Origin of the sequence: Hymenobacter sp. BRD67 (assembly GCF_013256425.1) — a bacterium.
Classification (GTDB): domain Bacteria; phylum Bacteroidota; class Bacteroidia; order Cytophagales; family Hymenobacteraceae; genus Hymenobacter.
Genome location: NZ_CP053904.1, coordinates 1,482,088 through 1,934,694, shown reverse-complemented (window position 1 = coordinate 1,934,694; position 452,607 = coordinate 1,482,088). Strand labels below are relative to the sequence as shown.

Annotated in this window: 417 protein-coding genes, 3 tRNA genes and 34 pseudogenes (2 of these 454 cut by a window edge); 223 read left to right on the top strand and 231 right to left on the bottom strand. The window is 60.4% G+C overall.

Annotation, left to right across the window (positions count from 1 at the left end):
• Window positions 1-183, bottom strand: partial view of a hypothetical protein gene (locus tag GKZ67_RS08910; protein ID WP_173241987.1) — the 5' portion only. It extends 225 nt beyond the left edge of the window; the window shows 183 of its 408 coding nt (coding positions 1-183); it begins with the start codon at window positions 181-183; its stop codon lies beyond the left edge, outside the window.
• Window positions 184-383: 200 nt separating this feature from the next.
• Here GKZ67_RS08910 and GKZ67_RS08905 point away from each other — a divergent pair, with 200 nt between their 5' ends.
• The 3 genes from GKZ67_RS08905 to GKZ67_RS08895 all read left to right on the top strand — a co-directional run bounded on the left by GKZ67_RS08905 (window position 384) and on the right by GKZ67_RS08895 (window position 2,286).
• Complete coding sequence (locus tag GKZ67_RS08905) at window positions 384-1,199, top strand: M48 family metallopeptidase (protein WP_173241986.1); 816 nt, start codon at window positions 384-386, stop codon at window positions 1,197-1,199.
• Window positions 1,200-1,234: 35 nt separating this feature from the next.
• Window positions 1,235-1,786, top strand: a complete 552-nt coding sequence (gene xrtX / locus GKZ67_RS08900; protein WP_173241985.1) for an exosortase X — start codon at window positions 1,235-1,237, stop codon at window positions 1,784-1,786.
• A 92-nt stretch (window positions 1,787-1,878) separates the two neighbouring features.
• A complete protein-coding gene (locus GKZ67_RS08895; protein WP_173241984.1) occupies window positions 1,879-2,286 on the top strand; it encodes an XrtX-associated membrane protein in 408 nt (135 codons plus the stop codon).
• Between the two features lie 113 nt (window positions 2,287-2,399).
• Here GKZ67_RS08895 and GKZ67_RS08890 read toward each other — a convergent pair whose 3' ends face one another.
• On the bottom strand, window positions 2,400-5,282 hold the full coding sequence (locus GKZ67_RS08890) for a DUF4394 domain-containing protein (protein ID WP_173241983.1): 2,883 nt from the start codon (window positions 5,280-5,282) through the stop codon (window positions 2,400-2,402).
• A gap of 186 nt (window positions 5,283-5,468) precedes the next feature.
• Complete coding sequence (locus GKZ67_RS08885) at window positions 5,469-6,101, bottom strand: LON peptidase substrate-binding domain-containing protein (protein ID WP_173241982.1); 633 nt, start codon at window positions 6,099-6,101, stop codon at window positions 5,469-5,471.
• Window positions 6,102-6,271: 170 nt separating this feature from the next.
• Here GKZ67_RS08885 and GKZ67_RS08880 point away from each other — a divergent pair, with 170 nt between their 5' ends.
• The 10 genes from GKZ67_RS08880 (at window position 6,272) to GKZ67_RS08835 (ending at window position 17,084) form a co-directional block, all read left to right on the top strand.
• Window positions 6,272-6,652, top strand: a complete 381-nt coding sequence (locus tag GKZ67_RS08880; protein ID WP_173241981.1) for a hypothetical protein — start codon at window positions 6,272-6,274, stop codon at window positions 6,650-6,652.
• Window positions 6,653-6,877: 225 nt separating this feature from the next.
• Window positions 6,878-10,759: a CusA/CzcA family heavy metal efflux RND transporter gene (locus GKZ67_RS08875; protein ID WP_173241980.1), complete on the top strand. Its 3,882-nt coding sequence runs from the start codon at window positions 6,878-6,880 to the stop codon at window positions 10,757-10,759.
• Window positions 10,645-11,331 carry a TolC family protein gene (locus tag GKZ67_RS24530; RefSeq protein ID WP_173246623.1) on the top strand — a complete coding sequence of 229 codons (687 nt, stop codon included), beginning with the start codon at window positions 10,645-10,647 and terminating at the stop codon, window positions 11,329-11,331. The genes GKZ67_RS08875 and GKZ67_RS24530 overlap by 115 nt, the downstream gene beginning before the upstream one ends.
• 45 nt (window positions 11,332-11,376) lie before the next feature.
• Window positions 11,377-12,579: an efflux RND transporter periplasmic adaptor subunit gene (locus GKZ67_RS08865; protein WP_173241979.1), complete on the top strand. Its 1,203-nt coding sequence runs from the start codon at window positions 11,377-11,379 to the stop codon at window positions 12,577-12,579.
• Window positions 12,580-12,644: 65 nt separating this feature from the next.
• Window positions 12,645-13,157 carry a VIT1/CCC1 transporter family protein gene (locus GKZ67_RS08860; protein ID WP_173241978.1) on the top strand — a complete coding sequence of 171 codons (513 nt, stop codon included), beginning with the start codon at window positions 12,645-12,647 and terminating at the stop codon, window positions 13,155-13,157.
• Window positions 13,158-13,232: 75 nt separating this feature from the next.
• Window positions 13,233-13,697 (top strand): thioredoxin family protein, encoded by a 465-nt coding sequence (locus tag GKZ67_RS08855; RefSeq protein ID WP_173241977.1) that lies wholly within the window; start codon window positions 13,233-13,235, stop codon window positions 13,695-13,697.
• 5 nt (window positions 13,698-13,702) lie between these two features.
• Window positions 13,703-14,797 carry an FAD:protein FMN transferase gene (locus GKZ67_RS08850; RefSeq protein WP_173241976.1) on the top strand — a complete coding sequence of 365 codons (1,095 nt, stop codon included), beginning with the start codon at window positions 13,703-13,705 and terminating at the stop codon, window positions 14,795-14,797.
• Window positions 14,794-15,027 carry a DUF4266 domain-containing protein gene (locus tag GKZ67_RS08845; protein ID WP_173241975.1) on the top strand — a complete coding sequence of 78 codons (234 nt, stop codon included), beginning with the start codon at window positions 14,794-14,796 and terminating at the stop codon, window positions 15,025-15,027. Before GKZ67_RS08850 ends, GKZ67_RS08845 begins: the two co-directional genes overlap by 4 nt.
• Before the next feature lie 52 nt (window positions 15,028-15,079).
• A complete protein-coding gene (locus GKZ67_RS08840; protein ID WP_173241974.1) occupies window positions 15,080-16,357 on the top strand; it encodes a DUF3570 domain-containing protein in 1,278 nt (425 codons plus the stop codon).
• 13 nt (window positions 16,358-16,370) lie between these two features.
• Window positions 16,371-17,084, top strand: a complete 714-nt coding sequence (locus GKZ67_RS08835) for a VIT1/CCC1 transporter family protein (RefSeq protein ID WP_173241973.1) — start codon at window positions 16,371-16,373, stop codon at window positions 17,082-17,084.
• 97 nt (window positions 17,085-17,181) lie between these two features.
• Here GKZ67_RS08835 and GKZ67_RS08830 read toward each other — a convergent pair whose 3' ends face one another.
• From GKZ67_RS08830 to GKZ67_RS08820, 3 genes are all read right to left on the bottom strand, one after another.
• Window positions 17,182-17,628, bottom strand: coding sequence for a PA2169 family four-helix-bundle protein (locus GKZ67_RS08830; protein ID WP_173241972.1), 447 nt, complete (start codon window positions 17,626-17,628; stop codon window positions 17,182-17,184).
• Between the two features lie 123 nt (window positions 17,629-17,751).
• Window positions 17,752-19,029, bottom strand: coding sequence for an NAD(P)/FAD-dependent oxidoreductase (locus GKZ67_RS08825; protein ID WP_173241971.1), 1,278 nt, complete (start codon window positions 19,027-19,029; stop codon window positions 17,752-17,754).
• A gap of 42 nt (window positions 19,030-19,071) precedes the next feature.
• A complete protein-coding gene (locus GKZ67_RS08820; RefSeq protein WP_173241970.1) occupies window positions 19,072-19,932 on the bottom strand; it encodes an NAD(P)-binding domain-containing protein in 861 nt (286 codons plus the stop codon).
• 159 nt (window positions 19,933-20,091) lie between these two features.
• On the opposite strand from GKZ67_RS08820, the gene GKZ67_RS08815 reads away from it, so the two are divergent.
• Window positions 20,092-20,964, top strand: a complete 873-nt coding sequence (locus tag GKZ67_RS08815; protein ID WP_173241969.1) for an SDR family oxidoreductase — start codon at window positions 20,092-20,094, stop codon at window positions 20,962-20,964.
• A 190-nt stretch (window positions 20,965-21,154) separates the two neighbouring features.
• Here the strand turns inward: GKZ67_RS08815 and GKZ67_RS08810 are convergent, their stop codons facing one another.
• The 9 genes and pseudogenes from GKZ67_RS08810 to GKZ67_RS08775 all read right to left on the bottom strand — a co-directional run bounded on the left by GKZ67_RS08810 (window position 21,155) and on the right by GKZ67_RS08775 (window position 28,354).
• Window positions 21,155-22,000, bottom strand: coding sequence for a DUF1571 domain-containing protein (locus tag GKZ67_RS08810; protein ID WP_173241968.1), 846 nt, complete (start codon window positions 21,998-22,000; stop codon window positions 21,155-21,157).
• A gap of 48 nt (window positions 22,001-22,048) precedes the next feature.
• Window positions 22,049-22,348, bottom strand: coding sequence for a hypothetical protein (locus GKZ67_RS08805; RefSeq protein ID WP_173241967.1), 300 nt, complete (start codon window positions 22,346-22,348; stop codon window positions 22,049-22,051).
• A gap of 221 nt (window positions 22,349-22,569) precedes the next feature.
• Window positions 22,570-22,677, bottom strand: a pseudogene (locus GKZ67_RS23335) (YkvA family protein); the annotation flags it as partial.
• A 333-nt stretch (window positions 22,678-23,010) separates the two neighbouring features.
• The gene (locus tag GKZ67_RS08795) at window positions 23,011-24,201 is read right to left on the bottom strand and encodes a hypothetical protein (RefSeq protein WP_173241965.1); all 1,191 of its coding nucleotides are present in this window, start codon (window positions 24,199-24,201) and stop codon (window positions 23,011-23,013) included.
• A gap of 77 nt (window positions 24,202-24,278) precedes the next feature.
• Window positions 24,279-25,103, bottom strand: coding sequence for a type 1 glutamine amidotransferase (locus GKZ67_RS08790; protein ID WP_173241964.1), 825 nt, complete (start codon window positions 25,101-25,103; stop codon window positions 24,279-24,281).
• A gap of 73 nt (window positions 25,104-25,176) precedes the next feature.
• Entirely contained in the window at window positions 25,177-26,280 is a 1,104-nt protein-coding gene (locus tag GKZ67_RS08785; RefSeq protein ID WP_173241963.1) for a carboxylate-amine ligase, read from the bottom strand.
• Window positions 26,281-26,406: 126 nt separating this feature from the next.
• Window positions 26,407-27,585: a RimK family alpha-L-glutamate ligase gene (locus GKZ67_RS08780; RefSeq protein WP_254245166.1), complete on the bottom strand. Its 1,179-nt coding sequence runs from the start codon at window positions 27,583-27,585 to the stop codon at window positions 26,407-26,409.
• Window positions 27,586-27,632: 47 nt separating this feature from the next.
• The gene (locus GKZ67_RS24525; protein ID WP_317172281.1) at window positions 27,633-27,824 is read right to left on the bottom strand and encodes a hypothetical protein; all 192 of its coding nucleotides are present in this window, start codon (window positions 27,822-27,824) and stop codon (window positions 27,633-27,635) included.
• Complete coding sequence (locus tag GKZ67_RS08775; RefSeq protein WP_317172280.1) at window positions 27,821-28,354, bottom strand: alpha/beta hydrolase-fold protein; 534 nt, start codon at window positions 28,352-28,354, stop codon at window positions 27,821-27,823. The genes GKZ67_RS24525 and GKZ67_RS08775 overlap by 4 nt, the downstream gene beginning before the upstream one ends.
• Window positions 28,355-28,467: 113 nt before the next feature.
• Here GKZ67_RS08775 and GKZ67_RS23330 point away from each other — a divergent pair, with 113 nt between their 5' ends.
• Complete coding sequence (locus GKZ67_RS23330) at window positions 28,468-29,991, top strand: alpha/beta hydrolase-fold protein (protein WP_254245165.1); 1,524 nt, start codon at window positions 28,468-28,470, stop codon at window positions 29,989-29,991.
• Window positions 29,992-30,466: 475 nt separating this feature from the next.
• On the opposite strand, the gene GKZ67_RS08760 is transcribed toward GKZ67_RS23330, so the two are convergent.
• Together GKZ67_RS08760 and GKZ67_RS08755 are read right to left on the bottom strand one after the other, a co-directional pair.
• A complete protein-coding gene (locus tag GKZ67_RS08760; protein ID WP_254245164.1) occupies window positions 30,467-30,973 on the bottom strand; it encodes a helix-turn-helix domain-containing protein in 507 nt (168 codons plus the stop codon).
• A 118-nt stretch (window positions 30,974-31,091) separates the two neighbouring features.
• Complete coding sequence (locus GKZ67_RS08755) at window positions 31,092-31,517, bottom strand: DUF3127 domain-containing protein (RefSeq protein WP_173241962.1); 426 nt, start codon at window positions 31,515-31,517, stop codon at window positions 31,092-31,094.
• 420 nt (window positions 31,518-31,937) lie between these two features.
• Here GKZ67_RS08755 and GKZ67_RS08750 point away from each other — a divergent pair, with 420 nt between their 5' ends.
• Window positions 31,938-32,723 (top strand): isoaspartyl peptidase/L-asparaginase, encoded by a 786-nt coding sequence (locus GKZ67_RS08750; protein ID WP_317172278.1) that lies wholly within the window; start codon window positions 31,938-31,940, stop codon window positions 32,721-32,723.
• Window positions 32,724-32,918: 195 nt separating this feature from the next.
• Here GKZ67_RS08750 and GKZ67_RS08745 read toward each other — a convergent pair whose 3' ends face one another.
• The 4 genes from GKZ67_RS08745 to GKZ67_RS08730 form a co-directional block, all read right to left on the bottom strand.
• Window positions 32,919-34,334 (bottom strand): T9SS type A sorting domain-containing protein, encoded by a 1,416-nt coding sequence (locus GKZ67_RS08745; protein WP_173241961.1) that lies wholly within the window; start codon window positions 34,332-34,334, stop codon window positions 32,919-32,921.
• Window positions 34,335-34,354: 20 nt separating this feature from the next.
• Entirely contained in the window at window positions 34,355-35,314 is a 960-nt protein-coding gene (locus GKZ67_RS08740) for a hypothetical protein (protein ID WP_173241960.1), read from the bottom strand.
• Between the two features lie 215 nt (window positions 35,315-35,529).
• Window positions 35,530-36,414: a cyanophycinase gene (locus tag GKZ67_RS08735; protein WP_173241959.1), complete on the bottom strand. Its 885-nt coding sequence runs from the start codon at window positions 36,412-36,414 to the stop codon at window positions 35,530-35,532.
• Between the two features lie 112 nt (window positions 36,415-36,526).
• Window positions 36,527-38,353, bottom strand: a complete 1,827-nt coding sequence (locus GKZ67_RS08730; RefSeq protein WP_410505049.1) for a M1 family metallopeptidase — start codon at window positions 38,351-38,353, stop codon at window positions 36,527-36,529.
• 421 nt (window positions 38,354-38,774) lie between these two features.
• Here GKZ67_RS08730 and GKZ67_RS08725 point away from each other — a divergent pair, with 421 nt between their 5' ends.
• The 3 genes and pseudogenes from GKZ67_RS08725 to GKZ67_RS23325 all read left to right on the top strand — a co-directional run bounded on the left by GKZ67_RS08725 (window position 38,775) and on the right by GKZ67_RS23325 (window position 41,619).
• Window positions 38,775-40,520 (top strand): murein L,D-transpeptidase, encoded by a 1,746-nt coding sequence (locus GKZ67_RS08725; RefSeq protein ID WP_173241957.1) that lies wholly within the window; start codon window positions 38,775-38,777, stop codon window positions 40,518-40,520.
• A 340-nt stretch (window positions 40,521-40,860) separates the two neighbouring features.
• Window positions 40,861-40,980 (top strand): annotated as a pseudogene (locus GKZ67_RS25075) (helix-turn-helix domain-containing protein); the annotation flags it as partial.
• A 417-nt stretch (window positions 40,981-41,397) separates the two neighbouring features.
• Window positions 41,398-41,619 carry a hypothetical protein gene (locus GKZ67_RS23325; RefSeq protein WP_254245163.1) on the top strand — a complete coding sequence of 74 codons (222 nt, stop codon included), beginning with the start codon at window positions 41,398-41,400 and terminating at the stop codon, window positions 41,617-41,619.
• 1,392 nt (window positions 41,620-43,011) lie between these two features.
• Here GKZ67_RS23325 and GKZ67_RS08715 read toward each other — a convergent pair.
• The gene (locus tag GKZ67_RS08715; protein WP_173241955.1) at window positions 43,012-43,485 is read right to left on the bottom strand and encodes a hypothetical protein; all 474 of its coding nucleotides are present in this window, start codon (window positions 43,483-43,485) and stop codon (window positions 43,012-43,014) included.
• Window positions 43,486-43,674: 189 nt separating this feature from the next.
• Window positions 43,675-45,129, bottom strand: coding sequence for a DEAD/DEAH box helicase (locus GKZ67_RS08710; protein WP_173241954.1), 1,455 nt, complete (start codon window positions 45,127-45,129; stop codon window positions 43,675-43,677).
• A 213-nt stretch (window positions 45,130-45,342) separates the two neighbouring features.
• Here GKZ67_RS08710 and GKZ67_RS08705 point away from each other — a divergent pair, with 213 nt between their 5' ends.
• Both GKZ67_RS08705 and GKZ67_RS08700 read left to right on the top strand, forming a co-directional pair.
• On the top strand, window positions 45,343-45,651 hold the full coding sequence (locus tag GKZ67_RS08705; protein ID WP_173241953.1) for a hypothetical protein: 309 nt from the start codon (window positions 45,343-45,345) through the stop codon (window positions 45,649-45,651).
• Window positions 45,591-45,860, top strand: coding sequence for an NUDIX hydrolase (locus tag GKZ67_RS08700; protein ID WP_173246617.1), 270 nt, complete (start codon window positions 45,591-45,593; stop codon window positions 45,858-45,860). Before GKZ67_RS08705 ends, GKZ67_RS08700 begins: the two co-directional genes overlap by 61 nt.
• A 62-nt stretch (window positions 45,861-45,922) precedes the next feature.
• On the opposite strand, the gene GKZ67_RS08695 is transcribed toward GKZ67_RS08700, so the two are convergent.
• A complete protein-coding gene (locus GKZ67_RS08695; protein ID WP_173241952.1) occupies window positions 45,923-46,498 on the bottom strand; it encodes a hypothetical protein in 576 nt (191 codons plus the stop codon).
• Between the two features lie 415 nt (window positions 46,499-46,913).
• Here GKZ67_RS08695 and GKZ67_RS08690 point away from each other — a divergent pair, with 415 nt between their 5' ends.
• From GKZ67_RS08690 to GKZ67_RS08680, 3 genes are all read left to right on the top strand, one after another.
• A complete protein-coding gene (locus GKZ67_RS08690) occupies window positions 46,914-47,813 on the top strand; it encodes a UDP-2,3-diacylglucosamine diphosphatase (RefSeq protein ID WP_173241951.1) in 900 nt (299 codons plus the stop codon).
• Window positions 47,814-47,871: 58 nt separating this feature from the next.
• On the top strand, window positions 47,872-48,909 hold the full coding sequence (locus tag GKZ67_RS08685) for a glycosyltransferase family protein (RefSeq protein WP_173241950.1): 1,038 nt from the start codon (window positions 47,872-47,874) through the stop codon (window positions 48,907-48,909).
• Window positions 48,910-49,059: 150 nt separating this feature from the next.
• The gene (locus GKZ67_RS08680; protein ID WP_173246614.1) at window positions 49,060-50,487 is read left to right on the top strand and encodes a GH1 family beta-glucosidase; all 1,428 of its coding nucleotides are present in this window, start codon (window positions 49,060-49,062) and stop codon (window positions 50,485-50,487) included.
• A 42-nt stretch (window positions 50,488-50,529) separates the two neighbouring features.
• Here the strand turns inward: GKZ67_RS08680 and GKZ67_RS08675 are convergent, their stop codons facing one another.
• Window positions 50,530-51,165, bottom strand: a complete 636-nt coding sequence (locus GKZ67_RS08675; protein WP_173241949.1) for a hypothetical protein — start codon at window positions 51,163-51,165, stop codon at window positions 50,530-50,532.
• Window positions 51,166-51,443: 278 nt separating this feature from the next.
• Here GKZ67_RS08675 and GKZ67_RS08670 point away from each other — a divergent pair, with 278 nt between their 5' ends.
• Both GKZ67_RS08670 and GKZ67_RS08665 read left to right on the top strand, forming a co-directional pair.
• On the top strand, window positions 51,444-52,430 hold the full coding sequence (locus GKZ67_RS08670) for an acyl-ACP desaturase (RefSeq protein ID WP_173246611.1): 987 nt from the start codon (window positions 51,444-51,446) through the stop codon (window positions 52,428-52,430).
• A 130-nt stretch (window positions 52,431-52,560) separates the two neighbouring features.
• A pseudogene (locus GKZ67_RS08665) lies at window positions 52,561-53,516 on the top strand (NADP-dependent oxidoreductase).
• Between the two features lie 88 nt (window positions 53,517-53,604).
• Here the strand turns inward: GKZ67_RS08665 and GKZ67_RS08660 are convergent.
• Window positions 53,605-53,884: pseudogene (locus GKZ67_RS08660) on the bottom strand (DUF427 domain-containing protein).
• Window positions 53,885-53,947: 63 nt separating this feature from the next.
• Here GKZ67_RS08660 and GKZ67_RS08655 point away from each other — a divergent pair.
• Window positions 53,948-55,057, top strand: coding sequence for a vWA domain-containing protein (locus tag GKZ67_RS08655; RefSeq protein WP_173241948.1), 1,110 nt, complete (start codon window positions 53,948-53,950; stop codon window positions 55,055-55,057).
• A 75-nt stretch (window positions 55,058-55,132) separates the two neighbouring features.
• Here the strand turns inward: GKZ67_RS08655 and GKZ67_RS23320 are convergent, their stop codons facing one another.
• Window positions 55,133-55,573, bottom strand: a complete 441-nt coding sequence (locus GKZ67_RS23320; protein ID WP_254245162.1) for a hypothetical protein — start codon at window positions 55,571-55,573, stop codon at window positions 55,133-55,135.
• 145 nt (window positions 55,574-55,718) lie between these two features.
• Window positions 55,719-55,922 (bottom strand): annotated as a pseudogene (locus GKZ67_RS25070) (cytochrome c); the annotation flags it as partial.
• Window positions 55,923-56,462: 540 nt separating this feature from the next.
• Here GKZ67_RS25070 and GKZ67_RS08640 point away from each other — a divergent pair.
• Window positions 56,463-57,980, top strand: coding sequence for a sigma 54-interacting transcriptional regulator (locus GKZ67_RS08640; RefSeq protein ID WP_173241945.1), 1,518 nt, complete (start codon window positions 56,463-56,465; stop codon window positions 57,978-57,980).
• Between the two features lie 288 nt (window positions 57,981-58,268).
• Window positions 58,269-58,811 carry a fasciclin domain-containing protein gene (locus GKZ67_RS08635; protein WP_173241944.1) on the top strand — a complete coding sequence of 181 codons (543 nt, stop codon included), beginning with the start codon at window positions 58,269-58,271 and terminating at the stop codon, window positions 58,809-58,811.
• Window positions 58,812-58,907: 96 nt separating this feature from the next.
• On the opposite strand, the gene GKZ67_RS08630 is transcribed toward GKZ67_RS08635, so the two are convergent.
• Window positions 58,908-59,372: a peptidylprolyl isomerase gene (locus GKZ67_RS08630; RefSeq protein ID WP_173241943.1), complete on the bottom strand. Its 465-nt coding sequence runs from the start codon at window positions 59,370-59,372 to the stop codon at window positions 58,908-58,910.
• Between the two features lie 164 nt (window positions 59,373-59,536).
• Between GKZ67_RS08630 and GKZ67_RS08625 the strand changes: the two genes are divergently transcribed.
• The gene (locus GKZ67_RS08625; RefSeq protein ID WP_173241942.1) at window positions 59,537-60,172 is read left to right on the top strand and encodes a fasciclin domain-containing protein; all 636 of its coding nucleotides are present in this window, start codon (window positions 59,537-59,539) and stop codon (window positions 60,170-60,172) included.
• A gap of 89 nt (window positions 60,173-60,261) precedes the next feature.
• Here GKZ67_RS08625 and GKZ67_RS08620 read toward each other — a convergent pair whose 3' ends face one another.
• The 6 genes from GKZ67_RS08620 to GKZ67_RS08600 form a co-directional block, all read right to left on the bottom strand.
• Window positions 60,262-61,143 (bottom strand): NAD(P)-dependent oxidoreductase, encoded by an 882-nt coding sequence (locus tag GKZ67_RS08620; RefSeq protein WP_173241941.1) that lies wholly within the window; start codon window positions 61,141-61,143, stop codon window positions 60,262-60,264.
• A gap of 125 nt (window positions 61,144-61,268) precedes the next feature.
• Window positions 61,269-62,195, bottom strand: coding sequence for a ribosome small subunit-dependent GTPase A (rsgA, locus tag GKZ67_RS08615; RefSeq protein ID WP_173241940.1), 927 nt, complete (start codon window positions 62,193-62,195; stop codon window positions 61,269-61,271).
• A gap of 186 nt (window positions 62,196-62,381) precedes the next feature.
• Window positions 62,382-62,843, bottom strand: a complete 462-nt coding sequence (locus GKZ67_RS22550) for a hypothetical protein (RefSeq protein WP_217278719.1) — start codon at window positions 62,841-62,843, stop codon at window positions 62,382-62,384.
• 14 nt (window positions 62,844-62,857) lie between these two features.
• Entirely contained in the window at window positions 62,858-63,538 is a 681-nt protein-coding gene (locus GKZ67_RS22545; protein ID WP_217278718.1) for a 3-deoxy-D-manno-octulosonic acid transferase, read from the bottom strand.
• A 106-nt stretch (window positions 63,539-63,644) separates the two neighbouring features.
• Window positions 63,645-64,235 (bottom strand): peroxiredoxin, encoded by a 591-nt coding sequence (locus GKZ67_RS08605; RefSeq protein ID WP_151088709.1) that lies wholly within the window; start codon window positions 64,233-64,235, stop codon window positions 63,645-63,647.
• 110 nt (window positions 64,236-64,345) lie between these two features.
• Window positions 64,346-65,656, bottom strand: coding sequence for an aspartate kinase (locus tag GKZ67_RS08600; protein WP_254245161.1), 1,311 nt, complete (start codon window positions 65,654-65,656; stop codon window positions 64,346-64,348).
• A gap of 92 nt (window positions 65,657-65,748) precedes the next feature.
• On the opposite strand from GKZ67_RS08600, the gene fbp reads away from it, so the two are divergent.
• Entirely contained in the window at window positions 65,749-66,768 is a 1,020-nt protein-coding gene (fbp, locus tag GKZ67_RS08595; RefSeq protein WP_173241939.1) for a class 1 fructose-bisphosphatase, read from the top strand.
• Between the two features lie 206 nt (window positions 66,769-66,974).
• On the opposite strand, the gene GKZ67_RS08590 is transcribed toward fbp, so the two are convergent.
• From GKZ67_RS08590 to yihA, 3 genes are all read right to left on the bottom strand, one after another.
• Entirely contained in the window at window positions 66,975-67,409 is a 435-nt protein-coding gene (locus GKZ67_RS08590) for a DUF5606 domain-containing protein (RefSeq protein WP_173241938.1), read from the bottom strand.
• Between the two features lie 102 nt (window positions 67,410-67,511).
• Window positions 67,512-67,967 carry an energy transducer TonB gene (locus GKZ67_RS08585; protein WP_173241937.1) on the bottom strand — a complete coding sequence of 152 codons (456 nt, stop codon included), beginning with the start codon at window positions 67,965-67,967 and terminating at the stop codon, window positions 67,512-67,514.
• 62 nt (window positions 67,968-68,029) lie between these two features.
• Entirely contained in the window at window positions 68,030-68,647 is a 618-nt protein-coding gene (gene yihA / locus GKZ67_RS08580) for a ribosome biogenesis GTP-binding protein YihA/YsxC (RefSeq protein WP_173241936.1), read from the bottom strand.
• 426 nt (window positions 68,648-69,073) lie between these two features.
• Here yihA and GKZ67_RS08575 point away from each other — a divergent pair, with 426 nt between their 5' ends.
• The 4 genes from GKZ67_RS08575 (at window position 69,074) to GKZ67_RS08560 (ending at window position 73,787) form a co-directional block, all read left to right on the top strand.
• The gene (locus tag GKZ67_RS08575) at window positions 69,074-71,320 is read left to right on the top strand and encodes an OmpA family protein (RefSeq protein WP_173241935.1); all 2,247 of its coding nucleotides are present in this window, start codon (window positions 69,074-69,076) and stop codon (window positions 71,318-71,320) included.
• Between the two features lie 158 nt (window positions 71,321-71,478).
• Window positions 71,479-72,207, top strand: coding sequence for a bifunctional demethylmenaquinone methyltransferase/2-methoxy-6-polyprenyl-1,4-benzoquinol methylase UbiE (gene ubiE / locus GKZ67_RS08570; protein WP_151088703.1), 729 nt, complete (start codon window positions 71,479-71,481; stop codon window positions 72,205-72,207).
• The gene (locus tag GKZ67_RS08565; RefSeq protein WP_173241934.1) at window positions 72,156-72,983 is read left to right on the top strand and encodes a porin family protein; all 828 of its coding nucleotides are present in this window, start codon (window positions 72,156-72,158) and stop codon (window positions 72,981-72,983) included. The genes ubiE and GKZ67_RS08565 overlap by 52 nt, the downstream gene beginning before the upstream one ends.
• 60 nt (window positions 72,984-73,043) lie before the next feature.
• Window positions 73,044-73,787: an SDR family NAD(P)-dependent oxidoreductase gene (locus GKZ67_RS08560; RefSeq protein ID WP_173241933.1), complete on the top strand. Its 744-nt coding sequence runs from the start codon at window positions 73,044-73,046 to the stop codon at window positions 73,785-73,787.
• A gap of 55 nt (window positions 73,788-73,842) precedes the next feature.
• Here GKZ67_RS08560 and GKZ67_RS08555 read toward each other — a convergent pair whose 3' ends face one another.
• From GKZ67_RS08555 to GKZ67_RS08545, 3 genes are all read right to left on the bottom strand, one after another.
• Entirely contained in the window at window positions 73,843-74,508 is a 666-nt protein-coding gene (locus GKZ67_RS08555; protein WP_173241932.1) for an alpha/beta hydrolase, read from the bottom strand.
• 38 nt (window positions 74,509-74,546) lie between these two features.
• Window positions 74,547-75,215: a YggS family pyridoxal phosphate-dependent enzyme gene (locus GKZ67_RS08550; RefSeq protein ID WP_173241931.1), complete on the bottom strand. Its 669-nt coding sequence runs from the start codon at window positions 75,213-75,215 to the stop codon at window positions 74,547-74,549.
• 114 nt (window positions 75,216-75,329) lie between these two features.
• Complete coding sequence (locus GKZ67_RS08545) at window positions 75,330-76,343, bottom strand: VWA domain-containing protein (RefSeq protein WP_173241930.1); 1,014 nt, start codon at window positions 76,341-76,343, stop codon at window positions 75,330-75,332.
• A gap of 105 nt (window positions 76,344-76,448) precedes the next feature.
• Between GKZ67_RS08545 and GKZ67_RS08540 the strand changes: the two genes are divergently transcribed.
• Window positions 76,449-77,102 carry an HAD family hydrolase gene (locus tag GKZ67_RS08540; protein WP_173241929.1) on the top strand — a complete coding sequence of 218 codons (654 nt, stop codon included), beginning with the start codon at window positions 76,449-76,451 and terminating at the stop codon, window positions 77,100-77,102.
• Window position 77,103: 1 nt separating this feature from the next.
• Here the strand turns inward: GKZ67_RS08540 and GKZ67_RS08535 are convergent, their stop codons facing one another.
• Together GKZ67_RS08535 and topA are read right to left on the bottom strand one after the other, a co-directional pair.
• Window positions 77,104-77,943, bottom strand: coding sequence for a DUF4846 domain-containing protein (locus tag GKZ67_RS08535; protein WP_173241928.1), 840 nt, complete (start codon window positions 77,941-77,943; stop codon window positions 77,104-77,106).
• Window positions 77,944-78,042: 99 nt separating this feature from the next.
• Window positions 78,043-80,520, bottom strand: coding sequence for a type I DNA topoisomerase (topA, locus tag GKZ67_RS08530; protein WP_173246605.1), 2,478 nt, complete (start codon window positions 80,518-80,520; stop codon window positions 78,043-78,045).
• A 222-nt stretch (window positions 80,521-80,742) separates the two neighbouring features.
• Between topA and GKZ67_RS08525 the strand changes: the two genes are divergently transcribed.
• The 7 genes from GKZ67_RS08525 (at window position 80,743) to GKZ67_RS08495 (ending at window position 89,822) form a co-directional block, all read left to right on the top strand.
• A complete protein-coding gene (locus tag GKZ67_RS08525; RefSeq protein ID WP_254245160.1) occupies window positions 80,743-84,555 on the top strand; it encodes a HAMP domain-containing protein in 3,813 nt (1,270 codons plus the stop codon).
• Window positions 84,556-84,629: 74 nt separating this feature from the next.
• Window positions 84,630-85,235, top strand: a complete 606-nt coding sequence (locus GKZ67_RS08520) for a chemotaxis protein CheW (RefSeq protein WP_173241927.1) — start codon at window positions 84,630-84,632, stop codon at window positions 85,233-85,235.
• Between the two features lie 75 nt (window positions 85,236-85,310).
• The gene (locus GKZ67_RS08515; RefSeq protein WP_151088694.1) at window positions 85,311-85,691 is read left to right on the top strand and encodes a response regulator; all 381 of its coding nucleotides are present in this window, start codon (window positions 85,311-85,313) and stop codon (window positions 85,689-85,691) included.
• A 177-nt stretch (window positions 85,692-85,868) separates the two neighbouring features.
• Window positions 85,869-87,563, top strand: coding sequence for a chemotaxis protein CheA (locus tag GKZ67_RS08510; protein WP_254245159.1), 1,695 nt, complete (start codon window positions 85,869-85,871; stop codon window positions 87,561-87,563).
• Between the two features lie 44 nt (window positions 87,564-87,607).
• Window positions 87,608-88,234: a chemotaxis protein CheC gene (locus tag GKZ67_RS08505; RefSeq protein WP_173241926.1), complete on the top strand. Its 627-nt coding sequence runs from the start codon at window positions 87,608-87,610 to the stop codon at window positions 88,232-88,234.
• 114 nt (window positions 88,235-88,348) lie between these two features.
• Entirely contained in the window at window positions 88,349-89,443 is a 1,095-nt protein-coding gene (locus GKZ67_RS08500) for an agmatinase family protein (protein WP_254245158.1), read from the top strand.
• Window positions 89,444-89,483: 40 nt separating this feature from the next.
• Entirely contained in the window at window positions 89,484-89,822 is a 339-nt protein-coding gene (locus GKZ67_RS08495) for a phage holin family protein (protein WP_173241925.1), read from the top strand.
• A gap of 134 nt (window positions 89,823-89,956) precedes the next feature.
• Here GKZ67_RS08495 and murA read toward each other — a convergent pair whose 3' ends face one another.
• The 3 genes from murA to GKZ67_RS08480 form a co-directional block, all read right to left on the bottom strand.
• Complete coding sequence (murA, locus tag GKZ67_RS08490) at window positions 89,957-91,264, bottom strand: UDP-N-acetylglucosamine 1-carboxyvinyltransferase (protein WP_173241924.1); 1,308 nt, start codon at window positions 91,262-91,264, stop codon at window positions 89,957-89,959.
• A gap of 81 nt (window positions 91,265-91,345) precedes the next feature.
• Window positions 91,346-92,107 carry a DUF4290 domain-containing protein gene (locus GKZ67_RS08485; protein ID WP_173241923.1) on the bottom strand — a complete coding sequence of 254 codons (762 nt, stop codon included), beginning with the start codon at window positions 92,105-92,107 and terminating at the stop codon, window positions 91,346-91,348.
• Window positions 92,108-92,191: 84 nt separating this feature from the next.
• A complete protein-coding gene (locus GKZ67_RS08480) occupies window positions 92,192-94,438 on the bottom strand; it encodes an ATP-dependent helicase (protein WP_173241922.1) in 2,247 nt (748 codons plus the stop codon).
• A 149-nt stretch (window positions 94,439-94,587) separates the two neighbouring features.
• On the opposite strand from GKZ67_RS08480, the gene GKZ67_RS08475 reads away from it, so the two are divergent.
• A complete protein-coding gene (locus tag GKZ67_RS08475) occupies window positions 94,588-95,157 on the top strand; it encodes a DUF3109 family protein (protein ID WP_173241921.1) in 570 nt (189 codons plus the stop codon).
• A gap of 82 nt (window positions 95,158-95,239) precedes the next feature.
• On the opposite strand, the pseudogene aspA reads toward GKZ67_RS08475, so the two are convergent.
• From aspA to GKZ67_RS08460, 3 genes and pseudogenes are all read right to left on the bottom strand, one after another.
• Window positions 95,240-96,663: pseudogene (gene aspA / locus GKZ67_RS25065) on the bottom strand (aspartate ammonia-lyase).
• A gap of 187 nt (window positions 96,664-96,850) precedes the next feature.
• Window positions 96,851-98,350, bottom strand: coding sequence for an alpha-amylase (locus tag GKZ67_RS08465; RefSeq protein WP_173241920.1), 1,500 nt, complete (start codon window positions 98,348-98,350; stop codon window positions 96,851-96,853).
• 63 nt (window positions 98,351-98,413) lie between these two features.
• Window positions 98,414-100,201, bottom strand: coding sequence for an alpha-amylase domain-containing protein (locus GKZ67_RS08460; RefSeq protein WP_173241919.1), 1,788 nt, complete (start codon window positions 100,199-100,201; stop codon window positions 98,414-98,416).
• Between the two features lie 391 nt (window positions 100,202-100,592).
• Here GKZ67_RS08460 and GKZ67_RS08455 point away from each other — a divergent pair, with 391 nt between their 5' ends.
• Window positions 100,593-101,315 (top strand): pirin family protein, encoded by a 723-nt coding sequence (locus GKZ67_RS08455; RefSeq protein WP_173241918.1) that lies wholly within the window; start codon window positions 100,593-100,595, stop codon window positions 101,313-101,315.
• A 2-nt stretch (window positions 101,316-101,317) separates the two neighbouring features.
• Window positions 101,318-102,016 (top strand): GAF domain-containing protein, encoded by a 699-nt coding sequence (locus GKZ67_RS08450; RefSeq protein ID WP_173241917.1) that lies wholly within the window; start codon window positions 101,318-101,320, stop codon window positions 102,014-102,016.
• 66 nt (window positions 102,017-102,082) lie between these two features.
• Here GKZ67_RS08450 and GKZ67_RS08445 read toward each other — a convergent pair whose 3' ends face one another.
• Both GKZ67_RS08445 and GKZ67_RS08440 read right to left on the bottom strand, forming a co-directional pair.
• Window positions 102,083-102,895 carry an alpha/beta hydrolase gene (locus GKZ67_RS08445; RefSeq protein WP_254245155.1) on the bottom strand — a complete coding sequence of 271 codons (813 nt, stop codon included), beginning with the start codon at window positions 102,893-102,895 and terminating at the stop codon, window positions 102,083-102,085.
• 56 nt (window positions 102,896-102,951) lie between these two features.
• Window positions 102,952-104,820 carry a M2 family metallopeptidase gene (locus tag GKZ67_RS08440; protein ID WP_173241915.1) on the bottom strand — a complete coding sequence of 623 codons (1,869 nt, stop codon included), beginning with the start codon at window positions 104,818-104,820 and terminating at the stop codon, window positions 102,952-102,954.
• Window positions 104,821-104,905: 85 nt separating this feature from the next.
• On the opposite strand from GKZ67_RS08440, the gene GKZ67_RS23305 reads away from it, so the two are divergent.
• The 5 genes from GKZ67_RS23305 to GKZ67_RS08420 all read left to right on the top strand — a co-directional run bounded on the left by GKZ67_RS23305 (window position 104,906) and on the right by GKZ67_RS08420 (window position 107,449).
• Entirely contained in the window at window positions 104,906-105,265 is a 360-nt protein-coding gene (locus GKZ67_RS23305; RefSeq protein WP_254245154.1) for a hypothetical protein, read from the top strand.
• Complete coding sequence (locus GKZ67_RS08435) at window positions 105,169-105,855, top strand: alpha/beta hydrolase (RefSeq protein ID WP_254245153.1); 687 nt, start codon at window positions 105,169-105,171, stop codon at window positions 105,853-105,855. The genes GKZ67_RS23305 and GKZ67_RS08435 overlap by 97 nt, the downstream gene beginning before the upstream one ends.
• 225 nt (window positions 105,856-106,080) lie before the next feature.
• Window positions 106,081-106,533: a peroxiredoxin gene (locus GKZ67_RS08430; protein WP_173241914.1), complete on the top strand. Its 453-nt coding sequence runs from the start codon at window positions 106,081-106,083 to the stop codon at window positions 106,531-106,533.
• A gap of 37 nt (window positions 106,534-106,570) precedes the next feature.
• On the top strand, window positions 106,571-106,879 hold the full coding sequence (locus GKZ67_RS08425) for a SemiSWEET family sugar transporter (protein ID WP_173241913.1): 309 nt from the start codon (window positions 106,571-106,573) through the stop codon (window positions 106,877-106,879).
• A gap of 219 nt (window positions 106,880-107,098) precedes the next feature.
• The gene (locus GKZ67_RS08420) at window positions 107,099-107,449 is read left to right on the top strand and encodes a hypothetical protein (RefSeq protein ID WP_173241912.1); all 351 of its coding nucleotides are present in this window, start codon (window positions 107,099-107,101) and stop codon (window positions 107,447-107,449) included.
• 238 nt (window positions 107,450-107,687) lie between these two features.
• Here the strand turns inward: GKZ67_RS08420 and GKZ67_RS08415 are convergent.
• The 5 genes and pseudogenes from GKZ67_RS08415 to GKZ67_RS08400 form a co-directional block, all read right to left on the bottom strand.
• A pseudogene (locus tag GKZ67_RS08415) lies at window positions 107,688-108,707 on the bottom strand (efflux transporter outer membrane subunit); the annotation flags it as partial.
• 10 nt (window positions 108,708-108,717) lie between these two features.
• Window positions 108,718-111,891, bottom strand: coding sequence for an efflux RND transporter permease subunit (locus tag GKZ67_RS08410; RefSeq protein ID WP_317172277.1), 3,174 nt, complete (start codon window positions 111,889-111,891; stop codon window positions 108,718-108,720).
• The gene (locus GKZ67_RS24520; RefSeq protein WP_317172276.1) at window positions 111,888-112,604 is read right to left on the bottom strand and encodes an efflux RND transporter permease subunit; all 717 of its coding nucleotides are present in this window, start codon (window positions 112,602-112,604) and stop codon (window positions 111,888-111,890) included. Before GKZ67_RS24520 ends, GKZ67_RS08410 begins: the two co-directional genes overlap by 4 nt.
• An 82-nt stretch (window positions 112,605-112,686) precedes the next feature.
• Window positions 112,687-113,877 carry an efflux RND transporter periplasmic adaptor subunit gene (locus GKZ67_RS08405; RefSeq protein ID WP_173241911.1) on the bottom strand — a complete coding sequence of 397 codons (1,191 nt, stop codon included), beginning with the start codon at window positions 113,875-113,877 and terminating at the stop codon, window positions 112,687-112,689.
• Window positions 113,878-114,034: 157 nt separating this feature from the next.
• Entirely contained in the window at window positions 114,035-114,268 is a 234-nt protein-coding gene (locus tag GKZ67_RS08400) for a hypothetical protein (RefSeq protein ID WP_173241910.1), read from the bottom strand.
• Window positions 114,269-114,545: 277 nt separating this feature from the next.
• On the opposite strand from GKZ67_RS08400, the gene GKZ67_RS08395 reads away from it, so the two are divergent.
• On the top strand, window positions 114,546-114,902 hold the full coding sequence (locus tag GKZ67_RS08395) for a hypothetical protein (RefSeq protein WP_173241909.1): 357 nt from the start codon (window positions 114,546-114,548) through the stop codon (window positions 114,900-114,902).
• 147 nt (window positions 114,903-115,049) lie between these two features.
• Complete coding sequence (locus GKZ67_RS08390) at window positions 115,050-115,697, top strand: carboxypeptidase-like regulatory domain-containing protein (protein WP_173241908.1); 648 nt, start codon at window positions 115,050-115,052, stop codon at window positions 115,695-115,697.
• Between the two features lie 97 nt (window positions 115,698-115,794).
• On the opposite strand, the gene GKZ67_RS08385 is transcribed toward GKZ67_RS08390, so the two are convergent.
• Window positions 115,795-117,276: an APC family permease gene (locus GKZ67_RS08385; RefSeq protein ID WP_173241907.1), complete on the bottom strand. Its 1,482-nt coding sequence runs from the start codon at window positions 117,274-117,276 to the stop codon at window positions 115,795-115,797.
• 1,253 nt (window positions 117,277-118,529) lie between these two features.
• Between GKZ67_RS08385 and GKZ67_RS08380 the strand changes: the two genes are divergently transcribed.
• The 6 genes from GKZ67_RS08380 to GKZ67_RS08355 all read left to right on the top strand — a co-directional run bounded on the left by GKZ67_RS08380 (window position 118,530) and on the right by GKZ67_RS08355 (window position 122,764).
• The gene (locus GKZ67_RS08380; protein ID WP_173241906.1) at window positions 118,530-120,050 is read left to right on the top strand and encodes a hypothetical protein; all 1,521 of its coding nucleotides are present in this window, start codon (window positions 118,530-118,532) and stop codon (window positions 120,048-120,050) included.
• Window positions 119,951-120,337: a hypothetical protein gene (locus tag GKZ67_RS08375; protein ID WP_173241905.1), complete on the top strand. Its 387-nt coding sequence runs from the start codon at window positions 119,951-119,953 to the stop codon at window positions 120,335-120,337. Before GKZ67_RS08380 ends, GKZ67_RS08375 begins: the two co-directional genes overlap by 100 nt.
• 117 nt (window positions 120,338-120,454) lie before the next feature.
• Window positions 120,455-120,688, top strand: coding sequence for an adenylyltransferase/cytidyltransferase family protein (locus GKZ67_RS08370; RefSeq protein WP_173241904.1), 234 nt, complete (start codon window positions 120,455-120,457; stop codon window positions 120,686-120,688).
• A gap of 23 nt (window positions 120,689-120,711) precedes the next feature.
• Window positions 120,712-121,530 (top strand): AAA family ATPase, encoded by an 819-nt coding sequence (locus GKZ67_RS08365; protein ID WP_173241903.1) that lies wholly within the window; start codon window positions 120,712-120,714, stop codon window positions 121,528-121,530.
• Window positions 121,531-121,558: 28 nt separating this feature from the next.
• Window positions 121,559-122,029 carry a hypothetical protein gene (locus GKZ67_RS08360; RefSeq protein ID WP_173241902.1) on the top strand — a complete coding sequence of 157 codons (471 nt, stop codon included), beginning with the start codon at window positions 121,559-121,561 and terminating at the stop codon, window positions 122,027-122,029.
• 216 nt (window positions 122,030-122,245) lie between these two features.
• Window positions 122,246-122,764, top strand: a complete 519-nt coding sequence (locus GKZ67_RS08355; protein ID WP_173241901.1) for a hypothetical protein — start codon at window positions 122,246-122,248, stop codon at window positions 122,762-122,764.
• Between the two features lie 352 nt (window positions 122,765-123,116).
• On the opposite strand, the gene GKZ67_RS08350 is transcribed toward GKZ67_RS08355, so the two are convergent.
• Together GKZ67_RS08350 and GKZ67_RS08345 are read right to left on the bottom strand one after the other, a co-directional pair.
• A complete protein-coding gene (locus tag GKZ67_RS08350) occupies window positions 123,117-124,499 on the bottom strand; it encodes a sensor histidine kinase (protein WP_173241900.1) in 1,383 nt (460 codons plus the stop codon).
• Window positions 124,500-124,600: 101 nt separating this feature from the next.
• Window positions 124,601-125,296 carry a response regulator transcription factor gene (locus GKZ67_RS08345; RefSeq protein ID WP_151088665.1) on the bottom strand — a complete coding sequence of 232 codons (696 nt, stop codon included), beginning with the start codon at window positions 125,294-125,296 and terminating at the stop codon, window positions 124,601-124,603.
• A gap of 479 nt (window positions 125,297-125,775) precedes the next feature.
• Between GKZ67_RS08345 and GKZ67_RS08340 the strand changes: the two genes are divergently transcribed.
• The 4 genes from GKZ67_RS08340 to GKZ67_RS23300 all read left to right on the top strand — a co-directional run bounded on the left by GKZ67_RS08340 (window position 125,776) and on the right by GKZ67_RS23300 (window position 129,411).
• Window positions 125,776-127,200, top strand: coding sequence for a carbohydrate-binding protein (locus tag GKZ67_RS08340; RefSeq protein WP_173241899.1), 1,425 nt, complete (start codon window positions 125,776-125,778; stop codon window positions 127,198-127,200).
• 119 nt (window positions 127,201-127,319) lie between these two features.
• Complete coding sequence (locus GKZ67_RS08335; protein ID WP_173241898.1) at window positions 127,320-127,877, top strand: histidine phosphatase family protein; 558 nt, start codon at window positions 127,320-127,322, stop codon at window positions 127,875-127,877.
• Window positions 127,878-128,011: 134 nt separating this feature from the next.
• Complete coding sequence (locus GKZ67_RS08330; protein ID WP_254245151.1) at window positions 128,012-129,238, top strand: M20/M25/M40 family metallo-hydrolase; 1,227 nt, start codon at window positions 128,012-128,014, stop codon at window positions 129,236-129,238.
• Complete coding sequence (locus GKZ67_RS23300) at window positions 129,154-129,411, top strand: hypothetical protein (protein ID WP_254245150.1); 258 nt, start codon at window positions 129,154-129,156, stop codon at window positions 129,409-129,411. Before GKZ67_RS08330 ends, GKZ67_RS23300 begins: the two co-directional genes overlap by 85 nt.
• 90 nt (window positions 129,412-129,501) lie before the next feature.
• On the opposite strand, the gene GKZ67_RS08325 is transcribed toward GKZ67_RS23300, so the two are convergent.
• Window positions 129,502-130,314: an OmpA family protein gene (locus GKZ67_RS08325; protein WP_173241897.1), complete on the bottom strand. Its 813-nt coding sequence runs from the start codon at window positions 130,312-130,314 to the stop codon at window positions 129,502-129,504.
• An 839-nt stretch (window positions 130,315-131,153) separates the two neighbouring features.
• On the opposite strand from GKZ67_RS08325, the pseudogene GKZ67_RS25060 reads away from it, so the two are divergent.
• From GKZ67_RS25060 to GKZ67_RS08300, 4 genes and pseudogenes are all read left to right on the top strand, one after another.
• Window positions 131,154-132,337: pseudogene (locus GKZ67_RS25060) on the top strand (S8 family serine peptidase).
• 89 nt (window positions 132,338-132,426) lie between these two features.
• A complete protein-coding gene (locus GKZ67_RS08310) occupies window positions 132,427-133,122 on the top strand; it encodes a hypothetical protein (protein ID WP_173241894.1) in 696 nt (231 codons plus the stop codon).
• Window positions 133,123-133,213: 91 nt separating this feature from the next.
• Window positions 133,214-133,489, top strand: a complete 276-nt coding sequence (locus GKZ67_RS08305) for a hypothetical protein (protein WP_173241893.1) — start codon at window positions 133,214-133,216, stop codon at window positions 133,487-133,489.
• Complete coding sequence (locus GKZ67_RS08300) at window positions 133,483-133,815, top strand: hypothetical protein (protein WP_173241892.1); 333 nt, start codon at window positions 133,483-133,485, stop codon at window positions 133,813-133,815. Before GKZ67_RS08305 ends, GKZ67_RS08300 begins: the two co-directional genes overlap by 7 nt.
• A 75-nt stretch (window positions 133,816-133,890) precedes the next feature.
• Here the strand turns inward: GKZ67_RS08300 and GKZ67_RS08295 are convergent, their stop codons facing one another.
• On the bottom strand, window positions 133,891-135,237 hold the full coding sequence (locus tag GKZ67_RS08295; RefSeq protein WP_173241891.1) for a M23 family metallopeptidase: 1,347 nt from the start codon (window positions 135,235-135,237) through the stop codon (window positions 133,891-133,893).
• Between the two features lie 135 nt (window positions 135,238-135,372).
• Here GKZ67_RS08295 and GKZ67_RS08290 point away from each other — a divergent pair, with 135 nt between their 5' ends.
• Window positions 135,373-136,236, top strand: a complete 864-nt coding sequence (locus GKZ67_RS08290) for a hydroxymethylglutaryl-CoA lyase (RefSeq protein WP_173241890.1) — start codon at window positions 135,373-135,375, stop codon at window positions 136,234-136,236.
• A 511-nt stretch (window positions 136,237-136,747) separates the two neighbouring features.
• Window positions 136,748-137,491, top strand: a complete 744-nt coding sequence (locus tag GKZ67_RS08285) for a (Fe-S)-binding protein (protein WP_173241889.1) — start codon at window positions 136,748-136,750, stop codon at window positions 137,489-137,491.
• Between the two features lie 94 nt (window positions 137,492-137,585).
• Here the strand turns inward: GKZ67_RS08285 and GKZ67_RS08280 are convergent, their stop codons facing one another.
• Together GKZ67_RS08280 and dapA are read right to left on the bottom strand one after the other, a co-directional pair.
• The gene (locus GKZ67_RS08280) at window positions 137,586-138,131 is read right to left on the bottom strand and encodes a 2OG-Fe(II) oxygenase (protein WP_173241888.1); all 546 of its coding nucleotides are present in this window, start codon (window positions 138,129-138,131) and stop codon (window positions 137,586-137,588) included.
• 13 nt (window positions 138,132-138,144) lie between these two features.
• A complete protein-coding gene (gene dapA, locus GKZ67_RS08275; RefSeq protein WP_173241887.1) occupies window positions 138,145-139,008 on the bottom strand; it encodes a 4-hydroxy-tetrahydrodipicolinate synthase in 864 nt (287 codons plus the stop codon).
• 98 nt (window positions 139,009-139,106) lie between these two features.
• On the opposite strand from dapA, the gene GKZ67_RS08270 reads away from it, so the two are divergent.
• Window positions 139,107-140,030, top strand: a complete 924-nt coding sequence (locus GKZ67_RS08270; RefSeq protein WP_254245149.1) for a polysaccharide deacetylase family protein — start codon at window positions 139,107-139,109, stop codon at window positions 140,028-140,030.
• Window positions 140,031-140,183: 153 nt separating this feature from the next.
• On the opposite strand, the gene GKZ67_RS08265 is transcribed toward GKZ67_RS08270, so the two are convergent.
• The gene (locus GKZ67_RS08265) at window positions 140,184-141,362 is read right to left on the bottom strand and encodes a LacI family DNA-binding transcriptional regulator (protein WP_173241886.1); all 1,179 of its coding nucleotides are present in this window, start codon (window positions 141,360-141,362) and stop codon (window positions 140,184-140,186) included.
• A 321-nt stretch (window positions 141,363-141,683) separates the two neighbouring features.
• On the opposite strand from GKZ67_RS08265, the gene uxuA reads away from it, so the two are divergent.
• The 13 genes and pseudogenes from uxuA (at window position 141,684) to GKZ67_RS23275 (ending at window position 159,895) form a co-directional block, all read left to right on the top strand.
• Window positions 141,684-142,907: a mannonate dehydratase gene (gene uxuA / locus GKZ67_RS08260; protein ID WP_173246590.1), complete on the top strand. Its 1,224-nt coding sequence runs from the start codon at window positions 141,684-141,686 to the stop codon at window positions 142,905-142,907.
• Between the two features lie 40 nt (window positions 142,908-142,947).
• Window positions 142,948-145,068 carry an alpha-glucuronidase family glycosyl hydrolase gene (locus GKZ67_RS08255; protein ID WP_173241885.1) on the top strand — a complete coding sequence of 707 codons (2,121 nt, stop codon included), beginning with the start codon at window positions 142,948-142,950 and terminating at the stop codon, window positions 145,066-145,068.
• Between the two features lie 32 nt (window positions 145,069-145,100).
• Complete coding sequence (locus GKZ67_RS08250) at window positions 145,101-145,937, top strand: SDR family NAD(P)-dependent oxidoreductase (RefSeq protein WP_173241884.1); 837 nt, start codon at window positions 145,101-145,103, stop codon at window positions 145,935-145,937.
• Between the two features lie 114 nt (window positions 145,938-146,051).
• Window positions 146,052-147,452, top strand: a pseudogene (locus tag GKZ67_RS08245) (SusC/RagA family TonB-linked outer membrane protein); the annotation flags it as partial.
• Window positions 147,453-147,562: 110 nt separating this feature from the next.
• Window positions 147,563-149,236 carry a SusC/RagA family TonB-linked outer membrane protein gene (locus GKZ67_RS23295; RefSeq protein ID WP_254245148.1) on the top strand — a complete coding sequence of 558 codons (1,674 nt, stop codon included), beginning with the start codon at window positions 147,563-147,565 and terminating at the stop codon, window positions 149,234-149,236.
• Window positions 149,237-149,333: 97 nt separating this feature from the next.
• A complete protein-coding gene (locus tag GKZ67_RS08240; protein ID WP_173241882.1) occupies window positions 149,334-151,094 on the top strand; it encodes a RagB/SusD family nutrient uptake outer membrane protein in 1,761 nt (586 codons plus the stop codon).
• Between the two features lie 171 nt (window positions 151,095-151,265).
• The gene (locus GKZ67_RS08235) at window positions 151,266-152,801 is read left to right on the top strand and encodes a DUF5597 domain-containing protein (RefSeq protein WP_254245147.1); all 1,536 of its coding nucleotides are present in this window, start codon (window positions 151,266-151,268) and stop codon (window positions 152,799-152,801) included.
• A 19-nt stretch (window positions 152,802-152,820) separates the two neighbouring features.
• Window positions 152,821-154,782 carry a sialate O-acetylesterase gene (locus GKZ67_RS08230; RefSeq protein WP_173241881.1) on the top strand — a complete coding sequence of 654 codons (1,962 nt, stop codon included), beginning with the start codon at window positions 152,821-152,823 and terminating at the stop codon, window positions 154,780-154,782.
• A gap of 82 nt (window positions 154,783-154,864) precedes the next feature.
• A complete protein-coding gene (locus GKZ67_RS08225; protein WP_173241880.1) occupies window positions 154,865-156,370 on the top strand; it encodes a xylulokinase in 1,506 nt (501 codons plus the stop codon).
• 68 nt (window positions 156,371-156,438) lie between these two features.
• Window positions 156,439-157,755, top strand: a complete 1,317-nt coding sequence (gene xylA / locus GKZ67_RS08220; protein WP_173241879.1) for a xylose isomerase — start codon at window positions 156,439-156,441, stop codon at window positions 157,753-157,755.
• Window positions 157,756-157,833: 78 nt separating this feature from the next.
• Window positions 157,834-158,795: pseudogene (locus tag GKZ67_RS23290) on the top strand (transketolase); the annotation flags it as partial.
• 27 nt (window positions 158,796-158,822) lie between these two features.
• Complete coding sequence (locus tag GKZ67_RS23280) at window positions 158,823-159,593, top strand: hypothetical protein (RefSeq protein ID WP_254245146.1); 771 nt, start codon at window positions 158,823-158,825, stop codon at window positions 159,591-159,593.
• Window positions 159,560-159,895: a transketolase-like TK C-terminal-containing protein gene (locus GKZ67_RS23275; protein ID WP_254245145.1), complete on the top strand. Its 336-nt coding sequence runs from the start codon at window positions 159,560-159,562 to the stop codon at window positions 159,893-159,895. Before GKZ67_RS23280 ends, GKZ67_RS23275 begins: the two co-directional genes overlap by 34 nt.
• A gap of 21 nt (window positions 159,896-159,916) precedes the next feature.
• On the opposite strand, the gene GKZ67_RS22540 is transcribed toward GKZ67_RS23275, so the two are convergent.
• Window positions 159,917-160,327, bottom strand: coding sequence for a hypothetical protein (locus tag GKZ67_RS22540; RefSeq protein ID WP_217278716.1), 411 nt, complete (start codon window positions 160,325-160,327; stop codon window positions 159,917-159,919).
• 47 nt (window positions 160,328-160,374) lie between these two features.
• Here GKZ67_RS22540 and GKZ67_RS22535 point away from each other — a divergent pair, with 47 nt between their 5' ends.
• From GKZ67_RS22535 to GKZ67_RS08190, 9 genes and pseudogenes are all read left to right on the top strand, one after another.
• Window positions 160,375-160,638: a hypothetical protein gene (locus GKZ67_RS22535; protein ID WP_217278715.1), complete on the top strand. Its 264-nt coding sequence runs from the start codon at window positions 160,375-160,377 to the stop codon at window positions 160,636-160,638.
• A complete protein-coding gene (locus tag GKZ67_RS22530; RefSeq protein WP_217278714.1) occupies window positions 160,635-160,904 on the top strand; it encodes a hypothetical protein in 270 nt (89 codons plus the stop codon). The genes GKZ67_RS22535 and GKZ67_RS22530 overlap by 4 nt, the downstream gene beginning before the upstream one ends.
• Window positions 160,905-160,906: 2 nt before the next feature.
• Entirely contained in the window at window positions 160,907-161,140 is a 234-nt protein-coding gene (locus GKZ67_RS22525) for an alpha-L-arabinofuranosidase C-terminal domain-containing protein (protein ID WP_217278713.1), read from the top strand.
• Window positions 161,137-161,577 (top strand): alpha-L-arabinofuranosidase C-terminal domain-containing protein, encoded by a 441-nt coding sequence (locus tag GKZ67_RS22520; RefSeq protein ID WP_217278712.1) that lies wholly within the window; start codon window positions 161,137-161,139, stop codon window positions 161,575-161,577. The genes GKZ67_RS22525 and GKZ67_RS22520 overlap by 4 nt, the downstream gene beginning before the upstream one ends.
• Window positions 161,578-161,655: 78 nt before the next feature.
• A complete protein-coding gene (locus GKZ67_RS08205) occupies window positions 161,656-162,747 on the top strand; it encodes an endo-1,4-beta-xylanase (protein ID WP_254245144.1) in 1,092 nt (363 codons plus the stop codon).
• Window positions 162,748-162,774: 27 nt separating this feature from the next.
• Window positions 162,775-164,285, top strand: a pseudogene (locus tag GKZ67_RS23270) (glycosyl hydrolase 115 family protein); the annotation flags it as partial.
• 384 nt (window positions 164,286-164,669) lie between these two features.
• Window positions 164,670-165,356 (top strand): hypothetical protein, encoded by a 687-nt coding sequence (locus GKZ67_RS25055; protein WP_410505064.1) that lies wholly within the window; start codon window positions 164,670-164,672, stop codon window positions 165,354-165,356.
• Between the two features lie 227 nt (window positions 165,357-165,583).
• Entirely contained in the window at window positions 165,584-165,958 is a 375-nt protein-coding gene (locus tag GKZ67_RS08195; RefSeq protein ID WP_173241878.1) for a beta-propeller fold lactonase family protein, read from the top strand.
• A gap of 2 nt (window positions 165,959-165,960) precedes the next feature.
• Window positions 165,961-166,788 carry a lactonase family protein gene (locus GKZ67_RS08190; protein ID WP_254245226.1) on the top strand — a complete coding sequence of 276 codons (828 nt, stop codon included), beginning with the start codon at window positions 165,961-165,963 and terminating at the stop codon, window positions 166,786-166,788.
• Window positions 166,789-166,934: 146 nt separating this feature from the next.
• Here the strand turns inward: GKZ67_RS08190 and ligA are convergent, their stop codons facing one another.
• Window positions 166,935-169,343 carry an NAD-dependent DNA ligase LigA gene (ligA, locus tag GKZ67_RS08185; protein ID WP_317172274.1) on the bottom strand — a complete coding sequence of 803 codons (2,409 nt, stop codon included), beginning with the start codon at window positions 169,341-169,343 and terminating at the stop codon, window positions 166,935-166,937.
• 160 nt (window positions 169,344-169,503) lie between these two features.
• Between ligA and GKZ67_RS08180 the strand changes: the two genes are divergently transcribed.
• From GKZ67_RS08180 to GKZ67_RS08170, 3 genes are all read left to right on the top strand, one after another.
• Window positions 169,504-169,752 carry a hypothetical protein gene (locus GKZ67_RS08180; protein ID WP_151088638.1) on the top strand — a complete coding sequence of 83 codons (249 nt, stop codon included), beginning with the start codon at window positions 169,504-169,506 and terminating at the stop codon, window positions 169,750-169,752.
• Window positions 169,745-170,095 (top strand): hypothetical protein, encoded by a 351-nt coding sequence (locus GKZ67_RS08175; protein ID WP_173241877.1) that lies wholly within the window; start codon window positions 169,745-169,747, stop codon window positions 170,093-170,095. The genes GKZ67_RS08180 and GKZ67_RS08175 overlap by 8 nt, the downstream gene beginning before the upstream one ends.
• Window positions 170,096-170,172: 77 nt before the next feature.
• Complete coding sequence (locus GKZ67_RS08170; RefSeq protein WP_254245142.1) at window positions 170,173-170,829, top strand: heme-copper oxidase subunit III; 657 nt, start codon at window positions 170,173-170,175, stop codon at window positions 170,827-170,829.
• A gap of 266 nt (window positions 170,830-171,095) precedes the next feature.
• On the opposite strand, the gene GKZ67_RS08165 is transcribed toward GKZ67_RS08170, so the two are convergent.
• Entirely contained in the window at window positions 171,096-171,377 is a 282-nt protein-coding gene (locus GKZ67_RS08165) for a gliding motility-associated C-terminal domain-containing protein (RefSeq protein WP_173241876.1), read from the bottom strand.
• Window positions 171,371-172,033 carry a hypothetical protein gene (locus tag GKZ67_RS08160; protein ID WP_173241875.1) on the bottom strand — a complete coding sequence of 221 codons (663 nt, stop codon included), beginning with the start codon at window positions 172,031-172,033 and terminating at the stop codon, window positions 171,371-171,373. Before GKZ67_RS08160 ends, GKZ67_RS08165 begins: the two co-directional genes overlap by 7 nt.
• On the opposite strand from GKZ67_RS08160, the gene GKZ67_RS08155 reads away from it, so the two are divergent.
• The gene (locus tag GKZ67_RS08155) at window positions 172,034-172,297 is read left to right on the top strand and encodes a hypothetical protein (RefSeq protein ID WP_173241874.1); all 264 of its coding nucleotides are present in this window, start codon (window positions 172,034-172,036) and stop codon (window positions 172,295-172,297) included.
• A gap of 22 nt (window positions 172,298-172,319) precedes the next feature.
• On the opposite strand, the gene GKZ67_RS08150 is transcribed toward GKZ67_RS08155, so the two are convergent.
• Window positions 172,320-173,426, bottom strand: a complete 1,107-nt coding sequence (locus GKZ67_RS08150; protein ID WP_173241873.1) for a hypothetical protein — start codon at window positions 173,424-173,426, stop codon at window positions 172,320-172,322.
• A gap of 165 nt (window positions 173,427-173,591) precedes the next feature.
• On the opposite strand from GKZ67_RS08150, the gene GKZ67_RS08145 reads away from it, so the two are divergent.
• The gene (locus GKZ67_RS08145; protein WP_173241872.1) at window positions 173,592-174,614 is read left to right on the top strand and encodes a hypothetical protein; all 1,023 of its coding nucleotides are present in this window, start codon (window positions 173,592-173,594) and stop codon (window positions 174,612-174,614) included.
• The gene (locus GKZ67_RS08140) at window positions 174,596-175,624 is read left to right on the top strand and encodes a M1 family aminopeptidase (RefSeq protein ID WP_173241871.1); all 1,029 of its coding nucleotides are present in this window, start codon (window positions 174,596-174,598) and stop codon (window positions 175,622-175,624) included. Before GKZ67_RS08145 ends, GKZ67_RS08140 begins: the two co-directional genes overlap by 19 nt.
• Window positions 175,625-175,630: 6 nt before the next feature.
• Here the strand turns inward: GKZ67_RS08140 and GKZ67_RS08135 are convergent, their stop codons facing one another.
• The 3 genes from GKZ67_RS08135 to GKZ67_RS08125 form a co-directional block, all read right to left on the bottom strand.
• Window positions 175,631-176,266 carry a hypothetical protein gene (locus GKZ67_RS08135; protein WP_173241870.1) on the bottom strand — a complete coding sequence of 212 codons (636 nt, stop codon included), beginning with the start codon at window positions 176,264-176,266 and terminating at the stop codon, window positions 175,631-175,633.
• Between the two features lie 155 nt (window positions 176,267-176,421).
• On the bottom strand, window positions 176,422-176,865 hold the full coding sequence (locus GKZ67_RS08130) for a DUF2147 domain-containing protein (protein ID WP_173241869.1): 444 nt from the start codon (window positions 176,863-176,865) through the stop codon (window positions 176,422-176,424).
• An 868-nt stretch (window positions 176,866-177,733) separates the two neighbouring features.
• A complete protein-coding gene (locus GKZ67_RS08125) occupies window positions 177,734-178,600 on the bottom strand; it encodes a C40 family peptidase (RefSeq protein WP_173241868.1) in 867 nt (288 codons plus the stop codon).
• Window positions 178,601-178,755: 155 nt separating this feature from the next.
• On the opposite strand from GKZ67_RS08125, the pseudogene GKZ67_RS08120 reads away from it, so the two are divergent.
• The 3 genes and pseudogenes from GKZ67_RS08120 to GKZ67_RS08110 all read left to right on the top strand — a co-directional run.
• Window positions 178,756-179,348, top strand: a pseudogene (locus GKZ67_RS08120) (hypothetical protein); the annotation flags it as partial.
• Entirely contained in the window at window positions 179,340-180,623 is a 1,284-nt protein-coding gene (locus GKZ67_RS08115) for a M61 family metallopeptidase (protein ID WP_410505063.1), read from the top strand. The pseudogene GKZ67_RS08120 and the gene GKZ67_RS08115, both read left to right, overlap by 9 nt.
• Window positions 180,624-181,113: 490 nt before the next feature.
• On the top strand, window positions 181,114-182,190 hold the full coding sequence (locus GKZ67_RS08110; protein WP_173241865.1) for an acetamidase/formamidase family protein: 1,077 nt from the start codon (window positions 181,114-181,116) through the stop codon (window positions 182,188-182,190).
• Between the two features lie 122 nt (window positions 182,191-182,312).
• On the opposite strand, the gene GKZ67_RS08105 is transcribed toward GKZ67_RS08110, so the two are convergent.
• From GKZ67_RS08105 to GKZ67_RS08075, 7 genes are all read right to left on the bottom strand, one after another.
• Window positions 182,313-184,265, bottom strand: a complete 1,953-nt coding sequence (locus tag GKZ67_RS08105; RefSeq protein ID WP_173241864.1) for a KUP/HAK/KT family potassium transporter — start codon at window positions 184,263-184,265, stop codon at window positions 182,313-182,315.
• Between the two features lie 82 nt (window positions 184,266-184,347).
• Window positions 184,348-184,986 carry a hypothetical protein gene (locus GKZ67_RS08100; protein WP_173241863.1) on the bottom strand — a complete coding sequence of 213 codons (639 nt, stop codon included), beginning with the start codon at window positions 184,984-184,986 and terminating at the stop codon, window positions 184,348-184,350.
• A 99-nt stretch (window positions 184,987-185,085) separates the two neighbouring features.
• Window positions 185,086-185,856: an FKBP-type peptidyl-prolyl cis-trans isomerase gene (locus tag GKZ67_RS08095; RefSeq protein ID WP_254245141.1), complete on the bottom strand. Its 771-nt coding sequence runs from the start codon at window positions 185,854-185,856 to the stop codon at window positions 185,086-185,088.
• Between the two features lie 21 nt (window positions 185,857-185,877).
• Window positions 185,878-186,015, bottom strand: coding sequence for a hypothetical protein (locus tag GKZ67_RS08090; RefSeq protein ID WP_173241862.1), 138 nt, complete (start codon window positions 186,013-186,015; stop codon window positions 185,878-185,880).
• Window positions 186,016-186,251: 236 nt separating this feature from the next.
• Window positions 186,252-186,668, bottom strand: a complete 417-nt coding sequence (locus GKZ67_RS08085; RefSeq protein WP_173241861.1) for a YybH family protein — start codon at window positions 186,666-186,668, stop codon at window positions 186,252-186,254.
• Window positions 186,669-186,694: 26 nt separating this feature from the next.
• Window positions 186,695-187,456, bottom strand: coding sequence for a monofunctional biosynthetic peptidoglycan transglycosylase (mtgA, locus tag GKZ67_RS08080; protein ID WP_254245140.1), 762 nt, complete (start codon window positions 187,454-187,456; stop codon window positions 186,695-186,697).
• A 109-nt stretch (window positions 187,457-187,565) separates the two neighbouring features.
• Complete coding sequence (locus tag GKZ67_RS08075; RefSeq protein ID WP_173241860.1) at window positions 187,566-188,699, bottom strand: App1 family protein; 1,134 nt, start codon at window positions 188,697-188,699, stop codon at window positions 187,566-187,568.
• 87 nt (window positions 188,700-188,786) lie between these two features.
• Here GKZ67_RS08075 and GKZ67_RS08070 point away from each other — a divergent pair, with 87 nt between their 5' ends.
• Window positions 188,787-189,914, top strand: a complete 1,128-nt coding sequence (locus GKZ67_RS08070) for a DNA topoisomerase IB (protein ID WP_173241859.1) — start codon at window positions 188,787-188,789, stop codon at window positions 189,912-189,914.
• An 80-nt stretch (window positions 189,915-189,994) separates the two neighbouring features.
• Here GKZ67_RS08070 and GKZ67_RS08065 read toward each other — a convergent pair whose 3' ends face one another.
• Window positions 189,995-191,356, bottom strand: coding sequence for a hypothetical protein (locus GKZ67_RS08065; protein ID WP_173241858.1), 1,362 nt, complete (start codon window positions 191,354-191,356; stop codon window positions 189,995-189,997).
• 416 nt (window positions 191,357-191,772) lie between these two features.
• Between GKZ67_RS08065 and GKZ67_RS08060 the strand changes: the two genes are divergently transcribed.
• Entirely contained in the window at window positions 191,773-192,654 is an 882-nt protein-coding gene (locus GKZ67_RS08060; RefSeq protein WP_173241857.1) for a hypothetical protein, read from the top strand.
• Complete coding sequence (locus GKZ67_RS08055) at window positions 192,552-193,421, top strand: hypothetical protein (protein ID WP_173241856.1); 870 nt, start codon at window positions 192,552-192,554, stop codon at window positions 193,419-193,421. Before GKZ67_RS08060 ends, GKZ67_RS08055 begins: the two co-directional genes overlap by 103 nt.
• Window positions 193,422-193,635: 214 nt before the next feature.
• On the opposite strand, the gene GKZ67_RS08050 is transcribed toward GKZ67_RS08055, so the two are convergent.
• On the bottom strand, window positions 193,636-194,301 hold the full coding sequence (locus GKZ67_RS08050) for a hypothetical protein (protein ID WP_254245139.1): 666 nt from the start codon (window positions 194,299-194,301) through the stop codon (window positions 193,636-193,638).
• 131 nt (window positions 194,302-194,432) lie between these two features.
• Window positions 194,433-194,945, bottom strand: coding sequence for a pyridoxamine 5'-phosphate oxidase family protein (locus tag GKZ67_RS08045; RefSeq protein WP_173241855.1), 513 nt, complete (start codon window positions 194,943-194,945; stop codon window positions 194,433-194,435).
• Window positions 194,946-195,077: 132 nt separating this feature from the next.
• On the opposite strand from GKZ67_RS08045, the gene GKZ67_RS08040 reads away from it, so the two are divergent.
• The gene (locus GKZ67_RS08040; RefSeq protein WP_173241854.1) at window positions 195,078-195,671 is read left to right on the top strand and encodes an ACP phosphodiesterase; all 594 of its coding nucleotides are present in this window, start codon (window positions 195,078-195,080) and stop codon (window positions 195,669-195,671) included.
• A gap of 2 nt (window positions 195,672-195,673) precedes the next feature.
• Here GKZ67_RS08040 and GKZ67_RS08035 read toward each other — a convergent pair whose 3' ends face one another.
• The 3 genes from GKZ67_RS08035 to GKZ67_RS08025 all read right to left on the bottom strand — a co-directional run bounded on the left by GKZ67_RS08035 (window position 195,674) and on the right by GKZ67_RS08025 (window position 198,928).
• Window positions 195,674-195,955: a SemiSWEET family sugar transporter gene (locus tag GKZ67_RS08035; protein ID WP_173241853.1), complete on the bottom strand. Its 282-nt coding sequence runs from the start codon at window positions 195,953-195,955 to the stop codon at window positions 195,674-195,676.
• A gap of 100 nt (window positions 195,956-196,055) precedes the next feature.
• Window positions 196,056-196,571 (bottom strand): peptidylprolyl isomerase, encoded by a 516-nt coding sequence (locus tag GKZ67_RS08030; RefSeq protein WP_151088616.1) that lies wholly within the window; start codon window positions 196,569-196,571, stop codon window positions 196,056-196,058.
• Between the two features lie 167 nt (window positions 196,572-196,738).
• On the bottom strand, window positions 196,739-198,928 hold the full coding sequence (locus GKZ67_RS08025) for a catalase (protein WP_173241852.1): 2,190 nt from the start codon (window positions 198,926-198,928) through the stop codon (window positions 196,739-196,741).
• Between the two features lie 196 nt (window positions 198,929-199,124).
• On the opposite strand from GKZ67_RS08025, the gene GKZ67_RS08020 reads away from it, so the two are divergent.
• Complete coding sequence (locus GKZ67_RS08020) at window positions 199,125-200,258, top strand: SMP-30/gluconolactonase/LRE family protein (protein WP_173241851.1); 1,134 nt, start codon at window positions 199,125-199,127, stop codon at window positions 200,256-200,258.
• Window positions 200,259-200,335: 77 nt separating this feature from the next.
• Here the strand turns inward: GKZ67_RS08020 and GKZ67_RS08015 are convergent, their stop codons facing one another.
• From GKZ67_RS08015 to GKZ67_RS07985, 8 genes are all read right to left on the bottom strand, one after another.
• Window positions 200,336-202,330 carry an AAA domain-containing protein gene (locus GKZ67_RS08015; RefSeq protein WP_317172273.1) on the bottom strand — a complete coding sequence of 665 codons (1,995 nt, stop codon included), beginning with the start codon at window positions 202,328-202,330 and terminating at the stop codon, window positions 200,336-200,338.
• Between the two features lie 127 nt (window positions 202,331-202,457).
• On the bottom strand, window positions 202,458-202,757 hold the full coding sequence (locus GKZ67_RS08010; RefSeq protein ID WP_173241850.1) for a hypothetical protein: 300 nt from the start codon (window positions 202,755-202,757) through the stop codon (window positions 202,458-202,460).
• 38 nt (window positions 202,758-202,795) lie between these two features.
• Complete coding sequence (locus GKZ67_RS08005; protein WP_173241849.1) at window positions 202,796-203,155, bottom strand: type II toxin-antitoxin system HigA family antitoxin; 360 nt, start codon at window positions 203,153-203,155, stop codon at window positions 202,796-202,798.
• A complete protein-coding gene (locus tag GKZ67_RS08000; protein WP_173241848.1) occupies window positions 203,152-203,445 on the bottom strand; it encodes a type II toxin-antitoxin system HigB family toxin in 294 nt (97 codons plus the stop codon). The genes GKZ67_RS08005 and GKZ67_RS08000 overlap by 4 nt, the downstream gene beginning before the upstream one ends.
• 60 nt (window positions 203,446-203,505) lie before the next feature.
• A complete protein-coding gene (locus GKZ67_RS07995) occupies window positions 203,506-204,927 on the bottom strand; it encodes a glycoside hydrolase family 125 protein (protein ID WP_173241847.1) in 1,422 nt (473 codons plus the stop codon).
• A gap of 107 nt (window positions 204,928-205,034) precedes the next feature.
• Window positions 205,035-205,592 (bottom strand): carbohydrate-binding protein, encoded by a 558-nt coding sequence (locus GKZ67_RS22515; protein ID WP_254245225.1) that lies wholly within the window; start codon window positions 205,590-205,592, stop codon window positions 205,035-205,037.
• Window positions 205,475-207,259, bottom strand: a complete 1,785-nt coding sequence (locus tag GKZ67_RS23260) for a beta-1,3-glucanase family protein (protein ID WP_173241846.1) — start codon at window positions 207,257-207,259, stop codon at window positions 205,475-205,477. The genes GKZ67_RS22515 and GKZ67_RS23260 overlap by 118 nt, the downstream gene beginning before the upstream one ends.
• A 506-nt stretch (window positions 207,260-207,765) precedes the next feature.
• A complete protein-coding gene (locus tag GKZ67_RS07985) occupies window positions 207,766-208,125 on the bottom strand; it encodes an Imm51 family immunity protein (protein WP_173241845.1) in 360 nt (119 codons plus the stop codon).
• A 211-nt stretch (window positions 208,126-208,336) separates the two neighbouring features.
• Here GKZ67_RS07985 and GKZ67_RS07980 point away from each other — a divergent pair, with 211 nt between their 5' ends.
• A complete protein-coding gene (locus GKZ67_RS07980) occupies window positions 208,337-208,705 on the top strand; it encodes a hypothetical protein (RefSeq protein WP_173241844.1) in 369 nt (122 codons plus the stop codon).
• A gap of 38 nt (window positions 208,706-208,743) precedes the next feature.
• Here GKZ67_RS07980 and GKZ67_RS07975 read toward each other — a convergent pair whose 3' ends face one another.
• Together GKZ67_RS07975 and GKZ67_RS07970 are read right to left on the bottom strand one after the other, a co-directional pair.
• On the bottom strand, window positions 208,744-208,986 hold the full coding sequence (locus GKZ67_RS07975; protein ID WP_173241843.1) for a hypothetical protein: 243 nt from the start codon (window positions 208,984-208,986) through the stop codon (window positions 208,744-208,746).
• Window positions 208,987-209,021: 35 nt separating this feature from the next.
• A complete protein-coding gene (locus GKZ67_RS07970) occupies window positions 209,022-209,447 on the bottom strand; it encodes a BamA/TamA family outer membrane protein (RefSeq protein ID WP_173241842.1) in 426 nt (141 codons plus the stop codon).
• A gap of 2,431 nt (window positions 209,448-211,878) precedes the next feature.
• Between GKZ67_RS07970 and GKZ67_RS07965 the strand changes: the two genes are divergently transcribed.
• Window positions 211,879-212,634, top strand: coding sequence for a TrmH family RNA methyltransferase (locus GKZ67_RS07965; RefSeq protein ID WP_173241841.1), 756 nt, complete (start codon window positions 211,879-211,881; stop codon window positions 212,632-212,634).
• A gap of 70 nt (window positions 212,635-212,704) precedes the next feature.
• Here the strand turns inward: GKZ67_RS07965 and GKZ67_RS07960 are convergent, their stop codons facing one another.
• The 11 genes from GKZ67_RS07960 to GKZ67_RS24515 all read right to left on the bottom strand — a co-directional run bounded on the left by GKZ67_RS07960 (window position 212,705) and on the right by GKZ67_RS24515 (window position 223,828).
• Complete coding sequence (locus GKZ67_RS07960) at window positions 212,705-213,829, bottom strand: porin family protein (protein WP_173241840.1); 1,125 nt, start codon at window positions 213,827-213,829, stop codon at window positions 212,705-212,707.
• A 79-nt stretch (window positions 213,830-213,908) separates the two neighbouring features.
• Window positions 213,909-214,823, bottom strand: a complete 915-nt coding sequence (locus GKZ67_RS07955) for a hypothetical protein (protein ID WP_173241839.1) — start codon at window positions 214,821-214,823, stop codon at window positions 213,909-213,911.
• Between the two features lie 129 nt (window positions 214,824-214,952).
• Complete coding sequence (locus GKZ67_RS07950) at window positions 214,953-215,408, bottom strand: RNA polymerase sigma factor (protein ID WP_173241838.1); 456 nt, start codon at window positions 215,406-215,408, stop codon at window positions 214,953-214,955.
• Between the two features lie 185 nt (window positions 215,409-215,593).
• Window positions 215,594-216,253: a hypothetical protein gene (locus GKZ67_RS07945; RefSeq protein WP_173241837.1), complete on the bottom strand. Its 660-nt coding sequence runs from the start codon at window positions 216,251-216,253 to the stop codon at window positions 215,594-215,596.
• Between the two features lie 357 nt (window positions 216,254-216,610).
• Window positions 216,611-217,099 carry a peptide deformylase gene (locus GKZ67_RS07940; RefSeq protein WP_173241836.1) on the bottom strand — a complete coding sequence of 163 codons (489 nt, stop codon included), beginning with the start codon at window positions 217,097-217,099 and terminating at the stop codon, window positions 216,611-216,613.
• A gap of 18 nt (window positions 217,100-217,117) precedes the next feature.
• On the bottom strand, window positions 217,118-219,184 hold the full coding sequence (locus GKZ67_RS07935; protein ID WP_173241835.1) for an alpha/beta hydrolase family protein: 2,067 nt from the start codon (window positions 219,182-219,184) through the stop codon (window positions 217,118-217,120).
• A gap of 43 nt (window positions 219,185-219,227) precedes the next feature.
• A complete protein-coding gene (locus tag GKZ67_RS07930; protein ID WP_173241834.1) occupies window positions 219,228-220,679 on the bottom strand; it encodes an amidohydrolase in 1,452 nt (483 codons plus the stop codon).
• 583 nt (window positions 220,680-221,262) lie between these two features.
• On the bottom strand, window positions 221,263-221,778 hold the full coding sequence (locus GKZ67_RS07925; RefSeq protein WP_173241833.1) for a hypothetical protein: 516 nt from the start codon (window positions 221,776-221,778) through the stop codon (window positions 221,263-221,265).
• A 59-nt stretch (window positions 221,779-221,837) separates the two neighbouring features.
• Window positions 221,838-222,200 carry a CoA-binding protein gene (locus GKZ67_RS07920; RefSeq protein WP_173241832.1) on the bottom strand — a complete coding sequence of 121 codons (363 nt, stop codon included), beginning with the start codon at window positions 222,198-222,200 and terminating at the stop codon, window positions 221,838-221,840.
• Window positions 222,201-222,251: 51 nt separating this feature from the next.
• A complete protein-coding gene (locus tag GKZ67_RS07915; RefSeq protein WP_317172299.1) occupies window positions 222,252-223,523 on the bottom strand; it encodes an NAD(P)/FAD-dependent oxidoreductase in 1,272 nt (423 codons plus the stop codon).
• Window positions 223,436-223,828, bottom strand: coding sequence for a hypothetical protein (locus tag GKZ67_RS24515; protein WP_317172272.1), 393 nt, complete (start codon window positions 223,826-223,828; stop codon window positions 223,436-223,438). Before GKZ67_RS24515 ends, GKZ67_RS07915 begins: the two co-directional genes overlap by 88 nt.
• Window positions 223,829-224,001: 173 nt before the next feature.
• On the opposite strand from GKZ67_RS24515, the gene GKZ67_RS07910 reads away from it, so the two are divergent.
• The 14 genes from GKZ67_RS07910 (at window position 224,002) to GKZ67_RS07855 (ending at window position 236,857) form a co-directional block, all read left to right on the top strand.
• Window positions 224,002-224,391 carry a hypothetical protein gene (locus GKZ67_RS07910; protein WP_173241831.1) on the top strand — a complete coding sequence of 130 codons (390 nt, stop codon included), beginning with the start codon at window positions 224,002-224,004 and terminating at the stop codon, window positions 224,389-224,391.
• 228 nt (window positions 224,392-224,619) lie between these two features.
• Window positions 224,620-224,754 (top strand): hypothetical protein, encoded by a 135-nt coding sequence (locus tag GKZ67_RS24115; protein ID WP_262889642.1) that lies wholly within the window; start codon window positions 224,620-224,622, stop codon window positions 224,752-224,754.
• Window positions 224,755-224,892: 138 nt separating this feature from the next.
• The gene (locus GKZ67_RS07905; RefSeq protein ID WP_254245138.1) at window positions 224,893-225,807 is read left to right on the top strand and encodes an NADP-dependent oxidoreductase; all 915 of its coding nucleotides are present in this window, start codon (window positions 224,893-224,895) and stop codon (window positions 225,805-225,807) included.
• Window positions 225,804-226,712 (top strand): helix-turn-helix domain-containing protein, encoded by a 909-nt coding sequence (locus GKZ67_RS07900; RefSeq protein WP_173241830.1) that lies wholly within the window; start codon window positions 225,804-225,806, stop codon window positions 226,710-226,712. The genes GKZ67_RS07905 and GKZ67_RS07900 overlap by 4 nt, the downstream gene beginning before the upstream one ends.
• Before the next feature lie 57 nt (window positions 226,713-226,769).
• Window positions 226,770-227,249, top strand: coding sequence for a nuclear transport factor 2 family protein (locus tag GKZ67_RS22510; RefSeq protein WP_217278710.1), 480 nt, complete (start codon window positions 226,770-226,772; stop codon window positions 227,247-227,249).
• Window positions 227,250-227,517: 268 nt separating this feature from the next.
• Window positions 227,518-228,795 (top strand): MFS transporter, encoded by a 1,278-nt coding sequence (locus tag GKZ67_RS07890; protein ID WP_254245137.1) that lies wholly within the window; start codon window positions 227,518-227,520, stop codon window positions 228,793-228,795.
• A 35-nt stretch (window positions 228,796-228,830) separates the two neighbouring features.
• Window positions 228,831-229,310: a GNAT family N-acetyltransferase gene (locus GKZ67_RS07885; RefSeq protein ID WP_173241828.1), complete on the top strand. Its 480-nt coding sequence runs from the start codon at window positions 228,831-228,833 to the stop codon at window positions 229,308-229,310.
• A gap of 114 nt (window positions 229,311-229,424) precedes the next feature.
• Complete coding sequence (locus GKZ67_RS23255; RefSeq protein WP_254245136.1) at window positions 229,425-229,601, top strand: hypothetical protein; 177 nt, start codon at window positions 229,425-229,427, stop codon at window positions 229,599-229,601.
• Window positions 229,598-229,966, top strand: coding sequence for a DUF2911 domain-containing protein (locus GKZ67_RS07880; protein WP_410505062.1), 369 nt, complete (start codon window positions 229,598-229,600; stop codon window positions 229,964-229,966). Before GKZ67_RS23255 ends, GKZ67_RS07880 begins: the two co-directional genes overlap by 4 nt.
• Window positions 229,967-230,141: 175 nt before the next feature.
• On the top strand, window positions 230,142-230,831 hold the full coding sequence (gpmA, locus tag GKZ67_RS07875) for a 2,3-diphosphoglycerate-dependent phosphoglycerate mutase (RefSeq protein ID WP_173241827.1): 690 nt from the start codon (window positions 230,142-230,144) through the stop codon (window positions 230,829-230,831).
• Window positions 230,832-230,959: 128 nt separating this feature from the next.
• Window positions 230,960-232,891, top strand: a complete 1,932-nt coding sequence (locus GKZ67_RS07870) for a PD-(D/E)XK nuclease family protein (RefSeq protein WP_173241826.1) — start codon at window positions 230,960-230,962, stop codon at window positions 232,889-232,891.
• 38 nt (window positions 232,892-232,929) lie between these two features.
• A complete protein-coding gene (locus GKZ67_RS07865) occupies window positions 232,930-234,576 on the top strand; it encodes a DEAD/DEAH box helicase (RefSeq protein WP_254245224.1) in 1,647 nt (548 codons plus the stop codon).
• A 295-nt stretch (window positions 234,577-234,871) separates the two neighbouring features.
• Window positions 234,872-235,597 carry an NADPH-dependent F420 reductase gene (locus GKZ67_RS07860; RefSeq protein WP_173241824.1) on the top strand — a complete coding sequence of 242 codons (726 nt, stop codon included), beginning with the start codon at window positions 234,872-234,874 and terminating at the stop codon, window positions 235,595-235,597.
• Window positions 235,598-235,852: 255 nt separating this feature from the next.
• Window positions 235,853-236,857 (top strand): SDR family oxidoreductase, encoded by a 1,005-nt coding sequence (locus GKZ67_RS07855; RefSeq protein ID WP_173241823.1) that lies wholly within the window; start codon window positions 235,853-235,855, stop codon window positions 236,855-236,857.
• A gap of 96 nt (window positions 236,858-236,953) precedes the next feature.
• Here the strand turns inward: GKZ67_RS07855 and GKZ67_RS07850 are convergent, their stop codons facing one another.
• Window positions 236,954-238,447 (bottom strand): flavin-containing monooxygenase, encoded by a 1,494-nt coding sequence (locus GKZ67_RS07850; RefSeq protein WP_173241822.1) that lies wholly within the window; start codon window positions 238,445-238,447, stop codon window positions 236,954-236,956.
• Between the two features lie 127 nt (window positions 238,448-238,574).
• Here GKZ67_RS07850 and GKZ67_RS07845 point away from each other — a divergent pair, with 127 nt between their 5' ends.
• Entirely contained in the window at window positions 238,575-239,246 is a 672-nt protein-coding gene (locus tag GKZ67_RS07845) for an alpha/beta fold hydrolase (RefSeq protein WP_173241821.1), read from the top strand.
• Between the two features lie 15 nt (window positions 239,247-239,261).
• Entirely contained in the window at window positions 239,262-240,116 is an 855-nt protein-coding gene (locus GKZ67_RS07840) for an SDR family NAD(P)-dependent oxidoreductase (protein ID WP_254245134.1), read from the top strand.
• A gap of 12 nt (window positions 240,117-240,128) precedes the next feature.
• On the opposite strand, the gene GKZ67_RS07835 is transcribed toward GKZ67_RS07840, so the two are convergent.
• The gene (locus tag GKZ67_RS07835; protein ID WP_173241820.1) at window positions 240,129-240,560 is read right to left on the bottom strand and encodes a hypothetical protein; all 432 of its coding nucleotides are present in this window, start codon (window positions 240,558-240,560) and stop codon (window positions 240,129-240,131) included.
• A gap of 75 nt (window positions 240,561-240,635) precedes the next feature.
• Complete coding sequence (locus GKZ67_RS07830; protein WP_173241819.1) at window positions 240,636-241,199, bottom strand: Crp/Fnr family transcriptional regulator; 564 nt, start codon at window positions 241,197-241,199, stop codon at window positions 240,636-240,638.
• A gap of 413 nt (window positions 241,200-241,612) precedes the next feature.
• Here GKZ67_RS07830 and hisG point away from each other — a divergent pair, with 413 nt between their 5' ends.
• The 10 genes and pseudogenes from hisG to hisIE all read left to right on the top strand — a co-directional run bounded on the left by hisG (window position 241,613) and on the right by hisIE (window position 250,388).
• Window positions 241,613-242,464, top strand: coding sequence for an ATP phosphoribosyltransferase (hisG, locus tag GKZ67_RS07825; RefSeq protein ID WP_173241818.1), 852 nt, complete (start codon window positions 241,613-241,615; stop codon window positions 242,462-242,464).
• 15 nt (window positions 242,465-242,479) lie between these two features.
• Window positions 242,480-243,789 (top strand): annotated as a pseudogene (hisD, locus tag GKZ67_RS25050) (histidinol dehydrogenase).
• 114 nt (window positions 243,790-243,903) lie between these two features.
• Window positions 243,904-244,992, top strand: a complete 1,089-nt coding sequence (gene hisC / locus GKZ67_RS07815) for a histidinol-phosphate transaminase (RefSeq protein ID WP_173241817.1) — start codon at window positions 243,904-243,906, stop codon at window positions 244,990-244,992.
• Between the two features lie 14 nt (window positions 244,993-245,006).
• The gene (gene hisB, locus GKZ67_RS07810; RefSeq protein WP_173241816.1) at window positions 245,007-246,113 is read left to right on the top strand and encodes a bifunctional histidinol-phosphatase/imidazoleglycerol-phosphate dehydratase HisB; all 1,107 of its coding nucleotides are present in this window, start codon (window positions 245,007-245,009) and stop codon (window positions 246,111-246,113) included.
• 220 nt (window positions 246,114-246,333) lie between these two features.
• Window positions 246,334-246,858 (top strand): glutamine amidotransferase-related protein, encoded by a 525-nt coding sequence (locus GKZ67_RS07805; protein ID WP_317172269.1) that lies wholly within the window; start codon window positions 246,334-246,336, stop codon window positions 246,856-246,858.
• Between the two features lie 57 nt (window positions 246,859-246,915).
• A complete protein-coding gene (locus GKZ67_RS07800; RefSeq protein ID WP_173241815.1) occupies window positions 246,916-247,638 on the top strand; it encodes a HisA/HisF-related TIM barrel protein in 723 nt (240 codons plus the stop codon).
• A 38-nt stretch (window positions 247,639-247,676) separates the two neighbouring features.
• Window positions 247,677-248,432 carry an HAD family hydrolase gene (locus GKZ67_RS07795; RefSeq protein WP_173241814.1) on the top strand — a complete coding sequence of 252 codons (756 nt, stop codon included), beginning with the start codon at window positions 247,677-247,679 and terminating at the stop codon, window positions 248,430-248,432.
• A gap of 33 nt (window positions 248,433-248,465) precedes the next feature.
• Window positions 248,466-249,249, top strand: a pseudogene (hisF, locus tag GKZ67_RS07790) (imidazole glycerol phosphate synthase subunit HisF).
• A gap of 29 nt (window positions 249,250-249,278) precedes the next feature.
• Window positions 249,279-249,683: a VOC family protein gene (locus GKZ67_RS07785; protein ID WP_173241813.1), complete on the top strand. Its 405-nt coding sequence runs from the start codon at window positions 249,279-249,281 to the stop codon at window positions 249,681-249,683.
• A 30-nt stretch (window positions 249,684-249,713) separates the two neighbouring features.
• A complete protein-coding gene (hisIE, locus tag GKZ67_RS07780; RefSeq protein ID WP_173241812.1) occupies window positions 249,714-250,388 on the top strand; it encodes a bifunctional phosphoribosyl-AMP cyclohydrolase/phosphoribosyl-ATP diphosphatase HisIE in 675 nt (224 codons plus the stop codon).
• Between the two features lie 222 nt (window positions 250,389-250,610).
• On the opposite strand, the gene GKZ67_RS07775 is transcribed toward hisIE, so the two are convergent.
• From GKZ67_RS07775 to GKZ67_RS23245, 7 genes and pseudogenes are all read right to left on the bottom strand, one after another.
• Window positions 250,611-251,528, bottom strand: coding sequence for a hypothetical protein (locus GKZ67_RS07775; protein WP_173241811.1), 918 nt, complete (start codon window positions 251,526-251,528; stop codon window positions 250,611-250,613).
• Window positions 251,529-251,828: 300 nt separating this feature from the next.
• Window positions 251,829-252,209, bottom strand: a complete 381-nt coding sequence (locus GKZ67_RS07770; protein WP_173241810.1) for a VOC family protein — start codon at window positions 252,207-252,209, stop codon at window positions 251,829-251,831.
• A gap of 424 nt (window positions 252,210-252,633) precedes the next feature.
• On the bottom strand, window positions 252,634-253,830 hold the full coding sequence (locus GKZ67_RS07765; protein WP_173241809.1) for a tetratricopeptide repeat protein: 1,197 nt from the start codon (window positions 253,828-253,830) through the stop codon (window positions 252,634-252,636).
• A 167-nt stretch (window positions 253,831-253,997) separates the two neighbouring features.
• Window positions 253,998-256,611, bottom strand: a pseudogene (gyrA, locus tag GKZ67_RS07760) (DNA gyrase subunit A).
• 230 nt (window positions 256,612-256,841) lie between these two features.
• Window positions 256,842-257,108 (bottom strand): hypothetical protein, encoded by a 267-nt coding sequence (locus tag GKZ67_RS07755; protein WP_173241808.1) that lies wholly within the window; start codon window positions 257,106-257,108, stop codon window positions 256,842-256,844.
• A 50-nt stretch (window positions 257,109-257,158) separates the two neighbouring features.
• Window positions 257,159-257,494 carry an HD domain-containing protein gene (locus GKZ67_RS23250; protein WP_254245133.1) on the bottom strand — a complete coding sequence of 112 codons (336 nt, stop codon included), beginning with the start codon at window positions 257,492-257,494 and terminating at the stop codon, window positions 257,159-257,161.
• Window positions 257,491-257,829, bottom strand: coding sequence for an HD domain-containing protein (locus tag GKZ67_RS23245; RefSeq protein ID WP_254245132.1), 339 nt, complete (start codon window positions 257,827-257,829; stop codon window positions 257,491-257,493). The genes GKZ67_RS23250 and GKZ67_RS23245 overlap by 4 nt, the downstream gene beginning before the upstream one ends.
• Window positions 257,830-258,061: 232 nt before the next feature.
• Here GKZ67_RS23245 and GKZ67_RS07745 point away from each other — a divergent pair, with 232 nt between their 5' ends.
• Together GKZ67_RS07745 and GKZ67_RS07740 are read left to right on the top strand one after the other, a co-directional pair.
• The gene (locus GKZ67_RS07745; RefSeq protein WP_173241807.1) at window positions 258,062-259,057 is read left to right on the top strand and encodes an NAD(P)H-dependent glycerol-3-phosphate dehydrogenase; all 996 of its coding nucleotides are present in this window, start codon (window positions 258,062-258,064) and stop codon (window positions 259,055-259,057) included.
• 391 nt (window positions 259,058-259,448) lie between these two features.
• Window positions 259,449-259,877, top strand: coding sequence for an EamA family transporter (locus tag GKZ67_RS07740; protein ID WP_173241806.1), 429 nt, complete (start codon window positions 259,449-259,451; stop codon window positions 259,875-259,877).
• Window positions 259,878-259,895: 18 nt separating this feature from the next.
• Here GKZ67_RS07740 and GKZ67_RS07735 read toward each other — a convergent pair whose 3' ends face one another.
• The 14 genes and pseudogenes from GKZ67_RS07735 to GKZ67_RS07685 form a co-directional block, all read right to left on the bottom strand.
• Window positions 259,896-260,873 (bottom strand): hypothetical protein, encoded by a 978-nt coding sequence (locus GKZ67_RS07735; RefSeq protein ID WP_173241805.1) that lies wholly within the window; start codon window positions 260,871-260,873, stop codon window positions 259,896-259,898.
• Window positions 260,819-261,283 (bottom strand): hypothetical protein, encoded by a 465-nt coding sequence (locus GKZ67_RS07730; protein ID WP_173241804.1) that lies wholly within the window; start codon window positions 261,281-261,283, stop codon window positions 260,819-260,821. Before GKZ67_RS07730 ends, GKZ67_RS07735 begins: the two co-directional genes overlap by 55 nt.
• Window positions 261,181-261,639 (bottom strand): hypothetical protein, encoded by a 459-nt coding sequence (locus tag GKZ67_RS07725; protein WP_173241803.1) that lies wholly within the window; start codon window positions 261,637-261,639, stop codon window positions 261,181-261,183. Before GKZ67_RS07725 ends, GKZ67_RS07730 begins: the two co-directional genes overlap by 103 nt.
• 60 nt (window positions 261,640-261,699) lie before the next feature.
• A complete protein-coding gene (locus tag GKZ67_RS24500) occupies window positions 261,700-261,927 on the bottom strand; it encodes a Maf family protein (RefSeq protein WP_317172268.1) in 228 nt (75 codons plus the stop codon).
• Window positions 261,909-262,298: a Maf family protein gene (locus tag GKZ67_RS07720; RefSeq protein ID WP_317172267.1), complete on the bottom strand. Its 390-nt coding sequence runs from the start codon at window positions 262,296-262,298 to the stop codon at window positions 261,909-261,911. The genes GKZ67_RS24500 and GKZ67_RS07720 overlap by 19 nt, the downstream gene beginning before the upstream one ends.
• 5 nt (window positions 262,299-262,303) lie before the next feature.
• On the bottom strand, window positions 262,304-262,807 hold the full coding sequence (locus GKZ67_RS07715) for a hypothetical protein (RefSeq protein WP_173241802.1): 504 nt from the start codon (window positions 262,805-262,807) through the stop codon (window positions 262,304-262,306).
• Window positions 262,725-264,038: a hypothetical protein gene (locus tag GKZ67_RS07710; protein WP_173241801.1), complete on the bottom strand. Its 1,314-nt coding sequence runs from the start codon at window positions 264,036-264,038 to the stop codon at window positions 262,725-262,727. Before GKZ67_RS07710 ends, GKZ67_RS07715 begins: the two co-directional genes overlap by 83 nt.
• A 74-nt stretch (window positions 264,039-264,112) precedes the next feature.
• Window positions 264,113-264,274 (bottom strand): hypothetical protein, encoded by a 162-nt coding sequence (locus tag GKZ67_RS24495; protein WP_317172266.1) that lies wholly within the window; start codon window positions 264,272-264,274, stop codon window positions 264,113-264,115.
• Entirely contained in the window at window positions 264,274-265,494 is a 1,221-nt protein-coding gene (locus tag GKZ67_RS07705; protein WP_317172265.1) for a DUF1015 domain-containing protein, read from the bottom strand. The genes GKZ67_RS24495 and GKZ67_RS07705 overlap by 1 nt, the downstream gene beginning before the upstream one ends.
• A 15-nt stretch (window positions 265,495-265,509) precedes the next feature.
• Window positions 265,510-266,178 (bottom strand): hypothetical protein, encoded by a 669-nt coding sequence (locus GKZ67_RS07700; protein ID WP_217278709.1) that lies wholly within the window; start codon window positions 266,176-266,178, stop codon window positions 265,510-265,512.
• A 3-nt stretch (window positions 266,179-266,181) separates the two neighbouring features.
• A complete protein-coding gene (locus GKZ67_RS24490) occupies window positions 266,182-266,283 on the bottom strand; it encodes a pyridoxine 5'-phosphate oxidase C-terminal domain-containing protein (protein ID WP_317172298.1) in 102 nt (33 codons plus the stop codon).
• Between the two features lie 92 nt (window positions 266,284-266,375).
• Window positions 266,376-266,840, bottom strand: a pseudogene (locus GKZ67_RS07695) (pyridoxal 5'-phosphate synthase); the annotation flags it as partial.
• 50 nt (window positions 266,841-266,890) lie between these two features.
• Window positions 266,891-268,129 (bottom strand): hypothetical protein, encoded by a 1,239-nt coding sequence (locus tag GKZ67_RS07690; protein WP_173241800.1) that lies wholly within the window; start codon window positions 268,127-268,129, stop codon window positions 266,891-266,893.
• Window positions 268,051-268,833, bottom strand: coding sequence for a hypothetical protein (locus tag GKZ67_RS07685; RefSeq protein ID WP_173241799.1), 783 nt, complete (start codon window positions 268,831-268,833; stop codon window positions 268,051-268,053). Before GKZ67_RS07685 ends, GKZ67_RS07690 begins: the two co-directional genes overlap by 79 nt.
• 173 nt (window positions 268,834-269,006) lie before the next feature.
• Between GKZ67_RS07685 and GKZ67_RS07680 the strand changes: the two genes are divergently transcribed.
• The 5 genes from GKZ67_RS07680 (at window position 269,007) to GKZ67_RS24110 (ending at window position 273,301) form a co-directional block, all read left to right on the top strand.
• Entirely contained in the window at window positions 269,007-269,564 is a 558-nt protein-coding gene (locus GKZ67_RS07680; protein WP_173241798.1) for a YqgE/AlgH family protein, read from the top strand.
• Window positions 269,565-270,107: 543 nt separating this feature from the next.
• Complete coding sequence (locus GKZ67_RS07675; protein WP_173241797.1) at window positions 270,108-271,973, top strand: DUF349 domain-containing protein; 1,866 nt, start codon at window positions 270,108-270,110, stop codon at window positions 271,971-271,973.
• 108 nt (window positions 271,974-272,081) lie between these two features.
• Window positions 272,082-272,154: transfer RNA gene (locus tag GKZ67_RS07670), tRNA-Thr, on the top strand.
• A gap of 510 nt (window positions 272,155-272,664) precedes the next feature.
• Window positions 272,665-273,072, top strand: coding sequence for a hypothetical protein (locus tag GKZ67_RS07665; RefSeq protein WP_173241796.1), 408 nt, complete (start codon window positions 272,665-272,667; stop codon window positions 273,070-273,072).
• A gap of 103 nt (window positions 273,073-273,175) precedes the next feature.
• Window positions 273,176-273,301 (top strand): hypothetical protein, encoded by a 126-nt coding sequence (locus GKZ67_RS24110; RefSeq protein ID WP_262889641.1) that lies wholly within the window; start codon window positions 273,176-273,178, stop codon window positions 273,299-273,301.
• Here GKZ67_RS24110 and GKZ67_RS07660 read toward each other — a convergent pair.
• A complete protein-coding gene (locus tag GKZ67_RS07660) occupies window positions 273,298-274,596 on the bottom strand; it encodes a metal-dependent hydrolase family protein (RefSeq protein ID WP_173241795.1) in 1,299 nt (432 codons plus the stop codon). The genes GKZ67_RS24110 and GKZ67_RS07660 overlap by 4 nt on opposite strands.
• Before the next feature lie 101 nt (window positions 274,597-274,697).
• Complete coding sequence (locus GKZ67_RS07655) at window positions 274,698-275,225, bottom strand: GAF domain-containing protein (RefSeq protein ID WP_173241794.1); 528 nt, start codon at window positions 275,223-275,225, stop codon at window positions 274,698-274,700.
• 272 nt (window positions 275,226-275,497) lie between these two features.
• On the opposite strand from GKZ67_RS07655, the gene GKZ67_RS07650 reads away from it, so the two are divergent.
• The 17 genes and pseudogenes from GKZ67_RS07650 (at window position 275,498) to GKZ67_RS07585 (ending at window position 289,660) form a co-directional block, all read left to right on the top strand.
• Complete coding sequence (locus tag GKZ67_RS07650) at window positions 275,498-275,905, top strand: deoxyribodipyrimidine photo-lyase (protein ID WP_173241793.1); 408 nt, start codon at window positions 275,498-275,500, stop codon at window positions 275,903-275,905.
• Window positions 275,906-276,032: 127 nt separating this feature from the next.
• On the top strand, window positions 276,033-276,809 hold the full coding sequence (locus tag GKZ67_RS07645; RefSeq protein WP_254245131.1) for an FAD-binding domain-containing protein: 777 nt from the start codon (window positions 276,033-276,035) through the stop codon (window positions 276,807-276,809).
• Between the two features lie 84 nt (window positions 276,810-276,893).
• Window positions 276,894-277,898: a dihydrolipoyl dehydrogenase family protein gene (locus tag GKZ67_RS07640; protein WP_173241792.1), complete on the top strand. Its 1,005-nt coding sequence runs from the start codon at window positions 276,894-276,896 to the stop codon at window positions 277,896-277,898.
• A gap of 89 nt (window positions 277,899-277,987) precedes the next feature.
• A pseudogene (locus tag GKZ67_RS07635) lies at window positions 277,988-278,338 on the top strand (NAD(P)/FAD-dependent oxidoreductase); the annotation flags it as partial.
• Window positions 278,339-278,486: 148 nt separating this feature from the next.
• Window positions 278,487-279,029, top strand: coding sequence for a DUF2064 domain-containing protein (locus GKZ67_RS07630; protein WP_173241791.1), 543 nt, complete (start codon window positions 278,487-278,489; stop codon window positions 279,027-279,029).
• 258 nt (window positions 279,030-279,287) lie between these two features.
• Window positions 279,288-280,772 (top strand): TonB-dependent receptor, encoded by a 1,485-nt coding sequence (locus GKZ67_RS23240; protein ID WP_254245130.1) that lies wholly within the window; start codon window positions 279,288-279,290, stop codon window positions 280,770-280,772.
• A complete protein-coding gene (locus GKZ67_RS23235; protein ID WP_254245129.1) occupies window positions 280,763-282,322 on the top strand; it encodes a TonB-dependent receptor domain-containing protein in 1,560 nt (519 codons plus the stop codon). Before GKZ67_RS23240 ends, GKZ67_RS23235 begins: the two co-directional genes overlap by 10 nt.
• Before the next feature lie 130 nt (window positions 282,323-282,452).
• The gene (locus GKZ67_RS07620; protein WP_173241790.1) at window positions 282,453-283,685 is read left to right on the top strand and encodes an ABC transporter substrate-binding protein; all 1,233 of its coding nucleotides are present in this window, start codon (window positions 282,453-282,455) and stop codon (window positions 283,683-283,685) included.
• Between the two features lie 31 nt (window positions 283,686-283,716).
• On the top strand, window positions 283,717-284,544 hold the full coding sequence (locus tag GKZ67_RS07615) for an ABC transporter permease subunit (RefSeq protein ID WP_254245128.1): 828 nt from the start codon (window positions 283,717-283,719) through the stop codon (window positions 284,542-284,544).
• 71 nt (window positions 284,545-284,615) lie between these two features.
• Window positions 284,616-285,212 carry a hypothetical protein gene (locus tag GKZ67_RS07610; RefSeq protein ID WP_254245127.1) on the top strand — a complete coding sequence of 199 codons (597 nt, stop codon included), beginning with the start codon at window positions 284,616-284,618 and terminating at the stop codon, window positions 285,210-285,212.
• Window positions 285,173-285,376, top strand: coding sequence for a hypothetical protein (locus GKZ67_RS23230; RefSeq protein ID WP_254245126.1), 204 nt, complete (start codon window positions 285,173-285,175; stop codon window positions 285,374-285,376). Before GKZ67_RS07610 ends, GKZ67_RS23230 begins: the two co-directional genes overlap by 40 nt.
• Before the next feature lie 28 nt (window positions 285,377-285,404).
• Entirely contained in the window at window positions 285,405-286,025 is a 621-nt protein-coding gene (locus GKZ67_RS07605) for a hypothetical protein (RefSeq protein WP_173241788.1), read from the top strand.
• Window positions 286,018-286,671 (top strand): hypothetical protein, encoded by a 654-nt coding sequence (locus GKZ67_RS07600; protein ID WP_173241787.1) that lies wholly within the window; start codon window positions 286,018-286,020, stop codon window positions 286,669-286,671. The genes GKZ67_RS07605 and GKZ67_RS07600 overlap by 8 nt, the downstream gene beginning before the upstream one ends.
• Window positions 286,593-287,092 (top strand): annotated as a pseudogene (locus GKZ67_RS07595) (ATP-binding cassette domain-containing protein); the annotation flags it as partial. The gene GKZ67_RS07600 and the pseudogene GKZ67_RS07595, both read left to right, overlap by 79 nt.
• A gap of 90 nt (window positions 287,093-287,182) precedes the next feature.
• Window positions 287,183-287,422, top strand: coding sequence for a hypothetical protein (locus GKZ67_RS23225; RefSeq protein ID WP_254245124.1), 240 nt, complete (start codon window positions 287,183-287,185; stop codon window positions 287,420-287,422).
• A 141-nt stretch (window positions 287,423-287,563) separates the two neighbouring features.
• Window positions 287,564-288,475, top strand: a complete 912-nt coding sequence (locus tag GKZ67_RS07590) for a radical SAM protein (RefSeq protein WP_173241786.1) — start codon at window positions 287,564-287,566, stop codon at window positions 288,473-288,475.
• A 237-nt stretch (window positions 288,476-288,712) separates the two neighbouring features.
• Window positions 288,713-289,660, top strand: coding sequence for an alpha/beta fold hydrolase (locus GKZ67_RS07585; RefSeq protein WP_217278708.1), 948 nt, complete (start codon window positions 288,713-288,715; stop codon window positions 289,658-289,660).
• A gap of 76 nt (window positions 289,661-289,736) precedes the next feature.
• Here GKZ67_RS07585 and GKZ67_RS07580 read toward each other — a convergent pair whose 3' ends face one another.
• The 3 genes from GKZ67_RS07580 to GKZ67_RS07570 form a co-directional block, all read right to left on the bottom strand.
• Window positions 289,737-290,018, bottom strand: coding sequence for a DDE-type integrase/transposase/recombinase (locus GKZ67_RS07580; protein ID WP_173241785.1), 282 nt, complete (start codon window positions 290,016-290,018; stop codon window positions 289,737-289,739).
• A gap of 27 nt (window positions 290,019-290,045) precedes the next feature.
• Complete coding sequence (locus GKZ67_RS07575) at window positions 290,046-290,219, bottom strand: hypothetical protein (RefSeq protein ID WP_254245123.1); 174 nt, start codon at window positions 290,217-290,219, stop codon at window positions 290,046-290,048.
• Window positions 290,220-290,442: 223 nt separating this feature from the next.
• Window positions 290,443-290,715, bottom strand: coding sequence for a transposase (locus GKZ67_RS07570; RefSeq protein ID WP_173241784.1), 273 nt, complete (start codon window positions 290,713-290,715; stop codon window positions 290,443-290,445).
• A 315-nt stretch (window positions 290,716-291,030) separates the two neighbouring features.
• Here GKZ67_RS07570 and GKZ67_RS07565 point away from each other — a divergent pair, with 315 nt between their 5' ends.
• Together GKZ67_RS07565 and GKZ67_RS07560 are read left to right on the top strand one after the other, a co-directional pair.
• Window positions 291,031-291,624 (top strand): hypothetical protein, encoded by a 594-nt coding sequence (locus GKZ67_RS07565; RefSeq protein WP_173241783.1) that lies wholly within the window; start codon window positions 291,031-291,033, stop codon window positions 291,622-291,624.
• Entirely contained in the window at window positions 291,612-292,304 is a 693-nt protein-coding gene (locus GKZ67_RS07560) for a T9SS type A sorting domain-containing protein (RefSeq protein ID WP_217278707.1), read from the top strand. The genes GKZ67_RS07565 and GKZ67_RS07560 overlap by 13 nt, the downstream gene beginning before the upstream one ends.
• Before the next feature lie 369 nt (window positions 292,305-292,673).
• Here the strand turns inward: GKZ67_RS07560 and GKZ67_RS07555 are convergent, their stop codons facing one another.
• The 3 genes and pseudogenes from GKZ67_RS07555 to alaS all read right to left on the bottom strand — a co-directional run bounded on the left by GKZ67_RS07555 (window position 292,674) and on the right by alaS (window position 296,581).
• Window positions 292,674-292,844: a hypothetical protein gene (locus GKZ67_RS07555; protein ID WP_173241782.1), complete on the bottom strand. Its 171-nt coding sequence runs from the start codon at window positions 292,842-292,844 to the stop codon at window positions 292,674-292,676.
• On the bottom strand, window positions 292,826-293,497 hold the full coding sequence (locus GKZ67_RS07550) for an alpha/beta hydrolase (RefSeq protein ID WP_173241781.1): 672 nt from the start codon (window positions 293,495-293,497) through the stop codon (window positions 292,826-292,828). Before GKZ67_RS07550 ends, GKZ67_RS07555 begins: the two co-directional genes overlap by 19 nt.
• A 344-nt stretch (window positions 293,498-293,841) precedes the next feature.
• Window positions 293,842-296,581 (bottom strand): annotated as a pseudogene (gene alaS / locus GKZ67_RS07545) (alanine--tRNA ligase).
• A gap of 148 nt (window positions 296,582-296,729) precedes the next feature.
• Here alaS and GKZ67_RS07540 point away from each other — a divergent pair.
• Window positions 296,730-297,788: an arabinogalactan endo-beta-1,4-galactanase gene (locus GKZ67_RS07540; protein ID WP_173241780.1), complete on the top strand. Its 1,059-nt coding sequence runs from the start codon at window positions 296,730-296,732 to the stop codon at window positions 297,786-297,788.
• Window positions 297,789-297,828: 40 nt separating this feature from the next.
• Window positions 297,829-298,185: a MerR family transcriptional regulator gene (locus GKZ67_RS07535; RefSeq protein ID WP_173241779.1), complete on the top strand. Its 357-nt coding sequence runs from the start codon at window positions 297,829-297,831 to the stop codon at window positions 298,183-298,185.
• A gap of 255 nt (window positions 298,186-298,440) precedes the next feature.
• Here the strand turns inward: GKZ67_RS07535 and GKZ67_RS07530 are convergent, their stop codons facing one another.
• Window positions 298,441-299,187, bottom strand: coding sequence for a hypothetical protein (locus GKZ67_RS07530; RefSeq protein WP_173241778.1), 747 nt, complete (start codon window positions 299,185-299,187; stop codon window positions 298,441-298,443).
• Between the two features lie 455 nt (window positions 299,188-299,642).
• Here GKZ67_RS07530 and dprA point away from each other — a divergent pair, with 455 nt between their 5' ends.
• The 3 genes from dprA to GKZ67_RS07515 all read left to right on the top strand — a co-directional run bounded on the left by dprA (window position 299,643) and on the right by GKZ67_RS07515 (window position 303,120).
• Entirely contained in the window at window positions 299,643-300,767 is a 1,125-nt protein-coding gene (dprA, locus tag GKZ67_RS07525; RefSeq protein WP_173241777.1) for a DNA-processing protein DprA, read from the top strand.
• A 46-nt stretch (window positions 300,768-300,813) separates the two neighbouring features.
• Window positions 300,814-302,058, top strand: a complete 1,245-nt coding sequence (locus tag GKZ67_RS07520) for a putative sensor domain DACNV-containing protein (RefSeq protein ID WP_173241776.1) — start codon at window positions 300,814-300,816, stop codon at window positions 302,056-302,058.
• 315 nt (window positions 302,059-302,373) lie between these two features.
• Window positions 302,374-303,120: an aminotransferase class IV gene (locus GKZ67_RS07515; protein WP_173246553.1), complete on the top strand. Its 747-nt coding sequence runs from the start codon at window positions 302,374-302,376 to the stop codon at window positions 303,118-303,120.
• A 208-nt stretch (window positions 303,121-303,328) separates the two neighbouring features.
• Here GKZ67_RS07515 and GKZ67_RS07510 read toward each other — a convergent pair whose 3' ends face one another.
• Window positions 303,329-303,535, bottom strand: a complete 207-nt coding sequence (locus GKZ67_RS07510; RefSeq protein ID WP_173241775.1) for a hypothetical protein — start codon at window positions 303,533-303,535, stop codon at window positions 303,329-303,331.
• Between the two features lie 150 nt (window positions 303,536-303,685).
• Window positions 303,686-304,480 (bottom strand): thymidylate synthase, encoded by a 795-nt coding sequence (locus GKZ67_RS07505; protein ID WP_173241774.1) that lies wholly within the window; start codon window positions 304,478-304,480, stop codon window positions 303,686-303,688.
• A 326-nt stretch (window positions 304,481-304,806) separates the two neighbouring features.
• On the opposite strand from GKZ67_RS07505, the gene GKZ67_RS07500 reads away from it, so the two are divergent.
• Window positions 304,807-305,856, top strand: a complete 1,050-nt coding sequence (locus tag GKZ67_RS07500; protein WP_173241773.1) for an aldo/keto reductase — start codon at window positions 304,807-304,809, stop codon at window positions 305,854-305,856.
• Window positions 305,857-305,875: 19 nt separating this feature from the next.
• Here the strand turns inward: GKZ67_RS07500 and GKZ67_RS24485 are convergent, their stop codons facing one another.
• The 4 genes from GKZ67_RS24485 to GKZ67_RS07485 form a co-directional block, all read right to left on the bottom strand.
• On the bottom strand, window positions 305,876-306,160 hold the full coding sequence (locus GKZ67_RS24485; RefSeq protein WP_317172264.1) for a GNAT family N-acetyltransferase: 285 nt from the start codon (window positions 306,158-306,160) through the stop codon (window positions 305,876-305,878).
• Window positions 306,112-306,330 carry a hypothetical protein gene (locus tag GKZ67_RS24480; protein ID WP_317172263.1) on the bottom strand — a complete coding sequence of 73 codons (219 nt, stop codon included), beginning with the start codon at window positions 306,328-306,330 and terminating at the stop codon, window positions 306,112-306,114. The genes GKZ67_RS24485 and GKZ67_RS24480 overlap by 49 nt, the downstream gene beginning before the upstream one ends.
• 115 nt (window positions 306,331-306,445) lie before the next feature.
• Window positions 306,446-306,865 carry an ankyrin repeat domain-containing protein gene (locus GKZ67_RS07490; RefSeq protein ID WP_173241772.1) on the bottom strand — a complete coding sequence of 140 codons (420 nt, stop codon included), beginning with the start codon at window positions 306,863-306,865 and terminating at the stop codon, window positions 306,446-306,448.
• A 501-nt stretch (window positions 306,866-307,366) separates the two neighbouring features.
• Window positions 307,367-307,615, bottom strand: a complete 249-nt coding sequence (locus GKZ67_RS07485; protein WP_173241771.1) for a hypothetical protein — start codon at window positions 307,613-307,615, stop codon at window positions 307,367-307,369.
• Between the two features lie 144 nt (window positions 307,616-307,759).
• Here GKZ67_RS07485 and GKZ67_RS23220 point away from each other — a divergent pair, with 144 nt between their 5' ends.
• The 4 genes from GKZ67_RS23220 to GKZ67_RS25040 all read left to right on the top strand — a co-directional run bounded on the left by GKZ67_RS23220 (window position 307,760) and on the right by GKZ67_RS25040 (window position 311,114).
• On the top strand, window positions 307,760-308,176 hold the full coding sequence (locus GKZ67_RS23220; protein WP_254245122.1) for a hypothetical protein: 417 nt from the start codon (window positions 307,760-307,762) through the stop codon (window positions 308,174-308,176).
• A 20-nt stretch (window positions 308,177-308,196) separates the two neighbouring features.
• Window positions 308,197-310,074: an efflux RND transporter permease subunit gene (locus GKZ67_RS07480; RefSeq protein ID WP_254245121.1), complete on the top strand. Its 1,878-nt coding sequence runs from the start codon at window positions 308,197-308,199 to the stop codon at window positions 310,072-310,074.
• Window positions 310,075-310,335: 261 nt separating this feature from the next.
• On the top strand, window positions 310,336-310,656 hold the full coding sequence (locus GKZ67_RS25045) for an oxygenase MpaB family protein (protein WP_410505047.1): 321 nt from the start codon (window positions 310,336-310,338) through the stop codon (window positions 310,654-310,656).
• On the top strand, window positions 310,650-311,114 hold the full coding sequence (locus tag GKZ67_RS25040) for an oxygenase MpaB family protein (protein WP_410505046.1): 465 nt from the start codon (window positions 310,650-310,652) through the stop codon (window positions 311,112-311,114). Before GKZ67_RS25045 ends, GKZ67_RS25040 begins: the two co-directional genes overlap by 7 nt.
• A 133-nt stretch (window positions 311,115-311,247) precedes the next feature.
• Here the strand turns inward: GKZ67_RS25040 and GKZ67_RS07470 are convergent, their stop codons facing one another.
• The 9 genes and pseudogenes from GKZ67_RS07470 to mnmA all read right to left on the bottom strand — a co-directional run bounded on the left by GKZ67_RS07470 (window position 311,248) and on the right by mnmA (window position 321,603).
• A complete protein-coding gene (locus GKZ67_RS07470) occupies window positions 311,248-313,752 on the bottom strand; it encodes an excinuclease ABC subunit UvrA (RefSeq protein ID WP_173241770.1) in 2,505 nt (834 codons plus the stop codon).
• Window positions 313,753-313,914: 162 nt separating this feature from the next.
• On the bottom strand, window positions 313,915-316,419 hold the full coding sequence (locus GKZ67_RS07465; RefSeq protein ID WP_254245120.1) for a carboxypeptidase regulatory-like domain-containing protein: 2,505 nt from the start codon (window positions 316,417-316,419) through the stop codon (window positions 313,915-313,917).
• Between the two features lie 108 nt (window positions 316,420-316,527).
• A pseudogene (gene rpe / locus GKZ67_RS07460) lies at window positions 316,528-317,342 on the bottom strand (ribulose-phosphate 3-epimerase).
• Window positions 317,343-317,393: 51 nt separating this feature from the next.
• Window positions 317,394-317,717, bottom strand: a complete 324-nt coding sequence (locus tag GKZ67_RS07455) for a hypothetical protein (RefSeq protein ID WP_173241769.1) — start codon at window positions 317,715-317,717, stop codon at window positions 317,394-317,396.
• A 93-nt stretch (window positions 317,718-317,810) separates the two neighbouring features.
• Window positions 317,811-318,527, bottom strand: a complete 717-nt coding sequence (locus GKZ67_RS07450; RefSeq protein ID WP_173241768.1) for a S8 family serine peptidase — start codon at window positions 318,525-318,527, stop codon at window positions 317,811-317,813.
• On the bottom strand, window positions 318,527-319,498 hold the full coding sequence (locus GKZ67_RS07445; protein ID WP_173241767.1) for a S8 family serine peptidase: 972 nt from the start codon (window positions 319,496-319,498) through the stop codon (window positions 318,527-318,529). The genes GKZ67_RS07450 and GKZ67_RS07445 overlap by 1 nt, the downstream gene beginning before the upstream one ends.
• A 72-nt stretch (window positions 319,499-319,570) precedes the next feature.
• The gene (locus GKZ67_RS07440; protein WP_173241766.1) at window positions 319,571-319,756 is read right to left on the bottom strand and encodes a hypothetical protein; all 186 of its coding nucleotides are present in this window, start codon (window positions 319,754-319,756) and stop codon (window positions 319,571-319,573) included.
• Complete coding sequence (locus GKZ67_RS07435) at window positions 319,753-320,340, bottom strand: hypothetical protein (RefSeq protein WP_173241765.1); 588 nt, start codon at window positions 320,338-320,340, stop codon at window positions 319,753-319,755. Before GKZ67_RS07435 ends, GKZ67_RS07440 begins: the two co-directional genes overlap by 4 nt.
• 102 nt (window positions 320,341-320,442) lie before the next feature.
• Window positions 320,443-321,603 carry a tRNA 2-thiouridine(34) synthase MnmA gene (mnmA, locus tag GKZ67_RS07430; RefSeq protein ID WP_173241764.1) on the bottom strand — a complete coding sequence of 387 codons (1,161 nt, stop codon included), beginning with the start codon at window positions 321,601-321,603 and terminating at the stop codon, window positions 320,443-320,445.
• A gap of 154 nt (window positions 321,604-321,757) precedes the next feature.
• Between mnmA and GKZ67_RS07425 the strand changes: the two genes are divergently transcribed.
• Entirely contained in the window at window positions 321,758-322,384 is a 627-nt protein-coding gene (locus GKZ67_RS07425) for a hypothetical protein (protein WP_173241763.1), read from the top strand.
• A 75-nt stretch (window positions 322,385-322,459) separates the two neighbouring features.
• Here GKZ67_RS07425 and trmB read toward each other — a convergent pair whose 3' ends face one another.
• From trmB to GKZ67_RS07375, 10 genes are all read right to left on the bottom strand, one after another.
• Entirely contained in the window at window positions 322,460-323,122 is a 663-nt protein-coding gene (gene trmB, locus GKZ67_RS07420) for a tRNA (guanosine(46)-N7)-methyltransferase TrmB (RefSeq protein ID WP_173241762.1), read from the bottom strand.
• Between the two features lie 93 nt (window positions 323,123-323,215).
• Complete coding sequence (locus tag GKZ67_RS07415) at window positions 323,216-324,517, bottom strand: bifunctional folylpolyglutamate synthase/dihydrofolate synthase (RefSeq protein ID WP_173241761.1); 1,302 nt, start codon at window positions 324,515-324,517, stop codon at window positions 323,216-323,218.
• A 55-nt stretch (window positions 324,518-324,572) separates the two neighbouring features.
• The gene (locus tag GKZ67_RS07410; protein WP_173241760.1) at window positions 324,573-325,475 is read right to left on the bottom strand and encodes a hypothetical protein; all 903 of its coding nucleotides are present in this window, start codon (window positions 325,473-325,475) and stop codon (window positions 324,573-324,575) included.
• Window positions 325,476-325,567: 92 nt separating this feature from the next.
• A complete protein-coding gene (locus tag GKZ67_RS07405) occupies window positions 325,568-325,990 on the bottom strand; it encodes an ExbD/TolR family protein (RefSeq protein WP_173241759.1) in 423 nt (140 codons plus the stop codon).
• A gap of 109 nt (window positions 325,991-326,099) precedes the next feature.
• Entirely contained in the window at window positions 326,100-326,807 is a 708-nt protein-coding gene (locus tag GKZ67_RS07400) for a MotA/TolQ/ExbB proton channel family protein (RefSeq protein WP_151088490.1), read from the bottom strand.
• A 93-nt stretch (window positions 326,808-326,900) separates the two neighbouring features.
• A complete protein-coding gene (locus GKZ67_RS07395) occupies window positions 326,901-328,307 on the bottom strand; it encodes a hypothetical protein (RefSeq protein ID WP_173241758.1) in 1,407 nt (468 codons plus the stop codon).
• Between the two features lie 260 nt (window positions 328,308-328,567).
• Window positions 328,568-329,308, bottom strand: coding sequence for a hypothetical protein (locus GKZ67_RS07390; RefSeq protein WP_173241757.1), 741 nt, complete (start codon window positions 329,306-329,308; stop codon window positions 328,568-328,570).
• Between the two features lie 130 nt (window positions 329,309-329,438).
• Entirely contained in the window at window positions 329,439-330,200 is a 762-nt protein-coding gene (locus GKZ67_RS07385) for a hypothetical protein (RefSeq protein WP_173241756.1), read from the bottom strand.
• Between the two features lie 71 nt (window positions 330,201-330,271).
• Entirely contained in the window at window positions 330,272-331,072 is an 801-nt protein-coding gene (locus tag GKZ67_RS07380) for a tetratricopeptide repeat protein (RefSeq protein ID WP_173241755.1), read from the bottom strand.
• 40 nt (window positions 331,073-331,112) lie between these two features.
• Window positions 331,113-333,572: a tetratricopeptide repeat protein gene (locus GKZ67_RS07375; protein ID WP_173241754.1), complete on the bottom strand. Its 2,460-nt coding sequence runs from the start codon at window positions 333,570-333,572 to the stop codon at window positions 331,113-331,115.
• 251 nt (window positions 333,573-333,823) lie between these two features.
• Here GKZ67_RS07375 and GKZ67_RS07370 point away from each other — a divergent pair, with 251 nt between their 5' ends.
• The 10 genes and pseudogenes from GKZ67_RS07370 (at window position 333,824) to GKZ67_RS23210 (ending at window position 342,544) form a co-directional block, all read left to right on the top strand.
• On the top strand, window positions 333,824-334,819 hold the full coding sequence (locus tag GKZ67_RS07370) for an ABC transporter ATP-binding protein (RefSeq protein WP_173241753.1): 996 nt from the start codon (window positions 333,824-333,826) through the stop codon (window positions 334,817-334,819).
• A 62-nt stretch (window positions 334,820-334,881) separates the two neighbouring features.
• Window positions 334,882-335,424 carry an ABC transporter permease gene (locus tag GKZ67_RS24475; protein WP_317172262.1) on the top strand — a complete coding sequence of 181 codons (543 nt, stop codon included), beginning with the start codon at window positions 334,882-334,884 and terminating at the stop codon, window positions 335,422-335,424.
• Window positions 335,425-335,638: 214 nt separating this feature from the next.
• Window positions 335,639-336,451 (top strand): glycine betaine ABC transporter substrate-binding protein, encoded by an 813-nt coding sequence (locus GKZ67_RS24470; protein ID WP_317172297.1) that lies wholly within the window; start codon window positions 335,639-335,641, stop codon window positions 336,449-336,451.
• A 143-nt stretch (window positions 336,452-336,594) separates the two neighbouring features.
• Entirely contained in the window at window positions 336,595-337,548 is a 954-nt protein-coding gene (locus GKZ67_RS07360; protein ID WP_173241752.1) for an RCC1 domain-containing protein, read from the top strand.
• Complete coding sequence (locus GKZ67_RS07355) at window positions 337,539-338,612, top strand: RCC1 domain-containing protein (RefSeq protein ID WP_173241751.1); 1,074 nt, start codon at window positions 337,539-337,541, stop codon at window positions 338,610-338,612. The genes GKZ67_RS07360 and GKZ67_RS07355 overlap by 10 nt, the downstream gene beginning before the upstream one ends.
• 26 nt (window positions 338,613-338,638) lie before the next feature.
• On the top strand, window positions 338,639-338,992 hold the full coding sequence (locus GKZ67_RS07350) for a T9SS type A sorting domain-containing protein (protein WP_173241750.1): 354 nt from the start codon (window positions 338,639-338,641) through the stop codon (window positions 338,990-338,992).
• A gap of 156 nt (window positions 338,993-339,148) precedes the next feature.
• Window positions 339,149-339,616, top strand: coding sequence for an SAM-dependent methyltransferase (locus GKZ67_RS07345; protein WP_173241749.1), 468 nt, complete (start codon window positions 339,149-339,151; stop codon window positions 339,614-339,616).
• Complete coding sequence (locus tag GKZ67_RS07340) at window positions 339,529-339,963, top strand: hypothetical protein (protein WP_410505061.1); 435 nt, start codon at window positions 339,529-339,531, stop codon at window positions 339,961-339,963. The genes GKZ67_RS07345 and GKZ67_RS07340 overlap by 88 nt, the downstream gene beginning before the upstream one ends.
• Before the next feature lie 395 nt (window positions 339,964-340,358).
• Window positions 340,359-341,537: pseudogene (locus tag GKZ67_RS23215) on the top strand (GH92 family glycosyl hydrolase); the annotation flags it as partial.
• Window positions 341,513-342,544 carry a glycoside hydrolase family 92 protein gene (locus tag GKZ67_RS23210; protein ID WP_317172261.1) on the top strand — a complete coding sequence of 344 codons (1,032 nt, stop codon included), beginning with the start codon at window positions 341,513-341,515 and terminating at the stop codon, window positions 342,542-342,544. The pseudogene GKZ67_RS23215 and the gene GKZ67_RS23210, both read left to right, overlap by 25 nt.
• Before the next feature lie 266 nt (window positions 342,545-342,810).
• Here the strand turns inward: GKZ67_RS23210 and yiaA are convergent, their stop codons facing one another.
• Entirely contained in the window at window positions 342,811-343,248 is a 438-nt protein-coding gene (gene yiaA / locus GKZ67_RS07330) for an inner membrane protein YiaA (protein ID WP_173241747.1), read from the bottom strand.
• A 388-nt stretch (window positions 343,249-343,636) separates the two neighbouring features.
• Between yiaA and GKZ67_RS07325 the strand changes: the two genes are divergently transcribed.
• Both GKZ67_RS07325 and GKZ67_RS07320 read left to right on the top strand, forming a co-directional pair.
• Complete coding sequence (locus GKZ67_RS07325) at window positions 343,637-344,179, top strand: hypothetical protein (protein ID WP_173241746.1); 543 nt, start codon at window positions 343,637-343,639, stop codon at window positions 344,177-344,179.
• Entirely contained in the window at window positions 344,176-345,357 is a 1,182-nt protein-coding gene (locus GKZ67_RS07320) for a M28 family metallopeptidase (RefSeq protein ID WP_173241745.1), read from the top strand. Before GKZ67_RS07325 ends, GKZ67_RS07320 begins: the two co-directional genes overlap by 4 nt.
• 80 nt (window positions 345,358-345,437) lie before the next feature.
• Here GKZ67_RS07320 and GKZ67_RS07315 read toward each other — a convergent pair whose 3' ends face one another.
• From GKZ67_RS07315 to holA, 3 genes are all read right to left on the bottom strand, one after another.
• Window positions 345,438-345,638, bottom strand: a complete 201-nt coding sequence (locus GKZ67_RS07315) for a hypothetical protein (RefSeq protein ID WP_173241744.1) — start codon at window positions 345,636-345,638, stop codon at window positions 345,438-345,440.
• Between the two features lie 83 nt (window positions 345,639-345,721).
• Complete coding sequence (locus GKZ67_RS07310; protein WP_173241743.1) at window positions 345,722-346,360, bottom strand: ferritin-like domain-containing protein; 639 nt, start codon at window positions 346,358-346,360, stop codon at window positions 345,722-345,724.
• Between the two features lie 81 nt (window positions 346,361-346,441).
• Window positions 346,442-347,500 carry a DNA polymerase III subunit delta gene (gene holA / locus GKZ67_RS07305; protein WP_173241742.1) on the bottom strand — a complete coding sequence of 353 codons (1,059 nt, stop codon included), beginning with the start codon at window positions 347,498-347,500 and terminating at the stop codon, window positions 346,442-346,444.
• A gap of 139 nt (window positions 347,501-347,639) precedes the next feature.
• Between holA and tyrS the strand changes: the two are divergent.
• Window positions 347,640-348,949, top strand: a pseudogene (gene tyrS / locus GKZ67_RS07300) (tyrosine--tRNA ligase).
• Between the two features lie 236 nt (window positions 348,950-349,185).
• Here tyrS and GKZ67_RS24465 read toward each other — a convergent pair.
• Both GKZ67_RS24465 and GKZ67_RS07290 read right to left on the bottom strand, forming a co-directional pair.
• Window positions 349,186-349,362, bottom strand: a pseudogene (locus GKZ67_RS24465) (histone H1); the annotation flags it as partial.
• Between the two features lie 258 nt (window positions 349,363-349,620).
• Window positions 349,621-350,858, bottom strand: a pseudogene (locus tag GKZ67_RS07290) (aminotransferase class I/II-fold pyridoxal phosphate-dependent enzyme).
• A 267-nt stretch (window positions 350,859-351,125) separates the two neighbouring features.
• Between GKZ67_RS07290 and accC the strand changes: the two are divergent.
• The gene (gene accC, locus GKZ67_RS07285; RefSeq protein ID WP_173241741.1) at window positions 351,126-352,637 is read left to right on the top strand and encodes an acetyl-CoA carboxylase biotin carboxylase subunit; all 1,512 of its coding nucleotides are present in this window, start codon (window positions 351,126-351,128) and stop codon (window positions 352,635-352,637) included.
• 36 nt (window positions 352,638-352,673) lie between these two features.
• On the top strand, window positions 352,674-353,240 hold the full coding sequence (locus GKZ67_RS07280) for a hypothetical protein (protein ID WP_173241740.1): 567 nt from the start codon (window positions 352,674-352,676) through the stop codon (window positions 353,238-353,240).
• A gap of 241 nt (window positions 353,241-353,481) precedes the next feature.
• Here the strand turns inward: GKZ67_RS07280 and GKZ67_RS07275 are convergent, their stop codons facing one another.
• Window positions 353,482-354,570: a LacI family DNA-binding transcriptional regulator gene (locus tag GKZ67_RS07275; protein ID WP_173241739.1), complete on the bottom strand. Its 1,089-nt coding sequence runs from the start codon at window positions 354,568-354,570 to the stop codon at window positions 353,482-353,484.
• Window positions 354,571-354,763: 193 nt separating this feature from the next.
• On the opposite strand from GKZ67_RS07275, the gene tal reads away from it, so the two are divergent.
• Window positions 354,764-355,906, top strand: coding sequence for a transaldolase (gene tal, locus GKZ67_RS07270; RefSeq protein WP_173241738.1), 1,143 nt, complete (start codon window positions 354,764-354,766; stop codon window positions 355,904-355,906).
• A gap of 243 nt (window positions 355,907-356,149) precedes the next feature.
• Window positions 356,150-357,325, top strand: coding sequence for an MFS transporter (locus GKZ67_RS07265; RefSeq protein WP_173241737.1), 1,176 nt, complete (start codon window positions 356,150-356,152; stop codon window positions 357,323-357,325).
• A gap of 231 nt (window positions 357,326-357,556) precedes the next feature.
• On the opposite strand, the gene araA is transcribed toward GKZ67_RS07265, so the two are convergent.
• From araA to GKZ67_RS07225, 9 genes and pseudogenes are all read right to left on the bottom strand, one after another.
• Window positions 357,557-359,044, bottom strand: coding sequence for an L-arabinose isomerase (araA, locus tag GKZ67_RS07260; protein ID WP_173241736.1), 1,488 nt, complete (start codon window positions 359,042-359,044; stop codon window positions 357,557-357,559).
• Window positions 359,045-359,142: 98 nt separating this feature from the next.
• Window positions 359,143-359,840, bottom strand: a pseudogene (locus GKZ67_RS07255) (L-ribulose-5-phosphate 4-epimerase).
• A 19-nt stretch (window positions 359,841-359,859) separates the two neighbouring features.
• Window positions 359,860-361,550: pseudogene (locus GKZ67_RS07250) on the bottom strand (ribulokinase).
• A 116-nt stretch (window positions 361,551-361,666) separates the two neighbouring features.
• On the bottom strand, window positions 361,667-361,810 hold the full coding sequence (locus GKZ67_RS23205) for a hypothetical protein (RefSeq protein ID WP_254245118.1): 144 nt from the start codon (window positions 361,808-361,810) through the stop codon (window positions 361,667-361,669).
• The gene (locus tag GKZ67_RS07245; protein ID WP_254245117.1) at window positions 361,810-362,868 is read right to left on the bottom strand and encodes an aldose epimerase family protein; all 1,059 of its coding nucleotides are present in this window, start codon (window positions 362,866-362,868) and stop codon (window positions 361,810-361,812) included. The genes GKZ67_RS23205 and GKZ67_RS07245 overlap by 1 nt, the downstream gene beginning before the upstream one ends.
• Window positions 362,869-363,258: 390 nt before the next feature.
• Window positions 363,259-364,008 carry a fatty acid desaturase gene (locus tag GKZ67_RS07240; RefSeq protein ID WP_173241735.1) on the bottom strand — a complete coding sequence of 250 codons (750 nt, stop codon included), beginning with the start codon at window positions 364,006-364,008 and terminating at the stop codon, window positions 363,259-363,261.
• Window positions 363,987-364,238: a hypothetical protein gene (locus tag GKZ67_RS07235; RefSeq protein WP_173241734.1), complete on the bottom strand. Its 252-nt coding sequence runs from the start codon at window positions 364,236-364,238 to the stop codon at window positions 363,987-363,989. The genes GKZ67_RS07240 and GKZ67_RS07235 overlap by 22 nt, the downstream gene beginning before the upstream one ends.
• 83 nt (window positions 364,239-364,321) lie before the next feature.
• A complete protein-coding gene (locus GKZ67_RS07230) occupies window positions 364,322-364,783 on the bottom strand; it encodes an RES family NAD+ phosphorylase (protein ID WP_173241733.1) in 462 nt (153 codons plus the stop codon).
• 12 nt (window positions 364,784-364,795) lie between these two features.
• Entirely contained in the window at window positions 364,796-365,236 is a 441-nt protein-coding gene (locus tag GKZ67_RS07225) for an antitoxin Xre/MbcA/ParS toxin-binding domain-containing protein (RefSeq protein ID WP_173241732.1), read from the bottom strand.
• Between the two features lie 174 nt (window positions 365,237-365,410).
• On the opposite strand from GKZ67_RS07225, the gene GKZ67_RS07220 reads away from it, so the two are divergent.
• From GKZ67_RS07220 to GKZ67_RS07205, 5 genes and pseudogenes are all read left to right on the top strand, one after another.
• Window positions 365,411-366,421, top strand: coding sequence for an amidohydrolase family protein (locus GKZ67_RS07220; RefSeq protein WP_173241731.1), 1,011 nt, complete (start codon window positions 365,411-365,413; stop codon window positions 366,419-366,421).
• Window positions 366,422-366,665: 244 nt separating this feature from the next.
• Window positions 366,666-367,556 (top strand): annotated as a pseudogene (locus tag GKZ67_RS07215) (sigma-54-dependent transcriptional regulator); the annotation flags it as partial.
• Between the two features lie 338 nt (window positions 367,557-367,894).
• Window positions 367,895-368,029: a helix-turn-helix domain-containing protein gene (locus tag GKZ67_RS24460; protein WP_317172260.1), complete on the top strand. Its 135-nt coding sequence runs from the start codon at window positions 367,895-367,897 to the stop codon at window positions 368,027-368,029.
• Between the two features lie 214 nt (window positions 368,030-368,243).
• Window positions 368,244-369,998 carry an ATP-binding protein gene (locus tag GKZ67_RS07210; RefSeq protein WP_173241730.1) on the top strand — a complete coding sequence of 585 codons (1,755 nt, stop codon included), beginning with the start codon at window positions 368,244-368,246 and terminating at the stop codon, window positions 369,996-369,998.
• A gap of 53 nt (window positions 369,999-370,051) precedes the next feature.
• Entirely contained in the window at window positions 370,052-372,085 is a 2,034-nt protein-coding gene (locus GKZ67_RS07205) for a KUP/HAK/KT family potassium transporter (protein ID WP_173241729.1), read from the top strand.
• Between the two features lie 80 nt (window positions 372,086-372,165).
• Here the strand turns inward: GKZ67_RS07205 and bshB1 are convergent, their stop codons facing one another.
• Window positions 372,166-372,891 carry a bacillithiol biosynthesis deacetylase BshB1 gene (gene bshB1 / locus GKZ67_RS07200; RefSeq protein ID WP_173241728.1) on the bottom strand — a complete coding sequence of 242 codons (726 nt, stop codon included), beginning with the start codon at window positions 372,889-372,891 and terminating at the stop codon, window positions 372,166-372,168.
• A gap of 195 nt (window positions 372,892-373,086) precedes the next feature.
• On the opposite strand from bshB1, the gene GKZ67_RS07195 reads away from it, so the two are divergent.
• On the top strand, window positions 373,087-373,395 hold the full coding sequence (locus GKZ67_RS07195) for a hypothetical protein (protein ID WP_173241727.1): 309 nt from the start codon (window positions 373,087-373,089) through the stop codon (window positions 373,393-373,395).
• A gap of 87 nt (window positions 373,396-373,482) precedes the next feature.
• Here GKZ67_RS07195 and GKZ67_RS24455 read toward each other — a convergent pair whose 3' ends face one another.
• From GKZ67_RS24455 to GKZ67_RS07160, 7 genes are all read right to left on the bottom strand, one after another.
• A complete protein-coding gene (locus GKZ67_RS24455; RefSeq protein ID WP_317172259.1) occupies window positions 373,483-374,574 on the bottom strand; it encodes a peptidoglycan DD-metalloendopeptidase family protein in 1,092 nt (363 codons plus the stop codon).
• Between the two features lie 124 nt (window positions 374,575-374,698).
• Window positions 374,699-375,628 carry a thioredoxin-disulfide reductase gene (gene trxB, locus GKZ67_RS07185; protein ID WP_173241726.1) on the bottom strand — a complete coding sequence of 310 codons (930 nt, stop codon included), beginning with the start codon at window positions 375,626-375,628 and terminating at the stop codon, window positions 374,699-374,701.
• A 128-nt stretch (window positions 375,629-375,756) separates the two neighbouring features.
• Window positions 375,757-376,620 carry an RNA polymerase sigma factor RpoD/SigA gene (locus GKZ67_RS07180; RefSeq protein WP_144842942.1) on the bottom strand — a complete coding sequence of 288 codons (864 nt, stop codon included), beginning with the start codon at window positions 376,618-376,620 and terminating at the stop codon, window positions 375,757-375,759.
• Between the two features lie 228 nt (window positions 376,621-376,848).
• Window positions 376,849-378,987: a polyribonucleotide nucleotidyltransferase gene (gene pnp, locus GKZ67_RS07175; RefSeq protein ID WP_173241725.1), complete on the bottom strand. Its 2,139-nt coding sequence runs from the start codon at window positions 378,985-378,987 to the stop codon at window positions 376,849-376,851.
• Window positions 378,988-379,178: 191 nt separating this feature from the next.
• Window positions 379,179-379,454, bottom strand: coding sequence for a 30S ribosomal protein S15 (gene rpsO / locus GKZ67_RS07170; RefSeq protein WP_151088449.1), 276 nt, complete (start codon window positions 379,452-379,454; stop codon window positions 379,179-379,181).
• Between the two features lie 106 nt (window positions 379,455-379,560).
• Window positions 379,561-381,006: an LptF/LptG family permease gene (locus tag GKZ67_RS07165; RefSeq protein WP_173241724.1), complete on the bottom strand. Its 1,446-nt coding sequence runs from the start codon at window positions 381,004-381,006 to the stop codon at window positions 379,561-379,563.
• An 88-nt stretch (window positions 381,007-381,094) separates the two neighbouring features.
• Window positions 381,095-381,508: an START-like domain-containing protein gene (locus GKZ67_RS07160; RefSeq protein WP_254245116.1), complete on the bottom strand. Its 414-nt coding sequence runs from the start codon at window positions 381,506-381,508 to the stop codon at window positions 381,095-381,097.
• A 131-nt stretch (window positions 381,509-381,639) separates the two neighbouring features.
• Here GKZ67_RS07160 and GKZ67_RS07155 point away from each other — a divergent pair.
• Window positions 381,640-381,713, top strand: a tRNA-Met gene (locus GKZ67_RS07155).
• 236 nt (window positions 381,714-381,949) lie between these two features.
• Here the strand turns inward: GKZ67_RS07155 and rplT are convergent.
• The 8 genes and pseudogenes from rplT to GKZ67_RS07115 all read right to left on the bottom strand — a co-directional run bounded on the left by rplT (window position 381,950) and on the right by GKZ67_RS07115 (window position 391,809).
• Window positions 381,950-382,294: a 50S ribosomal protein L20 gene (gene rplT, locus GKZ67_RS07150; RefSeq protein ID WP_068333791.1), complete on the bottom strand. Its 345-nt coding sequence runs from the start codon at window positions 382,292-382,294 to the stop codon at window positions 381,950-381,952.
• Window positions 382,295-382,371: 77 nt separating this feature from the next.
• The gene (rpmI, locus tag GKZ67_RS07145; RefSeq protein ID WP_144842930.1) at window positions 382,372-382,566 is read right to left on the bottom strand and encodes a 50S ribosomal protein L35; all 195 of its coding nucleotides are present in this window, start codon (window positions 382,564-382,566) and stop codon (window positions 382,372-382,374) included.
• Between the two features lie 186 nt (window positions 382,567-382,752).
• A pseudogene (infC, locus tag GKZ67_RS07140) lies at window positions 382,753-383,310 on the bottom strand (translation initiation factor IF-3); the annotation flags it as partial.
• A gap of 216 nt (window positions 383,311-383,526) precedes the next feature.
• A pseudogene (gene thrS / locus GKZ67_RS07135) lies at window positions 383,527-385,463 on the bottom strand (threonine--tRNA ligase).
• A gap of 137 nt (window positions 385,464-385,600) precedes the next feature.
• Window positions 385,601-386,236: a response regulator transcription factor gene (locus tag GKZ67_RS07130; RefSeq protein WP_173241723.1), complete on the bottom strand. Its 636-nt coding sequence runs from the start codon at window positions 386,234-386,236 to the stop codon at window positions 385,601-385,603.
• A gap of 49 nt (window positions 386,237-386,285) precedes the next feature.
• Window positions 386,286-388,229, bottom strand: coding sequence for a tetratricopeptide repeat protein (locus GKZ67_RS07125; protein WP_173241722.1), 1,944 nt, complete (start codon window positions 388,227-388,229; stop codon window positions 386,286-386,288).
• Between the two features lie 698 nt (window positions 388,230-388,927).
• A complete protein-coding gene (locus GKZ67_RS07120) occupies window positions 388,928-390,433 on the bottom strand; it encodes a T9SS type A sorting domain-containing protein (RefSeq protein WP_173241721.1) in 1,506 nt (501 codons plus the stop codon).
• A 275-nt stretch (window positions 390,434-390,708) separates the two neighbouring features.
• Window positions 390,709-391,809: a tetratricopeptide repeat protein gene (locus tag GKZ67_RS07115; RefSeq protein WP_173241720.1), complete on the bottom strand. Its 1,101-nt coding sequence runs from the start codon at window positions 391,807-391,809 to the stop codon at window positions 390,709-390,711.
• A 160-nt stretch (window positions 391,810-391,969) separates the two neighbouring features.
• Here GKZ67_RS07115 and GKZ67_RS07110 point away from each other — a divergent pair, with 160 nt between their 5' ends.
• The 4 genes and pseudogenes from GKZ67_RS07110 (at window position 391,970) to GKZ67_RS07100 (ending at window position 395,103) form a co-directional block, all read left to right on the top strand.
• A complete protein-coding gene (locus GKZ67_RS07110; RefSeq protein WP_173241719.1) occupies window positions 391,970-392,698 on the top strand; it encodes a response regulator transcription factor in 729 nt (242 codons plus the stop codon).
• 173 nt (window positions 392,699-392,871) lie between these two features.
• Window positions 392,872-393,381: pseudogene (locus GKZ67_RS24450) on the top strand (hypothetical protein); the annotation flags it as partial.
• 86 nt (window positions 393,382-393,467) lie between these two features.
• On the top strand, window positions 393,468-394,142 hold the full coding sequence (locus tag GKZ67_RS07105; RefSeq protein ID WP_173241718.1) for a sensor histidine kinase: 675 nt from the start codon (window positions 393,468-393,470) through the stop codon (window positions 394,140-394,142).
• Window positions 394,143-394,347: 205 nt separating this feature from the next.
• Window positions 394,348-395,103, top strand: coding sequence for a carbonic anhydrase (locus GKZ67_RS07100; protein WP_410505045.1), 756 nt, complete (start codon window positions 394,348-394,350; stop codon window positions 395,101-395,103).
• A gap of 123 nt (window positions 395,104-395,226) precedes the next feature.
• Here GKZ67_RS07100 and GKZ67_RS07095 read toward each other — a convergent pair whose 3' ends face one another.
• Entirely contained in the window at window positions 395,227-396,201 is a 975-nt protein-coding gene (locus GKZ67_RS07095) for a hypothetical protein (RefSeq protein WP_173241717.1), read from the bottom strand.
• Window positions 396,202-396,502: 301 nt separating this feature from the next.
• Window positions 396,503-399,220 carry a DNA gyrase/topoisomerase IV subunit A gene (locus GKZ67_RS07090; protein WP_173246536.1) on the bottom strand — a complete coding sequence of 906 codons (2,718 nt, stop codon included), beginning with the start codon at window positions 399,218-399,220 and terminating at the stop codon, window positions 396,503-396,505.
• Window positions 399,221-400,196: 976 nt separating this feature from the next.
• On the opposite strand from GKZ67_RS07090, the gene GKZ67_RS07085 reads away from it, so the two are divergent.
• Together GKZ67_RS07085 and GKZ67_RS07080 are read left to right on the top strand one after the other, a co-directional pair.
• Window positions 400,197-400,547: a hypothetical protein gene (locus GKZ67_RS07085; protein WP_173241716.1), complete on the top strand. Its 351-nt coding sequence runs from the start codon at window positions 400,197-400,199 to the stop codon at window positions 400,545-400,547.
• Window positions 400,548-400,684: 137 nt separating this feature from the next.
• Entirely contained in the window at window positions 400,685-401,212 is a 528-nt protein-coding gene (locus GKZ67_RS07080; RefSeq protein ID WP_173241715.1) for a group I truncated hemoglobin, read from the top strand.
• A gap of 81 nt (window positions 401,213-401,293) precedes the next feature.
• On the opposite strand, the gene GKZ67_RS07075 is transcribed toward GKZ67_RS07080, so the two are convergent.
• Window positions 401,294-402,829 (bottom strand): hypothetical protein, encoded by a 1,536-nt coding sequence (locus GKZ67_RS07075; RefSeq protein WP_217278706.1) that lies wholly within the window; start codon window positions 402,827-402,829, stop codon window positions 401,294-401,296.
• Window positions 402,830-403,230: 401 nt separating this feature from the next.
• Window positions 403,231-405,138 (bottom strand): DNA topoisomerase IV subunit B, encoded by a 1,908-nt coding sequence (locus tag GKZ67_RS07070; RefSeq protein WP_173241714.1) that lies wholly within the window; start codon window positions 405,136-405,138, stop codon window positions 403,231-403,233.
• A 213-nt stretch (window positions 405,139-405,351) separates the two neighbouring features.
• On the opposite strand from GKZ67_RS07070, the gene GKZ67_RS07065 reads away from it, so the two are divergent.
• The 3 genes from GKZ67_RS07065 to GKZ67_RS07055 all read left to right on the top strand — a co-directional run bounded on the left by GKZ67_RS07065 (window position 405,352) and on the right by GKZ67_RS07055 (window position 408,819).
• Window positions 405,352-406,602, top strand: coding sequence for an AI-2E family transporter (locus GKZ67_RS07065; RefSeq protein WP_173241713.1), 1,251 nt, complete (start codon window positions 405,352-405,354; stop codon window positions 406,600-406,602).
• Between the two features lie 123 nt (window positions 406,603-406,725).
• The gene (locus GKZ67_RS07060) at window positions 406,726-407,187 is read left to right on the top strand and encodes a ferritin-like domain-containing protein (RefSeq protein WP_173241712.1); all 462 of its coding nucleotides are present in this window, start codon (window positions 406,726-406,728) and stop codon (window positions 407,185-407,187) included.
• A gap of 153 nt (window positions 407,188-407,340) precedes the next feature.
• Window positions 407,341-408,819 (top strand): exonuclease domain-containing protein, encoded by a 1,479-nt coding sequence (locus GKZ67_RS07055; protein WP_173241711.1) that lies wholly within the window; start codon window positions 407,341-407,343, stop codon window positions 408,817-408,819.
• Window positions 408,820-408,833: 14 nt separating this feature from the next.
• Here GKZ67_RS07055 and GKZ67_RS07050 read toward each other — a convergent pair whose 3' ends face one another.
• The 4 genes from GKZ67_RS07050 to sdaAB all read right to left on the bottom strand — a co-directional run bounded on the left by GKZ67_RS07050 (window position 408,834) and on the right by sdaAB (window position 413,700).
• Window positions 408,834-409,676: a phosphatase PAP2 family protein gene (locus GKZ67_RS07050; RefSeq protein ID WP_173241710.1), complete on the bottom strand. Its 843-nt coding sequence runs from the start codon at window positions 409,674-409,676 to the stop codon at window positions 408,834-408,836.
• A 101-nt stretch (window positions 409,677-409,777) separates the two neighbouring features.
• Window positions 409,778-411,184: an efflux RND transporter periplasmic adaptor subunit gene (locus tag GKZ67_RS07045; RefSeq protein WP_173241709.1), complete on the bottom strand. Its 1,407-nt coding sequence runs from the start codon at window positions 411,182-411,184 to the stop codon at window positions 409,778-409,780.
• A gap of 105 nt (window positions 411,185-411,289) precedes the next feature.
• Window positions 411,290-412,831, bottom strand: a complete 1,542-nt coding sequence (locus tag GKZ67_RS07040) for a TolC family protein (protein WP_173241708.1) — start codon at window positions 412,829-412,831, stop codon at window positions 411,290-411,292.
• Between the two features lie 191 nt (window positions 412,832-413,022).
• Window positions 413,023-413,700 (bottom strand): L-serine ammonia-lyase, iron-sulfur-dependent subunit beta, encoded by a 678-nt coding sequence (gene sdaAB / locus GKZ67_RS07035; RefSeq protein WP_173241707.1) that lies wholly within the window; start codon window positions 413,698-413,700, stop codon window positions 413,023-413,025.
• A 175-nt stretch (window positions 413,701-413,875) separates the two neighbouring features.
• Between sdaAB and GKZ67_RS07030 the strand changes: the two genes are divergently transcribed.
• Complete coding sequence (locus tag GKZ67_RS07030) at window positions 413,876-414,844, top strand: tryptophan 2,3-dioxygenase family protein (RefSeq protein ID WP_317172258.1); 969 nt, start codon at window positions 413,876-413,878, stop codon at window positions 414,842-414,844.
• Window positions 414,845-414,948: 104 nt separating this feature from the next.
• On the opposite strand, the gene GKZ67_RS07025 is transcribed toward GKZ67_RS07030, so the two are convergent.
• From GKZ67_RS07025 to GKZ67_RS07010, 4 genes are read right to left on the bottom strand one after another with little or no spacing between them, the layout of a single operon-like run.
• Complete coding sequence (locus GKZ67_RS07025; protein ID WP_173241706.1) at window positions 414,949-415,317, bottom strand: hypothetical protein; 369 nt, start codon at window positions 415,315-415,317, stop codon at window positions 414,949-414,951.
• 42 nt (window positions 415,318-415,359) lie between these two features.
• The gene (locus GKZ67_RS25035) at window positions 415,360-415,731 is read right to left on the bottom strand and encodes a PAS domain-containing protein (protein WP_410505060.1); all 372 of its coding nucleotides are present in this window, start codon (window positions 415,729-415,731) and stop codon (window positions 415,360-415,362) included.
• Window positions 415,725-416,231, bottom strand: a complete 507-nt coding sequence (locus GKZ67_RS07015) for a PAS domain-containing protein (RefSeq protein WP_173241705.1) — start codon at window positions 416,229-416,231, stop codon at window positions 415,725-415,727. Before GKZ67_RS07015 ends, GKZ67_RS25035 begins: the two co-directional genes overlap by 7 nt.
• Before the next feature lie 56 nt (window positions 416,232-416,287).
• Window positions 416,288-416,686, bottom strand: a complete 399-nt coding sequence (locus tag GKZ67_RS07010) for a hypothetical protein (protein WP_173241704.1) — start codon at window positions 416,684-416,686, stop codon at window positions 416,288-416,290.
• 184 nt (window positions 416,687-416,870) lie between these two features.
• On the opposite strand from GKZ67_RS07010, the gene GKZ67_RS07005 reads away from it, so the two are divergent.
• Window positions 416,871-417,419 carry a hypothetical protein gene (locus GKZ67_RS07005; protein WP_173241703.1) on the top strand — a complete coding sequence of 183 codons (549 nt, stop codon included), beginning with the start codon at window positions 416,871-416,873 and terminating at the stop codon, window positions 417,417-417,419.
• A gap of 74 nt (window positions 417,420-417,493) precedes the next feature.
• On the opposite strand, the gene GKZ67_RS23195 is transcribed toward GKZ67_RS07005, so the two are convergent.
• From GKZ67_RS23195 to GKZ67_RS23175, 5 genes are all read right to left on the bottom strand, one after another.
• A complete protein-coding gene (locus GKZ67_RS23195) occupies window positions 417,494-417,763 on the bottom strand; it encodes a transketolase C-terminal domain-containing protein (RefSeq protein ID WP_254245115.1) in 270 nt (89 codons plus the stop codon).
• A 14-nt stretch (window positions 417,764-417,777) separates the two neighbouring features.
• Window positions 417,778-418,284: a hypothetical protein gene (locus GKZ67_RS23190; protein WP_254245114.1), complete on the bottom strand. Its 507-nt coding sequence runs from the start codon at window positions 418,282-418,284 to the stop codon at window positions 417,778-417,780.
• Between the two features lie 142 nt (window positions 418,285-418,426).
• Complete coding sequence (locus GKZ67_RS23185) at window positions 418,427-418,999, bottom strand: thiamine pyrophosphate-dependent enzyme (RefSeq protein WP_254245113.1); 573 nt, start codon at window positions 418,997-418,999, stop codon at window positions 418,427-418,429.
• Window positions 418,996-419,298, bottom strand: a complete 303-nt coding sequence (locus GKZ67_RS23180; protein ID WP_254245112.1) for a hypothetical protein — start codon at window positions 419,296-419,298, stop codon at window positions 418,996-418,998. The genes GKZ67_RS23185 and GKZ67_RS23180 overlap by 4 nt, the downstream gene beginning before the upstream one ends.
• A complete protein-coding gene (locus GKZ67_RS23175; protein WP_254245111.1) occupies window positions 419,262-419,543 on the bottom strand; it encodes a hypothetical protein in 282 nt (93 codons plus the stop codon). The genes GKZ67_RS23180 and GKZ67_RS23175 overlap by 37 nt, the downstream gene beginning before the upstream one ends.
• Before the next feature lie 158 nt (window positions 419,544-419,701).
• Between GKZ67_RS23175 and hemF the strand changes: the two are divergent.
• Window positions 419,702-420,612 (top strand): annotated as a pseudogene (hemF, locus tag GKZ67_RS06995) (oxygen-dependent coproporphyrinogen oxidase).
• Window positions 420,605-421,204 (top strand): phosphatase PAP2 family protein, encoded by a 600-nt coding sequence (locus GKZ67_RS06990; protein ID WP_173241702.1) that lies wholly within the window; start codon window positions 420,605-420,607, stop codon window positions 421,202-421,204. Before hemF ends, GKZ67_RS06990 begins: the two are co-directional and overlap by 8 nt.
• A gap of 94 nt (window positions 421,205-421,298) precedes the next feature.
• On the opposite strand, the gene GKZ67_RS06985 is transcribed toward GKZ67_RS06990, so the two are convergent.
• The 3 genes from GKZ67_RS06985 to GKZ67_RS06975 all read right to left on the bottom strand — a co-directional run bounded on the left by GKZ67_RS06985 (window position 421,299) and on the right by GKZ67_RS06975 (window position 423,704).
• Window positions 421,299-421,502, bottom strand: coding sequence for a hypothetical protein (locus GKZ67_RS06985; protein WP_173241701.1), 204 nt, complete (start codon window positions 421,500-421,502; stop codon window positions 421,299-421,301).
• 63 nt (window positions 421,503-421,565) lie between these two features.
• The gene (locus GKZ67_RS06980; protein ID WP_173241700.1) at window positions 421,566-422,189 is read right to left on the bottom strand and encodes a riboflavin synthase; all 624 of its coding nucleotides are present in this window, start codon (window positions 422,187-422,189) and stop codon (window positions 421,566-421,568) included.
• Between the two features lie 96 nt (window positions 422,190-422,285).
• Complete coding sequence (locus tag GKZ67_RS06975; RefSeq protein WP_173241699.1) at window positions 422,286-423,704, bottom strand: sugar transferase; 1,419 nt, start codon at window positions 423,702-423,704, stop codon at window positions 422,286-422,288.
• A gap of 182 nt (window positions 423,705-423,886) precedes the next feature.
• Between GKZ67_RS06975 and GKZ67_RS06970 the strand changes: the two genes are divergently transcribed.
• The 4 genes from GKZ67_RS06970 to GKZ67_RS06955 all read left to right on the top strand — a co-directional run bounded on the left by GKZ67_RS06970 (window position 423,887) and on the right by GKZ67_RS06955 (window position 426,011).
• Window positions 423,887-424,564: a protein-L-isoaspartate O-methyltransferase family protein gene (locus GKZ67_RS06970; RefSeq protein WP_254245110.1), complete on the top strand. Its 678-nt coding sequence runs from the start codon at window positions 423,887-423,889 to the stop codon at window positions 424,562-424,564.
• 128 nt (window positions 424,565-424,692) lie between these two features.
• Complete coding sequence (locus GKZ67_RS06965; RefSeq protein WP_151089610.1) at window positions 424,693-425,172, top strand: acyl-CoA thioesterase; 480 nt, start codon at window positions 424,693-424,695, stop codon at window positions 425,170-425,172.
• 12 nt (window positions 425,173-425,184) lie between these two features.
• Window positions 425,185-425,904 (top strand): hypothetical protein, encoded by a 720-nt coding sequence (locus tag GKZ67_RS06960; protein ID WP_173241698.1) that lies wholly within the window; start codon window positions 425,185-425,187, stop codon window positions 425,902-425,904.
• A gap of 12 nt (window positions 425,905-425,916) precedes the next feature.
• Window positions 425,917-426,011: transfer RNA gene (locus GKZ67_RS06955), tRNA-Leu, on the top strand.
• Window positions 426,012-426,094: 83 nt separating this feature from the next.
• On the opposite strand, the gene GKZ67_RS06950 is transcribed toward GKZ67_RS06955, so the two are convergent.
• The 6 genes and pseudogenes from GKZ67_RS06950 to GKZ67_RS06920 form a co-directional block, all read right to left on the bottom strand.
• Window positions 426,095-427,213 (bottom strand): TlpA disulfide reductase family protein, encoded by a 1,119-nt coding sequence (locus GKZ67_RS06950; RefSeq protein WP_254245109.1) that lies wholly within the window; start codon window positions 427,211-427,213, stop codon window positions 426,095-426,097.
• Window positions 427,214-427,321: 108 nt separating this feature from the next.
• Window positions 427,322-428,784: pseudogene (gene gatB / locus GKZ67_RS06940) on the bottom strand (Asp-tRNA(Asn)/Glu-tRNA(Gln) amidotransferase subunit GatB).
• Between the two features lie 175 nt (window positions 428,785-428,959).
• Window positions 428,960-430,615 carry an OmpA family protein gene (locus tag GKZ67_RS24445; RefSeq protein ID WP_173241697.1) on the bottom strand — a complete coding sequence of 552 codons (1,656 nt, stop codon included), beginning with the start codon at window positions 430,613-430,615 and terminating at the stop codon, window positions 428,960-428,962.
• Between the two features lie 285 nt (window positions 430,616-430,900).
• The gene (locus tag GKZ67_RS06930) at window positions 430,901-431,257 is read right to left on the bottom strand and encodes a hypothetical protein (RefSeq protein WP_173241696.1); all 357 of its coding nucleotides are present in this window, start codon (window positions 431,255-431,257) and stop codon (window positions 430,901-430,903) included.
• Window positions 431,257-431,730, bottom strand: a complete 474-nt coding sequence (locus GKZ67_RS06925) for a toxin-antitoxin system YwqK family antitoxin (protein ID WP_173241695.1) — start codon at window positions 431,728-431,730, stop codon at window positions 431,257-431,259. The genes GKZ67_RS06930 and GKZ67_RS06925 overlap by 1 nt, the downstream gene beginning before the upstream one ends.
• A 36-nt stretch (window positions 431,731-431,766) precedes the next feature.
• Window positions 431,767-432,693, bottom strand: a complete 927-nt coding sequence (locus GKZ67_RS06920) for an SPFH domain-containing protein (RefSeq protein WP_173241694.1) — start codon at window positions 432,691-432,693, stop codon at window positions 431,767-431,769.
• Window positions 432,694-432,767: 74 nt separating this feature from the next.
• Between GKZ67_RS06920 and GKZ67_RS06915 the strand changes: the two are divergent.
• From GKZ67_RS06915 to GKZ67_RS06900, 4 genes and pseudogenes are all read left to right on the top strand, one after another.
• Window positions 432,768-434,206: pseudogene (locus tag GKZ67_RS06915) on the top strand (chloride channel protein).
• Window positions 434,207-434,391: 185 nt separating this feature from the next.
• Window positions 434,392-435,525, top strand: coding sequence for a hypothetical protein (locus GKZ67_RS06910; RefSeq protein ID WP_173241693.1), 1,134 nt, complete (start codon window positions 434,392-434,394; stop codon window positions 435,523-435,525).
• 257 nt (window positions 435,526-435,782) lie between these two features.
• Complete coding sequence (locus GKZ67_RS06905; protein WP_173241692.1) at window positions 435,783-436,235, top strand: MarR family winged helix-turn-helix transcriptional regulator; 453 nt, start codon at window positions 435,783-435,785, stop codon at window positions 436,233-436,235.
• A gap of 37 nt (window positions 436,236-436,272) precedes the next feature.
• The gene (locus GKZ67_RS06900) at window positions 436,273-436,707 is read left to right on the top strand and encodes an organic hydroperoxide resistance protein (protein WP_217278705.1); all 435 of its coding nucleotides are present in this window, start codon (window positions 436,273-436,275) and stop codon (window positions 436,705-436,707) included.
• 92 nt (window positions 436,708-436,799) lie between these two features.
• Here GKZ67_RS06900 and GKZ67_RS06895 read toward each other — a convergent pair whose 3' ends face one another.
• Both GKZ67_RS06895 and GKZ67_RS24440 read right to left on the bottom strand, forming a co-directional pair.
• Window positions 436,800-437,216 (bottom strand): YtxH domain-containing protein, encoded by a 417-nt coding sequence (locus GKZ67_RS06895; RefSeq protein WP_173241691.1) that lies wholly within the window; start codon window positions 437,214-437,216, stop codon window positions 436,800-436,802.
• Window positions 437,217-437,356: 140 nt separating this feature from the next.
• Window positions 437,357-437,911: a CsbD family protein gene (locus GKZ67_RS24440; RefSeq protein ID WP_173241690.1), complete on the bottom strand. Its 555-nt coding sequence runs from the start codon at window positions 437,909-437,911 to the stop codon at window positions 437,357-437,359.
• A gap of 282 nt (window positions 437,912-438,193) precedes the next feature.
• Here GKZ67_RS24440 and GKZ67_RS06885 point away from each other — a divergent pair, with 282 nt between their 5' ends.
• On the top strand, window positions 438,194-438,565 hold the full coding sequence (locus GKZ67_RS06885) for a cupin domain-containing protein (RefSeq protein ID WP_173246524.1): 372 nt from the start codon (window positions 438,194-438,196) through the stop codon (window positions 438,563-438,565).
• A 201-nt stretch (window positions 438,566-438,766) separates the two neighbouring features.
• Window positions 438,767-439,309, top strand: coding sequence for an RNA polymerase sigma factor (locus GKZ67_RS06880; RefSeq protein WP_173241689.1), 543 nt, complete (start codon window positions 438,767-438,769; stop codon window positions 439,307-439,309).
• Between the two features lie 82 nt (window positions 439,310-439,391).
• Here the strand turns inward: GKZ67_RS06880 and GKZ67_RS06875 are convergent, their stop codons facing one another.
• The 6 genes from GKZ67_RS06875 to GKZ67_RS06850 all read right to left on the bottom strand — a co-directional run bounded on the left by GKZ67_RS06875 (window position 439,392) and on the right by GKZ67_RS06850 (window position 445,629).
• Window positions 439,392-439,832 (bottom strand): response regulator, encoded by a 441-nt coding sequence (locus tag GKZ67_RS06875; protein WP_173241688.1) that lies wholly within the window; start codon window positions 439,830-439,832, stop codon window positions 439,392-439,394.
• 32 nt (window positions 439,833-439,864) lie between these two features.
• Window positions 439,865-440,686, bottom strand: coding sequence for a sensor histidine kinase (locus GKZ67_RS06870; RefSeq protein WP_173241687.1), 822 nt, complete (start codon window positions 440,684-440,686; stop codon window positions 439,865-439,867).
• Window positions 440,581-442,776 (bottom strand): PAS domain-containing protein, encoded by a 2,196-nt coding sequence (locus GKZ67_RS06865; protein ID WP_173241686.1) that lies wholly within the window; start codon window positions 442,774-442,776, stop codon window positions 440,581-440,583. The genes GKZ67_RS06870 and GKZ67_RS06865 overlap by 106 nt, the downstream gene beginning before the upstream one ends.
• A gap of 781 nt (window positions 442,777-443,557) precedes the next feature.
• A complete protein-coding gene (locus GKZ67_RS06860) occupies window positions 443,558-444,067 on the bottom strand; it encodes a hypothetical protein (protein WP_173241685.1) in 510 nt (169 codons plus the stop codon).
• 360 nt (window positions 444,068-444,427) lie between these two features.
• Window positions 444,428-444,931: a carboxypeptidase-like regulatory domain-containing protein gene (locus GKZ67_RS06855; RefSeq protein ID WP_173241684.1), complete on the bottom strand. Its 504-nt coding sequence runs from the start codon at window positions 444,929-444,931 to the stop codon at window positions 444,428-444,430.
• A gap of 518 nt (window positions 444,932-445,449) precedes the next feature.
• A complete protein-coding gene (locus tag GKZ67_RS06850) occupies window positions 445,450-445,629 on the bottom strand; it encodes a hypothetical protein (RefSeq protein ID WP_173241683.1) in 180 nt (59 codons plus the stop codon).
• Window positions 445,630-446,090: 461 nt separating this feature from the next.
• Here GKZ67_RS06850 and GKZ67_RS06845 point away from each other — a divergent pair, with 461 nt between their 5' ends.
• On the top strand, window positions 446,091-446,810 hold the full coding sequence (locus tag GKZ67_RS06845) for a porin family protein (RefSeq protein WP_173241682.1): 720 nt from the start codon (window positions 446,091-446,093) through the stop codon (window positions 446,808-446,810).
• Between the two features lie 144 nt (window positions 446,811-446,954).
• On the top strand, window positions 446,955-447,167 hold the full coding sequence (locus GKZ67_RS06840; protein ID WP_173241681.1) for a hypothetical protein: 213 nt from the start codon (window positions 446,955-446,957) through the stop codon (window positions 447,165-447,167).
• Between the two features lie 335 nt (window positions 447,168-447,502).
• Here the strand turns inward: GKZ67_RS06840 and GKZ67_RS06835 are convergent.
• Window positions 447,503-449,688, bottom strand: a pseudogene (locus GKZ67_RS06835) (glutamine synthetase III).
• A gap of 254 nt (window positions 449,689-449,942) precedes the next feature.
• Here GKZ67_RS06835 and GKZ67_RS06830 point away from each other — a divergent pair.
• From GKZ67_RS06830 to mtaB, 3 genes are all read left to right on the top strand, one after another.
• Window positions 449,943-451,118 carry an LTA synthase family protein gene (locus GKZ67_RS06830; RefSeq protein WP_173241680.1) on the top strand — a complete coding sequence of 392 codons (1,176 nt, stop codon included), beginning with the start codon at window positions 449,943-449,945 and terminating at the stop codon, window positions 451,116-451,118.
• Between the two features lie 37 nt (window positions 451,119-451,155).
• On the top strand, window positions 451,156-451,812 hold the full coding sequence (locus GKZ67_RS06825; protein WP_173241679.1) for an LTA synthase family protein: 657 nt from the start codon (window positions 451,156-451,158) through the stop codon (window positions 451,810-451,812).
• Window positions 451,813-451,877: 65 nt separating this feature from the next.
• On the top strand, window positions 451,878-452,607 hold the 5' portion of the coding sequence (gene mtaB, locus GKZ67_RS06820; RefSeq protein ID WP_173241678.1) for a tRNA (N(6)-L-threonylcarbamoyladenosine(37)-C(2))-methylthiotransferase MtaB. 611 nt of this gene lie beyond the right edge of the window; only the first 730 of its 1,341 coding nucleotides appear in the window; the start codon lies at window positions 451,878-451,880; its stop codon lies off the right edge, out of view.

Here is a 452,607-nt window from a genome sequence, read left to right as displayed (position 1 = left end):
CGCCAGCAGCGGCGGGAGCAGCGCGGCGCGGTGCCCGCCGCAGGCATAGCGGTCGGCCCGCCAGGCCGGCGCGGCAAAGCCCGGAATATCGGGCAGCGCACGGCCGCACCCAGCCAGCAGCACCCCGCTCAGCAGGAGCAGAAACGGGCGAACAACCGGGCGTTGAGGAAGTAAAAAAGCCATATAGCAGTGCCCGCTTGCGCGATGTAGTCCGGCTCGGGCAAGGCGAAGCTAGGGCTGAAACCTGATTTGACCCCCAGGGCCAATGCCTACGCGAGGTGCTGGGGATAACCTAGCGCGCGGTGGTCCGTTTACACAGCCTGTAGCTGGGCTATAGCACGGCTACGCTATGCTTTCACACTCACTCTCATTCTTTGCAGTTTATGCGCCTGAACTTTCGCGTTATTATTGGCCTCATAATCGCAGTGGTAACGCTGCTGGGCTACTTCTTTAATACTTCGACCAACCCTGTAACCGGCGAGAAGCAGCACGTGAATATGTCGGCCGACCAGGAAATTGCCCTCGGTGTGCAGGCCGCTCCGCAGATGGAGCAGCAGTACGGCGGCGAAAGCACTGATGCCCGGGCAACGGCCGCCGTGCAGCAGGTGGGCCAGCGCATTGTGCAGGCTAATGCCCTCGACCAGAAGACCAAGTATCAATATCGGTTTCACCTGCTGGCTGATGACCAGACAATCAACGCGTTTGCCCTGCCGGGTGGCCAGGTGTTTATTACACAGGGCCTGCTGAAAAACCTGACCTCGGAAGCGCAGCTGGCCGGCGTGCTGGCCCATGAGATAGGCCACGTAGTGGCCCGGCACTCGGCCGAGCAGGTAGCCCAAAGCCAGCTGACGCAGGGCCTGACCGGCGCGGCGGCCATCGCGGCCTACGACCCCAACAGCCCCGGCAGCAGTGTGGCCCGGGCCGCCGCCGCCGCCATGATTGCCAAGCTCGTAACCCTGCGCTTTAGCCGCAACGACGAGTTGCAGGCCGATAATTTTGCCGTGAAGTTTACCCCCCAGGCCGGTTATGACCCTCACGCTATGATTAACGTGATGCAAATGCTGGAAAAGCAAGCCGGCAGCAGCAATCCGCCCGAATTTCTAAGCACGCATCCTAACCCAGGCAACCGCATTGAGGAGCTTCAGAAAGACATTCAGCAGGATTACCCGCAGGGAATACCGAGTGGGCTAAAACAATAGTAGTTTGTCGTGGCCGGGCCGATATATTTGTGCCCATGCTTCCTGAATTTATCTCTGCGCCGACGAGCTGGCAACGACTAGCCCCCCGCTGGCAGTTTTTACTACTGGCTGCTGGTCTTTACCTGGTGTGGCTCATTGGCTATGAAGGTTTTATTGGCCCCGATGGCCGGCTCGACAGCTGGCTTTCGGTAAATATTGCTGCGGCTAGTGCCGGATTGCTGCGCCTGTTGGGCTTTGCAGCTACGGCGGCGGCTGGCTCTACTACGCTGGCGATGGATGGTCAGCCCGCTGTGCTGGTTGGTTATCAGTGCGACGGGCTGGTGCTGTACGCCCTGTTTGCGGGCTTTATAGTGGCTTTTCCCGGACCGTTACGGCCCAAGCTGTGGTTTATCCCGCTCGGAATTATTTTCCTGTACTTGTTGAATATAGTGCGGGTAGGAGCCCTGGCGCTAAACCATCACTACGCCCACCGCTCGGTTGATTTCAATCACCACTATACATTCTCCTTTATCGTGTACGCCTGCATCTGCCTTCTCTGGATGCAATGGGTACGCTGGTATGGCTCGCCGGCCGCCTCTGAGGCATGAGCAGCCGGGTGATATTAGGCCCGGCTCCGCCCCTCACACCCGGGCGGCTGGTGCTGGCCGGGCTTTTGGCCGGGCTTCTATTTTGGGGAGGTATGGAATCGGAGGCCGTTTTTGCGGCCCTGACACGCGCCTGGCAGGCGCTGTTTGAGGCATTGGGCCTGAGTGGCGCCATTAGCCGCTGGCAGCGCGGTACCAGTCAGCTGGTTACCACCCGTAGCATTCCGGCCATGGTAAGCTATAGTATTCTCTACGTAGGGGGGTGTATTCTGCTTTTGCATGTGCTGCTGCGTAACCCACAGCGAACACGCTGGGTAATTCAGATTTACCTGGCGTTGCTGGTACTTTACGTGTTGCTGGTGCTGGGAGGCCGGCTTGGGGGCAATATTACCTGGGCTTTTAAGCTGAGCCGGCGCATTATCGACTTTCTGGTTTCGCCCCTGCCCGTCATGCTGCTGCTGCCTTTGCTGTGGCCTGGCACTCGTAGCATTGCCCGGCGCTGAGCGGCGGTATGCGTGGGGTAATGTGATTGAGCAGCGAGTGAATACCCACTAAATGCAAACAGCCCCGCCAGAGATAGCTGGCGGGGCTGTTGTGCTAGATGCAGGCTGCTGGACTATTCCACAACCAATCGTTTGGTAATCTGACCGCTGGTAGTAGTTGCGCGAACAGTATAGACGCCCGCGGCAACGCCCGCCAGGGGCAGCTCAAAGGTGTCGGGACTGCCAGCTACCACGGTACGGGTGAACACTGTCTGGCCGAGCGCATTTACTAGCTGCACCGAGCAGCTACCCGCCCCGCGCAGCGCCTGTGGCAGCAGCAGCGTGGCCGTGCCATGCGCAGGGTTAGGATACAGCAAGGCCAGGGCTGCCAGTGCGGCCGGCGCCGTAGCCAGCGGAGCAGTCGGGCTAAATAGGATAGCAAACCGGCCGACGGATGGCGCAGCGGTTAGGCTTAGGGTGAGGCTGGGCGTGAGGCTCAGGTCGGTGTACGTATTCAGGATGGCATCGCGCAGGTAAGCGTGGTAGCCGGTGGGCAGGTTGGCAAGGGTAGCCGCTCGCAGCGAGTAGGTGCCGGCCGCGGCCACGCCTACTTGCAGCGGAATGGTAACACTGCCCGCCAGCGCCGGCTGGCCATTGATAGCCAGCACGTCAGTGCCTGCTTCCGTGGCCAGCAGCAAGCCATTAAGGAAAGGCAGCGCCGTTGCATCGTAGGCGTTGTCGAACCCTGCGGTGGCGCCATTCTGGAAATAGATATCCGTTTGCGAGGCCGTTTGGCCATTGCTCAGCTCCAGCAGCAGCTGCGGGCGCGCGTCGGCGGCTGTGCGCTGAAACGGAGCCGTAACGCCCGTCGTGATGCGCTGGGTATTCTTAAAGTTGATGTTGCCCGTAGCCCCGACCGCACTGGTTTGCACAAAGAAACCCTGAGCGACCGGAATAACATTGGTGCCGCCATTGGTGCTCTGTCCGTTTATGTAGCTGGCATAAATGCCCCCGTACTGGCTATTGCTTTTAAATACATATACAGCATTTCGAATATTAACCAGGCCGCCGGTAGCTACTACCTGGTCCCAGTCGAGCGAGCTGGGGTAGGGGTTGCCCAGCAGCTGCCAGCCCGCGTTGGCCTTGGCGCTACGGCCCTGGCCGGCCGTGCTGATGTCGCCGTTGGTAAGGGTTCCATTAAAATCAACCAGCTCATTCCCGCCCAGGTTTACGGTGTAGCCGGTGCCGGGCACCCAGGGAGCGGTACCGTCGGCCGGCGAGTAGTAGCCCTTGTCAAAATCGGGGGTGGCAGCGCTGGCCGGCGAGCTTTCGTACTGCGCCTGGCTGTAGCCATATACGGTAGGGTAGGGCCGCACAGTGCCCGGCGTCGAGCTGGTATTGTAGCTGGCATTAAAAACCGGCGTAAAGGTGCTGGTCGCCAGGTCGCCTACCGTGGTATTGCTTACCGGGGCCGAATAGTGACGGTAGCCCAGGCCGGGGTTGGTGGGCGTGATGTAGCGCTGTACGGTGGCCGTGCCGGTAGCCACGCCGCCGCTGTTAACCACGTAGGCTGTGCCGCTGGCGTTGGAGAGGAGGGTAAATGGCTGGTTGGGACCAATAGCCAGGTTGCCGATAAGCGAAAGGCCACTTTGCACACTTACCGGGCCGGTAGTGAACGTGCGCCCGCCGCTGCGCCCATTCAGGGTGCCGCCCAGCACCAGGTTCTGAAAGGCCGAAAGGCTCGGACCGGCAATCTCGTGGCGCAGGGTGTCAACCAGGGCTAAGGTGCCGCTGCCGCTACCCAGCACGGTACCATTGTTATTAATAAAATTGCTGCTGACGTTGAGCGTGCCGCCGTCGGCTGTAGTGAGAGAGGCGCCGCCATCCAGCGTTACCGAAAGCGCAAACTCATTGTCGCTCACTGCGGGCTGCCGGGGCGTGTTGCCCGGAATCAGCACGTCATCGGCCGACGTTGGTACCCGGCTTGGGGTCCAGTTGGCTGGTACGTTCCAGGCGGTGCTTACGCTGCCGTTCCAGGTTAGCGGCATCACGGTAGCCACGGCAATATTGAAAATTACGTACGGCACCTTGCCCGAAATATTAGAAATCAGCGTGGCCCGGCCGGTTGCTAGGTTCAGCGAGTACAGGTTGGAGGCATACGTAACAATGGTGCCGGGGCCCGGCCGCCCTTCCAGCAAAAAGGCCTGGTTGCTGCGAGTCGGGCGGTCATAAAATACATCAATATCTATATTCGCCGTAGGCGAAGCCAGGGGGTAAGGTCCGGGCTGCGACGAGCCGGTAATGTAAAATGAAGCCGGGGCTACCGTAGTCAGCTGGCCATCGTTAGGCGAAGGCAGCCCTTGAATAGAGAGAATACCGTTCGTATTGGTATCGTCGAAGTCGTAGAGCGTGGGGGCCGATAGCCCGATGCTGGAGTTAGTATAGGCCACTGCGCCGATGTAAGGCGCGGGCGGCAGCGTTACCCCGGCCGGATTGGCTACGTATTTCAGCGGCGTATCCGTCCCGACTAAGGTGCCGGTGTTGGGGTCGAGGCGGTAGTTGTTGCCGTTGGGCGCTACTACCCGAATGCGGTCGGTACGGGCGTTGAAAGCAAAGCCTACTACCGGCACAATGCCTGAAGTATTGCTGGAATTATTGCCGGCCAGCTCCAGGCGAAAGGCTCCGCCTACGCTGGTTGCCAGGCCCGTAGCTGGGTTTAAGGTATAAAGCTGGACGTTGTTGCCATTGGTGGCAGCGTCGTAGCCCAGCCCATAAAGCTGCCCCGTATAGGGCCGCACCTCAATGGCGGCCAGCACCTGCCCTGGGGTAAGGCCCGTGATTGCAACCACCGGCGCACTGGCGCTGCTCGGGTTGGCCGGGTCAATACTAACCAGGTTTTGATTGCCAGCCAGGTTTTGGCCGCCATAAACCGCTCCTGGGGTGTACACACCAAGTCCATAGATAATGGTGGGCTGGGCGTGGAGGCCAGACGTGCCGGCTGCGAGTAGCAGTACCACAAGCGCACCTAGCCAACGGCGAGTTCGCAACATGACAGAGGAAATTTTTTCCATAATGTGTTAAAATATAGCTAATTAAATGCTGTTCTGCTGCCGTGCTGTGTCGGCTGGGCTAAGGTACGAATTTGCGCATCAGCAGGATGAAAAACCTGGCATTATTTTCATAATAATTTGCTAGCGCTCAGCTTAAAACTGGGGCGGCTGCAGATTTTTGAAATGCCCGTTGAGGCGCACGCGCTCTTTAAGGCGCTCGGCCTCGAGCACGGCCGGCAGCAGGCGCTCGAGGTGCTCGCGTACCAGCTCCTGGCGCTCAAGCTCGGCAGTGGTGCCCAGCAGCTGGTATTCCTGCTCGGTGCTGAGGCCAATGTGGTGAGCCACGTCGAAGATGCGAAAGGCGGGGTCCAGCTCCAGCAGCAGCTTGCGCAAACCCAGCGCCTCATAAAGCTGGCGGACCTGCCGGGTAATGGTAGCGCGCAAAGCCGGGTCCGATTCCTCATCCTGCGCCACATCCTCTACCTGGCCGGCGGCATAGAGCTTGCCGGGCGCCTGGCGGTAAAACTTTTGCACCCGAAACACGCTCACTGCCTGCGTACGGATGTCCATCTCACCCCCGGCATGCGTTTTTTCCACGCTTAGCAGGCGCATCCGGGTGCCCAGCTCCTGCACGGCATTATCCAGAAAAGGGATGATGCCGAAGGGTACGCCCTCGGTAAGACAGTCGCGCACCAGCTGCCGGTAGCGGGGCTCAAAAATGTGCAGATTCAGCTTCTCACCCGGGAAAGCCACCAGGTTGAGCGGGAAAAGAGGAAGTAATCGCATAGTAAGCCAAGAATACGGCGGCTGGTAAAATGTTTCAGGCGGTCATCAGTTCAGCTTGTTTAGAAAAGCTCTGAATTTTACAAATCACGGGCCGGCGGCAAACTTTCGGCCGCCGGCGGCGTTTTGGGCCTAATATGAAAGCGGTGGTAGCCTTTTTTCTTGCTTGCCTGATGCTGGTGGGTAGCTTCATTCCGCAGAACGACCTGTCGGAGTTGAGCAAGCTGCCGCAGCTGCTGGAGCACTACCGCTTTCACCATTCGGCGGCAGGCGGCGGCTTGTCGCTGGCCCAGTTTCTGGCCGAGCACTATGGCTCGGGCACCAAGCAGCATTTTGGCTGCACCTTTTCGGCCCAGCACCAGCAAGACCACCAGGGGCTGCCCTTGCACGGGCAGCACGGCGACAGTAATCATCTATCATTTTTGGTATATTCGGCTGGGCCTTTGCTGCTGAGACAGCCGCTGGCGCTGGGTGGACCGGCTTATCGGCCGGCCGCTAATACCCTTTACCAAGACGGGCCGGATGCGGCCCTGCTGCAACCCCCGCGAGCGTAGTCCGGCTGCGCCCCTGGGGGCAGTGTGCGCGGATAGCAGCACCTCGCTGGCGAGCTAAGGTGCCGGCGGCAATGGCGCACGGGCGGTCGTGTGCCGGGGCAGGGCGCCCCACGCGGTTGTATTGGTAATTCTGGTTTTGGGAGCGCGCGGGATGTGCTATTGGCACGCGCCGCGCTGAGGAGAAGCGCTATGCTTCGCCGCCCAGGGCCGCATCCCTTCGTTTTCATGCTTTCCAAAATTATTGCGGCCAGCGTCCGCAACAAGCTTATTGTGGGCTTGCTGATGCTGGGTCTCATAGCCTGGGGCGGCTTTTCGGCCGCCAACCTGCCGCTCGACGCTATTCCTGACGTCACCAACAACCAGGTGCAGGTCATCACCCAAAGCCCCGCGCTGGCGGCGCAGGAGGTAGAGCAGATGCTTACCATTCCGCTCGAACTGCAGCTGCGAACCATTCCGGGCGTAACGGAAATTCGCTCCATCTCGCGCTTCGGCCTGTCGGTGATAACCGTAGTGTTTCCCGACAACGTGGACACCTACCGCACCCGGCAGCTGGTGGCCGAAAAGCTTACCAATGCGCAGGCCGACCTGGTGGCCGGCTCGGGCACACCCGGCATGGCGCCCATTACTACTGGCCTGGGCGAGATATACCAGTACAGTATTCGGGTGCTGCCGGGCTACGAAAAGAAGTTCTCGCTGGCCCAGTTGCGCGACGTGCAGGACTGGATAGTGAAGCGCCAGCTGGCCGGCGTAACGGGCGTGGTGGACGTAAGCAGCTTCGGGGGCTTTGTGCGCCAGTACGAGGTGGCGGTCGACCCCAACCGGCTGGCAGCTAATAATGTAACGATGGCCGAGCTGTACCAGTCGTTGCAGGATAACAATGCCAATACCGGCGGCTCGTACCTCGAGCGCGGCCCCAATGCTTACTTCATTCGGGGCGAGGGCCGGGTGGCTTCGCTCCAGGACCTGGGCGCTACCGTAATCAAGCAGGCCACTGCGGGCGCACCGCTGCTGGTGCGCGACGTAGCCACCGTGCGCATGGGCCACGCCGTGCGCTACGGGGCCATGACCCGCAACGGCCAGGGCGAAACCGTGGGCGGCATTGTGCTGATGCTCAAGGGGGCCAGCTCCGAGAATACGATTAAAAGCGTAAAGGCGCGGGTGGCGGCCATTCAGAAAACGCTGCCCAAGGGCCTCGTTATCACGCCTTTTCTCGACCGTACCAAGCTCGTTGACAAGGCTATTGCCACCGTCGAGCACAACCTGATTGAGGGCGGCGTGATTGTGCTGGCTGTGCTGCTGCTGCTACTCGGCAACTGGCGCGCCGCCGTGGTGGTGGCCACCATGATTCCACTGTGCATGCTCTTCGCGCTGGGCATGATGGGCCTGTTTGGGGTATCGGCTAACCTGATGAGCCTCGGGGCGTTAGACTTCGGGCTTATTGTAGATGGAGCCGTGATTATCGTGGAGGCCGTTATCTACCACCTCGTGCATCAGCGCGACCAGGCCGCCCACGAAACGATGGACGACATGACCGAAACCGCGGCTACGCGCCTTATGTCGTCGGCCCTGTTCGGGCAGTTTATTATTCTTATCGTGTATTTCCCCATTCTGTCGCTCACCGGCATTGAGGGCAAGATGTTCCGGCCAATGGCGCTTACGGTGAGCTTCGCCATCGTAGGGGCAATGATACTCTGCCTCACCTACGTGCCGGCCGTTACGGCCTGGGCGCTGCGCAAGGATATTAAAGAGGAAGGCACGATTTCCTTCCGTATTATGAAGTTTTTGCACCGGGGCTACGACCCGGTTATCCGGGCGGCGCTGCGGGCGCGCTGGGTGGTGATGGGCACGGCCGTGGGGCTGCTGGTGCTGGCGGGCTTCGTTTTTTCGCGCATGGGCGGCGAGTTTATTCCGCAGCTCGATGAGGGCGACATTGCCCTGAACGTGACCCTGGCCCCCGGCTCGTCGCTAAGCCAGACGGTAGCCACCAACACCCGCGTGCAGCAGATTTTACTTAAGAAATTTCCTGAAATCGAGCAGATTGTGGGGAAAAGCGGCACCTCTGAGATTCCGACCGACCCCATGTCGCTGGAAGACAGCGATGAGATGGTGATTCTCAAAGACCGCAGCCTGTGGACGTCGGCCACCTCGCGCGAGGAGCTGGCCAATAAGATGCAGGCGGCCCTGGCTGGTATTCCGGGCGTGACGCTTGAGTTTCAGCAGCCCATCCAGATGCGCTTCAACGAGCTGATTTCGGGGGTGAAGTCAGATGTAAGCATCAAGATTTACGGCGACGACCTGGCCGTGCTCTTTGAGAAAGCCAGTGAAGCCGCCGACCTCATTCGGCCCCTGGCCGGCGTGGGCGATTTGAAGGTGGAGCAGATTGCGGCCCTGCCGCAGATGCGCGTGCGCTACGACCGCCAGAAACTGGCCCAGTACGGCCTGAAGGTGAGCGACCTGAATACCCTGCTGCGCTCATCCTTTGCCGGCGACGTGGCGGGGCAGGTGTACGAAGGCGAGCGCCGTTACGACCTGGTGGTGCGGCTCGACAGCGTGCACCGCGCCGGCCTCAGCAACCTGCAAGACCTGTACGTGGATACGCCGGGCGGCCAGAAAATTCCGCTCGACGAGGTAGCCACCGTCAGCTACCACAACGCGCCCATCCAGATTTCGCGCGACGACGCCCGCCGCCGCATCAACATCGGTATCAACGTGCGGGGCCGCGACGTGCAGAGCCTGGTTGAAGAGATTCAGGGTAAGCTCGCTACCGGCCTCAAGCTGCCGCCCGGCTACACCCTGAGCTACGGCGGGCAGTTCGAAAACCTAATTCAGGCCAAAAAGCGCTTGTCGGTAGCCGTGCCGGTGTCGCTCACGCTCATTTTTATGCTGCTCTACCTCTCGTTCCGGTCGGTGAAGCAGGCCCTACTCATTTTTACGGGCGTGCCGCTGGCCACCATCGGCGGCATTGTGGCGCTGTGGCTGCGCGGCATGCCGTTTAGTATTTCGGCGGGCGTGGGCTTCATCGCCCTGTTCGGCGTAGCGGTGCTCAATGGCATTGTGCTGCTGGCCAGCCTCAATGAGCTGGCCGCGGCAGGCGTGAGCAAAGTGCGGGCCCGCGTGCTGCGCGCCACCGAGGAGCGCTTCCGGCCGGTAATTCTGACGGCCAGCGTCGCCTCACTTGGCTTTCTGCCGATGGCGCTCAGCACCTCGGCCGGGGCCGAGGTGCAGAAGCCCCTGGCCACGGTGGTTATCGGCGGGCTGATTTCGGCTACCCTGCTGACGCTGGTCGTATTGCCGGTGCTCTACACGTTTTTTACCAAAGACGGCGAGCCCAACCCCGAGGAAGTAGCCGAAGCCGAGGAAAAAGCCAAGCACGCTGCCGAAGTAGGGGAGGTGCCCGCCGACCCAGCCAAAGACGCCGGCGCTAAGGCCAGCCCGGCCCCGGTAGTGGCCGCTATTCTGTTGTTGGGCGGGCTGCTGGCTTGCGCGGGCAAGGCCCACGCTCAGAACACGTTGGGCACTACCGCCGGCCAGCCGCTCAGCCTGAGCCAGGCGCTGCAAACTGCTACCGGCCAGAACCTGTCGCTGCAAACTTCCAGCCTGCAGGTCGAGCAGCAGCGGGCACTCACCCGGACCGGTTATGAGCTGCCGCGCACGATAGTTGATTACCAGTACGGCCAGATTTCGGGTCCGTACAACGACCACAGCATCAACATTATTCAGCAAACGGCCCTGCCCAGCGTGTACGCGGCGCAGCGCCGGCTGCTGCAAACGCAGGCGCTTACGGCCGAGCAGCGTGCCCGGCAGCAGCGCCGCGATGTGGCCCAGGTAATTCGCAGCAACTACTACCAGCTGCTGGTAGCTTACCGCCGGGCCGCCGTGCTGCGCCGCCAGGACAGCCTGTACCGCCGGGCTGCCCACGCGGCCCGCATTCGCTACCAGGTGGGCGAAACCAACCGCCTTGAGCAAGTATCGGCCGAGGCCCGCAGCCAGGAATTGCGCAACCGGCTGGCCACGCTGCGGGTCGATATTCAGGTATTGGAGCGGCAGCTGGGCCAGTTACTGGGGGCACGCAGCCCGCCCGCTTCGACACGACGGCCAGCCCCGTAGCGCTCCTCAACCCCGCCGACACGCTGGCTCTTTCGCCCGAGAGCAACCCGCAGCTAGGGCTGCTGCGCCAGCAGGTAGCCGTAAGTCAGCAGCAGATTAAAGTAGAGAGTCTGCGGCGCCTGCCCGACGTGCGGGTGGGCTATTTCAACCAGACCATCAACCTGGAAAAGGGCTTCAACGTGGGGCAGGTGGGCCTGGCAGTGCCGCTGCTCGGGGGCGTGCAGAAAGCGCGGGTAACTGCCGCCCGCCTGGGCCAGCAGGTAGCCGACCAGCAGCTTACCTATGCTCAAAGCCAGCTTACTGCTCAGCTTGCCACGTTGCGCCAGCAGCTCAGGCGGGCGCGGGCCTCGCTCACGTACTATGAGCAGGCTGCGCTGCCGCAGGCCCGCCTCATTCTCGACACCGCCGAAAAAAGCTTTCGCGCCGGCGATATAGAGTATGTTGAATATGTAGTGAACACCCAGCCCGCCTGGCAAATTCAGGAAGGCTACCTCGACCAGGTGCGCCAGTACGACGACCTGGTAGTGAGCCTACTGGCCGTGGTGGGCACCGAGCCGGTAGCTACCAAGTAGTATTCATTTTTGCTAACGCCCAAGCGCTTAGTCGCTTTTATCGAAATGTATTTTAACCCCAAGCTTTACGCTTATATAGGCACGCTGGCACTGCTGGCTGCCTGCCACTCGAAGCCTGATGCGGCGGCTGGCAAGGATGCCCCCGCCGGCAAAGATGCCAAGCCGGCCGCCGCTGCCGCTCCCACCAACCCCGACCAGGTAGCTGTGAGTCCGGCCCAGGCCCAGGCCGCGGGCATTGAGCTGGGCAGCTTCGAGCGCCAGAACATGACCACTGAAGTGCAGGCCAACGGCTCGGTGGAGGTACCGCCCCAGAACCGGGTATCTATCACGGCTATTATGGGTGGCTACGTGCAAACCGTGCCCGTGCTGCCCGGCCAGCACGTAGCCGCCGGTGCGGTGGTGGCCACGCTGCGCTCGCCCGAGTACCTGACCATGCAGCAGACGTATTTGCAGAGCAAAGCCAAGGTGCGGTTTCTGGCCGAAGACCTGGAGCGCCAGCGTATTCTCGATGTGGAGGATGTAGGAGCCAAGCGCAAGCTGCAGCAGGCCCGCGCCGACTACGCCACCGAGCAGGCTACGCTGCGCACAACGGCCGCGCAGCTGCGCCTGCTGGGTATCTCCACTGCCCGCCTCGACGCGGGTACTATCGTAAGCAGCGTGCCGCTCACTACGCCCATCGCCGGCTACGTAAAAGCGGTGAATATCAACCCCGGCCAATATGTAAACCCGCAGGATGTGCTGGTAGAAGTGCTGAGCCGCGACGACCTGCACCTGGAGCTTAAGGTGTTTGAAAATGACGTAGCCTTCGTAAAGCCGGGCCAGAAAATCCTGTTTAATGTGCAGAACACCGGCCGTCCTGAAGAGCTGACTGCCCGCGTCTTCCTAGTGGGCAAAGCCTTCGACGACAATGCTCGCACGGTGCGCGTACACGCTCACCTGGAGCCCGAGCGCTCCGATTTGCTGCCCGGCCAGTTTGTGGCGGCCCGCATTCAGACGGCCGGGGCGCGGGTGCGCACCCTGCCCGAGGCGGCCCTCATTCAGGCCGGCGACCTGAGCTACATCTTTCAGCGGGTGGGAACTGACTCGGGCCGCACCGTTTTTCGGCGCGTGAAGGTGAAGGCCGGCCAGCCCCAGCACGGCGACGTGGCCGTGACCGTGCTCGACCCCCTGCCCGATACCACGCAGCTGGTGCGGCGTGGGGCTTATTTTCTGGATGCTGAGCTGCGCAAAGGGGCCGGGGGCGACTAAAATCATGATATAACCCCTCCGAATTTGCCGACCTACGGCTGGTTAGTAACTCCTAAACCAAGTATATGGAATCTCCCTTAGTTAGCAGCCCGGCGGCTGAAGAAGCTACCTTCGTCTTACAAAAAGTGCAGCCGGCCCTGCTGGGGCTCATGGATGGCTCGGTTTCGACGCTGGCTCCCCTCTTTGCGGCGGCCGGCCTGACCCATTCGGCGCACGCCGCGTTTTTCGTGGGGCTGGCCGCGTCGGTGGGCGCCGGTATCAGTATGGGCCTGGCCGAGGCGCTCTCCGACGACGGGGCCGTAACGGGGCGCGGAAACCCCTGGATGCGCGGCCTCATTACGGGCGGCGCCACCACCCTTGGTGGTATGCTGCACACGCTGCCCTTCCTGATTGCTGACCTGGCCCTGGCCCTGCGCGTGGCCTATATCGTAGTAGGGGTAGAGCTGCTGCTGATTGCCTACATCCGCTTTCGGTTTATGAAAACCCCGCTGGCTTCAACTATTTTTCAAGTAATCGTAGGGGGCGGTATCGTTTTTGGTATCGGACTATGGCTGGGTCGCATTGGAGCCGGAGGATAAGTCTTTTCCCTTACTCCGCACTACCCTGATGGGGCATACGTTACCTAAGTAAGTACCTTTTAAGTTCTCTTTTTAATGCGCTCATTTTTGTTAATCAGTAGCGTGGCTGTTTGGGCCACGGCTGCTCCGGCCCTGGCCCAAACAGCTCCTGCTCCAACCTGGAACGCCTCTTTGCCTACCGCGCTGGAGCAGGCTAAAGCCAGCCAGAAACCGGTATTAGTCGTTTTTTCGGGTTCCGACTGGTGCAAGCCCTGCATGATGCTCAAGCAGGAAGTATTTGACCAGCCCGAGTTTGCACAGTTTGCCAAAGACAAGTTTGTGCTAGCTCGGTTTGATTTTCCGCGCAACAAGAAAAACCGGTTGCCCGACGCGCAAACCAAGCTCAACGAGGATGCTGCTGCCCGGCTCAATAAGGAAGGCTCTTTTCCCGCCGTGGTGCTGCTATCGCCCGAAGGCAAAATACTGGCGCGCACGGGCTACCGGCCCGGCGGAGTTGCCGCCTACGATACCTATCTGGAGCAGCTGCTCGCTAAAAAATAAGCAGTATGCCCATTTTTGGCTTGCCCGCCTGGTGGCGTGAAAGGGGAGGAATACTAGGCGTGAGCCTGCTGCTGGCCCTTAGCGCAGGCTCCGCCACGGCCCAACCCGTGGCCCCACACCGCGCCCGCACCTACACCCGCGAAGCTCATCTCATGGGCTCGCACTTCACATTCACGGCCGTCTCGGCCGATGATTCGCTGGCCTGGCGGGCCGTGCGGGCAGGGCTGCGCGAAACCCAGCGCATCGACCGCCTGTGCTCGTACTGGGATTCTACTTCCCAGGTAGTTAAAATCAACCGCATGGCCGGTATCCGGCCGGTGGTGGTTGATGTGGAGGTGTACGACCTTATCCAGCGTACCCTCAAAATCTCAGCCCTGAGCGGCGGGGCCTTCGACATCACCTTTGCCAGCGGCGATAAGATATATCAGTTTGACCGCCAGGAGCACGCCAGCCTGCCCGATTCGGCCGTGGTGCGGCGCTCAGTCAAGCGCATCGGCTGGCAAAAGGTGAAGCTCGACCCGGCTACCCACTCAATTTTTCTGCCCGAAAAAGGCATGCGCATCAACCTGGCCGGCATTCTGCAAGGCTACGGGGTGCGCCGGGCCCAGGAGCTTATGAAAAAAATGGGCATTACGGGTGGCCTTATCAATGGCTCGGGCGATGTGTATTGCTGGGGCCATCAGCCCGACGGCTCGGCCTGGCGCATTGCCATTGGCGACCCGGCCCGGCCGCATACCGTCTCTTCCTGGTTAACGGTCAGTGATTTAGCAGTGGTAACGGCCGGTAACTACGAGCAGTTCTTCACCGTCAAGGGCCGGTATTATGGCCACATTATAAACCCACACACGGGCTACCCGGCTACCGGGCTACGCTCCGTTACGATTATTTGCCCCGATGTGGAGCTGGCCGATGCCCTCGACGATGCCGTGTTCGTACTCGGCTCCGTAGAAGGCCTGGCCCTGATAAACCGCCTCAAAGGCATCAACTGCACCCTTATTACCGATGAGGGTCAAACCCTGGTTTCCAAGGGTATGCAACTCAATCCCTACCATAGCGCAGCGCCCGCCGCTGCTAACGTGCCTCACCCCCCAAAGCCATGAGATATTCTGTTATTTTTCGCCCGGCGCTGCTGGGTTTGCTGCTGGCAAGCAGTGCCGCGCTGCCCAGCTGCGTATCGGTAGCCGCCTACCAGAAAGCCTACCTCAACGACGAGGATATGAAGCTCGCAACGAAGAAAGTTGAAACCCCGGAAGTAAACTTTGAAAGCTACCGCGAAGGCGCCGGCGGAGCCAATGGAGGCAAAGTAGGGGGCGGCTGCGGCTGCAACTAAGGGAGGTAATATATTTCGTAATATATTAAATTTTAAATATAATAAGTAATTTGTGAGAAAGCTAATCCTCCTCGCGCTCATTTCCACCGCTCCGCTTGCCGCCTTCGCGCAGGGCACGCCCACGCCCAACCGCCTCGATGGCTCGGGTGTCTCACCGGCCAACGCGTCTCAGCTGCCCACGCCCGCCCGCTACGGCGAAACGGAGGTCGATATTCTGGGTAGCTACTACCAGCAAAACGGCGACCACAGCGCCGTGGAAGGCGGTATTGGCAGCCAGCACCTTACCGATACGGCGCCGACCATCCTGCTCAACGTGCCGCTCGACTCCACCACGCGTCTGTCGGCCAATGTGGGAATCGACTACTACGCCTCGGCGTCGTCCGATAAGATTGACCAGGTTATGTCGTCGCCCTCGGCTTCCGACGTGCGCTACCACGCCGATTTTGGCCTCTCGCACCTGCTGACCGATAAGCTGACCACGCTGGGGGCCGGTGCGGGCGTATCGAAAGAATTTGATTACCTGTCGTTTAATCTGGTTGGCTCCTGGGCGCGCACTTCGCTCGACGGCAACCGCCAGCTAAGCGTAAGCGGCCAGGCCTTCTTCGACCAGATAAAGCTCGTAACCCCCGCCGAGCTGCGGGTGGGCGGCACGCGCAACCACAACTATGGCTCCGACACCCGCCAGAGCTTCACCCTGTCGCTCGTTTACGCGCAGGTACTCAGCAAGCGCCTACAGGCTTCCGTCAGCGTGGAGCCGGTGGTGCAGCGCGGGCTGCTGAGCACCCCATTTCAGCGGGTTTATTTCCGCGACCGGCCCGATGCTAATGGCCAGCTCGGCACGCTCGGTACGGCTCTGGCCGAGGTGCTGCCGCGCCTGCGCTACAAGTATCCGGCCAGCCTGCGCCTTACTTACTACGCCACCGACCTAATGCAGCTGCGCGGCTTTTACCGCTTCTACAACGACAATTTTGGCATTCGTGCCCATACCTTCGAGCTGGAAGTGCCGGTGAAGGTGAGCCCCTTTTTCACGCTCTATCCCTTCTATCGCTACCACACGCAGACGGCGGCCGACTACTTTGCGCCCTATCTGGCGCACGTTTCTACAGAAGAGTATTTCACCTCCGACTACGACCTGTCGGCCTTTTCGGCTAATAAAGTCGGCCTGGGCTTCCGCTACGCGCCGCTTTATGGGCTGGGCCGCTTCAAAGCGCCCTTCGGGGGGCGCATCACCAAGTTTAAGTCATTGGATTTGCGCTATGGCTATTACCGACAAAGTACCGGCCTCACGGCCAACGTAGTAAGCGCCGACCTGTCCTTTACCATGCCCTAAGCAGCTGCCGCTTATGAATCCCATCACTGCGCCTACGGCCGAAAAGCACCTGACCAGCTCGGCTATTTTGCAGGATATAGTTATCGGCCTCTCCGATGGCCTCACCGTGCCCTTTGCCCTGGCAGCGGGCCTGAGTGGGGCCGTGCAGTCGTCGGGCCTCGTCATTACGGCGGGGCTGGCCGAAATAGTGGCCGGTTCCATTGCGATGGGGCTGGGTGGCTACCTGGCCGGCCGCACCGAAGTCGACCACTACGCGGCCGAGCTGGCCCGTGAGCACGAGGAGGTTCGCACCGTGCCCGACGTCGAGCGCCGGGAGGTGCAGGAGCTGTTCGTCGAGATGGGTCTTTCCGAAGCAACTGCCACCCAGGCTACCAATGAGCTTGTGAAAGACCCTGAGCAATGGGTCAAGTTCATGATGAAGTACGAGCTGGGCCTTGAGCAGCCCGACCCCAAGCAGGCTTTCAAGAGCGCCATTACCATCGCCGGGGCCTACGCCGTGGGCGGCCTCATTCCGCTCAGCGCGTACTTTCTGACTGCTACTCCGCACGCAGGCTTGCTGTGGTCGGGGCTGATTACGCTGGTTTGCCTGCTCGTATTTGGTTTTTTCAAGAGCCGCCTGACCGGTCAGGCGCCCATTGCAGGAGCAATAAAGATGGCGGCTACCGGGGCTGCCGCTGCCGCCGCGGCCTTTTATGTAGCCCGGCTGGTGCAGGGGCAAAGCATATAGCAGTAGTCAACAAAAGAGGGCTACCCAATTATGGGTAGCCCTCTTTTGTTGATTAGCAAGTATCACCTGCTCAGCAGGTAAAGGTGGTTCTATGCTTCTACTTAGTAGCGTCGCGCAGCGCTTTAATCTCATCGTGCGCCTGCTTTACGCCAGCGGCCTGCTTGGTCAGTACCGTGTGCAGGGCACCGGGCAGGTCCTGGGCCTTCAGGGCAGTTTCGTAGGCTTTTTTAGCGTAGTCTTCGCCGCGCTCACACTCGGCAAGAACGGCATGGTTGTCTTTGCTGGTAAGCGCCGATTTCAAATCAATCCAGGCGCGGTGTACGGTGCCGGTAACCGAGGCGCTTTCGTCGGGCTTAAGGTCCAGCTTAAACATCTGGTCTTCAATCTCCGTGACATAGCTGGCGCGCTGGGCGGCATATTTTTTAAACGTGTCTTTCAGCTTGGTGTCCTCCACATCGGTCATCGCATCCGAATAGCCTTTCTGGCCATCCTTAAGGGTTTCTACGAGTTCGTTGAGCAGGGCTTGAGTGGCTTTGGCTTCCATGAGTGGAAAAGAAATTTAGTTGGAAAAGGTGAGTGAGTTTACTACTCAACTGCCCACAAGGTTACAATCGGCCCAAAGATGCCCAAATTCTATTCTTCGGCTTCAGCGCCGTTTGCTCACCCCTTAGTAGCCTGGCCTGGCCATCGCCTGCCCGGCCAGGAAACCGGTCGTCCAGGCTGCCTGAAAATTAAATCCGCCGGTAATGCCATCTATGTCAAGTACCTCGCCGGCAAAATAGAGTCCGGGCACGCGGCGGCTTTCCAGGGTGGTCAGGCTTACTTCGTTGAGCGGGATGCCCCCGCAGGTCACAAACTCGTCTTTGTGCGTGGTTTTGCCCTGCACCTGTAGCGGCGTGCGCAGCAGCAGCTCCAGCAGGCGGTTTTGGGCCTTGGCGGGCACCTCGTTCCAGCGGGTTTCGGGCCCGATGCCGGCTTCGGTAGCTAGTGTGCGCCATAGCCGGGCGGGCAGGCCAAACTGTGGATGGGCTGCCACCTGCTTTTTGCCGTTTTCGAGCCGAAATTCCTGGGCCCAGGGCCGCAGGGTTTCGTCGGTGTGCGTGGGCACCCAGCTTACCAGCGCCGTGCCGTGGTAGCCCAGCTCGTGCAGGCGGCGGGCACCCCAGGCTGAGAGCTTGAGCACAGCCGGCCCGCTCACGCCCCAGTGCGTCACCAGCAGCGGGCCTTCGTATTGCAGCTTTTCGCCCGCCAGCACCACCCGCGCATGAGGCACGCTGACGCCCGGCAGCTCGCGCAGGGGCGAGGTTGGCACGTTGAAGGTAAAGAGTGAGGGCACTGGCTCGGCAATGGTATGGCCCAGCTCACGCAGCCAGTCGTAGGCCGCCGATTTTGGGTTGCCACCCGTGGCTACCAGTAGCCGGCTTACGTGCAGCTCCTGGCCCAGGGGCGGGCTTACTTCGCTGAATGTCAGCGTAAAGCCTCCCTCTGGCAACGGTCTGATTTGCTCAACGGCGGTGCGCATGAGTACCCGTACTCCGGCCCGCCGGGCGGTATCTTCCAGCGCGCGGGCGATGGTTTCGCTGCTATCGGTGGTTGGAAACAGGCGGCCATCGGCCTCGGTTTTGAGCGCCACGCCGCGCTGCGCAAACCAGGCAATCGTGTCGGACACCCCAAACCGGCGGAATGCTTCTTTTAGCTGCCGGCCGCCGCGCGGGTAGTGTTGCACCAGCTGCGCGGCCGACTCGCAGGCGTGGGTTACGTTGCAGCGCCCGCCGCCCGAGATGCGCACCTTGCTCAGCAGCTTCGGGCTTTTTTCCAGCAGCAGAACCGTTAGCTGTGGATTGGCCTCGGCGCAGGCAATAGCGCCGAAAAAGCCGGCGGCCCCTCCACCCAGCACCGCCACTACTTCAGGTTGGGGTGGGGCAGAAGCAAAAGACGAAGGCATAGACAAAGATAACCTGCCGGCCAATGCTCCGCTGCTCGCCGGCTAGCAATAGGGTAGGGCAGCCAGCACATCGTCGTGTTGGAACGCATAGGGAACCAGCGCGCGCAGCCGGCTGGAATCAATGGTTTTACCCCCGCTGCCAGTTTCCTGAAAAGTTGGCGGCTCCAGGCCCAGGTAGGCCGCGGCGGCGGGATAAAAGTCGCGCCGCCGCGGGTGCTGCAGAGCGCAAACATTAAGCGTGTGCCCCCAAATCTGCTGGCCAATAATGGTGCTTAACACGCCTACCGCGTCGGTGAGATGCAACAGATTGGTGGGCGCGTCGCCCTGCGGAAGGTCGCGGCGGCCGGCCAGAAAGCGGCCCGGTGCCCGGTCGGGCCCAAAAAGGCCGCCCAGGCGCACTACCGAGCTTTGCCACTGGCCATAGCGCGGCACAAAATGTCCTTCCGTGCGCAGCACATCCGACGCCGCATCGCGGGTGCTGATAGCGTCTGTTTCGCGCATTATCCGGGGCTCGTCAGGGTAAACGCCCGTGGTTGAGACAAATAAAACGGCCTTGAGCCGGGCGGCGGCTACTGCCCGGTGCACGGGGCGCAACAGCGTGGGGTACCCGCCGGCCACCGCCGCGCGGGGCGGCACATTCAAGACCAGCGTATCGGCTTGCGACAGCCAGTGCGTGAGGCTGGCCTCGTCGGCTAGCGTAAAGCTACTGCCCAGCTGAAGCAGTTGAGGCTCGATGCCGGCGGCAGCCAGTAGCGGCACTTGCTCGGCAGTAGTGGTTGACCCCAACACCCGGTGGCCCTGGGCTAACAGCTTCTTTGCCAAAGGCATCCCCAGCCAGCCACAGCCCAATACGGCTACCGTAGAAGACTCGGCTACCGGATTTACAAGCGTGGTAATAGACATAAAATATTATTCTTGATTACTAGGCGTCTATGTAAAAAGAGTGCAAGTTGCACATGAATCGATAAACCCCGTATCAACTATTTCAACTTGGTGAGAATTACCGCTTACCTTCGGGCGTTTCTCAACCTTAGCTCCGTACTGCTTAATTCCCTTTGCCTGATGACGAATTCTTTTGCACAACCGATGCTGCGCGATAATGCGCTGGCTGGTAAAACCATTATTGTAACGGGTGGCGGAACGGGCTTGGGCAGGGCCATGACGACGTATTTTCTGCAATTAGGTGCCAATGTGACCATCACCAGCCGTAAACTCGCTGTATTAGAGCAAACAGCGGTCGAACTGCGCCAGCAGACGGGTGGGCGGGTATTAGCCCTGGCCTGCGATGTGCGCAAATACGAGGAAGTGGAAGCGATGCTGACGCGCACGTACGAAGATTTTGGGCGCGTTGATGTCTTGCTCAATAATGCTGCCGGAAATTTTATCAGTCCCACGGAGCGCCTCAGCCATAAAGCCTTCGACGTGATAGTGGATATTGTGCTGCGGGGCTCCTACAACTGCACCCTGGCCGTGGGCAAGCGCTGGATAGCCGAAAAGCAGCCCGGCACTATCCTCAATATCGTGACTACCTATGCCTCCGTGGGCTCGGCTTACGTAGTGCCTTCGGCCGCCGCAAAGGCCGGGGTGCTGGCACTTACCCGCTCGCTGGCCGTGGAGTGGGCCAAATACGGTATCCGCTCCAATGCGATTGCACCCGGCCCGTTTCCCACAGAAGGCGCCTGGAGTCGCCTGTTTCCCGAACCGCTGGCCAGCAAGCTCGACCCCGCTGCCAGCGTGCCGCTCAAGCGCGTGGGCCAGTATCAGGAACTGGCCAACCTGGCAGCCTACCTCGTGTCTGATTTCTCGGCCTACGTGAACGGCGAAGTCGTAACCATCGACGGGGGAGAGTGGCTCAACGGGGCCGGCGAGTTTAACAAGCTCGAAATGCTTACCCCCGGTATGTGGGATACCATCGAGAAGACCATGCGCCGCTAAACCACTGCTTGGCGCAGATTTTAAATGGATTTCACGGATTTTGCGGTCGATTTGTCACTAAGAAAAAAGCCACCTGTCCGGTGGCTTTTTTGGGCTTGCTTACAATAGTGTTCGACCGAGACTAATCAGGAAGTAAGCGAATCGTCCACAAAATCCGTGAAATTCATTTAAAATCCGCGCCAAGCAGTGGTCAGAGCTTATAGCCTTTGTAGCCTTTGCTAAATTCTGCCGAAGAAATTGGCTGGTTGGCTACTATAGCAGAAAAAATATATTTTTCATACAAGCCGCGGTCATCATACACCGTTACGGAAGTCGGCAGATAATTTTTGGCATCTACCGTCACAAGTACGCGCCGGCCATAAGCGCTGGGTATTTGCAGTACCTGGCCCTCGATGAGCTTGCTATCGGCACTGAGCTTATTGCGTTCGATAATGCGGTACTCGCCGCAGCTGAAATGCGTTGCTATCGATTCAATACTCTCGTTTTTGCCAACCCGATAAGAAATATAGTGAAAATCAGGATAGTCAGAGCGCAGTATATAACTACTCTCCCCTTGAGCAGTAGTATCGCCCATATAGCGAAATGACTCGCTGAATGTATTGTCGCCCCGGCCATTGGGGCCACCCAGCAGGTTGGCAATTAAGGAAAAGCCGGCCTGCAAAACTGTGTGGTGCTGGCCTTTGCGCATTAAAGTGCCAGTAGGGTTGAGGCTCAGCGTGATGTAGGGGAAAGCGGCCGGATACACCCAGGCCTCGTTGTCGTTCTGCCCGGTTACGTACAATACTTCCACCCCTTTCTGGTTTTTCAGGTATACGCGATAGGGGTTGAAAGCAAGTTTCATCTGGGTATAGTCGTGCGTTGTGCTCGTGCCGACGCGCTCGCGCAGCTCAGTAGCGACGCGCAGGGTTTTGAGCCCCAGAATAGCCGAAATCAGCCGCGTAGTGAGCTGCTGCGTAGTAATAGGAGTTGCCTCCAACGCCCAGCCAGCTGAGCTGCAAATAAATAGGCCGACAAAAAACAAGGAGCGGATAATCACTGCGTAACTAGGTGAGGTGCAACTACTATTGAATCTGCCGGAATGTAGTTAATTCAGGCTGATAGCGGGAAACTGTGCCGCGGCGCTGTCAAAAATAAACAATTCGTCGATTTCAAGTATCTCTAAAAAAGCGTAGAGGGGAAAGCTCTCTATAATGCGTCGGACTGCTATCTCATCTTCTCCGTTGAGCACGACCCAGCCGCGTCCACGGTCAGCAGTAATTGCGTAAGCCTGAATAACTTGCTCAGCAATCAAGCGAGTAATAACCGTGCGGTGCTGCGGAATAAGCGCAAAAAACGTTTCGTCGAATACAGCCGGCAGGCGCAGGGAAACGGAAAAGGTCGGCATAAGTAAAATAATGCGGATTATTCCGGCCTCGCAGCCCGCAGCAAAAGCGGGAGTTCTGGATTGGGAAAGCTACAGTAAAATAGTTAGGAATGTCCCAGCTCAGCCGTAGCGGGCAGGCTACGGTCGCCCTGGGCCGGGGCCGACGCCTGGAGGTGCGCATTCCGACCTTCCCAATCACGAAATCGGAGCAGCTCCGCCTGAAATTTTCCGGCAAACCAGCTTATCAGGCTCAAGTCGTCCAGAAAGCCCAGCACCGGAATAAAATCAGGAATTAAATCAATCGGACTCAGCACGTACAGTAATACCGCGAGCCCGGCCACAATCGTACTGGTCTTGATTTCCCGATATTCGCCGGTAACGTAGCTGCGAACCAGCCTGATAAGCGTTGCTCCGGCAGCAAAAAGCTGCTTGAATTTATTATCCTTACTACTCTCATCCGCTAGTTTGTCAGCAGTTTCATTAAGAATAGTAATAACTTTAAACGGCCGGCCAAGCAGCCGGCCAGCCCTACGGATAAATAAATTGAAAATTGCATTCTTGGAAATCCGGAGGCCCTGCTCAGTAAGAGTCGACATAATGGTTGGCTTTAAATAAAAGCAATAGCAACCTGATACGCAGCCTTACTGCCTAGGTTGGCGCGTCATCTTAAAACAGCAACTGCTTTATTTTTCAAACAAGGGGGTGGTGCCGCCTACCCAATCCATATTTTTATTGAAATCTACCCCAATCATCTCGCCGCGGCTCAGGCGGGCCAGGCCTGCTACCAGTTGGGGCTCAGGGGCAGTGGGCGGCCAGGTGTAGAGCAGTCGAATTTCGCATTTTACCAGGCCATCGGGAGACTGCACTACGGGCTCGTACTTCACCTTGCGCTGCAATAAATAATTATGCTTGTCAGGAAGCGCATCGAGGTCGCCAGCTGTAATGTGCAGTCGCACGCCCGCGCCCGCAAACGAGAAAAGCGGCTTCAAAACGTAGTTTTCCAAATCGGCCGGATAGGTATTCAACTCGTGTAAATAATAGCTGGGCGGAGCAAACTCGCTGAAAATAAGAGGTAGCGTATACTTACTGATGCGGAAAAACCAGTTGGGGTGGCCTACCCAGGTTACATCCACCTCATCAGTTAAATTAAATTCCGGGTTCAGGTCGGGATACCTTGCCAGCTCGTCAAAAATAATACGATTATAAATGCGCTTAATTACTATTTCCCGGCCATCCTTTTCATAAAATAACTGCCGGCCCCGCTTGCGTATGTCGGGTAGCGAAACGGCTTCAATTCCCCAGTATTCCTTCGACAGCGCAAAGTCGATGCGGGTCTTCTGGCGCTCCGGGAAAAGCTCCAGCAAAATTACATTCTCCGGATTTTCCCCCGCCAAAATCAGGTTTTTAAGCGCTGCCTTATAAGCATCCGAATCAGGGACATCGATAAATGGTGAAACTGACTCGGCAATAGGATAGTGTCTGGCAAATAGCTCGGGCAGGTAAGCCTGAAATGCATAGAGTGAGGGAAAGCCCTGCATCTCAATAAGCTGCGGTTCGAGCTCGCCGGCATTATTGCGGCACACTGCAAAATCGAAGGTCAAAAACTCGGCGTGCTCATCTTCCTTCGGCACACGCTGCCCGTCAGGGATGGCCCCCTCTGTGAGCTGCTTGAAAGTGGGCTGCTGAATTACGCGGATAATATCCTGGCCCGCCCGAATTAATTTGTCGCGTAACCCGGCGGGTACGAAAACTGGCGTTTCGGCTACGCTGAAGTCGAGCTGGCCAGGAAACTGTTGATTTATATCGGCCAGCATTTCCTGGTAGCGCTGCGGGGAAAAAGCAGCATTAAATAACTGACGCGGAGCAGGAATCATAACAGCAACGGAAAAGAAGAAAGTAGTGCGCGTGTAAGCCAGCTCGCGCCAATTCTAAATGTGGGGTAATTTCCCACTCAGGCAAGCGCGGGCTCGCTACTGGTTGCCAAAGCCTGCCGCAAAAAAGAGGGCACTATCGTCGCCTCGGTCAGCGCAATGGCCTCGGGAGTGGCCAGCAGGCGCACCATCTCGTGGTATTTTTCTTCGCCATATGCTGTGATTACCTGCTGCTTACGCTCGTCGGTGCGCATATAGCGCAACATGCCTTCGCCATCGGCTTCCGGATGAAACTGGGTGCCGAGTATCTCGGGTGAAAATCGCAGCGCCATAATGGCTCGCGCCAACGGAACGTGGGGCCGCTCTTTTTCCAGGCACAGTACTTCTACGCCCAACTCGTGCAGGCGCTCGGGCCGCAAATCGGTAAGCTGATAATCGCGGGAGTCAACGGCGTAAAAAGGCTCCGGCAGCTGGGCAAAAATGGGGTCGGCGTGGCCGGCCGGCGTCAGGTGCACGGGCAACACGCCGAAAGAGGTAGACTTACGCTTGCTGATTTCTCCCAGCCCCAGGTGCCGGCTCACCAGCTGAAAGGAATGACAGATTAATAATACGTGCTTCTTGCGCTCGGCCGTAGCATTATAGGCAAATAAGGCATCAATAAAATCGAAGTAGCGCGGCTCCCACGGCTCATCCGATGGCAGCGGACTGCCGGGGCCGCCCGTGGAAATATAAATATCATACTCGAAGTCAGGTAGTTCGGCAGTTACCCGAACGTTGAAGGTATCGATCTCAAAACGGACATGATTTGCTGCTTCAGCTTGTTGTAATAGCTGGCGAATACAACGCATTCCCTCATTAGGGAAATTATTATACATGTCTAACAGGGCAATTCTTATGGTAGGCATAAACTAGGGGTAACTCGCTGAATTATCACCGAATATTTATCGGTATAAAGTATAAATAAAAATAACAGGCTGCTTACAGCCCGTGAATCGTTTCGCTTAAAATGAAATCCACTACTTTGGTCAGGTCGCCGGTCTGATGAAATACGGCGAGTTGGCGGTCGGCACCGGTGCCCATTTCGAGCATTTTAAGAATATACTCTACCTCGTGGCGGCTACCCAGCTCGTCGAGCACATCATCCACAAAATCGAGTAATTCTAAGATAAGCTGGCGAGCTGGCTTTTCTTCCTCAGTACCAAAGTCAATTAACTGGCCATCAATACCATATCGGGCGGCTCGCCATTTGTTCTCCTTAATAAGCGAACTGCGGTAGAGTCGGAAGTTCAGGTTCTGGCACTTAAGCTTGTAAATCTTGGCTACCAGCGCCTGCATCACGGCTGCTACCGCAATAGTTTCATCAGGGCGCATCATCATATCGCAAATGCGATATTCAATGGTGTCGAAGAAAGGGTGAAGACGTAAATCCCACCATATTTTCTTGCCATTATCAATGCAGCCGGTTTTGATAAGCAGCGCAATAAACTCGTCGTATTCGGACGCACTACTGAAATAATCGGGAATGCCAGTGCGCGGAAACCGCTCGAATACTTTTGTTCTGAATGACTTATAACCCGTTTCGCGGCCTTCCCAAAAAGGGGAGTTGGTGCTGAGCGCAAACAGGTGGGGTAAAAAATACCGCAGCGCATTCATCATATACACGCCCAAATCACGGTTTTCGATGCCAACGTGAACGTGCATTCCAAAAACCAGGTTTGAGCGGGCGGCTTCCTGCAATTCTTCCACTATTTTGTCGTAGCGGGCATCGGGCGTAATGGGCTGGTCTTGCCAGCGCGAAAAGGGATGCGTGCCCGCCGCCGCAATTTTCAGCCCCACGCGGTCGGCCAGCTCCACTACCTGGCGGCGTAGGTGCAGTACTTCGGTGCGGGCCTCCTCAATATTTTTACAGATAACCGTTCCTACTTCCACTACCGACTCGTGCATTTCGGCCTTCACCTGCTCGTGGAGCGTAATTTTGCCGTCCTCCACAATCTTCGACATATGCGAGCGCAGGTCGCGCGTCGTGGGGTCGATGGTTTGAAACTCTTCCTCAATGCCGAGGGTGAAAACTGGGCGGGACATAGCTAAAGTTATAGGTAATGGATGTAGGTGAAATGCCGGCTCCCTGTTAAGCGTAAGTACCAGAAAAAGGGCTGCCTCCTGATGGCGAGGGCAGCCCTTTTAAAAAGCACGCGCAATAACCAGCGGTTACGACTTTTTAGTTGTTGTTTTTTTGGGCTTAGCGCCTGAGCTGGCGGCTTTAGAGGCAGCAGCTGGTTTGGGCACTTCACCGGCGGGGGCTACAACGCCGGAGGCCGCCGCTTTAGTAGAAGTGGTCGCTTTTTTAGCGGCCTTGGGTGGATTCGTGCCTAAGTCATTGGTTTCGTGCACCGCAGTTCCAACCTCTACTGGACCTTTAGTAGCCGGGAAAGTAGATTGCTGCCGGGCCGATTTCTGCACAAACGTCCCCCAGGTCAGGTTATCCTGGCCCGGCCGTTGGGCCTGGGCGCGCGCAATGGCCAGGTTGGCCGCGTGCTCTACTACCCACTCAAAATTTTCGGCGCCAACCGAGTTGACGTCGGCATCGGGAGCGGGGTTGCCAAAGTCAATGGCAATCGGAATACCGTCGCGCACGGCAAACTCTACAGTATTAAAGTCATAGCCCAGACCCTGGCACAAGCGCAATACGTAGTCCTTAATAGTAGCAAGCAGCTTTTCGCCGGCCTCGCCCTGGGTTTTCATTTCCGTCTGATAGCGCTGGTGAGGCGCATTGCGCGGCTCATAAGGCATAATGAGTACGTCTTTACCACCCAGGCAGTAGCAGCGGAAGTAGTCATCGAAGTCAATAGCCTCCTGGTACAGCATTACGAGCTGGCCGGTTTCGTCGTAGGCGCGCCACGCTTCCTCGGGGTTATCAACCTTGTACACGCTCTTCCAGCCACCACCGGCGTGGGGCTTCATAAAAGCCGGGAAGCCGATTTTTTCGAAGGCCTTGTGCCAGTCGAACATCGCCAAATTACGAAACGAGTTTTCGCTCGTATCGTCGGGGCGGGCTTTGCTGGGTAGCAGCAGGGTTTTGGGCACCGGCACGCCCAGCTGCACGGCCAGGGCATTATTGAAGAACTTCTCGTCGGCGCTCCACCAGAAGGGGTTGTTAATCACCGCGGTACCCGTGAGGGCAGCATTCTTGAGGAAGGCACGGTAAAAAGGCACATCCTGCGAAATGCGGTCGATAATAACCGCGTAGTCGGTGGCGACGGCCTGTTCGACTTCCTCAATCCGGACAAACTCGGCCGTGATGCCATCGACGGCTTTCTGGTTGACGCGGTCTACAAAAGCCTGGGGAAAGGTATTTTCCTGGCCGAATAAGATGCCGATTTTTTTCATGGTGAAAGAGGCGCGTAAGTGCGAAGGTGTAGGTAAGTGCGCTACTTCTACGGAAGAAGCAGTTTAAAAGATAGACGATACATAGTCCGGAAACATATCGCGCCACACGGGCCAGTCGTGGGTGCCGTGGGGCGCACGTCGAGGCGGTGCGCAATGCCTTTACGCGCCAGAATATCCGACATCCGGTAATTGGCCTCCTTGCAGAAGTCGTGCTCGGCAGTGCCCAGGATAATATTCATTTTGTAAAAGTTATCATTCTGTGCATCAGGAATATAGTCGGGCGGATTGTGAAAATAGGCCTGCTCGTCGTAGTGCCCGTCCAGAAACATTCGAATGTCGAAGGAAGCCCCATCGAGAAAAGATGTGCTACTTGGTCGGGATGGCGAAAGGCAAAGTTGAGGGCCTGATAACCGCCTAAGGAGCAGCCGGCTACGCCTACCTTATCTACCTGGCACTCCTGCTGGAAGCGGGGCACCAGCTCGTCACTTATCATGCGGTCGTAGAGGCCGTGATTGTGCACGCGGGTGCCGGGGTGCAAGTGCTTGGCATACCAGCTCCACTTATCGCCACTGTCGATACAGATAAGCTTGAGCAGCCGGTTTTCCACAAACCAGCGCACCGAGTCGGTGAGGTGAAAGTCGCGGGCCTCGAAGTAGCGGCCGTTGGAAGTCGGGAAAATAATAACCGGATAGCCGTAGTCGCCCACGACCAGCATTTCCATGTCAACACCCAAATCCTGAGAATAAAAGCGGCGGTATTCTTCGTGCAAGAGACAGGGCCCGGCGGGGATGACACGCGCCGGAACCGACCGCAAACTAAGCAGAAAAACTGAACGGCCAAGTTTTCGTTGGAATGCCGGCAGGTATGTTTATTTGCAAGCCAATGGCCTTTTCCCGCTTTCAATCGCCCCGCGGCACCACGGTAGCCGTGCGCCACGACGAGTCGTTATTTTCGGTGGCGCTGGGGCGCATAGTGCGCCTCGACGTGGTGCTGCCGCCGGGTTTTTCGGGCCGGACAGCTGCGCCGTACCCGGTGCTGTATCTGAATGATGGTCAGGACCTGGCGCGCCTGCAGTTGCCGGCTACGCTCAATCGGCTGTTTCGCGCGGGTGAGGTAAGGCCGTTTGTGGTGGTTGCTATTCACGCGGCCGACCGCCTGCAGGAGTATGGCGTGGCGGCGCGCCCCGATTATCTGGGCCGGGGCAGTCGTGCCGGGCGCTACACCACGTTTATGCTCAAGGAGCTGCTGCCCTACGTGCAGGGCCGCTACCACGCCAGCGCCGACCCAGCCCAGGCCGCCGTGGCGGGTATGTCGCTGGGCGGCCTGATGGCCTTCGACCTGGCCTGGCATCATCCCGAGGCATTTCTGCGCGCGGGCGTATTCAGCGGCTCGTTCTGGTGGCGGGGAAAGGGGCTGCACGATGGCTATACCGACGCCGACCGCCTGATGCACAGCTTGGTAGCGGCCCGGCCGGCCCGGCCCGGTCAGCAATTCTGGCTGCAAACCGGCACCGACGACGAAACCAGCGACCGCAATAGCAATGGCATTATTGATGCCATCGACGATACCCTGGATATGCTCGCGGCCCTGGCGGCCCAGGGCTTGCCCCCGGCCGCGGCGCGCTACGTGGAAGTGCCGGGCGGCCATCACCACCCCGGCACCTGGGGCGCTATTATGCCCGATTTTCTGCGCTGGGCGTTCGGCACCAGGGCGTTGGCAGCGCCGCAGGTGGCGGCTGCCGAAAAGCTGCCGCTGCGTACCCAGCTCGGTGGGTTGGCGCTCACCCGCCGCCCGCAGGGTGCAGCCAGCCTGAAGTTTCGGTATTTGCGGCGGGCGGCTACCTTTGCCGCCATGTCTGCTGCTCCTGCTATCACCCAAGTGCGCCCGGCGCCCGGCACCTACCTGCCCTACACCCAGGCGTATATCGACCTTATTCCGGCCGGGGCCGACCCCCTGGCCCAGCTGCGCGAGCAGGCTGCCGAGCTGCAACGCGACCTGGCCGGCCTTACCGAAACCCAGGCGCTGATGCGCTATGCCCCCGGCAAATGGACGCCCAAGGAAGTACTGCTGCATATTCTGGATGCCGAGCGCATTTTTACGTACCGCGCTTTGCGCTTTGCCCGCGCCGACGCGCAGGAGCTGCCGGATTTCGACGAAAATGAGTTTGCAGCTCATAGCGAAGCCAATGACCGGCTAATGAGCGACTTGCTGGCTGAATACCAGGCCGTGCGCGCGGCTACGCTGGCCTTTTTTGGCGGCCTCAATGGCGGGCAGCTCGACCGGGCCGGGCGCGCAAATGGCGGCCCGGTTACCGTACGGTCGCTGCTCTATATAGTAACTGGCCACGAGCAGCACCACCTGCGCATTCTGCGCGAGCGCTACTGGCCGGCTTTGCCACCTGCCTAAAGGCCGGTTGGCCGCGCTCAGCTGCACAACATCAGACGGGCGCCCCGCGTTAATTTGCCGCTCCAGCTACGTTTTATTACCTTCACCTCAACCAGTTTTCACGCATGGCCAAAGCCCAGGACGCCCGTAAAGAGAAAAAGAAAGAGCCTACCAAGTCGCTCAAGGAAAAGAAAGCCGAAAAGGAGGAAAAGAAAGTTGCCCGTGCCCGCAAGCAGGATTAGCAGTCCGTAAGTCTGGCTGTCAGTTCGCTTTACAAGACAAAAACGCTCCTGCCTTCTGGTAGGAGCGTTTTTTGTCTTGTAAAGCTTGTTTATAAAGGTGTTGCAAATTTATGGATACTAAACCAACCCGGCCTACAGTGTATAGTAAGGCTCCTTTTCCTTGTCGTGGTAGCGCAGGTAGCCGTGCAGCACCAGCTTGATGAGGGTGCGGTAGGCGCGGCGGCGGCTCACGTTGATAAGCCTGGTATACTGCGCTACCGTAATGCGCGGCTGGGAGGTTTTGAGGTAGTCGAGTACGCGCAGCTCATCCTTGTTAAGCGGAATTTTTTCGAGTCGGGCTGCGGGCTGCTGGCGCTCCAAGACCTTCTCGGTAAGGGAGCTGGTCTGCACGCTTTCATCGCGCACGCGCACGTAGCCCCGCCACTCGCCGGGGCTATCTGGGCGCGGTGCGGCTTGTTGTGGCTTTCGGCTACCTTGATTACCAAGACGATATGCTCGCCCTCCGTTTCAATTTCCCGGAATTCCAGCGTCAGGGGTGGGTCGATGTAGTGGGCGGCCGCCTCGCGCAGCACAAACATTTCTTCCTCGGCATCGCGCACGCCCACCACGCGGCCATCATCGTCGACGCCTACCAGTACCTGGCCGCCGTGCGTGTTGGCCAGCGAGGCCAGCGTGCGCGCGATGCGGGTAGGGTGGGTGGTTTTCTTCTTGAATTCGAGCCGTTCGCCCTCGCCCTGGCTGATAAGTGCGCGTAAGTTCATGCCGCTTTAACGTGGGCCCGAATGCAAATGTGCCGCCCCCAGGGAAGGAGGCGGCACAAACTAGCTGTGTTCTGAAGCTTACAGCGCAAAGCAAGGCGCAAGGCGCAGCCTGGGCGTTTTAGAAAGGCAGGTCGTTGTCGTCGTCGCCGGCGATGGGCTGAGCCGTAGGCTGCGCGCGCAGGTTCGGGTTCTGGTTTTGGGCCGGGCGCGCAGCAGGCTGCTGCTGGCTGTAAGATGCGCCCCCGCCGCCAGCCGGCGCGCCACCCGTGGCTGGCTCGATGCGCCAGGCTTCAAGGTTGGTGAAATACAGCATCTGGCCATTCTTGTTAAAGCCCCGGCCGCGCAGGTTAAAGGTCACTTTTACTTCGTCGCCCATTTTAAATGGGTCGATAAGAGCAGTTTTGTCCTGCACCAGCTGAAACTTAATCTGCTCAGGATATTGGCCATCCTGTACTTCGAGGACGAACTCGCGCTTGCGGAATTTTTCGCTTACCTGCTGTTCGTCAAAGATTTCGTGCAGGCGGCCGGTTACGTCGTATGCCATCGGAAAGGGGAATGTTGAAATGAAGAAAACTAGAGGCCAAACCTACGAAAAAAAACTGAAGGAAGCCGGGCTTTAGCTACGAAAACCCGGCATTTGAGAAGCAGTTTTCAGGCACTTACCACGCGTTTGGCTAAAAAAAATAGCTGATAGTACTGGTTATAAACCACTGATGGGTACTAAATTACTGCTCGCGGGCTCTTATTCAAACCCACTTTAAGGACGGAAAGTGCCGTTCTTGCGAAAGAAACCTGGTTAATTAGTAAATTAGAATATGTTCGCTCTTGCTTTGCACGGCGGTGCCGGCACCATTGCCCGTACCGCGCTCACCCCCGCACTCGAAGCCGATTACCGCGCTGCCCTGCGGGCCGCCCTTGCCACCGGCACGGCTCTGCTGGCTGGGGGGCGCCCGCGCTCGATGCCGTGGAAGCTACCGTGCGAAGTCTTGAAGACTGCCCACTCTTTAATGCCGGGCGCGGGGCCGTTTTCACCCACGATGGCCATCATGAAATGGATGCTGCGATTATGGACGGGGCCACGCGCCGCGCCGGAGCCGTAGCCGGCGTGCGCACGGTCCAGAATCCTATCCAGGCCGCCCGGCTCGTGATGGAGGCCACGGAGCACGTATTATTGGCTTACCCTGGGGCCGATGAGCTGGCCCGCGAGCACGGCCTGCCCTTGCAGCCGCCCGCCTATTTTTTTACCCAGCAGCGTTTCGACCAGCTTCAGGAGGCTATTGCGGCCGGCCGGGTGCAGCTCGACCATGCTGCCGCAACTGCCCCGGTGCCCGACCCCAACTGGAAAAAAGGCACCGTGGGAGCCGTAGCCCGCGATGTGCGCGGCCACCTGGCCGCCGCCACCAGTACCGGCGGCATGACCAATAAGCGTTACTCGCGCATCGGCGACGCGCCGCTTATCGGGGCGGGCACCTGGGCCGACGAGCAGTGCGCCGTCAGCTGTACCGGGCACGGCGAATTTTTTATTCGGGCCGTGGTTGGCCACGATATCGCCTGCCTGATGGCATACAAAGGGCTCTCGCTGGCCGAAGCCTGCCGCGTGGTGGTGCACGACAAGCTGGCTCCCGTGGGCGGCGAGGGTGGCCTTATTGCCGTAGATGCCGCCGGGCAGCTGGTACTGCCCTTCAACTCGGAGGGCATGTACCGGGCCAGCCGAAACGCGGCGGGCGAGGAAGTTGTTGAAATATATTAAAAAACATATATTTAGAAAATATTTGACGGCATACTTTCTGGTATTTCCTCAGATTCCAAAATTGGCAGGCATGGCTGCCCGGACTCTGCCTGTACTAGTGGCTACTCCTTACTGTTCTTACTGGGCAGAAGCGTAAATAGTAAGGTCCGGCTAGTAGCGCTAGCCGGACCTTACCAGGCAGAAAAAAGGAGGCGGCTAGTATTTGGTGACGCGCAGTACCTGCTGGCCCTGGGCGGTGGTGAGGCGCACAAGGTATAGGCCGGTGGGCAGGCTGCTCAGGTCGAGCGAGGTGTGCTGGGTTGGGGTGGAAAACTGCTGCGTAAGCACCGGAACGCCCAGTATAGTGAGCACTTCTGCCTGCGAGACCTGGGCGGCCCACACATCAAGTGGCCCGGCGGTAGGGTTAGGAGCTAGGGTACCAGGGCTGGCCGTGGTAGTACCCGCTACCGCTACGCTCGGCGAGTAGGTTTCGGTGCCGTCGCGGTCGGTCTGGCGCAAGCGGTAGTAGGCCGTGGCAGGCACGGGCTGGCCGTCGAACAAGCTATAGCTGTGCGCTTGGGCCGAGGTGCCGGCCGCTGCTACGCTGCCCAGCGTACTAAACGACTCGCCATCGAGGCTGCGCTCTACGCTGAAGCTGCGGCTGTTAGCTTCGCTGGCGGTAGTCCAGGCGCAGCGAACGGCGCTGCCCGTGCGCTGCGCAGTGAAGGACGTAAGCACTACGGGCAGCACCCCGTTGGCCCGCGACGAAACCGCGAAGGGTGAGAAAGAGGTAATACCGGAGCGCGTAACCACATAGGGCCCGGTAGTGGAGCCTACGCCCCATTCGCTGGCATTGGTATTGGTGTCCCAGGCCCCGCCGGTATAATGGTTGATGTGAGCAGTAGCCGGAACAAAGTCAGCCGTGGTTTCACCCGCGTTCCACTGGAGCGTCATCGTCACGTTTGAGGCATTGGCCGGCACTTCTTTGCTGATAAGCCAGGTTTTCAGCGCATTCTGGTACAGTACGGCACTGCCGGTCGGGCTATAGCTGGCATTATAGGCTGTCGAAACGCCGTCAAGCACCCTGGCCTCAAACACGTCGTCGCTTACTGATGTCGTTTGCTGCAGCGAGACGGGCGTATAGGAAGTGTAGCTGCTGCCCACCGGGAAGCCAACAACCGGCCCCATCGCCGACGTGCCGGCGCGAGGTACCTGCAAGCGCAGGCGGCCGGTGCCATTGGTAACCACGTAGCCCGTGGCCGAGCTGGTAGTGATACTCCCCGAGCTGAGGATGGTGAGGTCGTAGTTGCCCAGTACCAGGTTGGAGCCCGGCGCGATGCTCAGGTTACCGGCCAGCAACGTGGGGCCGGTCAGGGTGCGGGCATTCAGGCTGCGGTCGGCGTTGCTGCCGCTGATGGTCAGGTTGCCATACTGCGTGGCCTGCACCGGAATCTTAGTGCCGGTGGTAGTGTATTCAACCGTACTGGTGGTGGCTAGCGAGCCAAAGGTGAAAGCCGGCGATTTAGCTTGGTTGTGCGTAAAGTAAGAGCCGGCAGCTACGTCGATGGTCCCGCTGATATTCTTGTTGTACGCTATTTTCAGCGTGGCCGGGCTGGTAGCAGTACCCACCACAAGCTTAGAGTTCGCCCCACTCACGGTCCAGGTAGTGACATTACTGGCGACGGTGCCCGATAAAATCCGGTCCTGGTTATTTGCCGAAGCCGAGGGGCGGGGCTCATAACGTAGAACACTTGGTTATCGGCCGTAAAGCTGGCCGGCGGGCTGGCAGCGGTTACTTGCCCGGTAGTCCAGGGCGACTGGTCCCAGTTGGCCAGCAGGCCCAAATCGCCGGTAGTATTGGAATAAAACACGCCGGTTTCCGGCGTTACCACCACATCGTCGATGCTCAGGCCGTTGCCGTTGGTTGTGGAGTTGAGGGCATAGCCCCAGCGCAGCATAATTTCCTGGCCGGGTGCCAGGTTGAGGCCCATCAGGGTGGTAGCCGCTACCCGGCGGTTGGTGGCCGAGTTGCCATCGCGGCTGGCAATAACAGTGGCCGTCGATGGCGCATTAACCCCCAGGGCCGGTACGGGGGTCCAGGTGCCGGCCAGCAGGCTGGTAATCGCGCTGCCGGTCTGATAAGAAACATCTATCCGGGCTGCATCCTGCTTGCCCGAGTTGTACCACTGCTCCATCGCGTACATCACTTCCAGGTTTTTGATGGTGACCGAAGAGCCATTTTTGAGACGGATACCGACGTAGCCCGTGCCATCGTAGCTGTACGAAGTGCCGGCAATGCCCCCGAAGGCGCGGTCGGTAGTAGCCCCGCTGCTATAGCCGAAGTGATAATAATTGGAAACAGAGTTGGAGCCGTCGTTGGCTTCAATCGTCGTGGGCGTATAATCGAGGATGCCGGTCGGAAAAGTAGCCTCCGTATATACCTCGGCCGGTGATACCAACTGGTTGCCGCTCATGGCTACACTACCACTCAACGTATTAAAATTCTGCACATAAGGCTGAAGGGCCGTATCAGTAAACGTATACTGAGCCCAGGTTGGAACGGCACTTAGCCAGCTCAACAGCATTGCTCCTATAAAGTAGACTTTTTTCATGGATTAGGATAGAAAAAGAACTTGTGGAATAAAGGAAAAGGTTGAAAAATTCTATACATAGTAAAGATAACAGGCATGTCAGGGCATTGCCCACTTGAAAAAGGATAAATAGTAGATTTTCTGACAATAATTATAAAATTGGACTATTCTCCCTAATGCAAAAAAACAGCCTCCCGTTTGGGAGGCTGTGCCTGCTGAAAAGCCGAAGTAATATATTAGCTTACTGGCCGTCCGGCTTCCTTGCTGGCGTAAAACTTGCGCTCAGTCATGCAGTATACATTGCCCTTGGCCAGCACATGCATCCTGATATTTTCGATGGAAAGCGTGGTGCCTTTTTTGGCGGCGGCGGCGTTGTTGTGCGCAATATCGTAGCCATCTAATATTATCACCAGGTTCGAGCCGATGGTTTCAACCAGGCGGCCATCGGTAATAAGCACTCCCGTGTCTTCGCCCAGCCCAATACCGATGAGCTTGGGGTGCAGGGCCACCGCCTCGATGAGGCGGCCAAAACGCCCGCGCTTCACAAAGTGCGAGTCGATAATGGCCGCCGGCAGCAAGCTCAGGCCGGTGCCCATTTTCACGGCTCCCTTCAATAAAGCATCGGGAACGGAGCCGCCGCGTATCATGTGCTGCGACATGGCCATGGCCCCGGCACTGGTGCCGGCAATGACGAAGTTGGGCTCGGCGTAGTAGCGGCGGGTGAGCGTGTCCAGAAAATCGGTTTCGCCGAACATCTCGCGCAGGCGCGACTGGTTGCCGCCCGAAAACAGTACCACATCGGCGGCGAGCAGGCGGGCCAGGTAGTCGGGCTGCCGCGCATCGTCGGGGGTGCGAATATCCATAATGCCGATATTATGGCAGCTGAGCATCGCAAAGGAGGCCGTATAGATAGGTCCCACCTCCTGCGGAATCATGGAAGCCGTAGTTACCACTTCGATACGCGGGTCAAGCTTGCCCGATTCGGACACGACCCGCTTTAGAATCCCCAGCTCGAAAAAATTAAGGTAGTACTGGCGCTTGCTGCGAACGGTGGGGTAGGTGCCCTTGTCCTCGTTGCCACCGATGGCAATAAGCTTGCCTTGCGGGATAAGATTTTTCAACGCTAACTGCTAATCTGATTTAAGAAGACAAAAGTACGAACCAGGCAAGGGCATGCTGAAGCAACAGGCGGGGCGGCTGCAAACATAGTGTTTTATCTATAAAGTGCTGCTTTCAACATTCGGCCTGGCGCAGCAGCGCATCGAGCGTGGTAGTGGCAACCGCGTGGTAGTTGGGGCGGGCTTGCTGATAAATTTTCCGGGCCCGTGCCCGGCCGCCCGGCGCGGCCAGCAGGGCGCGGTAGAGGGGCACCAGAAATTTGCGGCGGCCCACCTGCCGCAGAAATTTTTCGAGGGCCGCATCAGCCGGTTGGTAGCCGGCCCGCAACGCCAGTGGAAACCAGGCGGCCAGCAGCTCGGCATTGCCGGAAGCAGTAAACTGGAAAGTTGCGTCGAGCCGGGCCAGGCCGTCGGCCGTAAGGGTAGGAGGCAGGCCGCGCAGAAAGTGCTCCCATTCCTGGCTGCTCCACTCCGTTGTGATGGGACGCAGCGCAGCGGGCGAAGTGCCAGCGGCTAGGCGGGCCAAGGCGTCGTCTACGGCCACGAAGCGGGCCGACTGCGCCTGGGGTGCTTCGGGTGGCAGGCCGGGGCCATCGAGCCAGGCGGGCAGGTTGAGGCGATGGGCTTCGGCGGGGGTAAGCAGGGTCCGAGTCAGGTAGTCGGCGAAGCGGTCGGTATCCATGCGCTGAAAAGCAAATCGGGCGAAGTACTCCGTAATAAAGGCATCGAGGCGCGGGCGACCGACCAGCTGCTCCACGGTCAGTAGCAGCAAGCAGCCCTTTTCGTAGGCGATGTCATTGAGGCCCTCATCGGGGTCGCGGCCGGCCAGGTGCAGCCGCAGGTGAGTGGCCGGGCTGTCGCGACCCAGCTCCTGCATGGTGTGGCGCAGGTCGGCCTCACCCAGCACTTGCAGCATCTGGGCATAAGGCTTGCCATAAAGCTGCTCCATAATGCGGCGCTCAAAATAAACGGTGAAGCCTTCGTTTAGCCAGAAATCGTTCCAGGTTGCATTTGTAACCAAGTTGCCGCTCCACGAATGTGCCAGCTCGTGGGCCACCAGGCTGGTCAGGCTGCGGTCGCCCGCAAGAATAGTAGGTGTTACAAATGTTAAGCACGGATTTTCCATGCCACCAAATGGAAAACTTGCCGGTAGTACCAACAAATCGTAGCGTCCCCAGCGATAAGCTCCATACAATTGTTCGTCAGCTTCTACCATTCGGTTCAGCTCGCTGAATTCGGCCCTGGCCAGGGGTAGGGTGGCCGGCTCGGCATAAATGCCGGTGCGGCCGCTCAGCGGAGCAAAGTCGAGCCGGCCCACCGCCAGCGCGAGCAGGTAGGCAGGCACCGGCTGGCGCTGGCGAAAGCGATAGCGGCCGTCCGGCGCGGTGGCCTGTGGGTTTTCGGCACTCATCAGCGCAAGAAGCTGGCCACGCTCCGGGCCTATGATTTCTACCGCAGCTTCGTAGGTGAAGCGGCAGCCGGGCGAGTCGGGACAAGGCAGCCAGGTACGGGCCAGAATAGCCTGCGATTGGGTAAACAGAAACGGGTGCTGTCCGGCCGTCTGGGCCGGGGCCAGCCACTGCAGCGCCGCCGCGCCGGGGCTGGTGCGGTAGCTGATGCGCAGCGCTGTCGCGCCGGCTGGCAACGCCACCCGAAAGGCCTGGCCCAGCACTGCGTCGGGGGCGCTGAGAGAGTAGGCGAGGGGTTCCCCGCCGGCCACGTCGCCCACCTGCACCTGCTCAATGAGCAGCTCGCGGGTGTCGAGCACCAGGTCCTGAGTCGCTGTCAGCGGCTCAGCCAGCTGCCAGGTAGCTGAGCCGCTGAGTGTCTGCCGGGCAAAGTCAATGGTCAGCTCGAGGTGCAGGTGCGGCAGGGGTGGGCCCTGGGCGTAGCTGTGCGGGTCGGCCGGGAGGAGCGGAGTAGAAGGAGACAAGCTGGGCATGAAAAATAAGATGAAGAGGACTTACGCAAGAGAAGGCTGTTCTTGCGAGCGCAGCGCGGCAATCGTCCTGAACGAATCGTGCGGGTGCGATTGCTTCGCGCTGCTTGCAAGGACAAACGATTTTGTGTAGGTCCTAATGAAAATTAAATGAGCCGGCCGGGGTAGCTGTGGTTGGTGGTGTCGTACCCACAACCGGCAGGTTATGAAAGAAGCAGCCACCAATAAAGTACGCGGCTGCGGCCAGGTGGGTCGACTATTTCTGTTAACTTAGGCGCGTTATTTGCGTTGGCGGGGTACGCCCCGGCACAACCCGCCGGGGAGCGGCTCAGTAAAATGGGCACCTTCCGCGTCAACCAGGCGCGGCATCGCCGGGGAGCGGGTCTTACCCGGCTTCCGGTGCGCCGCCCGCTTTCCCTCTGTAATGCTGCTTAAGCTCCGACTTCATTTCTTCACCGCGGCCTTCTTTCTGGGCTTGCTTAGTCTGCCCGTGCTGCTGGCTTCGTGCGGCGGCAACGGCACCTCGGCCGACCAGGCCAGTTCCAAAACCGGCACCCCGACTACGGGTAGCGTTACGGGCCCCGAGCCCCGCGTCGACAGCGTCTTCGTTATCCGGGCCATGCAGGCCGATGCCCGCTTCAAGGCGCAGGAGCATTGGGCGCGCAAATTTTACCGCGAGCGGCAGTTCCGGCTGGGCTGGTTTCGGCAGCATCAGCTCGTGCCGCAGGCCACTACCTTTCTTTCCGTAGTAGGTAAAGCTAAGGATGATGGTCTTGACCCTAAACGGTATGATACCAAGAAGATAACCGATTTGCTGGCCCAGCTCAAGAGCGTGGGCTCGGATACTGCGCGCCGTAACCAGCTGGAGCGCAAGCTCGACGTTACCCTGTCGGGCAGCTACTTCGCCTGGGCTTCTGATTACTACCGCGGCGTAGCCAACCCCCGCGATACCAGGAACGATGCCTGGAAGGTTAAGCGTAATAAGATTAAGCTTGACCACGCGCTGATGACCATTCTGCGCGAGCGCGAAAGCACCTATCCCTACTACGACTTTGCTCCGCTGCACCCCGAGTACAACAACCTTAAAAAAGCCCTGGCCCTGCTGCGGGCCCGCCAGGCCGCCGGTGGCTGGCCCACGCTGCCCGGCACCACGCACCTCAAGCCCGGCGATGTCCTGCCCGTAGTGGGTCTGCTCCGCCAGCGCCTGCTGGGCACCGAGAATAGCGGTCCGGCCCCGGCCGCTACTGCCCGGCCGGTAAACAACGTTTCTTCACCTGCTGCCACTACGTATGACCCGGCACTGGTTGAGGCGGTACGGAGTTTTCAGCAGGACCTGGGCCTGCCACCCACCGGCCTGGTTAGTGGGGAAACATTGCGCGAGTTGAATGTTCCCATTCACGAGCGCATCAATCAGGTTATTCTGAATATGGAGCGCTGGCGTTGGCTGCCCAAAAAGTTTGAGCCCGACTATCTCATTGTGAATATCCCCGAATACCGGCTACGGGTGTATGAGAAGGGCAAGGAAGCGCTGACTATGCGCGTCATCGTCGGCAAAACGCTGACGGCAACCCCGGTTTTTTCCGATAAAATGGAATATGTCGTTCTTTCTCCTTATTGGAACGTGCCTTACAGCATTATCGATAAGGAACTGCGCCCGAAGCTGGTGGCTGACCCCAGCTATCTCAGTCGACTCGATATGGAGGTAGTGCAGGGCAGTGGTCGCAAAGCGACTATTATAGACCCCACTACCATCGACTGGGCCAACGTGACGCAGGACAATTTCAAGTACACTGTGCGCCGCCGCCCCGGCCCCAAAAATGACTTGGGAGAGGTCAAGTTTATCTTTCCCAACTCAAATGATATCTACCTGCACGACACGCCCCACGATGAGCTGTTTTCGCAAACCAAGCGTAATTTCAGCCACGGCTGCGTGCGGGTAGAGGAGCCCATTAAGCTGGCTACATACTTACTGCGCAAAGACCCCAACTGGAGCCAGCAGACCATTCAGGATACGATTGCCCAGCGGCGCGAAAAATATATTACCCTGAAGCAAAAGCTGCCGGTGTACCTGGTTTACCTCACGGCCTGGGCTGACGCCAACGGGCACCCGCACTTCCGCGACGATATCTACGGCCACGATAAAGCGCTGGCAAAAGAGTATTTCGATTAGTCTCTGCGATTCTGTCTGGGCTGGCAGGAGAGGGTTAGCCCTTCCTAAGCGAAGTTTAAGTTTTATCTGGAAGGCCCGGCCACTAAAATGGTCGGGCCTTTTTAGTAGTCTTCAGCGCCAATTGACTAAGGTATGAAAATGGAAGCGCGGTACTAAGATTGTGAACATTTGTATAGTTTAAGCACCTTTCAGCACTCAATCAGGCAGTATGTTTTTATCTAACAACTGTAAACTATTGCTAATACACTTGTTTTAAGTCCGGGTTATTACATTTGTTTGATAGCCTGATAGTCGGGTGGTAACGAATTGTTTCGCACATTTGTACCGTAAAAGATTTCATATGGTAACCCGTATCCGGACTCTGTTGGAGCACAAACAGCTCTCGCCCACGCAATTTGCCGACCTGATTGGCGTAGGGCGGCCGGTTATGAGCCATATTTTAAGCGAGCGCAATAAGCCTAGTCTGGAGGTAGTACAGCGTATTATCAGTGCAATGCCCGAAATATCGATACCCTGGCTGCTGAGTGGGAGCGGCGCTATGCTGGTTGAGGACACTGCTGCTATCCCAAAAACCCCAGCAGCGTCAGCTAGTGCAGCACCCGCATTTCCTGAAGCCAACCTGCCAGCCAGGGTAGCCCCTTCAAACCTGGGGCAAACGGCGGTTGTGGCGGAGCCGGTGCCCGTTCGTGTACCTCCAGGACCGGGACCTATTGCGGAGGCAGTATCCCCTTTAGTTGCTGTACCGCCTGCGGCTCCTCTGCCGGCAGTTGCCCAGCCAACACCTGAGAAACCGGTAGCCGCCGCTTTTAAGCCCTTTCGGCCGGCTCGCTTTACCCCAGCTGCCCCGGCCTCCACAGTAGTGGCTTCAACTGCCACCATGGCCACCAATAAGGACTCATTAGCTGCTAATACCCCCGCGCTGGAAGGTGGTACACCCATACCTGTTGTGCCCGCCGAGCACCCACCGGGCCCCGCGCCTGTTTCTGCCCCGGTCGCAGCGCTTCCGCTGCCCTCCCTGGCTGAGTCGGGGAAGGTGATACGGCGCATCGTTATCTTTTATCAAGACGGCTCCTTCGCCGATTATTGCCCCGAGCAGTAACTCCTGCCTAGCGCGGATTCTGGGTCAGTATACACATTTTGCCCGCCTGGCTCCCCCTCTCCTTTTCGGAGAGGGGCCGGGGGTGAGGCGAACGCAAGAACAGAACCCGTACACTAACCCAGAATTCGCTCTAAGTAAGCTATAGGCTACTAAAAGAGGGAGCCCTGAATTTGACAAAACAGCCAGGCTCAGGGCTCCCTCTTTTAGTAGGCAACTGTCTCTTTGGTAGTCCGCTCAAACTAGCTGCCTGCCGGTGGCCCTGGCCTGAACAACGGGTAGTAGAAGCTCGTATATCATACACGCAAGCAAGGGCATAAGCAAGTTGAATTTCTGCTAATAGTTGTAGTGCGTAGTACAAATAGCAGCTAAGTTGCTACCTTGCCTGAAAAGAGGGATAAGCTAATAGCGTTTGCTTAGCACTTTGTCAATAAAGTGCAATTAATAAGCCAGCTTACCAAGCTCGTCCGCAAGCGTTTTGCAGGTCCTTAACTACCTGATGAGCGTAAGCAGTATCAGGGCATATTTGCTGGGTATAATTATACTTTTTTGCGGGTTATGGATAAAGCTCTAAGTGTAATGCATTTTGTTTTATAGGATGCTATTTATCAGTAGTTTATATCGAATAGGCTAAAGATATTATGTCGGTTAAATGCTTTTGGTTTGAAGCATGTCAAACATTTTTTTAATTCAAACTTTGTTATTTGCATTCTGATTTGTCAGGCAGTACGGTCATGCTAATCACTTTGCCCGTCTGCTTGCCTGATAAAAGCTAAAATTGCTTCGCTAAGCTGGTGGGCAGCTTACCTGAATGAAAAGGCCTATTTGTTGGGTCTGCGAGCTATATCTTTCACTACTAAGGGCTGGTAATTCCTGCCCAATGCAGTTGGCCGTTAAGCTGGCCGGTTGCCAACGCTTTTGGCAGAAGAAAAGGATGAATAAGCCCCTTTTATCAAATGTAAACGTAGATTCTTTGCTCGCTTAACAAGCATTTGCCTTGGCCTGAGATGGGCCGAAGCCCATTATTATTGCTATAGTTGGTGGTGCCTTCGGCAGTCAGTTAGAGAAAATAGGCCGCGTTTGGCTTTCAGCTTTAGACCTTCGTTCCGTACCTTCGCGGCATGAAAAGCTTGCGCACCTACTCCCTGCTGCTGGCCGCCAGCGCGGCCCTGTTTCTGACCGCTGCCTGCTCCACGGCCCCGACGCGGAGAAAGACCCCAGCGCCGACGCCGCTTATAAGCGGGCTCACCGTACCGAAGGCTACCGCGAGGCGCAGCGCAGCAACGTCAGCTACTAAGCACTTCTTAGGCTCCGGCTTTACAGCCGGGCTATACAGGCAAAAGCCCCGGCTACGCACGCTGCGTAGCCGGGGCTTTTGCATAAGCGGATGCGAGCCTAAGCTCCAGCCAGCGCGGGCTGCGCAAAGGCCGGCAGAGGCAACGAGGCTACGAGTTGCTGCTCCAGCAGGTCGGCCCAGGTGCGCAGGTAGAGTACTACGTCCTCGCGCTGGTTGTGGCGCAGGGTATCGCGCCGCTCAAATGGAATAGCCCGGCGCACGGCCGGGTCGCCGAGCTTTTCGAGGTGCGTAAGGTCCTGGCGCGAAAATCCCAGGGCCAGCATCTCATCAACAGTCTGGTCGAAGGGCAGGCCGCTGGTGGGGCAGTAGTCCACGAGTTGGCGCTCCCAGTCGCCGTAGCGCTGCAGGGCCTGAGTATGGATTTCAGCTTTGGTAAGGCGGGTAATAGTCTGGGCCAGGTGGCCGCAGTTGCAGCTGCCCATGTGGCCCCATTGATAAGGGGCTTCGGTGGCCAGGCGGCGGGCGGTATCGCGCAGGGCCTGAATGAGCGGAAGGGAAACGCGGGAAGTCATGCCGGTGAGCTAGGAAAACAGCGTTGAGATAATGACCAGAAACTGACGAAAGAAGTCGGCTCGCCCCGGTTTTGTTTCCTTTTCTCACAAAAAATCCGGTAGTTACCCTCCTAAAGGAAGGCAACTACCGGAAATATTAACTGTTTGCTATATGATGAGCGGTAAACAGCTGGCAAAGCCAGTAAGTGGCTACTGCGGGCGACGACCGCCCTCGCCGCTGCGGCCCGCCTGGAAAGGCCGGCTGGAGCGCTGCCCGCCCCCGGCGGCCGACGACGAGCGTCCGCCGCCGGCGCGCTCGCTGCTACCCGCCTGCGGACGGCCGCTGCTGCGGTGTTCACCGCGCCCGTTGCCCGAGCCAGCACCAGCGGCGCGTGGAGCTCCGCCCCGGCCCTGGCCGCTGCCGCCGCGCCCATCACGGGGCGGCCGGCCGGCCGGGCCTTTCGGCCGGATAATACGCTCATTGCCGGTCAGCGAAACCGGGGCTACGCTGTTGGTAGTGTAGGGATGCTCTTTATCCACATCAAGCTGCTTGCGAATCAGCTTCTGAATGTCCTGTAAATAAGCACGTTCCTCTTCTTCAACAAATGTAAACGCCGTGCCGAACGCCCCCGCCCGGCCAGTGCGGCCGATGCGGTGCACGTAGGTTTCGGGCTCGTTGGGCACTTCGTAGTTGATAACGTGGGTTAGCTCATCCACGTCGATACCGCGGGCGGCAATGTCGGTAGCTACCAGCACGCGGGTGGTACCCGCCTTGAAGTTGCTGAGGGCACGCTGGCGATGGTTCTGGCTTTTATTGCCGTGGATGGCCTCAGCGGTAATCTGGGCCTTTTCCAGCGTTTCGGTTACCTTGTTGGCGCCGTGCTTGGTGCGGGTAAACACGAGCACGCGCTTAATGGCGGGGTCTTTCAGGACGTGACGAAGCAAAGCCGGCTTGTCGTTTTTGTCAACCAGAAACACCGACTGGGTTACCGTGTCGGCTGTGCTCGATACGGGCGTTACGGCTACCTGCACGGGGTTGGGCCGCAGGATGGTGGCCGAAAGCTCCTTGATAACGTTCGGCATGGTAGCCGAGAAGAACAGGCTTTGGCGGCCGGTCGGCAGCTTAGGCAGAATGCGCTTGATGTCGTTAATGAAGCCCATATCGAGCATCCGGTCGGCCTCATCGAGCACAAATACTTCTACGTGCTGCAAGTTGACGTAGCCCTGGTTCATCAGGTCGAGCAGGCGGCCGGGCGTAGCTACGAGTATCTCGATGCCGCGCTGTAAGGCCTGCACCTGCGGGTTTTGGCCCACGCCGCCAAAAATGACCGTCGAGCGCAGCTGCGGCAAGTGGCGGCCATACGCCTTAAAGCTCTCGCCAATCTGGATGGCCAGCTCACGGGTGGGTGTCAGCACGAGGCAGCGAATGCGGCCTTTGGGGCCCTGGGCTGCTTTCTGGGTTTGGGAAGTCTGGTGCAGAATCTGCAGAATCGGCACCGAGAAGGCCGCCGTTTTGCCCGTGCCGGTCTGGGCCACGCCGAGCAGGTCGTGCCCTTCGAGCACCTGCGGAATGGCTTGCTGCTGAATGGGCGTAGGGGTGGTGTAGCCTTCCTCGCTCAGGGCGCGCAGGATAGGCTCAATCAGGTTGAGGTCGTTAAAGGTCATGGGGGTGTGGGAGCCACCCGCCCGGTGGGGTGGTGGCCGGGGCGGAGGCCATCGGCTGCCCTCGCAAATACAGGAAAATTAAGAAGGGATAAGCCCGCGCCTCACGCACAAATCACGACGCGGCGGGCCAGCGGCCGTATACTTACGGCGGGCAGCCGGCTCCGATTGCCGGGCTGCCTTCGGCGGCAAAGGTACCGCTTAAATTCCTAACCCATGCAGATAGTTCACCGCCAACGCGCCTACGACGGCCATTTTAAGCTCAATAAGCTCACCCTCAAAACACCGCAAGGGGAAGAATTGCCCCGCGAGCAGTTTGCCCCCGGCCATGCCGTGGCGGCCCTGGTCTTCGATACCCTGGCGGGCAACTACCTGTTGACCAGACAATTTAGAATAGGGCCGGAGCACGAATTGCTGGAAATTGCGGCCGGTATGATTGACAAGGGCGAAACCCCGAAGCGGCCATTCGCCGCGAAATCCACGAAGAGCTGGGCTACGAAATCGACCAGCTTACCGAAATCGTAACGATGTGGCCCTCGCCGGGCAGCAGCGCCGAAACCATCGGGGTCTATTATGCCGAGGTGAGCCGGCAAACCGGCCCCGGCGGCGGGCTGGCCGAAGAGCACGAGCAAATCGAAATAGTGCACCTCACGCGGGAGGAACTAGCCAGGGAGAAAATCCGGGATGCTAAAACGCTGGTAGCCATGCAGTGGGCGCAGTTGCATAAGGCATAATACCCCGGTTGTCATGGCCGCGCTCCACTGCGTTGCGCTCGCCATGACAACCGGGGTAGCCCTTACTGCGGCGTGAGCTGGTACTCAAACTGCTGGCGCAGGTGGGTATCCGTAATCACGAGCATGAGCGGGCCAGCAGTGGGGTCGAGCTTAATAAACGGGATAAGCTGCTGGCTCTGATACAGGTCGCGGCCGAAGAAGCGGCCAAAGCCAGGCTTGGGGGTGGCCGCAAAGACCTCCTTGCCATCTTTCGTGCGCGCCGAAAGCGTGAGCAGCGACGGGTCGGCAAACTTGGCACCCTGGCGGCGGATGTTGAGCACCAGGGCCCCGCCGGCGGGCAGCAGCTTCAGCCGGCGCTGATAGGTAGAGTCGGCCCAGTCATGAATCTTACGCAGCTCGTTAATTTCGGCCAGCATTTCCTCCGGCGAGCGGTAGCAGACGTGGGTATAAGTGCCGGTTACGTCGGCATCTTCATCGGTATTCTTGGTTATATTCGCTACTACCGGGCACTCCGGATTCTTTTGGGCAAACAGGTAGCGCTTACGGGCCGGGCCATTGGGCGTCTGGGCCTGAGCGGCCGTAGCGCCGGCTACCAGCAGCAGTAGCAGGCTAGTCCGTAGCGTGGTAGAATATTGCATTTTACAAAGAAAATAAATAAGGCTTCGTTGGATGGAAATAAATCCGCTACAAAGAACGGCAGGCCGCGCCAAATGCTTCGTTTTATTCGACAAACTGCCCTGGCGCTCCGTTGCTTTATGAAAATGTAATGCGGGCGTAACGCCTGCTTTATCTAGCGGCGCGAGCTTTGGGGCATGCTAAATCCCGCTCAATCAACCCGCTTTTTATTGGACTGGCGGCCCACGCGCGGCTACCTCCCGTGGCTGCTGGCCCTGGCGTGGTGGCAGGTGCTGGGGCGCCCCTTGCGCCGCAGCCTGCGCTCGGCGCTGGGCAGTGCCGCGCCGCATTGGCCGGCAGACGGGCCCCCACTAAACCCCGCCGGCCCCGGACCAGCCCGTGCCCAAGCCAGCCCCGGCTACCTTATTCCTCGGCCGCATGAGCACGCCAACCGGGCCACTGCCAGAGGCCGGCCGCCGCAAAAAGCGCCGCCTCGCCGTGGCGGTAGTCAGCGACGTGCACCTGGGCACCTACGGCTGCCATGCCGCCGAGCTGCTGCGCTATCTGAAGAGTATTCGGCCGCAGGTGCTGGTCCTTAATGGCGATATTGTTGATATCTGGCAGTTTTCGAAAAACTACTGGCCGGCTTCGCACATGCGAGTGGTGCGCTATCTGGCCGGGCTGGCCGCCAAAGGTACCCGCATCTGCTACCTCACCGGCAACCACGACGAGCTGCTGCGCAAGTTTGCAGGCCTCAAGCTTGGGCATTTTCAGCTCGATAATAAGCTGGTGCTCGACCTGCCTCACGGTCGTACCTGGCTTTTTCACGGCGATGTGTTTGACGTAAGCATGCGGCACGCGCGCTGGCTGGCCAAGCTAGGTGGCAAGGGCTACGACCTGCTTATCTTGCTTAACAGACTGGTAAACTTTGGGTTGCATAAGCTGGGTCAGCCCAGGGTAGCTTTGTCGAAAGCCGTGAAAGACCGGGTGAAAAGTGCCGTGAGCCTGGTTAGCGACTTCGAGCAGACGGCCGCCGGCATTGCCGCCGACAATGGCTACCGCTACGTGGCCTGCGGTCACATTCACCAGCCCGAAATCCGTACCCTGACCACGCCGCAGGGAGCGGTTACGTATCTGAATTCGGGCGATTGGGTGGAAAATCTCACTGCCCTCGAATACACCGCCGATACGGGCTGGACCCTCTACCGCTACGCCGAAGACCCGCGCATGCAACCCCCCGCCGATACCGCCGAGCCGCCCGAAGCTACCGACCTCGCCGCCGACGCCGCGCCCGCCGCGTTGCTAGCCGGCTTGCTGGCCGAGTTTAAGTTGAAATAAGCCCCGCTGCGTACAGCAGCTAGAAGTGGGGCTAATTCGCTGTATAATATAGAATAAAATGCATATTCTTTATGCCATTCAGGGCACTGGCAATGGCCACTTGATGCGGGCCCTCGACGTAGTGCCCCTGCTCCGGCAGCAAGTGGAGGCGCTGGGCGGACGGCTCGACGTGCTGGTGAGCGGTCCGCCCGCCGATTTGCCGCTGCCCTTTACGGTGCAGTACCGGGTAGATGGTATGGGTTTTTTATTTGGCAAGAAGGGCGGTATCAACTTTGTGAAGACCTTTCGGCAATTCAACTCGGCCGGTTTCATGCACGATATCCGGAAGTTGCCGGTAGAGCGCTACGATTTGGTAATCAACGACTTTGAGCCGGTGTCGGCCTGGGCCTGCCGGCTGCGCCACCACCCGTGCGTAGCCCTGAGCCACCAGAGCGCCGTGCTGCACCCCACCGCGCCCCGCCCCACGCAGGAAGACCCCGCCGGCCGCGCCGTGCTGCGCTACTACGCACCGAGCACGGCGCAGTATGGCTTTCACTTTCAGGAATATGCGCCGGGTATCAGCACACCCGTTATTCGGCGGCAGGTGCGCGAGCTGACGCCCACCGACGAGGGCCACTATACGGTGTACCTGCCGGCTTTCGACGAACAAACTCTGGTTGAGCGCCTGCGCTACCTCAGCCGCTCGGTGCAGTGGGAGGTGTTTTCGAAGCACAGCCAGCAGCCCGCCGACTACGGCAACGTGCGGGTGTGGCCCGTAAGCGGCGGCGACTTTCTGCAAAGCCTGGCCCGGGCCCACGGCGTGCTCTGCGGCGCGGGCTTCGAAACGCCCGCTGAGGCGCTGTTTTTAGGTAAAAAGCTGCTGGTAGTGCCCATGAAGCAGCAGTATGAGCAGCAGTGCAATGCCGCCGCGCTCGATAAAATGGGCGTGCCCGTGGTGCGCGGCCTCAAAGACAAGCACCTCGACCGCATCGACGACTGGCTGCACCGGGGGCAGCCGGTTCGCGTGCAGTATCCCGACCAGACCGGCGCCGTGCTGGCCCGCCTACTGGCCGAGCAGCTGGGCGTGGGGCCGCCCGCCCTGGCCCGGGCGTTGTAGCCCCTGCCCAGAAATAGCCCGCCGGGGCAAAGCCGCCAATTAGCACGCTTACTGTCTAGTGACCACCACTCGCTGCGCACTATTAACCGCCTTCCCGTAGCTCCGCTTGATGCCCAACGACCTTCTTCTTGCCAGCAGGCCCCCGCTGGAATTGCCAGATGCCTTTTTCCCGGCCACCACTCCCGGCAGCTATTCGCGCACCGACTTCGGACCCGATTTTCACTGGGGGCGGCCTGCGCGGCCTACCAGGTAGAGGGCGCCTGGCAGCAGCAGGGCAAAGGCCCGAGCATCTGGGATGAGTTTACGCGCCGGCCGGGTGCTATTCAGCGCGGTGAGCATGCCCGCGTCAGCACCGACTTCTTTACGCGCTACGAGCACGATTTAAACCTGGCGCAGGGCTTGGGCTTAACCGATTTTCGCTTCTCGGCGGCGTGGTCGCGGGTGCTGCCGGAGGGCACCGGGGCAGTCAGCAGGCGCGGACTCGATTTTTACGACCGCCTCGTGGATGCCTGCCTGGAACGCGACCTGCGCCCCTGGCTGACGGTGTATCACTGGGATTTGCCGTTGGCTTTGCAGCAGCGCGGCGGCTGGGCCAACCGTGCCGTAGTGGGCTGGCTGGCCGATTACGCCCAGGTGCTGGCCCGCCGCCTCGGCGACCGTGTACAGCACTGGATGGTGCTCAACGAGCCGATGGTATTTGTGGGGGCGGGGCATCTGCTGGGCATTCACGCGCCGGGCCGACGCAGTCTGCCCGCCTTTCTGGCGGCGGCCCACCACGCTACGCTGGCCCAGGCTGAGGGCGGCCGGGCGCTGCGGGCGGCGCTGCCCGCTACCGCCCGCATCGGCACTACGTTTTCGTGTTCTTATCTTACGCCGGCCCGGCCGGGCCACGGCCCCAGCGAGGCGGCCACGCGCCGCGCCGATGCGCTGCTCAATCGCTTTTTTGTGGAGCCTACGCTCGGCCTGGGCTACCCAACGGCCGAGCTGCCTGCCCTGGGGTGGCTGCTGCGCCGCTACCAGCGCCCCGGCGACGAGCAGCGGATGCAGTTCGACTTCGATTTCTGGGGTATTCAGAACTATACCCGCGAGGTGGTGCGCCGCGCGCCCTGGCTGCCGCTGCTGGGCGCGGCCCTCGTGCCGGCTGCCCAGCGTGGCGTGCCCACCACCGAAATGGGCTGGGAGGTGTACCCAGAGTCGGTTTACCAGATGCTCAGGCAGTACGCCGCCTACTCCGGCGCACCCGAGCTGTTCGTTACGGAGTCGGGAGCGGCCTTTGCCGACCAGCCCCGGGCGGGCCGCGTGCCCGATACCGCTCGTCGGGCCTACCTGCAAGCGGCCATCGGCCAGGTGCTGCGGGCCCGCCGAGACAATATTCAGGTAAACGGCTATTTCCCCTGGAGCTTTACTGACAACTTCGAATGGGCCGAGGGCTACCGGCCGCGCTTTGGGCTGGTACACGTCGATTATGAAACCCAGGAGCGCATTATTAAAGACTCGGGCCACTGGTACGGTGAGTTTTTGGGTGGCGCACCGGTAGAGGTCGGGGCCGGCCGGGCTGGCTTCAGCCAGCAGCAGTAGGCGAAATGACTGTCTGCGACAGGTTATTTTCGGAGCCTTGGGCTAGCGCGTGAGCAGCGTATCGCGGCAGCTCATAAACCGCTCGATGACGCGCTCGGGCTGCTGCTCGTCAAACTCTGCAAAGCCCAGCACGAAAGCCGGGGCAGGCTGCACAAACCGCAGAGCCTCCGTCACGGCTTCGAGGTAAGGCTGAAGGCGCCCAGCGTCGCCTGCTGCGGCCGCAAACCCGGCATCCCAGCGCAACGGAGCCGGGCCCTTGCGCACCAGAAACGGCAGCACAAACGGAATATAGTGGCTGAAAACCGGGTTTTCCTCGCTGGTCAGGCGCGTGTCGGGCCACACGTGAAACGCGCTGAATGAGGCCGGTGGGGCTACCAGAAACCGCGCCTGCTCATCGGTCATGGCCTCAAACAGCGCGGCCCGGTTGGGCTGACTATAGAGCTGCGCATACGCCGCGTACCACACCGTTACGCCGCCGGGGCCGACGAGCTGATAGGGATGAAACGAGCTGCCGATACTTACGCCACCGTGGGCACCAATTACCAGGTCATACAACTGCCCGAACTTTTCGACGTCAGCCGATTGCCGGTAAGGGTTATTGCTGAGGCCGTAGAGGTAGAAGCTGGCAAACTCAGTGAGCGGGGGCACGGCGGCCGGGGCAGTTGCAGGAGCGGGCACGGAAAGGAAAACCGGTTTCGATAGAAGACACTATCCGGCAAATCTCGGCAAGCCCCGCCGAATAAAGGCAAGCAGGGTTTTAGCCGCTTAGTTGTGTGCTGGGAACCAGGTTATTATGAATGCCTGAAAACAAGTAAGGTGGCGCCGACCCAAGCAGTTTCGAACTGCTAATGCGGACTAAAACGCACCAATGCCAAAATCATGTACCCGTAAAACTCAACTAAAACCCGACCTTCGCGCGTTCATTCACCAGCCGCTCACTGGTGGCATTCCCTCGTATGGTACTCAGTAACGACCTTCTTATTTCGCGCGGCGAAGTACTTCAGCAACTTGAAGGCTATCTGAAAGAGAATATTTATACCTTTCTTAAGAAGGTAGAGGATAGCTGGCAACCCGCTGATTACTTGCCCGATTCGCGCCGCGACACTTTCTTCGACGAAGTAAAGGAACTGCGTGAGCGGGCTTCTACCCTCAGCTACGACCTGCTGGCCGTGCTCATCGGCGACACCATCACCGAAGAGGCGCTGCCCAACTACGAGGCTTGGTTTCACGAGCTCGACGACCTCAACCGCGACCGCGACAACGGCTGGGCGCAGTGGATTCGGGGCTGGACGGCCGAGGAAAACCGCCACGGCGACCTGCTCAACCGCTATCTCTACCTCTGCGGCCGCGTAAACATGCGCGAGTTTGAAGTCAGCACGCAGTACCTTATCAACGACGGCTTCGACCTGGGCACGGCCAACGACCCGTACCGGGCCTTTGTGTACACGAGCTACCAGGAGATGGCTACTAACATCTCGCACCGCCGCGTGGGCCAGCTGGCCCGCACTGCCGGCGACGACCAGCTCTCGAAAATCTGCGGCATGATTGCCGGCGACGAAAACCGCCACGCCCGCGCCTACAAGACCTTCGTGGAAAAGATTTTCGAGCTGGACCCCAGTGAAATGATGCTGGCCTTTGAAGACATGATGCGCAAGAAAATAGTGATGCCGGCGCACTACATGCGCGAGCTGGGCGTGGATATGGGCAAAACCTTCGGGCACTTCACCGATGCCGCCCAGCGCCTCGGGGTGTACACCAGCAGCGACTACACCGATATCCTGGATACGCTCATCACGGACTGGAAAATTGCGGACCATACCGGCCTGACGCCCGCCGCCGAGAAGGCCCGCGACTACGTAATGGCCCTGCCCAACCGCCTGCGCCGCGTCAGCGACCGCATGCCGGTGCCCAAGCTCGAATACAAGTTTAAGTGGATAAGCTAGCGGCCCGGCCGCGCTGAAACCGAAAAAAGCTCCGGCTGCCCTGCGCAGCCGGAGCTTTTTCATGCGCCCTAACTATTGGGCGGGGCCCTGGTTATGAGCGGGTACTTACAACTTGTATTCTCCTTTTCCAATGGCAAAGCAAACGCAAGCCGCTTACTACACCGAGTTTGGCGGCATCGATAAAATTCAGGTTGGTCCGCTCAATTTGCCCGAAGTGGGCGAGGGCGACGTGCTGCTGCGCGTAAAAGCCGCCGGTATTAACCCCGTCGATTACATCGTACGGGAAGGGTATTTTCAGCAGGTAGTGCCCAATGCTTTCCCGGCCGTGCCAGGCTGGGACGTGGCCGGGGTAGTTGAAAAGCGCGGCCACGGAGCTTCCCGCTTCGCTGACGGTGCCGAGGTGTATGGCTACGTGCGCCGCCCCGTAGTACAGCACGGTACTTTTGCCGAATACATAGTAATTCCTGAATGCTATCTGGCGCCGCGCCCGGCTACCCTTAGCTGGGAAGAAGCCGGCGGCCTGCCACTGGCGGGGCTCACGGCCTATCAGTCGGTTTTCACGGCCGGTAAGCTGAAAAGCGGCGAAACCGTGCTGATTCTGGGGGCGTCGGGCGGAGTTGGCAGCGTAGCTATTCAGCTGGCCAAAAGCGTAGGGGCCACTGTGATAGCCGTGGCCAGCGCCCAAAATGCCGACTATATGAGTAAGCTCGGAGCTGATTTTGCCATTGACTACGCGGCCGGCCCGGTAGCCGAATCGGTAAAGAAAATAGCCCCGGAAGGCGTTGACCTACTGTTTGATGCCATCAGCGGCGATACGCTTGCGCAGAGCCTGGCGGCCCTGAAGCCGGCCGGCCGGCTTATCTCGGTGCTCAACGATGGCAAAGGGCTGAGCTTGCCCCCGGCGTCTATTTCACGCACGTAATGGCCCAGCCCAGCGTGCCCGACCTCAACCACCTGCGCGAGCTGGCCGATGCCGGTAAGCTGCACCTGCCCATCGCGGCTACCTTCCCGCTGGCTGAGGTGAAAAAGGCCTTCGAGCAGATTGAATCGAAACATACCACCGGCAAAGTGGTGATAATTCCTTAAAAAGCAAACGCTAACGAAGCTGTTTAGGGAGTAGTAAAAAGCGTGATGCCTCGACAGGCAGCTGCTTGTCGAGGCATCACGCTTTTTACTACTCCTCAATCTTCACGCCCTTCCAGAACGCTACCCGGCCCTGAATGTTGGCGGCGGCGGGGCTGGGCTGGGGTAATACCAGGCAGCATCCTTGTTGAGCGCGTCGTTTACGCGCAGCGAGTAGTAGCTGGCGCGGCCTTTCCAGGGCAGGTCGTTTGGGCAATGCTGTCCTCAAAAAACTCTTTTTTGAGCGAGCTTGCGGGGAAATAGTGGTTATTCTCAACCACAACAGTGTCGTCGCTCTCGGCCACGACGGTATTATTCCAGATGGCTTTCATGGGATAATGAACATTGCCCCGCGGGTCGTTGTTTTTGCCACCACTACCGTTACGTAGATTATTATGGCTATTGGGGTTCGCTTTCGTGATTTTGTGCCCGATGAAAACTCGGGCGATAAGGGATTTGAGAAGTTGTTTAAGCTCTTTATGCAGCTCATCACCATCACCAGCGGCGACGTGGGCGAGGCGTTGCAGTGGCTCAATGAGCTCGACAAGCAGTACGGCCTCACCGATAACGACTACGGCATGGGCAACTTCATCGACGACCTCAAGAAAAAGGGCTACATCGATGAGAATGAGCAGGAGCGGGGCGAGTTGAAAATCACGCCCAAAACCGAGCAGAAAATCCGCAAATCGGCGCTGGAGGAGATTTTTGGCAAGCTCAAGAAGAGCAGCACCGGCAACCACCGTACACCCCACACCGGGCAGGGCGACGAGCAAAGTACCGACCTGCGCGAGTTCCGCTTCGGCGATTCGCTGGAGCAGATTCAGATGTCGGAATCCATCCGCAATGCTCAGCTCAACCACGGCATGGACGGCGACAACTTTATGCTGACCGAGGGCGACCTCGAAGTGCGCGAAAATGAGCATAAGTCGCAGACCAGCACCGTGCTGATGATTGACATCTCGCATTCGATGATACTCTACGGCGAGGACCGCATCACACCCGCCAAAAAGGTGGCGATGGCCCTGGCCGAGCTGGTAAAGCAGAAATACCCCAAGGACACGCTCGACGTGATTGTATTCGGCAACGACGCCTGGCAAATTGAGGTCAAGGACCTGCCTTATTTGCAGGTCGGCCCCTACCACACCAACACCGTGGCCGGCCTGGAGCTGGCGATGGACTTGCTGCGCAAGCGTAAAACGCCCAACAAGCAGATTTTCATGATTACCGACGGCAAGCCAACCTGCCTCAAGGAAGGCAATGGCTACTACAAAAACTCGTTCGGCCTCGACCGCAAGGTGGTAAATAAAACGCTGAACCTGGCTGCCGCCGCCCGCCGCATCAAGATTCCAATTACCACCTTCATGATTACCTCTGACCCGTACTTGCAGAAGTTCGTGGAGGAGTTTACGGAGGTGAACCAGGGCAAGGCGTATTACTCGGGCCTGAAAGGGCTGGGCCACCTGGTGTTTGAAGACTATAAAAAGAACCGGCGCAAGTCGCTGTAGTTACTTCTGGACAAGCCAACCGGCTGCGGGCAAAACTGCTAAGCCCCTCCGATGCCCAGCTCCGGAAACAGGCGCTCAGCGCTGCGCTAGGGCGCCATCCTCAGGTGTGGCGTTTTTGATTTTCGGTACCGTTTGCAGATACGCCCAAATGGCGTGGTCTTCCTCGTCGGTCATGGCGGTGAACTTGGGCATCGGCTCGTATAGCGGGCCGTGGGGCGACATACCACATCGAATAGCTCGACTGAACTGGGCCTCCGACCAGTCGCCCAGGCCGGTTTGGGGGTCCATAGTCAGGTTGCGGCTCACGCGCAGCTCCAGCTTGTCGCCCAGCATCGGGTTACCCCCGCCGAGGTAGTTCTGCGACTGCCCAGGGTGGGTTTGGTTGAGGGTGCTGAAGCTGCGGGAGTGGCAGTAGTAGCACTGGTAGCGGGCCACCACCAGGTAATGACCCAGGGCTACGGGATTGCTGGCCGACGGCGCTTCGGCAAGGTGCGCAAGCAGGGGCGTAGGCTTCATTACCGTGTTCGTGAGTGCCTTGGCCCAGAAAAGACACCTGTTGCGGGCCGTGGGCCGAAGGCATGGCACGCACTAAGGCATCGCCAGAGCGCAGAAATGCCACAAGGCTTGCTGCATCTTCCTCGCTGAGGTAGGCGAAATGCGGCATGACCAAGCGCATCCGGCCGTCGGCGCCAATACCGGTGCGAAGCAGGCCTACCAGCTGGGCGTCCGTCCATTTGCCAACCCCATAAACAGGGTCTTGGGTAATGTTTGCCGAGTGCAGCCGGCCCAAATCAGAGCCTACCTCGGGCAGGGCGCGGCCGCTGAGCGTGTTGGTCGCGGGGTCGCGGTGGCAGTGCACGCACATCATGGCGGCCAGCTGCTCACCGTGGGCAAGCCGGTCTGGGGTACTGGGCAGCACCTTGCCTACCGCTGGCGCCGGATACGTAGGCACTCCGCGGGCGTCAACATAGGCAGCAAAGCCGGCTACTGCCAGCACCAGCAGCCCGGCAAACAAACTCAGCCAGCGTCCTATTTTTTTCATAGTAATGAGGAAGCTAAGCGCAGCTTTCCGGTCCGGGAACAGCTTGGCTGGGGCGGGCTGCCGGCTACTGGCCGGCAGCCCGCTCGTCGCAAGAACGAGTGGCGCCAACGAAGAGCGGCCGACAGCCGGCAACTCACGCGGTACGCGGATTAAGCAACTGTGCTAATGCCTGTTTATAAAAGTGTAAATCGAGCCGGCAAGTACTACATGCCGGGCTTAAAATTCAATAGCACTTTCGTACTACAGCCCACCATGTCCTCCCGGCAATCAGCTTCTCAGAAAAGCCACCGACGCCTTTGGCTGAACCTCAACTACGGTTTCGGAGTTAACAAGCTGGAAGCTCCCTTCCGCCAATTCTTCTTTATGCAGCACGAAACTATCCGCACCCTGGGCCAGCTCCGCGCCAGTGGCTATCAGCCCCGCACCGTGAAACAAGAGCTGCGGGACAACCTCATCTCTAAACTTAAAAACAAGGAAGACGTGTTTCCCGGCATCTTCGGCTACGAAGAAACCGTGATTCCGGAGTTGCAGCGCGCTATTCTGGCCGGGCACCACATCAACCTGCTGGGTTTGCGCGGCCAGGCCAAAACCCGCATCGCGCGCCTGCTCATCAACCTGCTCGATGAGTATATTCCCGTTGTGGAAGGCTCGGAGCTGAACGACGACCCGTTGCAGCCGCTGTCGGTATTTGCCAAAAACCTCATTGCCGAAAAAGGCGACGAAACGCCGGTAAGCTGGATGGCCCGCGCCGACCGCTACACCGAGAAGCTGGCCACGCCCGACGTGACGGTGGCCGACCTCATCGGCGACGCCGACCCCATCAAGGCCGCCACGCTCAAGCTGCCGTATAGCGACGAGCGCGTAATTCACTTCGGCCTGATTCCGCGCGCGCACCGGGGTATTTTCGTAATTAACGAATTACCCGACCTGCAGGCTCGTATTCAGGTTTCGCTATTTAACATCCTGCAGGAAGGCGACATCCAGATTCGTGGCTTCAAGGTGCGCCTGCCGCTTGATATCCAGTTCGTGTTCACGGCCAACCCCGAGGACTATACCAACCGGGGCAGCATCGTAACGCCGCTCAAGGACCGTATCGATGCCCAGATTATCACGCACTATCCCAAGTCGATTGAAATCGGCAAGCGCATCACCAAGCAGGAAGCGCGCATCAAGGAGGAGCAGCGCGGCATGGTGACCACCAACGAAATTACCCACGACCTCGTGGAGCAGGTGGCCATCGAGGCGCGCGGCTCCGAGTTTGTCGATGCCAAGTCGGGCGTATCGGCCCGCCTCACCATCTCGGCCTACGAGCAGGTGATTGCCGGGGCCGAGCGCCGGGCGCTCATCAACGGCGAGAAAACGACCTACGTGCGCGTGGCCGACTTTATCTCGGCCGTGCCCGCCATCACGGGTAAGGTCGAGCTGGTGTACGAGGGCGAGCAGGAGGGCGCGGGCATCGTGGCCGAGAAGCTGATGGGCAAGGCCATCCGCACGCTCTTCCTGAACTATTTCCCCGACCCCGACAAGGCCAAGAAGCTCAAAAATCGCCCCTCGCCCTACAAAACGGTGCAGGAGTGGTTTGGCAACGGCAACACGCTCGATATCCTCAGCGATGCCAGCACCGCCGACTACCGCGCCGCCCTCGACAAAGTGCCCGGTCTGCGCGCCATCGTGACCGAGCTGCACCCCAAGGACGACGCCGAAACCACGTACTTCCTCATGGAATTCCTGCTGCACGGGCTGGCCGAGCATTCGCTCATCTCACGCAACAAGCTCACGGCCGGCGCGCAGTTCAAGGACTTACTTTCCTCTATGTTCACCATGCCCAGCTTTGGCGATGATGACGACGAGGAAGAGGAAAAGCCGCGCCGCCGCCGGTAGCAAGGTAGCGTGGACTCTGCGAGTCCGCGCCTGAGCAGTAAAAAGCCCCGCATACCAGCTGGTACGCGGGGCTTTCTTTGTTTATCATTTTACCTGCTAGTGCTGTGTCAGCCAAGTTTCTTACCTAATCGTTCTGGTGGGCGCCTCACGAGACCCCTTTGGGGCCGGCCTCCTCTCCGAAAAGGAGAGGGGGAGCCAGTCGATTCTTTAGGTAATTAATTTCCCTGACACAGCACTAGCGCCTTTCTTCAACCGACAGTACATTTGGACTCTATGCGCACTTATTTTATGCTGGCTTTTCTGCTTTTGGTGCTTACAGCTTTTATGCCACTAGCCCCTACTTCGAGGGGGCCGCTCCGTGTTGTGAGTGTGTCGCAGACACTGGCGAAGATGACAGACAACTCAGCTTATTTTGAAGCGCTGGTTGCCACTAAACTTGAGTCTATGCTTGATGGACCTGGTGGAAAACCTTATCCAAACATTTCTGTGTTTGCGCCCACTAATGAGGCTGTTAAACGACTGAAAACCGGGGGGATGGCCTATTTGTTTGCCAAAGGCCAAGAGCGAAAGTTAAGTTCTGTACTGTCATTTTCTATGGTTTCGGGTGCCACCCAGCAGCTTGCCCTGAGCGACGGACAAGTACTGCATACTACCCATGGGGGCATGAATCTGCACGTTGTGCAGCGAGGCGGCCGTACATGGCTAACAGGCGGTACTGCCGAACCCCTGGAGCTGAAAGTGAAGCCGATTGTGTGCGATAATGGCTCTATTTATGTTATTGATGAAGTCTTGCTGCCGTTAGCTCGGTTTGCTGAAGCACCTGTTAAGTAAACTTTGACTACCAGGCAGTCGCATTGCTTTGCTAAGCACAAAAATTCCCGCCATACTATATAATGTGGCGGGAATTTTTGTAGTTAGAAGTAGGCCTTATGCTGCGTCGTCCTTCACCACGATTTTATCAATTGTATCATTGGGCTTAATCTGGTCAATAACATCCAGGCCCTCCACTACTTTGCCAAACACGGTGTGCACGCGGTCGAGGTGGGCGGTATTGTCGCGCGAGTGGGCGATAAAGAATTGCGAGCCGCCGGTGTTTTTGCCGGCGTGGGCCATGCTGAGGGCACCGCGCTCGTGGTACTGGTGGCCGCCGCTGGTTTCGCAGTCGATTTTATAGCCGGGGCCGCCGGTGCCGGGCGCGCCTTTGGCGCCGGGCTTGGTATTGGGGTCGCCGCCCTGAATCACAAAATTCGGGATAACGCGGTGAAACTTGGTGCCGTCGTAGAAGCCTTTCTTGGCCAGGTCGGTAAAGTTTTTCACGGTGTTGGGCGCGTCCTGCTCGTAGAACTCGACTTTCATAACGCCCTTAGGCGTGTGTATTTCAGCGGTTTTCATCGAAAATAAGCGGGGTAAAGAGTGGGAAATAGCCCGGCTTTTCCAGCCTGGGCCCTGCGAAGGTAAAACAACCAGCCCTGGACAGGGTTTGGCAGAACTGAAGCGTCCAGCTGCTACGTAAGCTGCAACTCGGAAAACACCTACCCTTTATCCTCCCATTTCACATGCAAAAGCTACTCTTTCCCCTCGCTACCGCCGTCACGCTGAGTCTTGGTCTCGCCGGCTGCGGCAGCGACAAAACGACCGAAACGACGACCACCGAAACCCGCACCGCTAACCCGGCCGACTCAATAGCCGCCGTAGCCGGCGATTCGGCCCGCATGGCTAAGCCCGGCGGCGTAATGGTCGATGGGGTAGCCATGACGGCCGATAAAGACATCGTAGCCAATGCCATGGCTGCCAAAAGCGTGAGCACGCTCGTGAGCCTGGTGAAGCAGGCAGGCCTGGTCGAAACGCTGAAGGGAAGTGGCCCCTTTACCGTGTTTGCGCCCACCAACTCGGCGTTCGATAAGCTGCCTAAAGCTGCCGTGGCTGCCCTTACCGACCCCGCCAACGCCGCCAAGCTCAAAGGCGTACTAACCTATCACGTTATCCCTGGTCGCCTCGTGGCCGCCGATATAAAAGACGGCCAGGAAATAACGACTGTTAACGGCGAGAAGCTGCACTTCACCGTGAAAGACGGCAAAGTGATGGTGGGCAATGGCAAGGATGCCCCCGCCACCGTTCAGATTGCCGACGTTATCTCCAAGAATGGCGTCACCCACGTCATTGATACCGTGGTGCTGCCGCTGGCGAAGTAGAAATTAACAGTTAATGCATAACTGGTTAATGACTAATGTTACTCCGATACGTGGAGTATATTAATCATTAACCAGTTATGCATTAATCATTAATGAAGTCCCGCGTCTTCCGATACTCTTTTGGCGAAGCTGGCCCAGTCCACGTCGGGCTCGCCCAGGGCCACGGTGGCGGTGAGGCGGTCGCGGATAATGTTGGCGAAGGGCATGGGCATGTCGTGCTGGTAAGCCTCCTGCACCACCAGGTTCATGTCTTTGCGGATGATGGCGGGTGGCGCGCCCACCGGCTGGTAGTGCTGCTCGGCAATGAGCTTGCCGTAGCTTTTGTAAATCGGGTTGTTGAAGAGCGTGCTGGTCAGCATCTCGTAGAAGCCCACACGGTCGAGGCCGCACTTTTCGGCCAGCGTCAGGGCTTCGGCCATACCTTCAATCACGGTGCCGAGCAGGAAGTTGCCGCAGAGCTTGGCCACGCTGGCCGCGCCGGGGTCGTCGCCAAAATCGTGGGTGCCCTGGCCGATGGCCGCCTGCGCCGGCTTGAGCCGCTCGCGCGCCTCGGCCGGGCCCGACGAGCCCACCCAGAGCTTGCCGGCCGCCGCCACGTCGGGCTTGCCAAACACCGGCGAGGCTACCAGGAAGGAGCCGTGTGCGGCGTGCGCTTCGGCCAGGCGGCGGTTGGTAGCGGGGGCCACGGTGCTGCACGAAGCGTGAATGGCACCCTTGGGCAAAGTGCTCAGGATGCCGTCGGGGCCGGTAGTGAGGGCTTCGAGCGCCTTATCGTCGGTCACCATCGTAAACACGATGTCGGCCTCGCGTGCGGCCTCGGCGGGCGTGGCCGCGACGGTAGCGCCCTGCCGGCGCAGGGGCTCGGCCTTGTCGGCACTGCGGTTATAAACGGTAAGGGGGAAGCCGCCTTTAAGCAGGTTGGCCGCCATGGCGGCGCCCATACTGCCCAGGCCCAAAAAAGCAATTTTCATTATTTTTAATAGAGGAGATGTGGAAAATGTGAGAATGTGGGAGATGTGGAAAATGTGAGAAGGTGGAAACTGCTTCTTTCTATTCCTCACATTTTCCACATTCTCATATCTCCTACATTAAAAACCTAATGTCGGTTATCTTCATCTGTGAGCATACTCACGTAGCTCTCGTAGCGCGGCACGGCCAGCTTGCCCTGGTCTACGGCCTCCAGCACGGCACAACCGGGCTCGTGTACGTGCTGGCAGTTGTGGTAGCGGCACTGGCCCAGCAGGGCGCGCATCTCGGGGAAGTAGCCGGCCAGCTCGGCGGCGGGCACGTCCACGAGGCCCAGCTCCTTGATGCCGGGCGTGTCGATAATATATGTTTTTGACGATACTTCGAGCATCTCAGCGAAGGTCGTCGTGTGCTTACCCTTATCCGAAAAAGCGCTGATTTCGGCCGTTTTTAAATCGAGGTCGGGTACCAGCACATTTATCAGCGTGCTTTTGCCCACGCCCGAGTGGCCCGAGAGCAGCGAGGTTTTGCCGGGCAGCAGCGCCGCCACGGCGGCCACGTTGGCCCCGGTTTCGGCCGAGCACAGCACGCTGGGATAACCCAGGCTGGCGTACATGCCGGCAATCTGGCGCTGATAGTCGAGCGTATCGTCGTCGTATAAGTCTGACTTATTAAAAATAAGCCGGGCCGGAATATGGTACGCCTCAGCCGTCACCAGAAACCGGTCGATAAACCCAAACGAGGTAGCCGGCGATACCAGCGTAACCACCAGCAGCGCCTGGTCGAGGTTGGCCGCCACTATATGGGCGTGCTCGCTCTTGTGCACCGAGCGGCGGATGATGTAGTTGCGGCGCGGCGTAATCGTATGAATCACGCCCGCGCCCTCCGATTGCTCGGGCAGGTCAAACGCTACCACATCGCCTACGGCCAGCGGGTTGCTCACTTTCAGCCCCTTGTTTTTAAACTTGCCCCGGAGCCGGCAGCGGTGCAGCTGCCCGCTGGTAGTGTCGCGCACCACGTACCACGAGCCGGTAGATTTGACAACGATGCCAGTCATTTTTTGAGTTAAAAGTTATGAGTTAAAAGTCAGGAGTTGAATAGGCTGTTCTGAGAAGTTGAAGACTGCCTTGCCAGCGGCCGCCCCACAACTTCTAACTTTTAATCCTTCACTTTTAACTCCCTAAGAATGCGGCTCGTGGCCCCGCGTGCTGGTGCACGTAGTCGAGGCAAAGGTCCTGCACCTTCAGCCGCGCTTCCTCATTGTAATAGAGCCGGTCAAACGCCGCCTCCAGCTGCCGGGCCGATTGCACCGGAAACGCGCAGCCAAGCTGCACCAGCTCCACGGCTTCCTGAAACCGGGCGTAGCGCGGCCCGAAATACACGGGCAGCCCAAAGGCCGCCGCTTCCAGCGTGTTGTGCAGCCCCGCCCAAAGGCCCCACCGATGTAGGCAAACTGCCCAAACCGGTAAAGCTGGCTGAGCATGCCTACATTGTCGATAAGCAGCAGGCGCGCCTCGGCTACCGTGCCGGGCACGGCCCGCGAGTAGCGCAGCGTAAGGCCCGGCATGGCGGCTTCTATCTCCTGCAAATGCGCCTCCGATACTTCGTGCGGGGCCACAATAAAGCGCATGGTGCGGGCGTGCTTGCGCAGCAGCGGCGCCAGCGCGGGCAGGTCTTCGGGCCAGATGCTGCCGGCCACCAGCACCGGCGCGCCGTCGGCTACGAAGGCTTCGGCCAGGGGCAGGGCGCGCGCGGGGCCAGTGCCGTGGCCGCCACGGTATCGAAGCGCGTATCGCCGGCCACGCTTACCCGTGTGAGGCCAATGCCGCGCAGCAAATTGGCGGACGCCTCATTCTGCGTGAAAATGTGCGTCAGCTGGCCGAGAATCTGCCGAAAGAAGCCTCCCCAGGGCCTGAAAAATAGCTGCTGAGGCCGGAAGATAGCCGCCACAACTACTGCCGGAATACCCTGCGCGCGCAATTCTCGCAGAAAGAAATACCAGAATTCGTACTTGACAAATACGGCCAGCCGCGGCTGCACCGCCGCCACGAAGCGCCGGGCATTGTCGGCTGTATCGAGCGGCAGGTAAAAGACGTAGTCGGCTCCCGGCCAGCTTTTGCGCACCTCGTAGCCCGAGGGCGAGAAAAACGTGAGCACGATTTTGTGGCCGGGGTATTGCTGCCGCAGGCCTTCAATAAGCGGGCGGCCCTGCTCAAACTCGCCCAAGGAGGCGCAATGAACCCAGAGGCGCGGGGCGGCAACGCCGGCCAGCGCCTGCTCAACGCGCGCCAGCAGCCCGGCGCGGCCCGCTACCCAGGCCGCCGCCTTGGGCACAAACGGGGCTACCAGGCGCAGCAGCAGCGCATAAAGCGAAAGACCTAACGAATAGAGAAAGCGCAAAAAAGACCGCACCCGGAAAGTAAAAGGCCGGATGCGGTCCCAAAATTAACTCTTTCGAGGGTTATGGGTCTGGCTTGGTATCGGCCAGCTAGCTACCTCCTGACTTTCAGCCGATAATTCCCTCTTCCGCTTCCCAGTTGGCCGGGCAGGTTTCGCCGTGCTCCTCAAAGTGACGCAGGGCATCTACCACGCGCAGGGCATCGGAGATACGGCGACCCAGAAAACGGTCATTGACGAGCTGGTGGCGCACAATACCGTCGCGGTCAATCAAAAACAGGCCCCGGTAGGCCTGGGCGGTGCCGATGAAGACCATTTCGCCCGATTCGTTGTAATCGTAGTGACCAGCCAGTACATCGTAATTTGCCGATATGGTCTTGGTCGCGTCGGCCACGAGCGGATATGTTACCCCCACGATGCCACCCTCATCGAGCGGCGTGCGCAGCCACGCCTGGTGCACCTGGTGCGAATCGGTGCTGCACCCGATAACAGCGACGCCGCGCCGCTCAAATTCAGGCAGCATCTGCTGAAAAGCCAGCAGCTCGGTAGGGCAGAGGCCCGAAAAGTCGGCAGGGTAAAAAAACAGCAGCACGTAGCGCTTGCCGAGGTAGCGGTCGAGCGAAAAATCAGCTTCTACCTGCTGGCCGATAACGGCATACGCCTTAAAAGCAGGCGCGCGCTTGCCAACGAGAACGGACATTACTTAGTGGTTAATGGTTAATGAGTAGTGATTAATGACGCTGGATTAGACAGTTATGGCGACCGGCCTGCATTAACCAACGACCTCTAAACGGTAATCGGTAGGCATGGTTATTCGCGCACCAAAAACTGAAACGTGCTGCGCGTGCGCTGCTCCAGCAGCAACACGCGCTCCGCCGTGAGCTGCTCAATGCTGGGCTGGTCGTAATGCTTAATCGTAAAGAGCGTCAAATCAGTATTGTACTGCACCCGAAACTGCCCGCGCAACAACGCTAATAGCCGCTGCACGCGCAGTTCGCTGTAGTCGGTGCACACCGAAAAGCTGATGGCTGAGTTTTGCATGAGGTTGATTTTGAGACGGGCCTGCGCCAGCGCCCCAAAAATAACTTCCAGGTTTTCCTCCGAGATAAACGCGAAATCCTTGCTCTCGAACGACAGCAGGCACTGCCCCGCCTTGCGGATAAACGCGGGCACCAGCGGCGGGTGCTGGCAGTTGTGAATGAGCGTGCCGGGTGCTTCAGGGTTCAGAAACGACTTCACGCGCAGCGGAATGCGGCGCTCGGCCAGCGGCTTCAACGTTTTGGGGTGAATGACGCTGGCCCCGTAAAACGCCATCTCGATGGTTTCCTGGTAGCTGATTTCGGGGTACAGCACCGTGTCAGGAAATATTTTAGGGTCGGCGTTGAGCAAACCCGGCACGTCTTTCCAGATGGTGACGCTTTCGGCATTCAGGCAATACGCGAAGATGGCGGCCGAGTAGTCGGAGCCCTCGCGGCCGAGGGTAGTGGTGCGGCCATCTGGCGTGCCGCCGATGAAGCCTTCGGTAACAATAACCCGATTTTTACCTGCTAATAATTTATCGGTGAATGCTTTAGATTCGAGCCCAGTAGTAGTCCAGTCAACGCCACCTTCGCGCCAAGTGGTATCAGTCTGAATCATAGCGCTTGCGGGTGCCCAGAATACCTGCCGCTCAAGTTTATAAGAAGCTAAAGCATTTCCAACCATATGGGCAGAAATTGTTTCGCCGTAGCTCACTATTTGGTCATACCATTCGTCGTAGTTGCCATTGGCAGAAATTTGTGCGAGTTTGTTGTCAAGCTCGTCAAACAGAAGGATTGGGGAATTCTTGATTCCGTACGATTTATTATAAAAGCTTAATTGCTGACGTAGCTCATCATGTGCCTTTTGATGATAGGCTCGTGACGCCGCCAACTGCGCCGAGTAATCCCGCCCGTGATACGCCAAATCATATATCTCCTCCAGCGCATTCGTCGTCTTGCCCATCGCCGATACCACAATCAGGAGCGGTCCGCCAGGCCCAAAGTCGCGCACGATGCGGCAGAGGTTGAGAATCGCTGCCGCGTCCTTCACCGAGGCGCCGCCAAATTTATAGACCTGCAAGCCCGTTAGTTCTTTTCCCATAAGCCCCAAAACTAGCCCATGTGCCGCTTTTGGGCGCTCGGCCCGGCAATGGTAGCTTTGTACTAGCTCTTTCGACTCCCTAGCCACCCTTCATGGACCACAACAGACTAGCCCTGCCCGTCGGCACGACCCTCGACCGCTTCATCATGCGCAAGCAGGAAGATTTTCCCTATGCCACCGGCGAGCTTTCGCAGCTGCTGCGCGACATTGCGCTGGCCGCCAAAATCGTGAACCGCGAAATCAACCGCTCGGGCCTCATCGACATTGCCGGGGCCTACGGCAACCGCAACGTGCAGGGCGAAGACCAGCAAAAGCTCGACGTGATTGCCAATATCCGCTTCATTCGGGCCCTGCGCAACGGCGGCGAGGTCTGCACCATCATCTCGGAGGAGGATGAGGATATCATCCAGACCGGCAACACCCAGGGCAAATACGTAGTGGCCATCGACCCGCTCGACGGCTCGTCGAACATCGACGTCAACGTCAGCATCGGCACCATTTTCAGCATCTACCGCCGCATTTCGCCCACCGGCCGCGAGGGCAACAGCGCCGACTGCCTCCAGCCCGGCACCCACCAAGTGGCCGCCGGCTACGTCATATATGGCTCCAGCACTATGTTGGTGTACACTACCGGCAATGGCGTCAACGGCTTCACCTACGAGCCCAGCCTGGGCGAGTTTTTCCTCTCGCACCCCGATATCCAGACGCCCAAAACCGGTAAGGTCTATTCCATCAACGAGGGCTCGTCGGAGTCGTTTTCACCCGGCGTGGCGGCCTTCGTCAAGCATTGCAAAGACTCGAGCTTTTCGGCCCGCTACATCGGCTCGCTCGTGGCCGACTTTCACCGCAACCTACTGAAGGGCGGTATCTACATCTACCCCGCCACGGCCAAGGACAAAAAAGGGAAGCTACGCCTTATGTACGAGTGTAACCCGCTGGCTTTCATCGTAGAGCAGGCCGGTGGCAAAAGCTCCAACGGCGAGCAGCGTACCCTCGAAATCGAGCCCAAAACCTGCCACGAGCGCTGCCCGGTATTTATTGGTAGCCGCGAGCTAGTAGAGCAGGCCGAAGCCTTCCTGGCTCAGGAAATGCAGGAAGTGGCTAAAGAATAATGTTTTTCATATATAAAAAAGCCGTTCCTGCTGGCAGGAACGGCTTTTTTATTTTTCAGGTCAGGAAGAAGTAACCGGAAGGGGCTTGAGCAGCTACTCGGTCTTTTTGGCGCTTTTCTTGGCGGCCGGGGCCTTGTCCTGCGTCACTTCGGGGTTGCCGGTCGGGGTTGCAGCGGGGTCGGCCTCGCCAATTACGCCGCCGGTGCTCAGGGCTCATCCGTAGCCGGGGTAGCCTCGGCCTGAGTGGGCTGGTAGGGCAGGTGCTGGCTCACAATAGTGTACCAGTTTGCCAGCTTCTTAATATCGGACAGATACACGCGCTGGCGGTCATACTCGGGCATCACTTCGGCCAGGAAGCCGGTTAGCTCTGCCTCGCTCGACTTGCCCGACACCGGCAGGCTGGCCCCGTACTTCTGATAGATGCGCTCAAATACATCAGTCAGCGGCAGCGTATCGTCCGAATCCTGGGCATAGATACCTATTTCGCTCAGCAGCGACACCTTGTTGCTGGCCGGGGCCAGCGAGCGCGTTGCCTTGGCATCCAGGGTTTCGACCAACACTCCGTGGCGCGCCGGGCGCACGAGGCGGTACAAGCCGCTCTGGCCACTGATGGCGGCCAGTTCTTTCAAATCGTAGGGCATTCGTTTTTAATGATTAATTTTTTAATGATTAACGGTTAATTATTAAGCTGGGCCTGGAAAACAAAAATTAACCATTGACCATTAAATAATTAACCATTAAAACTAGTTTTCCAGCGCGTTTGAGCCAGTAACTCCGAGCTTAAAATCGATGGGCAGGCTGGTCAGGATGGGGTATTCGGGCTTTTTGAATTTGAGCAGGCGCACCACGCGGGCTGCCTCGTCGCCGGTACCACCGCCCACCTGCTTCACAATGCGCAGGCCCTGAATATTGCCATCGGGGTTGAGCGTAAAGCTGATGATGCAGCGACCCTGCATGCGGTTGCGCTTGGCCAGCAGCGGATACTTCAGCTCCTTGGCAATGAAGGCATACATGGCATCCTGGCCACCTTCATAATACTTGGCTACCGGAATTTCGGTGCCTACGTGGTTGAGCCCGGTGCCCTGCTCGGTCTGCGGCACCGTTTGGGAGGGCGGCACCGTATTGGGCTTGGTCGTTTGGGCGCGGGCCGGGGCCAGCAGGGCGCACAAAGCCAGCGGCGTGAGCAATAGTTTTTTCATAGGTGCTGAAAAGTCGATGAGGAAAAGACCCTGCGCATAGGCAATTGGTAGGCCAAAAGTACTTAAGCGCCCGCAGCATCGGCTGCTACCTGCCGGTTTATTTCCGTGATAAAATTTAGTACTTCCTCGCGGCCCAGCCCGGTTTCGGCCGACGTCACAAAGTAGCGCGGCAGCTCGTCCCAGGTTTCGCCCATCTTCGCCAGATAATTGCTGATTAAAGCTTTTGTCTGACTGGTGGACTGCTTGTCGGTTTTCGTAAAAACCATCACGAAGGGCACGCCTGCCTCCCCTAGCTTCTCCATAAACTCCAGGTCAACGGCCTGCGGCGCGTGGCGCGAATCGAGGAGCACGCACACGCAGGTGAGATTCTCACGCTTGGTGAGGTAGGCATTTATCATCTTTCCCCAGTCGGAACGCGCGCTCTTGCTCACGCGCGCATAGCCGTAGCCCGGCAGGTCGACTAGGTACCACTCATCATTAATATTGAAGTGATTAATAACCTGCGTTTTGCCCGGCGTGCTCGAGGTTTTGGCCAGCGCCTGGCGCCCCGTCAGCATGTTTATCAGCGACGACTTGCCGACGTTGGAGCGCCCGATAAAGGCGTATTCGGGGCGGTCGGGGGCCGGGCAGGCTGCTACCTGCGTATTACTAACTAAAAAAGTTGCTTCACGAATTACCATTTGCGGGTTACCTATCGGACAATGCGGGTACAAAGATGCGTCGGACTACGGGTGCCGGCCGAGTGCCCAGCTCCGGCATCTGCCGTGCCGCACTCGGTAAATAGTTGTCTTTCAAAACCTGCCACTATATTTGCGCCGCTCCCAATCCGCTCTTTTGCGGCTTCGCAAACGTCTTATTACCGCCGCTGGCCTATTTTAGTGCCCTTGGCTAGCCCGCGTACCCGCGCTTTGCCGGTATATTTGTTGCTTCCAAGGGCCGCTGGCCTCCTTATTTTTAGACAGCCGCTGGCTAATCGGGCCAACCCTGTCGCCTAATTTTAGTATAAGTCGCCAAAACGAGTGTGCTAGTGGCCTGCTTCCGCCGACATTATACTAAAGCCACTTCTTCGCTCTTCCTTTTAAATTTTCCAAACACCCCTTTTTTCAATGGACAACGTATCCAAAAGGCTGCTGCAAGCTTCCTACGCGCTAGCCCTGACTGCGGCCGTGGCTACTTCGGCCCAGGCACAGAGCACCCGCAAGGACCTGCAAACCGGCAACAAGCTGTTCAACCAGGAGAACTACCGCGCTTCCATCCCTTACTACGAGCGGGTAATCGCCAAAGACCCTAACAACGCGCAGGCGCTGTTCCGGGCGGGGGTAGCGTATTTGTCCTTTGACAAAGAGAAAGCCAGCGACTACATCTATAAAGCGCAGAAGCTGAAGCCCAAAGTGTCGAAAGACGTGGAGTACTGGCTGGGTCGCGTCGACCACCTCAACTACAACTTCGATGAGGCTATCACGCATTATCAGGCCTACAACGCTACGCTGAAAAAGAAAAACGACACGCGCCGTGAGGAAGTGGCGCAGCTGATTCAGCACAGCAAAAACGCTAAAATTCTGTTCAACGCGCCCAAGGATATCTTCGTGAAAAACTTGGGCCCGACTGTGAACACGCAGTACTCGGAGCACAGCCCGGTTATCTCGTCGGATGATAAGACGCTGATTTTTACGACGCGTGCTAACCCTACCGACATTCCCGGCCTCGATAGCAAAGCCCGCAATAAAACGGCCGCCGATGGCGAGTACTTCGAGGGTATCGTCGAAACTCACCGCATCGACGCCGACAACTGGGAGAAGCCCCGCTCGCTGTCGGCGGCGCTCAACAGCAAAGGCCACGACGCGTCGGACCAGCTATTCGACAACGATACCAAGCTGCTGATGTACCGTAGCGACGAGGATGGCGACGTGTTCGTTGCTTCGAAGCAGGCCGGTGGCGACTGGGGCAACCCGGTAAAGCTGAACAGCAACATCAACTCGAAGCAGTACGAGGGTGATGCCTACATTACGCCCGATGGCTTGACGCTGTACTTCTCTACCTCGCGGTACTCGGAAGACGGCAACCTGGACCTGTACTACAGCACCCGCCCCGCCGGCGGCGACTGGGGTCCGGCTAAGTCGCTGGGTAGCACTATCAACACCAAGTATGACGAGGACAGCCCGTACATGAGCCGCGATGGCAAGACGCTGTATTTCAGCTCGCGTGGTCACAATACGATGGGCGACTACGACATCTTCAAGTCGCAGTACGACAGCATCGGCCACAAGTGGGGCCGGCCCGAGAACATGGGCTATCCCATCAACACGCCGGACGCTGACTCTTACTACCGCCTGGCTCCCGATGGCACGTACGCCTACCTCAGCTCGTACCGCATTGGTGGCTACGGCGAGAAGGACATCTACACTATCAGCTACATCAAGAACATCAACATCAAAGGCTCGGTGTTCTCGAAGCGCGACAGCACCCAGGCCATCCCCGGCGTGGAGCTGGTGTTCAACGGGACGCAGGCCGACAAAACGGCCATCAGCTTCCGCGATGTGACCAAGCCCGATGGTACGTATCAGGTGAAAGTTCTTTCGGCCCGTACCTACCAGGTAGCCGTGAACAAGGACGGCAAGAATATCGAGACGCAGGAATTTGCGGTGCCGATTTCGACCAACGACTCGACGTCGATTACCAAGAATTTCTACGTTGACTATATCGACACGACTGCCCTGGCTGCTTCGCGCTTCGGTAAAATCTACTTCGACACCGATAAGTACAAGCTGCGTCCGGAGTCGATAAAGACGCTGAACGCTACGGCGGCCATCCTGAAAGCCAATACCGGCCTCAACATCTCGATTGAGGGTAACTGCGACTCGCGCAATACGGATGAGTACAACATGGTACTCGGCCAGAACCGCGCCGATGCTGCCAAGAACTACCTCGTGAAGCAGGGCGTAGCTTCGGCCCGCCTTACTACGGTAAGCTACGGCGAGCGCAAGCCCGCTGCTCCGAACGACTCGCCTGAGAACATGCAGCTTAACCGCCGCGACGAGTTTAAGGTGGTGCTGAAAGAGGGCGAGAAAATGCCCGTGATTCAGCCCGCAGCTTCAACTACCACTACTTCTTCTTCTACCACAAGCTCGTCGACTGTAGCGGCTCCTGGAGCCCCGCTGCCCGGCAAGAGCAAAGTGCGCCTGGCCGACGGAACCAAGGTGAAAACCAAGGTGGATGAGTCAAGCGACAAGGTAAAAGTGAAAACCAAAGGCGCCGCCGGCGAGAAGTCGAAGACGATTTCGAAAGACGGCGAGCTGGAGTCGAAGGCAAAAGACGCTTCGGGCGAGAAAGCCAAAGTAAAAACTTCCAACTAGTCGTTTTTTACTTACTCTTTGCCAGAAAATAAAACGGCCGGACAAACAGTCCGGCCGTTTTTTTGTCCTGACTGCAAAGCGACTATCATCCGCTACGCAACGACGGCCTTGCCGCCGCACAATTTTTGCGGAGCGTTGCCGTTATTTGCACTCTCCCTATGGCCGTAGTACCCTATAAAGAAGACGCCGCCGATAAGAAATCGCAGGTGGCCCGCATGTTTGACAACATTGCCGGCAAGTATGATTTCCTAAACCACTTTCTGAGTGCGGGCACCGACATTTACTGGCGTCGGAAAGCCGTAAATGAGCTTAAAGCGCTACGGCCGGCGCGCATTCTGGATATTGCGACCGGCACGGCCGACTTTGCCATTGAAACGCTCCGGGCCGCCGCACCCAACGCCCAAGTCACGGGCGTTGACATATCGGCCGGTATGCTGGAAGTGGGCCGCCAGAAGCTGGTGGAGAAGAAGCTTAGCCACCGCATTAAGCTGGAGCTGGCCGATTCGGAAAACCTGCCGTTTGAAGACAATCAGTTTGACGCCGTAACGGCCTCCTTCGGCGTGCGCAACTTTGCTCACCTCGAGCGCGGCCTGGCTGAGATGTACCGGGTGCTGCGCCCCGGCGGGCAGCTTGTTATCCTGGAGTTCAGCAAGCCGACGGCTTTTCCGCTCAAGCAAGCGTATAATTTCTATTTCAGTCGGGTACTGCCGGTTTTTGGCAAAGTAATTTCCAAAGACCAGAGCGCCTATACCTACCTGCCCGAGTCGGTGCAGGCATTTCCCGACGGCGCCGAGTTCGTGGCTATTCTGGGTCGCGTCGGCTTTACTACTCCTGCATGGCAACCACTTACGTTTGGCATAAGCTCCATTTATACGGCTCGCAAATAGCGCGAACAGGCCCCTGGCGTGGCCTGCTGCCGCTACTGGGCCTGCTGCTGCTGGCTGGCCCGGCGCTGGCCCAGCGCAAGCGCAGCGATGCCATCGACCGGAGCCGCAAAGGGCACATCAAGGGGATTACCGTTGAGAACCTGTCAAACTATAACGACCGGTTTTTTCGGCCCGGCATTTATATCGCGCCTAATTTCTCGCGGTTTTTTCTGGAGCAGTCGGCCGCCTATTTCCAGGCGGCCCAGCAGGGGCGGGGCATCTCGGCCAATTCTATTATCAGCCCTGGTTTTGCGGTAGGCTTTATCGGGGATATTCGTCTGGGTAATCCGGGCACCCCGTTTCACCTGCGCTTTACGCCGGGCCTTAATTTTCTGACGCGCCGGGTCGAGTTTTTGAGCGCCGGGGCGGGGCAGCCCGATACCATTCGCACCCAGGAAGTAAGCACCACCCAGCTGGAGCTGCCGATACTGCTCAAATATCAGTCGAACCGCCGCCGCAACACGCGCTTTTACATGATTGGCGGCCTCAAGCCCAGCTTTGCCGTAACGCAGCGCCAAAATACGCCGGCCATCAACCAGATTACCGTGGCCCGCGACGACCTGATGCTGGAATACGGCGTCGGCCTCGATTTATTTTACCCCTACTTCAAGTTTGGGCCCGAGCTGCGCTTCTCGCACGGCCTGCGCAATGTGCTGACCCCGCGCGACAACGCGTACAGCAACAGCTTGCAAAGCCTGCGCACGAATACGGTGACCCTTTATTTAAATATTGAATAAATAATGTAGCTAGTGGTTGGTAGCATCAGTACCAACCTAACAGCTCTTGGTAATTTTTTTATGAAAACTGCTTTTATTACGGGAGCTTCTTCGGGTATTGGCCGGGCTACGGCGGTGGCCCTGGCAAAATCGGGTTTTCAGCTGGTGGTAGCCGGCCGGCGGCGCGAGCGCCTGGAAACCCTGGTGCAGGAGCTGGCCCCCACGCCGGTGCATATCCTGACCTTTGATGTGCGCGACCGCGCGGCCGTGGAAGCGGCCGTAGCCGAGTTGCCCGCGCCTTTTCAGCACGTTGATGTGCTGATTAACAATGCCGGCAATGCGCACGGCATGGCCCCTGTTCAGGAGGGCGATGTAGCCGACTGGGAGGCGATGCTCGATGGCAACGTCAAGGGGCTGCTTTACGTGAGCCGGGCGGTGCTGCCGCGCATGGGAGAAGGCGGCTTTATTGTAAACCTGGGCTCGATAGCCGGCTACGAGGCGTATGCCAACGGCAACGTGTATTGTGCCTCCAAGGCGGCCGTAGCCATGCTCACGCGCACGATGCGCATCGACCTGCTGCCGCGCGGCATTCGGGTGGCTGAAGTAGCTCCCGGCATGGTCGAAACTGAGTTTTCGGCGGTGCGCTTTAAAGGGGATGAAGAGCGGGCCACCAGCGTATACAAAGGCGTGCAGCCGCTGCAAGCCCAGGATATCGCTGAGCTGATTCAATTTATCGTGACGCGCCCGCCGCACGTGCAGATTGCCGAGGCCGTTATTTTTCCGGCGGCCCAGGCGGCGGCGGCTACGGTGCGACGGCAGCCTTAGCGCACGCGCGGTTGGTGGGGCGGCAGGCTGCGCGCTTGTAACCGCTCTGGCAGGGCTACGAGGGTCCGGTAGCGTGCAGTTGTTGCAGTAGCGCGCCGTGTAAGGTATGCCCACCCGCAAAGCGGTAAGTCTCAAGGTCGGTGCCCAGCTGGCGAAGGGTGGCTGCCTGTTGACTAAATATATTATTTTCAATATATTCATCCTGGTCCCCGCAAACCAGTGCTACGGGCAAGGCAGTAAGCAGCCGCCCGGCTGCTATAGGGTCGATATCAGCCGAAAAATCGCCGGCCCACAGTACCAGCCTATGCGGACGCCAGCTGGCGGCCTCACGGCTTAGCCAGCGGCTGGCCGTGGCGGTGCCCTGCGAGAAGCCCAGCACTGTAACCTGCACCTGAGCCGGGCACTGGGCCAGCAGGTGGTGGCGCAGGGCAGTGAGGTAGGAAGCCTGGTCCTCAAGTTCAGCCAGCCGGTCGGCGCGGGTCATCCAGGATGCGCCCACGCGGCCCGCCGTGCCCGCGAGGTAAAAGCGGGAGAGGCCTTCGGGCGCTACTACAACGGTACCCACCGGGTCGGCGGCGTGCAGCGGGGCAAAGTGGCGAATAAAGTATTCGGCCAGCTGGCCGTAGCCGTGTAGCACCAGCCATAGCTGCCGGGTAGTGGGCGAGAGGCTGCCCAATTGCTGGTAGCGCGCCGTGCGGACAACAGAAAAATGATGTTCCAAAGGACTTTGTCGAGCAAAAAAGAGCTGTCAGGCCAGCGTTAGCCACGGCTGCCAAAGATGGCGCTGCCCACCCGAATAAGCGTGCTGCCCTCGGCCAGCGCCCATTCGTAGTCGGCGCTCATGCCCATCGAAAGCTCGCGAAAATCTTCGGCATCGGCAAAGTAGGTGGCTTTCAGGTGCTCAAAATACTGACGCAGCTGCCGGAATTCGGCCCGCACCAGCGCCTCGTCGGGCGAGTGGGTAGCGATGCCCATCACGCCGGTCAGCCGCACGTGGCGCAGCGCCTGGTAGTCGGCCGACTGTAATAGCTCTTCGGCCTCGGGCAGACTGAGGCCGGTTTTGGTTTCTTCCCGGGCAATGTGAAACTGCAGCAGGCCGCGAATAACCCGTCCGTGCCGTGCCGCCTGCTTATCCAGCTCCAGCAGCAGGCGCAGGCTGTCGATACTTTCGACGGTGTGTATAAAAGGCGCCAGGTATTTTACCTTATTTGTCTGAAGCTGGCCAATCTGGTGCCACTCCACATCGGCCGGCAGCTCGGGCTGCTTCGCGGCCATTTCCTGCACCCGGTTTTCGCCGAAGCGGCGGGCCCCGGCTGCGTAGGCCTCCCGCAGCCGCTCTACGGGGTGGGTTTTGGTCACCACGACCAGCCGCGCCGCGGTGTCGGTCAGCTTCTGCTCGAAGGCAGCAATATTTTCAGCGATTGACATGGGGGTTCCTGTTTGTGTTTCGCTACTTGTTGTTATTTTTTTTTGAATATTCCTAATATTCATATCTGTAACTATTAGTAAAGCAATAAACTATGAACGAGGAGAAACAAAAAGCTAATCTTCCAGCACATTGTTCATAAACGTGCTTTTCAGGGCTAGCCAGAGCAGCCAGAGGGCGAGGCCCAGGCCCAGGTAAGGCCGGTAAAAATCCTGCACGCTGCGGTAGCGCTGAGTGAGAATATCAGATTTTTCTAATTTATTAATTTCCCCAAATACCTGCTCCAGCGCGGCATTATCGGTGGCGCGGAAGAAGCGGCCGTCGGCGGCCTGGGCGAGCTGCCGCATGGTGGTTTCGTCGAGGCGGGTTTGCACGTAGCGCGGCTTGCCGGTGAGGGAATCGCGGCCGTAGGGCACATAGCCGTCCTCACCCAAGCCAATGGTATAGAGCCGGATGCCGTAGGCGTGCGCGAGCTTGGCCGCCAGTAGTGGGTCGAGGCTGCCGGCATTGCTTTCGCCATCGGAAAGCAGCACGCACACCCGCGACCTGGCTGCCGATTCGCGCAGGCGGTTGATAGCTACCCCGAGCGCCGTGCCAATGGCCGTACCGTCGTCGGCAATCAGGCCGGGGCGCAGGCTGCGCAGGTTTTCCAGTAGCAGGTCATAATCGGTAGTAAGCGGCACCAGGGAGTAGGCCTGCCCGGCGAAGGCCACGAGGCCAAGCCGGTCGCCGGCCCGCCGGCGTACAAAGCTGCTGGCTAATGTCTTGGCTGCTTCGAGGCGGGTGGGTTTCAGGTCCTCAATCTCCATACTGCCCGACACGTCGAGGGCCAGCACAATGTCGATGCCGCGGCCGGTTTGGGTAAGGTGCTCACTGGGGCGCTGGGGGCGGGCAACGGCAATGACCAGAAGCGCCAGGCTAAGGCTAAGCACGATATCCGGCAGGAAGCGCAGGGCCGCCCGCCAGTCGGGCCGGATGCCGCCCGGTCCGAAGGCCACTACTACCTGCCGGCGCCGGCGTGCCAGCAGCCAGCGCAGCAGCGGCAGCAGCGGCACCAGTGCCAGCAGCAGCAGCAGGCGCGGGTGCTGCCACTCGTAGCCAGCCAGGGTTGCGTAAGAAAAAGAATTCATGCTGAAAGTGGCCCGAAGCCGCAAATTACGCTGCCAGGCCTATGCTGGCTGCGGCCCGCAGTGCCGGTACCTTTGCCGGTACTTTATGCCCTAGCGGCCGGCCTCATGATTCGTACCGTAATTTTTGACATGGATGGTGTTATTATCGACACCGAGCCCATCCACAACCACGCGTTTAATACCCAGTTTGCTGAGTTGGGTATTAGCATTACTGCTGCCGAATATGCCACCTTTCTGGGCCGCTCGACCCGCAACGTATTTGAGCGCCTAAAAGCGCAGTTTAATTTGCCTCAGCCGGTAGAAACGCTGTTGCAGCGCAAGCGGGAGCTGTTTAATAAGGCATTCGACGAAGACGCGGCCCTCGACCTGCTGCCCGGCGTACGAACGCTGCTGGAGGACCTGCGGGCAAACGGCGTGCAGATGGTAGTGGCTTCCTCGGCCTCCAAGGCCACGATTGAGCGGGTGTTCCGGCGCTTCGGCCTGGCTCCTTATTTTACGCACGTTGTTAGCGGCGAAGATTTTACGCAGTCGAAGCCCAACCCGGCCATTTTTGTGCACGCGGCGGCCGTGTCCGAAACCCCGGTAACCGAGTGCATTGTTATTGAAGACTCGGCCAACGGCGTGGCAGCGGCCAAAGCAGCCGGCATCTACTGTATCGGCTACGCCAGCCCGCACTCGGCCTTGCAAAATCTAAGTCAGGCCGACCGGGTGGTTCAGGACTTTTCGGAGCTGTCAGCTCCGGAGATTCAGGCTATTTAAGTCAGTCCTCAAATCGGCCCAGCTCTGTGCTGGCAAACGTCCATTCCGGCGTTTCAAACTCGGCTTGGGTCGGGCTGGGCACGGCAAACCAGGCGCCGAGCCTTGGCTGGGCTACGTTGCGCAGCAGGTGGATAGATTGAGCTGGCATATAGCTCTGGGCCAGTAGCAGATAGCGCCGGCCGGTTTGTGGGTTTTCGGCCACGTCGACTACCAGCACGGCGTGGCCGGGGCGGCCGCCGTGCACCAGCACATCGCCGGGCTGCACTTCGGCCAACGGCACGGACCGCACCTCCCGGCTCAGCGAGCGGGTGCCCGCGTAGCCGAACACCGGCAGCAGGTAGCGTTCCAGGGCCGCGTGCGTAATCGCCTCGGCCGGCTTGGTAGCTGCCTTTACCTCTTCGCCGTGTACCTGAAACGTGTGCCCGGCCAGGTAGTCCGAAAACCAGGTGTCGTAGCCGGTAGTCAGGTGAAAGTGAATCCGGTTTGGGTACTGGCTAAATAAATACTCGGCCCGCAGCCGGATAACGGCGTCGGCGCACTGCTGCAAGTCCCTGGTACCGGTGTCAATATCAACTACGGCCGCCACTACGGCCTGATTATCCTTTAAGCGCTCATCGTAAAGGCGGGCGGGCGTGCCCACGGGTCGAAGTGGTAGTCCGCGCAGCCACTCGCCCCACGAGCCAGGCCGTACCGCGAGGCGCTGGCAGCCCGCCGGAGCTACAAAGCGCAGCTGTAGGCACTCTGCCGGCTGCGGCTGCCTTGCCAGCCAGGGGTAAGTGGGCGTAGCCGGCGCAGGTAAAAGCGCCAGCAGGCTAAAGGCCGCAATTTCCGGATAAGTCATAGCCCATTAACGCTGACTCCCTGTAAAGCAGTATAGCCTGTAAATACCTTGCCGGTTAAGGCGAGGTATTTACAGGCTATAATATGTAGAAATATTTTGCTATTTCAATACTGTTTTCTTGGCGGCGGCTGCCTTCTTGGCCGCTGCGGGCTTTTTAGCGGGCGCTTTTTTCTTGGCAGCGGGGGCCTTGGCGGTCTTTTTGGCCGGGGCGTCAGCTTCTTTCTCGACTGACGGGGCAGCCGCTTTTTTGCCGAAGCGCCCACCTTTGGCGGGTTTGTCGGGGGTAGCGGCGGCCAGCTCCAGGCAGCGCTCCAGTGTAAGCTCGGTAGGCTCTTCGCCCTTCGGAATCTTTACGTTCTTCTTGCCGGCTACTATATAGGGCCCAAAACGACCATTAAGTACCTGAATATCGAGGTTTTCAGCAAATTCCTTAATTAGTCGCTCTGCGTCGGCCTTACGCTTGGCTTCGATGAGCGTTACGGCTTCTTCGCCCGTTATGGTATGCGGGTCCTGCTCTTTGGTAAGCGAATAAAACTTGCTGTCGTGGCGGATGTAAGGCCCAAAGCGGCCGAGTGCGGCCGTCATGGGCTTGTCCTCAAACTCACCCACCACACGCGGCAGCTTAAACAAATCCAGTGCCTCTTCGAGGGTAATAGTTTCAATGAACTGACCCTTGCGCAGGTTGGCGTAGGCGGGCTTGGTTTCGCCCTCGGTGTCGCCCAGCGCCACGTAGGGGCCGTATTTGCCCAGGCGGGCCGTTATCTTCTCGCCCGTTTCGGGGTGCAGGCCGATTTCGCGGGTGCTGCTCAGCGTGCTGCGCTCAATGTCCTGCCCCCGCTCCACGCTCTTGTGAAAAGGCTCGTAGAAACCGGCCAGCATGTGGCCCCATTCCTCCCGCCCGTTGGCAATCTGGTCAAACTCGTCCTCGACCTTGGCCGTGAACTGAAAGTCTACGATAGCGGGAAAATGCTCGACCAGAAAATCGTTGACTACCAGGGCCGTATCTGTCGGGAAAAGCTTGGCTTTGTCCGCGCCGTAGGTTTCGCTGCGCTGCTCGGTCTTCACCTCATTGCCCACCAGCGCCAGGGCGTAAATCTTGCGCTCCTTGCCCTCGCGCGAGTCTTTTTCGACGTAGCCGCGCTTTTGTACGATGCTGATGGTGGGGGCGTAGGTGCTGGGGCGGCCGATGCCCATTTCCTCCAGCTTTTTCACCAGCGAGGCCTCGGTGTAGCGGGCCGGCGGCGTGCTGAAGCGCTCGGTGGCCGTCAGGGTTTGCAGCGGCAGGTGCTGGCCTACGCTCAGCGGCGGCAGGCCGCGCGAGAAGCTGCTTTCGCCATCGGCGGGCTGCTCGTCATCGTCCTTGCTTTCGGCATAGGCTTTCAGGAAGCCCTCAAAGGTAATCACCTCGCCCGTTGCCGAAAACGTGGTGCCAGGCTGGGTGCTGATACCGATAGCGGCCGTAGTGCGCTCAATCTGCGCGTCGGCCATCTGCGAGCCCATTGCCCGCTTGCGGATGAGGTCGTAGAGGCGCTGCTCCGAGGCATCGGCCCCGGCTTTCACCTGCTTGAAGTCGGTAGGGCGAATAGCTTCGTGGGCCTCCTGGGCCGAAGCCGACTTGGTTTTGAACTGGCGCTCCAGGGCATACTCGGCCCCATAGGCAGCCTCAATGGCCTCGCGTGCCCCTTTGCGAGCCTCCTCGCTCAGGTTCACCGAATCGGTTCGCATGTAGCTGATGCGGCCAGCCTCGTATAGCTTCTGGGCCACCGTCATGGTCTGAGCCACTGAGAAACCCAGCTTGCGCGAGGCCTCCTGCTGCAAGGTGGAGGTGGTAAAGGGCGGCGCCGGGCTGCGCTTGCCGGGCTTTTTATCGAGGCTATTAATACTGTAGGTAGCCCCGATGCAGCGCGTCAGAAAGGCTTCGGCCTCTTCGCGGGTCTTGTAGCGGGTGGGCAGCTCGGCTTCCAGGGTGGTGCCCTGGCCCGCATCGAAGCGGGCCACCACGCGGTAGGCGCTGGCCGATTTGTGCTGGTTAATCTCCCGCTCGCGGTCTACTACCAGGCGCACGGCCACGCTCTGCACGCGGCCGGCCGAGAGGCCGGCTTTCACCTTGCGCCACAGCACCGGGCTCAGCTCAAAACCCACCAGGCGGTCGAGCACCCGGCGGGCCTGCTGGGCGTTGACCAGGTCGAGGTTTATCTCGCGCGGATTATCAATAGCCTTGAGGATAGCAGCCTTGGTAATCTCGCGAAACACAATGCGCTTCGTCTTGTCGGCCTTGAGGTTAAGCGTTTCAGATAAGTGCCAGGAAATAGCTTCGCCCTCCCGGTCATCGTCACTGGCCAGCCACACCATCTCGGCTTCCTTAGCCAGCTTTTTGAGCTGCGAAATAAGCTCACGTTTGTCGGCATCCACCACGTAAGTGGGCTTGAAGCCGTTGGCCACATCGACGGCGTTATTATCCTTGGGCAGGTCGCGGACGTGCCCGTAGCTGGAGCGCACCACGAAATCCGGGCCGAGGTAGCCTTCAATGGTTTTGGCCTTGGCGGGCGACTCGACGATAACTAGATTCTTGACCATGCAGGCGGTGGTAGGAGCGGGGTAAGGTTTTGCCGGGATGCTGAGAACGCGCACCCCGCCCGAAAAGTTGAAAACGGGCACAAAGATGCACGGTAGGCGCTGACTGCGGCCGGCAAGCTACCTTACTGCCGCGATAGTATTGTCGGATTGCTTCGCGGCCCTACTTTTGTTGAGTCTCCCCGCGAGCCACTGGTTCGCCCCACCCTCACTGCTTCCCTCCACATGGCTTCCGCCAAGAAAGCTCCCGCTTCCGAACCAGACTACGACCTCAACGACGAAAACCCGGATGACGGGCCCGTGATGCCGGTAGTGCGCACCGACCAGACCCGCAAGCGCGGGGCCGGCCGCAACTCCGAGCTCACCGATACTGACTACGTCAACGAGCAGCTCAACCGAGTGCTCTTTGCCCTCGACGCCTTTAAAAAAGGCGACGTGTCGGTGCGCCTGACCAAGCAGAACGACGATATCTTCTCCGAAATCGCCGAAGCCTACAACTCGATGGTGGAGATGATTGGTGGGGTAGGCGGGGAGGTGTCGCGCATTTCAAAGGTGGCCGGGGTAGAGGGTAACCTCAAAGCCCGTGCCTCGGCCGAGGGAGCCGCTGGCTTCTGGCGCGACATGATAAACAATATCAACGGCCTGGTCGACTCCATCGCCGTGCCGGTGTTGGAGGTAGGTAAGGTGCTGAAAAACATCAGCCGGGGCAATCTGGATGAGAGCTTCCAGATTCCGGTATCGGGCGACTTCAAGGTGATGGCCGAAACCATCAACCGCACCATCGACAACCTGAACGTATTTGCCGGCGAGGTAAGCCGCGTGGCGCAGGAAGTAGGTACGGAAGGCCGCCTCGGTGGCCAAGCGGTAGTACCGAACGTGGGTGGCGTGTGGAAGGAGCTGACGGATAACGTGAACACGATGGCTTCGAACCTGACGAGTCAGGTGCGCGACATTGCCAATGTGGCCACGGCCGTAGCCCGCGGCGACCTGAGCCAGAAAGTAACGGTTGAGCTGAAAGGCGAGCTGCTCCAGCTCAAGCAGAACCTAAACCAGATGGTGGACTCGCTCAACCTGTTTGCCGGCGAGGTAACGCGGGTGGCCCTCGACGTGGGTACCGAAGGGAAGCTGGGCGGCCAGGCCAGCGTGCCGGGCGTATCGGGCACCTGGAAAGACTTGACGGACAACGTGAACAACATGGCTGCTAACCTGACGAGTCAGGTGCGCGACATTGCCAACGTGGCCACGGCCGTAGCCCGCGGCGACCTGAGCCAGAAAATGACGGTAAACGTTAAAGGCGAAATATTAGAATTAAAGAATATTCTGAACCAGATGGTTGACTCGCTCAACATCTTTGGTGACGAGGTAACCAGGGTGGCCCGCGAGGTAGGCACCGAGGGCAAGCTGGGCGGCCAGGCCGTGGTGCCCCGCGTAGGTGGCACCTGGAAAGAGCTGACGGATAACGTAAATACGATGGCCGCCAACCTGACCAGCCAGGTGCGCGACATTGCCAACGTGGCCACGGCCGTAGCCCGCGGCGACCTGAGCCAGAAAATGACGGTGGATGTGCAGGGCGAGATTCTCGACCTGAAGAACATCCTGAACCAGATGGTGGACTCGCTCAACATCTTCGCTGGCGAAGTAACCCGCGTAGCGCGGGAAGTGGGTACCGAAGGCATTCTGGGCGGCCAGGCCAACGTGCCCCGCGTGTCGGGCACCTGGAAGGAGCTGACGGATAACGTAAATACGATGGCTTCGAACCTGACGAGTCAGGTGCGCGACATTGCCAACGTGGCCACGGCCGTAGCCCGCGGCGACCTAAGCCAGAAAATCACGGTAAACGTGCGCGGCGAGCTGCTTCAGCTTAAGGAAAACCTCAACCAGATGGTGGACTCGCTGAACGTATTCGGCGACGAGGTAACCAGGGTGGCCCGCGAAGTAGGCACCGACGGCAAGCTCGGCGGCCAGGCCGTGGTGCCCGGCGTAAAAGGCACCTGGAAAGACCTGACGGACAACGTAAATACGATGGCGGCCTCGCTCACCAGCCAGGTGCGCGACATTGCCAACGTAACGACGGCCGTAGCCCGCGGCGACTTGTCGCAGAAAGTATCGGTAGATGTGCGCGGCGAGCTGCTCGACCTCAAGGACAACATCAACCAGATGGTGGACTCGCTCAATATCTTCGCCGGTGAGGTAACCCGCGTGGCCGTGGAAGTGGGCACCGAAGGCCAGCTGGGCGGTCAGGCCAACGTGCCGAACGTAAGCGGCGTGTGGAAAGACCTGACGGACAACGTAAACACGATGGCTGCCAACCTCACCACGCAGGTACGCGGCATTGTAAAAATTGTAACGGCGGTTTCGCAGGGCGACCTGACCCAGAAGCTGATGCTGGAAGCGGCCGGCGAAGTAGCCGACCTGGCCCAGACTATCAACCGAATGGTGGATGACCTGAACCGTCTCGCCTCGGAAGTAAGCCGCGTGGCTCGCGTAGCCGGGGCCGAGGGTAAGCTCACCGAGCGCGCCACGGTGGGCGGCGTGTCGGGCTCGTGGAAAGAGCTGGTGGATACGCTGAACGCCCTGATTGAGAGCATCGCCCTGCCGGTACTCGAAGTAAGCCGCGTGGTACGGGCCATCTCAGAAGGCGACCTGACGCAGATGGTGGAGATTCAGCCTACAGGCGATATCGCGGCCATGTCGAACGCCCTGAACCTGGCCGTGGAAAACCTCAACGCCCTGCTCGGCGAAATCAACGATTCGGCGCAGGTAGTGGGTACCTCTTCAGAGGAAATGGTAGATAAGGGTCAGGAAATGAGCCGGGTAACTGTGGATGTGGCCCTGGCCATGCAGCAGATGGCCGAAGGCGCGCAGAACCAGGCCTTGAAAACCGACCAGGCCTTTAAGCTGATTGAGGAAATCATGACGGCCACCAAGGAAACGGCCAACAAGGCCGACGTGGTGAACAAGTCGGCTATCATGGGTGAGCAAACCTCGCAGCAGGGCCTGAAAACGGTAGCGGAAGTGGTAAAAAACATGGAAGAGATTTCCAGCGCCGCTACCCAGACCTCCCGCACCATCGAAGTTCTGTCGACCCGCTCGCAGGAAATCAGCAAGTCGCTGGGCGTAATTACTGACATCGCTTCGCAAACCAACCTGCTGGCCCTGAACGCCGCCATCGAAGCGGCCCGCGCCGGCGAGGCCGGCCGCGGCTTTGCCGTAGTAGCCGAGGAGATTCGCAAGCTGGCCGAAGGCTCGCGTAAGTCGGCCAACGAGATTGCTACGCTGGTAGAAGACGTGAAGAAGGATACGACCAGCGCCGCCAGCGCCATCAGCGCCATGGAAAGCCGGGTACTGAAGGGTAAGAATGCTACCTTCGAGGCCAGCGCGGCCTTTAAGAATATTGCCACCAGCAGCGGCGAAACGCTACGCACCTCCCGCGACATTCTCACTGCCACGGCCGTGCAGCAGACCTCAATTGGCGACGTGGTGAAGTACGTGGAGGAAGTAGTAGCCATTGCCGAGCAAACGGCCACCGGCACGCAGCAGGTAGCCGGCACGGCCCGCCAGCTGTCGTCGTCGATGCAGGAGCTGACCAGCTCGTCGCAGCGCCTCTCCGATATCGCGGATGACCTCCAGGATGGCCTCGAAACCTTCCAGCTCTTCGACTACCTGCCGGAGCCGGAGCCCGAGCCGGAGCCCCAGCGTCGTGTACTGCGCCGCACGGCACCCGTAAAGGCAGCAGCATTGGCCGCTACTTCGCCGGCAGTGCGCCGCGCCGCGCCGCGCCGTGCTGGCGAAGCTGCCCGCGCTACCGAAAGCCCGGCGGCTTCGTCAGCGCATACAGCCAACGGCAGCAACAATGGTAATACTACGGGCCGGACGCGCCGCGTAACCGCCATCGCCGAAGCACAGACTAATGGCGCCAGCAAAAATGCGTCGCGGCGGCCTAAACCCATCCCCAAGCCTGAGGCCACTGCTAAGCCGGAAGCCAAGCCGGAAGCCTCCGCAGCTGAACGGCCCCGTAATCGACCCAAATCCAAGTAGCATCCCGCCCCTGGCCAGCGCCTCCTCCCTAGGGGGCTCAGCTTTTAATTTCTCTCTGCTTTAATTTTTTGTGCATGGCTGATTCTGCTGCTGCCCGCCCGGCAACTACGTCGGGCCGGGCCGCTCCGGCTGCTCCCGAGGCCGTTGTCCAGCTTATCGTTTTTCGCCTCGGTGATGAGGATTATGGCATCCGCATCGAGCAGGTGAAGGAAGTAACCATTACCCCGGATGTAGTGCGGATGCCCAAAACTCCACCTTTCATAAAGGGTATTGCCAACTTACGGGGCGACATTATTGCCATTGTAGACCTGGAAGAGCGGTTTCAGCTCCGCCCCGCTGGCCGGCCGGTGCCCGAGTTTTCCTATACACTGGCTGTCGAAGCGCCCGATTATACCCTGGGCCTGATGGTGCGGGAAGTGCCGCGCCCGGTAACGGTGCCGGTGAGCCTGATTGAGCCTGCCCCGGAGTTTGTGCAGGATACTGCCCAGCGGGAAAAATACCTGGAGGGCATTGCAAAGCTTCCCGACGGTAATGGCGTCATTATTGTCCTTGATATGCCTAAGCTATTATCACCCAGCGAGATAATGCGCTTGCCCGGCCGGCCGGGCGAAACGACTACTCGGCCAGCCAAAGCCAGTCGTGCGACGCACGATGCACCCTCTAAGCCCCAACAGACGTAGAGGAGCCAGCCGGAACCCTGTCCGTTTCGGCTTTCCTTCTATTCTCCTCTTCACTCTCTAGATTTTCAGGTATACATGAATAAGCGGATTCTCATCGTCGATGACTCGTTCTACATGCGGACGATGCTCAAGAATATGCTCACCGATGCCGGCTACGACGTAGTGGGTGAAGCAGCCAACGGCCAGCAGGCCCTGGAAATGGCAGTGGCTACTACCCCCGACCTGATTACCCTTGATGTTATTCTGCCCGATAATACCGGCCTCGACGTGCTCAAGGGTATTCGCCAGCAGCAGCCCGATGCCAAAGTGGTGATGTGCTCGGCCGTAGGCCAGGAAACTATTGTGAACGAAGCCATTGAAAATGGCGCACTGGCCTATATCGTCAAGCCATTCTCCGAAGAGCGCGTGCTTGAGATAGTAGGCTCCGCCTTACAGGGCGACAGCTCGCTGGCATAGGTTATTCGTTGGTTTTATCTAACGCTTGTTCGTTTTACAGCTCTTGCTTTCTCTCACTTTTTTTGCGCATAGTACCGGCCTGCGGATGCCGGTTGGCTTCGGCACTCCGAAGGCAGCTGCCTGTGGGTGGCTCTTGCGCGAGCGGGCAGGCCATAGCTATTTGTTGGGGAGTCGGTTATGAAATCACGAGAACAAGAGTACCGTGAGCTGTTCATGGCCGAGGCGTTGGAGTATTACGACGCCATGTCGCGCCATTTGAGTGAGCTGGAGCGCAACCCGCAGGATATAGCTGCCCTCAACGAGCTCTTTCGGCTCATGCATAACCTCAAGGCAAATGCCCGGGCTATGGGTTTTGTCGATATGGGCGAGGTTGCCCATAAGATGGAAACCCTCTTTGGCCAGATTCGAAGCCAGGAGCGGGCCTTTACCGGGGCTTTGGTAACGCTGACCTTCCGGGCCGTAGATGTGCTCGGTACTATGATTCGGGCGGTAGGCTCGGGCCAGGATTCGGGCGAGGCGAAAGGCCTGCTCGACAACCTCGACCTGCTTATAAAGGGCGAAGAGCCGGTCGAAACCCAGGCGGCGCCTACCGAGGAAGAAGTAGATTCGGACGCGGCCCGTAAGCTGGAACTATCGGACTTAGTCTATATTCCGGTTAAGAAGCTTGACAACCTCCTGAACCTGGTAGGAGAGCTGGTAATTGACCGCGACCGCATCCTGACGCTGGCCGAGGAGTTGGGCCACTCGGCGCTGCAAGCCACCGCCCGGCACCTGTTTCGTATCTCCGACGACTTGCAGTACTCTGTGATGGATGTGCGGCTGGTAGGCGCGGGGGTGCTGCTCAACAAGTTTCCGCGGGTAGTGCGCGACGTGGCCGCTACCGAAAACAAGCAGGTAGAATTGACGCTGGCCGGCCAGGACGTGCAGATTGACCGCAACGTGTTGCAGCTCATCACCGATGCGCTGCTGCATATTGTGCGCAATGCCGTAAGCCACGGCCTGGAGGAGCCGGCCGCGCGGCAGGCCGCTGGCAAGCCAGCGGCTGGTCAGTTGAGTATCTCGGCCCTGACCGAGCGCGACGACGTGCTGCTGCAGGTGCAGGACGATGGCCGGGGCATCGATACCGAAGCCGTGCGCCGCAAAGCAGTGCGCAAAGGCCTGCTGTCGGCTGAGGCGGCGGCGCAGCTCGATGAGCAGGGGGTCTGGGCGCTGCTCTTTGAGCCCGGCTTTTCGATGGCCGAGCAGATAACGGATATTTCGGGTCGGGGCGTAGGCCTCGATGTGGTTAAGCTGGCCATCGACTCGCTGGGTGGGCAACTGCGGGTAAATTCTGAATTAGGCAGGGGCACCACGTTTACGCTGGTGCTGCCAACCTCTATTGCGGTTAAAGGCGCGCTGCTGATAGAGCTGGAAGAGCGGGCCTATGCCGTGCCGCTCCTGCATACCGATACGGTACTGGCCCTGGCTAATGACCAGATTTTTGCCGTCGGCGGGTTGCTGATGACCCGCGTGCAGGACGAAAATGTGCCCATCGTGCCTCTACGGCAGCTCTTGTATGCCGAAGGTGATGAGCAGCTGCCCCGCGCTACGCGCGCCGACCTGCCAACAGACGGCGGCTTGCACCAGGTGCTGATAGTCAGCTACAACAACCGTCGGCTGGGACTGCTTATCGACCGCTTTCTGCGTCAGCAGAATATTGTGGTGAAGTCGTTGAGCAAGCCACTCGATACCATTGACCTCTTCGGGGCGTTACGTTACTGGGCAACGGGCAGCTGTGCCTGGTGCTGGACGTGCCGGCCCTTACTCGTCTGTTCCTGGCCAAACGTCCTTGATATTGGCTACTTTCTGCCGTTTTTCGTATTACCCTGCTGACTCCCGCTGCTGTCGCCACGCACTTAGCTGTTATGAATTTATCAATGAATGAGTTAGAGAGCGATATTATCCGCGAAATCCTCAACATCGGTCTGGCCCGGGCGGCCGACAGCTTTGCCGTGATTGCACAGGAGCGCGTGATGCTGGAGGTTCCGAACCTGGACTTGCTGCCCAGCAGCGAGATTATTGACCGGGTGCGCGATTACCAGGCCCGCTACGTAGCCATTCAGAGCGACATCCGGGGCGATTTTAACGGCTCGACGTTTATGTTCTTTTCCGGGCAGCACGTGCAGCGCCTTTCGCGGGTGTGCCTCCGCATGCAGATGTCCGACTCGCTGCAGCTCAACGAGCTGCAGGAGTCGCTGCTGCTCGAGATAAGCAATATTATCACCGGCGCCCTGGTAACTCAGCTGGCGAACATTCTAAAAGCCAATATTTACGGCGCGCCACCGATGGCGCCCACCGGTGACCTGGCCGAAGCGCTCCAAAACCTGCTGCCCGACCCGTCGGCCCTGCAGCCGCTTATCTTCTCCGTAATCACGCAGTTTTCCGATAAGGAAAATTCGGTTGAGCTGCCGCTGATGCTGTTTTTTGACCGGGCTACGTTTGAGAAAATCCTCGAAATTATCCGGACGTACGATTTTTTGGGAAAAGCACAGTCGGCAACGTAACAATATATTAAATAGCATTTATTGGTCCAATAGCCATTTCATTGCTTGCTTTGGCTGTAACGTCATATTTCTTAACCCCACCAAGCGCCAGTCGCTTGGTGTTCTTTTTTAGCTGTGTCCCAAATTTCGCTCGCGCAAAAGATTGCCAATTTTGACCCAAATGCCCTCGGCGATGCCGCTGGTGGTTTATTTGGCCTTCCTTTCACCCCCGAAGAAGCCCAGGTTGTTGTAGTGCCCGTGCCCTGGGAAGTAACGGTGAGCTACCGTGCCGGCACGGCGCAAGGCCCGGCGGCCATTCGCGAAGCCTCATTACAAGTTGACCTCTACGACCCCGAATTGCCGGAAGCCTGGAAGCTTGGGCTGGCGATGGAGGAGGAAGACGAAGCTATTGCCCAAGCCAGCCGGGAGCTGCGCCCCGTGGCCGCCGATTACATTGGCTGGCTTGAAGCCGGCCAGCCGGCCCGTGGGGCCGCGAAGCATGGCCAGGTGCCTGCCCAGATTACCGCCGAAGGCCAGAAGCTACTTCAGTGGCTGAAGGCTAAGACCGGTGCCCTGCTGGATGCCGGCAAGGCGGTAGCCGTGCTCGGCGGCGACCACAGCACGCCGCTGGGTTACCTGCACGCGCTGGCCGAGCGCCACAGTGAGTTTGGTATCTTACAGATAGACGCGCACTGCGACCTGCGCCCCGCCTACGAGGGCTTTCAGTATTCGCACGCCAGCATTATGTACAATGCCCTGGAGCTGCCGCAGGTGAAGAAGCTGGTGCAGGTGGGCATCCGCGACATGTGCCAGCAGGAGGCCGACCTGATTGAGCATTCGGTGGGCCGCGTGGCACTGTTTGGGCAGCGGTTTATGAGCGAAGAGAAATTCGCTAAGAAGTCCTGGAAGAAGGTGTGCGGTAAGATTATCGCGCAGCTGCCGCAGAAGGTATATATCAGTTTTGATATAGATGGCCTCGACCCCAAGCTGTGCCCGGGCACCGGCACGCCGGTGCCCGGCGGGCTGGAGTACGAGGAGGCCACATACCTGCTACGCCAGATAGTGCGCTCAGGCCGCACTATTATTGGCCTCGACCTCAATGAGGTAGCTCCCGGCGATACCGAGTGGAATGGCATCGTGGGTGCCCGCCTGCTGTATCAGCTCTGCAACTGGATGGCCGTATCGCAGGGCCGCCTGGCAGCGAAGGGCGTGGAGTCGTCGGCCGACTAGCTTTTTCTTCATTTCCCACTCTTTTGCACTGCTTTGCGCTATGGGCAAGCTTCTTATCAAGTTTATGCTTTCGGCCCTGCTTACGTATGGCCTGGCCAAGGTATTGCCAAACGTGCGGCTCGACGGCGTAAGCAGCGCCGCGCTGCTGGTTATCGTCATGGGGCTGCTCAACGCCACCGTGAAGCCGGTGCTCAAGATTATCGGCTTTCCTATTACGGTCCTGACTTTAGGGCTGTTCCTGCTGATAATCAACGTGCTAATAGTTAAGTTGGCGGACTTTCTAATGACCAGCTTTGCCGTAACCGGCTTCGTGAGCACTTTGATTTTTAGTCTGGCGCTGTCGCTGGTCACAACCGTGGTAGACATGGTGGTGGACTAAGCTACAGCCGCTTGCCGGCCGCTGCGCGCGGGAGGAACCCCTGGGGCAGACCAGTAGCCCGCGCAATAAGGGGTTCACCAAAAAGCCCGGTCACTTCGAGAAGCGACCGGGCTTTTTGGCATTGGGCTGGTTTGCTATACCCGCCGGATATCGGCGCCCAGCGCGTTCAGGCGCTCGTCAATGTTCTGGTAGCCTCGGTCAATCTGCTCCACGTTGAGAATTTTACTGGTGCCTTCGGCACTCAGCGCGGCAATGAGCAGGGCCACACCGGCCCGAATGTCGGGCGAGGTCATGGTAATGCCATTCAGCATCTTATGACGGTCGAGGCCGATGACGGTGGCACGGTGCGGGTCGCAAAGGATAATCTGGGCGCCCATATCAATGAGCTTATCCACAAAAAACAACCGCGACTCGAACATTTTCTGATGAATGAGGACCGTGCCCCGCGCCTGGGTGGCCACAACCAGAATAATACTCAGCAAATCGGGGGTAAAGCCCGGCCAGGTATGGTCCGAAACGGTCAGGATGGAGCCGTCGAGGTAGGTGCCAATCTGATAATGCTCCTGGGCCGGAATGTAGATATCGTCGCCGCGAAACTCCAGCTCAATACCCAGCTTGCGGAAGGTGTCGGGGATGATACCCAGCTCCGGAATCTGGCAGTCCTTAATCGTGATTTCGGAGCCCGTCATGGCCGCCAGGCCGATAAACGAGCCAATCTCAATCATGTCGGGCAGCATCCGGTGGTCGGTACCACCGAGGCTTTCTACCCCTTCAATGGTAAGCAGATTGGAGCCAATTCCCTGAATCTTAGCGCCCATGCGCACCAGCATGCGGCAGAGCTGCTGCAAATACGGCTCGCAGGCCGCGTTGTAGATGGAGGTGGTGCCCTCGGCCAGTACGGCCGCCATCAGGATGTTGGCGGTGCCGGTTACGCTGGCTTCGTCGAGCAGCATCGAGGCGCCTTGCAGCTTGCCCTTGGGCACATGCAGGCGATAGAAGTCGGTGCCTTCGAGGGTAAGCTGAGCTCCAAGCTTCTCAAGGCCGATAAAGTGCGTATCGAGCGGGCGGCGGCCAATCTTGTCGCCGCCCGGCTTAGGCAGCTGGGCGCGGCCATAGCGGGCCAGCAGCGGGCCAAGTATCATCACCGAGCCGCGCAGCTCGCGGGCTTGGGCCACAAACTCAGGCGTATCGAGGTAGTCGAGGCGCACATCCTCAGCCTGAAATATGTACGTGTCCGGCGTCAGCTGGCCTACTTTCACACCCAGGTCGCGCAGCAGCTCTATGAGCTTATTCACGTCCCGAATATTGGGCACGTTGCTGATGGTGATAGGCTCTGAGCTGAGCAGCACCGCGCACAGAATCTGGAGCGCCTCATTCTTAGCCCCTTGGGGTATAATTTCCCCGTGCAGCTTCCGTCCGCCGCGTACTTCAAAAGCAGCCATTCTCTTTTAATTAACAGTTAACAATGAGCAGTGAGAAATTGGCCTGGCACCTGAGCGGCCCCGGCCAATGAAGCTGCAAAGCTACTGCGGCGGCTGTTGGGGTTCGGAGCGAAATTTCTTGCCCCGCTTTTTATCGCGCTTCTTGCCATTGCCGAAGCCATTGCTGCCTTCGGGCCGGTCGGGACGGCGCTCGCGGTTATCGCGGTCGCGGCTGCCTTCAAAGCGCGGCTGGCCATTGGTACGGGCCGGTGCGCTGGGCGTTGCAGCAGCCGGCAGGGCCGCCAGCTCAAACAGGCCCTGGTCGGCTACTACCTGGGCATCGAGCTTCAGCTCGCCGCCCGATAGCTCGCTCAGGTGCCGGATAATGGTCACGTCCTTGGCGTTTTCCTTGTTGTGCTGGCGGTACAGAAACTTCATGGTGCGCCCAATCTGAGCGGCGGCCAGCTCGCGCTCGGCGGCATCGGGCAGCGTCAGGGCCTTGGCAATCAGCGCTTCCACGCCGCGGCCGTAGGCCTTGAGCTTCGGGGCCTGGCGTGGGTACTCCACGCGCCGGGGCTTTTCGGTGTGCAGCTTGGGCGGGGTCAGCGGCACGGGCGCATCGAGGGCCACGTCGGTGCCGGCCAGCGCGTGCAGGTGGTTCCAGAGGCGGTTTTGAATGTCGGGCTGGTCGCGCAGGCTGGGCCGCAGGCGGAGCATCAGCTGCACAATGCCGGCGGCACGGCGCGTGCGCTCCGCTACGTCTTCAATCTGGGCCAGACCCTGAATGAGCTGGTAGGTACTTTGCCCGTATTCGCGCACCAGCAGTTGCAGGTGGAAGGGCAGGGTAGTGGGAATTTCTTGCATTGATTTATACTAATTAAGCGCGGAGTTTCGCAGAGTTGGCAGAGTTTCACAAAGTTTTAACGGCAGACTTTGCGAAACTCCGCGCTACAGCACCCGCAGCTTGGCAAAGCTCAGCAACAGGGTTTTTTCGCCTACTTCTTCAAACAGAATAATCGCCTTCACGGTGCCGTTCTGCTTTTCGAGCGTGGCTACCTTGCCGAAGCCAAATTTAGCGTGCTCCACGCGCTGCCCGGCCTGCAAGTTACTCGTATCGGAGGGTTGAAAGTCGGCCGGCGCTACGTACTTGGTGGGCACCGTCTTGCGCACCGGGGCGGCTACCAGGTTCGAGCGGCGCTCAAATACGTGCTGAAACGGCGACTCACCTACGGCTGGCGCGGCGGCAAATTTTACATTAAGGTATTGTGGGTCAATCTCATCCAGGAAGCGCGACTTCTCGCACGAGCGCAGGTTACCCCACTGGTAGCGCGAGGTGGCATAGCTGAGCGTCAGCTTCTTTTCGGCCCGCGTGATGGCGACGTAAAATAGCCGGCGCTCTTCCTCCAGGTCGGCCCGCGAGGTAATCATCATCTGGCTCGGAAAAAGATTTTCCTCCATGCCCACGATGTATACGTTGCGAAACTCCAGACCCTTAGCCGAGTGAATGGTCATCATCGTCACGGCCTCGCCTTCCTGGGCGGCATCCTTCAGGTCGGAGTCGGTGACGAGGGCAATGTCCTGCAAAAAGGCGCCCAGCGACTTATCCTCGCGCTCGTGGTCGTCGACGTATTCCTTGATGCCGTTGAGTAGCTCCTGAATGTTCTCGTAGCGCGACAAGCCCTCGATGCTCTTGTCGGCGTACAATTCTTCAATCATGCCCGAGTTTTTGGCAATGAATTTGGCTGCCTCAAAGGCATCTTCCTTGGCCGCTACGGTGGTGTAGCTCTTGATTTTTTCGGCGAAGCCTACCACCGGGTTCGATACCCGCGCCGGCAAAAACTGGTCGGCATTGCTCACCACTTCCCAAATGGTATGGTTGGCTTCTTCGGCCGCGTTAATTAATTTACTGATGGTGGTGTCGCCGATGCCGCGCTTGGGATAATTAATGACCCGGCGCAGCGCCTGCTCGTCGTTGGGGTTAACCGTAAGCCGTAAATAAGCTACTAAGTCCTTGATTTCCTTACGCTGGTAAAAGCTCAGGCCGCCCACAATTTTGTAGCGAATATTCAGCTTTCGCAATGCTTCCTCCATTGCCCGGCTTTGGGCGTTGGTACGGTAGAGGATGGCAAAATTATCGTAGGATAGATGCTGATTCATCTTGTCCTCGTAAATCGACTGGGCAATTAATTTGCCTTCCTCGTTGTCGGAAGCGGCTTTAATTACCTCAATTAAATTACCGTCCTCATTGTCCGAAAAAACGTCTTTGCGCAGCTGCGCCTGGTTGTTTTTAATAACCGAATTAGCGGCCCAGACAATATTTTTCGTGGAGCGATAATTCTGCTCCAGCTTAAATACGTTCAGCTCGGGATAATCTTTTTCGAAGTTGAGAATATTGGTAATATCCGCACCGCGAAACGCGTAGATACTCTGGGCATCGTCGCCTACCACGCAGATATTACGCTCTTTAGCCGCCAGCTTGCGGGTAATTAAATACTGCGAGTAGTTCGTATCCTGGTACTCGTCTACCATCACAAACCGGAATTTATTCTGGTATTTATTCAGAATATCGGCGTGGTCGCGGAAGAGCACGTTGGTCTGGAACAGCAGGTCGTCGAAATCCATCGCGCCGGCCTTGAAGCAGCGCTGCTGGTACTGCTGGTAGAGCACCCCGATTTTGGGCCGCAGCGCCGCCTCATCGTCCTGTTTGATAACCGGGTCGTTGAGATACTGCTGCACCGACACGAGCTTGTTTTTGGCGGCCGAGATGCGGCCCAGCACGGTGCTGGCTTTATAGAGCTTATCGTCGAGCTCCAACTCCTTCACAATCTGCCCGATGAGCGTCTTGCTGTCTTGGGTGTCGTAGATGGTAAACGAGCGCGGGTAGCCGATACGGTCGGCCTCGGAGCGCAGAATCTTGGCAAAAACCGAGTGGAAAGTGCCCATCCAGAGGTTGCGCGCGTTGGGGCCCACTACCTTCTCAATGCGAGCACGCATCTCCTTGGCGGCCTTGTTGGTAAAGGTGAGGGCCAGGATGTTGAACGGGTCAACGCCCTGCTCCAGCAAGTGGGCGATGCGGTAGGTAAGCACCCGCGTTTTGCCCGAGCCGGCACCGGCGATAATCATGCAGGGGCCTTCCGTCTGAAGCACGGCGGCCGCCTGCGAGGGATTCAAAAGAGCGTGATAATCTAAAGCCATACGAAAAGTCCGCCGGAGAGCGGCTAGCTGACAAAGATAAGTTGGCAGGGTGGGAGGGCGGTATCTTTGTGCTACCATTTTTAGGCAGCGCGGCCACCCGGCCGCGCTTTACTAACGGCTTTCTATCGTCGATAAATTCGCTTTGCGTTATGATTGTTATCCAAAATACCGTTATTTCCGACGACGTAGCGGAGAATTTCTTCGTCTGCAACCTCGATGCCTGCAAGGGTGCCTGCTGCGTGGAGGGCGACCTGGGCGCGCCGCTGGAGCTGGCCGAGCTGGAGATTTTCAAGAGCGAATACCCGAAGATTGAGCCTTTTTTGACCGAGGCCGGCAAGCAGGCCATTGCGGCTCAGGGGCTTTATATTGAAGACTGGGAGGGCGATTATAGCACCACCACTATCAATGACCGCGAGTGTGCCTACGCGCTCTATGATGAGCGCGGCATTCTGAAATGCGGCATCGAGCAGGCCTATCTGGCGGGCGCCACGACGTTTAAGAAGCCGATTAGCTGCCACTTATACCCGATTCGGGTGACGAAGTACGAGGGTTTTGAGGCGCTGAACTATGACCGCTGGGACATTTGCTCGCCGGCCTGCTCGTTTGGGGCCAAGCTGGGGGTGCCGGTATATAAGTTCTTGCAGGAGCCGCTGGAGCGCAAGTATGGCGCGGCCTGGTACGCCGAGCTGGCGCGGGAGATTGAAAACCCGACGGCGTAACAGTAGCGTGAACTCTGCGAGTCCGTGCGTGGCGTCGTTGGGCAACGTTTCCACGCGCGGACTCGCAGAGTTCACGCTACTGTTACTTCATAAACACCGGGCGGATAAGGTTCTCAAACGTGAAAATCTCGTCCCACTTTTCCTGGGTCAGCAATGCCCGCTCGGTTACGGCGATATCGTGGACCGACTTGCCAGTGGCCAGGGCTTCTTTGGCGATGCTGGCGCTGGTTTCGTAGCCGAGCACGGGGTTGAGCTGCGTTACGATGCCGATGCTGTTGTACACCATGCTGGCGGCGTGGGCGGCATTGGCGGTGATGCCCAGCACGCATTTTTCGCGCAGCGTGCGGCAGGCGTTGGTCATGTAGGAGATGCTGGTAAACAGCGCGAACGAGATAACCGGCTCCATTACATTGAGCTGCAGCTGGCCGGCCTCGGCGGCCATGGTCACGGTGAGGTCGGCGCCGATAACGTAGAAGGCCGTCTGGTTCACTACCTCGGGTACTACGGGGTTTACCTTGCCGGGCATGATGCTGGAGCCGGGCTGCAAGGGCGGCAGGTTGATTTCAAACAAGCCGGCGCGCGGGCCCGAAGCCAGCAGACGCAGGTCGTTGCATATCTTACTCAGCTTCACCGCCGTGCGCTTGAGCACGCCCGAGAGCTGCACGTAGGCCCGGTATCGTAGGTAGCTTCGATGAGGTCGCCGGCCAGGCTTAGGTCGAGGCCGGTAATAGTACGTAGGTGCTGGGTTACGAGGCCCGCGTAGCCGGGCGGCGTATTTACGGCCGTGCCGATGGCCGTGGCGCCCATATTGATTTCGGAGATGAGCCGGCGTGAGTCGTCGATGCGCAGCAGCTCCTCGCGCAGGTTGGTGGCGAAGGCGTTAAACTCGTCGCCCATGCTCATAGGCACGGCATCCTGGAGCTGGGTGCGGCCCATTTTGAGCACGTTGTGAAACTCCTGGCCTTTCGCAAAAAAAGCATCGGCCAGCTCAGCCAGCGTGTCACGGTAGCCGGCGAGCTTGTTGTTGAGCGCAATGCGGAAAGCTGTAGGATAGGCGTCGTTGGTGCTTTGCGAGCAGTTGACGTGGTTGTTGGGGTGGCAGTACTGGTAGTCACCCTTCTGGTGGCCCATCATTTCGAGGGCCACGTTGGCGATTACCTCATTGGCATTCATATTGACCGAGGTGCCGGCCCCGCCCTGAATCATGTCGGTCAGAAACTGATTGTCGAACTCGCCGCCGGCCACGCGGTCGCAGGCTCGCGCGATGAAGTCGGCAATGTTGGGGTCGAGCACGCCCAGCTCCTTATTGGCCAGCGCCGCCCCTTTCTTGACAAATGCCAGCGCCTGCACAAACAGTGGCTCGGTGCGTATCGGAATGCCAGTGATATAGAAGTTTTCTAATGCTCTTAGCGTCTGGATGCCGTAGTAGACGTTATCAGGAATAGCCATTTCGCCCAGAAAATCGTGTTCGAGGCGGGTTGCTTGCGTGGGGGAAGTAACAATCATGGATGGGAGCAGGGGAAGTGAGCAGGTGGGAAACCGCGACAAAGTAAGTTGAACTATAACGTAAACTGCCCCTGCCGGCCGAAAAGGCGGACGCAGGGGGCAGTTTGGAAAAGAAAGCGAGACTTACGCTCAGGCAGCTGAACCAAGCTGCTTAGCCCGCTTCAACGGATTATTGGGCAAGCTGGTACTAGTTGGGTACCCATACCGACCAGCTGCGGCTGTTGACCGGGAAGTTGCCGTAGCCGTTGCTATCGGTGGTAATGGTGCCGCCGTAGTTGCCGGTTTTGTCGGTGAGCGTGGCGCTTTTGAAGGGCGAAGTAATGCCCCGGCTCTGGGTGCTGCCGCCGTCGTTGAGCACCAGCATCAGGCCCTTGTGGGTAGCGTCGCCGGCGCGGGAATAGGCGTAGTAGTCAGCATCATCCGTGCTGGTGTACTCATAGGCCGAGCCGTAGGCATTAGCCTTGCGAATACCGATGAGGGTCTTGATTTGCGCGCCGAGGCCGTAGTTGTAGTAGTCTTTGTAGAAGACGCAGGGATAGCCCTTCTCGCGGGTCAGGATGTAGGCGTAGGCCAGCATCTTCAGGTTGACTACCGGCGAGTACAAGCCACCGCCCGACTGGTCGGTGTCGTGGTTATCGACGAACGACACGGAGAGTGGGCCGTTGGCTTCGGTGAAGCCGGCAAACTCGAGCCCGCGCATGTCCCAGCTGCCGTTACCGTTGCTCATGGCCTGAAAGGTGTAGTGCAGCGGCACGTCGAACAGGCTCGTGCGCCCGCCCGTGGACGAGGCATAGTTGTTCATGTCGGTGAGGTTGCTGAACCAGGCTTCGCTTACGGCGAAGCGGCCGCTGCTGCCCTTCACGTTATCAAGCCAGCTGTTCACAAACGAAGTGAGCATGTGCTTGGTCGCGTCGAGGCGGTAGCCATCAAGGCCCAGGGTGGTCGTCATCCAGTTGCCCCACTTGATGGTTTCGTTGACCTGGTTGGCATCGGCGTAGCGGATTTCCGAACCCAGCAGGTTGTCATACGCCTGGCCGTTGGCATAGGGCTGAAAATCCCAGGGGTTCCACTGGTACCAGCCATTGTTAGGCGCCTGCTGAGTGCCGTTGAAGTTGTAGTAGTGCCACTGGTAAGTGCTGTACTTGTTGGCCCGGCCGGGGTAAGTAAAGCTGGTGTACACGTTGTAGTTGGTGCCGTTGTATGAAAACTGTTCCTGCGCATCGGCCGAGGTCAGGTGGTTCATTACCATATCCTCATACACCTGAATACCCTTGCCATGCAGCGAGGAGATGCAGCTTTGCAGCTGGGCCAGGGTGCCGTAGTGGGTAGCCACGGTACCTTTCTGGTTGAACTCGCCCAGGTCGTAGCGGTCGTATACGCCGTAGCCCACGTCGTTCACGCCGCTGCCTTTGTAGGCGGGCGGCAGCCACAGGGCCGTGATGCCGGCTGCGCTCAGCTCGGTGGCCTGGCTGCCCAGCACCTGCCACCAGGTTTGGCCGCTGGAGCTGGTCTGGGGCGTGTTCCAGTAAAAGCCCTGCATCATCACGCCGTTGGCGGCCGTGGCGTTGCTGCTGCTCAGGGCAGCGGGAGCGGGGGCGGTCGGAGTCGTCGACTCCTTGGCGCAGGCAGCCAGCAAAAGCGTGGTTGCCAGCGATGCGCGGGTAGCGCCTCGTAAAAAATGGGACATGAAAAGAAAATTGGGTGGGAAAAAGAAAAAACGGGCCGGCAGCATGCCGGCCCGGTCAAAGAATTAATGCCAGGTGTCGGTTACCGTTTGGGTAGTGCCGGCCGGCGTGAGCGAGTTGTTGGGGTCATTTTCCCAGAGGATATTGCCCGAGCCGTCTTTGCGGAAGTACTTGTACTGCACGCCGATGCCAACGGTCAGGGGCAGGGTTACCGTCCAGTTGGGGAAAGCCGCGCCGCTGAGCTGGATAGCGTTGGCCGTGTTCCACGAGCCGAGCTGGCCGGTGCTGCCCACGATGTACAGGTTCTGGCCCGATACCGTGTTGCTGTAGTTGATGTTGAACGTCACGGCCGTAGTCGGCTGGGGTACCCACACCGCGTAGGAGCGCGAGTTAACGGCAAACGTGCCGGTACCATTCGCATCCGTAGTTACCGTGCCGGCCGTGTTGCCGGTGAGGTCGGTGAGCGTCGCGTTTTTGAAGGGCGTGGTAAGGGTCTTGGTGGCGTTGCTGCTACCGTCGTTGAGCAGCGTGAGCAGGCCGGTATGGCTGGCATCGCCGGCGCGCGAGTAAGCGTACACATCGGCGTCATCGGCGCTGGTATACTCGTAGCCCGAGCCGTAGGCGTGGGCCTGGCGGATGAGGTTCAGGGTTTTAATCTGGGCACCGAGGCCGTAGTTGTAGTAGTCTTTGTAGAAGACGCAGGGGTAGCCCTTCTCGCGGGTCAGGATGTAGGCGTAGGCCAGCATCTTCAGGTTGACGATGGGCGAGTACAAGCCGCCCTGGTTATCGGTGTCGTGGTTATCGACGAACGACACGGAGAGCGGGCCGTTTGATTCGGTGAAGCCGGCAAACTCCAGCCCGCGCATATCCCACGAGCCATTGCCATCGCTCATGGCCTTGAAGGTGTAGTGCAGCGGCACGTCGAACAAGCTCGTGCGCCCGCCCGTAGCCGAGGCGTAGCTGTTCAGCTCGCTTACGCTGTTAAACCACACCTCACTCACGGCAAAGCGCGAGCCCTTCACTTGGTCAAACCAGGTATTCAGAAAAGAAGTGAGCATGTGCTTGCCCGCGTCGATGCGGTAGCCGTCCAGGCCCAGGGTGGTGGTCATCCAGTTGCCCCACTTCACCGTCTCATTGACCTGGTTGGCATCGGCGTAGCGCACTTCGCAGCCCATGAGGTTGTCGTAGGCGTCGCCATTGTTGTAAGACTGAAAGTCCCAGGGGTTCCACTGGTACCAGCCATTGTTAGGCGCCTGCTGGGCCCCGTTGAAGTTGTAGTAGTGCCACTGGTAAGTGCTGTACTTATTGGCCCGGGCCGGATAGGTAAAGCTGGTGTACACGTTGTAGTTGGTGCCGTTATAAGTGAAGCTCTCCTGGGCATCGGCGCCCATGAAGTGGTTCATGACCATGTCTTCGTAGACCTGGATGCCCTTGCCGTGCAGCGCAGAAACGCAGCTTTGCAGCTGGGCCAAGGTGCCGTAGCGCGTAGCTACGGAGCCTTTCTGGTTGAACTCGCCCAGGTCGTAGCGGTCGTATACCCCGTAGCCATCGTCGTAGCCGCCGGCTGCGCCCTTATAAGCGGGTGGTATCCACATGGCGGTGATGCCAGCCGCGCTCAGCTCAGCCGCCTGGCCGCCGAGTACCTGCCACCAGGTCTGGCCGCTGGTGCTCTGGGGTACGTCCCAGTAAAAGCCCTGCATCATGGTGCCCGGCACGGCCGAGGCGTTGGAGGAAGTAGCGCGGACCGGCGTGGCCGGGGCGCTGGGGGCCGCTGCATCTTTGGCGCAGCCCGCGAGTAATAGCAGAGCCAGCGCGCCAGTCAGGCGCGTGGCCCCGGGTAGGGGTGTTAGCATGTTGGTTAGGGTGGGAAAGGTAGGCCGCAATGTTAGCGGAAATTTTGCGCTTTAGCACTACAAAATTTGGATTTTTTGTCGCATCAATTAAAAATTCCTTTAAATGAGCGCTACGTGAAGTGGTAGCCTAATCAGCTGGATTTTAAGCCTTTTTACCGCTAAAAATGAATTATAAGGCATATTTTCTCCGTCGGCATTCCCACAAACGTTTGCGGCTGATTCAGCGGCTTAGTAAAGCTTATTTTTGGATAAAAAAGGGATAGGTTCTTAGCCTGCCACTACTGCCCGGCTGCGGTACGGGCAACCCCGGTAGCTCCTTCACAGTTTTAAGCCCATTACTTTCGCGCCGCACCTTTCTACGCTTTCTCAAACGCCTTTTCCCATCTGGCCCATGCTCGCCTACATTTCCGCCGCCGACCGCTACCACGCTGCTCCCGCTGCCTGGCTCAGCTCGTATTTTCTATTCTCGTTTGCCGACTACTTCGACCGGAATAACATGCATTTTGGGCCATTGCGCGTGTTTAACGACGATACCGTGGCCCCGCAAAACGGCTTTCCGCAACACCCGCACTCCGAGATGGAAATCGTGACCCTGGTGCTGGAGGGCGAAGTCAGCCACGAGGATACCATGGGCAACCGCACGGCCATTCCGGCCGGCGAGGTGCAGCGCATGACGGCTGGTACGGGCGTGGCCCACAGCGAGATGAACCGCCAGGATAAGCCCCTGCACCTGTATCAGCTCTGGTTTATTCCCAGCCAGAAGGGGCTCGCGCCCAGCTACGAGCAGAAAGACCTGGGCTTTCTGAAAAGCAAAAAAAATGAGCTGGTGCCGCTCGTGACGGGCCAGCGCGTGCTCGAAGACGTGGTGTATATGAACTCAAACAGCACCATCTACTGGAGCAACCTCGACTGCGGCAAAAAGCTGACGTTTAAGACCTTTCCTATCAGATTAACTTTTATCTATGTAAAGCAGGGCAGTATATTCGTGAATGGCACCGAGCTGGGGCCAAACGACCAGGCGCGCATCGACGCCGAGGACGTGCTCGAAATCGAAGCCAAGAAAGACGCCCAGTTTATTCTGATTGACCTGCCCGGTAGCGAGGCAAACTATTGAAAATGAACCCGATTTTCCCCGATTCGCTGGTGCCGGAGCACGACCCGGCGCGTTTGCGTACGCTGCATCAATACCAGATTGTTAATACTACGCCCGAGGCGATTTTTGACGACTACGTGGCACTGGCCGCACAGCTTTTTGGCGTGCCCGTCGCGCTTATCTCGCTGGTTGACGCCGACTACGTGTGGTTTAAAGCCATTGTGGGAGCAACCGCGCCCGGCCTGGTGCGCAACGAGAGTATGTGCTCGGCGGCTATTTTGGCCAATACGCCGGTGGTAGTGTCAGACTACAAGCCCGAGAGCTGCCAGCTCATTCGGCCCGATGTGGCGCAGGCCCTTGGGCTCAATTTCTACGCCGGGGCGGCCCTGGTGGCAGCAGACGACTCGCGCCTGGGAATGCTGGCCGTTATTGGCAAAGAGGAGCGGGGCTTCTCGGCTGCCGAAGCCGACCTGCTGCTCCAGATGGCGGGCCTGGTGAGCCAGACTATCGAGCTGCGCTACCGCTACATTACCACCGGGCGGCCCGTCGAGTGGGAAGCTGCCCAACGGGAGCTGGCGAAGGCGCTGGATGAAAACTCAACTCTGACCCGCTACCTGAATACCAGTAACCAAGGCATTGACCTAGAAGATGAGGAAATAGCCCAAGCGATTCATAAGCGGCTGGAAAGCGTGGCGCAGGTGCTGGATAGCCGGCTGGGTTAATATATAATTTCGCCTCAACAGAAAAGGTCAGCTTTATTGGCTGACCTTTTCTGTTGAGGCTCTCTGTTACTTCCCAGCGGGTGCTGGCCGGGGCTTTAAAACCTTTCGAAAACCCCGTAGCGCAGCCGGATGATAAATAGTGGCGTGCGTTTCGGCCGGCAGCGGCTCGTAGTAGCAGGTTAGGGGGCGATTAGCCAGCGCTATAAGGCTGGCGAGCCGGGCAGTAGCCGCCGTATCGCCCTGGCTGCTAGTGGACAGGTACAGTGTTTTAGCGGGGCCGCGGTAGGCCGGTATGCTACGGGCCGCTTGCTTGGTAAGCTGCCCATCGTTCCACCACAGGCTGGGGTCGAACGCCAGGTAAGTATCGAATAAGTCGGGCTCCAGTAGCAGCGTTTCAACCACAAACAGCCCGGCCAGCGACTCGCCCACGATGGCCGTTTCGGGCGTGGTGCGGTAGCGCTGGCGCACGGCTGGCATCAATTCGCGGCGAATAAACTGGCGAAACACGGCCGAGCCACCCACAACGGGGGCTATTTTCTGGTCTTGCGCATTGGTAGTCGGTCCGGTGAGGTCGCGCCGCCGGGCCGTGTTTTCGATGCCGACCAATATAAATGGGCGCATAGTGCCGTTGCCGACCGATACTTGCACCAGGCCCGCTACGTGCAGAAAATCTTCGGCCAGGCCGCCGTCGGGCATGTATAAAACCGGCAGCCGCACGTTGGCCGAATCGCGGTACACGGGCGGCAGGTACACGTTAAGGCGTCGGGTTTCGCCCAGCACTTTTGAATTGAGCGTGAACGTTTCGCCGATGCACAGCGGGGCGGCGGCCGGCAACGCCTGGGCACCGGCGCAGTGAGCTGTCAGGACATATAGCAGCAAGTGGAAACAGACTTTCCAGCTGCGGGGTTGGGCTTTACGCAGAAGTTTTGCGGGCATCACATCGTGTATTTACGGCCCTTGTTCTGCTCCTGCAAATACGCCATCAGTGGCTGGAAGTAGGCCACCATTGCGCGGGCCGAGAGGTCTTCGCCGGTTTTCTCCTTAAGCACCGTGCGCCAGTCGCGGCTGCTGCCGGGCCGCATAATATCCTGCAGAAACTGGCCGACTTCCTGGCTGCCGTAGTAGTTGGTGGCGTGCGGGTCCTGGTGCAGTATTTTGCGTGCAATGTGGTCATGCAGCTGAAATAAAATGATGTAGCTCAGGGCGTAGTCGTAGTACTGGGCCGGGTCGTCGTTGATGTGGGTTTTGGTGGCGGGGTCGAGGTAGTTTTCGCCGCGCGGAGTGGGCGGTACCATGCCCTGGTACTGCTTGCAGAGCGCCCACCATTTGGCGTTGAGCTGGTCGGCGGGCAGGTTTTCGGCATAAAAAGCATTCTCCCATTCGCTCATCACGCCCGAGGCAAACGGGATAAACGGCACGTATTGCAGCGCCTCTTTCAGCAATTGCTGGGTCTGGTCGGTCTGGGTTTTAGCATCAATCAGTCCCAGGCCCACCAAAAATGGCTTTTGCTGGGCGGCCAGGCCCATCATGCTGCCCAGCGCCTCGTGGTAGGCACGGTTGGCGCCCTGGCGCAGCAGCGGCGGCACATCGGGGTTGGTGTAGGTGAGGTAGTAATAGATGTGGCCCAGCTCGTGGTGGGTCGTTTCGTACCATTCGGTATTGGGCTCCACGCTCATCAGGCTGCGCACGTCGTGCTGGAGGTCGATGTGCCAGGCCGAGGCGTGGTTGTTCTTTTTGTAAGGTGTGCCGGCGGGCAGCGGGTAGAGGCTGCTTTTCTCGTAAAAGCTGGCCGGCAGCGCCGGGAATCCCAGACTCTGGTAGAAGCGCTCGGCCTGCTTTACGGGCCATTCAGAGCCTTTTTTAGCGATGGCCGCGTCGAGGTTAATGCCTTTTACCGTTACCAGGCTGCCCCAATCCTGGCCCCAGCGGTTGGGCAGCCAGTCGGCGGGCAGGTAGTCGGGCACCTGTTTGGCGTGGTATTTTTTGGCCAGCTCGTAGCGGGCGTAGGTGTGCAGCTCGCGGTAGAGCGGGCGCAGCTCGGTGTTGAGCTGGCGCACGAGCTGCATCATTTCCTCGCGCGTGAGGCCGTAGTCGCTGGCCTGATACGCGAAAAAATCGGCGTAGCCGAGTGCCTGCACGGTCTGGTTGCGCAGGTCGCGCAGGTTGAGCAGACCTTCCTTGAGCGTGGGGCCGATAGCCTTGCTCGCCTCCCAGATTTGCTGGCGCTTCGGTAAGCTGGTTTCGGTGCGCAGCAGCGCGTCAATATCATTGGTCGTCACGCTCTTGCCCGCGTATTTATAATCGTAGCCGTAGAGCTTTTCGGTCTGCGCCGCTTCGGCCTTAATGCGGCGCTTTACTAGGTCGGCCACGGTCTGGGGCGAGTTGGCGGCGTTGTAGAGCGCCGTTTCGAGCTGCTTGACCTGCAGCGGGGTAAGCTGGTCTTTGTGGGTTAGTAAATAGCGTAATTCCTTAATATTGTCGGTGCTGCCGGCGAAGGCAGCCATGCGCTCGTTGGCGCGGCTGGTGCGGCCGGCGTTGGTGGTGTCGCCGGGCACGATGTGGGTGTTGCTGGTCCACTCGGCCTCGCTTGACTGCGTGTAGAGCCGCACGTACTCGGCCGTGTACCGGGTCAAAAACTGGTCGGCCTGGGCGCGGTAGTCGGGCAGAGCCGGGGTGGCGGGGGCAACCGGCGCGGCGACCGTCGCGACCGTCGGCAGCTTAGCCGTCGGCGCGCAGGCAGTAAGCAGCGCCGCCAGCACCGGCCAGGGCCGGGCAAAACGAAATTCGGAATAGCGCGTTTTCATGCCCGAAAGGTAGGAGGCAAGCGCCTGCTGCGCCTCCCTGCCCCGGCACTATTGCCGCGTACCTTCCCAACTTAATTGCTCGTTTATGAAAAATACTTCTCTGCTGCTGACCGTAGGTTTACTGAGCCTGACAACAGCTACCAATCTTTGGGCACAGGCAACTGCCACCGGTACGGCCGCGCCGGTGTTGCCGCTCTACAGCGGCTCCATCCCCGATTCCAAGCCCAGCCAGGTGCAGGAGACGAGCGTGACGGAGAGCGTGGGCGTGCGCATCTCCAACGTTATTCAGCCCACGCTGACGGTCTTTATACCCGACCGGGCCAAGGCCACTGGCACGTCGGTTATTATTTGCCCCGGCGGGGTTACGGGCGGCTGGCCATCGACCACGAGGGCTACGACGTGGCCAAGCGCCTCAACGAGCTGGGCGTGGCGGCCTTTGTGCTAAAATACCGCCTGCCCAATGCCCAGAGCCAGCCCGATAAAACCATTGCCCCGCTGCTCGATGTGCAGCAGGCGCTGCGCCTGGTGCGTCAGCTGGCGCCCAAGTATAATCTTAATCCGGAGCGCATTGGCCTGATGGGCTTCTCGGCCGGCGGCCACCTGGCGGCTACGGCGGGCACGCACTTTGCCCGCCCCGTGGGCGATAACCCCGGCTCTGTGTCGGTACGCCCGGCGTTTCTGGTGCTGCTTTATCCGGTTATTAGCTTCACGGACAGCCTCATGCACAAAAATTCGCGTGATAATCTGCTCGGTACCACGCCCAGCCCTGAGCAGGTGCGCCACTACTCGGCCGAGCTGAACGTGAGTGCCCAGACGCCGCCCACCTTTATCGTGCACGCCGAGGACGACAAAACGGTGCCCGTCCAGAACAGCCTGGTGTTTTACCAGGCCTTGCGCCGCCACGGCGTGCCCGCCGAGCTGCACATCTACCCCCATGGCGGCCACGGCTTTGGTCTGAACAACAAGACTACCAAAGACCAGTGGATGGACCGCCTCCAGAATTGGATGGATGCCAACGGCTGGCTGACGAGGTAGTTAGCGCACATTTCGGGTCGGGTACAGATGGGTTGGCGCGGGCTGCCGGCTTTTTGCCGGCTGTCCGCTCTTCGTCAGAACAAGTGGCGCGAACGACGAGCGGACAGCCGGCGAAAAAGCCGGCAGCCCGCCCCGCACCCTAACCTGAAATGTGCGCTAGTAGTGAACAATAGACATTCTACCTGTTCCTTACTCACTACTCACTACTCACTGTTCACTGAAAAAATGCTCCAGCTCGGCAATCAGGCTCCCGACTTTACCCTTCCTACGGATAAGGGCGACACGTTTCACCTGGCTGCCCAGCGTGGGAAGCCCGTAGTGCTTTATTTCTATCCCAAAGACGATACGCCCGGCTGCACGGCCGAGGCCTGCGCCTTCCGCGACCAGTATGCTGATTTCCTGGATTTGGGGGCCGTAGTAGTGGGCGTCAGCTCCGATAGCGAGGCTTCACACCAGAAATTCAGCCAGAAGCATCGCCTGCCTTTTCCGCTGCTGGCCGATACGGGCGGGCAATTGCGCAAGCAGTACGAGGTGCCGCGTGCGCTGCTGGGCCTGCTGCCCGGCCGCGTCACGTTTGTGATTGACAAAGAAGGTAAAATTGCCTATATATTTAATTCGCTAGGTGGCGCAACCGACCACGTGAGCAATACCAAGGAAGTGCTGCGCGGGCTGGTGTAGCACTATCCAGAAGCGCTGGCTTGCGTATCAGGCAGCTATGCAGCCTTCCGCCACCCTCATCAGCGATATTGGGCTGGTAGCCGCCGCGCTATCGGCCCTTACGTTTTTTCCGCAGGTAGTCCATACCTGGCAAACGCGCTCAGCCAATGGCCTGAGCGGGCCGATGCTGGCCGTGGGAGCCAGTAGCATGATACTCTGGCTGGTATACGGTGCCTATGAGCACAATACGCCCATATTATTCGGCAACGGCATAAATCTGTTTTTCACCCTGTTACTGGTGTTTTTCAAGCATTATTTCCGGCAGTTGGGCGAGCCCGAAAAGCCCCTGCCCGCGCCGAAAGGGTAAGTGGGAGCCACTTGGTAAAGGTGGGTTTACGTGTTAGAAATGGTGGTTTGCAACACGTAAAAGCTACAGTGCCTACCTGAATTACTATTTGATTAGACGTTCTAAGGGGAAGCCGTGTAGTGCTCTGACTTGTAGCCAGTCTGATTTGCGTAGCAGTTTTGCCAGCACTAACCATGCTCCCCTAGCAAGATGAAAAGGCACATTTTAAAATACTTATTGTTGGCCACGCTGCTGGTTGTGGTGAGCCTATACTTTACTTCTGCCTCCCGCAATCCTTACGAGGGCGTCGAATGGGTCAAAGACTACCCAGGTGCGGGAGACCGGTATGTAACCTTTAGCCCGGTACTGGCAAGCGACCACCGCTTCGCGCTTGGACCAAGCATCGGTGCGGACTACGGCGAGCTTTACTTCAGGGATTTAAACCGTGATGGCATCAAAGAAGCTATTGTCGAGAGTAATCCTTCGTTCACATTCGAAGAATTTTGCCCTGGCCGGGAGGTACTAGAATACCGAAAACGCCCAGGCAAGCGGGTTGAATTTGTGCGTATTGAGCGCTTGTCTAAAAATTAGGGCGGTCGGTTTAGGAAAGGTATAATGGGAAGTGTCTTGGAAATGCCGCACATTTGCCCTCCTCCCCAAAGTAGCCCGCCGGCCGCGCCCCGGCGGGCAGTTCAACCCCACTACTTTTCCAAGACTTGTCCGAGAAGCGGCCATTATGTAAAGATTTCCCCAGTGGAGCTTACTGCAAAGTTGGCGTTTTTAAATACCACTGAAAATTCTGTTCTGCCCCTCAGCAAGCAAAGCCTGACTACCGCCAGCCGCCACCCAGCGCGTGGTAGAGGTTGGTTACGGCCTGTCGCTGCTGCAACTGGTCGTTTACGCCGCTAAGCTGGGCTTGCAGCAGGCTCTGCTGGGCCGTGAGCACCTCGGTATAGTTGGCGAAGCCGGCGCGCAGCAGCTCGTGGGTGTAGTCCACGGCTTTATTGAGCGCATCGAGCTGCTGGGCCCGAATACGGGCTTTTTCAGTGGCGCTCTGGTAGGCAAAGAGGGCGTTGGAAACCTCCTGCCCGGCCGTGAACATCGTTTGCTGATACGTGTATAGGTATTCCTGCTGCAAGGCTTGCGAGCGAGCCAGCCGCAGGCGGTTGATGCCCTGGTTGAACACGGGCTGGGCAAGGCCGCCCACCACGCTGGCGAAGATGGCCGTGGGCGAGAACAGGTTCTGGATAGTCGTGCTGGTGAGGCCGCCGTTGGCCGTAATGGTAAAGCTGGGGTAGAAGTAAGTCCGCGCCGCGTTGGTTTGCTCGAAGGTCGACTCAAACGTATACTCGGCCTGCTGCACGTCGGGGCGGTTGCGCAGCAGCTGGCCGGGCACGCCCGTCAGCAGGGCTGGCGAAGCATCCTGCCCGGCCAGCGTGCCGCGCTCAATAGGGCCGGGTGTGCGGCCCAGCAGCGTAGCCAGCAGGTTTTCGGTTTCGCGGATGTTGCGTTCCAGGTCCGGAATCGTGACTTCCACGGCGTAGCGCTGCGCCTCGCTCTGCACGACGGCCGCGCCGGTTACCACGTCGCCTTCCAGCAGCAGCTTCATCACCTCCACGTCCTGGATGCGGTTCTGGACCGTCTGGCGGGTGATTTCGAGCTGGGCATCGAGCGCCAGCAGCGAATAGTAGTTATCGGCAATATCGGCGATAAGCTGCGTGAGCACCACGCGCCGGTAGGCCTCGCTCTGGAGCACATAGGCCGCGTACGAACGCTTGGTGCTGCGGAGCTTGCCCCACACATCAGCCTCCCAGCTGCTGCTCAGGCCCAGCAGGTATTGGTGGGCCGCGCCGCCCCCGTCACGATAGACTGGTCGGTAGTAGTAGTGCCGCTGGTGGTACCGCCCGTAGTAGTGCCACCAGTAGTGCCGCCGCCGGTAGTAGTGCCACCACCCGTGGTGCCGCCGCCCGTGGTACCACCGCCAGTAGTGCCCCCACCGGTAGTGCCGCCCCCGTGGTGCCGCCTGTAGTACCTCCGGTAGTACCACCAGTAGTGGTTGTGCTGCTACCAGTACTGGTGCCTACAAAAGCGCCGCCTACCCGCGAGAGGGTAGTAGTGGCCCGCCCGTTGAGGCTAGGCAGAAAAGCAGCCCGGCTTTGAGCTAAGAGCGCCTGGGCCTGGGCAATGCGGGCGTCGGCTACTTGTAGGTTGCGGTTGTTGGCCAGGCCCTCCGTAATAAGCTTTTGCAGCTGGGGGTCGGTATACAGCTGCTGCCAGGGCCGCGAGGCCAGAGTGGTCGTATCGGTGGTAGCCGCGTCGCGGTAGAGGCCGGTAGTGGCGGTATCGGGCCGGCTATAGGGGTGCAGGATGCCGCAGCTGCTGGCTGCGAGCAAAAGCCCGGACAAGGATAGCCGATATAAATTAGTGCAGGTCATTAGGAGGTAATTCTGAGGCTTATACGCGGCCGCCGGGCCGCCGGGTGCTGGCCATGGGGAGCCGGGGCTAAGCCATTGCGGGCTGCGGCGCGGGTTTTTCTTCCGGCTTTTGCTCGTCCGGCTTCTTCTCGCTGGCTTCTTTGGGGGGGCGCCACCCTCCGCTTCTTCCTGCTCTATCTGCGCCTGGGTCTTGGGTGGGCCACTGATGCTTTCCTGCAAGCCTTCAAAAATCATGAACAGCACCGGGACAAAGAATACCCCGACCAGCGTGCCAAACAGCATGCCGCCGATAGCACCCGCCCCGATGCTCTTGTTACCGTTGGCGCCCGCGCCGCTCGCAAACAGCAGCGGCATCAGGCCAAACACAAAGGCGAAGGAGGTCATCAGAATCGGGCGCAGGCGGGCTTTGGCCCCTTCCAGCGCGGCTTCGGTGATACTCATGCCGCCTCCGCGCCGGCGCGACAGCGAAAATTCAATTATCAGAATGGCGTTCTTGGCCAGCAGCCCGATGAGCATAATCACCGAAATCTGCAGGTAGATGTTATTGTCGATGCCGAATAGCTTGGCAAACAGATAGGTGCCGCTCAGGCCAATGGGAATGGAAAGTAGCACCGCAAACGGCAGGATGTAGCTTTCGTACTGCGCGCTCAGCAGCAAGTACACAAATACCAGCGAGAGCGCAAAGATGTAGAGCGACTGCTTGCCGCTGCCCTGCTCTTCGCGGCTGATGCCCGAAAACTCGAAGCCGTAGCCGGCCGGCAGCTTTTGCGCCGCTACTTCCTGAATGGCTACCAGCGCCTGCCCCGAACTGACACCCTCCTTGGGCGAGCCGTTGACCGAGATGGCCGTAAACAGGTTGAAGCGCGACAAGCTTTCGGGGCCGAAAACGCGCTTCAGCGTAACAAATTCGGTGATGGGCGCCATGGCCCCGGTGGCATTGCGCACGAATATCTTGTTCAACCCCGCCGGACTAGCGCGGTAGCTGCTGTCGGCCTGCACCATCACCCGGTACTGCTTGCCAAACTGGTTGAAGTTGGATGCGTACGAGCCGCCGTAGTACACCTGCATGGCATTCAGAATATTGGCTTCGGTCAGGCCCGCCTCTTTCACCTTGGCCACGTTGATGCTCAGCTCATACTGCGGAAAGCCAGGGTTGAAAGCCGTAGACGCATATTGAATCTCGGGCCGCTGGTTGAGGGCCGCCAGAAAGTCCTGCGCCACCTTGTAAAACTCGGCCGTGGTATGCCCGCCCCGGTCCTGGAGCTGAAACGTGAAGCCGCCCGTTTGCCCAAAGCCCGTGATGGTCGGCTGCGAGTTGCTGCGGATATCACCGGCCCGGATGTGCGCCGTCAGCTGGCTTATCTTTTTGATAACCGCCTCGTTGTTCATGTCCTTGCGCTGGTCCCAGGGCTTGAGGCGCACGATGACCATGCCGTAGGCGCTGCCCTGGCCCGCCAGGAAGTTCTGGCCCGTGATGCGCAGCGTGCCCAGCACCGCCGGAATCTTCCGAATCAGGCTATCGACCTCGTTATTCACGGCCGTGGTGCGCTCCAGGGTAGAGGCTGGCGGCAGGCTTACGTTGACGAAGATGGTGCCCATGTCCTCGTTGGGCACGAAGCTGCTCGGGGTGCTCGTCATCAGCACGTAGAGCCCTGCCGCAAAGCCGGCCACCCCAATTAGGGCCAGCCACTTGCGGCCCATCAGAAACTCTACTACTCGTGTATACTTGGCTACCAGCGCGTCGTAGGCCGCGTTAAACGAAATACTAAAGCGCTGCATGAGCGTCTTTTTGGGCGCGTTTTTCGCTTCTTCGTGGTTGGGCGGCAGCAGGAAAAGGGCAGCCAGCGCCGGGCAAAGCGTCAGGGCATTGATAGCCGAAATCAGAATGGCTACCGCCAGCGTAATACCAAACTGCTTGTAGAACACGCCCACCGAGCCGGTAATAAACGTAACCGGTAAAAACACCGCCGCCATCACCAGCGTGATACTCACAATAGCGCCGGTTATCTCGCTCATGGCGTCGATGGCCGCCCTTCGCGGCGAGGTATAGCCGCTTTCAAGCTTAGCGTGCACGGCCTCAACCACCACAATCGCATCGTCGACCACAATGCCGATAGCCAGCACCAGGGCAAAGAGCGTTAGTAGATTGATACTATAGCCAAAAACCTTGAGGAAGAAGAAGGTGCCAATAATCGATACCGGCACCGACACGCCGTGAATAATAGTGGAGCGAAAATCCTGCAGGAAGATAAAAATTACCAGGAACACCAGCGCAAAGCACTCGAACAGCGTGTGGAGTACCTTGTCGATGGAGGCATCCAGAAAGTCGTTGATATTCACCAGGTTGGTGTAGTGAATGCCGGCCGGAAACGACTTCTCGGCGGTAGCCAGCACGGCTATTGACTTCTGGATAACATCGCGGGCGTTGGAGCCCGGCGTCTGGTTCACCGAGATGCCCACCGAAGGCTTGCCAAACGTGGCGCTGTTGCTGGCGTAGTCCTGCGCGCCCAGCTCAATGCGGGCCACATCTTTGAGGTGCAGCAGCTGGCCCTGCGAGGTACCCTTGAGCACAATGTTGCCAAACTGCTCTTCCGTCACCAGCTTGCCGGTGTACTTAATAACGTACTGAAAGCTCTGGTCGCTGTTCTGGCCAAACTGCCCGGGGCGGCCTCCACGTTCTGGTCGGCCAGCGCGGCCGTAATATCGGCGGGCGTGAGGCCGTAGATAGCCATCACGTCGGGCTTGAGCCACACGCGCATGGCGTAGTTGCGCGAGCCGAAGGCATTGGCCGCCCCTACACCATTTACCCGCTGGAGCTGGGGCACAATGTTGATGAGCGCGTAGTTCTGCAGAAAGGTCTGGTCGTAGGCCGGGTTATCGCTGTAGAGCGCAAAAATCAACAGGTTGCTGCTCTGCTGCTTGCGTACAGTTACGCCGGCCAGGGTTACTTCCTGCGGCAGCAGACTGGTGGCGCTGGCCACGCGGTTCTGCACATCCACGGCCGCCTGGTCGGGGTTGGTGCCCACGTTGAAGTACACCTGAATAGAGCCCGAGCCGGTATTGGTGGCCGAAGAGGTCATGTACGTCATGCCCTCCACGCCGTTTATCTGCTCTTCGAGCGGCACCAGCACGCTTTTGAGCACCACGTCGGCGTTGGCTCCCGCGTAGCTGGCCGACACCTGCACCGTGGGCGGCGAGATATCGGGGTACTGCGCTATGGGCAGCGACAGCAGCCCCAGCACGCCCAGCAGCACGATAATAACCGAGATAACGGTGGAGAGCACGGGGCGCTCGATGAATATTTTTAGCATAGAAATCTCATTTAACAAGTAGCCTTTAGCAGTTAACGGGACCCTGCCAGTGAGCCAGTGCCGGTTCGCCGTTAACTGAACCCTACCCCGCCATATCGGTCCGGGCTTTCTTCACCACTTTCGGCCTGATTTTCATGCCTTCCTTCAGCCCGCTGATGCCTTCCAGCACCACGCGCTGACCGGCCTTCAGGCCCTTTTGCACCACGAAGGAGGTTCCGTCGGGCGTGGGCACTACCGTGAGCGCTACTGCGTGGGCCGCCGTATCCTGGCCCACTACGTAGGCAAAGCGCTTACCCTGAAGCTCGTAGGTGGCACTTTGCGGGATGATAAGCGCATTTTGCATGGGTTGCATCGTGCGCACCGAGCCACTGCTGCCGCTACGCAACAAGCCCTGCGGGTTGGGAAACGTAGCTCGGAAGCTACTGGCCCCGGTTTCGGTATTTATCTGACCGATAGCCGTTTCGACGCGGCCGGTGTACGGATACACGCTGCCATCGGCCAGCACCAGGCGCACATCGGGCACGTGGGCCAGCTTGTCTTGCAGCGTATTGCCGGGGCGGCGGCGGGCAAAGTTGAGCAACGCTTTCTCGCTGAGCGAGAAGTAGGCATAAACATTGCCAATACTCGATATAGTAGTGAGCGGGTCGGTGGAGGTGCTGCTCACCAGGCTGCCGATTTTATTCGGAATCGAGCCCATGATGCCGGTTACCGGACTCGTAATGGTAGTATAAGCCAGATTGGTATTGGCATTGGACAGGGTAGCCTGGGCCTGCGCCAAGGCCGCCACCTTCGATTCCAGGGTGTATTGGGCACCCTCCAGCTCATACTTGCTGATAATATTGCGGGCTACCAGCGGCTGCACCTTGTTTACCCCCATGCGGGCGGCATCCACGTCGGCCTGGGCGGTTTTGATGCCGGCCTGCGCCGTGCGAACGGCCTGCTCATACTGCGGGGCGCTGATGTGAAACAGCTTCTGGCCCTTGCGCACGCTGGCCCCCTCATCTACGTAGATAGCTTCGACAAAGCCATCTACCTTGGGCCGAATCTCGACGTTCTGCTGTCCCTGAATCGTGGCCGGATAATCCTGGAAAAGCGTAACCGTATCGGGCCGCACCACCAGTACGGGATAGTCTTTGATGGGCTGGGGGCCGCCATCCTTGCCTCCTTTGCCGCCCTTGCCATCCGTAGCAGAAGTGTCTTTTTTAGAGCCGCAGGCCGCCACGCTCAGTAGTGCCAGCAGCCCGGCCGCGAGGCCTGGTAATCGAGTAGTCATGCGTATAGAACGTAAAGCCGTAGCGCCGGGTCGGGCCGCTCGCCGGCTAAAAGACGAAGCCGCCAACCACCCCGGCAGACACCGCTATACGTCCGATGGCCAGTGCAGAGTTATCAGGCAAAGGAGAAGAAAGACTATTTCCCCACCAGCCGCTCATTTAGTGATGGTGATGATGCCCCGGCTCCGGGGGCTTGCCAAACAGGTTGACCAGGGCGCCTGCTACGAACAGGGTGGCCCAGCACAGATAGAGCCAGCCGTAGCCGGCGGGTAGCGGCCGGCGCACCAGGTAGCGAATAAGCAGCTCGGCCCCGCCGCTCATTAGCAGGCCGGTGAAGGCGATAAACTGCCAGGAGTTGAATCGGCTGGGGCGATAGAGCTTGGTAAAATCCATAAGCAAGGCAAAAAAGCGGCAGGGCCGGCACAAAGAAACTGCCGCCGCTGCGGGCGGGGCCAAACTTAGGTCCGGGCCACGCGTACAACCCCGGACCGATGCCTGCCGGTGTGCGGTGGTCCGGCACCAACGGCCGCCGTGATTTCATCGCTCAAATTTAGTACTTACCCACCCCGATTTTTATGATACTCAGCGACGAGCTTTTCGAAGAAGATGCTGCTAAGGCAGCTCCTAACGGCCAGCAGAAGGATGCCCGAATCAGAACCCTACCAATAGCGTGGGTCCGGGCAACGAGGAGCTGGCCCGGCAGCACGATTACCAGCAAGACCAGAGCAACAACAAAGCCAGCGACGATGCTACGGCCCACCGCAACGTTGGCGCCAATGGCTACACCCAGCGTAGCGACCAGAAAGACCAGCTGGCCAACCTGCACATTGGGGGCTCCGAAACCGAGCCGCAGGGTGGGAATAACCACACCTCCGCCGGCGAGCAGGCCCAGGGTCCCGGCTTCACGGAAGAAGGCAGCTACGAGCTCGACGAGCAGGGAGAGGGCGTGCGGATGCACGAGCAGAAGCTGGGCGACAACCACACCAGCGGCTCGGTACTGCGGCCTCAGGACGATACCAGTAAATAGTAGTTATTTAATATTGAACCCCTCAGGCATCCTGGCTGCCGGCCTCCCCGCCGGGGGCCAGGATGCCGGCTTTTATAGAAAAGGCATTTAGCTGCTTGTCGTTGTGAAGGCGCCGCTTATCTTGCCGCACCTTATTTGTTCTTCACAATGAATTCTGTTTTTACTGCAACAAGTTTATCGGTCCTGAAGCCGCTTTTTCTTCTGCCAGCCCAGCCTTCCCTCCGCTGGGGGCGGGGCCTTGCCAGCCTGCTGCTGGCGGCCGGCCTGGCGGGCTGCAGCCACACCCCGGACACCGCCGCTACTGCGCCGGCCACCACTGCCCCCGCCTTAACGAACGTCGCGGCCCCGCTGCCGGCTCCGGTGGCAGCCACTCCTAAGGCGGCCACCGTGAAAGAGCAGCTAAAAGTGAAGCTTGCTAAGCCGCGGGTAATAAAGCCCGTGGCGCCGCTGCCCGCACCGGTAGTGGCCGAAGCCGCCCCGGCGCCGGCCCCGGCCCCCGAGCTGGTAGCCGCTCCGGCGGTGCCGGCTACGCGCACCCAGGCCGGGCGGGTGCTCGACGAAAATGGCCGGCCCCTGGTTGGAGCTACCGTGCTGTTGCGCGGCAGCAGTAAAGGCACCAGCACCGACGCCAACGGCAGCTACACGCTGGAAGTACCCAATGGCGAAAATACCTTTCTAATCGGCTACGGAGGCTACGAAGACGAAACCATCAGCAGCCGCGATGGCCAGCCCCTGACGGTTACGCTGCTGCCCTCACCCAGCAGCAAAAAAGCCGGCCGCCGTGGCCGGCAGTAGGAAAAAAGCTGCTGCGGCTTCCAGGTCAGCACACTGCGACCAAGCTACAAGTTAAGAGGCAGACTACTGTCTTTTTAGCTTGTAGCTTGGTCACTGCTTACCGCAGCCGCTGGCGAAACAGCCAGTACACCGGCAGCCCCAGCGCTACCAGGCCCAGGCCGTAGCGCGAATATTCGGCCGTATCGGGCGCGATGAGCAGGATAACGCAGAAGGCCGAAGCCAATACCACGTAGAGGCCGGGCAGCACCGGGTAGCCCCAGGCGCGGTAGGGGCGGGGTGCGTCGGGCCGGGTGCGGCGCAGCACAAAAATGCCGATTATCGTGATGAGGTAAAACAGGATAACCGAAAACATAACGTAGTTGAGCAGCTGCCCGTAGCTGCCGCTCAGGCACAGCAGGCAGGCCCACAGGCACTGGGCCCACAGCGCCCGGCCGGGTACGCCGGCCTTGTTGAGCGTGGCCAGGGAGGGAAAAAACAGACCGTCTTGGGCCATTGCATAATAGGCTCGGGCGCCACTGAGAATAATGCCGTTGTTGGCCCCGAAGGTGCTAAGCATGATAAGGATAGCCAGCACGTATGCGCCGGCCGTGCCCATCACCGACTCGGCCACGGCGGTAGCCACGCGGTCGTCGGCGGCGTACTGAATGCCGCGGCCGGCCAGCGTCGCGGCCTCGGGCGAGCCTTTAAGCGGGAGCACCAGCAGGTACACCACGTTAATTAAAATATAGAGGGCCGTGACGATGGCGGTGCCCAGGGCCATGCTGCGCACCAGCGTGCGCTCGGGATTCTGAATTTCCTCGCCCGCGAAGCCAATGTTGTTCCACGAGTCGGACGAGAACAGCGAGCCGGTCATGGCCATGCCAATGGCGATAACCAGGCTGCCAGTGCCCAGCGGCACGATGCCGCCGGTAGCCCCCGGTGCCGGTGAGCGCGTGGCGTGCCACAGGTCGTGGAAATTGGCCTGCACGGCGTCGGCATTCAGGCCCAGAAACAGGCCGAAGAGAATAAGCAGTGCCAGCGCCACGAGCTTGGTCGAGCTCAGCACATTCTGAATAAGCTTGCCGGCCCGCACCCCACGCGCATTAATGGCCGTGATGCCCACGATGAGCAGAATGGCCAGCAGCTGCACCGAGCTGAACGGAAACGGCCCGATGCTGAACAGCACGTTTTTAACGGAGAACCAGGGCCGAAGCACGCCCGTAAACTTGGCGAAAGCTACGGCTACGGCGGCAATTACGCCGGTCTGAATCACGAGGAAAAGCGTCCAACCATACAGAAAAGCCACCAGCTTGCCGAAAGCTTCGCGCAGGTAGACATACTGCCCGCCCACTTTGGGGAACATGGCCGCCAGCTCGCCATAGCTGATAGCGCCGGCCATGGTGATGAGGCCCGTGAGCAGCCATACTACCAGCAGCCAGCCCGCCGAGCCCACCTGCCGGGCAATATCGGCCGACACGAGGAAGATGCCCGAGCCAATCATGGAGCCCGTCACGAGCATCACGGCATCGAACAGCGTAAGGGCGCGGCGGAAGTGGCCGGGCGCAGCGTCGGTAGAGGAGGGAGGGAGGGTTTCGGCCATAAAAGCAGGGGTATGGGCAGTTTTTTGCCAAAGAAACGGCACCACGTCTGATACTGCCAGCAACTGGGCAGGCTGCTCCAGCTTTTGCCTGCGTTTTTTATGCTTTTTGGGGCGGTGCCTGCTACGCTTCTGCGTCTTTTCACGAGCTTAGCCTGCCCCACAGAGCGGAGGGTGTAAAAAGAGCTACCTACCCGCCTGCTGGTCCGTTTGCATTGCTGAAGTAGGGTAGCTTGGGGCCCGGCCGCCTACTTTTGCCGCATGTCCCGCAAGCTTCTGGCCCTGTTGGTAGCGGTGGTAGTGCTGCTTTCGCTGGCTACCTACGTCTATTACCGCCGCACGCTGGCCGCCCGGCCCATTGACCCCTACGCCCTGGTGCCCGACGACGCGGTGCTGGTGCTGGCCACCCGCGACCATGCCGCCCTGGTGCAGCACCTGCAGGAGGCCGGCGTGTGGGACAATATTACCGGCGTCAGATATTTTCAGCAGGTAGCCGGTCAGCTGGCCCTGGCCGACAGCCTCGACAACGGCGGGCGGCCTGTAAGCCCGCTCGCGGGCCGGCAGCGCGGCTTGCTGGCCCTGCTGGGCCGCAAGCTGGTGCTGACCTCGCTGCACCTCACCGGGCCGGGGCAGGTCGATGCGCTCTATCAGGTGCCGCTGGCCAATGTGCGCGAGTACCGGCAGGCGCGGGGCCTGCTCGAAACGCTGGGGCGCGGCCCGCGCTACACCTTGGGTACCCGCACCTACGAGGGCTATGAGCTGCAAGAGCTGACGGACCGGCAGGGCGGCCGGCTTACGGTGCTCAATTACCGCAACCACTTGCTGATGAGCACCTGCGCGCCGCTCGTGGAGGCCGTGGTCAATCGCCTGCGCCACCCCGACTCGCCGACCGTGCACGCGGGCTTCGGCACTACCGACCTGCTGCGCCTGCGCGATGTGGATGCTACCCTGCTCGTTAACTTTCGCCGGCTGCCGGGGCTGCTCGATGTGCTTTTTCAGCCGGGTACCCACGCCTTGCTCGACCAGGCCCTGGTGCTGGCTCACGAAGGCCTGCTGGGCCTGAAATTCGGGCCCGGCCAGCTTACGCTCACCGGCTTTGCCAACCCCGAAACTGCCGCCAACTCCTGGCAGCAGCAGCTGCGCGGCCAGCCTGCCCAGCCCTTGCGCGCACTTGCCGATGTGCTGCCCCTGCGCACGGCCCTGGTGGTAGCCGTGGCCGGGCAGCTGGCCCGGCCCCGGCCGCAGCCGCCGATACGGTGCGGGCCACCCGGCAGGTCCTCGACAGCCTGCGCGCTTCCCTTACGCCAGGTGCTACCCTGGCTTACCTGGCGGCGCCCGCGCCCGGAGTGGTGCCCGTGCGGCTGTGGCTGGTGCGCAGCCGGGTGCCGGGCCATACGGCCCGGTGGCTGGCCCGGCTGCGCCGCCTGGGCGGGGCTTCGCCGGCATTCAGCAAGGTGGGGTCCTTTGAGCAGTACGAGGCAGGCTTCGCCGCCGACCAGCTCTTGGGACCGTTAGCGGCGGCCCGGCCCGCGGGCGAGCCTGCCGCGTCATTTAGTACAGTGATGGTTGGCAGCTACCTGGTGCTGAGCGATACTGCTGGCCTGCGCGCCTACCTCGCCGAGGTAGCGGCCGGGCAGGTTTGGAGCCGTTCGGCCACGCAGGTGGCGCTGCTGCAGCAAACGCTGCCGCTGGCCCGCCTCACCCTGCTGGCCGATGTGCGCCAGGGCTGGAATGCCCTGCTCGGCAACCTGGCCGAAGAGCGCCGGGCCGGCCTGCTGCGCAACGAAAGCTTACTGCGCTACTTTTCGCAGGTAGCCTGGCAGCTGGTGCCGCCCGAGCAGCCCGCCGAGGAGCTTCGGGCGGCCTTTGAGCCCGGCAGCCAGTATTTTGCGCAGCTGGTACTGCGCCGTCCTGGCCAGGCCCTTACGCCCGACTCAGCCGCGGCGGGTAGTAGCGCGCGCCTGCGTTTCCGCGCCGTGCTGGCCGGCCAGCCGGTGCTGCTGCCCGCCGTGCCAACCGCCGATGGCTCGCTGGCTTCTCCCATCGTAGTGGCCGACTCGCTGGGGCAGCTGCGCCTGCTGCCCGCCGGCACTACCAACCGGGCGTGGGTCGATACCCTGCCCGGCCCCGTAGTCGGTTCCGGGCCGCGCCTGCTGCGCGGGCGGCTGCTGCTGGCCACGGCGCACCGCCTCCACTGGCTTAGCCCGGTCGATGGCCGGGAGGCGGCCGGCTTTCCCTTCAACCTGCCCGATACCGCTGCCATTGCCGCCGTAGCGGCGGGCACGTCTTCCAGGGTGCTGGTGGCCACAACGGCCAACGACCTGCTGCTGTTTGATACCAATGGCCGCCGCTACCCCGGCTGGCCCCACCGGCTCGAAGCACCCCTGGCCGGCCCGCCGGTCCTGCTTACCGTAGGGGGCCGCGACGTGGTAGTGGCCGCCCTGCGCAACGGCTACGTGTATGCCTTCGACCAGGCGGGGGGCGCTTTCCGGGCTTTCCCGTCAGCGCCGGGGCGCGGCTCGAAGGACCACTGCTCACTACGGCCGGTAGTACCCTGGCCCGCAGCCAGCTGCGGGTTGTCAATCAGCACGGCGAACTGCTTACCATTACCCTCAGCGGCGACATCACAGTCCGCCGGCGGGTGGCTACCTGGAGCCGTACGGCCAGCTTCCGGCTGGTGCCGGAGGCCGAGGGCCGTGCCGGCTCGTTTGTGGTGGTGCGCCAGGATGGCGGCCAGCTCGATGTATTCAGCCCCACCGGGGTGGTGCCGCTGCTGAGCCGCCAGCTGCTTACCTCCGGTCCCAAGCCGGTGCAGTGGTTCGACTTCGGTAGCACGGGCGGAGGGCAGGTACTGGCCCTCTCCGAGCCGCAGCCAGGGCAGGTTTCGTTGTTCGACGGCCAGGGCCGTGCACTGGGCGCCGGTGCCGGCAGCCCCGGCGCGGCCGGCGTGTGGCCCAGCACCGGCACGGGCGTGGCCCTGCGCTATGATGCGGCCCACCAGCGCTATCAGCTGCTGCGGCTACTGCGCCGCGAGCTGCGCCGCGATGAGGTAGCGCGGCCCTAAGGCTGCACCCGCCGTGGCGGACGAAGCCGGCGCGCGCTACCAGGCGGGGCGTTGTAGTTTGCGCCACTTTCACCCGCCTCCACGCTGGCAAGCAAAAGCTTTGGCTACCTTCCACTCATGCCTTTCTCCCTTGGCCTCGTCGTAGGCAAGTTCTGGCCCCCGCACCAGGGCCATCAGCTACTGCTCGAAACGGCCGCTGCCCAGGTAGCCGAGCTGCTCGTGCTCGTGTATGCCAACCCCGACGACCCGGCGCACCCCGCCCCGAGCGGGCGGCCTGGCTGCGCGAGCTGTATCGCGGCGACGACTACGCCCAGGGTCCGCGCATTGGCGCCACGCCGCTCCATATTATAGCCCTCACGGCGGGCACCGACGGCGTGCCGCCCGACACCGCCGACGACCATACCCACCGCGCTTTTATCGGGCAGTGGCTGGCGCACCACGGCTACCGCATCGAGGTAGTGTTCAGCAGCGAAGCCTATGGTTTCGGCTTTGCCGAACACCTGGGGGCGGCATATGTGCTGGTCGATATCGCCCGGCAGCAGGTGCCCGTCAGCGGTACCCGGCTTCGTGCTGCATTGGCTGGTAATACACCAGTGGAGGATAACGCTTTGTCCCTGCTTCACCCTTTTATCGCGGCGCAGTACGGCGCGGTGCCACCCGCAGCCCTGCCCCGCCTGGTGCTGCTCGGAGCCGAAAGCAGCGGCAAAACCACCCTGGCCGCCGCCCTGGCCGAGGCGCTGGGCACCGTGTGGGTGCCCGAATACGGACGCCTGCTGCACGAGCAAAAAAACGGTGAGCTGGTCTACGAAGACCTGCTCTACATCGGCCGCCGCCAGCTGGAGCTGGAAGATGAAGCCGCCCCCCAGGCGCACGACTGGCTCGTTTGCGATACCAATGCGGCTACCACGGCGCTTTATTCCTACTACTATTTTCATCGCTGCGACCCCGCCTTGCAGGCGCTGGCACGGGTGTGCGGCCGGCGCTATGCCCGCACCTTCGTGTGTATGCCCACCGTCCCCTTCGAGCAGGATGCCTGGCGCGGCCCCGAAGCGCTGCGCCAGTTTCAGCACGGCGCTATTCTGATGCAGCTGGAAGTATTGGAAATTCCCTATGTTATGCTGGATGGTAGCGTAGCTGAGCGCGTGGCGCAGGTGCTGTCAGCGCTGAAGGGCGCTGACAGCAAGTATAGTTAGCAGGAATCCAAAATACCAACCTGGTAAAATGATTTATAAGATTGACCAAACAAAACTTAGCTCATTCAAAAAACGAGCGATGCTCAAGGAGCTTAGAACGCTGCTTGTGGGATGGCTAATTATTATGGCTATTCAATTTCCAAGGTTCGCGCACCATAGTTTGAAAACTTTCGTGATAGTATCCCTGGGTATTATTCCATTGGCAGCTTTACGTCTGTATGTTGGTTCTAAAACTCTAGGCCAACTATTGAGTACATATAAAATCGAGCTTACCGATGACAAGATATCGTACGTACTAAATGCTAGGGTAGTGCGCAGTATTCCTTGGGAAATAGCTGCCTACGAATTAAAATCTGATGGACGAATCTCTATTCGGGATAAAAGTATCTCTGGCTTCCTAGCGCAGATAACTGGCAAAGGGATGATAACAGTTCCGCCCGAAATAGAAGACAGGCAGGAGTTTTTAGAGCAACTAGAAAGTAATTGTGAAGCTGTTTAGAAAGTGGTAAAAATTCAAAAGAACGTCATACTAAAATAGTAAACCTCCTAAATTTATTTTATACCCAAAGTGCTTCCATGCCCATTTTTCTTTTGATTTCTATTCATGCTACCACCCTATGTTTTACTCAATGGCAGCATGGCGGAAAGGATAGCGCAGGTGCGGGAAGCGCTAGGATAATAAACTTTGTTCGCCACTGCCTTTTCTTAAAATGCAATGCAAAAGATTCTTGCAGTATCGATGGTTTTGTCTTTTCAAACAGTATTTGGTCAAACGAATATTGATAAAGTGGTCCGCATTAAGCGTGAAGTCGAGCAAATAAATCTGCAAGGAGGCTATGCGAAAAAGACGCTGGCTAACGAAGCATTTATGCCGAATATAACCGATGGAGGAGGACAATTGACAGGGTATTTTAAGGACGGACAATTAATGAAAATTGTAGAATGGGTTGGCCTTTCGAGCTGCATAAATACTACTGAATATTACTTTCAAAATGGTAATTTGATTTTCGTATATACTCAGGGAAAGATATTTAAATACGAAAAAAATAAATCATCCTATAATCCAGCTGTTGAGGCTGTGGCTATGGAAGCCAGATTTTACTTTTCGGATTCAAAAATGATAAAATCTATTCTTAAAGGAGAAACAATTTGTAGTGGAAAACCACTGGAAAGCTGGGTAAGTGATTATAAGGATAACTGTAAGAGATATAGTAGATTATTAAACAGAAAATAATAAACCTGTTTAGGAAGTAGACTAAAATAAAAAGAACGTCATGCTTATCTGGCGTCCGCTTGTCGAAGCATCTCTACCGCTTCACCTACCTTTTCACTGGCGCGAGTTTAGCGCAGCGTAACTCGTGACTATTTTTTCGGGGAGGCTGTGCCTCCCATAGAAGGAGCCGTTGCTGTGCCACTACTACCAGCCCTGCCGCCGCTTGCCGCTTGCCGCTGCCGCCGCTTGCCGCTGGCGCGGCAGTGGAGGTACAACCTCCACAATAAAACTGGCGCGAGTTTAGGCGAAGCCGTAACTCGCGCCAGTTTTAGGCCATTTTTAGTAGTGGTGAAATGCTCCATATTATGCTGCCTTAAGCAGCTGGCGCAAATTCTAAAATGAATACAGTGCCCTTACCTACTTCCGACTCGGCCCGGAGCGTGGCGTGGTGAAAGGCGGCGATGGTTTGCGCAATCGGCAAGCCCAGGCCGTAGCCCTCGGGAGCCTGCGGGCCGGTGGCGTGAAAGCGCCGGAAACGGTCGAAGAGCAGCGGCAGGTTTTCGGCCGCGATGCCGGGGCCTTCGTCTTCGACGCGCAGCTGGTAGCCGCCGGCCGCAGTAGGGTGGCCCAGCACCCGAATCTGGCCGTTTTCGTGATTGTATTTGATGGCGTTGCTGAGCAGGTTGCGCAGTAGCGTATGCAGCAGCGTAGCGTTGGCACGGGGCACTGTGTGGTCGGGCGAGAGGTCGATGTGTAGCCCTATCTCGCGCTGCTGGCGGCGGTCATCGAGCTCCTCGGCTACGTCGTGCACCGTTTGGGCGAGGCTTACGCTGGCATCGCGCAAATATTGTTCATTCTCTATATTTGCAATAAGCAGCAGCGTGCGCACCGTATTGCGCAGGCGGTAGAGCGTGCGCTGCGACTCTACTATCTGGCGGCCGTGAGCTTCGGGCAGGGTAGGGTCCTGGAGCATGTTTTCGAAGCGCGACTGCAAGATGCTGGTGGGCGTGAGCAGCTCGTGGCTCACGTTGCTCATAAACTCGCGCTCCTTCTCAAATGAGGTTTGCAGCTGCCGCATCAGGGCCGAAAGCGAGTCGTCGAGCCGCCGGAAGTCGGTGGTATCAGTATCGAGGCGCTGAAACGAGAATTCGCCCGGCTGCCGGATGCCGCGCAGCTTGCGCGAAATCAGCTCGCGCAGCGGCCCCAGCAGGTAGTGCGCAAATGCCGCATCGGTAAATACCGTGATGAGCGCGCCGGCCACCAGCACCCACAGGGCCAGCCGCCGCAGCGTGGTGGTGAGCAGCTCGACGGTGGCCAGCGACGAGCCGATTTCGAGGCGGTAGCGCCGGGGCGGGACGCTGCTAGCCGCGCTACCGGGTACTTGCAGGGGCGCTACGTAGCTCAGAATCCGGAAGTCCTCAATCTGCTTGTCAACCTGCCGGGGCTCCTCAAAAATATGCTCGGTTGGCGCGAGTATCGTGCCGGCCGGGGCGAGCGGCAGCGGCGTCAGGGTAATATATTCCTGTTTTAGTATATTATAATCAGCATAAGACTCATCGCGCTCGGCCCGCAAAAAAACGGCTAGTCCGTCGCGGCTGATGAGGTGCAGCAGCGCCTGGCGCTTGTCGCGCAGGCGCTGGTCGGTGTGGGCCACCGCCACCCGCTGCACAATGGGCGGAATGAGCATGGCTCCCAGCAATACCAGCAGCAGCTTCGAGAGGCCGTTGAAGAGGCCGAGCTTGGTTTCGAGTCGCATAAATTTGGAACTAAAAGTCGGGGCTGGCCAAATAGAAAGAACGTCATGCTGAGCCTGCGAAGCAGCTCAGTATGACGTTCTACGTGAACCAGGCTTCAAACTTACACTGCCCGGTAGCCGATGCCGCGCACGGTTTCGATAAAGTCGGCCGAGCCGAACTGGGCCAGCTTTTTGCGCACATTCTTGATGTGCACGTCGATGTAGTTCGAGTCCGAGTCGTCTTCCAGCACATTGCCCCACAGGTGCTCGCCGAGCTGCAGGCGCGTGAGCACGCGGCCCCGGTGCAGCAGCAGATAGTGCAGTAAATCAAACTCTTTCTTGGTGAGCGGCACCTCGGGGCCGGGCACTTCGGGCGTGCTGCCGTAGCGCACGGTACGGGCCGTTACGTCCAGCACAAAGCCATCGCCAAAAACGATTTCGGGCCGCTTCAACCCAAACTTGCGGCGCGTGATGGCCTGCATCCGGCTCGTGAGCTCAAGCAGCGAAAACGGCTTGGGCAAGTAGTCATCGGCCCCCAGGTCGAGTCCCTTGATGCGGTCGTCGAGCGCACCGCGCGCGGTAAGGATAATAAACGACGCCTCCTGCTTCTCGCTCTGACGAGCATCGCGCAGCAAATCGAGGCCATCGCCGCCGGGCAGGCCCAGGTCGAGGAGCACAAAGTCGTAGGAGTTTACAAACAGCTTCTCCGAGGCCTCCGCGTAGGTGTAGGCCGAATCGACCAGGTACTGGGCCTGGGTCAGAAACTGGCGCACCTCCTGGTGGAGGCTTTTTTCGTCTTCAACGAGCAAAACGTGCATGGAGCAGGGAGGGAAAAGAGGGAATAATAGTACAACATACGGGCGCAGGCCGTTAAATGAAGATGAAGATTAGCTGTCTGTTTGATGAAGATGAAGAAATAGCTGAAAAAATATTTTTAGGCAGAACCTGGTTGTCTGCCAACCTGAAGCGTCCGAGCAGCTTGCCACCCGAAGTGGAAGTATAGAAATTCTTGAAAATTTTTTGCCAAAAGCTGATTTTTTACATTGTTTTTTAGCGGCGGCCGACTCACTGCGCCGGGCAAGGGCTAGTGTTCGGCCGCTGGCAAAAGCCCGGGGCCGGCATGTGCCGTAAGTGTAAACCACCGCCGGAAATGCTGGCTGGCCGGCCAAAAAGGGTATTTAAGGGCTTGGTTAAAGCCGCCATCAGGGAAGATATTTGGGTAAGCTGCTTGACTTTCAGCCGCTCCTGGGCGGCGGGCAAGCGTTTCTATTCCCACCCTTTATTCCTTTTCCAAACCATGAGGCATACCCTTACTGCCCTGCTGGGCGCGGCTACGCTGCTGCTCAGCACCCGCACTACCCAGGCCCAAACCTACCAGCAGGTCTGGGCCGACGAGTTTACGAACGGCATCAGCTCAAGCTGGCAGTTCGACACCGGCAACAACAACGGCTGGGGCAACAACGAGAAAGAGTACTACCAGGCTGCCAATGCCACCGTAGTTAATGGGGTGCTGCAGATTACGGCCAAAAAGGAAAGCGTCGGCGGCTTCGGCTACACCTCGGCCCGCCTGAAAACCCAGAATCTGAAGGACTTCAAGTACGGGCGTATCGAGGCCCGCATCAAGCTGCCGCTGGGCCAGGGGCTATGGCCGGGCTTTTGGATGATGGGCAGCAATATCAGCTCGGTGGGCTGGCCGCAGTGCGGCGAAATCGACATTATGGAGCATATCAACGCCGATAATACCATCTATGGCACTGCGCACTGGTACAGCGGCGGCCACGCGCAATATGGCAAAACCACGACCACCACGGCCGGCGACTGGCACGTGTACAGCGTAGAATGGACGCCCACGGCCATCACCTGGTTTGTGGATGGCACCTCCTACTGCGTTATCGACATCACCAACGGCACCGGCAACACCCAGGCCTTTCAAAACCCGTTCTTTATTTTACTGAACCTGGCCGTGGGGGGTAACCTGCCCGGCCAGACCATCGACGACTCCAAGCTGCCCGCCACCATGTACGTGGACTACGTGCGGGTATCGCAGCTGGTGACTTCGACTACCGGGACCTCGCGGACACTGCAAGCCGAGGCCGCCGACGTTAATTCCGGCATGGTAGCCGAAGCCTGCTCCGACACCGGGGGCGGCCAGGACATGGGCTACGTAGATGCCGGCGACTACCTGGTATTCAACAATGTCAACTTTCCCGTTACCGGCACTTACACCATCGATTACCGGGTGGCCAGCCCGAGTGGGGGCACGGTATCTTCTGATTTGAATGCGGGCTCCGTTCAGCTGGGCAATACGACTATTCCGGCCACGGGCGGCTGGCAAAACTGGACGACCGTCACCAAAACCGTAAGCATCAACGCCGGTACCTACAACCTGGGCGTCTTTGCCCAAACCAACGGCTGGAATATCAACTGGATACGGATTACCAATCCGGTAGGTGCCCGCTCTACGCTCGCTACGGCATCATCGGCCGGCGCGGCAGCCACCAGCGTCTTCCCAAATCCTGTGGCGGCCGGCCAGCGCCTGCAAACCGAGGCAGCGCTCGTCGGTAGCGCTTACCAAGTAATGGATGCGTTGGGCCGCCTGGCCGGGCAGGGCACCCTCAGCGCTGGCGGGCTCGACGTGTCGGGCCTGCGGCCGGGCCGCTATACGCTGCTGCTTGTTACGCCCACGCAGCAGCGCGTGAGCCAGGCTTTCAGTAAAGAGTAAATATTTTTTATTTACTATATATTGAGCGGCAAGGAAGCGGACTGCCTTTGGGTAGTCCGCTTTTCCGGCATCTACCTTTGGCAGGTAATCTTTGTTGCCGAAACCCCTTGCGTTACCCCATGAAAACCGGCCTGCGGCAACTGCTTTTTAGTGTAGTCATGGTACTGGCCACCTGTGCCAGCGTGGTGGCCCGGCCGCCCGTCACCACCATCTACCTCGTGCGCCACGCCGAAAAGGACCTCACGCCCGGCCTCGCCGACCCGCCGCTAACCGCCGCCGGTGAGGCGCGGGCGCAGCTGCTGGCCCGGCGCCTGAAAGGCCGCCACCCAGCCGCCCTCTTCACCACCGACACCCGCCGCACCCGCGCCACGCTGGCCCCGTTGGCACTCACCACGGGCCTTACGCCGCTGGTGTACAACGCCAAAGAGCCGGCGGCGCTGGTTGCCCGCCTCGGGCAGCAGTACGCAGGCAAAACCGTGGTTGTGGTAGGCCACTCCAATACGCTGCTGCCGCTGCTGGCCGCGCTGGGCGTTGTGGCCCCGGTAGCGGAGATTAAGGAAGATGAGTTTGACTATCTGTTTAAAGTGGAGCTGCGGCCGGGGCAGGCAGCTAAGCTGGCGGTGAGCCGCTACGGAGCCGGCCCGCATGCGGCCGGGGCCAGCAGCGGTGGGCGGTAGCGCCTACCGCTTTCGCCAGCTTTTGCAAGCTTAAGCGCGCCGGCGCCGCGGGGCTGCTACTCACAGGCGGCGGCAAGTCGCCGCGGGCTGGTACTTTTGGCTGACTTCGCGGCTTGCCGCCCTTTCTTTTGCTTATGCGCGCTCTTTCCTCTCTGCTTTTCGTCGGCCTGCTGGCCGGCAGCGTGGCCCCTGCTTCGGCCCAGGCCACAGCCCAAACCGACTCACTTGCTATTCGCAAAATCTACGACGAGGCCCTGCTGCGCGGCCAGAGCTACGACAACCTGCGCTACCTGTGCCAGAAAATAGGCGGGCGCCTTGCCGGCTCGCCGCAGGCCGCCCTGGCCGTGGAGTGGGGCAAGCTGACGATGGAAAAAGCCGGCTGCTTCGATAAAGTGTACTTGCAGGAATGCCTGGTGCCGCACTGGGTGCGCGGGGCAAAGGAAAAAGGGCAGATTATTGGCAACAAGGGCAAGAGCATCAGCGTGGCCGTATGTGCGTTGGGTAATTCGGTGTCTACCCCTAATAACAAGCCCCTGCGGGCCGGGGTAGTGGAGGTGAAGAGCCTGGCCGAGTTAAAAGCCCTGCCCGATGCGGCGGTGAAGGGCAAATTCATTTTCTTCAACCGGCCCTTCAATGATGCGCTTATCGAGCCGGGCGCGGCCTACGGCGCGGCCGGCGACCAGCGCCGCAGCGGCCCGGCCGAGGCGGGCCGGCGCGGCGCGGTGGGTGCGCTCGTGCGCTCGCTCACCGCCGCCCACGATAACTATCCGCACACGGGCACCACCAGCTACGGCGATACGCCCACCAAAGTGCCCGGCGCGGCCCTCAGCACGCTGGCTGCCGACCAGCTCAGCCAATTGCTGGCCGCCGACCCTGCCTTGCAGTTTGAGCTGGAAATGAGCTGCCAGATGCTGCCCGACGAAAAAAGCTACAACGTGATAGGGGAGGTGCGCGGCTCGAAATACCCCGAGCAGGTAATTACCGTGGGCGGCCACCTCGACTCCTGGGACCTGGCCCAGGGCGCCCACGACGATGGTACCGGCGTGGTGCAAAGCATGGAGGCCCTGCGGCTGCTTAAAGCCGCCGGCCTGCGCCCCGAGCGCACGGTGCGGGCGGTCCTTTTCATGAATGAGGAGAACGGCACCCGCGGCGGTGAGAAGTACGCCGACCAGGCCCAGCAAAACCACGAAACGCACCTGGCGGCCATTGAGAGTGATGGCGGAGGCTTCACCCCCGCGGCTTTACCGTGGAAGCCACGCCGGCGGTATTCCGCAAGGTGGCGGCCTGGAAGCCGCTGCTGCGGCCCTACCTGGCCGATGAGCTGCTGCCCGGCCATTCGGGCACCGATATTGAGCCGCTGAGCGAGAAAGTGCATCCTACCGCGCTTTTTGGCTACAAGTGCGACTCGCAGCGCTATTTCGACCTGCACCACACGGCCAATGACACCTTTGAGCAGGTAAACAAGCGCGAGCTGGAGCTGGGCGGAGCGGCTATGGCCACCCTGATTTACCTGCTGAGTAAGTACGGGTTGTAGCACTGGGAGGCGTTGGGAGGTAAAAGAGAAGGGGTAAAGATGGCGTACCATCTTTACCCCCTTCTCTTTTACCTTTTTTCTTAAGGCAGGCTACTGGGTATCCAGAATCGAGAACAGCTCGTCGAGCTTCGGCGTCAGGATGATATCGGTACGCCGGTTAATGGCTTTATTCTGGGGCGTATCGTTGGCCGCTACGGGCAGATACTGGCCCCGGCCCGACGGCGTTATCTGCGTGGGGTCGATGCCGGCGGCCGTGAGCAGGCGCGTGATTTCGGTGGCCCGCAGCACGCTGAGGTCCCAGTTGTCCTTGGCGCCGTTTACCACGCCTTTAATGGGGACATTGTCGGTATGGCCTTCGACCAGGATATTCACGTCCTTGTTGCCCGTGAGGGCATTGGCCAGCTTGATAAGAGCATCCTGGCCGGCCGGGTCCACGCGGGTCGAGCCCGATTTAAACAGCAGCTGCTCGGAAAGCGACACGTACACCTTGCCGTTCTTCACATTCACCTGCAAGTCGTTGGAGTTGAAGCCCAGCAGCGCGTCCGATACCTTTTTGCGTAGCGCATTGGTGGCGGCCTCCTTTTCGTCAAGTACCCGCTGCAGCTCCGCTACGCGGGCATTTTTGCCGGCCAGGTCCTGCTCCGTAATCCCGAGCGTTTGGTTAAGCTGGTTTACCTGGCTGCTTTTGTTCAGCAGGCTGCTGTTGAGACTGGCCTCGGTGCGGTCTTTAGCCTGTTGCAGCGCGCTTTTTTCCAGCTGAAGCTGGTCGCGCGACTTCGTCAGCTCAGCATTCTGCTGCTGAAGGGCAGCGATTTCTTTTTTGTTGCAGCCGGGTAGTGCCAGCAGGGCGACGACCAGCAGCACCGGAGCCACTGGCCCGGCCTGCTTCGTGAAAAAACGCATAAGGCAAAACACATAAGGCGGTAGAAACGCCCCGACGCTGGCCGGGGCACCCCGGCTAAACGAACCACTGAAAGCGCAGGTTGCCCGGCTCGGGTGGCCGGAGCCCGGCGGCGGGGTACTTTTGCGCAGTAGCCGGGCAGGGGCTTTTGTTATAATATGCGCATAGTTGCACTTCTGAGTATCAGTATTGGACTGCTGGCTGTGCTGGCGCAGGGCCGGGCACGGCCGGTAGCACCGGGTAGCCCGTCGGCCACCCGGTACTGGGTCCGTTTCAGCAACAAAGACGGCGTGCCGTTCGACCCGGCCCGCTACTTCAGTTCTGCCGCGCAGGCGCGGCGGCAGCGCCAGGGCCTGCCCGCCGCCGAGTTTACCGACCGCCCCGTGCGGCCCGACTACGTGGCCGCTGTGCGCGCCGGCGTCGATACGCTGACCGTGGTCAGCCGCTGGTTTAATGCCGTGGCGTGCCGCGCCACGCCTGCCCAGGCCGCGGCGCTGCGCCGGCTGCCCGGCGTGGCAGCAGTAGTAGCCTGGCCGGTAAGCAGGCAGTTGCGGCCGGCCCGGTACGAAAGGGTAAGAATTAAAAATTCACTATATAATAAAAAAATACTATATACTGCTCAGTCGGTCATTTCGCCCGCCGACTACCAGCTGGCCCGGCAGCAAACGGCGGCCCTGGGCCGGGCCGACCTCAAGCGGGCAGGCCTGCTGGGGCAGGGGGTGCGCATTGCGGTGCTTGATGTCGGGTTTCGCGGCGCAGAGAGGCACCCGGCGTTCCGGGCGCTTCGGCACGAGCGGCGCATTGCGGCCACCTATGATTTCCTGAAAAACCAGCCCGACGTATTTCGGGGCGGCTCGCACGGTACCGAGGTGCTGGGCTGCCTGGCGGGCCGCTTGCCCGCCCCGATAGCCTGCACCCCGGCCCGGCGCTGGGCCTGGCCCCGGCGGCTATCTACCTGCTGGCCCGCACCGAAAGCCTGGCCAGCGAGCGCTTTACCGAAGAAGAGGCCTGGCTCCGGGCCGTGGAATGGGCCGACCAGCAGGGTGCGGACATCATCAGCTCCTCCTTGGCTTATACCGAGCAGCGCTACTTTCCCGAGCAGATGGATGGCCGGCACTCGCTCATTGGGCGGGCCGCCACGCTGGCGGCCCACAAGGGAATACTGGTGGTGAGCGCCGCCGGCAACGACGGCGACGACGACTGGGTGCGCATTGGCACGCCCGCCGATGCCGACTCGGTACTGGCCGTGGGGGGCTCGACCCGGCCACGGGCCTGCACCTGGCCTTCAGCTCGGTGGGCCCCAGCGCCGACCGCCGCCTCAAGCCCGACGTGTCGGCGTTCGGGATTGTGCTCACGGCCAATGCGGCGGGTGGGTTTGAGCGCGTTGAGGGCACGTCGTTTTCGGCGCCGCTGGTGGCGGGGCTGGCAGCCTGCGCCCAGCAGGCCAGCGGCGGCAGGCTCACGGCCATGCAGCTGTTTCGGCAGGTGCGCGAGGCCGGCGAATTATTTCCGTATTATGACTATGCCCACGGCTACGGCCGGCCCGAAGCCAGCCGCCTGCTGGCCCGGCTCAAAGGACCGCTGCCGGCCGTAGCGCCCACCTTCGACTTCGTGGTGCACGACTCGCTGGTAGCGGTGGTGCTGCGGCCCGCCGCCACCGTGCCCGCCGCCCGCCCGCTGCCCCTGGTAGCCGAAGCCGACGAGCTGGCCCCCGGCACTACCGACTGGCTAAGCCCGCCCGCCCCGGCCCCGCCAGCCGTCTCGCCCACCCCCGCGGCTCCAAATGTGGCGCCGGTCGGCAAAGAGCAGCCCGCGCCGGCCGACACCGCGCCCGCGCTGGCCGCTTACCCAGCCTACCCACCGCACCTCTACTGGCACCTGGCTAATGCCCGGGGCGTGCTGCACCGCTACGAAGTACGCGCTACCACCCAGCGCCTGGTAGTGCAGGTGCCGCGCCGCCTCACGCGCGGCGGTAATGTGCTGCGGGTTTATTACCAGGGCTTTACTGGTGAATATCATGAATAAGCTATGTATAAAGCGCGGCAGCGTAGGCATACCAGCAAATTCAGTTAAACAGGCAGTTCGACGTCAATAGTCAGGTGGTATAGAATAACATGTTGAAAGATAAACTACTGGTACTAGTCTTGCTCGCGGCGGCTCCGGTGGCCCGCGCTCAGCAGGTGCTGCTGCAAACCGACGTAGCCAACGATACCATTCCGAGCCGAACGGGGCCCAACCGCCGTTATTTCGCGCATCTGTACGTGGGGAGTACCCTGGCAGCGGGTTCCAGCGCGCTCGGCCTGAAGTACGGCTTTGCCTCGTCCGAATTACAGCTGGGCGGCCGGCTTAAGCGGCGCCTGAGCTCCTTCCTGGCCTTCAATACTGACCTGCGCTACGCCTACCTGCGCTATGGCCTGGACCCCGGCGCGGCGCGGCCGCTGCCTTTCGGCTCGGGGTTCGACAGCCAGCTTTTCAGCTACCACCAGCTGCAAAGCGAGGGCAGCCTGCGCCTCAATCCCAGCCGCCGGCGCGGCAACACTGTGGGCCGCTACCTCGACCTGCTGGCCTACGGCGGCTGGGCCTTTGCCACCACCTATGCCACCGAAGGCCCCGCGCCCGGCGGTGGCCAGCTCGAAATAGTAGCCCACGAGCCGCCTTACCTGGCCCGCTGGCAGGGTGGGGTAGGCGCGCGCATAGGCAGCAACTCGCTGGCGCTGGTGGGCCGCTACCGCCTCAGCAATGCTCTCGCCGGCACCACCCTGCCCGAGCCGCCCCGCTGGCAGCTGGGCCTGGAGATAGGCTGGTTCTGAACCCTGCTTTGCACACCTTGCGTACACGGCAGCAGCCTGGGCGCTATCTTGGTGCCCACCGGCTTTTCTGCCGGGTTGCTTACACTGCTATATGACTACCTCTTTCTGCAAGCTCGGCGCTGTTGCCGCTATTCTGCTCGCCGTCACCTCCTGCGTTAATACCGAGCGCGAAACGGCTACGTCGTCTAAAGACCCGCACGCCGAGTTTACGCCGCCCACGGGCCGCGGCGAGCGCGTGGGCGGGGCCACAGTCCTCAATACGGTGCGGGCTACGCATCCTTTCTCCAACCCCAAAACGCCCGATACCTTCGTGCTGCAAATGAGGGGCCGCGCATTCTCAGCAGCCGCCTGCATTTGTTTGTGCTGAGCAGCGCGGGCGATACCCTGCGCCACGAAGTGCTGCCTGCCACTGCGCTCATCAGCGACCGTACCCTGCGCGACAACCAATCGGCTTCGGTGCGCGATAAGGAAATTAGTATTCTGCGCGGCATGAACGATTTCTTTGCCGCCAGCCACTTTGTGCAGCCGGCCGTGCCGGCTACCGCTACCCAGCCCGCCGAAGTAGATACCCAGGCCTGGACCAGCCTCCGCAGCGACCCTCGCGCCATCGGCTTCGATTATCCCAATGGCACCGGCGAAACCCGGCTGGTGTATTCAAAGCAATTCAATAAAACGCTGGTAATCAATCTATAAGTTAACAAAATCCCAGTAAAAGCGCGTCAGGCCTCCCAGCGGGAGGCCTGACGCGCTTGCGTTTAGCCGGTGGTCCTATAGGCGGGCCCAGCCCTGCTGGCCGGCTGCGTTGCGCAGCAGCGCATAGCCGTTGCTTTGGCCCAGCACGGCGGCGGCCGTGTGAGAAGGCCAGGCGGCCAGGGCTGGGGCACCGGCCAGGGGTGCCGTTTGTATTTCGTGGGCAATGGGCAGTGCCAGCCGCCGGAGCGGCTGCGCCGGGGCCACCGCACGGGCGGCCACGTAGCGACGCTGGCCGGTGGGCAGCTCTACGCGCAGGTAATCGGCGCGCTGGCCCAGCACCAGCAGGGGCAGCGTGGCGGGCAGCAGCCGGGTAGCTTGCGCGGGCCGCGGGCGCACCCACTCGCCCCGGCGGTCGGGGCCGACCCCCGCCGGGCCGGTATGGGCAACGGGCACGGGGTCGGCGCGGTGCAGAAAGGGCCAGGGGTCGATGGCGCCGCCCGCCCGGTAGATGCCAAAGTGCAGGTGCGGTGCAGTAGTACGGGCGTTGCCGGTGTTGCCCACCAGGCCCAGCGTGTCGCCGGCCCGCACGCGCTGGCCGGGCTGCACCAGCTGCCGGTCGAGGTGGGCGTAGTAGAGGTGCTGGCCGTGGGCCGCATCGGCCAGCCACACTACGCGGCCGCCCAGCGGGGTTTCGCCGGTGCGCGTGATGGTGCCATCGGTAGCGGCCACGGCCGGCGTGCCGCGCGGGGCAAAAATATCGACGCCCTCGTGGCGGCGGGCGCCGCCATCGCGCTCGCTGCCCCAGAAGCTGCCGATGGCCTGGTCGGTGCGCCCCCGTACCGGAAATAGCCCCAGACCCGGCCCGCGCCACAGGCGCAGCGTGTAGCGGCCGGCCGCCAGCAGCTCGGGCTGCACGCGCAGCAGGTGCTGGCCGTCATCGGCAGCCTGGTAGCTGAAGTCGAAGGTGCCGGCGACGGTAGTATCAGCGCTGGCCCATTTCAGCAGCTCGGGCGCGTGGCCCGGTGCCAGCGCAAAGGCATCCACAAAAAGGCGCGGGGCCAGCACCGGGCCGGCCGCCAGCGTCAGGCGCACGTGCACCAGCTCACCGGCCCGCACGGCGTAGCGGTAGCTGGCGGCCGTGGGCTGCTCGGGGCGGAAGTAGCCCGTTTCGAGCATGGGCAGCGGTACTACCAGCGAATCGCGCAGGGCCTGGGCGGCGGCCTGCTGCCACTGCCGGCCCAGGGCGGCTTCGTGCAGGCCGGCGCGGTCGAGGGCGCGGGCATAGTCGTCGTGCGGCGTGGTTTTCTGGAAAAGCGCGGCCAGGGTCTGGGGTTTGCTGCACGAGGCCAGCAGGGCCAGCATCAGCCCCAAAAAGCCCCCGAGCTGCCGCCGGCCCGGGGCTGGAAAGAACGAAAAAAGCATACCGGGCAAACGCCCGGCCGGCCGGGCAAGTTCGGTCGCGGTAGTGTGGACTCTGCGAGTCCGCGCGTGGTAGCACCCGGACGATACTACGCGCGGACTCGCAGAGTCCACGCTACGGGGCTTTACCTTCGCATCATGCCTACCCACCCCGTCGTTCTTACCGAGTGCCCGCGCGATGCCATGCAGGGGCTGCACGAGTTTATTCCTACTGCTACCAAAACGGCCTACCTGCAGCAGCTGCTGGCCGTGGGCTTCGATGTGCTCGACTTCGGCTCGTTCGTGTCGCCCAGGGCGATTCCGCAGCTGCGCGATACGGCCGAGGTGCTGGCCGGCCTCGACCTCAGCCGCACCAAAACCAGGCTGCTGGCCATCGTGGCCAACCGGCGCGGGGCCGAGCAGGCAGCCAGTCACCCCGAAATCAGCTACTTAGGCTTCCCGCTCTCCGTTAGTGAAACCTTTCAGCGCCGCAACACTAACCAAACTATCGCCGAGGCGCTGGCCGACGTGGCCGCCATGCACGAGCTCTGCGAGCGCACGGGTAAAACGCTGATTGTGTATCTCTCGATGGGCTTTGGCAACCCCTACGGCGACCCGTACAGCCCGGCCGTGGTGGCCGAGTTCACGCAGCAGCTGGCCGCGCTGGGCGTGCGCATCGTGGCCTTGTCCGATACCATCGGGGCGAGCACGCCGGACTTGATTACGCCCTTATTTGCCGAGCTGATTCCGGCTTTCCCGCAGATAGAATTCGGCGCCCACCTGCACACCACGCCCACTACCTGGCTCGAAAAAGTGCAGGCGGCCTACCAGGCCGGCTGTCGCCGCTTCGACGGCGCCCTGGGCGGTATCGGCGGTTGCCCGATGGCCGCCGATGTGCTCACGGGGAATATGGCGACCGAGAATCTGGTGGCGTTCTTGGCAGGGAAAGGGGAGGAGCTGAGGTTGGATAGTGAGGCGTTTGAGCAGGCCCGACAGCAGGCAATGCAATTGATGATTAGCTAGCTATGAATAAAAAGAATGCTGTTTGGCGTTGGATGCTTGCCATAGGTTTTGGACTTGTTTTGTGGAGTTTTTGTGCTGTTTCAATAATACGAGCCACAAAAAAATACCTGATTTAACCAAGCTTACAGCTCGACTCGACTCTATAACTATTGAACAAGGTAGGGAGGGGTCTAGACCGTATTATGTGGTATTTAATTTAGCTAACGCCACTAGCCGCCCAGGAATATTCTTGGGTACTAAAAAAGTAGACGCTGAACGATTTGCTGCTAAATTTAGAAATGGAACTGAATTGACTGTCTTTTATGATAATACTGGTCCCACCGTCGAGCGGCACGTGAACCCATTTACTTACCAAGGGCAAAAAGGTAATAAAATAATTTTTCTCACTTGAAGATGCCCATCATCGTGATTGGAATTTAGCCATTATGTTTGGATTAATAGCCTTTTCGTTTACATCAATTGCGTCAGTGGGATTTTATAAGGAATTAAATAACTCTCAGCAAGTAATTTGATGTCTACGCCCCAAGTCGATATCTTCATTCCCTGCTTTGTTGACCAGCTTTACCCGCACACCGCCCTCAACATGGTGAAAGTGCTGGAAAAAGCCGGCTGCCAGGTGCACTACAACCCGGCCCAAACCTGCTGTGGCCAGCCTGCCTATAACGCGGGCTATAAGGCAGAAAGCCGCAATATTGCCGAGAAGTTTCTCTCCGATTTCACTCCAAACACCGCCGAAATGCGCTATGTGGTCAGTCCCTCGGCCTCGTGCGTAGGCATGGTGCGCAATGCCTACTCGCACCTGTTTGCCGACACCGCCGACGTGGCCCGCTGCCAGGGGGTACAGCGGCGCACCTATGAGCTGACCGAGTTTCTGACGGAAATATTAAAAATACACGATATTCCAGGCGCGGCGCTAGCCGGCACCTACACCTACCACGACTCCTGCTCGGCGCTGCGCGAGTGCGGCATCCGGGAGGCCCCGCGCCGTCTGCTGGATGGCGTGGCCGGGCTGCGCCGCATCGAAATGGCCGAAACCACTACCTGCTGCGGCTTCGGCGGCACCTTCGCGGTGAAGTTCGAAGCTATTTCGGTGGCCATGGCCCAGCAGAAAGTAGAGCACGCCCTGGCCACCGGGGCCGACTACATCGTGAGCACCGACGTAAGCTGCCTTATGCACCTGGAGGCATACGTCCGACGTGAGAAGCTGGCTATTAAGACCATGCACATTGCCGATGTGCTGGCCAGCGGCTGGTGATTTTCATTTACCAGGTATCATTTAACATTTAACAGCTGTTCTATTTGCGTGCTTTTCGTAGGCAAGACAGCTGTGAGGTGTTAAGCTATATCCGCTACCCAAGCTTGTACATCACATCCGAGCGCAGCACGTACTTCACGCCTTGCGTTACTTCGCTGCCTTCGTGATACAGGCTGTGCAGGAAGAGGAGCGCCATGCCCTGCCGGGGCTGAATGCGTACTCCGCGAAAGGTGGTGTCGCCGCCCTGAAAATTATCGTTCAGGTACACCATAAAGGTGAAGTAGCTGGCCTCCTGCGCGTTTCGAATATAGCTCTCGTCGTAGTGGCCCTTAAATTTGTGCCCGCGCTGGTAACGATAGAAGCGGAACAACTCATTCAGGCCGCAGGCTGTGCTGTTGCCCAATTGCGCCGGCATAAAGGGCTGTATTTTCTCCCACAGCGTTTGGGCCAGCTCATCACTGTTGTAAAAAGCCCGGCTGTTGTTACGCACGTCGGTCTTAACCTTACTGCCGCTGGCCGTGTTCACCTTCGCCAACTCGTAGCCAATTTCCTCACTGCGCACGATGTACTGCAAGCACTCGGCGCGGGTGAGAAAATCTTCAACCGTAAAGATGGAGTCGGCTACTTGCGTGAGGCGCATAGGTAAATATAGCTTATAATAGCGCCTTAATCCGCTCCTTCAGCCCGGCGCTGGCTTCCATTAGGGGCAGGCGCACGGCGGCTTCGCACACGCCCTGCAGGGCCAGCGCGGCCTTTACGCCGACGGGGTTGCTTTCCTCATACATAAGCGGGTTGAGGGGTACGAAGTAATGCAGCAGCTCATTGGCGCGGGCATAGTTGCCGGCCAGCGCGGCGCGGGTCATGTCGCTGAACTTTTGGGGGAAGGCGTTGGCCAGTACCGAGATAATGCCCTGGCTGCCGCAGGCAATAAGCGGTACCGTGAGCATGTCGTCGCCACTCAGAAACAGAAAGTCGGCGGGCTTGCTGGCCAGAATGGCCAGGCACTGCTCCACGTTGCCGCTGGCTTCCTTAATGCCGATAATGTTGGGGTGCTGCGCCAGCTTCAGCGTCGTATCGGCCGAAATATTGGAGGCCGTGCGGCCGGGCACGTTGTAGAGCAGCAGGGGCAGGGGCGAGGCATCGGCCAGGCGCTGGTAGTGCGCCACCAGGCCGGCCTGGCTGGGCTTGTTATACGCCGGGCTGGCCGACAGAATAGCTACCACGCCGGTAAGGTCGGTTTCGTGCAGCTGCCGCTCCACGGCCGCCGTGTCGTTGCCGCCGATGCCGTACACCAGCGGCACGCGGCCGGCTACGTGCTGGCGGGCGCTGGCCAGCAGCTCAATCTTTTCGGAAGCCGTAACGGTGGGCGACTCGCCCGTGGTGCCGTTGATAACCAGGTAGTCTACGCCGCCCGTAATCGCAAAGTCGAGCAGGCGTTGCCAGGCTGCATAATCAACTGCGCCGGTAGCAGTAAAAGGCGTTACCAGGGCCACGCCGGTGCCATGTAGTTTGTTCATCCGCGGTGGGAGTTGTTGCTTTGTGCAAAAGTACGACTCCCGCCCGCCGTGGCTTGCTGCCCGGCATTTTTTTAGTTTCCTTGAAAATCCTGTTTCCTGTGGCTGCCACCCTGGCCGCTACCCTGAGCTTAGCCGCCTGCGACTCCAAAACCGCCACTACCGGCGAGGCCAAAACCCCCTCTACTGCCGAAGCCGCCGGCAAAACCGACTCGGCCAAAATCGACGAGGCCGCCCCCACATCGGGCGCTGCCGCCGTAGCCGCCGAGGAAGCCAACGCCAAGCCGGGGCCCGACCCCAGCACCATTCCGGCCGCCAAGGCCAGCGACGCGGCGGCCATCTACGCCCGCCCGCAGATTCCGGTGCTGTGCTACCACCAGATTCGCGACTGGACGCCGCGCGACTCGAAAGGAGCGAAAGACTACATCATTCCCATCGCGCAGTTCAAGGCCCAGATTAAGATGCTGGCCGACTCGGGCTACCATACTATTCAGCCCGACCAGCTTTACGCCTACCTCACCACCGGGGCCAAGCTGCCGAGCAAGCCGGTGATGCTGACCTTCGACGATACCGACCTCGACCAGTTTACCATTGCCCGGCCTACCCTGGCGCAGTACGGCTACAAGGGCGTGTATTTCGTGATGACGGTGAGCCTCGGCCGCCCACACTACATGAGCAAGGCCCAGGTGAAGCAGCTTTCGGATGAGGGCAACCAAATCGGCTCGCACACCTGGGACCACCACAACGTGAAAAAGTACCAGGGCCAGGACTGGGTAACCCAAATCGACAAGCCCACCAAGACGCTCGAAGACATTACAGGCAAGAAAATCAAGTACTTCGCCTATCCCTTCGGCCTCTGGAATACCCAGGCCTTCCCCGAGCTGAAAAAGCGCGGCTTCGTGGCTGCTTTCTCGCTGGCCGAGAAGCGCGACCAGCAGGACCCGCTGTTCACCATTCGGCGCATCATTGCCAGCGGGTATTGGTCGCCCCGCACGCTGCATAATAATATGGTGCAGAGCTTTTAAGAATTAGCCTTAAAAGCTGAATTCAAACAGAACGTCATGCTCATCTGGCGTCCGCTTGTCGAAGCATCTCTGCCACGCCAGTAGGTTAGGAATGCTAACGGTGTGGTAGAGATGCTTCACTGCGTTCAGCATGACGTTCTGTTTGGTACTAATTCACACCAGCACTTTCAATTTCTCGCCCTTCCCCTTCAGCGATGACTGCCGGATAATCAGCTCGCTCGATACCACGCAGGTACGTGGTTGGAAATCTTCTTTCTGCGCCATTTGCTCCAGGAAGAGGCTGGCCGCCTGCTGACCGATGCGGAAGGGGTGCAAATTGACCGTAGTCAGGCCGGGCTCAATGAGGCTGGCCAGAAACTCGTCGCCGAAGCCCACGATGGCCATATCCTCGGGCACCCGGATGCCGCGCTGCTTGAGGGCCAGCAGCAAATCGAAGGCGTTGGTATAGTTGATGGCGAAGATGGCGTCGGGCGGCTTGGGCAGCGCCAGCCAGGTATCGAGGGCCGCTACGGCCGAAGCGGGTCGAAAATCGATGTGCGCGCAAAGCTCCTCAGCGGTGGGCAGGCCGTGCTTGCGGAGTGCGCTCAGGTAGCCCGCCTGCCGCTGCCGGCTGATGAGCAGGGAAGCCGGCCCGGCCAGGATGGCGATGCGGCGGCAGCCCTGCTCAATCAGGTGCTCGGTAATGGTAAAGGCTCCGAGGCGGTCGTCGAGAATGACTTTGGCGCTGTTCACCTCGTTGCACACCCGGTCGAAATGCACCACCGGAATACCGCGCCGGGCCGGGTCTTTTACGTGGTCGAAGTTCTCGGTTTCGCGCGAGTGACAAATCAGCAGGCCATCGACCCGGCTGGCTATCAGGGCCTGCACGTTGCTGACCTCCGCCTCGTACGACTCCTTCGACTGGCAAATCATGACCCGGTAGCCGGCCTTGGTTGCCACCTGCTGAATACCGCTCACGGCGGTGGCAAAAAACGGCCGCTCCAGGTCGGGAATCAGCACTCCGATGGTATTGGTAGCCTGGCTTTTCAGGCTCTGGGCCAGGAGGTTGGGCTGGTAATCGAGCTGCTGCGCCGCCTCCAGAATGGCCTGGCGCGTGAGCGGGCTGATATCGGAGTGGCCGTTGAGCGCCCGAGACACCGTGGAGGGTGCCACGCCCACCTGCCGGGCCACGTCGGCAATAGTGGCCTGGTGGCGCTTGCGGTTAGGGCTGCCCGGCGGCTTTTCGGCCGTGAAATGGTACTCGCAGGCCTTACAGAAAAAGCGCTGCCGGCCCCGCACAAAGCCCGCTTTCATCACGTCGTCGGCAAGGCTGCACTTAACACATTTAACCATGAGGCAATGGTGGGAGAGAAGGTGGATAATGCGAAGGTGGGCCTGAAGCTACGAACCAGCCAGCCGAAAGTGGTGAGGTAAAAAAATATTTTGCAAATATCACCTATCGGTAACGTTTCCGGAAACGTTACCGATAGTTTTTGTGAATATTTTCGCTGATATTGAGGTTTTTAGACTTTAGCAAATGGTAACGCTGCCTTTACATTTGGCTCAGTTTCCACTGGGGCTTACAGGTTGCGACGATATCGGAGATAGGTATTCCGATTTGTTGTGGTGAGCTTGAATTTGTACTTTTCCTATAGAACTGTCGTGCTGCACACTATGCGCTGGTTCGGGCCGAACGACCCGGTTTCGCTTTTCGATATCCGCCAGGCGGGCTGCGCCGGGGTCGTGACGGCCCTGCACCAGCTGCCGGTTGGGGCCGTGTGGCCGGTGGCCGAAATCCGGGCCCGGCAGCAGCTTATTGAGGCGGCCAACGCTACGCACTCGCCCCTGCATTGGGCCGTAGTAGAGAGCCTGCCAGTGCATGAGGACATAAAGAAGGGCCGACCCAGCCGCGAACAGTATATAGCAAACTATCAACAGTCGCTGCGTAATCTGGCCGCCTGCGGCCTCCGCACGGTGTGCTACAATTTCATGCCGGTGCTCGACTGGTCGCGCACTGATTTGAGCTACGAAATGCCCGATGGCTCGCGGGCGCTGCGCTTCGTCTGGCAGGACTTTGCCGTGTTTGACTTGTGCATTTTGAAGCGCCCCGGCGCCGAGGCCGACTACGAGCCCGCCGTGGCCGAGGCCGCCCGCCGGCAGTTTGCCGCCATGAGCGCCGAGGCCGTGGCCCAGCTCACCAACACGACCCTGCTGGGCTTGCCGGGCTCAGAGGAGGCCTTTGAGCTACAAGCCTTCCAAAGCTTGTTGAATGAGTATCAGGCAATTGATTCAGCAGCCCTTACGGCCAACCTGCACTATTTCATTCGGCAGGTAGCGCCGGTGGCCGAAGAAGTGGGCATCAGCCTCTGCATTCATCCCGACGACCCGCCTTTTCCGCTGCTGGGCCTGCCCCGCGTAGTAAGCACCGAGGCCGACCTGGCCAACCTGCTGGCAGCCTGCGAGGTGCGCGCCAACGGGCTGACGTTCTGCACCGGCTCGCTGGGCGTGCGGCCCGACAACGACCTGGCCGGCATGGCCGGGCGCTTCGGCCCGCGCATTCACTTTGTGCACCTGCGTAGCACCAGGCGTGAGGCCAACCCGCGCAACTTTCACGAGGCCGACCACCTGGCCGGCGACGTGGATATGTACGCCGTGGTGCAGGCGCTGGTGCGCGAAGAGCGGCGCCGCGAGGCGGCCGGCGAAGAAAAAACTGCCCTGCCCATGCGGCCCGACCACGGCCACCAGCTGCTCGACGACCTCCCTAAGAAAACCTATCCCGGCTACTCGGCCATCGGCCGCCTGCGCGGCCTGGCCGAGCTGCGCGGCCTCGAATATGGCCTGCGCCGCACGCTGATAGCTGCTGAAGCTGCTGCCCCGGCCGCTGCTGCGGCTCGCTAAGAACTCCCTGCTTTTCCTCCTCTTTTCCCACCCACCCGCCATGTTGCTCCGCAGCGTGTTCCTGCTTTTGCTGCTCGTTTCGGCCGTGGCTCCCAGCCGGGCCGACGATGGCTACCGGCTGTGGCTGAAGTACGACCGGATTGCGGATGCGCTCACGCGCCAGCAGTATCAGCGGGCCGCGCAGTTTATTGCCAGCCCCGGTACTTCGCCGGTGCTGCGGGCCGCCAGCACCGAATTGCAGCGCGGGCTGCGCGGCTTGCTGGGCCAGGCTGTGCCAATACTGGCGGCGCCGGGCACCCGCACGGGCGGCCTTGTGCTGCGCGTCGACAAAGCGGCCCGCGCCGACGGCCAGCCCTTGAAGCCCGAAGGCTACCGTATTTTTTCGGAGAAAAATAACCTGGTTATTACGGGGCGTACCGACGCGGCCGTGCTATATGGGGCTTTTGCGCTATTGCGGCAGGTGCAGACGCGCCAGCCACTGGCCGGACTCACTATCGCCAGCAATCCGCGCATTGGTTTTCGGCTGCTCAACCACTGGGATAACCCCAACGGTACCGTGGAGCGCGGCTACGCCGGCTCGTCTATCTGGAAGTGGTACGAACTGCCCGAGCGGCTCGACCCGCGCTATACCGACTATGCCCGCGCCAATGCGTCGATTGGTATTAATGGGGTAGTGCTCAACAATGTGAATGCCAGTGCCCGCTACCTATCGGCCGAGTACCTGGCCAAGGTGGCGGCCCTGGCCGGGGTGATGCGGCCTTATGGCATCCGGGTGTACCTGTCGGTGCTATGGGCCGCGCCCAAAGTTATCGGTGGGCTGCCCACGGCCGACCCGCTCGACCCCGCTGTGAAGCAGTGGTGGGCCGCCAAGAGCGATGAGATTTACCAGGCCATCCCTGACTTTGGCGGCTTCCTGGTAAAAGCCAACTCGGAAGGCGAGCCTGGTCCGCAGGACTACCACCGCACCCACGCCGACGGGGCCAACATGCTGGCCCAGGCCCTGGGCCGCCACGACGGCGTGGTGATGTGGCGCGCCTTCGTGTACAAGGCCAACAGCAACGGTGACCGGTTTAAGGAAGCCTACGAGGAGTTTCAGCCCCTCGACGGCAAGTTTGACCCCAAGGTGCTGGTGCAGGTAAAAAACGGGCCGATTGACTTCCAGGCCCGCGAGCCGTTTCATCCGCTGTTTGGGGCCATGCCGCGCACCCCGCTGCTGCTCGAAGTGCAGCTGACTCAGGAATATTTAGGCTTTGCCACCCATCTGGTATACCTGGCCCCGCTCATCAAAGAATGCCTCGAAGCCGATACCTACGCCCGGGGCAAAGGCTCGACGGTGGCCAGGGTAGTAGATGGCAGCCTGGACCAGCACGCGCTCAGCGGTATTGCGGGCGTGGCCAACATCGGGGCCGACTGCAACTGGACCGGCCACCCGGTGGGGCAGGCCAACTGGTACGCCTTCGGCCGCCTGGCCTGGGACCACACGCTCAGCGCGCAGGCCATTGCCCAGGAGTGGACCAAGATGACCCTTACCACCGAGCCGGCCGCCGTGCGCACCATTACCCGCGTGCTGGGGCAGTCGCGCAGCATCTACGTGCGCTACACCACGCCGCTGGGCCTGCATCACATTATGGGGGAGAGCATTCACTACGGCCCGCAGCCGTGGCTGGCCCAGGCCGGCCGCCCCGACTGGACGGCCGTGTACTACCACAAGGCCGATTCCAGCGGGCTGGGCTTCAACCGCACGGCCACCGGCAGCAACGCCCTGGCGCTCTACAAGCCCGAGGTGCAGCAGGAGTGGGGCAACCCCCGCACCTGCCTGCTCAACTACCTGCTCTGGTTTCACCATGTGCCGTGGACTCAGCCGCTCAGCACCGGCCGCACGCTGTGGAACGAGCTGTGCACCCGCTACTACACCGGGGCCGATTCCGTGCGGTGGATGCAGCAGCAGTGGGCCGCCGCCCGGCCGGCCCTCGACCCGGCGCTGTACGCCGACGTGGCGGCCCGCCTCCAAATCCAGCGCAGGGAGGCCCTGTGGTGGCGCGATGCGTGCGTGCTCTACTTCCAGACCCTGGCCCGGCAGCCGATTCCGGCCCCGTTGGCCCCGCCCACCCGCTCACTGGCCGACATCAAGCAGCTCGTCCAACTCTACCAGCTCAAGTAATTCCGGCTATTCAGCTCGTCTTTATCCTGCTCATGAATACTTCGATACTATCCGCGACCAGCCAGCCGGCTTCGGCCGCCAGCCCGGTCCCAACTACCACGCCCGCGCCCCAACCCAACGTGTTTTCGCTGGCCGGCCGGGTGGCCCTCATCACGGGTGGCGGCAGCGGCATCGGCCTCGAAATAGCCCGCTGCATGGTGCAGGCCGGGGCCACCGTCATCATTACCGGCCGCCGCGAGGCGGTGCTGCGGGAATCGGCCGCTGAGCTGGGAGATAAGGCTAAATATATAGTAAACGATATATGTAGCCTGGGCTCGCTCGACGACCTCGTGGCGCAGGTAGAGGCCGAGTACGGTCCGCTCAATATTTTGGTCAACAACGCGGGCATTAACATGAAAAAGCCGGCGCTGGAGGTCACCGATGAGGAGTTCAACCGCATTATCCAGACCAACCTCAACGCCGTGTTCTCGCTCACGCGGGCGGCGGCCCGGCGCATGGTAGCCCGGCGCAGCGGCACCATCCTCATGATTTCGTCGATGGCTGCCTACTACGGCATCGACCGCGTGGTGGCCTACGCGGCGTCCAAGTCGGCGGTGGAGGGCATGGTAAAAGTGCTGGCCTCCGAGTTTTCGTGCCACAACGTGCGCGTGAACGCCATTGCGCCCGGCTTTATCGAAACCGAGATGAGCCGCGCCGCCATGAACTCGGACCCCGAACGCCGCGACCGGGCCATGCGTCGCACGCCGATGGGCGAGTTTGGCCGACCCGCCGATATCGGCCACGCCGCGGTGTTTCTGGCCTCTGAGGGCGCGCGCTACATCACCGGCGTGTCGCTGCCCGTGGACGGCGGCAATTCGATAGGATTCTAGCTGCTAGTGCTTGCTAAGCAAAGCATTGAGGCAGAAAGCGCCGGGCCGCTGACAACGAGCAAGCGCCGGCCGCCAGCTACAAAATAAACTTTTCACTTTTCATTTTTCCCGCCCATGAACACACGCATACGCACTTCCCGCCTACCGCAGGGCTGGAAATGGTCGCGCCTGGTGCCCATGCTGCTGCTAAGCGGCAGCCTCGCTCCGCTGGCGCCACAGGTAGCCTACGCCCAGGTAGCTGGTGCCCACACCGTTACCGGCAAAATTACTTCCGACAACGGCGAAGGCCTGCCCGGTGTGACGGTAGTGGTAAAGGGCACTACCACCGGGGCTACCACCGACGTGAACGGCAACTACAACGTGACCGTGCCCGACGATAACAGCATTCTGGTATTCAGCTCGGTGGGCTTCACCAAGCTGGAAATTGCCGTGGGCAAGCGCACCAGTCTGAGCCAGCAGCTGGTACCCGAAACCCAGGCCCTGAATGAAGTGCAGATTGTGGGCTACGGCACCCAGAAGAAAAGCCAGGTTACGGGCGCCATCTCGACGGTGAGCGACGAGCAGCTGCGCGACGTGCCGGTGGCCAACGTGGGCCAGGCCCTGCAGGGCCGCGCCGCCGGTATCACCGTTTCCAGCTCCAGCACCACGCCGGGGCAGGCGCCGGTTATCCGCATCCGGGGCAACCGCTCCATCTCGGGCTCCAACGACCCGCTGCTGGTAGTTGACGGGGTTCCCTACGATGGCAGCCTCAACGACCTGAACCCCGACGACATTACCTCGCTCGAAGTGCTCAAGGATGCCAGCGCGACCGCCATCTATGGCTCGCGCGGGGCTAACGGCATTATCCTCATCACGACCCGGCACGGCAAAAGCGGCGCGCCCCGCGCCACCTACAGCGGCTACGCGGGTCTGAAAAAGCTCTATGGCCGCTACGACCTGCAAAACGGTCAGCAGTACTACAACTACAAGCTCGAAGCCTACAAGGCCCAGAACCCGAACTTCGACCCGTCGAACCCCAGCTTCCTGACGACCGACGAGCGGGCCAACTACGCGGCCGGCAAATCGACCGACTACCAGAGCCTGCTTTTCCAGAACGGCCACATCCAGAACCACGTGCTGGGCGTGAGCGGCGGCACCGACCAGACGCAGTATTCGGCTTCGCTGGGCTACTACGACGAGTCGGGCATTGTGCCGGTACAGCGCTTTCAGCGCTACTCGCTGCGCGCTACCCTCGACCAGCAGATTGGCAAGCGCATCAAGGTGGGCGTGAACTCGCTTAATACCTACACCGTGGCCGACGACCCGGACATCAACATCCTCTACCAGATTCTGACGACCAGTCCGCTGGCGTCGGCCTACGACGCCAACGGCCTGCCCGTGCTGTTTCCGAACACGGATACGGCGGGCTCCAACCCGCTGACGCTTTATACCCAGGACGCGCACAAAGACCAGAACCGCCGCCTGCGTACCTTCAACAGCCTCTACGGCCAGGTTAATATCCTGAAAGGGCTGGACTACCGCCTGAACCTGGGGCTGGATGCACGCTCGGAAAACAATGGCCAGTTCTACGCCTCCAATACCCCCAGAATGGCGGCGGACCCAGCACCGCTCAGCGCTCTACCAACATGGCCTTCAACCTGCTGGCCGAAAACCTGCTGCTCTATAACAACACCTTTGGCAAGCATACGATTGGCTTTACCGGCCTCTACAGCGCCCAGCAGTACAACTACGACGGCTTCTATGCCTCGGTGCGCAACCTGCCCACCAACTACCAGCTCGACAACAACATGGGCGCCGGCACGCCTGTTTCGACCACCAGCACCGCGCAGCAGTGGGACATTCTCTCCTACATGGCCCGCGTAAACTACGCCTACGACAACCGCTACTCGGCTACCGTGACGGTGCGCGCCGACGGCTCGTCGCGCCTGGCACCGGGCAACAAGTACAAGGCCTTCCCCTCGGGAGCCCTCGCCTGGAATATTGCCAACGAAAGCTTTATGCAGGGCAAAGACTGGCTCAGCACCCTGAAGCTGCGCGCCAGCCTGGGTCGCGTGGGCAGCACCGCCGTAAACCCCTACCAGACGCTGGGCCTGCTGTCGGCCGGCATTGGGTCGGGCTACTACAACTACGGCTCGACCGGTGCCATCGGGGTGGTGCCCACCGGTATTCCGAACCCGAACCTGGGCTGGGAATACACCACCACTACCAACTTCGGCCTCGACTTCGGCTTCCTGCAAAACCGCATCACGGGTAGCGTAGAAGTGTATCAGCAGCGCACCAGCGACCTGCTGCTGCCCGATGCCCTGCCCGCTGCCAGCGGCTACACTTCTTTCATCCGCAATGCCGGCCAGACCCAGAACCGGGGCCTCGAAATCTCGCTGACGACGGTGAATATTCGGCCCAAAAACCCGGATGGCTTTGAGTGGAACACCGACTGGAACTTCACCGTGAACCGGGAAAAGATTTTGTCGCTGGGCCTGGGCACCGATGCCAACGGCAATGAGCTGAGCGACGTGGGCAACCAGCGCTTCATCGGCCAGCCGCTCTACGTTATCTACGACTACAAGAACATCGGCGTGTGGCAAACCTCCGAGGCCGACCAGGCCAAGAAGTACAACTCGAAGCCCGGCCAGATTAAAATTCAGGACACCAACGGCGACGGCGTTATCAACGCCAGCGACCGCGTGGTTATCGGCTCGCGCCAGCCCAAGTTTGAGGCCGGCCTCACCAACCGCTTCCGCTTCAAGGGCTTCGACCTCACGGCCGTGGCGCTCACCCGCGTAGGAGCCACCGTGGTTGACCCGACCCTGTTCGGACCCGCTTACTTCACTACCAATACCGGCCGCCGCAACCAGGTAAACCTCGACTACTGGACGCCCACCAACCCCAGCAATACCTATCCCGAGCCCGACCAGTCGGCCCGCGCCAACGAATGGCCTACCTACGGCCAGACCCTGGCTTACCGCGACGGTACGTTTGTCAAAGTACGGAGCATCGACCTGGGCTATACCATCCCGGCGGCCTGGGCCAAGTCGGCCTTCATGAGCAGCGCCCGCATCTACGTGCAGATTCAGAACCCGCTCATCTGGGCCCGGGACCCTTTCTTTAAGGACAACAAGGCCATCGACCCCGACGCGCTCTCGTACTCCAGCCGCTTCAACGCCGCAAACGTGGGTACGGCGGGCGGTATCGAGTTTACGGGCGGCAACCCTAACAGCAGTTCGGCCGGCCTGGCCGGCGTTGGGGCCAACTACCCCGTGACGCGCGCCTTTATTGTCGGCGTCAACCTGGGCTTCTAATCTGCCGGAGCCTGGTAGGCGGCCTGGCGCGCCGCTTACCAGGGGCCTGCCCCTTTTCTCACCCACTCGTTTTTCCGGCGCCCAGCGCCATCTATATATGAAAAATATAGTATTAGTAAGCATTGGAGCGTCCTTGCTGCTGGCCTCCGGCGGCTGCAAAAAGGACATTCTGGACGAAAACCCGACCTCCATCCTGACGCCGTCCTTCCTGAGCACCTCGCAGGGGGTAGAGGCCGGCGTGACGGGCGTATACTCGGCCCTGCGCCAGGTTTATGGCAACGATGCCTCGACCTTTACCACCGAGGCGGGCACCGACCAGTGGACCAACGGCATCACGGCCAGCAGTGGCCTGAGCGACTACGACCCCTCGGCCCTGACCCCGGTCAACGACGGCTCGCACTCCTTTATCTGGAGCACGTGCTACTCGGCCATCAACACCGCCAACGGCGTGCTGCAGTACTCGGCCACGGTGCAGGGCCTGACGCCGGTCCGCATTACGCAGCTGGTGGCCGAAACCAAGCTGCTGCGGGCGCAGTACTACTTCGTGCTGGTGCAGGACTTCGGCGACGTGCCCCTGATGCTGAGCTTCGTGGACTCGCCCACCAAGGACATCACGCGGGCCCCGATGGCTGATGTGTACACCCAGATTATCAAGGACCTGACCGATGCCCTGGGCACCATTGCCGACAAGCCCGCCCAGCCCGGCCGCGTAACGCGCGCCACGGCCCTGCACCTGCTGGCCAAAGTGTACCTGACCCGCGCTACCTCCTCGGCCAAGCAAAGCGACGACTATACCAATGCCGCCAAGTATGCCAAGGAGCTGATTGACAACCAGGGCCGCTATGGCCTGGGCCTGGAAACGGACCCCGCCACCGTGTTTGCCGAAGGCAACGAGAACGGCAAGGAAGTTATCATGAACGTGCAGTTCAGCGGCGACGCAACGTTTAACCGCATCGACGGCTTCACGTTTGGCGGCGAAAATGTACTGGGCTATCAGTACCGCAGCCGCTACGACAAGCTGCCCAACATGGTGCGCGACGTCAACAACGGCCGGCCGTTTGCCCGGCACTGCGTCACGCACTATCTGGAAGACTCCTACATCCTGCGCGATGCCGCTGGCAACGCCCTGGAATCGGGCGCGCAGCTGCGCACCACCGACGCGCGCTACAACAAGTGGTTTACGACGACGTACCTGGTAAACTCGCCCGGCGGCAACGCCGGCAGCACCAAGGCAGTAGTCGGCGACACCGCCGCCTGGTACCCCGGCCGGGAATTGCCGGCCGCCAAGCTGGCCCAGATTGCTGCCCGCCAGCCGGTGCCGTACGTGGTAATAACTCCCAGCCAGTACACCACCGAGTACTTCCCGACCCTGAACAAGTTTGATTCGCGCAACCGCACCTCCGTCAACGGCTTTTCGACCCGGCCCAACATCATCTACCGCCTGGCCGAAACGTACCTGATAGCGGCCGAGGCGTATTACTACCTTGGGAATGCGGCCCAGGCCGCCACGTACCTCAACGTGGTGCGGGAGCGCGCCGCTGCCAGCGGCAAAAAGGCGGCGATGGACATCACCGCCGCTCAGGTAACCCTCGACTTTATCCTCAACGAGCGCACCCGCGAGCTGTGTGGGGAGTTCACGCGCTGGTACGACCTCAAGCGCACCGGCCAGCTGCTGGTGCGGGAGCGCAATACCAGCTATTCGCCCCCGCTGACGGCCGTTACCACCGGCTTTACCAAAGGCGGCGTGTATGGCTCCAACGCCGCTATCAACATTAAAGACTTCCACGTGCTGCGGCCTATTCCGCAAACTGAGGTTGACCGTACCAGCGGTAAAATCACCCAGAATCCGGGTTACTAACGCGATTAAGCGGCGGCCGGACTACCGCGGTCCGGCCGCCCTTTTCGCTGGCCCGCCCAGCTTTATCGACTACTTAGCCGGCTGAATATTTTGACAAGCAAGTTCTTTCTGGTTTGCCTGCTGTGGTTGGGCGCGCTGAGGGCGCAGGCCCAAAGCGGCCTGCCCCGGCTCGTGAAAACCGGTTCGAGTACGCAGCTGCTGGTTGATGGTAAGCCGTATTTCGTGCTCGGTGGCGAGCTGGGCAACTCCACTGCTTCGAGCACGGCCTACATGCAGCCCGTGTGGCCCCGCCTGAAGGCCATGCACCTGAATACGGTAATTGCGCCGGTCTATTGGGAGCTGCTGGAGCCCACCGAGGGCAAGTTTGACTTTACGCTACTTGATGACTTGCTGCGCGACGCCCGCCAGTACCACCTGAAGCTGGTACTCCTCTGGTTCGGGGCCTGGAAAAACAGCATGTCGTGCTACGCGCCCGCCTGGGTTAAAACCGATACCAAGCGCTTCCCGCGCGTAGAAAGCGATAAAGGGGTGCCGGAGGAAATCCTGACGCCCTTCGAGCCCCGCAACCTGGAGGCCGACCGCCGGGCCTTCGGGCAGCTTATGCAGCACCTGAAGGCTACTGATGACCAGCAGCATACCGTGATAACCGTGCAGGTCGAAAATGAGATTGGTATGTTGCCCACCGCCCGCAGCTACGATGCCCGCGCCAATGTGGCGTTCCGGCAGCCCGTACCTGCCCCGCTGCTTGCCTATATGCAGCGCGAGCGCAAAAGCTTAAAGCCCGAGTTCGCGGCCATCTGGCAGCGGCAGGGCTCCAAAACTACAGGTACCTGGGAGGAGGTGTTTGGCAAAAGCTTGGCCACGGACGAGATTTTCATGGCCTGGTACTACGCCGTGTACACCAACGCCGTAGCTGCCGCCGGCAAAGCCGCTTACCCCTTGCCCATGTACGTGAATGCTGCCCTCAACCGGCCGGGCGTGCCGCCTGGCAAGTACCCCAGCGCTGGCCCGCTGCCCCACCTAATGGATGTGTGGCAGGCCGGCGCCCCGGCCATCGATATCCTGGCTCCCGACTTCTATAACCCCGATTTTAAGCACTGGTGCGACCTGTACACGCGCGGTGGTAACCCGCTCTTTATTCCTGAAATCCGCTTTGAAGACGGCGTGGCGGCCAAGGCATTTTTTGCCTTTGGCAACTACAACTGTCTGTCGTTCTCGCCCTTTGCTATTGAGGGCAGCGATACGCTCAAGGGGGCGCCCATCGGCAAAGCCTACGAGTTGCTGCAGCAGGTAAGCTTTCTGCTGGCCCGGCAGCAGCCCGCCGGGCAGGTGCGCGGCTTTCTGGTGCAGAAAGACTCGGCCGCCCGCACCGCCACGCTGGGCAACTACCGCTTCTCGGCTAAGCACGAATACACCCTGGGCTGGTCGCTGGGTGCTAAAAAAGCGGACTGGACGCCGGGCGGCGGCCTGCTCATCGCAGTAGGCCCCGACGAGTTTTACCTGGTTGGTACCGGCATCGTACTTACCTGCGAGCCCATTGCCCCCGGGAAACGCGCCGGCTACCTGAGCGTGGAGGAAGGCCACTTTGAAGGCGAAAAGTGGATGCCCGGCCGCCGCCTGAACGGCGACGAGGACCACCAGGGCCGTCACGTGCGCGTGCCCGGCAATGAGTATATGATTCAACACGTAAAAATCTACACCTATTAAGGGCCGGTACATGACACGTATGCTTTCTGCTGGAATACTCCGGCCCGGCGGCTGGCTGGCCTTGCTGAGCGGCTGCCTGCTGGCCGCCCCGGCCGCCCACGCCCAGGTGCGCCTGCCGCGCCTGGTAAGCAGTGGCATGGTGCTCCAGCGCGAGACGCCGATGCGCATCTGGGGCTGGGCCAGAGCGGGCGAGCCGGTGGCGGTGGCTTTTCAGGGTAAAACCTACCGCGCCACTACCGGCGCCGATGGCCAGTGGCGCGTGCTGCTGCCAGCGCTGAAAGCCGGCGGCCCTTACACGCTTGCTATCACGGCCAGCAACCACCTCGCGCTAACCGATATCCTGGTGGGCGACGTCTGGCTCTGCTCGGGCCAGTCGAACATGGAGCTGCCCATGCGCCGCGTGCGCGACAAATACCCCGAGGTAATTGCTCAGGCCGCCAACCCGCGCATCCGGCAGTTCGACATGCCCATGCGCTATGCCTTCACCGGCCCCAGGGCCGATGTGACGGGCGGCAGCTGGGTAGCGGCAACCCCCGAAACCGTGCTCAACTTCTCGGCCGTGGGCTATTTCTTCGCCAAGGAAATCAACGCCCGCTACCAGGTGCCCGTGGGGCTGATAAAGAACGCCGTGGGTGGGTCGCCGGCCGAAGCCTGGCTGAGCGCCGACGCGCTCAAGCAGTTTCCCAGGTATGAGCAGCAGAGCGCGCCCTATAAGGATAGCGCTCTGGTGGCCAGCACCAGGCAGCACGAAGGTGCGGCCGTTGGGGCCTGGTACCAGCAGCTGCACCAGGCCGACCAGGGCGAAGCGCCGGGCCAGCCAAAGTGGTACAGTTCCGGCTACGACGCCAGCGGCTGGGCCACGATGAGCGTGCCCGGCGAGTGGGCCGACCAGACCCCGCTCGGACCGGTCAACGGCGTGCTCTGGTTTCGCAAGGAAATAGAGGTGCCCGCCAGCATGACGGGCAAAGCGGCCCGCCTGGAGCTGGGTACCCTCGTCGATGCCGACTCCACCTATATCAACGGGCAGCTGGTGGGCACCACCGCCTACCGCTATCCGCCCCGCAAATACGATTTTGGTCCCGGCGTGCTCAAGCCGGGCAAAAACGTAGTGACGGTGCGCCTCATCAGCAACGGGGGGCGCGGCGGCTTTACCCTCGATAAAAAATACCAGCTCACGGCCGGCGGCCAGGTGCTCGACCTGCGCGGCCCCTGGCAGTACAAGCTGGGCGCGGCCGTGCCGCCTACGCCCGGCACTACTACGTTCCAGTACCAGCCGGGCGGGCTCTATAACGGCCTGGTGGCCCCCGTGCTCCCCTGTGCCATCAGGGGAGTGCTGTGGTACCAGGGCGAGTCGAATACCGGCCACCCGGCCGACTACCAGGCCCTGACCACGAGCCTCGTCAACGATTGGCGCGCCCACTTTCAGCGGCCCGACCTGCCTTTCTTGCTCGTGCAGCTGGCCAATATCAACGCCGCTAAAAAGGAGCCGGGCGAGAGCAATCAGGCTCTGGTTCGCGATGCGCAGCGCCGCCTGCTGGCCTTGCCGCACACCGGTCTGGCCGTCATTTCGGACGTGGGCGAGTGGAACGACATTCACCCCCTCGACAAGCAGACCGTGGGCCACCGCCTGGCCCTGGCGGCCGAGAAGGTGGCCTATGGCGATGCCAAAGTCGTGGCCTCCGGTCCGCTCTACCAAACGATGAAAGCAGTGGGGAATAAGGTAACGCTGAGCTTTACCAGCGTCGGGAGCGGGCTGGTGGCCAAAGGCGGTGGTCCGCTGGCGGGCTTTACCGTGGCCGGGCCCGACCATAAGTTTGTGCCGGCCCAGGCGCGGGTGGTAGGCGATAAAGTGGTAGTCTGGAGCGACCAGGTAGCCGCTCCGGTAGCTGTGCGCTACGCCTGGGCCGACAATCCGGAAGGAGCCAACCTGTATAACAAAGAGGGCCTGCCAGCTTCCACTTTTCGCACCGACGATTTTTGAGTTAGCCCGTTTTATACCCGTTATACCAGCTTTCACTTTTACGCTAGCCATTCCGGCGCGGCCCCGGCTGTTGCTTTGCCTTATGAAATACCTCCTCGGCTACGATATCGGTAGCTCTTCCATCAAAGCTTCGCTGCTCGACATCGCTACCGGGCGGTGCGTGGCGGCCGTTACCTCGCCCCAAACCGAGATGGAAATCGCCGTGCCCCAGGCTGGCTGGGCCGAGCAGCGCCCCGAGCGCTGGTGGCAGGAAGTTATCAATGCCACCCATCAGCTTAAGGCCGCCTACGGCTTCGATGCCACGCTGCTGGCCGGTATCGGCATCACCTACCAGATGCACGGGCTGGTGCTGCTCGACCAGGCCGGCCACGTTTTGCGGCCCGCTATCATCTGGTGCGACAGCCGCGCTGTGGAAATCGGCAACCAGGCTTTTGCCGAGCTGGGAGAGGAGTTTTGCCTGCAAAACTTCCTGAATTCGCCCGGCAATTTTACCGCCTCCAAGCTCAAGTGGGTGCGCGAGAACGAGCCGGAGATTTACGCCCGAATCCACAAGATGCTGCTGCCCGGCGACTACCTCGCCTACCAGCTCACGGGCCAGCTGCAAACCACGGTTTCGGGCTTGTCGGAAGGCGTATTCTGGAATTTCAAGCGGCAGGCCATCGCTCAGGAGCTGCTCGACTATTACGGCATCAGCGCCGAGCTGCTGCCCGAGGTGGTCGATACCTTCGCCGTGCAGGGCCACCTCACCGCCGAGGCCGCCCAAACGCTGGGGCTGGTGGCCGGCACGCCCATCAGCTACCGCGCCGGCGACCAGCCCAATAATGCCTTCTCACTCAATGTATTGAATGCAGGTGAAGTAGCGGCCACCGGCGGTACCAGCGGCGTCGTGTACGGCATCAACGAAACCACCACCGCCGACCCGCGCTCACGCGTCAATTCGTTTGTGCACGTCAACAGCACCCGCGAGCACCCCAAAAACGGCGTGCTGATGTGCCTCAACGGCACCGGTATTCTCAACAGCTGGCTGCGCAAGCTCGTGGGCGACCTGCCTTATGAGCAGCTAAATACGCTGGCCGCCCAGGCTCCGGTAGGGGCGGAGGGCCTGCTGTTTCTGCCCTTCGGCAACGGGGCCGAGCGCATTCTCGAAAACCGGCCGGCCGCTGCCGGCCTGCACGGGCTGCAATTTAATATACATAGTAAAAAACATATATTTCGCGCTGCCCAGGAGGGCATCGTGTACGCCCTGAACTACGGTATGGACATCATGCGCGCGGCGGGCGTGCAGGTGCAGAAAGTGCGCGCCGGCCACGCCAACATGTTTCTGAGCCCGGTTTTCCGCGAGGCCTTCGTGAACTGCGGCAACCTGACGCTGGAACTCTACGACACCGACGCGGCGCAGGGAGCGGCGCGCGGGGCCGGCATCGGGGCCGGCATTTATGCCAGTGCAGCCGAAGCATTCACTGGGTTGGTGCGCATCAGCACCGTAGAGCCTACGCCGGCCCTGCAGGCGCAGTACCAGGAAACGTACTCAGACTGGCAGACGCTGCTGGCCCGCGAAACCAGGCCGGCAGCGTTACTGCTGGCTTAGCGGTGAGGCGAAGCCCGCTTGGCACTACTTTAAAGCATTACCTCAACTACCCTTAACCATCTCCCAATATGGCTGCTTCTGAATTTTTTAAAGGCATCGACAAGATAAAGTACGAAGGCCGCGACTCTGACAACCACCTGGCCTTCAAGTGGTACGACGAAAGCCGCGTGGTGGCCGGCAAAACCATGAAGGAGCATCTGCGCTTCGCTACGGCCTACTGGCACACCTTCGTGGGCACGGGCGGCGACCCGTTTGGCCCCGGCACCAAGAAGTTTGCCTGGGACGCGCACCCCGAAATTATCGGCCGCGCCAAAGACAAGATGGACGCCGCGTTCGAGTTCTTCGTGAAGCTCGGCACGCCCTACTATTGCTTTCACGACATTGACCTGGTGGAGGAGGGCAGCTCGCTGCGCGAGTACGAAAGCAACCTGAGCACCATCGTGGACTATGCCCGGCAGCACCAGCAGGCCACCGGCATGAAGCTGCTGTGGGGCACGGCCAACGTGTTTTCGCACCCCCGCTACATGAACGGCGCCAGCACCAACCCCGACTTTGCGGTAGTGGCCCACGCCGGCACCCAGGTGAAGAATGCCATCGACGCGACCATTGCGCTGGGTGGTGAGAACTACGTGTTCTGGGGTGGCCGCGAGGGCTACATGACGTTGCTCAATACCGATATGAAGCGCGAGCAGGCCAACATGGCCCGCTTCCTGACCATGGCCCGCGACTACGCCCGTAAGCAGGGCTTCACCGGCAAGTTCTTTATCGAGCCCAAGCCGGCCGAGCCCACCAAGCACCAGTACGACTTCGACGCGGCCACCGTTATCGGCTTCCTGAAGGAGCACGGCCTGGATAAAGACTTTATGCTCAACTTGGAAGTGAACCACGCCACGCTGGCGGGCCACACCTTTCAGCACGAGCTGCAAGTGGCGGCCGACGCCGATATGCTGGGCTCGATGGATGCCAACCGGGGCGACTACCAGAACGGCTGGGACACCGACCAGTTCCCGAACAACCTCAACGAGCTGACCGAGAGCATGCTCATTATTCTGGAGCACGGCGGCTTCAAGCACGGCGGCATCAACTTCGACGCCAAGACCCGCCGCAACTCGACCGACCTGGAGGATATTTTCGTGGCCCACATCTCGGGCATGGACACGTTTGCCCGCGCCCTGGTAACGGCCGACAATATCCTGACCAAGTCGGGCTACCGGAAGTTTCGGCAGGAGCGCTACGCCTCGTTCGACACGGGCCACGGGGCCGAGTTTGCCAAAGGCAGCCTGACGCTGGAAGACCTGCGCAAAATCGCGCACGAGCACGGCGAGCCCGCGCCCCGCAGCGGCAAGCAGGAGTGGCTCGAAAGCATTATTAATCAGTACATCTAGCGAAAAAGTCGTAAGCGAACGTGGCGCGGGTAGTCCGCGCCGCGTTCCTTTGCGGCATCATTCTTTCGCTTGACGATTATGAGCAACCCCCAAATTTCGATTGACGAACTGAGCGTCAACACCATCCGCCTGCTGTCTGTTGACATGGTGCAGAAGGCCAACTCGGGCCACCCCGGCCTGCCGCTGGGCGCGGCCCCCATGGCCTACGTGCTGTGGTCGCGCTTTCTGCGCTTCAACCCGCAAGACCCCAAGTGGCCCAACCGCGACCGTTTCGTGCTGTCGGCCGGCCACGGCTCGGCCTTGCTCTACAGCCTGTTGCACCTCTACGGCTACGATTTGAGCCTCGATGACTTGAAGCAGTTCCGGCAGATGGACTCCAAAACGCCCGGCCACCCCGAGTCGCACATCACGCCCGGCGTGGAGGTGACCACCGGCCCGCTGGGCCAGGGCTTTGCCAACGGCCTGGGCATGGCGATGGCCGAAAGCCACCTGGCTGCGGTCTACAACAAGGAGGGCCACGCCCCGGTGCAGGACCACTACACCTACGTGCTGGTGAGCGACGGCGACCTGATGGAAGGCATTGCCTCGGAGGCGGCCTCGCTGGCCGGCCACCTGCAGCTGGGCAAGATGATTTATCTATACGACGATAATAAGATATCGCTCGATGGCCCCACCAGCTTTGCCTACACCGAAAACGCGATGCAGCGCTTCGATGCCTATTACTGGCACACGCAGCACGTGCAGGACGGCAACAGCCTCGACGAGATTGAGAATGCCATCCGGGTGGCGCAATCGGTGAAAGACCGGCCTTCGATTATCGCCGTACGCACGATTATCGGCTTCGGCTCGCCGCTGGCGGGCACCAGCAAGTCGCACGGCTCGCCGCTGGGCGCCGACAACGTGAAGGCTACCAAGAAGTTCTACGGCTTCGACCCGAGCAGTCGTTTCAGGTACCCGCCGAGGTCTATGAGCACCTGCGCCAGCCCGGCCTGAAAGGTGCCGAGCTGCAAAAGCAGTGGGAAGCCGATTTCGCCACCTACGCCAAAGCATTTGGGGCAGAGGCGGATATGTTTAAGCTTTCCTTCGAGGGTAAGCTGCCCGAGGGCTGGGATAAAAACCTGCCCGTGTACACGCCCGCCGACGGCGAGCTGGCTACCCGCCAGGCGTCGGGCAAGGCCCTGGACGCTATTAAGAAATCGGTGCCGTTCATGTTCGGCGGCTCGGCCGATTTGGCTTCTTCCAATGAGATGGATAAGTCGGGCGACGACTCGTTTCAGTACCTGCACCCCGAGCGCAGCAATGTGTGGTTTGGCGTGCGTGAGCACGCCATGGGCGCGGCGATGAACGGCATTGCCCACCACGGCGGCCTGCGCACCTACGGCGGTACGTTCCTGACGTTCAGCGACTACATGCGCGGGGCTATTCGCCTCACGGCCCTGGCCGAGAGCACGGCCACGTTCGTGTTTACCCACGACAGCATTGGCCTGGGCGAAGACGGCCCCACCCACCAGCCCGTTGAGCACGTAACCGCGCTGCGCACGGTGCCCAACATTGTGGTGCTGCGCCCCGCCGACGCCAACGAAAGCACCGAGGCCTGGCGCATCGCCATGACTACGCCCAAGTCGCCGGTCGTGCTCATCTTCTCGCGTCAGAAATTGCCGATTCTTGACCAGTCCAAGCTCGGCTCGGCCCGCGAAGGCGTGGCCAAGGGCGCTTACATTCTGAGCGAGGCGAAGGGTGGTCAGCCCCAGCTTATTCTCATTGCCACCGGCTCGGAAGTAAAGCTGGCCATGGGGCCCAGCAGGTGCTGGAGCAGGACGGCACGGCTACCCGCGTAGTAAGTATGCCCAGCTGGGAGCTGTTTGAGCACCAGGATAAAGCCTACCGCGAAAAGGTATTGCCGCCCACGGTGCGCAAGCGCGTAGCTATCGAGGCCGGCACGCCCATCGGCTGGCACAAGTATGCCACCGACGAAGGGGCCGTTATTGCCATGAACCGCTTTGGCGCGTCGGCCCCGGCCGAGGAGCTGTTCGAGAAGTTTGGCTTCACCGTCGAAAACGTCGTGAAGCGGGCCAAAGGCGTGCTCGCCGGCCACCCCGAGCAGGAAGACGAGAAGCAAGTAGTAGCCAAGGGCAACTAAGCGGGAGTTGCGGGCGGTCGGTTATCGGCTGCCGGGCTCTGCGCTGCTGTCAGTCCTGCATTTCGATAACCGACCACCCGCACCTAATCGCTCATGTTGTTTCCAACCCTTTTCCGACGGCCGGCTGGCCGTCGGCACTGGCTGGCCTTTGCGCTGGCCGCCGCTGTCATTGCCCCCGTAGCGCCCGCCCTGGCCCAGGCCACGGTGCCTGTAACGGTGCAGGCTGGCGATGCTAAAGTCTTTATTAGCAAAGATATATACGGTCAATTTGCCGAGCACCTGGGGCGCTGCATCTACGGCGGCTTCTGGGTTGAGCCCGGTCTGAGCGTGCCCCGGCAGGGCCGCCTGCGCCTGGACGTAGTGGAGGCCCTGCGCAAAATCCACGTCCCGAATATGCGCTGGCCCGGCGGCTGCTACGCCGATGCCTACCACTGGCGCGATGGCATTGGGCCCACCGCCCAGCGGCCCCGCGCATCAACGTGTGGTGGGGCGACGCGGTGGAGGACAACAGCTTCGGCACCCACGAGTTTCTGGAGCTGTGCGGCCTCATCGGCTGCGAGCCCTACCTGGCGGCCAACGTTGGCAGCGGCACGGTGCAGGAAATGGCCAGCTGGATAGAGTACCTCAACTCCAGCGCCGATACGCCCCTGACCCGCGAGCGCGCCCAAAACGGCCACCCCAAGCCCTACGGCGTCACGCTCTGGGTATTGGCAACGAAAGCTGGGGCTGCGGCGGCAACATGACGCCCGAGTACTACTCGGATGTGTACAAGCGCTACGCCACCTTCGCCCACAACTACCCCGGCTCGCCACCGCTGCGCCGCGTAGTAAGCGGGGCCAACGGCGACGACGCCAACTGGACGGAAACGTGCATGAAGCGCATTCCGCTCAACCAGATGTGGGCCATTACGCTGCACCAGTACACGCTGCCCACCGGCAACTGGTCCAAGAAGGGCCCCGCCACCGGCTTCGACGAGGGCAATATTTCAGCACGGTACGCAACTGCCTGAAAATGGACGCGGTAGTGACCAGGCACGTGGCCATTATGGACAAGTACGACCCCCAGAAAAAGGTGGCGCTGCTCGTGGATGAGTGGGGCGTGTGGACCGACGTGGAGCCCGGCACCAACCCCGGCTTTCTGTACCAGCAAAATACGCTGCGCGATGCGCTGGTGGCCGGCACCACGCTCAATATTTTTAATAACCACGCCGACCGGGTGCGCGGGCCAACCTCGCCCAGGCCGTGAACGTGCTGCAGGCTTTGATTTTAACGGATAAGGAGCGCATGCTACTCACGCCAACTTATCACGTCTTCGACCTCTACCAGGTGCACCAGGATGCGCAGCTGCTGCCCCTGCAATTCAGCAGCCCCGACTACGTGCTGAATGGGGAGAAAATCCCGGCCCTGAACGCCTCGGCCTCGAAAGATAAGAATGGCGTGGTGCACGTGTCGCTCGTCAACCTCGACCCCAACCACCCCATCAGCATCGAGACGGCTCTGCCCGGCATGAGCTGGAAAACAGTGACGGGCAGGATATTAACATCGGCGAAAGTCAGCGATTACAACACGTTTGATAAGCCCGACAACATCAGGCTGGCCACGTTCGGCGGCGCGAAAAAGCGCGGCGATAAGCTGGCTGTGGAAATGCCGCCCAAATCGGTGGTGGTGCTGGAAGTGAAGTAAGCTTTAACTGGCCTGGCAAAGAATAGGGAGACGCGCAAAGTGGCGTTTCCGCACGGAGTGTACGCTTTTTCTAAAAATATGAAAAACAATATGTATCGGCTGGCTTTAGCCGGCCTGCTCCTTACGGGCGTGGTCGGCCTTAGCAGCAGCCAGCGCCCGCCCGCCGAAAAGGGCCTTAAAGATTACTACAAGGCCTATTTTCCCATCGGCGTGGCCGTGTCGCCGCAGGCTCTGAAAAACCCGGCTGAGGTGGCGCTCATTCTCCGGCAGTTCAACAGCCTGACGCCGGAGAACGATATGAAGATGGGTCCCATTCATCCCGAAGAAAACCGCTACAACTGGGGGCCGGCCGATGCCATTGTGGACTTTGCCCAGGCCCACCAGCTGCGCGTGCGCGGCCACAACCTCTGCTGGCACGAGCAAACGCCCAGGTGGCTATTCAAAAACGCGGATGGCAGCCAAGTGAGCAAAGAGCTGCTGCTCAGGCGCCTGCACGACCACATCGATGCCGTGGTAAAGCGCTACAAGGGAAAGATTTATGCCTGGGATGTGGTCAACGAGGCGGTTGCCGACGACAGCACGCAGCTCCTGCGCAACTCGGACTGGTATAAAATCTGCGGCGAGGATTTTATTGCCGAAGCCTTCCGCTACGCCCACGCTGCCGACCCCCAAGCGGTGCTGTTTTACAACGACTACAACACCGAGCGCCCCGGCAAGCGCGAGCGAATCTACCAGCTGCTCAAGAAATTAAAGCAAGCCAAGGTGCCCATCGACGCGGTAGGGCTACAGGGACACTGGTCGCTGGTCGAGCCCACCGAAAAAGACCTGCGCGCCACCATCGAGCGCTTCGCTTCGCTGGGGCTGAAGGTGCAGATTACCGAGCTCGACGTATCGGTGTACCACTGGGAAAAGGACCGCCGCGCTAAGCGCCCCGACGAGTCGGACGCCTACACACCCGAGATGCAGCAGAGGCAAACGGCTCAGTATAAGCTGTTCTTCAAGGTGTTCCGCGACGAGGCAAAGTACCTGACCGGCGTAACCTTCTGGAATATCTCCGACCATTACACCTGGCTCGATACCTACCCCGTGGCCGGCCGCAAAAACCACCCGCTGCTGTTTGATGAGAATTTCAAGCCCAAGCCGGCGTACTACGAAGTGGTAAAGTTCTAGGCGAATAACTCATTGAGCTGTAATATTATGCGTGCTATCATCACTCACCTTCGCGGTGCGCTGGCGCTGCTGCTCCTGCCGGCGCTGGCCGTGGCGCAGCCCATTGGCACCAGCTATATCTCGGCTACCAAAAGCGCGGGCAGCTTTCCGCTCTTTGCCAATGGCCGGGCCGCCACGCTCTACGCCAGCCCCGGCGATTGGCCCGGCGTGCTGCGCGCCGCCCGCGATGTGCAGGCCGACCTCGGGCGCGTAACCGGCCAAAAGCCAGCCCTGCGCACCAGCCTGCCGCATGGCCGGCAGCCGGTAGTGCTTATTGGTACTGTTGGGCATAGTGCTTTGATAGACAAGCTGGTAAAAGCCGGTAAGCTCGATGTGAAAAGCCTGACCGGGCGCTGGGAAACCTTCGTGGTGCAGCCCGTGGCCAACCCCCTGCCCGGCGTGCGCCAGGCGCTGGTGGTGGCCGGCAGCGATAAGCGGGGTGCTATATATGGTCTGTATGATTTATCGCAGCAGATGGGCGTTTCGCCCTGGTACTGGTGGGCCGATGTGCCCGTGCCGCCGCAAAAAAGCCTGTACGTGGCCGCCGGCCGCCACACGCTGGGCACGCCGCAGGTGAAGTACCGGGGAATATTTATCAATGACGAAGCGCCGGCCTTTGCGGGTTGGGCGAAGGAGAAGTTTGGCGGCATCAATCACCAGGCGTATGAGCATGTTTTTGAGCTTATTCTGCGTTTGAAAGGCAATTACCTGTGGCCCGCCATGTGGGGCAATGCCTTCAACGACGATGACAAGGCCGACCCGCAGCTGGCCGATGAATACGGGATTGTGATGGGCACTTCGCACCACGAGCCCATGCTGCGGGCCCAGCAGGAGTGGAAGCGCTACGGCCACGGCGCCTGGAACTATCAGACCAACGACAGCACGCTGCGCGAGTTTTGGCGGCAGGGAATCCGCAACATGGGCCGGCACGAAAGCCTGGTTACCATTGGGATGCGCGGCGACGGCGACGAGCCAATGAGCGAAGGCAGCAACATTGCGCTGCTGGAAAAAATAGTGGCCGACCAGCGCAAAATCATCGCCCGCACTACTGGCCGGCCCGCCGACCAGACGCCCCAGGTGTGGGCGCTCTATAAGGAAGTGCAGGACTACTACGACAAGGGCATGCGCGTGCCCGACGACGTGACGCTGCTGCTCTGCGACGACAACTGGGGAATATTCGCAAGCTGCCCAAGCTGGGCGCCCCGCCCCGGCGCGGCGGCTACGGCATCTACTGCCATTTTGATTATGTGGGCGGCCCGCGTAATTACAAATGGCTCAATACCAACCCGCTGCCGCGCATCCGGGAGCAGATGAGCCTGGCCAAAGACTACGGCGCCGACCGCATCTGGATTGTGAACGTGGGCGACCTCAAGCCGATGGAGCTGCCAATCTCATTCTTCCTCGACCTGGCCTGGAACCCGAAAGCCATTCCGGCCGACGGCGTAGCGGCCTACACCCAGCGCTGGGCGGCCCAGCAGTTTGGCCCCAAATACGCCGCCGAAATTGCCGATATCCTCGCCAAGTATGCCAAGTACAATGCCCGCCGCAAGCCCGAGCTGCTCGATGCCGCTACCTACAGTCTGGCTACCGGCGAATGGGCCACGGTAGTAGCCGATTACACAGCCCTTGCTACCCGTGCCGAGGCCATCAACCAAAAGCTGCCGGCCGCCGACCGCGATGCCTACTTCGAGCTGGTGCTGCACCCGGTGCTGGCCTGCGCCAACCTCAACGACCTGTACTACACCGTGGCCCTGAACCGCGAAGCGGCAAAAAACAAGCAGCCCAACACCAATGCGCTGGCCGAAAAAGCCCGGGTACTGTTTGCCAAAGACGCCGAAATCTCGCGGCGCTACAATACCCTGGCCGGCGGCAAGTGGAACCACATGATGGACCAGACCCATATCGGCTACACCTACTGGCAGCAGCCGCCCGTCGATACGATGCCCGAAGTGGTGACGCTGGCCGCCGGCACGGCCCCGGCATCGGCGCCGACGACCAGTGCGGTAACACCCGAAAAAGCTGACTACGTGTCGATTGAAGCCGAGCACTTCACGCAGGCCGTGAATGGCGGGGGCGTAAGCTGGCAGCGCCTGCCCGACCTGGGCCGCACGGCGGGAGCCGTAACGAGCATCCCCACCACGGCCGCGCCCACGGCTACGCCAGGCGGCAACAGCCCGCATCTCGATTACCGCATTACGCTCCCCCAGGCCGGCCCGGTGGCAGTGAGCGCCTACCTGGCCCCGACCCTCGATTTTACCAACACCACCGGCCTGCGCTACGCTGTGTCGATTGACGACGAAGCGCCGCAGCTCGTCAACCTGCACACCGGCCTCAACCCCGACAATGGCAACAAGCCCTGGGAGCAGGCCGTGGCCAATAATAGTATCCTTAAAACCTCGCAGCACCCCGTGGCGGCGGCCGGCCCGCACGTCCTCAGGTTCTGGCGCGTCGACCCCGGCGTGGTGCTCGAAAAGCTGGTGGTGAGCCCCGGCGCCGTGCCCGCCAGCTACCTCGGCCCGCCCCAGAACGTGGTGGTGCCAGCTATAAAAAGCAGTTTGGGCAGCCACTAAAGTTTATTGGTTAACTTACGAGTACTGCCGGGCTTATGCCGCCAGACCAGCTATTTCCGTTACCGGGAAAGCTGGTCTGGCTGCTTTTTTGCGTGGGTATTACTAAACCGGTAGTACCGAAAATGAATAGGATAAAAATAAATAAATTTCCTTTTACTTGTCGGTAAGCTGCCCGGAATAGGGGGAGGATAAGCATCTTTGTGGGGTATTCTCCGTCATTCAGCGCAATGAATAAAACTACTGCTTTTCAACTCTGGCCGCGCTCCCTGGCTGCCTTTGTGGCCATTGCCGTGCTGGGCAGCTGCGCCCGCACCATGCGCGACACTACCTCCGGCGAGTCGTCCAGTATCGGCAGCCTCGTATATGTGGGTACGAATGTGGGTGGCGACCAGGCCGCCAGCATTTATCTCTATCGCCTGCATCCGGCCACGGGCGCGCTGACGCCAGTAAGTGTGCAGCGCGGCGGCGACCACCCAACTTACCTGACGATGGATGCGACGCACCGCCATTTGTACGCGGTGAGTGAAAGCGGCACCTTCCGGGGCAGGCCAATACCGGTGGAGTCAGTGCCTTTGCCGTCGAAGCCCAGACCGGCGCCTTAACCCTGCTCAACCAGCAGCCCTCGCGCGGGGCAGGCCCGTGCTACATCAGCCTCGACCACACGGGTAAGGAAGTGCTGGTAGCCAATTATGGCGGGGGAAGTGTGAGCGTGCTGCCACTGCAAGCCGATGGTAAGCTGGCTCCCGCCTCGGCTAACGACCAGCATCAGCCGCCGCTGGGGCCGCACAAAAACCAGGACCACGCGCACGCGCACTGCTTTATCACGGACCCGGTCAATCACCACGCTTTTGCCGTGGACCTGGGTACTGACAAGGTGTATGCCTACCGGTTTAACGCAACTACCGGCCAGCTGCGGCCCCAGGCCAAGCCGGCGTTTACGGCCCGGCCGGGCGCGGGGCCGCGCCACCTTACGTTTCATCCCAATGGCCATTTCGCTTACCTGGAAAATGAGCTGAACTCGACCGTAACGGCGCTGGATTATGACACCACCGGCACGTTTACCGAATTGCAGACGCTTTCGACGCTGCCGGCCGGCTTCAAGGGGGAAAATTCGGGGGCCGATGTGCACGTCAGCCCCGACGGGCGCTTTCTCTATACCTCTAATCGGGGAGATAACAGTTTGGCAGTCTTTGCGATAGAGCCGGTTACGGGCCGCCTGACGCTGGTGCAGCACATCAGCACCCAGGGCCAGACGCCCCGCAACTTTGCCCTCGACCCCAGCGGCCGAATACTACTGGTGGCCAATCAAAACTCCGATACTATCTTCACCTACCGCGTCGATGCCAAGTCGGGCAAGCTCTCGCCCACCGGCGAATCGGTAAGCCTGCCTTCGCCGATGTTTTTGGAAGTACTGCCCGATTTTACCAAGTGAGCGCGAGGTAAAAAGAGGTTGCGCAAGGTCTGAATTATGAGCGGTTTCGGAATTGATTTTTAATTAATTTCGAAACCGCTCACTGGATTAAAAACCATCGCAGGTACTTTGCGAAACCTCTTTTTACCTTGCGGCCCCTCGCGCTATCAGTCGGCGGCCGGCAGCAACGCCAATAGCTCATTCTCCGTGATAATCGGTACTTTCAGCGTAGTAGCCTTTTCGCGCTTGGCGGGGCCCATGTTGTCGCCGGCTACCAGGTAGCTGAGCTTCTTGGAGATAGAGCCCGTGATTTTACCGCCGTGCTGCTGAATCAATTCCTGCAGCTGCTCGCGGCTATAGTTCTCAAACACGCCCGAGAGTACAAACGTTAGTCCACTGAGGCGGTCGCTTACGGCCTGGGGCGGCTCACCGGTGGTGGCGAGCTGCACGCCGGCAGCCTGCAGGCGGTTTACCAGCTCCTGGCTTTCGGGCTGCTGGCTCCACAGGGCCAGCGAGTCGGCAATGACGCCGCCCACCTCGGGCACAGCCGCCAGCTCTTCGGCCGAGGCAGTCATGATGGCCGCCATCGTGCGGTAGTGCTGGGCCAGCTTCTGGGCCACGGTTTCGCCCACGTAGCGAATGCCCAGGCCAAAGAGCACCCGCGCAAAAGGTACGGTCTTGCTTTTCTCAATGCCGGCAATCAGGTTGTCGATTGACTTCTCGCCCAGGCGCTCCAGGCCCACCAGCTCGGCTCGGCGCTGGGGCAGGTCATATATATCAGCGGGTGTATTTACCAGGCCCAGGTCGAAAAAGCGGCCCACGGTTTCGGCACCCAGGCCGTCGATATTCAGGGCCTTGCGCGACACGTAGTGCTCCAGCCGCGCCTTGCGCTGGGGCGGGCAGCCACGCTCGTTGGGGCAGCGGAAGTGCGCCTCGCCCTCGGGGCGTACCAGCGGCGTGCCGCAGGCCGGGCACTCGTGCGGAAAGCGCACCGGCACGGCCTCGGCCGGGCGGGCCGACAGGTCCACGCCCGTTATTTTGGGGATAATCTCGCCGCCTTTCTCCACAAATACCAGGTCGCCCAGGCGCAGGTCGAGCAGGGCTATCTGGTTGGCATTGTGCACGCTGGCGCGCTTCACGATGGTGCCGGCCAGCGGCACCGGGTCGAGCAGCGCTACCGGCGTCACGGCCCCGGTGCGGCCCACGTTGTAGAGTATCTCATTGAGGCGGGTACGGGCCGCCGCCGTGGGGTATTTGTAGGCAATGGCCCAGCGCGGACTTTTGGCGGTGTAGCCCAGCTGCTCCTGCTGGCGCAGGTCGTCCACCTTTATCACGATGCCGTCGGTATTCACGGGTAGCGTGAAGCGCTTCTGCTGCCACTCGTGGATGTAGTCGAGTACTTCCTGCAAGTTGGCGCAGCGCCGCCAGGTGGCCGACACCGGCAGGCCCCAGGCGGCGGCAGCTTCCAGCGTTTCGCTGTGGCTGCCGAAGGTGCCCCGGCCCGGCGTGAGCACCGAATAGGTATAAAAGCGCAGCCGCCGCGCCGCCACCAGGGCCGAATCCTGGAGCTTGAGCGTGCCGCTGGCCGCGTTGCGCGGGTTGGCCATCAGGGCCTCGCCGTTTTGCTCGCGCTCCTGGTTGAGGTCGTCGAATACCTGGTTGGGCATAAACACTTCGCCGCGCACTTCCACATCGGGCGGAAACGTGCCGTGCAGGTGCAGCGGCAGGGTGCGAATGGTGCGCACATTGGCCGTTACCACGTCGCCGCGGGTGCCGTCGCCGCGCGTCACGCCCTGGATCAGCTCGCCACCTAAGTAGCTCAGGCTCATCGCTACACCGTCAAATTTCTGCTCGCACACGTAGCCGTAGGGCGCGCCTTCGAGGCCCCGCTGCACGCGCTCGTCAAACTCCCGCAGGTCGTCTTCCGAATACGTATTGCCCAGGCTTAGCATGGGAAAGCGGTGCTGGGCCGTGGCAAATTGCTTGGTGATGGTGCCCCCCACGCGCTGGGTAGGCGAGTTGGGCAGCGCCAGGGTAGGGTGGGCCTTTTCCAGCTCGTTCAGCTCGGCCAGCAGCTGGTCAAACTCCTGGTCCGACACCTCCGAGATATCGTGCTGATAATATTGGGTATTGAGGTAGTGCAGGCGCTGGGTCAGCTCCTGAATGCGGGCTTGCGGGTCCATAGTGGGTGGGGGAGAAGCAGCGCGGGCTAAGGCTAAATGAGCAAAGCAGAACGTCATGCTGACGAAGGGGCATCCTGGCAGGTCCGGTGGGTGAAGCGGCCAAGATGCTTCCTTCGTCAGCATGACGTTCTTTGATAAGGTAACTTCCGTGGCCGCGTTATGCCGCGTTGGCCGGCCGCAAGCCGGGTAGCACGTAGGTGCTGCCGGCTTTCTGAGCATCAGCTTTGCCCTGCTCTTCCGTGCGGGCGGGCGGGCATTATCGTCGGCACCGGGCTGGCCCTGGGCTTCCTTCGCCTCGGTAGGGATAATGGGCTCGGCCGGCGATTGGGGCTTAAAGCGGGCGATGAGCACAAACAGAATGGTAGCGACGGCAAACCAGGCGAAGAATTTCATAAGCGGGTAAGAAAAAGCAGACAAAGCAAAAGATTAAGACAAAAATACGCGCTCTCGGGCAACGGCAACCCTGGCCCGGCGGTTGCGTTTGGGTTTTTAGAAATGAATAGCCGTGCTTTGCAACGTGCTTTCGCCACTTTTACCTGCTTATCTCTTTTTTATGCCTGACCAATCCTCCGCTTCATGGGCCGACACGGCCGCTTCGCTGCTCACCAAGCTTTCGGGTGGGGTGGAGCTCAACCTGGCTTTTGACCAGGTCGAGCTGCAAGTACCCAACCAGCTAAACCCTGCCGGGCAGCCGGCCACCTGGAAGCTCAACGGCTCGCTGCGTATCCGCACCAAAGGCGAGGCGCCGGCCGCCGCCCCGCTCGTGTCGCCCGCTCCCGACCCCAACGTGCCGCGTGTCTAGCAGGACCCTGGAGGTAGAAGCCCGGCTGGTGCTTACCTGGCCGGGCGGGCACGATATTCAGCTGGCGGCTTCCGGCTCCTACCTCATTCTCAACGTGCCTAGCCAGCAGGTGCTCGACCTCATCACGGCGGGACCGCCGCAGCCGCCCGGCACTCCCAAAGCACCCAAAAAGCCCGGCCCCGACCCCTTGCAGCAGGTTCATCAGCTGGCGCGCCGCCTGGGCCTGGTGCTCGACCTGCGCGTGGGCGGCAAAACCTACGTCATCTTCGGCCTGGCCGACCGCAACGGCCCCAAAATCACGCTAAGCGCGGTACTGGGCAAGATTGGGTCGTTTTTTAAGTAGAACTACGCGCAAAGCAGAACAAAAAACTCCCTTTGTCTATTACAGGAGGGAGTTTTTTGTGCGTTAACTTAGCTTTTGTGCAAGCCCCCCGCGACGACCGTAATATTCCTTCCGGCACCGGCCACCAGCGGGCCGGGCACTCAGCTTTCAGCCGCATCGAGCGCGTGCCGCCGCTGTTGATGCTGCTCTACCTGGCGCTGCTGGGCATTACGATGCTCTTCGTAACGCTGGTGGCGATGTACGTTGCCTCGCGGGCCCAGAGTGCGGTGCCCCGGGGCATTCAGCCGTTTCCGCGCTACTTTTCCCTGAGCACAATAGTGTTGCTGGTGTCGTCTTACACGCTGGCGCAGTCGCCCCGGCTATATCGGGCCGACGACCTGCCCAGCCTGGCCCGCTGCCTGGGGGCTACGCTGCTGCTGGGCAGTATTTTCAGCGGCCTGCAGGTGCTGGGCTGGCGCGAGCTGGTTCAGCAGGGCGTGCTGTTTACGGGCGAGCGCAGCGGCACCTTTGTGTATGTTATCTCGGGGCTGCACGTGGCCCACATACTGGCCGGCTTGCTTTTCCTGCTGGCACAGATGCTCAAGACCCTGCATGCCAGCCGCGACGCAGTGCGCACGCTGGTGTTTATCCGCAATCCGTATCACCTGCGCCAGTTGCGGGCTTTGCTCACTTACTGGCACTTTATTGACGTGCTGTGGGTAGGACTGTTCGGGATGTTCCTGTTCCTCTACTGACCACTGATTAGGGCGGATTTTAGCGGGTTGCACGGATTTTGTGGACGGCCCCGGCGGGCGCTTCGCTTGGCGGACTTTCGTGGCTTTGTGGAGTAGTGCCGCTCCGCGTTCCTGGACCGGTGTGGCAATCGACCCATTAAGGCCAGGCATTCCCTGACCCGGAGCTGCCTGCGCGCTCTACAGGGAGGTATCACCAAGCGAAGCGCCCGCCGGGGCCGTCCACAAAATCCGTGCAACCCGCTAAAATCTGCCCTAATCAGTGGTCTTTATTGCACTACTTCGACCCAGCCCTTATACCGGCGGCCGGTAGTAAACGTCAACAGGTAATAATATATGCCGGCCATGTTCTCGCCGGTCCAGCGGAAGTTGCGGTCGCCCGATTCGTATACCAACCGGCCCCAGCGCGAGAATATCTTAATGCCTGCAAAGCGGTTATCGCAAAAGTCGGCCGGCAGCGTACTCATAGTAAATACCTGGTTGGCCAGGTTGCGGCCGGTTGGCAGAATAATATTGGGTGGGATAAAGGCAGCCGTGTCGGGGTTCAGCACCTCGAAGCGGACGCTGCGGGTCTGGGGCTGGGGCGGCAGGTAGCCTCCTGTAGCTGAAATGTAACGGTAAGCGGCATTGGCTTGCCATTTACCACGGCTACGCCATCGCAGGTGGGCAGCCAGGTGAAGGTAGCCCCGGCCTGGCCCGCCGGCCGGGCCTCCGTAGTAAAGTGCATGCCCGTTGCGGCCAGGCTGAATCCCCGGCCCGCAGCACTCATCGTAAGCACGTCGCCGTTGGCGTCGGTGCCCGTAAGCGTGGCCGAGTAAGGCTGGCCCAGCGGCAGGCGGATAACTACCGTATCGGTAGGCGTTGTGGGTTGGGGCAGGGTAGTGGTAAGCACGGGCGGCACATTGCCGTAGTCCACTATAACCGGAATCTGGAGCGTGGGGGCCAGCTGCCGGGTACCGCAGGGCGTGGTCGAGCTGGCGGTAAATACCAGCTGCTGGGTCTGCCCGGCCGGGCTGGTGATGGCCCGGCAATCGACGGGCCACGTAAAGCGGGCGCGGCGCACCTGGCCGGCTTGCGCCTGGGGCGCAATAGTAGCTCCCAGCACATCGGGCGCAAAGCCCGCGCTGCCACCCAGCGTAAACTGAATAGGGTCGCCGTCGGGGTCGGTGGCGATAAGGTCGAAGGCCAGCGTCTGGCCGGGCCGCACGTGCAGGGGCAGGCCCGGCCCGGCTGTGCTGCTGAGTATGGGCGGGCCATTAGGAGGGGCATTCCGATAAAGGCCACGTGTACCGTATCGTGCTTGGGCAGTGAGCAGCCGTTGTCGGCCACCAGCACGTCGAGGTGGCCCACCTTGCCCTGGGTATCGGTGCAGTCCGAAAAGCACAGCGAGGCCACCAGGGTATCGGGCTGCCCGGCCGTGTGCACCGTACCGGTGATGGCCGTTGTAAACGACGGCAGCGGCCCGGTATAGCCAAGGGGCAACAAGCTCAGGGTTAATTGGGAGTTGGGGTCGGGGTCGGTAAAGCGCAGGCGCACGCAGTGCGGGCCGCCCGGCACAATACGCAGCGTATCGCGGCCCGCCCGGTAGGGGGTATTGCCGGTGGGGTTGGGCAGGAGCACCAGGCTGGGGCCGTGTTTTTGGGGCATACCAACACTTGCAGCTGAAAGTCGCGGCGCGTTTCCCCGATTTTTTCGCCCTTGCGGTATTCCTGGCAGCGTACCCCAAACACAAACAGGCCCGTGGCCGAGGGCCGTACCGTAAGCCGCCCGGTAAGGGCCCCGATTTTAAGGGCGGGCGAGCCCGGAATCTGATTGGCCGCGCTGCGCCCCGGTGCCCAGATAATCTCGGTATAAGGCGCCCCATAAAAGGCAGGCGGCGCGTTGCTGCCGGGGTTGGGATTGGACGAGTCGGCGTGCCCATTGAGGGGCGTCACCATGTCATAAACCAGCGAGTCGCCGTCGGCATCCTGGCCGGCAAAGTCGTAGGTAAAATCTTCTCCCAGGCAGGCATAGTCGGCCAGCGGTGGAAACACGCGCGGCGTAGAGTCGCGAAATGCCTGCCCGTTTCGTACCACGGCCGGAAACTCCAGGTAGAAAGTCTGGGCCGCATTTTCGGGCGCTATAATATTGCCGATAGTTTTGTTGCGGCAGCAGCGCTCTACCGAGGCGTAATAGCCTTGCGCACTCGAAAACTTATCCGGCGGCAGCTCTACCGTGTTGCGGTACGTGAGGGCTTTGGTGCTGAGGGAGCCCACCGCGCAGGCCGGGTTACTGTATTTGACAAACGTATCGTTGATGAGCGGCAGCTGCACCGTAGCCACCAGCCGATTGGTGGCCTTGTCGAAAATACCGGCTGCCAGGCTGCCATCGAGTGCAGCCGGGCTGCCATTTACCGCGTCGAAGTACAGATTCAGCGTTAGCTGATACGTGTTGCCAGTGAGGTATTGCAGGTCCATCTCGCCGCCCACAATGTGCGTGGCCCTGGCCACCGGGGCATTGCCAAGTACCAGCAGCAGGCAGGCCAGCCCGCACGTAACCCAACGCGACAGCGCCGCCTTACAGGCCCACTCTGCCAATAAAGCGTAGTAAAATCTCCTCATAGCGCAAGCAAGCTGGCGGGGTAGTAGTAAGTAATACTGATAGATAACGTCTGAGCGTGCCCAGGCTGGTCCTCTAAGGTAAGCTTAAGTAAGGAGTTGGGCAAGGTGTACTACCTTCGGTAATCGCCCCGGCGCAACGTTTAGAAGCTCGCAAACTATGTAAATATGCAAAAAATACTATTTTTTAGTCTGCTGGTAAGTTGGCTGGGGCCGCTGGCCGCCGGGCGGGCCGGTGCCCAGGCCCCAGTGGCCGGCTCCGACGCCGCCCAGGCTTGCCGGCAGGCGCGCCTGCGCCAGGGGCAGGGCCTGGCCGCCGTGGCGGGCGTATCGGTGCGCCACCGTCAAAAAATGGACCGCTACGATGTGAAGTGGTACAAGCTCGACCTGACGCTCGACAACACTTCGCGCAACATTGCCGGCTCGGCGCTGCTGCGCGTGCTGGTAGGGGCGCAGCCCCTCGATTCGCTGGCCTTTGAGCTGTACCAGGCCCCGGCGGGCTCGCCGCCCGGCACGGCAACGCTGGTTATCGACTCGGTGCTGGCCGGCGGCCAGCGCTCGCCGGGCGTGCTGCGCCAGGGGCAGGCGGCCACCGCCGCGCTGGCCCGGCCCGCCCCGGCCGGCAGCCTGCTCGATGCCCGCATCTATTACCACGGCACGGCACCCAACGGCAACACCAGCGCCATCGGCAATGCTTTCAATACGGCGACCATCAACGGAGGAAGCTACAACGTTACCTGGAGCTTGTCGGAGCCGTTTTCGGCTCACGAGTGGTTTCCCTGCAAGCAGGTGCTTACGGATAAAGCTGACTCATCGGCCGTGTCGGTCACGACTACGCTGCCCAACAAGGTGGGCTCCAATGGCGTGCTGCGCCGCACGGTGCCGCTGCCCGGCGGCCGTGTGCGCTACGAGTGGAGTACCCGCCATCCCATCGACTATTACCTGATTTCGGTGGCCGTGGCTCCCTACGTGGAGTACGTAACCTATGCCAGCCTGCCGGGAGGGCGCAGCATGCCGGTGGTGAGCTACCTCTACGACCAGCCCACAGTAGATGCCAATAAAACGGCGCTCGATGTGCTGCCGCACACCATTGAATACTTTTCGTCGCTGGTAGGTACTTACTACTTTGCTGATGAGAAGTACGGGCTCTCGTTTGCCCCATCGGGGGTGGCATGGAGCACCAGACCATGACCACGCAGAGCGAGATGGGGGACGATTTTACCCTGACGGCCCATGAGCTTTTCCACCAGTGGTTTGGCGACAACGTCACCTGCGCTTCCTGGGAAGACATCTGGCTCAACGAGGGCTTTGCCTCCTACGCCGAGTACCTGTACGAGCAGCAATACTACGACCCGCGCGGCTGGATGAACCAGGCGCACAGCTACGCCTATCGTAGCCTGCTCGGCAGCGTGCGCGTGCCCGACACTACCAATGTAAGTCGCATTTTCGACCACGACCTTACGTATAAGAAAGGGGCTTCCGTGATACACATGCTGCGCTACCTCTGCCACGACGATACCCGCTTCTTTCGGGTGCTGCGCACGTATCAGCAGCAGTTTAGCGGCCGCACGGCCCGCACCGCCGACCTGCAGCAGCTGTTTGAGGCCGAGCTAGGGCAGCCGCTCGACTACTTCTTCAACCAGTGGTACCGGGGCAATGGCTACCCCATTTTTACTGTGCGCTGGAATCAGGTCGGCCGGTCGCTTTTTCTGCAAGTGAATGAGGGCGCTACGGCCGGGGCCTCGCCCGGCTTTTTTCGTACGGAGGTAGACTATCAGCTTACCTTTCAGGACGGCAGCACCCGCCTCGTGCGCTTCAACCAGACGCAGGCCGGCCAGGGATTCGTGGCGCCCGTCGATAACATCGTGACCGATGTAGCGGTAGACCCCAACGGCTGGCTGCTGATGTACCCCGGCACCGTGCAGCACGACAATAGCCTGGTACTGGCTGCCCGCGCGACCGGCGTGCCCGAGCTTACCCTGTTTCCTAACCCGTGCCACGACGCCCTGACTATCAGCGGCCTGGCCTCGCCAGCCACGGTCGAAATCTGTGATGCGACGGGGCGCGCCGTTCTACGCCAGCCCGTGCAAGCTGCCCAGGCCGAAGTAGCTACCCAAGCCCTGGCCCCCGGCCTCTACCTGCTGCGCCTGCTCAGCCCCACGGGCGAACGGGTGGGGCAGGGAAAGTTTGTCAAACAATAGCAACGCCTAACTATAATATTCTTCTATTTTCTGCGCTATCGCCGCATCGGCGGCGGGCTCGTCAAGCACAGCCTGCAGCAGCGCGTCGAATGAGCCCGCCGATGTAAAGTGCAGCTCACGCACCGGATTGGTAATGAGGCGAATAAAGAGCGGCCGGTCGTTTACCCCCACTAAGTCGAGCGTGATAAGGCCATAGCGCTGGTTACAGCGCCCGCTTTCGGTGCAGTCGGTAGGGTTGGGCTTAAAAAGCTGCTTCACGGTAAGCTCGCGCAGCTGTTGGTGGCGACGCAGGCGGTGGTCATGGCAGGCGCGGTGATAGCCCAGGGCCGTTACCCGCTCGCCCAGCAGCTGGTAGAGGTGCTCAAAGTTGCCCGGCCCCATGGTGTGGTCGTAAAAAAACAGCGCCCCCTGGCGGCCCTCCTCGTGCAGCAGCTCTACACGCAGCCCGCGCCGGCTGCCAATGCCGCTTTTGCGCAGGTGGTACGCCTTAAAATACGGGCCCAGCCAGTTGCGGTACACCTGTTCCGCCACCCAGGCCGAATGGCGCCGGGCCTGCGCGGGCGTGGGTTCGCCGGCGGGCTCCCACCCGGCTACTGCCGCGCCATTGCGCCGCTGGAAAAGCTGTTGAATAAACTCTAGCACTGCTAAATTCGGGATAACCGCAACAGGGCAGAAACAGGTCCTGCGGCAAATAGTTTCAAACTAGGCCGCTGGCTGGCCGCGGCAAACGAGCAAAAAAAAGCGCCCCTTCTTCGCAGAAGAGACGCTGCCTGACGGGCTGCCGCCGCGGCTCCTGGCTACTTGACCCTGGTCCAGGTCTGCGACCGGCCAATGAGCGAGAAGCCAATGTAGCCTTTCACCTCCATCTGGTTGGCCGACTCCATCTTCATGTAACAGGAATAGGTTTTACCGCTTTCGGGGTCGTAAATTTTGCCATTGTCCCACTTGTTGCCATCGTCGTACACAAAGCCTTCCATAAATACCAGTCCCAGCTTGGGGCGGCTACGCAGCTTAGGGTCAGGGTTTGACACATCGAGCTTGGGCTTGCCGGTAGCCGGGTCGTTGGGAATAGTGAGGGTCACGATTTTGCCGCAGAGTTTATCGCCGCACTTATATATCTCAAAAGTGGCTTTCTTCTCGGCGTTGGTCCAGATACCCAGGGGCGAGAGGGTCTGGGCGCGGGCCGGCGCGCAGGCCGCGCCCAGCCACAGTGCCAGCAGGAGGAAGAGTGAGTTGCGCATCGTAAAGAACGTGAAGAAATACTGAAGGGTGGATTAGGGTGGAAAGCTACGGTAAAAATCGCGTTGAGCCAGCTATGGCAAGTATACAGCCAGATTTTTGAAAGCAGCTATGCTCGCCGGGGTCTGCCGCTGCCGGCACTTGCCGTCGGCACCGCAGGCTGGGGGCGAACAACAGCAGCCTGAGCGAAATTAATGCGCTTGACTTTCAGGTAGCTGCTAAAAATACTGGCCCCGCAGCCCTAAAATATCTGGGAAAACTTGGAACCTCCATCCCCGTAATTAACTTTAACACGCAGTAGCGAGTGCTACGGCCCCGTACAAGTGGCCCTAAGTTGCTGGGAAATGCGTTCGGGGTTATGTGGAACCATAAAGAAAGGAGGTACAAAATGTCTAGTAGTCCCAACCAAATCCTGCCGAGCCTGTCCAATGTAGTACGCCTCACCGCCGTACTCGCCTAAACACACAGCTCGGCGGAGGGCGCTGCAGTGTTGCGGCCCCCTTTCGTTGGACAGGTCTTACTGTGAGACGGCGGCGCTGTACCCCAGCGCTCTCGCTCGGTAAGATTTGAAGGATTAGATGCCCGGTTGGCCCGATGGCACGCGTAAGCGTTCCGCTGTGGGTTAGCCGGGCATCGTTTTTTTAGGCCGTGCCGGGCCGTGCTGCCCTGGTAAAAACAAGCTTTAGCTGCTTTTTAGCGCGGTTTCGGAGTCGCTGTACGGTGGCGCGGACTTTTAGTCCGCACGTTGCTATGCCGAGCACTCGCGGACTAAAAGTCCGCGCTACTTGACCAGCCTTATACTGATTCCGAAACCTCGCTAGGCTGAGCTATGTACAGTGGTACCACCAGTCGGGTGCAGACTTGCTACAGTTACTTTTTCACAAAATGGCGGAGCGTAGTACGTCGCCTGGCTGGTTTTTTAGCTGGCTTTGCTTTGACCGCTGAATGCCGGCCCGGCGCCTTTTTGCCGGTTGCGTTGACCCGATGTGCGCGCGAATGACCAGCGGCAATCCGATGCTGCACGGGCCGCAGCACCACCTTAGGCAGCGGAGTAGCTGGTACGGCCACCGCCCGGGCCGGCAGCGGGGAGAGCGGGACTACAGCCGTGGCGGGCCGGGCCGCAATGTATGCCGGCGCGGTGCGGGAGTTATTAATCCGATTGCCTACTGCTGCGCTAGCCGTACTGTTGTCGAGCACCCGGCGCACCTGCATAAACCGCTGCTCGTAGCCGCTGCCTTCTACCTGGCTTATTTTGACGCCCGATTCGCGCCGGGCCGACGAGGCGTGCACAAATCGCAGCGGGGTTTCGCCCGGTGCCGAAATAATGATGCCCGCGTGGCCGGGCGTGGTGCTGCCGGCCGCCGTACCTGTGAAAACGACGATATCGCCGGCCTGAGCCTGGGCGCGGGGTACTGGCCGGCCCACGTCGAGGAGCAGGGCCGTGGAGTGCGGCATATCCACCCCAAACCGGCCAAACACGAAGCGCACGAAGCCTGAGCAGTCGAAACCCGTAGCAGGGCTGGTACCCGCATACACGTAAGGCGTACCCAGCTGCCGGAGCGCAAAGCGCACCAGGCTATCGCGCTGGCTGGCCGCGACCGGCAAGTTTCCCGGCTGGCCGGCCGGCCGGACTGGGGCGTGCTCGGCTACCAGCAAGGCCGCCGAAGCAGGAGCCGGGCCAGGTGCAGCCGGCCGGCCGGCCGGCGGGTGCCGGTAGAAGCGCAGCCCCAGCAGCATTACCAGTAAGCAGCCAAAAATCAACCAGATACTACGCATTTTCAGATAACAGACCAGGAATTACGTGCGCTTAACGGCCACCTTGTGGAGCAGGTTAGCGCTGGCCAGGGAAAAGATTGGGTGGCCGGCCCGGTTTAAGCTCTTACTTTGTGGGCATGTTCGCATCAACTTCTGCCTTTTGCCGCCTGGCCGCCGTGGCCGGCCTGCTGGCGGCCGTGCCCGCCGCCGCCCAACCTAAAGTTAAACCCAGGTCAAAGCCCAGCCCGGCCGCCAGTGCCGCGCCAGCCAGTTCCGGCAGTCTGCGCTACACGCTGGCTATGCCGGCTCCGCAAACGCACTACTTTGAGGTGCGGATGGACTTGCAGGGTTTCGGCCAGGATTATACCGACCTCAAGATGCCGGTGTGGGCGCCGGGCTCGTACTTGGTGCGCGAGTTTGCGAAGCACGTCGAGCGCCTCAAGGCCCAAACGGCCGGGGGCAGCAACTGGCGGTGGAAAAGCTCGATAAGAATACCTGGCGGGTACACCACGCCGGGCAGGCTACTTTCCAGGTGAGCTATGGGGTGTACGCTTATGAAATCAGCGTGCGCACAAGCTTTATTGATGCCGACCACGGCTTTGCCCTGGGCAGCAGCATCTTTATGTACCCGGCTGCTAACAAGAATATGCCGAGCCAGGTAACGGTGCAGCCCGCCGCGGGCTGGGCCACCGTGAGCACCGCCCTGCGGCCGGTGCCCGGCATGCAGAAGTTCGTGTACCAGTCGGCCAGCTACGACGAGCTGGCCGACTCGCCCATCGAAATCGGCAACCAGAAGGTGTTGAGCTTCACGGCCAATAACACGCCGCACCAGATGGCCATGTACGGGCCGTTTACGCTACCCAATGAGGCGCAGTTTCTGGCCGATATGAAGAAGATTACCGAGGAAGCCCAGCGGGTGGTGGGCCAGAATCCCATCGACCATTACCTCTTCATTGTGCACCACCTCGAAGCCGGCGGCGGGGGCCTCGAGCACCTGTACTCGACTACGCTGGGCGCGCGCCCCGGCACCTACGGCAGCGAGGTGGGCTACAAGAATTTTCTGCGCCTGGTGGCCCACGAGTATTTCCACCTCTGGAACGTGAAGCGCATCCGGCCCGTGGCATTGGGGCCGTTTGACTACGACCACGAGAACTATACCCACATGCTGTGGGTAAGCGAAGGCCAAACCGAATATATGGCCAACCAGATAGCCCAGCGCGCTGGTTTCTGCACCGCCCAGCAGTACTACGACCAGCTGGCCCAGGTGCTGGGCGGCGTCGAAAATCAGCCCGGCAACAAGCTGCAGCCGGTAGCCATGTCGAGCTTCGATGCCTGGATTCGGGCCTACCGGCCCGATGAAAACTCGCGCAACTCCGAAATCAGCTACTACGACAAGGGCGAGATGGTAGGCATGATGCTCGATTTGATGATTGTTAAAGCCAGCAACGGCCAGAAGCACATCGACGACGTGTTCCGCCTGCTTTACGACAAGTACTACAAGGGCCTGAAGCGCGGCTTTACCGACCAGGAATACCAGGATGCCGTAGCTGAGGTGGCCGGTAAGCGCTTCGACGACTTCTTCCAGAACTACGTGTACGGGGCCCGTACCCTCGATTATGCCACCGCCCTCGGCTACGTGGGCCTGAGCTTTACGAGCGCGCCCGCCACTACCAACGGCAGCCTCGGGGCTGCTATTGCCAATCGTAACGGCCACTACATCGTAACTTCCGTGAAGCGCGATGGCACCGCCTGGAACGGCGGCCTCAACGTGAATGATGAGATTTTGCAGCTGAATGGCGCGGCTCCTACCGACGAAGCCGTGAAACAGGCGCTCTTCGCCTCGGCCCCCGGCACGGCCCTCAAACTACAAGCCAAACACGGGGCTATTACCCACGACCTAAGCCTGACGCTGCAGCCCGACCCCGACCGCACGTATCAGATTCAGCCCGCTGCCAATGCCACGCCCGACCAGCAGCGCCTGCTAGCCAAGTGGCTGGGTAAGTAGGAGAGCAGGTAACCTATCAGAACGCAGCCCGGCCGGTAGCCGGGGCTGCGTTTGTTTGTGGGCTATACTGGCTGGGTGGCACTGGCAGTACTGGCGTGAGTTTAGCACCACGTAACTTGTGACAATTTTTTGGGAGGCTGTGCCTCCCGTAGAATAAGATAGCCGAACGGCTCTAATGGTACCGTTCTGCCTTGCCACTGGCGCGGCAGTGGATGTACACCATCCACAAATAAACAGCCACGAGTTACGCAGCGCTAAACTCGCGCCAGATGAGGGGTAAGGCTCGCGCCGGATAGAGCTATAATTTTGGCGTGAAGCTGGAGGGGAGGGGTGAGCGTAGGGTATTCTATTATAGATACTTGCCTGATTCCAGGTGCCGAGCTCCGTTAGCAGTCTGCGGTTTCTACTGGCTTTTGGCCGTCAACTCTGGCGCTCTGGTGGCGTATCGTGCTTGGGCCCGATGGGCTAGTTAAGTAACTACCTGGATTCTATGAAAAAACCGTTTGTTAGTAAGCACTCGCTGCTATTGTCGCTGGGCGTGCTTGCCTGGGTGAGTTTTAGTGCTCGGAGCCCCCAGCGACCCTTACCTAAACCGAAGGCCGGCCCACCGGTTCACCAGTTGCTGGCAACGCCCCAGACCGTAACGTGGGGGTATTACGATGCTACTGCCCCGCCGCATCTGCGCATTAAGTCGGGCGAAGTAGTGCAGATGCAGACGCTGGTGGCCTGCACCCCCGCCCTGCTGGAAGAAGCGGGCCTGCCGCCTGCCCAGGTGCAGCCCGAGTTGCGCGCCATTACCCAGCAGGTTACGGATAAAGGGCCTGGCATCCACATTCTTACCGGCCCTATTTACGTGGAGGAGGCCATGCCGGGCGACGTACTGGAGGTGCGTATTCAGGATGTGAAATTAGCAGTGCCCTATGCGTATAATGCCTTTACTCCTGGCCACGGCGCACTCCCCGACGACTTTCCGTATGCGCGCATGCGCATTGTGCCGCTGGATTTAAAGCGTCAGATTGCCCAGTTTGAGCCTGGTGTTGAGGTGCCGCTACGGCCTTTCTTTGGCAGTATGGGAGTAGCCCCGCCCGATGTGTCGGGCCGTATCAGCTCGTACCCGCCCTGGATTCACGCGGGCAACATCGACAACAAGGAGCTGGTGGCCGGCACCACCCTGTTTATCCCGGTGCACGTACCGGGCGCGTTGTTTTCGGCGGGTGATGGGCACGCGGCACAGGGAGATGGCGAAGTTGACCTGAAGGCGCTGGAAACGTCGCTGGTGGGCACCTTTCAGTTCATCGTGCACAAGGGGCAGCACCTGAACTGGCCCCAGGCGGAAACTCCCACCGCTTACATCACCATGGGCTTCAACGAAGATTTGAACGAAGCCGTGAGCCTGGCTACGCGAAATATGATTGACTTTCTGGTGAGTGAAAAGCACCTCACCCGGGATGAGGCCTACATGTTGACCAGCGTAGCGGTAGACCTGCACGTGACTGAGCTGGTGGACGGCTCAAAAGGAGTACATGCCATCCTGCCGAAAAGTATTTTTACGACTACCCGGAAATAATGGCTTTCATGCGTAAATAGTTGGTTATCAAAGATAAATTCCATGTTGCAACAGCTTCGCCCGCCGGCCACCTTCGTAAAGGTACCCGGCGGGCGAACCGCATATACACCAAAGCCAACTCCTTACTTCACCCGCGTCAGCGCTACTTCGCGCACCGGGGCAATCACCAGTGGCACCTTTTCCATCTTCACCGACGAGGTATCGAGGCCGAAGTACTGGGCCTCGCCCGAAATAAACTGCTTGATGTAGAAGTAGGCCTGCATTACGAGCTTTTCCTGGGTCGGGAAGTCGTTTTCGATAGACAGGTATTTCTCCAGCACCACGAAGCGGAAGTCGCCCGTGACGTGCTGCTTGCTGAGCGAGGCGTAGCGCGAAGTGATATCCACTTCCTTGTTACGCACCAGGTCTTCGACCACCTTGCGGAAGAATAGGTTGATGCGCTGCTGCACCCGGAAGCCCAGCCGGAAGTTGATGCGAAACACGTCGTCGGGGGCCAGCTCGGTTACCTTATACTCCATGGTATAGGGCTCATCGGTGGTATCGACGTGGATAAACCAGTAGATATCCGCGCGCTTGGGGCGTTTCTGGAAGATAGAATAAATGATTTTCTGCTCAATCTCGCTGGCCCGCTCGGCCGAGGTCAAAAACACGAGGTGGGTGGCGTACTTCGAGATGGACTCGTCGTTGCTGAGCTGCTTGAGCGGCTCGATATAGGGCTCCATCTTCACGAAGTCGGTGAGGCGGCGCTTGATGTAAAAGGCTTTCAGCCAGACGTACATCACCGCCATCAGGGCCGAGCCGATAGCCAGCGACACCCAGCCGCCGTGCGGGAACTTGAGGAGGTTGGCTACCATAAACGAACCTTCGATGATGCCGTAGACCCCCACGAAAAGCGCCACCAGCGGGAAGGCTACCCGCTTGATTTTGCGTAGCCACACGGTTAGCAGCACGGTGGTCATGAGCATGGTAAGGGTAATAGCCAGGCCATAGGCCGCTTCCATGTTCGAACTTTCGCGGAAAAACAGCACCACGCCGATGCAGCCAATGAGCAGCAGCCGGTTCATGCTGGGCACGAAAAGCTGGCCCTTCACGTCGGTAGGGTAGTTGAGGCGCACTTTGGGCCACATGTTGAGGCGGATAGCCTCGGCTACCAGCGTAAATGAGCCGGTAATAAGTGCCTGCGAAGCGATGACGGCCGCCACTGTGGCCAGCCCGATACCGAAGAGCAGAAACCACGACGGCATAAGGGCATAAAATGGGTTCTGGCCGTTAAGCTGCTGGCCCTGGTGAGCAAGCAGCCATGCGCCCTGGCCCAGGTAGTTGAGTAGGAGGGCAATCTTCACAAAAGTCCAGCTGATGCGGATATTGCCTTTGCCGCAGTGGCCCAGGTCGGAGTAGAGTGCCTCAGCCCCGGTAGTACACAGAAATACCGAGCCCAGCAGCCAGAAGCCACTGGGATAATGCACCAGCAACTGGTAGGCATAGTAGGGGTTAATGGCCCGCAGAATGGTCGGATTATGCGCAATCCAGACGGTACCAAGTACGCCCAGCATCGTGAACCACAAAAACATAATCGGCCCGAAGGCTTTGCCAACTATCTGAGTGCCGAGGCTTTGCAGCAAGAATAGCCCCGCGATAATCCCCACCACGATAGGTACTGTCGGGATAGTCGGGTAAATCGCCCGTAGGCCCTCCACCGCCGATGCCACCGAGATGGGCGGCGTAATAACGCCATCGGCCAGCAGGGCCGAGCCGCCAATAATAGCCACCGCCGAGAGCCAGGCCCCACGCCGCCGCACCAGGGCGTAGAGCGAAAAAATACCCCCCTCGCCGTTATTATCGGCATTGAGGGTCAGCAGCACGTACTTGACGGTGGTCTGGAGGGTGAGCGTCCAGATAACGCACGAGATACCGCCGAGCACCAGCAGCGGGTCGATGAGGTCGGGTATGCGGCCGCTTTTGAGGATGGACGACATCACGTAGAGCGGCGACGTCCCGATATCGCCGTAGATAATACCCAGCGCGATAAGCAACCCTGCCCCGGAAATGGCGGTGTGCGAGTGTTTAGAACTCATTTGCTAATGAAGTAATTACTTGGTCAGGTAGCAGCAGGTAAGGCCAGCGGCGCAGTAAAAATAACAGAGCGGGCAACGGGCTTTACGCAGGCGCGTTGGGAATGGGTGGGTCGAGAAAGTGGGCGTCGGTAGCGGGCTCAGGCGCTTCGGCCGCTGTCCGCTCAGCTTCCAGGGCAGCCAGCAGGGCCGCGGTTTCGGCCGCCGCCTGGTCGTGGGCCCGGCTCACGCGGCGGTTTAGCTCACCCACCAGGCGCTGCCAGGTAGCTAGGTCGCCGGGTAAGGCAAAGTGCGCGACCTCGCGGCCCAGTAGCCAGAGTCGCAGCCGGTTGGTACCCCGGTGGCCGTAGAGCAGCATCAGGGCGGTAGCCAGCAGGCCAGCCATAGTGGGTAGCGTGTGCAGCCAGTTGTTTAAAAATAAGAGTAGAATAATGGTCAGGCCCAGCCCTCCCAGCAGGTACCACAGCAGCCAGCGCACCGGCTGCACCTCGGCTCGCTCCAGCTCGCGCAACCCAAAGGCCTGCCCCAGCACGGTAAGCGAAGTGGCCGTCAGCACCAGGCGGCCGTCGGGGCTTTGCACGGTCGGGGCCGGCGGCTCAGCGGCCGACGCGGGCAGGGGAGCCGCCGCTTCAGCTGCTGTTTCTGCCACCGGCCCGGCAGTGGCCGGTGGCAGAATAGCCGGTGTGGGTGCTGAGGTGATAGCCGGTACCGGGCTAACGGGCACGGCGGTGCTGCTTCGCACCCAGACCGGGGCGGAGGCCGCGGTCGAAGCCGTGCCCGGAAGCGTAGTAGACGCCGTCAGCGCCCCGGCCGACGCCTCGGCTCAGTTGTTTACTTTCAGCAGCTCGACGTCGAAAATCAGGGCCGAGTCGGGGCCGATGTCGCGCCCCGCGCCCCGCTTGCCGTAAGCCAGGTCGGAGGGAATGTAGAGCCGATACTTCGAGCCTTCAGGCATCAGCTGCAGGGCCTCGGTCCAGCCGGCGATGACGCCATTTACCGGAAACGTAGCCGGCTGGCCCCGCTGGTAGCTGCTGTCGAATACATTGCCATTGATGAGCGTGCCGTGGTAGTGCGTCGTTACCGACGAGCGCAGGGTGGGCTTTTTGCCCGTGCCCTCGGTTAATACTTCGTACTGCAGGCCGCTGGGCAGCGTCACGATGCCCGGCTTGGTCTTGTTTTCGGCAAGGAAGGCTTCGCCTTCGGCTTTGTTGCTCATGGAGTTAGGGTTTTGGGTGTTGTCGTCCGCGTCTTCTTCGTCCCCGCCTAGCTGCTCTTGCAGCTGCTGCATAGCGGTTTGCATCTGCTCCTGGGTAAGGCGGCTGGGCAGGCCCTGCAGGCCTTCCTTGAGGGCGGCGGCCAGGGTGTCGATGTCCAGCTCCAGGCCCTGCTGGGCGAAGTTACGGGCCAGGTCGCGGCCAATGATGTAGCTGACCTGCTGCTGATTGGTGTCGAGGGTCACGGGTAAAAGAGGGTAAAGCGGCCGGCTTACCAGAGCCGGCCCGGCGTGAAAAGTGGGTAACCGGGCCGCGAAGGTCGGCACGGCGGTGCGCTTCTTACGCAAAAAGCCCCGCAGGGGCGGGGCTTTGCAGCGCAAAAAAGTGGTAAACCCGCTCGGCTAGAGGTAGTAATGGTCTTCCTCGCCGCGCAGGTCGAAAGTCAGGCTAAGCTTGGCCAGCTGCGCACTCAGGTAACGGAGCGAGCCCAGGCTGCCCAATAGCAGCAGCAGCGAAGGCAGAGCAGTAGTTTTTTTCATGAGAACCGGGGCTAAGTAGTTGAATGGTGCGACAAAGATACGGCATACCCGAAAATATGTTAGGCGTGCCGAGTAAATAGTCGAGCTGAATTTACAGACCTACTTAACAGATAGGCGCTTGTGCAACCGGTAGGTGATATGGGGGAGCGCGCTGGGCCAGCTGTATGGTGTAAGCCGGATTAGGTTATAATATAATTAATTTTATATATTTTGCCGAACGAGTGCTTTGTCCTGGCTTAGCTGGTATGGTCGGCCACAATGACCCACTGGCCATTTAGCTTCCGGAAAATAAGCAGAAACTGGCCCTGCGCGTCGCCGGCCGCTACGCCGGGCCGGGCCAGGTGCCAGTGCCCGATTACCTGCGCCACCTCCGGGCCGAGCGGCGTAATGCGCAGCTGGCTGAAGTCGAGCTGCCCCATCTGCCGGGCGTCGGGGTAGCTGCGGCGGTAGTTGGTCAAGGTAGGCTGCCAGCCGTAGGTAAGGCCTTTTTTGCCGATAAAGACGAGCGAATCGGAATGCCAGTAGCCGGCCATAAAGCCGGGGATGTCGCCCCGGTTCCAGGCGGCCGTCTGGGCGGTGAGCACCTGGGCGATGGCCTGGCGCGGCGTGGGCGGCGCAGCCAGGGCGCAGCTAAGGGCGAGGAGGGTAAACATATAGAAAACTTACTATTCAATCCCGGCTACCGGTTCAGCAAGGTAGCTACGTAGGCGGTGCCGCCCAGCGCGCGCATGTTGTGCAGCACATGCAGCTGCTTGGCCCGCGCCTGCGGGCCTGGCTGGCCGGCCCGGAAGCGCAGCGGATTGGGCAGCACGCCGGCCAGCAGGGCCGCCTCGGGCGCGTTGAGGCTGCGGGCCGACTTGTGAAAGTAGCGCTGGCTGGCGGCTTCCACGCCGAAGGTGCAGTCGCCCATCTCGGCCACGCTCAAATACATTTCCATAATGCGGCGCTTGCTCCACAGCAGCTCGATAAGCACCGTGAAGTAAGCCTCGGCGGCCTTGCGCACGTAGGAGCGGCCCTGCCACAGAAACACATTTTTAGCCACCTGCTGCGAGATGGTGGAGCCGCCCCGCACGGGCTGGCCGCTGGCGCGGTGCCAGTTGTACTGCGCCGCCTTCCACATGCCATCGACGTCGAAGCCATGGTGAATGAGAAAGCGCTGGTCTTCGGAGGCCACTACGGCCAGCGGCACGCTGGGAGCCACTTCATCGAGCGAGGTGAAGTCGTAGTGCACGTGTCGCGGGTCGGGCTGAATGCCGTAGTAGCCCAGCCCGACCGGCGCGTGGGCGCGGCGGTCGAGCATAAGCCAGGTAGCCGGCGGGGCCATCCAGCGGTAAAGCAGCACCCAGGCCACGGTCAGCAAGAAAAGTGCGGTCAGGGCTTGCAGCCCCACCCGCACTACCGTGCGCCAGGGCGGCAGAATAGATTGGATAGCGTGCGCCACAGCGCAAAAGTAGAAGCCAGAACCCGGAAGGAGAAAGCAAAAGGCCGGCAGCCGGTTGAAAGCGCGGCAACCCACCGCGCGCCCGGCAGTCACGGGCCAACACTTCTTCTCATTCCGGGCTCTTCATGCCGGCCAGCGCCTCCGCCGTAATAAAGCCGTGCGCTGCCGCGTGCGTGGCGGCGGTGAGGTAGTCGGGCACCAGCAGCAGCTCGACGCCCGTATCGCGGCGCAAGGCGGCCGCAAGCGGGCCGATGTGCCTGGCCCGGGCCGGCACGCCCACGTCGCGGATATAGATAACCCGGATGCGGCCGGGGTACATGCGCACCACCTCGGCATAAATAGCGGGGTCCTGCTGCCCACTGTCGCCGAGCAGAATAAAAGGCAGGTTCGGGTAGGTGTCCAATACCTGGCTGATTTCCTTGAGCTTATGGCCGTGGTGCGGCGAGGCATCGGGGTTTTTTCCTTCCGAGCCGGGTGTGCGGCCGATGAGCGTTTCGCGCAGCAGCAGGGGGCCGGGCGGCACGCCCTGCAGGCGCAAAAAATCGTCGAGTACGTCGTAGAGGTTCCAGGGGGAGGAGCTGACGTAAAAGAAGGGGTTGTCGGGCCGGCCGCTCTGCCCGTACAGCAGGGCCTGGTAAAAAGCCGCCACGCCGCCCAGCGTCTCGTGTGAGTGGGCGTTGCGCAGCAGTACCGTGCGCAGCATGCGCAGGATATGGGTAGCCCGCGTGACGATAACCGTATCGTCGAGGTCAGAAATAACGCCAAATTCGGCCGTGGGTGGCGGAATGAGCACCTGGGCCACGCCCGCTACCTGGCCAAGCAGGCCCCGAAACCGGGTCGGCAGCTTCGTTAGCCGCACTGTTACCGGGTACCACAGGTATTCGACCGGGGCTGGCAGGGCGGGCGGGTCGAGGCTTAACGTAAAATAGCCGGTTGGACCCGTAACCACTGGCAAGTCAAGGTGCTGCGGTAGCGATATTACGACTTCAGCACCGGGTATCTCGCGGCTGTTGAAGCGCCGGTACATCGCCTGAAAATTGCGCCAGGGCGAGTCGGCATCGGTTTGGGGCGTGAGGCCGCGGTCGGCCAGCAGGCGCCCCTTCACATAAAAGCGGTGCGGCGTGCCGTAGCTGCGGTACACATCGAGGTGCAGGGGGCGCAATCGGCCCAGCCGGGCGGCCACGCGCGTCATGCCCGCATCGGTCCATTCGAAAGCATCCGCAAGCCACTGGCCTAAATTCATCTGGCAAACCTACGGCGAGGGAAGTGTTCGGGCCCCGTCGCCCTTCTCGCCCAACTTGCGTAGAACGCAGCGATAACCTGAGCTTTTATGTCTACTCCTCCCACCCAGTCAGCGCCGCCCCGTGCTAAAACCCGTAAAAAACATTTGCCGCCCCTGCCCGAGCTGGCTGCGCATGAGCTTTATAAAGACCCGGCCCGCCAGGCCGAGCTAGCCGGCCTGCGCTATGCCACCGATGCCGGCCCGGGCCTGCGGCGCACGACTGACGACGAAGGTAACTTTATCTATCTCAACGCGAAAGGCGAGCTAATAGTCGATAAAAAAATACTGGACCGCATCCGCAGCTTCGTGATTCCGCCGGCGTGGACCGATGTGTGGATTGCGCCCAGCGCTACCTGGCACCTGCAGGTGACGGGCCACGACGAGGCCGGCCGCAAGCAATACCGCTACCACCCCGCCTGGGATGCCGCCCGCTCGCTGACGAAGTTTTCGCGGCTGCTGGCTTTTGGCCAGAAGCTAGGCGAGTTGCGCCGGCAGCTGCGCAAAGACCTGGCCCGGCCGGGGCTCGACCGCGATAAAGTAGTGGCGCTGGCGCTTCTGCTCATGGACCAGTCGTTTATACGGGTTGGTAATGAGGAGTATGCCAAGAAAAACAAGAGCTATGGCCTCACCACGCTGCTCGACAAGCACGCCACGATTGAGGGCGCCGACGTGCGCTTTTCATTCGTGGGCAAAAAAGGAGTGGCGCATGATGTGACGATTCACGACCGCAAGCTGGCGCAGCTGGTGCGCAAGTGCAAGGAGATTCCGGGCCAGCATCTGTTTCAATTCTACGGAGCCGATGGCCAGCGCCACCCGCTGGAGTCGGGCCACGTAAACGATTACTTGCATCGGTACACCGGAATTGCCCTGTCGGCCAAGGACTTTCGCACCTGGGGCGGTACCGTGAAAATGGTTGAGTGTCTGGAAAGCGTACTGAACAGCGACACGGAGCTGGCCCCCGACAAAGCCATTCGGCAGGCTACCAAAGAAGTAGCCGCCAACCTGGGCAATACGCCCACAGTATGCTCAAAATACTATATTCATCCGCAGGTAACCGAGCTGTTTAAGTCGGGCCGGCTCATCGAGTACCTGCGCCGCCACGATGCCGACCCGCACGACCGCGACGAGCTATCGCCCACCGAGCACCTGGTGCTGGAAATGCTGGCGGAGGTGTAGTTTAATGGTTAATTTTCTGCTGGTTAATTCTCTTCCACCTATCAGTCGGTATTAGCCAATAGAAAATTAACCATTAAAAATTATTCATCCTTGAGCCGGTCGTAGTTTTCGAAGCGCTCCTTTTTCTTCGTGGGCTCAGGTTTGTTGAGCGTCCCGTTCGAGTCGGGCTCGTAGCGCAGGCGGCGGCGGGAAGTGGCGTGCTGCACGTCCTGGCCCGCTCCGGCGTGGATAACGATTTTCAGGCCGTGGCCACTCAGCTCGAAGCGGTCATTGCCGCCCAATCCTTCCAGCGTCAGGCGCTTGGTTTCGCGGGAGTAAAATGTGCGCTGGTAGAACAGCGAGTCGGACCCCATGCCAGCATTATACACGCGCACGGTGGTGGAGTCGGGGGTGCGGGCCACCACAAAGTGGTCGGGCTGCTCGGTGCCGGCCACCACGGGGCGCCGGGCCTTCAGCTCGTAGTATTTTGTGGCAACGCCGGGCAGGTTATCGCGGCGGGCCTGCAGGTCGCGCAGTAGGCGCGGGCCTTCGAGCTGATACACGGCCGGGGGCAGGCAGCGCACTGCGCGCGCCAGGGTAGAGTCGGGCAGCTGGGCTTGTACGTAGCGGGCTCCTGCCATGAAATCGCGGCGGCTGAGCAGGTTAAGTGCCCGCTGGTCGACGTAGCGGCCCTGGCCGGTGAGGGCCGGAATATCGTGGAATTTGCGCTTAAAGGTCACGAAGTGCCGCACGGCGAACTTGCGCGTCATTGCCCAGGGCACTAAGCCATCCGAAATCCTGAAAAATGCCTGGTCACGGTCTTTGGGTACGGGGGCAAACAGCTTGCCGCCGGGCCGGGCGGGGTCGGGCATTTCGGCCCACTGCCACTGGCCGGCGTGGCGGTCCCAGTCGCCGATAAGCACATCGAGCAGGCGGGCCCTCAGCAGGGCTGGCTGGTCGGGGCGGTTGCGCGGGTCGGCGTACAGCAGCTTGCGCATATGCTCATCGTCGACAAATTTTCGCGCCTGCGGCACCAGGGGTGAGCGCACTTTTTCCCCATCGTATTTTTCTTCGAGCAAGGCCAGCTTGCCCCGCAGGCGCTCGTTGGCCTGCGCCGAGCCCAGGTCGGCGGCATCGGCAGGCACATAAAAGATGCGCGGGTGGGAGTGCGGCACCCCCAGTGCCTGGGCCAGGGGTGCTACCACCAGCGCCCCGTAGGGGTTGCCGGCCGAGGTACAGTCGCGTATAAAATTGGCGGTGAAGAGCTTCTGTAAAAAAGTGGGTAAAATATGGGACGGGTCTTTGTCGAGCGAGCGCAGCACGTAGGGCCGGTCATCGGCTCCGTGCAGCGTAAGGCTGGTGCTCTGCAAGCCGCCTCCCAGCTTGGTGGGGGTAAGCGGCCCCGCCGCCGGCTCGGCCGTGGCCAGGCGCAGCACGGGTACGCGCACCGGCGCGGCCCACACTGCCCGGTGGTGGGGCCAAGCAGCAGTCCGTAGAGCCAGCCGTGCTGGTTGTATTGGCGGCCAGCCGTGGCCCACACACTATCGGCCGACGGCGGCCGGCCGGCCGGGGTGGTAGCGGGCAGCCGGGCGTCGGGCTGGTAAAAATTGCGGCGCGCGCAGCCCGTAGTCAGGCCCAGCGTCAAGCCACCGGATAATAACAAAAAGGTAATGGAGCGCAAGATGAGCCAGGATAACGGGTGTGCGGCAGCCGCTGCTTCCCAGCCGCCTATAACGTAGCTGAACAGGAAAAGATAAGCCGCGCTTAGCTGCTGCTACCGACAACCCGTGGCCCGGCTCGTACGCTATACGGGCAACTTTAGGGTGCGTGCGCTGTTCGAGTACCAATGATTAGCAATTAAGTACCAGAAGCCGTTGTTGTGCAGGTGTTTGGAAGTAAGCCACAGGTAAAGCTAAGAAAGAGCGGCTGGGTAGTATTACTGGTAAGCGGGCTGCTGGCGGGCTGCGGGGCCCCCACGCCGCCCGCCGCCCGCGAGGTAGGTCCGGTTTTTAATGCCGATTCGAGCGTGGTGCGGGTGGCGGCCGGGGCGCACTATGCCCGGCGCGGCTGGTGGTGGCAGCACCTGTGGGGCCGGCACTACCGCCAGCTGTGGGCAATGCCGGTGAGCGCGCCGGTGCTGCGGCTGGGCCGCGCCGGCCTGCTGCCCCTGGGCAGCGGCGGCAGCTTCCAGACCAATACGCTGCACCTGCGCACGCCCGACGGCCGCTTACTCGTGCTGCGCTCGGTTGATAAAGACCTGAGCCGTAGTATATCTGCTGCCGGGCTCGACTGGCTTATTGGCCCCGTGCTGCGCGACCAGACCTGCGCCGCGCCACCCTACGGAGCCTACGTGGCCGCCCGGCTCGCCCAGGCCGGCGGCATCTATCATACCAATCCGCGCCTGGTGTACCTTCTGCCCGATTCCACTCTTGGCAGTTGGGTCCGGCAGTTTCGCCCGGCCCTTTATCTGCTCGAAGAGCGCCCCAGCCACAACCAGCGCCCGGCACCCGGCTTCGGGGCCGCGCAGCGCATCATCGGCTCTGAGGCAATGCTGGCCGAGGCCCTGCACTCGCCGCAGGCCAGCCTGAAACCCACGGCCTACCTGCGGGCTCGGCTGCTCGATTTGCTGCTGGGCGACTGGAGCCGCCGCGCCGACCAGTGGCGCTGGGCGGCGCTTTCGGGGCGGGTGGGCGCACGGAGTTCCGGCCTGTTCCGCGCGACCGCGACCAGGCGTTTTTTCGGTTTGATGATGGCTGGCTGACGCGCCTTATCTCGTGGGTGCGCCCTCGCTACCAGACGTTTAATCCGAATTTGCTGCCGGCCGATGTGGCGCCGCTTACTATCACGGCGCGGGCCCTCGACCACACGGCCCTGGCGCTGCTGCCCGAACAGGCCTTCGTGGCCGAAGCCGACTCGTTGCGCCGGCTCCTGACCAATGAGGTGCTTGCCCAGGCCATGCAGGCCACCCCGCCCGAAGTGCGGGCGCGCATGACGCAGGAACTGCTGCCCGCCCTGCGCGCCCGCCGCGACGCTTTGCCCGCCGTGGCCCGGCGCTACTTCGAGGTGTTGCAGCAGGCAGCAGTTGTCACTGGCACCGACGCCCCCGAGCGGTTTGAGCTGCTGGCCGAAGGCCCCGGCCGCCTGCAACTGCGCGTATTTGCACGGAGCCCCACCCGGCCCGACAGCCTGCTCGGCGAGCAGCACTACGACGTGCGGCGCACTACGCGCCTGTCTGTCTACGGCTTAGGAGGCAAAGATGAGTTTAACCTGCGCGGGCGCCTGGCCCCCGGCTTTGCCGTGCATCTGTACGGGGGAGCGGGCCGCAATGTGTTTTTGCAGGAAGATATCCTGGTGCCCAACGCGGATGGAATCAGCGTTTATCCCGGCCCCGACGACCTCGTGCAGGTAGGCCACACCGTGCGGGTGCTGCCCGCCCCGGCGGTGGCAGCACCCGGCACCGCCGCCGAGTGGCTAGGCAGCCAGTATCGCCTGCGCCTGGGTAATAGGGTAGAAAGTAGAGGGGAGTAATACGCCAACCTTACCGCTGCCGGCCACGATACGCCTGCTGTTCAATTGTAGAGTTGCGAGAAAGGAAATAGGCCTCTACGAGTTGATAAAGTAAAAAATAGTAAGCGTTTGCAATTCAGTTATTTATATAAGGGGAATAGGCTTTTGCGTTAAGTCTATGCGCATTAATAAATAGGTTGCAAAGGATTCTCCCCATCTATAGTGCCGTAACTGGTTAGCACCCGAAAACGGGCGAATAGCTCCTCCCTATACCAGCCTTCGCGGCGCGTGAGCTGAATAACCTCGCGGTGGTGCGCATTGCGGTAGGCGTACTGCTGCATGGCCGCCGCCGACTCCCAGACGCTGAAGGTGGCCTGGCGCACCAGCGGCAGCTCGCCCAGCCCGATTGCCAGCCGCAGGCCTTCGGCCCGGCCAGCGCCCGGCTCGTGGGCTCGACGTAGCGCCAGAAGCGCGGGGCCCGCCGCAGCCGGATGCTGGCCCGCGTAAGCACGGCCACCGGCTTCTTAGCCTCGGCCCGGCCTGGCGCTGGTGCTGGTGCGTAGTCAAATGGGTTGAGGCCGTCCCAGGTGCCGTGGGCTTGCAGGGGAGCCAGCTCAACGGTCCATATTTCCGCGCTGTGTTGCGCGTAGGCGGCCCACACCGGGTGGCCAGCAAAGAAAGCGGCGGCGGCGTCGGCCTGCTGCCAGGTGGCCAGCAGGCCGTAGCGGCGCAGGTTGGGCCAGAAGCCAAACCCATTGGCCGCTCCGCTGCCCAGCAGCTGAAAAAAGCGCAGGCCCGCTACCTGCTGCAGATGGCGCGGTGCCGTGGCCATTTGGGCCAGCGCCCAGCGGGCCACGCCGGCTCCGGGCCGGAGCGTAAAAAGCGTAAGCGTAGTCAACATAAATAGGATAACAGGCAGCCACAAAAAAGGCTGGAATTGCTTCCAGCCTTTTACTTAAAAAACCCGCCAGAAGGCACTTATTCGAGCAAAGCTGACTGGCTAAAATTTGCTTTAAGGCAGCTTTCCGGAAGCTAGCGCTTTACCTGGGCGTGCTCGTTTACGTCGTCATCTTTGCTGCGCTCGCCGGTTACCACAGCGCGGGCGTAGGCGTAGGCCTGCACAAGCAGGCTGCTGGGCGAGTCCCAATATTCAGCTTTATCTATATCAACCTGGAGAATCATAATATTAGGGTCGTCTTTGCCCTTGGGAAACCAGCCGCGCATGGGCTCGGTCCACAGCTCGGCAATCTTGGCCTCGTCGCGGTAGGCGCTGGCCCGGCCCGAAATCGACGCGTAGGTATTGGCGCTGGGGTCCGAATAGCTCAGGTTTACCTGGTTGTCTTTTTTAACCTCGTATACCTTCGCCGACTCCTTATCGGTGAAGAAAAGCAGCGAGCCATCGGCCTCGGGCTTGATGGTAGCCATGGGGCGGCTGTGCAAGGTGTGGTGCTCGTCGAAGGTGGTAAGCATGGCGATGCGCACATCCTTGATTTTTTCAAAAAGCTTCTTGAGGTCGTGGGTGACCGGCGTTTTCTTATCGGACATGGGGAAAAGGAAATGAGGAGGAAACTACAACCGGCCGGCGGCCCGTTGTGGAGCTAGCTTACGGCCGAACCCGCTTCTGGTTTCCCGGTTAGGATAAGCACGCGGCCGGCGGCCGCTCTTTTGCCTTTGCTTATGAATTTTCTGGCGCATCTCTTCCTGGCCGGCTCGCCCGCCGCCCCGGCCTACGCCGACGAGTTGGTGGGGCAGTTTATCGCCGATTCGGTGCCCGGCCGCCAGCTGGAGCGCTACCCGGCCGCCGTGCAGGCCGGCATTCGGGCGCACCGTGCCATCGATGCCTTTACCGACCAGCACCCCGTGGTGCGGCGCGGCACCGCCCGTTTGCGCCTGGCCGGCCTGGGCAAGTACGCCGGCGTTGTGTCGGATGTGTTTATGGACCACTTTCTGGCGCGCAGCTTCACCAGCTTTTCGGCCGAAAGCCTGCCCGACTTCTCGCAGCGCGTGTATGCGCTGCTGGAAACGCGGCTACCGGAGTTCCCGGCCCCGGTGCAGCGCTTTTTTCCGTACATGGTACAGCACAACTGGCTGCTGCACTATGCCGAAACGGCGGGTATTGGCCGGGCCTTACAGGGCCTGAGCCGCCGGGCGTCGCCCGGCTCGGGCATGGACACGGCCACCGGGGAGCTGAACCAGCACTACGCCGACTATGCGGCCGATTTTCGGGAGTTTTTTCCGCAGCTGCAAGCCTACGCAGCCGGGTTGGCGTAGTGCTACCTTACGGCGCGCCGCACGTCAGCGGGCTTGGCAGTCAGCTTGATATACAGGATGATGGTGGCCAGGCCGCCCGAAATGAGGTTGGTCATCAAAATCGGGATATCGTGGATAAGCACCGCGTAGGTGCCCCAAAGGCAGGTTCCCACAAACAGCATCAGGAAAGTAGGCAGCGAGAGCGCACTCGTATCGCGGGTTTTAATGGTTTGGTAAGCCTGCGGCACGTAGGCCACGGTAGTAAGCAAAGCAGCTACGCTGCCAACGAGGGTAACAATCGTCATAGGCGACGAAAGTACGCTTAAAATCACTCATCTATACCTAAAACAGGAGCAGCTTGCACCTGGCAGGCCGCTCCTGTTTTGCTTCCGGTTTTTACTTCTTTTAGTGCTGGTGCCCGCCTTCGCCGTGCACGTGGCCGTGGGCCAGCTCTTCGGCGGTGGCAGCCCGCACATCCTGAACTTTGCCATCGAAGTGCATGACCATGCCGGCCAGCGGGTGGTTGAAGTCCATGGTTACCTGCTCGTCGCCGATTTCAACTACCTTGGCTTGCATGTGGTGGCCCTCGTTGTCGGCCATGGGCAGGTAGTTGCCCACTTGCAGCATCTGGTCGTCGAGCTTGCCGTCGATTTCAAATACCTGCTTCGGAATTTCTACTACGGCCTGCTGGTCGTAGTCGCCATACGCCTGCTCGGGCGTGAGCGAGAAGGAAAAAGAGTCGCCAGCACTTTTGCCATCTAGCTGACGCTCAAACTCTTCGGGCAGGCCGCTGTGGCCAAACAGGAATACCATCGGCTCATCGGCCTCGGCTTGCTCAACCAGTACTTTCTGTTGGTTTTCGTCGGTTACGGAGAGGTCGTAGGTTAGGGTTACGACGGAGTTCTGGGCAATGGCGGCCATAAAAGGGGTGGGTTAAGGGGGACGCAAAGGTAGGGCAGCAGCTTGCTCCCGGCCTAAAAACAGGCCACTACCGGCGCTGCTACCATTTTTTACCCGAACCGGCTAAAAAATTCCCCCGCCTCACTCAACGTGAAACGGGGGAGGCTGGTTATTTACGGCCCGGCAGTTTATGCGGGCATAGCCTTCAGCTCACGGTTCCAGAAGCGGTGCCGGGCAATAGCCTGGCTGAATTGCTTCGCCAGCTCGGCCACCTTGGTGTCGGTACTGGTAACAACGCCCTCGGCCCCAATAATGTCGGTTGCGCCGGGGTAAGCAGCGGCCTTCAGCAGCTCCACGCCCTCGGCTGAGGCCGCGATGGGCTTGCAGTGGCGGTAAGCTTCGTTGACGAAGCGCACGGCGTCGGCATCCTGCTTTATAGTATTTACGCTATGTTCGCCGCCGGCCACGTATACGGCATCGTAGAGGGCGGAAGAGGTGTCCTGAAACGTCCAGTTTACCAGCAGGCTCTGGCCGTCTTTGCCTTTCAGCGAGCCCTGGTGGGTGGCAATGATGTGCGTTTGCGCGCCGCCATCCATCAGCGACTTCATCAGCTCCGCGATGGCCGCCACATCGGCCCCGTCGGTGGCCAGAATGGCAATCTGCCGGGTTTTAATGCTGCCCTTGCCCGCGTTTATTTTGCTGTCGGGAGCCATGCTCAGGGCAGGGGAAGAGGCTTTAGCGTCTTTCACCGTGCTCGACTGGTAGTCAGCGGCTTTGCCATCGGCGGGCACTTGCAGGTTGAGCTGCACGCCTTTGGCCGAGGGTACTTCCATGCCCAGCCCTTGGGCTACGCGGCTGGCCAGCTCGGCCGCCACCTGCGCCAGCTGCATGAGCGTGCGGCTGCGTACTTCCAGCTTCTGCACGTGGCCCAGCTCGAAGCGCAGGGCCTTGACAATGTGCGCTTTCTCCACCTCAGTCTGGCTGTTCCAGAACAAGCGGGCCTGGCTATAGTGGTCCACAAAGCTTTTGCTGCGCAGCCGAATCTTGTGGCCTTCCACGCGCTCGGGGTAGCTTACGAAGCCGCCCTCGCTCTGCTTGGCCTGCTTGGGAAAGTTGTCATTCAGCAGGTTAGGGCCGTAGCTTACCTGGCCCTTGTTGATAGTCTGGCGCATGTGGCCGTCGCGCTGCCCGTTGTGAACGGGAGCCAGCGAGCGGTTAATCGGAATCTCGTGAAAATTGGGTCCGCCCAGGCGCTTGAGCTGGGTATCGGTGTACGAAAATAAGCGGCCCTGCAACAGCGGGTCGTTGCTGAAGTCGATGCCCGGCACCACGTGGCCGAGGTGAAAAGCCACCTGCTCGGTTTCGGCAAAGTAGTTGTCCACGTTGCGGTTAAGCACCATCTTGCCGATAAGCTGCACCGGCACCAGCTCTTCGGGAATAAGCTTGGTGGCATCCAGAATATCGAAGCCAAACTTAAGCTCGTCTTCCTCTTCCACCACCTGCACACCGAGCTCCCACTCCGGGTAGGCGCCGCCTTCGATGTTGTTCCAGAGGTCGCGACGGTGAAAATCAGGGTCTTTGCCCGAAATCTGCTGCGCTTCTTCCCAGGCCACGGCGTGGGTGCCCAGCACCGGCTTCCAGTGAAATTTTACGAAGCGGCTCTTACCCTCGGCGTTCACCAGGCGAAAAGTGTGCACGCCAAAGCCTTCCATCATGCGCAGGCTGCGGGGCAGGGCGCGGTCCGACATCACCCAGAGCAGCATATGAGTGCTTTCGGGGTTGATGGAGATAAAGTCGTAAAACGTATCGTGAGCCGAGGCCGCCTGCGGAATCTCGTTGTGCGGCTCTGGCTTTACGGCGTGCACAAAATCGGGAAACTTAATGGCATCCTGAATAAAAAACACCGGGATATTATTACCCACGAGGTCAAAAACACCTTCCTCGGTATAAAACTTTACGGCGAAGCCGCGCACATCACGGGCCAAATCGGAGGAGCCGCGCGAGCCGGCTACCGTGGAAAAGCGCGTGAACAGAGGCGTCACAGCGCCGGGCTGCAAAAAGGCGGCGCGGGTGAGGTGGGTGGCGTTGCCGTAGGCCTCAAAATAGCCGTGGGCTGCCACGCCGCGGGCATGTACCACGCGCTCGGGAATGCGCTCGTGGTCGAAGTGGGTCATCTTTTCGCGGTAGATGAAGTCTTCGAGCAGCGAGGGGCCGCGCTCGCCAGCCTTGAGCTGGTTCTGGTCGTCGTTGACCCGCAGACCCTGGTTGGTGGTCAGAAACTGGCCGTAGCTCTCTTCGCGGTTCTGAGCCAGCTCGTCGGTTTTGGGGTTGCCAACTACGTCTTCGTGCGTTTGCTTGGCGATGGGTTTGGTGGGCATGGAAAAGGAAATGACAGGATAAAATTAAGTGCTCCCGTAAACGTGCTGACGGCGCTAAAGTTGACCTTCTTGCAAACCGGATACCCTTTAAAAAGCATATGGTTGAGGTAATTGTGGCAGCATCGGGCAGCTATAACCTCGGCTTGGCGCCGCGCGTAAAGCAGGTAGCTTACCTCTTAATTTCCTTTTCCTTACCATGCGTAACTCTTTGCGTTGCCTGCAGGCCGCCCTGCTGGCGAGCGGCAGCCTGCTGACCGCCTGCGGTCCCCAGCAGTCGACCGAAAAAAAAGCCGTAGCTGCGGCCACTGATAAGTCGGCCGAGCTGGCCGATACGGCCACGCAGGGCGCCAAGCCGCGCCTGTTGGCTACTTTCCCCGACTCGCTCAATACCCCTGATGGTCTGGCGCTGGCGCCCGACGGACGGGTGTTTCTGTCCATTCCGAATATGGCCGATAATAAATATCCCGCCCGCATCGTGGAGCTGACAGACAGTGGCTACAAGCCTTTCATCAGTCACCTGCCCGTGGAGCCGACCACCAAAAAGGCTACGCCCATGGACTTAGCTATTGGCCCCGATGGTAACTTATACTACGCTGAAAACCAATACGAGAATAGCAAGGACTTTAAGTCGCGCCTGATGCGGGTGCGCATGAGTGGCGGCAAGCCCGGCGCCATCGAAACGGTAGTCGATAACTTTGCCCTGGCCAATGGCGTGGTGTGGAAAGGTAATACGCTCTATGTTACGGACAGCCAATGGGATATGCCCGACAACGATAAGGGCAGCGCTATTTTATACTTTACCCTGGACCAGCTCAATCACGGGCCCATTCACCTCAAGCCCAAAACGAAAGACCCGCACGTACTGGCTATGTTCACGACAGCCGTTAATGAAACCGGCGTGGATAACGGGGCCGACGGCATCGACTACGACAGCCAGGGCCGCATTTACACGGGCTCGTTTGGCGATGGTAATTTCTACCGCGTCACTCTTAAGCCCGACGGAAGCTACGACAAGCAGGAGCTGGTGCCCGTGGCCGGCCCCAAAATCCCGTGCATTGATGGCTTCGTCATCGACCGGGCCACCGACAAAGCCTACATCACCAGCGCCCGCCTCAACTCCATCGACGTAGTTGACCTCAAAACCAATGCCCACACCATTCTGGCGCGCAACGGCGATACCAACGGGGCCGGCGGCCGGCTCGACCAGCCCGCCGAGGTGCTGCTCAAGGGCAGGCAGCTACTCATTTCCAACTACGATAATCCTAACAAGCACTTCGTGAATACCAAGTCGGATGCTCCGCACACCGAGTCGATAATTGACCTGAAGTAGCAGGGCTAGGGTGCTACAAAAAGGACGTCATGCTTAAGCAGTGAAGCATGACGTCCTTTTTGTAGCAAGCGAACAGCTTAATCCTGCAATTCCCACGCCGTGCGGTAGCCGCCTACGCGCTCCACATATTCCAAAAATGCTTTATAAAACGGATGGCTTCCCAGCGTCGAAGAGTCGCCGACAAGCAGCAGCTTCTTGCGTGCCCGCGTCATGCCCACGTTCATGCGGCGAATATCGGAAAGAAAGCCAATTTCGCCGTGCGAGTTGCTGCGCGTCAGCGAGATAGCAATGATATCGCGCTCCTGGCCCTGAAACGAGTCGACGGTACCCACGCTCAGCTGGCGGTGCAGCAGCAGGCCGCTTAGCTCGTCGTTTTCTTCTACGGCGTCCTTGAGGTAGTTAATCTGGGCGCGGTAGGGAGCGATGACGCCGATGCTGAGCGGGTCGCTTTCGTGGTCGGGCGCGTCATAGGGCTCCAGCAGCTGGGCCAGCCTTTTCAGCAGCAGGTCGGCTTCCTCGGGATTAGCCGTCGAGCGGCTTTCCGGAATGGTAATCTCCTGAAAGCCAAAGCCGGCCGTGTCCAGAAACTCTACTGGCAGGTCGGGCGCAAAGCGCAGGTCGTAGGCTTCGAGGCCGGTGTGGGCCACGGTGGGCGCGGCCACCAGCTGGCTATCGTAAAACTGCTCCGATGAAAACTGCATAATCTGCTCGTGCATGCGGTACTGCACTTTCAGCATGCGGCTGGCCTGGGGCTGGCGCCTGATGCACTTCTCAAACAGCGTTTCGCGCAGCCCGTCCTTGGCGGCTTTTTCGCTCTTCACGGTAGGGGGCAGCTGCTGGTGGTCGCCGGCCAGCACCACCCGGCCCGCCTTGGCAATCGGAATCCAGCAGCCCGGCTCCAAGGCCTGGGCGGCCTCGTCGATAAACACCGTTTCGTAGGTGAGGTGGCGAATATTTCGATTCGATGCACCCACCAGCGTGCAGGTAATCACCTGCACCTGTTCGAGTAAGTCCTCGGTAATATAGCGTTCCAGGCCATCGGCTTCCTGGTGCAGGGCGCGGGCTTCCTCCTTCAGCAGGCGGCGCTGCTCGCGCTCTTCCCAGCCAAACTGCCGGGTGTGCTTGCCGGCCATCTCGCGATATTGCTCGGCGGTCTGGCGCATAGCGCGCAGCTCACCGTAGCGCTTGTGGGCCATCACCTGGGCATCGAGCGTGTGTTCCAGCAGCAGGTCCGAAACCCGTGAGGGATTCCCCATGCGAATAACGTTGACCCCGCGCTCGGCCAGCTTCTCGGTCAATAAATCGACGGCCGTGTTTGAGGGCGCGCACACCAATACGCGCCGCTCGCGGCGGATGGTTTCCAGAATGGCCTGCACCAGCGTGGTAGTCTTGCCCGTGCCCGGCGGCCCGTGGATGATGGCTATATCCTGAGCCGCCATCACGTGGCGAATGGCGGCCAGCTGCGAGTCATTAAGCGGACTGGGGTAGAAAATATCAGCGGCTTTTTCCTCGCGGAAGCGGGCGGGCTTGGCCCCGAGCAGAATATCGCGCAGGTCGGCAAGGCGGTCGCCATTGGCGCCCATCACCTTGCCCAGCGCGTAGTCCATCTCGCGGTAGCTCACCTCATCGAAGGTGAGGTCGATGCCCAGCTTGCCGCCTTCGTGCACCCAGTCGGGCAGGTCTTCCCTGCTGGTGGCCAGCAGCAGCTTGTTGCGCCGCACGCTGGTAATCACGCCGCTGAGCGTGGGCCGGTCGGTGGCCGAGCGGCCCGGAATATTGCCAAATAAGGCCGCGTTCTTGCCCACCTGAAACAGGTGCAGGCCCTGCTGCCCAGCCGGGCGCTCGAGCTCCAGCACCACCTTGCCGCCGAAGCCTACGTCTTCTTTGGTAATGGTGACGGGGTACCAGGTCAGCCCGCGCTTTTGGCGCTCCTGCACGGTAGCCTTGGCGTTTTTAAGTTTAAACTGCTCTAAATCTTCTTGTTGCTCCAGCTTGAGCATAGCCTGCACGCGGCGCAATTCCTGCTCAATGGCGAAGGGCTCGGCGTGGGGGAGAATGGTTTCGGTCGACAAAAGACGGGGGAATGATTTTCGTTGTAGGGGTAACAACGAAAAGGGGAAATGAGTGGCCGTGGACCAGTAAATTAAGAGTGAGTAGCAAAGGCTAACAATCAGCTATGCGACGGACATAATTCTCAAGTTATCCTATATTACGAAATTTTGAACATACCACCGAGGCAAATTTTTCTAAAACTACCTTGCTGTCTGCGTGCATATCCAGTAGGTAACCTTCTTCGTCGAAATCAAGGTGTTCAAGCAGGTCTGGTGCATTTCCCTCGATAATTAGCGTTATTACCTCAACCAATGAAAGCATACCATTGGCTGCGCCATAGTTATCAAATAGCTCCTTGTAATTTGCTAAAGCTGGTGTTTCAAAATCAACTGCAATGCGGTACATCTGTTCAGGCGAACCATAAGATGCTCCATTTATAAACTGCATTTCGAAGGGAAAGAAGTTAGGTGCCATATATTTCTTGATTAAGCCGCTGCGAGCAGCACCTCGGCCGAAATGCCCAGGTTGTCGTGCAGCGCCTTCATCATCTTGGCGGTGAGCTTGCGCTTGCGGTTGAGGATTTCGCTGACCCGGTTTTCGCCGCCCAGCCACCCGGCTAGGTCGCGCTGGCGTAAGCCAAGCTCTGACATTTTATATTTTATATAATCAATCGGGTCGGGTTCGGGAATAGGGTAGTGGCGCGCCTCGTAGGCTTCAATCAACGTGGTCAGAATATCCAGCTCATCAAATTCCGGCTCGCCGGGCTGCGCCTGAAAAACAGCCTCCGCGCGAGCGAGCGCTGCCTGGTAGTCGGCTTCGGTGCGAATAGGTTTAATGGAATTCATATAGTAGCAGAGTCAATTGTATCATATTCGGCGCGCGTACCGATAAAGCGGATGTAGACGATGGCCGCCGCGTAGTTTATCGCCACAATCAGCCGAAAATCATTGCCTTTGATATTAAACACAACGCGACTGTTGGCAGCAATACTCGCGTTGCGATGCTGCGCTTTTACGTCGTTGGGCGTTAGCCAGGTCGCGGCGGCAGTTTCTTTATACCAGGCCTGCAACGGCAAGGCGGCCGTCGGGTATTTTTCCCAAAACTCCCGTAGCGGCGCTTTACTGATAATACGCATGAATGACCCAAAGGTAGGAGAGAATTCCCAAATTGGGAAGCGCTACCTGCCTATGAGGCATCACCCCAGCAGCGCAGGCCGCTCCTGGTACACCTTCCACAAAAACTCGCCGCACAGGGTATTGGCCCAGGCAAACCACGGGCGGGTAAACTTGGTGGGGTCGTCTTTGTGAAACGACTCGTGCATGTAGCCGGTGCCCGCGTGGGTCGTTTTGAGCGTCTGCACGCAGGCCCGGATTTCGGCGTCGTCGGTGCTGGTGAGGCCGCGCATGATGATGGCCAGCGGCCAAATCATATCGGCCCCAACGTGCGGCCCACCGATGCCTTCGGCGGCCTTTCCCTGGAAGAAGAAGGGATTAGCCGCTGACAGCACCAGCTTGCGCGTGTTCTGGTAAGTGGGCTCATTGAGCGGAATAGCCCCGAGGTAGGGCAGGCTCAGCAGGCTGGGCACGTTGGCGTCGTCCATCAGGGCGTGGCTGCCATAGCCATCGACCTCGTAGGCGTACACCGGGCCGAAGTCGGGGTGTGGCACGATGGCGTGCTGGCGCAGGGCCACGGCAATCTCGTCGGCCAGGGCCATTAGCTCGTCGTAGCCGGCCTGCTCGTGGTGAATGTCGTAGAGCATGAGAGCGGCCTGGCGCAGGCTGGCTACCGCAAAGAAGTTGCCGGGCACCAGGAAGGGCAGGCGAGTGGCGTCGTCGCTGGGCCGGAAAGCCGAGGCAATGAGCCCGCAGGGCCGTACCGGATAGCCGTAGCCACCGAGCGGCTGGGTATCGAGGGCGTTGGTGGTCTGCCGCTGAAAGTGGTAGGGGCCGGGGCCGAACTTGCGCTGCTGCTCGCGAAAAGTCTTTACAATCAGGGCAATGGCGGCGCGCCACTGCGCATCGAAGGGCTGCTGGTCGCCGGTTATCTTCCAATAGTGATAGCCCAGGCGGATAGGGTAGCAGAGCGAGTCGATTTCCCACTTGCGCTCATGAATACCCGGCTGCATGGCCGTCTGGTCGTGCGCCCACTCGCTGACCTTGTTTTTATCATCATAAAACGCATTGGCATAGGGGTCCTGCAAAATGCACTGGGTCTGGCGGTTGATAACGCCAGCTACGAGCTGGCGCAGGGGCGCGTCCTGGGTTATCAGCGCCAGGTAGGGCCACACCTGGGCCGAGGAGTCGCGCAGCCACATGGCGTCGATGTCGCCGGTGATGACGTAGGTATCGGGCCGGCTATTGCGCGTCGTATGCGCAACTGTCGTGTCGAGGGTATTGGGGAAGCAGTTGCCGAAAAGCCAGCCGAGCTCAGTGTCGGGCACGTTGCGCTGAAACTCCTTGATGGCCTGCTCGACTGCCTGGCTGCTGAACCGGCGCTGACCCGGCGCCGGCCGCACCACTGGCCGGCTGGGCCCGCCCCAGGCCCGTAGGGGAGGGACAGGCAGAAAAGGACTGGCCGCCAGCAAGCTGGCACCCTGCACAAAAGCTCGACGTTTCATACCAACAGGAAGAGGCCGGCAAAGATGCGACTCAAAGCCGGGCTGAACTGCCAGAAAGGCTGCCTGGAAACCAGGCAGCCTTTGGTAATTAGCTAAAAATAAAGCGTCTACAGCTTGGTAAAGCGCCGGCTCAGCGTCTGCTGGTCTTTCGTGGTAACGACCAGCAGGTAGAGGCCGGCCGGCAGGGCCGTCACGTCGATTGCTGCGCCGAGGGCACCCTGGCGCACGGCCTGGCCCACGGCGTTCACCACGCGGTAGGTGCTGCCCGCCAGCTCGGGCGCGGTAGCCAGCTGCAGCTCCTGGCTCACGGGGTTGGGGTAAAGGCTCAGCTGAGCATCATCGCGGCTATTGAGGGTCGCCAGGGCCGAGCGGGCCCCGCTCACTTTGCTGATACGCACCCAGTTGAGGTTGTAGCCGCCCGTCTGGGCATATACGCCGAAATTATAGGTGCCCGCAGTTATGCTTACCGTTTTCGATACCGTGGTCCAGGTCTGCCAGCCGCCCGTGGCCGGTATGGTCGTATTGCCCAGCTGAATGGCGCCCGCGTTCAAGTCAGAAGAGATAGTGCCGCCGCTGGCCCCGCTGGCCACCCGGTACTCAATGGTATAGCTGCCCGTGGTAGGGAAGTTGATGTTGTTGAATACCAGGTAGTCACCGGGGTCGATATAGCCCATGTCCTGGCCGCCCCGGTATCGGTGCAGGTTTCTACCACCATGCCGTTGTTTACGTTGGCATTCTCGGCTTCGAGCTGAAGGCTGAAGGCTGGCGCGGCAGTTTGCACCCGCAGCGAAGACGTCTGGTCGTTCCAGTTGCCGCTACCCAGCGCGTTGTTAACCAGGCAGCTGTTATTAGCCGTTACCGTGAGCGACGCGCCGCCGAAATTGTCATCAGCATACAGCACCACCTGGTAGCCGCTAATGAGTTGCAGCGACGAGATATCGTCATTCAGAATACCCTTGGCCTGCAGCGCGCTCAGGGTGTAGTCGCCCACCGGCAAGGCTACGGCCGTACCGCCGTAGTTGCAGTCCTTGTACATCGTGGCCACGCCCGAGGTGCCGGCCTGGCCCGCGAAGCCGCCAAACGAGGCCACTACCTTCGTAGGCTGCGGCGTCTGGAGCGTCGACGACTGGTCGGCCACGTCGTCGTAGGCGAAGCCGTACGAGAGGTTGTTGACGCTGATGCCCGGCAGGTGCCAGAAGCGGGCGTAGTAATTCATCGGGGCCGTCTGGTAGAAGTTGGCCACGTTGTAGAAATCCTGCTGGCCGGCTACGGCACTGGCCGTGCTGATGGCGTGGCGGTTGACGGCCGCCGTGATTTGGGCCTGCACTACCAGGTCGCAGTCGCCGTCGCTGTTGCGGGTGGCCAGCACGCCCTTGCCCTCAAACGCTTCCTGCGTGGTGGGCTCGCGGGTGATGATGCCCGTGCGGCCGCTGTAGGCGCCCGACTGCCCTACCACTACCAGGCGGTTGTCGGTTCCCACGCGGCCCTTGAACACGCCCGCGTTGCCGGCGTTAAAAATCAGGTCCTCGTTCTTGTACTTGGCCCAGATGGCGTCGAGATATGACTTAAAGTAGTTGCCATACGGCCCGGCTGTGGTGCCGTTAGTGCCATCGTAGAAAGCCGGCGTTTTGCTGGGAAACGTAATAACACCGGTCGAGTTGTTCACCGTGCCCTGAAACTCGGTGGGTACGTTGGCCTTGTAGGCCGACACGATGTCGGCGGCCGTTTTCAGCTCACCCGTCTTCTTGTAGTAGCCGCCGTTGCCGTACAGCTCCAGGCCCATGGGGTAGGCGAAGGCATCGACGCGCGTCGTATTGCCAAAAAAGCCACCAGAGTTATTGGTCAGCTCAATGGTTTCGTACACGATGCCGGTATTGGGGTCGGTCGGGCTCTGCGGATTGGGCGCGGTGTAGCCCGATGGCGCCCCACTGGCCCCGAAAAAGTAGAAATACAGCTGCTGTCCGTGCGCGATGTACACCCGGCAGCCAGCAATATAGGGTAAAGTGAATGTATGGCTCGGGATGTCGCTGAGCCGGGTAAAGCAGGCCGCATACTTCGAGTTGCCGCCCGGCCCGGTGTTGCCGCTGATGGTGGGGCCGGTTACGGTGTTGTAGCTGGTGCTCATGGGCAGCACCTGGCTGTTGGCGGCATTTACCCACACGTGGTTGTTCGAGGGGTCGATGCCCACGATGGCTACGTACAGGTCGGTATCGGGAAAGGGCGACGTGTTGTTGACGGTGAACGGAATACTGCCCTGGGCCCGCGCCCCGCGCGGCAGCCCGCCAAAGAGTAGCAATAGCCCCAAAAGGGCAAAAAGTGCTGGTTTTTTCATGGGAAAAGGAAAGAGTGAGAATTGTATAAAAAATAGATTCGCCCTGGCGCTGCTGCCCGTCGGCTGCGCGTTGTGGGGGTATACTGCCGCCCGGCTGTTGCAACAGTCAGGTAAGGGTAGCTTGGCTCCGGCCGGAGTTGCGGGGCCACTGGCTGCCCACAAATAGGGGCGCAGGCCAGCGAACCCGGACAAATGTAGGCGGCTCGGTGCGCTAAAAAAAAGGCTTAAACACGGCGCATACTGCCGGTTATCAGGGCGTTGGCAGCTACCCCGCACGTAGCGCGCGCTTAGCTCACCCGCAGGGTAGTGATAGCGCACGCTGCGCCCGGCCCAGCCAGGGGCCGGGCGCAGTTAGGCTGAGCGAGCAGCTTCGCTTAAAAAACAATACCCGGCACTCTTTTTTTTAAGATTTTATAAAAAAAGCGGGTTCCTGCCGTTCGCCATGCTTCCGTGCCTCGGGCCGGGGTATAGCCAACCTCCCCGCGCCGGCAGTAGCCTGGCCGACTTCAGGCAAAAAAATCGTCGGGGTCGGTCTGACTAAAGTATTTTTTGAGCTTGCCTAAATCGCCAAAATAAGGCAGCACCAGCGCCATAAAGTCGCGGGCTGCCGCCGGGCTGTCGGCATAAACCAGAAACGTGTCGCGGTCTTCGTCAAATTCCAGGTGCTCTAGCAGGTCGGGCCGAAACTCCTCGATGATGGTTTCGATGTGCTCGCGCCACGAAGCGCCATCGCCGCCAAAGCCGTAATCCTCAAACAGGTGGTAATACGCATCGAGGCCCGCTACATCGGCCAGAATGGCAAACTGGCGCGTCGGCTCGGCCGGGTTTTGGGCGGCGGCTATTTTAAAGGGAAAAGTGGAAGTCACGGAACAAGGAGTAGAGAAGAGTCGGGGCTCCGCCTGAAAGCGGCTGTTGCACAGGGCCAGCAAGCCACGTAGCGAAGCAGCCCGGAGGGGCTTACGCTAAAAAAGCAGCCTGGTACGATAAGCCGTGGCGGGGCTGCTCCGTAGCTTTAGCGTCGCCAGCGTCCATTGCCCGGCTCCGTTTATGGCTACTGTCCAGTTTTCCACTACCAGCATGCACGTTGCTTTTCGCCCCGACCTCGGCCATCTTACCGGCCGCTGGCTGCACTCAGTAACCGAGGCGGAGCTGCACGAAGGCTACGAAGCCCTACGCCTGGCCGCACTGCACTATCACTGTGGGCACTGGCTTATCGATTCGCGCCGACGCGTCAATCGCAGTCTTGAAGGACCAGAGTGGGTCATCACCCGTTTCCTGCCCGAGGTGCAGCGGGCGCTGGGCGAGCCGCTGCGGGTATGCTTCCTGGTGTTGCCCGACTACCTGAGCAGCCTGCCCGGCGCGGCTGCCGGCCGGCCCGACAGCCCCTTGCAGGTTGCCCGCTTCGTGGACGAAGGCGCGGCCAACGCGTGGCTGAGCGCGGAGTAAGCGAAACAAGCATTTCCGGCGGGCCGGGCGCAGAAAAGCTAGGCGGCCTCGGGGCGGCGGGTCAGCACCACCAGCAGGATAACCAGGTGAGGGTCTTTCGGCGAGAGTTTATTAGCAAAGCTGTCGAGCTCGTAGCCGTTGGCCAGCCACTCCCGAACCTCGGGAAAAGCCAGTATCTCGGTCTGGGTAAACGCAATGGGTGGTCCCTTGGGCTCGTCTTCGGAGCCAGCCGAGAGAAAGGTAAGAATTTTAGTTTCGGGTAAGGAATCGGCCGGGTGCATAGAGACTGAAGTAACTGGTCAAAATAAGCAAGGGCTTAAAAGGGATAGCCCAGGCCAACGTTCACCACGGTTTGGTTGTCGGTATGGCGCAGGGCATTGCCCAGGCGCCAGGGCTGCCCTTGCTCGGTTGGGTCATACACCTTGGTGGCAATGTCGAAGCGCAGGATAAGAAAAGTAAAATCCATGCGGATGCCGAACCCCGAGCCCACGGCAAACTGCTTATAAAACCGATTCACCAGAAACTCGGCGCCGGGCCGGGCGGCATCGGGCTGAAGCGTCCAGACGTTGCCAAAATCGGTGAACAGCGCCCCTTTGATAAACGAATACACCGGGAAGCGGTACTCGGCCGAGCCTTCGAGCAGCACCTCGCCGGGCTGCTCGGTGTAGTAGTCGCGGGTGCCGTCGGCAAAGCGCGTGGCGTAGGAGCCGGTGCCCAGGCGGCGCGGCGCCCAGGCGCGCACGCTGTTGGACCCCCCACAAACAGGTACTTGTCGTAGGGAATAATATAGGGATTTGTGATTACTCCGTTGGTGGCGTCGGGGGTGGTCGTCAGGGCGTGCGCCACGCCGCCGTTCAGGCGCCAGGCAAAGTAGGTTTGGGGCGAGAGGCGGTAGTAGCGGCGGTAATCGGCCGTTAGCTTGGCAAAGTTGTACACGGCCAGTCCCGTTTGCTCAAACCATTGCTCGTGGCGGTAGAGGTTGCGGGTGAGGCCGCCAATTTCGACATACAGGCGCAGATAGTGCCCGCTACGCGTCTGGGTAAGGTCGTTGGAATTGTAAAGCGACGTAAAGCTGAGGCTCGGCTCGTAGATGGACTGAAACGAGAGGTACAGGGGGCTGCCCTGCGTGGTGCGCAGGTCGCTGAGGCGCCGCCGGTAAAAATTGCTGACGTAGGGCGTCCGTACAATGCCCAGGTCTACGGGCGTGAATATATACTGCTGGTAGGTGCTGGGCTGCCAGAGGTAGTCAAAGGTAAACTCGGTATTGCTGCGGGTATAATAATTGTTTGAGGTATAAGTAGTTGAGAGCGCAAATCGGGTGCGGGGCTGGTCGTTGCGCAGAAAACTGCCTAACTGAAACGGCACCAGAAACTGGGGCAGCACCAGGGCAGCGGTCGCCCCGTACTGTACGGTGTAGGTAGCCGGACCACTACTGCTGTCGCCTATCTGGGTAAGCTGGCCTTCGAGGCCTGCGCGGGCGCTGAGCTCGAGCACTTCAGCTCCGCCAAAGGGATTGCGCCATTTCAGGCGCAGGTTGCCGAAGGGGCCCACGCGGTTGGCCACGTAGGTGCCGCCAAACTCGGTCGTTTCTGAAAAGCGCGGGCTCGGCGACGTTATAATGACGGCATCGAGGTAGCTGGGCGGCCGGTTGCCGCTGGGCAGGGGAGGCGGTGAGTTTGGCGTCAGCGCCTGGCTGCTGTCGGCGGCCGGCGTGGCGTCGCTGGCTGCGTCGGCCACCTTGCGGTAGCTCACGGTATTAAACCGGAACATGTCGAGGTTGGAAAGCTGGCGCTGCGTGCGCTGCGTGCGGGTCTGGCTATATAGCTGGCCAGGCCGCATGGTAATCTGCCGGGCCAGAATACCCGGACTAATTGCCAGCTTGCCCCGGCTCGAAAAAAGCAGTGAATCCTGGCGTACCGTATCGCGCGGCACTACCACCCGCCCAGCCCGGCGCAGCCGGCGTGCGCTTAGCGAGTCGGCCACCGCGGCGGGCGTAACGCCCGCCGGCATATTGGCCGTTGAAATGCGCCCGGTGGGTGAGCCCGCCACCCGGCCCGATATGTTGAGGGTATCGGCCGGCGCAGCTGTCCGGCGTAGCGGCCGGCTCCGCGGCCGGCGGGTGGTGTCGCCGGCCACTGCCCGCAGGCCGCGGGCCTGGTTTACATCGGTAAGTACCGTAACGTGGCGCAGGTGATAGGCGCGGTGCCCGCCGGGCGGACTGGCAATGACCAGGCGCAGCCGCACCTGGTTTTTCTCAAAGCTGGTATCAGCTTCCAGGGTGATATACTGGGCCCGGAAGTCGTAGTAGCCCGCGTTTTTAACCAGCGTTTCCAGGCGCTGCCGCTCCTGGCCGATGAGGTCTTCGTTGTAGGCCCCGCCGACGTGCAGCAGGGTAGCGCCCCGCGCCCCGGCTACCACTCGCGCCACCCCCGAGTCGGCAATGCTCTGGGTAAGCTTACTGAGCGTAAACCGTTGTCCCTCGGCTACCAGGTAGGTTACCGTAACCAGCCGGTGCAGGCGGCCGCCCATCGAGTCGCGCAGCGGGGCCGCCCGCTGTGGCTTGCGCAGACCAATGGCTCGTAAGGCGCTGGAAATAAGCGTTCGCTTTGAGCGGGCCGAATCGGTGAAGCCGACCGTAGCCCGAAAATAGCCCTGCGAGCGCAGGTAAGTAGCCAGCTGGTCTACCGTGCGGCGGCTCAGCGTGGGGTCGTAGATAACGGGCGGCTCGCCCAGGCGCATGATGGAATTACCCTTTTCCAAGGCAGTGCGCTTGCGGGCCAGGCGGCGGTCGCGGCGCGCCAGCAGCTTGCCGGTTCGGGCCGAGTCGCCCTGGGCGGTAGCCAGCCGGGCGGCATATTTTTCCCGAATACCCTTCACCTTACGCTCAATGCGCGTCGAATCATAAAAGGAATGACCGAGCTGATAAATCGCCAGCTTCGGCAGCGGCAGGTTGCGGTTCGGCTTTTGCTGCACCAGGGTAAGCATCCGCTCCTGCTGGGCCGGGCTCAGGCCCTCACTCTCAACGGCTACCCGAGTGAGCAGGCGCTGCCTGGGTTGCAGCAGGCGCAGGGGCGAGCACCCCACTGCTACCAGTAGGGCCGTCAGGCCCGGCAGTAGCCAGGCCGCTACCGCGTGCGGGCCGAAGCGCGGCCGGTCGTTACTTTGTTGTTCTAATGGTTTCAAAAGCCCTCGCCAAATACGTACGGTCGCTACACCAGCGCAAATATCGGCAGCGCCACGCCGCCTTTCTGGTCGAAGGTGCGAAAAGCGTGCTAGAGTTGCTCGGTTCGGGCCTCATAATCGAGCACCTGCTCGCCACTGCGGCCTTCGCCGAGCACCTGCGCGCCTACCCTGGTCTGCCGGTGCAGCTGGCCAGCGAAGATGAGCTCACGCAGCTCGGTACGCTGCAAACCAACGCCGCCGCGCTGGCCGTAGTGCGCCGCCCGCCCGAAATACCGCTGCCCGCCGCGCTGCCGGTCAATAGCCTGGTGCTGGCCCTCGACAACGTAGCCGACCCCGGCAACCTCGGTACCCTCTGGCGCCTGGCCGACTGGTATGGCCTGCCCGGCCTGGTGTTATCAGAAAACTGCGCCGACCCATTTAACCCCAAAGCCGTGGCAGCCAGCATGGGGGCATTCAGCCGGGTGCCCGTGTGGCCCGGCCGCGACCTGGCTGGCTGGCTGGCGGCCTTACCCAGCGAAGTGCCAGTATACGGGGCTGACCTGAAAGGTGATAACGTGCATAGGCTCGAGCTGCGGCCGGCCGGCGTGCTGGTAATGGGCAGCGAGTCGCACGGACTTAGCCCGGAGGTAGCGGCCCGGCTGACGCGGCGGCTGCACATTCCGCACGGCCCCGGCGGCCGGGCCGAAAGCCTGAATGTGGCCGTTTCGGCCGCCATACTGCTGGATAATTTCTTTCGAAACGTGTAGCGCGCCGGGGTATTTCGCCGCCCATTGAGAAGCGAAATACCCCGGCGCGCTACTTATCTGCCGGAAGCTATTAATTACCAAAAATCCGCACGCCGAAGCTCAGGGTCTGAGCCTGCGGGCCCTGGCCATCACGAAACAGGTTATTGAGGTTGTACTTGGCAAAGAACGTAAGCGAGCGGTAGCCCAGCACCCCTTGTAGGCCATACTGCCAGTCGGTAAGGTTGTACGAGCCGTAGTCCTTATCCTTATAGGTGGTGCCCTCCTCAAAATACTTGAGCTTGGTCCAGCTGCCGAGCCGGTAGCCCACGAAGCCCCCCGCCCCGAGGCGCAGCGCCGTGTTGCCGTGCCGGTCGTGCAGACTCAGCTGGAGCATGAGCGGCACGGTAAAGGTGGACGTTGCGAGCTTGGTTTTCTGGAACTGGCGGCCGCTGGTTTCGAGTGCCACGCTGGTCTGCCCGTTTTGGTTCACCCACTTGTTATTGCCTTCCAGCATGTAGTTGTTAAACGCAAACTCGGGCCCGAGAATAAGATAGAGCGGACTACGCCGCCCTCCCAGGCGCTGCTGATGGTCGAAGCCAACGTTGACGTAGCGCGAGCCCAGCGTGCGCAGCTCGGGCCGGCCGGCCCCGCCAGGCTGGTTCACCAGCGCATTCAGGCCCAGGTCAAAAACCAGGTCAGTAGACGATGATTTGTGCTCCCAGCGCGCTTGGCGCAGCGAATCGCGCTGGGCCAGCCGGTCGGCGCGCCCGGCGGCGCGGGGCTGGCTGTTGGTGTTGCCATCCGTATTGATAACTACCCCAAGCTTCTTTTCCAGTAATACTTCTATCTTATTGCTGGGGCCGTAGCTGCCCGGTCCCGGCTTGCGGGTCGTGATGCGGATTTCCTCTGGCAGCTGCTGGCCCGGCTGGTCCCGGTCAGGGTGAAAAACGGTCGTCAGGCGGTCCGTTTCGGCAATCTTGGCGGCGGCATCGGCCCGCTTGATGTAGCCGCTCAGGCGTGCCACCAGCGAGTCGAGGTGGTACAGGGGCAGCTGGCGCAATTGCTGGGCATCGTGCACTACCAGCGTCATGACGGCCTTGTTGGGCAGCTTTACTACAATTGTATCGGTTGGAGCAGGGGTTGGCACCAGTGCCTGTGCGGGGCGGGCAGCGGCCAGCACCAGGGCTCCCATTGCAGTTGAAAGAAGAAGTTTCATGGATAAGCGGTGTTAAGAAATGTAAAAGGAGAAGGCTAATCCGTTCGCTTTGAAGGAGAAAACGGAGTGCAGCTCCGTTTTACAGTTGAATAGTTCGGGACAGTACCCGGCCGCCGAGGCGGGCCTGCACAGTCAGGCTTTCGGGGAGCCCGGTAGCCTCAGCCAGGCTCACGGCCTCGCCGTGCACCAGGTGGTTGGCCTGGCGCAGCAGGCCACCCAGGCGCAGCCGGGGCCGGGCCGGAGCCGAGTGGGCAGCCACTACGACCGGCGCCGAGGTGCCGGCGGGCTCCGGACCGCGCCGCACCTCTACTTCAATGATTTCAGGCGTAGCGGCCGGGGTAACAGGCCCGGCCACTGCGGCCACTACAAGAGGTGGGTTGGTAGCCTGCGCGGCCGGTGCTACTGCCGTGGCAGCTGGCTCGTGCGGAGTAGGCGAGAGCTGACTAGCCGGGGTGGTCCGTCCCCTGGCCGTAGCTAGCGCGCCGGTGGCCGCGTCCGGCCGCCGAGTTTGAAGATGATGGCTACTGGCTACCCGGTGGGCCGTGGCAGCGCGGCGCAGCCGGGTAGTAGTGGCTATCGGGTGGCTAGATGAGGAAAGAGAAGAAGCCGTTGCCTGCCCCGAGGAAATAGCCTGTTTTTTTTCAGCCTTGGCCGAAAATATATCGCTAATCGTCTGTTGATTAGATAATTGTTTCTGCGCTAGTTCAAGGGGTTGCTGCCCGCCCGCCCGCCTCGCAGCCAGTTCGTGGCCCGGCAGGCGGAAGTAGCCGCCCCATAGCCCGGCCCCGCCGGCCAGCAGTAGTACTACCACGGCAGCCGCATAGTACCACCAGGCCATTATCGGGCGCCTGCGGCGTGGCTGCGGGCGAAGGTGCTCATCTTCCAGACGTTCCCATAGCTCGCGGCGGGGCTGAGAAGCATGGCCTTCCAGCCCCGACCGAAACCGGGTGTCCAGGCGCTCGGCCTCGGCCAGCGCCGCCAGGCGCTGCTGCAAGTCAGCACCGGGGGCGTGGCGTGCTGGCTCAGCTGCCGACGAAACAAGTCATCAAGGTCATTGGTAGGCATATTGTAAATTAAGCATATATTGTAATTGCAAAAAAATAATTAATGAGATTTTGAGCCATTAGCCGCTTACCATGAGCAGTTCCAGCTTGCGCTGGAGCATGGCCCGCGCCTTGCTGAGCTGCGACTTACTGGTGCCCTCCGAAATACCCAGCAGCTCCGCGATTTCGGGGTGCGAGTAGCCTTCCAGGGCGTAGAGGTTGAACACGGTACGGTAGCCGGTGGGTAGCTCTTGCAGCAGGGCCAGCAGCTCTTCGGCTTGCAGCTGCATATCGGCGGTGGCGGGTGTGCTGGCCAGGTTTTCGGGCTGGGCAAAATCTTCCAGCGAGAGGTGCAGCGGCTCGCGACGACGCAGCTCCATCAGGGCCTCATTTACCATAATGCGTCGTATCCAGCCCTCGAAAGAGCCCTGCTGCCGAAAGGTGGGCAAGGCCCGAAAAACCTTGGCAAACCCCAGCAGCAGCGCCTCCTCGGCGTCTTCCGGTCTTTTCAGGTAGCGCCGGCACACCGTCAGCATCAGCCCGCAAACTGGTTGTAGAGCTGGCGCTGCGCGCGGAGCTCGCCCCTCAGGCAGGCGGCAATCAGGTCGGGCTCGGTCACGGGTTACGGTAATGGTTGGGCAGATGCGGGTGGTAGTTGGGGGCTAGATGCGGATAAGGGGGCAGGGGTTGCCTGGGGTAGTGAGTTTTTGCAAGAAAGCCGTTAAATGGGGGATGCTCCTTGCTCAGGTTTTTTTATGCGTATAACAGGCTCGTCGGAAGCAGTGAAGCCGCGAAACACACCATATTGACTAATAGCCTGTTGCTTGGTTAAAGCCGAGTCCAGCATTAAGCCAGTCGGGCGTATTTCGTAATATAGCTTGGGATTATAGGTTTGCCACTGCCGGCCCTGCTCGTCGCTCCATTCTTCGCCAAAAGTGCTGTAGCCGGCTAGCTCCAGCCACTTATCGCGGTCCAGGTTTTTGGCAGGCTCGTGAAAAAGAGGGATAGTGTCAAGCTTGACAACGCTGGCATTGCGAATGAAAAAGCGTCGCGATAGCTCTGTATTAGGTGGGCTGATGATATCAATGAGCAATTCGCCGGAATCCCGGCCCGTTGGCACCCACAGCGGATAGAGTTTGCGAACGGCAGGCTCTCTATCGGCGTCGTTATAAGAATACCCGTCCGTTTTATCACGGTAGATAACTTTGTGTTGGTGCTCAATCGTGAAGGCAATGGGAATATCGCCGGGGTCGCGTACCACCACGGTATCGGCGCGCGGCACAGTTTTGTAACGCACGACTAAGCCGGGCGCTACCTGGGTCGTATCATCAAACTGGATAGTTTGTAGGGAAGTCGTGGCAGCTGTGTCCGGGGTTGCCACGGCGGGTGTGGGTGCAGCCTGCGGCAACTGCGAGGCAGGGCTGGTGCTGTCCGTAGCTTGGGAAGTGCTGAGGGGCAAGTTGACCGACTGGCTGTCAGCTGCCGGCTTGCTTTCACAAGCGACTAGTAACGCGCTAAGCAAAAGGAAACAGCTGACACAGCGAATAGCAGGCATGGCGCTTGACTACGGAATAGGAGCTTTGAAAAGGGATATACTTGCTTCCGCAGCCAGCTCATCATGCGCGGGAAACAGTCTATGGTCGTCAGGCATTTTTGAGTAGAGGGAAGCAGTAGTTTATCAACAGCAGCGCTTTAAGGTAATAAAAACGCTTGCGGGTAAACGGCTATGCTTGGCTTATTAAGCGCGCCACCGAAACGACTGACTATCAATAGCCCGCATGGTGCACAGCACGCCATCGAGGTGGTCATACTCATGCTGAATCAGCTCGGCCACGGCGCCTTGCACGGCCCAGCGCTGCGGCTGCCACTGCGCGTCGCGGTAGGTAACCGTCAGAGCTTCGTGCCGCCGCACCCGCACCAGCAGGTTGGGAAAGCACATGCAGTCGTCCCAGAGCTCGAACATAGCCGCGCTCTGCTCGTGCAGCTCAGGGTTGAGCAGCACGTAGGGCTGACCGTCGAGGTGTAGATACACCAGGCGCTTCATAATGCCGAGCTGCGGGGCGGCAATGCCCCGCCCGAAGCCGTAGCGGGCGCGCACTTGCTGCATGACGTGGTGCAGGTCGGCCACCCAGCCGGCTACTAGGGGCAGGTCGGCCTCGGTTACCGGCTCACTCACTTCGTAGAGGCGCGGGTCGCCGAGCAGGAGTAAGTCAGTCAGTGTTTTCATAAGGGTTGAATATAGTTGCTAATTTGAGCCGGGGTGGGCCGCCTCGGCGTGGCCGCCGGGCTGGAGGTAGGTATCCATCCAGTCCAGCCAGAAGCGGTTTCGCTCGCGCTGGCGCACCGGGTCGCTGGCGTTGTGCGCCGCCACCGGCCAGGCGATGAACTTCGTGGTAACGCCATTGTCTTGCAGCGCGTGAAAGAGCTTGTAAGACTGCGTTATCGGCACCCGGGGGTCGGCTGTATTGGCCAGAATGAGGGTGGGCGTGCGAATGTGACCGGCCATAGAGATGGGCGACTGGTCGCGGTAGTTCTGGGCATTGAGCTCACTCAGCCAGGGCGACTCGCCAAGTGCGGCCGACCGCTGCACGTTGGAGTCGCCCAGGTTGTACTGGTCGAACCAGTCGGTAACGGCCGCCCCGGCCACGGCGGCTTTCCAGGTGGCGGGGTAGTGGCCCAGCAGCCAGACGGTCATGTAGCCGCCGTATGACCAGCCACTGACGCCGATGCGGGTGGTATCGACCAGGCCGTTGCGCTTGAGCTGGGCCAGGCCGGCCATTACGTCGCGGCCCGGCCCGGCGCCGGCATCCTTGTAAATCGCGGCCTTGTAGGCATTGCCCAGATTGTCGCTGCCCCGGTAATTGGGCTCAAACACGAAATAGCCCCGGCCCGCAAATAGCTGCGAGAGCGACGAGAACGTGGCCGTTGATGCCGCCGTGGGGCCGCCATGAATGACGAGTACCAGCGGGTAAGCTTTGCCGGCCACGTAGTTGGCCGGGTAAGTCAGCTCGCCGTCATTCGTCACGCCGTCCGACTGCCAGGTGAGGGTTTGGGCCTTGCCCAGCTGCAGCTCTTTCACGGCGTGGTTGAAGTCAGTCAGCCGCCTGGGCGCGGCCGTGGGGGAGGCCAGGTAAAACAGCTCGGCCGGCTGGCCAGGGTCGGTGCCGATAAAGGCAATGCTACCCGAGCGGCTGACGGCCGCATCTACCCAGAATGACCAGTTCGGGCTCACCGGACCCAGGTTGAGCTTGCGGGCGGCGCCACCCTTCAGGGGCTGCAGCCACAGCGAGGTGCGATTGCCGTCGAGGCCACCCAGCAGCAACGACTTGCCATCGGGCATCCAGATTGTACGGAATATGTCACGGTCCAGCGTTGGGGTCAGGTTTCTGCCTTCGCCGCCGGCCGTGGGCGATACCCATATCTCGTTAATGTTCATGGTATTGCCTTGGCGCGGATACCAATAGGCAATCTGGGAGCCATCGGGCGAAAACGAGGGGTAACCCTCCAGCAGCTTGCGCGTAGTGAGCGGATGCACCGTGCCATCGGCCACGTTGAGCACCTGCACGGTCCGCTGGTTACCGTTGCCCGAGTGGGGCGTGGGCACCTGTACAAAGGTGAGGTACTTCCCGTCGGGGCTCCAGGAGAGCGGCGACGACGGAGCCCCCGGCGGAATGGTCACCGGCAGGCTCCACGCGCCCGAAGTCAGCCGCTTGGGCTCGCCGCCCGCGGCCGGCAGCAGCCAGATGTGCGAAGCCGTGGGCGCCGCACTCAGAAACAAGTCGTTGTTGCCAACCTCGAACGCATCGTAGCCTTTATCAACCGGGCCGGCCGCGTTGGTGGGCTCGTCGGCGGTTACGAAGGCCAGCGCCCCGCCGTCGGGCCGCCAGGCATAGTGCTGAATCGCTTTTTTGGTGTGCGTTAGCTGGCGGGGCTCACCCCCGGCCAGCGGCTGTACAAACAGCTGCGGGCCGGCTTCCTTGCCCGTGCCGGCCTTGGCCAGGTAAGCCAGCTCCTGCCCGTCGGGCGACCAACGGGGCTGGGTTAGCCCGCTTTTTCCGGCAAGCAGCACGCGCTGCTCACCCTTGGGTACCGACACCAGCACCAGGCTCGTCAGGTAGCGGTCCTCAGTGTAGTCGGGCGTGGAGGTAACCACCGCAATGCTTTTGCCATCGGGCGAAAACTGCGGGTCGGAGAGGCCGGTCAGCTTAGCCAGGTCGGCCAGTTCAAACGGATGCTGCTGGGCCCGCAGGCCCAGGGTCGAGAGCAGGGCGAGCCCCAGCAAGGTCACCCGCCAGGAGTACTTCTTTTTCATAGGACAAAAGAAAAGAGGTAAGAAAAAAAGCCGTGCAGGCAAGCTAATCGCGGTAGTTCAGCGCCGGCTTGCGGTCGCCGAGCAGGGGCTTGTACACGTAGCTGCCCACTTGCTGCTGCAACTCGGCTTTGGCTTTGGTCAGCAGGTCGGGATTGGTGAAAAGGTCAATGGCCGTGAGGGTCATGGTTTTGGCCGCGACCATCATGCCCTTGGTGCCGATTTCCTGGCCGCTGCACGCCACGGCCTGCCAGCTGTGGGCGGGCGTGCCGGGTATCCAGGTAGCAGCCGTCAGGCCTACGGTGGGCACCACGTAGCTTACGTCGCCCACGTCGCTGCTGCCGCCCGCATCGCGGGGCTTGTACGCCCCGATTTCTGCTGCCTGGGTAACCGGCGGCGCGGGCACGCCCAGCGATGCCTGAATCTGCTGGCCAAAGGCCACTTCCTCCGGCGTATAGCTCACGCCGCCCACCTGCTCCAGGTTGGCTTGTAGGTCGTGGGCCAGGGTTTCGTTCACCAACAGCTCGTGCGTGCCGCCGATAACCTCATAGTCTACGGTTGTGCCGGTGCCCAGGGCGGCTCCCTCAGCGGCTTTCACCACGCGGTCGAACACGCTCTGCACGATGGCGCGGTTGGGATGGCGCACGTAGTAGTAGACCTCGGCAAAGTCGGGCACTACGTTGGGCGCCTTGCCGCCGTTGGTGATAACGTAGTGAATGCGCGTTTCCTGGGGCACGTGCTCGCGCATCATGTTCACCATGTTGTCCATCGCCTCCACCGCGTCGAGGGCGCTGCGCCCGCGCTCGGGCGCGGCAGCCGCGTGCGCGGCAATGCCGTGAAACCGGAACTTAACCGACTTATTGGCAATGTACTGGCCGGTCATGGCCGCGTTTTCGTTGCTCGGGTGCCAGTGAATAACCGCGTCTACGCCGTTGAACAGGCCTTCGCGCACCATATATACCTTGCCGCTGCCGCCTTCCTCGGCCGGGCAGCCGTACACTTTCACGGTGCCGTGCAGCTTGCCTTCCTTTAGCAGTCGCTGCACTTCGAGACCAGTGGCCACGCTGGCCGTGCCAAATAGGTTGTGGCCGCAGCCGTGGCCCGCATCCTGGCCGGCAATGGGCGTTTTGGCGGGCACCGCCTGCTGGGCCAGGCCCGGCAGGGCATCAAACTCGGCCAGCACGCCGATGACCGGCTGCCCGCTGCCGTAGGTTGCCACGAAGGCCGTCGGAATGCCCGCCACGCCGGCCTGCACCGTAAAGCCGTGGTCGCGCAGCGTTTTTTGCAGCAGCGCCGAGCTCTGGGTTTCCTTGTAGCCCACCTCGGCAAAGCCCCAGATGCGCAGGGCCAGCTGGCGGTAGTCGGGGTAGTGCGCCTGCAGCTCCTGCAAAGCCTGCGCTTTTAACGGCTCTGCCGGGCCGCCAATAGCGGAGGGCGTGGCCGGCCGAAATGCCAGCAGGGAGATACTGAGTAGGCCGAACAGGTACTGATGTTTCATTTAATTCAGGGTTAAAAACAGCGTTTGCCCACGCAGGGGCCAAGGCCTAGCTTCATCGGCCGTGGGGCGGCTAAAGGTAGCAAGTTTACCCTGGTGGCCAATTTTCGGCTTGCTAACTGAGTTGTTCTGCGGGGCAGAGGCTATTACTGATAAAATTCTGATTGGAAAGGCAGGCCCGGACCCAAATTGGAGTAGTGGCTAAGCTAGTTGAGTATTAAAGCCGTTTCCAAATCCGAGTACCGGGCAGGCTGCCGGCTGTTGGCTCTTTGTTCACGCCACTCGTTCTTTCGACGAGCGGAGCGGACAGCCGGCCAAAAGCCGGCAGCCCGCCCCAGCCAAGCGCTTAGTGGACCTGAAATTTGCGCTATGCCGGGTGAGGTTGCCCGAAGCCGCAGCGCTTTAATAAGTATCAGACCTGTCGGTTGTGTGTAATATTTAAAATATATTTATATAAATTATATATAAAATATTAACTATATATAAAAGCTGGCAATCTCGGACACGCCAGTAGCGATACTAAAACGATGAGAGGTTGACGGGGAGTCATATACAGAAATTGTTTGCTGAAAACCAGCATAATACACTACCCGCGCAGCCAGCGCGCCATCACCGGAAAGCCTTCCGTGGTGGTCATTTCCATCCACACCAGCAGCGGCAGGCCCATGTACTGGCCGGCGGCAAATAGTTGTAGCAGCCACTCACTCTGGCCCTTGTAGCCGGCCGGATGAAATACCACTGCGGGCGGAATATCCAGCTTCAGGCAGGCGGCGTAGGTCCAGAGCAGCACGGCCAGCTCTTCGCCGTCTTTCTCGGGGTGGTTTTCCGTAACGTTGGCTTGCAGCAGCGGGCGCTCGGCGGCGCGGGTCACGGCAATGTGGCCGGCCTCGTGCAGCACATCGCCGGGGTAAAGCAGCCGGGTGCGGTCGAGCCACAGCTCGCCTTTTTCAATCAGCAGGCCCGGCAGGAAACCCGGCTTTTCGAGCGGTGCTTCGCGCACGGGCAAGCCAATAGCGGCCAGAAATGCCAGTATCTGGTCGAGATAGTGCGCCGGTGCCGGCGGGGAAGCCAGGTGGCCGGTTGCTGGGGCGGGGAGCAGCATAAAATGAGCGGTATCGAAGCGAGAGCTGCCAAGGTACCACCCGTAGCGAATCAGGCCGCTTACTGCTCGTACTGCCCCACGCTCAGCATCACCAGCGTGCAGGCTTCCTCAGTCTGGATGCCGGCAGCCTGGGCCTTTTGCTCCAGCTCGGGGTTTTCGGTGCCGGGGTTGAAGATGATGCGCCGGGGCTTGAGACTCAGGATGTAGTCGTACCAGGCCGGCTGGTTCTGGGGGCCGACATAGAGCGTTACCGTGTCGATGCCCGGCGCCTGCGGCCGGTCGGTATGAATGGCCAGGCCGGCCACCTGGCCTTTGCGGATGCCCACCGGCACTACTTCGTGACCGTGACGCTGGAGGGAATGTACGGCCTTATAGGCGTAGCGGTCGGGGTTGTCGGTGGCGCCTAAAACGAGGGTTTTCATGGAAATATATTTTAAAAGAACGTCATGCTGAGCTTGTTGAACAAACGAATTTTACCGCCCCGCGGATACGGCCACTGCCTCGGCCACGCGCTCGCCGTCCATGGCGGCGCTCACGATGCCGCCCGCGTAGCCCGCGCCTTCGCCGCAGGGGTAGAGGCCGGCCACCACCGGGTGCGCCAGGCTGTCGTTGTCGCGCGGGATGCGCACCGGCGACGAGGTGCGGCTTTCCACGCCCACAATCTGGGCCGCGTTGGTGGCAAAGCCCGGAATTTTGCGGCCGAAGGCGCGGAAACCCTGCCGCAGCCGCTCGCTGAGGGCAGGGCCGAGCACCGCATCCAGCTCTACGCTCACCAGGCCGGGCTGGTAGCTGGTTTCCAGCAGGCTCGGGGAAAGCTTCTGGTGCAGAAAGTCGCCCAGGCGCTGGGCCGGAGCCAGCTGGGTGCCGCCAGCCAGCCGGCAGGCGCGCTGCTCGATTTCCTGCTGCAGGCACAGGCCGGCCAGCACGCCGTGGCGGGCCACGTCCATGTCGGCCAGCTCCACGGCCGCCACGATGCCGGAGTTGGCAAAGCGCGAGTCGCGGCGGCTGGGGCTCATGCCGTTCACCACCACCTCGCCGGGCGCCGTGGCCGCCGGCACGATGAAGCCGCCGGGACACATACAGAACGAGAACACGCCGCGCTGGGCGTCGCGCACCTTCGTTTGCTCCACCAGCGCGTAGCTGGCGGCGGGCAGCAGCCCTCGCTCGGGCCGCCCGTACTGAGCTGCGTCAATCAGGCTTTGCGGGTGCTCGACGCGCACGCCCAGGGCGAAGGGCTTGGCCTCGATGGCGATGCCGCGCTTATGCAGAATTTCGTATATATCGCGGGCCGAATGCCCGGTGGCCAGAATGGTTGCCTCGGCCTCCAGCGCCTCGCCGGTGTGGGTGACCACGCCGCGCAAATGGTTGTTTTCCAATATAAAATCCTCCAGCCGCGTCTCAAACCGCACCTCGCCGCCCGCCTCGATAATGGCGTCGCGCAGGCTCTGCACCACGGCGGGCAGCTTGTTGGTGCCGATGTGGGGGTGGGCATCGACCAATATATCGGGGGTGGCGCCGTGCTGCACCAGCCGCCGCAGGATGCGACCCACGTCGCCGCGCTTGGTGGCGCGGGTGTAGAGCTTGCCATCGGAGTAGGTGCCCGCACCGCCCTCGCCAAAGCAGTAGTTCGAGTCGGGGTTCACGAGGTGCTCCTTGTTCAGCGCGGCCAGGTCGCGGCGGCGGGTGCGCACGTCTTTGCCGCGCTCCAGCACAATGGGCCGGATACCCAGCTCGATGCAGCGCAGCGCCGCAAACAGCCCCGCCGGCCCGGCCCCCACAATGAGCACCCGTCGCCGCGCCTGGCGCACGTCGGGGTATTCAAACCACGGCCCCAGGAGCTCGCGGGCGGGGCGGGCGTGGCGCGGTCGTACACGTCGGCCCGCAGGCGGATGAGCGGCCGGCGGCCCCGCGCATCGAGCGAGCGCTTGCGGATGTGCACGAAGTCGGCTTCGCCGGGGCGCAGGCCGGCGGCGGCCAGAATGGCCGCGTAGCAGGCCAGCTCGTCGTAGGCTACCTCGGGGGCGAGGGCCAGGTCTAGTTCTTGTTTCATACAGCAGGCGAACGGGAGTTAACCGTTAAGCAAGCGCAAATTTACGATGGGGCGGGATGGGCGGGGTTTGGGTAGCGTATTACTTGCGGCTGATAGGCTAGCGGTAGTGAGGTAAGCAAAGCTGTTCGTATGACGAGTTCTAGAAAGTAAAATATAATGACAATTTTATAAATATGACATACATACAGTTTGACGCACCAAGAAGTAATAGCCAAGAAACAAAGGATGGATTAATTAAAAAATGGCTAAAGAAAGCCTTGTTGTCTATTATAACGATTATCCTGCCAATGGCAAATCCAGACTTTAACGATGAAATAGATGATGTCGTTTATTGGCTTGTTGAATGCGATGATGAAACTGGAATTCCAGAACGTGAAATTGGCTTAAATAAAGAAGGGCAAGTAATATTGAAAATGCCTTGCGGAGATAATATCGGCTACTGGACTGATAACAATTTGTTGCTTAAAGATTTCAGAGAACATTTTGTTGTTTTCGAAATCAGCAAGGAATTTTTTGAATGCAATTGGGAATCATTTGATAAGCTTCTAACCAAGAATAACTAAATAATAAGATTGAGATAAATTTATGGTTGCTTAGTAAAAAGTTTAATTGTGTTGCTATTTTTTGTGGATTATTATAATGGGAATAATTATTGTCATGCTGAGCTTGCCGAAGCATCTCTGCCACTTCGTTCGCACCGCTCAACGAGGCGGTAGAGATGCTTCGGCAAGCTCAGCATGATGGACGTTTTTTGATTTTTAACTCCGCCTCCCGCCGCTACCTTCGGCGCTATGCCAACCGCCCCTCTTCGCGCCCGCCTCCCCCGCTTCCTCTGCCACCTGGGGGCCCTAGCCGCTACGGGCAGCCTGGGGTTGCTGGCGGGCGGCGAGCTAGCGGCCGGGGCCGGGCCGCGGCATTTTGGCTAACACAAAGGGCATTTTGCGTAAACCTGCTTTTCAAGGAGTTGTGACCTTTGCCTCGTCAACCACCAGAAAATAATTTCCGATGAAAGCAGTAAGAATCCACGCATTTGGGGGCCGGAGGTCCTGCAACTTGAAGACGTAGTGCGCCCCGTGCCGGCGCCGGACGAAATCCTGGTTAAGGTATATGCCAGCGGCGTAAACCCTGTCGATTGGGCAATTCGGGAAGGCGCAAATATCAGGATGAGGTCTTTTTTGACCTTGCCGCTAACCCTGGGCTGGGATGCGGCCGGCACGGTAGCCGAAGTAGGCAGCGAGGTAACCGACTGGCAGCCCGGCGATGCGGTGTATGGCATTCCCAATTTCCCCGGCAACGGCAGCTACGCCGAATATTGCGCGGCCAAAGCCAGCCAGTTTGCCCGCAAGCCGCAGGGCCTCAGCTTCAACGAGGCGGCGGGCGTGCCGCTGGCCGGCCTCACGGCCTGGACGGGCCTGTTTGCCCACGGCAAGCTCCAGCCCGGCCAGCGCGTGCTCATTCAGGGCGCTTCGGGTGGGGTAGGGAGCTTCGCGGTGCAGTTTGCCAAGGCCAAAGGGGCGTATGTCATCGGCCTCGCCTCGGCCGGAAACCTGGCGTATCTCAAGGAGCTGGGCGCTGATGAGGCGCTGGATTACCGCAGCCAGGCATTTGAGGAAGTGGTGCGCGACGTGGACGTGGTGCTGGAAGCCTCGCCCCAGCGCGACAACGTGGAGCGCCTGAAATCGGTGACCGTGCTCAAGCCCGGTGGCATCTTCGTGAGCGTCAACGTCGATTCGCCGTTTGATGAGGCCGTGCTGGCCGCCCTGGCCCAGAAGCAGGCAACGGGCGAAATGGCGCCCAACCAGCCCCGGCACGACTGGCTAGCCGAAATTACCCGGCTAATCGACGCCGGCCAGGTGAAGGTTTTTGTCAGCCAGGTGTTTCCGCTGGCGCAGGTGGCCGACGCCCACCGCGAAAGCCAGACCTGGCACGTGCGGGGCAAGCTCATCCTGGAAATAACCAAAGACGACGCGTCGGCATGAGGCATTTTAAAACGCTCAGCGAATTCCACGAGTTTGCGCAGCTGCCCAAGCCCCAGCATCCGCTGCTGAGCGTGGTGGACGTGGGCGCCGTGCCGCACCGGGCTGAGGCGGAGCCTACTCCGATGCTGCTGGATTTTTACGCGATTTCCGTCAAAAGAATGCGGAACGTCAGCATGAAATACGGGCAGCAGCCGTTCGACTTCAACGAAGGTATCCTGTCGTTTATGGCCCCCAGCCAGGTATTTAGTATGGCGGTGGCAAACAAAGCCGAAGCGGTAGAGAAATCGGGGTGGGTGGTGTACATCCACCCCGATTTTCTGTGGAATACGTCGCTGGCCAGGACCATCAAGCAGTACGATTTCTGGGATTATTCGCTCAGCGAAGGCTTGTTTCTGTCGGCCAGGGAGGAAGCGACCATTACGAATATTATTCTGGCCATCGAGCAGGAATGCAGCGGTACTATTGACCGGTTCAGCAAGCAGATAATTATCTCGCAGGTGGAAGGCCTGCTGAATTATGCCGACCGGTTTTATCATCGCCAGTTCATCACCCGCGAAAAAGCCAACCACCAGGTACTCGAACGGCTGGAAACCCTGCTGCACCAGTATTTCGCCAGCCCCAATCTGGCCGAGCGCGGCTTGCCCACCGTGCAGTACGTGGCCGAGTGCCTGAACCTTTCCCCGAAGTATTTAAGTAATATCCTGCGCCTGACCACCGGGCAAAATACCCAACAGCATATTCATGCCCAGCTAATAGCCAAAGCCAAAGAAAAGCTATCGACGACTACCCTGACGGTCAGCGAAATTGCCTATGAGCTGGGATTTGAGCATTTGCCCTCTTTCAGCAAGCTGTTTAAGACCAAAACGAACCAGTCGCCGGTGGAATTCAGAGCTTCTTTTACTTAAACTTATTCAGGCGTTCAGGTTGGCTAGTAGACGAGTAAGTACCGTAAGATAAAGAATATGATGGAAAAGCAAAGCCAAGTCCTAATCAAAAAAGCGTATGCTGCTTTCAACGCAAGAGCTATCGATACGGCACTTTCTGCAATGCATCCGGCCATTCAATGGCCAAAAGCATTTGAAGGAGGCTATGTCAGCGGCCATGCCGAAATAAGAGAATACTGGCAAAGGCAGTGGGCAGAGATAAACCCTAAGGTTGAGCCTGTTGAATTTAAAGAAAGACAGAATGGAACTTTAGAAATCAGCGTTCACCAAGTAGTGAAGGATTTGCAAGGTGCTTTATTATTCGATGGATTAGCACGGATTCTGGGTCAGTGTACACATTTTGCCAGCCTGGCTCCCCATCTTCTTTTCGGAGAGGGGGCCGGGGTGAGGCGTACGCAAGAACAGAACCCGTACACTGACCCAGAATTCGCGCTAGTAAAGCATATTTACACATTGCAAGCCGGTTTATTGCAAAGAATGGATATTGAGCTTTTTTAGGTGTCAGGGCTGGCAGCTATTTCAGTAGGTTTGTTAATTAGTTGATATTAAAGGTGATAACGAAAGATAGCCAATGGCAAATTGCCTGTTTGCAAGGGTTCGACGTTAAGCAGAGTACGAAAAAAATTTGCTTTATAAAAGCAGGAAAAGAAAATGAGCTTACCCCTTATACCGGCACCAGCGGGTGTTTAGCGCAGCCTAATGCCCGCTGGTGCCGGTATAAGGGGGTAGGAAGCGACCCCGCAGCTACTTTTGGCGCATGCCTGCTATGTCTGCCTCTCCGCTTCGCTCCATCGTCTCCGGCTCCATCGGCAACCTCGTCGAGTGGTACGACTGGTACGCCTACTCGGCCTTTGCGCTCTATTTCGCACCTGTCTTCTTCCCCCAGGCCAGCCCTACGGCGCAGCTGCTGAATACGGCGGCCATTTTTGCGGTAGGCTTTCTGATGCGGCCAATTGGGGCGGCCTTTTTAGGGAGCTACGCCGATAAGCACGGGCGCCGGGCGGCGCTGCTGTTGTCGGTCAAGCTGATGGCGGGCGGCTCGCTGCTCATTGCCTGCGCGCCCGGCTACGCTACTATCGGGCTGGGAGCGCCGGCCCTGCTGCTGCTGGCGCGGCTCATGCAGGGCATCAGCGTGGGCGGGGAGTACGGCACCTCGGCTACGTATCTCTCCGAGATGGCCGGCGCGCGGCACCGGGGCTTCTGGTCGAGCTTTCAGTACCTTACCCTCATGGGCGGGCAGCTGCTGGCGCTCATCGTGCAGCTGACCTTGCAGCAGTTTATCACCTCGGCCGAGATGACAGCCTGGGGCTGGCGCATTCCGTTTGTTATCGGGGCCGGCGCGGCGCTTGGCGCCTTGCTGCTGCGCACGCACATGAGCGAAACCGCCGCCTTCGAGCAGGAGCAAGCCGCCGGGCAAGCCAGTGGCCGCCCCGCCCGGCTTTCGGCTCTGCAGCAGCTCCAGGCCTACCCCCGCGAAACCCTGACCGTGGTAGGCCTGACGCTGGGCGGCACGCTGGCGTTCTACACTTTCACCACCTACGCCCAGAAGTTTCTGGTGAACACCAGCGGCTTTACCAAGGAGCAGGCCACCCTTATTTCCTTTGGCGCGATGGCCGTGGCGCTGCTGTTTCAGCCGCTGCTGGGCGCTATTTCCGATGCGGTAGGGCGGCGGCCGGTGCTGCTGTTTTTCGGCATCGGGGCCACGCTGGGTACGGTGCCACTGCTGCGCACGCTGGCCCACACTACCAGCCCCTGGGGGGCGTTTGGGCTGCTCATTGCCGCTTTGTTTGTGGTGAGCGGCTACACCAGCATCTCGGCCATCGTCAAGGCCGAGCTGTTTCCGACCCACATCCGGGCGCTGGGCGTGGGACTGCCGTTTGCGCTCACGGCGGCTATTTTTGGCGGCACCGCCGAGTACCTGGCCCTGCTGGCCAAGGAGCACGGCGTAGCAGAATACTTCTACTGGTATGTGACGGGCTGCGCGCTTATTTCGCTGCTCGTGTACTGGCGCATGGGCGAAACCCGGTCCAGAGGACATATGTAATAAGCCGTTTTAGTACTACTATATCACGCAGCGTAATGCAGGTTAGTCAAGTAAAGCTCAGGCAAACCAACATAGCCGACCTGGAATTTTTCTTTCTATTTCAGCTTGACGAAGAAGCCAATTATTTGGCGGCGTTTACCCCAAAGGACCATACCAACAAGGAGGCGTACGTCCAAAAATTTGCCCGCTTTCTACTTGACCCAACCATAAATATGCAGACTATCCTGGTGGACGAAGCCATCGCTGGCAGTATGGCAAAATTTGAGCAGGAAGGCGCTGCTGAAATGACGTACTGGCTAGACCGCCGCTTCTGGGGCCAGGGAATTGCGACAGCCGCGCTCAACCTATTTCTACTTACGGAAGCAGCCAGGCCAGTTTTTGGGCGGGTTGCCTTCGACAATGTAGGGTCGCAACGAGTATTGGAAAAGTGCGGCTTTGTAAGAATCGGTACCGACAAAGGTTTTGCGAATGCCCGACAAGCAGAAATAGCTGAGTTTATTTACAAATTGCCCTAGCAATTCGGAAAAATTGCGGGCTGCCGGGTGGCCCTGGCCGGCTGTGGTGCGCCGGGCTAAACTTATTGCCAGACTTACTACTTACTCACGCACACCTAAAAACCTTCCCTCACCATGCGTTTTCTTCCCCTGGCCGCCCTAGCGGGCGCCGCCCTGCTTTTCCAAACTACCACGGCGCTGGCCCAGGGCCAGATGCCCGAAGACAAATCGAAGCGCCCGAGCCCGCCGGCTCAGGTAAAAACTACCGTGGGCAGCACCGAAGTCACCATTGACTACAGCCGCCCTCGCTGAAGAGCCGCGAGGCATTCGGGGAGAAAAGCCCCCTGGCGCCCACGGGCGAGGTGTGGCGCACCGGCGCCAACGAGGCCACCACCTTCACCGTGAGCAAGGCCGTAAAAATCGACGGCCAGCCGCTGGCGGCCGGCAGCTACGCGCTGTTTACCATCCCCGGCAAAGCCGAGTGGACCATCATCTTCAACAAAACGGCCAAGCAGTGGGGCGCGTTTAAATACGACGCTAAGGAAGATGCGCTGCGCGTAAAAGTGAAGCCCAAGACGCTGGCCTCGCCCGTCGAGCAGTTTACCATTACGGCCGACAAAAACGGCAAGGTGGCGCTGATGTGGGGCAAAACGGAGGCTGACTTCATGGTGAAGTAAGCCTGCCAAAGCCTTAAATAAAGGTTTAATAAAAGCCGTCATGCTGAGCTTGCCAAAGCATCTCGCTCGCGCCGTATAGAGTACTACTTCTTACGACGCGGTAGAGATGCTTCAGCAAGCTCAGCATGACGTTCTTTTTTAACGTTACTATTCTGAATTAAAGCCTCCCTGTCTTATGGAAAAGCTCGTGCTGCTGCGCCACGGCGAAAGCGTGTGGAACCAGGAAAACCGATTCACCGGCTGGACCGATGTGGACCTCTCGGAGCTGGGCCGGCAGCAGGCCGCCCACGCTGGCCAGATTTTGCAAAAGAACGGCTACACCTTCGATATCGGCTTTACGTCGGTGCTCAAGCGGGCTATTAAAACGCTGGATATCACGCTCGAAAACATGGACGAGCTCTGGATTCCGGTGCAGAAGTCGTGGCGGCTGAATGAGCGATTCTACGGCGCTTTGCAAGGTCTCAATAAGGCCGAGACCGCCGCCAAATACGGCGACGAGCAGGTGCAGAAATGGCGCCGCGACCCCCTGGAGCACCCGCCCGCCGTAACCCGCGACGACCCGCGCTTTCCGGGCCACGACCTGCGCTACCAGCACCTCACCGACCGCGAGCTGCCCACCACCGAGAACCTGAGCGAGACGCTGGCTCGGGTCATGCCCTTCTGGACCGAGAAAATAATGGGGGCCCTGCGGCGCAACCAGAAGGTGATTATCGCCGCCCACGGCAACAGCCTGCGGGCCCTGGTGCAGTACATAGACCACTTATCAGATGAGGAAGTAACCAAGCTGGATATTCCGACCGGCGTACCGCTGGTGTATGAGCTGGACGAGAATTTTAACCGCCTCCGGCATTACTATCTGGAGTAGGGGGCTGGGAAGGAGCTTGTTAACATAGATTATTTACTATATTAACAAGCCTTCTCCCTGCTTCGATGCAGCCATAGCTATTTTTGCGGCTTACGCTTACCTTTAAGGTTAGTCCATGCCCCGCTGCTTTGTCTGATACGCCCCACGCCCGCCTGGCCGCCCTGGCCGACCCCCTGGCCGCGCCCGCCGAGCAGCTTCCGCGCCTGCGCAAGCTGCTCGAAGCTTTGCTGCGGGCCGACTACAAGCGCCGCAAGGCGCCGTTTGGTAACTTATTTCAGGCCATTGGCGGGGCCTGCTACTCGCTGGAGCTGGCCAGCGGCCTGCGCGACCGCCTGCAGGACCTGCGCCTGGCCGCCAACCTGGTGCTGCACGAGAGCTACCCCGGCACCGCCGCCGAAGTAGCTGCCGGCTTCGCGGCCGTGGCCGAGCTGCTCGAAGCGCTCACCGGCGAGCCCTATACCGGCCCCGTGCCGCCGGCCCCGGCCGAAGCGCCCGTTGTGGCGACTGCCTCGCTACCCACTCTGCTGAGCAGGATAAGTAGCCCAGGTAGTGAGGCCGACCCGCGCGCCGTGTGGCGGGTGCAGGTGGTGCACGTGGAGCTGCCCACCGGCACGATTACGGTGGCGATGAGCGCGGCCGCCGATGGCTGCCCGGCGGGCCCCTTCGCGCTCGAGCTGCCGGACGCCTACGAGAACCTGCTGCTGCCCGCCGCCGCCCTGCACCCGGCCCTCAACCTCATCGGCCCGGTGCGGCTGTCCGATGGCCGGGTGCGCCCGCGCCGCGTGGTGCTGGAGCCCGACTACCTCATCAGCGTCACGACCCTGGCCGAGTGTGCCCAGCGCGATGGCACCCACGGCGAGCTGGCGCTGCTGAAGTCGTTTTTGCCCGACGAGCCTTCACGCTCGCTGGTAGTCGGCAACCTGGTCAACCGCCTGCTCGATGAGGAAGTAAGCCACGCGGCGAATCAGGTAGCAGTGAGCAGTGAACAGGTAATAGTGAGTAGTGGGCAGTTAGCAGTTGGGCAGGAAGCTGCTGACAGCCAGACTGCCAACAACCAAGAACTAACCACTAAAAACCAACCCGACTTCGACCTCGAGCATTTTCTGACCAAGAAGCTCTTTCGCGCCGAGCCGCTCACGCTGAGCACCTTGCCCGAGTTTCAGACGCGTAATGGCGTACCCGAGCTGCTCACCGACCTGCGCCGCCACCACCGCACGCTGCGGCAGGCGCGGCAGCAGGGCTTTGCGGCGCTTTCGCGCACCGGCTACCAGCAGCCGCCCCTGCGCCTGGCCGACTGCTTTCTGGAACCGACCTTTCTGTCGGCGACCTATGGCCTGCAGGGCCGGCTCGATTTGCTGCACGAAAGCCCCACCGGCTACGACCTGGTAGAGCTCAAAAGCTCGGTGAAAGTGCCCGTGGCGGAGCCCTGGACCAACCACGCCGCCCAGGCCCAGCTCTACCGCCTGCTGCTGGAGTCGGTATTCGGGGCTGATGGCGAAACTGCCGGCCGGGGCCGCACCAGCATTCTCTATTCCAACGCCGCCGAAGACCAGCCCGCCGTGCGCCCGGTAGTGCAGAATCTGGCGTTTGTCGACCAGCTACTGGCAGCCCGCAACCAGCTGGTGGGCCTTGAATTGCAGCTGGCCCGCGCCACTGGCCCCGGCCAGGTGGCGGCGCTGCTGGCGCCGGTGCTGCGCCCCAATCTGGCCGCCATTCCGCCCTTTAACCGCGAAAAGGCCGAAAAAACCGCCCGCGTGTGGGCCGACGCCGACCGCACGGAGCGCGCTTATTGCCTGGAGCTGACCCGCTTTGCCGCCCGGGAAATGCGGCTGGCCCTGCTCGGCGACGAAAGCCGGCCCGGCGATGCCGGCGGCCAGGCCGGCCTATGGCTGCTGCCGCAAGCCCGCAAGCACCAGAATTTCAGCCTGCTTGATGAGCTGGAGCTGCTCGAAGACCATAGTAATGCCCCCGACGATGCCCGCGATGGCCTTGGGCCGCATCTCATCTTCCAGCGCCCGGTGGGGGGCGTGAAGTCAACTTCCGGGCCGGCGACACGCTGATTCTGTATCCCAGAAAGAAAGCCGCCGATACCTCTTTGGTGAGCGCGAGTGAGGCTGACGGCGAGCCGCTGCCAGCTGCCAGCTTAACGGTGCTCGATGCCCAGGTTGTCAAAACCACGCTGGCCGAAGACCTCGGGGCCGATGGCCGCGTGGTGCTGGCTGTACGCAACCGCCGCATGGCCCCGCGCTACCTGCACGGCCACTCGCACTGGGCGCTGGAGCCCGATACGTACGACACCTTCCGGCGCGAGTGGGCGGGGCTGACGAGCTTCCTGAGCTTACCCGCCGCGCAGCGCCGCCGCCTGCTGGCCCGTACGGCCCCGCGCCCGCCGCAGGGCTGGGAGGCCGCGCACTTTACCCCCGCCACGGAAGCTAGTGAAGTAGTGGCCCGCGCCCTGGCCGCGCCCGACTGGTTTGTGCTCTGTGGTCCGCCCGGCACCGGCAAAACCCGCTCGGTGCTGCGCGAGCTGGCCATTCGCCTGGTGGCCGGCGACCAGCACACGCTGCTGGCCGCCTATACCAACCGCGCCGTGGATGAAATCTGCGAGCAGCTAATCGACGCCAACCTGCCGTTTATTCGCATTGGCTCGCGGCTGGGCACTGCGCCGGCCTACCGGCCATATCTGCTCGATAACATGATTCGCGACCTGCCCACCCGCCAGATGGTGCGGGCGCGCCTCACCACCACGCCGCTCTACGTGGGTACTATCAGCAGTATGCTGGGCCGGCCCGAGCTGTTTCAGCTGAAGAATTTTGACGTGGCCGTGGTGGACGAGGCCAGCCAGGTGCTCGAAGGGCCGATGCTGGCTTTATTGGCGAAGGCCCGGAAATTTATTCTCATCGGCGACCATCGCCAGCTGCCGGCCGTGGTTACCCAGGAGCCCGAAGCCAGCGCCGTGGCGCCCGCCGTAGCCGAATTGCTGCGCGAGCAATTGGGTCTTACTAACCTGCGTAACTCGTACTTCGAGCGCCTTTTCCGCCGGGCCGAGGCGCAGTGGCCCTACGCCCACGGCACGCTGGCCAACCAGTACCGCGCCCACGCCGAGCTGGCCGCACTCGTCAACGACGATTTCTACGGCGGGCAGCTGCGCAGCCCCGCGCCCTGGCAGCACGCCAGCCTCAACCCCAGTGCCTGGCCCGCGCCACTGGCCCCGGCCGATGCCTTCGGCGAAGCCCTGCGCCGGCAGCGACTGGTGTTTGTGCCCACCCGCCGCCAGCCCGACGACTTCTCCCAGAAGGAATCGAGCCAGGAAGCCGAGCTGGCCGCCCGCGCGGCGCTGCAAGTGGCCCAGGGCTACGGCGCGCAGTTCGACCCCGACGCTACCCTGGGTATTATTGCCAGCTACCGCAACCAGGCGGCGCGCATTCGCGCCCGGCTGGCCCAGCTGGCCCAGGAGCACGGCCTGCCCGCGCTGGCCCAGGTCAGTGTCGATACCGTGGAGCGCTACCAGGGCTCGCAGCGGGAGGTGATTATCGTGAGCTTCTGCTGCCACCACGAGCACCAGCTCGAAGCTATGGTATCGCCCGACGAAACCGGCCAGGTAGACCGCAAGCTTAACGTGGCCGTGACGCGGGCTAGGCAGCAGCTGGTTTTGCTGGGTAATGAGCTGATTTTAAGTCGCGCCCCGCACCACGCCGCGCTGCTGGCGCGGGTACGGAAGGGTGGGGGCTGGGTGAAGGATTGATAATAGTATTTAGGCTATATTCAACTCGCTGTCGCTGGCTGTTGCCAGGCTGAGCGCGCCGCTGGATTCTGTTCAAACTGCTTCAGCGGCCACCAATTGCTGTAATGGGTGATGGCAATCGTTAGCAGCCACCAGTAGCTGCTGTAATGGGTGATGGCAATCGTTAGCAGCCACCAGTAGCAGGCAGCATTACCTGGTGGCTGCTGTGGAAAAACATTTAGCCGGCCGGGTGGTCTTGAGCAACGCAGCGGCCCGAAACCCTTGCGTACGAATTGCTTTATTACCCTTATTACCTATGAAAATCGGAATCATTGGGGCCGGCCACATCGGCAGCGCCCTCGCGGGGCGGCTCACCCGCCTTGGTCACGCTGTGCGCATTGCCAACTCGCGCGGCCCCGAAACGCTTACGAGCGTGGCCCAAAATACCGGCGCCACCCCTGCCACGGCCCGCGAGGCGGCCCGCTTCGGCGAGCTCATCGTGGTGACCATTCCCCTGATAAATATCCCTGACCTGCCCAAAGACCTGTTTGAAGGCGTGGGCGCGGAAGTGCCCGTGATTGACACCAGCAACTACTACCCGCTGCTGCGCGACGGCTTCCTGCCCGAGCTGGAAAGCGGCTCTCTGACCGAAAGCGAGTGGGTGCAGCAGCACCTCAACCGGCCGGTAGTGAAGGTATTCAACAACATCCTGGCCGACCATCTCGCAAAAGCAGGGCAGCCCGCCGGCACGCCCGGCCGCATTGCCCTGCCCGTAGCCGGCGACGAGGCCGCCGCCAAGCAAAAAGTAATGGCCCTGGTGGAAGAGCTGGGCTTCGATGCCCTGGACGGCGGCCGGCTGCACGAGTCGTGGCGGCAACAGCCCGGCACGCCGGCGTACTGCACCGATATGACTGCGGCCGAGCTGCAGCAAAGCCTGGCCAGCCTCGGCACCGAGCGCACACCTGCGCAACACGCCCAGTTCCTGGCCAACCACGCCGAGCAGGAGCAGCAGATGGCGGCTCAAGGTATTAAGCTGAAGTAGCCAACGCCATTTCCCGGAGCTGGCGGGCCAGCGGCTGGTCCGCGCCTTTGGCAAGCATTAAGCCAGGCAAAGCTGGTTTAGCGGGGCGGCTGAGCCGCTTCCAGGCACCGATGGTCACGCCGAAGCCGGCGTGACCATCGGTTTTTTACTGAGCGGCGCGGCTGCCAGCACGGTAGCCTGGCAGCAACCCTTGGGCAGCGTCAGCAGTAGGAGGGCAGTAGTTACTCTAAACCACTAATCCCTTCTGATTTACCGATGGAAGAAAACCCTAATCTGAGCCGGCGCAGCGTATTGGGCGGCCTGGGTGCTACCCTGGCCACGGCGGCCGTGGCCCCTGCTATACTCACCGAGCCCGCCGAGGCGGCGCCTACTGCGCCGGCGGAGCTGCAAAACCCGGTTACCAAATACCCGCGGCCGCCGTTTAAAAGCCAGTCGCAGCCCTGGCCCGGCCTGGCCGGCCAGATGGACCCGCGCCCCGACCACGGCGAAACCAGCTACAAAGGCTCGGGGCGGCTGGCGGGCCGCCGGGCTCTGATTACGGGCGGCGACTCGGGCATGGGTCGGGCGGCGGCCATTGCCTACGCCCGCGAAGGCGCCGACGTGGCCATCAACTACCTGCCGGCCGAAGAGCCGGATGCCCGCGAAGTGATTGCCCTCATCAAGGCGGCCGGGCGCAAGGCGGTCGCAATTCCGGGCGATATCCGCGACGAAGCTTTTTGCCAGCGGCTGGTGGCCGAGGCCGTGCGCGGCCTGGGCGGACTCGATATCGTGGTCAGCAATGCGGGGCGGCAGCAGTCGCACGCGTCCATTCTGGATATCACCACCGAGCAGTTTGACTGGACGATGAAAACCAATATCTACGCGCCTTTCTGGATTATTAAGGCGGCGCTGCCGCACTTACAGCCGGGCTCGGTTATCATCGGCACTACTTCGGAGCAGGCCTATGACCCTTCGCCCGACTTATACGACTACGCCCAAACCAAGGCGGCGACGATGAACTACGTTAAGTCGCTGGCCAAGCAGCTGGCTCCCAAGGGTATCCGTGTCAATGGCGTGGCGCCGGGCCCCATCTGGACGCCCTTGCAGGTAAGCGGCGGCTCTACGCAGGAAAATCTGCAAAAATTCGGGGAGAAAACCCCTATGGGCCGGCCCGGTCAGCCCGCCGAGCTGGGCTCGATTTATGTGCAGCTCGCGGCTAGCGACGCCAGCTTCGCTACCGGCCAGGTATACGGCTCGGCCGGCGGCAGCGGGCAGCCATAGTTTTAAGCAGTGAGCAGTGAGCAGTGAGCAGTGTGCAGTTAATAGTTAAGGTCAGTATTCCCGCCTTTCACTGTACTACTACCCACTGTTCACTGTTCACTGTTCACTGCTCACTGCCACCCGCTCGGGCTTGCGTAGCACGTAGTCTTTGAGCCGCACGCTTTTCACACTGCGCCGAAACGCGGGCGTGAGCGTGTGCAGCAGCGTGGTATTCTTGCCGGAGGCAGTCTGGTACCAGCTCTTGCAGCCCGAAGCCCACACGGTGGTGCCGAGCTTGCGCTGCACTTCTTCATTATGAATGCGCTGCGCCTCCGGCTTTACGTCGAGGTAAGCGCCGGCCCCGGCCTGGTCGAGATTACGCAGGTAGTCGAGCACGTAGTTTACCTGCGACTCCATAATGTGGATGATGGAGTTGTGGGCCAGGCCGGTATTGGGGCCCACCAGCACCAGCATATTGGGGTAGCCCGACACGGTGGTGCCCCGGTACGCCTCGGCGCTGCTTTGCTGCCACTCGCCAAAGAGGCTGCGCCCACCCAGCCCGCTAATGTGCAAATCGACCATAAACTCGGAGGCTACGAAGCCGGTACCGAAAATAATGGCGTCCACGGGCCGCGCCTGGCCGTCGTGGGTAACAATGCCGGTGGGAGTTACTTCCCGGATGCCTTCGGTCACCAGCTCCACGTTAGGACGAGTGAGGGAAGGATAGTAATTATTAGATATAAGTACCCGCTTGCAGCCCAGCTGGTAGTTGGGCGTGACTTTGCGGCGCAGCTCGGGGTCTTTGATGGCGCGGGCCAGGTGGCGGGCGGCCAGCTCGTTGGCCTGGGCAGCCAGCTTTTTATTGCCCATAAAGAGCAGCCCAAACAGCTCGTTGCGCCAGTAGATAAGCTCGCGCTGCACCCGCTGCAGCAGCGGCAGCCGCCGGAACCAGGTTTTTTCCTTTTCCGAAAACGCGCGGTCGCGCCGGGGCAAAATCCACGGGGCCGTGCGCTGAAACACGTAAAGCTGGCTTACCAGCGGCGCAATCTGCGGCACAAACTGCACCGCGCTGGCCCCGGTACCAATCACGGCCACGCGCTTGCCCTGGAGGTCGTAATCAGTATCCCACTGCGAGGAGTGGAAGGTTTTGCCGGCAAACGTGCCCAGCCCCGGCAGCTGGGGCAGCGCCGGGCGGTTGAGCGGCCCGATGGCAACCAGCACCACGCGGGCTGTGGTCTGGTGGCCGGCGCGGTCGGTGAGCGTCCAGCGGCCGGTTTCCTCCGCAAACTCGGTGCGGATAATCTCGGCGTTGAACTGAATGTGGGGCCGCAGGTTGAACCGGCTGACCGTCTGCTTGATGTAGCTCAGAATCTCGGGCTGGCCCGAGTACATGCGCGTCCAGTCGGGGTTAGGGGCGAAGGAGAAGGAGTAGAGCGGCGAGGGAATATCGCAGCCGCAGCCGGGGTAGATATTGTCGCGCCAGGTGCCGCCGACTTCTTCGGCCCGCTCAAAAATGACGAACGACGTGTTGCCGCGCTGTTGCAGGCGAATGGCCGCCGTGAGGCCCGCAAAGCCGGCCCCGATGATGGCTACGTCCACGGAATGTTGCATAGGAAAGCGATAAGCCAGCGGAGTGGGTGGGAAAAAGATACGCTGCTAGCCGACTAAATTACGGCGCGCCGTACGTTTGTACCCTAGGCCTTCCCATTTCCAGCTGCCCACCCCCTGTCTTCGCCTTATGAAACGCCTTTTTCTGCTGCACGGCTACACCGAAGACCGCACCATTTTTGCGCCATTGCTGCCGCTGCTGCCGGCCTTCGACGACGTGCGCTCGCTGGAGTTGGAAGAGGAATTTGCGCACTGGCGCCCCACGGGGCGGCCCAACGTCACTGCCCTGGCGCAGCATTTAGCCGAGCGTTACCAGCTTGGGGCCGACGATGTGCTTATCGGCCACTCGATGGGCGGCTGGATTGCCGCGCATCTAAAGCAGCTGACCGGGGCCACTGCCATTCTGCTCAGCTCGTTTACCGACCAGCGCAAGATTGTGTCGGCCATTCGCAGCCCGCGCTTGCTGGGCTTTTATGCCTTGTCGGGCTTGATGCAGGCGCGGTTTATGCGCGAGCGCTTCAAGCGCAGCTACCGCCGCGACGAGTCGCGCCAGCTCTACGCCCAGCTCGTCGATAACATGGCCCGGCACCGCCGCCGCTACGTGCACCAGCAGCTGCAGGTGCTGTTTGCGCCGGCCCCGCCGCTTACCGTTCAGCCCGATTTACGCCTGCACGCCCGCCGCGACAACGTTATCCGGCTGCCCGACGAGCCGTTTGTGGAGCTGCCCGGCGACCACTTTGCCCATTACTTCTACCCGCAGCCGGCCGCCGAGGCCATCCGCGAGTTTTTAAGTAAAAAGTAACAGCTGCTTCTCTCATTGCTTCCCTTTTCCCACCCGGCCATGACAAGTATTAAAGATTCGCTATTTATTGTGACCGGGGCGGCCTCGGGCATCGGGCAGGCTACGGCTATTGGGGCGGCGGCCCAGGGCGCGCACGTGCTCGCCTCCGATGTCAACGCCAAGGGCCTGGCCCGCACGGCGGCTACCGTGCGCCAGGCCGGCGGCAGTATCGAAACCACGGTGCTCGATGTAAGCAGCGCCGACCAGATAGCGGCTTACGCCCAGCACGTTGCGGCTGCGCATCCGGGCCAGCGAATTATTCTGCTTAATAATGCCGGCGTAGCCCTGGGCGCGGGCACTTTTGAGCAAAACACGCTCGAAGAGTTTGCCTGGCTGATGGAGATTAACCTCTGGGGCGTGGTGCGCATGACCAAGGCGTTTCTGCCGCTGCTGCGCGCCGGGGGCGGCCACCTCGTGAACGTTTCGAGCGTGTTTGGCCTGTTTGGCGCGCCGCATAACGCGGCCTACAGCACGGCCAAGTTTGGCGTGCGCGGCTTCACCGACGTGCTGCGCAACGAGCTGGCGGGCAGCAATATTCACGTATCGACGGTGTTTCCGGGCGGTGTTAAAACCAACATCGCGGCCAGCGCCCGGCTAGGGGTCAGCGTCACGCCCGAGCAGCACGCCAAAGCCAACCGGCGCTTCGATAAAAGCGCCCGCACCACGCCCGAGCGGGCGGCGGTCCTTATTCTCAAGGGTATTGAGCAGAACAAGGCCCGCATCATCGTCGGCCCCGATGCCCGGGTCATGGACTGGCTCACGCGCCTGCTGCCGGTGCGCTACGCCCGCCTGGTGCTGCCGGGCGTGCGCAAGGCATTTAGCTCGAAGTAGAGCAGGTGGTAGTTAATAAGACCGTCCTAAACCTAGCGACCCAAAAAAAAGCAGGTAGCTTCCCACTAGCAACGGGCCGACCCATAAGGTCCAGCGCTTTACACGTGGGCTGACTCCCTGGGTTCGTCGCACGAGCGAACTCTGTAGTAGATAAGCGGGTAGTAGGCCTGCGAATAGAAATAGGTTCACAAATCCTTGTCCTTCCAAATCGTGCATGCCACCTCCATAGAGCTTGATGCCGGCATCGTGTAGACATATCAGCAACGCCGTAGCTACAGCCGCCGGAAGGACGAGTTGGGGGTGCCGGTTGGTATGCAGCAAGGCGGTAATACTGATAATGACCAGGGGAGTTAACAGAATGCCAATCGGCGCCTGGAGGTGGTCGGCGTAGTCATTCGCCAGGGCAATAACCAGGGCCAGTAGAATGGTTAGGGCAAAAGGCATAGCAGGCAAAGGGAAAAGTGAGGCCCAAAGGTCCCCGCGCCTTTTTCTCGCTTTCTTGACAAATGTCATTTTTGCCTAGCTCTTGCCCCGTAGGCGGCTCAGGGTTTCGGCAGCCACGCCCAGGTGCGAGGCAATGTGCTTGAGCGGTACCCGCCGTAGTACTTCCGGAAAATCGGCCAGTAAGTGGGCGTAGCGTGTGGCGGCCGGCTGCGTTCGCAGTTGGTGGGCGCGCTGCTCGCTCAGAACGTAGTAGCGTTCGGTGATGACCCGGCCAAAAAGATTTAATTCGGGAAACTCTTTGTAGAGTGCTTGCAGCTCCTCGTAGGTAATGGAATACAGTGCGCTGGCTTCCAGCAGTTCCAGGTATTCAGTGGAAGGCAGCCGGGTCAGAAAGCTGACAATAGAAATTACGAAGTCGCCCTCGCGCATAAACCACGAGGATATCTCGCGACCCTCGTGCAGCAAATAGCCGCGCACTAACCCCCTTTCGATAAAATACACTCGCCGCGCCACCTGGCCCGGTTGCAGTAACAAGTGCCGGGCCGAAAACTCCTCGTGGCGCACCGCCGAGGCTACCGCTGCTCGTAGCACCGGGCTCATTGGCGCGATGGTTTCGAGCGCGGTGATGAAATCGGGCATAAGCCGAAGATAGGCTACCCGACCCGGTTTTGCGTAGGAGGCGTTGGAATTCCAACCGCCTGCCTACCTTTGCCCCACGATGACTCCCGCTTGCCGCCTTACGTCTGCCTATCGCCCTGCGCTTCCGGCCGCTTTTGCGGGCCTGGCGGCTGCCTGGCGGGCTGCGAAGCCGGCCGGTGCCGCGCCGCAGCATCACCACCATCTGTAGGAGACCGGGCAACCGGGCTGGCCGCTACTCTGTAGCCCCTGCTGCCAGCCGCTCGCGTCTCCACCGCCGCCCCGCCGCTGGGCCGGGAAATAACTTTTTCTTCGTTTGGGTATTTACGGATGAGCCTCCCGGCGGCCTGGTGCGGCCGGGGCACCGTCCAGTTTCGCGGCTGGCCCGTTATCGGGCCGGTAGCTCACTTTTTCTCATGCTGCGTTTAGCCATTCAAAAGTCCGGCCGCCTTTCGGAGGACTCCCTTCAGCTCATCCGCGAGTGCGGCATCAGCTTCGTTTCGTCGTCTTACAAGCTCAAGGTCGAGGCCAGCAACTTTCCGCTGGAAATCCTCTACCTGCGCGACGACGATATTCCCGGCTATGTGCAGGACGGCGTGGCCGACCTCGGCATCGTGGGCCAGAACGTGCTGGTGGAAGCCAACTGCGCCGCCCTCGAAGTCGAACCCCTGGGCTTCAGCAAGTGCCGGCTGAGCCTGGCCGTGCCGCGGGGCGCGGCGTATGGTTCGGTGGCCGACCTGCAGGGCAAAAGCATCGCGACTTCGTACCCTAAAATTCTGGGCGACTACCTGGCCGGCCAGGGCGTGCAGGCCCACCTGCACACCATCAGCGGCTCGGTCGAGATTGCGCCCAGCATCGGGCTGGCCGAGGCTATCTGCGATATCGTGAGCAGCGGCTCCACGTTGCTCGGCAACGGCCTGCGCGAGGTCGAAACCATTTTCCGCTCCGAGGCCGTGCTTATCGCAGCCCCCGGCCTCAGCCCCGAAAAGCAGGACCTGCTCGACCAGCTCCGCTTCCGGATGCAGGCCGTGCGCCGGGCCCAGCGCTCAAAATACATTGTGCTCAACGCGCCCGTTTCGGCGCTTGATGCCGTGAAGGCGCTGCTGCCGGGCATTAAGTCGCCCACCGTTACGCCCCTGGCCGAAGAAGGCTGGGTGTCGGTGCAGTCGGTGGTGGATGAGGATAACTTCTGGCACCTTACCGGCCAGCTCCAGGCCATTGGGGCCGAAGGGATTCTGGTGCTGGGCATTGAAAAGCGGGTAGGATAGGTACGTATACGTGACATGCAGATTTTTCGCAATCCCGACTCTGGCCAGTGGCCCGCGCTCCAGCAGCGGCCGCTGGCGGCCAGCAACGCCGCCATTTTGGCCCGCGCCGGCGAGATTTTCGACGATGTAGCCCGTCGCGGCGATGAGGCCCTGCGCCAGTACGCCGCTGAGCTAGACGGTGTACCCGACCTCACCGACTTGCGCGTGGGCGCCGAAGCGCTGGCGGCCGGGGCCGCCCAGGTGCCGGCCGCGCTGCAAGCCGCCATTCGCCAGGCTATTCAGAATATTGAGAAATTTCACGCGGCGCAGCGCCCCGCCGCCGTGGAGGCCGAAGTGGAAACCATGCCCGGCGTGCGCTGCTGGCGCCGCAGCGTGGCCGTGCCGCGCGTGGGGCTGTACGTGCCGGGCGGCTCGGCGCCGCTCTTTAGTACCTTACTCATGCTGGGTATTCCGGCCCGGCTGGCGGGCTGCCGCGAGATTGTGCTCTGTACGCCGCCCGGCCGGGGCGACGGCCGCATCGCCCCGGCCATTCTCTTCGCCGCCCAGGAGCTGGGGCTGACGACCATCATCAAGGCCGGGGGGCGCAGGCCGTGGCGGCCCTTACCGTGGGCACGGCCTCGGTGCCGGCCGTGGACAAGATTTTTGGTCCCGGCAACCGCTACGTAACTGCCGCCAAGCAGCTGGCGGCCCAGCGCGGGGTGGCCATCGACATTCCCGCCGGGCCCTCGGAAGTACTCGTCATCGCCGATGCCAGCGCCAACCCGGCTTTTGTGGCGGCCGACCTGCTCTCGCAGGCCGAGCACGGCCCCGACTCGCAGGTGGTTCTGCTAACGGACTCCGAAGAGATGCTGACGGGTGTACTAGCCGAGCTGGCGCGCCAGCTGCCGCTGCTGCCCCGTGCCGAAATTGCCCGCCAGGCCCTGGCTGAGAGCCGCGCCGTGCTGCTGCCCGACGTCGCCACCATGCTGGAGTTCAGCAACCAGTACGCGCCCGAACACCTCATCCTGGCCGTGTCCGCCCCTGATAACATAGCGAATATGGTATATAACGCCGGCTCCGTTTTCATGGGCCACCTCACGCCCGAGGCGGTGGGCGACTACGCCTCCGGTACCAACCATACGCTGCCGACGGGCGGCTACGCCCGCGCCTACAGCGGCGTGTCGCTCGACTCATTCTACAAGAAAATTACGTTTCAGCAGCTTGCGCCCGCCGGCCTGCTCGCTCTGGCCCCGGTGGTAGAGGCGATGGCCGAAGCCGAAGGGCTGCGCGCCCACGCCCAGGCGGTGGCCCTGCGGCGCGAGGCACTTGCTACCCTTACCATATAACAGAACGTCAGGCGGAGCTTACCGAAGCTGCTCACCCGAACCGTCGTCGGGTTAGTACCCAAGCGGCGCAAGCGAGCTGCTTCGGCAAGCTCCGCCTGAGAGATGCACTTTGCGATGTCCTTTGATTTAGAATCCCTTATTCGCCCCAATATCCGGGCCATGAAGCCGTACTCGTCGGCCCGCGACGAGTTTCAGGGCGAGGCCCAGGTAATGCTCGATGCCAACGAGAACAGCCTCGGCAGCGCCGGCCCGGCGCAGTTCAACCGCTACCCCGACCCGCAGCAGCGCGCCGTGAAAACGGAATTGGCCCGGCTGAAAGGAGTGGAGCCCGCGCAGATTTTCCTTGGCAACGGCTCCGACGAGGCCATCGACCTGCTGGTGCGCCTGACCTGCACGCCGGGCGGCGCGGACAGCATCCTGCTGCTGCCGCCCACCTACGGCATGTACGAGGTGGCCGCCCACCTCAACGATGTGCGCCTCGAGCGCCTGCCGCTGACGGCCGACTTCCAGCTCTCGCCCTCTATCGTGGCCGGCGTGCTGGCCTCTTCGGCCAAGCTGGTGTTTGTGTGCTCGCCCAATAACCCGACCGGCAATCTGCTCCACGCCGAGGCCGTCGAGCAGATTCTGCGCGGCTTCCGGGGCCTGGTGGTGGTAGATGAGGCCTACGCCGACTTCGCTGCGGCCCCGAGCTGGACGACCCGCCTGGCGGAGTTCCCCAACCTGGTGGTGCTCCAGACTTTTTCCAAGGCCTGGGGCCTGGCCGGCCTGCGCCTGGGCATGGCCTTCGCCGCGCCGGAAATCATCGGCTACCTCAATAAAATCAAGCCGCCCTACAACATCTCCGAGGCTACCCAGCAGCACGCGCTGGCGGCGCTGGCGGCGGCGCCGCACTTCGAAGAGCTGCGGCAGCAGCTGCTCAGCGGCCGCGCCTGGCTGGCCGCGCGCCTGCCCGCGCTGCCCATCGTGGCCGAGGTTTTCCCCTCCGATGCCAACTTTCTGCTGGTGCGCTTCCACCCCGACGCCACCGCCGTGTACGACTACCTGCTGGGCCGGGGCATTGTGGTGCGCAACCGTACCACCCAGCCCGGCTGCGCCGGCACGCTGCGCCTCACCGTGGGCTCGCCCGGGGAGAATAGCAAGCTGCTGGCGGCGCTGGCAGCGTTTTCGACCGCAGCCGGACCGGAAGCACGCCCCGTAAACTAAATCTGCTAGTTATTATGTCCCGTAAAGTTCTCTTCATTGACCGCGACGGCACCATCCTCATCGAGCCGCCGACCGATTACCAGATTGATGCCTGGCATAAGTTCGATTTTGTACCCGGCGCCATCACGGCCCTGGCCCAGCTGGCCCGCGACGGCGAGTACGAGCTGGTACTGGTGACCAACCAGGACGGCCTGGGCACCGCCAGGTACCCGGAGGATACCTTCTGGCCCTACCAGCAGAAAATGCTCGACATCCTACGCGGGGAAGGGGTAGAGTTCAGCGAGATTCTGATTGACCGCAGCTTTGCCCACGACCCGGCCCCGACGCGCAAGCCGGGCACGGCGCTGCTGACCCGCTACCTCGACCCGGCCAACGGCTACGACTTAACGCACAGCTACGTCATCGGCGACCGGCTCACCGATGTGCAGCTGGCCGAGAACCTGGGCTGCCGCGCCGTCCTGCTCCACGCCGAGGCCGATGAGCGCGCCGCGCTCAGCACTACCGACTGGGCGAAAGTCTACGAGCACCTGCGCCGCCCGCCGCGCCGCGCCCACGTCATGCGCAACACCAACGAGACGCGGATTGAGGTTATTCTTAACCTCGACGGCACCGGCCACACCGACTGCCAGACCGGCCTGGGCTTTTTCGACCACATGCTCGACCAATTGGGCAAGCACAGTGGCTGCGACCTTTACGTGCGCACCCACGGCGATTTGCACATCGACGAGCACCACACGGTAGAGGATACGGCTATCGCCATCGGCACCGCTTACCAGGAAGCCCTTGGCGACAAGCGCGGCGTGAACCGCTACGGCTTCCTGCTGCCCATGGACGACGCGCTGGCCCAGGCGGCCATCGACTTCTCGGGCCGGCCCTGGCTGGTGTGGGCCGCCGACTTTAAGCGCGAGCGGGTGGGCGACGTGCCGACCGAGCTGTTTTACCATTTCTTTAAAAGCTTCTCCGACGCGGCCCGCTGCAACCTCAACATCAAGTGCGAAGGCGACAACGAGCACCACAAGATTGAGGCAATCTTTAAAGCGGTTGCCAAGGCTATTAAACTGGCCCTGGTCCGTGACCCGACCGGCCAGCACGTGATTCCCAGCACGAAAGGCATCCTGTAAATATTATTTATCATTTGGGTAAATCTGGCTAAAGTACTAATTATACCAAATGTTTTAAAATGAACATTGCCGTCATCGATTACCAGGGAGGCAACGTGCAGTCGGTCCTGTTTGCGCTCGAGCGCCTGGGGGTCACCAGCGCCGTACTCACGTCCGACCCCGACGTCATCAGCCGGGCCGACCGGGTGCTGTTTCCGGGGAAGGCGAAGCCAGCTCGGCCATGCGGGCGCTGCGGGCCGCCGGGCTCGATAAGCTCCTCCCGACCCTGGAGCAGCCCTTCCTGGGGATTTGCCTGGGCATGCAGCTGCTGGGCCGCCACAGCACGGAAGGTCCGGCCGGGGGCACCGAGCTGCTGGGGATCCTGCCGTTCGAGGTGGTGCGCTTTACGCCGCCCGATGCGGTGCATAAAGTGCCCCACATGGGCTGGAATAACCTTCACGACCTGCAAACGCCGCTGTTTGCGGGCTTGGGTAGCCAGGCAGCAATGGCCGCCTCTTCCTCAGCTCCCGCTCAGTTTTCTGAGGTCAGCCTGCAAGCCACCGCCGCCGACTACGTGTACTTCGTGCACAGCTACTACGCGCCGGTAGGCAGCTACACCATTGCCCAGGCCAGCTATCCGGACGGGGCAGCCTTCAGCGCCGGGGTGCGCTACCGCAACTTCTACGGCGTGCAGTTTCACGTGGAGAAGAGCGGCCCGGTTGGTGAGCAGATTCTACACAACTTCCTGTCGGCGGACCTGAGCTAGCTTTTTAACAAATGAATAATATGTGTTCGCCGCCAGTGCTGTCGGCTATTTATCTAAATGAATATAATTCCTGCGATTGACCTCATCAACGGCTCGTGCGTGCGCCTGACCGGCGGCGACTTTGCCCGGCAGACCACCTACGCCGCCGACCCGCTGGCCCAGGCGCAGCATTTCGAGCAGCTCGGGGCTACCCACCTGCACCTGGTTGACCTCGACGGGGCCCGCGCCCGCGCGCCGCGCCAGCTGCCGGTGCTGGAGCGAATTGCCCGGCATACCCGCCTGCACATCGACTTCGGCGGGGGCATTCAGACCACGGCGGCGGCCGAGGCGGCTTTCGCGGCCGGGGCGGCGCAGCTCACGGCCGGCAGTATTGCCGCCCGCGAGCCGGCGCTGGTAGGGGAGTGGCTGGCCCGGTTTGGGGCCGGGCGCATCATCATCGGGGCCGATTTTAAGGGTGACTACATTGCCGTCAGTGCCTGGACCGAGCAGTCGGACCAGACCCTGACCGGCTTTATTGGCGCTTACCTGGCCGTCGGGGCCACCACCTTCATCTGTACCGACGTGAGCCGCGACGGCCAGCTGCAAGGCCCCGCGACGGATACGTATACGGCCCTGCGGCAGCAGTTCCCGGCCGCGCAGTTCGTGGCCAGCGGCGGCGTGACGACGGTGGCCGACGTGGCCGCGCTGCGGGCACTGGGCATGAGCGGGGCCATTATTGGCAAAGCCATCTACGAAGGCACCATTACGGAGGCTGAGCTGCGCGCCGAGCTGGCCAGGTAGGAGCTAGCCAAGCTTTACTCAGTTGTTATTTCCCCGCCATGTTCGCAGCTACCCCGGTAACCACCGTTCTTTTTGACCTCGACGATACGCTCTTCGACCACGCGGCTACGGCGCGGGCGGCCCTGGCCGCTACGGCTGCCGGCCGGCCCACGCTGCACGGCGTGCCGGTGGACGAGCTGTATCAGCGCTACAGCGACCTGCTGGAAGAAATGCACCCGCGGGTGATGCGGGGAGAGTTGTCGTACCTCGTGGCCCGGCAGCTGCGCTTTCAGCAGCTGCTGGCGCCGTACGAGCCGGAGCCGGCAGTGGCTGAGGTAACGCTCCTGGCCGAGCAGCACTACGGCCACTACCAGCGGCTGCGGCAGCCCGTGGCCGGGGCGCTGGCGCTGCTGCAGCGCCTCAAGCCGGCGGTAAGGATTGGCATCGTGACAAATAACCGCACCGACGAGCAGCGGGAGAAGCTGCGTTTTCTGGGAATGAGCAGCCTGGTAGACGCGCTCGTTACCTCGGAAGACGTTGGGGTACTCAAGCCCGACCCCGCTATCTACCAGGTAGCCTTGGAGCGCTTGCGGGCTACCCCCGCCGAAACGGTGATGGTCGGGGATAACTGGTCGGCCGACGTGCTCGGCGCCCTGGCCGTGGGTATCCGGCCGGTGTGGCTGAACCGCACCGGGGCGGCCCGGCCCCTGGCGCACGTAGCAGAGCTGACCAGCCTGGAGCCGGTGGCCGAGGTGTATCAGCAGATTATGCGGCCCGACCGGGTAGGGGCCGCCGCACTCTTCGAAGCAGCTTAACCTGATTACCGTATAGTATATAATATAAAGCGTATGCTAACCAAACGCCTCATTGCCTGCCTCGACGTGCAGAACGGCCGCACCGTGAAGGGCACTAACTTCGTGAACCTGCGCGACGCCGGCGACCCCGTGGCCCTGGCCGCCCGTTACGCCCAGGAGGGCATCGATGAGCTGGTGCTGCTCGACATCACCGCCACCGTGGAAAAGCGCCGTACCCTCCTCGAGCTGGTGCGCAACGTGGCCCGCGAGGTCAATATTCCCTTCACCGTGGGTGGTGGTATCGGGGCAGTAGCCGACGTGGAGGCGCTGCTGCTCAACGGCGCCGATAAGGTCAGCCTGAACTCTTCTGTATTGCGCGAGCCCGGCCTGATTGACGAGCTGGCCCGGCGCTTCGGCAGCCAGTGCATCGTGGTGGCGGTGGATGCCCGGCAAACCAACGAAGCCGCCACGACTGCCTCGGAAGAAGCCTGGGAAGTCTTTACCCACGGGGGGCGTCATCCCGCCGGCCGCGAGGCCGTTGCCTGGTGCCGCGAGGCTGCCGGGCGCGGGGCGGGCGAGCTGCTGCTCACTTCCATGAGCCACGACGGCACCCGCGACGGCTACGCCCTCAGCCTTACGCGGGGGTAGCCGCGGCCGTGGGCGTGCCGGTTATTGCCTCGGGCGGGCCGGGGCGGCCCCGCACTTTCGCGATGTGCTGCGGCCCGGCGGGGCCGACGCGGCGCTGGCAGCCAGCGTCTTTCATTTTGGCGACTTGTCGGTAGCGGGCCTGAAAGGCTATCTGCTGCAGGAAGGCGTTGCCATGCGGCCGGTCGGGTAGGGCTGGCGGTTAAATATATTGAATAATATATGTATCAGCAGTTGGCCCACGTGGCCTTGTTAGTCCGCGACTACGATGAGGCGCTTGCCTTCTACACCCAGCAGCTGGGTTTCCAGCTCCTGGCCGATACCCGCCTGAGCGCTACCCGGCGCTGGGTGCTGGTAGCGCCCCCCGGGGCACCGGCGGGCAGTGCCCTGCTGCTGGCTCAGGCCGATGATGCCGAGCAGCTAAGCCGGGTCGGCAACCAGACCGGCGGCCGGGTGTTTCTGTTTCTGCAAACCGACGATTTCTGGCGCGACTACCACGCCATGCAGGCGCGGGGCGTGCGCTTCTGCGAAACTCCGCGTGAGGAAGTCTACGCCACGGTGGCCGTTTTTGAAGACCTTTATGGCAACCTGTGGGACCTGCTGCAGCCCAAACCCCAGGTTGCCTAACCCCTCTGGCGGCTCGTCCGCTTTTCTATTATGACGTTAGATTTTCAAAAGATGCCCGACCAGCTTATTCCCGCCATTGTGCAGGATGCGGCCACGGGCCAGGTGCTCATGCTGGGCTACTTCAACGCCGAAGCCTGGCAGCGCACGCAGGCCGAGGGCCGCGTAACGTTCTACTCGCGCTCTAAACAGCGGCTCTGGACCAAGGGCGAAACCAGCGGCAACTTCCTGCAGGTAGTGAGCCTGCATATCGACTGCGACCAGGATACGGTGCTGGTGCTGGTCCGGCCCGACGGACCCACCTGCCACCGGGGCACCACCAGCTGCTTCGAGGCGCTGCCCGGTACGGAAGCGTTGGCTCCGGGTGCCGCCCAGCCTGCCCCGACGGTGGGCTTTCTGGCCGAGCTGGACCGTCTCATTGAGCGACGCCGGCAATACCCAGCCGAGGAGCCGGGCTCTTATACGGTGCGGCTGTTTGAGAAAGGCCTGGCGCGCATTGCCCAAAAGGTAGGGGAGGAGGCCGTCGAAACCGTCATTGACGCCATGGCGGGCAACAAAGCCGGCCTGCCAGGGGAGGCGGCCGACCTGGTGTACCACCTGCTGGTGCTACTGCGCGCCAGCGGCTCCTCGCTGGAGGAAATGCTGGCCGTGCTGCGGCAGCGCCACCAGACTATTGGCGCCGGGCAGCGTCGCCCGCTGCCCGACTAACCAGTCAGCCCGCAAACGTGCCGCCTTGTCAGCGTAGCCCTTGTGGTCGGCGCTACGTTAACAAGGCGTTTGCGTTAAAGCAATGTTGCTTAACATAAGTATTAAACAGAATTTTTTACCACTGGTGGTCAGGCAGTTATCTTTTTAGCTGGCGCTCGATTTTATCCAGTAATGCCCTGATTAAGCTCAGGTCTTCTACTTCGGTAACGTCGAGCTGGGTGTTCATGCCGGGCCAGTGAGTTGAATACGAAACAGCCGCTCGGCTGGGGCCGTCCCGGTTCCCTGGGCACTAGTTGGGGGAGTTATTGGCTTTTCAGGCGCTGCCGGGCTGGCCTTAGTCAAGGCCGGCCCATTGAGGGCCGTACCTGCCGCATTGCTGCCGGAGCCGTTGAGCCCAAAGAGACTGGCGATAGCATCGGTAGTAGCTGCCGGGGCAGGGCGTTGGGGCGGTAATAGGGGCTTGCTGCCGGCCACAAACGCTGGCTGCTGGGGAAGAAGCGTTGCTGCTGGCCGACTAGCTTCCAGGGGTTCGTCGTCGAAGTCGTCGGTTGGGTCTGGGTCCGACTCCTCGGTTTCAGGCTCACTTGGCAGCGGAAGCTGGCGAAATACGTTGGGTGCCGGCGTAGGGCTGGCCAACTCGCGACGGGGCGGCAGTTGAGCAGCGAGCTGGTCGATGTCCGCAATGATATTGTGCTCGTCGAGGAGCTTTACCATGCGTGCGCCGTCGACGAAAGCCTTGGAAACCCCCTGGGCATTGATTTCTTCCACCCCAAACTCGCGCATGAGTAATACATCGAGCATGGCGACGGGTAATTCCCGGGAGCGGAACTTACGGCAGAGCTGCGTAAAGAGTGGGGGCGTTAGAAAGGCTTCCCGGTGAAAGACGAGCTCTTCCTGCTTATCGTAGGCATGCTTAATACGGCGAAAGAGCGTGGTGGTGGCCAGCAGCTCTCGCTTGCTAGTCAGGAGTCCAAACTTCACGGCAGAGCCCACAATGGCCTTGAAAGAGCCGCTCACCTTACGATTTAGCTTGCGGGCGCAGGTATCGAGGGCGCATTTACCGCCGGTGTCGTCTACTACTTCGGCTACTTCCCAGGCGCCGCTGTAGCTGGTGCGGGGGTAATCAATCAGTTTTGGCATACTTCAGGGAGTACATGAGTAGGTAATAGAACAGGAACATAAAAGTAGTACAATTATAAACTAAGTACAGTAAATAACTAATAAAAGTATAAAAAAGTACAAAAATAATAGTTAATTTTATACTTTTTTATACTTTTATACTTGTTTAGTTTTAACTATAAGTTTATCCGTAATTCCTTGTTCTCCTAATTTTTATACTTACTAGACTAGGAGAGAGGAAGAACGTCAGACAGTTAATGTCAACTGTTTGACCTGGAACTCAGCGCTACTGTTTGTGACGCTCAAGAAATGAGCTGGACCTTACCAGCGACTTGATAGTTCCTGCAAGGTCCAGGTATTGCCATCGGGGTCCTGAAAACCAGCGTGTCGGATACCACCGCCCAAGCTATGGATTTCGCTCATCGTCACACCGCGCTCAACCAGCTCAGCCCGCGCTTGCACAATATCAGGCACCACCAGATGCAGGCCCCGCAAAACTCCGGCCGGCATGGTAAGGCCCGCCAGTCCGAACGCCAGCACAATAGAACAGGCGGAGCCCGGCGGCGTAAGTTGCACCACGCGCACGGCTGGCGCAGGACGAACGTCATGGTCGAGCAAAAAGCCAACCTGGTCGATATAAAATTTCTTGGCGCGGTCAATGTCACTCACCGGCACGGGAATAAGTTCGAGCTTAAAATACATGACTTACAGTTGGCCGCCGGAGCGGCATGAATGCCCCTAAGTAACGCTGCACCTGACTAAGATTTGCCAACAAACAAGGATGAGCGAATCAATGACGCGGGCAGCAACTTGATTTACGGTCCCAGACGAGACAGAAAATCCGTTTCCTTCAGAGCCAAGATTCTTTAGCCCTTAACCGAAATACTGTGACCATCAAGCTGTAACAGACTTCCCTCAACTGCTTGGTTTTCATAGTAGTTAATTTGTCTTATAATTTATATTATGTTAAACTGAATTTCCTCAACTTGCTTTTCCGATATCCTACCTGCTGATTGTTACCTACCCTCCTGGCTCTGCTTAGGCGACACCTCACCTAAAAAGAAGCGCGCCGGCTAGCTTAGCCGGCGCGCTTCTTTTCGCACCTTACGCTGCCCTCGGCGGGGACTTATTTTTTCAACGCCTGCAGCCGGTCTTCCATCTTTTTGGAATCGGCATTGCGTCCCAACCGGAAATAGACTTTTTGCAGTGCGCTCAGGCAGCCAGGGTCATTGGGCTGCACTTCCAGTGCTTTCTCGAAATACGGCACCGAGGCCTCGAAGTACTTCTTACCGTCGGTTTCCAGCGCCTTGCCTTTTAGCTGATACGTCTTCAGGTCCATCTTGCTGGCTTTGGTATAGAGCGCGGCCGCCTGGTTGAAGTTATAGATACCCATGTTGTACTCGGCATCAAAATTCTTGGGGTCCAGCTCAATCGCCTTTTTGTAGTCGGCCTGCGCCAGGTCAGTTTTTTTCTGCTGGTCGTAAAGCGAGCCCCGCACGGCGTACAGGTTGGCATTCGTCGGGTCAGCAGCGATGGTCTTCGTTATTTTGTCTACCGCCGCGGCACCGCCGTTATTACCGGCCATCGACCGGTTCAAATCCTCAATCAGAAAGGTCTTGTTATTGGGGTATGCCACCAGAGCCTGGGATAGCACCTTCTGGGCATCCGCATCGTTCTTCTCCTCGCGGGCTATTTGCAGCAACCGCTGGTACACCGCCACCGGGGCTGGTTTCGACTTATACGCATCCAGGCTCAGCAACTGGGTGTAGCTGGCTTTGGCCCCAGCGAAATCCTGCTTCGCATCCTGAGTATAAGCACTATATAGTATTGCCGTAGTATCCTGCGGATTTATCTGCGAGGCCTGCCGGAACCCGGTCAACGCTTTGTCATATTCCTTGGCCTGATAGCCCACTACGCCGGCATTGAAGGCAATGCCGTACAGGTTTTGCAGGCGGGCCGGCACCTGCTTGCCAAACTCGCCCGCGGGCCCATCCAGCTGCAGGGCTTTGTTATACGACTCCGTAGCTTTTTGCAGGGCTTCGCCGGGCTGCAGGTCTTTGCCGTATTTGGCAAACAGCGCCTGCGTGCTCGGGTCAACTATCTGGTAGTAGATATCGCCGCGGGTAAACCAGGTTTTGGCCTTATCCTTGGTCTTTTCGTTGGTAATGGCTTCGTTAATGCTCACCAGGGCCTTATCGAGCTGACCAGCTTTCTGGCTGAGGATGGCGTTGGTCACGGCCGAATTCTGGGCCAGCGCGGGCGTGGCCAGGCCGGCGGCCAGCATGGCAGTGGCGACGGCAAGCGTCAGAAAGGATTTTTTCATGGGAGGGAAAAGAAAAATGTTGACGGCACAAAACTACACCCGTCCGGCAAAATCGCGCCGGCGCAGGTTTACGGCAGAGCAAGCGGCTGGTTTTACCCTTTACCCGCTTCCTGGCCTAAAAAAGGGCGGCCGGCAAAGCCGGCCGCCCCTCTCCTGCTTACCCAAGCTTATTCCTGCTCATCGATAGCTTCAGCATCCGAATCGTCGGCTACAGCTTCCAGCTCGTCGGCGTCATCGAGTGGCTCCTCGTCGGGGACTTCGCCGGCGGGCAGGCGGTCGGCTTCCGCCACCAGAATGGCACTCGTCTGAGCTTCAGCGGCCAGCGGGTCGAGCTCGGCTTCGGCCGCCGCCACCTTGGCTACCGACGAAATCTCGTCATTGGCCGCTACCTTAAACAGGCGTACGCCCTGGGTGGCGCGGCCAATAGTGCGCAGCTCGCTCATGCTGAGGCGAATCGTCAGGCCCGAGCGGTTGATTATCATCAGGTCGTCGGCATCGTTGACGGCCTGAATGGACACCAGCTTTCCGGTTTTCTCGGTCAGCATCATGGCGCGCACGCCTTTGCCCCCCGGTTGGTTACCCGGTACTCGTCGAGCGCCGAGCGCTTGCCGTAGCCGTTCTCGCTTACGACCAGCAGCTCCTGGGTGGGGTCGGCGATGCATACCATGCCCACCACCCGGTCGCCGGCTTCCTCGCCAAGGGTAATACCACGCACCCCGGCCGCCGTGCGGCCCATCGGCCGCACCTTGTCTTCGGGAAAGCGGACGGCCCGGCCCGAGCGCAGCGCCAGCACCACTTCGGAGTTGCCCGAGAGCAGCTGCACGTCGAGCAGGCGGTCGCCTTCGTTGATGGTAATGGCATTGATACCCGCCGCCCTAGGGCGTGAGTACGCCTCCAGCGGCGTCTTCTTTACCGTGCCCTGCTCGGTGCAGAACATGAGGAAGGTGTTTTCCAGGTAATCGGGCGAGCGCAGGTTGCGCACGTTGAGCACCGAGCGCACTGCGTCTTCCTTGGGCTTATCGATGAGGTTTTGCAGCGGCGTGCCCTTGCTGGTTTTGGCGGTTTCAGGCACTTCGTAGGCACGTAGCCAGAACATGCGCCCCTGCTCGGTGAAGATGAGCAGGTACTCGTGGGTGGTGGCCACGAACAGGTGCTCGGTAAAGTCGTCCTGCTTGGAGCCGGCCCCGCGGGCACCTACCCCGCCGCGGCCCTGGGTACGGTACTCATCGAGGCTGGTGCGCTTGATGTAGCCCTCGCGGCTGACGGTAATCACCATCGCCTCGTCGGCAATCATGTCTTCCATCGAGAAGTCGCCGCCGGCCTGGTTGATGCTCGTGCGACGGGCATCGCCGTAGCGCTCGCGCATGTCCAGCAGCTCGTTCTTAATAAGCAGCCGCTGCTCGGTTTCCGAGGCCAGGATGGTGTTCAGGCGGTCGATGAGGCGCATCAGCTCCTCAAACTCGGCCACGAGCTTGTCGCGCTCCAGGCCGGTGAGGCGCTGCAAGCGCATATCGAGAATAGCGCGGGCCTGCACCTCGCTCAGGGCAAAGCGCTCGATAAGCCCGGTGCGGGCTACCTCCGGGTCGCGCGACTCGCGGATGAGCTTAATTACCTCATCGAGGTGGTCGAGGGCGATGAGCAGGCCTTCCAGGATGTGGGCCCTCTTCTGGGCTTCGGCCAGCTCGTAGCGCGTACGGCGCACGATTACTTCCTCCCGGTGCTCGACGAAGTATACGATGAGGTCGCGCAGGTTCAGGGTCATGGGGCGGCCCTTGACCAGGGCCACGTTGTTGACGCCAAACGAGGATTGCAGCTGCGTGTATTTGAACAGGTTGTTGAGCACCACCGTGTTCAGGGCATCGCGCTTGAGCTCGTACACGATGCGCATGCCGTCGCGGTCGCTCTCATCACGCAGGGCCGAAATACCCTCGATTTTCTTCTCGTTGATGAGCGCGGCCGTCTTTTCAATCATCGAAGCCTTGTTCACCTGATAGGGAATCTCGGTCACGATAATCTGCTCCTTGCCGTTGGGCAGGGTCTCAAAGTTCGTCTTGGCCCGCATCACGATACGGCCCCGGCCGGTTTCGAAGGCCTGCTTCACGCCCTCGTAGCCGTAGATGATGCCGCCGGTAGGGAAGTCGGGAGCCGTAATGTGCTCCATCAGCTCGGCAATGGTGATGTCGGCATTATCGAGGTAGGCCACGATGCCGTTCACTACCTCCGTCATGTTGTGGGGCGCCATGTTGGTGGCCATGCCCACGGCAATGCCGCTGGTGCCGTTCACGAGCAGGTTGGGGAACTTGGCGGGCAGCACGCTGGGCTCTTCGAGCGAGTCGTCGAAGTTGGGCTGAAAATCTACCGTGTCCTTATCCAAATCTCCCAGCAGCTCGTCGGAGAGGCGCTTGAGGCGGGCTTCAGTGTAGCGCATGGCGGCCGGCGAGTCGCCATCGACCGAGCCGAAATTACCCTGGCCATCCACCAGCGGGTAGCGCAGGCTCCAGTCCTGGGCCATGCGCACCATGGTGTCGTACACCGAGCTGTCGCCGTGCGGGTGGTACTTACCCAGTACTTCGCCCACAATACGGGCCGATTTCTTGTGACTTTTAGTATACGAGACGCCCAGCTCGCTCATGCCGTAGAGCACGCGCCGGTGCACGGGCTTGAGGCCGTCGCGCACGTCGGGCAGGGCCCGCGAGATAATCACCGACATCGAGTAGTCGATGTAGGCCCGCGCATCTCGTCTTCGATGTTAATCGGGATAATTTTTTCGCCTTCGGCCATTCCAGTAATGGAGTTAAGAGTGAAGCGGTAAAAGGTGATGCCGGGCAGCCGCTGTTTCCTGGGCTTTTGACTTTCACCTTTATTGCGTGCGCAAGTTACGGCAAAAAAGCCGTTTTTCCTAGCGTTTGCGGCACTTTGAGGCGACGCTCGTCTACCCCCCGACGCAGCACCCTGCTCCTGCCCTAGCCCTGTTAAAAAGCGAAATTCGCTCACTCCCCTTAGCGCCCAGCTTATTTCAGCGGCTTGCTATGGTCCTGGTCCTTGCGCTTGTTGTCGCCATCGTGCTGCACCTTAATCCGTTCCCCAATGGCCGGATACTGCATTTTCCATATAGGCCTGGCCCTATATTTTACCCCGTTGTGGTAATGCACCTTCCGGATGTGACACGAGTCGATGGGACAGGTGCGGCAGCCGCCCAGGGTGAGGCCCAGCAGCGCAATCAGCAGCCACAAATTCTTCCGGCCCTGGCCGGCAACCGCGAACACTCCGCTCTTCATCGTGTAAAAGTAGATTTTATAACGGGTTAATCCGCTGCTTAGGGCCTGCGCTACTCCAGCTCCGCCACATCCAGACTATCCCACTCCCGCAGAAACTGGGCCAGAAAGTCTTCCATAAACTGCTGGCGGCGCGCAGCCAGCCGGCGCGCAGCGGGCGTGTGCAGGCGGTCTTTAAGGTGCAGCAGCTTCTCGTAGAAGTGGTTGATGGTGGGCGCGGTGCTTTGCTGGTACTGCTCGAAGTCGGCGTGCGAGACGGGGGGCACGGCCGGGTCGTGCATGGGGCGCCCCTTGTGGCCGCCGTAGGCAAAGGCGCGGGCTACCCCGATGGCCCCGATGGCGTCGAGGCGGTCGGCATCCTGCACCACGGCGGCCTCGGGGCTGCTCACCGGCGTTGCAACCCCAGGCCTTTAAAGCTGACTTCGCGGATAATCTGCTCGACGCGGGCAATAGTGGCCTCGGGCACCTGCTGGCTGGCCAGCCAGGCGCAGGCCGCGCGCGGGCCGGCCTCGTAGTCGCCGCCGTGAAACTTCCAGTCGGCAATGTCGTGCAGCAGAGCGGCCAGCTCGGCTACCTCCTGGTTTAGGCCCGGCCCCTCGTGCTCCTGGGCCAGCGTGCGCGTCACCTGCCACACCCGCCAGATGTGTGGCCAGTCGTGGCCCGAGCCTTCGGCCTTGAATTTGTCTTCAATAAAAGCGGCCGTAGCGGCAATAACCGGGGTCATAGGCTGAAAAAAATAAGGCAATGAAATGCGCCGGACGAGCCGGCTGAGTAGTAGGCGCCCGCCGGGCCAGCGGGCGGGCAGAGACTGCTTCGCGCTGGGCAGCACCACGTTCAGCCGGCCGGGTGGCTTATCGCTAACCGGCCCGCCCACAAATATGCGGGGTTACGCTCTAGCTTGCGGGCCAAATCCCTCCCTGACCGGCTGACGGGCGGCCCCTCCCCGGCCCTATTATATGGAAAAAATTGCCATGCTTGGCGGCGGCTCCTGGGCCACTGCCCTTACCAAGATTCTCTCCGAAAACGGCGCGCGCGTCGACTGGTGGCTGCGCTCGAAAGACGATGTGCAGCACCTGCTGCGCACCGGCCACAACCCGCGCTACCTCTCGGCCGTGCTCTTCGACCGTAACCTGGTTTTCCCCACTACCGACCTCACCGACGCCGTGGCGGAGGCCGACTGGCTGGTGCTGGCCGTGCCGGCCGCCTTTGTGCAACCCGTGCTCGATAAGCTGGGGCGCGACGCGCTGCGCCATAAAATCGGGGTCGTATCAGCCATTAAAGGCATGATACCGGGCAAGAATATTCTCGTAACCGACTACGTGCAGGAGCGCTTCCGGCTGCCGGCCAGTCGCCTCGGCGTCATTGCCGGGCCCTGCCACGCCGAAGAAGTAGCCCTCGAAAAGCAGAGCTACCTCACCATCGGCTCGCCCGACGTGAGCGGCCTGGGGCTGGCCTTCTGCACCCTATTAAGAAATCGCTATGTTTCGGCCCATCCGGCGGCCGACCTCGATGGCATCGAGTACTGCGCCGTGATGAAAAACATCATCGCCCTTACCGGCGGCATTGCCCACGGCCTGGGCTACGGCGACAACTTTCTGGCCGTGCTGGTAAGCAACGCGGTGCAGGAAATCCGCCGCTTTCTGCAGGCCATCTCGCCCCAGCCGCGCGACCTCTCGGCCTCGGCTTACCTCGGCGACTTGCTGGTGACCGCGTACTCGCAGTTTTCGCGCAACCGCACCTTTGGCAGCATGGTAGGCCGCGGCTACTCCGTCAAGTCGGCCCAGCTGGAGATGAACATGGTGGCCGAGGGGTATTATGCCGTCAAGAGCATCCACGAGCTGAACCGCAAGCTCAAGGTAAATATGCCGATTACTACGGCCGCGTATAACATTCTCTATGAGCGCATTGCCCCGGCCGTGGAGCTGGAGATACTAAAGGAGAAGCTGCGGTAAAAGAAAGCTGCTTACAACCGCTCAAAGTTGGTGGGCAGCCCGAAACCAACTACGGCCCCAAGCCGTTATATTTGCAGCAGTTACACAAAATAAGGGGCCGGGCACGCGGCCCAACCCCTTACCCAACTACCGGAGTAAGTAAGTGACAAGCAGCACGGCCAAGGCCTTTGCTACGCCACTTGCAAACCCCACCAGCACAGCTTTACTCACTGCCTGTAGTAGTTTTGTCGCGTTGTCCCGTTTCATTGGAGATGAAGTTAGGGTTCCACTAAAACCCCGCTTCAGAAACCCCGACTGTTACCGCAGCCGGGGTTTCCCTTTTTCAAGGGCTACCGTAGGCCGGGGACATACCCAACGCGCGTGCGGCAAAGATAGCTGCGTGTACATTCTTATGACCAACTGGCTTCCGCTAGCCCTGCTCACGGCACTATGCCTGGCGGGCTACAACTTCTTTATCAAGCTGGCCGCCGAGCACCTGCCGCCGGCCGTGGGCGCGGTGGTGCTGCAGCTGGTGGCGGCCGGACTAGGCGCGGCGTGGCTCGTGCGCCTTAAGCTGCAAGGGCAGCCGCTGGCAGTTTCGGGCAAGGGGCTCGGGCTGGCGGCGCTGGCGGGCCTGAGCGTGGGCCTGGCCGAGGTGCTGACCTTCGTGGTATTTAAGCGCGGGGTGCCGGCCTCGGTGGGCACGCCCGTCATTGTAGGCGGCTCGGTGCTGCTGGCAGCCGTGCTGGGGCTGGTAGTGCTGCGCGAAACTTTGACGCTGGGGCAGGCCGGGGGCCTGGGGCTGATTGTGGCCGGCATTGCGCTGCTGGCTCGGGGATAATATATAATTAATTATATATTATTCAATAACAAACACCTCCAGAAAGGAATTCTGAAAGGCCGGTGGCCCGGCTACGCGCAGGCTAGCCGAATCGGGGGCCGCGCCGGCTGCGCGCACCAGGTAGCGGTACCGAACACCCGGGCGCGGGCGGTCATCGATTTGCCAGGCGCGGGCGGGCTGCCGGCTATGGGCATAAAAGCGCAGCAGAAACAGGTGAAGCAGCTCGGGAGCCAGCACCGGGCCGGGCGGCTGGGTCAGCAGCCAGCTGACGACCGGGGCTGCGCGCTGCCAGCCCAGGCCATTGCGCAGCATAGCCTCCTGGTGAGAGACCTGCCAGGTCTGGCTGAGGGCAAAGACCAGCGTAGCGGCCCCCAAGCCGGCCCGCAGCCGGCCTGCCGGCCAGCGGGCCGCGCGCCATGCCCAATCGGCCAGCAGCGCCGCCAGGATACAGAAATACTGGGCTTTATAGAGGAACGTGCGCTCGGGCGGCTGCACCCGCAGGGCCAGGGCCAGCGCATACGGCAGCAGGGCAAACCACAGGGCCGGCAGCCCCAGCTTTACCACCAGCCCGCGCTGCCGGGCTGGTAGCCGCTGCTGCGCCGCCAGCCGCCACAGCCGGCCGAAGCCCAGCAGCACGGCCAGCACCAGCGGCAGCGCCAGCAGATGATGGGCCATGTGCAGGCCTTCGAGCAGGTCGCGCCGGTACTCGTCGGCCGAAAGGGCCCGTACAAAGCGGTTGTGCAGCAGCAGTCCGGGGCCCGACACCAGCAGCAGCGGCGCGTAGAGCAAGGCTGCCCCCGCCACCGTGAGGCTACCCATGGCGGCCAGCTGCCCCAGTCGGGCCCAGGCCCGGTGCCGCAGGGCCTGCAAACCCAGCCAGCCATAGGCCGAGAGCAGGAAAAACGAGTGGACAGGCACCGTGTACAACCCCAGGACGCCGCTTAGCACGAGCCCGGCCCAGGCGGCCTGCCGGCGGCCGGCGGACTGCCCGGCCACCGGCTCAAGCAGCGTGAGTATTGCCCCAAAGCCAATGGCCCCAACCCTATCAACTGCCAGTAGCCCCGGCCCGTAGCGGCGTAGTAGAGCCCCGTACTCAGCAGCCCGAACCAGCCAACGGCCAGCAGCGCCACGCCAAAGCTGCTGCGCCGCAGCAAGGCCAGAAACCAACCGACCGTAGCCGTCGTGCTTACCAGCAGTACCGGCAGGCGCATCGACCACCAGAACCCCGGCTGCACCTGGTAGAAAGCCCAGGAAAGCAGGTTACTCAGCACATGGTTGTTCGGGTACGGATACACGCTGCTTACTACCAGCAGGTGCTCGCGCACAAACAGCTCGTAGGAAGTCGCATCATCGAAGGGCTGAATGACGAAGCTGTGGTAGAGGCGCAGGGCCGTGAGGCCGAGCAAAGCCAGCCCCGCCCCCGGCGCTGGCCGGGCGTCAGGGCCTGCCACCCGGCTCCCAGGCCCCGGCCAGCGCCCGCCACCCCGCGCCGCAGGGCGGCCAGCTGCTGCCGCCCCCGGCCGACCAGGCCAGCGCGCTGGCCAGCAGCCCCGCCCCCCGGCCAGGGCGAGCAGGGCCGTGCGCAGGCTTCTGAATTCGGCTTCGGTATAAGCCCGGGCTGCCACTCGTTGGTAGTCGGGGCGCCGGGGTGCCAGTCGTAGCTGTAGAACCCCCGCAGCGCGGCCACTTCGGGCCAGGTGGCTGAATAAAGCACCAGCGCGGCGAAGCCGGCACAGCCCGCCAGCACCATCAGAGTCAGCAACCAAAAGAAACGCGGAGTAGCGGCCGGCATCATAACCAAAAAAGCAAGCAGTATCGCGGCCTATTGCGTGGGCAGACCAGTGCGGGCACCCCCGACCTGGAAGGCAGCCAGGGCCGGCCACACCCGGTGGGTGGGCAGGCCCATCACGTTGAAGTAGGAGCCTTCGAGCCGGTCGATGCCCACCAGGCCCAGCCAGTCCTGCGCCCCATACGCCCCGGCTTTATCGAGGGGCTGATAAGTAGCCACGTAAAAGGCAATTTCGGCCGGACTTAAGGCCCGAAAGTGCACCGTCGTTTCGTCGGAAAAAACCACCGGGGGCGGCCGTCGCCGGGCAATAGGCACACCCCGGTGTACACCTGGTGGGTCTGGCCCTGCAAGCGCCCCAGCATGGCGCGGGCATCGGCCGCATCGGCCGGCTTGTTGAGCACGTCATCGCCAAGGCACACGATGGTATCGGCCGTGAGCAGCAGCTCGTCGGAAGCCAGGTCGGCGCGGTAGGCCTCGGCTTTATGGCGGGCCAGGTATTCGGCAATTTCGGCGCGGCGCAGCTGGGGCGGAAAGCTTTCCGCCACCTCGCGCAGGCGCAGCTCATAAGTCAGGCCCAGGTCGGTGAGCAGTTGGCGGCGGCGCGGCGAGCCGGAGGCGAGAATAAGGCGCATTTATATTAGTTATTTACTATATTAAAAACTAATTTTTTAGCCAAAGGAGCCGAGTACGTACACACCAGCACCTGGTCATTGGCATACAGCACGCGGCCGGTGCCGGGCGGGCGCGGGTCGGCCTGGCCCAGCACCACGTAGGTATAGCGCACGCCCGGCCGGCCCACGTTATCAGCCAGCCAGGGCCGGGTGGGATGCGCCACGTGGGCGGCCAGCCGCAGCCAGAACCACAGGGGCTGACTCGGAATCAGCAGCGCCGCGCCGGCCGGCTGCCGGGCCAGCCAAGCATAGAGCGCCCGCTTCTGCGGCTGCTGGTGCCGGCCAAGGTAGCTTAGCTGCACCGCCGTACCCACCTGGTAGAGCCCCAACAGCCCGCCGGCCACCCCGGCGGGCCAGCGGTAGCGGGCCCGCGGCCAGCGGCTGTTTTCAACTACCAGGGCCAGCAGCAGAAAGAAAAACCAGGCTTTGTAGAGTACCGTGCGCTCGGGGGCAGCACGCGCTGCCCCCAAACACGACGTAGGGCACCACTACAAACCAGAGCGCCGGCAGCCCCAGCTGCCACACCTGCCGGGCCCGGGCCGCGGCCAGCTGCCCGGTGGCCGCCCGGTACAGCAGCCGGCTAAACAAGGCCAGGACCACCAGCGTGAGCAAGGCTCCCACGCTGCGCTGCCCGGCCAGAAAGCCTTCGGTGTACCAGGTATAGGCGGGCAGGGCCCGCCAGAACGCCGGCCCGGACAAGGGCTGCACGTAGGGATTGGCGAACAGCGCGGCCGGCCCCGATACCAGCAGCAGCGGCGCGTACAGCAGGGCCGCGCCTCCGGCCACCAGGGCCCCTACCACCACGGCCCCGCCCAGCAGGCCGGGTGCCCGCCGCCACACCGCTACCGCGCCCAGCCAGCCAAAGGCCGAGACCAGGACGTAGACAAAAGTGGGCACCGTGTAGCACCCCAGCACCCCGGCCACCAGCAGCCCCAGCCAGGCCAGCCGGGGCCGGGCGCCCTCTGCGTCGAGCACGTGCAGCAAAGCAAAAAATACCACGCCCGCCAGCAGAATTACCAGCCAGTACCCCCGCCCCACCCCGGCGTAGTACAGGCTGAGCTGCAGGTAGCTGAACGCCCCGGCTGCCAGCAGGGCCGGGCGAAAGCCGGCCCGCCCCAGCAGCCCGGCAAACAGCAGCCCCGTGCCGGCCGTGCTGGTGAGCAGTACCGGCAGCCGCACGGCCCACCAGAAGCCCGGCTGCAGCTGGTAAAACGCCCAGCTGATAGTATTGGCCAGCGGGTGGTTATTCGGCAGCGGGTAGTAGGCACTCACGGCCAGCAGGCGCTGCCGTACAAAAAATTCGTACGAAATCACGTCATCGCCCCAGGGTACGCGGGACGAGCTGAGGTAGCCACGCACCAGCGTCAGGCCGAGCAGCAGGCTGGCGGCCAGCCAGCGCTGCTGCTGGCTAAGAGCGCGCAGGCGCTGCCCCAGCTGCTGCCGGCACCCGCGCAGCTCGTGCCCCACGGCCCGCAGCTCCTGCCGACTGGCCCGCGTGCCGGCTCCCAGCGCGAGCGCCAGGCCGGTGAGCCCCAGCGCCGCCCCGGCCAGGCTTTGCTGCAGCCCGTGCAGGTCGGCCGCCGTGAACGGCCGGATGTGCCAGCCACTCTCCGGAAAAATACCATCCATGGCCCGCGCCTCGGCCCAGGTGGCGGTGCTCAGCACGAGCGCGGCGTAGCCCGCGCAGCCGGCCAGCACCACCAGGCCCAGCAGGCCGATGAACGGCCAGGGGGCGCCGCGGGCGGCGGGGCATGGGGGGGTACCGGCTGCATGGCTTACCCGGCGGACTGGCGGCCGCTCGCCGCCGGGGCCGCCAGCCGCTCGTCGGCACCCACTTGAAAATACGCCTCAAACACCGATTCTACCCGCTCGTGCAGGTCGGTAAAGAGCAGGCCGGCCAGGGTTTTGGGGTAGAAAAAGGTAGATTTGGCCGGCATCACTGCCCCGAGTGGCACACGGCCGCCACCTGGGCCATCGTCACTTCGCTGGTCAGAAAGGCCGCCCGGGCTTCGCCCCGGTCCACGCGCTGCAGGCACTCGGCCAGGCCGCGCACGTAGGCCACGCCCGGCCAGCTGCGCTGCGCCTCGGAGCCCACGATACCCAGCACTTTTTCGAGCACAAAGAAGTGCAGCACCGTCAGGTCGAGGTCTTTTACTTCGGGCGTGGTGGGCCAGTCGAGTTGGGCGTGCACCTCGGGGCGCAGGCGCAGCTTGTAGGCCCCGCCGGGCAGGTACAGCCCGAATGCCCAGCGTTTGCCGGCAATCAGCTCGGGTAGGTCCTGGGCCTCGGGCTGGGGCTGCACGGTAAAATAAACAGCCAGCCGGGCCAGCAGCTCGTCGTCGGGCATGTCGCCGGGCAGCTCCAGCAGCAGGCGGTGCGTGGGCAGTATGCGCAGGTCGTCGCTGGCGGCGTTGGTAAGGTACATCAGGTGGTAGTTCCAGGGCTCGCGGCCGGTGCTGCCGGCAGGCCCCGCGGCCAGCTCCCGGGCCTGCCGGTAGGCCAGCGAGCCTTCGTAGCGGTGGTGGCCATCGGCCAGAATTACCTGCCGCCCGGCCAGCACCTGCTGAAAGCGCCGGATAACGGCCGCGTCCTGAATCACGGCCAGCACGTCGCGCGCGCCCTGGTAGTCTTCCTCCGTCTGGCAGAGCGGGTCGGCAATGGCCTCATCCAGCCATTTTTCCAGCTCAAAGTCCTCGTCGCGGTACAGCCCATGGGTGGCGCTGGTCTGAAACTGCAGCTCGGCCAGCAGCTCGGCCCGGTCGTTGACGGCGGCGGGCAGCGTGTTTTCGTGGCGCAGCACCACGCCCTCGGCCCAGTCGTAGGCTCGGATGTGGCACATAAAGCCCTTGCGGCAGCGCTCGCGTGCTTCGCCCGGCAGCCGAAAATACTGGTAGTACACGTAAATGCCCGGCAGCCCGTCCTGTCGCAGCACGCCTTCGGCCTGCCACCGGGCCAGGCGGCGGGCGGCGGCCGGCACGGGGGCCAGCGGGGCCTCGGCACGGGGCACCGAGAGGTGAATGGAGTTGAGCGGGTGATGGTACAGGGCCTCGCGCTGGCGCGGGCTCACCACATCGAAGAGCGGCGACACCACCGCGTCAATCTCGGCGCTCAGGGCCACGTTGTAGCGCCAGCCGCGAACTGGTTGAATTTCAGCCAAAATCAATGAATTACGTTACGCGTGTTTTCCATCTTCCCAAATCAGCAGCTTATCAATATCCGGTATGCCTAATGCTTCTGCCTCATTCAGCTCTCTAAGCCGTTGCGCGAACAGCTCAAGCTCCAAGTTAGCTTGCTTGATTGCCAGCTGCAAAGCAGGCCGGCATATTTCTACACTTAGCATAGGTAGCGGCGGCTGAAAGGACTCGTCAAACTCACTTTCTAAAAAGTCAAGCTGCACCGTGTCGGCTGCAAAGCTGAGGACCGGCGCTGGGTGCCCTTCATAAGTAGACGCCACCCCAGCCGCTAGTCCCTCCCAGTAAGCTATATCGCTTAGCTGGCCGCAGCACTGCGGAAAAAAGACATCTTCGTTGTCTATTCGCAGGACGTAGCCCCCAAAGAACGCGCAAGCTTTCTCCCGGGCGTGAGTGCCCGCCCGCAGCTCGGCCGTGTGGTCCTTGGTCAGCTTAATTAAGTTACGAGCAGTAATAGCCGATAATTGATAAAATGAAGAGCCAGGTAAATAAGGGCAAAACTCGTCCTTAAATCCTGCTGCCGCATAACATGCAGCGTGGTATGCATCCCAAAGTGCGCTGTTTTCCCAATACGGATATTGAGTCGGCACTTCAATACCGTGGTTATTATAGCCTATCTCAATGACCGGCAGCAGTGCTATCACCATCACACACTAAGGAGCCAGCCGGCTGATTCTCCAACCCCCACTGCTCGCCTCGCGCTCATAAACCAAGCGGTCATGCAGGCGGCTGGGGCGGCCCTGCCAGAACTCCACCCGCTGCGGGCGCAGCACGTAGCCGCCCCAATGCGGGGGCGCGGCAATGGATTTTGGTCGGCAAATTCGGCTTCGGTTTCGTGCTCTCGGGCTTCGAGCTCCTGGCGGCTACCAATAACCTGGCTCTGGGGCGAGGCCCAGGCTCCGACCTGGCTACCGCGCGGGCGGCTCTGAAAGTACGTGGTCGACATATCGGCCGGCGCTTTCTCAATCAGGCCCTCAACCCGCACCTGGCGCTCGAGGCCGGGCCAGAAAAAATTGAGGGCCGCCCGCGGCTGGCTGGCCAGCTCGTGGCCCTTGCGGGAGTCGTAGTTGGTATAGAACAAAAAACCCGCATCGTCGGGCAGGCCCTTCAGCAACACCACGCGCTGGCTGGGCTGGCCGGTAGCGGCGTCCACGGTAGCCAGCGTCAGGGCCGACGGCTCGGGCAGTTGGGCGGCAATGGCCTCGTCGAGCCACTGCCGGAACTGGCGCACGGCATCGGGCAGCACGTCGGTTTCGAGCAGCGTTCGCTGGGCGTAGGTCTGGCGCAGAGCGGCCAGTTCGGCGTCGGTCATCATCAGCAAGCTAGTGTAGGCGAAGGTATAAAACTGCAAATGACCCGAGGTCAGGACTTACGCGGCTGCCATTCGTAGAGCGACCAGTTGCCCTGGTGGCGCAGGCGGTACATGCCCTGCTCCCGGATAAAATCGGGTACGCGGTTAAACAAGGCCAGCATTTCGGGCCGGTCTTTGAGCAGGTCGCGGTAATAGGTATTCTGGCCGTTGTAGTAGGCCGAATCCAGAAAAACCAGGATAGGTCGTTGGTCGAGCCGGGCTAGCAGAGCCGGGGCGGGGCCACCAGGGAGGAACATCGACTGTAACTCCACTGCCTGGTAGCCCGGCGTACGCGTCGCCTTCTGGGGCATGAGTGGCAGGCCCGTAATCAGGCCCAGCTGATACGTATGGTTGCAGTGCGGGTCATCGGGGTCTACCACTAGGCAGGGCACGTCATCAACCTTGGTGCCCACATAATAAAATGGCAGCGGCAGCAAGGCTTGGTAGTGTGCTGCTTCGGGCCAGCCCACGAGCTGGCGCAGCTCATCGGTGGCGGGCTCAGCAAACAAATTATCACGCTGAGTATAAGTGTGGTAATACTTACCAGCATTTAGCGCGTCATTGCCGGCCAGCACAGCCAGGACAATCCACAGCAGCTGCCGGCGGCGCCCGCCTTGGGCCGCAGCCTGGCGCCAGGCAAGCCCTGCATACCAGCCGAAGCTCAGCACCAATGCCCACCAGAAAGGCCAAATAAACCGTCCCAGCGCACGAAACTGCGTGATGCGCTCCGTAAGTTTATGCAGCCAGAAAAACGGATTCAGATAATCGTTGATAACATAATTCCCGCCATCCAGCTCGATGGTTTCGCCCAGCCCGATGAGCAGCAGCGGCAGGGCCGCCAGCAGCAGCAGCAGAAAATCGGGGCCTGTTTCGGTTCCCGGCGCCGGCAGGGCCGGCAGTAGCTGCCCGCTCCGCTGGCGCTGCCGGGCCAGCAAAGCGAGTCCACCCACTGCCAGCAGCCCGTACAGCACGAAGCCTCCGAGATAGGCGCTGGATTCGTAAGGTATGTGAGCTGTGCGCTCCAGCAGGAAGCGCACGGTATTGTAGTCGTAGCCGCGAAAGAGCGCGCCAAACTGAAACTTCCACTCTATCCAGCCGTAGCCATCGCTGCCCACCGGGCGCTCGGCGTGGCGATGGTCGAGCACTTGCAGAACCCCAAAGGTGAGTACGACTACCGCCGCCAGCAGTGCCAGGCCCCGGCCCGCCAGGGGCGCCAGGCGCGCCCAGCCCACGCTTCGCGCCCGACCCACAGCAGCAGAAAGAAGCCCAGCCAGGTGCCCAGCACGCCCAGGAAATAAAAATGAATCCAGGCGGCGGCTACCACGCCGGCCCCCAGCCCCAGCCACCAGCGCCCGGTGTGCTGGCCGGCACGCCAGGCAGCATACAAGCCCTGCAGTAGCCAGAGCGGCCCTAGCACGGCCGGCGTGTACGAAAGGGCCAGGTGCCCCACACTGAGGCGGAAGGTTTGGGGGCCGACCCACGGCAGCGTTACACTGAGCAGCAGTAGAAGCCACGCCGGCAGCCCGAGCCGCCGCATCATATCGGCCAGCAGCAGCGTACTCAGCAGCAAGCCGCCCAGAAAGAAGCAATCAAACAGGTAAAGCCCATAAGGTGCCAGCGTGGGCACTACCTGCACCAGCGCGTGCAGCGGCACGCTGACAAGCGGGGCAATATCTGTAAAAAATATATATTCTCCATATGGATAGTTCTGCCCGTGTTCCAACAACCCCTGGCTCAGGGGCTGACGCAGAAAGGTAGCCAGTGAAAAATAGCTTTTGGCCCCATCGTAGTGGTCAACAATCAGGTAGCGACCGGGATGGCCCAGCAACCGACTATAGGCCAGCCCCAGTGCTACCAGTTGAAGCAGGCCCGCCACCAGCACCCAACGCTTCGCTGGGTGCTGGTGGCGGGCGGGCGGTTCATGCGTAGAAGACAAATCAGCAGTAAGAGTCATAAGCAACCCAGCGGCGATGATATAGCCTATCGGCTTGGCTGGCCTGGGCAAAGGTAGGACCGTGCCCGCGGTTGCCGCCGGGCTGCGCCCGCGGAACGATTCGCCAGCTAAACGCTTTACTTTGCTAACGGCCCGCAAGCGGGCGGCCTGCTTTTCCTTTCCTGCTCTGCCTTATGAAGCCCGGCACCCTTCTCCTCTCGCAGCCCTTCCTGGGTGACCCTAATTTTGAGCGCAGCGTTATCCTGCTCTGCCGGCACAGCCCGGCCGAGGGGGCGTTCGGCCTCGTGCTTACGCAACCTACCAGCCTCACGCTGGGCGATGTCATCGACCTGCCGCTAGGCACCGCCACGCCTGCTGCGGCCTTGCCACTCTACAGCGGCGGCCCGGTGCAGCCCGACACGCTACACTATGTGCACCGGCAGGCCGGGCTGCCTGGCGCCACCGACCTGGGCCAGGGAGTGTACTGGGGAGGCGACTTCGACATCCTGCTGGCAGGGCTCACAAACGGCGACGTTGCCCCCGACACCGCCAGGCTTTTTATTGGCTATTCGGGCTGGTCGGCCGGGCAGTTGGAGCAGGAAATTGAGCGCGGCTCGTGGATAAAGCAGCCCGCCTCTGCCGGGAAAGTGTTTACTTTGGAGTCTGATGCGTTCTGGCGCACGATTCTGCGCGAAAAAGGCGGTCGCTACCGTGCCCTGTCCAATTATCCGCTCGACCCGCGCCTGAACTAATTTTTTTTCTGACCTCCGTTCCGGCGGCTACTTTAATTACAACCTGCTGGCCCGGCCGCCGGCTTTTTGCATCGCCTTATGCTGCCCGAAGAAAACCCTACCCCGCCCCCACCTCGCCCGCCGACCAGGGTGCTGCCCCGCCGACCGCCTGAGCATCATCGAAGCCCGCCTGGCCGAAATTCGCGCCAAGCAGGCCGAGTCGGCCACACCGGCCGCCCCCGCCCTAAGCGATACGCCGCCCGCGGCGGCCGTGCCCCCGGTGGCGGGGCCACCCAAACCGAAGCTGACCCGCTCCTGTCGGAGCCCGGCCTGGCCCAGGAGCTGGGTGCAACGACGGGGCCAACGCCCCCCCCGCTACGCCGGAAGCCGTCGCTGCCGAGACGGCGCAGCATGCGCCGGCCGAAGCCAGCGAAGAGCTTTCGGCCCCGCAGGCACGGGCCGTAGCCCACTACGGCGAGGCCATGAGCCCGGCAGCCCTCAGCGAAACCGCCGAGCCGGCACCCGCCGAGGAAACGGCCCCGACCGCCACGCTGGCTTCGGCCGATGCGCTCGACGAGGCCCCCAGCAGATAGCCACGCTGCCTACCTCCGCCACCGAAAGCGCCGCCGAAGCCCACCAGGCCGAGGTAGCTCACCTCGCCGCCGAAGGAGAAGCCGACCATTACGTGCCCGAAACGCCGGCCCCCGACTTCAGCACTCTCGACCTCGAAAGCCAGGCAGCCCACCTGGTGGCGCTGTTGCGCCGCCCCGACGCCCGCCGCAACCGCCAGCAGATTCTGGAGCTCAACCGCCAGTACGAAACCAACGTGGCCGCCGCCCGCGCCGCCTCGCGCCAGAAGCTGGCCGAAGATGCCAACGCTCCGCAGGAGTTCAGCTTTCAGCCCCGGCCAGCCAGGGCGAGCTCAACCAGGCCCTGCAGGAGTTCCGCGAGGGCCGCGCCCGCGATGCCAAGGCCGAAGACCAGAGCCGTGCCCAGAACCTGGCCCGCAAGCAGGAGCTGCTGGCCCAGCTGCGCCAACTCGTGGAAAGTGCCGAAACCAAGGATAGCTCGCAGAAGCTCAAGCAGCTGCAGGCCGACTGGAAAGCGACCGGCCCCGTGCCCCAGACCGACAGCCAGGAAACCTGGAATACCTACCACGGCCTGCTCGACCGCTACTACGCCAACCAGGGCCGCTTTTATGAGCTGAAGGAGCTGGACCGCCGCCGCAACCAGGAAGCCAAGGAAGCGCTCATCGTGCGTGCCGAAGCCCTCAAGGATGCCCCCGGCATCAACAAGGCCCTCGACGAGCTCAAAAAGCTGCACGACGACTGGAAGCACATCGGCCCCGTGCCCGGCGAGCAGCGCGAGCCTCTGTGGCAGCGCTTCCTGGCCGCCTCCGAGGCCGTGCACCTGCGCCGCAAGGAATTTGTGGACGTACGCTCGGCCCAGGAAAAGGAAAACCTGACTGCCAAGCAGGCCCTGCTGGCACGGGTGCTGCCTTTTGCCGAGTTTACCACCGAGCGCGTCAACGAGTGGCGCTCGCGCACCGATGAGCTGCAGGAAATTAAGAAGGAATGGGAAGCCACCGGCCCGGTGCCCCGCGCCCAGGCCGACCAGCTCAACAAGCAGTACTGGAATGCCTACAAGGCCTTCTTCAACCGCAAGAATGATTTTTTCAAGAGCCTCGACTCGGAGAAAAACACCAATCTGCAAGCCAAGTACGCCCTCATCGAGCAGGCCGAAGCCGCCCAGCAAAATCCTGACTTCGACGAAGCCCGCAACATCATCATCCGGGTGCAGAAAGAGTGGAAAGACGTGGGCCGCGTGCCCGAGAAGCAGGCCGATAAAATCTGGAAGCGCTTCCGCGCCGCCTGCGACAGTGTATTTGAGCGCCCCAAGCAGGAAACCCGCCAGCGCGAGGAGCGGCAGTCGGCCGCCAGCAGCGAGCAGGTTACCCGTTTGGATAAAATTGCGCAGCAAGTAGGCGCGCTGTCGCCCGAGCAGCCGGGTACGCTCGAAGGCTTTCGCTCGCTTATCGCGGAGTGGCAGGAACTCGACGCCGCGGCCGACCAACCCGGCGCGGGCACTACTGACCGGGGCGAAGAGCAGTTTCATACCCTTATGGGTAAATACCTGGACCAGACCGCCGGCATCACCCCTACTGACAAAGAGGACTTGCTTTTTCAATTGGATATAGCCCGGCTCAAGGCCCGCCCGCAGGCCCAGCAAGCCTTTACCCGCAAGGAAACCGGCCTGCGTCGTGAAATTCAGGAGCTGGAAAACGACGTGGCTACCCTGCAAACCAACCTCGACTTCTTCGCCCGCTCGAAGAACGCCGACCAGCTGCGCCAGGAGTATCAGGGCCGTATGCAGGAAGCCCGCGTGCGCATCGAAAAGCTAAAAAAGCAGCTGAAGCAGCTGCGCAGCTAAGGCATTAGCTGCCAGTCGCAAAAGGGAGAGCCGGCCGGCTCTCCCTTTTTTATTCGTGCCTATTGTTGTTGGGCGGCATTTTTCACCTTACTTTTGCCCCACCTTAAAGCCTCCTTAGCTCAGTTGGTAGAGCTTCTGACTTGTAATCAGAGGGTCGTTGGTTCGAGTCCGACAGGAGGCTCAGTTATTCCCTACCGGAGCACCCGGAAAACTGCTTCTCACGCCGTGAAAGCCGTTTTCCGGGTTTTTTGCGTCTGGGGGATTCGGTACTCCTGGGAGCGAAACGTGGGGTTTGCGGCGCGAGCCGCGCGCCCGTTTCGCGCCCTACCTGCTTATGGCAACCTAATGGGCCGTTTAACTCGCTCACGCAGCTCGTGCCGGACGGGGTCTACATCGTGGACACGGCCACGCCGGGCTTTGAGCTACCGGGGCGGTGGTAGCCCAGCCCGCGACCGCGCTTACCTGGCCGGTGCTGAACCCTGCCAATATAGACGCGCCGGCCAACCTGAAAATGTGGCGCGAACGTACTTATGCCAAAGCCGGCTCCCAAAATGGGCTCTGGATAGGCAGCAGAAAAGAGGTAGTACTGGCAAATAGCCCGTTCTTTGCGGGACGAATACCTAAGTGGGCAATTTTTACACTCTGATTTAGTTTAGCTCGCCTGCTCGCCCATTAAACCTTTATCCTATCCATGTCTTCTGTTTTGTTTTACTACCGAAATCCTCTTGGTAGTATTTTTTATGACCCAGCTGGCTTTGTGGTCCTGAGCTGGACGGACGCCCTGATAACTTCGGCTGAATTACAGTCCCTCTACTCGCATACCCTGCAAGCTCTCCGGCATCACAGCACCTGCAAGCTGCTCACCAACCAAGCAGTTCGTCAACCCTTATCGACCGACGAACAGAGATGGCTTATTGAACAGTGGATTCCACAGGCAATAGCCGAATGCGCTTACAGCCATTGTGCCATTGTGGAAAGTACGCAAGCGGATGGTAACCTAGCGGCTCGGGCTGTTGGTAGTGGAGTAGCCCATCACCCGCTCGATTTTCGGTATTTTGAGCATGAAAGCGAGGCGAGGCAGTGGTTACAAACGGCCTAACCTAGGCCACCTCAAGCGCGACCGGGCCGGCTAGGCGAAGACTTCTCGCTGGTGAGCCGCCAGCAGCTCGTCGAGGGCCACCCGGCGGCGGATTAGGGGCCGGGTGGCCCTCGACGAGCTGCTGGCGGCAGCCGACCAACTGCAGCCGCCCTGCCAAGCGGTGGGCCGGCTGCTCGATTTGCACGTTGCCAAAGCAGTACCCGGCTATACCGGGGCTGCCGATACTTAGCGCGGCGCTGGGGCGGCCGGCTGGGTAGCATCAAAGCCCACCTTACCGGCCTTCATCACCCATTTCACGTGGTCTATTATTACGTTGATATCGGTGGTCGGGTCGCCTTCCACGGCTACCAGGTCGGCCAGAAAGCCGGGGGCAATGGCGCCCAGATTTTTTTCCTGACCCAGCAGCTCGGCGCCGGTTGTGGTGGCGGTTTGCAGGGCCTGTGCAGGGCTCATGCCCGCCTTGACAAACCAGGCCAGCTCGCGGGTATTCTCCCCGAAGCCCGTGAAGACAGCATCGGAGCCCATGGCAATTTTCACCCTGGCCTTGATTGCCCGCTTCAGGGTTTCGAAGTTTTGTGCCACGTAGCCATTCAACTCTCTTACCACGGTCGTATCGTAGCCAAATTCGGCCCGGTGGGCAATGTAGTACTTATTATGCTCGACGGTGGGCACGTAGATGGTGCCTTTTTTGGCCATGATGGCCAGGGTTGCGTCGTCGATATTAATGGCGTGCTCCACGGAATTAGTACCAGCCCGCACCGCGTCGCGGGCGCCATCGGGACCATAGGAGTGAATAGCAATGCGCTTGCCGGCAAAATGGGCCACGTCGGCCGCAGCTTTCATCTCCTCATAAGTAAACGTCTGGAAGCCGGTTACATCCTTGTCGCTGCCGGTCGAGCCGTACATCTTTACCCAGTCGGCCCCGGCGGCGATTTGCTGGCGGGCCACGCGCTGCACGGCCTCTACGCCGTCGCACTGCCCGGCATCGGGAATGGCCCCGACTTTATAGGGTGAGCTACTGATATGCAGGCCGTTGCCGGCCACGAACATACGCGGCCCCACGATAGCACCCCGGTTAATCAGCTCGCGCAGGGCGAAGTCCATGTTGTCGAACGAGCCCAGGTCGCGCACGGTAGTAACACCGGTGGCCAGGGCTTTGCGGGCATTTTCCTGAGCCAGGAAGACTGTCACGGCCGGCCCCAGCGTGCCCAGCTGCGCCCAGGGGGTGGTGCCCGGCGTCTTATCCCAGTAGAAGGTCATATGGGTATGCGCGTCGATGAGACCGGGGATGGCCGAGTAGGCGCGTAAGTCGATGGTTTCGGCGTCGGCAGGGATAGCCACCTCCTGGGCCGCCCCGACAGCCACGATGCGGTCGGCGCGAATGAGCACGACGGCGTTGGTGAACACCTTTCCGCGCCCGTCGACAACTTTTCCAAAGCGAAGGGCCTTGACTTGCGCCCGCAAAACCACGGGTGACCCCACCGAAAAGAGGAAGAGCAGAAACAGGGGGTAGATTTTACGCATAAGGAAACAAGGCCAGTAGGAGATAAATACTGGCGGCGCGGCAATATGGCACCAGATGCGCCTAGAACTCGCTACTCAGCGCCACCCCCGGCCACGGACGCTCAAATCTTGCCGAGCCCGCGCATGTAGGCTTGTACTACGGGCAGGAAAAGCGGCCCGGCGGCATCGAGGTAGGCGCGGTCGGCGGCAGTCCAGTGGCGCGGGTGGCCGAACACGCAGGGCTGCAAGATGCCCCAGAGCTGACCGTGGTCGACAAGGTGAGCATGGACCAGAGCCCGGTGGCCGAAGGTGGTGCGCTCAAATTCCTGATTAAGCACCTCGGGTCCTGCCGCGTGCACGTCGTCGACGAATACGGAAGGCCGGGTGGCCAGCGCGGCGCGGAACAGGGGGTCTTGCCGGGGCAAGTCGCCAGTATCATCCTGCCAGTCGTGGCGCGGGTCGGGCAATGCCTCGTCGAGGCGCCACACGAAGGCAATGCGGCCGCGGCCCTGGGCCGGGTCACGCACGTAGAGAAAACAGCGGTCGGCGCGCACCTGAGGCCCAACCAGGTCGAGGGCGCGTTGCAGGGCTTCGGCGGGCGGGGACGCGGCCAACACGGCAGCGAGTTCGGTAAGGGGAGAGTCGGACATGGAACGGGGTTAAACGGTAGGTAGGCAGTACGTGCGTCGGTCACACAAGGCCGGAAACGGGGCGGGCCGGGAACCTAGCGCAGTTTTCCTATCAGGGCAACGTTGCGTTATAACGGAGCACCTCACGAGCCCCTTTGGGGCCGGCCTCCTCTCCTCAACCGAGAGGGGAGCCAGTTTGGCAAAAAAATGTACACGCCCCGCAAAACCACTTTAACCTGGCGCCGGGATGATTTGCCGGGCCACCGGTTAATTTCCACCAAGCTACTCTTCCGATGACCGTTCTCTACTGGCTGCGCAGCGACCTGCGCCTGCACGACAACCCCGTGCTGGCTGCCCTGCCGCCCCACGCCACGGCCCTGCTGCCCGTGTACTGCTTCGACCCCGTGACCCTGGGTCCCGACCCCTACCTGGGCCTGCCGCGCACAGGTCCGCACCGTCTTCCCTTCCTGCTCGACACGCTGGCCGACTTGCAGCGCCGCTACGCCGCGCTGGGTGCGGGCATTCATTTCGTGGTGGGCCGGCCCGCCGACGTGCTGCCCGCCCTGGCCCGGCAGCATGGAGCCGCCGCCGTGTGGACCAGCGCCGAGCTTACCACGGAGGAAGCCGAAACCGAAGCGGCCCTGGAAGCGGCGCTGGGGCCCCACACCCCCTGCGCCGCTTTGAAAGCCTCACGCTGCTGAACCCGGACGACCTGCCCATTTCCATTCAGCACTTGCCGTTTTCCTTCAGCAAGTTTCGGTTCGACGTGGCTGCCCGCATGCCGGTGCGCCCCCGCTGCCAGCTCCGCGCCAGCTGCCGCCGCTGCCGGTGGGCTTCGTACCCGCCACGCTGCCCACGGCAGCCGCGCTGGCCACCGCAATGGGCCAGCCAGCGCAGGTACCCCTGCCCCGCGACCGCCGCTCGGCCCTACCCGCGCTGGGCGGGGGCGAAACCGCCGCCCTGGTCCGGCTGCACGACTACGCCGTAGAACGCCACCTCATCGGCCGTTACGATGACACCCGCAACCAGCTGCTGGGCGAGGCCTTCAGCACCAAGTTTTCGCCCTGGCTGGCCAATGGCAGCCTGTCGGCCCGCCAAATATGGGCCGCCATTGACGGCTACGAGGCCATTCACGGCACCCGCAGCAAGGGCGCGCAGCAGCTGCGACTGGAGCTGCTGTGGCGCGACTACTTCCGGCTGTTGGCCCGACGCACCGGACCGGCCTTTTTCCGCTGGCATGGCCTGCGCGACCAGCTACCAAAGCCGACGCAGCCCGACCGCGCTGTGTTTGAGCGCTGGACCCAGGGCCAAACCGGGAATGCCTTTGTCGACGCCAACCTGCGCGAGCTGGCCGCCACCGGCTTTATGAGCAACCGCGGGCGCCAGAATGTAGCGAGCTACCTTATTCACGACCTGCACCAGGACTGGCGCTGGGGAGCCGCCTGGTTTGAGCATCAGCTTATCGACTACGACCCGGCTTCGAACTGGGGCAACTGGAAGTACATCGCCGGCACCGGCACGGATGTGCGCGACACGGCCTTTGACGTAGCGCAGCAGGCCAAGCGCTATGACCCCCAGGGCCGCTACGTGCGCACCTGGCCGTAACTCATCTTTAATCAGTATCTCAGAAGTTGATTAGTGCTTTTTGCTTCCTAAGCCCTTTCTTTTATTAACACCTTTGCATGTATTATGGCCGACGGCACCACTGATTTTGACCTGATTGTGTTAGGGGCTGGTTCGGCTGGCCTGGGGTTGGCTTTATTCATGGCCCGCGTGAAACTACGCGTGCTACTCATTGACCGAACTGAGTCCGACATAGGTGGTGACTGCCTTAATCACGGTTGCATACCCAGTAAGGCGCTCATTCACGCTGCCCGGCAAGTGCAGCAGGCCCGGCAGGCAACCCAGTTTGGCCTGCAAGTAAGTGGGCAAGTTTCGATGAGTCAGGTGATGGAGTATATCAGGAGCCGGCAAGCCATCATTCGACCCCACGAAAACCCGGAATACCTGCGGGAGCTAGGTATTGTCGTAGAAATTGGTCACCCAACGTTTGTGGGCGAGCATGAGGTGGAAATCAATGGGCAGGTACACCGTGGGCGCAAACTAGTAATTGCTACTGGCTCGCGCCCACAGCCATTGCGGGTTCCCGGCACAGAGCTGGTGCGCCTCTACGACAATCAGCACGTGTGGAATTTGCGCGAGTTACCTGCGCGCCTACTCGTGGTGGGCGGTGGCCCGAATGGCGTAGAATTGGCTCAAGCCATGCAGCGCCTGGGCTCTCAGGTTACGCTGGTGCATCATGGCCCGCGCCTGCTTGAAAAAGAAGACCCTGCTATCAGCGCCGTGCTGGACGAACGACTGCGCGCCGAGGGCCTCACTATCCACCTGGACGCCGTGGTGGCCGCCTTTACTACAGCTGCCGAAGCGCACATAAAACCTAAGAATGGGGCGGAGTTTAAGCTGGAGTTCGACCTCGTGTACGTTGCTGTTGGGCGGGAAGTAAGCTTCGAAAGTCTGCACCTTGACCGGGCCGGAATTGCCGTAGATGCCCAGGGTCACCTCCAGCTCGATGAGTACCTGCAAACCACAAACCCAGACATCTTCGCTGCTGGCGATGCGGCCAATTCGCTTAAATTCAGCCACGGGGCAGAGCTACACGTACGCTTACTCCTATTTAACTTTTTCTCCCCCTAAAGCGTAAGCTCAGCTACGACCACTTCTCCTGGGTCACCTTTACCGACCCGGAAGTAGCGCACTTCGGCCTCGACGAGGCGGCGCTCCGCGCCCGAGACACCCCTTACGAACGCTGGGAAACTGATTTTGCCGACGACGACCGGGCGGTGGTGGATGATTACCGCTACGGCCGATTAGTGCTTTTCATTGAAAAGAATCGGCTGCCCTTACCGGGCCAGAAACGACGTATTCTGGGTGGAGCCATGGTAGCTCCTGGTGCGGGCGAACTGGTACAGGAGCTGATTCTGGCCAACACCAGTGGACTGGACATCGGTGAAATCTTTGATAAGGTGTATCCATACCCAGTAGCTACGCGCATTAACCAGAAGCTTATTGTTGCGCACCAAGAGGTGTCGGAACTCCAACAAAAAGCTTTGGCTGTGGCTTATAGGCTTCACTAACTACCTCCAGCCAGTAGAATAACCTCGGCAGCTTCAACCAGGCCGGGGTTTTTTTTCGTACGCTTTTATATTCTTTCCGGGCATTCTTTTATCGGCTGCTCTAACGGCCAACCGACCGCAGCTTCTGCTGAAGCGTTTTTTTCTACCTGTGACTGCCGACTTTGCCCGCGTTGCTATTTTGCTGTTTACCCGTTCGGCGGAGGAAGAGGGCGTGCGCAAACGGTTTCTGACGCACGGCAGCAGAGCGGACAATGCCGCCCTGGCTGCCCAACTTATTGCCCACGCCACGGCCACAGCTAGCCAGGTAGGTGTCGAGATGGTGTGCGTAGATTCAGTTCAGCAGGCTGGGGCTACTTTTGGCGAGCGGCTGTCGGGAGCGGTGCGGGCCACCTTTGCCCTTGGCTACGAGCACCTGCTTATAATCGGCAACGACTGCCCACAACTGGGGATAGCTACCCTGCGGCAGGCGGTAGCAGCCGTACGCGCTACTGGCGCAGTGCTTGGCCCGGCTGCCGACGGCGGCGTTTACTTGCTGGGTATCTCCCAAACCCTTTTTGAAAGGGGGCCTGGCTCGAATTACCCTGGCAAACCCAGCGACTGGGCACGGCGCTACTACACCAACTGCGCCGCCAGGGAGCCCAGGTGCATCAATTACCAACCCTGGCCGACATCGACGATGAGCAGGATTTAGCCTGGGTGCTGCGGCAATGCCTGCCCTGGCCGCTGCGGCGCGCCCTGCACCGGCTGCGTACCCCGAAGCGGCGGTTAGTGCCGGTCTGGCTACGGGGAAGCCAGCATAGCGAAGGCGTGGCCCGTCCCGCAGAGGCCCCCAACATACTGATACATCCGGGAGTTGCCAGCCCTGCGTCGCGCATCGGATACCTGCGGGTTTCCCGTGATGCGGCCAGGCGGCCTACGTGTATGGTTTCAGTTTGCTTTTCCTGCTTTTATGAAGAAGACTTCTTCGCTTTTTCTCCTTTTCCTGGCATTTTTTCTGCCCACGCTTTCTGCCTGGGCGCAAGTAGATTTGGTAGTATCCGTGCTCGACAACGCCCACAAGCCCGTCGTCGGCCTGCCGGTGCACCTCGACAACGCTGCCATCGGGTATAGTGCCGAGCACCCCACTGATGCCCAGGGTAAGGCACGCTTTCAAGGCCTGAGCACGGCCGGCAGCTACGCCGTAAGCACCACCGTAACGGAGCAGTACCAAGCCGTGCGGGAGGCCGGCATTACGCTGCGGGCTAACTCCAGCCCCAGCGTGACGCTGGTTTTGCCCCAGGTCAGCACCCAGGCGCTGGCGGGCGTAGTGGTGCGCGCCCCTAATAACGCCACCACTATCAACACCCAGAATGCCGAGGTAGCCTCCCAGCTTTCGGCCCGGGAGCTACGCGAAATTCCGATTGAGGCCCGCGATATTACCCGGGCCCTCTACCGGCTGCCCAATGTGACGCTGGCTACCGGCTTCTTCTCCGAAGCGCCTAACGTAAGCATAAACGGAGCTAATGGTCTATATACGAATTATCTGATTGACGGGCTCGACAACAACGAGAACTTCCTGGGTGGGCAGCGCTTCGCCATTCCGGTAGGCTTCGCCCAAAACGTGAGCGTACTGACCAATAACTTCTCGACGGAGTTTGGCAACTCGGCCAACGGCATTGTGAACGTGACAACTAAATCGGGCTCCAACAATCTGACCGCAGAGGCATTTTACCTTACCCGGCCGGGACCTGCGATTGATGGTAAAACAGATTTTCCGCAGCGTGACCTCTCGGGCAATCAGGTGCAGAATGGGTTTCAGCGCCAGCAGTTTGGCTTTGGCGTGGGCGGGGCACTGGTGAAGGACAAGACGTTTTTTTACCTGAATGCCGAGCAAACGTTTGATATCAAGGACAACGCCCTGACTTCCCCCGAGCTGGGGGTGGCGGCCACCGTACGCGGCCACAACCGCTTCACGTACCTTTCAGGCAAAATCGACCAACACTGGAGCGAGCGGTTTCGCTCGTCGCTGCGGGCTAACGTAGGCTATGTGAACATCGAGCGCCAGGGTGGCGGCCTCGACGGCGGCGTAGCCTTCCCCTCGACTGGCAACCAACAGGACCGCAACTCCGTCGCCATTGCTTCGCAAAACGTGTACGTAGGCCGGCGCATTACTTCCGAAACCGATTTACAGTACGCCAGCTTTCGCTGGAACTATGCGGCGGCTTTCAACCCCAGCAGCCCCGATGTAACCGTGCTCGACCCAGCCGGCCAGGCCGTGGCCGTGCTGGGCAACCCCGGCTACCTCTTCGACTCGCACCAGAAGACCTGGCAGGCCCAGCAGAAATTCACGCTGGTGAGCGGGCGCAGTACTTTTAAGGGGGCTTTGGCATCATCAGTACCGAGCACTCGCTGTTTGGCGGCGGCAACCCCAACGGCAGCTACACCGTGTCGCTGAGCCAGGCGCAGCTCGACGCGCTGCGCGCGCGCAACCTTGGCGCAGGGCTCAGCATCAACGATATTCCGAGCAATGTGCAAGTGAACAGCTACAGCGTAGAGCTACGCCCGGAGCCCTTCGGCACCACTCAGAATCTGTATAATATTTATTTGGAGGACCTGTACGCCGTAACCGACCGCCTGAACGTGACGCTCGGCGTGCGCTACGACTACGATAACCTCTCGAAGGGTGGAGCGGACCATGGCGACCGCAACAACGTGGCCCCACGGGCTAACTTCAACTACCGGCTCACCGAGCGCAGCAGCCTGCGGGGCGGCTACGGCATCTTCTACGACAAGATTCTGTACACCGTGTACAGTGACGCCTTGCAGCAGAACACCACCTCGGCCGACTACAAAACCGAGCTGCGCGAGCTGGTGCGCGTGGGGGCCCTGCCCGCTAATACCGATGTGGACCGCATCACCTTCGATGGCAACCTGAGCGGCAGCGCCAGCAATGTAGCCTACCTGAAAGGCCCTTCGGGCGCAACCCTGCAAAACCAGCGCGCCGGGGTACCCAGCAACGAAAGCCGCATTCTGAACCCTAATGGCTACCAGAACCCCTATTCGCATCAATCCACGCTGGGCTACCAGTACCAGGTAAGCAAAAAGTCTCTGTTTTACGTGGATTTGATGTACAACCGCTCGTATGACTTGTTTCGGCTGCGTAATGTGAACGCCCCGTCGGAATACCCGCAGAATGACCCTAACAACGTGGTCGTGCGGACCCCAGCCCAGGCCGACGCTACCCGGCCGGTGCCCATTCAGGCTGACGGCAGCGCCATTATTGGCGGCCAAACAGTAGTTGGGGCGGCCCGCAATATTGTAGAAACCGAGTCGGCGGGCCGTTCGCGCTACATGGCCGCCAGCTTCAATCTGCAGAAGGATGCCGCCGAGGACAAGTACGGCTACCGCATCACCTATACGCTGTCAAATCTGAAAAATGATACGGAGGACGTCAACTTCCGGGCCGCTGATGCGAACAACTACGGGGCCGAGTTCGCGAACTCTATCAACGACCGGACGCACGTTATCAACGCCATTGGCAGCTATTACCCTGTTCGAAGCCTGCGCTTTACACTGGCCGCATTAATACAGAGCGGTCAGCCCATCAACCGCGTGGCAGGGGCCTATCCCATTCCCGGCGTGTTCAATCCCGATGGCACCCAGGCCTACACCAACGACCTGAACGGTGACGGCAACTCCTTCAGCACTACTTACCAGGGCAACACCAATCGCTACCCTGGTGAGAGCCGCAACAGCGACCGCCTGCCCTGGTCGAAAACGTTTGACGTAGGCGCGCAGTACACCCTGCATTTCGGAGAGGCTACGAGTCGCCTCGAACTAACGGCTGACGTATTCAACATTTTGAATACTCAAAATCTGAGCGGCTACGCCAACAACGCTACCCAAAGCAATCAGATTCAGGTAGGGCCGGCCGGCTCGGGCATTGTGCGCCGCAATGCCAGCGCGCCGCGCCAGTTCCAATTTGGCCTGCGCTACGCGCTGTAGCTGGTCGAACATACTAAAAAACGTCCTGCTGCGTGCGGTAAAGCATCGCTACGCTTACTTAAATTCCGGTTTTGCACAGCCCGGCAGTGGTGCTTCAACTTGCTCAGCAGGACGTTCAAGTACAATTTTTATGAAAAAAAATGGACTTCTATTCCTTGCTGCTTTCGCGCTGCTGGCCGGCTGCAACGTTCGTAAGCAACGCGAGTCGGCGCAGATACTAGCCCAAAGCTGGCCGCAAATTGAGGCGAAGGGCCACAATCAGCCGGTAAGTATGCTGATGTGGATGGGCGACCCCCTCATTAATCGCTATATGAGCACCTACGTGAAACCGGAGGTGAAGCGCCGCTACGGTATCGAACTGCAAATTGCGGCCGGCCAGGGCGCGGGCCTGGCCCAGACGCTGGCCGCCGAGCAGCAGGCCGACCAGCCCAGCGAAGCGGACTTGGTGTGGATAAACGGCGAGACGTTTTACCAGCTTCGGCAGGTTAATGCCCTGCTGGGACCCTACGTAGCCAAGCTGCCCAATGCTCCGCTGCTTGATTTACAAAACCCCTTTATCAACACCGATTTCCAACAGCCCGTTGCGGGCATGGAATGCCCGTGGGGTAACGTGCAGTTCAACTTCATCTATGATTCGGCGCGGGTAGCGAATCCGCCCCGCTCGTTTGCCGAGCTGCCGGCGTTTGTAAAAGCGCATCCCGGTCAGTTTACTATTCCAAATGAGTTTACGGGGATGACCTTGCTGAAATCGTGGATGATTGCCTTATCAGGTGACGCCAGGCTGTTTCAGGGCAAGTTTGATGAGGCGGTGTACAAGAAGTGGTCGGGGGCACTGTGGCGGCAGGTAAATGCCAGCAAGCCTTACTTCTGGAAGCAGGGCCAGACCTTTCCTGAGCAGCTGGCCCCGCTGCATCAGCTTTTTGCCAATGGCGAGGTGGCGTTCACTTTCTCCAATAACGACGCGGAGGTAGACAATAAAGTAAACCAGAAGGTATTCCCGCCCACCGCCCGGGCCTACGTACCCGCGCCCGGCACCATTCAGAACTCGCACTACCTGGGCATTGTGCGCCACGCCCAGCACCCGGAGGCCGCTATGCTGGTGGTCAACTTTTTGATTTCGCCCGAGGCCCAGCTCAAGAAAATGGACCCCGACGTGTGGGGCGACCATACAGTCTTAGCGATGCAAGCCCTGACCCCGGCTCAGCGCCAAGCGTTTGCGCAGCTGCCCTCGCGCCGCTACGCTCCCAAACGCGAGACAATCCAGGGAAAGGCCCTACTGGAGCCAGACCCGGAATATATGACCCGACTATTTAAGGATTTTAGAACGTATGTTATTGAGGGTGCGCCCATTCCGGCTTCTTAGGCTTCCGAATCCGCTGCTGGGTCTGTATGGATTGCTGGTACTTGGCCTGCCGCTGGCAGGCCTGGGCTATGCGCTGGCGGGTAGCCTGGGCCTGGCCGGCCCCCTGGCTACGGGCTTTACCGGGCATTACTGGCAAGAACTGACTCATGACACGGGGCTGCTTTATGCGGCGCTCTACAGCCTATGGATAGCGGTAGCGGCGGTAGGCCTTTCGGTAGGGCTGGCGCTGGTATTGGTCCTGCGGGCGCAGCCAACGCTGCGGCGGTCGGCGCTACCAGCCCTGCTCTACGTGCCGCTGGTTATGCCCTCCCTGGTGGTGGCGTTCTACTTATTTCAGCTGCTGAGCCGGGCAGGCTGGATTTCGCGCCTCAGTTTTCAGGCTGGCCTGACCAGCAGCTTAGCAGCCTTTCCGGAACTGGTGCAGGACGCGGCGGGTGTGGGTATTATTCTGGCACACGTTCTACTTCTCTTCCCCTTCATAACCCTGCTATTTCAGGCCATTTACCAGGAAAGCCGGCTCGACGATTATCGCCAGCTTACGCTCACGCTGGGGGCCAGCGCGGGGCAGTTTCGGCAGCGGGTGGCCCGGCCAGTACTGCTGCGCCGGGCTGCTCCTACCCTGCTGCTGAGCTTTATGGCTACCCTAGGGGCCTACGATATCCCCTTACTACTGGGTCGCCCTTACCCCCAGATGCTTAGCGTATTCATTGCGACCCGGCTTCAGCGCTTCGACCTGCGTGAGCTGCCGGCCGCCTACCTGGCAGGCTTTTTAGTGGCCATTAGCTTGCTCGGGCTAATTGCGGGCCTGTTACGGCTGACAGGACAGGCAAAGGCACTACCCTTACACACCACTAACTAGCACACATCGGACATCCAGCGGCTGTTCAGCAAGCAGGCTGTTTTACAACGGGCACTACCCGATTTTACTCTATGCGCACCCGGCTGCTTGTTATTTTCTTCGCCTGCTTGTTTACCCTGCCATTTGGGTTGCTTGGGCTACTGGCCGTGGGGGAGAACTGGCATTTCCCGGAGGCTCTGCCACCGGCATACTCCTTGCAGGCGCTGCGAGACCTGCTCTCCGCTGATAACGAGCTGCTGTCGGGGCTAGGCCGAAGCTTTTTATTGGCCGGTACAGTGGCAGTAGCAGCCACCGCAGGCGGGTTCATCCTGGCGCGGGCTGTGACGCGCAGCCGCTGGCCGGCGCGCTGGGAAACACTTAGCTATTTACCCTATGCCTTGCCGCCGGTGCTACTGGCAGTGCTCATTCAACCCTTTATTATCCGCCTGCACCTATCGGGCTCAGTAGGCGGCGTACTGCTGGGCTTGCTGCTGATTGCCCTGCCGTTTGCCACGCTGCTACTGGGTAGCTTCTGGACGCGGCAGGTAACGGAGTACGAACAGCTGGCCCGTACTCTGGGCTGCACCCCCAGCAGGCCATGCGGCAGGTGCTGCTGCCACTGGCCTGGCCACGGCTGCGCGCTACCCTCGTGCAGACGTTTTTGCTCAGCTGGTTCGACTTTGGCCTGACCAATGTATTGAGCGTGGGGAAGGTGCGTACCCTTACGGTGCAAGTATTTACGTATGTGGGTGAAGCCAATGGCGCGCTAGCGGCCGTGGCTTCGCTCATCTTGCTGGTACCTCCCACCCTGATACTTTTAGCCAATAAATCTGTCCTGCTGCGAAAGCCGTAATTCCACTTACTCTGAGCCCCTGCTACGTATGCTGCAAGCCCTGCTTATTTCTAATGGCCTTGTCGGGCTAGAAAAATACTATATCTCGAATGAGCTCGTGCAGTACACCACGTGTCTCATTACCAAGGATTTCGCGCCCGACCTAACGCCCTACGACCTGCTGGTGGTACCCAACGGCTCTGACCACGTGGCGATGCTAAAAATCAAGAACCAGGTGCGCGACTTTCTGAACAAGGGCAAGGCGCTGATGTGTTGCGATGGTTTTTTTACGGCCTGGGTACCAGGCAATCAGTGGGTGATGGACAACTCCCACCGTACCCTGGACGTGCGCTATCTGCCTGGGCCTGACCCGCACGGCCTGCTTCGGGGCCTCGACCTCGACGAGCTGAACTTCTCGCACGGCATGAGTGGTTGGTGGTCGTGCGGCTATATTCAGGCCGCCCCCGGTGCCGAGGTGCTGCTGGTCGACACCTGGCAGCGGCCCATCGTAGTGCTTGATGAGGTGAGCACTGCGGGCCGGCTACTTCTTACGGCAAGCGGCCCGCTGGCTGACGTCACATACGCAGGTCAGCCCGACCGCGCTCTGGTGCTGCTTTACCGTAATTTTCTCCACTTGCTTTCCACTTCACCCGCTCCCGCGCATGGCTAAGATAGGCTTGATTTTTAACGGTGTATGGTCCCATTACGCCCTGGCTACGGCCCCTAAGTATCGCGACTTATACCGCCTGCTTTACGTACACGACCTCGATGCCGACGCCGTGCGTGACCTGGATGCCCTGGCCATCCCATTTCAGTCGAACCAACGAGTACTCACGGAGAAGAAAGCCGTTATCTACGATTTTCTGGCAGCCGGCAAGAAGGTATTTTTAGAAGGAGACTCCTCTACTTCGTGGCTGGATGCGCAGTGGGAAGACCGTCCGGTAAACAACTACTGGTGGGTTGATAACCCGACGAAGCCCCCGGTTTCTGCTACCGACTACGGCCATCCCGTGTATCAGGGTCTGAGCCCACGCCAGGCCTGCTGGCACACCCACGGGGTGTATACCCGGGTGCCGGCAGCAGCTGAAATTATCCAAACTAACTCGGATGGGGAGGTGATTACCTGGCAAACGCACGCCTACGGCGGCACCCTGCTGGTGACTACGCTGGACCCGCTCGTGGAGCACGGGGTGCAGCAGATTACGCACCTCGATAACTATGTAGACCGCCTTACCGAATGGCTGAGCGGCGAGCGCCCCGCGGCCGGCCGCCTGACCATCGACGGGGCGGCCTACGGCGTGGGAGCCCGCGTATGAGCGCGCTACTTGCAGTTGCGGGACTCGGCAAGCGGTTCGGCGAACAGGTGGTGCTACGCGACATCTCAGTTGAGCTGAACGCAGGCGAAGTATTAGCGGTGCTGGGCCGTTCGGGCTGTGGCAAAACCACGCTGCTGAAAATACTGGCCGGTCTGGAAGTACCCGATGCGGGCACACTTTCCCTGCACGGGAAAGACCTGCGGCCCGTGCCACCCAACGAGCGGCAGATGGTATATCTCTACCAGGAGCCACTACTATTTCCGCACTTTACCGTCTTTGAAAACGTAGCTTTTGGCCTGCGCATCCGCAAAATGCCACAAGCCGAAATTACAAAGGAGGTAACGATACTACTCGACGAGCTGGAACTGAGTGCCCACGCTCAGAAAGCCCCGCATCAGCTTTCGGGGGGCAGCGGCAGCGGGTATCGTTCGGGCGGGCGCTTATCATCCGGCCGCGCCTGCTGCTGCTCGATGAGCCTTTTGGCAACCTCGATGCCCAGACCCGCGCCGATATGCAACAACTGTTTCTCCGGGTAAGCAGGCAGCACCAGATTACGTCACTTTTCGTAACCCACGACAGCCGCGAGGCTCTTACGGTGGGCACTCGCTTTGCTTACCTCGACCAGGGCCAGCTGACCAGCTTTGCTAGCGTAGCGGAGTTTGTGCAGGATTCGCGCACGACTATCCAAGCTGAGCTGGCCTTTTGGGAAAGGGTGCAGCAGACCGCATTCTCCTTAAAAGAAGGGACTTAATACGCTACCTGTTCTTTCAAAAAACAAACGAAATATTTGCTGTTGGTTGTCTGCCAAGCGATTATACCATACTAATAATAGGCAATCAGTAACTACTTAACTTGATATTGAACAGCGCTGATTTGGTAGCAGCTTATTTTTATGAAAACCGATTTTAATCACTGTGAGTCCGTTTATTGGGTGTTTACCCAACTCTGCAACGACAAGTGTGACCACTGCTACAATAGCTCTGGGCCGCAGGGTACGCGCATCAGCGCCCAAGACTGCCTGCGCATCGTGCGCAACCTACCCGATAGCCTCGACCGCCTCATACTCTCTGGCGGCGAGCCGGTGGCCGACCGGGCTAAGCTCTACCTGATACTCGACGCCATTCAGGAGAAATACCAGGGGCGCACGCAGGTAATGCTGCAAACCAATGGCGACTTACTAACGCCGGAAATTCTGGATTTTCTACTTGCAAAGGGGGTAACCCGCTTCGATATTGCCAGTATTGACCGCTACCATAAGCTGGCCGGCTCCCGCCTGATGACCCTGGCCGACCTCTTCGAAAGCCGCGGCGTAAACGGCGATGACCACGACCCCCTCATCCAGAAAGACCATTATCTGACTGAAAATAGGTTAAGCTGGGGGTATTGGGGCGCTACGGAGGAAATGTGGCTGGGCGGCAACTGGGCACGCGGCCGCGCCCTGGAAAAAGACATCTGGCTTAAAGAGCCTACCCATAATTTTTGCGCCATTCTGTCGGGGGCCAAGGGCTTTCTGGGAGACACTGAGTTGCCGCAGGAAATCAGCATTCAACTCTGGAAAATCAATCCTTGCTGCCCCGGCACGAAATTTCCGCTGGGCGACGCCCGGACTGAAAAAGTGGCCGATGTACTGTTGCGGGCCTCTAAATCGGAGGTTATGCAGCGCCTCAACCAGGGCGAACCATGGAAGATGGGCGAATCTCTTGGGGTAACCGAAGCCTACGCTCATGACCGGACCGAGGCCCTCCAAAATGTATGTCGCTGGTGCGACGAGTTTTTTGAGCAACACCACGAAGCAAACATATAAGCATTTTAATTTTATAATATTTACTATTGCGTCAGCCTCCACTAGAGCGGCTTCGGAATCAGAGTGAGGCTGGTCAAGTAGCGCGGACTTTTAGTCCGCGAGTGCTCAGCATAGCAACGCGCGCTACTGGACAGCGAGTCCGACACCGCGCCTGGAATTTTCGGAGTCGTCTGCCTACCTTGCCCCAACTAGTCGGCACCGGGGCATATAGTTTTCCCGGCCTTTCCCGCGTTATCGATGAAGTTGTTTCGAATGAGCTATCCAGCCGGCTACCCGGCGTTCCTGCGCTTTCTGCTGCTGGCCTGGCCGACGCTGGCCGCCGGGCAGGCCCTCCCCCATCAAGTAGGTAAAATACCGACCGAGCAGGTGGCGCTCGGCTACGAAACGTTCGGGGCCAGTAGCAGCGCGTTGCCGCTGCTGGTTGTGAACGGCGGGCCCGGCCTTTCCCATGCCTACTTGCTGCCCACTGACGTGTGGAAGCAGCTGGCGCAAAAGCGCCGGGTGATATTTTACGACCAGCGGGGCACGGGCGCTTCCAAGCCCGTGCAGGCCGGCGCCCCCCAAACGCTGGCGGCGCAGGTAGCCGACCTGGAGGCCGTGCGCAAGGGACTGAACCTGCCTAAAGTGCTGCTGCTGGGCGATTCCTACGGGGGGCTGCTCAGCATTGCCTACGCCAGTGCTTACCCCGAGCACGTGGCCAAGCTCATCCTTTCGGATGCGGCGGGCAGCAATCTCAATACCCTTGTGCACCTTTTTGACCAGGTTTTTCCGGAGACGATGGCCGCCGAGAACCAGCAAAAACAGCCGGCGGTCGTGACGCAGGAAGCCGCTGAGGCCGGCATGCGCACCCATTTTAACCTGCTCTTTTATTCGGCGGCGCAGCGCGACCTGTACTTTCAGAAGCTCGGCTCCATCCACAACGTGGGTCTGGAGCCGGCGGTGGGGCAGGCCGTGGGAGAGGATGCCGGCAAGGCAGACTTCACGCCGAAACTGGCCGGCTTCACGTTTCCCACGCTGGTACTAACGGGGCGCTTCGATATGAACGTGGCCCCGCTCACCGCCTGGCGTCTGCAACAGGCGATTCCGGGGGCCAAGATTGTTTTTTTCGAGCAGAGCGGTCATTTTCCCTGGTTTGAGGAGCCCGCCAAGTACCGCACGGTGGTGGAGCAGTTTCTGGATAGATAGTAGGCTACTTCTAAACGGGTCTCTTCGAGGCTGGCAATGGCACCACCTGCGGGAGCAATTCCGTTTTGAGCGTGCTTCAGCCTGCCTCAGCCTGGGCGTTATCGTAGGGGTTTCCCGGCCGGCTATAGCTGGCCAGTGCCTGGGCTTTTTCGATGCGTGTCCGGCAAGCCGCGCTGGTGTATTGACTGCCGCGGTCGGCGTGGATAAGCAGGCCAGGAGCTGGCTGGCGCAGCGTCAGGGCCTGCTCCAGGGCCGTGGACACCAACTCAGTGGGCCTGTGCTGGTCTAGGTGCCAGCCGATTACGCGCCGCGAGTAGGTATCCCGCCAGGTGGCCAGGTAACACCAGCGCCCGCCCACCAGCGGCAGATAGGTGATGTCCTCTACTCACACTTGATTGGGCGCGGGCTGGCCGAGGAGCAGATTTTCGGCCACGACCGCTGCTGGGTCAGCTACCGTGGTGCGGGGGTGCTGCGGCAGAGTGCTCAGCGCCCGCAAGTCGTGGCGACGTAGCCAACTGCGCAGGGCATAGCGCCCAACGGCGTGCCCTTCCGCGCGCAATTCTGCCCGCAGGCGACGGGTTCCATAGCGCTGGGCATAGCGTGAAAAGACGGTGGCCGCCGGCTCCCAAGCGGGTGTTGGACGCGCTGCCCGGCTCCGCCACTAGTAGTAGCCGGCGGCGCTGACCTCTAGCACACGGCAGAGTATCTGCACGGGCTCGGTAGTAGCGGCTTGCTCAATGAACTGGTAACGACTCATGAATGAGGCGGTTGCGCAAAGATGGTCACGATTTTGTTAACATATCGCGCTCCTGTTCCACCCGTTTAAACTCCGCACGCAAACGCTTCATCTCTTCGCGCTCTGCACTGCTGGGTACAGCCTCAGCTAGCGCGGGACGCTGCCAGCGGCCAAGCAAGGCGGGTGACAGGCCCTGAGCGCGGGCCACGTCGGTTTGCCGGGCGCCAGCGGCCACTTGACGCACGCACTCGGCTTTGAAAGCCGGCGTATATTTCTTGCGAGTCAGCGGCGAGCCGCTCGGATTACTGTTGTCGGGCATGGGCAGTGGCAGGTAAGACTTCGCACTGTCTGTTTTTACTCGACCACCTCAGTTCATCCCCTTCTTTTTCTTTGCCTTAGCTTTTTCATTCTTTTCCATGAAACATTTTTCCTTATTGCGCCGGCTGCTGCTCACCCTCTTGCTGAGCCTGCGTGTGGGCACTGCCCGGACCGCCCCTGGCCCGGGTGCCACGGCCGGCCCGGCCGCTACGCCACTGGCTGCTGCTCTCACCCCGGATGGCACTCTGCGGCCCGGGGCCTACGGCTCGTTCGATGCGGCGGGCTTCGCCATGACCACGGCCCCGACGGCCACCCGGTGTTTCGGCCCGCCCAGGTGCAGCGCCCCACCGGCGCTGGCGATGCCAACTGGGCCGATGGCTTTACGTTGCGGGGCACCAACGGCATCGTATATGCGTTGGCAGTGGACGGCAGCGGCAACGTGTACGCAGGAGGCGACTTCACCACGGCGGGCGGGGTAGCGGCCGTCAACATTGCCAAGTGGAACGGCACCACCTGGACCGCCCTCGGAGCGGGCACCAACGGCAGCGTGTATGCGTTGGCGGTGGATGGCAGCGGCAATGTGTACACGGGCGGCCAGTTCACCACGGTGGGCGGAGTAACGGCCGGCTACATTGCCAAGTGGAACGGCAGCGCCTGGACGCCGCTCGGAACGGGCACCAACAGCGCCGTGCGAGCGCTGGCGGTGGATGGCAGCGGCAACGTGTACGCGGGAGGCGACTTCACCACGGCGGGCGGGGTAGCGGCCAGCTACATTGCTAAGTGGAACGGCACCAGCTGGACGGTAATGGGTGCGGGCATGGAAATCTACAGCGGCGGCGTGCGAGCGCTGGCGCTGGATGGCAGCGGCAACGTGTACGCGGGGGGCAGTTCACCACGGTGGGCGGGATAGCGGCCGTCAACATTGCCAAGTGGAATGGCACCACCTGGAGTGTGCTCGGCACCGGAACTAACGCTCAAGTGCATGTGCTGGCAGCGCAGGGAGGGTATCTCTATGCGGGGGGCGACTTTTCGGCCGTGGGCGATGGCAGCAAGGTTATGAACTTCTTTGGGCGCTACACCCTAACCCCTACGCTGACTTTGCTCAGCCCCACGAGCGGCCCGGTGGGCACGAGCCTCACCATCACGGGCACCAACCTGACGGCAGCCACCAGTGTTAGCTTCAACGGCACGACAGTAGCCAGCGCGAGCTTCACCAGCAGTTCGGCCACCAGCATTGTGTTGAACGTGCCCACGGGGGCCACCACAGGCCTAGTCACCGTGACCACGCCCAGCGGCACCAGCAACGGGCTGCTCTTCACCGTGACGACGGTCACGGCTACGCTGGCCGGGGCTGCGCCAGCGGTTCTGCGGCTCTACCCCAACCCAGCCCACGGCACGGCCACCGTGCAGCTACCGGCCGGCACCCCGGCCACTACCCTCGTGCTCTGCGATGCCCTGGGCTGCACACGGCGCCGTTACCCCGTAGCCGCCGGGGCCACCGAAGCCACCCTAGACGTGCGCGGTCTAGCACCGGGCGTGTACGTGCTGCGCGGCGCAGGTAGCACCGGTCAGAAGCTGCTGGTGGAGTAAGCAGTGGGGATTAGGCAGCCGCCAACGGCTGGTACAAGGCCGTAACGGAGACGGTCTTCAGGGAATTAGGAGTTGCGAAAACCATAGGTAAGGGGTCAGGGGTTCTCGTTACAACGGCACGTTCAAATTTACGATGCTCTGGCAGCAAAAAGGGGGTATGGCGTGTTGCGCGGGTAGTGAGCTACGGACATTAGCTTCCCCGGTACGCCACTCACTTGAATCGGACGGTACGGGCGAGTTCTGAGCGCTACTATTTACACCTGGCACAGACAGCAGGAGTCAGCAGGGGCTCGTCGGGGCGGCTTGTAAGGTTGGTGCCGGCGGCCGTGAGCCAGGTCACCAGGCTGAGCTCGTTTGGCTTCGTCGACCTCACTTTTTCAGGATGCCTATTTCCCGTAGCCAGAGCCTTACCTGCCGGGGCCAGTCAGCCACGGCGGCTTCATTGGTGCTGCGCAGGCCAAAGCCGTGGCCGACCCCGGCATAAATATGCAGCTCGGCGGGCACCTGCAGCTGCTGGTACTTCAGGTAAAGCTGGGCCATGCCCTGGGCAATGTCGGGGCGGTCGTGAAAGCCCCCGCAATAAAGACCGGCGGCGAGTGGCGGGTAACCTCCAGGCGGCCACTGTTGCCGGGGTAAAGCAGCACCTGAAAAGCGGGCCGGTCGCTTTGCTGGTCCACTGGGTCGGGCGCGTGCGGGCTGGCGGGGGTAAAGCGCATGGCTGCCAGACCCGCCAGCTCGCCGCCCGCTGAAAACCCCAGCACCCCGACCCTGGCCGTGTCGAGCTGCCAGTCGGCGGCGCGGCTTTTTACCAGCCGCAGCGCCCGCTGCACGTCCGCAAGCTCATCCTGCTCCACGGTGTAGGGCGAATTGGGTTCACGCGCCAGGCGGTACTTTAACACGAAGGCGGCGATGCCCTGCGACGCGAACCACTCGGCCGGGGAATAGCCTTCGTGGCTCATCCAGAGTTCGCTGTGGCCCCCGCCGGGGATGACGACAACAGCAATCCTGGTGTTGTTTGTCCCCGCTGGCAGGAAGGGTGTGATTGACGGCTGTTGAATATGGGTCAGAACCCGGTCGCCCTGGTCAGTCAGGCGCACTACTTCCGGCGTGGCGAGGGATTTGGGGCCGGGGGCTCCGTGGGGCCAGAGCAGTATTTCGGGCGGGATGGCCGCGCGCTTAGTGGCTGGGGTCATGGCCCGAGTACTCCTACCAGCAACCCGGCGGGCAACCAACAGACTTGTTTCATCAGGGCTTTGCTTTAATTTGAAATATACTGAAATTTAGTTGGAGCCGTTTCGCACTCCGCGTAGCGGCCGGGGCCAGTAGCGCAGACTAGGTAAGTCCGCGACAGCGGCTCGGCGTTGGATAGGCTAAACGACTAAATGCAGGCGCTCACGCTTCCTAGGCTTGGGCCAATGGACTGAAAGCCTATAAAAATGCCCATTAAACCTGGTTTAATGGGCATTTTCTGCTTTAAAATGGGCGGCTGCTCAGGCAAGCTGCAAGGACTTCCTGAACAGCTTCAGAGAAAACCGGGCTAGATGGTTTTCGCTACTAAAGCCTCGGCCTTGGCGATGGCGGCGCCTAAGCCAGCCACGTTTTTGCCGCCGGCGGTGGCGAAGAAAGGCTGGCCGCCGCCGCCGCCCTGAATTTCCCTGGCCAGCTCGCGCACCAGGGTGGTCGCGTTGAGCCGACCAGCTTTGGCGATGTCGTCGTCGAGCATCACGGCCAGTTGGGGCTTGCCGTCGATTTCGGCCCCGAGCACCAGCACGAGGTTTGGGGTAGTCTGGCGCAGGTCGTAGGCAAGCTTCTTGAGGTCGTCGGCGCTGGTAGCCTGCACTTGAGCGGCCAGGAATTTGAGACCGTTAAGGTCTTTAATCTGGGCGGCGAGCTGGGTTTTCTGCTGGTTGAGGCTTTGCTGGGCGAAGCCTTCCAGCTGCTTGCGCAGGGCCGCGATTTCCTCGGTTTGCTTGTCGAGGCTGGTGAGCAGGTGCTGGGGGTTGCCCAGCGCTTCGCGCACCTGGGTCAGCAGTTCGAGCTGCTGGTCGACGTAGGCTTCGGCGGCGGCGGCCGTTACGGCCTCAATGCGGCGCACGCCGGCCCCTACCGCGCTCTCAGCCGTGATTTTAAAGTAGCCGATGCTACCCGTATTGGCGACGTGCAGGCCGCCGCACAGCTCCACCGAGTAATCCTTATCGAAGGTAATGACGCGCACGAAGTCGCCGTACTTCTCGCCAAACAAGGCCATGGCCCCCAGGTTCTTAGCCTCGGCAATGGGCACATTGCGGCGCTCCACGAGGGGAATCTGCTGGCGGATGCGCTCGTTCACCAGCTGCTCAATCTCGCGCAGCTGGGCATCGGTCACTTTGGTGAAGTGCGAGAAATCGAAGCGCAGCAGCTTCTCATTTACCAATGAGCCTTTCTGCTGCACGTGCGCGCCCAGCACCTGGCGCAGCGCAGCTTGCAGCAGGTGAGTAGCCGTGTGGTTGTTGCGGATGAGCGTGCGCCGCCCCGCGTCGGGCCGGGCGATAAACTCGGCGCTCAGCTCCTGCGGCAGCTCCAGGGTAGTGTGGATGAGCAGGTCGTTTTCCTTTTTTGTGTCGATGACGCGCACCTTTTCCAGGTCGCTTTCCAGGTAGCCGGTATCGCCAATCTGCCCGCCGCTCTCGGCGTAGAAGGGCGTCTGGTCGAACACCAGCTGGTACTCAGTTTTGCCCTTCTTATCGATTTTGCGGTAGCGCAGCAGGCGGGCGGTAGCCTCGTCCAGGTCGTAGCCCACGAATACGTTGGGGTATCGGCGTCGCGCACCGTTACCCAGTCGCTTTGCTCGGTTTCCTGGGCGTTGCGCGAGCCGGCTTTCTGCTTTTCTAGAAAGAAATTAAACTGCTCTTCCCAATTCTCCGCAAGCATAGCCCGATTAGAATCTTCTCTAATTATTAACTGAGTCAAATCTTTGGGGAAGCCATATCTATCGGAAAGAATAAACACTTTCTCACCATCTATATTAATTCGTACTCCTTCAGGGTCTTGACCATTATTTAGGGCCGTTTTCCTTGCAGGCTCATAATAAGTGGAAATCCAGTGTTCTATGATATTCAGTCCAGATTCCAGGGTCTTCAGAAACGCAATTTCCTCCTCCTCAATTACCCGCGTCACGAACGCCTGCTGGGCTTTCAGCTCGGGGAAGATGCCGGACATCTGGTCGGCCAGCACCGGCACGAGCTTGTAGAGGAAGGGCTGCTTTTGATTGAGCGACGAAAACGCGTAGCGCACGGCCCGGCGCAGAATGCGCCGAATCACGTAGCCGGCCTTCACGTTGCTGGGCAGCTGGCCATCAGCAATGGTGAAGGCAATGGCCCGGATGTGGTCGGCCAGCACCCGGATGGCGATGTCAGTTTTTTCGTTTTCAGTAGCCGGCAGGTCGGTGACCGTGGCCGGCGAAGTGCCGTGGTACTCCACGCCCGCTTCCTGGGCAATAAACCGGATAAGGGGCTGAAATACATCGGTATCGTAGTTCGATTTTACGCCCGACACGGCCATCATCAGGCGCTCGAAGCCCATGCCGGTGTCCACGCTCTGGGCGGGCAGCTTGATGAGCGACTTGTCGGCCAGGCGCTGGAACTCCATGAACACGTTGTTCCAGATTTCAACTACCTGCGGGTGGTCGGCGTTGACCAGCTCGCGGCCGGGCTTGGCGGCCCGCTCCTCATCCGAGCGCAGGTCGATGTGAATTTCGGTGCACGGACCACACGGACCCGTATCGCCCATCTCCCAGAAATTATCCTTTTTGTTGCCCGGCAGGATGCGGTCGTCGGTGGTGTACTGCCGCCACAGGGTCTGCGTTTCGGTGTCGGGGCCGGTATTATCGCCGGCATCACCCTCAAAATACGTCACATAGAGCCGGTCCTTCTCCAGCTTATATACTTCCGTGAGCAGCTCCCAGGCCCAGTTGATGGCATCCTTCTTAAAGTAGTCGCCAAAGCTCCAGTTGCCCAGCATCTCAAACATGGTGTGGTGGTAGGTATCGTAGCCTACCTCCTCCAAATCGTTGTGCTTGCCGCTCACACGCAGGCACTTCTGGGTATCGGCAATGCGCTTGTAGGGCGCGGGCTTATTACCCAGGAAGTAATCCTTGAACGGAGCCATGCCGCTGTTGATAAACAGCAGCGTGGGGTCGTCTTTCACCACGAGCGGGCCGAAGGCACGATGTGGTGCCCCTTGCTGGCAAAAAAATCAAGAAACTGCTGACGGACGTGCGAAGCGGTGGGGAGCGACATAACTTTAAAAAAAACGGCCCACATTTGCGGGCCGGCGGCGCTGCAAAGGTAGCTTTCCAAAACAGTAGCGCGAAACGGCTGGTTCAGGCTGGTTAAGCCGGGACTTTATATAGTTTTTATTTAATATTTTACTTTCTGCCTTTCGGCCATGCGTACGCTGCCCAATCGCTTCTCTACTTTATGCCTGCTGACTGGCCTGGCAGGCGCGGCGCTGGCGCAGCCAGCGCACGCGCAGGCTGCTAAGCAGTCCAGAGCCAGCGCGGCCCGGCCGCACCTGGGGAAAGTGCTGGGGGCCGATATTTCCTTTCTGCCCCAGCTGGAGGCGCGCGGGATGAAGTTCTCGGATAAAGGGGTGGAAAAGGATGCCATTCAGATTCTGAAAGACCACCATATCAACTACATCCGGCTGCGGATTTTCAATAATCCGGCGGCCGACAGTGGCTATTCGCCGCATAAAGGCTTTTGCGACCTGCCGCACACCCTGGCCATGGCCAAGCGCGTGAAGCAGGCCGGGCTGAAGCTGCTGCTCGACTTCCACTACAGCGATACCTGGGCCGACCCGCAGAAGCAGTTTAAGCCCCTGGCCTGGCGCGAGCTGCACGGCCCGGCCCTGGCGCAGGCGGTGCACGACTATACCAAAGAAGTGCTGCTGGCCCTGCAAGCCCAGGGCACGCTGCCCGACATGGTGCAGGTGGGCAACGAAATCAACCATGGCATGCTCTGGCCCGATGCCCAGGTGCAGCTCTCCGATAGCCTGGCGCGCTACGACACCCTGGCCCGGCTGGCCCAGGCCGGGGCCAGCGCCGTGCGCGAAGTAAACCCGAAAACGCTGGTGATGCTGCACATCGCCCTCGGCGGCCAGGCGGCCCTTTCTAATGCCTGGCTCGACCGTATGCAGGCGCATAAGGTTGATTTTGACGTCATTGGTGAGTCGTATTACCCCAAATGGCACGGCACCATCCCCGACCTCACCGCCAACCTGAACCAACTGGCCCGGCGCTATCCGCAAGACATAGTGGTGGTTGAATATTCTGAGCGCAAGCGCGAAGTCAACGCCGCCGTATTTTCGGTGCCGGGCGGCCGGGGCAAGGGCAGCTTTATCTGGGAGCCACTCAATACCTGGGAGGCCGTGTTTGACAAGCAGGGCAAGGCCAACGACTTGCTGCCGCTTTATGACGAGATTAGCAAGCAGTACCAGATACATTAATTTCGCCGGGCGGCCCTTTAGCTGCCCCTCCCCGACTCCTATGCCCTACAAAGAGCGCGACATTACCAAGCAATATTTCACCATCGGCGAGGTAGCCGAGCAGTTTGGCGTGGCTACCTCGCTCATTCGCTTCTGGGAAACCGAGTTTGAGGAGCTGAACCCGCGCAAAAGCAAGAAGGGCAACCGCCTCTTCACCCAGGCCGACGTGGACACGTTTCGCACTATTTACCATTTGGTAAAAGAGCGCGGCTACACCATTGCCGGCGCCCGCGAGATGCTGAAGCAGAAAGGCGGCCAGCTTAAGGACAAGATTGACGTGATTCAGTCATTGGAAAAAGTGCGCGGCTTTCTGGCGAACCTCAAGAAGGAGATTGACGCGGCGCAGAAAGCCGAGTAAGTGCTTTGCAAACCCTACCTCTGAAGCAGAAGCTGTTTAGGAAGTCAAAAATCCCATCTTGACCGTCATGCTGAGCTTGTCGAAGCATCTCTACCGCTTCAACCGAGCCGCTCAACGAAGCGGTAGAGATGCTTCGACAAGCTCAGCATGACGGTCTTTTTTAGTTGCTGGACACTTCCTAAACAGGTTCGCAATAAAAATCCCTGGCTGTCAATCAACAAGGCTTATTTGTTAGGTTGAATAAATATATAAATTTTAATTTACCAATAGGGCCCAGCCTGCTGTGTGGCCATTGGAGCCAAGTTGGAATTTCAAGTCGGCTCCAGTATAGCCGGAAAGCGCTCCCCCGGAATAAGGGTTAGCGGGAGAATAATAAAGGGCAAACCCAGCCGTACCGTTGTCCTGCCGGGTGACCGTCAGCGTGTATGTCTGGCCGACTACCAGCCCATAAGAGGGGAAGTTCAGGGTTATTGGCGTAGAATCAGTGGATACCGGAAAGCTGCCATTTGCAGACCCGAGCACCGTTCCTACAGCGTTCTTAATGGTGAATGTAGCCTGTAAAAGAGCCACGCTGCCGGACGAAGCACTACCAATGCCAAAGCCAGTGAGAAAGGCGTAAACCGTCACGTAATCGACACCTGTAGCCACGGCAGTAAAGGTTTGTGATACCGAGCCACTGTATTGGAGCTGATTCAAGCTAACACCGCTGGTAGAAGATGCTGCAGTCTGGCTAATTGAGCTAGCCGCCTTGACAGCCTGATAGCCATAGAATCCGGCCAAGTCCGTGTTGTACACCAGCAAACCGGCTACCGGCGAAAGCGCCAACATTTGGGCATTTGTCTGGCGAGGCAACAGTAGCCCTTTTGTAGTGCTGATGATATCCAGTGCGGCGTAGGCATTCGGCGTGCCCCCAATGCCTACGCCTTGCGCGTGAGCAGTTAAGAAATTACCAACTACTGCCAGCAGCAGTGCCACTCGAAAGAAAGGTAGGGTGTGAGCCATCTGAAAAAAAATAAAAGCTGCTTGCTCTCAACATTATAGGTACAGCAAACACCAGCTGCAAAGGTAGCCTCTGGCCCAATGCAGCGGTATCGCATAAACATGCTAGCTTCGGCGGCGGCGCAGCGCGTCCCTGCGGGCTAAATTATCCATCCAGAGGTAGTTGAAATGTGCTGTTACGGGCACCAGGGGCAACTTCCTATCTCGCGTCTAGCAGACATGTATCTTTGGTGAAGTAGTAACTTTACGCCCATGAAAAAATCTGCTGTTTATCGGCGCGATTGTACGCTTAGAGCGATTTCCGGGTCTGGGCCCGTAGCGGGCTGCCGGCTTGCAAACCCTTCTAATTAATTCATCAGTCTTTATCGGAGACGATTAGCTTACTTCGGCACGCGGCATACTTCGGCAAGCGGACGCCAGAGGAGCAGGACGCTCTTTACAGAATAGCTACGCGCTACATGACCGACGACCTCTACTACGAGCTGGCCCTGACGCTGCTGCCCGGCATTGGCCCGCAGCTGACGCGGCAGCTGATGAGCTACGGCTCGTCGGCCAAAAACGTGCTGCACCTGCCGCCCGGCAAGCTGCGGCGCATTCCCGGCGTGGGCGACGCCACCGTTAAAATACTAACCGGCCCCGAGCGCGGCCAGGCCTTAAGCCAGGCCGAAAGCAGCCTGCGGAAAGCTGAGAAAGAAGGCATCGACATCCTGTTTTATACGAGCAGGAAATTTCCGGCCCGCCTCAAGCTTATTCCCGATGCGCCCGTGCTGCTGTACTACCAGGGCACGGCCGACCTCAACGCGCCCAAAACGCTGGCGCTGGTGGGCACGCGCCAGGCCACGGAGTACGGCCGCGAGCAAACTGAGCGCATTGTCAAGGGCGTGCTGCCGCACGAGCCGCTGATTATCAGTGGCCTGGCCTACGGCATTGATATTATGGCGCACCGCGCCGCCTTGCAGGAAGGCCTGGCCACCGTGGGCGTGATGGCGACCGGCCTGGACATCATTTACCCGGCTGCCCACCGCAAAACGGCCGAGAAAATGCGCGAGCAAGGCGGGCTGCTCACCGAGTTTGCCTTTGGCACGCAGCCCGACCGCTACAACTTTCCGCAGCGCAACCGCATTATTGCCGGGCTGGCCGATGGCACGGTGGTGGTAGAAGCCGCCGCCAAAGGCGGGGCGCTCATCACGGCCGAGCTGGCCCTGAGCTACGACCGCGACGTGCTGGCCGTGCCCGGCAACCTGGGCTCGGCCGCATCGGCCGGCTGCAATGCCCTCATTAAAAGCCATAAGGCCGCGCTCTACGCCGAGCCGCTCGACCTGGTGCAGCTCCTCAACTGGGACGCGGCCCTGCACCAGACGGGCAAGTTTAAGCCGGCACCCTCCTACTCCGCCGCTGACTTTACGGCCGAAGAGTTTGCCCTGCTTACGGTGCTGGCCGCCGCCACCGGCCGCGAAGAGCAGATGGATACCCTGGCCTGGAAAGCTCAGCAGCCGATTCATGCCGTGGCCTCCCGGCTGCTGGCGCTGGAGTTTCGGGGCGTGGTGCGGGCGCTGCCGGGCAAGAAGTTTGCGCTCGCTTAGCGCTCCGGGTGCCGGCCGATAGCGCGCGGGCTACCTTTGGCCCAGTATGGACACCCATTATTATCCGCAGGATATTGCCCTGGCGCTGCAAGCCCGCTGGCCGGCCCGGCAAGGCGGCCTGCCCGAGCCGGCCTTGCTCACCCAGCTTATCTCGGTGGCTTATCAGGCCAGCTTGCTTAGTGAAGAAGGCCGGCCCGTACGCTGCCACCTGGTATTTGCGCCTAGCGATGAGCTGCGGGCCTGGCACGACGGCCCCACGATGTTTCACGTGCTGCGGTTTTCGCTGCCGCGCCCCTGCGACGAGCAGGAAGTGCGCCGCCTGAGCCCCACCGTGCGCCGCCCCGGCAACCTGCTCGCCGTGAGCCAGACTCCGGACAACAACCTGCTGATTTGGGGCATGATGCTGACCCGCCACGAGTGGGACCGCAGCCCTGAGAGCACCCTTACGGCCGCCGAAAACCTGCCGCCGGCCCTGCTCGTCCACGTGCGCGGCCCTGGCAACCTGGTGTTTTACTGCGGCGCCAGCCGCATTCTTACTTTGCAGCAGGGCCGCATCGAAGGCCACGGCTTTGTGCAGTTTCCCGAAGCCTGGGCCCGCGGGCACTTCACCGACAGCTCTCCCTTTGGCCGTAGTGACGCCGGGAATACTGCTGGCTTTAGCAACGAGGCCTATAATAGCCTGGCCAGCTCGCTGGCGCTGCACATCATGCGCCGCAGCATCAACCGGGTGCGCCTCGATGCCCACGGTGGCATGCTGGTACTGATTCCGACCCGAAGCACCGCCGAGCACAGCCAGCTTACCGGCCAGCTGCGCCCCAAATACCGCATGCAGGGCACTACAGCCCGGCCTATTTTTCTCGACCTGCTGGCCACTATCACCGGGCGGATGGCGGCGCTGGGCCTCGAGAGCTGGACCCACTACCTGCAAGCTACCGATGCCAGTCTGCACGCACTGGCCGATGAAGTCGACCATTTTGCCGACCTGCTGGCCGACCTTATGGCCGTCGACGGCGCGCTGGTGGTCACCAAGAATCTCGAAATCATTGGCTTTGGGGCCGAAATTCACGCGCCCCTGATTCCCAGCAACCGGGTGTACCGCGCCCTCAACATGGAGGCCACTACCCTGCAGGCCGAGGCGCCCGACCGGGGCGGCACCCGCCACCGCGCCGCTTATCGCCTGTGCCTTGCCGATTCGGCCAGCCTGGTCATCGTCGTTTCGCAGGATGGCGGCGTCAAGTTTGTGCGCCAGCAAGGCGGCGAGGTTGTGTTCTGGGACCAGCTGGCGCTGTAGCGTCCTGCACCATGCCGCAGCACTTGTCGCGCCCGGCTCAATCCGCCTGCTACCCCTGGCTCGTATACGGAGTGCTAAATTGTGTGGGTAGCGAGCAGCACAGTTTCGCATTCAGACTACTGGAAGCGTGGCCGTTGCGAGCGCGCACCAAAACCAGCTACGGGGCGCTCGCAACAATCACGCTACCCCTAGGCTGTATCCCGACGGCCAAACTGCGCTACGTACTTCATTACCCTGGCACCACTACTACATGCTGCTTTATAACGGCCAACTTCATTTCCAGGAGGGTTTTGCCTTGCCGCTGCCCAACCGGGGCTGGCTTTTGGAGATGGGTTTTTCGAAACCCTTGTTTATAGCAATGGGGGCCTGCGCTACCCGGCCGGCCACCTGGCCCGCATGCAGCAGGCGGCGGCCGCGCTCTACCTGCGGCTGCCCCACTCGCTGGCAACAACCAAAGCGCTGGAAACCACCCTGGCGCAGCTGGCGGTGGCCAATCAGCTACCCGCCGGGCGCCTGCGCCTTCAATTGTGGCGCGCGGGCAGAGGCCGCTACACCCCGCCTACCGATGCCGTCGAATGGCTGGCTACCGCCGAGCCATTCGTCACCGACAACTCGCCGCTGCAACAGGTTGACTTTGCACAGCAAACCCAGACTGTATTTTCACCGCTCAGCTTTTGCAAAGGGCCGCAGGCATGGCTCTACGTGCGGGCCGCCCACGAGCGCCAGCAGCGCGGGCTCGACGAGATTATTCTCTGCGATGCGGCCGGCCACGTGGCCGAAGCCGGCGCGGCGGCCATTTTTTGGGTGAAGGACGAGGTACTATTTACGCCCGCCCTGGCCAGTGGCTGCGTGGCCGGCGTGCGCCGGGCGGCCGTGCAGCAAGCCGCGCTGGCGCTGGGCATCCGCTGCCAGCAAGGCCTGTTCAGCCCCGCCGACCTGCTCGACGCCGACGCGGCTTTTACAGCCAATGTCGCCGCCATACGGGTCATTCACAGCATTCAAACTAAGAAATACTCAACCAACAACCCACTGGTAACCAATTTACTGGCTACCTTATCTTGAATAGACGCTAAAAGTCAGGCTTGCTGTCCATTAAATACGCTAAGTCGGCGCGGGTAGCTTCCCCGTGGCTGGGGTAATATTAAGGAGCGCAGAGGTTGTAGTCCGTGCTTGCGGCTTCTTAACGTGGACTACTACATCCTATACTACTAAATTATTTAATATATTAATATTAAGCATTATTAAGATAAACCCTGCCGGCTACCGGCTTTTATTCGGGGCGGGGCAACGGCCGGGAGCGGTCGGCGTGGTGAGCCTGCAACTCTTCCCAGCCGGCACGATGCTGCTGCAAGTCGGCTTCCGTGAGGCCGTGAGCCGCCAAGATAGCTTGCCGGGAAGCTTGCCTCAGTTGCAAGGCGTAGAGGGCAATATATGCGCGGTCTTCTACAGATAAGGGCGCGCTGATAAGGGTAGACATACTATTAGGGTAATTGCAGAATAAGAAGGTGCGATAACAGAGAACTGCTATCCAAATTTAGCTTATTACCCTGACAATACAACCCTAATCGCCCAACGGCTGCGGCAGCAGGCTGAACTGCTCGGCGCGCTTACCGAACCGCCGCCCGCCCTACACGGCCACCGGCGCTTTTATTGCGGGCCAGGGGTCATAGCTTTCCAGCTGAAAGTCTTCATAGCGAAATGAGAATATATCGGTCACGTCCGGATTTATGCGCATCTGAGGCAGCGGGCGCGGCTCGCGGGCTAGCTGCTGACGGGCCTGGTCGAGGTGGTTGCTGTAGAGGTGGGTGTCGCCGCCGGTCCAGATAAACTCGCCGGGCTGCAGGCCCGTTACCTGCGCCACCATCAGCGTGAGCAGCGCGTAGCTGGCAATGTTGAACGGCACACCCAGGAATACGTCGGCCGAGCGCTGGTAGAGCTGGCACGAGAGCCGGCCCTCAGCTACGTAAAACTGAAACAGCGCGTGGCAGGCCGGCAATTGCATTTTGGGCAGGTCGGCCACGTTCCAGGCACTTACCACCATGCGCCGCGAGTCGGGCTGGGTTTTCAGCTGCTGAATCAGCTGGCTAATCTGGTCGATGTGGCCGCCGTGGCCGTCGGGCCAGCTGCGCCACTGGTAGCCGTACACCGGGCCGAGGTTGCCGCTGGCATCGGCCCACTCGTCCCAGATGGTTACGCCGTGCTCTTTGAGGTAGGCAATATTAGTATCGCCCCGCAAAAACCACAGCAGCTCGTGGATAATGCTCTTCAGGTGTACCTTTTTGGTCGTGACCAGCGGAAAGCCCTCGGCCAGGTTGAAGCGCATTTGCGGGCCAAAGATGGAGAGCGTGCCCGTGCCCGTGCGGTCGGTTTTGAGCGTGCCGTGGTCGAGAATTTGTTGAAGGAGAGCGTGGTACTGGCGCATAAAAGTAGTTTTACCAGGCCCTGAGCTTGCTAAAACAATACAAAACTAGGACTAGCGAGGCGACCAGCTGCCGGCGGCCGAACTTCTACGCCGGGCCGGGCGCTGGCTGGCCGGCCGAATCGACCCGCCAGCGGCGTAAAAAAACCTCATTCGGGATGGTAGCCCCGGTTTCAAGCCATCCGGCTGTTAATAGCGCCTGTAGCCGGGTTTTGTGTTGTAGAAGCTACTAGTTGTTTAGTCGCAGCCGGGCAACCTGCCCGGACCTTTGCGCCGCAACCACGTAACGCTCTGGCTGCGCAATCTGCACCACCCTACCCTTTCAGTTTATGAATCTTACCTCCTTCCGCACCCTGGGCCGCTCCGGCCTGGTGGTGAGCCCGCTGGCCCTGGGCACTATGACTTTCGGCACCCCGCGCTGGGGCTCGTCCGACGAGGTATCCGAGGCTGTTTTCAACGCCTACGTGGATGCAGGGGGCAATTTTATCGATACTGCCGACGTGTACGCCGGGGGCCGCAGCGAGGAGCTGACGGGCAGCTACCTGCACGCCCGGGGCCTGCGCGATAAGCTGGTGCTGGCGACCAAGTTTGGCTTTAATCCTCAGCCCGGCAACCCCAACGCGGGCGGCAACGGGCGCAAGAACATTCACCGGGCCCTCGAAGGCTCGCTGCGCCGGCTGAAAACCGATTATCTTGACCTCTACTGGCTGCACGCCTGGGACGCGGTTACGCCTGCCGAGGAAGTTCTCCAGACCCTGGGCGACCTGGTGCGGGCCGGCAAAATCCGCTACTTTGGTCTCTCCAACGTACCGGCCTGGTACGTGGCCAAGGTCGCTACGCTGGCTCAGGCGCACGGTGTACCCGGCCCCGTGGCCTTGCAGCTGGAATACTCGCTGGTGGCCCGCCGCATCGAGAGCGAATACGTGCCCGCCGCCCGCGACCTGGGCCTGGGCCTCACACCGTGGAGCCCGCTGGCGGCCGGCTTTCTGGCGGGCAAGTACGAGCGCGCAGCCACGCCCAATACGGCCAGCGGCGAAGGTCGCCTCAGCGGCCCCAACCCCTTCGGCAACATGAAATTCACGGACCACAACTGGCGGGTGCTCGACGCCCTGCGGCTGGTCGCGGCCGAGCTGGACCGCCCGCTGGCCCAGGTAGCCCTGGCCTGGGCCTCGGCCCAGCCCGGTATCAGCTCGCTTATCCTGGGCGCCAGCCGGGTCGGGCAGCTGCTGGATAACCTGGCCTCGCTGGAAGTGCAGCTTAGCCCCGCGCAGCTCCGGACGCTGGACGAGGCCAGCCTCACCGACCCGTTTTACGACCGCATGTGGGCCCTGATAAAGCGACCCGTATTTGGCGGCACCGAGGTACAGGGCTGGCACTAGACCGCTTGCCGCGTTTTGATTAGGCCGGCACCATCTTGCGCATGCACACGCTGTTATCGACGCCTACGTACTGGCCGTAGTTGGGCGTGAGCGCGTAGCCGCATTTTTGGTAAAGGCGAATAGCTTCAGGCTGCTTTTTACCTGTTTCGAGCACGCAGGCGACATAGCCCAGCGCCCGGGTCCAGCGCTCCAGCTCGGTTAGTACGGCCCACGCCACCCCCTGCCCCCGGTGCGCGGGCTGCACAAACATGCGCTTTACCTCCATGGCTTCCTCATCGAAGACCTTGATGGCCCCGCAGCCCACGGCTCATTGTCCAGGTACGCCACTACCGCGTGCTTAATCAGGTCAATCTTGTTAAACTGCGCGTAATACGCGTGGTCGGCCCCGTCGCGCACCCGCAAGTCGTGGTCGAGCAGCCGCACCAGCGCTTGAAAGTCGGGGTCGTCGGAAGTAACGCGGGTGAGGCAGAGCATCAGGCAGTCGGGCTAAGTCGGGCACAAACATAGCCTGGGGCGGCATTTTCCGACCTAAAAAAGCCGCCTTGCTGGGGCGGCTTTTGAATTTTGAGGCCCGGTTTCCCGGCTGCGGCTACTTCAGCTTTTCCAGCACCGCCACTACTTCGGGATGGCTGTTCTCTTTGGCCAGGGTCAGGGCATCTTTGCCATCGTCATCCCTGGCTTTGGCATCGGCCCCGCTGGCCAGCAGCAGTTCCACCATTGCCTTGTTGCCTTTGCCGGCCGCCGCCATCAGGGCCGTAGCCTTGAAGCCATCGGGCTGGTTTACCTGGGCTTTGTACTTGAGCAATAGCTTCACCAGGTCGAGGCTGCCATTGCCGGCGGCAGTGATAAGGTAGGTGGTTGGGAAGCCCGGCACTATCTCCAAGGCGGCATTGGGGTTAGCCCCGGCCGTCAGCAGCGTTTCGACGGCGCTGGAGTTATTTTTCATCACTGCCGCCGCCAGCTCCTTACTCGGGGCCTGGGCGTAAACGGAAAGCGCAAGACAAGACAAAGTAGCAATGAATAGTATCCCTCTTTTCATTTTATAAGAATAAGTCAATTCAGGGCGAAGGTAAACCCGAAGCTACCATCTGCGGTAACCTGCCTTACCACTTTTGCTCAATTGACCAAAACAGAAGCCAATGCTTTAGTTGGCCTCATAATAGTTGCCATTGAACCTTAGCCGGACTATAAATTAAAACGCTCGCAGCGGGCTTTTTTGTGCTTTACAAGCTGACTCACCACGCTAAAATGGAGCCTTTTTAGTGAAGCGTCTTTTTACTAAAAAGAGCATACTCCCTGTGCCTAAGCAACGAACGGCTATTCCTAGCGCGTGGCCAGCTTCGTAGGCACCGCTATGTTGAAGAATCAAAGTAGAGAGACACATAATTTATTAAGATTAAACTCGGAAAACACTTTCCTACTAAAAGGTTGTCAGGATTCGCGAGGCTCAGCCTGACAACCTTTTAGCTTCTTCCCAATTTCTAAAAATTTCAGTACGTGCGCCTAAACTTTACAGCGACTTCGTGGCCGTCTTCACCTCGGCCGTAGCGGGCGCGCTGGCTTTAGCGGCGGCCATTTTGGCTTTGCAGCATGCGGGCATACCGGCCATGCTAATGCCGGCCATGCCTTTCTCGCAGTTGGTGGCGGCTACGCCGGCGCAGTGGTCGGCCTTTTTGCCTTTGGCGGGCTTATCACCGTCGTGGGCGAAGGCGGTAGCGGTCGAAGCGAACAGGGCGAAAGCGAGCAGGGATTTTTTCATAAGTACAAAGAGAAACAATTGAGGAAAATAGGGGGTTGCAGGTAGTCGCGACTCCTAAAAGTACCTGTTTTTTTCGGAAAAGCCGAAGCTGGTGCCGGGTCGTACTACCACGCGCGAACTCGCCGGGTTTACGCACCTTTGCTTATGCCTCTTCGCCGAACTGCCTACCTCACGCTGCTGGTGCTGGCCCTGCTCACGGGGCTGGCCGGCTACTTTGCCGCTCAGCTGCGCTTCAATTATAATTTTAATGATTTTTATCCCGCCGGCGACCCCGACCTGGACTACTACCAGGGCTACACCCGGCGCTTCGGCAACGACAACGACTACCTGCTGCTGGGCCTGGAGGCCGGGCCGGGCCAGACGGCTTTTTCGCCCGCCTTTCTCACGCAGGTCGATAGCCTGACGCGGCTGGCCCGGCGGCAGCGCAACGTACTGCACGTCAGCTCCCCCACCACGCTCAGCCAAACTATTGTGGAGGGCCTGGGGGCGTATACCCTCCCTACCTGCACCCGGCCGACTACCGCGCCGACCCCAGCCGCCGCGCCGCCGACTCCACCCTGATTTATCGCACGCCGGGCCTAGTGGGCAACATCTTCAGCACCGACGCGCGGGCCGTGGCGCTGGTTATTCAAACCACGCCCGACCTCAAGAAACCGCCCGGTGACTCGCTGCTCACGGAGCTGCGCGCCGGCCTGGCGCGGGCGGGTTTGCCCGAGGCGCGGGCGCACCTTGCGGGCCGGGCCGTAGCGCAGTCAGTATTCGTAGACCGGCTGAAGTGGGAGATGGTGGTGTTTATGTCGCTGTCCTTTGTGCTGGTAATGGGGCTGTTGTGGCTTACGTTTCGGACCTGGTGGGGCGTACTTTTACCGCTGGTAGTAGTACTGGGCGCGATAGTATGGGGCCTGGGCGTGATGGGGGCCTGCGGCATCAGCATCGACCTGATGACGGCCCTGCTGCCGCTGATGCTGTTTGTGGTGGGCATGTCGGATACCATCCACATTATCAGCCGCTACGTGAGCGAGCTGGGCTACGGCGCGGGCAAAAAGCACGCCCTGCGCACTACCATTAAGGAATCGGGATTCGGCTCGCTGCTGTCGGCGCTCACCACCAGCATCGGCTTTTTTACGCTCATGACGAGTACCATCCGGCCTATTCATAACTTCGGGCTGTTTACGGGCATTGCCGTGCTGCTGGCTTTTATCCTGAGCTTCACGCTGTTGCCCGCCATGCTGGTATTGCTCAATAAGCCGGCGCTGCGCCAGCCGCGCCGCCACGGCCACGACTGGGACGGCGTGCTGGGCCGCTTATTTACGGGTGTGCTGCGGCGGCACCGCCTGATTTTTACTTTGAGCGGGCTGATACTGGTGGCGTCGGTGGGGCTGGCTCTGCGAGTGCGCATCAACTCGTCGCTGCTCGACGACCTGTCGAAGAGCGACCCCGTGCGCAAGGATTTCGCATTTTTCGACCGGCAGTTTGCCGGGGTCAGGCCTTTTGAGCTGGAGCTGAAGCCCGCCGGCGGGCGCAGCATCTATGACCCGGCGGTGCTGGCCCAAACCGAACGGATTGAACATTATCTAAATACTATATACGGTCTGCGCTTTTCGGCCTCGCCCGCTACGCTGGTGCGCACGGTGCGCCAGGCCCTGCACGGCGGCGGGCTGGCCGAGTACCGCCTGCCCGCCGATTCGGCCGGACTGGCCCAGCTGCGCGGGCCGCTGCGCCAGTTCCGCAAGCGGCCCGAGTTTCGGGCGCTGGTGCTGCCCGATGGCTCGGCCGGCCGCCTCACCGGCCGCATGGTGGATGTGGGCAGCATCCGGGCCGACGCGCTCAATGGTGCGCTTCGCCACTTTTTGCGGACCGCTATCGACACCACCATCCTGCGTACGCGCCTCACGGGGTCGTCTAACCTAATCGATAAAAATAACGAGAGCCTGACCCTGAATATGATACAGGGTATGGCAATTGACGTGGCAATGGTCACGATTATCGTGCTGCTGCTGTTTCGGTCGGTGCGAATGACCATCGTGGTGCTGGTACCCAACCTACTGCCCATTCTGGTAGTAGCGGGTGTAATGGGCCTGGCGGGCGTCAATATGAAAGTGAGCACAAGCATCATCTTCACCATCGCCTTTGGCATCGCGGTAGATGATACCATTCACTTTATCAGCAAGCTGCGCCTTACCATGGGCCACGAGCCCGACTTATTTAAGGCCGTGCGACGAACGTATATTCTGGCCGGGCAGGCCGTTATTGTTACCTCCCTAATATTGGTCGGCGGCTTCGGCACGCTGCTGTTCTCATCGTTTGATGGCACGTTTTACGTGGGTCTGCTCATTGGACTGACCTTGCTCTTCGGCGTAATAGCCGAGCTGACCTTGCTGCCGCTGCTGATTTTGGGCGTGTACGGCCGCAGACGCAAAAGCCCGCCGCCCGTGGCTACGCTGGCCGGCAGTAGCTAATACCGCAGGCAGCTACGGTAACTTCCTGGCTGCTATAAAGAAGCCCCTTTTCGTCTCTGCGTTAGCCAGAAACCTGATTTCAAGTACCCTATCGCAGATTATAGCCTGGCTGCACCTGCCTTGCCTACTGTGCCGCTCCGCCCAGAGGGAGCAGCGGAAATGCGGGCAGAGTAAGTTAACTTTGAATTTCAAAGTTAACTTACTCTTCGCAAGGGTTTAGCCGCTGGCACTACGGCGGGGAGGCTTTTGTTTGGTCAGCTTATGGAATACTTCGTGGCTCCGGGCTCCATCGTGCGCCGTATCTGGGGCACTGCCGATACGGTATTATTCATCTTTGCCGGGGCGGCGGCCGAGTTCGCGCTTAATAAGGCCGTAGACTGGCTGTACTTCACCGGGCGGCTGCCAGCCGACCCGCTGGGACGGCTGTTTTCGACGGTAGACTATGCCCGGCGCATTGTGTTTGCCGACCGGGCCGGGGCCGAAAAGGCCATTGACAGCATTGCTGCTATTCATGGCGCAGTTGAGGCCAGCCGGGGCAGGCCATTCCGGCCTGGGCCTACCGCGATGTGCTGTACATGCTGATTGCTTATTCCATCCGGGCATTTGAGGTGCTGGAGCGGCCCCTTACCCCGGCCGAATGCACGGAAATAACGGAAGTTTTTTGCCGCGTGGGTCAGCGCATGGGTATCGTTGACTTACCTGCCTCCTACCCGGCCTGGCAGGCCGACCGCCAACGCCACCTGACTGCCGACCTGGCCCCGAGCCGCTTCACCACCGACCTCTACCAGCAGTACCGACGGCACCTGGGCGGCCCGCGCTATGCGCTGCTGCGGGCCGTGCAGGGCCTGGTGGTGCCGGCTCCCGTGCGCGAGCAGCTGCACCTGGGCCGCAGCGCGTGGCTGCGGCCCGCGCTGGCTTTTTATCGAAGCACCAGGCACCTAACCTTGAGTAAATATCTTAAAAATTCTATGTTACCCCGCGAGTACCGGGCCCGCATAAAGGCGCTTGATGAAGTACCAACGGCTAACCCGCACTTGTAGCCCAGCTTTAATATCATCAGTTCATCTTCTTGATTACCAGCATACAAGGAAGCAATATCTAAAAAATTACTATTACCTGCCGTAACCCCGGCCTGAATAACGTGGGCCATATGACCCACGTTATTTTCGGGCGCTAGCCTTCGGCCAGGAAGCGGGCCAGGTAGGGCGCGGTGCGGCTTATGGCTGCCTGGGCCACCACCGGCGGCGGGCCTTCGGCCACGATGCGGCCACCCTCTTCGCCGGCGCCGGGGCCAATGTCTAGTACCCAGTCGGAGCCGGCTACTACGCGCATATCGTGCTCCACTACAAGCACCGTGTGGCCGGCTTCGACCAGGCCGTTGAGCTGGGTGAGCAGCTTTTCGATATCGGCCGGGTGCAGGCCGGTGGTGGGCTCGTCGAGCACGTAGAGCGTGTGAGCGCGGGCCTGGCGCTGCAGCTCGGTGGCCAGCTTGATGCGCTGGGCTTCGCCGCCCGACAGCTCGGTGGCCGACTGCCCCAGGCGCAGGTAGCCGAGGCCCACTTCGCGCAGCACCGTGAGTGCCCGGCGCACGCTGGGCTCTTCGGCGAAGAACGCCCAGGCCTCGTCCACGGTCAGGCCCAGGATTTCGGCTATGTTCTTGCCCTGGTAAGTAACTTCCAGCGTTTTGGCGTTGTAGCGCGTGCCGTGGCAGGTAGGACACGGCGAGTAGACGCTGGGCAAAAACAGCAGCTCGACCATCACAAAGCCCTCGCCCTGGCAGGTTTCGCAGCGCCCTTTGGCTACGTTGAAGGAAAACCGCCCGGCATCGTAGCGCCGCCTGCGGGCCTCCGGCGTGGCAGCGAAGAGGCGGCGCACGTGGTCGAACAGCCCCGTATAGGTAGCCATATTGGAGCGCGGCGTGCGGCCGATGGGCTGCTGGTCGACCCGCACCAGGCGCTTAATAACATCCAGCCCGGCCGTGACTTTGCCTTGCAGAACTTCGCCCTGGTCGGCCAGCTCCAGGATTTCTTCGGCCGCCTCACTGCCGGCCACTGCGGCGGCGTCGGCTTTCTGGCCCAGGGCCTCACTCACCAGCTCTACCAGCACCTGGCTGACCAGCGTCGATTTACCGGAGCCCGACACGCCCGTAACGGTTGTGAACACACCCAGCGGAAACGCGGCGGCAAGGCCACGCAGGTTGTGGCGCGTAACCCCGGCCACCCGTAGCCAGCCCACCGGCTCCCGCCCGCTGCGGGCCGCCGGCGCCGACTGCCCCAACAAAAACGGCCGCGTTTGCGAGGCGCCCACTCCAGCCAGGCCGGCGGGTGGGCCGCTGTACAGAACCTGGCCGCCATTCTCGCCAGCGGCGGGGCCTACGTCCACGAGCCAGTCGGCGCAGCGCACCACGTCGAGGTTGTGCTCCACAACGAAGAGCGAATTACCCGCCTTCTTCAGCGTAGCGAGGGCTTTGAGCAGCGCCTGGGTATCGGAAGGGTGCAGGCCAGCAGAGGGCTCATCGAGCACGTACACTACCCCGAACAGATTGGAATACAGCTGTGTAGCCAGGCGCAGCCGCTGCAGCTCGCCCGGCGAGAGCGTGGGCGTGCTTCGCTCCAGGGCCAGGTAGCCCAGGCCCAGGTCGAGCAGCACGGTCAGGCGGGCGCAGAGGTCCTGGGTAATGCGGCGGGTTACTTCGGCCTGCTCGGGGTGGGCTTTGTCGTGGGCCTGCGCCCCGGCTTTACCCTCGGCGAAAGGCCGCAGCCGGGCTTCTACCTGCTGCAAGGGCAGCCGCGCCAGGTCGGCAATATCGAGGCCGGCAAAGGTGACGCTTAGCGACTCGGGCCGCAGGCGCTTGCCGTGGCAGAGCGGGCATTCCTGGCTCAGCATGTACTGCAGCACCCGCTTTTTCATGAGCGCGCTCTGGGTGTTGGCAAACGTGTGCAGCACGTGCCGCCGGGCGCTGCTGAAAGTACCCATGTAGTTGGGCTGCTCGCGGCGCTTGAGGGCGCGCTGCGTCTCGGCGGGCGAATAGCCGGGGTACACCGGCACCACCGGCTGCTCATCGGTAAACAGAATCCAGTTGCGCTCCTGCTGCGGCAGCTCGCGCCAGGGCCGGTCCACATCGTAGCCCAGCGTCACGAGGATATCGCGTTGGTTTTGCCCGCCCCAGGCCTGCGGCCAGGCCGCAATGGCCCGCTCGCGGATGGTCAGCGACGGGTCGGGCACCATCGAGTCTTCGGTTACTTCGTACACCCGGCCCAGGCCGTGGCAGCGCGGGCAGGCACCCTCGGGCGTATTGGCCGAGAAGCCTTCGGCGTAGATTATCCCCTGCCCTGGCGGATAATTGCCGGCCCGCGAATAAAGCATCCGCACCAGGTTGGAAAGCGTGGTGACGCTGCCCACCGATGAGCGCGTGGTGGGCGCGCCACGCTGCTGCTGCAAGGCCACGGCCGGCGGCAGGCCGTCGATGCTATCGACCTCGGGTACTGCTAGTTGATGAAACAAGCGTCGGGCGTAGGGCGATACCGATTCGAGGTAGCGCCGCTGGGCCTCGGCGTAGAGCGTGCCGAAAGCCAGGCTCGACTTACCCGAGCCCGATACGCCGGTGAATACTACCAAGGCATCGCGCGGAATGTCCACGTCGATATTCTGAAGATTGTGCTCGCGGGCGCCGCGCACGCGTACAAAGCCAGGAGCAGGCTGGGGGTGTGGTTGTCAGACATAGCAGGAACTTGGCTACGTCCATACGGAGCATAAGTTCAAGCCGGCTAGCTATCGCGGATTATTGCCCAGGTAAACGAGGAGTAAGAGCGCAACTTGGGAGTTGCGCTGATTTTCCCTTTAAAACCGGGCGATGGCCCGCAGATTTACTACGCGCTGCGATAAGTAGCTGGGCACCGCGTAGGTGCGGCCGTTTACATCCTGCAAATAGCTATAGCCAGCCACATTATTGGCTCCCAGCAGGTTAAGAATCTCCAGGCTTAGCCACAGGCTTTCGAGCGAGTACAGGTGCGGCTTGGGAGCGCTGCGCAGGCTCACGACCTTGGAAAACCCGACATCGACGCGCTGATAGGGCGTGGTAAGTGCGCCCGCACCCCGGAACTGAGGCAGGCCGGGCGGACTAAACGGCAGGCCGGTACCAAATACCAGGTTCAGGTAGCCGCGCACGGAGGGGTTGTCGGGCAGGTGGTCCTGAAAGAAGATGCTGGCCGTCACTCGCTGGTCTTGCGGGCGGCGAATGTAGCCCAGCGTTTCGAAGCCGGTGCGCTTACCGTTTTTATCGTAGGTGGCGGTGGTGTCGCCCTTTTCCTGGGTGGTAAGTACGCCCAGGCTCAGCCACGACTCCACGCCCTTCACAAACTCGCCGGTGAGGCGGGTTTCGAAGCCGGCGGCGTAGGCCGTGGCGCTGTTAGTGGCGTAGTAGCGCAGCCGCACGTTATCAACCTCGTAGGGCACCACGTCAGTGAGGCGCTTATAGTACGCCTCCGTGTTGAGGCGGAAGGGGCGGTCCATGAGGTGCACCTCAATCTGGCGGCCGAGCACAAAGTGCAGCGACTTCTGGGCCCGCAGCTCGGTATTGAGCTGGCCCTGCATATTGCGCAGCTCGCGGTAGAAGGGCGGCTGGTCGTACACCCCGACTGCCAGCTTCCAGCTGCGCTCGGGGTGGCGGCGGCTGCGCGCAGCAAACTGAATGCGGGGGCTGATTACCAGCTCTTTATTAACCGACCAGTAGTGCGCCCGCACGCCGTAGGTAAGCGTTTTGAGCGAGTCGATTTGCCAGGTGTGCTGGGCGTAGCCCTGGGTGCGCTGGCTTTCCAGGCTGAGGTCGGTGGCGAGGCGGGTGCGGCGGGCATCGGGCACATAGTCGGCCGAGTCGGCGAAGCTGTACTCATCAATCTGGTCGTGAATGATTTCGTGGCCGGTTTTTACGCCCCAGCGAATGGTGTGCGGGCCGGTGGGGTCGCCGCCGGGGTTCCAGCGCCCGCGCAGCTCGGCCGTGTACACCTGGGCCGTGAGGTCGTTGCGGGCGTGGTTGAAGCTGGAGCCGATGTTGCGCTGGCGCACGGGCTGGTTGAAATCGGGGCTGTTGGGGTCGCGGTTTACGTCGGCAAAGGTGTAGGCGGCCTCCACATCGCGAAACTCAAACTCGCGGGTAGTGAGCGCCGACGCCAGCAAGTCGAGCTGCAGGCCGGGGTGAAAATTATGCCGCAAGTCGAGACCTGTCTGGTAGGTATCGTACTGCATGCGCTCGCGGCCATCGTAGTAGATATTAACTCGCGCCACCTGGTTAACGTCGGTCGAGAACGTAACCTGCCCGCTCACCGGCACAAAGCGGTAGTCGTTGTGGGCTACCACGCCCAGAATGCCCAGGCTGGTTTTCTGCAAGTCGCCGCCCGTTTTGCCCAGGCCGATATTGACGTACGCCTGGCCGTCGTAAAAGGTCGGGTTGTAGTTGCCCTGCTGCTGATTGAGCGCATTAAAAACGTACTGCGCATTCTTGTAGCGCACCCCGGCCAGGTAGCTTACCCGGTTGTCGGCCGAGCGGGCCTCAACGTGGACGGCGCCGCCCACGAGGCTGGCCGTGGCCGAAGCTGCAAATTTTTCGGGCTCTTTGTACTGAATATCCAGCACTGAGGAAAGCTTGTCGCCGTACTTGGGCTGCCAGCCGCCGGTACTAAAATCGACCTTCTGCACCAGGTCGGGGTTGATAAAGCTAAGGCCCTCCTGCTGCGCCTGCGTCACCAGAAAGGGTCGGTACACCTCAAACCCGTTGACATAGAGCAGGTTCTCGTCGTAGTTGCCGCCGCGCACGTTGTAGGTGCTCGTCAACTCGTTGTTGCTGATTACGCCCGGCAGCGTTTTGAGAATAGCGTTGAAATCGCCGAAGGGCGAGGGCAATACCTTGGCCGTCTGTGGGTCGAGCTGAATGAGGCTGGCCTGCTCACGGGTATCGGCCCCCGCCGAGCGGCCCCGCACGGTTACGCCGCCCAGCGCCTTGGTATCGGCCTGCAAAGCCAGGCGCAGGGGTTGGGCGGCATCATCGGGCAGGCGCAGGGTCTGGCGTAGGGGAAGGTAGCCCAGGCGGCGCGCTACCAGCACTACCGGGCCGCTCACCGGCCGGGCCAGGCGCAGGGTAAAATTGCCCTGGGCGTCGGTAGTGGCACCGCCGGCCCGGCCTTCGAGGCCCACCACGACCAGCTCGAGCGGCTGGCCCTGGGCATCGCGCACGGTGCCCAGGAGCACGGTAGCCGGGGCGGGGGCTACCGGCACGGGCACCTGCTGGGCCAGCACCGGCCCGGCCAGCGGCAGCGTACTTAAAACGAGGAGTAACGGTAGAGGCTTCAAACGCAAAGGCAGCAGAAAATATAGTCCGTAAAGCTACGCCGGGCCCGGTAGCGGCGCGGCCGGCATTTTAACTTCTCCAGCCTCACTTTCAGTATCGGGAAAGCCCTATTAATTTGCCGCCGGAGCCGGCCCGGCTTCGCGCAGCAGCTGGCGCAGGGCTGCCAGCGTAGCTACCGGCCCACCAGGCGACTTAAACACGAAGTTGCCGGCTACCAACACGTCGGCCCCGGCCTGCACCAAGGCGGCAGCGTTGGTCTGGCTCACCCCGCCATCGACTTCAATAAGGGCGGCCGAGCCGGTATCAAGCAGCAGCTCTTTCACGTCCGCCACCTTTTGCAGCGTGTGCGGAATAAACGCCTGCCCCCGAAGCCGGGGTTAACCGACATTACCAGCACCAGGTCGAGGTCGGCGGCAATGTCTTGCAGGAAGCTGGCGGGCGTGGCGGGGTTCAGGGCCACCCCCGCCGTGCAGCCCAGGCTCTTGATTTGCTCCACTACGCGGTGCAGGTGCGGGCAGGCTTCGTAATGCACCGTGAGGTGCGTAGCACCCGCGTCGCGGAAAGCCGCCAGGTAGTCCTGCGGCCGCTCTATCATCAGGTGCACATCGATAGGCTGCCGGGCATGGGGCCGCAGCGCCTCCAGAATGGGTAGCCCGAAGGAAATGTTCGGCACAAACCGCCCATCCATCACGTCGAAGTGCAGCCAGTCGGCCTCGGCAGTAGCCAGCAGTTCGGCAGTAGCCTGGATATTGGCCAGGTCGCTGGCCAGCAGCGAGGGGCCAGCAGCGGCTCGCGGCGCGAGCGCGGCGAAATGGGGTCGGGCAGAGAATAGCTCATCGGGACAAAAGTACGGAGCGTAGCACGAGGCGCAGAAAGGAAAGTGGGGAAAGAAAAAGGCTGTTCGGCTTGCTCCTACCCGTAGCAAGCCGAACAGCCTTTTTCTTCCTTCGCCCGCACCCCTGGCGGCTTAAGTAACCTAGTCGCCTTTCTTCTCGAAGGGGCGCCAGTCGAGCTCGCCGCTTTCCTTGCGGCGCAGAAAGTACGTCTGGTCATCATCTTCGCGCTTGCCGAAGGTGAGGTCACCTTTGCAGTCGCGGCATTTTACACTGGTATATTTGAATTTGCCCTGCGCCACGCGCGAGGTCAGGTCCAGGTTATCGGAACCGCAGAGACCGCAGGCGGCCACGTCCTGAAAGCTCAGGCGGTCGTACTCGGCCACGGCTTCGTGAAAGTTTTTGCCTTCCACCGTGAAGTGAAACTGGCGGCGCCCAATGCGCTTGGTCGTCATTAGCTGTAACATAGAAAGAGGCGTCTGATTGACGGCTTAAAGTTACGCAAACAAAGTCAGATAGCCAATATTTTTGGCTTAAATAAGCTAGTTAAATTAGCATTGCTACTGCCGTACGAAACGCACCGTTTGCAGGGCTCCGCCGGCCACCGGCTGCACGGTGCAGAGGTAAGCGCCCGGCGCCAGGCGGCGACCAGGCAGGCGCAGCGCCGCCGTTGCGGCCGGGCTGGCGGGCAGCAGCAGCTCGCTAAGCAGAGCCCCTTTGGTATCGAGCACCCGCACCCGCAGCACCTGGCGGCGTAGGCTGGGCGGCACGCTCAGCATCAGCTCCTCGCGCTGGCTGGGGTTGGGGAATATGGCCAGGGGCGACTCGGCCGCCGCGCCCGCGCTGGTAGCCAGCGGGGCGCTGGGGTGCAGCAGGTTGTAGGCTTTGCCAAAATCAGCAATGCCGTAGCCCAGCGTATTATCGGGGTTTTGCGCCTGGGAGGCGCCGTTTTTGAGCGCTGCAATTACCTGCTGCGCCGTAAGCGTGGGGTTGGCCTGCCAGAAGCCCGCGACCAGACCGGCCAGCTCGGGGCAGGCATAGGAGGTGCCGCTGCCGCGCATGATGGTGCCGCTGGGCGTAAGCACTGCCGACGACACGCCCATGGAAGAAAGCGTGGGCTTGATGCGGCCATCGGCGGTGGGCCCGTAGGAGCTGAAGCCGGCGTGGTTGCGCAGCGAATCGACGGCCCCGACCGTAATAATGCTGTCCGCATCGGCCGGCACGCTCACGTAATGCCAGCTGTTGCCGCCGTCGTTGCCGGCCGAGTTTACGACCACTATCCCCACCCGGGCCGCCCCAGGGCCGCCCGGCTGCTAATTGCCGTGCGGCCGTTGAGGTCGGCGTAGCTGTGCGATAAGGCCGCGTCGTCGAAAGTAGTATAGCCCAGCGACGAGCTGATAACATCGACGCCGACCGAGTCGGCATACTCGGCGGCGGCTAGCCAGTTGGCTTCTTCTACCGGCGACTCGCTGTCTATATCTTCCGTAATGCAGAGGTGAAAAGTGGCGTGCGGGGCAGTTCCTATATAGTACCCAGGCAATTCTCCGCCAATTGTAGAGAGGCAGGCCGTGCCGTGGCCGTTACGCAGGTACACCTGCCGGCCGCCATCCACAAAGTTGCGGGTGCTGGCCACGCGATGCTGCTGCTGCACATTTTGCAGGGCCGTCAGCTGGTCGGCCCCCGGAAAACCGGCATCAAATAGGGCAATCTGCATATTCTCGCCCCGAAAGCCCGCCTCGTGCATGCCGGGGACGCCTAGCAGCTGGTTCTGGGCATAAGCGGGGCCGTAGGTAGCGCGCGGCGTGGCAGGCGCGGGCGGCGTGGCGATAGAAGCAACGGCCCCGGCCGGCCGCGGCGCCTGCGGGGCAACCAGGCTTAGCAGCTGCGTGCTTTGCACGGACGGCAGCCGCTGCACCTGCACCAGCGTGGCCGAATCGCAGGCGACTACGGCGCCGTTGAGCCAGCGCGAGGTGTACAGCACCTGCGGACTACCAGGTACGGCCCGCAGCTGGGTCAGGTAAGCCGGGCTCACGGGCAGGTCGCGGGGGCGCACAGCTATGCCCTGGCGACTACGCCGGGCCAGAGCGCGAGCCGACAAAAATGCCTGCGGCTGAGCTACCGAATAAGGGGTGCCGGCCTTGTCTTTGAAATACACAAAGTAGCGGTGCCCGGCCGTCTGGGCCCGGGCGACGGGCGCGGCTGCCACGAGCAGCAGCAAGGCAGCGACTGCGCTTAATAACTTTCTCATATTTAAGCTAATATCAGGATACTGCAAGCAGTTGGGCCGTTACGCGTCCAGAAGTCACCAGCTTGTTGCTGGCTATATCGTTCCCTTGTCAATCAGTACTTCGAAGCGCGAATACCCATCCTGCACCACGCCGGGCGTGAGCTTGGTAGAGTTGTCGGGCAGCAGATAGTAGGTATTATGACTAAAGCGCCGCCGCTGCACCAGGCCGGTGCCGCTGGCATACACCTGCTGCAAACCCCGCTGGTACAGGGCATTCACATCGTCGATACCCCATCGAGGGTCGTTTTGGTGGTAACGGTGGTGGGGTACGTAACCGCAGGCTGGCCCTGAGCCGCCGGCACAGTATACGGCGCGGCCACGTTGGGACCATAAAAACGGGTGAGACTGGTGATAGTGTCGGGCGAGGCGGAAAAAGCCATGTCGTTCCAGCCTTTATTCGGCTGGGCCGGATATATCAGTGCTACCGTGCGGATGTTGTTGCGGGTTACGACCACGGCCCGCGCCATCGGCTGCACCACAGAGGCACTGTCATCGACCCAGCCCGCAGCGCTGTTGGGGCGTTTGGAGCGCACCAGGCGGTAGGCCGGCTGCCCCGCTGCATCGGCAAACTGCTCGGTTACGCGCTCCCGAAACTGGTAGTTGCTGACCGTCAGCGCACCTTTCACCCAGTTCGAATCGGCCACGGCATACGTGCGGTAAGTGCCTACGTCAACGGGAAAGTAATTGTCGTAGGCGGGCACTACCACCACCTCGTGCCGGCAGCCGGCCAGCAGCGCCGGCAAGGCCAGTATACTAAGCGCCCAGGGGCGATAGGCGGCAAGCAAGCGGAAAAATGAGCTCATAAATATAAAAAAGGCGGGAGCCTCGCGGCTACCCGCCCAGTTGGCCTTCCAAGATACTGCTTACTGCCGACTTATTTACTTAATATATAAAATAATATATTTTTAAACTCCAACGTTATCCGTGGCAGCCGCCACCGGCACCTCGCCAATCACGTGGCGCTCAATCCAGCCGCCGCCCAGCACATCATCGCCATCGTAGAAAACGGCGGCCTGGCCGGGCGTGATAGCATGCACCGGCTCGGTGAAGTAGATGTTAATCTTGTCGTTGTGCTGCTCCAGGAAAGCCGGTGAGCCGGCGTGGTGGTAGCGCACTTTTACCACGGCCGGCACCAGGCCCTGCCCCTCCAGGTTGCCCACTTTGCCCATGTTGAGCTTGTGCACGGTGGTAGCGGTGCTGGCCAGCTCGTCGTAGTTGCCCAGCACTACCTCGTTGGTTTCGGGCCGAATGGCCGTCACGTAGGCCGGGAAGCCCAGGGCAATACCCAACCCTTTGCGCTGCCCGATGGTGTAAAACGGGTAGCCCTCGTGGCGGCCCAGCTCGGTGCCGTCGGCCAGCACAAAGCGGCCGCCGGCCACGCGGGCTTCCAGCCCCGGCACACGGCGGCGCAAAAAGCCGCGGTAGTCGTTGTCGGGAATAAAGCAGATTTCGTAGCTCTCGGGCTTGTTGACCAGCGCCGTGAAGCCCCGCCGGCGCGCCTCATCGTAAATCTCGGTTTTGCGCATGGCCCCCAGCGGAAACAGCGTGCGGCTCAGGCTCTGCTGCGTCACGCCCCACAGGGCGTAGCTCTGGTCTTTGTTTTCATCCAGCCCTTTGCTCACCACAAAACGACCGGTGTCGGCAACCTGGCGGATTTGGGCGTAGTGGCCGGTGGCAATAAACTCGCAGCCGAGCTGGTCGGCGCGGCGCAGCAGGGCATCCCACTTGATGTGGGTGTTGCAGAGCACGCAGGGGTTGGGCGTGCGGCCCGCCAGGTATTCGCTGGTAAAATTGTCGATAACAAAATCGCCAAACTCGTCGCGGATATCAATGATGTAGTGCGGAAAGCCCAGGCGCACGGCAATATCGCGGGCATCGTTGATGCTGTCGAGCGAGCAGCAGCCGGTTTCTTTTTTCGAGCCGCCGGCCGTGGCGTAGTCCCAGGTTTTCATCGTCATGCCCACTACTTCGTAGCCGGCTTCGTGCAGCAGCACGGCGGCTACCGACGAGTCGATGCCGCCACTCATGGCCACGAGAACGCGGCCTTTGGTTGGGGTTGGGTTCATGAAAGCGGCAAGCCACTCAGGGAGGTGAATGTTCCGACTGGCGCCACTACAAAGGTAGTGAATAGTGAACAGTGAGTAGTGAGCAGTGAGCAGTTATCGGAACGACCTTTGCGGCTCACTACTAATTGTTCACTGTTCACTACTCACTGAAGAAATGTCCTTAGCTCTTCCCGTGCTCGTGCGCGGCATCAATAATCTTTCGGACGCCCGCTACTGCGCGGGCATGGGGGCCCAGGGCCTCATTTTTACGCTCGACACCAGCTTGCCTGGGGCCGTGGATGCGGCGACGGCCCGTGAGCTGGCGGGCTGGGTGGCCGGCGTCGATATCATCGGCGAGTTTGGCCACGTGGCCGGCCCCGAAATCAATCGCCTGGTTGAAGAATGCGGCCTGACGGGCGTGCTGCTGCGCCTCGACCGCGCCCGCCAGGCCTGGCCCGATGGACTGGCGGTACCCGTCCTGATTGAAGTGCCCGCCAATCTTATCACCAATCAGGCCCATTACGCAGCGGCACTTCGTGATGTCAGCGCCGCTTTTCCGCAGGGCTTTGCCTTGTTTACCACCGCCCCTCGCCCCTACCCGGCCGACTATACTTACTGGCACCAGCTGGCCCGCCAGGCGCCGCTGTGGCTGGCCAGCCCCACCGACCCGACCGAAGCCGCCGACCTGGCCCAGCAGGTGCATCCGGCGGGCCTTGTCCTAGCCGGGGGCGAGGAGATAAAGCCCGGCCTGCGCGACTTTACCGAGCTGGAAGCCGTATTTGAGGCCCTGGAAGAAGCGTAGTAGCGTGAACTCGACGAGTTCACGCGTGGTAGTATGCAGCACACCGTTTCCACGCGCGGTCTCGCCGAGTTCACGCTACAGCGAAAACCGCACGTACTTGATGGGCACGCCCACCGCGCGGTACTTGCCCTCGAAGTGCGTCTGGATAGCCTGGGCCGCCGCGAAAGCCGGGTCAGTTTCGGCGTAGAGGTCGCGCGTCGCGACCTCTACGCGGGCTTCGGGCCGCCCGGCCAGCACTTCCAAGGTGTACTCAAATAAGCCTTCGCTATCGGTTTTGAGCTGGGCTACCCCACCGGCGGCCAATAGCGTCTGGTACATATTCAGAAAGCGCGGCGAGGTGAGGCGGCGCTTAATATCACGGTCGCGGGGACGCGGGTCGGGAAAGGTTATCCAGATTTCGCTCAGCTCGCCGGGGGCAAAATGCTCGGTGAGCTGGTGCGCCAGCAAGCGGACGAAACCCACGTTTTGCAGGCCCAGCGCCTCGGCGCGGGTGCTGCCGCGCCAGATGCGCTCGCCCTTGATGTCGAGGCCCAGGAAATTCTGCTCGGGATGAAGCTGGGCCAGGCCTACGGTATACTCGCCTTTGCCGCAGCCCACTTCAAGCACCAGCGGATGGTGGTTGTTGAAAAAATCAGTGCCCCAACGGCCGGAAAGCTGGCCAAAAGCTGGCTTGCCCGGCTCTACGATATCGGGTCGGGTGGCATTTTCGGCGAAGCGCTGGAGTTTAATGCGGGGCACGGCAATTTATTTTTTAGGCTAAAAGGTCACAAAACTACGCGCTAATCCCACGCGGTTTCCCTTCGGCCGCACCAGCGGCTGCGCCTGGCCGTGCTACTGATACAACTCGGCTACCTCGGCCACCACAAAGGTGCTGCCGCCGATGAAGATAACGTCTTCGGGGCCGGCGGCGGCGCGGGCAGCAGCTACGGCAGTAGCTACGGGGCCGTAGGCCTCGCCCCGAAGGCCTACGGCCGCCGCCTGGGCCGCCAGCTCGGCGGCCGGCAGCGCCCGTGGAATATCCGCCTGGCAGAAATAATACGTGGCCGTGCGGGGAAGCAGCGCCAGCACCTTAGCAATATCCTTGTCGTTGACCATGCCGATAACCAGGTGCAGATACTGGTGCGGCACCCGCGCCAGCTGGGCCAGCACCAGGCGCAGCCCGGCTTCGTTGTGACCCGTGTCGGCCACCACCAGCGGGTGCTGACCGATGATGCTCCAGCGGCCGCGCAGGCCGGTCAGGCGCGTGACGTCGCGCAGCCCCTGGCGCAGGGCACTTTCCGGGATAGTAAAGCCTTGCGCGCGCAGCTCATCCAGCGCCGCCAGCACGCCGGGCAGGTTCAGGCGCTGGTAGTCGCCGAGCAGGCCCAGCTCCACGTGTGCGAGCCACGGCTGGCCAGCGCGCCAAATATCTAATATTTGCCATATTTCAGCCTCGACGGCGGCCGGGCGCGCTTCGTAGCGCGTATCGGCAAACAGCAGCGGGCTGCCCTCCTGCCGGGCTTTGGCCTCAAATACGGCGGCTACCTCGGGCTGGGTCTGGCTGACCACTACGGGCCGGCCGGGCTTGATAATACCGGCCTTTTCGCCCGCAATCTCGGGCAGCGTATTGCCCAGCATAGCCTGGTGGTCGTAGCTGATGTTCGTAATTAACGATAGTAGCGGCGTAATAATATTGGTGGAGTCGAGCCGGCCGCCCAGGCCCACTTCCACCACCGCCACATCTACCCGCTCGGCGGCGAAATAGTCGAAGGCCAGCGCCACGCACATCTCAAAAAACGACGGCTGAATCTCGGTAAAAAGGGGCTGGTGCTCTGCCACCCAGCTCACCAGGTAGCCAGGAGCCAGCTCCTGCCCGTTCACCCGAATGCGCTCGGTAAACTCGCGCAGGTGCGGCGAAGTATAGAGCCCCACCTTGTAGCCGGCGCTTTGCAGCACCGCCGCCAGCAGGTGCGATGATGAGCCCTTGCCATTGGTGCCCGCTACGTGTACGCTGCGAAACTTCGTTTCGGGATGCCCCAGGGCCGCCGCCAGCGCCTCCGTATTACCCAGGCCTTTCTTGAAGCCAGCCGCCCCTACCCGCTGGTACATGGGTAGTTGTGCGTAAAGCCAGGCCAGGGTTTCTTGATAATTCATACTAATCCATTATGGCTTAATACTAAGTAGGAAGAGCGTCATGCTCTCCTCTACTTTACCGTGAAGCGGAACGTATAAAAGCCCGTGGCCCGCCCGCCCCGGCGTTGGTTTTCACAAAGTTGGCGTCGAGCAGCTTGTCGCGGCAGAGCTTCTCCTGGGCCGGCGATACGTTGCCCGATACTTTGGTGACGGACTCCACCTCACCGTCGTCGGTGATTTTAATTTTGAAGCGCACCACGCCGGGGTTGTCATCCACAGCTTCCACCACGGGCGTATTATCGAAGCGCCAGCCGCTCATTTCGAGGCCGCTGCCACCACCGCTGCCGGGGCGCGAGCCGCTGCCGCCGCTGCCCGGCTGGCCATACAGGGCCTTGGCATCGAGCGAGCCGTTGGGGTTGCCCTGGTCGCCCACCGTGCCGGGATGGTCGCCGTTACTGTTGCCGGTAGGCGCGCTGCTGCTGCCGTTTACGCCGTTGCCGCCCGCCACGCCGGTAGCACTGCCTTTGGGCGTGTACAGGGTACGGGGCTGCTCGCGGGGCTTGGGCGTTTCGCGCACGGCCTCGGCCGCCTTGGGGGCGGGCTTCTCAACGGGCGGAGTGGTCACGCCTGCGTCTTCCGCGTCGCTGGTAATTACTTTTTCCTGGGCGGCGGGCTGGGCCGGCGCCATACGCTCTACCTCGGGCTGGGTCGGCTGCGGCGTGGGGGCAGGCTGAGCCGCCGCTGGGCGCGAGTCCTCGCGGTTTTGCGAAGCATTGGCGGTGGCCTTAGTCTGAATATTGCCCGAGCCGGCCTCATCAAGGCCGTAGTTCAGCTCCACACCATCGCCACCCAGGGCGGTCAGCGGCGGGTCGGGGCCTCTGAAAACCACAAAATAAAAGAGCAGCGCCAGCAGCAGATGCACGACCACCGTGCCAATCAGGGCCTCGCGGCGGTGCTGTTCGGGATAGTCGAGGGCCATTTTTTGGAGTTATGAGTTAAGAGTTAAAAGTCAGGAGTTAAAGTAATGAGCCAAAAGCTGCCAACTCATAACTTTTAACTCATAGCTTCTAACTATTTTCCAGCTGCCTGTTGCGACTGGGTCGCCATCACCATTTTCATCTTCAGACGGTTGCCTATTTCCAGTACGTCGACCAGCTTCTGCACGTTCAGGCCGGCATCGACGCGCAGCACTACCGTAGGCTGGGCTTCGGCGGGCTGCCTGGCCGGAATTAGCGCCTTCAGCTCGGGTTCAAGCGAAGCGGCCGTCACGGGCTTCTTATTGACGAAATACTCCCCGGCCGCGTTGATAGATACCGTAATGGGCTGCTTCATTACCTGCTTGCTGCTCTTGGCATTGGGCAGCAACAGCTTGATAACGTTGGGATTCACCATCGTGGACACAATCAGAAAGAACAGCATCAGGAAGAACATGATGTCGTTCATCGAGCTGGTCTCGACGTGCGAAGACAGGCGGTGGCGGCGGGAAAGATTCACGTTGTTAAATGTGGAAATTTGAAAATGTGGGAGATGTGAGAATCGCTACTCAGCACCTGGCGCGGCTAGCAATTCATTTTCTCATTTCCCACATTTCCACATCAAATAATTAATTGTCCTGCAGGATGTCCATGAACTCGACGGCCGAGTTTTCCATGCGAAATACCATGCGCTCGACCAGAATGCTGAGCCAGTGGTAGCCGATGTGGGCAATCATGCCCACGATGAGGCCGGCCGCCGAGGTGACCATCTTGGTGTAGAGGCCGCCGGCAATCTGCGTAATGCCAAACTCGCCGCTGGACGAGATGGCGAAGAATATCTTGATAACGCCGATAATGGTACCTACGAAGCCCAGCATGGGCGCAATGCCAGCAATGATACCCAGGATGCTGATATTCTTTTCGAGACGGGCAATCTCAATCTTGCCCACATTTTCGACGCTGGCCTCAATCTCGGTGATGGGCAGGCCGATGCGCCGCAGGCCTTTCTCCACCATGCGCGCCAGCGGCGAGGGGTTCTGGGCGCAGTAGAGTTTGGCGCCCTGCAAGTCGCCTTTCAGCATAAGCGCCCGGATACCAGCCATAAACGAATCGGGATTACCGGCTGCGTTGCGGATGGTAATATATCTTTCAATCATAATATAGATTGAAATTATTGAAAGCAGCAAAATAGGAAGCATTATCCAGCCCCCTTTCAGTATCAGGTCGATGAGGGAGAGGCCAGGCGCGGCGGCAGCCATGGCGTTGGCATGGGCCGCAGCCGTATCGGTGGCAATAGTGGTAACGGCGGGAGCAGCTTGCAGCAGGAAGACGGACATTCAGCGAAAGAGAGGATAAACGAAATAGCAGGCCGGCGCGACGCCGGCCCGGACAGGCAATGCGTTCGCGTTCAGATTAATAGGGCAGAATAGTCAGCCCTTTATCGAAGTGCCGATTCTGGCGCAGGCGGCCGGCCGCGGCCACTGCCGAAGCTCGGTCGGGGAAATCGACGGCCGACAGGCGATAAAGGCGGCTACCGGGGGCGGCAGCAGTATTTTGGCCGGGCGGCCGGCATGGGCCAGGTTCCGGCGCCCTTCCTCGGCATGAGCCAGCGAACCGTAAGCAGCTATGATGAGATAGTAACGGCCGGTGCGGCTTTTAATTGTAGTGGCGGCCTGAGAAGCTGAAGAAGCCGGGGTAAAAGCAGGCTTGGCAAGGGGCTTAAAAACCGCTTTAGGGGGCACCGCCGCCGAAGATTTGCCCGTATGCACCGCCACAGCCGGACGAGCCACCGGGGTGGCTACCGCCGCCGGAGCTACTGAAGCCGGCATCGGCTTCGGAGCCGCCGTAGCTACGGCGTAAGAGGTAGTCATGTTGGCCGCCCCGGCATGGCGCTGAGCCAGTGGTACGGGCCGGGCAATATTGCTTTCATTGGCAACGGCAATGGCGGCCGCGGCCGGCACCTTGCGGGATTTGCTCTTGGGGCGCACAGGTACCGGACTGGGTACCGATTGCCGCCGCGAGAGCAGGGCATCAACGGGGTCGGTTTGCCGGGGGGCTACCGGGGCCGGAGCGGCGACGAAGGCTGCTTCGGGCTTCTCCGTCACCGCAGTCGGAGTTGGTACTGTCTCCGATACCGGCACTGCCTCCGGCGCCGAGAAGCTGGGCTGCGCCAGGGCTGCCTGCTGGGGCACTGCCTGGCGCGAAGCCTTCTCCCAACGGGGCAGGTGGCCCTGCCAGGCGGTTGGCAATACGGCAGGGTGCAGGTTTAGCAGGTAGAGGCCGGCCACGGCCAGGCCGGCCAGCAGGCCGATAGCCGCCCCTGGCACCACCCGGCGCAGCCGAAGCCCCCGGCTGGCGGAGCGCAGGCGGGGCACCAGCTGCGCCTGCTGCTCACGGGCCAGGCGGGCGTCAATTACCGATACCGGGTGAGCCGTCAGCTCGGGCAGGCCGAAAGAGGCAGTCAGCAGGTTATCGGTGCCGGTGTACTCAAACTGCAGCCCCCGGCCGGCCAATTGGCGAAATACGCCGATGCCCGGCAGCTCGGTGCGCTGCTGGGTTTGCAGGTCGCGGTGCAGGGCGGCCACGGCCTGGCGCAGCGCTTCGCGGGCTTCGGCGGCGGGCAGCCCCAGGTGCTGGCGCAGCGCATCAACCAGCAGTCCATCATTACGGGTAAGGGCCTGATTAAAAGCTACCTGGCGGGTAGGCGGACTGAGCAGGTGCCGGCCGCCAGGCTGCACCCGCGCCGGGGTATACTCGGCCACCAGGCCCCCAAAATCCGGAATAATCACGCAGTCGTGGTCGCGGAGCAAAGGGCGTAGGTGGTCGGAAAGGTTCATTGAGTGAGAGGCTTAGCAGGCGGGCAGGTAAAAGTTACGAGGCTAAAGTTAAGGGCAGAAAAAGGCAATTTCCCGGCTATCGTGCTTCGCTTTCTCGCGCCGGGAAGGCCTGGCAGCTTAAAATGAGTACGTTAGCCCAGCTATCGCATTGATTCCCTGGCTTTGGTAATTCAGGTAACGCTGGTAATGGCGGTTGGCAAGGTTATTCCCCATGGCAAAGATGCTGAACTTTGGGGTAATCCGGTAATCGGCCCGCAGGCTTAAGTCGATAACCGAATTGGTCTGGCGGTCGACGACGGTGCGGGGGGGGGTGGCACAGGCAGTGTAACACCAGACGCATACCCTACCCCGTAGTTCGACGAATAATAGTAGAACGTAGCCCCGAGCAACAGCTTATCAAACACATTGTAGGTGCCATAGAGCGTGCCCAGGAAAGCCGGCCGGCCGTAGGCCTGAGCCAGCGACTTCACGCCGTAGTGGTTATAATCGGCCTTGAAGCCTACCCGCACCTTCTCACTGGCGCTGTAAAGCGCCTCGGCATGCACGTTTACGACGTTGATGGTGGTGCTATCGTACACGAGGTCAAACTTACTGGTATCGGCCAGTGAGTTACGGTAGAAATACAGGTTGCGCGAGCGGCCGAAAGTAGCGCGGGCGGCCAGCTCAAGGCCGCTTACCGGCGTTGAGGTGAAGCCCCCGTACACGGTGGGGCCGGCGTGGGTATCGGCCAGGGTCTGACCCGGAGCCAGCCAGGGGGTTTCCTGGCTCAGGTCGTAGCGCGTGACGCGCTGAATGGCCCCGCCCAGGCCGCCGTACACCACGAATTTTTCGGGTACCAGGGCATAGCCGAGCCGCACGGCCGGGTTAATCATGCCCTTGCTGGAGCTGCCAATTGCATCGCTGGAGTAGCCCAGCGTGGCCCCGAGCGTTAGGGTAAGGCCGGTTTTACCGGTAAGCTCGTAGGCGGGCGTGGCCTGCACGAAGTTGCGGGTGCGCACCAAGTCGCTGACAAGCCCCCGAACACGGCCGGCTGTTTGTCGGAAATAAGCGAAGCTTGCGCATCCAGCGTGAGGCGACTGGTTTCGCTCAGCGCGTAGCCGGCTTTGCCATCAAGCAGGAAGTTACTCTCCGTTACGTTGTACGAGTCGCTGAAATGCTTAAAGCCCAGCCCACTTCGTATTGCAGCTGCGCGTCGGGGGCGCGGTTGCGGGCGTAGGCGCGCACACCAAAGCGGGTAAAGGTCTGCTTAATAGCGTCTGCATCGGGAGCATCGGGCAGCCGGGTGCGGTCGTAACCGTAGAAATGATAGGTATCGCGGGCAATATCCAGGGCGGCCCCCAGGGCCGTAGTTCCCTTATAATACTCGCCGGTAGCGGTGGCGCTGGTCTGGCTCACGCCCGAGTTCTTGCCATCGACGGGGCCAGTGGCCGAGCTTTGGTGGCGCACGTCGAGGCCGTAGCTGTACTGGTCGTTGCGGGTCGAGTGCAGATGCGCCCGGCCGTACACCGTGCCGTAGTTGCCCAGGCCCAGCTTGAGGTAGTTGCCGGTTAGCGGCTCCAGCTCTTCCTGGGCCACGGTAAGCACCTGCACCGAGGGGTTGAGGCGGGTGGCGGGCAGCCGAAAATCGGGATAGGTGTACGTAACCTGCCGGGTAGGCTTGGGCGGCGGGTCGAGCCTGATTTTCTCGAAATTCCGGCTGGCCTCGGGCAGGGTATTTACCCGGTCTTTCACAATCTCAATCTCGGCATCCTGGATGGTGCCGCGCGACTTGCCTTTGGCCGGCTGGCCCTGCGCCTGCGCGCCAAAGGCCACGGCTCCGCTCAGGCCAGCAGCCAGCAGCGACCGGCCACCTATGGAAGTAAAGCTTGATTTTATCACCTCTAAATGTTTCATTAAAGCAATTTTATGCGAGCGAGCTACTAAGAAAATGAGTTAAGAAATCAGCTGACTAGTCAGCTGGCTACTCATTTGCCGGCGGGCTTAGCGGGCGCTGTCCGTTGGCTGCGGACAGGCGTTTTCGTAGAGGTAGGGTTGGCCGACGCCGGTCTGGCCGGGGTAGCTTTCGGGGGCGCGGCAGGCTTGGATGCCGGAGCTTTGGTGGGGGTTTCGGCGGAAGGGGCCGGCTCATCATCGCTGGCGGGCAAGCCTTTGAGCCGCTGGCGGGCGCCATCCACGACTTCGGCTACCGGAAATTTATTGTCGATAATCGAGTTGAGCGTTGCCCGCGCCTGGAAGATGTCGCGCTGGGCAGTGTACACATCGGCCAGCAGCAGGAAGGCCCGGCCCTGCCACAGCTCATAGGCGCTGTAGTTGGAATTGACCTTAAAGGCCTGCGTGATGGCCTCGTCGTATTTCTTCTGTTTAAAAAGCACTTCGGCCAGCGTGTACTGCGCCTCGGCCCCGGTGGCATCGCTGGGAGCCGCGGCCACGGCTGCGGCCAGCTCGGTAGCGGCCTGGTCGAGGTTGCCAAGCTTAAAATCGGCCTTACCCTGGTAGAGCAAGGCAGTGTTGGTAGCGTTGGCTGTGGCCCCGGCCAGGGTGCTCAGGTCGGTGGCAATGCTGCGGGCCTTGGTATAGTCGCCGCTGTCATACGTGGCCTTAAGCAGGCCCAGCGTGGCGGTGGCTACCTCCCGGCGGTTGGCTGAGGCCGTGCGCAGGCGGTCGTAGTACCGGATGGCCTCGGGGTAATTCTTGTTTTCCAGCTCAAGGTCGGCCACGCGGCCCACGGCCCGGTTCACAAACTCACTTTTATTCTCGGCTACCACCGCTTTGAGCAGCGGCAGCGCCGTAGCCTTCTCCCCGTTTTCAGGTACGAGTCGGCCAGAATAAAGCGGGCGTCGGGGGCCAGCGCATTGTCGGGGTACTGCTTGAGGTAAGCCTGCACGCGGGCAGCGCCTGCGCATATTTTTCGGCCAGGTAGAGCGACTTGGCCGCCTCAAACTCGACAATCTCGGTGGCCTTGCTGTTGGGATTTTGCGCCTTGAAGCTGGCCACGGCCTGGTCGAGCTCCTCGGTGCGGCCCAGGGCCGTGAGGCTTTCCTGCAAGCTGTAAAGTGCCTGCTGGGCGGCCGGACTGCGCGGGTAGTCGCTCAGCACTTTCTGAAAATCAGCCACAGCTTTGTCCTGCTGCTCCAGGTTGGCATAGGCCACGCCGCGGCGCTGATACGCATCGGGCAGCAGGCTCGAGGTGGGCCGGTTTTCGATGAGGCGGGTGAAGCCCTCGGCGGCCGGGCCGTAGTCGCCGGCCTGGAAGGCCAGCTGCGCCTGCTGAAATACCGCCTGCTCGGCGTAGCGCGAGTCGGGGTTGCTCTTGAGCAGGGCTGCTAGCGTCTGGCTGGCCTCGTCCTTGCGGCCGAGCAGGCCCAGCGTCACGCCCTTCTGGTAGTAGGCGTAGTCTTTATCGGTAGCGTTGGCCTGAATAACCTTGTCGTACAAGTCCAGCGCCTGCTGATAGTTTTTTGCTATATAGTAAGTATCCGCTAAACGCAGCGTAGTATCGTAGTAGTTGGGGTCGGCGGGCTTGGCGGCGGGGTCGGCGAGGTAAGCCTGAAACTGCGGCCGGGCCTTGTCGTACTGCTTGGTGTTGTAATAAGCATAGCCGAGGCCGTAGCGGGCCAGCTGCACGTACTGGGTTTCCTCGTCGCTCACGCCGCCCTGCCGGGCCGAGCGGGCAGCCTGGGCATACGCCGTGATGGCCTCGGGGTACTGCTGCCCTACGGAGTAGATTTCACCGCGCATCACCTGGGCGGCAGCCCGCAGGGCGTCATCCTGCGGGTATTTTAGCGACTTATCCAGCAGCGGCAGGGCTTGGGCGTAGTTGCCATCGTTGTAGAGCGTGGCGGCCTGCGAGTAGGCAATGCGCTGGTAGGTACCATTGAGCTTGTCGCCCCGGTCGTCGCCCAGGCCTTCGAGGTAAGTCAGGGCCTCGGCATAGTTGGTGCTCGACAGGAAGCCGTCGCTGAGCAGCTGGTCTACCACGGCCTGGTTTTTCGAGCGCGGGTACTTTTTGCGGAAGTCGCGCAGGGCGGCAATTACTTCGGGCAGGTTGCCCAATTCGTACTGCACCTGGGCGTACTTAAGGGTAGCATTTTCCGACAGGTTTTTTTGCAGCGTGCTCTGGCGGGCGGCATCAAATGCGGCCAGGGCGGCGGTTTTCTGGCCGGCCTGCAGGTAGCTCAGGCCCAGGTGATAAGCCGCGTTCTGCCCCAGCGAGTCGCGGCGGGTAGCCACGTTTTTGAGGCTGGCAATGGCGTGCGGGTAGTCGCCCTCCTTGTAGTTGGCGAAGCCGATTTTATACTGTAGGCTGGGGTCAATCTTACCCTTATGCGCGGCGGCATACTGGTCGAAGTAGCTGCCGGCCTGCTTGTAGTCCTGCTTTTGGTAGTACGCATCGCCCACCAGCAACTGAATCTCGTCGGCGCTTTGGGGCGGTGGCGTTTGCTGCAGGGCCTTGGTGGCATAGGCCACCAGGCCGTCGTAGTTGCCTTCCTTGTAATAAATCTGGGTCATGATGGCCGGCACCACGCTGCGGTAGGCGTCGTTTTCGGCAGCCACGAGCAGGTCTTTACGGGCCCCGGCGTAGTCGCCGGCGCGGTAAGCCAGGTAGCCGGCGTAGTACGAGCTGGCGTAGCGGTACTGGCTGTCTTCCTTCTTGTTGCGGTCGAACAGAATACGCGCCTGGTCGTATTCCTTCAGCTGGAAGTGGCTGTAGCCCAGCTTAAAGTCGGACTCGGCGCGCTGGCTGGCGCTGAGGTTGGCGGGGGCAACTTTCTGAAAGTAGGTACTGGCCTGCGCGTAGTTCTGCTGGTCGAAATAAAACTTGGCCAGCTCGAAATACGCCACGGCCGCGCGCGGGTGGGCTGGATGCTGGCGGGCAAAATCCAGGATAAGGCCCTCGGCGTCGGGGTGCAGCAGGTAGAGGCCGCTCACGGCGTAGTAGTATTCCGCATCGGCCAGGCGCTCCTGCCGGCCCGAGCCGGCGGCCGGGCCGCTTTGCTCGCCGGCGCGGCGGGCGCCCAGCTGCATGTACTGCTGAAAGGCCTGCTGGGCGGCGCCGTACTGCTTTCTATCGAAGAGGTCCAGGCCTTCCTGAAAGTAGCGCTCGGCGCTGGCGAAGGTCTGGGTTTGCTGGGCGTAGGCAAGCTGAGGCTCGGCGGCGGCGGCACCCAGCAGGGCGGCGGCCAGCGTCAGCCGGGGGGTAGCTTCATGGAAGGCAGCGGTTCGGTGGGCGGGCGCGCCGGCTGAGGCACGCCCGGATTCGGTCAAAAGTAGCTAGAAAACGCCGGTCGGATAGTCGGCAAGCCCGGTCAATGGCATGGAACGCGGGGAAAACCGAATTTGGTATGCGCCGCCGACCTCCCGGCGCGCCCCTGCTTCAGGCCAGGCTAAATATCGTATTTTTCATATATTAATCATTTAAAACAACCTGCCTGATTTTAACTTATTCGTCTTTACTTTTTAATTCCTCACCCCGTATCCTACCTCGGCCACCCAGCTGGCCTGCCACACTCCACGCCTTGTCTACGCCTTCGCCCGCTGCTCCGCCCGTCATCCGCGTTTCGCACCTCACCAAGCGCTACGGGGCGCAGGTCGTCGTCGATGACCTCAGCTTTGACGTGGCCGCCGCCGAAACGCTGGTGCTGCTCGGCCCCAGCGGCTGCGGCAAAACCACGCTGCTCAAAATGCTAAACCGCCTTCTTGAGCCCGACGGCGGCACGGTTGAAATCAACGGCCAGGACGTGCGCCGGCAGCGCCCCGAGGCGTTGCGGCGCGGCATCGGCTATGTTATTCAGCAGGTAGGGCTGCTGCCGCACTACACCGTGGCCCAGAACATTGGCGTGGTGCCCGGCCTGCTGGGCCGCCCCGCCGCCGAAACCGCCGCCCGCACCTCCGCGCTGCTCGAGCGCCTGCACCTGCCGGCCGCCCGCTTTGCCGCCCTGCTACCGGCGCAGCTCTCGGGCGGGCAGGCGCAGCGCGTGGGCCTGGCCCGCGCCCTGGCCGCCGACCCACCCCTGATTTTACTTGATGAGCCCTTCGGCGCGCTCGACCCGCTTACTCGCGCCGCCGTGCGCCGCGACTTTCGGGAGCTCGACGAGCTACGCCGCAAAACCGTGGTACTCGTAACCCACGACGTGCAGGAAGCCTTCGAGCTGGCCGACCGCATTCTGCTGCTGCACACTGGTCGGCTGCAGCAGCTGGGCACGCCGCGCGAGCTGCTGCTTCGCCCCGCCAACGACTTTGTGCGCCGCTTCTTCGGGCCCGAGCGCCTGGCTCTGCAGCTGCGCGTAACCGCGCTGGCTGAGGTGCAGCCGTTTTTAGCGCCCTCCACTCCTGCTGCTTTGCATGGCCTGCCCACTATCGCGGCATCGGCCAGCGTGCACGAGGCCCTCGCCCGGCTGGCCGATGCCGGCGCAGCCGGCCTGCGCCTCGCCGATAAGCCGCACCAGCTCACGCAGGGAGCACTTCTGGCCGCTTTTGGCCGGGTCCTGGCCGATGAGGCGGCGCTGAGCTGAGTATTTGCCAACACGCCTGCTAGGCACTGCTTCTTTTCGCATTCCACGCGTTTTTCTACTCCTTGAAGACCCTTTCTGAGCTGCTTACCTTCTGGCACGAGCAGGCTGGCAAGCTGGGCCAGCAAACCCTCCAGCACATTGCCCTTACGGCAGCGGCCCTGCTGCTGGGCGTGGCCGTAGGCGTGCCCCTGGGCCTGTGGCTAACGCGCCGGCCGCGCTGGGCACCGGCCGTGCTGGGCGCGGCGGGCGTGCTCCAGACCGTGCCCAGCATTGCGCTGCTCGGGTTTCTGATTCCCTGGCTGGGCATTGGCGCTACCCCGGCCATTCTGGCGCTGCTCCTGTATTCCTTGCTGCCGATTATTCGCAATACGGTGGCCGGAATTCAAGCCGTGCCGCCGGCGGTGGTGGAGGCGGCCCGCGGACTGGGCTTTACGGATGGGCAGCTGCTGCGGCGCGTGGAGCTGCCGCTGGCTCTGCCCGTTATAATGGCCGGCATTCGCACGGCTACCGTTATCAATGTGGGCGTGGCTACCCTGGCGGCCTACGTGGCGGCGGGGGCCTCGGCGAGTTTATCTTCGGCGGCATTGCGCTTAATAATCCAGTGATGATACTGGCCGGGGCCATCCCGGCCGCCGGGCTGGCGCTGGCTTTTGATGCCGGGTTGGGCCTGCTGGCAAAGCTATCGGCCCGGCGGGTACGCCTGGCAGGGGGCGGCCTGCTGCTGGCGCTGCCTTTGCTGGCGGGCGGCTACTGGCTGCCCCAGGCCAGCGCCCGGCTGCGGGCGGGCTTCAGCCCGAGTTTATTGGCCGGGCCGATTGCCTGCCCGGCCTCACCAACGCGTATGGCCTCACGCACTTGCCCAACGTGGTGCTGGCCCCGGCGCTGGTGTACGAGGCAGCCCGCGCGGCCCACGTCGATGTTATTGATGGCTACTCAACTGATGGGCGCATCCGGGCCTATGGCTTGCAGGTGCTGCGCGACGACCGCCACGCCCTGCCACCCTACTTTGCCGCGCCGCTGCTGCGCCCCGCCGTGCTGCGCGCCCATCCCGAGCTTGGCCCGGTGCTCGACCAGCTCAGCGGCCAGCTTTCCGACTCGGCCATGACCACCCTCAACTACCAGGTCGACTACCTGCACAAAGAACCGCGGGCCGTGGCCCTGGCCTGGCTGCGCCGCAAGGGCCTCTGGAAAGCACCGCGTACGCTGCCGCCCACGGCTCCCGTAGTACGCCTGGGCTCCAAAATTTTTGCCGAACAGTATATACTAATTGAGATGTACGCAGCCCTTATTCGGGGTAATACGGACCTGGCAGTGGCCACTAAAACCGGCCTGGGCGGCACCACTATCTGCTTTGAAGCCCTGCGGGGCGGGCAGATTGACCTATATCCCGAGTATACCGGCACGGGCCTGCAAGTGCTGCTGCAACCATCGCGGGCCGTGCTCGACTCTCTGGGGGGCCGGCCGGGGGCGGTATTCAGCTATGTGCAGGCCGAGTTTGCGCGGCGCTACGGCCTGGCCTGGCGTGCCCCGCTGGGCTTCAATAACGCGTATTGCCTGCTCATGCGCCGGCAGCAGGCGCGGCAGCTGGGCATTGCCAGCATTTCGTCGCTCAGCCGCTATTTACGTAAATAGTGTTTCATTCAGAATAATTAGCAATCTGGTGCTTAAATTCCATTCATTTGCCAGCAGTATTGTTCTCTGAATATGCGCAGCCATAGTGCTGAATGGCGCGATTTTTGGTTTTCAGTTTGTTTATCGCCGCCTTTCAAGGACTTATGCAAAATTTTACGCCTCGAATATGGTTTGTGCTGGCCTTTTGGATGCTGGCATTCGCAGCCCGGGCGCAATCTTTTGCCGCGGGTGGCCAACATACGCTTTCTATTCATGCCGATGGTACGCTCTGGGCCTGGGGCCTGAATGCGCAAGGCCAGCTTGGCATCGGTAGTACCACTTATCAGACTAGCCCAGTGCAGGTAGGCACTGCTACCAACTGGAAAAGCGTAGCGGCCGGGCAGTACCACACGGTAGCGGTACGGCAGGACGGTACCTTATGGACCTGGGGGCTTAATAATTATAGCCAACTGGGTAACAGCTCAGCGGCAGGCAACCAGACCTCCCCCGTGCAGGTGGGCACCGCTACAAACTGGCAGAGCGTAAGTGCTGGGTACTACCACACGCTCGCTGTGCGTACCGATGGCACCCTCTGGGCCTGGGGCTTCAACTACGATGGTGAAGTAGGCAATGCCACCACTGACACCCAGGCAACGCCGGTTCAGATAGGTACTGCTACCAACTGGAAAAGCGTAGCGGCGGGGGCCTATCACTCCCTGGCTACGCATACCGATGGCACACTTTGGGGCTGGGGCCTGAATAACTACGGCCAATCTGGCGTGGGAGCAGCGGGCAGCCAGACTAAGCCAATTCAGATAGGAACGGGCAACAACTGGCAAAGCGTGGCGGCCGGCTTCTACCATTCGGTAGCCCTTCGTACCGACGGTACGCTTTGGACCTGGGGCCAGAATACCTATGGCCAGCTAGGTACCGCCTCCACGGCTAACCAATCTGCTCCCCTACAGGTAGGAACCAATACTACCTGGCAAAGCGTAGGGGCGGGAGCTTACCATACCTTGGCTACTCGTGCCGATGGCACGCTCTGGAGCTGGGGCTACAACTACTGGGGCCAGCTGGGCCTGGGTCATTCAGCCTACCAGGCTACCCCATGCAGGTAGGGACAGCCAACACCTGGCAAAGCGTTACCGGCGGCTACGGGCATACCGTGGCTATTCGTACCGATGGCACGCTCTGGGCCTGGGGCTACAATGCCTACGGCCAGCTCGGCAATGGAACAGGACTACAGCTTACGCCCGCCCAGGTTATCCCGGCAGCTACGTGGAGAAGTATCGCTACGGGCCAGTACCATACACTGGCTATTCGCCAAGATGGTACCCTCTGGGCCTGGGGCCAGAACACTACCGGGCAGCTTGGTATCGGCACTACAGCCGAACAGAGCAGCCCTGCCCAGGTAGGCACTGCTACCAACTGGCAAAGCGTGGCGGCCGGCGCTTCACATACGCTGGCTATTCGCACCGATGGTACCCTCTGGGCCTGGGGCGACAACACCTATGGCCAGCTGGGAACCGGCGCTGCAAAATCGGTACCGGTACAGGTAGGCACCGAAACCAATTGGCAAAGCGTGAGTGCCGGCCAGCTCTACTCCTTCGCTATTCGCACCGATGGTAGCCTCTGGGCCTGGGGCGACAACACCTATGGCCAGCTGGGCTTTGGGCCGGCTAGTGCGCAGTTTACCCCAACACAGGTGAGTGCCGGCACTACTTGGCAGCAGGTGGCCGCCGGCTACTACCACACAGCCGCTATCCGCGCTGATGGTTCGCTCTGGGCCTGGGGCCTGAATAACTACGGCCAGCTTGGTGATGGCTCCACGGCCACTCGGTCAACGCCGATACAGATTGCCCAGGCTACCGCCTGGCAGAGCGTGAGCGCCGGTCAGCTCTACACCGTGGCCATCCGCCAGGATGGTACCCTTTGGGCCTGGGGCAACAACGATAGCGGTCAGCTTGGTACTGGCACTACCTCCCTGGCCCTGCCTGGGCAGGTAGGCACTGCCACCAACTGGCAATACGTAGGTGCCGGCCAGCAGCATACCCTAGGCGTTCAAGCTGATGGCTCTCTGTGGACCTGGGGCAATAACTACTATGGCCAGCTAGGCAATAGTACTACCTCGGCCCAGGCTACCCGAGTGCCATCAGCGCTGGCACTACCTGGCAACTGGTAGCGGCTGGCTACAGCCACTCAACTGCCTTGGCTGCCAGTGGTAAGCTCTGGGCCTGGGGCCTCAACGACCAGGGCCAGCTCGCTCAGTCCAACCTCAATCCCCTTCCTATCTATATCCCCATGGGGAGCGCAACCCTGGCAGCTACGGTGGCCATACTGCCTATATCCTGGCAGCTGGTACCTAACCCTGCCCACGAGCAGGTGACCTTGGCGGGGCTTTCCGCCGTCGCCATGACCGGGCAGCTTTATGACAATCAGGGCCGGCTTGTACGCACTACCACCTCCCCTACAGTAGGGCTACTCGGCCTGGCTCCAGGCCTCTACTTATTCCGGGTAACGGCTGGTTTCACCACGCGTGTTATGCGCCTGCTGGTAGAGTAGAACGCGCAAAGGGGTAGCCAGTTGGATAATACATTTTAGGGCCTGCCGCCGCGCATTAGATAGGTGGCTTTACCGGCTGGCGCGTAATTTCGCCGGGCTACCGGACTGCTTCACCTTACCAGCCTTTTGCTTTTTCCGGGCAGTGGTTTTTATTATATGACAGTAAATGAGTTCTTCGAGCTATTTTTAGATGAGTTACGTGCCAATCCGGCGCTGACCAGCTATTACAAGTTCCTGGCCAGCCCGGCCAGCTTCGAGTTTCGCAAAGCCTACGTAGTACAGCGCCTGCACTATATTCTGGAACACCTGCCCAACAAGGAGGCCGCCCTCTGGGACTGCGGCTGCGGCTATGGTACCACGGCCATCTTTCTGGCGCTAAACGGCTATAAAGTTCACGGTACAACGCTCGAATTCTACTTTGCCCAGATTCCGGAGCGCCTGCGCTACTGGGCACAGTTTGGCGATGTGTCGGGCTTTACCTATAGCTACGAAAACCTGTTTGACTCGCCCCGCCCGCCGCGGCCTACGACCACGTCATTATCCAGGACACGCTGCACCACCTGGAGCCGCTGCAGGAAGCCCTGCGCATTTTCCGCGAAACCCTGCGCCCCGGCGGCAACCTGATTATCGTGGAGGAAAACGGCGGCAACGTAGTGCAGACCCTGAAGCTTTATCTGCGCCGGGGCAACAAGCGCATCATCGAAATATATGATGACACATTAAAGAAGAACATCTTAATCGGCAACGAGAACATTCGCAACCTCGCTACCTGGCGCCGCGAGCTGGCCCGGCAGGGCCTGCGCATTCCGGCCAGCGGCGTGCAGTACATCCGGCTCTTTCCGCCCTTCATGTTTAAGCCCGACAACGTGCCCCACCTGCTGAAGCGCGAGAACAACCTATGGCGCCGCAACGCGCTGCTTAAGGAAAACCTGTTTTTTGGCCTCAATTTTATTGCTGATAAGTCGGCTTAGCGCCGTTTCGTAGTCCCGTTATCGTTGCGCCGACTTTCAGTCCGCACGTTAGCAGGTCTAGTACTCGCGGACTGAAAGCCCGCGCTACTACCGCGGCTGTCCACTGATTCCGAAACCGCGCCAGTAGCTAACCGGCCAGGCACTTAGTACCTGACGGAATTGGGGCCGGCGTTGATAACTTGGTGCGTAGACTGGCACTATACACCGGGTTTTTAGCTGGCAGCCGGCGCGAGGCGCTTGCCTAGCGAGACCCTACAAAGAGCTGACCCCGTTGCTTCAGCTTACTTTACCGGCATGAAGTACTTTCTGCCAGCCGCTGCCCTGCTCCTGCCTGTGGCACTCCACGCCCAGGAAAACCTGGTGCAGTACGCCCACCCCTGGTGGGCACGGCCCGTATGGGCCACACCTACCCCGGTGCCACGGTGCCCTTCGGCGCGGTGCAGCTCTCGCCCGATACCGACACCATCAGCTACGAGCAGAACGGAAAGTACAACCCCGAGATATATGCCTACTGCGCGGGGTATCAGTACAAAGACCCCACCATCGTAGGCTTTAGCCACACGCATTTCAGCGGCACGGGGCATTCCGACCTGGGCGATTTTCTGATAATGCCCACCACCGGGCCGCTCCAACTTAACCCCGGCACCGCCGATAAGCCGCTGAGCGGCTACCGCTCGGCCTACTCGCACCAGACCGAGGTAGCTGAGCCGGCTTACTATAAAGTACGGCTAGCGGACAATGATATTCTGGCTGAATTGACAGCCACGACCCGCGTTGGCATTCACCAGTACACGTTTCCGCAGGCGGCTGAGTCGCACGTTATTCTCGACTTAATGGCCGGTATTTATAACTATCCCGGCAAGAATACCTGGGCTTTCGTGCGGGTCGAAAACGACTCGCTCGTGACCGGCTACCGCCAAACCAACGGCTGGGGCCGCACCCGCACGGTGTACTTCGCACTCAGCTTTTCGCGGCCTTTCAAAACCTACGGCAGCCGCAGCTACGACCCCAAGCAAGCCTACCGGGGCTTCTGGGGCCGCTTCGACCAGGCCCACAACTGGCCCGACCTGGCCGGCCACCAGCTACGTATGCACTTCGATTTCGGGCCTACCCAGGCCGGTCAGCAAATCAAGCTGAAAATGGCCCTCTCGCCCGTGAGCACCGCCGGGGCCCTGGCCAACCTGCGCGCCGAAGCGCCCGGCTGGAACTTCGCCGACTACAAGCAAAACGGCCAGGCCCAGTGGCAGCAGGAGCTGAGCAAAATTACCATCAGCTCGCCGCGCCGGGTCGATAAGGAGAACTTCTACACGGCCATGTACCACGCCTTCACCGGCACCACCATCTACCAGGACGTGGATGGCCAGTACCGCGGCCTCGACCAGAACAACCACACGGCCAGGGGCTTCACCAATTACACCACCTTCTCGCTCTGGGATACCTACCGGGCCCTGCACCCGCTCTATAACCTCGTGCAGCCCCGGCGCAACGCCGACATGGTGCAAAGTATGCTCGCTCACTTCGACCAGAGCGCCGAGCACATGCTACCCGTGTGGAGCCACTACGCCAACGAAAACTGGTGCATGATTGGCTACCACGCGGTGCCGGTGCTCTGCGATGCCATTGTGCTCGGCAATGCCCCTTCGACCAAAACCACGCCCTCGACGCCTGCATCACCACTGCCCGCCAGCGCTGGTACGATGGCCTGGGCGACTATATGGATAAAGGTTACGTGCCCGAGGATAAAAGCGGCGCTTCCGTATCAAAAACGCTGGAATACGCCTTCGACGACTATTGCATTGCGCAGGCCGCTCACAAGTTGGGCCGCGCCGATATCGAGCAGGAATTCCGCCAGCGGGCCGCCAACTGGCAGAACGTGTACGATGCCCGCATCGGCTTCATGCGCCCGCGCTCGGCCGACGGCTCATTCCGGGCCAGGTTCGACGTGCTCACCACCAGCGACCCCGCCTACATTGAGGGTAACGCCTGGAACTATAGCCTTTACGTGCCTCAGGACCCGGCCGCACTCATCGCCAAAATGCGCGGCAACGCCCGCTTCGTACCCCACCTCGACTCGCTCTTCACCATGAGCCTGCCCGATAAGTTCTTCGCCGAAACCGAGGACATCACCCGCGACGGCATCATCGGCAACTACGTGCACGGCAACGAGCCCGCCCACCACGCCGCCTACCTCTACAACTGGACCAACCAGCCCTGGAAAACCCAGCCCCGCATCCGCATGATACTGAACAAGATGTATCGTCAGGGCCCCGACGGCCTCGGCGGCAACGACGACTGCGGCCAGATGAGCGCGTGGTACATCTTCTCGGCCCTGGGCTTCTACCCCGTCGCCCCCGCCTCGGGCGAGTATGCGCTCGGCAGCCCGGCCGTGCACGGCGCCGTGCTACAAGTCGGCGAGGGCAAAACCTTCACCGTGACGGTTAAGAATCAGAGCGATAAGAACGTCTACGTGCAGTCGGCCAGGCTCAATGGCAAGCTGCTGACGCGGCCGTTTTTGCCGGTGCAGGCGGTGCGGCAGGGTGGCACGCTGGAGTTTGTGATGGGAAGTAAACCAGCGAAATAGATGAGCCTAGGAATAACCGTGCGTCTATCTTTACCCCAACGCACGGTTAAATTACCTCACCTCGGAAGTCTAAAAAAAGACACAGCCCTGGCCGGTGGCACGGTCAGGGTTTCAAGAAGCAGGTGTTAAAAACACCTAACTTCTCCTCGGAAATGAGAAATAAGAGTATGCTAAAGCTACTACGGGCAGTCGGTGAGGCTGTTCTGCTAGGGTTGGCGAGTGCGAGCGGGCTATTAAGCAGTGAGAGGGTTCCAGTTGAGTAGTACTTACTCCGTATCAGCAACCGCACCCGTGCCACCCGGCACCAAACCCATATCGCGCGTATTCTTCTGCACGGCAATGGCTCCAAACAGGCTGAGCAAAAAGGCCATCGCATAAAAGCCTTTTTCGCTGAGCGTAAGCGTGGCGTTCCAGAGGCCGACCGCTAGCAGCAGAATAGCCAGCAGCGTGGCAAACCAGGCCAGGCCGTAGTAGAGGCCCGTAACGGGGATTTTTTCCAGCTGGTCGCGCACGGTTTTTTGCAGGGAGATAACGGCAAACAGCCCGAACATGAGCACGGTGAAGTAATAGCCTTTTTCGTTGAGCGCCATCGCGGCGTTCCAGAGGCCAATCAGGAAGCCGCCCATGCCTGCGAGCAGGGCAAACCACGAGGCGGCAATAAAGGCGGCGGAGGGACGGGAGGTGGTAACGGGAGCAGGTGACATGGACGGTTAGGAGTGAAGTAGGCGCCGAAGGTAGCAGGCATAGTTAGTGGGCAGCAACTCCATCTTTGCCGCAATCAGATGTTAGCCAAGCAGGTTTAATTACCCAAAGCCATAATCAATAAAATGACCATCAACAAGTTAACTGCCTATACTATCTGACTTTAGGACAAAGCAACTCAGCACGCCCAGGTGTGGCGCGGACACTGTTTGGCTGGGTTGCGAGCCGCTGCTTAGCTCCTGCTAAGCAGCGCACTTAAAAAGTCACCCGAGAGCTAGTGCCAACGTGCTGGCCCGCCCTACCTTCGCAACCGCTGCTGATAGCAGCGGGTAGCCAGCCGCCTACTGCGGCAGGGGCTTGCTGCCGACACTTTTAACCACACTTTCTTCAATGCCCCTTCCTACCCTTCGCCCCTGGCTGCTTCCCGTCGCGGCCGGCCTCTTGCTGGCCAGTTGCCAAAGCAACTCTACTACCTCCACCGAAACCGCTACCAACGGCAAGCCCACCGAGGCGGCCCCCACCGACACGGCCAGCGTGCCCACGCCCAACGACGGCATCACGCCTGCTCTCATTGCCCAGCACATCAAGGTGCTGGCTTCGGATGAGTACCAGGGCCGACGGCCGTTTACGGCGGGCGAGGAAAAAGCCACGAGCTACCTGGCCGGCGAGTTTAAGAAGCTGGGGCTGAAACCCGGCAACAACGGCAGCTACTTTCAGCCGGTGCCGCTGGTCGAGATTGCCGGCAAGCCCGACTCTACGGCTACCATTGCGGGCAAAGGCAAAAGCCTGACGCTTAAATATCGTAAAGACTATATGTTTCTGACCGAGCGCGAGAAGCCGACGGTCGAAATCAAAAGCTCGCCGCTGGTATTTGCCGGCTACGGCGTAACGGCCCCGAGTACAAGTGGGACGACTACGCCGGCCTCGATGTGAAGGGTAAAACAGTGGTGGTGCTCATCAACGACCCCGGCAACGCGGGCACCGACACTACCCTGTTCAAGGGCAAGGAAATGACCTACTACGGCCGCTGGATGTACAAATACGAGGTGGCGGCCCGCCACGGCGCTACCGGCCTGGTTATCATCCACGACACCAAACCCGCCTCCTACCCCTGGACGGTGGTGCAAAGCAGCAACGGCGGGGCCAAGCTGCACCCCCAGACGCCCGACCACGGCGCCAGCAAAGTGGCCCTCGAAGGTTGGATAACCCTCGATGCGGCCAAGCAGCTATTCACCGCCGCTGGCCTGAAGTATGACGACCTGTACGCCGCCGCCAACAAGCCTGGCTTTAAGGGAAAAGACCTGGGCCTGAGCCTGACCACTACGCTGCACAATAAAATCACGTATAAAACATCCAAAAACGTGGTGGCTATGCTGCCCGGCACCAGCCGGCCCAACGAGTACATCATCTACTCGGCGCACTGGGACCACCTCGGCATCGGGCCAGCCGTAGCCGGCGACTCGATTTACAACGGGGCGCTCGACAACGCCAGCGGCTGCGCGGGTTTGCTGGCCATTGCCAACGGCTTCGTGCAGGCCAAGCAGAAGCCCGGCCGCAGCATCGTGTTTCTGGCCGTGACCGGCGAAGAGCAGGGACTGCTGGGCTCGGACTACTACGCCCAGCATCCCATCTTCCCGCTCAAAAACACGGTGGCCGACATCAATATGGATGAGCTGCTGGCCTTTGGGCCGATGCGCGACGTGACCATTACCGGCTACGGGCAGTCGGACCTCGACGACTACGCCCGCACCGCTGCCAAGGAGCAGAATCGCTACGTCATCCCCTACCAGCACCCCGAAACCGGCAGCTTCTACCGCTCCGACCACTTCAGCTTTGCCAAGGTGGGCGTGCCGGCGCTCTACGCCAGCGGCTCGTTTGACAGCCGCCTGCACGGCAAGGCTTTTGCCGAGCAACAGCGGGAAGAGTTTGAGGCCAAAAACTACCACCAGCCCTCCGACCAGTTTAACCCCAAGTGGGACCTGCGCGGCGCGGCGCAGGATGCGCGCCTGCTCTTCAGTATCGGCCAGCAGCTGGCCAGCGAAACTACCTTCCCGCAGTGGAAAGCCGGCTCCGAGTTCCGAGCCGTGCGCCTGAAAAGCCGGCCGCAATAAGCTCTTTCCCAAGAAACACAAAAAGCCCCGGCAATGTGATTGCCGGGGGCTTTTTGTGTTTATCGTGGTGTTTGCGGAGACTACTTGCTCACCCCCGGCACGTTGAGGCTGCCCGCTTTGGCGCGCTTGTAGAGGTAGGCTGCGCCGGCGGCCAGAATGGCGCCGCCGAGTACTTTATGCGTAGAGGTGAGGCCGCCAGTAGCAGCGTCGTCATTATTTCTCCGGCCAAACAGGCTGGCAATCATGCCGCCCAGGGTGCCGCTCGGTTGGTTATCGCTCATGCGTGAAATCAGGTTTAAGATGGAGAGCCTTCTTACGATTAAGGGACGACCTGCGTTGCCCACTACCGCCAGGGAGATTCCGGCTACTCCTGCTTGGCCTTCAATTTTTTGAGCCGGTCATACGTGTGTTGCGACAGCGCATACTGGCGCTCCACGGCCTGGCGCAGGAGCCCGGTAAGCGTGCGCTCGGCCAGGGCTTCCTGGTAGGCTTTCAGGGCCCATTCCTCGCCGTAGATATTTGAGCTGAGGATGCTCTTTTCATCGCGGGCCGTGACGACGGCCTTGGCATCCATCCAGGCGCGGTAGAGCTTGCCCTTGAGGGTCGTGCTGGTTTCGCGCTTGCCGCCTTCGCGGGTCAGGTAGGTGTTCAGGTCGGTAGCAAACTGCTGGCTCTGGCTGGCCAGCTGCTTGTAGTAGCCTCGCAGCTCGGCATCGTGGCTTTCTGCCACGGCCCGCTGGTAGCCCTCGATACGGTCGTTGACAAAGTACAGCAGCTCGTCGAGCGTAGCGCCCTGGTCAGTGGCCGGCACGCTTTTCCTGCGGCGGGCCACCAAAGCTACGCCTACTGCCAGCAACGCCCCACCCACTATTTTCCCGACAGTGCTGGTTTTCTTTACAGTAGTCGGCAGCTGGCCGCGCACTCCGCCCACGGAGCCCTGGGCCACCGGGCGTTTGGGCCGCGGCGTGGCGGCGGTATTGTCTGAAGGCTGGTTCTTTTTCATGCTGATGAACTAATGGACAAACCAGCGCTTACGACGTTTACCGCCAGGTAGTTAAGGTAGAGCTTATTTACCCGGCTCACGTTACCCCACGGCCGCCGCCGGCACCGGGTGCAGTATCAGCCACACCAGCTCGCGCAGGATTTCGCCCTCGTCCATGCTGCCGCTCTCAATACCCTTGCTCTGGGCGTCGGCCCTTCGAATAAGGTGAATCAGGTCGATGGTGCGCTCGGGGCTGAACTGCCGCTGGGCCAGCTGATACTCTTTCTGGGCAAACTTGTTGATGCCCATTTTCTGCAAGTCGGCGTCCGATGGGTTCGGGCCGGCCTGGTGCAGCATGAGCAGGCGCGTGAAGAAGTTAAACAGCAGCGTGAGGTTGGGAATGAGCGGGTTAGCCTTGGGATTAGCGGCGAAGTGCGTCAGGATACGATTGGCTTTCAGCACGTCGCGCTGCACCAGGGCCCGCTGCAGCTCAAATATATTATATTCTTTACTTATCCCTACCATGCGCTGCACCAGGTCTTCGTCGATGGCCTGGCCGGCTTTTACGTTGAGCAGCAGCTTGTTTACCTCGTTGGCCAGCCGGCCCAGGTCGGCGCCGATGTACTCGGCCAGCAGCGCGGTGGCGCCGCCCGAAATCTGCTGCTTGCGCGAGCGTACGTAGCCGGTCAGCCACTGCGGCACCTGGCTGTCGTAGAGCTTCTTGCTGGTCATCAGCACCGCGCCGGGCGCGTCTTTGCCGGCCAGCAGCTTGCCGAGCTTCTTGCGTGAGTCGAGGGTTTTGTGCTTGTAGCAGAGCACGAGCACGGTGCTGGCCAGCGGGTTTTTGAGGTAGGCTTCGAGAAAAGGCCAGGCTTTTTCGCTTTCCAAATCGGCCACGGCCTGCGCTTCCTTCACAATCACGACCGAGTAATCGCTCATCATCGGGAAGCGCTTGGCCTGGCCCAGAATGCCCGCCGCGTCGGTGTCCTTGCCATAGAGCACCGTTTGGTTGAAGCTGCGCTCACTTTCGGGCAATACCGAGCTTTCGAGCGCATCAGCCACCGTATCAATAAAATACGGCTCCTCGCCCTGCAAAAAATACACCGGCTGAAACTGCCGCTGCTGCACGGCTTTAAGAATGGCGTCGGCGTCCTGTATCAAGTAACAAGTAGCAATTAACAGTTAACAATTAGCGGGCACGAGCCAGCCGAATCAGGCGAAGTTACTCGTTGGCTAACTTTGCTGCGATTCTACCGCTCCACCGAGGGCAAACAGGCAACTGTTAACTGTTAATTGATAAATGTTAATTGAAGAATTGAAGTGGCGCGGCATGTACCATGATGCCATGCCCGGCACCGCCGAGCACCTGGCCAGCGCCGCGCCCGTATCGGGCTACATCGGCTTCGACCCCACGGCGGCCTCGCTGCACATCGGCAATCTGGCCACCATTATGCTGCTCGTGCACCTGCAGCGCGCCGGCCACCGCCCGGTGGCGCTGGTGGGCGGCGCTACCGGCATGATTGGCGACCCCAGCGGCAAAAGCGCCGAGCGCAATCTGCTCGACGAAACCACCCTGCGCGCCAACCAGGCGGGTATTCGGGCGCAGCTCGAAAAATTCCTGGAGTTCAACGACTCGCCCACCGGCGCGGTGCTCGTCAATAACTACGACTGGTTCAAGAACTTCGGCTTTTTGCAGTTTCTACGCGACGTGGGCAAGCACCTTACCGTGAACTACATGATGGCCAAAGACTCGGTGAAGCGGCGCATCGGCGGCAGCGAGGATGGGGCTGGCACCGGGGGCTCCGAAGGCATCAGCTACACCGAGTTCAGCTACCAGCTGCTGCAGGGCTACGACTTTTTCCACCTCTATCAGAACCTGGGCTGCACCCTGCAAATGGGCGCCAGCGACCAGTGGGGCAACATCACCACCGGCACCGAGCTCATTCGCCGCCTCACCGACGGCCAGGGCAAAGCCTACGCCCTCACCGGCCAGCTCATCACCAAAGCCGACGGCACCAAGTACGGCAAAAGTGAAACCGGCACCGTGTGGCTCGACCCGGCCCTGACGTCGCCCTACCAGTTCTACCAGTTTTTTCTCAACAGCAAAGACGAAGATGCCCCACGCCTCATCCGCGTGTTTACGCTGCTCGGCCAGGCCGAAATCGAAGCCCTGGAAGCCGAGCATACCCAGGCGCCGCACCTGCGCACCCTGCAAAAGGCGCTGGCCCGGGAAGTAACCATCCGGGTGCACTCCGAAGCGGCTTACGAAGCGGCCGTAGCGGCTTCGCAGGTGCTGTTCGGGGGCGGCGACCTGGCCGCGCTCGATGAGGCGACCCTGCTCGATGTATTTGCCGGCGAGCCGCAGCTACCCATCACGCCCGCGCAGCTGGCCGAAACCGACGTTGTCACGCTGCTCAGCGATACCACCGGCGGGCAGGTATTTCCGTCCAAAGGTGAAGCCCGCAAAATGGTGCTGAACGGCGGCCTCAGCCTCAACGGCCAAAAAGTAAGCAACCCCAGCAGCCCGCCGCCGAGCTGCCGCTGCTGCTGGGCAAGTACCTGGTAGTCAAGAAAGGCAGAAAGCACTACCTGCTAAAAGCAAGCAGTTAATTACTTTTTAATATATACTAAATGATTAATGCCAGGTAACAAAAAAGCCCCGCTGACCAGCGAGGCTTTTTTGTTACCATCCGTCCACAAAATTCGATTAATCCGGCAAATCCGGATGAATCTGTGGTCCGGACTTACTTCTTTTTCGCAGCGGGAGCTGCCTTTTTAGCAGCAGCCGGAGCAGCTTTCTTAGCGGCCGGAGCAGCCTTGGCAGCCGGAGCAGCCGCGCCGTCTTTCGACGAGTTCTTCATGTTCTGCACTTCCAGGCGGATGGCCTGGGCGTGGTTCTTGAGGTCCTGCATGCCTTTGCGCACGCGGGTACCAGCCGCCGCGTTATTCTTGTCATACGACTTTTCGAAGTCGTCTTCCAGCGAGTGAATCAGGTCTTTGATTTTATTGAAAGGGTTAGCCATGAAAGTTGGTTGGTAATGGGTGAGAAAGGGAATTGTGCTTACGCGGCCCTAATATACAGGGAGTTTCTACGCGAGCAACTTTTCCAGGTTTTTTTCAAAACCCCATTTCCGGCTTCGTAGAGGCCTTTTTTCCTTCAGAATGGCCTGAAAACCCGCCAGCGGTCCACCAAACGACTTGGAATTGTACAAAAAAAGGCGCGCCGGCCACCCGTAAGGGCAGCCGGCGCGCAGCAGTTTAGCGAGCTAGTTACCACTGTTTTAGGCAGTAGCGGGCTGCTTGCTGTAGAGCCCTTTGTCGAGCTTGGTGGCAATGGCTTCGAAGGCCGCAATGGTCTGGCGCACATCTTCGAGCGTATGTACCGCCGTGGGGATGAGGCGCAGCATAATAACGCCCTTGGGTACTACCGGATACACTACAATAGAGCAGAAAACCCCGTGATTCTCACGTAAATCGAAGGTTAGGGCCGTGGCGTCGGGGATTTGGCCGTTGAGGAAGACGGGCGTTACCGGCGACTCGGTGGTGCCGATGTTGAAGCCTTTCTCGCGCAGGCCGCTTTGCAGGGCCCGCACGATAGTCCAGAGGTTTTCGCGGTACTCGGGGTGGTTGCGAATTAGCTCCAGGCGCTTCAGGGCCCCGATGACGAGGGCCATCGGCAGGGATTTGGCAAAAATCTGGCTGCGCATGTTGTAGCGCAAATATTCAATAACTGCCTCCTGGCCCGCTACGAACGCGCCGATGCTGGCCATGCTCTTGGCGAAGGTGTAAAAAATCAGGTCTACGCCCTCCGTAACGCCCAAATGCTCGGCTGTGCCGGCCCCGGTGGCCCCAGCGTGCCGAAGCCGTGGGCATCGTCGACAAATAACCGGAAGCTGTATTTCTCCTTCAGCTTCACGATTTCGCGCAGCTTGCCGAGGTTGCCCGACATGCCAAACATGCCTTCGGTAATGACGAGGATGCCGCCGCCGGTTTCGTCGGTGAGGCGCTTGGCGCGCTCCAGCTGCTTTTCGAGGCTCTCGATATCGTTGTGCGGAAACACGAAGCGCTTGCCCTGGTGCAGGCGCACGCCGTCGATGATGCAGGCGTGCGACTCGGCGTCGTACACAATGGCGTCGTGGCGGCTTACCAGCGCGTCGATAATACTTACCACGCCCTGATAGCCGAAGTTAAGCAGCAGCGCGGCGGGCTTGTGCACGAAATCGGCCAGCTCATTTTCCAGCTGCTCGTGCAGGGTCGAGTTGCCGCTCATAATCCGCGCGCCCATGGGGTAGGCCATGCCGTAGTGCGCAGCCCCGTCGGCATCGGCCTGCCGCACTTCGGGATGGTTGGCCAGGCCGAGGTAGTTGTTCAGGCTCCAGGTCAATACTTCCTTCCCCCGAAACAGCATCCGGGGGTTAATCTCGCCTTCGAGCTTGGGAAACGTGAAGTAGCCGTGGGCATAATGGGAGTGCGAACCCAGCGGGCCCCGGTTGGCCGAAACGCGGTCGAAAATATCCACTGAAAAACTTGGGGAATAAGTTATGAGAGCGAAGTAAGCGAACCCAAATGGCCCGCGCTGCAAGAACTGTTAAACGACAAAGATAGGCCGCGCTCAGCTTTTGTACATAATTTGGGCGTAACGACGGGCGGCGGGCGGCCTCTTTAGTACCGGGCCGGCGGTTTAAGGTTTTCTTTGTGGCGCAGTAGCGCGGACATTCAGTCAGCGAGTGCTTGCGCTGACCTTTGCTGTCGCGGACTAAAAGGCCGCGCTACTCTCCAACCCCGCATGAAAAAAATAGCTAAGCTCCTGGTTGCCAATCGCGGCGAGATTGCCCTGCGTGTGCTGCGCTCGGCCAAAGAAATGGGTATCGCCACGGTGGCCATCTATTCGGAGGCCGACCGCCTCTCGCCCCACGTGCGCTACGCCGACGAGGCCGTGTGCGTCGGCCCGCCGGCTTCGGCCCAGAGCTACTTGCGGGGCGATAAAATTATTGAGATTTGCAAAGAGCTGGGCGTCGATGCCATTCACCCCGGCTACGGCTTCCTCTCCGAGAATGCCGGCTTTGCCCGCGCCGTGCGCGAAGCGGAGCTGATTTTTGTGGGCCCCTCGCCCGAAGCGATGGAGCTGATGGGCGACAAGCTCTCGGCCAAACAAACAGTCAAAACCTACAACATTCCGCTGGTGCCGGGCACCGACGAGGCTATTTCCGACGTGGAGGCGGCCAAGCGCATTGCCCGGGAAGTCGGCTTTCCGATTCTAATTAAGGCTTCGGCCGGCGGCGGCGGCAAGGGCATGCGCTTGGTGCACAACGTGGAGGAGTTTGAGGAGCAGATGCAGCTGGCCGTGAGCGAGGCCACCTCGGCGTTTGGCGACGGGGCAGTGTTTATCGAGAAGTTCGTGACCGGCCCCAGACATATAGAAATCCAGATATTAGGCGACGAGCACGGCAATATCGTGCACCTGTTTGAGCGCGAGTGCTCGATTCAGCGCCGCCACCAGAAAGTAATTGAGGAAGCGCCCTCGTCGGTGCTCACGCCCGCGCTACGCGCCGAGATGGGCCGTTGCGCCGTAGACGTGGCCCGCGCCTGCCAGTACGCGGGCGCCGGCACCGTGGAGTTTCTGCTCGACGACCAGCACCGCTTCTACTTCCTCGAAATGAACACCCGCCTGCAAGTCGAGCACCCGGTTACGGAAATGATTACCGGCCTCGATTTGGTAAAGGAGCAGATTCGGGTTGCGGAGGGCCAGCCCCTGCCCTTCCGCCAGGAAGACCTGACCATCAACGGCCACGCCCTGGAGCTGCGCGTGTACGCCGAAGACCCGCAAAACAACTTCCTGCCCGACATCGGACGGCTAGCCACCTACGTGCGCCCCCAGGGCCCCGGCGTGCGCGTCGATGATGGCTTCGAGCAGGGCATGGATATCCCGATTTACTACGACCCCATGATTGCCAAGCTGGTAGCCTACGGTGCCACCCGCGAGGATGCCATTGCCCGGATGCTGCGCGCCATTGCCGAGTACCAGATTACGGGCATCGAAACCACGCTGCCCTTCGGCACTTTTGTGCTGAAGCACCCGGCCTTCGTGAGCGGCAACTTCGACACGAATTTTGTGCGCGACCACTTTAGCCCCGCCGTGCTGGCTCCGACCACGCCCGACGAAGGCACCGCCCGGGTAGCCGCCGCGCTGGTGGCCATGCTCATAAGCGAGAAGCAGCCGGCCAGCCCGATGGCCACGGGAGAATCGGGCGGCGCGCCGGCTTCGGCGTGGCGGCGGAATCGGTTGGGGGTGGGGTAATGTCTAGTATTGATTCTCTATAAGTCTGAAAATTGAATGACTAAATTTTTTCTGATTGCGCTTTTTGCGAATTTACAATTTAGCGCTAATGCTCAGTTTATCGAAAGCAAATACAGTCAATTCAAAAGTGCTAATTACTCTGACAGTGCGTTTTACTTAATCAAATCCTGTAGGCAAGATTTTTTAGGTAGCGGAAGCATTGAGAAAGTTAGCTTTTATTACTCTCTCCTGAACTCTTACTTATCAGATTTTAAGGAATGCTCAACAGCCGATTTTAAAGCTGATAAAAGTAAGAGATGTCTACACTTAGCCATGTATTTAACTTTTCTGAAACTTGATTTTTTACCAAGAACGCTAGATACTCGAGCACAGTTAAAATTTACAAAAGGTGATTTCTATGGTGCAATTAAGGATTGGCAACAAGCTATTTCTTATTACCCTGAGAACGACACCACTTTTGACCAAAAAGTTTACTACTACAATTTGGGAATCTGTTACAACAGACTTGGGCAACACAAAGAAGCTTGTCTAAGTATGAGTAAGTCGGGCGAGCTTGGCTATTCCGAAGCTTATTCTTTTATAAGAGAAGTATGTAATCATTGAACATTCGCGTTTTAATAACTGGTGCGGGTTTAGTGTTGCTTTGAATTTGCCCCCCAGCTGGCGCGAGTTTAGGCGAAGCCGTAACTCGTGACTGGCTTTGCGTGGAGGTTGTACCTCCACTGCCGCGCCAGCGGCAAGGCGGGGCTGCACCGCCGGAGTCGCTCCACAGGATACATAGCTTATTTCGAATATTTACCAGAGTTACCCTACGCTAAACTCGCGGCGCAACAAACCCGCCGTCTTATATCGAAGCAAGCTTGGCCGGGCCTTCAGCGCCTTGCCCCCGCTGCGACGACTCCCGCACAAACAGCTCGGGCTCCAGCACCACCTGGCGCGGGGCAAGCGGCGCATGGGGCGCGGCGGCCAGCTCCAGAAACAACCGCACGGCGGCTGCGCCCATCGCCTCACAGCGCTGGTCGACGGACGTAAGCTGTGGCTCGGTAATAGTAGTAAAGAGCTCGTTGCTGAAGCCGGCCAGGGCAACAGCCTGCGGCACGCGGATGCGCTGAGCCTTTAAAACCTGGAGCGCCCCCAGAATAGCCGAGTCGCCGGCCGCGAATACGGCGTCGATGGGAGTGGCCAGGGTCAGCAGCTGGCGCGTGGCCTGGGCCCCGGCCTCAGTGCTCATATCGGAGGTGAGTAGCAGGGCCTCGTCGGGGGCGATACCGTAGGCCGCCAGCGCGTCGAGGTAGCCCTGGCGGCGGTGCTGGTAAATAGTGAGGTGCGGCGGACCTGTCAGGTGCGCAATGCGGCGGCAGCCCTGGGCCAGCAAATGGCTGGTAGCCTGAAAAGCCCCCGCGTGGTCGTTGAGCACCACTGCATTAACGGGGCCGGCAGCGGGCGTGCGGTCAAAAAATACCAGCGGAATACCCCGGCTGCGCACTTTATCGAAGTGCTGGTAGTCGAGGGTGTTGCGGGCCAGCGACACGAGTACGCCGGCCACCTGGGCGCTGAGCAGGGTCTCGACGTTGCGGCGCTCCAGTAGTACCTCTTCGTGCGACTGGCACACGATAACGCTAAAGCCGGCCTTGCTGGCCGCCTGCTCGATACCCTGAATAACCGACGGAAAGAACTTGCCCTCGATGTAGGGCACCACTACGCCCAGCAGGCGGCTCTGGCCTTTGCGCAGGGCAGCGGCCAGGTGGTTGGGCTGATAGTTGAGCTTTTGGGCCAGCTGCCGCACGCGCTCCTTGGTGGCGGCCCCGATGCTGTGGTGGTCGCTCAGCGCCCGCGAAACGGTGGTCATCGATACGCCCAGCTCGCGAGCCAGGTCGGCCATCGACACGGCGGGCGGTATGGGGGGAGAAGATTTCTTTTTAGCAGAACTCATAGAGGAGCTGGCGGGCCGGCCCTGACAACCAGCCGCCGGGCAATCGCGCAAAACTAAGCTGGTTTGGCGGCTGCTTCCCGAAGAAATAACCTGCGTGGCGGTACTGTATGCGTCGCTTGCCCGTTTCTTTGCGTACTAACCCCGGCCGGCCCGCCCCTGGCCGCCATTGTCTTCCTACTATCCTCCTTCTGCCATGAACCCACTTGTTGATATCCGCCGCCTCGACCAAAGCCTGTGGCTCGACTTCATTAGCCGTAAAGTACTGACTAACGGCGAGTTGAAAAAGCGTATCGACGAAGATGCCCTGCGCGGCGTGACGTCGAACCCCGCCATCTTTGAAAAAGCCATCGGCGGCTCGGCCGATTACGACGACACCATCGCGGCGCAGGCCCGGCAGGGTAAGTCGGCCGAAGAAATCTACGTGGGCCTGGCCGTGGCCGACGTGCAGGCGGCCTGCGACCTGTTTCGGCCGCTCTATGACAGCCACGACAACTCCAGCGATGGCTACGTGAGCCTGGAAGTATCGCCCAAGCTGGCCCACGACACCGCCGGCACTATTGCCGAAGGCCGCCAGCTATGGAAAGATGTGAGCCGGCCCAACGTGATGATAAAAGTGCCCGCTACGCTGGAAGGCCTGCCGGCCATTCGCCAGCTTATTTCGGAGGGCATTAACGTAAACGTGACGCTGATTTTTGGGCTGGACCGCTACAAGGCCGTAGCCGAGGCGTTTATCTCGGGCCTGGAAGACCGCGCCAAAGCCGGGCAGTCACTGGCCAGTATCGATTCGGTAGCCAGCTTCTTCCTGAGCCGCATTGATGTGCTGATTGACCCGCAGCTGGAAAAAATGGCGGCCGAGGGCGGCGAGAAAGGACAGCTGGCGCAGTCGCTGGTGGGCGAAGTGGCCTTAGCAAGCGCTAAGGAAGCTTACCAGCTGTACAAAGGGATTTTTGCCGGGGCGCGCTGGGAAGCGCTGGCCGTCAAAGGTGCTCACACACAGCGCCTGCTGTGGGCCAGCACCGGCAACAAAAACCCCAAGTACGACGACCTGAAATACGTCGAGAATCTCATCGGGCCAAAAACCGTAAACACGATTCCGGTGGAGACAATGGACATTTTCAAGCAGAAAGGCCACCCCGCCGACCGCCTCGAACAAGGCCTCGCTAAAGCGCAGCAGGTGCTGCGTGACCTGCCCAAGGTGGGCATCGACCTCGACGCGCAAACCGCTCAGCTGGAGAAGGAAGGCGTGCAGAAGTTCATCGAGCCCTTCGGCAAGCTGATTGACTCGGTGGAGAAAAAACGCCAGGCGGCGGTAGCTGCTGCCAAGCAGTCGGCGTAGTCAGCCTGCTTATCACAGTAAACAACTTCGCGTACCGGGCGGGCTGCCGGCTAGGGCCGGCTGTCCGCTCGAAGTTCGCGCCGCTCGTTCTTTCGACGAGCGCACAATCGGCTCAACCCCGGCAGCCCGCACCAGCCAAGCTGCACCCGGACCGGAAATCTGCGCCAGCCTGACGTTCTGCTGCGCTGCAGGGCCGGCTGGCACGGATAACTCGGGACTTTAGCATTGAGTAGCAGTAGGTTTATGACGGCAACTACCAAGAGCCGGTTGGCGGTGAGCGCCTTCTTTTTCTTGCCCGGCCTGTGCTTTGCGAGCTGGGCCTCGCGCATTCCCGATATCAGCGCCCGGCTGGGGCTGAACTCCGGGCAGCTGGGACAGCTGCTGCTGGCGATTCCGGCGGGGTCGCTGGCTTCGCTGCCGCTGGCGGGGTGGCTGGTGCACACCTGGGGCAGCCGACGTACCGTGCTGCTGGCCTCGGTGCTCTACGCGGGCTTTCTGCCGCTGCTGGGCTGGGCTGGCAGCTTCTGGACGCTGGCCCCGGCGCTGGCTTTGTTTGGCCTGGCCGGCAACCTGCTCAATATTGCGGTGAATACCCAGGCTATCGGCATGCAGCAGTTTTACGGCAAGCCCATCATGGGTTCGTTTCACGGGCTCTGGAGCTTGGCGGGGTTTCTGGGTGGGGCGCTGGGCACGGTGCTTATCGGCTGGCACCAGTCGCCGCTGCACCACTTTTTACTGGTGCTGGTGCTGTGCCTGCTGCTGGCCGCGTCAGCCTTCGGCTATACCCTGCGCGCCGACGTGGGCGGCGAAGCAACGAGCGGCCTCTCGCTGCGCCGGCCCGACCCCTACCTGCTGCGCATCGGCCTGATTGCCTTCTGCGGCATGATGAGCGAGGGCGCGATGTTTGACTGGGCCGGCGTATACTTTCAGAAAGTAGTGCGCCCCGACCCTACGCTGGTAACGGCCGGCTACGTGGCCTGCATGAGTACCATGGCGCTGGGCCGCTTTCTCTCCGATTATTTTACCCACCGCTTCGGCACGGTGCGGATGCTGCAAATCAGCAGCGGACTCATTGTTAGCGGCTTAACGCTGGCCGTAGCCCTACCCTATCTGCTACCCGCCGTAAGCGGCTTTCTACTGATTGGCTTCGGTATTGCCTCGGTGGTACCGCTTTCGTACAGCGCCGCCGGGCGGGCCACCAGCGTATCGCCGGGCGTGGCGCTGGCCCTGGTTTCCACTATCGGCTTCCTGGGCTTTCTGCTCGGGCCGCCTCTGATTGGCTTTCTGGCCCAGCTCTTTACGCTGCGCGTGGCCCTAGGCTGCGTGGCAGTTGTGGCCCTGGGTATCGGCGTGCTGGCGGCGCTGCTCAAAGCTGAGCCCGAAGCAGCAACCCAACCCGCAGCTACCGTGCCGCTATAGCGCCACCTTAGTCGCCCGGCATTACAGTATAATAAAATATAAATATTATAATATATAACTCACATCTACTTATAAACCTGAATCTTACCACCCCACCATTTCACTAAAGCGATTTCGGAATCGGGGTAAGGCCGGGCAAGTAGCGTGGACTTTTAGTCCGCGAGTGTTAAGCATAGCAACTCGCGGACTAAAAGTCCACGCTACTTCACCAGCCGGCAAAGCGGGGTCGGGCTAGCTTCTAAAAGCTACCTCATTATAGCGCAGCTCGTTCTTAAACGTCCGCAGCCTGGTAGCCGCGTCGATAATGACGAACTCGATGCCGGCCATCTCGGCAAAGTCTTCGAGATATTCGGCAGTCAGGTTCTGGCTGTAGCCGGTGTGATGGGCGCCGCCCGCCAGAATCCAGGCCGCCGCGCCGGTAGCCAGGTCGGGCTTTACCTTCCAGAGTACGCGGGCCACGGGCAGTCTGGGCAGGTCATGTTCCGGCAGCACTGCCTCTACCTCATTCACAACCAAGCGAAAGCGGTTGCCCAGGTCGATAATCGTTGCGTTCAGGGCCGGCCCGGCCGGGCAGCTGAACACCAGGCGCACCGGGTCTTGCTTGCCGCCGATGCCCAGCGGATGCACCTCGGCGCGCACCTGGCCGGCAGCAATGCTGGGGCAGATTTCGAGCATGTGCGAGCCAAGTACCTGCTCGTTGCCGGGCTCCAAATGGTAGGTATAATCCTCCATAAACGAGTTGCCGCCGGGCAAACCGGCCCCCATTACTTTCATGGCCCGCACCAGCGCCGCCGTTTTCCAGTCGCCCTCGGCGCCGAAGCCGTAGCCCTCGGCCATCAGGCGCTGGGTGGCAATGCCGGGCAGCTGCTTCAGGCCGTGCAAGTCCTCGAACGTATCGGTAAAGCCCTTGGCCTGGCGGTCGGCCAGGAACTTGCGCAGGCCCAGCTCGATGCGGGCGGCGTCGCGCAGACGCGCGCGCTGCGCCCCGCCGGCTCTTAGCGCTTCGGCCAGCTGATATTCTTTTTCATATACTTCGAGCAGCTCGTCCACCTGCGCGTCGGTCACGGCGTTTACCTCGGCCACCAGGTCGCCGATGCCGTAGGTATTCACCTCGTAGCCAAACTTGATTTCGGCCTCGACTTTGTCGCCTTCCGTTACGGCTACGTAGCGCATGTTGTCGCCGAAGCGCACGAACTTCGCGCCCTGCCAGTCGGCCCAGGCGCAGGCCACCCGGCTCCAGATGCTGAGGCGCTCGTGCACGTCGGCGCTTTGCCAATGGCCCACTATTACCTTGTGACTCAGGCGCATACGCGTGCCGATGAACCCAAACTCGCGGTCGCCGTGCGCCGACTGGTTGGTGTTCATAAAGTCCATGTCGATAGCAGCCCACGGAATATCGCGGTTGAACTGCGTATGCAGGTGGGCCAGTGGCTTTTGCAGGATTTTCAGGCCGTTAATCCACATCTTGGCCGGCGAAAAGGTGTGCATCCAGGCAATCAGGCCCACGCAGTTTTCCGTGGTGTTAGCCTCCTGCATGAGCTTATAAATCTCCTGCGGACCGGTGAGCACCGGCTTGTACACGATGTTGATGGGCAGTTTGGTGCCCAATTCGGCGGCAATTTCCTGGGAATGCTGAGCTACTTGCGCCAGCGTTTCAGGACCGTACAGGTGCTGGCTCCCGGTGATGAACCAAGCTTCGTAGTGCGAAATGTCAATCATGGGATGGGCTAGTGTAGCGTGGACGCTGTGAGTCCGCGCGTAGGGGGTAAATAGGCAAACGGCACAACGCGCGGACTCATAGAGTCCACGCTACAGCCCTACTGCCCGTAGTAAGAATTGGCGCCGTGCTTGCGCTCGTAGTGCTTGTTGATGAGAGTTTCTTTGAGCCGCGCCACGCCGGGCCGCAGCGTGCAGCTGAGGTAGGCCAGCCGGGCTACTTCCTCCAGCACCGCGCTGTGGTAAACGGCTTTCTCCACGGTGTCGCCCCAGGTAAAAGGCGCGTGGTTGCCCACAAGTATCATCTCCACTTCGCGGGGCGAGAGGCCGCGCTTCTCAAACTCCTGAATGATTTGCCAGCCGGTCTGGTACTCGTAGTCGCCCAGTATCAGCTCGTCGCGCATGGGTGGGGCACAGGGCACATCCACCGTAAGGTGGTCGGCGTGGGTCGTGCCGAGAATAGGAATATCGAGCTGCGCCTGGGCCCAGGCCGTGGCGTAGGTACTGTGTGTGTGCACGATACCCCCGATATGGGCCACTGCTGGAAGAGCAGCGCGTGGGTCTTGGTGTCGGAAGATGGCCGCTTGCTGCCCTCCACTACCTTGCCCTCCAAATCGACAATCACAATGTCCTCGGGCCTGAGCGTGGCGTAGGGCACGCCGCTGGGCTTTATAGCAAAAATACTATGTTCGCGGTCAACCACGCTGGCGTTGCCGAAGGTAAAGAGCACCAGCCCGAGGGCCGGCAGCTGCATATTGGCCTCGTAGCAGGTTTCTTTCAGGGCTTGATACTGGCTCATTTTCAACCGATTAATAACCTCAGGCTGGGGTAGCTTCACCTGTAGCGCTTTCCACAAACCTGCCCAGGGCCTGGTACTGCGCGTAGCGGGCGGCGTAGTCGGCCACGCGGCCCTGGCTGGGAATATACGTTTCGGCAAAGCCGCTGCCGAGGGCTTGCTGCGCGCTCAGCACATTGGGGTAGAGGCCGGCCGCCACGGCCGCATACATGGCCGCGCCCAGCGCCGGAGCCTGCTCCGACACGGCAATCCGGATGGGCCGGTCAAGCACATCGGCCAGCGTCTGCATCACGAAAGCCGATTTTTTGGCCACGCCCCCAATGCCAATCACCTGCTTAATCGGGATGCCTTCGCTTTCGAAGCGCTCCACAATCTGCTTCGAGCCGTAGCAGATGGCCTCGACCAGCGCCCGAAAAATCTGCGGGGCCGCGGTGCCCATTGTCAGGTTCATCAGGGCCCCTTCAAGGCCTGGTTGGCATCGGGCGTGCGGCGGCCGTTCACCCAGTCTAGGGCCAGCACGTGGCTGTCGGCCGGGTCTACTTCAGCCGCTGCTTCGGTGAGCTGGCGCAGCAGGTTGTCGCTCAGCTCCTGGCGAAAATCGGCCAGCTGCCCGGCGCTCAGCACTTTCGACTGCCTCAGCCCGGCCTGCAAGGGCCATTCGAGCAGCTGCCGAAACCAGGCCAGCAGGTCGCCAAAGGCCGACTGCCCGGCTTCGAGCCCCAGCATACCGGGAATAACCGAGCCATCGACCTGCCCGCAAATGCCGGCCACCAGGTGGGCGCCCACTTCGGCAATAGGCGCTACCACGATGTCGCAGGTGCTGGTGCCCATCACCTTCACCATAGAGTAAGGCGTTATCTCCCCCGCCACGGCCCCGGCGTGGGCATCGAACGTGCCCACGGCAACGACCGTGTCGGTCGTCAGGCCAAGTCGCTGGGCCCAGTCGGCCGACAGCTGACCGGCTACCTTATCGGCGGTGTATGTTTCCGTAAATAGCCGCTCGCGTAAGCCAGCCAGCCGGGGGTCGAGGTAAGTCAGAAACTCTTCCGACGGCAGGCCGCCCCAGCTCGCGTGCCACATGGCCTTGTGGCCGGCGGCGCAGCGGCTGCGCCGGAAACCGGCCAGCGGCTGGCCGGTGAGGGTCAGCGTCAGCCAGTCGCAGTGCTCCATCCAGGAATGGGCAGCCTGGGCCACGGCGGCGTCTTCGCGCACCACGTGCATAATTTTCGCCCAAAACCACTCCGAGGAGTAGATGCCGCCTTCATACTTAGTATAGTCCTCGCCGCCCCAGGTACGGGCTTTGTGGTTGATTTCGGCGGCTTCGGCCAGGGCCGTATGGTCTTTCCAGAGGATAAAAAGCGCGTTGGGATTGTCGGCGAACTCGGGCAACATACCCAGCATCTGGCCCTGCGCGTTTACGGGGCCGGGCGTCGAGCCGGTGGTGTCGATAGCGAGCCCTAGTATCTGCTCGGCGGGCACCTGGGCGGCTACTTCGCGCACGGTAGCTTCGATGCCTTCGAGGTGGTCGAGCGGGTGCTGGCGAAACTGGTTTTTGGCCGGGTTGCAGTACTGGCCCTGCTTCCAGCGCGGGTAATAGTAAACCGCTTGCGCCATTTCGGCCCCGGTACGGGCATCAACCAGCAGGGCCCGTACCGAGTCGGTGCCGTAATCGAGGCCAATGACGTAGGCCGGCAAGGCAGTTGGTACTGGCACGTTTTATACTGTGAAGATGTGAAAATGAGTAGAATGTGAGAAATGAGAATATTGTAGCAAAGCTGGTAACTACGCTGGTTACCAGCAGCACATTTTCACCTTTTCCCCTCAAATAATTACTTCCGCACTCCAAATGTGTAGGTGGTGGCAGTATGGTACGTTTCGCCGGGCTTCAGCACGGTGTTCGGAAAATTCGGCTGGTTGGGCGAATCGGGAAAGTGCTGGGTCTCGAGGCAAAAGCCGGCGTGCTTGCCGTACACTATCCCCCCTTGCCCGTCAGGGAGCCGTCGAGAAAATTGCCGGTGTAAAACTGCACGCCGGGCTCGTCGGTAGTTACCTCCAGGGTGCGGCCGGTGGTGGGCTCGTACACCGTGGCAGCTTTATGCCGGCCGGTAGCCTTGTTCAGCACCCAGTTGTGGTCGTAGCCGCCGGGCACCTGCGCCAGGCGCTCGCCAATGGCATGGGGCGTTGTAAAGTCGAAGGGCGTGCCTTTTACCGGGCGCAGCTCGCCAGTGGGTATCAACGTGGCATCAACCACCGTGTAGCGGTCGGCCGGGATAGTCACCTGGTGCGCCAGCACGTCCTTGCTTTGGCCCAGGGCCAGGTTAAAATACGTGTGGTTGGTGAGGTTGATGGGCGTTGCCTTATCGGTAGTGGCGGTGTAGGCAATGCGCAGGGCGTTGTCGGCAGTGAGGGTGTACACTACCGTCACCCGCAGGTTGCCGGGGTAGCCTTCCTCGCCGTCCTGGCTCAGGTAATGGAGCGTAACGGTCTGGCCATCGGCCGAGGTGCCGGCCTCGGCCTGCCATATTTTTTGGTTGAAGCCGACCTTGCCGCCGTGCAGCGAGTTGGGGCCGTCGTTTACGCTCACCTGGTAGGCATGGCCGTCAATCGTGAATCTTCCCTGGGCAATGCGGTTGCCGTAGCGCCCGATGAGCGCCCCGAAATAAGGATTCGCCTTGCGAAAAGCGGGACTCTGGTAGCCGTTTATATTGTCAAAACCCAATATAACATCACTCAGCTTACCGGCCTTATCGGGCACAAGCAGGCTGGTGAGCGTACCGCCGAAGGCGCTGATGCTGGCCTGCATTCCGTGGGCATTAGTGAGGGTAAAGAGCTGGGTTTCGGTGCCGTCGGTGGCTTTGCCGAAAGGAGTGGTAGTGGGCATAGACGTAGAAGAAGGCTGAGTGGCTACAGAGTTGGAGGCAGCAGCAGTATTAGCGGGTTGGCGGGCCGTAGGCTGCGAGCTGCACGACGCGAACACTAAAGCCCCACCCAGCCCCGTGGCGAGCAGGCCAAATTGGAAAGAACTTGACATAAGCCGAAAGGAAATCAGTAGCAAGGTAACTACGTGCGTAATAGCTTAAGACTAAAAAGTAGCTAGTAGACTGGCAACACACAATCGATTGTGTGGCCTTTCTTAAAAAATGCCAGCGGACTGGCCTGGCTTTGAAAGGCAAGTATAAGCGCTTTTTTTCAAAACCGCCAGCTTGTTTTATAGTATGGTATTATTATATTCCTTATAAATTGAGATAAAAAAACGGTCAGTGTGGCGGCGCTGTCTTTCCGCCCAGGAGCTCGGAAAAGACAGCGCCGCCACACTGACCAGAAAAGCGATAGCCGTTTCCAAAGCCGGGTACCGGGCGGGCTGCCGGGGTTGAGCCGGCGGGCCGCACCAGCCAAGCTGTACCCGGACCGGAAATATGCGCTAATTGGCGACAGGGGCTGGCTTGTTTTCGGCCGGCAGGCCGCGCACCAGGCGCGAGTACAGCGACAGCTCCTGGTCGAACAGGAAGCGCAGCAGCACTTTGGTGTAGCTGGTGTGGTGCAGCAGCGGCTCGTAAAACTCGGGGGCCAGCTGGCGCAGCTTGGGCAGGTTGTTCCATGGCACGCCGGGCAGGTCGTGGTGCTCGTTGTGGTAGCCAATGTTGAGGTGCACCGAGTTGAGGCGGCCGTAGTACGAGGTGGTTTCCTGCTCGGGGCTCAGCACGAGGTAGTGCTCCTGAATCCAGCGGGCTCCTACCGGATGCAGACTCACCGAAAACCAGAAGCTGAAGAACAGGTACAGAAACGCCGCCGGGCCCAGCCACAGGTACATGCCGACGTTGAACAGAATCTGCGCTATCCAATTGGCCGCGATGTACTTATCGAATGGCACTACGCTGCGGCAGCGGAACGTCCGCACCACCTGAAATACCGGGAAAAAGAACAGCCAGATGGCTTTACCAATGGCATAGTGCTGAATAAGCCGGGCCTCGTAGTGGTCGGGCAGGTCGGCATCGTGGTCGAAATGGCCGAGGGCCGAGTGGTGCTTGAGGTGGTACTTACGAAAGCTCATGGCCGTCGGAATCACCATCGGCAGGTTGGCCGCAATACCGACGGCGGCATTGGCCCACTGACTTTTAAAAACCAGGTTGTGCGTGGCCTCGTGCACAATCACGAAGAGCGTATGGCACACAAAAGCCCCAGCAGGTACGACGCAGCCAGCGACCAGTACCAGGCGTGGCCGTGCAGCAGGTAGGTCATGGCCACCTGCACCGCCACACAGCCGGCCGTGATGAGGGCAGTGGTCGCGTTGCGGGTCATCAGGCGCTTCACCTCGGGGTGTGCCTTAAGCAGCTGGCGGGCGCGCACATGGTGTGAAACCGGCTCGGCAGTTGGAGTATAAGCGGTAGGGGCGGTGGGCATGTGAAAGAACAGATATCGAGCTACTACGAGGCTACTAAGTTACTCTTGGTTTGCCCAGAAGGCACGTAACGCTACCTCAACTCCTATTCCGGCTCCGGGGTTTTAATGCGCGGGTCAAAAGCGAAATCCTCCCAGCCCACGATACGTACTTTCCCAAAATCGGGGTGGCGGGTGTTGAGCACGTAGTTGTGCTCGTGGGCGATGATAGACGAAGGCACCCGCAGTACGGCCGTCGCCTGGCGGCGGTACCAGTCGGCCCCCAGCGGCTGGCAGCGGGCGTAGGCGCTCGTGGGCTGCCAGCCGGGCGGCAGCTGGGCCAGCGTCAGCTCTTCTATCACCAGGCTGTCGGGCACCTCTATCCGAATGACTTTGAACCGGTTATTCAGGCCCTCGCCGCTGCGGTGCACCACATTTTCGAGGCAGGCCAGCGCCCGGCTGCCCGCCGCGTAGAGTACGAACTGCCCGCGTAGGTTCCACCGGCAGGGGTTGCCGGAGGCGACCAGCTCGCCGGTGTACTTGGCCAGGCAGATGCGATAGATTTCCACTCAGCAGCCGGGCTAGGCGAAATCGCCGTAGGCAATGCGACTCACTTCTTCGGCTACCAGGTCGATGCCGCCGCTGGTTTGTAGCAGGCTCAGTGGCAGCTGATTATCAAGGCCATAAGCCGGCTTGGCCAGCCAGCGCCGAAATGCCGTAGGCTCGCCGAATACCTCGCTGCCCTGGCGGGCCAGGGCTAGTAGCTTCAGCACCTGCTCGCTGGCGGCGGGGGCCAGGCGCTTATTGGCCTCGCGGTAGGTGCGCAGGGTTTTGGTGGTGGTGTGCAGCAGGTCGGCCAGCTCGTCGGTACTCAGCTGCAAAAGGTTAGCCACGGCAAACGCCGTTTTGGCCGGCACGCCGCTGCGAGCCTGCATCACGAGCGCAAAGGCATCGGTCAGCACTTCTTCGAGGCTTGCGAGGGCGGCGGGCAAACCCGTTTGCGCGTGAATGGGAGCAAGCATTGCGGTAAAAGAGTTGGTAGCTACTACCAAAAATAGGAAATATTTCCTTAGAAAACGGAAATACTTCCTTTTCGTTTCATCAGATGCCCTCGTTAGTTGCTGGCTGGTCTGCAACCGGCGGCAACGCTTGGGCCGGTGAGCCCGTTTGCAGGAACCTAACTCTCCGGATTACTTATGCCTGCTCCTGCCCTGCCCCAGCGCGTCGTTACGCTCGAAGAGCACATTTCCTTTCCCGATATGGTTGAGCGGGTGCCGCTGGCGGCACGCCAGCAAGCTGGTTGGCCATCCAGCAACAATCCCCACTCGCCGGTGCGCGAGCAGCAGCGTAAGCTGGCCGAAATCGGTCCCGAGCGCCTGCGCCTAATGGACGAGGCTGGTATTACCGTGCAAGTATTATCGGTATCGGGGCCGGGGGCTGAATTGCTGCCGCCCGCCGAAAGCCCGGCCTTTGCCCGCGAGTACAACGACCGGCTGGCCGCCGCCATTGCCCGGCATCCCGACCGTTTTTTCGGCTTTGCCCACCTGCCCATGACCAACCCACCGTCGGCGGCCGATGAGCTGGCCCGCACGGTAGAAACGCACCAGTTTCGCGGTGCCATGCTAAACGGCACCACGCAGGGCCAGTTCCTCGACGCGCCGCAGTTTGCGCCACTGCTGGCACGGGCCGAAGCGCTCGGCGTGCCGCTCTACCTGCACCCAGGCGTGCCGCCAGCCTCCGTCCGGGCGGCGTATTACAGCAACCTGCCCCACGAGCTGGGCGAGCGACTGAGTATGGCCGGCTTCGGCTGGCATGCCGAAACGGCCATTCATGTCCTGCGCCTCATCCTGAGCGGCACGCTGGAAAAGTATCCGCGCCTTAAGCTTCTCATCGGCCACATGGGCGAGATGCTGCCCGTAATGATGGCCCGCGCCGATATGACCATGCCCGCCGACCAAACCCAGCTGCCGCGCAGCATCAGCCAGACGCTGCGCGACCAGGTGTACATTACCACCAGCGGCATCTTTACGCGCCCGCCGCTGGAAGCAGCTCTGGCAACGTTTGGGCTGGATAATATCCTGTTTTCAGTAGATTATCCCTACGCGCCCAACCGGCCCGGCCACGAGTTTCTGGCCGGACTACAAATGGCGCCCGCCGATATTGCCAGGCTCGCTTACAAAAACGCCGACCAGCTGCTGCGGCTGTAAGTACCTGGGAAGCTGGCGGCTCAGTATCAGTTCAACTAGGGCTGTTTCCAAATCCGTGTACCAGGCGGGCTACCGGCTTTGGGCCGGCTGTCCGCTCTTCGTGCGCGCCGCCTGTTCGGCTAAAGAGCGGACAGCCGGCGAAAAGCCGGCAGCCCGCACCAGCCAACCTGTACCCAGACCTGAAATTTGCGCTAGCATCGTTCGCTACGCTGGCTACCAAGCTTGCGCTACTGACCTTTGCTGCATGGCCCAACCTACCCTGCTGCTCATCGACGACGAAAACCGCCTGCGCCAGGTGCTGGCGCGGGTGCTGGAGCTGGAAGGCTATACTGTGCTGCAAGCCCCCGATGCCCGGCGCGGCCTGCAATTACTAGCCGAGCACGCCGGGGAAATTGCTGTTATTCTTTCGGATGTAAAGCTGCCCGATGGCCACGGCGTGGCGCTGCTGCCCCGCTACCAGGCCGCCGCGCCATTGGCCGAAATTATCCTGCTCACGGCCTACGGCACCGTGCCCGACAGCGTGCAAGCTATGAAGCAGGGCGCTTTCGACTACCTCACCAAAGGCGATTCCGACGACCAGCTTATCGTGGTAGTGGCCCGCGCCGTGGAGAAAGCCCAGCTGCGCCGCCGCGTGGCCGAGCTGGAAAAGCAGGTGGGCCAACAATATACCTTTTCCTCTATGATTGGCGGCTCAGCCGCCCTGGCGAAAGCCCGGGCGCTGGCCGAGCGCGTGGCACCCACCGACTCCACGGTGCTGCTCGAAGGCCCCACCGGCGCAGGCAAGGAGCTGTTTGCCCAGGCTATTCACCAGGCCAGCGGGCGCCGGAGCAAGCCGTTTGTGGCCGTCAATTGCAGCGCCTTTCCAAAAGATTTGCTCGAATCGGAGCTGTTTGGCTACAAGAAAGGGGCCTTCACCGGGGCGCTGGCCGATAAGAAGGGCTTGCTGGAAGAAGCCAACGGCGGCACTTTATTTCTAGACGAAATCGGTGAGCTGGAGCTGGCAGTCCAGGCAAAGTTTTTGCGGGTGCTCGAAACCCAGGAATTTACCAAGCTCGGCGATACGAAGTCTACGAAGGTGAATGTGCGGCTGGTGGCGGCTACCAACCGCAACCTGCGCCAGGAAGCCGCCGAAGGGCATTTTCGGGCCGATTTATACTATCGGTTATCGGTGTTTGAGCTGGCTGTGCCACCGCTCAGCGCCCGGCCCGACGATGTAGCCCCGCTGGCCCGACACTTTCTGCACCTCTTCGCTGCCAAGCTGCGCAAGCGCCTGCCGGGTTTCGAAGCCGATGCGCTCACTCGCCTGAGCCGCTACGCGTGGCCGGGCAATGTGCGCGAGCTGAAAAATGTGCTGGAACGCGCCGCCATCCTGGCCACTGACAATCAGCCGCTGACCCTCGACGACCTGCCGCCCGAGCTCCAGCACCTCCCGCCCCCGCCCTGGCCGACCCCGCCGACCGCAGCCTGCGCGCCGTGGAAGCCCGCCACATCGGCCAGGTGCTGCGCGAAACCAGTGGCAATAAGATGGAAGCCGCCCGGCAGCTCGGTATCGGGGTGAAAACGCTTTACCGCAAAATTGAGGAATATGGCCTGAAACCCGGCGAGTAGCAGCCCACTCATGGTATCCCATTCTGACGTGGCCACCGGGTCAAAATGACTCACTCGGAAATTGCTGATGCACTGGCCGCCTGCCCTTCACCTAAATTATCATACTGATTATCAAGTAGTATTACTATTTATCGGGAATACTGACCACTAAGGCCCACCTTTCGCAGGCATCGGCTGTCCGGCACCGAAATATCGGGGTTTACCGGCGGCCATTATGCGTCTTCAAGCTAAAATAACCCTGGGGTTTCTGGCCATGCTGGGGTTGCTGCTGGGCATTGCTTTTTACGCATTTGCCACCCTGGGCCGGCTCGACCGGTCCAACCGGGCCGTCTTGCAGGACAACTTTTACTCGGTGCAGCTGGGCCAGGGCATGCTGGAGGCAATAGATGCGCTGGAAGCCGGCCCGACTTCATCGGCGCTGGGCCGCCTGCGCTCGCTGCTGGGCCGCGAGGCCGGCAACATCACCGAGCCCGGCGAGCGCCGCCTGGTAGATAGCCTTACCCAAACGCTGGACCGCTACCCCGGCCCGGCTCCCGCCGCCAGCCAGCTGCAGCTGCGGCAGCTCACCCACCGCATGGTGGCGCTCAACATGGCGGCCCTGACGCGCAAAAACGCGCAGGCCATGCACACGGCGGCTCAGGCCAAAGATTACCTGCTGCTGTTCAGCGTGCTGAGCACGCTCGTAGGCCTGATGCTGGTGGGCAGCGTGCCGCAGGCGGCCGTTGGGGGGCTGCGCAAGCTGGCCGCCAGCCTGGACTATGCCACCCGCACCAACTTCGCGGCCACCGTGCCCATCGAGAGTACCGACGAAGTGGGGCAGCTTACAGCCGCCTTCAACCGCCTGCTGGTGCACGTCCAGGATACGCGCACCCACAGCCTGGCCGACCTCGTAACCGAGCGCAACCGCACCAGCGGGCTCGTGCAAACGCTCAGCGAGCCGCTGTTTCTGCTCGCCCCGAGCCGCCGCGTGCTCGTGGCCAACCCGGCGGCCTGCACCCTGCTTGGCTTGCCCGAAAGCCAGGTTCTGGGCCGCCCGGCCACCGAGCTGGCGGCCGCCAGCGCGCTGTTTAATGAGTTGTTGGCGCCCGTGCTATTGCCGGTAGCCCAGCGGCCGGCGAGCCCCGTTGCCCTTGCCCTCCCGGCCCCCGATGGCACCCCGGCCTATTACCAGCTTTCGGTGCACGAGGCCGTGGCCTTCAACGAGGCCCGCGACCAGATGGAGGCCATTGGCACGGTGCTGGCCCTGCGCAACGTGTCGGCCTTCCGGCAGCTCGACCAGACCAAGTCTAACTTTCTGGCCACCGTATCGCACGAGCTGAAAACGCCGCTCTCAAGCATCAACTTCAACCTCAAGCTTTTGCACGACCCGCGCGTGGGTAGCCTCAATGCCGAGCAGCAGGAGCTGGTGGGCACGATAAAAGAAGAAAACCAGCGCCTGCTGCACATCGTGGGCGAATTGCTGACGGTGGCCCGCCTGGGAGTAGGCGAAAGCATTGCCCTCGACCGGCGCCCTACGGCCATCGCTGCCCTGGTGGCGGCGGCCACTACGCCGCTCCAGCTTCAGCTGCGGGCCCGCCACCTCACCCTACAAACCCAGCTGCCTGCCGACCTGCCGCCTGTGCAGGCCGACCTCGAAAAGACGGCCTGGGTCCTGCTCAACCTGCTGGTCAATGCTGTGCGCTATTCGCCCGAACAGGGTCAGATTTGCCTCAGCGCCGCGCCCACCTCCGACCACCGCGCCGTGCGTATTCAGGTGCAGGACCACGGCCCCGGCATTGCCAGCGAAGACCAGCAGCGCATTTTCGAGCGCTTCACCCAGGGGCCGTCGGCTCTGACCGGCAGCCCTGGCACCGGCCTGGGCCTGAGCATCTCCCGCGAATTTATTACCAGCCAGGGTGGCGAGCTGGGCGTCGAAAGCAGCCTGGGGCAAGGCAGCACCTTCTTCTTCACACTGCCCGTGGCAGAGTAGCGGGCTATAGGCAGACAACCAACTTATTGCTAATTAACCAGTAAACTTTCCCCATGTCGGCTTTACCTACCGAAGACAACATTCACCTGCGCCGCGTATCGGCGGCCGGTCTGCTGGTCACGCTGGGCATCATCTTCGGTGATATCGGCACCTCGCCGCTCTACGTGTTCCAAACCATCATCGGCGAGCGGCCGGTAAGCGAGCTGCTGGTGTACGGCGGCGTGTCGGCCGTTTTCTGGACGCTCACGCTTCAGACAACCATTAAATATATTCTATTAACATTAGAAGCCGACAACCACGGCGAAGGGGGCATTTTTTCGCTCTTTTCGCTGGTGAAAAAGCGCGGGCACTGGCTGCTGTTTCCGGCTATTATCGGGGCGGGCACGCTGCTGGCCGATGGCATTATTACGCCGCCCATCTCGGTCACGTCGGCCATCGAAGGGCTCAAAATCCTGTACCCGGCCCTCAATACGGAGACGATTGTGCTCATCGTCATCGTTATTATTACGCTGCTCTTTGCCTTTCAGCAGTTTGGCACCAAGATAGTTGGCGCGGCTTTCGGGCCGATTATGCTGCTCTGGTTTTCGGTTATCGGCGCGCTGGGCCTCAGCCAGATTGTGCATCATCCGGGCGTGCTGGCGGCCCTCAACCCGGTGTACGCCATTCGCCTGCTCACCGAATATCCGAAAGGCTTCTGGCTGCTGGGTGCGGTATTTCTGTGCACCACCGGCGCCGAGGCGCTGTACTCCGACCTGGGCCACTGCGGCCGCAAGAACATCCGGACTTCCTGGGTTTTTGTAAAAACTGCCTTGGTGCTCAACTACCTGGGCCAGGCAGCCTGGACGATGGGCCACCTCGGCCACTCGCTGGCCAGCAACCAGAACCCGTTTTTCATGATTGCGCCGCAGTGGGCCATCGTGCCGCTTATCATTCTGGCCACGATGGCGACCATTATTGCCTCGCAGGCGCTCATTTCGGGCTCTTACACGCTTATCTCCGAAGCCGTTAGCCTGCGGTTCTGGCCTAAGGTGCGGGTGTTGTTCCCGACCGACCAGCGCGGGCAGATTTACGTGCCCAGCATCAACTGGCTGCTGTGGTTTGGCTGCGTGTGCGTGCAGCTGTGGTTTAAGACCTCGGAGGCCATGACGGCCGCCTATGGCTTCAGCATTACGGTAGCCATGCTGATGACAAGTATATTGCTTTCGCAATATTTGCGCGGCGTCAAGCACTGGGCCATCCCGGTAGTGACGCTGATTATGCTGGTATTTTTCACCGTCGAAACTTCATTCCTCATTGCCAACATTACCAAGCTGCTCAACCGGCTCGGCATCCTGGTCTTTGAGTGGGGCCTGATTTTTATGATGTACGTGGGCTACCGGGGCCGCGAAATCAAGAACAATCTGCTGAGCCTGGTGTCGGTGGCTGGCACCCGGCCCACCCTGCTGGAGCTGAGCCAGGATGAGTCGGTGACTAAGTACGCCTCCAACCTGGTATACCTCACCCACAGCAAAAAGCCCGGCGAGCTGGAGAATGAAATCATGTACTCCATCCTGCGCAAGCAGCCCAAACGAGCTGACCGCTACTGGTTTATCAACATGAGCATTCTTACCGAGCCCTACGCTACCCGCTACTCGGTGGAGGAGCTGGTGCCGGGCGTGGCGTACAAAATCAACTTCCGGCTGGGCTTCCGGGTGCAGCCACGCCTGAACCTGCTGTTTCGCCGCGTGCTGGAGCAGATGAGTGCCCAGGGCGAGCTCGATATTACCTCGCGCTACGACTCGCTGGCCCGCTACCAGCTACCCGGTGACTTCCGCTTCGTGGTGCTCGAAAAAGTGCTGAGCTACGATAACCAGCTCAGCTTCCGCGAGCGCTTTATCCTGAACGGCTATTTCTTCATCAACCGCTTCGCCATCTCCGACCAGCAGCTTTTTGGCCTCGACACCAGCGATGTAGCGCTGGAGAAAGTACCGCTTACCATCAAGCCCGCCACCGCCAGCCACGACCTGCTGCGCGACCCACCCGAGCAAGCCCAGGACCCCGTGCCAGCCGCCGCCAGCCGCGCCGAGCGGGCCCCGATAAAGGTGTAAGGCCGGCGGCAGTAAGCCAAGCTAAAAAGAACGTCATGCTTTCCTCCGGTTGGCATGACGTTCTTTTTAGCTTGGCTTTCTTAAATCAGGTCCCCCAGCTCCTTTACCCCCAGCGTTCGCTCCACGGTATAGCCTTCGCCAAACTCTACGCCTATCAGATGCCCGAACTCCCGGGCGCGGGCCTCCATAAAGTGCGCAAACGTCTGCCCCGACAGGTAAGTCTGTGGCGCGGTCGGGTCGGCATTCGGGTTGAAAAACTGCGTGCCGTAGGCGTTGATTGCCGCCCATTTACCGGCCCAGTGGGGCGTAATATCCACCACGAAATCGGCCGGAATCTGGCGGTCCTGAATGTAGTGGTACACGTGCCTGGGCCGCCAGGCTGCCTGTGGCTGGCCGTCCTCGCCCAGCGTCTCAATCATGCGCAGGCCGCTCAGAAAACAGGCTTCCGTAGCCAGCTGCGCGCCGCGCCCGTGGTCGGGGTGCCGGTCTGAAATTGCATTGCACAACACAATATCGGGCTGATAGCGCCGAATGGCGGCAATAAGCGGCAGCTGATGCTCGCGGTCATTCCTGAAAAATCCGTCGGGCAAGCCCAGATTTTCGCGTACGCTGAGCTGCAAAATCTGGCTGGCCGCGGCCGACTCGGCGGCCCGAATCTCGGGCGTGCCCCGCGTGCCCAGCTCGCCCCGCGTAAAGTCGACAATGCCCACTTTTTTACCCGCCGCCACGGCGGCCAGCAGCGTGCCCGAGCACGACATCTCCACATCGTCGGGGTGAGCGCCCAGGGCCAAAATAGCTAGTTTCATAGGAAGTAAGCAGTGAATAAAGGATGGTCATTCACCCCGCACAAAGATACCAGCAGCGGGAACGCACTTGCCTAAGCCAATAGGCTATGCTACTCACCCGCCAGCGCTTTTCACCAGGCTCTGTTAAACTTCCCCGTTTTTACTACATCCAACTGCCATCACTCACCCCACTCACCTTTTTTCTCTTTCCTTATTATGAAAAAGTCTTTGTTGCTGCTTACCTGCGGCTTAGCCCTGGCCGCAACCAGCGCCAGTCATGCTCAGAACATCAACCAGCGCGTCAATAACCAGCGCGAGCGCATCGCCGCCGGCCGGGCCGATGGCCAGCTTAACCGCCGCGAGGCGCGCCAGCTGCGCGGGGAAGAAAAAGGCCTGAAAGCGCAGGAGCATGCCGAGCGCCAGGCCAACGGAGGCCGCCTCACCACCGGTGAGCGCCGCCAGCTGCAAGGCGAGCTTAACCACGACAGCCGTCAGATTCGCCGTGAGCGCGTGAATGGCCGCTAGGCATTGGCCTGCTACCGCCTGCTATCCAAATGGCCGGTTAACCCATACGGTTAACCGGCCATTTGCGTGTTGATGAGATAACTCCGACTACTTTATCCGTAGCTTTTTGCCCGGCTGCAAGGTACTACGCAGACCAGGGTTCAACCGCTTTAGCGTGCTTACGCGCACCCCGTAGCGGTCGGCAATCTCCGATAGGGTATCACCCGGCCGCACCTTATGCGTAGCAACGCGCCGAGCGGCCGTAGGCTCGCCGTGGCTTCGGTGCCCCCGGCGCAGGGCCTGGCTGTAATAGTTGAACAGCGCCGAGGTAATCGTAAATGTCTCGCCCCGCAGCTTATAGTCGGGAAAGTCGTACATGTACGTTGGGTTGATGGGATTACCCTCATAGCGCACCTCAAAGTGCAGGTGCGAACCGGTGCTGCGCCCCGTGCTGCCGCCCAGCCCTATTACCTGGCCGGCCTTCACAAAAGTACCAACCGGCAGCAGCGGCTTGCTCAAATGCCCGTACAGGGTTTCAAGGCCATTGTAGTGGCGCACCAGCAGGTAGTTGCCGTAGCCGCCGCCATCCCACTTACTGATGCGAATAACCCCGTCGAAGGCAGCCCGCACCGAATCACCGGTTTCCAGGTCGAGGTCTACGCCAAAGTGCCAGCGCCCCCAGCGGAACGTGAAGCCCGAGGTAATGGGCGTTTTGAGCAGCGGCATCTTGGCGTAATGCTGCCGGGCCGGGTCCACGAGCTTCAGGGTCAGGGTGTCGCGGATGCGCCGGCCATCTACCCGGTACGGGTTGATGTTGTGCGTGTCCCAGATGGCGTAATAGCCGGCCACCTTCACCCACGACGAATCAATAAGCACTTCGTCCGACATCTCCACAATCTCCTGCCCTCCCTCGTTGAGCGTGGTGGTATCCTCGCTCACAATGCTGAGCTTACGGGCCGGGTTGAATATCGATTTGGCGGCGTCCGACTTGTCGTCGGGCATTTCCTCCGTCTCAATAATCGTGGTAGTATCGGGCTTTACGTAGCGCATGGTAGGCGTACGAAGCCGGAAAAAGTCGCGGCTGCGGGGCGTGCCGGCGCGTGCCTTGGGCGGCGGCACCTTGCGGTGGCGCTGCGCCTGCACGGGCATGCCAGCCCCCAACCAGCAGGCCAGGAGCAGCAAAAGCGCGGGCAGACGCACAAAGAGCTTGTGGAATATCAAACGAAAGCCAAAATGGCGGCCGTAGCCCGCTGAACAGACCACAACCGAACGTTAGCAAAAAAGAAGCGGGCGCACTGGCCCGGCCAGCTACCTCCGTCCCAGCTTAGCCGACCAGACCAGCCAGGTAGCGCTCGGCATCGAGCGCAGCCATGCAGCCCGAGCCGGCCGCCGTTACGGCCTGCCGGTAGGTAAAGTCCTGCACGTCGCCGCAGGCAAATACCCCATCGACGTTGGTTTTAGCGGTGCCAGGTATTGTTTTGAGATAGCCCTGCTCGTCGTGGTGCAGGTAGTCCTGAAAAATCCTGGAATTCGGCTCGTGGCCGATTGCCACGAAAAAGCCATGAACGGGAATTTCCCGGGTTTCGTGCGTAACCAGGTTTTTAACCCGTACTGCCTCTACTGCGTGCTCGCCCAGTATCTCCTCGGTGGCCGTGTCAAAAAGTACTTCAATCTTGGGATTGTTCAATACCCGCTGCTGCATGATTTTGGAAGCCCGCATGGCATCCTTGCGCACCAGCATATATACTTTTGTACATAGATTGGCCAGGTAGTTGGCTTCCTCGGCGGCCGTGTCGCCGGCACCCACAATAGCCACTTCCTTGCCCCGGTAAAAGAAGCCGTCGCAAACGGCGCAGGCCGAAACACCCGCGCCATTGAGCCGGGCTTCCGAGGCCAGGCCCAGCCACTTGGCCGACGCGCCGGTGGCAATAATAACCGAGTCGGCCGTCAGCTGCGTCACCTCATCAATCGTGATTTTGTGCGGATGGCCCGAGAAATCCACTTTCGTAGCAATACCATAGCGGATATCGGTGCCGAAGCGCGCCGCCTGCTTCTTGAGGTCTTCCATCATTTCCGGTCCCATCACGCCATCGGGGTAACCCGGAAAATTCTCCACGTCGTTGGTGATAGTCAGCTGGCCACCGGGCTGCAAACCCTGGTACATCACCGGCTTCAACCCGGCACGGGCTGCATAGATGGCGGCCGTGTATCCCGCCGGACCCGAACCAATAATCAGGCAATGAATATGTTCCATGAGTAAGGCAGGCTTCAGCGTGCCGTTTTTAGTAAATCCAGGTATGCTGCTACGGCAAGCTAAAGCTTACCCTACAAAAAACCCCAACCTCACGGCCGGGGTTTTAACGTCTCAAATTTACGTAGAAATTAGCCCAGGTAAGGCTTCAGCGCCTTCGAGCGCGAGGTGTGGCGCAGGCGGCGAATGGCTTTTTCCTTTATCTGACGCACCCGCTCACGGGTCAGGTTAAACTTTTCGCCGATTTCTTCCAGGGTCAGGGCCGCTTCGCCGTTCAACCCGAAATAGAGGGTAATTACGTCGGCTTCGCGCTTGGTGAGCGTCGAGAGCGCCCGCTGCACTTCCTTGCGCAGCGAGTCGTTCATCAGGCCCGAGTCGGGCGTCTCTTCGTCCTCGTTTTCGAGCACGTCGAGCAAGCGGTTTTCTTCGCCCTGCACAAACGGCGCATCTACCGATACGTGGCGACCCGAAATTTTCAGGGTGTCCACCACTTCGGAGGTCGTAAGCTCCAGAACTTCAGCGATTTCCTCAGGCGAAGGCTCACGCTCAAACTTTTGCTCCAATTCGGAGAACGACTTGCTGATTTTGTTCAGCGAGCCTACCCGGTTCAGCGGCAGGCGCACAATGCGGCTCTGCTCGGCCAGGGCCTGCAGAATGCTCTGGCGAATCCACCAAACGGCGTACGAAATGAATTTAAAGCCCCGGGTCTCGTCAAAGCGCTTGGCTGCTTTAATAAGGCCGAGGTTGCCCTCATTGATGAGGTCACCGAGGCTAAGGCCCTGGTTCTGATATTGTTTTGCTACCGACACCACAAAGCGCAGGTTAGCCTTGGTCAACTTCTCAAGTGCTTTCTGGTCTCCGTCGCGGATGCGCTGCGCCAGCGTCACCTCCTCATCGGGTGTCAGCAGGTCCACTTTACCAATCTCCTGGAGGTATTTGTCCAGCGACTGGCTTTCGCGGTTGGTAATCTGCTTGCTGATTTTTAGCTGTCTCATCGGTAACGGCGCTAACTAAGTAATTCTAAGGGAGTTAATCGGAAGATAATGGGCTGACCAGCCGCTCACCAACTCAGCCGAAAACAACAATGCTATACGAGCGAAAGTTCTTTTAGGCCGTTTGAGGGCGAGCTTATGAAGTGAGGAAGCAGACTGAGGAAGGCAAAGCGCTAATAGCTAACTCCTTCGTTTATCCTTTCTACCTCCCCACTTCTGCTTACTCAAAAATTACGCCTGCTTTTCGAGCAGCACTTTGCGCGAGAGGCGATACTTGCCGGTTTTCTTGTCGATGTCCACCAGCTTGACGTCTATCTCCTGCCCCACTTCGAGCACGCCTTCGAGCGAGGCAATGCGCTCGTGGGTCACTTCCGAAATGTGCAGCAGGCCATCCTTACCCGGCATAATCTCCACGAATGCGCCGTAGGGCTGGATGCTGCGCACCTTGCCTTTGTACGTTTCACCCACTTCGGGCTGCGCGGCAATCGCCCGGATACGGTCGATGGCGCCCTGCATATCCGTCTGGTTGGAGGCGTAGATGCTAACGTGGCCCTTCTCGTCCTTCTCCTCAATGATTACCGTGGCGTTCGTATCCTTCTGAATCTGCTGAATAACCTTACCGCCCGGCCCGATTACCGCGCCGATAAACTCTTTGTCAATCAACATCTTGTGCGAGCGCGGCGTGTGGGCCTTCAGTTCAGCAGCCGGCGCAGCGATGGTCTTGGCCATCTCGCCCAATATATGCAGGCGGCCTTCCCGCGCCTGGTGCAGCGCGGCGGTCAGAATCTCGTTGCTCAGGCCCTGGATTTTGATATCCATCTGGCAGGCGCAGATGCCTTTCTCTGTGCCGGTTACCTTAAAGTCCATGTCGCCAAGGTGGTCCTCATCGCCCAGGATATCCGAAAGCACGGCGTACTCGCCGGTTTCCTTGTCCTGCACCAGGCCCATGGCGATGCCGGCTACGGCAGCCCGCACCTTCACGCCGGCATCCATCAGGGCCAGCGAGCCGGCGCATACGGTAGCCATCGAGCTGGAGCCATTCGACTCCAGAATGTCCGACACAATGCGGATAGTATAGGGGTTCTCCTCATCGGGCGGCAATACGCGCTTCAGCGAGCGGGCAGCCAAGTTGCCGTGGCCGATTTCGCGGCGGCCGGCCCCCCGGTTAGGCTTTACTTCGCCGGTCGAGAAACCGGGAAAGTTGTAGTGCAGCATAAACTTCGAGTAGCCCTTGGTCAGGGGCTGGTCCACAATCTGCTCATCGAGCTTGGTGCCCAGCGTGGCTGTGGTCAGGCTCTGGGTTTCACCGCGCGTGAAGATGGCCGAGCCGTGCGCGCCCGGCAGGTAATTGATTTCTGACCAGATTGGCCGGATTTCAGTGAGCTGACGGCCGTCGAGGCGTACGCGCTCCTTCACCATCATGTCGCGGATTGCCTTCTTCTCAGCCGAGGAGTAGTAGCGGCTGAACTGCTTCATATCCAGCTCGGGCTGCTCGGCTACGAGCTGCTCCAGAAAAGCTTTTTTCACTTGCGAGAAGCCTTCCTTGCGGCCGCCTTTGCTCGTGTTGCCCGAGCGGGCTACGTCGTAAGCTCCCTGGTAGATGCCTTGCTGAATAAGCTTTTTCAGCTCCTCGTTCTCCTCGTATTTCGGGTACTCGCGGGTGGGCGAGTCGGCCGTGCGGCCCACGGCCGCAGCCAGGTCTTTTTGCAGCTGCACCTGCGCCTTAATGGCTTCGTGAGCAAAGGCAATAGCGGCCACCATCTCTTCCTCGCTTACCTCGTTCATTTCGCCTTCCACCATGGCTACCGAGTCGCCGGTGGCGCCTACGATGAGGTCCATATCGGCGCGAGCCAAGTCGCTGGTTTTGGGGTTAATCTGGAACTGACCGTCGATACGGGCCACGCGCACCTCCGAAATCGGGCCGGCGAACGGAATATCCGAAATCGACAGTGCAGCCGAAGCAGCCAGAGCGGCCAGGGCATCGGGCTGCACTTCTTTATCAGCCGAGATGAGGGTAATCATTACCTGCACCTCGTAGTGATAGTCCTTGGGAAACATTGGCCGCAGAATGCGGTCCACAAGGCGGCAAATGAGGATTTCGTAGTCGCTCAGGCGACCTTCGCGGCGCTGAAACGAGCCGGGAATCTTACCGGCCGAGCCGAATTTTTCCTGATAGTCAACCGAGAGCGGCAGGAAGTCTACGCCATCGCGCTGGCTCGGGGCCGACACTACGGTGGCCAGCAGCATGGTATCGCCCAGGCGAACCACTACGGCACCATCGGCGAATTTGGCCAGCTTGCCGGTTTCAATTGAAATCTGGCGGCCGTCGGGCAGCGCCAGGGTTTTAGTAATCGCGTGGGGAGCGGGCATTTCTGTAAATTAGACTTTGGACTGAAGACGCGAGACATGAGAAGCATTACGGGCACCCCGCTTCAACATCGCCGAAGAAAACAACGTCTTCTTGTAGCGGCTGTCTAACGTCTCATGTCTAAAACAGACAATGGGCAAAAAAAAGAGTAGGGAACCCTCGCATGAAGGCTCCCTACTCTTAGTAGCCGGGCTTACTTGCGGATGCCCAACTCTTTGATAATCGCACGGTAGCGGTTGATTTCGCGGTGCTGGAGGTAATCCAGCATGCGGCGGCGCTTACCTACCAGCTTCAGCAGGCCCAGACGGGTGCTGTGGTCTTTCTTGTTAACTTTCAGGTGCTCCGTCAGGTGGGTGATGCGGTGCGTGAACAACGCAATTTGCGACTCGGCCGAACCAGTATCGGTAGTTACTTTCTGAAGGCTGTTTTTTTCGAAAATGGCCTGTTTGGCCTCGGTCGAGAGTTTCATCGGCAGATAGGGAGAACCCGTCTTAGATTAAATGATAAGAGAAAATGCGTACCCCGCACCTCGGGGCGGGTGCAAAGGTACGCCCTTTCTTTCCGAATTCCAAGCCCTACTTGCGCGCGGGTGCGGCCAGCTGCCGCAGGCGCGGAAAGCGCGGCAGCCGCTGCGCCAGCCGACGCCAGAAATCCATCTCCAGCAGCCCGGAATCGTTATAGGCCTGATAAAGAAAGAACAGACCAAAGGGAAATAAGATACTGTTGGACAACCACATACCCACCCCAACCGGCAGCACGAAGTCGCGGCCGTACTTCGACCCCATCGTATCGAAAACGTAGAAGACGATGAAAAAAAGAATCGAAACCAGAATCGGTACGCCCAGGCCGCCCTTTTTAATAATAGCCCCGAGTGGTGCCCCAATCAGAAACATGAGCAGCACGGCCGTCGATTGGGTGTACTTGCGGTAAATCTCAATGCGGAACTCCGCCGAGTCGCGAGCTACCTCGTAGAGTCGCTGCGAGGTAGAGGTAATAAAGGAGTTTACGTTGCGGGCCCGGTTCAGGGCTTGCTCCACCTGCTGCGCCGTAAGCGGCCCCAGCCGGGTAGCCGGCACCTGAAGCCTGGCCAGCTTGCGGTTTTGAGCCCGCCCGGTAGAGTCGAAGCGCAGAAAGGTATAGTAGCCGCCCAGCCGGGCAGGCAACAATTTACGCTCCCGCTTCAGCGTACGCTGAATGGAGTCCGAGCCGTGAATGAGCTGCGGAATGTTGAGCATCATGCGGTTGGTCTGGAAGAGCTCCTGCTTGGTGCGGTCGAGGTTGAAAGAGGCCAGCGAAAACGTTATCATGTTCCGCTTAAAGCCTTCGCGGATAAAGGAGGCCGCCGAGCGGTCGCGGGCATCGGGCTGCTCTATGTAGCTATGGCCGCGAAACAGCTCAAAGCCCAGGTACTGCCCGCCGAAACGCGTAAACATGCGGCCCGAGTCGGCCAGCATCACCGTAGCATTGCCAGATTTTTGGGTATGGTCATATATCATTATACCCATTAATATATCTTTCTCCGGCCCTACTTTCTTATCTACCTTAATAGTATAGCCCGGAATTCCGTTATAAAACACGCCGGGCCGGATATCGAGGGCCAGCTTTTTCTGACGCACATCCCACAGCAAGCTGTAGGCCTTCAGGTTGGCCTTGGGCACAATACGCTCGTTAAACCAGAAGGCCAGTACCGCCAGCACCATGCTCACCAGCCACACCGGCCGCAGAATACGGGTAAGCGCTACGCCCGAGGCCTTTATGGCCGTCAGCTCGTGGTGCTCGCCGAGGCTGCCGTAAGTCATCAGCGACGACAGCAGCACGGCCAGCGGCAGCGAGATGGGTACGATAAGCACACTGAAGAAAAACAGCAGCTGGAGCAATACCCCCGTTCCCAGGTCCTTGCCTACGATATCGTCGAGGTATTTCAGCAGCGTATGCGTGAGCAGAATAAATTCTACTACCGCAAACGTGAGCAAAAATGGCCCGGCAAAGGCCTTCAGAATAAGCTTATCTAGTTTTTTCACAACGGCAATTTTCGGCGCAGGTGCGGAGCTATGCGGGTCTAACGCAGCTTCCGGAGCTTCTGGTGCCCTTGCGGGGCAAGAAACCGGCTTAGCCGCCTACCTGCTCGCGTAGCTTACCCACAAGGCCCTCCCAGAGTTCCTGCTGCTCCTCAGCGTCGAGGTGGTCGGAGTAGTCAGTCACGCGCAAAAATACCTCATCGGTGATAAGCGACGACTCCAGGGTAAAATCGAGGTAGTTGGCATCGGGCAGTGAGCATTTTTTCTCGTCGAGAAATACGTACCGGATGCTCCGCCCGGGCCGCTGCGCCGCAATCTCAGCAAAGTGGCTTTGCTTGTCCCAAACCATATTCAGGCGGTGGTCGGGGTCGAGGCGCACATCGTCGCAAAACCATTGCGACAGGCCCGAGGCCGAAGCAATGTAAGGGAAAAGGATTTTGGGAGAGGCGTTTATCGAGTATTCCATCTCGAAGCGACGCTTGGCGCTGGTGGCGGGCATAGCCATATTTATATAATGAATGACGCCCGTCACTAACCACGTAAAGTGGCTCTGCGGGCAGGAAAACAAGTATTTTTTAACTCGGAGCTTGTGGGGTTATTTTTTTTTCTTACCTTTGCACTCCCAAATCACCAACTGGCGGGGTAGCTCAGTTGGTTAGAGCACAGGATTCATAACCCTGAGGTCACGAGTTCAACTCTCGTCCCCGCTACTTTAGCTAGGTGCCGTTCCAACCTCGTTGGAGCGGCATTTTACTTATGCCCCGGAGCCTGCAGCAGGCTCCAGGTAACATAGCCAGTATTTTCCTGGATAAGTCCTTGAGAAGCGGCCCCTTCCCAGTGCTGGTAGTGCTGCCGGAAATGACAAAGCGCTTGCCTCCTCTACCGGGGGCAAGCGCTTTTCAGATTCAGTCGAAAGACAAAGGCTGCGGAAGAAGCCCCGCCCGCATTACTTCACTTTCTCAACGATGCCCGCGAAAGCCGCGGGATGGTTCAGGGCGAGGTCGGCGAGCACTTTACGGTTTAGCTCGATGCCAGCCTTCTTCAGGCCACCCATCAGTTGCGAATACGAAAGGCCATGCTCACGGGCCCCAGCGTTGATACGCTGAATCCAGAGGGCGCGGAACTCCCGCTTCTTCACCTTGCGGTCGCGGTAGGCATAGAGCAGGCCCTTTTCTACGGCGTTTTTGGCAACGGTCCAGACGTTCTTGCGGCGGCCATAATAGCCTTTGGCAAGCCGCATTACTTTCTTACGACGGTGGCGCGAGGCCACGTGGTTTACACTCCTTGGCATAACCTAAGTTGTTTTTGGCAGCCGGCGCTTTAGTGCTTCAGAAACTTGCTGTTTCAGCCGGAAGCCTGGTGATTGTATTAGATATTAAGCATCTGATTCACCCGGTTCATATCGGCTGAGCTAACTAGGCCGCTGTGGGTGAGGGCGCGCTTACGCTTGGTGCTCTTCTTGGTAAGAATGTGCGACTTGAAAGCGTGCTTACGCTTCACTTTGCCGGTACCGGTCAGCTTGAAACGCTTTTTGGCACCCGACTTGGTTTTTACTTTGGGCATGAGTGGTGGTTGATTATTGATTGTTAGGTACTGACGCTGAACGGGTTAATCGCCCGGCAACGGCAGCCATCAACAAACGGGGTTAAGCTATTCGGTAGCTGCGGCAGGCTCCTGGGCGGGTTTAGCGTCCTTTGGCGCTTTGGCAGCTTTGTCCTTATCGGGCGCAGCAACGGGCTTGGGAGCAGCCTTCACAACGACGGCGGCCTTCGGAGCCAGGTAAAGAAACATGCGCTTGCCTTCGAGCTTGGGCAGCTGCTCTACTTTGGCCAGCTCTTCAAGGGCCTGCGCAAACTTGAGAAGCAATATTTCACCGCGCTCTTTGAAGACGATGCTTCGGCCCACGAAGTGCACGTAGGCTTTAATCTTGGCGCCCTCTTTCAGAAACTCCTGCGCATGCTTGAGCTTGAAATCGAAGTCGTGGTCGTCGGTATTCGGTCCAAAGCGGATTTCCTTCAGAACTACCTTGGTTTGCTTGGCCTTCAGCTCGCGGGTCTTCTTCTTCTGCTCGTACTTGAATTTGGAGTAGTCGATGACGCGGCATACGGGCGGCACGGCAGTAGGCGAAATCTCCACCAGGTCCAGATTCTGGTCCTGGGCCATCTTACGGGCCTGGTCGGTGGGGTAAACACCCTGCTCGACGTTATCCCCCACCAGGCGAACCTCGCGGGCGGTGATTTTCTGGTTGATTTTGAACGGTTCCTCCACCTGCTGGCGGGGCACGTACCGACGATTCGGGGTAGCTATGGCGAAAGTCCTCCTGCTAAAATGTGGCGGGGAATATTTTAAAGGCGCAACGAGCAGGCGCTAGCCCAATCGTTCGGGGGGCAAATATCCGACTTTTTACTGGCAAATCAAAATGAAAGTAAAAATTAACGGGTAATAGTCAATCAGTAATGTGTAATAGCTGGCCGGCGCCGGCCTGGCGCTACGCCTTACTACCTGACTACTACCCGTTAAAAATCAGCCCATCGCTTCGGCCACCTGGGTATTCACGCTTTTGATGAAGCCATCGATGGGCATGGAGCCGATATCACCTTCGCCGTGGCGGCGCACACTGATGATATTGTCCTGAGCTTCTTTTTCGCCCACAATCAGCAAATAAGGCGTTTTAGCCATTTCGGCATCCCGGATTTTACGGCCAATGCGCTCGTCGCGCGCATCTACGGTACCGCGCAGGTCGGCGGCTTCGAGACGGGCTTTGACTTCGTAAGCATAGTCGGCAAACTTATCGGAGATGGGCAATACCGTAAACTGCTCGGGCGAGAGCCAGAGCGGAAAATTACCGGCCGTATGCTCAATCAGTACGGCTACAAAGCGCTCCAGCGAGCCAAACGGCGCCCGGTGAATCATCACGGGGCGCTGCTTGGTATTGTCGGGGCCACGTATTCGAGGTCGAAGCGCTCGGGCAGGTTGTAGTCGACCTGCACCGTACCCAGCTGCCAGCGGCGGCCCAGCGCGTCGCGCACCATAAAGTCGAGCTTGGGGCCATAGAAGGCCGCCTCGCCCAGCTCGGTGACGGTAGTCAGGCCTTTCTCAGCGGCGGCCTGAATGATGGCCTGCTCGGAAATAGCCCAGTTTTCATCAGAGCCGATATACTTGGTCTTGTTTGCCGGGTCGCGCAACGAAATCTGCGCGGTGAACTCACTAAAACCTAAAGCTTTAAACACATAAAGCACCAGGTCAATCACTTTCTTAAACTCGTCAATTACCTGGTCGGGACGGCAGAAGATGTGCGCATCGTCCTGCGTGAAGCCACGTACGCGGGTAAGGCCGTGCAGCTCGCCCGACTGCTCATAACGGTACACCGTGCCAAACTCGGCCAGACGCACTGGCAGGTCGCGGTACGAGCGCGGCTTGGTGCGGTAGATTTCGCAGTGATGCGGGCAGTTCATGGGCTTGAGGAAGAACTCCTCGCCGGGGTTGGGCGTCTTGATGGGTTGAAACGAGTCGGCCCCATATTTCTCGTAGTGGCCGCTGGTAACGTACAACTCCTTGGAACCTATATGCGGCGTCACTACCGGCTGATAACCAGCTTTTACCTGTGCCTTACGCAGAAATTGCTCCAAGCGCTCACGCAGGGCTGTACCCTTGGGCAGCCAGAGTGGCAGGCCCGCGCCTACTTTCTCCGAGAAGGCAAACAGCTCCAGCTCTTTGCCCAGCTTGCGGTGGTCACGGCGCTTGGCTTCTTCGAGCTTTTCGAGATATTCGGTGAGGTCTTTGGCCTTGGGGAAAGTGATACCGTAAAGGCGCGTAAGCTGCTTGTTTTTCTCGTCGCCGCGCCAGTAGGCCCCGGCCACGTTCATGATTTTGGCAGCCTTGATTGGGCCGGTATCCGGAATGTGCGGCCCCCGGCAGAGGTCGGTAAAGCTGCCCTGCGAGTAGAAGGTAATCTGGCCGTCTTCCAGGCCATCAATCAACTCCAGCTTGTAAGGGTCCTGCTTTTGGGTAAAATAAGCAATAGCCTCAGCCTTAGGCACTTCGCGCCGCTCAAACCGACTTTTGTTCTTTGCCAGCTCCAGCATCTTTTTCTCGATGGCAGGAAAGTCGTCGCTCGAAATAGTGCGGCCTTCTCCCAGGTCTACGTCGTAGTAGAAGCCGTTTTCGATTGCCGGGCCGATAGCCAGCTTTACGCCGGGGTAAAGGACTTCGAGCGCTTCGGCCATCAGATGAGCAGAGGAGTGCCAGTAGGCCTGCTTGCCGCCGGCGTCGTTCCAGGTCAGGATTTCGAGGGCCGCGTCTTGGGTGAGAGGCCGGGACAAGTCGCGGATTTCGCCGTTTACTTTTACGGCCAGGGCGTTGCGGGCCAGGCCTTCACTGATACTGGCGGCCACATCGTAGCCAGTCGTGCCAGGCTCGACCTGGCGGACCGAACCATCGGGGAGGGTGATATTAAGCATACACAATAGCCTGCGGAGGGCGCAAGGCCGGCGCAAGTTACGGCGAGAGGAGAATAAGTAAGTGGAGTTTGGGCCTGTTGCCGCCGCTAAAGCCAGCTACGGGGGCAGGCTGCCGCTCCTGGCATACCCTATAGTCCTTATTCCCAGTGCCTGCTTCGACTCATAAGCTCGGCCCGGGAGTTAATCTCCAGCTTTTCGTATACCGCCCGGATGTGGGAGCGGACAGTATTGAGCGACACGCCCAGGCGGTCGGCAATCAGCTTGTAGCTTAATCCCTGCTCAATGGCCTCGACTACCTGTTGCTCGCGAGCAGTGAGCGAAACCGGGGAGGGCCGCCGCTCAACGGGGCGAAAATAGCGCACTACGTGCCGGGCCACGGCTGGCGACATGGGCGAACCGCCGGCCAGCACATCGAGCAGGGCCGTTTTGAGGTCAGCCAGGCCCGTGGTTTTGACGAGGTAGCCTACCGCTCCGGCACACAGCGCCTGAAATATGCGCTCTGGCTCCTGGTAAACGGTTAGCAGTACTACCTCGACCTGCGGCACCCGCGCCCGAATGCTCGCAATCCCCTCAATGCCGGACAGCCCACCGGGCAGGCCCACATCGGAAAGCACCAGGCGGGGCGGCCGCCCCCCGGCGTCAAGGCCGGCCAGTAGCTCCTCGACTGAGGCTGATACGCTGACCAGTGCAAACTCGGGCTGAGCGCCGAAATAGGTGCTGAGTGCCTGCCGGATAGCGGGCTGGTCTTCGATAAGGGCCAAAGGAGTTATCACGCATACAAAGGTAAGCTCCCCTCCCCCGCGGCAGTATCGCATAAAGATGCTACACGGGCACTACTACCCGCACTACAAAGCCTCCGTCGGGCCGGGGGCCGCTGGTAGCAGTACCCCCCACGGCCGCTGCGCGGGCCGCGATGTTGCGCAGGCCATGGCCGCTGCGACGCGGCACAAGGGGTATGGAACCGACGGGCGCGTCATTTTCGAGCGTGAGAACCAGGTTAGCGGAAGTCAGCAGAGCCACCCCTACTACCAGCCGCGGAGTGGAGGGAGCGTGCTTAAGCACGTTGTGCAAGGCTTCCTTGTAGATGAGGTACAGGTTACGGCGCAGCGCCAGGGGCAGATAGCGGGCGGGCACCTGAGCGGGCAGCGTAAACTCAACCGGTACGCCTACCGGGCCCAGCACCTCGTAGGCATAGTCGCGCAGGCGGTCGAGTAGTTGGGGCAAAGTATCGTTATGCGCATCAAGGCTCCAGACCACGTCGTTGAGCTGACGCACGGCCGTGCGGCTGGCCTCGCTTATCTGACCCAACTGCCGGTGCTGGCCGGCGGGGTCGGTCAGCAGGCCGGCTTGCAGCACCTGACTCTGCATAGAAATTTGCGAGAGCAGGGTACCCACATCGTCGTGAAGGTCGGCGGCGAGCTGAGAGCGCAGCCGGGCCTCACGGGTAGCCTGGCGGCGGCGCACCTGCCAGAGGCCACCGCCAGCCAGCAGCACAGCCAGCAGGCTGAGGGCGCTCAGAGCCCCTACCGTGCGCTGGGTGCGCAGGTGGTCCAGCTCCTGCTGCTGGCCCTGCAGGCGGTTTTGCTGGGTAAGCAGCCGAATCTGGGCCTGCTGACTGCGGCGCTGGTGGTCGAATTGCAGGAGAGCAACCCGGCGGCGGGTTACATCGCCTATCAAGCTATCATTAGTGCTATCGTACTGCTGCAGAGCGGACAGGGCCGAGCCATAAGCGCGCTGCCGGGTATATACCTGCACCAGCACAGCGCTGGCCTCGCGCACGCCCGACACGGCGTGTACCCGCTGGCTGGCCTCCAGGCTGCGCCTGGCCAGGGCCAGGGCTTCAGGCAGCTGGCCCTGGGCCAGGGCCAGCCGCGCCAGCATGGCTTGAGCCGGCGGCACCAGCAACGGCTCATTGGCGGCCTGGGCCTGGGTGAGCACCTGCTGGGCCAAGGCCCGAGCGGCAGCGGTCTGGCCCTGGTCTTCGTGCAGGCGCGCCAGGTGCAGGCGGGTGCCGATTGTGAGCGAGACAAACCCGAGACGCTGACTGATATACAGGCTGCGGTCAAAGTTTTTTTGGGCCGCTGCCCACTGGTGCTGCTGCCGGTATACTTCACCCAGTGCGTCATGCGCCAGGTTTTCGCGGTCGGGGTAGTCCCAATGATAGGCTTCGTGCAGGGCAGTGCGCAGGTAGCGGATAGCCTCGGCATAATTACCCACCTCGGCATACGTATGCGCCAGCTGAATCTGGAGGCTGTTATAAAAGCGGCGGTTGTCGCCGGTACGGGGGAGGCCCAGCCCCTGAAACGTGTAGGCAAGGCTGGCCACGTACCGGCCCTGCTGGTCGGCAATGCGCCCGAGGCGCCCCAGGCAGCGCATCTGGCCGCCGAGGTCGTGCAGACGGGTAAAGTCGCGGTTGGCCTGGCGCAGGCAGGAGGCCGCCGAGTCGTACTGCGCCAGCAGCGTGTGATAGTCGGCCAGGTCGAGCAAGGTTTCGGCCAAAAGGTCGCCCTGGTGCAGCTGGCGGGCCAAAGCCACGGCGGCCAGCAGTGCTGGCCGGGCCGCGCGCACGTTGCGGGCCTGCACGGCCCCGGCTAGTTTAGTAAGTAGTACCAGGTGCAGGCTATCGGCCTGGGGGTGCGCGGCCAGCGCGGCCAGCCACGACGCTACGGCGGGCTGGGCAACCAAGGCGCGCGGCACCTGGGGCTGAGCCAGCACCCCGGCCGCCGACAGCCATCCCCAAGCCAGCAAGACTCCTAAACGAATCATAGGTAACCGCTTCTTTTCGAAGCCTGACTACAAAGAAAGCACGGCTCTTCGTACCGGCCCGGCGCTGGGCAGCCGCTGACAATGCAATTGACTACCAGGTATGCGGGCAATGAATATCGAGCAGGCTGGCCACAGCGTCCGCAAAAGCAAAATATATACTTTTTAAATATATGAAATAATAAATTTAAAAATATGCCACAATCTCCCCGTCAGACGGCCGAAGGCCTTTCCAACCCCTGAGGTTACCGGAAGCTGCTTGCGCGACAGGCCCCGGCCGGGGCAGCTTCGCCGGGCCCTGGTAAACCGAGAGCGGCACGTCGGTGGCTCCGGTTAGCGGGCCACCCAGGGCCACGTTCGGGTTGGTCTTGGTAAGGACCTTTGCTGGCTGTGAGGGCCACGCCACTGGCAGAGGCAATTTGCTGCCAGTTTGGGGCCGCTGGCGTACCGGCATTGTAGCAGTAACCCACCGTCTCGTCGGTCTGATACACAATCAGGCCTGTTGGCGGGGAAGGCAATGACTACATGCAGGGGCTTGGGTCAGGCGGGGCAGGAAGTATCAGCAGAGGCCGCTCTTCCCCCGTGCCCAGTAACTACCAGCCGGAACCGAGGCCCCTACCCCAGCGCTTGCCAAAGCGGAGCAAACAGGCTTTTCATTAAACAGAAAAAAGCTGGTAGTACTAACCAAGAGAAAAGCGCGTCTATTCTACCACGCAACGGGAGGTGAAGCTGGCCGTGGCTGAGGTGTAGCGGAGTACATAGGCCCCGGCAGCCAGCCCGGCCAGCGGTACTTCGCCCTGGGGCCGGCCATCGGCCGGCAGGCTCAGCACGGAGCGACCCAGCACGTCAAACACGTGCAGCGTGGCCGGGCCGGTCGGGCCCGTGTAGAGGTAAGTAGCAACTTGCCCCGGTAGCACATGGGTCGGATAGACCACGAAGCCTTCGGCCTGGGCCGTCAGGGCCACCGTGCGCACTACTGAGTAGCTCAGCGTACCATTCAGGTCGGTCTGGCGCAGGCGGTAGTACAGCAGCGTGGCCCCGGCCGGCAGCTGGGTGTCGAGCAGACTGTAGTCGTGCGGCGTGGTGCTGGTACCGGCCCCGGCCACCGTGCTCACCGCCCCGAAGCCACGTCCATCCAGGCTGCGCTCCACCGTGAAACCCTCATTGTTGAGCTCGGTAGCCGTGTGCCAGGCCAAGCGCACGGTGGCCGGCCCCTGCGCCCGGGCCGTGAAATCGGTGAGCGTGACGGGCAGCGGATTAGCCGCGTTGCTCACCGTGAAGCGGTTGAGTAGCGTCGGGCTGCTGGTGAGGCTGCGGCTGCTGGCCCCGGCGGTGGGCCCTACGGCAACCCAGGCCTGGCCAGCGCTGGGTTGCTGCCACATCCGGGCCTGACTAAAATCGGTCAGGCCGTTGTCGTTGTCGGCCAGCCAGCTCAGCGTCAGCTGCACCGGTGCGCTGGGCTGGCTGGTGGGTACCACCGAGTAAATGCGGTCAATCCCTTTATACGAACTGTTGTTCAGGTTCTGGCCGTAGCTCACATCGGCCGTGGTAAGACCCGCCGTGCGGGTGATGGCCACCGTGCCCAGGTTGTTGGTGGTGGGGTTGAGCACGGCCCCGTGGCCGAAGTCGACGGTTGCCCCGCTTACAGCGTTGCGCGTGACTTGCAGCGCCCCGAGCACGTAGCGCCCGGTGGTTTCGCCACTCACGTTGGCGGCATTGGGCAGCCGCAGGGTATTGACCACAGCTCCGTTCTTGGTGTTGACGAGGCCATTGGTCAGGGTCAGCAAATTAAGCACCGTCAAATCGCCGCCCAGCAGCAGGGTATTAGCCCCGGCCGTGGGCTTGTTGACCACTACCTGGTAGAGACTCGCCCCGCCGGGGGTCAGCAACTGATTGGCCACCCCGCTGAAAGTAACCGCGCTGGCACCGGGTAGCAGGCTACCCGTATTGGCCAGGTCGCCGCGCGCTTCGAGCGTGCCCGTGCTCAGGTCGAGGGTCGCGGCATTAATTAGCGGCCCGTCTACGCGCAAAGTGCCCGCATTGGTGAGTGAACCGCCAGCCTGGTTGCTGAGCCCACCCGTACCTACGTAGAGCACAGCCCCCGGCTGCACCGTGAGCGTGGCCCCGTTGTTGATTAAATCCTGAGCCAGGGCCGGGCTCGCCAGGGTCAGTCCACCAGCCGTCAGGGCAAAGTAAAGTTTTCTCATAAAGAGGGAAAGGACTTGAAACGTGCCTACTACAGCCCAACAAAGATAGAGCTATAGTGGGCACGGCAGTATCGCATAAAAATGCTAGGCGCTGTGGCCATACCTGGCATTAAGTTGGATAAAGTTAATCAGCTAACCAGCTTTTTAGGCGCTCATTAGTATTTACTATCAATCAGGTGCTATTTGCCGGTTTACTATGCTGCTCCGGTCCCGGGCCAACGCGATACTCGGGTAGCCCACTGGCTATCCACGCTAGCTGAATAGCGCGCCCTTCCCTATCGCATGGGCAGCGGGGCCAGCGGCTCCACGGGGCGGGGCCGGGCGGGCGGGCGGTGGTAATAGCTGCGCGGCGCGGTGCGCAGGCTGTCGGGCAGCGAGGCCTGCACCAGGTCGCGCAGCTTCCACACCTTGAAGGTCCAGTGCTGATTACTAGGATTTTCGAGCACCAGCATCTGGTACTGGCGCAGCGCTTCGGGCAGGCGGCGCTGCGCTTCCAGAGCCTCGGCCAAGATGGCCCGGGCTCCGGGCAGGCGTGGGTTGCGGCGCAGTGCCCGCTGCAAGTGGGCAATAACGACGGGCGGCCGCTGGCCGTGGGCGCTGGCAGCCAGCGCCAGCCGGTAATCGGCCCGGTACTGCGTGGTGTCGAGCGCCAAGGCGCGGCGGTAGTAGCGCAGGGCGCTATCGGGGCGACCCTGCAACTCAAGCTGGCGGCCGTAGTCGTAGTGCAGCGCACCATAAGTTGAGTCGAGGCGCAGGCCCTGAGCGGCGTAGACCGCTGCCTCGGCGGGCACGCGGTAGGCATTGAGCAAAAAAGCCAGCTGGTGCAAAATCTCGGGCTGGCGCGGGTCGCGGGCACGGGCAGCCTGCAGATAGTCGAGCGCCTGAGCAGTATCGGCCGTGGCGGCGTAGGCTAGCCCTTTGTAAAAAAGCGCGGCGGGCTGGTCGGGGTCGAGGCGCAGGGTACGGTCGAGGCTGGCCAGCGCGGCTTCGTACTGGTGCGCCGCCAGGTGGGTTTCTCCTTCGAGCAGCGGCAGCTCGGGCGAGTTGAAGCCGTTGTCGGCGGCGCGGCGGGCGGCAGCCAGCGCCTCGGGCAGGCGGCCCAGAGCCCGCAGCGTACGGGCCTGTAAAAAATCAAGGTCACCATCCTGGTCGTCGATGCGCAAAGCAGCTTCCACATCGTGGAGCGCCGCCTCTGGCTGGCCCGCTGCCAGCCGCAGCGTGGCCCGGCGAGCCAGGAGGCCAGTGTTGTCGGGCTGCTGCCGAATGGCTCCATCCAGCTCATCGGCCTGCACGCGGGGTCCGCTGCGCACGGTAGCCAAATCCACGAGGGTATCGGGCCGCTCGGCAGGAGCGCCGTGGCAGCTAGCCAGCAGCAAAGCTAGAATAGGAAGAAGCCAACGAAACATATGCAGCCAAAGCGAGCTGCAAAAGTAGCTGGCCAACTCTGCTGCCTCTTCTCCTCCGGCCAGAAACCAGCGGTCAGCCGCATTTTTGTCCCGGCAAATCGGCGGAACTATCCAGATTTGCCTTGTGCCTATGAAAATTCTTCTTGTCGAAGACGAGCCCTCCGTGGCGGCCTTCCTGCACCAGGGCCTCACCGAGCAGGGGTACGGCGTAGACCTGGCCGCCGATGGGCTACTGGGCCTGCACCGCGCCCAAAACACTTCGTACGACTGCCTTATTCTCGACCAGATGCTGCCCGGCATCAGCGGGCTTGAGGTGTGCCGGCAGGTACGGGCCCACGACACGGCCGTGCCCATTCTGATGCTCACGGCGCTGGGCGAAACAGACGACAAAATTCGGGGCCTCGATGCCGGGGCCGATGATTATCTGGTAAAGCCCTTTGCCTTTAGCGAGCTGCTGGCCCGCATCCGGGCGCTGGTGCGCCGCCGCACGGACGCCCCCGCCCCGGCGGCCGTTCTGCGCCTGGCCGACCTCAGCCTCGACCCCGCTACCAAGCGCGTGGAGCGGGCGGGGCAGCCTGTGCAGCTCACTGCCCGCGAGTTTGCCCTGCTCGAATACCTGCTGCGCCATCAAGGCCGCGTGGTGAGCCGCGCCGACCTGCTGGAGCACGTCTGGGATTTAAACTTCGATACCGGCTCTAATGTAATTGATGTCTATATTAATTTTTTAAGAAATAAGCTGGATAGAGGCTTTGAGCCAAAGCTGATTCATACGCTGGTAGGCATGGGCTACGCGCTACGGATTGCGGGCAGTGAGCTAAGGAGCGCCACACAGCCATTTTTTTTTACAATAATTATATAATATTTATTATATATAACATCACAAACGTCATCATCCTATGTCTATTCGCCTGCGGCTGGCGGCCCAGTTCGGGCCATTTTGGTGATAACGCTGGTGCTGTTTGCGCTGGCTATCTACTTCGTAACCCAACGGGGCGGCGGGAGGAGTTTACCCAAAGCTTATTTCGGCGGGCAATGGTAGTGGGACACGCCTACGCCGACGGGCAGGCCCATACCGATTCCGAGCACGAGGCCTCCTACCGACTCTATCTGCGCCAGCTTTACCGCACGCTGCCCGCCGAAGAAGGCCGCGTGTACGACGCTGCCGGCCAGCTGGTGTTTCGGGAGGGCCAGCAGCTCCCGACTACGGCGGTTCCCGCGCAATGGCTGGCTAAAGTCCGCCGCGAAGGGCGCGCCGTGCTTGAGCCGGAGGCGGACTACCACGAAACCGTCGGCCTGCTCTACCAAGGCAGCCGCCTGGGGCCGCTGGTGGTAGTAGCGGCCTCGGTCGATGAAGAAGGGCGGCACCAGCTCCAGAGCCTACGGCAGGTGCTGGCGCTGGGCCTGCTGGCGGCGGCAGCGGTGATGAGCGCGGGCGGCTGGCTGCTGGCCGGGCAGGCCCTGCGCCCCCTGCGCCGCATGGTAGGCGAAGTAGACGGCATCACAGCTACCGACCTTACCCGCCGCCTCACCCAGGGCAATGGCCGCCCCGACGAGCTGGGGCGCTTGGCCCAGCGCTTCAACCGCCTGCTCGACCGCCTCGAATCGGCGTTTGTGGGCAGCGCACCTTTGTGCGCGACGCCTCGCACGAGCTGCGCACCCCGCTCACGGCGCTCATCGGCGAGCTGGAAGTGGCGCTGCTGCCGGCCGCCCGGCCCGCGGCCGACTATCGCCGTACCCTGCGAAGTACCCTCGACGCAGCCCGCCAGCTCAGCAGCCTCACCAATGGCCTGCTGCAGATAGCGCGCGCTTCCGGCGACCCCTCGCAGGTGCCCATGCGCCCTGTGCGCCTCGATGAGCTGCTGCTGCAAGCCCATGAGCAGATACTACGGCGCTACCCCACGCGCCGCGTAGATATAGAGCTCGGGGACGAAGCCAGCGGCCAGCGGCCCGAGGTGCGCGGCAACGAGGCGCTGCTGCTGGCAGCTATTCTCAACGTGCTTGACAATGCCTGTAAGTACTCGGCCGAAGCTACGGCACCGGTTACGGCTACTTTGGTACCGGGCCGGCATCACCTGCGGCTGCTGGTGCAGGACTACGGCTACGGGTTGCAGGCCGCCGACCTCAGCCAGGTATTCGTACCGTTTTTTCGGGCGGCGGCCGTGCGCGGACTGCCGGGTCATGGCATCGGCCTGCCCCTCACGGCCCAGATTATGGCCTTGCATGGCGGCACGGTGCGCGTAACGAGCCAGCCCAACGAAGGCACCCAGGTGTGGCTGGAATGGCCCACGCTGCTCGCGCACTGACACAGAAACCGGCAGCCAAGCTAAGTGCGGTGCGCTTTTTAACTTGCTTTTAACTTCCTTTTAAGAGGCTCTTAATAGCGGAGCCGTAAGCTTGCACTACAATTGCCAGCTGACCCTTTTTGTCAGAAGGTACTATTCTTCTCAGCGCAGGCTTTAAGAAAACTCTTTTTGCTTTTTCAAGCAGTTCATTTTTTATTTCAGTACCGTGCCAACTTCCTCTCATTCTTCCAAAAACGCGCTGCCTACCGGTATACAGGATATCCTGGCCAATAACCGTCAGTGGGTGGCCAGCAAAAACGCCGAAGACCCCGCGTTTTTTCAGCGCCTGGCCAACGGCCAGCAGCCGCGCTACCTGTTCATTGGCTGTTCCGACTCGCGGGTGCCGGCCTCGGGCATCACGGGCACGGGTCCGGGCGAGATGTTTGTGCACCGCAACATCGCCAACCTGGTGGTTCATGCCGACCTGAACCTGCTGAGTGTGCTGCAATATGCGGTGGAAGTATTAGGTGTGCGCGATATTATGATTGTGGGCCACTACGGCTGCGGGGGCGTGGCCGCGGCGGCCAGCAACAAGCAGTACGGCCTCATCGACAACTGGCTGGTGAGCATCCGCGACGTGGTGCGCCTGCACGAAACCCAGCTGCTGCGCATTCCCGACGAAACCCAGCGCCTGCGCCGCCTCGTCGAGCTGAACGTGATGGAGCAGGTGCGCAACCTGGCCAAAACCAACATCATCCAGAATGCCATGAAGAGCGACAACCCGCCCCGCCTCCACGGCCTCGTCTACGACATTGCCGACGGCCGCCTCAAAGACCTGCAGGTAAACGGGGAAACCGTTATCCACGATATGGCGCATATTTATGGCACTGAGGCCATTGGCCACCCCGACCACGGCCCCGCGCCCCAGGCTGAAGCTGAGCAGGCCAGTGCGGAAGCCGTGGCCCAGCTGACCACGAGCTAAGGAGGCCTACTGCTTCTTTAGCAAGAAGCGGAAAGCAAAAGCCCATCAGGCTTGCTTCGGCGGCCTGAGGGGCTTTTCGTTTTTTAGTGGGTAGCAAGTCATTTGCAATTACCCGCACCTCTGCTAATGGGCAGTGGCCCCAGGGGCGGCAGTCGCGTTGGGCGCGGGCACCTTCAAGGATTTGTACCATTTGGCGTGCAGTCGGTCGCGCCGGGCAGCAGCCCGCACCAGCGGCGGCAGCAGCTGTTGGCACAGGCGGTTCACGGCCAGGTCTTCGCTGGTATAAGTTGGCAGCTTAATGGCTTCCTGAAGCATGGCAATAGCCCGCTGGCGGCGGCCCTGGTACTTATACATGCGCGCCAAATCGTAGCAGTACTGAATCCGCAGGGGGTCCAGCTGATGCGCTTTCTCCAGCGCATCCATCGCCTTCTTCGACGTAGCCCCCGACGGGTAACCGCCTAAAAAAATGCGCGAAAATGCCTTTTCGAGCAGGTTATAATGGGCTACCCGGTAGTACCAGCGGCCCAGCAGCTGCCAGGCCTCGGGCAGGTCGGGGCGACGCTCGGCCGCCAGAAATACGTGCGAGCGCAGCTGCTTGAATAGCCGCAGCCGGTCGCGGGCACTGGTCAGCCCGGCTTCGCTGAAAAGCGCCAGGGCCATTGCGTAGTTACTTTCGCCGCCTTCGGGCTGCAAACCCAGGGCCCGCTCGGCATACTCGAGCGCAGCGTCGAAATAAGCTTTTTTGCGGGTCTCATCCGAATAGCGATTGCCGATACTCACGCTGAGCACAGCCGCCCGCCACAGGCTTTCGTAGTGCTGGGCATTCAGCTTAAGCACAGCCTGGTACTCGGCCAGCGCTTCCGAATCCTTGTATTTAGCTTGCAGCGTACTGGCCTGGCGCAAATGCTGGCGCAGGGCAACCGAATCGGGAGCCGGCGAGCTGGCCGCCTTGGGCTTAGGCCGCATGCCGAGCTCATTTGCGGCCGGCACTACGGGCGGCGAAGGCTGAGCCGACGTTGTTTTCTGCGCCAGGGCTGCTTCCGGCACCGCCGCGGCCAGCAGCCCAAGCAACACGAAAACAAAGCGGTGGCGCGACATAAAGAACGGGGCAACCCGATAAAACAGGCACAGACTATTGGATATAGTCCGACAAAGTTGGGGTAAATTAGCAGCAAGCTCCGGCTGCGCTTACGGCTACTTTCAATTCCGGGCCCGCTTGGCCCGCCCGGCACCGGCTTGCCACTGCCAGGGGCCCCTACCCGGCCATCCTGCTTGCCATACGGCAGCTGGCTTTGGCCCAGCGGCAACAGGGCCAAAGCCAGCTGCCTGCGCTGCTTAATTCTGCAGCAACCTACCCCAGCGTGCCGGGGCACCGCGGCCCACCTACGCCGGCCATGTGCTAAAAGAGCCCTAGCTGCGCTTTGGGCCGCCGTAGCAGGGCCTGCGACTGGGCCACCTCCTCATCGGTTACCTCTACATCGGTCGGCAGCGGGGCTTCTAACGCTTCGGTTGCGGCTTCACCGCCTTCCGGCTTGGTGATGCCGCGCTTTTTGGCCTCGCGGCGCTGGGGCGCGGGGCCCTCGTCGGTAAGCAGGGCGAGGCTGTGAATTTTGAAGTAGTTGAGCTTATTGCCCATCGCCTTCCAGCCTTTCACCTCGATAAACTGGTCGAGGCGGATTTTTTCGGTTTCCTTCTCGGCCTTCTTGTCGCGCTGCAGCTTAACTTCTACTTCCGGCTCGGCAAAGGCCGTGGCCGCCAGCAGCTTCGAGCCTTTGCTTTCGGAGATGAAAGTAAAGCGTTTGTCGAGGGTCGTGGTTTCGATGTGAAACCGCTTGATGTAGTGCACCTTGGTTTCTCCTTCCACGTACACGGCGCTTACCACGGTATCGGGCTCCAGCTTGCGCAGCAGCAGCATATTGGGCAGGTCGAAGTGCTTGGCCGGGTCGGGAGCTACCAACTCATAGCTACCATCCTTGTACACCACCAGCACCAGATGCTCGGTGTCGAAGGTGCCCAGGTAGCGGCCGTGCCCATTGTGATTGAGGCGCCCTACCACTGGCTCAAAAAATACTTCTCGTCCGCCCAGCGTACTATCACCCAGCGACTTACGAACTATCTTCTTGATTGGCTGCTTGGTTACGATGTTGCCCATCGAGCCCTTGCCTTTAATAGCCAGCTCGGCAAAGTCGAAGTCGAACTGCTTGACCCGCGCCGGGGCTTTATCCGAGAGCTGAATGGCGACAATCTCACTTTCCGAGTTCGGGTTGGCCGTCAGGTACAGAGTTTTCGTGCCTTTCGTGCCTTTGGTCAGGTCGTAGGTCTTGTCGCGGGTGATGCCCGTTACCAGAAAGCGCTTGGCAAAACTGATGCCGCTGGCCCCGTCCACGTACACCATGTTGTACACCAGGCGGTCGTCGTTTTTATTGTATACGCCCGCATGCAGGATGTCTTTGCCCACAAAGGTCTTCTCCGCGATTTTGGTCACCATAAACGTACCGTCGCGCTTAATGGCAATGATGTCGTCGAGGTCCGAGCAGTCGCACACAAACTCATCCTTCTTCAGGCCGTAGCCCACAAAGCCATCCTGGCGGTTCACGTAAAGCTTCTGATTCGCTACCGCAACCTTCTGAGCTGTAACCACATCAAAAGTGCGCAGCTGCGTTTTGCGCTCGCGGCCTGCCCCGTACTTCTTCAGCAGGTTTTCGAAGTAGGCAATCGCGTAGCGCGTGAGGTTGGCCAGGTGGTCGGCCACCTCGGCCAGTTCGGCGTCGAGCCGCTGAATGTATTCCTCAGCCTTGAAGCCGTCGTACTTGGAGATACGCTTGATGCGGATTTCGGTGAGACGGGTCAGGTCGTCTTCACTCACCGGGCGGCGAAGTACGATGCGGGTATCGTTCGCTTTCAGCTTCTCGCCTTCCACCCGCACAAACTTTTTCAGGCCGGCGTCAATGGTTTCCAGAATCTGCTCCCAGGTTTCACATTCTTCAATTTTTCTATATATCCTATTCTCAATAAAAATCTTTTCCAGCGAAGCCGAGTGCCACTTCTCCTGCAATTCCTGCTGCCTGATTTCAAGCTCACGCTCCAGCAGGCGCACAGTTTTGCCGGTGCTTAGACGCAGCATCTCCTCCACGCCCACGAAGCGCGGCTTGTCGTCGATGATAACGCACGTATTAGGTGAAAGCGATATTTCGCAGTCGGTAAAGGCGTAGAGCGCATCAATGGTGAGGTCGGGGCTGATGCCGGGCGGCAGCTGCACCTGAATCTCGACTTCAGCGGCAGTGTTATCGACTACCTTCTTAATCTTGATTTTATTTGCTTCGCTAGCCTTTACAATGCTCTCCATGAGCGCCGTAGTGGTAGTGCCGTACGGGATGTCGCGAATAACGAGCAGCGTTTTATCTACCTTCTCAATCGTGGCCCGCAGGCGAATGCGCCCGCCACGCTGCCCGTTCTGGTAGTTGCTGATATCGGCCAGGCCGCCCGTCGGAAAATCGGGAAACAGCTGGAATTCCCGATTTCGGAGCACCGCCACGCTGGCCTGGCACAGCTCGCGAAAGTTATGCGGCATAATCTTGGTACTCAGGCCCACGGCAATGCCTTCCACGCCCTGCGCCAGCAGCAGCGGAAACTTTACCGGCAGCGTAGTAGGCTCGCGCTTGCGGCCGTCGTAGCTCATCTGCCACTCCGTAATGTCGGGGTTGAAGACGACTTCCAGGGCAAACTTGGAGAGCCGCGCCTCGATGTAGCGCGGCGCGGCGGCCGAGTCGCCGGTGCGCACGTCGCCCCAGTTGCCCTGGGTTTCGATGAGCAGGTCTTTCTGGCCCAGGTTCACCATGGCGTCGCCGATACTGGCATCGCCGTGCGGGTGGTACTGCATGGTCTGCCCGATAACGTTGGCTACTTTATTGAAGCGGCCATCGTCCATCTCCTTCATGGCGTGCAGAATGCGGCGCTGCACGGGCTTGAGGCCATCTTCCACGGCCGGCACGGCGCGCTCCAGAATCACGTAGCTGGCGTAGTCCAGAAACCAATTCTGGTACATGCCGCGCACGGTAGCAATATCGTGAATGACCTCGCCGGGGGCGAATTTGCCTTCCTCCTCTTCCGCTACCAGCTCAGCCTCCTCGGGCGAGTCGGGCTCGGCAGCATCTTCCGGCTCAGCTTCATCGGCCGGTAGCTCATCACCAAAAAGGGTATGGGAAACCGCGCGGACGGCCTCTGCGTCAGCTTCGCTTGTCAGGGTTTCGGCGGCCGCATCCAGCGTCGGCAAGGCAGCGGCGCTCAGGTCAAAATCCAGCGAGTCGCCCGGCTGCAAAAAGTCAGGGTGGGAAGCATCGGGAGCGGGAGTATTGGTAATAGCCACTGGAGAAAACGTAAAATCGGCAAGCTGCCATCAAAAGTACCGTAAAAATTGGCGCCAAGCACCATTTTTTCAAGGTTAGCCCCTACCATAAAGTTCCCAAAATTATTAGCTATTCTTCAAACTCAATCTACTAAACTAACTGGCAATTGGCAACACTGCTCTACCTGCTTCCATGGCCGGGCAGCCCCAAACTGCGCAGCGAGCGTGTCGATAGCAAGATAACTGCTTCCTTACTACACCCTGGTATTAGCTGTCCGGCTTAGCAGACCAGAATTTACTGCACCGCAGCGGGCGGCAGCCTCAGCAATACAATTACGAGGTTAGGAAATAATCTTAACGTAGAAGCCCACTTACGGCTACCCGAACAGAACTATTGATTTTGTACTGAACATTTATTTTTTTGCTTTATCCAGTGGAACAGGCAGTTTGGCGGGCCAGAAGCTATACTCGTCTGATTAAATAGGTTTGCAACCTGGGGCCTAGTAACAGACCTGCCTAACTTGCACAAAAAACCTAAAAATATATTGGTTTAACCCTATCAGCCAGCCAACTTTTGCTGCCACTCCTGGTTCAGCAACCGACTCTGCCTACTATTTCTGCTCAAAAGCTACGCATGCCCCCACGCTTACCCGCTCGCTTCTCCCCCATTGTTCGTTTAGCTATTCGCCGCAGTTGGACATTACCACTACTGGCACTACTGCTTTGGGCAAACTGGGAGGCCCCCGAAATGCACCACTACGTGCGCCCTATTGAGATGACGGTATGGCAGCTGGCGCCGGTAGGGAGCCCGGGCGCCGCGCAGGCGCTACGCAGGCAGCTGGCCACCGAGCCCGGCGTAGCCGCGTGCGCCGTAAGCCCGCGCACCAATTGCGTGGCCTTCGTGTACCATCCGGGCGAAGTATCGCTGCCGGGCCTTTACGCAGCGATAGGCCGGTACGGGGCTCTGGTGATTGATAACCCGCCCGCCCGCACCACCCCGCCGGCCATTCGCCAGTGCCCCGTGCCAGGCACTTATCTCGACCTGCTCGACCAGGTGAAGTTTGCGCTCAATCTGCGGCGCTTTTTCGTGTCGGCCTAGCTGGTCGGTCGTCTACCCCGAGTTATTACCGCTATCGGCTGGGTAAGCTCCCTGCTGTCCTGGCCGGGCATATGGGCTGACTACGACCCGTTTTTTGCGTTCCCTGCTCCTTTTTCTTTTACCCTTTCACCCTTTTTATGTTCAAACCTCAACTCTCCCTGGCCAGCGCTGCTTTGCTGGCGCTTACAATCTTTACGTCGGCCTGCGGCTCGAAAGACACGGCTCAGCCCGACTCGCTTTACGTGCGCATGGGCGGCAAAAACGGCACCGATGGCAAAACTGGTATCGAAGGCATTGCCGACCAGATGATTGCTAATGTAGGGGCCGAAACCCAACTGCCCAACTCCGTAATGCTGCGCTCACACAAGCCGATGCTCGATGCCAATAATGGCGTAAACGGCCAGCCGCCCACCGACCCCACGCGGGTACAGCGGCTGCGCAACAATGTGGTCGACCAGTTTACCGACATCACCGGCGGGCCTATCAAGTACACAGGCAAGTCGATGCTGGTAGCGCACACCGGCATGGCGGTTACCCCTACCGAATACACGGTTTGGCGGGGCTTGCTCGTTAACTCGCTTACCACCAACAAAGTTGGCACGCAGGAACAAACAGAGTTTCTGGGCCTTATCGATGCCATGAAGAACGACGTGGTGAATCACTAATCCGCACGGCGTTTTAAACTAAAAAGCGCCCCTGGCCACTGGCCAGGGGCGCTTTTTAGTTTAAAATCTTCCGATACAGGCTTACTCGCTCGCGACCGGGACCGCGTGGCTCGGCCGGGCGGACTTCATTGCCCGGGCATGCTCGGCAGCGAAAGCCGTAATAGCCGCCGGGTAGCAGGTTTGAGCCCCTAACACCCAGCCCAGCGAGCTTTCATTGGAACCCGCCACTGAGGCCGTGGGCGGAGCCAGCGTAATGGTAACGGTCGAGTTGCTGGCATCGGTCTGCACCGAGTGCGAGTAAGACGATTCGGTAGTAGACCCCAAAGGAATACCCAGGAAGGAGGCTTTTACCGTTACCGACTGCTGAATAGTAGTGGCAATGCTCTGGTAGTTGGCACTTTTAACGGTAATCGTTACGGTTGGGTAGTTGGAGATGGCTACGCCCGAAAGGTAGCCAAATGGCCCATTAGGCGAAAAATCGACGGAGCAGGCCGGCGAAAAGTGGAAGCCCGTCACGTCGGCCTTCCCGTTGCGAATAGCATCGGTAATGGGTTGCAGCCAAAGCCAGTTCAGGCCGGTGGCGGGGTTGAACGATACCGGCCCGAAGTTAACCAGCGTAACGCCCGTAAAGAGCATGCCGATAGTGATGGAGTTGGAGCTGGTGGCGATGCTATCGGAAAAATAGCTGGCGCTGGCGTCGGTCGAGAGCGAGAAAAAATCGAGAATCGGAATACTGAAGCCCGTCGAGCCGCTCACCGATACCTGGAGCTCGCTGGCGCTGGTACGCGCCACGCCCATGCTCACCGGAATGGCGTTGGAGGTAGCATTCAGCCCGTTGATGATATCGCTGAGCGGCGTAGCCACGTTGTAGGCGGGCACCAGGTTGGAAATGGTGTCGATAGTGAGGCCGCCGTTGGTAGCCGAGGGCGACTGCACGGCCGTGAGGGCGGCTTGTAGGTAGCCATTATTCATGGTCGTGGCATTTTGCAGCGAGATGCTGCTGCCCAGGGCTTGCAGGTAATTGGCCAGCACCGGGCGGATGGGTTGTCCGCTGGCCGGCGTGTTGTTGAGCAGCGCGTTGAGGTTAGGAGCCATCTGAATAGCCGAGAGTGTCGTAGCCGGCTTCGCCCAGGTTGTGGCTATCGTATTCATAATGATGTCGATAGGCTGCATTCCCGGCGTAGGAGTCGGCAATGAGCCATAGGCTGCCTTCCAGGCCGTCAGCAGGGCCATTTGCTGGTTGGTGGCATTTTTCTGGGCCTGAGTGAGCGTAGCCTGGTCAGCCTGCGAAAGCTGGTAGTTGATAGAGCTGAATACCTCGATAAACTGCGTCGTGAAGAAATCGCTGCTCTGCTGGGTGGGCGTCGCATTGGCCTTCAGGTTGTAGTTAATCCAGTTGTAAGTATTGCCGTTAAACAGCAGGTTGCTGGGGTTCTGCCAGTAATAAGGAAAGTTACCGGCGCTTCCAACGCCAAAGCTGACGAGGGGATTCTGGCCCAGGGCAGCGCTCAGCAGCGTGCTGGCCTGCGAGCGAAGCTGCTCGATAAGCACCGCAGCTTCGGCCGAAGGAGTTGCGGCGTCGGTAGCCACGGCAGTTGATTTGGGGGGGTGGTTCATAGCAGTACTGACAAATAGAGGAAATGAATTGCCTACTCTGTTGCGGCTTTTCAGCGGTCGCCGTTGTCATGGGTGAAGCTTCGGATGACGGGTCAAAGGTCTGGCCCGGTGCCGGCCAGCTTTTAGCGTAGAAGCACCTGTTTTTTAAAACAGGTATTTATACTATCCTTGATAACGAGTCATTTACGCAGCACACAGGTACTGCTTATAGCCGCTAGCTCCCGGTCTGCCAAAGGCTGCTCAACGCCTGGCAAAACAGCTGGTGTCTTTCAGGCTGGTGTAAGCAGCTCCGAAGCAGCGAAACTCCGCTTGGCCCAAAAACACAGGTCCTCCGTGCGCCAGCGGCACGGAGGACCTGCGAAGGTTTAATATATATTTTTACTATGTTTAAAAATAACCGGCTACACCAGCGCTATCTCGGCCACCGGCAGCACGTCGCTCGTCACGAGGTCTTTTTCCAGACGCAGGTTGTCGATGATAAACTCCTGGCGGGCGGGGGTATTCTTGCCCATATAATAGGCCAGCACCTGCTGGATAGAGCGGTCTGATTGCAGGATAACGGGCTCCAGCTTAATATTTTCGCCGATAAACTTTCCAAACTCGTCGGGCGATATCTCACCCAGCCCCTTGAAGCGCGTTACCTCGGGGTTGCGGCCCAGCTTGCGCATAGCCTCCTGCTTTTCCTGCTCATTGTAGCAATAGATGGTTTCCTTCTTGTTGCGCACCCGAAACAGCGGCGTTTCCAGGATATAGACGTGGCCGTTGCGCACGAGGTCGGGGAAAAACTGGAGGAAGAACGTGAGCAGCAGCAGCCGGATGTGCATGCCATCCACATCGGCATCGGTGGCAACCACTACGCGGTTGTAGCGCAGCCCTTCGAGGCCTTCCTCAATGTTGAGGGCGTGCTGCAGCAGGTTAAACTCCTCATTCTCATACACAATCTTCTTTTTGAGGCCGAAGCAGTTAAGCGGCTTGCCGCGCAGGCTGAACACGGCTTCCAGCTCCACGTTGCGGCTCTTGGTGATGCTGCCGCTGGCCGAGTCGCCTTCCGTGATAAAAAGCGTCGTTAGCTGTTCCTTCTCAGCGCCATCCTTCACGTTTTCGCCCAGGTGAAAACGACAGTCGCGCAGCTTGCGGTTGTGCAGATTCGCCTTTTTAGCGCGCTGGTTGGCCAGCTTTTTTACGCCGGCCATGTCCTTGCGCTCGCGCTCGCTCTGCATAATGCGCTTGAGCAGGCCTTCGGCCACCAACGGGTTTTTATGCAGGTAGTTATCGAGGTGCTCCTTGACAAAGTCCAGAATAAAGCCCCGTACCGTGGGGCCCTCCGGCCCCATATTGATGCTGCCGAGCTTGGTTTTGGTCTGGCTTTCGAACACCGGCTCCTGCACCCGCACCGAGATGGCGCCGATGATGCTGGCCCGGATGTCGGACGCGTCAAATTCCTTCTTGTAGAACTCCCGCATCGTCTTTACCACTGCCTCGCGAAACGCCGCTAAGTGGGTGCCTCCCTGGGTGGTATACTGCCCATTGACAAACGAGTAGTACTCCTCACCGTAGTCGTTGCCGTGGGTCAGGGCCAGCTCAATATCTTCGCCTTTCAGGTGAATAATGGGGTAGCGCAGGCTGTCGGCATCGGTTTTGTGCTCCAGCAGGTCGCGCAAGCCATTCTCCGACACATACTTCTGGCCGTTGAAGTAAATAGCCAGGCCGGCGTTGAGGTAACAGTAGAAGCGTATCTGATTTTCGAGATATTCCGGGATAAAGCGGTAGTTCCTGAAAATGCTATCGTCGGGCTGAAAGGTAATGAGCGTGCCGTTGCGCTGGCTGGTTTTCACCGGGGCCGGGTCGTTGAGCAGCTGCCCCTGCGAAAACTCGGCACTCTTGAGCAAGCCTTCGCGCACGCTCTGCACCACAAAGCTGCTGCTGAGCGCGTTCACGGCCTTGGTGCCTACTCCGTTGAGGCCCACCGACTTCTGAAAAACCTTGCTGTCGTACTTGCCGCCGGTGTTTATTTTGCTCACCACATCCACCACCTTGCCCAGCGGAATACCGCGGCCGTAATCGCGTATTTGCACCCGACTCTCCGAAATTTTAATCTCGATGGTACGGCCGTAGCCCATTACGTGCTCGTCGATGCAGTTGTCCACTACTTCCTTCACCAATACATAGATACCGTCGTCGTAGGCCGAGCCGTCGCCGAGCTTGCCAATGTACATGCCCGGCCGCAGGCGAATGTGCTCGCGCCAGTCGAGCGAGCGGATGCTGTCTTCGTTGTAATCGTGGGCGGGAGCAGTCGAGGTAGTACTCATATCTTATTAAATCCGTAGAAGGCGCGTTGGCTGGGTAAAATAACGTCAAAAATACCGGCAAACCACTATCCGGCGCCCCAGCCAGGTTAGCTTTTTCAGCCAATATGGTTAGCTAACACCAGCTGCTCCCGCCGGGTTCAGGCATCGGCGCACGAAAAGCCTACGCTTGCCCACAAAACTTCAACTCCTGCCTTATACCCCATACGTACCCGAATGCTTCCCCCTGCCAATCAATTTAATACCCCGCGCAATGTCCCCTCGCCCACGGCCGCTCATGCCCCGGCGCAGGTAAAGCAGTCGCCGCTGGTGCACTATACGTTTTTGCTTATCGGGCTCTCGCTGCTGGTGTATGTGCTGCATACCCTCGATGAGCTGCTGCTGCCCCTGCTCTATGCCATCCTGCTTTCGCTGCTCCTCATGCCCATAGTAGCCCGCTTCGAGCAGTGGCGCTGGCCCCGGATGCTGGCTATCGCTACTTCCATCTTACTTGTTATGCTGGCCCTGGCGGTAATGGTGTACTTTTTTGGCTCCCAGATTATTGGCCTGCGCAACGAGATTCCGCTTATTCAAACCAAGCTGGTAGCTTATTTTGACCAGACGCAGCAGCAGCTTGCGCACCGCTTTAATTTTCAACCCTTAAGCCACGATGAGGTCATCAGCTCTTCGCTCGATACCGCCCGCAAGGATGTGAGCAAGTACCTGGGCTCTACGCTAAGTACTACCCTGGGTATTATAAGCACACTAGCCCTTGTTCCGATTTATATATTTTGTTTTCTATATTATCGTGACCACCTCCGTCAGTTCATGTTTCGGTTTGTGGAGCCCGATAAGCGCACTACCGTGCTGCAAACGGTAGACAATATTCAGAGTGTGGTGCAGGGCTACATGACGGGCCTGTTTATGGTTATCGTGCTGGTTTCGGTACTCAACGCCATCGGACTGCTGGCCCTGGGCGTGAAATATGCGCTGTTCTTTGCGGTTTTTGCCTCTGTGCTGGCCGTTATTCCCTATATCGGCATCACGGTGGGGTCGCTCATTCCGGCCCTGATTACGTTTGTCGAAACCGGCTCGCCGGGCCGGGGCCTGGCCGTGGTGGGCGTGTTTATGGCCGTGCAGTTTATCTCTGACAATATTCTGGCCCCGATGATTACCGCCTCCAAGGTGAGTCTGAATCCGCTCACGGCCATTATTGCCCTTATTCTGGGCGGACAGCTGTGGGGCACGCCGGGCATGATTCTGAGCGTGCCCATCTCGGCCGTTATCAAGGTGGTGCTCGATGCGAACAAGGGCACGGAGGCCTGGGGCTTCCTGCTCGGCGACGTAGGTGATGGCGAGGCCACCACCAAAGACCCCAGCGACGAGCGCGGTTTTATAACCAAGCTGCTGGATAAGGTGCGTGGCAAGCGCCCGCCCGAGGCAACCGGGCCGCAGCTGCCTCCCATCCCGGGCACGCGCTCCCGCTAAGCAACGCCGGATTGGTGGGCACTATGAAACCCAGGGACGGGCAGCACACGTACAGCGAAAGGTAGCTGCTGCTTTTGGGCAGCGATTCTCCTTTTCCACTCAGTCAATCAAGTACAACGTATTATGGCTAACGAAACCATTGCCCGTGCCCTTACCGACATTCTCAACCTCAACCGCACCTCGGTAAAAGGCTACCAGGAAGCAGCCGAGGAAGTAAAAAGCCCCGAGCTGAAAGCCAAGCTTGGCGAGTTTTCGCAGCAGCGTGCGCATTTTGTATCCGACCTCGAAGGCTACGCCAAGCAGTATGGCATGGAAGCCAAGCACGACACGACCGTTGAAAGCGTGGCAACCGATGCGGCCGCCGCGGTGCACCGTGGCTGGATTAACATCAAGTCGGCCATTACGGGCCAGAGCGACTCGGCCGTGCTCGAAGCTGCCGAATCCGGCGAAGCCACGGCCCTGAAAGCCTACGAAACGGTACTGGCCTCGACCGATGTGCCGGCGGGTGCCAAAACGGTATTCCAGCAGCAGCACGACGCTATTTTGCAAGCCAAAAACTGGCTGGCTATGAATAAGGCAAAGTAACGCCTGATGGCTAATGACCAGCAACTAATCAGTAGCCATTAGTTAGTGAAGAAAAGCCCGCCGAATTACTTCGGGGGGCTTTTTCGTGCCCGGCCGGCAACTAACCGGGGCCTTAACTTTGTTGTTAGTGCTCTCCCTCCTATCCTCGCGCCTTTGTACGCCATTATCGACCTCGAAACCACCGGCGGCCAGCCGGCCAATGACCGCATTACGGAGCTGGCTATTTTCGTGCACGACGGCCAGCAGGTGGTGGACTCCTATACGACGCTCGTTAATCCTGGCCGCGCTATTCCGCCCTTCATCACGCAGCTTACCGGTATTACCAACGACATGGTAGCCGGGGCGCCTCGCTTCCACGAGGTTGCTCGCAAGGTGGTCGAGATGACTGAAGGGTGTGTTTTTGTAGCTCATAACGTGCGGTTTGACTACTCCTTTCTAAAAAAGGAGTTTGCCGACCTGGGCTACAACTATTCGCGCAAAACGCTCTGTACTGTGCGCCTGAGCCGCTCGCTGATACCCGGCCAGCCAAGCTATAGCCTGGGTAAGCTGTGCCAGAATATCGGGATTCCGCTCGAAGGACGGCACCGCGCCGCCGGCGATGCCGAGGCCACTGCCATCCTGTTCGACCGCCTGCTGAAGATAACCCAGGCCAGCGACGCTGCCGAGGCTACGGCGGCCGACGCCCTGTCCCGCGTTGATGCCCTGGCCCCATCGGGCCGCAGCCCGGCGGCTGAGAAGAAGCCCAGCCCGCGCCGCGTGGCTGCTATGGCGCAGGCCATCAAAACGGCTTTGCTGCCGCCGCTCATCACGCCCGAAAAGGTGGCCTCGCTGCCCCAGGAAACCGGGGTGTACTACTTCCACAACGAAGCCGGCGAGGTTATCTACGTGGGTAAGAGCATCAATATCTACAAGCGCATTCAGCAGCACTTTGCCGTTGATGTAAAATCGCGCAAGAGCCTGGATTTCAAGAACTCCATTGCCGATATCACCTGGGAGCTAACCGGCTCGGAGCTCGTGGCGCTGCTCTACGAGTCGCACCTCATCAAGCAGCTCAAGCCGGCCTACAACCGGGCGCAGCGGCGCTCGGTGTTTCCGGCCGGCATCTACCTCAAAACCGACGAGCAGGGCTATAAGCGCCTATTCTATGGCCGGGCTGATGCCCGCAACTCGGAGATTCCGATTATTGCGCTGGGCAACCAGTACAAGGCCCAGGGTTTTCTCTATCATAAGGTTAGCAAATACAACCTTTGCCAAAAGCTTTGCGGCTTGTATAAAACCGATGGCTCGTGCTTTGCCTACCAGGTGCATCAGTGCCAGGGCGCGTGCGTGGGCCAGGAGCCGCCCGAAAGCTACAACGAGCGCGTGGATGCTGCCATCGACAGTATTACCTACGAGCACGAGTCATTTGTGGTAGTTGGCCCCGGCCGCCGCGCCGATGAGAAATCGCTGGTCGTGGTGGAGAATGGCCGCTACCTCGGTTTCGGCTACGTCGATGAGACGTTCACGGCCCGCAAAATCACCGATTTTCGCCAGGCGGTGCAGCCTTACGCCGATAATAAAGATGTGCAGCAGATTATCCGCAACCACGTGCGGACCAAGCGCAAGGGCGAGCAGGTAAAGCTATTCGGGTAAGCCGGCGCGGCGTGCTACTTTGCCTGCCAGCTCACATTCAGCCCCATTACGCCCCCTGGCAGCACCGTAGGACTTACCCGCCAGATGGGCTTTTCCACCTTCGGCAGGGCCAGCCCTACGCCCGGCCGGTCGGCCGGATGCTGGCCCCAGCGGTGGCGATGCGAGAGGTACGACAGGTGCGCCGACAAGATGCCCACGCCGGCGCCGGCAAACACGTCGGCTTCCCAGTGCTTGTTATTCAGCATTCGAAACGCGCCAACCGTCGTGGCCAGCGTGTACGCCCCGATGCCGTACCACTGGCTTTTTTCGCGCAGCTCGGTATGCACGATGCTGGCGGCCAGAAACGCCTGCGCTGTGTGCCCCGACGGAAACGAGAGCTTATCGGAGCCATCGGGCCGCTCGTGCTGGGTGGCAGTTTTGATAATATAGACCGAGCCCAGCATCAGGGCCTCCGACTTGACCAGAATAAGCGCCAGATTAATGCGGTCGTTGCGGCTCTCGACGCCCGCCAGCAGCACCCCGCCCAGCTCCACGTAGGGCGACCATTGCAGGTAGTCGTCGAGGTGGTTGTTGAAATTCGGAAAGTGGCGTTGCAGGTCGGCCTTGGCCTGGTACGAGGAGTACCAGCCGTGGTCACCCACCACGCTAATGCCGTAGCCGATGAGCACAGCCGGTACAATACTGGCCCGCACGAGCTTGCCCCGGTACCAGGGCACGGGCAGCGTGCCCGGCGTCGTCTGATACTTATGGAGCGTGGTATCAGCAGGAGCAGCCGACGTGGTTTGCGCCCGCACCTGACCGCCCAGCAAGCTCAGTGCTAAGACCAGGGCTTGCCAGCTAATAATAGTATTTTTCATATATAATAAAAGGAGCGAGCCAGCTTGCGCTGACTCGCTCTTACGAAAATCGTCCTTTTAAAGGACAGCAAAACCGGTTACAAAGGCCGGAAATTGTACCGCTATTTGGCCGGAGTATCGGCCAGCGCCTCTTTGCTGAGGCTGGCGGCATCTTTTACCACTACCGGCGCGCCATCCTTGAGGGTTTTGGAGACGGCGCGGAACGGGCCGCTTGCCACCTGCGTGCCCGCCGGGATGCCGCTCACGATTTCAATGTTCTGAAAGTCGCTGATGCCCGTTTTTACGGGCGTCAGCACGGCTTTGCCATCTTTTATAACAAATACTACCTCCTTAATATCAGCCTTGGGAGCCGCTTTGGTCTTGTCGACCGCCTCGGCCGACCCACCGCCCCGGCCGCCCACGCGCACCCCGCCGCCCTGGCTGGCTTTGGTGGCTGCCGAATCGGAGCGGGTAGTTACGGCGGCCAGCGGCACACTTAGTACGCCACTCTTACGGTCGGCAATGATGTCGACGGAGGCCGTCATACCCGGCCGGAAGGGCACGGTGGCGTGGCCATCAGGGCCGGCCTTGACCAGATGCTGGTACGAAGCCGGCAGCAGGCGCACCCGCACCTCAAACTCGGTGACTGCCTCGGCGGTCAGCGCGTCCTTGGCCGTGTTGGCTATAGCCGTTACAATACCCTTAAACTTCTCATTTTTAGTAGTGTAAGAGTCTACTTCCACATCGGCCGAGTCGCCGAGCTGCACCCGGATGATGTCGTTCTCATTCACGCTCACGCGCACCTCCATGTTGTTGAGGTTGGCAATGCGCATAATTTCGGTGCCGGCCATCTGGGTAGTGCCAACCACGCGCTCGCCCTTTTTCACGTTGAGCTTACTAACAGTGCCGCTCACCGGGGCATATATAGTAGTTTTATTAAGATTCTTTTGCGCTTCCTGCAAGCCGGCCTGGGCGCTGCGCACGGTGCTCTGGGCGGCCTTTATCTGCGCCCGAATGGCTTTGAGCTGCTCCTGCGAGGCATTATAAGCGGCCTGAGCCGCCTCGTAGTCCGACTGCGATATTACTTTTTGCTTATATAGAGAAGCCTGGCGGCGGTAGGTCAGCTCGGTTTGTTTGGCATTGGCGGCCTGCTGCTCCAGCTGGGCCTGGGCCTGGCCCACGTTGGCCCGCTGGGTGCCCACGGCGGCCGACTGCTGGCTCACCATAGCCAGGTAGTTGTCGGGCCGGATGCGCAGCAGCAGCTGACCCTTCTTCACCGAGTCGCCCTCCTGCACGTAGAGCTCAATAATCTCGCCCGAAACGTCGGGCGAGATTTTAACTTCCGTTTCGGGCTGCACCTTGCCCGAGGCACTAACCTTCTCCACGATAGTAGCCGGCCCGGCGGTGGCAGCGGTGATTTCGGTGCCGATAGGCTTGCCTACCCAGCCTTTTTTCTTAGCCAGCGCGTAGCCGCCAATGAGCACGACCACGGCCACAGCCAGAATAATAAGGAGTCGATTATTTTTCATAGAGAAAGTCGGTCGGGCTGCGCTTGCCGGAGGTTTTTACGGGCAGCCATAGGCGTAAGCGGAAGAGTAAGGCGGGCCCGGTATGAGAAGTATTTTTGGCCAGGACTACAAAGCCAGTGGGCGGCCCTGGTAAAAGTCTAGCACCTTGCGCCGGAAGATGAAGGTGTACTTAGCCTGTATCTGATTCGAAACGGCGTAGTTGAGGTTATTCTTGGCAATATTAAACTCCGTGCCGCTAAGCAGACCGTTGTTGAAGCGGATTTCCGAGTTGCGCTGCGTCAGGGTGAGGGCCGCTACCTGGCGCGTGGCCGCCGAATACTGCAGCTGCGCAGCGCGGGCGTCGGCATACGCCTGTTCAATGCTTTGGCGCAACGTGAGGCGGGCCTGCTCGGCGCGCACCCCGGCCGCCTGCTCGTTGATAAGGGCACGCTGCACGCCCGTGCGCACCTGCAAGCCATTGAGAATCGGGACGGACAGGCCAAACTGAATGGCTTTGCCGTAATTGCTGCTCAGTTGGTCTGCGAAGCGTGGCGGCAGGGTTTCGTAGTTGGGCTGCTTGCCTGCAAAGGATACATAGGACGTGGGCTGAATAGTACCATTGGCAGCCCGCTGCACTACTGGCAAATAGACCGAGAGAGAGTCGCCGGTAAGCTTACGCGTTGCGCCGGCCGAGGAGAACAGCGTGGAGAGCGAGCCGTTGAGAAACAAGCGGGGGTAGTAGCTACCGCGGGCAATATCTACGCTGCGGCGGGCGCTCTGCACGCGCAGGTCGGCAGCCTGAATTTCGGGTCTCGTGCCGGTGGCTTGCTGGTACACCGCGTTCAGGTCCAGCGTATAGGGCGCTTCCTGGTCGGGGTCGGGCAGCGAGGGCACCTCAATCTCAAAATTCTGCGCAGTAGCCGGGTCGATGTTGAGCAATTGCAGAAGGGCCAGGCGAGCCAGATTAGCCTGGTTCTGCGACGTTACCACGCTCAGCTCGTCGGTAGCCAGCTGCGACTGGTTGTCGAGCAGCGTACTCTCCGGAATACTACCGGCCTTGAGCAGCAGCTTAGTGCGTTCAATCTGGGCTTGGTCATTGTTTACGTGCAGCTGGTTGGCACGCACCAGCTCCTGCGCCAGCACCAATTGCAAAAACTGCGAAGCCACGTTGAGGCTCAGGTCGTTGCGGGCTTTTTCAATATCCTGCATGCTGGCCTCGTAGTCGAGGGTATTGCGCCGAATAGTATTTCGCAGTATAAAGCCCTGAAAAATAACTAATTGCCCCTGACCGGAAAAGTTATTGGAGCGCGTGGTCGCACTCTGAAACTGCGAGGTTACCGGGTTCACGTAGGTACCGTAGTTCCAGCCCTGGGTGGCATTCAGATTGACGGCAGGCAGCAGTGCGGCCTTACTCTGGCGCAGTATCTGGGCATTGCCCTGGGCGGTAAGCCGATTGAGGCGCACGTCCAGATTGTGGTCCAGGGCATAGTCCACGGCGCGCTGCAGCGACCAGGGGCCGGTAGCGGCCACTGCCGGGGCGGCCAGCGCTGCAGCCGGTGGCGAAGCCGGCCGGGCCGGCTGCGTGGTTTGCGCCGCCAGCGGCCCGGCGGCCAGCAGGCCGGCCAGCCCCAGGGTGGCTCGTAGCAAGCATGTACTTTGTGCAGTCATAAGTTAGGTAGGAAGAGCTGGCGGGTCTGCATAGGATGCTGCCTGACAAAAAAAGTAAGCAGGCAGCAGATATTTTTACTGACTGGCCGGGCAGATGAGTTAGTGCCCTACCTCTGTATCGAAGGCGAGGCTAGCCCATTACCAGCTTCACTTATTTTTCACCTTGATTGTCAGGCAAAAAAAGCTTTGACTCATTCCAACGTCGGGATGTAGGTAATGCGCTGCACCCAGCTTAGATGCCGCAAGTAATTTAGTGTAAGGTCTTTAATCGGACTATCCATTTCAATAAATTGCCGGGCAGCCTCATTTTTGCCTTTGCGCGAGACGAACATGGTAGCAATATTGCAGTCATCGTGGGCTATTACCGACGCGATGAAGGCAATGGAGCCGGGCACGTCGTGGGCATCGACGATAAGCGTGTGCAGCGAGCCCGAAAAGTCGCAGCCAAAGCCGTCGACCTCCACAATGCGAATAACGCCGCCGCCCCGGCTCTGGCCCACCACTTCTACGCGGTGGCCATCGGGGCTGGTAAGGTTGAGCTTGATAGTATTGGGGTGTAGCGTGGAGGCATTGCCTACGCTCTGAAACGTGTACTTGAGCCCGGCCTCGGCGGCGTAGTCGAAGGCCGTGCGAATACGCGTATCATCGGTGGCGTAGCCCAGGAGCCCGGCCACGATGGCGCGGTCGGAGCCGTGCCCTTCGTAGGTGCGGGCAAAGGAGTTGTAAAACGTGATAACCGCCTCGCTGGGCAGCGCGCCCAGGATGCGGATGGCAGCCCGCGCAATGCGCACCACCCCGGCCGTGTGCGACGAGCTAGGGCCTATCATCACGGGGCCAATCATATCGAAAATACTGGATTTTTCGGCCATTTTCTAGTAGCTAACAGCAGGCGATGAAGCGCAGAATAGCGAGGCAGCTGGTCGGGCTACCCTTTCAGCCTCCTTACTTCATCACCTCATCACCCCAAAAGTAGCGGTTGACGGGCGATTGCCGCGCGCCCGGCCGCGACTGCCGATATTTGCGCCACTTATTACTGTTCTGCCAATGGCACTTTCGCCTGCTTCCGTCGCCCCTACCGAGGCCGAGTTTTCACCCGCCGTGCTGGCGCAGCTACGCCGCCTGCAGGCGCGCTACGCCGCCGATGGGCAAGACCTGAGCGCCTACCTCGAGGGGCTATACCACGCTGACTATGTGAACTATTGGGATTATATCGAGCTCGATACGCTGCTGAGCCTGCAACGGCCGCTCACGAAATTTCCCGACGAAACTATCTTCATTCTCTACCACCAAATTACGGAGCTGTACTTCAAGCTTTGCCTGCATGAGTACGAGCAGCTGGGCGAGCTGCAAACGCCCACGCTGGGCGAAGTAGTGCTGCGTCTGGGCCGGGTAAACCGCTATTTCGAGAGTCTTATCGACTCGTTCGACGTGATGGTGGACGGCATGGACAAGCAGCAGTTTCTGCAGTTTCGGATGAGTCTGATGCCAGCCTCGGGCTTCCAGAGCGTGCAGTACCGCTTTATCGAAATTGCCAGCACAGCCCTCGAAAACCTGGTGCCAGCCGAAAAGCGCCGCCTGCTGGGCGATGCCCCGACGCACGAAGAGTTTATGGGCTGCATCTACTGGCAGGCTGGCGCTACGGTAGAAGAAACCGGGGCAAAGGCACTGACGCTGCTAGAGTTTGAGCGCAAGTACAGCGGTCAGCTCGTGGCTCATGCCCGCCACTATGAGCACCGCAATGCCTGGGCCGTGGTGCAGCGCCTGCCCGAAGCCGACCGCCACCACCCACGCCTGCGGCGCGCCCTCAAGCAGCTCGATGTGAATGTAAATGTGAACTGGCCGCTGATGCACTACAAGTCGGCCGTCCGCTACCTCCAGCGCGCCCCTACCGACGTGCCCGCCACGGGCGGCACCAACTGGCGTAACTACCTGCCCCCAAGTTTCAGCGACGCATTTTCTACCCGCAGCTCTGGACGGCCCAGGAGCTGGAAGAATGGGGCAAGGGCTGGGTAGAAAAGGTACTGGAGGAGAGTTGCCCGGCCTGATTGCTCTTCCGGTGGGTGGGCAGGCCGCTACTCATAGCCTAAACCTCGGCTACCGGCTACCCGGTAATCTCTTTACGCAGCCGCGAAGGCCGGGCCGGGCTTGGCCAGGGCCTCCAGCTGGGCTACCAGCTGTTCGCCTAAGCTATCAATCTGGCTCAGGCCCCGGCGGGCTTCCTCTATCTGGCCACGGCTATATTGTGCCACCAGCGTACTGCTAGCTGCCAGCATCTGGTGCAGCAGGCGCTCGGCATTGCGCACCTCGATACGGGCCGGGTGCCGGGGCTTCACCACAGTTGCTATCCACTGCCCTATCGCGTTGGTGCGTGGGGAAAACAAGGTATCGTCGGCCACCCGCACGCCGTACAGAACCGAACGCAGCGGTGACTTAAACAGTATCTGCTTTATTCTGGCCTGCTGAAAATCAAGCGTTGTTAAATCCATAAGCAAGTAGGTGGCACCAAGGAAGCAAGCACACTTTCTTACTCAGGAAGCGGTAGGTGGTAGCAGCTCAGTCAGCGTTTCCAGCTTTTTGCGAGTCCGGACAAGCTCCGTCACATCGAAGGCAAAACAAGAAATACCGACAATCTGCACATTTTCGCGGAAAGCCTGGTACGTAAAGTCCAGGTATACCTCTTCGGTCTTCCCGGTGTCACGCCGGTGTATATGCAGGAGTACTTCCTTGCCGTAATAAGACGTGCCGGTCAGGTATACCTGGTCTAGCAGGCCGATAAATCCCTGCTCAGCAGCTTCGGGGATTATTTCCAGTACCGAGTGGCCGAGCAGCTCACGGTCGGGAAACAGCTCCAGGTAACGAGGATTAGCATACTCAAATACATACTGTTGGCTTCTTACAATAGCGATAAGCGCCGGAGCCTACCATCAGCGCAATGCAGGCGGTACTCCGTCTGGTACGAAGTGCCCGATTCATAAGCTTGGCGCCAGGCTGCGCCAGCCGAGGCCCGGTCATCGGAGTGCACCCCGTCGAGCCAGCCAAACCCAACCTCCTGCTCCATCTGCTTGCCCGTGAAGGTCAGCCAGCGCTGGTTGAAATAGTCGGCGACCCCATCGGCGCGGGTGGTCCAGACCATCACGGGCAAGGCCTCCAGAATAAAGCTCGAGCGCGCCTGGCTTTCCAGCAAGTCGCGCTCAATTATTCTGGCCCGCTCCTCAGCCTGCTGCTGCTCGGTTACGTCGGTAGTTTTGAGCAGAATAGCCTGCAAGTGCCCCTGCGCATCAAATTGCGGGTAATTGGTAGTTTGCCAATACCGCTCTTCCAGGCCGCCACCTAGCTCCGCCGTGCGCTGCATATCGTAGCGGATGCGGGGCATGGTATGGGCCGCCGCGTGCAACCGCACATGCTACAGTAAATTAAAGTATACTTATTGATTAGTAGCCCGAATCGGAGCAGTACTTACATCTGCCGTAGCCACTCGGTGGCAGTATTCAGGTTGCGAAAGGTCATAAACGTGATGCCGGCAGTGGTTTGCTGCACCGCGAGCTCGGCGGAAAGCTGGCTGTACCGCTCGGGCGACTGTACCCAGGAAAAGTACCGGCAGCCCGCCTCGTAAAGCAGCGGGAAGAAAACATCACTGCCCCAGCGGGCCGCATCGGCCCAGAGGCCCGTTATATGACTATTATCATTGAGAACTTTGGCACACTGCTCTCGCTGAATGAGTTCCAGCAGCTTAAGGGCGCCTTCCTTTACCGATTCATCGTTAAGGTTGCCCTGCCAGTCAAGATACAGCCAATTGTCGCTGTAGTCGTAGAAGATGGTAAGGTAGGGAGCCTGAAATAGGACGCGATTGGCCATGAAGTAATTTAAAGGGGGTATACGTAGTGCTTACCTGAGTAGTTTGCTTCTCTTTCTTATCTACCGGCTGCGACTATCTGATTTGCTATGCGTATAGCTGCTGGCGCCACATCCGGCCGGGCATTTGAGGTTTACTGCCAAATAGGCCGTCTTTACCTGATTTGTACTTTATCACTTTTTCTTTGTGTTGACTTTTTCTACTACTCCCTTGCTGCTACTAGCTTTGGTATGCTCTCTCACAACACTGGCTCAGGTAGCTCCCGATTCTCCCCTACCCGCCCTCCTAGCCGAGCGCAAAGTACTCACGCAGCGCTACGCCGCAGCCAGCGCCCAGCGCCACGGCATGCTCGGGCTCAGCAATAAGCCCAGCAAGCAAGACTTACAGGATGTAGTAGATGCCCTGCAAGGTATTGTGGACAAGGATGAGCAAATCGTGGCCGTGCTTAACCAGACTGCCCAGCGGGCGCAAACTACCGCCGCGCAGCTCCAAACCACCACGACCACGCTCCAGAACACCGGCCGCGACGACCGCAACCTTACCTCCCAGCGTCTGAGCGAGCTGGAAAGTGAGCAGCAGAACCTGCAGGAGCGTCTGCGCCAGGCCACCCAGAAGCAGCGCAGCCTGGCAGACGACCTGCACGATGCGCAGCAGGGCCGCGCCGTGCGCGATGCGCTGGTAGCCGGGCTGGCGCTGGCCTGCGCGGGTCTGTTTTTCTGGAAGCGGCGGCGCTGAGAGTTAGTAGCTTAGCAGCTCACCGAGCGCAGCGGCTACCTTGGCGGCGCTGGGCAGCATCTGCTTTTCCAGCTCTACGTTGAGGGCAATAGCGGGCAGGTTGGCGGCCCGAGCGTAAATACCGGGGCGTCGAGCTGCTGAAAGCACTGGCGCTGAATCCGGCCCGCCAGGCTTTCGGCAAAGCTGTTGAGCAGCGGCTCTTCGGTGAGAACCAGCGCCTTGCCATGCCGGTGTACGGCGGCCAGCACGGCTTCCCAGTCGAGCGGATTGAGGGTACGCAGGTCGAGCACTTCTACCCGGCCGGGATAGTCGCGGCTGGCGGCTTTGGCCCAGTGCACGCCCATACCGTAGGTAATAACTACGCAGCTTTCGCCCCGGCCATTTTCTCATGGTCGGCGGCCTGCGCCACGGCTGCGCGGCCCAGCGGGATAACGTAGCCGGCGGCTGGCTCTACGGTTTTGGCATCTTCCGTACCCGGCACCTTGCTCCAGTATAAGCCTTTGTGCTCCAGCAAAATAACCGGGTTGGGGTCCAGAAATGCGGCCCGCAGCAGACCCTTCATATCGGCCGCATTGCTCGGGTATACCACCTTAATGCCCCGGATAGTCAGCAGCGTGCTTTCGATAGAGCCCGAGTGGTACGGCCCGCCCCCGCCATACGCCCCCACCGGCACCCGGATAAGGGCCGGCACCGGAAACTTGCCCATGCTCAGGTAGCAGCTTTTACTCAGCTCCTCGACCAATTGATTCAGTGCGGGCCATATATAGTCGGCGAATTGTATTTCCACAATCGGCCGCGCTCCTACGGCGGCCATGCCGGCCGTGCTACCCACAATGTACGCCTCCTGGATGGGCGTGTTGAACACGCGCTTGTCGCCGTATTTTTTAGCCAGCAGCGCCGCCTCGCGGAATACGCCGCCCAGCTCGCCCCCACGTCCTGGCCGTAGAACAGGGCCTCCGGAAACTCGCGCAGAATATCGTCCACGGCATGCAGGGCGGCATCTACCATCAATGCCTTTTCGGCCCCGGCGGGGCCCGCTCGCCGGCTTCTTCGAGCACGGCGGGCGGGGCAAACTCGTGGTCGGCGAAGGTGGCGGGGTCGGGGTCGGGCGCGGCCAGGGCCTCGGCCCAGTCGGCAGCTACGGTAGCGCGTGCCTGCTCGGCCAGGGCCGCCAGCTCTTCTTCGGTGGCGCCGGCGTGCAGCAGGCGGCGGTGCAGGCGCGGCAGCGGGTCGTGCTGCTGGTGCTCGGTAAGGTTGTCGCCCCTATACCACTCGCGGCGCACCCCGCTGGTGTGGTGGCCCAGCAGCGGGCACTTGGCGTGCACCAGGGCCGGCCCGCGCCGCTCGCGCACATGCTCAAAGGCTTCGCTCAGACCATTGTAAGAAGAAATTATATCGGCTCCGTCGACCCGCACGCGGTGCAGGCCGGGAAAGCCGGCGGCAAACTCGTAGGCATCCATCGCCCGCATCTCGCGGCCCGTGGCCGAGATACCCCAATCGTTGTCCTGCACTAGATACACGATGGGCAGCTTGTGCAAAATCGCCATTTGCAGGGCCTCGCTCACCTCGCCCTCCGTCATGGCTCCGTCGCCGATAGAGCATAAAACCAGGGCCTGGAGTTGATTTTTTCTTCCCCTTCTATCGCTTCACTTCTGATTGTTAACTTTTGACTCTCCAAGTAGCTGATTGCCTGTGCCATGCCCGTAGCCGGAATGGCCTGCATACCCGTAGCCGAGCTTTGGTGCGGAATAACCGGCACGCCCGCCCGGCGCAGTGAGGGGTGGCTATAATACGTGCGGCCACCGCTGAACGGGTCATCGCGCTTGGCCAGCAGCTGTAGCATCAGCTCATACGGCCGCAGTCCCAGGCCCAGCAGCAAGGCATCGTCGCGGTAATAGGGGGCCGCATAGTCGGCCCGGTAAGCAGAAATGCCGCCGCCAGCTGCACGGCCTCGTGGCCGCGAGCCGTGGCATGCACATAGCGGGCGGCAATAGTTTTCTGTGCTTCGTAAAGAACCGCCATTTCGGCGGCCGTGTGCATCAGCAGGTAAGCGCGGCGCAATAAGGCGGCCTCAGCGGCGGCCGGAGTATCCGCGACGGGCGCGGCAGGGGCATCAACAAGCATAGCGGGGGTGGGTAGAGCCAGTGGGATGGTAAAATTACGCCCCGGCCCGACCTTTGTAGCCAGGAAGCAGGGACAGGGAGCCGTGCCTAGTGCTTCCTGCCGCTTGGCGGACCTTTTTTGGTCGCTGTTCACTGCTCATTATCCACTGCTTGCTACGTATGTCCCGCGCCGAAATTGCCGCCTGGCTTCAGGATTTTCAAACCCGCCTTTGCGCGCAGCTCGAAGCTGCCGACGGCGGCCCGGCCCGTTTCGGGCAAGACGACTGGCAGCGGCCCGGCGGCGGGGGCGGTCACTCGCGGGTGCTGGAAGGGGGGCCATTCTGGAAAAAGGCGGCGTCGGCTTTTCGGCCGTGGAAGGTGAGCTGAGCGCTGCCGCTGCCCGGCAGCTGCACCTGCCCGACCCGAATTTCTTCGCCACCGGGGTAAGCGTGGTGCTGCACCCGCGCAGCCCGCGCGTACCTATTATTCACATGAACGTGCGCTACTTCGAAGCGGGCAACGGCGAAGCGTGGTTTGGAGGCGGCATCGACCTGACGCCGATTTACGTGGACGAGGCGCAGGCCCGGCGCTTTCACCTTCGGCTAAAAGCTGCCTGCGCTAAACACGACCCCGCCTATTACCCCCGCTTTCATCAGTGGGCCGACGACTACTTTTACCTGCCCCACCGCCAGGAAACGCGCGGCGTGGGTGGTATTTTTTTCGACCGCCTCACCGTGGGTGCCGACGGCAGCGTGGAAGAGCTGTTCGCGTTTGTGCAGGAGGTAGCCGAGCTGTTTGGTCCGTTCTACGTTGAGCTGATGCGCGAAAACCACGCCCTGCCCTTCGGCGAGCGCGAGGAAGCCTGGCAAACGCTGCGCCGCAACCGTTACGCCGAGTTCAACCTGGCCTTCGACCGTGGCACCCGCTTTGGCCTCGAAACCGGCGGTCGCACCGAAAGCATTCTAATGAGCCTGCCGCCGCGCTGCGGCTGGAGCTACAACCCCGCCCCGCCCGCAGCGGGCTCCCCGGAAGCCGATACGCTGGCCTGGCTCCGCAAAGGCATAGACTGGACGACTGCCGACCATGCTTGAAACGCTGCGTAGCCTCGACCACCAGCTACTGCTGGCCATCAACCACGCGCATACGCCAGCCCTGGATGCGGTAATGACTTTCGCGTCGGACCGGCGCGTGTGGTTTCCATTTTACGGGTTGCTGATTATATGGCTGCTATATCATTTTAAGCGGCGGGCCGCCGTATTGCTGCCGGTGCTTATTGGGGCCGTGGCCCTGGCCGACAGCCTCACCAGCCGGGTTTTCAAGCCGATTTTTGGCCGCCTTCGCCCCTGCCACGCGCCCGACCTGGCCACGCAGCTGCACCTGCCCGATGGCTGCGGCGGGCAGTTTGGCTTTCTGTCATCGCACGCCGCTAACTCGGTGGCCCTGGCTGTCTTTCTGCTGCTGGTGCTACCAGGCGGGCGGTTTCGGGGCCTCAAGGCCGGGATTTTTCTGTGGGCCGGCCTGCTTTCGTACAGCCGCATCTACCTGGCGGCGCATTACCCAAGCGACGTCCTGGGCGGGGCGCTGGTGGGCGCGGCGCTGGCCTGGGGCGCGGCACGGCTGTTTGAGCGCCTTAGCCGAAGACCAGGGCTGGGTTCCGAACAAAATAAGCCTGTTTCCAGCTAGTTATGCAATTTCATGTTTAACAGGAAATTGTAACCCTGACAGCTAAGAAACACCTTCACTGCCTGCGTAGTGAGGGTGTTTTTCTTACTAATTCTTACTTACCAGGCTGGCGGTTGCCGGTGTGGCCGTCGCCGTGGTCACCCTGGCCAGGCTTGCTGGTTTTCCTGGAGTTGTGCCTATCGTCTTGCGAGAGAGAGCGGTTCAGGTCTACTTCCGACTCGAACTGCCCATCTTTGCCGCGACGCACGTAGCGCTTATCGCCGGGGTTGGGCTCGATTTGTTCGCGTTTGCTGGACATATAAACTGGCAGCCGGGACATAACAGGCTGCACGCTTACTCTTACGCACAAGCAGCCAGCGGGTTAGCTGGAAATCTCCGTGCTCGCAATCAGCCCCTGGCTGGCCAGCAGCCGGGCCACGTACTTGCCCACGATATCAAATTCCAGATTCACCAGGTCGCCGGCCTGCAGCTGGTGAAAGCCCGTATGCTCGTAGGTATACGGAATAATAGCCACCGAAAACCCGGTGGGCGTACTGTCGAAGCACGTCAGGCTCACGCCGTTAACGGTAATGGAGCCTTTTTCGACCGTCAGTCGCTGCGGGCCGGCCGCGTGGCGGAAGCGAAACAGCCAGGAGCCGTTCTGGTCCTGCACCTGCAGGCACTCGGCCGTGGCATCGACGTGGCCCTGCACGATGTGGCCATCGAAGCGGCCGCCCGCTGCCAGGCAGCGCTCCAGGTTGAGGCGACGGCCGGGCTGCCACTGTCCTAAGTTGGTTTTTTTCAGGGTTTCATCAATAGCCGTGACCACGTGCGTGCCGGAGGCCGCATTCAGGGCGACCACCGTGAGGCACACGCCGTCGTGGGCCACGCTCTGGTCAATTTTCAGCTCGGCCGCAAACGGCGACTGAATAGTAAAATGGCGGTTGGTGCCTTCGCTGGCCACCGCTACCACGGTGCCCAGGGCTTCAATTATTCCGGTAAACACTGGTATGAGGAACAGTTAACAATGAGCAATGAATGGTTTTTATAAGTCAGACCGGGCCGCAATGTTCAGGGCTTACTGCCGCCTGTTTATCCCAGCTCATTTTCCCCGGCCCTCCAGAATGATTTTCAGCGTATAAAGCAACACCCGGAAATCCATAGCCAGGCTCATGTTTTCTATATATAGAATATCAAATTTAAGTCGCTCGACCATTTGCGGAACAGTTTCGGCGTAGCCGTATTTTACCTGGCCCAGCGAGGTGAGGCCGGGCCGCACGCGGTGCAGGTGGCGGTAGTGCGGGGCCAGCTGCACAATCTGGTTGATAAAAAACTGGCGCTCGGGGCGCGGGCCCACCAGGCTCATGTCGCCCTTGATGACATTCCAGAACTGCGGAAACTCATCGAGCCGCACCTTGCGCATGAAGCGCCCCCACTTGGTAATGCGCGGGTCGTGGTCGGAACTGAGGGCCGGACCCAGCTGCTCGGCATCGACGTACATTGAGCGAAACTTGATAATATCAAACGGAACACCTTCACGGCCAATGCGTTGCTGCCGGTAGAAAATGGGACCAGGCGACGACGAACGCACCATCAGGGCGGTAAACAGGTACACCGGGCTCGCCAGCACGATAAAGAGAGTGGAGCCCACCACGTCGATAACCCGCTTGAGTATCTGCTGCCACACCGGCAGCAGGTCCTGCTTGATTTCGATGAGCGGCGTGCCAAAAATATGGTTCACCTTCACCGAGCCCAGCAGCATCTGGTAGAGGTCGGGCAGAACGCTGATTCGCGCCGGCGACCCCTCCAGCAGGCTTAGAATTTCCTGAATGCGCCGGTGCTCGCTGGGCTCGATGGCAATCACTACCTGCTCGATTGCCAGGCTGCGGATAAGACCCGGTAGCTGCTGATAGGAACCCGCAACCGGAAGCGCGTGCGCCAGCTCGGTATCAATGGCAGTGCCCATGGGCGTAAAGCCTACCAGCCGCAGCCCCAGGTGCCGGCCCGTGCTTTGCAGCTCCTGGCAGGTGTGGAGTGCGAGCTTATTGGAGCCTATCAATAAAGTGGGAAATGAGATAATTCCCGTTCGTACAAGCTGTTGCACGCTCGACACAGCCCACACGCGCAAAATTGCCGTAATGGTGAAGTGAAGCAGATAGTAGGCGGTAAACGTCTTGTAGTAGGCGCGGTAGTTGCTCACTCCCTGGTCGTCGAGCAGCAGGGCGAAGAAAATAACGACGGTGCCCAGCAGCGAGGCCCGGGCCAGCCGGATAATCTCCGACAAGCGCGATTTGCGAAAGATATCGCGGTATTCGCCCAGCAGCGCGTAGAGGGTGGTCCAGAAAAGGGCAATCATGACGGAGGCCCCGGACAGGTAAAACAGGGCGCCTTCGGTAAAGCGGTAGCCTGTCAGCTCGCTCAGCAGGTATTTACGCAGCAGAAAAAACGCCACCCAGGCCAGAAGCGCGGCCCCAAAGTCGGCCGCAACAAGCTTGAGATACTGAAACCGGCGAAGAAACAAAGCGAAGGCGAAGTAAGTGTATTTTTGCAGCGTGCCCAGCAAAAATAGGACCGCCGCCTAGTTATACCCTGAATTAATAAGATTTCGGGCAATGAGGCTGTTGTTTTTAGGCATTCGCCGGCCTGCCTGACGGCACAGATGTTCCGCTGGCTTCAGCTTACTACCCGGCCGAACCGCTTTAATTGTTCCCTGTTATTCAACCATTACCAGATTCGTATCGCCAACGGGGCCAGCGCCGGGCGCTGGTTACGCTTCTGCGCCAGCAGCGCGGCATCCGCGATGAGCGCGTGCTGGCCGCCATTGGAGCCGTACCGCGCCATTTGTTTTTCGAGCCTGCTTTTGAGGCACACGCCTATCAGGACAAGGCTTTTCCCATCGGCGAGGGCCAAACGATTTCGCAGCCCAGCACGGTTGCCTACCAGACCCAACTGCTGAACGTACAGGCCGGCCAGCGCATTCTGGAGATTGGTACCGGCTCGGGCTATCAGTTTGCCGTACTCTGCCAACTCACTGCTAATGTGCAGAGTATTGAGTTCAACGCCGTGCTGTATGAGCGCGGGCGGCAGCGCCTGGCTTTCCTGGGCCTGCCCACGGCCGGCCTGCACCTGGGCGATGGCTCGCTGGGCCTGCCGGCGCTGGCGCCGTTTGATGGCATTCTGGTTACGGCCGGGCCCGGCGCTGCCGCCCGCGCTACTGCGCCAGCTACGCATTGGGGCCGGCTGGTAGTACCCGTCGGCAGCCACGACCCCGGTCAGCAGCAACTGCTGCGCATTACCCGTGAGGGGCCGGAAGCCTTTGTGCGGGAAGAGCTGGGCGACTGCCGCTTTGTGCCGCTGCGCGGGGCAGCCGGGTGGCAATGAGCAGGCCGCAACAAGCCCCCGCCAATGCGGGTAGGCCAACCGTACCTTTGCGGGCCTCACTTCTTTTCTTCATCTCAGCCTTTACCACCGTGCGCAAGCAACGTCCCGTCTCCGATTCGTTTGTCATTATGACCGAATTGGTGCTGCCCAACGATACCAATACGCTTAATAATCTGATGGGCGGCCGCATGATGCACCTGATGGACATCGCCGCCGCCATCGCCGCCCAAAAGCACTCCAACCGCATTGTCGTGACGGCCTCGGTCGACAATGTATCGTTTCGCGACCCCATCCGGCTGGGCAACGTCGTAACCTTACAGGCCCAGGTAACGCGCGCCTTTGCCTCCAGCATGGAAGTACACATCGATGTGTGGGCCGAGGATATTCCCAGTGGCACCCGGGTAAAAACCAACGAGGCATTCTTTACCTTCGTGGCCGTCGACCAGTCGGGCCGCCCCATCGACGTGCCGGAGGCTGTGCCCACCACAGCCGACGAAATCGCGCTTTATGAGGGAGCGCTGCGCCGCCGCCAGCTCCGCCTGGTACTGGCCGGCCGCCTCAAGCCCAGCGAGGCAGCAGAATTAAAAGCCCTGTTCGAACTCGTTTAGCCAGCGTTTTATATGACTGAGGATGAGCAAAGCGGCACTCTCGCCTTCCTGCAAAACTTTTATACCGGCGTAACGCTCTACGTACCACGGGAGGCCCAGGAGCTCCCGGCAGCTCAAGCGCCCATGCCTGCTCAGCTGGCCGCGGCGTCGCTGCCAGCAACAGCAACTCCAGATGTTGCCAAGCAGCTTACACCAGTCATTGCCGCAACTCCACCGGCCAGCAAGCTGCCCTCGCTGGCTACTGAGCCGCCGGCGCCGGCGGCTACCAGCGCCCCGCCTGCCAATAGGCCTGGGCCATTGCCAATAGCCGCGGCACCCGTGGCGCCTTACCTTCTCACCACTTTCTCAACCCTGGGCAGCAATGCACAGGGCGTAGTAGTGCTGGTACGACTACCGGCCGAGCAGTTTGTCAAGCTTCCGCGCAACGTGTTTCTCAACAGGCTGCTGCAAGCCATTCAGCTGGTGATGGCCGACGTGGTACTTGTAAATGTGGAGGGAGTTTATCCGGTAGCCCTGGAAAACCTGCGCAAGGAAATTGCCGCTACGCACATTCTGGCCTTCGGCAAAAACCTGCTCGATGTGGCCGTGCGCACAACCCAGATTTACGAGCCAGTACAGTTTCCGGCCGTGGGCCTCTCCTACCTGGCTGGCGCCGAAGTAGAGATGATAGAATACGACGTGAGCCTTAAAAAGCGCCTCTGGGGCGGCTTGCAGCGTATGTTCTTGGCCTAATCTTAGCTCGAAGCCAGGGTGGCAGAGTGGAGATTGCCGTCGTGCTTCAGCACGCCGACGGAAGCTTTCGAGCGGTTCCGCCGTAGGTTCGAATCCTAGCCCTGGGTCATACATAAACTCATACACAAAAAGGCCCATCTGCAAGCAGATGGGCCTTTTTGCTACGCTAAAAAAGCAGCCACTGGTTACTTCAGCACTTCGGCCAGCTTGGCCTCCAGGGCCTGGCCCCGCAGGTTTTTAGCGATAATTTTACCCTGGGGTCGAGCAGGAACGACTGCGGAATAGCTTGCACGCCATAGGCTGTCGCCGCCGCATTGTTCCACTTTTTGAGGTCCGACACGTGGTTGGGCCACACGAGGCCGTCGGCCGCAATGGCTTTGGTCCAACGGTCCTTGTCATCGTCGAGCGACACGCTGAATACCGTGAAGCCCTTACCTTTATCCTTGTACTCGTTGTAGGCCTTCACTACGTTCGGGTTTTCCTGGCGGCAGGGGCCGCACCAGCTGGCCCAGAAATCCACGAGCACGTACTTGCCGCGCAGGCTTTTGAGGGACAGCGCCTTGCCGTCGGGCTGCGCCAGGTTGATTTCGGGGGCTGTCGCGCCAACGGCGGTAGCCCGCATGGGCTCCAGGCGCTCGGTCAGCGCCTGGGTAAAAGGCGAACCCGGATTAGCCTTGCGCTGAATGCCCGCAATAGAGTCGGCAAAGGCAAAGTCCTCATCGGGGTTTACGAAGCTGAGCGTGGCGAAGCCCGCCGCCACGGAGGCCGCATTTTGCCGGATTACGCGCTTGGCCCGGGCGGCCGTGGCCCGCTGCAATAAAGTATACTGCTGTTCGATAATGGGCAACGAGTCGGTGCGACCAGCCTGGCCGGCAGCGTTGTAGCGCTGCACAATGCGTTGCAGCTTATCCTTGTTGGCACTCATAGTGCGCGTCAGTTGCTGGATAACCTCCGAATCTTTCGAGCCCTTCACCGAGTAGCTGGCGGGCAGGCTTTTGGCATCGCCCGACAGCGAGAGGTGCGTTTTATTGTCGAGCACCAGCAATATCTGATTGGGCTCGTCGAGCTTGAGCTGGTAAACAGCCGCCGTAACGGGCAGCGTGCCTTTAAACGTAAATTTCCCCTGGGCATCGGTTTTAGCGATACCGCGCTCCACAAACTGGCTGCTGGTGAGCTCGGAGAGATGGAGCGTGGTACCAGCAGGCACGTTGCGCAGCTGGCCGTTAATCTGGTAGCCCTCGGCGGCGCTAGCATTCTGGCAGGCATTGGTGAGGCCGAGCAACGCTACAGCAACGAGAGTAGGTTTCATAAAGCGAGTCATTGACTTGAAAAGGGGAAATGCCACCGGATTTTGCCTGCGACTGCCGCACAAAGCTAAAATACGGGTACTTGGTTCCGATACAGCGGAGTTTGCAGCTTAGCCGTCGAGGCCCTGGCGCAGCAGCTGGTTGGCCAGCTTGGGGTCGGCCTTGCCGCCGGTGAGCTTCATAAGCTCGCCCATGAACATGCCGGTGAGCGACTTTTTACCAGCCCGGTACTCGGCTACTTTAGCCGGGTTGGCGGCCAGCACCTGCTGCACCAGCGCCTCCAGCTCGCCGGCCTCGGCTTTGGTGAGCAGGCCTAATTCTTCGGCCGCGCCGGTGGCATTAGCCTGCGGGTGGTCGAGCAGGTAGGGAAACAGCTGCTTGCTGGCTACCGAGTAGTTAAGCTTGCCGGCTTCAATCAGCTCGATGATGCCGGCCAGCTGGCCGGGGTCCATGGGGAAATCGGCTATTTCGAGGGCCCGCTCATTGAGGTACGACTTTACGGGGCCCATTATCCAGTTGGCGGCGGCTTTGGCGCTGGCGGGGGCAGCAGGCGGGCCAGGTCGTCGAAGTACTGCGCTACTTCTTTCTGGTCGATGAGCACGTTGGCATCGTAGTCGCTCAGGCCCAGCTCGCCGGTAAAGCGGGCATAGAGCTGCTGGGGCAGGGCCGGCAGCTCGGCCTGCACCCGGTGCAGCCAGGCATCGTCCACGATAAGCGGGGGCAAATCGGGCTCCGGGAAGTAGCGGTAGTCGTTCAGCGTTTCCTTTGAGCGCTGGCCGCTGGTAGTGCCGCTGGCCGCATCAAAGCCCCGCGTTTCAGAATCTACCTCGCTGCCATTCTCCAGAATCTCAATCTGTCGGCGCACTTCGTGCTCAATGGCCCGCTGCACGTTGCGGAAGGAGTTCATATTCTTGACCTCCACCTTGGTACCGTATTTGTCGGCCCCTTTTTTCATCACGCTCACGTTGGCATCGCAGCGCAGCGAGCCTTCTTCCATGTTGCCATCGCAGATGCCCAGGTACTGCACCAGCTTCTTGATTTCGGTCAGGTAGGCGTAAGCTTCTTCTTCGGTTCGAATATCGGGTTCCGACACTATTTCAATCAACGGCACCCCGGCGCGGTTCAGGTCAACCAGGGTTTCGGTTTCGCCAGCCAGGTGCATGCTCTTGCCCGCGTCTTCTTCCATGTGAATGCGCGTGATGCCGATGCGCCGCGTACTCCCATCGGCCAGGCGGATATCGACGTGGCCGCCGTGGCAAATCGGAGTTTTGTCCTGGGTAATCTGGTAGCCCTTGGGCAGGTCGGGATAAAAGTAGTTTTTGCGCGCAAACAGGTTCTCGCGGGTTATCTGGCAGTTGGTAGCCAGGCCCATCTTAAGCGCAAAGTCCACGGCCGTGCGGTTTACGCGGGGCAGCGTGCCGGGGTGGCCCAGGGTAATGACCGAGAGGTTAGTGTTGGGCAGCGAGCCGTACTCATTCTCGTCGGAAGAATACATTTTACTGTGTGTCAGCAGCTGAGCATGTACTTCGAGCCCGATAACGGGCTGGTAGCTGGCAAGGAGGGCGTCGTCCATAGAAGCAGGTTTGGCGAGGCGCGACAGCTTCCGTCGCAACCGGGCTGCAAGTTAAAGCCGATTCGGTGCGCCGCCGTTTTGCGGTTCAGCTTATCGTAAGTTTACAGCTTCACCACCCCTCACAAAAAAGCAGCCCGCTCAAGCTGAGCGGGCTGCTTTTTTGTGGGGTGGGCGCTTACTTCTTGCGCTTCACCGGGGCCTTATGGGCGGGGGCTTTGCGGGCCGGAGCCTTCTTGGTGACGGCCTTTTTGACCTCTGCCTCCGAGGGCTCGGCCGGGGCCGGGCCGTACTTCACTTCGGCCGCGTTGGGCTCGCCGGTGAGGAAGGGGTCGAAGTCCACGCGGCGGTTCAGGGCCTGGCCGGCGGCCGTCTTGTTGTCGGCAATGGGCTTGGTTTCGCCGTAGCCGCGGCTCTCGATGCGGTCGGCCGGAATGCCTTTGCTCAGCATGTAAGCGCGGGCCGAAGCGGCGCGCTCGTAGCTCAGGCGCAGGTTATAGGCGTCATCGCCCTTGCTGTCGGTGTGGCCGGCAATGCTGAGCGAGTAGTCGGGGTAGTCGTTCATGATTTGCACCATCTGCTCCAGCTTCGGATACGAGGACGGCTTCAGGGTAGCCTTATCGAAGTCGAAGTTGATGTACTTGGTAGCCTCGTTGAGGATTTTCTTGGCCTCGGCCTTAATCTCGGGGCAGCCTTTGTTGGAGGCGGGGCCGGCGCGGTCGGGGCAGCGGTCCTGGTAGTCGGGCACGCCATCGCCGTCGCGGTCGAGCGGGCAGCCCGAGGCATCTACTTTCACGCCTGAGGGGGTGCCGGGGCACTTGTCAAGGTAGTCGGGCACGCCATCACCGTCGGCATCGAGCGGGCAGCCCGAGGCGTCGACGCGCACGCCGGCCGGGGTGTTGGGGCACTTATCGTCGGCGTCAGCCACGCCGTCGCCGTCAGCATCGGGGCAGCCCTGCAGGGCCACTAGACCCTTCACGGTGGGGCACTTGTCCTGGTAGTCGGCCACGCCGTCGCCGTCGGTGTCAACCGGGCAGCCATTGACGTCCACCTTCACGCCAGCGGGCGTATCGGGGCACTTGTCTTTGCGGTCGGGCACCCCGTCGCCGTCCATATCCTTGGCTTTGCCAAAGTTGGCGGTCAGGCCCGCCGAAAACTGCATGTAGCGGTCGTACTTGTTGAGCCAGGTAACGCTGTTGCTCGAAACACCGTCCAGACGGGCGTCGGCATCATCACCACCGCTGAACAACATATGCTGGCCAGCCTGGGCAAACAGGCTAACGCCCGGCGTCAGGCGGAAAGTCAGGCCTACTGCGGCCTGCGCATCAAACGAGCCGTAGCTCAGGTGGCTGGCTACGGTCGAATATGCCGCATAGCGGTCGGTATAAATGATTGATAAACCTGGCTGCAACAGGATATAAGGCTGAATAAAAGCATCCTCTTTCAGCGCCCAGCCATTATTGAGCTTGAACTTGAAGCCCAGGCCCAGCGAGGTAACATTGGCGTAGAAGCGGTGGGCGTTGGCCGGACCATTATACGGAGTGGTAAACGTGCCGCCCCCGCTCGGGTCGGCCGGATAGCGCAGCGTAGCCTGATTACCCGACAGGTTGATGTCGATGCCCTTGCTCAGGTAGTGGCTCAGGGTAAGGCCGCCACCATAGGTCAGGCTGCGGGTGTCCCAGTAGTTTTCGCCCAGGTCGCCGTGGTATTGCAGGGCCGATACATAGCCGCTCACGCCCCACTTGCGGTCGGCGCTCTGAGCCTGGCTGCGCGGCGCGGCGGCCAACAGGCCGGCCGCACTTAGCATCGCGGTTTTGAATAAGAGGTGCTTCATGATAAAAAGAAAGAAAAGCGCTGGTTAAGGGCAAAACCAGCAGGAAAAGATTGTAAAAGCCTTGAGAAGCAACAGCGCTACCGGCTGAGGTTGTGCTTAGACTTGGCCTTTACGCGAGAGAAGATATTTTGGCTGGATTAAACCTGTCTTATCATGAAATAGCGCATTGCTACTGCCAACCCAACTTAAAGTGCCGGCACAAAGATACTACCCTTACTGTTTAGCTTATACATCTGCGCTTCATGCGCGGAGTCCGGCGGCCCTTCACTTCTGCTAAAGAGTATGTTAGCGGTTACGTTTGCCGGTTGCCAATAAATCTACCGACATCTGGCAGGCGAAGGCCGCCGCTTCCCCATCGCGCTGGCCGGGCAAAAAGCGCCGGGGCAGCTGCTCGAGTGCCTGCACCAGCGCCGCCGAAACTGCCGGCAGCTGGGCCGATAGCAGTTCGGAAGCCCGCCCGCTGCCTCCCAGCGCCGCTACTAAGGCCGGATACAGGGCCGATAATACTACGGGAGACCGCACGCTGCCATCTTCGGCTACCTCGAAGTACACTTCAACATTCTGTGCTACAGGCGACGCGGCCACCAGTTCCCGCTGCATATACGAGAGGCGCAGCTGATGGGCCAAGTCGCTTTTCAGCATTACCTCTCCCCCGGATACAGGGGCGGCTGCTCATAGGGAGTATAAGGTAGCGGCTGGCCGGCTGGCCCATAGCAGTAGCCCAGCATTTCCTGGTTATCGGCATACGTTGTCTGGCGCTTAAGCGTGCCGTTAGGATAGTACACGAGCAGGCTGTGCCGTTGCCCGTTTATAAAATCTTCCCTCGACTGGAGCTGTCCGCTTTCATACCAGCAGGTAGCTACACCCCACTTTTGAGCATGCTGCCGGCTAAGAAATGGCGTATAAGACTTCAGCTGGCCCGAAGCGTAGTAAACCCGCAGCACTCCTGTCAGGCTGTCGCACTGCAGCACCTCCTGGCATTCTCCCTGCCTGCCCGTGCTGGAGCTTACGCGCTGCCACCTTGGGGGGTTGGGCGCAATACTATCGGCCGCCGGCTGCTGAGCCCAGCTGCTCAGTGGTAGCAGCAGGCATAGAAAACATAGTATTTTTACCATATTAAAGAACCCGTTAGCAGTTCCTTTACTTGCTCCTTAGCGGGCGGCCGGCCGGTCGAGGTGCTGCAGGGCGGTCATATTACGCAGGCTTTTTTCCAGGCCCTCGTTGGAGCCGTCGAGGAAGATAACGTTGCCTTTGCCCTGCTCGGCAAAGTGCTTGATGGCCTCGGTCCACATCGAGAAGTACACCAGCGAGGGGTCGAGGTTGTTTTCGGCCAGCTCCTGCACAGCGTGAGCCATACCCTTGGTTACTTCTTCGCGGAACAGCGCCACGCCCTGGCCACGTAGCTGGGCCGCGATTTTCTCGGCCTCGGCCGATATCTTGATGGCGTTGCCTTCTGCCTCGGCCGATTTTGTTTTGGTAATAAGCAAGGCCTGGCCTTCGTTTTCGGCGGCAGCCTTGAGATTATTGGAAGCCACCACCTTCGCCATCGACCGCATGATTTCCTCGTCGAAGGCGATATCATTCAATTGCAGGTCAATCAGATGGTAGCCCCAGCTTTCGAGGGTCTCATCGAGCTGGTCTTTTACGTGCAGCACGATTTCGCCGCGCAGGCTCAGCACCGCCGCCTGGCGCTGCGTAGCCACAAAGGCCCGGATGCTGCCCTCTACCGTACGGATGAGCGCCTGCATAAGGCTACGCTCATCTACAAACTTAAAAGCCACGTTCTTAATAGTTTCATCGGCCTGGTTCAGCACCGAGTACACGAGCATGGCCTTGAAGTTGACGTTGGCCTGGTCGATGGTAATGGCCTGAAACTCCAGCTCCAGCGAGCGGTTCTGAATAGAGATGCGCTTGAAAACTGTTTCAATAAAGGGAAGCTTGAAGTTCAGGCCCGGCATCATGACGCGCCGGTATTTTCCGAAAACCGTGACAACGGCCACGGTGCCCTGCGGCACAATGACGTAGCTCAGAAACAAGGTCAGCAGCAGCAGGCCGAGGAGCACCAGTGAAAAGCTCATGGGTGAGGAGCAAAAAGTGAGTAAAAAGCTGAACAGCCGGCAAGATAGGTGCTTTTGCCGAAGTCCGCTGGCGGGTGTATCGGCGGAGCAGAACAGTTATTACAGGCAGCTTGCCTACTTATTTTAACCACGCTTTGCCGCGCTTGGCTGGTAAGGCTGCCCTCCGTAGGCGTTGCGCTGCCCGGCACCCTGCCGGCAACAGCTTGGTCAACCCGTTACTTAGCGGCGTGGCTACTCCTTCTTTCTTTCGCGTACTCCGCTCCTTTCCGTCTGCTTCCGCCATCGATACGGCCTGGTTTACTGTGCGCTGGCTGCTGCTGGCGGCCCTGGTTGGGGCCCTGTCCGGCACTGCCTCTGCGGGCTTTCTGGTGAGCCTTGAGTGGGTAACCGCCTGGCGCGCCGCCCACACCTGGGCGCTGGCGCTATTGCCCGTGGGCGGGCTCGTGGTGGGGCTGTTCTACCATTATTCTGGCAATCGCGTGGTGCGGGGCAACAATCTTATTCTCGACGAGATTCATGCGCCCGCCGAGACCCTGCCCCTGCGCCTGGTGCCGCTGGTGCTGGGCGGCACGCTGCTTACGCACCTGCTGGGCGGCTCGGCCGGGCGCGAGGGCACCGCCGTGCAGATGGGCGCGGCGCTGGCCGACCAGCTGGCCCGCTGGCTGCCCCGGCGCGAGCGCCGGCTCCTGCTTATCGCGGGTATGAGTGCCGGCTTTGCCTCGGTGTTTGGAACGCCGCTGGCGGGCGCGGTATTTGGGCTGGAGGTGTATTTGCTGGGCCAGGCCCGCTACGAGGCCATTTTGCCGAGCTTCCTGGCCGCCGTGATAGCCGATGTGGTCACGCGCGCCTGGGGCGTGGGGCATACCGCCTACCCTACCCTGGCCACGCTGCCGCTTACCCTGGGCGGCCTCGCCTCAGCGCTAGCGGCGGGCGCAGTATTTGGGCTCGCTGGGCGGGTATTTGCGACGCTTACGCACGCTATTGCGCGGGTTTTTGCCCAGGCAATTGCTTATCCGCCGCTGCGCCCCGTGGTGGGAGGCGCTCTGGTAGCCGCCACCATGTGGGGCCTGGGCACCATGCGCTACGCCGGGCTGGGCATACCGGTGATAGTAGAGGCATTTCAGCACCAGCTGAGGGCCCCCGATTTTGCCCTCAAGCTGCTGCTGACCGCCCTCACGCTGGGAGCCGGCTTCAAGGGGGGGAAGTAACGCCGCTTTTTTTTATTGGAGCGGCGCTGGGCTCGGCGCTGGCGGGCATCCTGCCGCTGCCAGTGGCGCTGCTGGCAGGCATGGGCTTCGTGGGAGTGTTTGCGGGAGCGGCTAATACGCCGCTGGCCTGCCTGCTGATGGGGCTCGAATTATTCGGGGTTCAAGCGGGTATTTACTTGGGTATAAGCTGCGTGACAGCGTATTTATTCTCGGGCCACAGCGGTATCTACAGCTCGCAGGTGATAAGCCAGGCCAAGCGGCCGCTCCTGAGCCGGCAAGCCGGGAGGCCGCTTGGTAAGCTGTAGGCCGCGGGCCTGACTGGCAGCTTTCGCCGGTGGGGCCAGAAAATATCAAATCATTAGCCGCGTCTGCTGGTTGAATGGCGGATTAAGAACTAATGCTTGTTAGAAGATTACGCATTCTGGCGCTGCTGGTGCTACCTGCCCTGGCTGCTCAGGCCCAGTCTCCGCTGCCGACCCCTGCCGACTCCGTGCCCCACCCTACCAGGGACGTGGGGGACCTGGCGCGCCAGCTGTTTCCGCGCCGCCACCCCAAGCCCTCAGCCGCCGACTCTACCCAGCCGCGCCAGGTCAAAACCCACTCGCTGGTACCGCTGCCCGCCGTGGCCTACACCCTGGAAGCCCGATTTCTGGCCACGCTCACTACCAGCTACACCTTTCAGCGGCCCCTGGCCAACCTCTCGGCGCTCTCCGCTACGCTCACTTATACGCAAAACCAGCAGCTTATTCTGGCCTTTAATGGTCCGCTCTGGACCAGCCACAACCGTAGCCTCTGGCTGGCCGACTATCGCCTGCTGCACTACCCGCAGCAGACCTACGGACTGGGCAGCAATGCCAGCATCCACGATGCTATTGGCATGGACTACAACCTGTTGCGGATTCACCAGAGCTATTACCACCAGGCAGGTAAAACAGGTAGCCTCTATATAGGCGGCGGCTATTTCTTCGACACGCGCTGGAATATCGTAAGTGTAGACGGCAACGGGCGGTCCCTATCCCAGATTTCGGGCTACCAGCCGGGCGTAAGTGGGCGCTCTACCTCCTCGGGCCTGGTGGTGTCGGTGCTGCGCGATGCCCGCGCCAATCAGCTGCACCCGGCCGCTGGCGAAAGCTACCTGTTTCTGGCACTGCGGGCCAATGTGCAAGCCTTGGGCTCCGATGCCAGCTACCGGCTTTTGCAAGTCGATACGAGGCGCTACCTGGCGGCCGGCTCGCATGGCAACGTATTGGCTTTCTGGTTGTATGGCGATTTTACTACCGGCCAGGCCGCGCCTTACCTCGACCTGCCCGCCACCGGGTGGGATACCTATAGCGTTACCGGCCGGGGCTACATTCAGGGCCGCTTTCGCGGTACCAGCCTCGTGTATGGGGAAGCTGAGTACCGCTTTAATCTGACGCGCTCACGGATACTCGGCGGCGTGGTCTTCGTCAATAGTGAGTCGGCCCGCAATCCCAGCACCGGTTACGGACGGGTGGCCCCGGCCGCCGGCACTGGCCTGCGGATATGTTTAAGCAAGAAGGCATCTACCTACCTGGCAGTGGATTATGCCTGGGGAATTCAAGGGTCACAGGGAGTATTTTTTAACCTGGGCGACGTGTTTTAAGACAGCTTTTTCCCGAATCAGCCGCGGCAGTTAGCGCGGTTTCCAAGTCCGGGTACAGATTAGCTGGGGTGGTCTGCCTACTTTTCGCCGGCAGACCACCCAGTTCATGGATTTAGAAGCTAGTCTATGCTCTAGCCGCTATTAGCGCGGCTTTCCAAATCAGCGACCAGTCGCCAGCGCTTCAGCTAAGGAAGCATGATTTAAATTGTGCACAATCAAACATTGCGCAACTAAAGCTGGTTTGGTCCCCGAACGCCATGAGTACCATTCCTACTTCCAACCCAGCCAACTCTCTACTGAAGCTGACCAACCAGCTGTGCTTCCCGTTTTATGCCATTTCGCGGCAGCTGACCAAAGCTTATCAGCCTTTGCTGCAGGAGCTGGGGCTTACGTACCCGCAGTACCTGGTATTTCTGCTGCTGTGGGAATATGGGCGGCTTACGGTGAAGGAGCTGGGCGAAAAGCTGCTGCTCGATTCGGGAACGCTAACCCCGCTGCTCAAGCGCATGGAGCAAAAGCAGTGGCTTAGCCGCTGTCGCGCTCCCCACGACGAGCGCCTGGTAGTGGTTGAGCTGCTGCCGGCCGGGCGCGCCCTGGAAGCTCAGGCCCGCTGCATCCCCACTCAAATGCTGGAAAAGCTACACATGAGCCCGGCCCAGGCCGGTGCCCTGCGCGCTCAGCTTATTCACCTACTTGCTCAGTTGGCTTAGTCCAGCTATTTTTTCACCCAAACACTTTTAGTACCTTATGAAAATCCAGAAAGTTTTCACCGCCCAGGCAAAAGCCGAAGGTGGCCGCGATGGCCACGTCACCAGCGCCAACAATGTGCTCGACCTTACCCTGAGCACGCCCAAGGAAATGGGCGGCCCCGGCAAGGCCGGCGCTACCAACCCCGAGCAGCTGTTTGCCGCCGGCTATGCTGCTTGCTTTGAAGGCGCGCTAGGCGTAGCCGCCCGCCAGGCCAAGCTAAGGCTGGAAAAAGTAACCGTGGAAGCGCTTATCGGCTTTGGCCAGGCCGAAGATGGCGGCTATGGCATATCGGCCGACCTGCACGTAAACCTGCCCGGCCTGGAGCAGAAGCAGGCCGAAGCGCTGGTAGAAGCCGCGCATGGTATCTGCCCCTACTCGCGCGCCACCAGGGGCAACATTGAGGTTAGCCTCACTACCACCACCAACGCGTAAAGCACTTATTACCAAAGCAAGGACGTCCGTCCGGCTGCCCAGGGCAGCCGGACGGACGTCCTTGCTTTCTGACTGTTTTCTAAACTTAGTATTTACAAGGCACGGTGGCGGCCCTCGCCGGCATCGCCATCGTAGTCGAGGTCGTCGCGGTTGTGGGTGCCATAGTCCTCATCACCGGCTATCGACCGGTGATTGCCCGCCCCTTTTGGGGTAGCCAGGTCGCCGGGCTCGGCGTCGTCCTTGCCGCCCATCGAGTTGAAGAGGGCATCAGCGCTGCGGCGGTCCTCACTCACTGCCGCGTCGTGGTTGGTACTGGATGGGGCTTCATGCAGCTTGGTAAGGGCCTCCTTTGCCAGCTTGCCAAGCTCGTCGCCCCACTTACGAGCCGATGCCAGAAGCCCGGCACGGGCTTCTTCCCCGGTTTCGGGAGCTAGCAGCAGGCCGGCCACTATACCGGCCGTGGCCCCGGCCAGAAGCGAAACAATGACTTTTCCGTTGTCGCTGGGCATAAGTGAAAAGAAGTTAGAAGTGAGGAAATACCTGCTAAGCGCGTCAAAGTTAACGATTAGCGCTAACCGATGGTTGACTTATAACACAAAACCCCGCGCCGAATGGCGCGGGGGTTTTGTGGCTTTATTTTAAAGGCCGTTTAGGCTTTATGTGCGTTGTCGGCACCCTTTTGGGTAGCATCAGCGCCTTTTTGAGCGGTATCTGCGCCTTTTTGGGCGGCATCAGCACCTTTCTGGGCTACGTCCTGACCTTTGCCTGCCAAGTCGTTGATAATTTTAGTAACTTCTGACTTGCCTTTGCCAAGCTTGTCTTGCAGCTTGCCCACGAGCTCGTCGCCTTTGCCTTCGGCATAGGTCAGGTCCTCATCGGTAAGCTGGGCATACTGCTGCTTTAGCTTGCCCTTGATGTCGTCCCAGTTGCCTTTGATGTTGAGGCTGCCGCCAGCCCCCAGCACCCCAAGGTCTTCGAGCTTGTCAGACAAGCCTTTGAATTTAGTTTCGAGGTCAGCGCTATACTTGTTGAACTGCTCACCCAGCTGCCCGCCGTAGTTTTTAGCGGTGCCTTTCCAGTTTTCGAGCGTGGCCGAGCCTTTATCGGGGGCCAGCAGAATGCCAGCAATGATACCGGCGCTAGCGCCAGCGAGGGCGGCGAGGAGAATTTTGCCTGCGTTGTTATCTTCTTCGCGGTACGACATGAGAAGGAAAAGAAAAAGTGTAAGGTGAAGTGGTCGGGGCCGGCTCGGTACTGGCCGTCAGCCCGGTTTTGGCAGCTATACGGGTGCCGTGGCGAGGGGTTGGGGTAGCGCCTTATTTTATTGCCGGCAGCAGTCTTCCTTACCCGGCTGCGCCATCGCCGGTGTATACCCAGCTTTGCCTGCTGGCGGCCACCCGGCACCACGGGCAAGGCGCCCCCGGCCGGCCCACTGCGCGGGGCCCTTACTTTTGCCGCTTCCGCCCACCTTCTACTTCCCCCCTTGATGGCTTCCGAGAAAAAATACGTTCGCAATACCCAGCCTTTTGTAGTGCCTACCACCGATGGCAAGCTCATTGAGGAGCACATTGGCCTGGCCAGCACGAGCACCGGCTTATATAGCGTGGCCCATATGGTAGCGCCGCCGCAGTGGAGCGAGCCGCACCAGCGCCCCGAGTTTGATGAGGTAACCATTGTGGTGCGCGGCCGCAAGCGCTTCGAGATTGACGGCGACATAGTAGAGCTGCAGGCCGGCGAGTCGCTGCTGATTAAGGCCGGGGCCCGCGTGCGCTACTCCAATCCTTTTGAGGCGGAGTGCGAATACTGGTCGATATGCGTGCCAGCCTTTAGCCCGGCTACCGTGCACCGCGAGGAATAGCGCCTTTGCACCCGGCGGCGCTGTCCCCGGCCCATGAAGCGGCCCTTCTGCCTTAGCGCGGAAGGGCCGCTTTATTGCTACACGCGGCATCGGCCAAGGCGGTAAAAGTTCCTGAAAAGCGCCTTATTTATTTTTCAGCTTATTAAATCCGCTGTCTTAAAACGGGCCGTAAGTGGGCAACTTCCACCCTTCCTTGCATTAATGGAACTTCTTGAGCAAGAAGCAGAAAGCCAACTTATTCAACGCCTGTATGCCCGTGATGAGACGGCCATGGCCTTTTTTTATAAGAACTACCGGGCGGCCCTCTATCATACTATCTGGAGCATTGTGCGGCACGATGAGCTAGCCGAAGACATCCTGCAGGAGTGCATGCTGAAGTTCTGGCTGGCTTTTCCGACGTACGATGCCAGCAAGGGACGGCTTTTTACCTGGGCCATCCAGATTTGTCATAACCTGGCTATTGACCGGCTGCGTGCGCAGCGCCGTACCGCGCAGCGCACGCACTCGCTTACGGCTGATTTGCACGGCGGCCTGGCAGCAGCCATTACCTTTCGGCCCGAGCATATCGGCGTGCGCGACTGGCTGCAGCTGCTCACCCCCGCCGACCGCCAGCTGCTGGAGCTGCTTTACCTGGAAGGCTACACCCAGCTCGAAACCGCTGAGGAGCTGAAGCTGCCGCTGGGCACCGTCAAAACCCGCGCCCGGCGCATTATCCGCACCCTGGCCCGCGTCATCGCTGAATAAACTACTGGATAACAAACACTTGCATACACCTCCATTGAGCAAGCCGGCAGATTGCCTCGGTTAAGCCGCTTGTGGCCGCCACCTAAGGGAGCGGGCCGTTATTTATCCTCCGCAGACTGGCCGAAGTGGTCTTGCAGTATCTGCTTGAGTTTGTCGCGGGTAAGGGCTTGGTGAGGTAGCCGGCAATGGGCAGGCCCTTCATTTGTGCCACGTCGTGCAGGTGCAGGGAGGTAGTGAGCATGATAATGACCACCGTGGGGTTTTGGCGTTCGGGCCGCTGGGCGTAGGCTTTCAGAAACTCGAAACCGTTCATCAGCGGCATTTTCATATCGAGCAGAATAAGGGCCGGGCAGGTGGGTGAGTCGGACAGCTCGCAATGAGTATGCAGCAGGTCGAGGGCCTCCTGGCCGTTGCCGGCTACCAGCACGGTGTCGCTAATGGCCATGCGCCGCAGCAGGGCTTGATTAAGGAAGTTGGTAGTGTCGTCGTCGTCAACGAGCAGGGTGCAGGATATAGCGGCCATAGCGGGTCAAGCAAGAAAAGGTAGCAGCAGTACTACGCAAGCGCAGCAGCAGGTTGGGACAGGAATACGAAAAAAGTAGTGCCGGCCCCGAGCTGGCTATGCACCTCAATGCGGCCCCCGGCATTCTCGACTATGCGCTTGACCATGTAGAGGCCGATGCCAGTGCCCTCCACGTGGTCGTGGAAGCGTTGGAACATCGTGAACAGGCGGGGCAGGTGAGCCGGCGCAATGCCCAGGCCATTATCATGCACTTCGAGCACGAGGTGCCCCGTACGCACGTGGGCGTGCACGTCGATATGGGGCGTGCGGTCGGGGTGGCGATATTTGAGGGCGTTGCTGAGTAGGTTATACACAATGCTACGCAGGTTTTTCTCGGAGAACTGTAGTAGTGGCAGCGCCGACACATCGACAGAGAGCCGGGCGCCGGCGGCCTGCAGCAGCGGCAGCAGGTCTTGCCGAACGTCCTCTACCACAGCGGCCAGGTCGACCGCCGTGGCAATGGGGGCGTGTTCTTTCTGCAGCTTGGATACCTCCGTGAGGTGGTCGATGGTGCGCTTGAAGCGCTCTACCGCATCGAGCATGCGGGCCAGGGTGGGGCCCACCTCCTCCTGCCGGGCTACGTCGAGAGGCAATTCATCCTGCAAAATATATAGCAAACCCTCAATATTATAAATGGGTGCTTTAAGGTCGTGCGAGGCAGTATAGATGAAGTTGTCCAAGTCTACGTTGGTACGCGTAAGCTGCTCATTTACCAGGCTAAGCTCCTCGGCCAGCGCCAGCGCCTGCTGGCCGCCCTCCTCCACCACGCGCCGGGCCTGCACCTGGTCGGTGACTTCGTGGGCAAAGACCAGCACCCCGTCCAGTGCCCCTGGGTGTTGCGGCGGGCCTGGTACGTAAAGGTAAAGAACAGCTCCTCCAGGGGTCCGTTGTCGTGGCGGGCCAGCAGCAGGGGCATTTCCTGGGCCACCAGGGTAGTGCCGGTGGTGTACACGCCGCGCAGCTGGTCGAGAATAGGCGTACCGAGCAGCTCCGGCAGGGCCTCCAGCACCGGCTTGCCGAGCAGCGTGCGACCGGGGAAGACCCGTTGGTAAGCCGGGTTCACAAGCTGATACACCAGGTCGGGGCCGTCGAGGATAACAATGGGGGCTGGTGCCTCCATAAAGAGGTGGTAGAGCTGCTGCCGCTCGGCCTCGCGCTGCTCACGGGCCTGCACCTGCTCCGTGACGTCGAAGGCAAAGATGGAGATGCCGGCCACCTGGTCGTTTTCGCGATAGGCCTGATAAGTAAACGTATAGTACACCTGCTGGGCCGGGCGACCATCGGCCGGCTCCAGGCGCATGGGCAGCTCCTGGCCGAAAAACGTTTCGCCGGTTCGATACACGCGGTCGAGCTGGGTCAGGAAGCCGGCCGCCCTGGTTTCGGGCAGGGCCTCGGCCACGGAGCGGCCAGTGAGCTGGCGCTCGGGGAAGAGCTGCTGATAGGCAGTGTTAACGTACTCAAACTGGTGCTGCGGCCCGCGCAGCAAGGCCACGGCGGCAGGAGTATCGGCCAGAATGTGAAACAGCGCCTCGCGCTCCTGCGCCTGCCGCTGGGCGGCGGCCAGCATTTCGGCTTGCAGCGCTTCGGCCTGCTTGCGGGCGCGCACCCGCTCCGTTACGTTAACGGCAAAGCTCATCACGCCTTCTATCTGCCCGGCAGCATCGAACTTGGGCTGGAAAGTGACGTCGAAATACTCGTCGTGCAACTCCCCATCCTCGAAGCGGTCGAGGCGGCGGACAGTCTCGAAAACATGCACGGGATGGCCGGTGCGGTACACCCGGTCAAACGGCTCCTGCTGCTCCTCGGGCAGCTCGGGTAGCGCCTGGCGGCGGGGCAAGCCCAGCAGCTTCCGGTTGGGCAGCATTTCCTGGGTGCGGGGGTGCACCAGCGTCCAGATATGGTTGGGCCCCTGGAAGAGGTTAATCTGGGCCGGAGCCTGGCCAAAAAGTCGCAGCAAGCGGTTGCGCTGCTCCTCGGCTTCGGCGCGGGCGGTTTCCGCTTCCCGGGTACGCTGCTGCACGCGGGTCTCCAGCTCCTGATTGAGCTGCTGCACCTGCCGCCGCGCAAGCACCTGGGCAGTAATGTCATAGGAGAAGTCCAGCAGCCCGTAGATGTGGCCTTCGGCATCGCGTAAGGGATGCAGAAAGAAATTCAGGTAAAGCTGCTCCGGCTGGCCCGTGCCCGCCAGGTCGAGCCAAAGCTCCTGCTCCGGGATGTGATAGGGCTCGCCGGTGCGGTACACGTGGTCGAAGGCTGCTTCTAACCCCTGCTCAGCCACCTCCGGCAGCACCTCCCGAAACGGCCGACCCAGGTAGCGGCGGGTAGGAAACGGCTGGGTATAGCGGGTATTTACAAAGTCGTAAACGTAATCGGGTCCCTGGTAGGTAGCAACCTGGGCGGGTAAGTGCCGCAGTATTTGCTGCAAGTGGCGGCGCTGCGCGTCTACCTCGGCCCAGGCCTGCTGCTCGCGGGCCTGGCTTTCCCGCAGCTGCGCTTCCGTACTGAGACGGTCAGTGACATTCACCACGTGGTGAATAATACCCGAAACCATTCCTTGCGCATCAAGTACCGGCGAGTTGAGAGGCTCCCAGTAGCGGGCTACGAAGGCGCCGGGCGTCGTGGGGTCGGGCACATCATAATGTTGCAAGGCCATCTGGTGGGGTTGCCCGCTCTTGAGTACCTGTTGCAGGGAAGCACTCAGATTCGCTACGCTCCGGGCTTCCGGGGTAGCTGGGTTATCCGGGAAAGCCTCAAACATGTACTGCCCAATGAGCTGTGACCGCGTAGTGAGCGTAGCTGCCAGGTAGGCGTCGCTCACGGCTTCAATTCGCAGGGCAGGCGAGAGCAGCAGATAAGCCCCAGGTAAGGCGTCGAAGACGGCGAGCAGGTCAGGAGAGCCGGGCATGGGGCACAGGATAGCGTAGTAAGTAGATAGTCAGCAGTTGGGGCTGGATGAAGCCGCACACCCCCGGCCTTTGGGCAGGCAGCACAGGCCGTTTGCTAACAAATATCGGCCCTACTCGTCCGCTGCCTGGTGACCTTCAGAAGAGCCTGCGCCAAAGTTGCCTTTAGGCGACAGCCAGAGTGCCCTGTTAGCAGCTTACGCTATTCTCCCCAGTAGAAAAGTAACAGGCACAAAAAAAGCTGCGCCACCCGGCACGAGCTTTATTGAATTATACGTGATTCAAAGGCAATTTTTTGAAAAAACGGGGGTAGATTTAGTGGCAGGCGCATGCTAAATCACTAGCTATTTTAGCCCCGGTACTGGGCTACATATTCAGTATGCTGACGCTGACCTGGTTCGAGGCGCCGCCGTAGCGCTACAGCAAGTTCAGGTGCTGGAGCGTGGCGTGGGCAGGGCACCCTCGTGGCTGAAGCGGTCGAGGATCCAAAATAGCACCAGGGCGAAGCGCCGCTTAAACTGGCTGTGGTTAGCCGTACTGCCCGACTTCTCCTCGATGTATTCCTTATAGATATTCCAGTCCTGGATGAGGGCGTAGCGGCGTAGGTTGAGCAGTTGGTTCTCGGTGCTCTACCCTTTGTCCTTGGGACAGCTTATAGACTTACCCTGGTCGTTACGAAGCCAATCTTGTACGGGCACCTGGGTGCTACCACATACTCATACGTATTTTTCTGGAAGACCTATTTTTGGCTTGACAGGCTAAGCCGGGCCTGCCGAACGGTTACTAAGCCGGCAGCGCCGGGAACCATGCTCCTGGTTCTGCGTGGGGACGCGTGCGCTGGTCCACCCACCGCCAGGCCGAGAGGAGCGAGTAAAATACCCGGAATTCGAATTGTTGGTCCAGCAGAGATATTATCAGCGTGTTGGCATAGGGCATGGTCATCCTGGCATCGAATAGCGTGACGATACCGCGCAGGTTGGGACACTGGGATTGGATGCCCGGCACCCACTCGTACTCCAGCCAGGGACGAGCGCTGTCCTCGCCCCACTCGCCGGTCGAGCCGCGCAAATCGTGGAACAGCACCCGTGGCTGCCAGTGCTGGTTGAGCCGCAGGCCAGTGTGGGCCGCGCGGACCAACTCATCGCCCGTGACATGGCCGTGCCAGCGGACGTAGAGCACCTGCGGGCCGGGAAACCAAGTGTAATCAGCCACCGCCGCGCCGTATGAGTCATAGGTAGTATGGACATGACGGGCCTGCGGGTGCGTCAACGTCGGGCGGCGGGAAAGCGACATAAGTTCTTGTAAATGTAGCAATAACCTACACGAACGAAGATAATACAAATCTTTATTGGTGCACTTTCACGTATGATTGCCTCGCAGCTCATTACCAAAGCTTAGGCAATAATTAAGAATTCAACAAACGGATTCCAAGTTTAACGTTCAGCAAACGCGTGTAGAGATGAGTTCTGTGAACTCCTCGTACCATCTAACAAACGGTCAGAAAAAAAGCCCCGAAAACCTGCGTTTTCGGGGCTTCTACGTGGGGGTGGGTAGCCCTACAATAAACAGCTCATTATTGGAGGGCTACTTTCTACATCTACCAAGACCAAGAAGCCTGCACTGGGTGTTGCGCTTCAGGATTCTTTAGCGAGTTTATTGACCAAGCGTAATTTGTAACGGAGTGAACTGGCTGGCGGGCACCTCCACCCGGCTGCTTCCCTCTCCGAAGTATTCCACCCACAAGGAGGCAGCGGTGCCCTTAGCTACATGCAACTCAAAGTGTCCTTGTGCATCGGTTACGACAAGTTGGCGTGGGGCACCAGCCGGGTAGACACTGGCGCCGGGCAGCGGCTGCCCATCTGCCTTCAGAACGACGCCCAACAGGAGTTTCGTTTGCGGGACAAGCTTGAGCACGGCCGGAGTGGGCACCTCTACCGCCGGCGCGGGCAGAGTGGTTACGACTGGCTTCTTGAGGCCAATTTCCATCGTGTTGACTGCAAGAACTTTGGGCCAGAAGGCGACCGCAAGGGAACGAATGACCACTAAGCGGGTAGCTGGTCCTTTGAAGGAGTTCGAGGCCAAAGCCGGGCTGCTTATAATCAGCAGAAAAGCGAGTAAAGTGACTGCGGAGAGGCGGAGAGTAGTAGTGAGGTTCATAGCAGAGCAAAAAACGTAAAAAGTGAAGGAGGTTTCTGGGTAGTTAGCGAACCACATCACACTTTGGCATTTAGGCAATAGTAAGTTGCCTAAAATAAAGTTACCATCACTTTTTAGTGCTCAACCATTACCTAGCTGAACTCACTGATTTTGAATGTGGGAAACAGCTGGTACTATCCCAGATTTTTTTAGCGCTTTTATTTTGGCGGGCTCGTACTGCGAATCGTCGAGTTTTGCTTGACCGTGGCCAGGGTGCTCAGAGCCGCCTGGGTGTACTGCAAATTGCTCACTACCCGCAGCTCGCGCTGCCACTGCTCGACGCCGGCCAGGCGGCCGCTATCTCGCGCAGCAGCTCGTGCAAATCGCTCAGGCAGTACTTGGCAGGAGCAGGTCGGGGGTGGTGCTGATGTGCATCGAAAAGAAGAGATTAGGTGGAGGCAGCATGGAATAGGCACGGGCAAGCCCGCCACTCGCCATAAAGACGGGTTTGGCAGCGGGTGCCGGGTAGCGCAGTAGAATTAGAAGCTCTTCAGGGCTCTGCTTTCGCTGACGGTAATGCCGATGCGGCCCCGGTTATTGACGAGCTGGTTGAAGCGCGTGGCTCTCGTGCCCCACTGCTCCAGTAGCTCGTCGGTCGGACGCACAGTTTCTAGGCCAATGGCCGAGAAGATTTCCCGAAGGCGGTTCGTAGGTCCCATCACTCTACAGCTTTATTTTGAAAAACACTAGGCTATATTAGATATTTAGCCTAGTATTTTTGATATTTACGGCAGTAACGACGCGAAGCCAAAGAAAATTGAGTCAACGAAGCTGTTTAGGAAGTTTTCAAAATTACGTTATCTGTCATGCTCATCTGGCGTTCTGTTTTATTTTTCGGGTACTTCCTAAACAGCTTCATTAACTCATGAGCATCGTAGCCAGCGTTCCAATGAGGAGAAATCTTGAGTCAAAGATTATTAATCAGCTGGCTGAACGGACTTCAACCAAGCTGGCACCAGCAACACCTAAAAAGTTAAAGTTGATAAATCGCAGGCAGCTTCTTAAGACCTAGCCGCCGCGCTCGCTGCCTGTCAGCGCGAGTGGCCCTAGCCCATGCCCTCGTAGCGGCGAAAGACGAAATCATTACCCTGCTGCGCGCCAGCTCCACCCGCCCGAACTGATGAAACTGCATCAATTTCTACTTCCGGGCCTGCTACTGCTGGCAGGCGCTGCGCAGGCTCAGAATACGTTTAGCATCGGCCCAGTGCTGGGTGGTAACCTCGCCACGCAGCACATCGCCGCTGATAACGCCCCCAGCCTCCACTACCACCTTGATTGGCTGGCTGGCGCGCAAGCCAACCTGAGTTGGGGCAAGTTCGCCGTGCAGCCCGCTTTGTTACTTTCGCAGAAAGGCTACAAGCATGATGTTGACATTTATTATCGGGACGGCCAGAACCTCCCGACTGGCCCTGTTACCATCCACCACAACCTTCGGTTGAGCTACCTCACGCTGCCGGTCAACTTCGCTTATGCGCCGCTGGGTGCCAAAACCGGCCCCCAGCTTTTTGCTGGCCCTTACGTGAGTGTGTTACTCGGCGGCCGCGATGTGCATACCGATACAAGTAATCTACCGACTGACGCCACCGTGACCGACCGCCTCTTGGTGGCTGAGAGCATAGATATAAATTCAGGCCACACCGGCTTTCGCCGATTTGATGCGGGCCTGCAAGGTGGGGTCGGCTACCGCTACGAAGCCTTCCTGTTACAGGCAAGCTATAGCCTGGGCCTGCGGACGACGATACCAACTTACACCGATAATGGCGCGCCACCTACTGACGCAAACTTTTATAACCGTGCTTTCCAACTATCCCTGGCTTACCTGTTTGGCGGCGCTAAGTAAAGCTGCTGCGTGATAGCTGGTGGCTCGAGCGCGACCTAGCCGGCCAGGAGGCGCTGATTGCCGCCAAAGACGAAATGCTCAACCTGCTGCCCGCCAGCTACAACCAGCCTAACTAAGTTTCTCCCTAATAAGCTACCCTAACTCATGAAAACGCCTACCCTCTTCCTCGCCCTGGGCTCGTTGCTCAGCGCCGCCCACGCTCAGCAAACCCCTGCCGCCTCACACAAAACGGCCGACCAAGGCGCCGCCCCCTATGAAGGCCCCAAAGTGGTGAAGGACAGCAAAGCCCTAGGCAAGAAAATGGTGCAAAAAAGCAAGCCCACCGATATGCATATGCCGATACCGGTAAAGAAGTAGCTCGAAAACTGCCCCCATGTAGCCTTAGATGCTGGAGTTGCACCCGACCACCTCAACCTGGGCATCAACAAGCAGGAGCTGCTGAACAACTACCCGCAGACCGCCCGGCTCCTGCCCACGGCAGCCTAAAAACAGTGGCAGACTACCCTATTTTCTGACTGAAGCTGGCTGGAGCTGCTTGTGACAACCTGCGTTTTTAGCCCAGGGAGGGCAGTTTTAGCCCGTCAGAAACGGTTGGGCACAAAAAAAGGCCGCGCCACCCGGCACGACCCTTTCCAAACCCGGACGCAGCGAGAATTCCCACCCAGCGCTGGTCCGTGGCTCCAACCCCAGGGCTAGTGCCGGAACAACAGTTCGCGGTACTTCACCAGGGGCCAGTCCTCATCGGCCACAAGCAGTTCGAGCTTGTCGGTCGCGCGGCGGATAGCCGCGAATTTTTCTTTTACTTCATCGCAGTACGCTACGGCGCGCTCGCGGGCATCTTCAATGCGGTTGGCCACCTTGCGGGCTGCTACCATGGCATCGACCGTCGTCTTGATGGTCGAAACATAGCGCGAGATGGATTTAATCATCTCTACGGTTACTTCGCTGTTCTCATCAAGGCCCAGTTCCCGCAGGCCGCGCACGTTCTGCACCAGCTTGTTCTGGTACGCTAGGGCGGTCGGGATTACGTGGTTTACGGCCAAATCGCCGAGCACGCGGCTCTCAATCTGGATTTTTTTGGTATAGTCTTCCAGCAGGATTTCGTGGCGGGCGTGCAGCTCTACTTCCGAGAAGATGCCGTGGCGGGCAAACAGCTCGGCGGCGTCGGCGCGCACCAGGGCGTCGAGGGCCTGGGGCGTGGTAGCCACGTTGGCGAGGCCGCGGCGGGCGGCTTCTTCCTTCCACTCGTCCGAGTAGCCGTTGCCTTCAAAGCGAATGTTTTTCGATTCGATTACGTAGGCGCGCAGCACCTCCACAATAGCCACTTCCTTCTTTTTGCCCTGGGCAATCAGCTCATCTACTTTCTCTTTGAAGTCGATAAGCTGGTCGGCTACGATGGCATTGAGCACCGTCATGGCCGACGAGCAGTTGGCCGACGAGCCCACGGCGCGCAGCTCAAACTTATTGCCGGTGAAGGCAAACGGCGAGGTCCGGTTACGGTCGGTGTTGTCGAGCAGGATAGCCGGAATCTTGTCAATACCCAGTTTTAAATATATATTATCACCCTTATCAAGCGGCAGCTTGGCGGTGCGCTCCAGCTCGTCGAGCACGCCGTCGAGCATCGAGCCTAGGAACACCGACATGATGGCGGGCGGAGCCTCATTGGCCCCGAGGCGGTGGTCGTTGCTGGCCGAGGCAATGCTAGCGCGCAGCAAATCGCCGTAGCGGTGCACAGCCTTTACCGTCGTGATAAAAAACGCCAGAAACTGGAGGTTTTCCTTTGGGCGACGGCCGGGCGCCAGCAGGTTGACGCCGGTGTCGGTGCTCATGGCCCAGTTATTATGCTTACCCGAGCCATTGACGCCGGCATAGGGCTTCTCGTGTAGCAGCACTTTGAAGTTGTGTTTCAGGGCTACCCGGTCCATCACGTCCATCAACAGCTGGTTGTGGTCGATGGCCAGGTTGGCATCCTCAAAAGTAGGCGCGCACTCAAACTGATTGGGAGCCACCTCATTGTGACGCGTACGCAGCGGAATGCCGAGCGAGTTGGCTTCTTCCTCGAAGTCGAACATGAAGGCATGCACGCGGGCGGAATCGAGCCAAAGTAATGGTCTTCGAGCTGCTGGCCCTTGGCCGGCGCGTGGCCAAACAGCGTGCGGCCAGTCATCACCAGGTCGGGGCGGGCGTCGTAGAGTGCCTTGTCGACCAGGAAATACTCCTGCTCGATGCCAAGCGTGGTATTCACGCGCTGAACATCCTTATCGAAATATTGACATACATCAACGGCAGCCTTTTCGAGCACGGCCAGCGACTTCAGCAACGGGGCTTTGTAGTCGAGCGCCTCGCCGGTGTAAGCCACGAAAATAGTGGGGATGCACAGCGTTTTGGCACCTACTGTTTCGATAATGAACGCGGGCGAGGTAGGGTCCCAGGCAGTGTAGCCGCGGGCCTCGAAGGTGTTGCGGATGCCGCCGTTGGGGAACGACGAGGCATCGGGCTCCTGCTGCACCAGCGCCGAGCCTTTGAAGTTCTCAATCGGCCGGCCATCGGAATTCAGGTCGAAGAACGAGTCGTGCTTTTCGGCGGTAGCACCCGTGAGGGGCTGAAACCAGTGCGTGTAGTGCGTAGCACCTTTGGCCATGGCCCAGGTTTTCATGGCTGCCGCTACGGCGTCGGCTACCGAGCGCTCGACAGGCGAACCGTGCTTCACGGCTGCCTGCAGCTTTTTAAAGTACTCGCCGGGCATGTTTGCCCGCATTGCTTCCAGGTTGAACACGTTCTGCCCAAACGAGTCGGAGCGGCGGGCGGCCAGGGGCTTTACCGTTAGCGGCTGGCGCTGGTCAACGAGTTCGAGGGCTTTAAAGCGGAGAATGGCCATGAATAAAAGGTGGGTATCTGATTTCAAGGCAAAAATACGACTTACCTGCCAATTTTACGTAGTGACCCCCAAATTTCCGAATGGTTTGCCGTTGAAATGCCCGATAAAGTCGGCCAAGGGGTATAAAATTTATCCCTAAGACTATCAGAATCTTTCCTCCGGATTAGTTTAAAATTACTAGCTGCCAGCCATAACCGCTACTTCCTAGGCCACCAGATTTTCCTCAGACCTTCACACTAGCTTAATTTTGGGCTGTGAGAAAATTTTGGCAGGCAAAAAGTCGTTTTGAGTTTCACCCACGCTATTTCTTGTTCTGGGTACTGTTTTTTGAGTTCGGGCGGGCTATTTTTCTCGTTTACTACGGAGCGCAGGCCAGGCTATTACCCCTGGCTGCATTGCTAGGTGCCTTTGGCTATGGCCTGCTGCTCGATGCGGCGATGGCCGCCTATCTGTGCCTACTGCCCTTTCTGCTCTTCGTGGGAGGCAGCCTGGCGGGGCCGCGCTGGCCCTGGCACCGACTGGTAAATGGCTATTCGGCAGTAATGGGCGCGGTGCTGGCGCTGCTCTTGCTGGCCGACCTGGGATTGTATCACGCCTGGGGCTTCCGGCTCGACGCCACCATTCTGCCTTACCTGACTTCGCCCAGAGAAGTAATGGCTTCGGCCGGCAGCACGCCATTGGGCGGCCTGCTGCTGGCCCTGGCAGCCGTTATGCTGGCCGGCACGGCACTTTATCGGGTGCTGGTAAGCCGGCTGCCGGCCCTGCCCGCGGGCTTTGGGCGGGCGCGCGCGGCGCTGGCCGGCCTGCTTTATAGTATCCTGCTGATACCCTTGCTGCGCGGGGGCGTGCAGCAGATTCCGGTTAACCAGAGCGACGTTTATTTCTCCACGTATCCATTTGCCAACCACGCGGCCATCAACCCGGCCTGGAATCTGGCCGATACGGCGCTCCGCCTTAGCAGCGATGCCGCGCCGCAGCCGCACTTTATGGCCGACAGCACTGCCCGTCGGCTGGTAGCGGAGCTGTATCAGCCGCAGGACAGCTCTCAGACCTTGGCGCTGCTCACGGAGCCCCGCCCCAATGTGCTGTTTATTATTCTGGAAAGCTTCACCGCCAAGCTGGTTGGCTGCGTGGGTGGTGAGGCGGGCATCACCCCCAACCTCGACAGCCTGGCCAGGGAAAGCGTGCTGTTTACTGACATTTACGCGGCCGGCGACCGCAGCCAGAAGGGACTGGTGGCCCTGCTTTCGGGCTATCCTAACCAATCGACTACCAGCATTATCAATTACCTGCCCAAAACCGAGCACCTGCCTCACCTGCGCCGCTCGCTGGGGCGGCGGGCTATTCGTCGGCTTACTACTACGGCGGCGAGCTGGCTTTTGCCAACATGCGCAGCTACCTGCGCACGGCGGGCTACGAGCGGCTTATAGACCGTGATGATTTCGCAGCCAGCGACCAGAATTCGAAGTGGGGGCGCACGACCATGTGCTGTTCAACCGGATCCTGACCGACCTACCGCAGCAGCGAACCCCATTTTTTGTGACGGCCTTCACGCTGAGCAGCCACGAGCCGTTTGAGATTCCCATTCGCTCCGGGCTACAGGGAAACGACGAAACGGCGTTGTTTCGCAAGTCGGTCTGGTACACCGACTGGGCGCTGGGGCGCTTTCTCAGGCAGGCCCGGCAGCAGCCCTGGTGGGCCCATACACTGGTGGTGCTCTGCGCCGACCACGGCCACCCGCTGCCCGGCAACACCCCCTACAACGCGCCGGCTAAGTTTCATATTCCGCTGGTGCTGGCCGGCGGAGCGCTGCGCCCTGCCGTAAAAGGACAGGTAATTCGTACAATCGGCTCGCAAACGGATGTGGCCACTACCCTCTTGCGCCAGCTACACCTGCCCACGGCCGACTACCGCTGGGGACGCAACCTGCTGGCCCCGGTAGCCCTGCCCTTCGCTTATTGCTGCTACACCGATGGCCTGGCCGCCGTGGGGCCGGCCGGCGCGGTCACCTACGATAATGAGGCCAAATCCGTAACGCATCGCGCCAGGGGGGTGCCCGATAGCCAGCTGCGGCGGGGCCAGGCTTACGAGCAGGAGTCGATGCGCGATTTCAGCCAGCGCTAGGCCAGGGCGGCAGCCGGCCCCACCTGGGCCGGGCCGAAGCGCCGGAGTTGTAACTTTGCGGGCTCATGACACCACAAACCGTTGCCTTTTATACGCTGGGCTGCAAGCTCAATTTCTCCGAGTCGTCGGCCCTGGGCCGGCAGTTTGAGGAGCGGGGCGTGCGCCGCGTCGAGTTTGAGCAGGGCGCTGATGTTTACGTCGTAAACACCTGTTCCGTGACCGACCATGCCGACCGCAAGTGCCGGCGGGTGGTGCAGCAGGCGCTCAAGCACAACCCCCAGGCTTTCGTGGCCATTGTAGGCTGCTATGCCCAGCTCAAGCCTCAGGAAATAGCTAAAATCCCGGGCGTAGGCGCAGTTCTTGGCGCGGCCGAGAAGTTTCGGCTGGCTGAGATTATTGCCGGCCTGGAACTTCCCGAGCCGGGCGCAGCCACTGGGCCGGGCCGCGTATTCGCCTCTCCCATCAGCGAAGCGCACGAGTTTCACCCGGCGCAGTCGCTGGGCGAGCGCACCCGCACGTTTCTCAAAGTACAGGATGGCTGCGACTACTCCTGCTCATTTTGCACTATTCCGCTGGCGCGAGGTGCCAGCCGCTCGGGCAGTATCGCCTCGGTGGTCGAGCGCGTGCAGACGCTGGCGACGCAGGGCGTACAGGAAATAGTGCTAACGGGCGTGAACCTGGGCGATTTTGGCATTCAGGGGCCCGGACGCGAGCGGACCGAGAATTTTACTCAATTAGTTCAAGCTCTTGACCAGGTGGCGGGCATTCGGCGCTTCCGCATCAGCTCGTGCGAGC

What these genes read in the sequence shown, in the direction of transcription:
- GKZ67_RS08560 (WP_173241933.1), top strand. Translation starts at nt 73,044, where the DNA reads ATGAAAACTGCTTTTATTACGGGAGCTTCTTCGGGTATTGGCCGGGCT.
- GKZ67_RS07040 (WP_173241708.1), bottom strand. Translation starts at nt 412,831, where the DNA reads ATGACTGCACAAAGTACATGCTTGCTACGAGCCACCCTGGGGCTGGCC.
- yiaA (WP_173241747.1), bottom strand. Translation starts at nt 343,248, where the DNA reads ATGTCACCTGCTCCCGTTACCACCTCCCGTCCCTCCGCCGCCTTTATT.
- fbp (WP_173241939.1), top strand. Translation starts at nt 65,749, where the DNA reads ATGGACCACAACAGACTAGCCCTGCCCGTCGGCACGACCCTCGACCGC.
- GKZ67_RS08230 (WP_173241881.1), top strand. Translation starts at nt 152,821, where the DNA reads ATGCTTTCTGCTGGAATACTCCGGCCCGGCGGCTGGCTGGCCTTGCTG.
- GKZ67_RS07605 (WP_173241788.1), top strand. Translation starts at nt 285,405, where the DNA reads ATGCTGCAAGCCCTGCTTATTTCTAATGGCCTTGTCGGGCTAGAAAAA.
- GKZ67_RS06925 (WP_173241695.1), bottom strand. Translation starts at nt 431,730, where the DNA reads ATGGTAAAAATACTATGTTTTCTATGCCTGCTGCTACCACTGAGCAGC.
- GKZ67_RS08390 (WP_173241908.1), top strand. Translation starts at nt 115,050, where the DNA reads ATGAATTCTGTTTTTACTGCAACAAGTTTATCGGTCCTGAAGCCGCTT.
- GKZ67_RS07555 (WP_173241782.1), bottom strand. Translation starts at nt 292,844, where the DNA reads ATGGCCCAGCTTTACCTGAAGTACCAGCAGCTGCAGGTGCCCGCCGAG.
- GKZ67_RS07355 (WP_173241751.1), top strand. Translation starts at nt 337,539, where the DNA reads ATGCAGGTAGGGACAGCCAACACCTGGCAAAGCGTTACCGGCGGCTAC.
- GKZ67_RS08335 (WP_173241898.1), top strand. Translation starts at nt 127,320, where the DNA reads ATGAAAACCGGCCTGCGGCAACTGCTTTTTAGTGTAGTCATGGTACTG.
- tal (WP_173241738.1), top strand. Translation starts at nt 354,764, where the DNA reads ATGAACCCACTTGTTGATATCCGCCGCCTCGACCAAAGCCTGTGGCTC.
- GKZ67_RS08285 (WP_173241889.1), top strand. Translation starts at nt 136,748, where the DNA reads ATGTCTACGCCCCAAGTCGATATCTTCATTCCCTGCTTTGTTGACCAG.
- GKZ67_RS08620 (WP_173241941.1), bottom strand. Translation starts at nt 61,143, where the DNA reads ATGAAAATTGCTTTTTTGGGCCTGGGCAGTATGGGCGCCGCCATGGCG.
- GKZ67_RS07225 (WP_173241732.1), bottom strand. Translation starts at nt 365,236, where the DNA reads ATGCTTGCTCCCATTCACGCGCAAACGGGTTTGCCCGCCGCCCTCGCA.
- GKZ67_RS07785 (WP_173241813.1), top strand. Translation starts at nt 249,279, where the DNA reads ATGTATCAGCAGTTGGCCCACGTGGCCTTGTTAGTCCGCGACTACGAT.
- GKZ67_RS22510 (WP_217278710.1), top strand. Translation starts at nt 226,770, where the DNA reads ATGATGGAAAAGCAAAGCCAAGTCCTAATCAAAAAAGCGTATGCTGCT.
- GKZ67_RS23305 (WP_254245154.1), top strand. Translation starts at nt 104,906, where the DNA reads ATGAAAAATACTTCTCTGCTGCTGACCGTAGGTTTACTGAGCCTGACA.
- GKZ67_RS08250 (WP_173241884.1), top strand. Translation starts at nt 145,101, where the DNA reads ATGAATACTTCGATACTATCCGCGACCAGCCAGCCGGCTTCGGCCGCC.
- GKZ67_RS08505 (WP_173241926.1), top strand. Translation starts at nt 87,608, where the DNA reads ATGAATGAGTTAGAGAGCGATATTATCCGCGAAATCCTCAACATCGGT.
- xrtX (WP_173241985.1), top strand. Translation starts at nt 1,235, where the DNA reads ATGCTTCCTGAATTTATCTCTGCGCCGACGAGCTGGCAACGACTAGCC.
- GKZ67_RS08115 (WP_410505063.1), top strand. Translation starts at nt 179,340, where the DNA reads ATGCAGAAGTTCGTGTACCAGTCGGCCAGCTACGACGAGCTGGCCGAC.
- GKZ67_RS08480 (WP_173241922.1), bottom strand. Translation starts at nt 94,438, where the DNA reads ATGGCTTTAGATTATCACGCTCTTTTGAATCCCTCGCAGGCGGCCGCC.
- GKZ67_RS08305 (WP_173241893.1), top strand. Translation starts at nt 133,214, where the DNA reads ATGACTACCTCTTTCTGCAAGCTCGGCGCTGTTGCCGCTATTCTGCTC.
- GKZ67_RS08740 (WP_173241960.1), bottom strand. Translation starts at nt 35,314, where the DNA reads ATGAAAAAAGTCTACTTTATAGGAGCAATGCTGTTGAGCTGGCTAAGT.
- GKZ67_RS07535 (WP_173241779.1), top strand. Translation starts at nt 297,829, where the DNA reads ATGCCCTACAAAGAGCGCGACATTACCAAGCAATATTTCACCATCGGC.
- GKZ67_RS07070 (WP_173241714.1), bottom strand. Translation starts at nt 405,138, where the DNA reads ATGAGTACTACCTCGACTGCTCCCGCCCACGATTACAACGAAGACAGC.
- GKZ67_RS08535 (WP_173241928.1), bottom strand. Translation starts at nt 77,943, where the DNA reads ATGACTTATCCGGAAATTGCGGCCTTTAGCCTGCTGGCGCTTTTACCT.
- GKZ67_RS07195 (WP_173241727.1), top strand. Translation starts at nt 373,087, where the DNA reads ATGAAAAAGTCTTTGTTGCTGCTTACCTGCGGCTTAGCCCTGGCCGCA.
- GKZ67_RS08125 (WP_173241868.1), bottom strand. Translation starts at nt 178,600, where the DNA reads ATGCTGCTGGGGCTGCGCTTCTACCGGCACCCGCCGGCCGGCCGGCCG.
- GKZ67_RS07740 (WP_173241806.1), top strand. Translation starts at nt 259,449, where the DNA reads ATGACCAACTGGCTTCCGCTAGCCCTGCTCACGGCACTATGCCTGGCG.
- GKZ67_RS07655 (WP_173241794.1), bottom strand. Translation starts at nt 275,225, where the DNA reads ATGTCCGACTCTCCCCTTACCGAACTCGCTGCCGTGTTGGCCGCGTCC.
- GKZ67_RS07590 (WP_173241786.1), top strand. Translation starts at nt 287,564, where the DNA reads ATGAAAACCGATTTTAATCACTGTGAGTCCGTTTATTGGGTGTTTACC.
- GKZ67_RS08360 (WP_173241902.1), top strand. Translation starts at nt 121,559, where the DNA reads ATGATTTATAAGATTGACCAAACAAAACTTAGCTCATTCAAAAAACGA.
- GKZ67_RS08440 (WP_173241915.1), bottom strand. Translation starts at nt 104,820, where the DNA reads ATGAAAACGCGCTATTCCGAATTTCGTTTTGCCCGGCCCTGGCCGGTG.
- GKZ67_RS08670 (WP_173246611.1), top strand. Translation starts at nt 51,444, where the DNA reads ATGGTACTCAGTAACGACCTTCTTATTTCGCGCGGCGAAGTACTTCAG.
- GKZ67_RS08280 (WP_173241888.1), bottom strand. Translation starts at nt 138,131, where the DNA reads ATGCGCCTCACGCAAGTAGCCGACTCCATCTTTACGGTTGAAGATTTT.
- GKZ67_RS08590 (WP_173241938.1), bottom strand. Translation starts at nt 67,409, where the DNA reads ATGCCCTACGATTTGAAAGAACTGGCCGCCATCAGTGGCCAGAGCGGC.
- GKZ67_RS08350 (WP_173241900.1), bottom strand. Translation starts at nt 124,499, where the DNA reads ATGCGACTCGAAACCAAGCTCGGCCTCTTCAACGGCCTCTCGAAGCTG.
- GKZ67_RS07965 (WP_173241841.1), top strand. Translation starts at nt 211,879, where the DNA reads ATGGTTTCAAAAGCCCTCGCCAAATACGTACGGTCGCTACACCAGCGC.
- GKZ67_RS08225 (WP_173241880.1), top strand. Translation starts at nt 154,865, where the DNA reads ATGAAATACCTCCTCGGCTACGATATCGGTAGCTCTTCCATCAAAGCT.
- GKZ67_RS08685 (WP_173241950.1), top strand. Translation starts at nt 47,872, where the DNA reads ATGCATATTCTTTATGCCATTCAGGGCACTGGCAATGGCCACTTGATG.
- GKZ67_RS07025 (WP_173241706.1), bottom strand. Translation starts at nt 415,317, where the DNA reads ATGGATTTAACAACGCTTGATTTTCAGCAGGCCAGAATAAAGCAGATA.
- GKZ67_RS08385 (WP_173241907.1), bottom strand. Translation starts at nt 117,276, where the DNA reads ATGGCCGAAACCCTCCCTCCCTCCTCTACCGACGCTGCGCCCGGCCAC.
- GKZ67_RS07110 (WP_173241719.1), top strand. Translation starts at nt 391,970, where the DNA reads ATGAAAATTCTTCTTGTCGAAGACGAGCCCTCCGTGGCGGCCTTCCTG.
- GKZ67_RS08865 (WP_173241979.1), top strand. Translation starts at nt 11,377, where the DNA reads ATGTATTTTAACCCCAAGCTTTACGCTTATATAGGCACGCTGGCACTG.
- GKZ67_RS07775 (WP_173241811.1), bottom strand. Translation starts at nt 251,528, where the DNA reads ATGCCAAAACTGATTGATTACCCCCGCACCAGCTACAGCGGCGCCTGG.
- GKZ67_RS07030 (WP_317172258.1), top strand. Translation starts at nt 413,876, where the DNA reads ATGGCACTTTCGCCTGCTTCCGTCGCCCCTACCGAGGCCGAGTTTTCA.
- GKZ67_RS07280 (WP_173241740.1), top strand. Translation starts at nt 352,674, where the DNA reads ATGACTAAATTTTTTCTGATTGCGCTTTTTGCGAATTTACAATTTAGC.
- GKZ67_RS08050 (WP_254245139.1), bottom strand. Translation starts at nt 194,301, where the DNA reads ATGTTGACTACGCTTACGCTTTTTACGCTCCGGCCCGGAGCCGGCGTG.
- GKZ67_RS08850 (WP_173241976.1), top strand. Translation starts at nt 13,703, where the DNA reads ATGCCCATTTTTGGCTTGCCCGCCTGGTGGCGTGAAAGGGGAGGAATA.
- GKZ67_RS08785 (WP_173241963.1), bottom strand. Translation starts at nt 26,280, where the DNA reads ATGTCCCGCCCAGTTTTCACCCTCGGCATTGAGGAAGAGTTTCAAACC.
- GKZ67_RS07755 (WP_173241808.1), bottom strand. Translation starts at nt 257,108, where the DNA reads ATGAAGAGCGGAGTGTTCGCGGTTGCCGGCCAGGGCCGGAAGAATTTG.
- GKZ67_RS07550 (WP_173241781.1), bottom strand. Translation starts at nt 293,497, where the DNA reads ATGACCCCAGCCACTAAGCGCGCGGCCATCCCGCCCGAAATACTGCTC.
- GKZ67_RS08145 (WP_173241872.1), top strand. Translation starts at nt 173,592, where the DNA reads ATGCAAAAAATACTATTTTTTAGTCTGCTGGTAAGTTGGCTGGGGCCG.
- GKZ67_RS07310 (WP_173241743.1), bottom strand. Translation starts at nt 346,360, where the DNA reads ATGAAAAAGAACCAGCCTTCAGACAATACCGCCGCCACGCCGCGGCCC.
- GKZ67_RS08345 (WP_151088665.1), bottom strand. Translation starts at nt 125,296, where the DNA reads ATGCACGTTTTGCTCGTTGAAGACGAAAAAAGCCTCCACCAGGAGGTG.
- GKZ67_RS08705 (WP_173241953.1), top strand. Translation starts at nt 45,343, where the DNA reads ATGCAGATAGTTCACCGCCAACGCGCCTACGACGGCCATTTTAAGCTC.
- GKZ67_RS07445 (WP_173241767.1), bottom strand. Translation starts at nt 319,498, where the DNA reads ATGAGAAAGTTATTAAGCGCAGTCGCTGCCTTGCTGCTGCTCGTGGCA.
- GKZ67_RS08885 (WP_173241982.1), bottom strand. Translation starts at nt 6,101, where the DNA reads ATGCGATTACTTCCTCTTTTCCCGCTCAACCTGGTGGCTTTCCCGGGT.
- GKZ67_RS07345 (WP_173241749.1), top strand. Translation starts at nt 339,149, where the DNA reads ATGACAGTAAATGAGTTCTTCGAGCTATTTTTAGATGAGTTACGTGCC.
- GKZ67_RS07210 (WP_173241730.1), top strand. Translation starts at nt 368,244, where the DNA reads ATGCGTCTTCAAGCTAAAATAACCCTGGGGTTTCTGGCCATGCTGGGG.
- GKZ67_RS22525 (WP_217278713.1), top strand. Translation starts at nt 160,907, where the DNA reads ATGGACGCGGTAGTGACCAGGCACGTGGCCATTATGGACAAGTACGAC.
- GKZ67_RS08895 (WP_173241984.1), top strand. Translation starts at nt 1,879, where the DNA reads ATGGAATCGGAGGCCGTTTTTGCGGCCCTGACACGCGCCTGGCAGGCG.
- GKZ67_RS07685 (WP_173241799.1), bottom strand. Translation starts at nt 268,833, where the DNA reads ATGACTCTTACTGCTGATTTGTCTTCTACGCATGAACCGCCCGCCCGC.
- GKZ67_RS07050 (WP_173241710.1), bottom strand. Translation starts at nt 409,676, where the DNA reads ATGAAAAATACTATTATTAGCTGGCAAGCCCTGGTCTTAGCACTGAGC.
- GKZ67_RS08875 (WP_173241980.1), top strand. Translation starts at nt 6,878, where the DNA reads ATGCTTTCCAAAATTATTGCGGCCAGCGTCCGCAACAAGCTTATTGTG.
- GKZ67_RS08905 (WP_173241986.1), top strand. Translation starts at nt 384, where the DNA reads ATGCGCCTGAACTTTCGCGTTATTATTGGCCTCATAATCGCAGTGGTA.
- murA (WP_173241924.1), bottom strand. Translation starts at nt 91,264, where the DNA reads ATGGCTGCTTTTGAAGTACGCGGCGGACGGAAGCTGCACGGGGAAATT.
- GKZ67_RS24520 (WP_317172276.1), bottom strand. Translation starts at nt 112,604, where the DNA reads ATGCTAAAAATATTCATCGAGCGCCCCGTGCTCTCCACCGTTATCTCG.
- GKZ67_RS08640 (WP_173241945.1), top strand. Translation starts at nt 56,463, where the DNA reads ATGCAGCACGAAACTATCCGCACCCTGGGCCAGCTCCGCGCCAGTGGC.
- GKZ67_RS08205 (WP_254245144.1), top strand. Translation starts at nt 161,656, where the DNA reads ATGAAAAACAATATGTATCGGCTGGCTTTAGCCGGCCTGCTCCTTACG.
- GKZ67_RS23195 (WP_254245115.1), bottom strand. Translation starts at nt 417,763, where the DNA reads ATGGGCGTGCACTGGGCCAAAGCCGCCAGCCGCGACTATCCCGGCCGG.
- GKZ67_RS07925 (WP_173241833.1), bottom strand. Translation starts at nt 221,778, where the DNA reads ATGCTGCTCCCCGCCCCAGCAACCGGCCACCTGGCTTCCCCGCCGGCA.
- rsgA (WP_173241940.1), bottom strand. Translation starts at nt 62,195, where the DNA reads ATGACTGGCATCGTTGTCAAATCTACCGGCTCGTGGTACGTGGTGCGC.
- GKZ67_RS06895 (WP_173241691.1), bottom strand. Translation starts at nt 437,216, where the DNA reads ATGCCCAGCGACAACGGAAAAGTCATTGTTTCGCTTCTGGCCGGGGCC.
- hisG (WP_173241818.1), top strand. Translation starts at nt 241,613, where the DNA reads ATGCTGCGTTTAGCCATTCAAAAGTCCGGCCGCCTTTCGGAGGACTCC.
- GKZ67_RS07680 (WP_173241798.1), top strand. Translation starts at nt 269,007, where the DNA reads ATGAAGCCCGGCACCCTTCTCCTCTCGCAGCCCTTCCTGGGTGACCCT.
- GKZ67_RS06930 (WP_173241696.1), bottom strand. Translation starts at nt 431,257, where the DNA reads ATGCTGAAAAGCGACTTGGCCCATCAGCTGCGCCTCTCGTATATGCAG.
- GKZ67_RS06965 (WP_151089610.1), top strand. Translation starts at nt 424,693, where the DNA reads ATGACCGAATTGGTGCTGCCCAACGATACCAATACGCTTAATAATCTG.
- GKZ67_RS07770 (WP_173241810.1), bottom strand. Translation starts at nt 252,209, where the DNA reads ATGTATTTTAAGCTCGAACTTATTCCCGTGCCGGTGAGTGACATTGAC.
- GKZ67_RS08630 (WP_173241943.1), bottom strand. Translation starts at nt 59,372, where the DNA reads ATGAAAACCGCTGAAATACACACGCCTAAGGGCGTTATGAAAGTCGAG.
- GKZ67_RS07435 (WP_173241765.1), bottom strand. Translation starts at nt 320,340, where the DNA reads ATGAGCTCATTTTTCCGCTTGCTTGCCGCCTATCGCCCCTGGGCGCTT.
- GKZ67_RS08855 (WP_173241977.1), top strand. Translation starts at nt 13,233, where the DNA reads ATGCGCTCATTTTTGTTAATCAGTAGCGTGGCTGTTTGGGCCACGGCT.
- GKZ67_RS06920 (WP_173241694.1), bottom strand. Translation starts at nt 432,693, where the DNA reads ATGAGCTTTTCACTGGTGCTCCTCGGCCTGCTGCTGCTGACCTTGTTT.
- GKZ67_RS08455 (WP_173241918.1), top strand. Translation starts at nt 100,593, where the DNA reads ATGCTCGCCTACATTTCCGCCGCCGACCGCTACCACGCTGCTCCCGCT.
- GKZ67_RS07980 (WP_173241844.1), top strand. Translation starts at nt 208,337, where the DNA reads ATGCACGTTGCTTTTCGCCCCGACCTCGGCCATCTTACCGGCCGCTGG.
- GKZ67_RS08355 (WP_173241901.1), top strand. Translation starts at nt 122,246, where the DNA reads ATGCAAAAGATTCTTGCAGTATCGATGGTTTTGTCTTTTCAAACAGTA.
- GKZ67_RS07220 (WP_173241731.1), top strand. Translation starts at nt 365,411, where the DNA reads ATGCCTGCTCCTGCCCTGCCCCAGCGCGTCGTTACGCTCGAAGAGCAC.
- GKZ67_RS07485 (WP_173241771.1), bottom strand. Translation starts at nt 307,615, where the DNA reads ATGAAAAAATCCCTGCTCGCTTTCGCCCTGTTCGCTTCGACCGCTACC.
- GKZ67_RS07520 (WP_173241776.1), top strand. Translation starts at nt 300,814, where the DNA reads ATGGACACCCATTATTATCCGCAGGATATTGCCCTGGCGCTGCAAGCC.
- GKZ67_RS07455 (WP_173241769.1), bottom strand. Translation starts at nt 317,717, where the DNA reads ATGTTACAGCTAATGACGACCAAGCGCATTGGGCGCCGCCAGTTTCAC.
- GKZ67_RS23330 (WP_254245165.1), top strand. Translation starts at nt 28,468, where the DNA reads ATGGCCTTTTCCCGCTTTCAATCGCCCCGCGGCACCACGGTAGCCGTG.
- GKZ67_RS07600 (WP_173241787.1), top strand. Translation starts at nt 286,018, where the DNA reads ATGGCTAAGATAGGCTTGATTTTTAACGGTGTATGGTCCCATTACGCC.
- GKZ67_RS08030 (WP_151088616.1), bottom strand. Translation starts at nt 196,571, where the DNA reads ATGGCCGCCATTGCCCAGAACTCCGTCGTAACCCTAACCTACGACCTC.
- GKZ67_RS06885 (WP_173246524.1), top strand. Translation starts at nt 438,194, where the DNA reads ATGGCTTCCGAGAAAAAATACGTTCGCAATACCCAGCCTTTTGTAGTG.
- GKZ67_RS08525 (WP_254245160.1), top strand. Translation starts at nt 80,743, where the DNA reads ATGGCTTCCGCCAAGAAAGCTCCCGCTTCCGAACCAGACTACGACCTC.
- GKZ67_RS06850 (WP_173241683.1), bottom strand. Translation starts at nt 445,629, where the DNA reads ATGGGACCTACGAACCGCCTTCGGGAAATCTTCTCGGCCATTGGCCTA.
- GKZ67_RS08780 (WP_254245166.1), bottom strand. Translation starts at nt 27,585, where the DNA reads ATGAAAAAAATCGGCATCTTATTCGGCCAGGAAAATACCTTTCCCCAG.
- GKZ67_RS08085 (WP_173241861.1), bottom strand. Translation starts at nt 186,668, where the DNA reads ATGTTTACCCTCCTCGCCCTTAGCTGCGCCCTGGCTGCGCCGCCCACG.
- sdaAB (WP_173241707.1), bottom strand. Translation starts at nt 413,700, where the DNA reads ATGGCCGAAAAATCCAGTATTTTCGATATGATTGGCCCCGTGATGATA.
- hisB (WP_173241816.1), top strand. Translation starts at nt 245,007, where the DNA reads ATGTCCCGTAAAGTTCTCTTCATTGACCGCGACGGCACCATCCTCATC.
- GKZ67_RS07085 (WP_173241716.1), top strand. Translation starts at nt 400,197, where the DNA reads ATGCACCACTACGTGCGCCCTATTGAGATGACGGTATGGCAGCTGGCG.
- GKZ67_RS08710 (WP_173241954.1), bottom strand. Translation starts at nt 45,129, where the DNA reads ATGACCTTTAACGACCTCAACCTGATTGAGCCTATCCTGCGCGCCCTG.
- GKZ67_RS07620 (WP_173241790.1), top strand. Translation starts at nt 282,453, where the DNA reads ATGAAAAAAAATGGACTTCTATTCCTTGCTGCTTTCGCGCTGCTGGCC.
- GKZ67_RS23260 (WP_173241846.1), bottom strand. Translation starts at nt 207,259, where the DNA reads ATGAAAAAACCAGCACTTTTTGCCCTTTTGGGGCTATTGCTACTCTTT.
- GKZ67_RS08020 (WP_173241851.1), top strand. Translation starts at nt 199,125, where the DNA reads ATGCGTAACTCTTTGCGTTGCCTGCAGGCCGCCCTGCTGGCGAGCGGC.
- GKZ67_RS08690 (WP_173241951.1), top strand. Translation starts at nt 46,914, where the DNA reads ATGAGCACGCCAACCGGGCCACTGCCAGAGGCCGGCCGCCGCAAAAAG.
- GKZ67_RS08460 (WP_173241919.1), bottom strand. Translation starts at nt 100,201, where the DNA reads ATGCTAACACCCCTACCCGGGGCCACGCGCCTGACTGGCGCGCTGGCT.
- GKZ67_RS23245 (WP_254245132.1), bottom strand. Translation starts at nt 257,829, where the DNA reads ATGACCCCGGTTATTGCCGCTACGGCCGCTTTTATTGAAGACAAATTC.
- GKZ67_RS07855 (WP_173241823.1), top strand. Translation starts at nt 235,853, where the DNA reads ATGGAAGAAAACCCTAATCTGAGCCGGCGCAGCGTATTGGGCGGCCTG.
- GKZ67_RS24525 (WP_317172281.1), bottom strand. Translation starts at nt 27,824, where the DNA reads ATGAATATTATCCTGGGCACTGCCGAGCACGACTTCTGCAAGGAGGCC.
- GKZ67_RS07640 (WP_173241792.1), top strand. Translation starts at nt 276,894, where the DNA reads ATGGCCGACGGCACCACTGATTTTGACCTGATTGTGTTAGGGGCTGGT.
- GKZ67_RS07720 (WP_317172267.1), bottom strand. Translation starts at nt 262,298, where the DNA reads ATGCGCCTTATTCTCGCCTCCGGCTCGCCGCGCCGCCGCCAACTGCTC.
- GKZ67_RS08825 (WP_173241971.1), bottom strand. Translation starts at nt 19,029, where the DNA reads ATGCCTTCGTCTTTTGCTTCTGCCCCACCCCAACCTGAAGTAGTGGCG.
- GKZ67_RS24480 (WP_317172263.1), bottom strand. Translation starts at nt 306,330, where the DNA reads ATGCTCTGCCTCACCCGCGTTACTTCCGACGACCCCGACTTTCAAGCG.
- GKZ67_RS23255 (WP_254245136.1), top strand. Translation starts at nt 229,425, where the DNA reads ATGCGTTTTCTTCCCCTGGCCGCCCTAGCGGGCGCCGCCCTGCTTTTC.
- GKZ67_RS07425 (WP_173241763.1), top strand. Translation starts at nt 321,758, where the DNA reads ATGTCCTTAGCTCTTCCCGTGCTCGTGCGCGGCATCAATAATCTTTCG.
- GKZ67_RS08860 (WP_173241978.1), top strand. Translation starts at nt 12,645, where the DNA reads ATGGAATCTCCCTTAGTTAGCAGCCCGGCGGCTGAAGAAGCTACCTTC.
- GKZ67_RS25055 (WP_410505064.1), top strand. Translation starts at nt 164,670, where the DNA reads ATGATGGACCAGACCCATATCGGCTACACCTACTGGCAGCAGCCGCCC.
- hisIE (WP_173241812.1), top strand. Translation starts at nt 249,714, where the DNA reads ATGACGTTAGATTTTCAAAAGATGCCCGACCAGCTTATTCCCGCCATT.
- GKZ67_RS08550 (WP_173241931.1), bottom strand. Translation starts at nt 75,215, where the DNA reads ATGTCAATCGCTGAAAATATTGCTGCCTTCGAGCAGAAGCTGACCGAC.
- GKZ67_RS07765 (WP_173241809.1), bottom strand. Translation starts at nt 253,830, where the DNA reads ATGAAAAAATCCTTTCTGACGCTTGCCGTCGCCACTGCCATGCTGGCC.
- GKZ67_RS07975 (WP_173241843.1), bottom strand. Translation starts at nt 208,986, where the DNA reads ATGCACCCGGCCGATTCCTTACCCGAAACTAAAATTCTTACCTTTCTC.
- GKZ67_RS23175 (WP_254245111.1), bottom strand. Translation starts at nt 419,543, where the DNA reads ATGCTTGTTGATGCCCCTGCCGCGCCCGTCGCGGATACTCCGGCCGCC.
- GKZ67_RS08090 (WP_173241862.1), bottom strand. Translation starts at nt 186,015, where the DNA reads ATGAAAAAAACTACTGCTCTGCCTTCGCTGCTGCTGCTATTGGGCAGC.
- GKZ67_RS08695 (WP_173241952.1), bottom strand. Translation starts at nt 46,498, where the DNA reads ATGCAATATTCTACCACGCTACGGACTAGCCTGCTACTGCTGCTGGTA.
- GKZ67_RS08730 (WP_410505049.1), bottom strand. Translation starts at nt 38,353, where the DNA reads ATGCCCAGCTTGTCTCCTTCTACTCCGCTCCTCCCGGCCGACCCGCAC.
- GKZ67_RS07120 (WP_173241721.1), bottom strand. Translation starts at nt 390,433, where the DNA reads ATGAGAAAACTTTACTTTGCCCTGACGGCTGGTGGACTGACCCTGGCG.
- GKZ67_RS07010 (WP_173241704.1), bottom strand. Translation starts at nt 416,686, where the DNA reads ATGGCCAATCGCGTCCTATTTCAGGCTCCCTACCTTACCATCTTCTAC.
- GKZ67_RS08105 (WP_173241864.1), bottom strand. Translation starts at nt 184,265, where the DNA reads ATGAGTTCTAAACACTCGCACACCGCCATTTCCGGGGCAGGGTTGCTT.
- GKZ67_RS07275 (WP_173241739.1), bottom strand. Translation starts at nt 354,570, where the DNA reads ATGAGTTCTGCTAAAAAGAAATCTTCTCCCCCCATACCGCCCGCCGTG.
- GKZ67_RS07325 (WP_173241746.1), top strand. Translation starts at nt 343,637, where the DNA reads ATGCCCCTTCCTACCCTTCGCCCCTGGCTGCTTCCCGTCGCGGCCGGC.
- GKZ67_RS08475 (WP_173241921.1), top strand. Translation starts at nt 94,588, where the DNA reads ATGATTGTTATCCAAAATACCGTTATTTCCGACGACGTAGCGGAGAAT.
- GKZ67_RS08010 (WP_173241850.1), bottom strand. Translation starts at nt 202,757, where the DNA reads ATGCAGTTTATAAATGGAGCATCTTATGGTTCGCCTGAACAGATGTAC.
- GKZ67_RS06990 (WP_173241702.1), top strand. Translation starts at nt 420,605, where the DNA reads ATGCTTGAAACGCTGCGTAGCCTCGACCACCAGCTACTGCTGGCCATC.
- GKZ67_RS07180 (WP_144842942.1), bottom strand. Translation starts at nt 376,620, where the DNA reads ATGAGACAGCTAAAAATCAGCAAGCAGATTACCAACCGCGAAAGCCAG.
- GKZ67_RS08655 (WP_173241948.1), top strand. Translation starts at nt 53,948, where the DNA reads ATGGCTATTGGGGTTCGCTTTCGTGATTTTGTGCCCGATGAAAACTCG.
- GKZ67_RS08600 (WP_254245161.1), bottom strand. Translation starts at nt 65,656, where the DNA reads ATGGGAAAAGAACTAACGGGCTTGCAGGTCTATAAATTTGGCGGCGCC.
- GKZ67_RS08005 (WP_173241849.1), bottom strand. Translation starts at nt 203,155, where the DNA reads ATGAATTCCATTAAACCTATTCGCACCGAAGCCGACTACCAGGCAGCG.
- GKZ67_RS07125 (WP_173241722.1), bottom strand. Translation starts at nt 388,229, where the DNA reads ATGATTCGTTTAGGAGTCTTGCTGGCTTGGGGATGGCTGTCGGCGGCC.
- GKZ67_RS08795 (WP_173241965.1), bottom strand. Translation starts at nt 24,201, where the DNA reads ATGATTCCTGCTCCGCGTCAGTTATTTAATGCTGCTTTTTCCCCGCAG.
- GKZ67_RS06875 (WP_173241688.1), bottom strand. Translation starts at nt 439,832, where the DNA reads ATGGCCGCTATATCCTGCACCCTGCTCGTTGACGACGACGACACTACC.
- gpmA (WP_173241827.1), top strand. Translation starts at nt 230,142, where the DNA reads ATGGAAAAGCTCGTGCTGCTGCGCCACGGCGAAAGCGTGTGGAACCAG.
- GKZ67_RS08725 (WP_173241957.1), top strand. Translation starts at nt 38,775, where the DNA reads ATGCTGCTTAAGCTCCGACTTCATTTCTTCACCGCGGCCTTCTTTCTG.
- GKZ67_RS08330 (WP_254245151.1), top strand. Translation starts at nt 128,012, where the DNA reads ATGCGCGCTCTTTCCTCTCTGCTTTTCGTCGGCCTGCTGGCCGGCAGC.
- GKZ67_RS08845 (WP_173241975.1), top strand. Translation starts at nt 14,794, where the DNA reads ATGAGATATTCTGTTATTTTTCGCCCGGCGCTGCTGGGTTTGCTGCTG.
- GKZ67_RS07415 (WP_173241761.1), bottom strand. Translation starts at nt 324,517, where the DNA reads ATGAATTATCAAGAAACCCTGGCCTGGCTTTACGCACAACTACCCATG.
- GKZ67_RS08150 (WP_173241873.1), bottom strand. Translation starts at nt 173,426, where the DNA reads ATGAGGAGATTTTACTACGCTTTATTGGCAGAGTGGGCCTGTAAGGCG.
- GKZ67_RS22530 (WP_217278714.1), top strand. Translation starts at nt 160,635, where the DNA reads ATGACGCCCGAGTACTACTCGGATGTGTACAAGCGCTACGCCACCTTC.
- GKZ67_RS08195 (WP_173241878.1), top strand. Translation starts at nt 165,584, where the DNA reads ATGAATAAAACTACTGCTTTTCAACTCTGGCCGCGCTCCCTGGCTGCC.
- GKZ67_RS08040 (WP_173241854.1), top strand. Translation starts at nt 195,078, where the DNA reads ATGAATTTTCTGGCGCATCTCTTCCTGGCCGGCTCGCCCGCCGCCCCG.
- GKZ67_RS06960 (WP_173241698.1), top strand. Translation starts at nt 425,185, where the DNA reads ATGACTGAGGATGAGCAAAGCGGCACTCTCGCCTTCCTGCAAAACTTT.
- GKZ67_RS08465 (WP_173241920.1), bottom strand. Translation starts at nt 98,350, where the DNA reads ATGTCCCATTTTTTACGAGGCGCTACCCGCGCATCGCTGGCAACCACG.
- uxuA (WP_173246590.1), top strand. Translation starts at nt 141,684, where the DNA reads ATGCGCTGGTTCGGGCCGAACGACCCGGTTTCGCTTTTCGATATCCGC.
- GKZ67_RS08310 (WP_173241894.1), top strand. Translation starts at nt 132,427, where the DNA reads ATGTTGAAAGATAAACTACTGGTACTAGTCTTGCTCGCGGCGGCTCCG.
- GKZ67_RS08240 (WP_173241882.1), top strand. Translation starts at nt 149,334, where the DNA reads ATGAAAAATATAGTATTAGTAAGCATTGGAGCGTCCTTGCTGCTGGCC.
- GKZ67_RS06845 (WP_173241682.1), top strand. Translation starts at nt 446,091, where the DNA reads ATGAAACTGCATCAATTTCTACTTCCGGGCCTGCTACTGCTGGCAGGC.
- GKZ67_RS07360 (WP_173241752.1), top strand. Translation starts at nt 336,595, where the DNA reads ATGCAAAATTTTACGCCTCGAATATGGTTTGTGCTGGCCTTTTGGATG.
- GKZ67_RS07315 (WP_173241744.1), bottom strand. Translation starts at nt 345,638, where the DNA reads ATGAGCGATAACCAACCGAGCGGCACCCTGGGCGGCATGATTGCCAGC.
- GKZ67_RS08045 (WP_173241855.1), bottom strand. Translation starts at nt 194,945, where the DNA reads ATGTCCGATAAGAAAACGCCGGTCACCCACGACCTCAAGAAGCTTTTT.
- GKZ67_RS24115 (WP_262889642.1), top strand. Translation starts at nt 224,620, where the DNA reads ATGCCAACCGCCCCTCTTCGCGCCCGCCTCCCCCGCTTCCTCTGCCAC.
- GKZ67_RS08370 (WP_173241904.1), top strand. Translation starts at nt 120,455, where the DNA reads ATGCCTTTCTCCCTTGGCCTCGTCGTAGGCAAGTTCTGGCCCCCGCAC.
- GKZ67_RS08430 (WP_173241914.1), top strand. Translation starts at nt 106,081, where the DNA reads ATGCTCCAGCTCGGCAATCAGGCTCCCGACTTTACCCTTCCTACGGAT.
- GKZ67_RS08540 (WP_173241929.1), top strand. Translation starts at nt 76,449, where the DNA reads ATGATTCGTACCGTAATTTTTGACATGGATGGTGTTATTATCGACACC.
- GKZ67_RS07570 (WP_173241784.1), bottom strand. Translation starts at nt 290,715, where the DNA reads ATGCCCGACAACAGTAATCCGAGCGGCTCGCCGCTGACTCGCAAGAAA.
- GKZ67_RS06905 (WP_173241692.1), top strand. Translation starts at nt 435,783, where the DNA reads ATGAGTACCATTCCTACTTCCAACCCAGCCAACTCTCTACTGAAGCTG.
- GKZ67_RS08025 (WP_173241852.1), bottom strand. Translation starts at nt 198,928, where the DNA reads ATGCCCACCAAACCCATCGCCAAGCAAACGCACGAAGACGTAGTTGGC.
- GKZ67_RS07795 (WP_173241814.1), top strand. Translation starts at nt 247,677, where the DNA reads ATGTTCGCAGCTACCCCGGTAACCACCGTTCTTTTTGACCTCGACGAT.
- GKZ67_RS08000 (WP_173241848.1), bottom strand. Translation starts at nt 203,445, where the DNA reads ATGCGTATTATCAGTAAAGCGCCGCTACGGGAGTTTTGGGAAAAATAC.
- GKZ67_RS07080 (WP_173241715.1), top strand. Translation starts at nt 400,685, where the DNA reads ATGTTCAAACCTCAACTCTCCCTGGCCAGCGCTGCTTTGCTGGCGCTT.
- GKZ67_RS06950 (WP_254245109.1), bottom strand. Translation starts at nt 427,213, where the DNA reads ATGAAACCTACTCTCGTTGCTGTAGCGTTGCTCGGCCTCACCAATGCC.
- rplT (WP_068333791.1), bottom strand. Translation starts at nt 382,294, where the DNA reads ATGCCAAGGAGTGTAAACCACGTGGCCTCGCGCCACCGTCGTAAGAAA.
- GKZ67_RS08495 (WP_173241925.1), top strand. Translation starts at nt 89,484, where the DNA reads ATGGGCAAGCTTCTTATCAAGTTTATGCTTTCGGCCCTGCTTACGTAT.
- GKZ67_RS08405 (WP_173241911.1), bottom strand. Translation starts at nt 113,877, where the DNA reads ATGACTACTCGATTACCAGGCCTCGCGGCCGGGCTGCTGGCACTACTG.
- GKZ67_RS07095 (WP_173241717.1), bottom strand. Translation starts at nt 396,201, where the DNA reads ATGTCGCGCCACCGCTTTGTTTTCGTGTTGCTTGGGCTGCTGGCCGCG.
- GKZ67_RS08425 (WP_173241913.1), top strand. Translation starts at nt 106,571, where the DNA reads ATGCAGCCTTCCGCCACCCTCATCAGCGATATTGGGCTGGTAGCCGCC.
- GKZ67_RS07910 (WP_173241831.1), top strand. Translation starts at nt 224,002, where the DNA reads ATGACATACATACAGTTTGACGCACCAAGAAGTAATAGCCAAGAAACA.
- mnmA (WP_173241764.1), bottom strand. Translation starts at nt 321,603, where the DNA reads ATGAACCCAACCCCAACCAAAGGCCGCGTTCTCGTGGCCATGAGTGGC.
- GKZ67_RS07940 (WP_173241836.1), bottom strand. Translation starts at nt 217,099, where the DNA reads ATGAAAACACTGACTGACTTACTCCTGCTCGGCGACCCGCGCCTCTAC.
- GKZ67_RS23225 (WP_254245124.1), top strand. Translation starts at nt 287,183, where the DNA reads ATGCAACAACTGTTTCTCCGGGTAAGCAGGCAGCACCAGATTACGTCA.
- GKZ67_RS07505 (WP_173241774.1), bottom strand. Translation starts at nt 304,480, where the DNA reads ATGCGCCAGTACCACGCTCTCCTTCAACAAATTCTCGACCACGGCACG.
- GKZ67_RS08715 (WP_173241955.1), bottom strand. Translation starts at nt 43,485, where the DNA reads ATGACTTCCCGCGTTTCCCTTCCGCTCATTCAGGCCCTGCGCGATACC.
- GKZ67_RS07245 (WP_254245117.1), bottom strand. Translation starts at nt 362,868, where the DNA reads ATGTCAAGTTCTTTCCAATTTGGCCTGCTCGCCACGGGGCTGGGTGGG.
- xylA (WP_173241879.1), top strand. Translation starts at nt 156,439, where the DNA reads ATGGCTGCTTCTGAATTTTTTAAAGGCATCGACAAGATAAAGTACGAA.
- GKZ67_RS07890 (WP_254245137.1), top strand. Translation starts at nt 227,518, where the DNA reads ATGTCTGCCTCTCCGCTTCGCTCCATCGTCTCCGGCTCCATCGGCAAC.
- GKZ67_RS08545 (WP_173241930.1), bottom strand. Translation starts at nt 76,343, where the DNA reads ATGAATTCTTTTTCTTACGCAACCCTGGCTGGCTACGAGTGGCAGCAC.
- GKZ67_RS07950 (WP_173241838.1), bottom strand. Translation starts at nt 215,408, where the DNA reads ATGCTGACGGTGTGCCGGCGCTACCTGAAAAGACCGGAAGACGCCGAG.
- GKZ67_RS08110 (WP_173241865.1), top strand. Translation starts at nt 181,114, where the DNA reads ATGAAAAAACCGTTTGTTAGTAAGCACTCGCTGCTATTGTCGCTGGGC.
- GKZ67_RS07160 (WP_254245116.1), bottom strand. Translation starts at nt 381,508, where the DNA reads ATGGCTATGCCCGCCACCAGCGCCAAGCGTCGCTTCGAGATGGAATAC.
- yihA (WP_173241936.1), bottom strand. Translation starts at nt 68,647, where the DNA reads ATGGTAATTCGTGAAGCAACTTTTTTAGTTAGTAATACGCAGGTAGCA.
- GKZ67_RS07065 (WP_173241713.1), top strand. Translation starts at nt 405,352, where the DNA reads ATGCTTCCCCCTGCCAATCAATTTAATACCCCGCGCAATGTCCCCTCG.
- GKZ67_RS24440 (WP_173241690.1), bottom strand. Translation starts at nt 437,911, where the DNA reads ATGTCGTACCGCGAAGAAGATAACAACGCAGGCAAAATTCTCCTCGCC.
- GKZ67_RS07845 (WP_173241821.1), top strand. Translation starts at nt 238,575, where the DNA reads ATGAAACGCCTTTTTCTGCTGCACGGCTACACCGAAGACCGCACCATT.
- GKZ67_RS07610 (WP_254245127.1), top strand. Translation starts at nt 284,616, where the DNA reads ATGCGCACCCGGCTGCTTGTTATTTTCTTCGCCTGCTTGTTTACCCTG.
- GKZ67_RS23320 (WP_254245162.1), bottom strand. Translation starts at nt 55,573, where the DNA reads ATGAAGCCTACGCCCCTGCTTGCGCACCTTGCCGAAGCGCCGTCGGCC.
- GKZ67_RS07830 (WP_173241819.1), bottom strand. Translation starts at nt 241,199, where the DNA reads ATGCCCGATTTCATCACCGCGCTCGAAACCATCGCGCCAATGAGCCCG.
- GKZ67_RS07995 (WP_173241847.1), bottom strand. Translation starts at nt 204,927, where the DNA reads ATGAAACGTCGAGCTTTTGTGCAGGGTGCCAGCTTGCTGGCGGCCAGT.
- GKZ67_RS08575 (WP_173241935.1), top strand. Translation starts at nt 69,074, where the DNA reads ATGGACAACGTATCCAAAAGGCTGCTGCAAGCTTCCTACGCGCTAGCC.
- GKZ67_RS08755 (WP_173241962.1), bottom strand. Translation starts at nt 31,517, where the DNA reads ATGGCATACGACGTAACCGGCCGCCTGCACGAAATCTTTGACGAACAG.
- GKZ67_RS08295 (WP_173241891.1), bottom strand. Translation starts at nt 135,237, where the DNA reads ATGCTTTTTTCGTTCTTTCCAGCCCCGGGCCGGCGGCAGCTCGGGGGC.
- GKZ67_RS08130 (WP_173241869.1), bottom strand. Translation starts at nt 176,865, where the DNA reads ATGCGCAACTCACTCTTCCTCCTGCTGGCACTGTGGCTGGGCGCGGCC.
- GKZ67_RS08265 (WP_173241886.1), bottom strand. Translation starts at nt 141,362, where the DNA reads ATGGTTAAATGTGTTAAGTGCAGCCTTGCCGACGACGTGATGAAAGCG.
- GKZ67_RS07075 (WP_217278706.1), bottom strand. Translation starts at nt 402,829, where the DNA reads ATGAACCACCCCCCCAAATCAACTGCCGTGGCTACCGACGCCGCAACT.
- GKZ67_RS08605 (WP_151088709.1), bottom strand. Translation starts at nt 64,235, where the DNA reads ATGTCCGTTCTCGTTGGCAAGCGCGCGCCTGCTTTTAAGGCGTATGCC.
- GKZ67_RS06880 (WP_173241689.1), top strand. Translation starts at nt 438,767, where the DNA reads ATGGAACTTCTTGAGCAAGAAGCAGAAAGCCAACTTATTCAACGCCTG.
- GKZ67_RS07850 (WP_173241822.1), bottom strand. Translation starts at nt 238,447, where the DNA reads ATGCAACATTCCGTGGACGTAGCCATCATCGGGGCCGGCTTTGCGGGC.
- GKZ67_RS08815 (WP_173241969.1), top strand. Translation starts at nt 20,092, where the DNA reads ATGACGAATTCTTTTGCACAACCGATGCTGCGCGATAATGCGCTGGCT.
- araA (WP_173241736.1), bottom strand. Translation starts at nt 359,044, where the DNA reads ATGATTGACATTTCGCACTACGAAGCTTGGTTCATCACCGGGAGCCAG.
- GKZ67_RS07410 (WP_173241760.1), bottom strand. Translation starts at nt 325,475, where the DNA reads ATGGCCCTCGACTATCCCGAACAGCACCGCCGCGAGGCCCTGATTGGC.
- GKZ67_RS07885 (WP_173241828.1), top strand. Translation starts at nt 228,831, where the DNA reads ATGCAGGTTAGTCAAGTAAAGCTCAGGCAAACCAACATAGCCGACCTG.
- GKZ67_RS23185 (WP_254245113.1), bottom strand. Translation starts at nt 418,999, where the DNA reads ATGACGGAGGGCGAGGTGAGCGAGGCCCTGCAAATGGCGATTTTGCAC.
- GKZ67_RS08075 (WP_173241860.1), bottom strand. Translation starts at nt 188,699, where the DNA reads ATGAATTTAGGCCAGTGGCTTGCGGATGCTTTCGAATGGACCGATGCG.
- GKZ67_RS08585 (WP_173241937.1), bottom strand. Translation starts at nt 67,967, where the DNA reads ATGAAAAAACTATTGCTCACGCCGCTGGCTTTGTGCGCCCTGCTGGCC.
- GKZ67_RS07395 (WP_173241758.1), bottom strand. Translation starts at nt 328,307, where the DNA reads ATGAACCTTTCCGACCACCTACGCCCTTTGCTCCGCGACCACGACTGC.
- GKZ67_RS07920 (WP_173241832.1), bottom strand. Translation starts at nt 222,200, where the DNA reads ATGAAAACCCTCGTTTTAGGCGCCACCGACAACCCCGACCGCTACGCC.
- GKZ67_RS23240 (WP_254245130.1), top strand. Translation starts at nt 279,288, where the DNA reads ATGAAGAAGACTTCTTCGCTTTTTCTCCTTTTCCTGGCATTTTTTCTG.
- GKZ67_RS08325 (WP_173241897.1), bottom strand. Translation starts at nt 130,314, where the DNA reads ATGCGTTTTTTCACGAAGCAGGCCGGGCCAGTGGCTCCGGTGCTGCTG.
- GKZ67_RS23280 (WP_254245146.1), top strand. Translation starts at nt 158,823, where the DNA reads ATGTTTAAGCTTTCCTTCGAGGGTAAGCTGCCCGAGGGCTGGGATAAA.
- GKZ67_RS08520 (WP_173241927.1), top strand. Translation starts at nt 84,630, where the DNA reads ATGGCTGATTCTGCTGCTGCCCGCCCGGCAACTACGTCGGGCCGGGCC.
- GKZ67_RS07500 (WP_173241773.1), top strand. Translation starts at nt 304,807, where the DNA reads ATGAATCTTACCTCCTTCCGCACCCTGGGCCGCTCCGGCCTGGTGGTG.
- GKZ67_RS07675 (WP_173241797.1), top strand. Translation starts at nt 270,108, where the DNA reads ATGCGCTCGACGAGGCCCCCAGCAGATAGCCACGCTGCCTACCTCCGC.
- GKZ67_RS08450 (WP_173241917.1), top strand. Translation starts at nt 101,318, where the DNA reads ATGAACCCGATTTTCCCCGATTCGCTGGTGCCGGAGCACGACCCGGCG.
- ubiE (WP_151088703.1), top strand. Translation starts at nt 71,479, where the DNA reads ATGGCCGTAGTACCCTATAAAGAAGACGCCGCCGATAAGAAATCGCAG.
- GKZ67_RS07585 (WP_217278708.1), top strand. Translation starts at nt 288,713, where the DNA reads ATGAAGTTGTTTCGAATGAGCTATCCAGCCGGCTACCCGGCGTTCCTG.
- GKZ67_RS07860 (WP_173241824.1), top strand. Translation starts at nt 234,872, where the DNA reads ATGAAAATCGGAATCATTGGGGCCGGCCACATCGGCAGCGCCCTCGCG.
- GKZ67_RS24495 (WP_317172266.1), bottom strand. Translation starts at nt 264,274, where the DNA reads ATGCCGGCCAAATCTACCTTTTTCTACCCCAAAACCCTGGCCGGCCTG.
- GKZ67_RS07265 (WP_173241737.1), top strand. Translation starts at nt 356,150, where the DNA reads ATGACGGCAACTACCAAGAGCCGGTTGGCGGTGAGCGCCTTCTTTTTC.
- GKZ67_RS07935 (WP_173241835.1), bottom strand. Translation starts at nt 219,184, where the DNA reads ATGAAAAAGAAGTACTCCTGGCGGGTGACCTTGCTGGGGCTCGCCCTG.
- GKZ67_RS24445 (WP_173241697.1), bottom strand. Translation starts at nt 430,615, where the DNA reads ATGAAGCACCTCTTATTCAAAACCGCGATGCTAAGTGCGGCCGGCCTG.
- GKZ67_RS07805 (WP_317172269.1), top strand. Translation starts at nt 246,334, where the DNA reads ATGCGGGCGCTGCGGGCCGCCGGGCTCGATAAGCTCCTCCCGACCCTG.
- GKZ67_RS07835 (WP_173241820.1), bottom strand. Translation starts at nt 240,560, where the DNA reads ATGCCTTTTGCCCTAACCATTCTACTGGCCCTGGTTATTGCCCTGGCG.
- GKZ67_RS23220 (WP_254245122.1), top strand. Translation starts at nt 307,760, where the DNA reads ATGCCTCTTCGCCGAACTGCCTACCTCACGCTGCTGGTGCTGGCCCTG.
- GKZ67_RS07235 (WP_173241734.1), bottom strand. Translation starts at nt 364,238, where the DNA reads ATGCCCACCGCCCCTACCGCTTATACTCCAACTGCCGAGCCGGTTTCA.
- GKZ67_RS07510 (WP_173241775.1), bottom strand. Translation starts at nt 303,535, where the DNA reads ATGTCTACCCTTATCAGCGCGCCCTTATCTGTAGAAGACCGCGCATAT.
- GKZ67_RS08805 (WP_173241967.1), bottom strand. Translation starts at nt 22,348, where the DNA reads ATGCCGACCTTTTCCGTTTCCCTGCGCCTGCCGGCTGTATTCGACGAA.
- GKZ67_RS08400 (WP_173241910.1), bottom strand. Translation starts at nt 114,268, where the DNA reads ATGGATTTTACCAAGCTCTATCGCCCCAGCCGATTCAACTCCTGGCAG.
- GKZ67_RS08255 (WP_173241885.1), top strand. Translation starts at nt 142,948, where the DNA reads ATGTTGCTCCGCAGCGTGTTCCTGCTTTTGCTGCTCGTTTCGGCCGTG.
- GKZ67_RS07900 (WP_173241830.1), top strand. Translation starts at nt 225,804, where the DNA reads ATGAGGCATTTTAAAACGCTCAGCGAATTCCACGAGTTTGCGCAGCTG.
- GKZ67_RS06865 (WP_173241686.1), bottom strand. Translation starts at nt 442,776, where the DNA reads ATGCCCGGCTCTCCTGACCTGCTCGCCGTCTTCGACGCCTTACCTGGG.
- GKZ67_RS07400 (WP_151088490.1), bottom strand. Translation starts at nt 326,807, where the DNA reads ATGTCCGTCTTCCTGCTGCAAGCTGCTCCCGCCGTTACCACTATTGCC.
- GKZ67_RS08635 (WP_173241944.1), top strand. Translation starts at nt 58,269, where the DNA reads ATGCTGGCTTTTCTGCTTTTGGTGCTTACAGCTTTTATGCCACTAGCC.
- pnp (WP_173241725.1), bottom strand. Translation starts at nt 378,987, where the DNA reads ATGCCCGCTCCCCACGCGATTACTAAAACCCTGGCGCTGCCCGACGGC.
- GKZ67_RS06900 (WP_217278705.1), top strand. Translation starts at nt 436,273, where the DNA reads ATGAAAATCCAGAAAGTTTTCACCGCCCAGGCAAAAGCCGAAGGTGGC.
- GKZ67_RS23325 (WP_254245163.1), top strand. Translation starts at nt 41,398, where the DNA reads ATGGCCACCAATAAGGACTCATTAGCTGCTAATACCCCCGCGCTGGAA.
- GKZ67_RS08340 (WP_173241899.1), top strand. Translation starts at nt 125,776, where the DNA reads ATGAGGCATACCCTTACTGCCCTGCTGGGCGCGGCTACGCTGCTGCTC.
- accC (WP_173241741.1), top strand. Translation starts at nt 351,126, where the DNA reads ATGAAAAAAATAGCTAAGCTCCTGGTTGCCAATCGCGGCGAGATTGCC.
- GKZ67_RS08070 (WP_173241859.1), top strand. Translation starts at nt 188,787, where the DNA reads ATGTCTACTCCTCCCACCCAGTCAGCGCCGCCCCGTGCTAAAACCCGT.
- GKZ67_RS07800 (WP_173241815.1), top strand. Translation starts at nt 246,916, where the DNA reads ATGAATATAATTCCTGCGATTGACCTCATCAACGGCTCGTGCGTGCGC.
- GKZ67_RS07045 (WP_173241709.1), bottom strand. Translation starts at nt 411,184, where the DNA reads ATGAAAAATAATCGACTCCTTATTATTCTGGCTGTGGCCGTGGTCGTG.
- GKZ67_RS25040 (WP_410505046.1), top strand. Translation starts at nt 310,650, where the DNA reads ATGCTGATTGCTTATTCCATCCGGGCATTTGAGGTGCTGGAGCGGCCC.
- rpmI (WP_144842930.1), bottom strand. Translation starts at nt 382,566, where the DNA reads ATGCCCAAAGTAAAAACCAAGTCGGGTGCCAAAAAGCGTTTCAAGCTG.
- GKZ67_RS07930 (WP_173241834.1), bottom strand. Translation starts at nt 220,679, where the DNA reads ATGAAACATCAGTACCTGTTCGGCCTACTCAGTATCTCCCTGCTGGCA.
- GKZ67_RS08790 (WP_173241964.1), bottom strand. Translation starts at nt 25,103, where the DNA reads ATGCCTACCATAAGAATTGCCCTGTTAGACATGTATAATAATTTCCCT.
- GKZ67_RS07385 (WP_173241756.1), bottom strand. Translation starts at nt 330,200, where the DNA reads ATGAAACATTTAGAGGTGATAAAATCAAGCTTTACTTCCATAGGTGGC.
- GKZ67_RS25045 (WP_410505047.1), top strand. Translation starts at nt 310,336, where the DNA reads ATGGAATACTTCGTGGCTCCGGGCTCCATCGTGCGCCGTATCTGGGGC.
- dapA (WP_173241887.1), bottom strand. Translation starts at nt 139,008, where the DNA reads ATGAACAAACTACATGGCACCGGCGTGGCCCTGGTAACGCCTTTTACT.
- GKZ67_RS07205 (WP_173241729.1), top strand. Translation starts at nt 370,052, where the DNA reads ATGTCGGCTTTACCTACCGAAGACAACATTCACCTGCGCCGCGTATCG.
- GKZ67_RS08290 (WP_173241890.1), top strand. Translation starts at nt 135,373, where the DNA reads ATGCCTACCCACCCCGTCGTTCTTACCGAGTGCCCGCGCGATGCCATG.
- GKZ67_RS06985 (WP_173241701.1), bottom strand. Translation starts at nt 421,502, where the DNA reads ATGTCCAGCAAACGCGAACAAATCGAGCCCAACCCCGGCGATAAGCGC.
- bshB1 (WP_173241728.1), bottom strand. Translation starts at nt 372,891, where the DNA reads ATGAAACTAGCTATTTTGGCCCTGGGCGCTCACCCCGACGATGTGGAG.
- GKZ67_RS08510 (WP_254245159.1), top strand. Translation starts at nt 85,869, where the DNA reads ATGAAATCACGAGAACAAGAGTACCGTGAGCTGTTCATGGCCGAGGCG.
- GKZ67_RS08835 (WP_173241973.1), top strand. Translation starts at nt 16,371, where the DNA reads ATGAATCCCATCACTGCGCCTACGGCCGAAAAGCACCTGACCAGCTCG.
- trxB (WP_173241726.1), bottom strand. Translation starts at nt 375,628, where the DNA reads ATGGAACATATTCATTGCCTGATTATTGGTTCGGGTCCGGCGGGATAC.
- GKZ67_RS08880 (WP_173241981.1), top strand. Translation starts at nt 6,272, where the DNA reads ATGCTGGTGGGTAGCTTCATTCCGCAGAACGACCTGTCGGAGTTGAGC.
- GKZ67_RS08830 (WP_173241972.1), bottom strand. Translation starts at nt 17,628, where the DNA reads ATGGAAGCCAAAGCCACTCAAGCCCTGCTCAACGAACTCGTAGAAACC.
- GKZ67_RS06860 (WP_173241685.1), bottom strand. Translation starts at nt 444,067, where the DNA reads ATGTCGCTTTCCCGCCGCCCGACGTTGACGCACCCGCAGGCCCGTCAT.
- GKZ67_RS08485 (WP_173241923.1), bottom strand. Translation starts at nt 92,107, where the DNA reads ATGCAAGAAATTCCCACTACCCTGCCCTTCCACCTGCAACTGCTGGTG.
- topA (WP_173246605.1), bottom strand. Translation starts at nt 80,520, where the DNA reads ATGGTCAAGAATCTAGTTATCGTCGAGTCGCCCGCCAAGGCCAAAACC.
- GKZ67_RS24515 (WP_317172272.1), bottom strand. Translation starts at nt 223,828, where the DNA reads ATGAAACAAGAACTAGACCTGGCCCTCGCCCCCGAGGTAGCCTACGAC.
- hisC (WP_173241817.1), top strand. Translation starts at nt 243,904, where the DNA reads ATGTCCTTTGATTTAGAATCCCTTATTCGCCCCAATATCCGGGCCATG.
- GKZ67_RS08820 (WP_173241970.1), bottom strand. Translation starts at nt 19,932, where the DNA reads ATGTCTATTACCACGCTTGTAAATCCGGTAGCCGAGTCTTCTACGGTA.
- GKZ67_RS08180 (WP_151088638.1), top strand. Translation starts at nt 169,504, where the DNA reads ATGCCTGACCAATCCTCCGCTTCATGGGCCGACACGGCCGCTTCGCTG.
- GKZ67_RS07060 (WP_173241712.1), top strand. Translation starts at nt 406,726, where the DNA reads ATGGCTAACGAAACCATTGCCCGTGCCCTTACCGACATTCTCAACCTC.
- GKZ67_RS08140 (WP_173241871.1), top strand. Translation starts at nt 174,596, where the DNA reads ATGGAGCACCAGACCATGACCACGCAGAGCGAGATGGGGGACGATTTT.
- GKZ67_RS08515 (WP_151088694.1), top strand. Translation starts at nt 85,311, where the DNA reads ATGAATAAGCGGATTCTCATCGTCGATGACTCGTTCTACATGCGGACG.
- GKZ67_RS06855 (WP_173241684.1), bottom strand. Translation starts at nt 444,931, where the DNA reads ATGAACCTCACTACTACTCTCCGCCTCTCCGCAGTCACTTTACTCGCT.
- GKZ67_RS08565 (WP_173241934.1), top strand. Translation starts at nt 72,156, where the DNA reads ATGGCAACCACTTACGTTTGGCATAAGCTCCATTTATACGGCTCGCAA.
- GKZ67_RS07540 (WP_173241780.1), top strand. Translation starts at nt 296,730, where the DNA reads ATGCGTACGCTGCCCAATCGCTTCTCTACTTTATGCCTGCTGACTGGC.
- ligA (WP_317172274.1), bottom strand. Translation starts at nt 169,343, where the DNA reads ATGAAATTCTTCGCCTGGTTTGCCGTCGCTACCATTCTGTTTGTGCTC.
- GKZ67_RS07660 (WP_173241795.1), bottom strand. Translation starts at nt 274,596, where the DNA reads ATGCGTAAAATCTACCCCCTGTTTCTGCTCTTCCTCTTTTCGGTGGGG.
- dprA (WP_173241777.1), top strand. Translation starts at nt 299,643, where the DNA reads ATGACCGACGACCTCTACTACGAGCTGGCCCTGACGCTGCTGCCCGGC.
- GKZ67_RS08625 (WP_173241942.1), top strand. Translation starts at nt 59,537, where the DNA reads ATGCAAAAGCTACTCTTTCCCCTCGCTACCGCCGTCACGCTGAGTCTT.
- GKZ67_RS06840 (WP_173241681.1), top strand. Translation starts at nt 446,955, where the DNA reads ATGAAAACGCCTACCCTCTTCCTCGCCCTGGGCTCGTTGCTCAGCGCC.
- GKZ67_RS07530 (WP_173241778.1), bottom strand. Translation starts at nt 299,187, where the DNA reads ATGGCTCACACCCTACCTTTCTTTCGAGTGGCACTGCTGCTGGCAGTA.
- GKZ67_RS07745 (WP_173241807.1), top strand. Translation starts at nt 258,062, where the DNA reads ATGGAAAAAATTGCCATGCTTGGCGGCGGCTCCTGGGCCACTGCCCTT.
- rpsO (WP_151088449.1), bottom strand. Translation starts at nt 379,454, where the DNA reads ATGAAACTCTCGACCGAGGCCAAACAGGCCATTTTCGAAAAAAACAGC.
- GKZ67_RS23295 (WP_254245148.1), top strand. Translation starts at nt 147,563, where the DNA reads ATGGCCTTCAACCTGCTGGCCGAAAACCTGCTGCTCTATAACAACACC.
- GKZ67_RS07960 (WP_173241840.1), bottom strand. Translation starts at nt 213,829, where the DNA reads ATGAAACTTCTTCTTTCAACTGCAATGGGAGCCCTGGTGCTGGCCGCT.
- GKZ67_RS07665 (WP_173241796.1), top strand. Translation starts at nt 272,665, where the DNA reads ATGTCTTCTGTTTTGTTTTACTACCGAAATCCTCTTGGTAGTATTTTT.
- GKZ67_RS08760 (WP_254245164.1), bottom strand. Translation starts at nt 30,973, where the DNA reads ATGAACTTACGCGCACTTATCAGCCAGGGCGAGGGCGAACGGCTCGAA.
- GKZ67_RS07650 (WP_173241793.1), top strand. Translation starts at nt 275,498, where the DNA reads ATGACCGTTCTCTACTGGCTGCGCAGCGACCTGCGCCTGCACGACAAC.
- GKZ67_RS08035 (WP_173241853.1), bottom strand. Translation starts at nt 195,955, where the DNA reads ATGACGATTGTTACCCTCGTTGGCAGCGTAGCTGCTTTGCTTACTACC.